Source organism: Sphingomonas sp. AP4-R1, from assembly GCF_013113735.1.
In the GTDB taxonomy this organism is placed as follows: Bacteria; Pseudomonadota; Alphaproteobacteria; order Sphingomonadales; family Sphingomonadaceae; genus Sphingomonas_I.
On the sequence record NZ_CP053346.1, the window covers coordinates 4,048,837 to 4,510,209 of the forward strand.

Here is a 461,373-nt window from a genome sequence, read left to right on the forward strand (position 1 = left end):
CGCCTTGATATTCTCCTCGGCATCCTCTGCGATCGGGCGGCTGAAATGGCCCGGCGCGGCCGAGCCGAGCAGGCGATGCGTGACGGTGGTGAACGACATCGTCGCCGCGCCCTGCGCGATCGTGTTGCCCGTCTCGTACAGGTTCTTGATATTGTCGAACGTCTGCTCGCGGAAATAATACCAGACCGAGGCTTCGGGCGGGACGACGTTGGGCTGATCGCCCCCGTCGCGGATCACGTAATGCGAGCGTTGCTCGGGGCGGAGATGCTCGCGCTTGAAGTTCCAGCCCACATCCATCAGCTCGACGCCGTCCAGCGCGGAGCGACCACGCCACGGGGCCACGGCGGAGTGCGCCGCCTCGCCGTGGAAGCTATATTCGACCGAGACGAGCCCGGTGCCGCCCGAATAGCCCCAGCGCGTGCCGAGATTGCTGCCGACATGCGTGAAAAGAACCGCATCGGCATCCTTGAACACGCCCGCGCGAACCATGAAGGCCTTGCCGGCGAGCAATTCCTCGGCGACGCCCGGCCACAGCATCAGCGTGCCGGGGATCTTCTCCTTCGTCATGATGTCCTTCACGGCGAGCGCCGCGACGATATTCACGGCCTGCCCCGAATTATGCCCCTCGCCATGCCCCGGCGCGCCGACCACGAGCGGATCGCGATAGGGCACGCCCGGCTTCTGCGAGGCCTTGGGGATGCAATCCAGATCGGAGCCGAGCGCGATCTCCGGGCCGCCCGTGCCGTTGGTCCATTTCGCCACCCAGGCGGTGGGCATTCCGGCCACGCCGCGCTCGATCGTGAAGCCGTTCTTTTCGAGCAGAGCCGTCAGATATTTGGAGGTCTCCACCTCGTGCATGCCGAGTTCGGAGAAGCTGAACACGCTGTCGGTGATGACCTGCGCGAGCTTGGCGCGGGCATCGACGCCAGCCACGGCGCGCGCCTTCAGCGCGGCGACATCGGGAGTCTGGGCGCTCGCCACGGTGGCAGCGGACAGCGTCAGCCCGGCGAACAGCGCGGCACGGACTTTCTTCAAGCGAGTCATAATCACCCCCCGATTCTTGCAAACGGAGGATGGTGTGCGCAGTTTTTCACGTGCGGACAAGCCGACCTGCGCAGGATGACGGATTGCGGGTGCGGAGGCCAGCAGGAATTGGGCGGACGCCGGAATCTCAAGCCCAGAAGCAGCGGCAATCGTCCTCCCCTCCCTCAAAGGGAGGGGATTGAGGGGTGGGTGGCTATCGGCGGGCGTCGTAGCCGCAAGCGGGAACACCCACCCCCAGCCCCTCCCTTCCAGAAAGGGGAGAGCATGGGGCTCGCCTTACCTCAACTCTCGCGCGGCGGGCCCTTGGGACGCTCGGGGCGCGGGCCGCGCGGGCGATCGGGACGGCCGCCCCCGGGACGCGAGCCGGGGCGCGGCGCGCCGCGCGGACCGCCACGGGGCGCATCCGGACGCGGGCCCGAGGGCCGCGGCGGCGGCGGCGCGCTACCGGTGGGCGTGACCGAATAGCCCTCCTTCAGCATCCGGTTGAACGCGCCTCGCACCGAGGCCGCGATCGCGGTCTGCACCTCCTTGGGCAGATCGGCGAAGGCGGTGTTCGGGCCCATCGCATTGATGTCGCGCAGCAGAGAGTTCGGCATCCCCTTCGACGCGGTCTTGAGCGCCGCGACGGCGTCCATAACGGCGGAAAAGAGGATTTCCTGCATGATGTCGGTCGCCGAATTCTTCATAGTCCCCTCGCAATGACGCGCATCCGTGCGGCCGCGACACGGTATCCCGTTGCGGCCGATCCGTGGTGCCCTTAGGGGTTCCTGCGAGTGTGAGGAAGCCGCCTATGCGCCAGCCGCGCGAGTTCATTTCCGCAAAGTGGGCGGCCCTGCTCGAAGCGGCCGAGCGCCTCTCGGAAGCGCGCAGCCTGGATGGGATCATCGAGATCGTCCGCAATGCCGCGCGCGGCATCAGCGGCGCGGACGGAATCACGTTCGTGCTGCGCGACGAGGATCAGTGCCATTATGTCGCGGAGGACGCGATCGGCCCCTTGTGGGTCGGCCATCGCTTCAAGCTGGAGGAGTGCGTCTCGGGCTGGGCCATGCTCCACGGCCAACCGGCACTGATCCCGGACATCTTCCAGGATCCGCGCGTACCGGTCGAGGCCTATCGCCCGACCTTCGTGAAAAGCCTGCTGATGGTGCCGGTGGGCAGCGGCGAGCATGCCGCGGCCATCGGCGCCTATTGGGCGCAGACCGGCACGCCGCCGGATGATGTCATCGCGCTGATGACATTGCTCGCGCGTTACGTGGCGGCGGCGATGGACAATGGCCGTCTGCTGCGCGCGGCGGGCGTGGAGATTGCGGCACGCGGGCATGCGGAGACGAATCTGCTCGCCAGCAACGCCCGCTTTCGCGCCGCCGTGGACGCGGTGCGCGGCGTGCTGTGGACCAATACGCCCGAAGGTCAGATGGCGGGCGAACAGCCGGGCTGGTCCGCGCTCACCGGCCAGACGCCCGAGCAATATCGGGGTTACGGCTGGGCCGATCGCGTCCATCCCGACGATTCCGGTCCGACGATCGCGGCGTGGGAGGTGGCGGTGGCCGCACGCGCGCCCTTCATCTTCGAGCATCGCGTGCTGCGGCGCGACGCCAGCTGGGGCCATTATGCGGTCCGCGCCATCCCTGTGCTGGATGCGGACGGTGCGATCACCGAATGGGTGGGCGTCCACACCGACATCACCGAGCAGCGCGAGAGCGAGGCCGCGCTGCTGGAGTTGAACGCGACGCTGGAAACGCGCATCGACCAGGCCGTGGCCGAGCGCGAGGCGATCGAGGACGTGCTGCGGCAGGCGCAGAAGATGGAAGCGGTCGGCCAGCTGACCGGTGGCATCGCGCACGATTTCAACAATCTTCTGACCATCATCATGGGCAATATGGAGATGGTGTCGCGCAAGCTGGGCGACACGCCCGAACCGAGCGTGCTGCGCGCGATCACCAATGCCCAGCGCGGCGCCGAGCGCGCGGCCACGCTCACCCAGCGCCTGCTCGCCTTCGCGCGCCGCCAGCCGCTGGCGCCCAAGCCCACCGATGTCGGCCGCCTGATCGCGGGCATGTCCGATCTGCTGACCCGATCGCTGGGCGAGACGGTGGCGATCGAGACGGTCTCGGGTGCCGGTCTGTGGCTGGTCGAGGTCGACCAGAACCAGCTGGAAAGCGTGATCATCAACCTCGCCGTCAATGCGCGCGATGCGATGCGGGGCGCGGGCAATCTCACCGTGGAAGTGCAGAATACGGTGATCGACCGGGCCTATGCGGCGATCCATACCGAAGTGGCCGCCGGCCCCTATGTCGTCATCGCCGTCACCGATACGGGTGCTGGCATGGCGCCGGACGTGCTGGCCCGCGCCTTCGATCCCTTCTTCACCACCAAGGAGGTGGGCAAGGGCACGGGCCTCGGACTCAGCCAGGTCTACGGCTTCGTCAAGCAATCGGGCGGCCACGTGAAGATCTATTCGGAGCCCGGCCAGGGCACGAGCGTGAAGATCTATCTGCCGCGCTTCCTTGGCGGAGAGACGGTCGAAGCCGAGCCCGAGCCGGTGGTCGCCGATCGCGGCGTCCATGACGAGACGATCCTCGTCGTCGAGGATGACGACGACGTGCGCGCCTACACGGTCGAGATATTGCGCGAGCTGGGCTATCGCGTGCTGGAGGCGCATGACGGGCCGACCGCGCTGCGCCTGCTGGAACGCCAGCAGGCCGAGGTCGATCTGCTCTTTACCGACGTGGTGATGCCGGGGATGACCGGTCGCGAACTGGCCGATGCGGCGCGGCGGCTCTATCCGCACCTGCTCACCCTGTTCAGCTCGGGCTATACGCGCAATTCGATCATTCACGGCGGGCGGCTGGATCAGGGAATCGATTTCCTCGCCAAGCCCTTCACCTTCTCCGCCCTCGCGCAGCGCGTGCGCGAGATCCTCGACCGGAGCGAACTCAACCGCATCCTGTTCCTGGATGCCGACGACAGCCGGCGGCTGCTCGCGATCGATCTGGTGCGCCAGCTGGGCTTCACGGTCGAACCCGCCGCCTCCGCGATGGAGGCGCTCGGCAAGCTCCGCAGCAGTGCGGGCGGCTTCGACGTGGTGGTGGTGGATTTCGATGCGGTCGGCAGCGAGCTGGACGGGCTGATCCGCCAGATCCACGCGGTGCGCAAGGAGCTGCCCGTGCTGATCGCGGCCGACGCGAGCGTGCTGGACGATCTCGCGGCGCGGCACGAGACGCCGTGCATCGGCCTGCTCGCCCGCCCCTATGACAGCCATGCCCTGCGCGGGGCACTCGGGCGGCTGAGCGTACGGTGTCGGCCTGCGGGCTGACCTTCCGTCCCCCTCTCTCTTTCCCCCCGTCACCCCGGCGAAAGCCGGAGTCCATGTTTCGGCTCACTCGCGGCAAGACACCCGGCCGCCCGATGGATCCCGACTTTCGTCGGGATGACGGCATAGAGGAGAGCCGCAACAGCCCGGTTTCTCCGCGCCCGCACAAAGTCTAAAGGCGGGCGATGCTTCGCCTGTCCGAACTGAAACTGCCGCTGGATCATCCGGCCGACGCTTTGCCCGCCGCCATCCTCGCGCGGCTGGGCATCGCGCCCGCCGATCTGATCGACTGGAAGATCGCGCGCCGCGCCAACGATGCGCGCCGCCGGTCCGCGATCCTGATGGTCTATTCGGTCGACGTGACGCTGGCGGACGAGGCCGCCGTCCTCGCGCGTTTCGCGGGCCAGCCGCATCTGCGCCCCACGCCCGACGAGAGCTATCGTCCCGTCGGCACCGCGCCCGCCGAAGGCCCCCGCCCCGTCGTGATCGGCGCAGGGCCGTGCGGCCTGTTCGCCGGGCTGATCCTCGCCCAGATGGGCTTCCGCCCGATCATCCTGGAGCGCGGCAAGGTCGTACGCGAGCGGACCAAGGATACGTGGGGCCTGTGGCGCCGCGCGGTGCTGGAACCCGAAAGCAACGTGCAGTTCGGCGAGGGTGGCGCCGGCACCTTCTCCGACGGCAAGCTCTACAGCCAGATCAAGGACCCCCGCCACCTCGGCCGCAAGGTACTGACCGAATTCGTGAAGGCCGGCGCCCCGCCCGAAATCCTCACCGAGGCACATCCCCATATCGGCACCTTCCGCCTCGTGACGATGGTGGAGGCGATGCGCGAGACGATCCAGGAGCTGGGCGGCGAATATCGCTTCGGCACCCGCGTCGAGGATTTCGAAGTCGAGCAAGGGCCGGGCGGCACGCGGCGTCTGCGCGGGCTGCATCTGAGCGACGGCAGCTTTCTGGAGGCCGAACATGTCGTGCTGGCGGTGGGGCACAGCGCGCGGGATACGTTCGCGAAGCTTTACGAGCGCGGCGTGCATGTCGAGGCCAAGCCCTTCTCGATCGGCGTGCGCATCGAGCATCCGCAGAGCTGGATCGATCGCGCGCGCTTCGGCGCCTGCGCGGGCCATCCCGATCTGGGTGCGGCCGCCTACAGTCTCTCGCATCACTGCGCGAACGGGCGCACGGTCTACAGCTTCTGCATGTGCCCCGGCGGGCGCGTGGTGGCGGCGACATCCGAGCCGGGCCGCGTCGTCACGAACGGCATGAGCCAATATTCGCGCGCCGAGTTCAACGCCAATTCGGGGCTGGTGGTGGGGATCGATCCCGAGCGCGATTATCCCGGCCATCCGCTGGCGGGGATCGATCTGCAGCGCAGGCTGGAGAGCCTCGCTTACACGGCCGGCGGATCGAATTATTCGGCGCCGGTGCAGCTGGTGGGCGATCTGCTGGCGCGCTGCGCCTCGACCGCGCTGGGCGCGGTGACGCCCTCCTACAAGCCGGGCGTGACGCCGACCGACCTTGCCGCCTGCCTGCCCGATTTCGTGATGGAGGCGTTCCGCGAGGCGCTGCCGGTGTTCGGGCGCCAGATCGCGAATTACGATCATCCCGAAGCGACGCTGACCGGCGTGGAGACGCGCACCTCCTCGCCCATCCGCATCACGCGCGGCCGCGATTTCCAGAGCCTCAACACGGAGGGGCTTTTCCCCGCGGGCGAAGGCGCCGGCTATGCGGGCGGGATTTTGTCCGCGGGCGTGGACGGGATCAAGGTGGCGGAAGCCGTGGCGCGGGCGATCCTGGGCGAGGATGCGGTGGAACGGGCGGCCTGACGGGACAGCCTGCTCCCTCCCTCTTCTTCGTCATTCCCGCGAACGCGGGACCCAGCTTAGGCGAGCGGCGTAAAGCCGAAATCGCAGGCCAGATCCCTCCACTCCGGGTTGGAACGCTCGATCAAATCGAGCTTCCACGCGCGGTTCCACTTCTTGATCCGCTTCTCACGCAGGATCGCCTGCTCCATCGTCTCGTGCGGCTCGAACCAGACCAGCATTCGAGCCCCGTAGTCACGGGTGAAACCCGGCAGCACGCGGCGACGGTGCTGATCGATCCTCACGAGGAGATTGGACGTCACGCCAACGTAAAGCGTGCCGTTCCGCTGGGATGCCAGCAGGTACACGAAAGGCGAGCGATCGGGCAGCACGCGCCGTTGTTACTGGGTTCCCGCGTTCGCGGGAATGACGAAGAAGAACAGCGAGCCGCTCGTCGCCATACCGCAAGCTTAAACCAAGCCTCGCGAGATGCCAGTCTGCGCTGGCATGACAGAGGGGTTACGGCCGCTCGATCTCCACCCAGTCATGCTGGGGGCGGCCATAATATTGGTCGAGGATTTCCAGTGCCATGCCGGTGGGCTTCACCGACTGGCTGTTCCACAGGATCGCCACGCCCACCTTCTCCTGCGGATCGAACAGGATCATCGAGCGATAGCCGCTCACCGCCCCGCGATGGCCGACCAATTGATGCCCCTCATAGTCGGTCTGGCGGAAGCCGAGGCCGTAGCTGTTCAGCGTCTGCGCGCGATCGTAAGGCGCGGAGCCGTGCGGCGTCTGCACGCGCGGGACATGCAGCGTGAACAGCAGTTTCTGGTTCAGCACGTTGGGCGCACCGCCCATCTGCGCGCGCATCCAGATGCCGAGATCCAGGATCGAGCTGTTCATGCCCCCCGCCGCCGGCACGCGATAATAAGCCTCCTCCACCGGAAGCGTATGACGGCCATTGTGCGGCTGCGCCCAGCTTTTCGCGCCGACGAGGCCCTCGCGCGTCGTGCTGGCGCTCGTCATGCCGAGCGGGCCGAAGATCAACTCGTGCGCGGCCTGATCATAGGTCTTGCCCGTCGCCTTCTCGATCGCCTCGTGGATCAGATCGTAGCCGACATTCTGATAGGCGAAGCAGGTCCCGGGCGGGCACATCGGATAGAGCGGCTCGAACGAGCGGCGGATCTCGGCGGGATCGACATTGTCCTCCAGCCGATCGTCATAGGCGTTCTTCACGATGCCGAGCCGGTGCGAGATCGCATCGGCCAGCGTGGCGACATGCTCGTTGCCCTTGGGCAGGCGGATCGAATCCGACCATTTGGACACAGGATCGTTCAGCGAGAGCTTGCCCTGCTGATCGAGCAGGGCCGCCATCGTCGCGGCGACGCCCTTCGAGACGGACGCCCAGCGGAACAATGTGGTCGGCAGCACCTTGTCGTCACCGCCCGCCTTGGTGACGCCATAGCCCTTCACGAAGGCGAGCTGGCCATCCTCGACCACGGCGATGCCCATGCCGACCATGTCGCCGCGCCGCATCAGCGCCTCGGCCCGCGCCTCGACCCGATCGAAATTGATGCGGCCCTTCTTCGGGTCGAGCGGCCCCGCTCCCAGCTTGCGCTCGGCCTTGGCGGCGATGCGCTGGCCCTGCTTGGCGGGCGTGAAATTGTGGCGCGCGATCACGATGATCTCGACGAGCGCCACGAGCAGCAGCAACGCGATCAGGCTGCGAAGCACGAGTGGCTCGCGCCAGAAGGCACGGCGCGAACGGGGTGTGGAGGGTGGTGGCGTCACGAAACTCTAATTCTGGTTGTGACGCCCAGATGTCGCGGAGCGCGCCGCCCGCGTCAACGAAAGGCTCAACGCTTCGCCGCGCCGGGGCTGCGACGAAGCGTTTGATGTTTGTTTGGGTCCGCCTGATGGCGGAGTGCCGCACCAGCCCACTCCCCCACCCGGCCTCCCAAACAGAGTATCCTAGATGGGAGGCCGGGTGGGGGAGCGGACTGGTGCGGCACCGAAATGCGCTCTTCCGCGCATTTCTCAAACGAACTCAGGTCCGAACCCTGAGCGTCACCCCATAGGTTCGCGGATCGCTCGGCGTGCCGAGGATCAGGCCCGAATTGCCCGCCTGGATCGTCAGGTTCTGGATATAGTTCGTGTTGAACAGGTTGCGGGCGAACACCGCCACTTCCCAGCCCTTGTCGTCGCGATAGCCGAGGCTGGCATTGGTGACGTTGTAGCCGCGGATGAACGTGTAGCGGGACAGCGACGGATCGCCATAATAGCCGCTGCGCCAAGCGCTGTCGGCATGAAGCACGAGAGCGCCGGAGCGGCCCGCAGCCGAAACCGCCGGCGTCCAGTCGCCGCCGATCGTCGCGGCCCAGGTCGGCAGGCCCGAGAGGCGCCGTCCGGTGAGGTTGCACGCCGTGGTCGCCGCCGTCTGGAATTCCAGCGGACACGGACCCGCCGGATAATCGGCGTAGCGGCCATGCGCATATTCCAGCGCCCCGCGCAGGGAGAGCGTGCGCGTGACGAGCGCGGTCGCATCCACCTCGACACCCTTCACCACCACCTTCGGGATATTCGACAGATAGCCGCGCAGCGCCACCGTCTGGCTGCTGTCCACGATCGTCGCCTGAAAATCGGTGACGCGCGTGTAATAGGCATCCGCGTTCAGGATCAGGCGCCGGTCGAACAGGCGCGTCTTCACGCCCGCCTCCCACGTCGTATTCTTCTCCGGCCGCACGACGGCGGTGGAGAGAGCGGGCTGGTTGGTGGAGGTGAGCGCGAGGCCCGACATGTTGATGCCGCCCGATTTGAAGCCGCGCGCGAAGCTCGCATAGCCCATGATGCCATCGGTCAGCTGGTAGCTCAGATTGGCGCGGCCGGAGAGACTGCCGTCATTGTCCTTCGCCGCATAGGTCTGCGGGCGCAGGATCGAGAGCTTGGCGTTCACCAGCGTGGTATTGGTCGTCGGCAGGCCACCGAAGACGAACGTGTCGTAGCTGCCGGTCTTATGCTCATAGGTATAGCGCAGGCCGCCCGTCGCGGTCAGGCGCGGCAGGATTTTCCAGTTGACCTCGCCGAACGCGGCATAGCTTTTCGAGCGGAAATCGGTCGTGCCGTTGGTGCCATATCCGTCGAGCAGATTTTGCGGATATTGGCTGGCGGGCCCGAGCAGCCAGTAGGTCGCCTGCGGGCCGTAGATGCTGATCGGGTGGCCGATCAGGCTCTGCTGGAAATAATAGAGGCCGGCGACATAGCTCAGCGCATGATCGCCGTTCGAGGCGACGCGCAGTTCCTGGCTGAACTGGTGCTGCAGCGAGGGGATGTGCTGCGTGATCTGGATCGGCACGCCGGTATAGTCGCGGTCGTTGGCCGCATCCCAATCCCAGAAACGCCATCCGGTGACGGAGGTGATCGTCGCCGGGCCGATGTCCCAATCGGCGATTCCGGTGACGCCGCCCTCGCTGGTGGACACGTCCAGCTGCGCATCGATATCGGTCACGCGGTCATAGGCATTGGTGCTGGGCGGCGCATAGCCGAGCCCCGCCGCCAGCGCGGGAAACTGGCGCGCGGCCGCGCGCTGGCTCTGGCCGACGCGGAGATAGACCTGCGTGCAGCAATTGCTCGAAAAGCCGGTGTAATCGGCGATCAGCTTGAATTTGAACGTGGCGGTGGGCTTCCACAGCAATTGCCCGCGCACCGCCTGATTGCCGATCCCGTTATGATCGCCGCCGCGCACGTTGCGGATCACGCCGTCGCGGCGCGTGGAGAGGCCGGACAGGCGGATCGCCAGCACATCGTCGATGATCGGCGCGGAGGCCGAGGCGCGCACCTGCAGGAAGCGATAATTGCCGTAGGAGAGTTCCGCCGAACCCTCGGGCGTGAAGCTCGGCTCCTTCGAGGTGATGCTGATCGCGCCCGCCGTGGTGTTCTTGCCGAACAATGTTCCCTGCGGCCCGCGCAGCACCTCGATCTGCTCGATGTCCGAGAAATCGAACGCGGCGGTGGCGGGGCGCGCATGATAGACCTGATCGATATAGAAGCCGACGCCCGGCTCCAGCCCGTCATTGGCCTGGCTGACCGCGACCACCGACGAGCCGAGGCCGCGGATCGTGAAGGCCGTGTTGCGCGGATTGGCCGAGCTGTAATTGACGCTCGGCACGAGCAGGCTGAGCCCCTGCGTATTCACCGTATAGCTGCGCTGGAGTAGCTCCGCATCGACCACCGAGAGCGCGCCGGGCACGCTCTGGGCATCCTCGGTGCGGCGGCGCGCCGTGACGACCACGTCCGGCAAACCGGCCTCGGCGCCTTCGGCCGCGGATACGGCGTCGGGCGCCTCGGCACGGGCGGCGCCCGGAGCGAGCATGGCAAAAACAAGCGCGGTGAGCGCGGTGGTGGTCGATCGCATCTCTGTCCCCCTGGGCTTCGCGCCGGACTTTATATTCTCCCGTATATCGAGATCGCCGCGCGTGAAAAGCGAGACCTCTCCATGGGTTGGACGGGATCGACGTGCAGGAGTCGGCGGACGCCGTCGCCCCTCTGGTCGCCGTCACCCTGAAACAGGTTCAGCATGACGGGCCGGGATTATTCGTCCTTGGCGCGCTCTTCCGCCGCGAGCGGCTCGGCGCGGATCATCGCGGCCAGCGTGCGGCTCGCCTCGCTCTCCGCCAGCACGGCCGAGGCTTCCTCCAGCGCGCGGAACGCCGCGATCGCCTTGTGCCCGGCCGGCGTCAGCCGCGCGCCGCGCTCGCGTCCGCCGCCCGCCAGCGTCTCCACCAGTGGCTCGGTGAAGCAGCGATTGGTTTCGTCGACCAGCAGCCACGCGCGCCGATAGCTCATGTCCAGCGATCGGGCCGCGCCGGAGATGGAGCCTTCCCGATCCAGCGCCTCCAGCAACTGCGCCTTGCCCGGCCCCATCGCGAAGCGATCGCCGCAGATCATGCGGAGCTTGATCAGAAGCGGTCCGATTTTCATCGCAACCCGCCCTTCACGATCTCCGTATTGATCGTGAGCGCCGATGTGGCACTATTGGACTGGGTTTGGATTGGGGGATTCAAAATTGGCTACCCTTGCGAAACGGCCGTCGCGCATCGGCAGCGACGAGCGCTTTTTCCTGATTAGCGCGATTATCATGACGGCGATACTCGTCGCCGGCTTCTCGCTCAGCATCGCGATGGGCCACTCCTCGTTCGGCGCGCCGCTGCGCGTGCACCTGCACGGCATCGTCTTCTTCGGCTGGACGATGCTCTATCTGCTCCAGAATATCCTCGTCGGGCAGAATATGCTGCTCGGAACGCGCTATCGCGAGATCCATAAGATGCTCGGCTGGCTGTCGGTCGTCTGGGTGCCGGCGATGGTGGCGCTGGGTACGTGGGTGACGGTCGCGATGGCACGAGAAGGCTATGTCCCCTTCTTCTTCCAGCCGCTCTATTTCCTCGTCATGGATCCGCTCAGCGTGCTGAGCTTCGCCGGGCTGACGACGGCGGCGATCGTGATGCGGAAGCGCACGCAATGGCACCGGCGCCTGATGTTCTGCGGGATGACGATCCTGCTCGGGCCGGGCGTCGGGCGGATGCTGCCGATGCCGTTCCTGATCCCCTATGCGGGTTGGGCCGTGTTCGCCGTGATCATCCTGTTTCCGCTCGCCGGGATGATCCGCGATCTGCGCGTGAGCGGCGCGGTGCATCCGGCCTGGTGGTGGGGCGCCGGCTCGATCGTGGCGATGATGGTCGCGATCGACCTGATCACGTTCAGCCCGCTCGGCCTTGCGCTCTACGGCTGGGTGACGGCCGGATCGCCGGGCGCGAGCGTGGCGCCCCTCGCCTTCCCGCCCTTTCCGGGGGCGTGAAGAAATACCCGTCATTACAATCCCGGCCTTGAGCCGGGCTCGCGCTGACGAAGAGAGTGAAAGCGAACGGCGTCACCTCTCCCCTCCCTGCAAGGGAGGGGTTGGGGGTGGGTGGAGCGAGGTGGCGCGGGTCGCTTCTTATGCGCCCCTCATAACCTCGTTCATCATCGAGTCCCGGGCCGCATAGTGGGCGACCCACCCCCGCCCCCTCCCTTGCAGGGAGGGAAGCAGGTCGGAAAATGGGAGCGGGATTACGAAATATAGTGGGCCGTCGTTTTCGCCGCGATGTCCTCGGCCGTCACATCCGGCGCCAGTTCGATCAGCTTGAACGGGCTGTCATGATCGGGGCGGCTGAACACGCACAGATCGGTGATGATCATGTCGACCACGTTGGTGCCGGTGAGCGGCAGCGTGCAGGCCGGGATGAACTTGGCGTCGCCGTTCTTGGACGTGTGCTCCATCACGACGATGATCTTCTTCACGCCGGCGACGAGATCCATCGCGCCGCCCATGCCCTTCACCATCTTGCCGGGGATCATCCAGTTGGCGATGTCGCCATTCTCGGCCACTTCCATCGCGCCCAGCACGGTGAGGTCGATATGGCCGCCGCGGATCATCGCGAAGCTGTCCGACGAGGAGAAGAAGCTCGACGAAGGCAGCTCGCTGATCGTCTGCTTGCCGGCGTTGATCAGGTCCGCATCCACCTCGTCATCATAGGGAAACGGCCCGATGCCGAGCATGCCGTTCTCGGACTGGAGCGTCACCTCCATCCCTTCCGGGATATTGTTCGCCACCAGCGTCGGGATGCCGATGCCGAGGTTCACGTAGAAGCCGTCTTCCAACTCGCGCGCGGCGCGCGCCGCCATCTGGTTGCGATCCCAAGGCATCAGTTGAGGCTCCCGTCCTGAATGGTCGTCACTGTGGTGGTCTGGCCGCGCAGCGCCTCGCTCAGGCCCTGCGCGATGGCTTCGAGCGCGGCATCTTCCTCGATCGACCAGGTGCCGGCGTAAGCGCGCGCGGCGTGGCGCATCGTGTCGGCCATCAGATAGCCGAACATCTTCGGATCCTCGAGCCGGAAGGCGGCGATCCACACGCTCGCCCCGCCCTCGTCATTGACCCAGACGCGCGCGATCTCCGCCGAGTCCGGCCCCAGATCCTCGGCATTTTCCAGCGTGATGCGGCCTTCCGGCTCCCAGGTGCTGCTGCTCATCGTGCGCTCTCCTCCGGCCCCGGCCAGCGATGATCCGGAAAGACCTGCTCCAGCGTGCCCGCATCGCCCGGGCCGTAGGCCGGGTTCGGCATCAGGAACCAGCCCTGCCCCCAGCGCGCCGAGACGGACGGCAGCGCCGCCAGCGCGCGCCGGGCTGCGGGCGCGAGACCCTTTGCATTGAACAGATCGCTGAAATCGCCGAGTTGGTCCCCGCCCATCGCGATCACGCAGAAGCGGGCGGACACGGCGGCGCGGCGCGGATCCTTGCCGCTGGCGGCGCCCGCATCGCGCAGGAACATCGTCTCGCCCTGCGCGGCCGGGCCGAGGCCGGCGGCGGCGAGCGCCTGCGCGGCCTGCGCGGCGAAGCGGGTCTGGCGATTGCTGATGAAGATCGGCGTCACCCCCGCCGCCCGCAGCGCCGCCAGCGCCTCGACCGAGCCGGGCACGGGATCGACGAATGCGGGACTCGCTTCCTCCCATGTATCCCAGCGGGCGGGATCATAAGGCGGATCGCCCCGGCGGGCCGAATCGTAATTGGCACCGCTGTTGAGAATCGCAGTCTCGTCCATGTCGAGGACGATCGCGGCGGGCTTCGACCCACAGTCGGCCCAGCGCGGCGCCTCCAGCGTGGCGCCGTCCGTCAGCACCGCGCCCTCGATCGGCTGGCCCTTCCGGCGCGCCTCGACACGATCCAGCACGTAGCGGGTCAGCGCGCCATAGGATTGGCGCGAGATCGCGGCGGCCTCGGCCGAGCCAAGCCACTGATAGACTTTCGGCACCGACGGCGCGGGAGCGGGTTTCGCCATCACCGGCGCCACCGTCTCCGCAGACATGGTCGCGCAGCCGCCCAGCGCCATCAGCGCGAGTGCGGCCACAGCGGGCCGAAGCATCACGCCGCCTCGCGCGGACGCGTGGTGCGGAACTCGATCTTCTTGTCGTAGGGCGCGCCGACGACAAGACGCTTCACATAGATGCCGGGCACGTGGATCGCATCGGGGTCGAGGCTGCCGACCGGCACGATCTCCTCCACCTCGGCGACCGTCATCTTCGAGGCGGTGGCCATCGGCTGGTTGAAGTTGCGCGCGGTCTTGCGGAAGATCAGATTGCCGCTCTCGTCCGCCTTCCAGCCCTTGATGATCGAGAGGTCGGCGACGATGCCGCGCTCCAGCACATAGGTCTGGCCGTCAAACTCCTTCAGTTCCTTGCCGTCCGCCACGATCGTGCCGACACCGGTCTTGGTATAGAAACCGGGAATGCCCGCGCCGCCCGCGCGGCAGCGCTCGGCCAAGGTGCCCTGGGGGCAGAATTCCACCTCCAGCTCGCCCGCCAGATATTGCCGCTCGAATTCCTTGTTCTCGCCCACATAGGACGAGATCATCTTCTTGATCTGACGCGTGCGCAGCAGCTTGCCGAGGCCGACGCCGTCGATGCCGGCATTGTTCGATACGACCGTCAGACCCGTCACGCCCGACGCCTCGATCGCATCGATCAGGCGCTCCGGCAGGCCGCACAGGCCGAAGCCTCCCGAGCAGATCGTCATCCCGTCCCGCAACAGCCCCGCCAGCGCCGTGGTCGCATCGGAATAGATCTTGTTCGCCATGCCCGGTCATCCCTCACGCATCGTCGATTTCTTGGCGGATTAGGAGCGCCCGGCAGGCCCGTCAACGCGCCACCGAACCGTCATATCGCCGTCACGCCCTCGCCTGCTATGAGCGCGCCGGCGGCCGGAGTCGGCAGAGCTTCCGAGGGAAAGAAGAGCATGACGATTTCCATGTATCAGGTGTCGGTTCCGATGTTCGTGCGCGCGTTCAACGCGCTCTCCGCCGTCATCGAGAAAGGCGAGGCGCATGCAGCCGCCACGGGACTGGACCCGGCCGACATCTTCGCCGTGCGCCTCGCGCCGGACATGCTGCCCTTCCCCAAGCAGATCCAGATCGCGAGCGACATGGCCAAGGGCGGCGTCGCCCGCCTCGCCGGGCTGACCCCGCCGAGCTGGGCCGATGACGAGGCCGATCTGCCCGCGCTGCGCGCGCGCCTCGCCAAGACCGTCGCCTATCTGGAAAGCATCCCCGCCGATCAGGTGGACGGCAGCGAGGAGAAGGACATCACGCTGAAGGCCGGCCAGAACGAATATCACTTCAAGGGGCAGGCCTATCTGCTCCACTTCGTGATCCCCAACGTCTTCTTCCACCTGACGACCGCCTATGGCCTGCTGCGCCAGAAGGGCGTCGAGATCGGCAAGCGGGACTTTCTCGGCGGGATCTGACGAAAGTGGCGGATCTGCCCCCCGAAGATGCGCGCCCGCTGCTGCTGTTCGATTCCGGCATCGGCGGGCTTTCGGTGCTGCGCGCGGTGCGTGCGGCCTTGCCCAACGCACCGATCGTCTATGTCGCCGACAATGGCGGCTTTCCTTATGGCACGAAGAGCGAGGCGGAGATTGCGGCGCGCGTCCCGGCCTTGCTCGGGCGGCTGGCGGAGCGGTATCGTCCGCGCCTGATCTGCATCGCCTGCAACACCGCCTCGACGATCGCGCTGGCGGGCGTGCGCGCCGCGCTCGATCTGCCGGTGGTGGGCACGGTGCCCGCGATCAAGCCCGCCGCCGAAGTCTCGAAGACGCGCGCCATCGGCGTGCTGGGCACCGACGCCACTGTCCGCCAGCCTTATGTGGACGATCTGTCCGCGCGCTTCGCGGGCGATTGCCTCGTGCTGCGCCACGGTTCGGCGCGACTGGTGGAACTGGCCGAGGCGGCCTTGCGCGGCCTGCCGACTCCCGACGCCGATTATCGCACCGCGCTGGACGGGCTGCTGGAGCAGGACGGCGGCGACCGTGTCGATGTGATCGCGCTGGCCTGCACGCATTTTCCGCTGGTGGCCGATCGCCTCGCCGCCGTGGCGCCGCGCCCGATCACCTTCGTGGACGGCGCCGGAGGGATCGCCCGGCGGATCGCGTTCCTCACCGGGGATCAGAGCTGGCCCGCCGCCCCCGCCCCCGGCCTCGCCGTCTTCACCGCGCCGCTGGACGTGCCGGACGGGCTGCGCCGCTCGCTGGCCGGCTTCGGGCTGGAGACAATTGAAGCGCTTTGATCGATCTCAATGATCGCTCCTTTTGTGTGGAAACGGAAAAGCCGCAGCGTTATGAACGGCCGTCCGTCGAAGAGGCCCTTACGTTGGATTATCAGCGCGTTTTCACCCAGGCGATCGATCGTTTGCACGCGGAAGGCCGTTACCGCGTCTTCATCGACATTTTACGCAACAAGGGCATGTTCCCGAATGCGCGCTGTTTTGCGGGACATAATGGCCCGAAGCCGATCACGGTCTGGTGTTCGAACGACTATCTCGCGATGGGCCAGCACCCGAACGTGATCGCCGCGATGGAAGAGGCGCTGCACGATGTCGGCGCCGGATCCGGCGGCACGCGCAACATCGGCGGCAACACGCATTATCATATCGATCTGGAAGCCGAGCTGGCCGATCTGCATGGCAAGGAAGGCGCCTTGCTGTTCACGAGCGGCTATGTGTCGAACGAAGCGACGCTCTCCACGCTCGCCAAGGTGCTGCCGGGCTGCATCATCTTTTCGGATGAGTTGAACCACGCCTCGATGATCGCGGGCATCCGCAATGCGGGCTGCGAGAAGCGCGTCTTCCGCCACAACGATCTGGAGCATCTGGAAGAACTGCTCGCCGCCGAAGCGCCCGACGTGCCGAAGCTGATCGCATTCGAAAGCGTCTATTCGATGGACGGCGACATCGCGCCGATCCACGAAATCTGCGACCTCGCCGACAAATATAACGCGCTGACCTATCTGGACGAGGTCCATGCCGTGGGCATGTACGGCCCGCGCGGCGGCGGCATCTCCGATCGCGACGATGCGGCGCGGCGGCTGACGATCATCGAAGGCACGCTCGGCAAGGCCTTCGGCGTGATGGGCGGCTATATCGCGGCCGATCAGATGATCATCGACGTGATCCGCAGCTACGCGCCCGGTTTCATCTTCACGACCAGCCTGTCGCCCGTGTTGGTGGCTGGCGCGCTCGCCAGCGTGCGCCACCTGAAGGCGAGTTCGGTCGAGCGCGATGGCCAGCAGGCAGCCGCTGCGCGGCTGAAGGCGATGATGGCGGACGCCGGCCTGCCGGTGATGCCGTCGACCACGCATATCGTGCCGCTGATGGTGGGCGATCCGGTCCGCGCCAAGCGGATCAGCGATATCCTGCTCGCCGAATATGGCGTCTATGTGCAGCCGATCAATTACCCGACCGTCCCGCGCGGAACCGAGCGCCTGCGCTTCACCCCCGGCCCCGCGCACAGCGAGGAGATGATGGGCGAACTGGTCTCGGCTTTGGTCGAGATCTGGGACCGGCTGGAACTGCGGCTCGCGGCCTGAGGCCGCCGATAGAGGCCCGGCTGCGATGAATCGCCGGGCTGGTCCGCTGCGGGCGCGATCGATCTGACAGTCTGCCCGTCGAAGGGCCAGCCCTGCACGTCATGCGATGGATCCTGCGCGCATCGTGACGACATATTTGGGTGGAAAGCGACCTTAGATCCGGTCGTCATCCCGGCCTTGAGCCGGGATCCCGCTTCTTGTTTTTCGGAGCATGACAGAGAGAGCGGGACCCCGGCTCAAGGCCGGGGTGAGGAGGATATGTACATGTCCGCAACGGATGGATAAGCGACAGTCGGCTTTCAAAAGAGTTTCATCTCAAGGGCGTATTCCGCCAGCCGATGCTCAATGCCCTCTTGGTTTAAGAGCTCCGATAAACCATCGATGCCTTGCTCATGCGTCCAAAGAGAAAAGATTTTATGGGATGAATATTCTTCCGTAAAATGACGCGGAAGAATGATGTGCGCCAAGTCATTATATGGAAATGGCTGACCCCACGTTCCCCCATCCTCAATAGAATTCTCGCCCAACTCCGATATATGAGAAAGCTGACCAGTCCAATATCCGGCGTCTCGTCCAAGACGGCTAAAAGTAGTCCAGGCACACCACGATCGACGTATGGGCTTCGGGCTTCGTTCTCCACTCCATTGCCCCAACTCCGTTCGGAGTGGCTGTGAGAGATGGAAAGTGGAAAGCTCCAGAAATCGCCGCAGAACGGACATGCTTCACCTTGCAGAACGATTGAACAGCGTCGCGACATTATCAATTCTTGTTGCTCACGACAGCGCTCTGCCGTGTCCGCAAATGGCACTGAGGCAGCCGTTCCATCACCCGTCATCCCGGCGGGGGACCCATACCTGTTTCGTCCGGAGCAGCATTTGCCGGGATTAAGATAGTGCCGGCCTCCGCCGCGTGGCGAAAGCCGATGCGGGCCGTCAGTTCGCCCGCGACACCTCTCGCTCGGCCATCGCCCGCGAGCCGCGCTCCGGCATCCGCTTCGCCAGCAGCCCTTCGGCGATGCCTTTCGACCTCGGATTGTCCACGTCGATCGCGTGGGATCCGTCGGGCAGCACCACCGCGCGCATATCGATGCGGAAGCGGCGCGAGAGGCGCCTGGCCGCGCCCGGCAGCGACAGGCGGCCGAAGCGGAGCAGCAGCAGCGTGAACAGGCCGAAGGCGGTGATCAGCCGCATCGGATTGCGGCGGAACTGGCCGCCGGTGCGGAAGCTTTCCACCAGCCGCATCGCCGCCGGGCCCTGCAGCGCATAAAGATTGCAGTTGGAATAGCTGTCGTCGGCGAAATGATAGAAGTTGCGCTGGCCCTCGGGGTGCGCGGCGAGGACGGAGGCGCGCGTCGCCAGCGCCACCGCGCCATCGGCGCCCTCCCCGATCGCGGCGAGCATCCGCCGCACCGCGCCGGGCGTGAGCAGCACATTGTCCGCCGTGGTGATGATCAGCGGGCCGGTCACGTCGGCGGACGCCTGATAGACGCTGTCGGCCAGATTGTCGGCCGAAGGGATCAGGCGCACGGGCACGGCCAAACCCGCCAGCCCGGCCATCACCGCCTCATGCACCTCGGGCTCGACCGAGATGCGAACTTCCGTCAGCCCCGGCAGCGACACCAAGGCCGCCACGACATGACGGATTAGCGACGCTCCCAGCAGGGGCACGAGGCATTTGTGCGTGACGCCCTCCTCGGCCGCCAGCGGATCGACGCGGCCCGCACGCTGGGCCGCCAAGATGATGACGGTGAAGGCGTCGTCAGGCCGCAAGATCCACCTCGGCCATCGCCAGCCCGTGCCGCTCGATCGCCTCGGCCAGGATCGTCTCGATCAGCTGATCGTGGCTCCAGCCGATCTGGCGCGCGGCCATCGAGATCGTCTTGCGCGACCACAGGTTGCAGTTGAGGTTCACCTCGAGGAACATCACGTCGCCGGTCGTCACGTCGATGCGATATTCGAACCGCCCATAATCGAACGGCAGATATTCGGGCGCCAGCTTGGCCGTTGCCGCTTCCACCTCGGCCAGGATCTCCACATCCTGCAGCGGCCGGATCTCATAGGCCTGATCGGCGGTCAGGTTGCGCTTCTCATTATAGGTGCGCAGCGTGGCGGGATCGCATTGCTCCACGATCTGCGTGGGCAGCATCACGGGCTTCCCATCGACCGTGATGACGGAAACCTCCACGTCATGGCCGACGATGAAGGGCTCGACGATCGCGTCATGCCCTTCGGCATGGAGCTTCTGGATCGCCTCGCGCAGTTCGCCCCGGCTCCGCACCGCGCTCACGCCCCAGGAAGCGGACGAGGCGTTGGGCTTCACCACCCAGTGCGAGGCCGCGGGGCGACGATCGAGATCGATCGGCGCGCCCCGGCGGTAAATCGCCCACGGCGCGGTGCGCAGCCCGCGCGCGACGGCGGCCATCTTGGTCAGATGCTTGTCGTCGGAGAGGCCGCGCAGGATCGGGCTCGCGCCCAGATAGGGCAAACCGTGCCGCTCGCAGAGCAACGGCACCAGCATCTCCGAATTGAGGAAGCCACCGCGATTGAGCAGCGGAAACACGAAGTCGACATCGGGCCGCTCGAACAACGCCTCGTAGCGATCCGCGATCGTGAGATGGAGCCCCAGGCGCTCCAGCGTGGCGCGCATCTCCTGATGATAGACGGCGTGGGTGCCGTCTTCCGGATGGGCGCCCTGCTCCCATGCGGCATGCTTCGCGATCAGCATGATGCGGAGTGCCGAGCGGGTGGCATCGGACAGGTGCTTGGGGCGGATATACATCCCGTTTCGCCTACAAAGACCCTCCACTGCGAGGGCAGAAGGGCGATGCTATCCCCCTCGCGCGACGGATTGCAGTCCTTGGCACGACAGGCCCATTTCAGCTCGATGTCAGTTTGGAGTCCGGGATCCGGCCCTGAGCAGTAATTGGTGCGCGAGCAGTTCGCCGTAGCGCCCGCTCCCCAGCCCCTGCCGGCTCGCCCGCTGGGGCATCAACACGCCGGGCTTGGCATTGCCCTCGATCAGGATCGGCCCCTGCCCGCAGATGCCGACGTCCCAGCCGATCAGCGCATAATCGGAAAATGCGGTGGAATGTGCTTCGATCACGAGCTGCTTCGCCTCCTGCCACCAGGGAAGCAGCCGCCCCTCGATCGGGCCATCCGTCACCGGGTGGCGGGCATGATCGGCGCCGCCATAGCCCTTGCAGGCCAGCCCCAGCACGCCGCTCGCCAGCCCGATCGGCGCGAGCAGGCCACCCGCCTTCATATTGTCCACCTGTGCTGCGGGATCCGAAGCGAGCCGCAGCACGGCGCTGACGGGTTCGGGCACGCCGTTCTCGTTGAGGATCGTGGTGATGCGCGCCGTGCTGAGCGCGCCCAGCGAAAGATCGCGCACGGCCGGATGCGTGGCGAGCCGCTCCTGCACGATCCAGCTACCGGATCGCCCGGCGAACACCTGCTTCAGCCACGCGTCCAGCCCGCCAGGCTCGGGCCGATCGAGGAAGGCGACCCCGCGCCCGCCTTCCCCGCGCGCGGGCTTGATCAGCAGATCCTGGCCCGCCGCCGGCGCGCGCCGCACCGCCCAGCCGCCGGCATTGCCGACCGCGATCACCGCCGGATGCGGCAGGCCGACCCGCTCGCACCGTTCATAGAACAGCACCTTGTCCGCCAGCGCGCAGTCGCGCGTCCAGCCGAGCGGATTGATCACTTTGTTGAGCGCGGCATCCTCGAACCGGCGGATATAGCCATCGAGCGCATCGGCCTGCTCGATCCGGAACAGCGCGAGATCGTTGGGATCGGCGAAGCGCGCGCGCGCCGTCGCGATCGCCTGCGCCTGCCATTCGCGCGAAAGGCCGAAGCGCCGCCGCACCGCCTTCGCGCGAAACGGGACCCAGGCGTGGAAGCCGAGGCCGACCGCCGCATCCAGCGCGGTGCGAAGCGGCCCGCGCGCCTTCGCCCGGCGCGCATAATGATCGGCGAGAAAGCCGCCCGAAACAGGCCGGATCACGCCCGGAAAGAGCGCGTACCATTTCTTGGCATGGTAGAGGATCTCGGTCGCGTCGGGCATGGGCCCGATGCTAGCTTCACCCTGTTACCGCTTCGGGACGTGCGCTCGGCCCGATCGCTCAGGCCCCGTCACCCCGGACTTGTTCCGGGGTCCACCGGTCGGCAGGACCAGCGGTCGAGGTGCGCGCGGACGTGTTGATGCCGGAACAAGCCTGTCCTGAGCCTGTCGAGGGATCCGGCATGACGGTGGCGAGAAGAGCCCCGCCCTTCAGCGCATCGTGCTGAGCAGCGCCTCGATCGAGACGAAGCCGAACGCCACCGAACTGTCCGCCACGCCATAGGGGATGAACAGCATGTCGCCGTGGCGCAGGCCGCCGCACGTATAGACCACGTTCGGCACATAGCCTTCGCGATCCTCGTTCGCGGCCGACAGCAGGGGCTCGACCATCCGGCCGATGATCTTCGAGGGATCGTCCTTGTCGAGCAGGATCGCGCCGATCGAATATTTCCGCATCGCGCCCACGCCGTGGGTCAGCAGCAGCCAGCCCTCGTCCAGCTCGATCGGCGAACCGCAATTGCCGAGTTGCACCATCTCCCACGGATATTCCGGCGCGAGCAGCAGCTGCCCCTCGCCCCAATGGTCGATCCGGTCGGAGCGGATCAGGAAGACATTCTCGCCATCCTGACGGCCGATCATCATATATTGGCCGTTCACCTTGCGCGGGAACAGGGCCATGCCCTTGTTGCGCGCGGCGGGACCGTTCATCGGCGCAAGCGTGAAGCTGCGGAAATCGCGCGTCCGCATCAGCTCGGACCGGATCGAGGCGCCGTTATAGGCGGTGTAGGTGCCGAGCCATTCGAAGCTACCGTCGTCATGCTCGAAGCGGACGAGGCGGAGATCCTCCAGCCCCTTGCTCTGCGCGGCGGTCATCGGGAACAGCACCGTGCCGGAGAGCGAGCTGTCCGGATGGCGATGCACCTCGATCGCGCCATTATCCAGCTCGAACGCACCGTCGGCGGCGGTGGCGAAAGGCGGCTCGGGCATCAGCTCGATCATCGGACCGGGGCCGAGAATCCCCTCGCGGAACGAGATCGAGGAGATATGCCCCTCGCCCACCGCGCGCAGCGACATGGCGATGCGGAGCGCGCCATCGGAAAGGCCCGACTGATCGGGGTGCGGGATCACGCTGGGGTTCATCAGCGCGGCGGCGGCATAGCTGTATTCGTGGCAGAAATAGGCGCCGATCAGCTGCTTCTTGATGTCCGAAATGGCGGCATCGTTCAGCTTCAGCCCTTCGCATATCGCCTTGTAGCGCGTGCGGAACACGGCGCGCGTCTGCCAGTGCCGCGCCTCGAAATCGCGCAGCACCAGTTCCAGTTCGATCGCGGCCTGCTCCTCCGGCATGGCCAGAACCGATTCCGCGATGCGGCGCACGCGCCCCGGCCGTCCATGAACCGCGTTCGCCTCGATCGGGATATGGAACGGGCGGACGACGACGCGGGCCGGGTCTGCAGTGAGCCGCATCGGATGGTGAATGACGTCGAGCAAGCTGCCCCCCGGCTACGTAAGACAAGGCAATGCGCGGGCCTCGCGCCCACGCCTCGCCTTATCCAAGCTTTTAGACCGGGATAAGAGTAAAAAGTACGAACGGCCGCGTTCGTGCGGTGGGTTTCGGGCCGATCAGCCGTCCAGCGTGGCTGCGATGCACCCTTTCACGCTCCAGCGAACACGGGAGCCCGAAGCTTCGAACGTCATATGGGAAACCCTGGGCTCCTGCGTTCGCAGGACCCCGTATGGCTCATGATCCTGAAAAGCGGCGAATATCGCGGGGATCATGCTTCGGAAAGAAACGCTCAGCGCGGCGCGCGCAGTTTGGGCAGAACCGCCTTCAGCGAGGCATGCACGTCGTTGCTCGGCCGATCCTCTCGTGCCGTCGCCCGAGTCATGGCCGCGCAGGCGAACTGAAAGGCGAGGATCGATTCCGCTCCCTGATTCAGGTTCACGCGGTTGCTCATCAGGCCGTCATAGCAGCCGCCATCGGCCAGCGTGACCATCGGCAGGTCCAGATCATTCTCGCCGAGATACCAGGCATAGGCCCGGCGTGCAGCCGCCAGCCATTTCGCGTCGCCCGTCAGCCGATGCGCCGCCAGCGTGGCATCCACCGTCGCCCACGCCTCCAGAGGCTGCTGGTCGAACGGCAAAGGCGGCTCGTAGGCGCGCCAGAAGCTGTCGGTGCCCACAGCACGGAACTGGCCGAGCGCGTTGGTCTGCTGGCCGTCGAGCCAGGCCAGCACCTCCACCGCCTCGTCGAACATCGCCATATTGCCGATCCGGTGCGCGCCGCGCATCAGCGCCTCGGGCAGGCGGGCATTGTCATAGGCCAGCACGGATTCGAACCAGATCCAGCCCTCGCGGCGGCCGATCCGCAGGCGCCGCCACAGCCGATCGGAAAATTCCTCGACCAGTCGACGCGCGACGGCATGATCGGGATGGGCCTCCAGCACGGCGTCCGCTCCGAGCAATGCGAACGCCCACGTGCGCGGGCTGGCGAGCGCGAGCGAGAATGGCGCCACCTGATCGAACAGATGCAGACCCCACTGGCGCAGATCCTGATTCCGCGCCTCCGACACGGTCACGCCGATCGTCCAGAGCGAGCGGCCGAAGCTGTCCTCCGAGCCCTCTTCCTCCAGCCAGCCGCGGTCGAACGACATGAAATTGCGGAAGCGCCCATTATCGCCATTCCACGCATGCTGAACGAACGAGGCATAGACGCGCGCCAGTTCGTCGGCGCGCTCGGCCAGACCGTCGATCCGGTGCATCAGCATCAGCGCGCGGCAATTGTCGTCCACGCAATAGCCATGGTCGCGATCCGGCACCGAAAAGATCGAGTGCTGGAGCATGCCGGTGCCGTCCGTCATGCGCTCGATCGCATCGAGCTTCGGCGGGTGGATTTCCAGCGCGCGCTCGGGCGCGACGGTTGCGCGGGCGAGTCGGACCGGACGGCGCGCGACCGCCTCGGCGCAGATATCGAGATAGGCGCGTGCGAGATTGTCCCACGTCATCGTGCGGCCGACCTGATAGGCCTCGCGGCTCATCCGCTCCATCAATTCCGGCTGGTCGAGCAGATCGTTGATCGCGGTCGAGAAACCATCGACGTCCCCGAACGGCACCAGCCGGCCGATGCCGTCCGCCAGCAATTCCTCGGCATGCCAGTAAGGCGTCGAGACGACCGGCTTGCCCAGCGCCACCGCATAAGAGAGCGTGCCGCTCGTGATCTGCGTGACCGACAGATAGGGCGTGACGTACATGTCGGTCGCCTGGAGATAATCCAGCAGCCGCTCCTGATCGAGGAAGCCATCGATGAAACGCACATGCTGGCTCACGCCCAGTTCGGCGGCGAGCGCGGCGAGGCTCTCGCGATAGGCCTCGCCCTCGCGCGCGACGAGATGCGGATGCGTGGCGCCGAGGATCACATACAGCACGTCCGGATGCGCGGCGACGATCTTCGGCAGCGCACGAATGATCGTCTCGATCCCCTTGTTGGGGGAGAGCAGGCCGAAGGTGAGCAGCACGCGGTGCCCGTCAAACCCGAAGGCCTCCTTCAACCCGTCAGTCGACAGGAAGGGCCGATCCGGCACGCCGTGCGGCACGATCGCGACCTGATCGCCGCCGATGCCGTGCACCGCCTGGAGAATCTGCACGCCCTTCTCGGCCATCACGATCAGCTTGAACGCGCGGCGGGCAAGCGCCTCGATCACGGCGCGCTGTTCCGAATTGGGCTGTTCCAGCACGGTGTGCAGCGTCACCACCACCGGCGCATCGACGCGATCGAGCAGCTTCAGCAGCAACGCCCCTGCCGGCCCGCCGAAAATGCCATATTCGTGCTGGACGAGGACGACGTCGGCGCCGCTCTCGTTGATGCGGCGCGCGGCCTGGACATAATCGGCCAGCTCTTCCTGCCTGATCGAACACACCACTTCAGGCCCGTAAGCATGAGCCGATCCGGGATCGTCCATCGCATACAGATCGACCGGAAGCGTGGGCTCGGCGGCGACCAGCGCCTCGCGCACATCGCGGGTGAAGGTGGAGATTCCGCAGAGCCGCGGCGGGCTATTGCCGATGAGTGCGATGCGCTTGATAGTCACAGCCGGTCGATCCCGCATTCCTGATCCTCGCCTATCGCATAGAGCCGGATTCATGGTTACCACTCAGTAAACAACCGGGACTCGATGAACCGTTATTCATAATGCTTAAATGACGGAAAAGTTGCATGTCCCGCCCCCGCTCGGCACACCGATTTATCGTTTCGGAACCGTCGCATGGGCGAGATTGGCGTTGACGCCTTAGCCCACCCCGTTAATGGGACGGCCGGGGACGGCATTCGGGCCGGGCCCACAACAAGATAATGGAGTGTCGGAATGAAGAAGGTAGTCTTTGTTCTTGCCGCTGCCGGCCTGATGTCTCTGGCCGCTTGCAGCAAGCAGACGCCGGCCGAGAATGCGGCTGACGCGACTGCGAATGCGCTGGATAACGCCGGCGAGAATCTCGAAGACATGGCCGAGAACACTTCGAACGGCGCGGATGCGGCCGCTCTCAGCAATGCTGCTGACAACGCGCATGACGCGGCTGACGCCGTCGAAGCCAACAAGTCGTAATTTCGCGCGGGCGCCCTTGAAGGGCGCGCATGCGTAGACGATGGAGCGGGTGTCCGGCGACGGGCGCCCGCTTTTCGTTTGTGCCGCATGTTTTTCAGAATTGGCCGGGAGCAGAGTTTGTCCACCACCGCCCCTTCTTCCGAAATGTCCGGAGCCCCGCTGACGCTGTTCAACAGCCTGACGCGCGCGATCGAGGATTTTCGGCCGATCGATCCGGCGATGGTGCGGCTCTACAGCTGCGGGCCCACGGTTTATAATTTCGCCCATCTCGGCAATCTGCGCGCCTATGTGTTCACCGATACGCTACGCCGGACGCTGAACTGGAAGGGCTGGGCCACCACCCATGTCATCAACATCACCGATGTCGGCCACCTCACCTCCGACGCGGATGCGGGCGAGGACAAGATGGAGGCGGCCGCGCAGGCGCAGAGCCGCTCGATCTGGGACATCGCCGCTTTCTACACGCAGGCCTTCAAGGCCGATCTGGCCGCGCTGAACATCCTGTCGCCCAGCCTGTGGTCGGTCGCGACCGATCATGTGCAGGACATGATCGCCTTCGCGCGCGTGCTGGAGGAGAAAGGCAGCACCTATCAGCTCGAGGGCGGCCTCTATTTCGACACCAGCACGGTGCCCGATTATGGCCGCCTCGCCGGCCATCGTGGCGACGAAGTGGTGGGCCGCATCGCCGACGTGGAGGGCAAGCGCCATCCCGCCGACTTCGCGATCTGGCGCAGCAGCGCGCCGGGTGCCGATCGGCAGATGGAATGGTCCTCCCCCTGGGGACGCGGCGCGCCGGGCTGGCATCTCGAATGCTCGGTGATGAGCCTCAAATATCTGGGTGCGCAGTTCGACATCCACACCGGCGGGATCGATCACCGCGAGATCCACCATTGCAACGAGATCGCGCAGAACCAGGCCTTCAACGGCACCGCGCGGACCGGCGCCAATCTGTGGATGCACAACAATTTTCTCGTCGATCGCGGCGGCAAGATGTCCAAGAGCAAGGGCGGCTTCGCGACGCTCGCTGGGTTGATCGAGCGCGGCGTGCATCCCCTCGCCTATCGCCTGCTCTGCCTCTCGGCCCATTATCGTTCCGAGCTGGAATTCTCGACCGAGGCCTTGTCGGCGGCCTTGATCCGCCTGAAGCGTCTCGTGATGAATGTGGGGCAGCTCAAGGCCAAGGCGGGTCCGCTCGCCTGGCTGGCCCCTCTGGACGAGATGAAGGCCACGCGCGGCGCGAGCCTCGCCTATCAGCGCGCGATGATCGAGGCGCCGCTGGGCGAACAGGCGCGCGCCCTGGTGGCCGCGTTCGATGCGGCCCTGTCGGCGGATCTGATGACGCCGCAGGCGCTCCCCTTGCTGGAAGACGCCCTCACCGCGAAGAGCCTCGACTCGGAAGAGCGGCTGCGCGTCGTGGCCAGCTTCGATCTGGTGCTGGGCCTGGATCTGCTGTCGACCGAGCGTCGATCGCTGGCGCTGCGTCCTGCGGAGGCGCCCCTCCTCGATGCGGAGGTGGAGATGCTGCTCGACGAGCGCCAGACGGCGCGGGCGGCCAAGGATTATGCGCGATCCGACATTCTGCGCGATCAGCTGATCGCGGCCGGAGTCGAGGTGATGGACGGTGATCCGTTGCGCTGGGAATGGCGCCCGCTTCTGTAGCGTTTCCGGCCCGATGGCTCCGATTCGGCCCGATCGACTCGGAGCAACGCTTTTTCCGCCCGAAAATGCCGGATCGCGTGGATCCGGCGACTAACGCACTGCGATACGGCGAGTTCCAAGAACGCTTCGGCGCTGTATGGTTAATGCGTCATATAGCATGTCACATGTTTCCGTGTATTACGGAGACCGGAGGCGGGGCGCCAAAAATCGCTGAAAATTGCCGCAACAGCAGTGTTGCAGGATGCGACGGCGCACGCCTGACGGATGACAGATGATCTTGGCCGGGGTGGAGCAATGGACATGATCGAAGAGACGTTGTGTCGGAATTAACCCTTCTCGTGAGAAATGCTGCAAGGCGGCCGCTGGTAAACAGCCCCGTATTGTAGTGTAGCACAAGCGTAGGGGTCGCAGATGTATCTTGACCTTTCCCTGAGAGATCAGGTGACGAATTTCATTCGTTCCGCGTCCAATTCCTATCCCAACGGCAAGAAGACCGAAGTCATCTTGCCGGGATTGAGCGACGACGGAGAAGATGTGGTCATCAGCATGATTACATCGGAAGAACAGCGCGACGATGCGAGCGCGTTGCTCAACCGTATGTATGAATGGCGCGGCTATGGCAGCCATCATCGCCTGTCCAAGGGCGTCACGCAGACCAGCTTCTCGGTCTCGTGCGCCGGCGCGACGATCGGCACGTTGACGCTCACCGTGGATTCCGAGGCCGGCCTGACGACCGACACCACCTTCCAGGCCGAGCTGGACACGTATCGCCGCATGCCCGGCGCGCGGATCTGCGAACTGACGCGCTTCGCCTTCGACGCGCCCAGCTCGTCCAAGCGCATCCTCGCCGCGCTCTTCCACGTGATCTTCATCTACGGCCAGCGCAAATATGGCTGCACCGACCTGTTCATCGAAGTCGCCCAGCGGCACCGCCGCTTTTACGAGGCGATGCTGGGCTTCGAGCGCGTCTGCGCGCTCAAGACCAACGACAATGTCGGGGTTCCGTCCCAGCTGATGCGGCTGAACGTCGCGGACATCCAGTCGCATATCGAGGCGCATGCGGGATCAGCCGATCCGGCCAGCAGCCGCTCGCTTTATTCCAATTTCCTACCGAAGGAAGAAGCGAACCGGGTCTATGCCGAACTCGCGGATGCGATCCATGCGATCAACATCGTCAACGAACCCGATTATATCCAGTTCGACGTGATCCCGTCCGCTCCGGTGCGCCAGCGCCGATATGGTAACCCGCAGTCGGCCACGCCCTCGGCAGCCTGACCGACAAGGCTGACAGACCACGCATCGTAGCGCTACGCGGCCGCGCGCAGAAGTTGCGCCAGCCTGCCGCCAAAGTAGCGTCGCGAAGCGGGTGCCAACAGGGTGCTGCTGGTGAGCGAGCATCGAACGAGTGATGCGAGGCCCCGTCTCACGCCGGAGAGCGGGACTACAGCCCCGGCGAGCGGAATAGAGTGCCGACGCAGCAAACCAGGCACCGTCGAAATCGACGCCCTCGATTTCCGCCTGTTTCGCACGGCACAGAATCGCACCGCACAAAAGAAAAGGCTGGCAGCGATATTTCGCTGCCAGCCTTTATGTTGGTTGAACGGTCAAACGCTTACGAGAAGCGGACCTTCACCGAGCGACGCTGCGAACGGCAAGCCGCGCCGATCGCGCCGAAGCCGACGAGCATCATCGCCCAGGTGGCCGTTTCCGGAACCGGGCTCGACTGGAACGTCAGGCCACCCTGGTAGGTGCCCGACACGCCGTTGACGGTGCCGATAACCTGGAAGGTGTTGACGGCATTGTCGCCGTTGAAGAAGCTCGCAATCGGAATACCCGAAACCGTGTAGGTCTGGCCGCCCGAACCGTTCGGATTGCTCGTCGTCTGGATCGTGCCATAGGACTGACCGTTGATCAGAATCTGCGTGATCGTCAGCGCGAGCGCATCGGACACGAAGCTGGTCGACAGATTGCCGCTGCCAACACCGTTCTTCTCGACGCGGAAGTAATAGGTATCCGAGAACGAACCCGACCCATTGGTGTTCTTGAACGACGCATTGATCAGATCAGGCGTATTGAAATCCGCGCTGAAATTGGCCGGGGAGTTCGATGCCGTGATGCCCTGACCCGCCAGGTACGTCACCAGGCTGTCAGTGATAGCGAAGTTCGTCGCCATCGCGGGGCTCGCGATTGCAACGGCCGCCACGAACGACGCCCCCCAAAGTGCCTTACCGAACCCCATAACCAATCTCCCCATACGCATACACCGCACGCCTGGCATCCCAGCGACCCCACACGTTCAGGCGAGAATCAGGTAGCTTTCTTTTCCGTTAACATCAAGATACTTTTTCGCAGCGCAAAAAAGTTAATATTCCATTTCGGTGTCTTAATCGACGGATTTGCCGCCCTGCCAGGTCAGCACGGGCTTGCGGGCGGCGCCGGTCTCGTCGAGTCGGCGGCGCGGCGCGTAAAAAGGCGCCGACTTCAGGCTCAGGTCCCCTGCCCGCGCCCGCTCCGCCACCGAGCGCAACGCGCCGATGAACTGGTCGAGCGACGCCTTGCTTTCCGTCTCGGTCGGCTCGATCAGCATCGCGCCATGGACGACGAGCGGGAAATACATCGTCATCGGGTGGAAGCCCTCGTCGATGAGCGCCTTGGCGATGTCCATCGTCGACAGACCTTCGGCCAGCCCCTCGTCCGAGAACAAAGCCTCGTGCATGCAGGGGCCGCTCTCGCCGAACGGCGCGTCCAGCACGTCATCCAGTTCGCGCAGCACATAATTGGCGTTCAGTACCGCATCTTCGGCCACTTGGCGAAGACCGTCGGCGCCATGGCTCATCATGTAAGACATCGCCCGCGTGAACATGCCCATCTGACCGTTGAAGGCTGCCATGCGGCCGAAGCTCTGCGAGTGATTCGCGTCGGCGGTCTCTTCCTCGACGAGGATGAAGGCATCGCCCTTCTTCTCGATATAAGGCAGCGGCGCGAACGGCGTCAGCGCTTCCGACAGCACAACCGGACCGGCACCCGGACCGCCACCGCCATGCGGCGTGGAGAAGGTCTTGTGCAGGTTGATGTGCATCGCATCGATGCCCAGATCACCCGGACGCACGCGGCCCACGATCGCGTTGAAGTTGGCGCCGTCGCAATAGACGAGCGCGCCCGCCGCATGCACCGCCGCGCAAATCTCGACCATCTCGCGCTCGAACAGACCGCAGGTGTTCGGATTGGTGATCATCACCGCCGCCACGTCCGGCCCAAGCCGAGCTTCCAGCGCGGCGCGATCGACGCGGCCGGCCTTGGTCGCCGGAATCGTCTCGACCGAATAGCCGCAGAAAGCCGCCGTCGCCGGATTCGTGCCATGCGCGCTCTCGGGCACCAGCACCACCTTGCGCGCGTCGCCGCGCGCTTCCAGCGCGGAGCGGATCGCGAGCAGACCGCACAGTTCGCCATGCGCGCCGGCCTTCGGGCTCATCGCCACCGACTTCATGCCGGTCAGCTTGATCAGCCATTCGCCCAGCACGTGGATCAGCTCGTAGGCGCCCTGCACCGTCTCGGCCGGCTGCAGCGGATGGACGTCCGCGAAACCGGGAAGGCGCGCCATCCGCTCGTTCAGGCGCGGATTGTGCTTCATCGTGCACGAACCCAGCGGGAACAGGCCGAGATCGATCGCATAATTCTGGCGGCTGAGGCGCGTATAATGGCGCACCGTCTCCGGCTCGGACAGGCCGGGCAGGCCGATCGAGGCGCTGCGCTCCAGCCCGCCGAGGCGCGAGGCCACCGCAGGCACCGCATCGAAATCGACGCCGCAGCTTTCGGTATCGCCGATCTCGAAGATCAGCGGCTCTTCCAGCATCAGGCCACGATTGCCGGTGAACGTGCCGTCCCGGCTCTCGTCATTGGCCGCCAGGGCGCGCTCGGGGCGCCAGCCGCTCGGGTTGATCGTCATGCCAGCGCCTCCTCGAGAGCGCTCGCAAGCCGCTCCACATCTTCATCACTCGTCGTCTCGGTCACGGCCACCACCAGGCCGTTGGCGAGCGACTCCACGCCCGGATAGAGGCGGCCCAGCGCCACGCCGCCGAGAATGCCCTGCTTTGCCAGCGCACGCACGATCGGCCGCGCTTCCTTCGACAGGCGCAGCGTGAACTCGTTGAAGAAGCTGCCATTGACCAGCTCGACCCCCGGCACCGCCGCCAGCCGCTCGGCCGCGAGAACGGCGCGGGCATGGTTGACGCTCGCCAGCTTGCGCAGACCCGCTTCGCCCAGAAGGCTCATGTGGATCGTGAAGGCCAGCGCGCAAAGCCCTGCATTCGTACAGATATTGCTCGTCGCCTTCTCGCGGCGGATATGCTGCTCGCGCGTCGAGAGCGTCAGCACGTAACCGCGCTGGCCCGCCGCATCGACGGTTTCGCCGCACAGGCGGCCCGGCATCTGGCGCACATATTTCTCGGAGCAGGCGAACAGGCCGACATAGGGCCCACCGAAGTTGAGGCCGACGCCGAGCGACTGGCCTTCGCCGACGACGATGTCCGCGCCCATCTCGCCCGGGCTCTTGATCGCGCCCAGCGCGACCGGCTCGGTCACGACCGCGATCAGCAGCGCGCCCTTGGCGTGGGCTGCCGCCGCCAGCTCGGTCAGATCGCCGACATGGCCGAGGATGTTCGGATTCTGGACAACGACGCAGCTCGTCTCGCTGTCAATCGCCGCCAGCAGAGCCGCCATGTCGTCACCCGGCGCGCCGTCGGCGAGCGTGGGCGTGGAGGTCACCAGCGTATCGCCGGTGAACTTCGCCATCGTGTTGCACAGCGACACGTAATGCGGGTGCAGGCCGGCCGACAGGATCGCCTTGGAGCGCTTGGTGATGCGCCGCGCCATGCCGATCGCCTCCCAGCAGGCGGTCGAGCCGTCATACATCGAGGCGTTGGCGACATCGCACCCATAGAGGCGCGCCACCTGGCTCTGGAATTCGAACAGCACCTGCAGCGTGCCCTGCGCGATTTCCGGCTGATAGGGCGTGTAGCTCGTCAGGAATTCACCGCGCTGGATGATATGATCCACGCTGGCGGGAATGTGATGACGATAGGCACCGCATCCGATGAAGAAGGGCGATTCCCCGGCCACCAGATTCTTGGAGGCCATCGCCTTCAGCTGGCGCTCGACGGACAGCTCCGACGCATGGAGCGGCAGATCCTGGATCACGCCGGGGAGGCGCGCCGCTTCGGGCACGTCCGCGAACAGCGCATCGATCGAGGGCGCCCCGATGGAGGCCAACATGGTGGCCCGGTCCCCATCGGACAACGGCAGGTAACGCATCGTCCGTAAACTCCTCAGAGGCCGTCAACAAAGGCCTTGTACGCGGTCTCGTCCATCAGGCCTTCCAGCTCGCTCGTGTCGGAGAGCGTCAGCTTGAAGAACCAACCCTCGCCCTCGGGCGCGGTGTTGGCGAGCGCGGGATCACCCTCGAGCGCGGCATTGCCCTCGACGATCTCGCCGGAGACGGGCGCATAGATGTCGGACGCGGCCTTCACCGATTCCACGACCGCCGCTTCCTTGCCCTTGGCCACCTGCGTGCCGGCGGAGGGAACCTCGACGAACACGATGTCACCCAGCTGGGATTGCGCGTAATCCGTGATCCCGACCGTAGCGACATCTCCCTCCACCGCGATCCATTCGTGTTCACGCGTGTAGTAGGTCGTCATCACTTGGCTCCTTTGCGGAAATAACGTTGCGGAACGAACGGCATGGCGGTGACGGTGGCGGCGATGCGCTTGCCCCGCACTTCGATCTCGAGCGCGGTGCCCAGAGCCGAACGATCCGTATTCACATAACCCATGGCGATCGGCGCCTGCAGGCTCGGCGCATGGCCGCCCGAGGTGATCGTGCCGATGGCCTGATCGCCGTCATAGATGGTGGCGCCTTCGCGCACCGGCTGACGGCCTTCGACGGTGAGGCCGACGCGCTTGGTGGGCGGGCCGTCCTTGAAATAGCCGATCGTGCGCTCGGCACCGGGGAAGCCGCCCTCGGCGCGGCGGCGCTTCGGCACGGCGAAGCCCAGCGCGGCCGTGGCCGGATCGATCGTCTCGTTCAGATCATGGCCGTAGAGCGGAAGCCCCGCTTCCAGACGCAGCGAGTCGCGCGCGCCCAGACCGATCGGCTTCACCTCCGGCATCGCCAGCAGCGCCTCGGCGACCGCCTCGGCACTGTCCTGCGGGATCGAGATTTCGAAACCGTCCTCGCCGGTATAACCCGAACGGCTGACCCAGGCGGAGACGCCCGCGATCGTGAAGGCGCCCGCTTCCATGAAGCTCAGCTCGGCCACGCCCGGCGCCAGCCGCGCCAGCGCATCGACCGCCTTGGGCCCCTGCAGCGCCAGCAAGGCCTGATCGCCGCGATGGTTGAGGTTCAGGCCTTCCGGCAGCTGCTCGTGCAGATAGCCGATATCGTCCCACTTGGTCGCGCCGTTGACGACGACGTAGAAGTCGCCAGCCTCTTCCTCGAACGGATTGGCCGCGGGCAGCCGCGTCACCATCAGGTCGTCGAGAATGCCGCCATCCTGCGCCAGCAGCAGCGAATAGCGCATCTTGCCCTCACCGAGGCCCTTGATGTCGCCCGGCAGGATCGTCTCCAGCGCCGCATCGGCATCCGCGCCGGACAGGGTCAGTTGGCCCATATGGCTCACATCGAACAGACCCGCATTCTCGCGAGTCCACAGATGCTCGGCCATGATGCCATCATACTGGATCGGCATATGGTAGCCGGCAAACGGCACCATGCGCCCTCCCAGGGTGCGATGCCATGAATCGAGAGGCAGAGCCTCGATAATCTCAGGTACGTCTTCGTCACTCATGCGCGAACTCCGTGGCCGAACGTGCAAGGGCCACTATGACCGACAATAGTCGCACAGCCCCCTGCCCCCTCTGTCACGAAACCTGAGAGCTTTCACGGACCCCCGCAGGCCCGCTTACCCCTTCGGTGGGTCGACGCGAAAGATGCGTCGACCGCTTTCCAGAGCGTCTTGTCGAACGCGCGGTCCTTGGACCTGAGAGTTTCCGGGGCGGTTGCTCCTTCGGCGGCCGAACTGGGGCTCGACCTTCTCCCGCGCGTCCGTCCATCGATGAACGATGGCGACCGACAAGGGATGGCTCGCCGCAGATGCGAAGTCAATCTGCCGTTGGGATTTCAATCAAATATCGACGATTCCCGCACGGATCAGCGAGTCGCGTTGTAAGCGAGTTGGGATTGCGTCAATTGAAAGCCGATTAGCAGCTCGAAACTGGCTTTGCTGACGGCCGAGCGGGTCCGCGGGTCCGACATCGGATCGACCGAAGCATCCGCATCCGTTGCTTTTCGCTTCCGGTTGAGCTGCATCGAGATGTTGTCGGGCAGCGATGCCGCCGCGCGATCCACCTCGGCGCCGGCCGCGGCGCGCCCCTTACCCAAGACTTGCCCGTCGTCAAAGTGCACGACGACATTGCCTATCTGTTTTGAGACGATCTGCGTGCCGGCCCGCATCACGGTGGCGAAATAAGGCAGCGTGATATCGCGGGCGCCCGACGGGCTCGCCCGGCGCGCGACGACGTCGAACGTCACGCTCGCCTTCACCGGCGACGCCGCCTGATCGCACACCGTCTGCACGTTGGTGATCGTGGCGGCCACGTCCAGCGCGCGCGCGTCGCGGCTTTCCTGCGGGCTGAAGAGCGCGAGGTCGCCCGTATAATCGGGCACGGCGACCGCCGGGCACACCGAGCGGGTCACCTTCATGCCCAGCGTCTCGTCGAGCTGATTCTTGGCCGCGCAGCCGGCCACCAGCGTCGCCGCCAGCAAACCCAGAGCGGACCGGGCCGAAACCGACCGGATCGAGGTTGACGAGAAAAACGTCACGCGATTCTTCCTCTTGATCAGAGACCGATCCTCTTCGGCCGATCGTAGACAGGCTGCGGCTCATAGGAACCGGCTTTCGTGGAGGCAAGCAAGCGCGTAAGGGCTTTGCGATGGACGACAGACTTGCCGCCCCCCAGATTGCGGCGACGCACCCCACGAACCTGCCGCCGCTGCAGCTTCTGATCGCGGCCCCGCGCGGATTCTGCGCCGGCGTGGACCGGGCGATCCGCATCGTGGAGCTGACGCTCCAGAAATATGGCGCGCCGGTCTATGTCCGGCACGAGATCGTCCACAATCGCTTCGTGGTCGATGCGCTGCGCGAGAAGGGCGCGATCTTCGTCGAGGAACTGGACGAGGTGCCGGATGGCCGCCCCGTCGTCTTCTCGGCGCATGGCGTGCCCAAGGTCGTGACCGGCGATGCCGAGGATCGCGGCCTCGATTATGTCGACGCCACCTGCCCACTCGTCTCCAAGGTGCATCGCCAGGCCGAACGCCTGATCAAGGACGGGCGCCACATCCTGTTCATCGGGCATAGCGGCCATCCGGAGGTGATCGGCACGCTGGGCCAGGTCCCGGAAGGCGCCATCACGCTGATCGAGACGATCGACGACGTGGCCCGCATCGCTCCGGCCGATCCCGAAGCGCTGGCCTTCCTGACCCAGACGACCCTGTCCGTGGACGACACGGCCGAGATCATCGCCGCGCTGCGCGAACGCTTTCCCGCCATCGCCGCGCCGCGCGGCGAGGACATCTGCTACGCGACGTCGAACCGGCAGGCGGCGGTCAAGCAACTCGCGGTCCAGTGCGATGCCGTGCTGGTGCTGGGGTCGCCCAATTCGTCCAACTCGGTGCGGCTCGCCGAAGTGGCCAAGCGCGAGGGAACGCGGGCGCTGCTGATCGAACGGGCCACCTGTCTGGACATGACCTGGCTGGACGGCGTCCGCACGCTGGGCATCACGGCCGGCGCCAGCGCTCCCGAAATCCTCGTGCGCGAGCTGGTCGAGCGCCTTGCCCAACATTTCTCCATTCATGAGAAAGAGTTGGACGGTATTGTTGAAACGATGATCTTCAAGCTGCCCCGCAGCCTCGAAGTCGCCTGATCGGATCGACATGGCCGTCTATACGCAGGTTTCTGCCGAGCAGCTTGGTGCGCTGCTCACCCGTTTCGATCTCGGCGATCTGGTGTCCGCCAAGGGCATTGCCGAGGGTGTCGAGAACAGCAATTATTTCGTTCAAACAACGCGATGCCGGCTGATCCTCACGCTTTACGAGAAGCGCGTGGACGTGTCCGATCTCCCCTTCTTCCTGGGGCTGCTCGATCATCTGGCGGGACGCGACCTGCCTGTTCCACGCGCCTTCACGGATCATGAGGGGCGGCAGATCCAGGAAGTGGCCGGCCGCCCGGCCTGCCTGATCGAATTCCTGCCCGGCGTCTCCGTCAGCCACCCCACGCCCGCGCACGCGCGCGCCTGCGGCGAGGCGCTCGGCCGGATGCATGCGGCGCTGGTCGATTTCACGCCCGAGCGCGCCAACGCGCTGGGCCCGGATGGCTGGCGCGAGCTGGCGAGCCGATGCGGCGCGGATCTCGACGCGATCGAGCCGGGCCTGCGCGCCGATATCGAGGGCGAACTGGCATGGCTCGCCGCCTCATGGCCGGCCACTCTGCCGCATTCGGCGATTCACGCCGATCTGTTCCCCGATAATGTCCTGATGCTGGGCGATACGGTCGCGGGCGTGATCGATTTCTACTTCGCCTGCACGGACATCCGCGCATGGGATCTCGCCGTCACCCACACCGCCTGGTGCTTCGCGAATGACGGCACCGGTTACGATCCGGCGCTCGGTCGCGCGCTGATCGAGGGGTATGACGCCGCTTTCCCGCTCTCGCCCGAGGAGCGCGCGGCCTTTGCCATACTCGCGCGCGGCGCCTGCGTGCGCTTCCTGCTGACCCGCGCGTGGGACTGGCTCAACACGCCCGCCGACGCGCTGGTGACGCGCAAGGATCCGCTCGCCTTCCACCGGCGGCTCCAGCATTACCGGGCCGCCAGCGCCGAAAGCCTCGGCCTGTGAGCGAAGCGACCCTCGTCGAGATCGCCACCGATGGCGCGTGCAAGGGCAATCCCGGTCCCGGTGGCTGGGGCGTGCTGTTGCGCGCGGGCGAAACGGAGCGCGAAATGTCCGGCGGCGAGCCGCTGACGACCAACAATCGCATGGAGCTGATGGCCGCGATCAAGGGACTCGAGGCGCTGAAGCGCCCCTGCCGCGTGAAGCTCTCGACCGACAGCCGCTACGTGCTGGACGGACTGACCAAATGGATCGCAGGCTGGCAGCGCAACGGCTGGAAGACCGCGTCCAAGCAGCCCGTGAAGAATGACGATCTGTGGCGCGCCTTGCTCGATGCCGCCAAGCCGCACCGGATCGAGTGGGTCTGGATCAAGGGCCATGCCGGCCATCCCGACAATGAGCGCGCCGACAAACTGGCGAGCGACGCCGCCATCTCACAGATCCGCAACAAGACCCGGTAAAGCGCTGTTATACGGAGAATCTCTTCGGAGAATAAACCTCCGCATCGATCGCGCGGACCAAGCTGTCCGCCGCCCGGTCCATGAGCAAGGCGGCCCCGATCGCCGCGGCGGCCGGGGCGGTCTGGATACCGAAACCGCCCTGCCCGGCGAACCAGAAGAAACCCGGCGCGCGATCGTCATAGCCATAGACCGGCGCGCGATCGGGCGCGAAGCTGCGAAGCCCCGCCCAGTTCCGCTCGCGCCGCAGAATGCGCCAGTCGACCGCATGCTCGAACCGGTCGATCGCGATCGCCACATCCAGTTCCTCCGGGGCGACGTCATGCGGCGGCACTGGCGTCTCGTCATGCGGCGACAGCCATAGCCGTCCGCCCGCCTCCGGCTTGAAATAGAAGCGGCCCAGCGCGTCCATCACCAGCGGCAGATCGGCGGCGGCGGCGGGATCGGTCGCCAGCTGGATCACCGTCCGGCGATGCGGCGTGATCCCGATCGGCGACGCCCCCGCCATCGCGGCGATCGGGCTGGCCCAGGCTCCGGCCGCGTTCACCACGATGTCGGCCCGCACCATTCCGGCCCGCGTTTCCAGATTCCAGCCCCCCGACGAACGATGGGCCGCGACGACGGCGGCATCGGTGATCAGGTCCGTCCCGCCACGACGCGCCGCCGCCAGCGCATCGGCATGATAGCGCGCGACATCGATGTCCTGGCAGCTATTCTCTTCCAAAGCTGCCCCGTAAGACGCTGATATACCGGGTATCCGTGCCTCGATCTCCGCACGTGCCACGGGCCGCAGAACGGGTGCCCGCCCCGCGAAGTTCGCCGCCAGCGCGTCCAGCGCCGCTTCTCCTTCGGCATCCGCGATATGGAGGCAGGATCGCGGGGCCAGATAGGGTGCGAGCCCCTGTTCGGAGGCCGTCGTCAGCGGCTGCACCATCGGCCCGCCATAGCTTTCGGACCAGAAGGCCGCCGAGCGGCCGGTGGAATGATAGCCCGGCTGCGCCTCGCCCTCGATCAGCAGCACGCGCGCGTGGGGCGTCAGTTCGGCCGCCAGCGTCGCGCCGGCGATTCCCGCGCCGACGATGGCGATATCGGTGGTCCAGCTTGGCATTGCCGGCGTGGTTACGGTTTTGAAAGCGCCCGCGTCTAGTGCGTGATCGGATGACGCTCTCCGTTCTTCTCCTTGGCGCGCTGGGCGCGATGCTGCTCGTCGCGGCCATGGGCGATATCCGCACGCGGATTATCCCGAATCGGCTGAATTTGGCCATCGCCCTCCTCGCCCCCCTGTTCTGGTGGGCGAACGGGGAATCGGGCGGCGCGATAGGGCTGCATCTGGGCTTCGCGGGCGGCGCGCTCGTCCTGTTCGGCGCATTGTTCGCGGCCGGAATGATGGGCGGCGGCGACGTGAAGCTGATCGTGGCGCTCGCCTTGTGGCTGCCGCCGATGGCGATGCTCACCATGCTCGTCTGGATGGCGGTCGCAGGCGGCGTCCTCACCGTGATTATGCTGGCGATCCATGCACTTCGCCGCGCGCCGGGCCGGCCGGAAGTGCCGTATGGCGTGGCCATCGTGGCAGCGACATTCCTCGTGATGGCAAACGATATTTTAACCCAGACGGCCGCATGACCCCATCCGCCCGAGTGGCGGAAAAAGGGACTTTGAGGCTGCAATGAACTCACGAAAGCTGATGCTGATGGCCGGGGCGCTCGTCTTCGCGCTCATTTCGGCCATGCTGGCCCGAAGCCTCGTCGGGGGCAGCCCCGCCGCCACCGCCCAGGCCGCGTCCGCGCCGGTCGTCACCGGGCCCGAAGTTCTCGTCGCCACCCGCGCGCTGCCGGCGGGCACGATCATCACCCCGGATGCCTTCCGCTATCAGCCCTGGCCGAACGAGCTCGTCCAGCAGGCTTATTATATTCGCGGCACGACCGATCAGCAGACGCTGAACGGCACCGTCGTCCGCTTCCCGATCACCGCCGGCCAGCCGATCACGCAGGGCGCTCTGGTGAAGCCCGGCGATCGCGGCTTCCTCGCCGCCGCTCTGGCCCCCGGCATGCGCGCCGTGACCATCTCGGTCAGCATGGCGAGCGGCGTGGCGGGCTTCGTCTTCCCCGGCGACCGCGTCGATCTGCTGCTGACCCAGTCGGTGTCCGGCGGCGGCGATGGCGAGCCGCTGAAGGCCTCCGAAACGATCGTCCGCAACCTGCGCGTGCTGGCGACCGACCAGAAGACCGACAAGAGCGTCGACGATGCCGGCAAGACGGTCGTCACCGCTTTCTCGAACGTCACGCTGGAGGCGACCCCCAAGCTGTCCGAGAAGATCGCCGTCGCGCAGACGATGGGCTCGCTCTCGCTCTCGCTCCGCCCGATCGCCGACGATCGTATGGAGCTGGAGCGCCAGATCGCGGCCGGCGAGATCACGCTGCCCGAAAAGGGCGATGCGAAGGCCGAGAAGCAGATGATGCTGCAGATCGCCGCCCGCCCGGTGGAGACCGATACCTTCACCACCGGCGCCGAAGTGTCGCGCTTCGCCCGCGGCGGCGTGCCCGGCAAGAGCGAGGCGCAGGCGACCGCTCCGGCGCAGCCCGCCCCTGCGTCTTTCGCACAGGCCGCGACGCGCGCGCACGGCCCGGTCATCACCATCGCGCGTGGACAGACAGTCACCGAGACGAGCGTCGGGCAGGGAAATTGATGATGCGTTCCACCTCTAAGCTTGCCCTCACCGCGACGAGCGTCGCCGGGCTCGCCGCCGCCACCTTCGTCGCCGTGCCGGAAACCGCGCTGGCGGCCGGCGCCGCGCCGATCGCGGCCGTCGCCGCCGCCGATACGCTGACCACCGTCGACATGGCGGGCGGTTCGGCTCTGGCGGACGTGGCGGCCGGCGATGCGGGCCGTGCCGCCCCGCGTCCCGCCGATCGCTCCGTCCCGCGCGCGCAGGCGCCGGGTCGCGCGCTGTCGCTCTCGGTCGGCACCGGCCAGCTGATCGTGCTGCCGCGCGCCATCACCGGCATGTTCGTGGCGGACGACAAGGTCGCCGACGTCAACGTGAAGAGCCCCACCCAGCTCTATCTGTTCGGCAAGGGGCCGGGCCAGACCAGCGTCTATGCCACCGACAAGAGCGGCGCGGTCGTCTGGTCGACGCAGGTGCGCGTCGGCAACAACATCGCCGATGTCGGCGCCATGCTCCGCACCGCCTTGCCCGATCAGGACATCACCGCCACAAACATGTCCGGCATGGTGTTGCTGACCGGCACCGTCGTGGCACCCGCCGACGCCGAGGAGGCGCAGCGCCTCACGGAGCTGTTCACGGCCAACAGCGTGCCCGTGATCAACCATCTGAAGATCGCGACGCCCCAGCAGGTGAGCGTCCACGTCAAGATCGCCGAGGTCAGCCGCGAGATCAGCCGCCAGATCGGCGTCAATCTCACGTCCGGGGACTCCACCGGCGGCTTCAAGTTCGGTGTCACACAGGGTCGCTCTTTCAGCCCGCAATATACGCCCGGCGGCACGTTGTTCACGGGGGGAACGGAAAGCTCGGCTGGCACCAGCCTCATCACCGGCGCGGGGATCGGAAGCGCGCTCGGTTTCGCGGGCAAGATGTTCGGCGTGGATATCCTCGGCTCGCTCGATCTGGCGGAATCCCACGGCCTCGTCACGACGCTCGCCGAACCCACGCTGACCGCGCTCTCGGGCGAAACCGCGAGCTTCCTGGCCGGCGGCGAGATCCCGATCCCGCAGAGCCAGGGCCTCGGCACCGTCTCGGTGGAGTTCAAGCAATATGGCGTCAGCCTCTCGTTCACGCCGACCGTCCTGTCCGGCGGACGCATCGCGCTGCGTGTCCGCCCGGAAGTGTCGCAGCTGTCGGACAGCGGCTCGGTGAAGCTGAACGGCTTCACCATCCCGGCGCTGACGACGCGACGCGCGGATACGACGATCGAGCTCGGCTCCGGCCAGAGCTTCGTGATCGGCGGCCTGCTGCAGAACAGCCACAACAACTCCACCGACAAGGCGCCCGTGCTGGGTGACCTGCCGATCCTCGGCGCGCTCTTCCGGTCGAACACGTTCAAGAAGTCCGAAACCGAGCTGATGATCGTCGTCACGCCCTATATCGTGAAGCCGGTCGACGCGAACCGGATCGCGCTGCCGACGGACGGCTACAAGTCGGCCCGCCCCGTCGATCGCATCCTGGGCGACAAGCAGACCGATGGGCAGAGCGGACTGGATCGGCCGAAACCCTCGGTCGCGCCGTCGCCCGCGCCGGCTGCGGCTGCGGCCGCCACCCCCGCCGCCGCGCCTGCCCACTCCTGAGGAGGATGATCCCCATGAAGACGCTTCCCCTCATCGCGATCGTCGCGTCGCTCCCGCTGGCCGGCTGCGCCGTCGGCGATCGTGGCCTCGTCTCCCCGCACCAGCCGGTCGTGTCCGCCGCCGGCGCGACCGTGGCCAACTGCCCGGACTGGAGCGACCGGACCCTGCCCATGAGCGAGGGCCAGTCCAGCAATTACGGCTGCGCCACGGCGGTCAATCTGGCGGCAATGGTCGCCGATCCGAACGATCTCGTGCGCGGCCGCACCGACGTGGCCGCCGCCGCCGACGCCACCAAGGCGACACGTGCCATCAAGGCGTGGCGCGACATCGGCCCATCCGCGATGCGCGGCATCGAAAAGACCAGCTCGAAGGCGGGCAACTGATCATGAACGCACCCTTCCACCCCGGCCTCGCGCTGCGCGACCCCTTCAGCGCCTTCCTGAGCGACAGCGACAGCGATCAGGTCGTCCGCAACGTGATCGGCGCGATCGGCTGGCCGCTCGAGCGCATCCACGATGGCGGCATCCGCTATGCGGTGCAGACGCTCGCCGTCTCCGCCAGCCCGGCGATGCTGCTGATCGATCTGTCCGAATCCTCGGACCCGCTGGAGGACATTAACGGCCTCGCCGAAGTGTGCGAGCCGGGTACGATCGTGCTCGCCTGCGGCAAGATCAACGACGTGCGCTTCTATCGTCACCTGATCGCCAGCGGCATCCAGGATTATCTGCTGAAGCCCTTCACCGAGGATCAGCTGCACGAAGCGATCCTGCAGGCGCAGGCCTCGCAGGCGGGGCACCGCGACACCGAGGGCGATCCCGAGGTGCCGCACATGATGGCGGCGGTCGTCGGCGTTCGCGGCGGTGTGGGCGCCTCCACCCTCGCCGTCTCCATCGCATGGCTGCTGGCCGAGACGCGCCACCGCCAGACGGCCCTGCTCGATCTCGACGTCCACTTCGGCACGGGCGCGCTCGCGCTCGATCTGGAGCCGGGGCGCGGCCTGACCGACGCGATCGAAAATCCCAGCCGCATCGACGGGCTGTTCCTGGAGCGCGCGCTGGTCCGCGCGACGCCCCGGCTCGGCGTGCTCTCGGCCGAGGCACCGATCCATCAGCCTCTGTCGGGCGATGGCTCCTCCTTCTTCCAGCTGCAGGAGGAGCTTCGCAACGGCTTCGCCTGCACCGTGATCGATCTGCCGCGCCACATGCTGGTCGCGCATCCCGCGCTGCTCCAGACGATCGGCGTGATCGTGGTCGTGACCGAGCTGACGCTGGCGGCGACGCGCGACACGATCCGCCTTCTCTCCTGGTTCAAGTCCAATGCGCCGCAGGCCCGGATCGTGCTGGTCGCCAATCGCGTGCCGGCCGGCGGGATCGAGGAGATCAGCCGCAAGGATTTCGAGGCCTCGATCGAGCGCCCGGTGGATCTGGTGATCGGCTATGACGCGAAGGCGGTGTCCGATGCGGCCAAGCTCGGCAAGCCGCTCGCCGAATCCGCCAAGGCCGGCAAGATCGGGCAGGCGCTCGCCTCGCTCGCCACCTTGGTGATCGGTGAGGAGGAGGCCCAGCCGAAGAGCAAAAGCTCGCTGATCGGCCGGATCGGGGAGCTGAAATCCATCCTCCCGCGCAAGCGTCGCGCCTGAGCGGCCTCGGCTGATGCTGATCACCGCCCTCTTCCTCCTGCTGCTGCTCGGCGGCGCGGCCGTCGTGGTCGGCCTGCAGGAGCGCACGCAGCGCCGGGCCCGCAACCGTCGGCTGGAGGCACTCAAGGAGCGTCACGGCGCCGGCAACGTGATCGAGACGCAGCTTCGCAAGATCACCGCCGCGCACAATGCCGGCGGCCGGATCGAGAACAGCTTCGCGCGCCTTCTGCCCAATCCCGATCTGCTCCGCCGCCGGCTGGAGATGACCGGACGCAACTGGACGATCGGCCAATATGCCACCGGCTGCGGCATCGCCACCGCGCTCGCCTGGGCCGCATTGCTGATGCGCGGCACCTCGCTGCTGACGACCCTGTTCCTCGGCCTGCTGATCGGCATCGGCTTGCCCCATTTCATCGTCACCCGCATGGCGAAGACGCGCGTGCAGAAGTTCATCACGCGTTTTCCCGACGCGATCGAGCTGCTGGTGCGCGGCCTGCGTTCGGGGCTGCCCATCTCCGAGACGATGGGCGTCGTCGCCAATGAACTGCCCGATCCCGTGGGCAGCGAATTTCGCGCGGTGGCGGATCGGATGCGGATCGGCCGGACGATGGAGGCGAGCCTCCAGGAAACCGCCGACAAATTGCAGACGCCCGAATTCCAGTTCTTCGTCGTCAGCCTCGCCATCCAGCGCGAGACGGGCGGCAATCTGGCCGAAACGCTGGGCAATCTGGCCGACGTGCTGCGCAAGCGCATGCAGATGAAGCTGAAGATCAACGCCATGTCTTCGGAATCGAAGGCGTCGGCCTACATCATCGGATCGCTGCCCTTCATCGTCTTCGGCCTCATCTACTATATCAATCCGGCCTATATGGGCACCTTCTTCACCGATCAGCGCCTGATCTACACGGCGATGGGCGGCGGCATCTGGATGGGGATCGGCGTCTTCATCATGGGCAAGATGATCAATTTCGAGATCTGATGACGATGATGGCTCCCTTCCACGGCATCGATATGAACCTCGCCGGCACCGTGGCGTCGGCGGCGGCCTTCTTTTCGCTGATGATCGCCATCTATGCGGGCACCACGGCGCGCGATCCGATGGCGCGGCGCGTGAAGGCGCTGAACGAGCGGCGCGAGCAGCTGAAGGCGGGCATCACCGCCTCCACCCGCAAGCGCGCCAAGCTCACCGGCTCCAGCCAGACGACCGATCGGATGCGGAGCTTCCTGTCGGGCCTGAAAGTGCTGCAAGATACGCAGCTGAAGGAAGCGCAGACCAAGCTCTCGCAGGCCGGCATCCGTTCGAAGGACGCGGCCATCGCCGTGATCTTCGCCCGGCTGATGCTGCCGATCGTGCTGGGCGGATCGGCGGTGATCCTCGTCTATCTGATCGATATGTTCCCGGACTGGGGCTGGGCCAAGCGCTACGCGCTCGTCGCGGGGGCGCTGGTGCTGAGCTACAAGGCGCCGGACATCTATCTGAAGAATCTGATCACCAAGCGCACCGCCCTGATCCGCAAGGGCCTGCCCGATGCGCTCGATCTGCTGGTGATCTGCGCCGAGGCGGGCCTGACCGTGGACTCGGCCTTTTCCCGCGTGGCCCGCGAACTGGGCAAGAGCTATCCGGAGCTGGGCGACGAATTCGGCCTCACCGCGATCGAGCTGGGCTTCCTCACCGAACGGCGCATGGCGTTCGAGAATCTCGCCAATCGCGTCGCGCTCGATTCGATCCGGGGCGTGGTGACCACCATGATCCAGACCGAGAAATACGGCACCCCCCTCGCCTCCGCGCTGCGGGTGCTTTCGGCGGAATTCCGCCACGAACGCATGATGAAGGCCGAGGAAAAGGCCGCGCGACTCCCCGCGATCATGACGGTGCCGCTGATCCTGTTCATCCTTCCGGTGCTGTTCATCGTGATTCTGGGGCCCGCAGCCTGCTCGATCAGCGACAATATGATGAAAGGGTAAGGCGGAACCCTCTTACGGCGGTTGACGGAACGGCGTCGGGGCGTGATCGTTGCCCCGGCGAAACCGAAAAAGAGAGGCTGCCGCCTGATGCCCGCATTCACCACCCAACAATGGGTGATCCTGTTCCTCGTCTTCGTGCTTGGCTGGCTGCTCGGCCTGTTGTCCCGCTCCACCAAGAAGTGGCGCCGTGCGTATGAAGCCGAGCGCGACGCCCGCGTCGAGGAGCAGCGCGAGCATGCCGCGGCGATCGAGACGGCCGAAGCGCGGATCGTCGAGCTGGAGCGCGAGCGGACGGCGGCGGTCGCCCGGGCATCGGCCGCGATCGATCCGCCTCCCGCCTCCACGCTGGATCTGCGCCGCGACGATCTCAGCCTGATCCGCGGCCTCGGCCCCGAGGGCGAGCAGGACCTGAACGAGGAAGGCATTTACCGCTACGCCCAGCTCATCGGCATGACCCGCGCCGAAGAGGAGGAACTGGAAGACCGGCTCGGCGCCGATCGCGGCTACGTCCAGCAGGAGCAGTGGCGCGAGCAGGCGCAGTTGCTGCAGGACGGCGAGATCGCGGAGCATCGCGCCCGCTTCGCCTGAGACGGGGGCGCGTCACCTAACTCACTTCATCGTCATTGCGACCCCGGCCTTGAGCCGGGGGAAGCAATCCAATTCCTCGCCGTGCGGGCCTGGATTGCTTCGCTGCGCGCGCAATGACGGTTAATACAAACGACAGGCGCCGGGCTTCAGACGCCCATCAATTCCCGTCGGGCGGCGGCGGGCCCCGGTCGCCCTTATGCTCTCCCTTCCCGCCACGGTCGCGGAAGCGGGGACGCATCAACTTCGGCAGCTCCTTCGCCGTGATCGCGCCGTCGCCATTCGTATCCAGCAAGGCGAAGCGGCGGCCGGCGGCGTCGACGAATTCCTTGTCGCTCACGCTGCGATTGAGATCGGTGTCGGCTGCCGTCACCGGCTCCGGCGTGGCGATATAGCCGAAACGGCCGGCGCCGGCGGCGTGATAGGTATAGCCAGGCTTCGGACCGCCACCGCCGGGCGGAGGGCCATCGCCCATCCCGCCCATGCCGCCGCCACCCATTCCACCGCCACCCATGCCGCCACGATGACCGCCGCCCATTCCGCCACCGCGCCGGCCGCCACCGGGTCGGCCAGCACCGGGCGGCGGCGGGCCGTCACCAAAACCGCCGCCACCGCCTGCGCCGATCTCGGGCAGAAGATCCTGTTCGTAACGGTCGATCTCGCCGGGACCGATCTCGCCATTGTGATCGAGGTCCAGCGTATGGAAGAATCGCATCGCGTCGGCGAGGAATTCGGTGCGGCTGAGCTGGCCGTCCTGATTCCGGTCGACCCCGGCGAACCAGTCCTTTTCGGGCGCTTCGCCGCCCCGGAACGGCTCACCCATTGGGCTGACGAACAGCGGATAGCGCGGCCCCTGACGGCCATCGACGGTGATCTGGGGAGTGGCCTCGCCGTGGGGCGCAGCCGTGGCGGCGGCCGGAGCGGGCGTCGCCGTGGTGGGAGGGGTCTGGGCTGCGGCGGCGCTGCCGCCAAGCAAGGCGAGGCAAATCAGCGCGCGGCGGCTCACCGCCAGCGCCCCGACCGTCCGGTCATGAAGGAGAAGGCCGCCACGCCATTATTGCCGAGCGGCACGGCCGTGGTGCCGTAAAGCGCGTGGCCGCCGCGCGAATCCATCTCCATGCCGACCGTGCCGTGGATCTGCCGGCCGGCGCCGTTGATCGGCAGTTCGGAGTCGGGACGGCGCGCGGCCGCATCGAGAACGGCGGCGCGCTCGTCGGCAGACAAAGCGACGGTGCCCGGCGCGCCACCGGGAGCGGCCTGAGCAGCTGCCTCGGACGCGACCTGGGCGCTCGCCGGGAGCGCCAGCCCGGCGCAAAGGCCCGCCGAAACGGCCAGTCCCAGCAATCCGATCACGATCCGCGTCACGTCATTCTCCAATCCGTCCCCCGACAGACCTGAAAAGGCCTGTCGGTTCACTGAACGGATCCGCGCTGAACGCGCTCCTCATATCGCCTCGTCCCACCGTTCGTGCTGGGCTTGTCGAAGCACCGTTCTTTCTTCTGCGCTCTGGAGAAGAAGAAGAAGGACAGCCCCTCGACAGGCTCAGGGCAAACGGGAAAACGCGACTGCTTTACTTCGCCAGCGCGGCCTGCGCCGCCGCCAGCCGCGCGATCGGCACGCGATAGGGCGAGGCGGAGACGTAATCGAGGCCGGTCTTTTCGCAGAAGGCGATCGAGGCGGGATCGCCGCCATGCTCGCCGCAGATGCCGAGCTTGATGCCTGCGCGGGTCGCGCGGCCACGCTCGGCCGCGATCTCGATCAGTTCGCCCACGCCCTCGACGTCGAGGCTGACGAACGGGTCTTTCGCGTAGATGCCCTTCTCGACATAGGCGCCCAGGAAGCGCGCCGCGTCGTCGCGCGACACGCCGAGAGCGGTCTGCGTCAGGTCGTTGGTGCCGAACGAGAAGAACTCGCCCACCTCGGCGATCTCGCCTGCGCGCAACGCCGCGCGCGGCAGCTCGATCATCGTGCCGACGAGGTAATCGAGCGTGGTGCCCGTCTCGGCGAACACGGCCGCCGCGGCCTTGTCGATCACGGCCTTCATCAGCTCCAGCTCGCGCCGGGTGGCGACGAGCGGGACCATCACTTCGGGGATCACCGCCTCGCCCGTCTTGTTGGCGACGGCGACCGCCGCCTCGAAGATGGCGCGCGCCTGCATCTCGTAAATCTCGGGATAGGTGACGCCGAGACGGCAGCCGCGATGGCCGAGCATCGGATTGAATTCGTGCAGCTCGGCCGCACGGCGCTTGAGCTTCTCGACATCGATGCCCGTCGCCGACGCCACTTCCTCGAACTCGGCTTCCTCATGCGGCAGGAATTCGTGGAGCGGCGGATCGAGCAGGCGGATCGTAACCGGGAGCCCCACCATGATCTCGAAAATCTCGGTGAAGTCCGCGCGCTGTTCGGGCAGCAATTTGTCGAGCGCGGCGCGACGCCCCGCTTCGTCCTCCGCCAGGATCATCTGGCGGACCGACGTGATGCGGCTGGCGTCGAAGAACATGTGCTCGGTGCGGCACAGGCCGATGCCCTCCGCTCCGAATTGACGAGCCGTGCGGCAGTCGAGCGGCGTTTCCGCATTGGTGCGGATCTTCAGGCGGCGGACCTGATCGGCCCACTCCATCAGCACGCCGAAATCGCCGGCCAGCTCCGGCTGCACGGTGGCGACCGCGCCGACCATCACCTCGCCGGTCGCGCCGTCGATTGTGACGATATCGCCTTCGCGCACTTCCCGCGCGCCGACGCGGAAGATCTTGTTCTTGGCGTCGATCGCCAGCGTGCCGACACCCGACACGCAGGGACGGCCCATGCCGCGCGCCACCACGGCGGCGTGGCTGGTCATGCCGCCGCGCGCCGTCAGGATGCCCTTCGCCGCGTGCATGCCGTGAATGTCTTCCGGCGAGGTTTCGACGCGGACGAGGATGACGTCGTCACCGGCGGCCTTGCGCTTCTCGGCGGTGTCGGCGTCGAACACGACCTGGCCGGAGGCCGCACCCGGCGACGCCGGCAGACCCTTGGCGATCACGTCGCGCGGCGCCTTGGGATCCAGCGTCGGGTGGAGCAGCTGATCGAGCGCGGCGGGATCGACGCGGAGGACCGCCTCCTGCTTCGTGATCAGGCCTTCATTGGCCATATCGACCGCGATCTTCAGCGCCGCCTTCGCGGTGCGCTTGCCCGAGCGTGTCTGGAGCATCCAGAGCTTGCCCTGCTGCACCGTGAACTCGATGTCCTGCATGTCGCGATAATGCGTTTCGAGCAGATCGAACACCCGCGCCAGCTCGGCGAAGGTTTCCGGCATCGCCTCTTCCATCGAGGCGGCCTTGGCCCCTGCCCGCTCGCGCGCGGCCAGCGTGAGATATTGCGGCGTGCGGATGCCGGCGACGACGTCCTCGCCCTGCGCATTGATCAGGAATTCGCCATAATAAGCGCGCTCGCCCGTGGCCGGATCACGCGTGAAGGCCACGCCCGTCGCGGACGTGTCGCCCATATTGCCGAACACCATCGCCTGCACGTTGACGGCGGTGCCCCAGTTGCCCGGAATGTCGTTCAGGCGGCGATAGACCTTGGCGCGCTCGGCCTGCCACGATCCGAACACGGCACCGACCGCACCCCACAGCTGATCGTGCACATCCTGCGGGAAGGGCTTGCCCCACTGTTCCTCGACGAGGCCCTTATAGGTCTTCACCAGCGCGCGCAGATCGTCGGCCGAAAGCTCGGTATCCAGCGTGAAGCCGCGATCCTCCTTCGCGATCTCCAGCGCTTCCTCGAACGCGCCATGATCCAGTTCGAGGACCACATCCGAATACATCTGGATGAAGCGGCGATAGCTGTCCCACGCGAAGCGCGCGTCGCCCGAAGTGGTGGCGAGGCCTTCCACCGTCTGGTCGTTCAGGCCGAGATTGAGGACCGTGTCCATCATCCCCGGCATCGAGATGCGCGCGCCCGAGCGGACCGAGACGAGCAAAGGATCGGCCTCGTCGCCGAAGCGCTTGCCGGTCACGCCTTCGATATGCGCGATGCCCTGCGCCACTTCGGCGGTGAGGCTTTCCGGAAAGGCGCCGCCCTCGTCATAATAACGGGTGCACATCGCGGTGGAGATGGTGAAGCCGGGAGGCACGGGCAGGCCGATCGAGGCCATGCCGTCGAGATTGGCGCCCTTGCCGCCGAGCAGGTTCTTGTCGCCGTTGCCGCCGTCGGAAACCCCGCCGCCGAAGCGATAGACGTACCGGACTGCCTCGTCGCTCATCGCCACCACGCTCGCCATCTGTATCTCCCTGTACGCGTCTCGCACCGCACACACCGCACATTTCGGCCTCGGCCGGGATTGTGCGGTGCAGCGAAGCTATCGTCTTAGCCCAACCCGATCAAGGCCGGCCGGTTCCCCGTACAGTCCACTATGTGGAAAGTCACGAAAGTCCTTCACCCCGCACATGCGCGCGGGAAACCGGACCATCAGCCCTCGATCCGCGAAAAATCCGCGACCGTGTGGCAGGCGCCCCGCATGCGCGCCAGCAGGCCGAGACGGGCCGCGCGCTTTTCGGGATCGGCATCGTTGACGATGACGGCCTCGAAAAAGGCGTCGATCGGCGCGCGCAACGTGGCGAGAGCGGACATGGCGGTTTCATATTCCTCGGCGACGACGGCGGACGCGGCATGCGCCTCCGCCGTGGCGAGCGCGGCCAGAAGATCGGCTTCCGCCTTTTCGGGCGTGTAGGAAAGCGCGGTGACACCCACCTCGTCATCCCGGCCCCCGAGCCGGGATCCCGCTTCTTCCTCACTGTCCGCAGACAAGCGGGACCCCGGCTCAAGGCCGGGGTGACGGGAGGTGTTGGCCTCCTCCCACCCTTCCTTGCGGAGAATGTTGGCGGCGCGCTTGTAGCCGGCGATCAGATTGCGGCCGTCGTCCGTCTCCACGAACGCCTGCAGCGCCTTCACGCGGGCGAGCAGCCGGACGAGATCATCCTCGCCGCCGAGCGCGAACACCGCGTCGATCAGATCGTGGCGAACGCCCGCTTCGCGCTGCTGGACCTTGAGGCGGTCGATGAGGAAAGAAAGAACGTCAGACGGGTCAAAATCCTCCAATCTTCCATAAAGGCCGGTAGCCATATCCAGCCGGTCCTGAACTTCGGTGTTCTCAGGAAGATCAACAGATACTGACACCGGCTGAGGGAGCACCCATTCACCAACAGTTTCTGTTTCCATCCCGCTCGCGACCGCTTCAACTTGCTCGCGGGCACGCTGCTGCGCCATTACTTGACGACCATGCGTCGACATTATGGTCCGGACCATAAAATCTACTTCATCAGTCCAGACCGCAAAAAGTTCGTTCAATGGCAGCTTAATGCCACTCGTGCCACTAAGCCCAATTATGCCGAGAGCACTTCGACGTAGCGCGAACGGATCTTTCGAACCCGTAGGGCGCTCTTGAATAAGGAAGAACGCTAGGATCGAGTCCAGCTTGTCCGCCAAACTCACCGCCACCGTCACCGGGGCTGTGGGGACGTCGTCGCCCTGGCCGACTGGTTTGTAATGGTCGCGGATCGCGTCGGCCACCGCATCGGGCAGCCCCTCGGCCCGCGCATAATAGCCGCCCATGATGCCCTGAAGCTCGGGGAATTCGCCGACCATGCCGGTGACGAGATCGGCCTTGCACAGGCGCGCGGCCTGTTCGGCCATGTCGGCGAGCGCAACCCTATCTCCGTTCGTGCTGAGCGACGTCGAAGCACGGGCTTCAGGGGCAGGCGTTTCGTTCGGAGCACGTCCTTCGACTTCGCTCAGGACGAACGGGGTTTGTGGGGCATTACCACCAACGATCCCCTCTTCCACCAGCCAGCGCGCCAGCTTGGCCACGCGCTCCACCTTGTCGGCGACGGTGCCGAGCTTTTCGTGGAACACGATCTGGCCGAGCTTCTTCGCCTGATCCTCCAGGCGAACCTTCAGATCCTGCTCCCAGAAGAAGCGGGCGTCCGAGAGGCGCGCGGCCAGCACCTTGCCGTTGCCGGCGACGATCTGCACGCCGCCATCCACCGCATCGATATTCGCGGTGCAGAGGAAGGCCGGGGCCAGATTGCCGCCCTCGTCATTCAGCACGAAATATTTCTGGTTGGTGCGCAGCGTGAGCTGGATCACTTCGCGCGGCACTTCGAGGAAGGCCGGATCGAAGAAGCCGAGCAAAGGCACCGGCCATTCGGTGAGCCCCGCATTCTCCGCGACCAGGCCCGGATCGGGGATCACGCTGAGGCCATTGGCGGCGGCGAGCGCGGCGGCGCCCTCCTCGATGATCGTCGCACGCTCGGCGGGATCGACGATCACGTGGCAGAGGCGCAGCTTGTCCGCATAATCGGCGGCGGACCCAATCGTGATTTCGCCCGGATGGTGGAAGCGGTGGCCGAGCGTGACGGCGCCGCTGGCGACGCCCTCGATTTCGAACGGCACGACAGTCTCGCCCAGCAGCGCGACGATGCCCTGCAGCGGGCGCACCCAGCGCAGGCTGGACGAGGAGGCCGAGGCCGTGCCCCAGCGCATCGACTTGGGCCAGGGGAAAGCACGGACGATCGCGGGGATCGCCTCCGCGATCACGTCCGCCGTTGCGCGGCCGGGCTTGTTCACGATCGCGAACCAGACGCCGTCACGCTCGGTCAGGTCCGCGCGCGTCAGCCCGGTCTTGCGGAGGAAGCCGTCCAGCGCCTGTTCGGGTGCCGAGGTGCGCGGGCCCTTCGTTTCTTCGGAGACGGCGGCGGTGAAGCTCGGCAGATCACGCGCGATCAAGGCGAGGCGGCGCGGCGTGGCGAAGGTCTCGATGCCGGTGGCGGGCAGGCCGGCCTTCTCCATCTCGGCCGCGAACAGGCGCGCGAGATCGGCGCGCGCCTTGTCCTGCATGCGCGCGGGGATTTCCTCCGATCGGAGTTCGAGCAGGAAATCGGTCATGCCTGTTCCTCCCCATCGCAGATGGCGAGGGGGACCGCACGAAGTGCGGTGGAGGGGAAATGCCGGACGGTGAGGCTTTGCCCCTCCACCATCCCCACGCTGCGCGCAGGGAGGAATTCAACAACCTTCATCACGCGTCCCACCCGTTATGCGCCATCCACGCCTCGCAGGCGCCCTTCGCCAGATCGCGCACGCGGCCGATATAGGCCTGGCGCTCGGCCACGGAGATCACGCCGCGCGCCTGCAGCGTGTTGAACACATGGCTCGCCTTGATCGCCTGATCGTAAGCGGGCAGCGGCAGACCGCGCTCGATCAGCGCCTTGGCCTCGTCCGCCGCCATCGTGAACTGCCTGAACAGCATGTCCGTGTTCGCCGCCTCGAAATTATAGGCGCTGAATTGCTTCTCGTTTTCCAGGAACACGTCGCCATAGGTGACGCCGTCATCGTTGAAGGCGAGATCATAGACGTTGTCGACGCCCTGGATGTACATCGCCAGACGCTCCAGCCCGTAGGTCAGCTCGCCCGCGACCGGCTTGCACTCGATGCCGCCGACCTGCTGGAAATAGGTGAACTGCGTCACCTCCATCCCGTCGCACCAGACCTCCCAGCCCAGCCCCCAGGCGCCGAGCGTGGGGCTCTCCCAGTCATCCTCCACGAAGCGGATGTCGTGCGTCTGCATGTCCACGCCGATCCGGCCGAGCGACCCGAGATACAGCTCCTGCAGGTTCGAGGGAGAAGGCTTCAGGATCACCTGATACTGATAATAATGACCAAGCCGGTTGGGATTCTCGCCATAGCGGCCATCGGTCGGACGGCGCGAGGGCTGCACATAGGCCGCCTTCCACGGCTTCGGGCCGAGCGCGCGCAGCGTGGTAGCCGGATGGAAGGTGCCGGCGCCCATCTCCATGTCATAGGGCTGCAGGATCACGCAGCCCTGCGCACTCCAATAATCGTGGAGCGTCAGGATCAGGCGCTGGAAGCTGAGGGGCTTGGGCGACGCCAAGATATGTCTCTCTCGTTCAGGTGCGGCGGACCGCAAGGCTTGCGCGTTTGGCGCGCGGCACGGATCGGGTCAACCGTGCGCCGCAGCTTGCGCCCTCGGGGCCGAGGGGGCAAGCGACGGGAATGCTGCGCTTCCGATCCGCCCTCCCCGCCTTTCTCGCCGCCGCCGCCACGGTGCTGGCCGCCCCGCCGGCCCTTGCCCGGCCGGCTTTGTGGAAGCTCGCGGATGCGGACACGACCATCTATCTGTTCGGCACGATCCATGTGCTGCCGTCGGGCCTCAAGTGGCGCGACAAGACCATCGACGCGGCGATGGGCAAGGCGCAGTCGCTGACGCTGGAGGCGGTACTGGATCAGGATCCCGCCGCGGTCGCCACCGTCCTGTCCACGCTCGGCAAGGGGCAAGGCCTGCCCCCGCTGGTCGAGCGCGTTCCGCCCGAAAAGCGCGCGATGCTGAAGGCGCTGATGGCGAAGACCAACCTGCCCGCCCCGTTCCTCGACGGACTCAAGAGCTGGGCGGCGGGCGTCGTGCTGACGAGCGTGGCGCTCGGCGACATCGGCCTCAAGCCCGGCGCGGACGGGGTGGAGCCGCAGGTGACCAAGCTGTTCCGTGCCGCCAACAAGCCGGTCGAGGGGCTGGAGACGGCGGCGAGCCAGCTCGCTTATTTCGATGCCCTGCCCGAAAGCGCCCAGCGCACCTTCCTCGCCGCCGTGCTGGAGGATCCGAAGGATGCCCGCGCCGAATTCGACCGGATGGTGAAGACGTGGATGGCGGGCGACGTGAAGGGCATCGAACAGAGCTTCGCCGAGGAACCCGATTTCACGCCGGAACTGCGCGGGTTGCTGATCCGCAAGCGGGACGAATTGTGGGCGGCGGCGCTGGCGGAGCGATTGAAGACGCCCGGAACCGTGTTCGTCGCGGTCGGCGCGGGCCATCTCGTCGGCCCCGATAGCGTGCAACAGATGCTGGCAAGTAAAGGCCTGAAGGTTATTCGCGTCCAATAGTGTGATGAACGCGCGTTTAATGACCGGTTCATCCTGCGTTTAGATTTGAACAAATCGGCGTGATGCCCAAATGCAACAGGTCGTCCTGCTTGCGTTCGATTGAGGAACGATCGCCACAGCATTGTCATTCCACCGCCGTCGTATCTTTTGACTTCGGTAAGGATTGCTCATGCGTAACACTCTTCTCGTCGCCTCGCTCGCCACCGCGCTGGGCGTCACCGCCGCCGCACAGGCGCAGGACGCCGCCACCTCCGACACCGTCAGCTCGAACGGCACCAGCTTTCGCGGCTTCCGCGCCGAGGTGCAGGCCGGCGGCGATCGCTTCCAGAGCCAGGGCACGCACGACAACAAGTTCGGCTGGGGCGGTGCGGCCGGCTTCGACGGCGTGATCGCGGACAAGTTCGTGGTCGGCCCGGAGGTCAGCTACTGGCAATCGCGCGGCGAGAACGTCACCAATCCGCTCGGCGGCACCTATGCCCAGAAGTCGTTCCGCGAGATCGGCGCGGGCATCCGCGCGGGCTATCTCGTGAAACCGCAGATCCTCGTCTATGGCATCGGCGGCTACGTGAACGACAAGCAGCGCGCGGCCTTCACCGGCCCGAACAACAGCGGCACGGCCGGCGCCTTCTACAATGTCGTCCATTCGGACGGGTATCAGCTGGGCGCGGGCGCCGAATATTCGCTGACCGACATGTTCTCGGTCGGCGCCGGCTATCGCTACTCCAACTATGCCGATCACACCTCGCGCCAGCGCGTCTTCTTGAGCGCCGGCATCCACTTCAAGCCGTAAGTCAAAGCCCCGCCCTCTCCCCGTTCGTCCTGAGCCTGTCGAAGGACGGGCTTCAGGCGACGGTGCCTGGGGCACGTCCTTCGACTTCGCTCAGGACGAACGGGGAAGAGAGTATATAGGCCATAGCCACGCCGTTGCGTTTCGCGCGCCATTCCGCTAAGCGCCCCGCCTCCTCGCCGGACATCCCTGGAGGCGGCGGGGCATTTTTAATTCTAGCGAACTGGAGACAGACCTATGAGCGATCAGCTCACCCTGTCGGCCGAGACGCGCGAACGGGCTGGCAAGGGAGCCTCCCGTGAGCATCGTCGTGAAGGCCGCGTCCCCGCCGTTGTATACGGCAACAAGCAGCAGCCGATCTCGATCCACATCGAGGAGAAGGCGCTCGTGAAGGCGCTTTCGACGGGCCACTTCATGAACACGGTCGTGATGATCGACGGTGTCGGCGAAGCGATCCGCACGCTGCCCAAGGACGTCCAGTTCCACCCGGTCACCGACCGTCCGCTCCATGTCGACTTCCTCCGCATCGGCGAGCACACCACCGTGCATGTCGATGTGCCGGTGGTGTTCGCCGACGAGGAACTGAGCCCCGGCCTCAAGCGCGGTGGCGTGCTGAACGTCGTCGTGCATGACCTCGGCCTGATCGTCGATGCCGCGCAGATCCCGAGCGAGATCAACGTCTCGCTGAAGGGTCTCGAGGTCGGCGAGAGCATCCATCTCTCCAACATCACGCTGCCGGCCGGCGCCAAGGCTGCCGACACCGACGACGTGACCATCGCGACGATCGTCGCCCCGTCCGCGCTGAAGTCGAGCGAAGGCGAGGACGAGGCCGCCGCCGAGGAGGGCGAGGCGGAAGCCTAAGCCTTTCGGTATTTCGTCACCCCAGCGTAGGCTGGGGTCTCAGGAGACGGCCACCGCGCCAGCCTCACGAGACCCCGGCCCGCGCTGGGGTGACGCGTTTCTGAAGCCGGAGGATCGGACGTGCAGCTCTGGGTCGGCCTCGGCAATCCCGGCGCGCAATATGCGCTTCATCGCCACAATATCGGCTTCATGGCGGTCGATACGATCGCCGAGATGCACGGCTTCGAGCCGTGGAAGAAACAGTTTCAGGGCTGGGCCTCGCTCGGCCGGATCGGCACGCAGCGCATCCTGCTGCTGAAACCCGCCACCTTCATGAACGACAGCGGCCGATCGGTGGCCGAGGCCGCGCGCTTCTACAAGCTGGAGCCCGCCGCGCTCACCGCGTTCCACGACGAACTGGATCTGGCGCCCTTCAAGGTGAAGGTGAAGACCGGCGGCGGTGCGGCCGGACATAATGGCCTCCGCTCGATCGACCAGCATCTGGGGCAGGACTATCGCCGCGTGCGGCTGGGCATCGGCCATCCGGGGCACAAGGATCGCGTGACCGGCCATGTGCTGGGCAATTTCGCCAAGGCCGAGATGGACGATCTGGCCGATCTGCTGGGCGCCGTGTCCGCCGAGGCGCCCTGGCTGGCGGCGGCCGACGACGTGCGCTTCATGAACGAGGTCGCGCTGCGCCTGCAGGGCTGAGGCGCTCTTGGAAAATGCGCGGAAGAGCGCATTTTACGTGCGGCACCAGCCCGCTCCCCCACCCGACCTCCCACAGAATATCCTAGTTGGGAGGTCGGGTGGGGGAGCGGGCTGGTGCCGCTACGCGCCGAATGGCGCGTTCTCAAACAGACTCAGGCCGTCAGCCAGGCGATCGCATTGGCTTCCGACAGGAACAGTTCGCGGTCGGCGACGATGGCGACCCGGCGCATCTGCGACTTGAGCAGGCTGGAGGCGAGGACGATCGCCACCTTGTCCCGCTGCTGATAGATCAGACCCGTCCAGTGGCGGATGCGCTCGGCCGTATCGGCCGGCTGGATCGTCGCTCCGCTGAGATTGACGAGGACGCGCGCCGAGCCGCACCGTTCGCGCAATTCCTCCACCTGTCGCTGCAGCGCGCCGAAATGCCCGTCGACGAAGGCCGGGCTCCACAATCCCTTGCCGACGACGCGCAGATAGGCGGCCCGCGCTTCGATCTCGAGAGACGGCACCTCCGCCGCCATGGATCCAACGCCGGCAGGCGGAACAGCGGTCATTCCCCACGCTTACCCCTGATCGATCGACGTCGTGCTAACGCCAATCGGGGCGGGCGATCAATGGGCCTTGAACAACCGTTATCGCTCTCAGTTCAGCGCACCGCGCGCAAACCGCAGAAACACGCGATTTTCGATAGTTAGATAAGATATCGCCCCAGGAACGAGGTTCCCGGCAGGGGATTGACCGTCACCGGATCCGCCGGCCCGAACCCCAGTGCGCGATAGAGAGCCCGGGCGCGTTCGAACTCGGCCAGCACGTCCAGCCGCATTTCGGCATAGCCTGCGTCCCGCGCCTCCGCGATCAGCCGTTCCACCAATCGCCTGCCAAGCCCGATCCCCCGTCCGGCGGGGCGGACATAGAGCCGCTTCATCTCGCAAATGGCGGGATCGACCTTCCGCAAAGCGACGCAGCCGAGGATCGCGCCCGCCTGCTCGGCCAGCAGGATCCGGCCGGCGGGCGGCGCATATTTGCCCGGCAACGCGGCGAATTCCGCCTCGTTGCCCTGAAAGTCGAGGCTGACGCTGGGGCTGGCGACGAACTCGCGCCAGATATCCAGCACGGCCTCGCGATCGTCCGGGAAGATGGCGAGGCGGATCGAGGGGCTCATGCCCCTTTGCTGCTTGGAGATTATGGCAGGAAGGCAGCGAAAATCGCGCCGACTTTAGCCCAATCGCGCTCCTGCGAACGCAGGAGCCCAGAGCTTCGAACCGTGCCCTTGCAGCCCGGGACTCCTGCGTTCGCAGGAGTCCCGGCCAACCGATCTTAGCGGACGCGGCAATCCACGCCCGGCGCGGAGGCCGTCGCCTCGCCCGCCGCGATCGGACTCAGCATCCCGTCGCTGCGGCCCTTGCCCCACCATTGCCAGCCGCCGCCCACATAGCGCTCCCCGCTCGCCGAGACGGCGCGGGCGAGCTGGACGGTGTCGTCGCCCAGCGTGATCACGGCGGCGTCCCCGCCCGAATACAGCACCTCGATCGTCCGCCCGTCCGCGCAGGCATAGAGCGAAGACTGGCCGGTGGAGGGCGAATAATGGGGTTTGGCCGCCAGCGGCTGCGCGGCGAGCGCGAGCAGCGCGAGTGGCGGAAATACGCGGAACATCATCGCCGGGAAGTGGGGCCTTGGGGGCGAGGTGCAACCCCTGCGAGCTTGCCATCATCCCGTCATCTCAGCGCAGGCTGGGATCTCTCAGGGGATCCGCACCCCCCGCCTCAAGCGCCCCCAGCCCGCGCCGGGATGGCGAAGGGCGTGGAGGCGACCGAAGGCCTAAAGCCGCTCGATCAAGGCCATCGCCGCAGCGGGGGCCCTCACTTTCGCGCCGTTGATCATGAAGACGAACGCATCCCGCTTCTCGGCCGGATGCGGGCCGCCGACATAATCCAGCCCTTCGGGCGAATGGCCGGCCGCCCAGCTTTTCGCCACCTTCGCCCACTGGTCCAGCTCGTCGGAGGAATAGCCGGTCGGCTCCTCCTCGCGCTGGCGCTGAAGACGGGCATAGGTGAAATCGGCGGTGATGTCGGCGATCTGCGGCCAGCTTTCGTCATCCGCGATCACGATCGCCGCATTGTGATCGCGCGCCAGCGTCACGAACGCCTCGTCGCGGAAGCTCTCGTGACGCGGCTCGATCGCGTGGCGCAGGCGGAGCCCGCCATGGCTTTCAGGCAGGAGATCGAGGAAGCGGGCGATATCCTCGCGGTCGAACTGTTTGGTGCCCGCAAACTGCCACAGGATCGGCCCGAGCTTGGGGCCCAGCTCCACCAATCCCTGGTCGAGGAAATTGGCGATCCCCTCGCCCGCCTCGGCCAGCACCTTGCGGTTCACCACATAGCGCGAGGCCTTCACGGAGAAGACGAAATCGTCGGGCGTGCGCCTGGCCCAGTCCGCCCAGGTGGCGGGCTTCTGGCGGGAATAGAAGGTGCCGTTAATCTCGATCGCGGTGACGTGCGCGCTCGCATATTCCAGCTCGCGCGCCTTGGGGTGGCCCTTCGGATAGAAGGTTTCGCGCCACGGCTCATAGGTCCAGCCGCCGATGCCGACGCGGATTTGGCCTGTCATCTCCATCCCATCCAACTCCGTTTGGTTCGAGCGCAGTCGAGAACTCTTCGGGCTTCGAGCGAAGCCGAGAAGCCGTGACACAATCGCCGCATCTCGACTTCGCTCGATGCTATGCGTTCTCGACAAGCTCGAACCAAACGGAAGAAGAAGGCGTTACACACGCTCCGTCAGCACCGCCGCGAACTGCGCCGGATCGACATTGCTGCCCGAGCAGACCACCACCGTCTCCGCATCGTCGTCCGGCAGTTTGCCCGCCAGCAGCGCCGCCAGCGCGACCGCCCCGCCCGGCTCCACCACCAGCCCCAGATCGTAGGCGAAGCGCATCGCAGCGCGATGCTCGGCCTCGCTCACGGCCACGCCGGTGGCGCCCGCCGCCTTCAGCGCGCCGAACGTCATGTCCGCCACGCGCTTCGTCTGGAGCGCGTCGCAGGCGGTGAAGGGCGCGTCGGCCGGGACCTCGACGATCGCACCACCGGCAAGGCTGCGGCCCATATCGTCCCACCCCTCCGGCTCGGCGATCACGATCGCGCTCTCGGGCAGCGCCAGCGCGATTCCGGCAGAAAGCCCGCCGCCGCCGCACGGCACCACCACCCGGCCCGGCACGCGGCCGAGCTGGCGCAGGATGTCGAGCCCGGTCGTGCCCTGCCCTTCCACCACGTCGACATCGTCGAACGAGGGCACCAGCACGGCGCCGCGCTCGGCCGCGATCCGCGCCGCGATCTGTTCGCGGCTCTCGGTATGGCGATCATAGGGGATTACCTCGGCGCCCAGCGCACGCGTGCCCGCCACCTTCACGGCGGGGGCATCGGCCGGCATCACGATCGCGGCCGGCATGCCGAGCAGTTTCGCCGCGCGCGCCACGCCCTGCGCGTGATTCCCGGACGAGAAGGCGACTACCCCTGCCGGCCGATTCTCCGGGGCGATCTGCGCCAGACGGTTATAGGCGCCGCGATATTTGAACGCCCCGCCGCGCTGAAGCGACTCGGCCTTTAACCAATGGAGCCGCCCGCGATGCTCGAACGGCAGCAAAGGCGTTTCCGCAACGATCCCGGAAAGCCGTGCCGCCGCCGCAACAACTCCTTCATAAGACGGTACTTTTTCGCTCATTCACCCCACCTCGGCCACGATCCGTCCCAACGCTTTAGACGCGCTGAAACCATCTTCAAATTGGAACTTTACAGGGGGGTCACGCGACCATATATGCCGCGCCTCGCTGCCCCATGGGGACTTCCAACCGCAAGGCAGCTTTCCGTCAACGACTTGCCGTCAGGCATCTGGAGGTCCCTTGAATTGCACAAGCATCCTCGCGCGCTGGGGCTAGCTGCCCACCCGTCCGACAACGTCACCGTTGCCGACATCGCCGATCGACGCCCGGTTCAGCCGGTCACGCTCGTTCGTCCTCACGCCGCCCGTCGGGCCGCCCGCTTCTTCGTGGAGAAGTTCAAGGGCCGCTCGATGTATGCGGTGAAGGCCAATCCCTCGCCGGATCTGATCAGGATCCTGTGGGAGAGCGGAATCACGCATTTCGACGTCGCGTCGATCGCCGAGGTTCGCCTCGTCGCCTCGGTCGCGCCGGATGCGACGCTGTGCTTCATGCACCCGGTCAAGGCCGAGGAAGCGATCCGCGAGGCCTATGAGGTCCACGGCGTCCGCACCTTCAGCCTCGATACGATCGACGAGCTCGAGAAGATCATGCGCGCCACCGGCGACGCGACCGATCTCACGCTCTGCGTGCGGCTGCGCGTGTCGTCCGAGCATGCGAAGCTCAGCCTCGCCTCGAAGTTCGGCGCCGCGCCGGAAGAGACCAAGGCCCTGCTGTTCGCCGCCCGCCAGGCGGCCGACGCGCTCGGCATCTGCTTCCATGTCGGCAGCCAGACGATGAGCCCGCAGGCCTATGTGCAGGCGCTGGGCCGCGTGAAGCAGGCGATCGTCGAGGCGGCCGTCACGGTCGACGTGATCGACGTGGGTGGCGGTTTCCCGTCCATCTATCCGGGCATGACGCCGGCGCCGCTGGAAGCCTATTTCGACGCGATCCACGAAACGTTCGAGCAGCTGCCCGTCAGCTATTCGGCGGAGCTGTGGGCCGAGCCGGGCCGCGCGCTGTGCGCCGAATATGCGAGCCTGCTGGTGCGCGTCGAGCGTCGCCGCGGCGAACAGCTCTACATCAACGACGGCGCTTACGGCGCCCTGTTCGATGCGGCGCATGTCGGCTGGCGCTTCCCGGTCACGCTCGTCCGCCAGCCGGAGAGCGAGGCCAAGGATCTGCCGTTCAGCTTCTACGGGCCGACCTGCGACGATATCGATCACATGGCGGGCCCGTTCCTGCTGCCGGCCGACACCCAGCCGGGCGATTATATCGAGATCGGCATGCTCGGCGCCTATGGCTGCGCGATGCGCACCGGCTTCAACGGCTTCACCGCCGGCGAGACGGTCGTGATGACCGACGAGCCGATGGCGAGCGTCTATGCCGACATCGAGGTGGAGCCGAAGCGCTTCTCGAACGTCGTCACTCTGTAACGTAAGACCTACACTGTTCCGGCCTCCGCTTCGGCGGAGGCCGCTGGACGCCGGATGCTTCGAGCATCGCGGCGCCGTTCGGGTTTCCACGTCCCCAGAATGACGGCGGATCACCGGGAATGAGGGTATCCATGACCGACAAGATCAACGACACGCGCAAGGCCGAACTGCTCTCCACCGTGGTGGAGCATGTCGACATCACCAGCTTCGACGCGCGCCCGATCATCGATGCGATGGGCAAGATGAGCTTCACGAGCCGCGATCTCGCCCGCGCCACCGGCATCTACAACGACATGCTGGCGGATCCGGACTGCACGATCTTCCTCGTGATCGCGGGCTCCACCTCGGCCGGCGGCTGCATGGACGCTTATGCCGAGCTGGTGAAGAACGGCATGGTCGACGGCATCGTCGCCACCGGCGCCACGATCGTGGACATGGATTTCTTCGAGGGCCTTGGCCACAAGCATTATCAGGCCAAGGAAATCCCCGACGACGATACGCTGCGCTCGCTGCTGATCGACCGGATCTACGATACCTATATCGACGAGGAAGACCTCCAGAACGTCGACCACACGATCTTCGAGATCGCCGAGACGCTGGAGCCCAAGGCCTATTCGTCGCGTGCCTTCATCCGCGAGATGGGCAAGTACCTCGTCGAGCATGGCAAGAAGGACAACAGCCTCGTCAAGCTCGCCTACGAGCATGACGTGCCGATCTTCTGCCCGGCCTTCACGGACAGCTCGGCCGGCTTCGGCCTCGTCAAGCATCAGGTCGATAGCATGAAGGCGGGCAAGCCCTACCTCACGATCGACAGCATCGCGGACTTCCGCGAACTGACCGACATCAAGATCAAGGGCGGCACCTCCGGCCTGCTGATGATCGGCGGCGGCGTGCCCAAGAACTTCATCCAGGACACGGTCGTCTGCGCCGAGATCCTCGGTCATGACGATGTCGAGGTGCACAAATATGCGGTGCAGATCACCGTCGCCGACGTCCGCGACGGCGCCTGTTCCTCCTCGACGCTGCAGGAAGCGGCGAGCTGGGGCAAGGTGAACACGGGCATCGAGCAGATGGTGTTCGCCGAAGCCGGTTCGGTGATCCCGCTGCTGGCGTCCGACGCCTATCATCGCGGCCACTGGAAGAACCGTCCGAAGCGCGCCTGGGCGAAGCTGTTCGCCTGAGTTGGGCTGACTCGAACCGATGAGGGGCGGCTGGTCTTAGGACCGGCCGCCCTTTTTCGTTCTGCCTTGCCTACCGTGCCCCAGCGAAGGCCGGAGGAGTACGCTCCCGACATGCTCTCCTCCCTGAAAGGGAGGGGTTGGGGGTGGGGCGCTGCCGGAAGGACGGTTCGCCTGAAACGAAGCCAAAGCCCAAATTCCGTTCGTGCTGAGCCTGTCGAAGCACCGTCCTTCTTCTTGAACAACCGGAGAAGGTCGAACGGCACTTCGACAAGCTCAGTGCAAACGAAGGCGGAAAGTCAAATTTCACAGCAACTCCCTCCAAGGAGGGGAGAAGAAAGGCTGGCCCGCTCGAGCCGGCCTGTTCCAAGGGAACAACCCACCCCGGCGCGCGTCCCTTGCGGATGCGGAACATTCTCCCTTTTCTCGGCCTCGCCATCGCGTTCCCCGCCTGCGCGGCGGAGCCGGTCCGGCTGATCGTCTCCGGCACGCATGTCGAGCCGTCCTCCGGCCGCGTGACGGTGGACCTCGTCGCGATCAACGCCTCGGGCGCGACCGCCGACTTCACGTCGCCGGGCACGATCACCGCCAGCCTGAAAAGCGCGAACGGGCGCAGCGACACGATCACCCTGCACCCCGCGGCACCGGCCGATCACAAACCCATCGCCGCTTCGGGCTTCATTCCGCTGCGCTACGAAGGCACCCTTCCCGTCGGGACCGGGCCGGGCATGCTCTCGCTATCGGTGCCCGACGCGCCGATCATCGCGCTCGACATTCCGGCCGGAGCCTCGGCCGCCGAGCCCGTGCAGGTCGCAACCGCGACGACCGAAACGCCCTCGCCCCCCGCCGCGGCGACCCAGCCCGTCACCACGCCCCCCGCCGCGCCCCCCTCGGCCGGATCGCCGCGCGACAATCCACTGCTGCCCAATCTCTCGGTCTACGAACCGATCTATTTCGTCTACGGGCCAGGCACGAACACCGCCGCGCGCATCCAGCTCAGCCTGAAATATCGCCTGTTCGGCCAGCGCGGAAACTGGATGGACGGGATCAACTTCGCCTACACCCAGCGCATGTTCTGGGACATCGGGGGCGTCAGTTCGCCGTTCCGCGACGTCAACTACATGCCCGAGCTCTTCTATCTCGTGCCGCCCAAGCCGGTGGGATCGAACGGGCTTTCGATCGGCGGACGCTTCGGCGCGCGGCATGAGTCCAACGGGCGCGACGGCCTAGCCTCCCGCACGCTCAACACGGTCTACGTCCAGCCCGAGGCGAGCCTGCCGATCGGCCGCTACACGCTCACGCTGGGGCCGCGCGTCTGGGCCTATGTCGGCGGACAGGCGGGCAATGAGGATATCGAGCGCTATCGCGGCCATACCGGCCTCTATGCCGCGTTCGGCGAGGATGACGGGCTGCGCCTGAGCCTGACGAGCCGCTTCGCCTTCGGCAGCGGCAAGGGCGCGGTGGATGGCACGCTCTCCTATCCACTCACGAAGATGTGGTCGTCCGGTCCGCAGCTTTACATGATCGCGCAGGGCTTTGCCGGCTATGGCGAGAGCCTGCTCGACTATAATCGTAAGCAGACGCGGCTGCGGATCGGCTTCGGCATTACGCGCTGACCCGTTTTTTCATCCTCCCCCGCTAGGGGGAGGTGTCAGGCTTCAGCCTGACGGAGGGGGAGGAAGCCCGGCCGGCCGCCGACATCTCCCCTCCGTCGCCTTCCGCGCCACAGTGTCGGGTCGCCCATGCCTCCGGCATGGGCTTGGATCACCGGGGGCAATCCAAGCCGACACTCCCCGGCGGGGGAGGACAGATGATGCATCAGCCTCGTTTCTCAGGGGCGCCGATAATTCAGCGGTGCCCGCGCCCCCGGCCCGGCCCGCCACGCGGCGGGCCGTCATGGTGGAAGCCGTGGACGGCATTGAAGCCCGGCCGCTCGTCGTGGCGGAAATGGCCCGCCCGATCGGGACGAAAGCGGCCGCGCGTGTCGCGATAATAATAGACCCCGCGCGGCCCCCAATAGCCGTTGCCGTAGGGGCCGTAGAAGCCGTCATAATAGGCATCGTAAATGGGCGGCCCGCCGGCATAGCCAGGTCCGGGGCCATAAGCGTCGTAGCAGGCGCCGAGCGTGAGCGGCAGCGCGAGGGCCAGACCCAGCCTGGCGATCGTGGCTTTGCGGCAAAGCTTCGTCATTTTCTCTTTCTCCGATCGTCCACCGCCTGCCATGCGAACGCCGCGCGCCCACGGCTTGTTGCACGGTTCGTCGCGGAAGCGGGCGCGGATGGCGGAGCGGCCGCCGCATACCTTCCCTTCCCGTGCTCCTGCGAAAGCAGGAGCCTAGGGCTGCAAGCGCTGCGCCCGAAGCTCTGGGCTCCTGCTTTCGCAGGAGCACGAACCAACTCCAGTCAGCCGCAGCGGGGAAAGCCGGCAACAGGGCGATATCGTCAGGCTCATGGCCCAGCACGATCTTGGCGTGGAGATTGGCCGCGACCTGCTCGATCCGGTCGATCGAGGCCAGGGTCTCCGCGCGGCTGGTGTTGATCCTGGGCACGCCCCGGATCGGACGCTGGCCCGCGAAATGCCAGAGATCTCCGCTCAGCAGCACCGGGCCCGAGCGCAGCCGCACGAGCAGGCTGTGATGCCCCGGCGTATGGCCGGGCGTGGCGAGCATCAGCACGCTGCCATCGCCAAACAAATCGCGATCGCCCTCGACCGAATCGAACTTCGTCGTGGCCGGAAATTGCAGCCGATCGAGGTTGAACGCGCTCCTGTCGCCCCGCACCACCGCGATATCCGGCGCCCCCAGCAGCACGCGCGCATTGGGGAAGCTCGCGAGCTGCCCCGCATGATCGGCATGATAATGGCTCAGCGCGACGATCTTCACGCTGTCCGGCGCGATGCCCAGCTGGCGGATCTGGTCCGGCAGCGTCCGCTCCAGTCTCGCCAGCCCGCCTCCGACGCTCTTCTGCCCCGCGCCCAACCGGCTGAGCGGCAGGCCCGTGTCCCACAGCACATAGTCGTCACCGTGGCGGATCAGATAGCAGCTGACCGTGACCGTCTTCGACTGGCCCGAAAACGCGAAACTGTCCGACAGGAAATCGAGATCGGGGATCGTCACCGTCCCGCATCCCAGCCGCCACATCTTCAGCGGCGGCGCATCCTTCGGCACGACAGCGCGGGCCGGCGCGATCGCCAGCCCGAGCGCCGCGGCCAGAAGCATCAGTCGGCGGATGTCACCAGCTCGCGCACGTCGGTGAGGCGACCCGTCACCGCCGCTGCCGCCGCCATGGCGGGCGACAGCAGATGCGTGCGCGATCCCGGACCCTGCCGGCCGACGAAATTGCGGTTGGAGGTGGAGGCGCAGCGCTCGCCCGCCGGTACCTTGTCCGGGTTCATCGCGAGGCACATCGAGCAGCCCGGCTCGCGCCACTGGAAGCCCGCCTCGATGAAGATGCGGTCCAGCCCCTCCGCCTCGGCCTGACGCTTGACCAGGCCCGAGCCCGGCACGACCAGAGCCTGCCGGATATTGTCCGCCACCTTGCGGCCCTTCGCGACGGCGGCGGCGGCGCGCAGATCCTCGATGCGGCTGTTGGTGCAACTGCCGATGAAGATATTCTCCACCGACACGTCCTGCATCCGCGTGCCGGGGGCGAGGCCCATATAGGCCAGGCTCTTGCGCGCGGCCTCCTGCTTGGAGGGATCGGCGAAGCTCTCCGGATCGGGGATGATGCCCGTGATCGGCACCACATCCTCCGGGCTGGTGCCCCAGGTAAGATTCGGCGCGATGTCGTTCGCGTCCAGCAGCACGACCGTGTCATAGCGGGCCTGCGGGTCGGTCGGCAGCGTGCGCCACCATTCGAGCGCACGCTCCCATTGCTCGCCCGATGGCGCCATCGGGCGGCCCTTCAGGTAGGCGAAGGTGATCTCGTCGGGCGCGATCAGGCCCGAACGCGCGCCATGCTCGATCGCCATGTTCGAGACCGTCAACCGCCCCTCGACCGACATCTCGCGGATCACGTTGCCCGTATATTCGACGACATAGCCGGTGCCCCCGGCGGCCCCCAATTTGCCCACGATGGCGAGGATCACGTCCTTCGGGCTCACGCCGAAGCCCAGCGTGCCGTCGACGCGGATCTCCATCGACTTGGACTGCTTCAGCTGCAGCGTCTGCGTGGCCAGCACATGCTCCACCTCGGACGTGCCGATGCCGAAGGCCAGCGCGCCGAGGCCGCCATGCGCGGCGGTGTGGCTGTCGCCGCAGACCAAGGTCGTGCCCGGCAGCGAGAAGCCCTGCTCCGGCCCCACGACATGGACGATGCCCTGCTCGGCCTTCAGCGCATCGATATAGGGCACGCCAAATTCGGCCACGTTGGCGCGGAGCGTGGCGAGCTGCTGCGCGCTTTCCGGATCCGCGATCGGCAGCGGGCGGCCCGCCGCATCGACGCGCGCGGTGGTCGGCAGATTATGATCCGGCACGGCGAGCGTGAGATCCGTACGGCGCACCTTGCGCCCCGCCGCGCGCAGCCCCTCGAACGCCTGCGGGCTGGTCACCTCATGGACGAGGTGGCGATCGATATAGAGCAGGCAGGTGCCGTCATCGCGGCGCGAGACGACATGCGCGTCCCAGATCTTTTCATACAGCGTGCGGGGGGCGGACGTAGACATGGCGCGCACATAAGCGCGGCCTGCGTGGATGGCCAGATGGCGTTGCTTTCTTCTCCCCTTCTTCGTCATTCCCGCGAACGCGGGAACCCAGTTTGCCGACTCTCCGCTGGGTTCCCGCGTTCGCGGGAATGACGGATAAACGCTAATTCGTCGCCTTGGTCTGCTCCTTGGGCGATACATAATCGGCATCATGCGCGACGGGAGACGCGCCGCCCGAGCGGAGCGCAGCCAGCACGCTCCCGAAATCCGTGGCGCAGCGAAAGCCCAGTTCGCGCTCGGCCAGCCCCGCATCATAGACGCGGTCGATCGAGGCGGGCAGCGACCAGCCCATCCGCGCATAAAGATCGGCCGCGTCGGGATAGAGCCGCGCGATCACGGCGGGCGCATCGCGCTTCAGCTCGGCCACGTCGGCACGCGCGAACGGCGTGGGCGCGGAAAGGATGTAGGTGCCGAACCCGATGGCGGGCGCCCGATCCAGCGCCGCGACGTGCGCGGCGGCCGCATCCTCCACGGTCAGGCGGCGGTGGAGCAATTCGTTCGCCTTCATATTCTCGCCGGAGAGCGCGCGATGCGTGTCATCCTCTTCGGGAAAGAAACGTCCGGTGCGAAGGACCAGAACAGGCAGGCCGTGATCGTCATGGAACAGCCGACAAAGTTGCTCCGCCGCGAGCTTGGTGACGCCGTAGATGTTGCGAGGGCGAAAGGAATCCCTCCCCTCGTCCAGCCACACTGCCGCATCCCCTTTGGCCTCGCGAATATCGGTGGAGATCATCAGCGAGGTGGTGGAGGTGAAGACGAACCGGCTCGCCCCTGTGCGGACCGCCGCCTCCAGCAGAGCGAGCGTGCCGGTGATGTTCACATCCACGAACGCCTGCGTGGGATAGCGGGCGATATCGGGCTTATGCAGCGCGCCCGCATGCAGCACGGCATCGAAAAGATGTTCTTCGAACAGCCGATCGATCAAAGCGCGATCCGCGACCGATCCGATCGCCTGCGTATACGCGCCAGGCGCGATATCGAGGCCGATCACTGTGTCGCCCCGATTCACAAGGACGGGCGCCAGAGTGCGGCCGAGCCAGCCAGAGGAGCCGGTGAGCAGGATCTTCATTCCTGCGGTCTAGCCGTCCCACGCACGGTCCGTCACCCCCTCGCCACGGCACCGAACAGCATGCAGCTGGCCCGATCCCGCGAGCCGAACGATCCGCCAGCCAGCGGGCCTGCGCGATGCGCCGCAGACCGATATTAGGGAATATACGGCAGCCGAAATCACTGAGTTGCAAGCAAAGTTTTTATTTTTTAAGCGCCGCGACACGGCACAAAGCTGGTTAACGGCTCGTTTACCCTACACCGCCTGGGATATCGGTTCCGGCCGGGAAAAGGGACGCCCCTCATGCATCTTCGTAACCGTATCGTACCCGCTTGCCTGCTGGCGGCGGCCGCCGTCCTGCCCGCTTATGGTGCCGCAGCGAATGCCGCTCCCATGATCGTCACCCTCAACAGCAGCTTCGCCGCCGCGCCCGTGTCGATCAACTTCGACGGCAGCACCTTCACGTTCAGTTCTACCAGCGACATTTTCATGCCGACCGCGGTGCAGACGTCGGGCGGCGGCGCTGTGCGGTCGTTCGGAGGATTCTTCATCTTCCCGCTCCAGCCCTCTACGGATTTTCCGGATCGCGGTTCGGGCATCCTGACCTACGGTCCGGGCACGCAATTCTCGTCGTTCACGACGCCGACGACGATCCCTTATTCGAACGGCGACAATTATCTGGGCCTGCGCGCCTCGCTGAATGGCCTCGATTATTACGGCTATGCCTATACCCAGGATACGACGCTGAAGAGCTTCGGTTTCGAGACAACGGCGAACACGGCGTTCACGCTGAACACCAGCACAGCCCCTGCGGCCGTGCCCGAGCCCGCGACCTGGGCGATGATGCTGGTCGGCTTCGGCGCGATGGGCGGAGCGCTTCGCCGCAAGCGCGTGTCGGCAGTCCGGTTCGTCTGAACGGGCGCAGGAGACCGCCGCCCGATCGGGTGGCGGTCTCTAGTCGGCCAGGATCGACGTCCCCAATCCCAACAATGCCTCCACCTCCTCGACGGGCGTGCCGCCGGGGACGATCAGCCATTCGTCGGGATGGGCGCCGTCGATCACCGTGACGGCGCGCTTCGGGCAGAGTTTCAGGCATTTGCTGGGGATCACGCCCGCGCCCGCCTTGCGACCCTTGCCGCCGCCCGCGCGCCTGGCGAGCAGTTTGGACAGGCGATCCTTGCCCTTCTTGCCGAAGCCGCCGCCCAGCTTCTTCTCGCATTTGGTGCAGACGATCACCGCCGCCGCCCATTTGCTGGGGACCGTGCTTCTCACGCGCCCGCTCTCATGACCGAGCCGTCACGCCGCGCGGCGTTCCTCGGCCACGCGCAGCACTTCGTAGGCGGCCTGAATCGTGCGGAAGCGGTCGGCCGCCTCGGCATCGCCCGGATGCGTATCGGGGTGGTTGGCCTTGGCGAGGCGGCGCCAGGCGATCTTCACCTGATCGAACTCGACATCGGGATCGAGCCCCAGCGTATCCAGCGCGCGCATCTCGTCGCGCGATCGGCTGCCGTCGCCCGGCCCGGCCCAGCCATAATGGCGGGATTGCTCATAGGCGCTGCCGGTGGCGCGCTCGCCCGCCTCGCGCGCGGCGGCCTCCTCTGCGGAGAGGCCTTCGAAGTAATTCCAGCCGCGATTATATTCGCCGGCATGCTCGGTGCAGAAGTACCAGCGCTCCGGGCTGTTGGGTGATTTGGGCGCGGGGCAGTCGCCCGGCAGATCGCAGCCGTCGCGATCGCAGATGCGGACCTTGGTGGCGCCGCGCTCGCTGCCATAGCTGCGCCAGCGCGGGAAACCCCAGTCGTTCGATCTGCTGTGCCGGCTCATTCCGCCGCAGATAGCGTGCCCGTCCCCGATCCGCCACCACGGCGAGACGCCCCGGCCGTCGCGCGGGCAAAAAAAAGGCCGGTCAGAGGACCGGCCCATCGAAGTTGGGAGAGGATGCCTGAAAGGCGTATTCTTTGTGCATCTGCGAACGCGTTAGCGCAACCACTATTTTGCGTCGCAAAATGCAAAGATCGCATTTACAGTTATGAAACATTACCAAACATGCACGCGCAGCTCCGGCGGGAGATACAATTTGTCGCCCGGCTTCACGTCGAACGCGCTGTACCAGGGATCGAAATTCCGCACGATCCCGTCGATCCGAAACGATTCCGGGCTATGCGGATCGGTCAGCACCTGCTGACGCAGGAATCCGTCACGCGCCTTGCCCTGAAAGATTTGTGCGTAAGCGAGGAAGAAGCGCTGATCGCCGGTCAGTCCGCCGATCGCCTGCGATGCGCCGTGGCGCGCCTGATAGCGTTGATAGGCGGTATATCCGGCCTGGATTCCCCCCAGATCGCCCAGATTTTCGCCCAAAGTGAGTCGGCCGTTCACGTGCAGACCCGGCAGCGGCTCGTAAGTGTCATATTGCGCCGCGAGTCGATCGGCACGGCCCGTATAGGACGCGGCCGATTCCTTGGTCCACCAGTCGCGGACGCGGCCGGTCGCGTCATATTGGCGGCCCTGATCGTCAAAGCCGTGGCCCATTTCGTGCCCGATCACGGCGGCGATCGCCCCGTAATTCACCGCCGGATCCGCCGCCGGATCGAAGAAAGGCGGCTGCAGGATCGCGGCCGGGAACGTGATCTGGTTCATCGGCGGCGAATAATAGGCATTCACCGTCTGCGGCGTCATCGCCCAGAGCGTGCGGTCGACCGGCTTGGGAAAGCGCTTCAGCTGCAGCGCCCATTCGAACCGATCGGCGCGGATCGCATTGCCGAGCAGATCGCCCCGCACGATCTTCAGATCCGCATAATCGACATAATGGACCGGGTGGCCGATGCGCGGATCGAACGAGGCCAGCTTGGTCAGCGCCTCCTTGCGCGTCGCCTCGTCCATCCACGACGCCTTGGCGATCAGCTCGCCATAGGCCCCGCGCAGATCGCCGATCAGCTCCGCCATCTGGCGCTCGGCCTCGGGCGGGAAATGCTTGGCGACGTACATCTGGCCGACCTCCTCGCCCAGCGCGCCGTTGACGAGCGCCACGCCGCGCTTCCAGCGGTCACGCTGGCGCGGCTGATCGGCCAATGCCTTGCCGAAGAAGGCGAAGTTCGCCTCGTCGAACGCCTTGGGCAGATATTGCGCGTGATCACTCACGAAGCGCAGCGCGAGATAGTCCTTCCACTGCGCCAGCGGCACGTCGTCGAGCAGCTTGGCGTTGGCCGCGATCGCGCTCTTCTCGCCCACGATCAGCTTGGGCGGCGTGCCGAGGCCCTGCGCCCGGAACCAGACCGGCCAGTCGATCTGCGGCGCGAGCGCGGTCAGTTCCGCCACCGTCATCCGGTTGGTCGTCTTCGTCACGTCGCGGCGCTGGGCGGCGGGCCACTGATCGGTGGCGATGCGCGTTTCCAGCGCGATCATGCGATCGGCGCGCCCGGCCGGATCGGAGAGACCGGCCAGCGTCGCGATCTGCGTCAGATAGGCGCGATAGGCGGCGCGGATCGCATCATATTTCGCGCCCTTCTCCAGATAATAATCGCGGCTCGGCAGCCCGAGTTCGCCCTGCCGCACCGTCACGACATAATGGGTCGGATCGTCGACATCGGGGCGGATGCCCACGCCCGCCGCCGGAGAGGCATAATCCGGCGAGGCGAACAGCCGGACCAGCCCCCCACGATCCTTCACCGCCGCCACCTCGGCCAGATAGGGCGCGAGCGGCTTCGTGCCCGCCGCCTCGATCGCGGCCTCGTCCATCCAGCTCGCATAGAGATCGGCCACCTTGCGCTGGGCCGGCGCGGCATCGGCCGGGATCGCCTCCACGATCGCGCGCACATCCGCCTCGGATTTGTCGCGCAGCGTGATGAAGGCGCCCGCGCGGGTGCGATCGGACGCGATCTCGGTGCGGGCCAGCCAGGTGCCGTTCGCATATCGGTTGAAGTCGTCACCCGGCTTCACATTCGTGTCGCGCGCCGTGAGATCGACGCCCCAGGCGCCCAGCTGCGGCTTGGCGACGGGGGCGGCGGCCATCACGGCCAGCGCCGCGCCGCACAGGGCCAGGATCCGGTATTCCTTACGCATTCAACGACTTCCTTCAGGCTTCGTTGGTGGCCTGATGCGTCGCGGCGAGGAAATAGTCGAGGGTGAGATCGGTCGAAAGCGCGAAGCCGTTCATCGGATCGAAGCTCATGCCGGCGCGATCGATCACCGTGAGCCCCGCCGCCTCCAGCAGCGCCGAAAGCTCGTCCGGCGTGAGGAATTTGGACCAGTCGTGCGTGCCCTTCGGCACCATCCCCAGGCCTTCGCCCAGCGTGATCAGCGCCAGCCGGGACAAAGGCGTGCGATTGGGCGTGGAGAGCAGGACGAGCCCGCCCGGCGCCAGCGCGCGCGCGATGCCGCCCACGAACGCCGCCGGATCGGCGACATGCTCGATCACCTCCATCGACACGATCAGATCATAGCGCTCGCCCGCCAGCCCTTCGATCCCGCCATGGCGATACTCGATCGCCAGCCCCTGCCCTGCGGCATGCGCGCGCGCCACCGCCACATTCTCGGCCGCCGCGTCCAGCCCCGTCACCTGCGCGCCGAGCCGCGCCAGCGGCTCGCTCAGCAGTCCCGCGCCGCAACCCACGTCCAGCGCGCGCCGCCCCTCCAGCGGACGCCTCGCGCGCGGATCGCAGCCCCATTCGCTGTCGATCCGGTCGCGCAGATAGCGCAGGCGCACCGGATTGAGCTTGTGGAGCATCGCGGAAGATCCCTTCGGATCCCACCATTCGGCGGCCAGCGTGCCGAAAAAGGCGGCTTCGGCGGGTTCGATCGTGTCGGTTGCGTTCATGGGGGTGGGTAACTATCAGGGCGCTCCCGCCGGCCCAAGCCCCCAGCTTCGGGCCTTTCCACCTTTCTCAAGCGGCGAAGACGACAGATGGCCCGTATCGTGATGAAGTTCGGCGGCACCTCCATGGCCGGGATCGAACGCATTCGTAACGTCGCCCAGCGCGTCAAGGCCGAGGTGGAGCGCGGCAACGAAGTGGCGGTGGTCGTCTCGGCCATGGCGGGCGAGACGGATCGCCTCGTCAATTTCTGCCGCGAGGCGAGCCCGCTTTACGATCCCAAGGAATATGACGTCGTCGTCGCGGCGGGCGAACAGATCACGAGCGGCCTGCTCGCGATCGCGCTGCAGGCGCTGGGCGTGCCCGCGCGCAGCTGGCTCGGCTGGCAGCTGCCGATCCGCACCAGCGACACGCACGCTTCGGCCCGCATCACCACGATCGATGCCGAGGTGATCGGCGCCTCGATGGCGAAGGGCGAGGTCGCCGTGATCCCCGGCTTCCAGGGCATGAGCGAGGATGGCCGCGTCACCACGCTCGGCCGCGGCGGATCGGATACGTCGGCGGTCGCGGTGGCGGCGGCGATGAAGGCCGATCGCTGCGACATCTACACGGACGTCGACGGCGTCTATACCACCGATCCGCGCATCGTGCCCAAGGCGCGCAAGCTGGGCAAGGTGACCTATGAGGAGATGCTGGAGCTGGCGTCGGTGGGCGCCAAGGTGCTCCAGACGCGCTCGGTGGGCCTCGCGATGAAGGAGAAGGTGCGCGTGCGCGTCCTCTCCTCGTTCGACGACCACAAGGATGATGATGGGCATCGCGGCACGCTGATCGTGGGCGATGACGAGATCGAAGAGGACAAGATGGAACGCCAGCTGATCACCGGCATCGCCGCCGACAAGAATGAGGCGAAAGTCACGCTCCTGTCCGTGCCGGACCGGCCCGGTGCGGTGGCGACGATCTTCACGCCGCTCGCCGAAGCCGCGATCAACGTGGACATGATCGTCCAGAACGTCGCGTCGGACGGCAAGTCGACCGACGTGACCTTCACCGTGCCGCGCGCCGAACTGGCCCGCGCGCTGGACGTGCTGGACAAGCAGCAGGCCACGATCGGCCATATCGGCGTGAAGCATGATACCAAGATCGCCAAGATCTCGGTCGTGGGCGTCGGCATGCGGAGCCATGCGGGCGTCGCCGCCGCGATGTTCAAGGCGCTGGCCGATCGCGGCATCAACATTCAGGCGATCACCACCAGCGAGATCAAGGTCTCGGTGATCATCGACGAGGATTTCGTCGAGCTGGCCGTGCGCGTGCTGCACACCGCCTACGGTCTGGATGCGGACGACGCGGCGGCCTGAAGGCTGCCTGCGTTTCCGCTTTCCGTTCCCCGTTCGTACGGAGCGAAGTCGAAGTACGGGAAGCCGGGCGCATCGCTTGCAGCCCGTCCTTCGACTGCGCTCAGGACGAACGGTTTCCCTTATAGAGCAGGGCTTCCGTCGAGCGCGATTAGCCGGCGCTTACGCATCGAAGCCCCCATCGCCCCGAAGCCCGCGAGCATCATCGCCCAGATCGCGGGCTCCGGCACATCCGAAGCGGGCGCCCCGCCCAGCCGCGCATCATAGGCCAGCTCCAGCTGCGGCGCGCGGAAGCTGGTCGCCGTGCCGCTTTCGAATGACAGGCTGTAGGTCAACCCGGTGAACGAGAAGGCCGTCGGCGTGAGATCGTTGAACGCGCTCGCGAAGAGGCCACCGATCGTCGCGCCGCTATAGCTCGCCAGGCCGGTATAATCCCCGCTGATCCCCGTCAGGCTGATGACGGACGTGCCGGTCGTGGTGCCGCCGTTCGAATAGAAATTGAGGCCGACCAGTTCGTAGCCCGGCCCCGGACTGGTCGGATCGTTCGTCAGTGTGATCGGCCCGCCGAGGAAGCTCACCGTCCCCTGCAGCGTGTCCCCCGCCGACACCGTCAACGGCCCGTCCGTCGACTGGACGTAGGTGTAGGCACCGCTCGCCGTCGCCGTGCCGAGATCGAACACATAATCCCGCGTGATCACCGCAGCCGGCGCGGCGGATGCCGCCAGAAGCGCCATCGCCATTGTCACCGACATTGTCGTCGTCAGGAAAATCCGCATCGCTTACTCCCATCGCTGATCCGGCCGACGAACCGATCCCGCTCAATTCTGTACGGTTCGCCGCGCCGGGAGGTTGAAGATGAAAATCTCGTCCGCCCTCAGGCCGCGCGCGACGGCAGGCCCCCTGCCCGCGTCCGGCGCAGGCGCGCGCCGATCGCACCGAAGCCGCCGATCATCATCGCCCAGGTGGCCGGTTCCGGCACAGACGGCGGCGGCGCGCTCACGCCCACCGTATAACCCAGCGTCAGTTGCGAGGGCGTGAAGGCCCTCGCGGACCCCGCATAATAGTCCAGCCTGTAGGTGAAGCCGGTGAAGGAGAAGGAGGTCGCCGTCAGGTCCGCAAAGGCACTGGCGGTCAGATTGGTGGTGATCATCGTCTGAATGGCGCTGTCGCCCGTATAATTCCCGCTCACGCCGGTGAGGCTGACCGAAGACACAGCCTGATCGACATTGCCGACACTCGGCCTGGGCGTGAAGACCAGCTGCACCAGTTCATACTGGCCCGGCGAGGACGTGTTGTTCGTCAGCGTGACGATGCTGCCGCCCGTGAAGCTGACCGTCCCCTTCAGCGTATCGCCCGGCAGGAGGGAGATCATGTCGGCGGGCAGATTGACGGTCGTCCGATTGCCGCTCTGCGTCGCCTTGCTCAGATCGATCACCAGATCGTAATTCACCACCACCGCCTGCGCGGCCGATCCCGTCGCCGCCGCGACCAAGGCCGCCAAAACCACTCCACACCGCATCGCCACGCCCCCCGAGTTTACAAAGCGTAACGAGGATGGCCGAATTTGGAGAATATTGGAAGGCCTTTGGACCTAAATTGAACAATCCATTACGCAGTGACCACGCGGCCCGCCGGAACGGTCCTTGAAGACGCCGGAGCGGCGCCGAAAACCGTGCGCGCAGTCGGCCCCTATCAATTTTCGCCAAATGCCCTATATGAGACCGTGCTTACGTCGCCTGCGACGGATATCGGGCCGCTCTTGGCTCCCCTTTGTCCCTTTCTAGCTGCTTCGAGCCGGGAGGCGCCATGTCGGCGCGGACCCGTCACATGGACAAAGGATATCCTCCATGATCACCGGCAAAGTTAAGTTCTTCAACAACGACAAGGGCTACGGCTTCATCGCTCCCGAGGATGGCGGCACCGATGCGTTCGTGCACATCTCCGCCGTCGAGCGTGCGGGCATGAGCACGCTGCAGCAGGACCAGCGCATTTCCTACGAGCTGGAAACCGATCGCCGCGGCAAGACCTCGGCCGTCAACCTTCAGGAAGCCTGAACGTGACGCGGGCGGGCGTTTCGACGTCCGCCCGATTGCCAGAGGACTGCATCCAGTCCGACCGTGCCGGCCCCTTCGCCCGGCGCGAACACCCCGGAGACCCCTATGTCGCGCACTGCCGTTAAGCCCTATCTCGTCGCCAAGGATGAGGAAGGCAAGTTTCGCGTGACCATCCGCACGACGCGCTTCAATTCGCAGGGCTATCCGCTCGTCTCGTCGGAATTGCTGGAGCAGAGCTTCGAAACCGCCACGCGTGCGCGCACCTTTCTGCGTGCCGAATATCGGGCAGAGGCGACCGACATCACGTCCAAATAAGGATCGCGCATGCAGAATTCGTCGAATTTTTGCCGTTCGCAGGAAGCGATCCAGATCAAGCGCGCCGCCGAGACCACGCTGGACAATGTCCGCGCGATCGCGACCAAGGCCGCCGAAGTGTGGCGGCTCGAGGCCGTCGCCGCCGAGCAGCGCGAGGATCGTCATCGCCAGCGCCTCGCGGTGCAGAGCGACGATCGCCTCGCGCGCGAAACCTCCGATCAAGGCCTCGTCGGCGGCGAATGACCGGGCACCCGCTCAGCTCTTCTTGAGCTGCAGCCGCCAGCTGACATTGAAACGCCATTTGCCCTGATAGCCCGGATAGGGCTTGTCGATCACGCGCGCGCCTTCCAGTTCCAGCCAGGCGCGCGGCGTGAAGGCGATCCGCACGCCCCCGCCCGCCGATCCCACGTCGAAATTCGCGCCGCGATAATAAGGCAGGCGATCGACGAAGCGCACCTTCGCATGATCGGTGAAGCCATATAGCTCGCTGCCCTGCAGCTTGGCACCGAGCTTGGGCCGGAAGGCCAGTTCGCCCAGCACCGCATAGCCGCGATCGCCGCTCACCACCGCCTGATCGAACGCGCGGCCATAATCGGCGCCGCCGATCACGATCCGCTCGCCGGCCGGCAGCGGATCCTTACTATATTGCAGCTGCCCCTTGGTCCGCACGACGAATGTCTTGCCGATCTGCCGATCGTAGCTCGCGCGGGCATTCACCTTCGTGAAGACGGGCTCGGAGAGGAACGGCGTGCCGTGCGCGCTCAATATATCCAGCCCCCGGCTGACGGTGAGCCCCGCCGTGATGACCGATCTGGTCTTCACGATCGAGAAGCCCAGCGCGCCGCGCAGCGCGCGCGTATGATCGGCGGACGCCACCGCGCCCAGGATCGCCTGATCGCTGTCGATCCCGTCCACGCCGATGCTGGCGACGAGGTTCTTCGTGTAGCCCCGGATGATCGGATAGGAATAGGTGATGCCCGCCGTCTTGGCGGTGCCGTCAAAATCGGTGCGCTTGGCGTGCGTCGCCAGATACCCCACCGAGAGCGAAAGCTGCCCCCCGTCCGTGCCGATCGGCGTGCCGTGCGCGAGGGAGATGTAGCGCAGCCGATTGACGTTCGGCGTGATCAGCCCCGTCAGGTCTGTCCGGTCGCCGTCGCGCAGCAGGCTGTAGGCGTGGGCATCGGCGCGGACCTGCGAATTGCCCTGCTGATCCTGCCCGCGATTGTCGTAGCTCACCGAGAAATCGGTATGCTTCCGCGCGCCCTTGATCTGCAGGACGATACCGCCGGGTTTCGTGCCGCGCAGCACCTGCACGTCCACCTTCTCGCCCGGAATGTCGCGCATCAGCGACAGGTAGCGCTGCAGCGCGCGCTTGCTGAGCGGATGCTCCCTGGTCAACTGGGTCGCATAGGCCTTCATCAGCGGCGTCATGCCGCCCGTGAACACCACGCGCTCGACGAAGCCCTCCGCCACGCGCACCACCACCACGCCCTTGGCGAAGCTCTGGTCCGGGATGATGACCGTGTAGAGCGCGATATCCGCATCGGCATAGGCATCGGACAATGCCTTCGCGAGATCGCCCAGCACCTCCCTGGTCGCGCGCTTGCCGAGATAGGGCCGCGCGGCATTCGCCACCCGCGCCGGCACCTTGGCGCCACCGAAGCTGACACTGTTGATCTGCACGCCGGCATCAGCGCCTTCCACGCGCGCGCCGCCCGTGGGCGCGGTGCGCGGCGCGGGCTTCGTCTCGCGCGGGGCCTCCGTGGGATCGGGCGTCCGGTCGAGCCGGTTCTGGTCGAGGATGAGAGGGGTACGAGTCGTCGGCAAGGCGGGCGGCACATCCAGTTGCGCCGCCGCCGCGAGCGTCCACACAGCGAGCATCGCTGCGCTCCTTTTCGGCTGGTCGGATCAGGAAGAGGTCGGAGACCGGTGACGAGGAAGCGGCCAGACGGATCGGGGACTCTTCCGATCCGTCCGGGCCGCACCCTCGGGTCCGGGATCAGCGCGGGTCAGCGCTGAACCAGCCCGTGCAGGCCACCCGTCAGCCCGCCGACGAGGCCTCCCGTCTGCCCGGTCGCGGCCACCGGCGTCACCACCGGCGCGATCACCGCGCTGACGGTCGGCACGATCGTGTTCACGACCGGCGTGACCACGGCGGTCACCGGCGCCACGACATTGGCCACCGGCGTGCTCGCCGCGGGCGTCGCCACCGCCGTCACGGTCGGCACCACCGTATTGACGACCGGAGCCACCACCGCCTGCACCGGAGCGACCACGTCCGCCACCGGCGCGTTCACGACGGGCGAGAGCGCGGCGGTCACCGTCGGAACCACCGCATTCGTCACCGGCGCGACGGCCGCCGTCACGGGCGCCACGACATTGGCGACCGGGGTCGAGACGGCGGGCGCCACCGCCGCCGTCACCGCCGGAAGCACCGCACCCGCAACCGGCGCGATCGCCGCATCCACCGGCAGCGACACCGTCGCCAGCGATCCGGTGACCGGCGCGTTGGAGGCGACGTTCACCGCGACGACCGGCGCCGCGCTGCCGATGGCCGTATTGCCCGCCGTCACGCCGATTAGTCCGCCCGAAGCGCCCGTGGCGGTGTCCACCACCTGGCTGACGACCGGGGCATTGACGGAAGCGATCTGCCCCGCGCCGTTCGTCTGCAGCGCCGTGACGGACAGAAGTTGCCCGTTCGCCGCCGTATCGGACAGGGCCGATACGCCCACCAGCGGCGCGGCCCCGCCGACACCGGTGTTGGCGACATTCACGGCGGCCAGGTTCTGCAGCGCGCCGGGCGTCACTTCGTGGATCGCCAGATTGGCGACGCCGTTGACCGTCGCGGTGGCGAGATTGCCGCCTGTCAGCAGCCCTACCGAGGCGATCGTGCCTTGGGGCTGCGTCGCGCTGGCCACGCCGACGCCGACGGCACCCGTTCCGCTGGCGGGCGACGTGACGCTGGTATTCAGCGCGGTGATCGCCACCACGTCGCCGACGACGCCCTTCAGGCCATCCACCAGCAATTGCTGGCCATGGCCCGCGTCGACCAGCGCCTGACCCGTATCATTGCTGATGCCGACGATCGTGCCGGTGATCGGCGTGGTCGCCGGCAACGCCGCATTGACCGGCTGGGTCGCGGCGTCGAGCACGTCGCCGACGCCGAGAACGGCGTTGCCCGCCGTCACGAGAACACCGCCGAGCAAGCCCGAGGGAGACTGGGTACCGCCCGTATCGGTGCCGGTGCCGGTGCCGGTGCCAGTCCCGGTTCCGGTTCCGGTTCCGGTTCCGGTTCCGGTTCCGGTGCCCGTTCCTGTGCCACCCGAGCCTGTACCCGTGCCGCCCGAGCCGGTGCCGCCCGATCCCGTGCCGCCGCTGGAACCACCGGAGCCAGTGGAGCCGCCCGAGCCGGTGTCGCCACCTCCCGACGTTCCGCCGCCGGTCGATCCGCTGCCGCCCGTGTCGCTGACACCGGGAACACCGACGCTGCCGAGGCGCGTGCCACCTTCCGTAGAGCAGGCCGACAGCACCAAGGCGAGCACAGCGGCCGAAGAAATGAGAGAAATCCGCGAACGCGACAACTTACTCATGATCACCCTCCTTTTGCTCACCCCGACTATCAACGCGACTCATCTTGTCGATGTTCCAGAACATTTTATCGCAACTTGAAGTAAAAAGGATTTCAGCCAATTTTTTATGATTATCGTTCTTTCTAATATACCCAACAACACATCGAATCATGTTAACCATAATTCCTTCTATTGTTGATTTACATTTTGTAATATCGCCTTTTCACTTCAACAAAGATCGATAGATCGTTTCGGCAAGCATTAATTATACGCCTTGATCTTCTGATTTACGCTGCAATGCGGAATGCAGGCGATTTTTGACTGTTTTCAGGTGCTATCCGCAGAGCCAACGCACCTCTCGCCTCTGGCGTTTTGTGCGGCTAGGGCGTGCGACATGACTCAACCGACCCAGCTTGATGCGCTGATGCAGCGCGGCGCCCACTTCCTCGGCACACGTTTCGCGATCATGGCGGGCGCCATGTCGTGGGTGTCGGAGCGCCACCTCGTCTCCGCCATTTCCAATGCGGGCGGCTTCGGCGTGATTGCGTGCGGCGCCATGACGCCCGATCTGCTCGATCGCGAAATCGCCGCCACCAAGGCGCTGACCGACAAGCCGTTCGGCGTGAACCTGATCACGATGCACCCCGATCTCACCGCGCTGATCGATGTATGCGCCGCGCATCAGGTGGGCCATGTCGTGCTGGCGGGCGGCCTGCCCCCGGCGGGCGCGATCGACCGGATCAAGGCCTCCGGCGCCAAGGTGCTGTGCTTCCCGCCGACGCTCACCTTCGCCAAGAAGCTGATCCGGTCGGGCGTGGACGCGCTGATCATCGAGGGGATGGAGGCCGGCGGCCATATCGGCCCCGTCTCCACGAGCGTGCTGGCGCAGGAGATGCTGCCCGAGATCGCGCAGCAGGTGCCCGTCTTCGTCGCGGGCGGCATCGGCCGGGGCGAGGCGATCGCGGGCTATCTGGAGATGGGCGCATCGGGCGTGCAGCTCGGCACGCGCTTCGTCTGCGCGACGGAGTGCATCGCGCACGCCAATTTCAAGAAGGCCTTCATCCGCGCCTCCGCGCGCGACGCGGTGGCCAGCGTGCAGATCGATCCGCGCCTGCCCGTCATTCCGGTGCGCGCGCTGAAGAATGCGGGTGGCGAACTGTTCACCGCCAAGCAGCGCGAAGTGGCGCAGGCGCTGGACGAGGGCAAACTGGCCATGGCCGAGGCCCAGCTCCAGATCGAGCATTATTGGGCGGGCGCGCTCCGCCGCGCCGTGATCGACGGCGATGTCGAGCATGGCAGCGTGATGGCCGGCCAGTCGGTCGGCATGGTCACGAAGGAGCAACCCGTCGCCGAGATCCTGGCAGAACTGGTGGAGCAGGCCACGGCCGCGCTGGAGCGCCGCGCCGCCTGAGCGGCCCGCATCTTTCTGTCGACGGCCGACGCCAAACCCCGTTCGCCCCGAGCCTGTCGAAGGGCTGCACTTCTTTTCCCAGGTGCTGGAAAGAAGGACAGTGCTTCGACAGGCTCAGCGCAAACGGCGCGACGCAGGCTTGTCACCCCGCAGGCCCCAAAGCCCCGACAAAGCCCCAAGAGGAATGCGATCAACCATTTGGCCGCATCCGTCGCCCTCTTCGGTTGACCGGACAGGCAACGCGCGTCAGGGCACGGCCATGCGCCCCCAGGATTTCCAAGGCCAGATCCTCAACGCCGCCTCCAGCCTTCTCGGCATCTCGCTCGTCATCATTGCGGGGCTGAACGTCACGCACGCGGCGCGCGGCACGCTGGCCGACGAAGTGGCCTGGGGATCGGCCGTCCTGCTCGCGCTCAGTTGCGTCCTTTCCTATCTCGCCGTGCGCGCCGCTCCCCGCGAAACGAGCATGGGCAAATGGGCCGATCGCATCTTCCTGCTGGGCCTGCTCGCATTGTTCGCATCGATCGTGGTTCTGGCGGTTAACAATCCGTAAGTTGTGCGAGGCGAGCCTTTGCTGTTAGCTCGTGATTAACGACCATGCCGCCCACCTCATCCGCCACCGCCGCACGCGAAATCCTCGTCCGCCTTCACGACGTGATGGCGTCGCGTACCAACGCGCAGGCCAAGCTCAACCAGGTCACGCAGATCATCGGCGAGGCGCTGCATAGCGAGGTCTGCTCGATCTATTTGCTGCGCGAAGGCGTGCTGGAGCTGTTCGCCACGCGCGGGCTGAAGCAGGAGGCGGTCCACGTCACGAAGCTGGCGCTGGGCGAGGGCCTGACCGGCACGATCGCCGAGAAGACCGAGACGCTCAATCTGGCGGAGGCGACCAGCCACCCCGATTTCGTCCATAATCCCGAAACCGGCGAAGATCTGTATCACAGCTTCGCCGGCGTCCCGATCGTGCGGGCCGAGCGCGCGGTGGGCGTGCTGACGGTGCAGCATGTCGATCAGCGCCGCTATGCCGATATCGAGATCGAGGCGCTGCAGACGGTGGCGATGGTGCTGGCGGAATTGATCGCGGGCGCCGGCCTGATCGACGAAACGCAAGGTCCCGGTTCAGGATCGGGCCGCGATAGCGGATCGGTGAGGATGACCGGTCTCAAGCTCGTCGAAGGCATGGGCCAGGGCCGCGCCGTCTTCCATCAGCCGCGCGTGATCGTCGAGCATACGGTGGCCGAGGATATCGAGGCCGAGCGCCACCGCGTTTACTCCGCGTTCGACAAGATGCGCGACCAGATCGATCGCATGATGAGCCAGGCCGATTTCGGCGTGGCGGGCGAGCATCAGGACATTCTCGCGACCTACAAGATGTTCGCCTACGATGAAGGCTGGCGCGGCCGCATCAACGACGCGATCGACAGCGGCCTGACGGCGGAGGCCGCGATCGAGCGCGTGCAGCAGCGCACGCGGATGCGGATGCGCGAGATTGACGATCCCTTGCTCGCGGACCGGATGCACGATCTGGAGGATCTCTCCAATCGCCTGCTCCGGATCGTCTCCGGTCAGCTCGGCACGGCGGCGCAACTGGGCCTGCGGCAGGATTCGATCCTGATCGCGCGCAATCTGGGCCCGGCCGAGTTGCTGGAATATGATCGGCGACGGCTGAAGGGCGTGATCCTGCAGGAGGGATCGCTCACCGCGCATGTCGTGATCGTGGCGCGCGCGATGGGCATTCCGGTGCTGGGCCGCGTACGCGATGCCCGCCGCCTGATCGCGGAAGGCGACATGCTGCTGCTCAATGCGAGCGAGGGCAATGCCGTCGCCCGCCCCAACCCGCAGATCGAGGAGGCGTTCGAAAGCCGGCTTTCGGTCACGCAGAAATTGCGCGCCGAATATGCGGCGATGCGCGATCTGCCGCCGGAAAGCCGCGATGGTCGCCGCCTGATGCTGATGGTCAATGCGGGCCTGCGCGACGATGTCGCGGCGCTGGATACGACCGGCGCCGACGGGATCGGCCTGTTCCGCACCGAATTCGAATTCCTCGTCTCGGCCGAATTGCCGAAGCGCGAGCGTCAGCAGCGCGTCTATCGCGACGTGATGGAGACGGCGGGCGACAAGCCCGTGATCTTCCGCACCGTGGATGTCGGCGGCGACAAGGCGCTGCCCTACATGACGAGCGACGAGATCGAGGAGGAAAATCCGGCGATGGGCTGGCGCGCGATCCGGCTGGCGCTGGAGCGCGACGCGCTGATGAAGGCGCAGGCCTCGGCCCTCGTGGAGGCGGCGGGCAATCGCGTGCTGCAGGTCATGTTCCCGATGATCTCCGAGCCATGGGAGTTCGACGAGGCGCGCGCCCTGTTCGAGGAACAGCGCGAGCGTCTGGCCAAGCGTGGCAAGCCGCAGCCGCTGACGATCAAATATGGCGCGATGCTGGAGGTGCCGGCGCTGGCGGAAGCGCTCGACATCCTGTTGCCCAAGCTGGATTTCCTGTCGATCGGCACGAACGATCTCACGCAATTCCTGTTCGCGGCCGATCGCGCGCATCCGAAGCTCGCCGAGCGGTTCGACTGGCTCTCGCCCGCGATCCTGCGCTTCATCCGCCGCGTCGTCCGCACCTGCGACGAGGCGGGCGTCCCCGTCGGCGTGTGCGGCGAGATGGGCGGGCGCCCGCTGGAGGCGATGGCGCTGATCGGCGTCGGGCTCGATCGCCTCTCGATCACGCCCGCCGCGATCGGCCCGGTCAAGGCGATGATCCGTTCGCTGGATGTCGGCGCCCTGCGCGAGGCCATGGCGGAGCTGCTCGCGCGTCCGCCCGTCGCCATGCGTGCAGCACTCACCGATTGGGCCGTTGCCCACGATGTAAGAATAGCTTGAGAGCTTGCTTTAACTGCGGCAGCTATCATTCCGCAGTGATCGAGGTTAAGCCGTCACAACTTTGCTGGGAAGCCGGATGAACGAGATCCGCAACGGGCTCGCGGAAGCGACTGCCACGACGGTCGGTGGACAACTTCGTGCAGCGCGCGAGGCGCAGGGTCTTTCGCTGGGCGAAATCGCCGAGCGGACGCGCATTCCGACGCGCCACCTGACCGCTCTGGAAAATGACGACCATCAGGGCCTGCCCGCCGCCACCTACAGCACCGGTTTCGTCAAGACCTATGCGCGCATGCTGGGGCTGGACGGTCAGGAACTGGCGCAGCAATTCCGCGGCGAACTGACGCATGCGGCGCCGCGCATCGCCTATCAGGAAGTCTATCAGCCCGCCGATCCCGCGCGCACGCCGTCACGCGGCCTGGTGTGGGTGAGCCTGCTCGCCGTGGTCGTGCTGGTGCTGGGCTTCCTCTACTGGCGCGGCATGCACAGCGAGGATCCGGTGGCGGTCGCGTCCGCGCCTCCGGCGGAGTCCCCGGCCCCCGCTTTGCCTGCCGCGAAGCCACAGGCTCCGGCCGCCACTCCGACGCCCGCCACCGCTGGCGGTCCGGCCGTTCTTACCGCGGAATCGCCCGTGTGGCTGCGCGTCACCGATGGCGACGGCAAGCTGTTCGAGGGCATGCTGGATACGGGCAAGAGCTTCACCGTGCCCGATACGGCCGCCGATCCGCGCCTGCTGACGGGCCGGCCCAACGCGCTGAAGGTGACGGTGGGCAGCAGCGTGATCCCGCCGCTCGGTCCGCCCGAGCAGCGCGTCCGCAACGTGAGCCTCAAGCCGGAAGCGCTGCTGGAGCGTCTGTCGGGCGGCACCGGCGAGCGCGCCGTGGCGCTCATTCCCGATCCGGTGAACATCGCCTCGGATACCGATTCCGTCCCGGTCAGGCCCGCGCCCGCCCCGACGTCCGCGCCCGCAACCCCGCAGGCCGGACCGAACTGAGCGGTTCCCGCTTCATCGGGCGCTCATCTGCTTTATGGTGGGGCTCCATTTCCGAATCCGAGCCGAAAGAGCCGCCTTTATGTTTCTGCGTCCGCTGACGATCGCCTGCCTGCTTGCCTCCGTCGCCACGCCGGCGCTGGCGCAGAGCGCCGACAAGATGGCGCCGCGTGTCGACAAGCTGGAAAAGGAGATGAAGGCCGTCCAGCGCAAGGTCTTCCCCGGTGGCAGCCCCGCTTTCTTCGAACCTGAGATCGCCGCCACCCCCGCCACCGCCGCCCCCGTCCAGCGCGCGCCCGCCGATCAGGCGGTGCGGGATCTGACCGGCCGCGTCGAGGCGCTGGAGCGCGAGCTGGAGACGCTCACCGGCCAGATCGAGGTGAACCAGCACAAGCTGGACGTGCTGACCCAGACCGAGGCCAAGGATCGCGCCGATCTGGACGCGCGACTGAAGGTGCTGGAAGGCGGCGCCGCGCCTGCCCCGACGCTGAACGCGCCGCTCCCGATCGATGCCGCGCCGCCGCGCCGCCCCGGCAAGGGCACGCCGCCGCGTCCGCTGCCCGCCGAGCCGGCTGCCGCCGAACCCGCGCCGGCCCCGGCCGCCGCCGAACCCGCCGCTCCCTCGACGGGCGATGCGGGCGAGGACGCCTATATGGCCGGCTACAAGCTGTGGGATCAGAAGAAATTCCCCGAGGCGCAGGCCGCGCTTTCGGCGATGATCAAGAAATATCCGAAGCACAAGCGCGCCAGCTATGCGCGCAACCTGCTCGGCCGCGCCCAGCTGGACGGCGGCACACCCGCCATGGCGGCACAGACCTTCTACGCCAATTACCAGACCGATCCGCGCGGCGAGCGCGCACCGGACAGCCTCTTCTATCTCGGCCAGGCGCTGACCCAGCTGAAGAAGCCCGCCGACGCCTGCAAGGCCTATGGCGAGCTGGAGCAGGTCTATGGCACCACCCTCGCCGCCGGCCTGAAGAGCAAGCTGCCCGCGGCGAAGAAGGCCGCCGACTGCAAGTGACGGATGCGGCGGCGGTGACGATCACCCCGCCCGATCCGGATCAGGTGGCGCGGTTCGCGCGGGATGTCGCCCCCTTCGTTCCTCCCCAGCTTGCTGGGGAGGGGGACCATGCGAAGCATGGTGGAGGGGAAAATCCCGACCGTTCGGCAATGCCCCTCCACCAGCCTTCGGCTGGTCCCCCTCCCCATGCTATGCATGGGGAGGACCTTGCCGTCGCCGTTTCCGGTGGACCGGACAGCCTCGCCCTCCTGCTGCTCGCCTCGGCCGCCCTGCCCGGACGCGTCGCCGCCGTCACCGTCGATCACGGCCTTCGCCCCGAGGCCGCCGGCGAAGCGCGCTTCGCGGCCGACCTCTGCACCGTGCTCTCCGTCCCGCATGCGACCCTGCGCGTCACCGTCGCGGACGATCCCGCCGGTATCCAGGCCGCCGCCCGGCGCGAGCGCTACGCGGCGATGGCCCAATGGGCCCATGCGCGCGGCATTGCCGCCCTCGCCACCGCGCATCATCTCGACGATCAGGCGGAAACCGTGATGATGCGACTGGAGCGCGGCGCGGGCGTGGCGGGCCTCTCCGGCATCCGCCCGGACCGCGCGCTTGCCGACGGCGTGCGCCTGATCCGCCCCCTGCTCGGCTGGCGCCGCAGCGAGCTGGGCACGATCGTCCGCGCGGCCGGCCTCTCGGCGATCGACGATCCCTCGAACCGCGACCCCCGCTTCGATCGCGCCGCGGTCCGCGCCAGGCTGGCGGAAGGCTGGCCCGATCCGACGCGCCTCGCGGCGGTGGCCAGCCATATGGCGCAGGCCGAGGATGCGCTCGCCTTCACCGCCGATCGCCTGTTCGCGGAGCGCTACGAGTCCGATTCGGCCACGCTCGCCGCCGCCGATCTGCCGCGCGAGCTGCGCCGCCGGCTGCTGATCGCCGCGCTCGCCCGCCTCGCCCCCCACGCCATCCTGCGCGGCGACGAGGTGGATCGTCTGCTCGATCGACTGGCCGAAAACCGGGTTTCCACCCTCGCCGGGCTCCGCATCCAGCCGGGCCGGACGTGGCGCTTCACCCCCGCCCCGCCCCACCGATCCGCCTGACGGGCGCCGCGCCCCGGGGCACCATCCGAGGGGGTCGCGCGTTGCACGCCCAAGGACGTGCAATTTTGATCGGCCGTTGTTCCATTGCCATTAACCCCTGCTGTCCTACATAATGCCTGTTCTCGAAAGGCTGGTAAGCGCGCATGAGCGAAGACAAGAACCCGCAAGGACCGAATCCCTGGATGAAGAGCCTCGCCATATGGCTGGGCATTCTCCTAGCGATCGTCCTGTTCGTCTCGATGTTCGAGAATGGCAGCCGGCAACCGGCGGGCGAGAGCATCGCCTATTCGGAATTCCTGGCCCGCGTGGATGACGGCTCGGTGCGCGAGGCGGATATCGGCAATGGCGTGATCGCCGGCAAATATTCGAACGGTGCCACCTTCAAGACCTACGCCCCGAACGATCCCGGCCTGATCCAGCGCCTGACCTCGAAGAACGTCACGTTCCGTGCGCGTCCGGAGGAGCAGCCCTCGGTCTGGACCTATCTGCTCTACCAGAGCTTCCCGTTCCTGATCCTGCTCGGCATCGGCTATTTCGTGATGCGCCAGATGCAAAAGAATGCGGGCTCGGGCGCGATGGGCTTCGGCAAGAGCCGCGCCAAGATGCTCACCGAAAAGCAGGGCCGCGTCACCTTCGACGACGTCGCCGGCATCGACGAGGCGCGCGAGGAGCTGCAGGAGATCGTCGATTTCCTAAAAGATCCGTCCAAGTTCGCCCGCCTCGGCGGCAAGATCCCGAAGGGCGCTTTGCTGGTCGGCTCGCCCGGCACCGGCAAAACCCTGCTCGCCCGCGCCATCGCGGGTGAGGCCAAGGTGCCCTTCTTCACCATCTCGGGCTCCGACTTCGTCGAGATGTTCGTCGGCGTCGGCGCGAGCCGCGTGCGCGACATGTTCGAGCAGGCGAAGAAGAACGCGCCCTGCATCGTCTTCATCGACGAGATCGACGCGGTCGGCCGCCATCGCGGCGCCGGGCTCGGCAACGGCAATGACGAGCGCGAGCAGACGCTGAACCAGCTCCTCGTCGAGATGGACGGCTTCGAGGCGAACGAGGGCATCATCATCGTCGCGGCAACCAACCGCCCCGACGTGCTGGACCCCGCTCTGCTGCGTCCGGGCCGCTTCGATCGTCAGGTCGTCGTGCCCAAGCCCGATATCGAGGGTCGCGAGAAGATCCTCGGCGTCCACATGGGCAAGATCCCGCTCGCGCCCGACGTCAATTCGCGCACGATCGCGCGCGGCACGCCGGGCTTTTCGGGCGCCGATCTCGCCAATCTCGTCAACGAGGCGGCCCTGCTCGCCGCGCGCAAGGGCAAGCGCCTGGTCGCGATGCGCGAGTTCGAGGAAGCCAAGGACAAGGTGATGATGGGCGCCGAGCGCAAGTCCATGATCATGACCGAGGACGAGAAGAAGGCCACCGCCTATCACGAGGCCGGCCACGCGCTCGTCTCGCTCCACGTCCCCGGCTGCGATCCGCTCCACAAGGTCACCATCATCCCGCGCGGTCGCGCGCTGGGCGTGACGTGGAACCTGCCCGAGCGCGATCGTTATTCGATGACGATGAAGCAGATGAAGGCACGCCTCGCGCTCTGCTTCGGCGGCCGTATCGCGGAGCAGCTGATCTATGGCGCGGACGAGCTGAACACCGGCGCCTCCAACGACATCCAGCAGGCCACCGACATGGCCCGTTCGATGGTAATGGAATATGGCATGAGCGAAAAGCTCGGCTGGCTGCGCTATCGCGACAATCAGGACGAGGTGTTCCTCGGCCACTCGGTGTCGCGCAACCAGCATATGTCCGAGGACACGGCGCGTCTGATCGACAGTGAAGTGCGTCGCCTCGTCGAGGAAGGCGAGGCCAAGGCCCGCCAGGTGCTGACCGACAATCTGCACGAGCTGCACCGTCTGGCCACGGCCCTGCTGGAATATGAGACGCTCACCGGCGAAGAATCCAAGAAGGCGATCGCCGGCGAGGATATCGGCCGCGAGGATCCCAAGGACCGCGCGCCCCGCTCGCTCGCGATCGGCGGCTCCTCCATTCCCAAGAGCCGCCGCCCTGGCGGCTGGGGTGAGCCGACGCCCGCGGGCGCGTAAAGCCTTCCGGCACATCACGGAACGGAAAGGGCGGCCTTCGGGTCGCCCTTTTTGTTTTGGGGGCCGGCCCACCCGGATCGGCCCCGCAGGGAGCCTCGCGATTCCGTGGGCCGCCCGCAAGCGCCACGCGATCGGGGCAAATGTCCTTTCCGACCGATCGGATCTGCGCGCCCGAATATGGCAGATTACTCCCCCGTAACGAGCCGGAATCGGCGGCGTCCGTATCACGCGCGAAGCACAAAACCCGTCACAACTCCAATCATCTCCTCACATTCTTCTAGATGAAGACTATCCGTGAAACTGATTTTGAATCGATCCATTCCAGCCTGCAAATATATTCACTGCCAATGCCATCAATTGACAAGATCATAACTCACGATCACCTTCCTGATTATATAAACAGGGGAGATGATCATGCGAGTTACGCGCAAAGGCGCCACGGTTTCGCTCGTCCTGAGTGCGACCGCCGCAGCCGCAATTCTGGGGATTTCGCAGCAGGGTATCAGCCAGTCGGTCCCGACGGATCCGCAGCCGACCTGTCCGATCTCGCCCGCCACCTTCGCCGCGATGTTCGAGTCCGGCACGGTCACGCTCAACGGCACGGTCAAGCCGGCCGACAGCACACAGGTTCTTCAGCCCAATTGCGGCTTCTTCGTGTGGAGCGAGCAGATGTTCCTCTGGCTCACCTCGCCGGCGCCGACCCGCTACGGCGGCGGCGGGGGCGGCCGGATCATGTTCTCGCCGAGCTTCTACACGGTCAGCCCGGAGGACAGCAGCGGGCGGCGCAGCTTCATCCCCAACAATCCCCGCCTGCCGTTCCGGATGATGCTGCGGGCGACCGAACTCGGCCCGCACCTGCTGCCGATCGTCCGCACGCGCACCGGCCAGATCGTCGAGGTCCAGCGCCCCAATCCCCGCCTGCCGGTGCCGCCCGTCGTGCGCGGCCTCAACGGCGCACAGGTCCGCCTGTCGAGCGCCCGCGTCGTCGGGGGGCAGCTTCAATTCCTCGACGTGCGCGGCAGGGCCATTCAGGTCCGCAAGCTTCAGCTGCCGACTCTCAATCGCGTGATGGTGCGGATGCCGGAGAGCAATCGGCTGCTGCCGATGGTGCCGGTGCAGGCGGTCAAGGATGCGATCCAGGCCCGCAAGATCATCCTCAACAAGATTCCGATCTTCATCGATTCAGGCGGCAACGTGATCGATGTCGAGCCCGGCCAGGCCGATGGCGGCGTCCTGCTCTCCCAGAACGGGTCGCTGATCTACTATATCACCATCGTCAACGACATGTTCGCCTATCATCGCACGATGCAGGGGCCGGCGGTGATCCCGTTCGTCACGCCGATCACCTTCCCGCTCACGGCCGCGAACGCCGCGACCGTCACGGCGTTCGCCTCCTCGCACGGGCGCACGCTCACCGATCCGGAGGCGCTGACGATCGAAACCAAGAGCAGCTGGGTCGATGCGAGCGCGGTCCCGGATCCCTCGGGCTATGTCCAGCTCAAGGCGACGGTGCCGACCTTCGACAAATCCAATCCGGCGCATTGGGTGCCCAACGGCCAGACCACGATCACCGTGGCGATGGTCGGGCTGCATGTCGTCGGCAGCACCAACGGCCATGGCGAGATGGTGTGGGGGACGTTCGAGCATACCGGCAATGCGCCCAACGCATCCTATCAATATAATTCGACCAGCGGGCTCAAGACGGTGGCGCAGAATACCGTCGGCACATGGCTGTTCACCCCCAGCGGATCGAGCGGCCCGTTCAACGGCCAGATCACGAACTTCCCGAGCTGGGACATCCCGACCGGAGCGATTGACGGCCCCTCGGGCAATCCGGTCGGCCCGACCGCCGTCCTGCGAACGCTGCCCTGGGGCACCAGCGGCACGAATGCCTCGCTGAACACGCAGGTGATCTCCGCGAACGCGGCCGTCATCGGCCAGCTGCTGGGAGGCGATCTGCGTCGCAATTACTTCCAGCTCGGCTCGACCTGGACGATCGGCGGCGCCCCGCCGAACAACAATAATCAGGTCGGCACCAACCGGCTCTCGAACGCGACGCTCGAGACGTTCGTGCAGGAGGATCTGGCGCACCCCGGCTCCGGCGCCAACTGCTTCTCCTGCCACGGCACCAACACCGTGTCGGTGAGCCACGTTTATGGGACGCTGAAGCCGTTATTCTAGGCTCGGGGCCGCTGCGGGCTGGGCATCGTCCCCCGGTCCCGGCGGCTCGGATTGTCCGGAAAAGACCTTCCAATTCTGATGATGATCTTCGCCGCGAATTATTTCGCCTGCGGAACGGACCTTCCCACCGGGCCTCCTTTTGGCGATACTCCTCGTTGAGGGGGGCCTCATGGGACAGTTTCGGATCGTGCGCGGGGCGGTTGCCTTCGCGGCCTTGCTGGTGTGTGCGCCACTCGCGGCACAGGAGAAGACCGGGATCAAGCCGGGTTTCGCGCTCCGGCCGGGAACGGCGCGCATCGTCCTGATGCGCCCGACGATCCTCGTCGGCGCCCAGTCGATCGGCGGCGTGAACGAACCCAATGCCGATTGGACGCGGCAGGCGCGCGAGAATATCGCGCTCGCCCTCCGCCAGGCGCAGGCGAATGTCGGCAATGCCATGGTCGAATATGACGAGGGGGCGAGCGGCGAAGGACCGCTGGCAACCGAATATGCGCAATTGTTCGGCGCGCTCGCGGACTCCGTGATCGAATATCAGTTCTTCGCCGGAAACCGCCTGCCCACCAAGAAGCGCAATGACAGCTTCGAATGGAGCATCGGCGCCGATCTCGGCAAGCTGCGCTCGCTGGCGGCGGCCGATTACGCGCTCTTCATCACCACGCGCGACGATTATGGATCGGCCGGGCGCAAGGTGCTGCAGATGGTGGCGGCGATGGGCGGGGTCGGGCTCAAGTCCGGCGATCATACGGGTTATGCCGGACTCGTCGATCTGCGGACGGGCGAACTCGTCTGGCTCAATGCGGACCGCCAGATGGGCGGCGACGTCCGCACGGCCGAAGGCGCCTCCAAGCGCGTCAGCCAATTGCTCGAAGGCTTTCCGGGCAAGTCGTCCGCCGCCGTGAACGGGGCGCCGTAAGATGCGGCGCCTTTTCCCGATCGTGATGACGGCCCTGACGATGGCGGTCACGATGGCCGGACCCACCATCGCCGCCGATCCCACGCTGAGCCTTCCCACCTACACGCCGGCCTACGAACCGAGGACGGTGGACGAGCGCGGCCTGTGGATGGAGGCCGACGAGGAGGAGCGCCTCCTGCGCGACAGCCCGCTCCGCATCCGCGAGGGCAAGCTGGAGCAGTATGTGCGCGATGTCCTGTGCCGCGAGGTCGGCGCCGAGCGCTGCCAAAGCGTGCGCGTCTACGTGATGGAAGTGCCGGAGTTCAACGCGTCGATGCTGCCCAACGGCTGCATGCGGGTCCTGACCGGCCTGCTGCTCCGGGCGCGGAGCGAAGCCGAACTCGCCTCGGTGCTGGGTCATGAATTCGGGCATTTCGAGCTGCGGCACGGACTGACGGGCTTCAAGGCCGAGCGCCGCACGAAGGACAGGACAGCGTGGCTCGCGATCCTCGGCGCGATGAGCCGAACCGATATTACCGACACGCGGATCAGCCTCCTCGCCTCTTTCTACCGGTTTACCCGCGATCAGGAGGCCGCTGCGGATCAGATGGGCCTGCGCTACATGGCCACGTCCGGCTATCCCGCCAGGACAGCGGCCGAGGTGTGGCGGCAGGCGATGGCCGAGCAGGATGCGTCGGAAATCGGGCATGGCCGCACGCCGAGGCACAGTTACGTCTCCGGCTATTTCGACACGCATCCGACCAATCTCAACCGTGCGATGGCGCTGGAGGCCGCCGCCGCCCGGATGCCCGGCGGCGGCGAGGCGCGCGCCGACGAATATCGCGCGGCGATCGCACCCTATCTGCCGAGGCTGCTCGCCGCGCAGATCAAAACATACGATGTCGGCGCGACCGATTTCATCCTCGCCTCGCTCGCCGCGCAATCCGGCTGGACGGGCGAGCTGCTGTTCGCGCGGGCCGAATTGTATCGCGCGCGCGGCAATCCGCGCGACCTGCAGATGGCCAGCATCTGGTTCCGCGATGCGCGGGCCGCCGGCTATGCCGCGCCCGAACTCGATCGCGATCTGGGCCTGACGCTGCTGCGGAACGGACAGGCGGACGAGGCACGCAAGGCCCTGAACGCCTATCTCGCCGCTCGGCCGGATGCGAGCGACGCGACGATGATCCAGACTCTGGTGGCGACCGAACAATGAATATCCCGCGCAGCCCGGCCCTGCTCGCGCTGGCGGCTTTGGCGGCGACGCCCGCTCTCTCCAATATGCTGGTTCCGCCCGGCCCCAGAACCGGCATCGCCAACTCCCGGCTCTCGGCGACACCCGCCAGCGAATGGAACAGGCTCAGCCACACCGACGGCAAGTTCACCGAGGTCTGGACGATCGACGGCGACCAGCTCGACAAGGTCACCTTCTTCGGCGGGGTCGCACGCGGCAAGGCGCTGCTGCGCGAGGTGGACCGCAAGCATCACCCGCTCCCCACCGTGAAGGCCAGCATGCTGATCACCGATATTCCGGTGCTGCTGGAAACCACCTATCGCATCCGCGGCGCCCGCCAGATGACCATCGACACGCAGGAACCCGCTATGCTCGGCGGGCACAAGGCGATCCGCTTCACCTACCATTTCACGCTGGACGACGAGGTCCGCCGCAAAGGCGAAGGCCTCGGCGCGCTGGTCGACGGCAAACTCTATCTGGTGACCTACGAGGCGCCGGCGCTGCATTTCTTCGACAAGGATGTGGCCCGGTATCGCGCGCTGGCGGCCTCGATCACTTTGTAACGGCCGCCCGCCGCGCGCCTCACCGCACCGGCGCGACGCTCTCCAGCGGCTCGGCCGCGCGGCCCGATCGCAGGTCGCGCTTCACCTTCTCGCCCGGATAGACCCGCCGCACGCGCACCCGCGCCGTACCCATCCGCACGATCCCCAGATCCTCGGCCGCACCGCGCGACAGATCGATGATGCGCCCATCGACGAACGGCCCGCGATCGTTGACGCGCACGATGATGCGGCGCCCGGTCGCCAATGCCGTCACCTCGACATAGGAGGGCAAGGGCAAGGTCTTGTGCGCGGCGCCGACGCGGTTCTGCTTGAACTTTTCGCCATTGGCGGTGCGCCCGCCCTGCCCCGGCCCGTACCAGGAGGCGAGGCCCACCTCGTCATAATCCTGATCGTCGGCGGGCACGTAGGTCCGCCCGCGCACCTGATAGGGCCGGCCGATCTTCACCGGCGTATCGGGCACCATATGATGCCCCGCGCACGAGGCGAGCAGGAGGGATGCGGCGGCGGCCGGAAGGAAAAGCGCCGCCTTCCCCCACCCCGTTGGGTTCGAGCCTGTCGAGAACCCTTTCCTGTTCAGGCCTTCTCGACTGCGATCTCGGCAAGCTCGATCTCCGCTCGAAGCAAACGGTTGGGCGGAAGCGAGCGACACGCCCCTCAATCCGCCGGCCGCATCACCTCGTCGGCGAGCAGGCCCACCGAGAGCGCGTAGAAATTGGAGCAGTTATAATCGAGGATCGCCTGATAATTGGTCGTCAGCAGATAGGCGGTCTGGCCCGGCCCATCCGGCTCGATCAACGTCGCCATCTCGGTGTCGGCCGGAACGGGCGCGCCCGCGATCATCAGCCCCTTCGCGCGCCATTCCGCCATCGTCAGCCAGCGGCTGAGGCGGACATGGACGCGCGGGCAACGCGGGCTCGTCAGCGGCGAGGCGATCCCCGTGCGGTCGAAGCTGGAGGGCACCACAACCGGCACGCCCCACGGCACGTTGGGCTTCCACCCGGCATTGCTGAGGTAATTGCCGATCGAGGCCAGCGCATCGGGCTCGCTGCGCCAGATGTCGGCCTTGCCGTCGCCGTCGCCATCCACCGCCAGCCGCAGCCATACGCTCGGCAGGAATTGCGGATAGCCGGTCGCCCCGGCCCAGCTGCCCTTCAGCAGCGAGCGCGGAAAGCCCCGGTCGATCAGCTTCAGCGTATCGATGAACTCGGTGGTGAAGAGAGCGCGCCGCCGCCCCTCATAAGCCAGCGTCGCGAAGGAGCGCAGGATATCGTAATTGCCGGTGAAGGTGCCGTAGCCCGTCTCATGGCCATAGATGGCGAGCATGATCGATTCGGGCACCCCCGTCTTCGCCTCGATCGCGGAGAGCTGGGGCCGCAGCCCGGCATAGCGCGAACGCCCGCGCCCGATCCGCACCGGCTCCACATGCGTGCGCCTGTAGGGCGCGAAATTGATGCTGATCGAGGGTGTCGCCGGGCTGGTGGCGCCCCCGCCCGGCTGGCCGCGATCGGCGCGGATCACGCGCGGATCGAACGTGAGATCGGACACTTCGCGATCGAAGGTCTGCGGGTTCACCCCCGCCGCCAGCGCCTGCGGCCGCAAGCCGGTGACGAAGGCGCGAAAGGCGGTGGCGGCCTTCTCCTCCTCGCTGGGCTGCGCCGGCGCGGTCGGCGCTTCGGCAGCTGTGGTCGGCTGATCCGAATCCGGCGGCGGCGCTTCCTGCGCGAAGGCGGGAACGGCCAGAAGCGAGAGGGCGGCAATCAGGGAACGCGCGATCATGCCGCCCTCCTGCCACAGCGAAACGCCCCCGTCTCCCCGCCGCGTGCCTTTGCGCGACGCAGCGTCTTGCGCGAGCGCCCGCCTCCCCCGATAAGCGCCCCGTCCGGACAGGTGGCCGAGTGGTTTAAGGCAGCGGTCTTGAAAACCGCCGTGGGTGGAAGCTCACCGTGGGTTCGAATCCCACCCTGTCCGCCATAGCGTCAAGGAGAACGCGCAAGTGAGCGAGATTCCCGAGCAGGATCGAGTAAAGCTGCGCCCACCTCCACATATGGTAACACTCCAGTTTGGAAGCCAGTGGAACGTCGTTACACCAGCCGTTTACCGTTACGAGGATCAACGCTGGATCGACGAGTTTTTTGACACCGGTAAGTTGCGCCTCAGTACGTTCGCGAAGTTCGCAACCTATGAAGATGAAGTTCGCGGCGACAAGAACGAGGGCCAAGGTTTTTGCTACGGGGAAACAAGTGATAATAAGAGTGTGGTAGTGATGCAATCGCAGGGAATTAACGCAGCAGTACTTTGCTGCTCCCATCGATTATGTCAAGATTTGCAGCATGGATTCCAGAGAAATTCAGCCTTTCAGATAACAAACACGGTGGGCTTCTCTCTTGAAATATCTCGACAACTTGCAGGCTTTCGGAACGGCATAGAAGGATCCTGTATTTACAGGTCGGATGCCACGATAAGTCGCGCCATAGATTTCGATTTTGAAAAGTACAAACTTCCGGACGGAAATCTCGACATGCAGATGGTGGCCGATGCCAGCACTCAGCTCGGCGGACCCGAATTATTGCTGCTGAAGAGAAAACGCTATGAGCGACAGCAAGAATATCGTCTGTTGTGGGAAATAGACACGATCGGAGCCGACTATGTTGATGTGGTCGCCCCACTTGCGCGTCAGTTCTGCCGTAAGGTCGAGGCAGAGGATTGGGGTGGGTAGTTTTCCACTTGGTGCAGCGCTCAGCCCTCTCAGAGCATGAGGTATAGGCCGCGACCAATTGTTTTCCTTCGGGAAAGTGATGACGCGCTGAGCTACCTTATGGGCAGTAACCGCGAAGAATGTCCTACACCTTCCCCCACTGCGATTGCGGCCATTTGCCGATCGCCTCCCCCAGTTGTGGCCCAACTCATTGAAACGCTCCGAATTGCTCTGCTGGATGCGGAGGCGACCGTCCCGGCATCGAAAGTTAAAGGGCTGCCGATCTTGGCCTCATACCCCGGTGCGCTACGAGCCACGACCGCGCCACCATCAAGCTGGCCACTTGTGGGCGGCTTCCAGTTCATCGCGCGCATCGGACCAGCCAACACCTTAAATCGGCGGGCGCCTCACCCATTTCATGGCGACGCAGGTCAGCGAAGGCGTTATCAAAGAGAGATTGTCCGTCTCCACGTGCGCCGCGAACCTGAGCCCTGGCGATCCGTGCAACGACCAGATAAGGCCTGTGCCTCACCTGACTCGATCCACCCACCGCCCACGACACTCCCCACGTCGAGGCTTGCGCGGATCCAGGCGGACGGGCAACGGTGGCATACGCGATCGTAACCAATCACGCCGCAGAGCGTTGGGCGATCCAGCAACGGTGTACGGCACGGGCGAGTTGACGGCGCAGACGATCATAGAAACGGATGAAGCCGGCCCCGACCTGCCGGAAATCCTGTTCCGCTCCGATCATGTCGAGGTGCGCCGGATCGCAGCTGGAGACGGCCGCCATCAGGTGGTGACGTTCGAATCCTATCATGACGATGCCGGGTTCGACCGGATCGGTTTCGGCGAAACCTTCTTCGAGCGCGCGGGCTTCACCGGCATCCACGTCCTCTCCGCCGGCAACGACTGGTATCAATATCCCGAAATCGGCGCGGTGCTGGCGATCATCCGGGATGCGGTGGCCGGGGCCGAGAGCGTGCTGGCCTATGGCTCCAGCATGGGCGGCTATGCGGCGGTGCGCTTCGCCGACGCGATCGGCGCGACCGACGTACTGGCTCTGTCCCCCCAATATTCGATCGATCCGCGCCGGATGAAGGCGGACAAGCGCTGGTGGTGGGATCAGAGGCGCATCCAATTCCTGCCTGAGCATAATGGGCCTCTGACATGCCGCGCACGCGTTGTGATCGCGTTCGATCCCACGATCAAGCTGGACCTGCTTCACGCGGAGCGCATCGGCCACGATGTGAAGGCCGATCTTCTGCGGTTGGATTATGCCGGCCATCCGGTGACGACCGTGCTCGCCGAACTCGGCCTGCTGCAGAAAATGGCATTGGCTTTTGCGTCAGGCTCGGCTGATCCGGCGACCATCCAATCGGAATTTCTGGCGCGGCGCGAGGACGCATCGATGTGGCTCGCCGAATATGGTTCGCGTTTGCCCGACGGCGATAAATCCCGAGCGCGCGATCTCGCCGCGCGGGCCGTCGCGATCGCGCCCGGAAATGCGACGATCCAGCACCAATATGGCATGCGCCTGCACGAACTCGGCCGATATGACGAAGCGATTGTGGCACATGAGATGGCCGTTGCGGCGTCGCCCCACCCGATCTTCGTGTTGTCACTCAGCCGCTCGCTGTTTCATGCGGGACGCTTCGAGGATGCCGTAAATCGCGCCGAGCAAGCGTTGGCGGAGCGCAGCTTCGACAGCGAATATTTCCGCTGGGCCGCCCGCGCGCGGCGCGGCGCGGGAGATCCCACAGGTGCTTATGAGCATGCGCGCTCGGCTTTCCGCCTGGCCCGCACGATTCGTAATCTCGTGTCCTTGCTGCGCTATCGGATCGGGCTGGTCCGCGCGAACGGCTGATCAGGCGTCGAGGCTCGCGGCACGGCTGCGCCGAAACAGAAACAAACCCACCGTTCCCAGCACCAGCCCGATCGCCACGCCGATCGTATCGGCCACCACATCCCAGATATCGGCGTCGCGATGGACGATCGGGGTGGCCTGGCTCAGTTCGATGAAGATGCCGAACAGCACCAGCGCGGCCGCGATCCAGATGGCGCCGCGCCGCGACCAGCCCAGCCGGGCGAGGAACGCCAGCGTGACGAACGCCAGCACATGGCCGTCCTTGTCACTATGGCCGATCTCCGGACCGCCCGGAATGACCGCGCAGACATAAGCGAACAGCAGGGCCGCCCAGAAGGCCAGCCGCATCAGCTTCCGAAGGGTGGCAATGCTCATTGTGCGGCGCAATATCAGCCGGGACACAGCGCGGCAACGGGCCTGCCCGGGCGAGCATTCCGCCATAAACACAAAGGGGCCGCCCCGAAGGGCAGCCCCTGCATGCGAAACCGGCGGCAGGCGCAAGCCCGCCGCGCGCGTCTCTTACTTCTTGCCGAGCGTGAGACCGCCGAAGCGCTTGTTGAAGCGCGCGACCTGGCCGCCCTGATCGAGCAGCTGACCACGGCCGCCGGTCCAGGCCGGGTGAACCGTCGGATCGATGTCGAGCTGGAGCGTGTCGCCCTCGGCGCCCCAGGTGGAGCGCGTCTCGTAGGTGGTGCCATCGGTCATCTGGACCTTGATGACGTGATAATCGGGGTGAATGCCGCTCTTCATAATCTCAGGCTCCTGGAATGACTGGTTACCGACCAGTCGGAGGGAAGCGGCGCCCATACAGGCGGACGCGGAAAAAGGAAAGAGGCGCCGGGATCTCGGCTCTTCGTCATCCCGGCGGAAGCGGATGACGGGAAATTCAGTCCTTCGGCGGATCGGCGATCATCGCGGTGAAGTTCGCCTGCGCCGCGACCTTGCCGTCGATCAGCGCCTTGCCGGCGAACTTGCAGACCGACGCCCGCTTCTGGACGAATTCCACCTCGAGCTTCAGCAGCACGCCGGGCTCCACGGGGCTGCGGAACTTCGCCTCGTCGATCGCCATGAAATAGACGAGCTTGCCCGATCCGGCGAGGCCGAGCGATTCCACCGCGAGAACACCGGCGGCCTGCGCCAGCGCCTCGACGATCAGCACGCCCGGCATGATCGGACGGCCGGGAAAATGGCCCTGGAAGAAGCTTTCGTTGATCGTCACGGCCTTCACCGCGACGATCGAACGATCGGGCACCAGTTCCTCGACGCGATCGACGAGGAGCATGGGATAGCGGTGCGGAAGCGCCGCCATCACCCGCTTGATGTCCAGGGGGCCCATGTTCGGGCGCTCCGCCTCGCTCATCGTGCGCTTAGCGGCCCTGCGGCGCGGCCTTGGCGGGCGCGGCGGCGGCAGGAGCAGCGGCGGCCGGCGCGGCAGCGGCAGGAGCCGTCGGCTGCGGACGGACGATCTGCACCGACGTCAGCTTCTGATCCAGCAGCGGCAGCACCGCGGTCGTCACGTCACCGGCCGGATCGGCGGCCAGCACGGTGCCGCGCGGCACGACCAGAGCGGCCTTGCGCTGGGCGCGGACCTGCTCGGCGATCGGAACGGCGGCCTGGATGATCTGCTCGCGCACATAAGCGGCCGAATCCTGGATCGCCTGCTGCACGCCGAGCGCCTGCTGACGGGCTTCCTGCATCTTGTCCTCGGCGGCGCCGAGCGACTGCTGCGTGGCGGGGGGCAGCTTCGACGGATCGCCGTTCGGGCCGAGCAGCTTCTGTGCGGCGGTCACCTGCGTCTGATAGGCGGTGCGCGCCTGCTCGAACGCGGTGTTCGCCTGCTGCTGCGGGCCCTGATAGCGCGTGATCATCTGCGACTGCGCGTTCTTGGCGGCGGCGCTGTCGCTGTACAGACGCTCGATATCGATCGACAGGATGCCACCGGTCGCGGCCTGCGCGAACACCGGCGAAGCCGCCGTCACCGAGAGGAGCGCGACGATCGCCGCACGGTTGAACTTGCTGATCATTAGAATTGCGTCCCTACGTTGAAGGTGAAGAGCTTGGGATCATCGCCAGCATATTTGACGAGAACCTTGGCGATATCGATACGGAAAGGCCCGAACGGCGAATTCCAGTTCACGCCGAAGCCAACGGAAACGCGGGGCTTCCACGTATTGCCGACATAGACTTCCTGGAAGCCAGGAATGCTCTGCCCGACGAGCGTGGAGCCCTCGGCGCAGGTGGAGGTGCCGGCGGGCACGGACTGCGAAACGCCACTGGTGCTGTTGTAGCAGGTCAGCGTGCCGTCGGCATTCGGCGTGGCGCGGAACTGGCCCGCCACCGGAATGTTCGTCGTCGCCGGCTTGGTGAGCCCGAAGACCGAGCCGGCGATCGCGAAGATCGACGGACGCAGGCCCAGTTCGCGCGCGCCGTTGCCCAGCGGCAGTTCCAGATCAAGCTTGGCCATATAATAAGCCCGGCCGCCGAGCGCGTCGTCCGACATCTGCTTGCGGTCGCTCACCGGATTGCCGTTCGCATCATAAGGCACGCGCAGCACGCGCGGGCCGACGCCGCGAATGTCGAAGCCGGCAAATTCCGGCTGCCCCAGGAAGAAGCGGTCTGTCAGGCGCACCTTGTCGATGTTCGGGCCACGGCTGCTGTTGAGCGAATAAATGTATCCGCCCTCGCCGTTGAGCGACAGGATCATGCCCTTCAGGATCTGGTGATACTGATGCCCCTCCGCGCGGGTGCGGATGTAGCGGACGCTGCCGCCGAAGCCGGCAAAATCCTGGCTCAGCACGAAGCGACGGCCGGCCGTCGGGCGGCGGCGATCGTTCAGATTGTCGAACACGATCGAATAGCCGATCGAGGAGGTCAGTCGATTGCCGATCGAATCGCAAAGATAGCGGCCGGCCAGCAGCGGATCGCAGGCGAAATTGTTGGTCAGCACCGACTGGCCGTTCGCATCCGTCTGGTAGAAGGAATAGAAGCTGCTCTTGTCGAGGCTGACCTTGTCGTAGCTGAGGCCGTAACGGAGCGCGAGGCTCCAATATTCGGTCAGCGGCACACCGGCACGGACCTGGAAGCCCGTCGTGACCTGGCTGTAGGTCGTATTACGATCGTTGTTCACATAGTTGAACGAGTTCAGATCGCGACGGAACACATCGACGCCCAGCGCGATCGACTTGTCGAACAGATACGGCTCGGTGAAGCCCACCGACACCGACTTCGAATAGACCGAATAATCGACGCTGGTGCGGACTTCCTGGCCCTTGCCCATGAAGTTGGACTGGGTGATCGAGGCGTTGACGATGAACTTCTCGAGGCTGGAATAGCCCGCCGACACCTGCAGCTGGCCGGTCGACTTCTCTTCCAGATTGGCTTCGAGGATCACCTTGTCCGGCGAGGAACCCTGCTTCTGGCCGATCTCCAGCTTGTCCTGGAAGAAGCCCAGGCTCTGGATGCGATCGCGCGAACGCTTCACGCGGAAGCCGTTGAAGGCGTCGCCCTCGGCCAGGCGGAATTCGCGGCGGACGACCTTGTCGCGCGTGATCGTGTTGCCGTTGATGTCGACCCGCTCGACATAAACGCGCGGCGCGTCGGCGACCTGGAAGGTCACGCTCATCGTGAGCGTATCCTTGTCGCGCTGGAAGTCGGGGCGCACGTCCGCAAAGGCATAGCCCAGCAGGCCGGCCGTCTCGGTGATCGTGTCGACCGTGTCTTCCACGACCTTGGCGTTGTACCAGTCGCCCTTCTTGAAGTGAATCAGATACTTCAGCGTCTCGGGCTTCAGGTCGCGGATCTGGCTTTCCAGATCGACATCGCCGAATTTGTAGCGCTGGCCTTCCTCCACCACGTAGGTGACGATGAAGTCGCGCTTGTTCGGCGTCAGCTCGGCCACGGCCGAGACGACGTGGAAGTCGGCATAGCCCTGCGTCAGGTAGAACTGGCGCAGTTTCTGCTGGTCATAGGCCAGACGATCGGGATCGTAGCTCGTGCCGCCCGAGAAGATCTTGGTGAGGCCGGTCTGCTTGGTCACCATCTCGCCGCGCAGGCGGCCGTCCGAGAATTTCTCGTTTCCGATGATGTTGATCTTGCGGATGCGCGACTTCGGACCCTCGTGAATCTCGAAGACGACGTCGACGCGATTCTGGTCGAGCTGAACCATCTTCGGCTCGACGGTCGCGGCATAGCGCCCCTGGCGCTTGTACAGTTCGATGATGCGGGCGACGTCCGCGCGCGTCTTGGATCGCGTGAAGATCTGGCGCGGCGCGAGTTTGATCTCGGGCCGGATCTTGTCTTCCTTGATGCGCTTGTTGCCCTCCAGCACGATCCGGTTGATCACCGGATTTTCGCGCACCTGCAGCACGATATTGCCCGTGTCCGCGCCCGCGATCGTGACGTCGGCGAACAGTTCGGACGCATAGAGGTCCTTCAGCGCCTGATCGAGATCGGCTGCCGTATAGGCCTGGCCGGCCGTCAGCTTCACATAGGAGCGGACGGTATCCGCCTCGAGGCGCTGGTTGCCCGTCACGTTGATCGAATGGATCGTCCCCGAGATCACCGGCGGCAGCGCGGCCGGAGGCGGCGCCACGGGCGCTTGGGGAACGGGCGTCCGCACCGGCCGCTGGCCGAGCGCAGGGGCTCCGGCCAGCATGGAGCCGATCAGGAAGGCCGAAGCGTAACGTGCACCCGTCTTGTTCTGAAACTTCACCCGTCCGCCCTTAAATCCGATAGCAGTGCCGGGCCCCAATTTCCGGCGCACCGCCCTGCCCCATCCCGATCAGCCGATCAAGCCAGCAAGCGTCCGCCAGAGACCAAGCGAGCCGAGATCATTGATCGTCACGAACACCATGAAGCCCAGCAGCATCGCCAAACCTGAACGAAACGCCCAATCGTGGGCCCGTTCTGGCAGCGGCCGCCGGCTGATCCCCTCGATCACGTAGAAGAGCAGATGCCCACCGTCGAGCATAGGAATTGGCAAGAGATTGATGAACCCGAGATTTATCGAGATCAACGCCATGAAGTGGATGATCGCGACAACCCCGAAGGATACCGTTTCACCGGAATAGCGTGCGATCTGGATCGGGCCGCCCAGTTCCTTGGCCGGCCGCGCGCCGGTGATGATCTGTCCGATCACATCGACCATCGTCCGCACGGTCTGCACCGTTTCATGCACGGCCGCGCCGATGATGCCCGCAGGCCCCATCCGCTGATAGATTTCGCGGCCCGGCGTCACGCCCAGCAGCCCCATGCGCTGCGGATTGCCGAGGTCGTCCTTGATTTCGCGCACCGAAGGCGTCGCGGACAGCGCAATATGGCGGCCGCCGCGTTCGACATCCAGCGCCATCGGTGCGCCCGGACGCACCGAAACATAGATGGCCAGATCCTCGAAGCGCGAGATGGCCCGGCCGTCGATCGCGACGATCCGGTCACCCGGCTTGATCCCGGCCTTCTCCGCCGCCGATTGGGCGACGACGCCGGAAATCACGGCCGGCGTCTGCGGCACGCCATAGAGGGTGAAGAAGCCCGCGAAGATCGCGATGGCGATGAGGAAATTGGTGAGCGGCCCGGCCAGCACGATCAGGAAGCGCTGCCACAGCGGCTTGCCCTGAAAGGTGCGGGCCTTCTCGGCCGCAGGCAGGCGCAGCCAGGCCGGATCGGTGCGGCCGGCCGGGCCCATGTCACCCGCAAACTTCACATAGCCGCCCAGCGGCAGCGCCGAGACGCGCCAGCGCGTGCCGCGCTTGTCGGTCCAGCCGGTCAGTTCCTTGCCCATGCCGATCGAGAAGGTTTCGGCATGGACGCCGAACCAGCGCCCGACGAAATAATGGCCCAGCTCGTGCAGGAAGACGAGCGGTCCGATGACGACGACGAAACCGAACAGAGCGAGCAGGATGTTCGGTATCGCGGTCATCGGGCAAGCAACTCCACACTCTGCGACGCGCGAATGCGCGCCTCGGCATCGATCGCGAGAACATCCGCGATCGAGGCCGGCTGAGCCGCCGTATAATCCGAACGCACTTTCCCGACGATTAAGGCGATATCGAGAAATCCGATCCGCCCTTCCAGGAAGGCGGCCACCGCGATCTCGTTCGCCGCGTTCAGGATGGCGGGGGCGGCCCCACCCTCGCGCATCGCGTCCAGCGCGAGGCCGAGCGCGGGGAAGCGATCGAAATCGGGCGCTTCGAAATCCAGCCGGCCGACGGCGGCCAGATCGAGGCGCGGGCACGGCGTCTCCATCCGCTCCGGCCAGGCGAGCGTGTGCGCGATCGGCGTCCGCATGTCGGGCGTGCCGAGCTGCGCCAGCACCGATCCATCGACATATTCCACCATCGAGTGGACCACCGATTGGGGATGGACGAGAACGTCCAGCTTGTCCGCGCCGACCGGGAACAGGTGGTAGGCCTCGATCAGTTCGAGCCCCTTGTTCATCAGCGTGGCGCTGTCGACCGAGATCTTCGCGCCCATCGACCAATTGGGATGCTTCACCGCCTGCGCGGGCGTCATCCCCGCCATCTGCTCGCGGGTCAGGCCCCGGAACGGGCCGCCGCTGGCGGTGAGGATGATCTTCCGCACGCGTTCGGCGGAACCATGCGGATAGCATTGGAAAACGGCATTATGCTCGCTGTCCACCGGCAGCAGGGTCGCGCCGGTGTCGGCGGCGGTACGCGTCATCAGCGCACCGGCCGAGACGAGCGATTCCTTGTTGGCGAGCGCCACGGTGGCGCCCTGCTCCAGCGCCGCCATCACCGGGCGCAGCCCCGCCGTGCCGACGATCGCCGCCATCGTCCAGTCGGCGCCCATCGCGGCCGCCTCGACGATCGCCTCCTCGCCCGCCGCCGCTTCCACGCCGCTGCCGGACAGCGCTTCCTTCAGCTCGCCATAGAGCGCCGGATCGAGGATCACGGCGCGCTCGGCGCGGGTCCGCCGTGCGGCATCCGCCAGCGCATCGACATTACGCGCGGCCGTCAGGCCCCGCACGCGGAAACGATCCGGCGCCCGCTCGATCAGATCGAGCGTCGAGGCGCCGATCGATCCCGTCGCACCAAGGATCGTTACCGAACGCATCTCACCCGTCACAACCAATCTCCAGCCACCAAAATCGCCACCAGCGACGCGACGGGAATCAGCCCGTCGATCCGATCCAATATGCCACCGTGGCCGGGCAACACCCGGCCGCTATCCTTGACGCCGGCCCTGCGCTTGAGCGCGCTCTCGTAAAGGTCGCCCGCCTGCGCGACAATGGCCAGCGGCGCGCCCAGCCACAGGCATGCGCCCGGCAGAGCGAAGGCCAGCGCGATCGCCGCACCGCCCACCAGGGCCGCCGCCATGCCGCCACCCAGCCCGGACCAGGTCTTGTTCGGGCTCAGCTTCGGCCAGAGCTTGGGCCCGCCGATCGCGCGGCCGGCGAAGTAAGCGCCCGTATCGGTGAGGATCACGATCAGCACCGTCCACAGCGCCAGTGCGAAGCCCTGCGGCAGCGCGCGCAGCGACAGCAGAGCGATGGCAGGCGCACCCGCATAGATCAGGCCCCAGCCGATGCGCGGGCTTCCCACGAACATCGCCACCACGATCGCCATGACGCTGAGCAGCGCTACCGTATCGCGCGTCGGGCCCCAGAAATCGGGCGATGCGATCACCAGCGCGACGAAGAACAGCACGAGCGCCATCGCCGCGCGCGCGGCGGCCGCCCCCGCCAGCCCGCTCCATTCCGCCAGCGCGATCATCGCCACGATCGTGACGAACGCCCAGAGCAGCCAGCCCCCCGCCACCAGCGCCACCAGCGCCACGATGGCGGCGGCGCCGCCTGCCAGCGCGCGGGTCTTGAGATCGGAGACTCCACCCCCCGCCATAAAGCGATCAGCGGCCGCCGAAGCGGCGCTCCCGTTTGCCGAACACGGCCAGCGCATCCTCCAGCGCCGCACGATCGAAATCGGGCCACAGCGTGTCGACGAACAGAAGCTCGGCATAGGCCGCCTGCCACAGCAGGAAATTGGAGAGGCGGCTCTCGCCCGAGGTGCGGATCATCAGGTCCAGCGGCGGCAGGCCGGCCGTATCGAGGCACTCCTCGAACAGATCGATGTCGATCGCGGCGGGATCCAGCGTGCCGGCCTTCGCCGCTTCCGCCAGACGACGCGCCGCGCGCACCACTTCGTCCTGCCCACCATAATTGAGTGCCAGCGCCACGGTGAGCCCGCTATTGCTCGCGGTGCGCACGCAGGCCGCCTCCAGCTGCTGCACCAGATCGGGCGCGAACCTGCGATAATCGCCGATCAGCCGCAGGCGCACGCCGTTGCGATCCAGTTCGTCGATCTCGCGCTGGAGATAGAGGCGCAGCAGCCCCATCAGATCGCTGATCTCGTCCGCCGGACGCCGCCAATTCTCCGACGAGAAGGCGTAGAGGGTGACCGCCTCCAACCCGATCTCGCCGGCGGCGCGGATGGTGCGGCGCACCGCCTCCATCCCCTGGCGGTGCCCGGCGACGCGCGGCAGATGCCGCCGCTTCGCCCAGCGCCCGTTGCCATCCATGATGATGGCGACATGGCGCGGGCCTGCCATGCCCCCCGCGGGGATGGCGGCGGGATGGGCCGAGCCGGGGCTCACTTGCCCAGGATTTCCTTTTCCTTGGACGCGGTCGCCGCATCGATGTCGGCGACGGTGCCGTCGGTGAGCTTCTGCACCTCGGTTTCGAGGCGCTTGCGCTCGTCCTCGCTGATGTCGCCCTTCTTCTCGTCGGTCTTCAGATTGTCCATGCCGTCGCGACGGACGTTGCGGACCGCGATCTTCGCCTTTTCGGAGAAGGAGCCGGCGAGCTTGGCGAGTTCCTTGCGGCGCTCCTCGGTGAGATCGGGGATCGGGATGCGGAGATTCTGGCCGTCGACGATCGGGTTCAGGCCGAGATTGGCCGAGCGGATCGCCTTGTCGACGACGCCGACGTTCGACTTGTCCCACACCTGGACCGCCAGCATCCGCGATTCGGGGGTGGTGACGGTCGCGACCTGGTTCAGTGGCATATGGCTGCCATAGACCTCGACCGTGATCGTATCGAGCAGCGAGGTCGAGGCGCGACCGGTGCGCAGGCCCTGCAGATCATGCTTGAGCGCGTCGACGGCGCCGGACATGCGGCGCTCCAGATCGGCCTTGTTGTAGGCGGGCATTTCCTAGTTTCCTTCGTTCCGCACGGTCGTTGCCGTGCCTTTGCCTGCGAGCACGGTCGCAAGATTGCCCTGCTCGCGGATATTGAACACCACGATCGGGATGTTGTTATCACGACACAGCGCCACCGCGCTCGCATCCATTACCTTCAGATTGTCCGAAAGCACGCGATCGAACGTCACCGTTTCATACCGCTTCGCCGTCGCCACCTTCTTCGGATCGGCATCATAGACGCCGTCCACCGACGTGCCCTTGAACAAGGCATCACACTTCATCTCGGCCGCGCGCAGCGCCGCGCCGGTATCGGTGGTGAAGAACGGGCTGCCGACGCCGGCCGCGAAGATCACGACGCGGCCCTTTTCCAGATGGCGCTCGGCGCGGCGGCGGATGAACGGCTCGCACACCGTCTGCATCGGAATGGCCGACTGGACGCGCGTATCGACGCCGATCTGCTCCAGCGCATTCTGCACGGCCAGCGCGTTCATCACGGTCGCCAGCATGCCCATATAATCGGCGGTCGCGCGCTCGATGCCCTTGGCGGCGGCCGAAAGGCCCCGGAAGATATTGCCGCCACCGACGACGATGCACAGCTCGAACCCGGCCTCGCGCGCTGCGGCGATCTCGCCGGCGACGCGCGCGGTGGTGACGGGATCGATCGCCAACTGGCCCTCGCCCATCAGCACTTCGCCCGAAAGCTTCAGCAGGATGCGTTTGAAGGTCGGCTGCGTCATGCCTGTTACGGGTCCGATACTGGTGGAGACGACGGCCACTCTTAGATGCGCTCCGTCGCGGTGCCAAGGCTTGGAAATGGTGAAGATGACGTCTTCGGCGTCACCATCCCACCGGTCATCCCGACGAAAGTCGGGATCCATGTTTCGGTTCACCCCATGGCTGGCCCGGCGGCCTGCGTGGATACCGGCTTTCATCGGGCGACGGCGCCGTTTCGCACAAAGAAAAAGCCCCGTTCCTCCCGGGAGGAACGGGGCCGATTCTCCGCCGAAACGGCAACCGATCGCGAAGGATCAGTTGGCCGGAGCGACGTCCTTCTGCGCGACGCCGGACGCGGCGGCGACTTCGGCTGCGAAGTCGCTGACTTCCTTCTCGATGCCTTCGCCCAGCTGGAAGCGGACATAATCCGTCAGCGCGATCGAGCCGCCGGCTTCCTTCGCCGCCTGTGCGATCACGTCCTTGATCTGCGTCTTGTTGTCCATGACGAAGATCTGGCTGATCAGCGCGTTTTCCTTGCGGAACTTGGCGACCGCGCCCTCGACCATCTTCTCGATGATGTTGGCGGGCTTGCCGCTCTCGGCGGCCTTTTCCATCGCGATCGCGCGCTCGCGCTCGACGAGGGCCTCGTCGAGGCCTTCCTCATGCAGCGCCTGCGGGAAAGCGGCGGCGATGTGCATCGCGAGCGACTTGCCGAGCGCCTCGATCTTCTCGACCGGAGCCGAACCCTCGAGCGCGACGAGCACGCCGATCTTGCCGATGCCGGGAGCGGCCGCGTTGTGGACGTAGGACACGACCGCGCCCTCGTTCACCGACACGATCTTCGCGCGACGCAGCTGCTGATTCTCGCCGATCGTGGCGACGTTCGAGGTCAGCTTGTCCTGCACGGTGCCGTCGGTGCCCGGATAGGTGGCGGCGGCCAGCGCTTCGATGCTGTTGCCCGTGGTGAGCGCCAGCCTGGAAACGGTGCGGACGAAGTCCTGGAACTGCTCGTTCTTCGCGACGAAGTCGGTTTCGGAGTTCACCTCGACGGCGGCACCGGTCTTGCCTTCGACGGCGACGCCGACGAGGCCCTCGGCCGCGGTGCGGCCCGACTTCTTGGCGGCGGTGGCAAGGCCCTTGGTGCGCAGCCAATCGATGGCGGCTTCCATGTCGCCGCCATTCTCGGTCAGCGCCTTCTTGCAATCCATCATGCCGGCGCCCGAGCGCTCGCGCAGATCCTTCACGGCAGCAGCGGTGATTTCCGCCATAGCTCCATCCTTTCAATGGGAAGGGCTCCCCCGAAGGAGAGCCCGATATTCGCCGGGCGAGGCCTTAGCCCCGTCCGTGCGTCATCTCTGTTACGCCAGCGCTTCTTCGACCGGCGGAGCCTCGGACGCGCCGAAGTCCTCGCCGCTGTCGCGACGGTTGCTCACGTTGCCGCGGGTCGCAGCGGCGGCCACCGCGTCGCAATAGAGGCGGATCGCACGGCTCGCGTCGTCATTGGCGGGCACCGGGAAGGCGATGCCGTCCGGCGACACGTTCGAATCGAGGATCGCGACGACGGGGATGCCCAGCGTGTTGGCTTCCTTGATCGCCAGCTCTTCCTTGTTCGCGTCGATCACGAACATGATGTCGGGGATGCCGCCCATGTCCTTGATGCCGCCCAGCGACAGCTCCAGCTTGTCGCGCTCACGGGTGAGCTGCAGCACTTCCTTCTTGGTGAGGCCGTGCGTGTCGCCCGAAAGCTGCTCTTCCAGCGCCTTGAAGCGCTTGATCGAACCGGAGATGGTCTTCCAGTTGGTGAGCATGCCGCCCAGCCAGCGGTGGTTGACGAAATGCTGGCCCGAAGCGCGCGCGGCGTCCGCGATCGGATCCTGCGCCTGGCGCTTGGTGCCGACGAACAGCACCTTGCCGCCGGCCGCGACCGTCGACGAGATGAACTCCAGAGCGCGCGCCATCAGCGGCACGGTCTGCGAAAGATCGATGATGTGGATGCCGTTGCGATCGCCGAAAATGTACGGCTTCATCTTCGGATTCCAGCGGTGCGTCTGGTGACCGAAATGCGCACCCGCGTCGAGCAGCGCCTGCATGGAGACGGTAGGAACCGCCATGATATTTCTCCTTACCCGGTTGGACCTCTGCGCGGCTGGAACCTTCACGCGCCTGAAAGACGCCCGAAACGGCACCGGTATGAGTGCCGCGCATGTGGAATGCCGGGGCCCTTACAGCGATCGGCCGTGAACCGCAAGGCGGTAGCCCACCACCCTCCCCACCCGCCATGCTGACTTCGTTTCAGCATCCATGGCCCGACCAGACGGCGCGCAATCGCTCCCCGAAAGCCCGAGCCGCCGATGCCGAACGCCTCCAGCGGAACAGATGCGATCCAACCAATCGGAACATCGAAAGAACATCGCTTGACATGGCGGAACGTTTAAGGAACATTGGAACCAAGACGCTCCGACCCGGTTAACGCCGCGTTCGTGAGGAGCAGGGCACGGGCAGGAGTAACCTTTATGCTGCAAGCAGTTACCACGCTGATCTCGCTGTTCGTGGGCGCGATCGCGATCGGCGTCATCATCACCATGCTGAGCGAGGAGCGCGATGCGATCCGCATGGCGCTCGGTTTCGCCGTTCCGCGTGAGCCGCTCGCGCCGCTGCCGCCGCGCTTCCGCGAGATCAGTGTGCGGCGGGGTTCGTCGATGCGGCTGGCGCCGCCCGCGCGGGTCCGCGTCGCGCTTTGACGCGGGCATAGCTGCGGATCGCGAACGGGATCGCGGCCGCATACAGGATCACCATCGCGCTGAGCGTCGCCCAGGGGGCCGTGATCAGCGAGGTTCCGACCAGAGCGATCAGCAACAGGGCCGGCAGGCGCCATTCCTGGCGGATCCGGATCGAGCCCATGCCATATGTGGCGAATTGCGAGATCATCAGCAAAGCGCACAGGATCGTCCACGGCGCGACCACGTACGTCCGCTGGAAGATCGCCTCTCCCGTCGTCAGCCACAGAATCAGGGGCAGCAGCGCCATGGCGGCACCGGCGGGCGCCGGAATACCCGTCAGGAAACCGGCCGCACGCCTCGGCTGCATCTCGGCGTCGATCTGGGCATTGAAGCGCGCGAGGCGCAGCGCGCAGCACACCGCATGGGTCAGCGCGATCACCCAGCCATATTTGGGTACGTAGCTGAGCGACCAGAGATAGAGGATGATCGCGGGCGACACGCCGAAGGCGATCACGTCCGACAGCGAATCAAGTTCGGCGCCGAAGCGGCTCTCGCCTTTCAGCAGGCGCGCGATCCGGCCGTCGAGCCCGTCCAGCACGCCGGCGATGATGATCACGCCGACCGCTTTCTCCCACTCGCCCGAAATGGCGAAACGCACGCCGGTCAGGCCGAAGCACAAGGCCAGCGCGGTCGTCGCATTGGGCGGGATCGCGCGCAGCGGAAGCCCGCGCCGCATCAGCCGCGCGCGCCGCATGGCAAGCGGGCGCCTCATTGCGCGACGCCGGTGACGCCCTCGCCGTCTCCCAGCCTGCCGAGGATCGTCTCGCCCGCGATCGAGCGCTGGCCGAGCGCCACCTTGGGCGCGGTGCCGGCCGGCAGATAGACGTCGACGCGGCTGCCGAAGCGGATCAGGCCGACGCGCTGCCCCACCGCGACGATATCGCCCGGCTTCACGAACGGCACGATGCGCCGCGCGACGAGGCCGGCAATCTGGGTGAAGCCGATGCGCGTGCCGTCGGCGCCTTCCACCAGGAAGTGCTGGCGCTCATTCTCCTCGCTCGCCTTGTCGAGGCTCGCATTCAGGAACTTGCCGGAAATATAGACGACGCGCGCGATCGTGCCCGTGATCGGCGCGCGATTGATGTGCACGTCGAACACGCTCATGAAGATCGACACGCGCACCAGCGGCTCGCCGGACAGAGCGTCGTCGCCCACCAGTTCGCGCGGCGGCGGCACGCGTTCGATCATCGTGATCAGCCCGTCGGCGGGCGCCACGATCAGTCCCGCGCCCTGCGGCACGCTGCGGATCGGATCGCGAAAGAAGGCCAGCACCCAGATGGTGATGCCGGTGCAGATCCAGCCCAGCCCCTCGGAGACGAACCAGAAGACCAGCAATGTGATCGCGGCGGCGATGAGCGCGAATTTGCGCCCTTCCGGGTGAACGGAGGGCCAGCGCCATTGCGCGCTGGGCGTCGTGTCGGGTCGGGTGTCCAGTGAACTCATCGGGCGCTCTTAGAGCCTGATCGATGGAGGTGGAAGCGCCAAGCGCTTCCGCGTCGATCGTGAATCAGGCTCTCATCACAAGATGAGATCTCGATTCACGCCTCAGGCCTTGCCTGAGCCGATCGAGATCTCGGACCGGCCGGTCGCGTGACAATTGCTTGCGGCCGTTCACATGCGGTTGAAACCCGCCCTTCCCCGCCCTAGAGCGCCTCCAGTCTCCTCTCAGCAGCTGGGAAAAGCGCGATATGGCGAAGATCAAGGTTAAAACTCCCGTCGTCGAGATTGACGGCGATGAAATGACGCGGATCATCTGGCAGTGGATCCGTGAGCGCCTGATCCTCCCCTATCTCGATATCGATCTGAAATATTACGATCTCTCCGTCGAGAAGCGCGACGAGACGAACGACCAGATCACGATCGACAGCGCCAATGCGATCAAGCAGTACGGCGTCGGCGTGAAGTGCGCCACGATCACGCCGGACGAGGCGCGCGTCGAGGAATTCGGCCTCAAGGAAATGTGGAAGTCGCCGAACGGCACGATCCGCAACATCCTGGGCGGCGTCGTGTTCCGTGAGCCGATCGTGATCAAGAACGTCCCCCGGCTGATTCCGGGCTGGACGGATCCGATCGTCGTCGGCCGTCACGCGTTCGGCGATCAGTATCGCGCCACCGATTTCGTCGTGCCCGGCAAGGGCAAGCTCACGATCAAGTGGGTCGGCGAGAATGGCGACGTGATCGAGAAGGACGTCTTCAACTATCCCGGCGGCGGCGTCGCGATGGCGATGTACAACCTCGACGATTCGATCCGCGATTTCGCCCGCGCCTCGATGAACTACGGCCTGTCGCTCGGCTGGCCCGTGTACCTCTCCACCAAGAACACGATCCTTAAGGCCTATGACGGCCGCTTCAAGGATCTGTTCGCCGAGGTGTTCGAGGCCGAGTTCAAGGACAAGTTCAAGGCTGCGAACATCGTCTATGAGCATCGCCTGATCGACGACATGGTCGCCTCCGCGCTCAAGTGGAGCGGCAAGTTCGTCTGGGCCTGCAAGAACTATGATGGCGACGTGCAGTCGGATCAGGTCGCGCAGGGCTTCGGCTCGCTGGGTCTGATGACGTCGGTGCTGATGTCGCCGGACGGCAAGACGATCGAGGCGGAAGCCGCGCACGGCACCGTCACGCGCCACTATCGCCAGCACCAGCAGGGCAAGTCGACCTCGACCAACCCGATCGCGTCGATCTTCGCCTGGACCGGCGGCCTGAAGTTCCGCGGCAAGTTCGACGACACGCCCGACGTGGTGAAGTTCGCCGAGACGCTGGAGCGCGTCTGCATCGAGACCGTCGAGCAGGGCGGCATGACCAAGGATCTGGCGCTGCTGGTCGGCCCGGATCAGGCCTGGATGACGACCGAGCAGTTCTTCGAGACGATCGTGCAGAATCTCGAAAAGGCGATGACCGCCTGACCGGCGGTCACGTCTGATCTGCCCACAATCGGGCGGCGGCGCGGTGCGCTGCCGCTGATCCAGACGGCGGCGGTCCTCACGGGCCGCCGCCGTTCCTGTTTTCGGCGCATGACGGGCATTTCCGGCCCGTAACGGCGCGTAAAAAAGCATCGCGCGGGGAGTCCCTTCCCGCCCTTCCCGCCCCATATGGAACATACCGGACTGGCCATTATCGGCTTGACCGGCAAAAAGGGTGGATATGGCGCTTCCGATCGAATCCGTTGGTTTCAGCGACGCGCTGGTCGTGCTGGGTGCGGCGGGTGTGGTCATCCCGGCCTTCGCCCGGCTCCGGATCAGCCCGGTGATCGGCTTCATCCTCGTCGGCATGGCGGTGGGTCCGTTCGGACTGGGCCAGTTCGTGCAGCAGGCACCGTGGCTCTATCATCTCACGATCAGCGATCCGCATTCGATCGAGCCTTACGCCGAATTCGGCATCATCCTGCTGCTGTTCTCGATCGGGCTGGAACTGTCCTTCGCGCGATTATGGCAGATGCGGCGGCGCGTGTTCGGGCTGGGCGCGGCCGAACTGATCGGCTGCGGCGCGCTGCTGGCGGCCCTGTTCTGGACGAGCGGCATGTCGCATCAGGGCGCGCTGGGCCTCGGCTTCGCGCTCGCGCTCTCGTCCACCGCCTTGGTGCTGCCGATGGCGGGCACCAGCGGCCCGGTGGGCCAGCGCGCGTTCGGCATGCTGCTGTTCGAGGATCTGGCGCTCGTGCCGATCATCTTCGCGCTCGGCGCGATGGCCCCGCATACGGGTGGCGACAGCGCCGCCGCCGAGATCGGGCGCACGCTGGCGATGGGCGCCGTCGTGATCGTCGTGCTGCTCGTGCTCGGCCGGTTCGCTCTATCCAGCTTCTTCGCGCAGGCCGCGCGCACCAAGAGCCCGGAGGTTCTGCTCGCCGCCAGCCTGCTGGTGGTGATCCTCGCCAGCGTGGCCACCAGCGCGGTCGGCCTGTCGCCGATCGTGGGCGCGCTGCTGGCGGGCGTCCTGATCGCCGAGACCGATTATCACGGCGAGGTCGAGCATATCACCGCGCCGTTCAAGGGACTCGCGCTCGGCATCTTCCTGATCACCGTGGGGATGAGTCTCGATTTCGGCGCGGTCGCGCATCAGTGGCTGCCCCTGCTGATCGCGGTGACGATGGTCGTGCTGGTCAAGGCCGCGGTCACGGGCCTGCTGCTGAAGCTGGGCGGCACGCCGCGCGGCGTGGCGCTGGAGATCGGCCTGATGATGGCCGCCCCCGGCGAGACGACCCTGATCGTGCTGGCGACGGCCAGCGCGGCGGGCCTGATCGGCCCCGCCACCGCCGCCTTCTGGCAGATCGTCACCGCGATCGGGCTCACGATCACGCCCCTGCTCGCCGCGCTCGGCCGGATGCTCTCGCGCAGGGTCCAGGTGGTCGAGCCGGATCCGGGCAACGAGAATGTCGGCGACGGCTATCGCGCGCTCATCATCGGCTTCGGCCGCGTCGGCCGGCTGGTGGCGCAGATGATGGACGGCCACAAGCTGCCCTATCTCGGGCTGGATGCCGATCCGGATACCGTGCGCAAGGCGCGCCAGCGCGGCTATCATGTCGCCTTCGGGGATGTCGGCCGGCCCGGCATGATCGAGCGGCTGGAATTCGATCGTGCGAGCGCCGTCATCCTGACGATGGACGATCCCGCGCAGAGCGTGCGCCTGACCAAGACGCTGCGGAAGCGCTATCCCGACCTCACGATCGTCGCCCGCGCGCGCGATCCCAATCACGCCGCCGCGCTCTACAGCGCGGGCGCGAGCGACGCCGTCCCCGAGACGATCGAATCCTCGCTGCAATTGTCCGAAGCGGTGTTGTGCGATCTCGGCCTCGCCGTGGGTCCGGTGATCGCGTCGATCCACGAAAAGAGATCGCAGCTGCGCGCCAAGATCATGGACATGGCGAAGCTCGATCGCGAACCCCTGTTGCGGCGCCCGCGCGCGCCCGAGGAAGTATAAGCCCCGATGGCCGCCACCTATCTGCCGACGCTGAAGCAACTCCAATATCTGATCGCCCTGCGCGACCACGGCCATTTCGGCCGCGCCGCCGATGCCTGCTTCGTCACCCAGTCGACGCTGTCGGCGGGCCTGCGCGAGCTGGAATCCTTGCTCGGCGTGATGCTCGTCGAGCGCACGCGTCGCGTCGTCCGCTTCACCCCCCTCGGCCTGCGCATCGCAGAGAAGGGCCAGCGCGTGCTGCGTGAGGCGGAGGAGTTGTCGGAGATGGCCAAGGCCGCGCACCGGCCGCTTTCGGGCGAATTGCGCATGGGCGTGATCCCCACGATCGCGCCGTTCCTGCTGCCGCGCGTGCTGGGCAAGATCCGCAGCGAATGGCCCGAACTGAAGCTGTTTCTGCGCGAGGAGCCATCGGGCGCCGCCTGCGAATCGCTGCATCGCGGCCATGTCGATTGCGTGATCCTCGCTCTGCCTTATGCCTGCGGCGACATCGAGCATGCCGATCTGTTCGACGACCGCCTCTACGTGGCCTTTCCGGAAACGCAGGGCATGCAATTGGGCGAGATGGTCGCGGCCGACGCGATCGAGCCCTATCGCCTCCTGCTGCTGGAAGACGGGCATTGCCTGAAGGATCATGCGCTGGCCGCGTGCAACCGACCCGAACTGCGCGCCGAAGCGGGCATGATGGGCACGTCGCTCCACACGCTCGTCCAGATGGTCGATAACGGCCTCGGCGTCACGATGCTGCCCAAGATGGCACTGGACGCGGGCATCCTCGATCATACGCGCGTCGTCGCCCGCCCGCTGGACGCCAGCCACCCCTCGCGCCGCATCGCGCTCGTCTGGCGCTCGGGCAGCCCGCGCGAGAAGGAATTCCGCCTGCTGGCCGAGGCGCTGCGCAAGGCGTCGCTGGACCAGCCCGCGAAGGGCTGAGCGGCCGCGCCTGTCACCCCCGACCCGACGTGGGCGACGCAGCCTATGCCGCCCCACATTTCTTAATATTTCTCGCAACCACGCGCTCGGCGCGTCCGTAACTGGGGCTGTCCCGGCCGGGAATGTAGCCCGGCACGCGTTATCGGTGGTCGCCCCCGCGCTATCCGATGGGACGAGTTCGAGTGGCGTAGCGTTCCGGTCGTTGAGTTGCGTGATGTGCGAGGCCGATGGCCGAGAAAGACAGCGACGCGTCTGACGCGCCGCTGTCTTTTGCGCGGGATGTCACCACGCATCCTGCTTGAAACAGGATCGGATTGAATCAGCCTGCCGCCTCAGGCGGCCGGTGCGATCGAGACGAGCGGACCCGAGAACAGCACCGGCCCCGTGGGCGCGCCCGTAGGCGAACCGCCGACGGGCTCGCGCGAGATGGCGAAGGTGGCGCCCGTCGTCACATTGCTGCCCACGCGGCGATCCGCCCCGAGCTTGGCATCGACCAGGCCCATCGGCTTGGGCGCATTCTTCCCCTCGATCAGCCACAATTCGTAGCTGTGCGCCTCGTCCGGCGTCAGGCCGACCGGGATGATCCGCATCCGCCCGCTCACCTTGTCATAGGTGACGAACAGGCCCGGCGTCTGGCCCTCGGCGCTGAGCGCGGCGACGGCCGTCGTATTCAGCGCGATCGGCTGTACCGCGCCGGGGTTCACCGTCGGCACCGGCAGCGTGGTTTCGTGCGGACGCAGGGCCAGACCCGCCGCCACCAGCGCCACCACGGACGCAGCCGCCGTGGCGATCCGCCAGCGCCCGGCCTGATTGTCGTTCGAGGCGCGCGGGCGGGCGACGGGCGCGATGCCGATCGCGTCCATCACGCGCTGCTCCAGTCCCCGCGGCGGATCGACCGGCTCGATCGCCAGCGCCAGCGGCGCGAACCGCTCCTGCCACGCCAGCACGGCATCCACTGCGGCCGGCTCGCGCGCGAGCCGGCGCAGGAAGTCGCGGCGCTCGTCCGGCGGCAGCGTGCCCAGCACGAACTCGCCGGCCTCGTCGATAAAGGGTTCCTCAGCCACCCAGGCACATCCTCAGCTGCGCGAGGCTGCGGTGCAGCCAGGACTTGATCGTGCCCACGGGGCGCCCGGTGCGATCGGCCAGGTCCTCGCGGCTTTCGCCGCCGAGATAGGCCGCGACCACCATCTGCCGCTGCTCGGGATCCAGCCGCTCGAGGCAGACGCGCAGCGCCGCCAGCTCCTCGCTGGTGGCGCCCTCGCCGCCGCGATGCGCGATCAGGTCGAGATCATAGTCGACGGTCTGCGCGGCCCCACGCGAAATTTCGGCGCGGCGCCGGTCGATCGCGATGTTGCGGGCGATCGTGGCCAGCCACGTGATCGGGCGCCCACGCGCGGCATCATAGCCGCCCGCGCTCCGCCAGATTCGTACATATGCGTCCTGCACCGCTTCATCCGTCTTGGCTGGTTCACCCAAGATACGCAGCATGATGCCGTAAAGTTTCGGCGCGGTGCGCCGGTAAAGCTCTGCAAAAGCGGCGCGATCCTGATCGGCCACCGACGCCAGCAGATCCTCGAGCTGCCAGCCTGCAAACCCCGCAGTCTGTCCCATCCTTGTTCCCCATCCCCCGCGTTCCGATCAGCGCCAGCGCGCCGCCGCCTCGTCATCCTCGGCGCGGGCTTCCACCCATCGGCTGCCGCCGTCCGCAAAGCGCTCGCGCTTCCAGAACGGCGCGGCCGTCTTGAGCCAATCGATGAGGAAAGCACAAGCCTCCAGCGCGGCGGCACGGTGGCGGGAGGCGGTTCCCACGAACACGATCCGCTCGCCCGGCGCCAGCCCGCCGATGCGGTGGATCAGCGTGATGCCCAGCAGGGGCCAGCGCCCGGCGGCCTCGGCGGCGATCGCCTCCATCGCCGAGACGGTCATGCCGGGATGATGCTCCAGCAGCAGTTCGACCAGCCCGCCGTCGCCCCGCACGACCCCCGTGAAGCTGGCGATACCGCCGCCGCCCAGCCCCTCCAGCGCGGCCAGTTCGACGCCGGGGTCGAACGGTTCGCTCTGGACGCGGACGCTGATCATCCGCCCGTGACGGGGGGAAACAGGGCCACTTCGCGCGCGCCCGCGATGCCCGTTTCGGGCGTGGCGAACTGATCGTCGACGGCGGCGCGAATCCGTGCGCGATCCTTCAGCGCGGCGGCATGCGCCTCGCTCCGACCGGCGAGCCAGCCGATCAGGGACGCGACATCGATGACCTCGTCGGGCGGGGCGACGGTTTCGCCATCGAGACCGATCCGCTCGCGAACCCAGGCGAAATAGAGAATCCGGAGAGGCACGATTCGTCCGCTCAATCCATGTGCTTCAGGCCGACGCGCAGATAATCCCAGCCGGTCACCAGCGTGAGGCCCGCCGCCATCCACAGGCAGAACAGGCCGATCCAGCCGACGGCGGGCGTCGCCGGCATCGCGCCCGCGAGGATCAGCGCGCCCAGCGCCACTAGCTGGAACGTGGTCTTCCACTTGGCGAGTTGGCTCACCGGCAAGGAGACGCGCAGGTCGGCCAGGAATTCGCGCAGGCCCGATACCGTGATCTCGCGCAGCAGGATGATGAGCCCGGCGATCACGGGCAGCCCGTCCAGCACGCGCGTGAAGATCAGCAGGACGATCACCGTGGCGACCATGATCTTGTCCGCGATCGGATCGAGGAAGATGCCGAGCTTGGACACCGTCCCCTGCGCGCGCGCCAGATAGCCGTCGAAATAGTCGGTCACGGCCACGATCAGATAGAGCACGAAGGCGACGGCATAATCCGCCGGCCCCGGCCGCCACAGCAACGCGACCAGAATCGGCATCGCGAAGATGCGGGAAAGCGTGAGCAGGTTCGGGAGCGTCAGCATCGATCCATATCCCTAAAGCCTGTTGGCCTCGGGAGGAAGCGCTTCGCACCACGGGAAACGCGGCGAATCACACTCTTTTCGGCCGCGCCCCCTGCCCTCATCGCGTGCCGCCATCACCTTCCGGTCGCGCCAGCAGGATCCGCTGCACATCGTGATAGCGCCGCTCGGCGAAGGGCGCGAATCCCAGCTTCGCCGCCACCCGCAGCGACGCCTGATTCTCGTGCGCGATCAGGCACACCATCCGCGAAGGCCCGAAGCGGCGTTCGCGCCAGGCGATCGCGGCCTCCATCACCTCGGTCGCGTAACCCTTGCCCTGCGCCGCCCCCGAAAAGACCCAGGCGCCTTCGGGATAGGGATCGAAATCGTCGCCCAGCCCGCGATGGAAATCCGCGAACCCGGCCTCGCCGATGAAGGCGCCGCTGGCCTTCTCCTCGATCGCGAAGACACCCCAGCCGAACAGGGCCCAATGGCCGTTATACCGCAGGATGCGCGTCCAATTCTCCTCCTCGTCCTGCGTCTCGCCGCCGATGAAGCGCACGACGGCATCGTCGTTCGTCATCGCCAGCCGACCGGCCAGATCGTCCGGCCGATGCAGGCGCAGGATCAGCCGCTCCGTCTCGATCCGAACGGGCTGCGGAGGGATCGCATTCATACCGTCATATTTCCTGATTTGGCGCAAACGTGTTCGTTCGGCTATGAGGCCCGGAATAGCGACACCATGTCAGGCGCGACACCCCCCCATATGACTCCATCGTTCCGCCTGCTCGGCACCCGACGATTCCTGCCTCTCTTCGCGACGCAGTTCCTCGGTGCCTTCAACGACAATCTGTTCAAACAGGCGATGGTCCTGTTTGCGACCTACACCATCTATTCCGATCCGAAGAAGGAGGCCGCCTTCAACGCGGTGGCGACCGGGCTCTTCATTCTCCCCTTCTTCCTGCTTTCCGCGCTCTCCGGCCAGCTGGCCGACGCCCATGACAAAGCGCGCATCATCCGCCTCGTGAAGCTGGCCGAAATCGCGATCATGATCGTGGGGGCCGCCGGGCTGCTGATGGGCATGGTGCCGCTGATGCTGGCCGCGATCCTCGCCATGGGCATCCATTCCACCTTCTTCGGCCCGATCAAATATGCGCTGCTGCCGCAGCATCTGGAGTGCGACGAGGTGCTGGGCGGCACCGGGCTGGTCGAGGCCGGCACCTATTGCGCGATCCTGGCCGGCACGATCCTGGCCGGCCTGATCGACGAGCGGCTGACGGCATTCCTCGTGATCGTGATCGCGCTGTTGGGGTTCGCCACGTCGCGCAGCGTGCCGCCCGCCCCGCCGCCGGGCGAGCGCCCGAAGCTGGACCTGCACATCATCCGTTCCTCGATCACATTGATCTCGGGGACGATGCACATCCGCCGGCTGTTCCTCGCCATCTGCGCGATCAGCTTCTTCTGGATGATCGGCGCGATCCTGATCATCCAGTTCCCGCCGCTCGTGAAGAACGTGTTCACAGCGGACAAGCAGGTGGCCAGCCTGTTCCTCGCCATCTTCTCGATCGGAGTCGCGATCGGATCGGTCCTGATCAACCGGCTGCTGGCCGGCCGCGTCTCGGCCCGCTTCGCCCCCGCCTCGGTGATCGCGATGGCGGGCGCGCTGCTGCTGATGGGCTTTTCGTCCCACCACTGGATCCCGGCGCCCGACGGCGAACTCTACAATCTCAAGGATTTCGTCTCCCACCCCGGCGCGCCGCTGGCGATCGTCGCGCTCTTCGCCATTTCGGTGACGGGCGGCATGTTCGTGGTGCCGCTCTATGCGTTCCTGACGACGACCGTGGAAGTGGACCATACCGCGCGCACGGTGGCGGCGAACAATATCGTCAATTCCGGCGCGATGGTGCTGGGCGCGGTGATCGCGATCGGCATGGCGGCGATGGGTGTTCCCGTGCAGGACGCGCTGGCGAGCGTGGCGGTGCTGTGCCTGTTCGCGGCCTATCTGGCCTGGCGCCTGCACTGCGCCTGCGACGCGCATGACGCAGCCGAATGCGGCAAGGGCTGACCTTCAGGCGATCGTCGTTGCGAACGCAGCGAAGCAATCCAGCTCCGACAGTGCGGGACTGGATTGCTTACCCCGGCTCAAGGCCGGGGTCGCAATGACGATAAGAAGCGGTGTTGAGAGGCCTCAGCCCAGCATCACCAGAAAGAAGACCAGCCCCGCCGCCCATGTCGCCAGAAAGAGGCGAATCTCGCCGCGATCGAGCGGAAAGCCGGGCTTGGTCGGGGCTGACATCCTGTTAGCCTAGGAGCGATCGCACCGCTCCGCCAGCCCCGGATCAGGCCTTATCGATTTCCTTGGCCAGCTTGTCCTCGGCCGTCTTTTCCTCGCCGCGGATCGCCTCGATCTTCTTCGTCACCGTCTCCGCGACATTGCCCGCGGCCTTAGAGATCTTGGCGCGATTGACGACGGCAGCGGCCGCAGCCGCAACGCCCGCCACGGCCGCTGCCGCGCCCACCAGAACCCGCGTGCGCGTCGGCTTCGCGGCGGTTTCGGCCTTCGGCTTGGCCGTGCGCTTGGCAACAGGCTTCGCCGTCGTCGCAGGCTTCGCAGCGGCCTTGGCCGCGGCGCGGCGCGGCTTGGCCGGCGCCTTCGTCTTTTCGGCCGTGGTGGACTTGGCCGCGCGCGCCTTGGCGGGCTTGGCGGCGGCGGTCGCGCGCGTGCGGCGACGCGGCGGCGTCTTGGCGGGGGTCGTCTCGGTCGTGCCGTCAGTCTCGGCCATCGGAAAACTCCTTCGGTTTCCCCCCTGTAACCGCCGCGTCATCCGACGGTTCCGAAACGATCGGTTTCGTGCCTTGTGTCCGTTGCGACAGGCCCACTCGGTCGAGAGGCTTTTGTGCCCCTCACATCCCGTTCGTCCTGAACCCTTCGACTACCTGCCAAGGCAGGCGCTCAGGACAGGCTGGCCTTCGGCCAGTCGAAGCACGTGCTGCAAATGATACCGCCAGAAGCCCGTCCTTCGACTTCGCTCAGGACGAGCGAATGGGGGGAGACTGAATGGCCAATCCATCGCGTCGATACCGTCTCCCGGCCCCTCTGTCCTTGACCCGCAACGGATCGCACGTATCTCCCGCCCTCCCAGTTCACCGTCCCGAGGAAGTTCGCCATGCCGTTTCGCCAGCCGCCCGAATGGGCCGATCACGATGCCGTGTGGATCGGCTGGCCGAGCCATGCCGAGTTGTGGGAAGAGGATCTGGAGCCCGCGCGCGCGGAAGTCGCCGCCTTCGCCCGCGCGGTGCGCGCCGGGGGCAAGGGCGAGCGCGTGATCCTCGTCGCCGCGCATGACGAAGCCGCCGAGGCGGCGCGCGCGGTGGGCGATGTCGTGGTTGTGGAGGCCCCCTTCGGCGACATCTGGCTGCGCGACACCGGCCCGCTGATCGTGATGGACGGCACCGACACCGGCGCCGCCACCTTCCGCTTCAACTGGTGGGGCGGCAAATATCATCTGCCGGGTGACGAGGATATCGGCGCGCGCCTCGCCGCCTCGCTCGATCTGGAGCCCAAGGCGGCCGACTGGGTATTGGAAGGAGGCGCGATCGACGTGGACGGCACCGGCCTCGCCGTCACCACGGAACAGTGCCTGCTCAATCCGAACCGCAATCCCGGCCTGTTGCGCGCCGATCTGGAACGCCGCCTCGCCGCCGATCTCGGCCTCGATCGCATCCTGTGGCTGGGCCATGGCCTCGCCGAGGATCACACCGACGGCCATGTCGACAATCTCGCCCGCTTCGTCGGCCCGAACCGGCTGGCGCTGCCCGAGCCGGCCGGCGAGGACGATCCCAATGCGGACGTCTATCGCGACGCGGCCGACCGCGCCCGCGCCTTCGGCGTCGAGGTGGTGACGATCCCCTCCCCCGGCCTCGTCGAGCGCGACGGGGAGATGGTGCCCGCTTCCTATATGAACTTCTATATCGGCAATGCCGCCGTCGTGGTGCCGCTCTATGGCGCGCCCAATGACGACGCCGCCGTCGCCGCGATCGGCGCGCTCTTCCCCGACCGCGAGGCGATCGGCGTGCGCGCGGATCATATCCTCACGGGTGGCGGCAGCCTGCACTGCATCAGCCAGCAGATTCCGCGCCGCTGATGACCGCGCTCGCCGTCCGCGCGCTCCTCTCGGGCCTGATCGTGGCGCTCGTCGCGCTCATCGCCCGCAGGAGCCCCGCGTTCGGCGCGCTCGTCGCGTCGCTGCCGATCGTCTCGCTGCTGGCGATGATCTGGCTGTGGCGCGATACGCATGATGCGGAGCGGCTGGCGGCGCATGTGGAGGCCACCTTCTGGTATGTCCTCCCCTCGCTTCCTATGTTCCTGCTCATCCCGGCGGGGCTGCGCCACGGCATCGGTTTCTGGCCGATCGTCGCGGCCGGTTGTCTCGTCACATTCCTGCTCTATCTGCTGACCATTGGCATCGCTGCCCGCTTTGGTGTGAGGCTCTGACCCCCGACATGACCGAAATTACCGTCGCCGCCCTGCAACTCGCTTTCACGAACGACATTCACCAGAATATCGCCGCCGTGTCCGATCTCGTGCGCGAGGCGGCTGGCAAGGGCGCGCAGGTGATCCTGCCGCCGGAGCTGTTCGAGGGCGAATATTTCTGCCGCGTCGAGGATGAGGGCCTGTTCGCCACGGCCAAGCCCACCGCCGAGCATGACTCGGTGAAGGCGATGCAGAAGCTCGCCGCCGAGTTGAACGTGACGATCCCGACCAGCTTCTTCGAGGCGGACGGCCCGCATCACTACAACAGCCTCGCGATGATCGGCCCGGACGGCAAAATTCAGGGCGTCTATCGCAAGAGCCACATTCCCGACGGCCCCGGCTATGAAGAGAAATTCTACTTCCGCCCGGGCAATACCGGCTTCAAGACCTGGCCTGCCGCCGATACCATGATCGGCGTCGGCGTGTGCTGGGATCAATGGTATCCCGAAACCGCGCGCGCGATGATGCTGATGGGCGCGGAGGTGCTGTTCTACCCCACCGCGATCGGCAACGAACCGCACGATCCCTCGCTCGACACGTCCCGCCTGTGGCGCCGCGCGATGATCGGCCATGCCGTGTCGAACGTCGTGCCCGTGGTCGCCGCCAACCGGATCGGCACCGAGCATGGCCAGACCTTCTACGGCCACAGCTTCATCTGCGATCAGCGCGGCGATCTGCTGGCCGAATTCGGCGCGACCGAGACGGGCGTGCTGGTCGCGACGCTCGACATCGATCTGGCCAAGCGCCACCGCGCCGCCTTCGGTTTCTTCCGCGATCGCCGGCCGGAACTGTACGGGCGGCTGGCGCAGGACATCTGAGGGCGCGGCCCTTCCCCCTCCGTTCGTGCTGAGCCTGTCGAAGCACTGTCCTTCCCGCTTTGGCAAAGAAAAGGACGGTCCTTCGACAGGCTCAGGACGCGCGGAATTTTAGCGCGGATCGGCACTCAGCTCGATCGCCTGCGCGAACACCGCTTCCAGCATCTCCGCCGTCAGCACGCCGGTATTCTGGTTGTAGCGCGAGCAGTGATAGCTATCGAGCAGCAGCATCCCGCTCGGCATCCGATGCACGTTGCCGTGGCCGAACGGCGCCTTGGGCAGCCGCCCACCCAGTGCCTTCACCGCCGCCTGGTGCGCGATCTGGCCGAGCGCCAGCACCACGCGCAATCTGGGCAACGTCTCCAGATCGCGCTCTAGGAAGGGGCGACAGGTCCGCATCTCTTCCGGCGTCGGCTTGTTCTGCGGCGGCAGGCACCGCACCGCATTGACGATGATCGCGCCATTCAGCGTAAGCCCGTCATCGGGCGCCGCGAGATATTCGCCGCTGGCCAGCCCCAGCTTGAGCAACGTCTCGTAGAGCAACGGCCCGGACCGGTCGCCGGTGAACGGCCGCCCCGTGCGATTGGCGCCCTGCATCCCCGGCGCAAGCCCGACGATCGCCAGCCATGCATCCGGATCGCCGAACGAGGGCACCGGCGCATTGAACCAGTCGGGATGCGCCGCACGCTGCTCCTCCCGAAACGCGACAAGGCGCGGACAGAGCGGGCAATCGGATGAAGGTTCGGCAACGGCAAGGGTCATGATGCCCCGCTACCCGGATGCAGGCCGCCCGACCACTCCCTACTCCGCCCCAAATCCCGCATGACGCACGCCCTCGGCCTCGCTACCCGGCCGCCATGCACCGTTACGCAATCGCCCTCGGCTCGAACCGCCGCCACGGCCGCCATGGCAGTCCCGAGGCGATCCTGCGCGCCGCCGCCGCCGCGCTGGGCGACGACATCCGCCTCACCGCTTTCTCGCCCATCATCGCCACGGCCGCCGTCGGCGATCGCGGGCGCCGCTTCGCCAACGCCGCCGCCACGATCGAGACGGAGCTTCTGCCCCCCGCTTTGCTCGCCCGGCTCAAGCGGATCGAACGCGATTTCGGGCGGCGGCGCGGAAAAAGATGGGGCGCGCGCGTGCTGGATCTCGATATCTTGCTCTGGTCCGGCGGCCGCTGGCGATCGCGCCATCCGAAGCTGGAAATCCCCCATATCTGGCTGGAAAAGCGGCGCTTCGTGCTGGATCCGCTCGTCCGCATAGCGCCGCACTGGACGATCGCGGGCACCACAAGAAAGATCGTCCATGCCCATGCGCGGTTGACCGCCGCTAGGCACCTCCCCTAGGGGCGGGCTTCGGTGGGTCCGTAGCTCAGTCGGTAGAGCAAGCGACTTTTAATCGAGAGGTCCCGGGTTCGAATCCCGGCGGACCCACCAGTTCACGATCGACCCGGCTTTCTCCGCCCCGGCGACACGAGCACCGCATGGCCAAGAGCAAACGCTATCTCACCGCCACGATGGCCGATGGCTATGTGAAAACGATCGGGCCGACCGCCTCGCCTTTCACCCATTATTGGCGGATCGTCGCGCATCTGGCGGATGGCGCCACCGAAGTTTTCTGGGGTCATTCCAAATCGCTGAAGGAGGCGACCGGCAAGAAGGCGGCGACGGCCGATGCCGCCCGCCAGCGCGGCTGGGTGCGCTACGATTTCGAGGTGGTCGAACTGGTCGAATCGCTGCATCCGCCGCGCTGACGCGGCGGCCGGCCCATCCCGATCAGGCGGCCCGCCAGGTCACCACCAGCACGTCCCGATGCGCGGGCAGAGCGGGATCCAGCGCGCGGATGGCGGTCACGCCGTGCCGGATCCGCCTGTCGTCCAGCAGCACGGCCTCGCCGGGCTCGGTCAGGGTGAAGCTGTCGCGCCGGCCCGCCTCGTCGATGATCCGCGTGGTGCCCGCATCGACATTGGTCCGCCCGGTCAGCATCACCAGAACCCAGTCGACACCGTCACGATGCATGCCCTCCGGCGTCGGCAGCCCGAGCGCGCCGCCGCGCGCCTCGATCCGGAACTGGTGAAGCTCCACGTCCCAGCACCGCGCGGGATAGCCGCCTTCGATCGATGCGAAGAGCGGCGTGCAGAGCGCGAACAGCCGCTGCGCGATCGGATGCGCGACGAAGGCGTCGTGAACGGGCGCGAACCAGCGCTGCCGATCGCCGTTCAGCGGATTATGATCCTTGCTCTGGAAATGCGCCTGATGCGGCTTGCGGATCAGGCCCCCACCCTGCGCGCGGAACGCCGCATGGCGCCGCCGACGATAGCGCCCGCCATCCGCCATATGATCGTCCAGCGGCATATCGCTCCACATGGCCGCGAACGACGCGAATTCCGCCGGATCCTGCGCGCCCGCCAGCGATCGAAAATCGCGGGCGTCGAGATGCACATAGCCCTTGTCGGCCAACGCCCCCGAAAGGCGGGACAGGGGCTGAAGCTCGTCGATACCGTCCATCTTCCCCGTCTCGTAGCCCGGCGGCGATGGGATGCCGGAGGGGCGCATGGCGATCGCCCGCTTCCTATCTCGTGGGCTGGCCGTCATTTTTAAAGCGGGTGGAATACGGATCGTCGCAAAGCCCGGCGGTCTTTCATCCCGCCGCTATCCACGGCTCGCAACCCTCGCGTCGCCATGCTAGGCGCGCCCCGCAATGTCACACTTCCAGTCCGATCTCCTCCGCCTGCTCGACGAGCGTGGCTATATCCATCAGGTCACCGATCCGGCGGCGCTCGATGCGCTGGCGTCGAAGCAGGTGGTGCCCGGCTATATCGGCTTCGATCCGACCGCGCCTTCGCTGCACGTGGGTTCGCTGGTGCAGATCATGCTGTTGCGCCGGATGCAGCAGACCGGCCACAAGCCGATCGTGCTGATGGGCGGCGGCACCGGGAAGATCGGCGATCCGAGCTTCAAGGACGAGGCGCGCAAGCTGCTGGCCGAGGACGGAATCGCGACCAATGTCGCCTCGATCAAGCGCATCTTCGAACGCTTCCTCACGTTCGGCGACGGTCCGTCCGATGCGGTGATGGTCAACAATGCCGATTGGCTGGATGCGCTGGAATATATTCCCTTCCTGCGTGACGTCGGCCAGCATTTCTCGGTCAACCGGATGCTGAGCTTTGACTCGGTCAAGCTCCGGCTGGATCGCGAACAGTCGTTGAGCTTCCTTGAATTCAACTACATGATCCTCCAGGCCTATGATTTCCTGGAGCTGTCGCGTCGCGCCGGCTGCCGCCTGCAGATGGGCGGATCGGACCAGTGGGGCAATATCGTCAACGGGATCGAGCTGTCGCGCCGCATGGACGGCACCGAGGTGTTCGGCGTCACCACGCCGCTGATCACCACGGCCGATGGCGGCAAGATGGGCAAGACGATGGCGGGCGCCATCTGGCTGCACGAGGATCAGCTGCCGCACTTCGATTACTGGCAGTTCTGGCGCAACACCGACGATCGCGACGTGGGCCGCTTCCTGCGCCTGTTCACCGACCTGCCGCTGCATGAAATCGCCAAGCTGGAGGCGCTGCAGGGCGCCGAGATCAATGAAGCGAAGAAGGTGCTGGCGGACGAAGCCACCGCTCTGTGTCGCGGCAAGGGCGCGGCGTCCGTCGCCGCCGCCACCGCGCGCGCCACGTTCGAGGAAGGTGGCGCGGGTGACGCGCTTCCGAAGCTTTCGGTTCCCACCGGATCGATCGGCATCATCCAGGCGCTCACCGTGCTGGGCCTCGCCGGATCCAACGGCGAGGCGCGCCGCAAGATCGCGGAGGGCGCGGTTCGCCTGAACGATCTGCCGATCAAGGACGACACGTTCCAGATCCAGCTGGAGGCCGATGCCAACGTGAAGATCAGCCTGGGCAAGAAGCGCCACGCGCTGCTGACGCGCTAGAGGAAACCCCGCCATGATCGTCGACGGCGTTCCCAACTTCAAGACGATCGTGCGCGAGATATGGCGCCCGCTGGCAGGGCTGTTCGTGTGGGACGTGGCCGTCACCGGCTTCTATCTCTATTCGCCCTTCCACGCGCCCGAACTGCCGCTCACCTTGTTCGGCACGGCGCTCGCGCTGTTCCTCGGCTTCCGCAGCAATTCGGCCTATCAGCGCTGGTGGGAGGGGCGCGTGCTGTGGGGGGCGCTCATCAACGCCTCGCGCAGCCTGACGCGCAACGTGATCGCCTTCCTCGGCCGGGACGATCCGCGCGCGCAGGCGATCGTCCTGCAGCAGATCGCCTATGTGCATGCGCTGCGCTGCCAGCTCCGCCGCCAGCCGCTCGACGGCAAGGTGCGCGATTTCCTGCCGGCCGACGGGATCGATCACCTGCTCTCGACGCAGAATCCGGCCAACAGCCTGCTCGAGAATATCGGCGTGCGCGTGGCGGCCGCCTCCGACGAAGGCCGGATCGATTCGATCAAGCAAACCCATCTCGATGCCGTGCTGATCGATATCGCCAACGCGCAGGGCGGGATGGAGCGGCTGAAGAACACGCCGCTGCCCAACCAGTATCGCTTCGTGCCCGCGCTCTTCACCCGCCTGTTCTGCCTGCTGCTGCCCGTCGGGCTGGTGGAGACGCTGGGCATCGCCACTCCGGTCGGCTCGACGCTGGCGGGGCTGATGTTCCTCGCGGTCTTCGCGATCGGAGACGATCTGACGGACCCGTTCGCCAACACCGTCCACGATCTGCCCCTGTCCGCCATGTGCCGGACGATCGAGGCCAATCTGCTGCAATCGCTCGGCCGGGAGGCGCCACCCCCCCTCCATCCGCATCACGGGATCCTGCTGTAGCCTCGGTACCTTAAAGAAGCCGTTCGTGCTGAGCCTGTCGAAGCACGGGCTGCAAACGATGGGGCCAGAAGCCCGTCCATCGACTTCGCTCGGGATGAACGGCGGAACGGGTCTCGCGTACAGCTCTCGCCGGAACCACGCCCATCCACAGCCATTTCCTTTCGGTGTTGCGTTCCCTGCCCCTTTCGCTCGCCGATCTCGCGCGGCCGCAGATCGTCGCGATCCTGTTCCGCTCGCTGTTCGCGACGTTGCTGATCTTCGTCGGGCTCGGCATCCTCGCCCTCTGGGCGCTCGATGGTGCCGATCCGTGCAGCCTGATGAGCATGCAAAGCTGCGAGCTGGGCGCGTCCGCCAGCGGGCTCGGCGCCCTGCTCCTCACCGGGCTCGGCATCTGGCTCCTGTTCCCGGCCGTCGCGCTCGGCGTGATCGCGGCCTATTCGGACCGGGTCGTATCCGCCGTCGAGACGATCCATTATCCCTCGGCCGCCGCGATCGCGCGGCCGGTCGGCGTGCTGGGCGCGCTGCTGCTCGGCCTGCGCTCCGCGGTGCGGCTGCTGCTCTACAATATCGTGGCGCTGCCCTTCTATCTGCTGCTGCTGTTCACCGGCATCGGCCCGATCATCCTGTTCGTGATCGTCAACGGCGTCGCGATCGGCCGCGATTTCGGCGAGATGGTCGCCGCGCGGCACAGGCCCGCCGTCGAAAGCGGCCGCTGGCTGCGCTCGACCCGCGCGGAGCGGGCGGCGATCGGGATCGTCATCACCGCCATCTTCCTGCTGCCGATCGTGAACCTCATCGCCCCGATACTGGGAGCGACGATGGCGACGCATCTGTTTCACGAGCGGCGGCCGCGCGACGGAGCCTAACCTTCGTCATCGCGAGCGTAGAGACGCAATGACGAAGGACGGGTGCTCGATCCTTTGCCTCTCGATACTCCCGCGGCCTTACCAGAGCACCCCGTTCACCGGCTGGGCCGGCGGCGGCGCGGGATCGCCGATGCCCTGCAGCAGATCGATCTCGATCGTCCGGCAGATCGCACTCAACGGCACGTCATGAACTGCATTGGCGAAGGGGTCGACCAGATCATCACCGATCCGGAGCGCGGCGAGAAACATGATGCCCGCCACCGTCGATCCCACCGGCGTGGCGATGCCCAGCGTCTCGACCAGCCCGATCGGCAGCAGCACGCAGAACAGGCGCGTGAAGAATTCCGGGAAGAAGCGGTAGCCGTTCGGCAGCGGCGTATTCTTGATCCGCTCCATGCCGCCCTGCGCGTTGGCCATGTCGATCAGCAGGCTTTCGATGCGCGACTGCTGGATCGTGTCGATATGCCCCTGCCGCTGCGCCTGCGCGAACCGGCGGCCGGTGCCGTCGAGCAGGCCGTTGGCGACGTTGGCGCGGCTGAGCCCCTCCTGCGCCTCCTCCGGGCTCAGCATCCGCAGCACGTCCGGCGCGGGATCCTGCCGCCGCAACTGGCAGCGCAGCGCATGGACATAGGCGATCTGGCGCAGAATGATCGTACGCCGCAGATCGTGCGTCGCCGCGCCGCCCCCTTCCAGAAACGTGCTGGACGCGCGTGCCAGGCTGCGCGATGCATTGACCATCGCGCCCCACAGGATGCGCCCTTCCCACCAGCGCTGATAGGCCGAGTTGCTCTTGAAGCCGAGGAACAGCGCCAGCACCGTGCCGAACAGGGTGAGCGGCAGCGCCGGCGCATGGAACGGCATGATGAAATAGAAGGCCGTGACGATCACGTCCCACAGGAACAACGCGCCGAGGACTTTCCAGATCTCCGTGAAGATCTGGCGGATACGGGGAATACGATTCAGAATCATGGATTTGGGACCAGGCGGCAACAGGGTGAGGATCGCGCGGGGCAGCGGGCGACGAAGAGGTTTGGCGGCATCACGCCGGATCGGGAGATCAACGCCCATCGGCGCCGTCTTCGGCGTGATCGCCGTCAGGTGCGCCTTCCGCTTCTTCGACGGCACCGAAGGCCACGAAGCGCAGACCGATCAGGCCGAACATCAGCGCCGCGCGCGAGGCCGCGATCATCGTCTGCGGCGTTTCCGTCACGTGCGACGCGAACAGCAAGGCGACACCCACGAACAACGTGGCGACGACGAGCATCGCGCGCCAATGCGTACGGCGGGCGGCGGTAAGGGTCATGCAACCATACTCCGGCCTGAGTCTGCGCCGCGACGGAGGCATCGCGGCGAATGGCCGTTCGCCGGGAAGCGACAGGCATCCTCTCCAATCACCGGCTCAAGCGGCAGGTGTAGCGACGATATCGGGTATGAGGGCCTCTCTGCCAACCATGCTGCACTGCAGCGCAAGCATTCCTACTGAGCTGGAAACTCTGAGAAAAATAAACGCCGCAAAGCCACACACCAGCAATGCTGAGACACGGGAACGTGTCGAAGTGTGGCCAATGAGAAGCAGCCGGGGCCAGATATAAGCCCCACCGTGCTCCTGCGGACGCAGGAGCCCAGAGCTGCGGGCGGCACGCTTGCGGCCCTGGACTCCGGCTTTCGCCGGAGTACGGAAACGCCTGTCACTCAGCCGGAGTGCAGCAGCCCCACGGCGGCATCCCGCTCGAAAAGATAGAGAGCGATCCGGGCGGCCTGGCCGCGCGGCCCTTCCAGCCCGCCGTCGCGATCAACGAGGAGGCGGGCGTCATCGCTCGCCACCTCGATCAACGCCTGCACCTGTTCGGGGCTGGCGAGCCGGAACGCCGCCTCGCCCGACTGGCGCGTGCCCAATATCTCGCCCGCACCGCGCAGGCGCAGATCCTCCTCCGCGATGCGGAAGCCGTCATTGCTCTCGCGCAGCAGAGCGAGGCGCGCACGCGCCGTCTCGCCCAATTGCCCGCCGCGCAGCAGGATGCAGACCGAGCGCCCCTCGCCCCGCCCCACGCGCCCGCGCAACTGGTGGAGCTGGGCGAGGCCGAAGCGATCGGCATGCTCGATGATCATCAAGGTGGAATTGGGCACGTCCACGCCCACCTCGATCACGGTGGTGGCGACCAGCACGCCGAGGCGGCCGGTCGAAAAGGCTTCCATCACCTGATCCTTCTCCGGTCCCTTCATGCGGCCGTGGATCAGCCCGACCGTCTCGCCGAAGCGCGCCTTCAGCATGATCGCGCGGCTTTCGGCGGCGGCGAGGTCGCTCGCCTCATTCTCCTCGACCAGCGGACAGACCCAATAGGCCTGCCCCCCGGCCGCCAGATGACGCCCGAGCCCGTCGACCACCTCGCCGAGCCGCTCTTCGGAGATCACCCGCGTCTCGATCGGCTGGCGCCCCGGCGGGCGCTCGTCGAGGCGGCTCACGTCCATCTCGCCATATTGGCTGAGCGTCAGCGTGCGCGGGATCGGCGTCGCGGTCATCGCCAGCAGATGCGGGGGGCGCTCCGCCTTCTGCGTCAGCAGCATGCGCTGGGCGACGCCGAAGCGATGCTGCTCGTCGATCACCACCAACCCCAGATGGCGATAGGCGACGGCCTCCTGGAAGATCGCGTGCGTGCCGACGAGGATGTGGATCGATCCGTCGGCGAGGCCCATCATCGTCGCCTCGCGCGCACGGCCCTTGTCGCGCCCGGTCAGCACCGCGATGTTGACGGGCAGGCCCGCCAGCTGGCGCGAGAGCGTGTCATAATGCTGGCGCGCGAGGATCTCGGTCGGTGCCAGCATCGCCGCCTGCGCGCCCGCCTCCACCGCCACCAGCATCGCCATCAGCGCCACCAAAGTCTTGCCCGCGCCGACATCGCCCTGCAGCAGGCGCAGCATCGGCGCGGACTGGGCGAGGTCACCCTCGATCTCGCGCATCGATCGCGCCTGCGCGCCCGTGGGCGAATAAGGCAGTTTCAGCGCATCGCGCAGCCGCCCGTCGCCCACCAGAGGATTGCCGCGCCGCCGCCGGGAGCTGGCACGCACCAGCATCAAGGCGAGCTGGTTGGCGAACAGTTCGTCATAGGCCAGCCGCTCGCGCACGATCCGCTCGGACGGATCGGCGTGGATGCGCGTGACTGCGTCGCGCCAGTCCGGCCAGCCGTGGCGCGCGAGCAGGCTCGGCTCGATCCATTCGGGCAGATCGGGCATCCGCTCTTCCGCAGTCTGGATCAAAGCGGCGAGCCTCTTGCCGGTGAGCCCTTCGGACAGCGGGTAGACGGCCTCGCGCTCGGGCAGCGCCTTCGCCTCGTCGGGCGCCATCACCTCAGGGTGGACGATCTGGAGCCACTGATCGTAGCGCTCCAGCTTGCCGCTGATCGCGCGCGGCTCGCCCAGCGGCAACAGTTTCTTCGCATAGCCGGAGCCGCCGCCGAAGAAGACCAGCGCCACCGTGTTGTCGGCCGCGTCCATCGCCACGACGCGGGCGGGCGCACGCGCCGATCCGCCGAAGCGATAGTCGGTCGGCGTCACCACCGTCGTCACGATCTGGCCGACATCGGCCTCGTCCAGTTCCGTCACCGTCTTCCGGTCGATCCAACCGGTCGGCAGGTGGAACAGCAGATCGCGCACCTTCGCGAGCCCGAGCCGGCCGAGCGGCCTGGCGAGCGCGGGTCCGACGCCTTTCAGGGCCTCGATTTCAGTGAAGAGCGGGTGAAGTATGTCCGGCCGCAAGCGCTGCCCAAGCCTGTTGCGGTCAGTCGGTCAGCCAGACGAGATCGAAGCGGCCGCCCTTCCAGATGGCCACGCCGTCCGATGCCTCGCGAAAGCCGAAGGCGAGTTCGTTGCCCTTGAGCGTCACGCGCGGACGATTGCAGCGCATGCCGCGCGCGCCAAAGCCCTTGCCGCAGGCCGTCGCGAACTCGCCGCTCTGCGCGGTGCCGAGGTAGAAATTGGCCGGATCCGCCAGCGACATCAAGGTCAGCGGCTTGCCCAGCGCCGCGCCGCGCCGGAGCAGCAGCTTGTAGCCCTCGGCCGCCTTCACCACCTCGGCCGTGTCGCGCTTGCCGTCATGATCGAAGTCGCCCGAAACGGACGGCAACGATGCCAGCGACAAGGCGACGGCGAGAAAGGGTATCATGGGCGGGTCCCGGCGATAGAAGCCGCGTATTTTGTACGCGCGGGACGGTGCGGACGCAACCGTTGCGGAGGGCCCTCGAGCGCGGGCCGGCTTCCCCCCGTATCCCCTCGTCGCCCCAACCGGCCATTGTCTCCCGCGCGCGTGGCTCCTAGATGCCAGCCTTCACCCCACCTCACCGGCGTCGCGCAGCGGCTGCCGGCCATTCCGCATTGGACGAAGATGGACCGCGACACCCGCCTCAAGCGCCTGCGTTTCCGCGCCTGGCATCGCGGCACGAAGGAAGCCGATCTGATGATCGGTGGCTTCTACGACCAGTGCGCGCAGGACTGGAGCGACGCCGACATCGCCTGGTTCGAAGCGTTTCTGGAGGAGCAGGACGTGGACATCATGGCCTGGGCGATGAAGGTCCAGCCGATCCCGCCCCAGTGGCAGGGACCGATGATGGAGCGCCTGTGCCGTCTCGATTTCGTGGAGGTGCAGAAGTGAGCGCGTTCGATCTCCCCTCCTGCTTGCGGGAGGGGTCGGGGGTGGGCCAGCCCGCCCTCTCGATAGCGCATCGCCTGCCATCATCGTCGACTGCCCACCCCCACCCCCTCCCGCAGACGGGAGGGGAGAAGAAGGCCGCATGACCGATCTCTCGCGCATCCTGAAGGCCGGCGAGGCGCTGACGCTCGCGGGCGCGCCGGCGGGGTTCCTGCCGTGGCTGATGGCCGATCTCGCACGCGCCGCCGCGAAGAACGGCAAGGGCGGCCGCGCCGTCTTCATCGCGCCGGACGAGACGGGCATGCGCGCCGTGGCGGACGCCGCACGCTATTTCGCGCCCGAAGTGGAGACGATCGGCTTCCCCGCATGGGACTGCCTGCCCTATGATCGCGCCTCGCCCTCGCTGCGCGCGACCTCCGAGCGGCTGGCCGGGCTCCACGCGCTCCAGCGCAAGGCGGATGGGCCGCAACTGCTCGTCACGACGGCCAACGCGATCACGCAGCGCACGCTGACCGCCTTCCGCATCCGCCAATTGGCCGCGACGCTGGCGCCGGGCGAGCGGATCGATCGCGATGCGCTGGCCGAACTGCTGCAGGCCAATGGCTATGTCCGCACCGACACGGTCCACGAAGCCGGCGAATATGCGGTGCGCGGCGGCCTCGTCGATCTGTTCCCGTCGGGCGAGAGCCTCGCGCTGCGCCTCGATTTCTTCGGCGACGAGATCGAAAGCCTGCGCCAATTCTCGCCCGACGATCAGCGCACCACCGCGAAGATCGACGGCTTCACGCTCCTGCCCGCGTCCGAGGCCTTGCTGGATGCGGACAGCATCAAGCGCTTTCGCACGCGCTATCGCGAGAAGTTCGGCGCGAACGCCACCGGGGACCCGCTCTATCAGGCGGTGTCCGAGGGGCGGCGTCTCGCAGGCATGGAGCATTGGCTGCCTTTGTTCGAAGAGCGGCTGGCGACGTTGCTCGACCATCTGTCGCCCGACGACCTGATCATCCGCGATGCGGGTGCGGACGGCGCCGCCGAGGCACGGTTCGAGGCGGTGCAGGATTATCACCAGAATCGCGTCCGCGCGCTGAAGGGTGATCCGGGCAGCTATCGCCCGCTCGCGCCGTCCGATCTCTATCTGATGCAGCGCGAATGGACCGACGCGGTGAAGGATCGCCCGATCCACCTCGTCACGCCGTTCCACGAGCCGGACAGTGATCGCGTGATCGATCTGGGCGTCGATCCCGCGCGCGATTTCGCGCCCGAGCGCGCGCAGAATGCGAACGTCTATGACGCGGTGGTCGAGCATCTCGGCAAGATGGCGCTCACCAAGCGCAAGGTGGTGCTGGCGAGCTATTCGGTCGGCGCGCGCGAGCGGCTGAAGGGCCTGCTGGAAGAACATGGGCTGACCGCGGCCATGTATGCCGAGGATTGGCAGGACGCGCTCGGCCGCGCCTTCACGCCCGGAACCACCGCGCTCGCCGTGCTTCCGCTCGACCACGGCTTCACCACGCCCGACGTCGCGCTGCTGACCGAGCAGGACATGCTGGGCGCCAGGCTCGTCCGCCGCCAGAAGCGCCGCAAGTCGGCCGACGCCTTCCTCGCCGAACTGGCGACGCTCTCGCCCGGCGATCTCGTCGTCCATGCCGATCACGGCATCGGCCGCTACGAGGGACTGACGCAGATCCCCGTCAGCAAGGTGCCGCACGATTGCGTGGCGCTGTCCTATGCGGGCGGCGACAAGCTCTACGTCCCCGTCGAAAATCTCGAAGTCCTGTCGCGCTACGGCGCGGAGGAAGGCGGCACGCTCGACAAATTGGGCGGCGAGGCCTGGCAGCGTCGCAAGGCGAAGATGAAGGAGCGCATCCGCGAGATTGCGGGTGAGCTGATCGCCACCGCCGCGCTGCGCGCGCTGCGCTCCGCCGATGCCGCCGTACCGGATGCGGCCTATAACGCGTTCGTCGATCGCTTCCCCTATCAGGAGACCGACGATCAGGATCGCGCGATCGGCGACACGCTCGACGATCTGGGAGCGGGCAAGCCGATGGACCGGCTGGTCTGCGGCGACGTGGGCTTCGGCAAGACCGAGGTGGCGTTGCGCGCGGCCTTCGTCGCGGCGATGGCGGGCATGCAGGTGGCGGTCGTCTGCCCCACCACGCTTCTCGCGCGCCAGCATTTCACCAATTTCGAGGAGCGCTTCCGCGGCTTCCCGATGCAGATCGGGCGCCTCTCCCGCCTCGTCGGCACCGCCGAAGCCAAGCGCACCAAGGAGGGCCTCGCCGACGGCACGATCGATATCGTGATCGGCACGCACGCGCTTCTGGCGAAGGGGATCGAGTTCAAGCGGCTCGGCCTCGTCATCGTCGACGAGGAACAGCGCTTCGGCGTGACCCACAAGGAGCGACTGAAGGCGCTCAAGACCGACGTCCACCAGCTGACGCTCACCGCCACGCCGATCCCGCGCACGCTGCAGATGGCGATGTCGGGCCTGCGCGAATTGTCGGTGATCCAGACGCCGCCGGTCGATCGCCTCGCCGTGCGCACCTATGTGGCGCCGTGGGATCCGGTCGTGATCCGCGAGGCCTTGCTGCGCGAACATTATCGCGGCGGCCAGAGCTTCTTCATCGCCCCGCGCGTGGCCGACCTGCCCGACATCGAGGAATTCCTCCGCAAGGAAGTGCCCGAGGTGCGCTACGTCACCGCCCACGGCCAGATGGCGGCGGGCGAGGTGGAAGAGCGCATGTCCGCTTTCTACGACAAGAAGTTCGAGGTGCTCGTCTCCACCACGATCATCGAGAGCGGGCTGGATATTCCGTCGGCCAACACGATGATCGTCCACCGCGCCGATCGCTTCGGCCTCGCCCAGCTCTATCAGATCCGGGGTCGCGTCGGCCGCTCGAAGACGCGCGCCTACGCCTATCTCACGACGCCACCCAACCGGCAGATCACCGAGACGGCCGAGAAGCGCCTCCACATCCTCTCGAACCTCGATACGCTGGGTGCGGGCTTCCAGCTCGCCAGCCACGATCTCGACATTCGCGGCGCGGGCAATCTGCTGGGCGACGAGCAATCGGGCCACATCAAGGAAGTCGGCTTCGAACTCTACCAGTCGATGCTGGAGGAGGCGATCGTCGACGCCAAGGCGGGCGGCCTCGCGGAAGCGGCGCGCAGCCGCGAATTCTCGCCGCAGATCAGCGTCGATGCGCCGATCATGATCCCGGACGAATATGTGCCCGATCTGGATCTCCGCATGGGTCTCTATCGCCGCCTGAACGAGATCGAGGACAAGCAGGGCATCGAGGCGTTCGCGGCCGAGATGATCGATCGCTTCGGTCCGCTGCCCGAGGCGACCAAGAATCTGCTGATCGTGATCGAGACGAAGCTCAACTGCCGCAAGGCCTGCATCGCCAAGCTGGATGTGGGTCCCAAGGGCGCGCTTGTCACCTTCTTCGAGGATCAGTTCCCCGATCTGGAAGGGCTGATCGCCTATGTGCAGCGGCTGAAGGGCACCGCCAAGCTGCGTCCGGACAGCAAGCTGGTGATCCAGCGCGACTGGCCGAATGCGGAAGGCCGGCTCAACGGCGCGTTGCAGCTTTCGCGGGGGCTCGCCAAGATCATCAAATGATCCGCCGCGCCCTGCCCCTCCTGCTGCTGAGCCTGGGCGCAATCGCGGGGTGCAGGGCGGCGGCGGCGGGCGCGCGGCCGGAGCGGATCGCTTATGGCGCCGATCCGCTCCAGCATGTCGATCTGTGGCGGCCCGAGGGCAAGGGCCCCTTCCCCGTCGTGCTGATGATCCATGGCGGCTGCTGGCGCACCCACGTCGCCACCGCCGACATCATGGACCGTGCCGCCGCCGATCTGCGCGCGCACGGCATCGCGGTGTGGAACATCGAATATCGCGGGATCGATCGACCGGGCGGCGGCTATCCGGGCACATTCCGCGATGTCGCGGCAGCGGCCGATCTGCTCGCACGGGAAGGCGCCCGCTACCGGCTCCGCACCGCTCCCGTCATGGCGATCGGCCATTCGGCGGGCGGGCATCTCGCCTTGTGGCTGGCGGCACGGCCCGACATCGCCCCCACGAGCCCCCTTCACGGCCCCGCCCCGCTCCCGATCGCCGCCGTCGTCAGTCTCGGCGGCCTGCCCGATCTCGAGGCCGCCGCCGCACCGCCGGGCGACACCTGCCGCGCCGAGTCCGTCCTGCAGCTCGTGGATACGGAGCACCGGCGCGATCCCTTCGCCGACACCTCCCCCGCGCGCCTGCCGCAGCCGACCATCCCGATCCTCCTGATCAACGGCATTGGCGACGGCATCGCGCCGCCGGATGCGGCCGAAGCCTATGCCGCACGCGTCGGCAACGCCGGCATCCGTCGCATCGTCGTGCCCGGCGACGGCCATATGGACGAAATCGCCCCCGGCTCGGCCAGCTGGACGACCGCCCGGAATATCGTCATGAAACGCATGTCGTTCGTCGAGAGCGTCAAAATTGACCGAAAAATGCCGGAATAAGGCCCTTTCGGACGTTTTCCCTTCAACGAAGCCGATAAGCTTCGAAAAATCCGCACTGCGATTCACCTTACCAAACGATCGCACCCGTTTGTGACGAAAAAAAGCGTACTATCCGGAGAATTGTTGGAAAGCCTGCCGACAAATCGTTTAGTGCGCTCAAATAAGCCGGGAACCGCAAGCTGATTCCCGTTACGATCCCCCGACAAGAAAAGCCGCTCGCTCATCGATGGCGCGCGGCGTCGGGGCTCCCGTTCGGGGTGGTGGGGATATCGAAAAGGCGAGCAGCTTCCTTGATGGAGGGTCCGATGTCGCGCGCATTGCTGGTCAGAAGCCGCCTCACCGCGCTCCCCTCCCGGGAGGCGCCCAGCCTCCGCGTCGCGCCCGGATCGCGGCTGCGCTGATCGTGGGCGACCGGCGCGTCTTTCCGATATCCTCGCTTCGCCGGGAAGCGACCCGCGCCGCTTGTCGGCTCCCTTCTCTTCGCGCGGGCGGCCGACCGGTCCGTCCCATGGGCCTCATGTGTCCGCCCGCGCATCGCATCGAAATCTGATCAATCATCCTGGGGGCTGGAATGGGGAAGAAGGCGAGATCATTGCTGTGGATGCCGGTGGCCCTCAGCCTCGCGGCCAGCCTTGCCGGTTGCGGCAAGGGCAGCGAGACGGGCAACGCGACGGCCTCCAAGGAATCCTCCGGCCCCAAGCTGGGCATCCGCCCGCACGGCGACGAGACCGTGAAGATCGACATGTCCAAGATCAAGAATCCGGACATTCCCAAGATCTACGATTATATCGACAGCCATATCGACGATCATGTCGTGAATCTGCAGAAGTGGATCCAGCAGCCGTCCATCTCGAATACCGGCGAAGGTATTCAGGAATCGGCCGAAATGGTGAAGGGCTTCTTCGATCAGCTCGGCTGCCAGAAGAGCCAGGTGTTCGAGCCCGGCAAGACCAAATGGGGATCGCAGGCGAATCCGGTCGTCTACGCCAAGTGCGACGAAGGCGCGAAGAAGACGCTCGTCGTCTACTGGCAATATGACACGATGCCGGTGACGCAGCCCGATCTGTGGAAGGCCCCGCCGTTCGAGGGTCGTCTGGTCGAGCAGGCGCCGTTCAAGAAGGTCCTGATCGGGCGCGGCGCGACCAACTCCAAGGGCCCGGAGATGACCTTCTTCAACGCCCTGCTTTCGATCAAGGCGGTATCGGGCAAGCTGCCCGTCAACATCATCTTCGTGGCCGAGGGCGACGAGGAGCGCATGGACGTCGGCCTCAACAAGTTCATGACCGAGCATCAGGACCTGTTCAAGGGCGCGGACGCGCTCTGGGGCGGCGGCGGCTCGGAAGGCTGCGTGTTCGTCGAGCTGAAGACGAGCGGCAAGAGCTGGGGTCGCGGGCCTGTCTATTCGGACATTCACGGCGGCAACAAGCGCTCGGTCGACAGCCCCGCCTGGCGTCACATCCAGATGCTCTCGAAGCTCGTCTCGCCGGACGGCAATACGGTGCTGATCCCCGGCTTCTACGACAATATCGTCCCGCCGAGCGCCGAAGAAGACGCGATGCTTCGCAAGACGGCGAAGACCTATGACCTCAAGAGGGCTGCCGCCAATCTCGGCGTCGCCCGCTTCATCTCGGACGATCCCTATACGCAGCTGAAGATGGCGCGGATGGGCACGTCGATGAACCTCGACGGCATCTGGGGCGGCAACATGTTCGCCGGCGGCTCGGGCGCGATCCTGCCCAACCAGATCATCTCCAAGCATAACTTCCGTTACGTGCCGAACATGTCCGGTCCGGACATCGTCGCCAAGCTGCGCAAATATCTCGACCAGCTCGGCTACAAGGATGTCGAGATCAATGTCGTCGGCGACGTGCCGTGGGCCAAGCGCAACACGAACAACGATCTCTCGCGCGCCAACGCCTATACGCAGACCATCTTCGGGATGCCGGCGCCGGCCAGCGGCAATACGGACAGCATCATGCTGGCGGGCGGCGGCGGCGGTTACTGGCCCGCCTATCTCTTCTCCGGCCGCGAGACGAACATCGACATCCCGATCAGCGCGGTGCGCGGCGGCACGGGCGGCAACGCCCATGCGGCGAACGAATGGTATGCGATCGAGGGCGCGGGCAGCCAGCTCGGCATGGCCAGCGCCGAGAAGATCGCCGTCACCGCCCTCTACAATTACGCCGGCCTCAACGGGCCGATCCCGTCGAGCGACAAGCCCGCCGCCCCGGCTGCGAAGAACTGATTTTATGAAGAAGGCCTCCTCCATGAAGATGATCACGAAGCTCTCGGTCACAGCAGCGCTCGCGCTCGCCCTCGCCGCCTGCGGCAAGAGCGACGGCGAAAAGGGCAATGCCAGCGCCAGCGCCGAAAGCTCCGGCCCCAAGCTCGGCATCCGCCCTTATGGCGACGAGACGGTCAAGCCGGACATGTCGAAGATCAAGAATGCCGATCTCCCCAAGATCTTCGACTATGTCGACAAGCATATCGACGATCATGTCGTGAACCTGCAGAAGTGGATCCAGCAGCCGTCCATTTCGAATACCGGCGAAGGTATTCAGGAATCGGCCGAGATGGTGAAGGGCTTCTTCGACCAGCTCGGCTGCCAGACCACCAAGGTCTATGAGCCGGGCAAGACCAAGTGGGGCTCGCAGGCCAATCCGGTCGTGTACGGCAAGTGCGACGAAGGCGCGAAGAAGACGCTGATCGTCTACTGGCAATATGACACGATGCCGGTCACCCAGCCCGACCTGTGGAAGGCCCCGCCGTTCGAAGGCCGCCTGGTCGAGCAGGCTCCGTTCAAGAAGGTCCTGATCGGTCGCGGCGCGACCAACTCCAAGGGCCCCGAAATGACGTTCCTGAACGCCGTCATGTCGATCAAGGCCGTCACCGGCAAGCTGCCGGTGAACCTGATCTTCGTGGCCGAAGGCGACGAGGAGCGCATGGACATCGGCCTCAACAAGTTCATGACCGACCATCAGGACCTGTTCAAGGGCGCGGACGGCGTCTGGGGTCCCGGCGGTTCGGAAGGCTGCGTGTTCGTCGAGCTGACGACCAGCGGCCACGATTGGGGCCGCGGCCCGGATTATTCGGACGTCCACGGCGTGATGAAGCTCGCCGTCGACAGCCCGGCCTGGCGCCACATCACGATGCTCTCCAAGATGGTGTCGCCGGACGGCAACCACGTGATGATCCCCGGCTTCTACGACGATCTCCTGCCGCCGACGCCGGAGCAGGATGCCGCCTTCCACAAGGCCGCCGCCAATTTTGATCTGAAGCAGGCGGCCAAGAATGCCGGCCTGACGCGCTTCATCTCGGACGATCCTTATGAGGTCCTCAAGATGCTGCGCTCGGGCACGTCGATGAACCTCGACGGCATCTGGGGCGGCAACATGTTCGCCGGCGGCTCGGGCGCGATCCTGCCGAACAAGATCACCTCGAAACACAATTTCCGGTACCAGCCGAACATGACGGGCGACGATATCGTCGCCAAGCTGCGGAAATATCTCGATCAGCTCGGCTATAAGGACGTGAAGATCAACGTCGTCGGCGATGTGCCGTGGGCCAAGCGCGACAACAACAATGATCTGTTCCGCGCCAATTCCTACAGCCAGTCGGTGTTCGGCCTCGGCGGCGGCGGCGGCCCCTTCTCGGGCGGCGGCGGCGGTTACTGGCCGGCTTATGTCTTCGCCGGCAAGGGCACCAACATCGATCTGCCGATCAACACCGCGCGCGGTGGTGCCGGCGGCAACGCCCACGCCGCGAACGAATGGTATGCGATCGAGGGCTCGGGCAAGCAGCTCGGCATGGCCAGCTCCGAAAAGCTGATCGCCACCGCGCTCTACAGCTATGCCGGCCTCAACGGCCCGGTGCCGGTCGCTCCGGTCGCACCGCCGGCGGGCGACAAGAAGCCGACCGCCGCTCCGGCTGCGGCCGCCGCTTCGGGTTCGTGACGCAGCTTTCTTTCTTCGATCGGGTCACGATCGCAGGCGCATCCCGCCTGCGATCGATGGCCGCAGAATAGGAACGGGGGTTCTGATGAAGATGATGGCGAAGATGTCGGTCACGGCGGCGCTCGCGCTGGCGCTCGTGGCGTGCGGCAAGAGCAGTGACGGCGGCAACGCCACGGCTTCGAAGGACTCCACCGGCCCCAAGCTCGGCATCCGTCCCTATGGCGACGAAACGGTCAAGCCGGACATGTCGAAGATCAAGAATGCCGATCTGCCGAAGGTATTCGACTATATCGACACGCATATCGACGATCATGTCGTGAACCTGCAGAAGTGGATCCAGCAGCCAAGCATCTCGAATACCGGCGAAGGTATTCAGGAATCGGCCGAGATGGTGAAGGGCTTCTTCGATCAGCTCGGCTGCCAGAAGACGCAGGTGTTCGACGTCGGCAAGACGAAGTATGGCACGCAGGGCAATCCGGTCGTCTATGCGAATTGCAACGAGGGCGCGAAGAAGACGCTGATCGTCTATTGGCAATATGACACGATGCCGGTGACGCAGCCCGATCTGTGGAAGGCGCCGCCGTTCGAGGGTCGTCTGGTCGAGCAGGCGCCGTTCAAGAAGGTCCTGATCGGGCGCGGCGCGACCAACTCCAAGGGCCCGGAGATGACCTTCCTCAACGCGGTCATGTCGATCAAGGCCGTCACGGGCAAGCTGCCGGTGAACCTCATCTTCGTGGCCGAGGGCGACGAGGAGCGCATGGACATCGGCCTGAACGCGTTCATGACCAAGCATATGGACCTGTTCAAGGGCGCCGAGGGCGTCTGGGGTCCGGGTGGCTCCGAGGGCTGCGTGTTCGTCGAACTGAAGACGAGCGGCAAGAGCTGGGGTCGCGGGCCCGTCTATTCGGACATTCACGGCGGCAACAAGCGCTCGGTCGACAGCCCCGCCTGGCGTCACATCCAGATGCTGTCCAAGCTCGTGTCGCCGGACGGCAATCATGTGATGATCCCCGGCTTCTACGACAATATCGTCCCCAACTCGCCCGAAACCGAGGCGGCGCTTCGCAAGACCGCCGAGACATACGATCTGAAGAAGGCCGCCGAGCGCCTCGGCGTCGCGCGCTTCATCTCGGACGATCCCTACACCCAGCTCAAGATGCAGCGCACCGGCACCTCGATGAATCTGGACGGCATCTGGGGCGGTAACATGTTCGCCGGCGGCTCGGGCGCGATCCTGCCCAACCAGATCATCTCGAAGCATAACTTCCGCTACGTGCCGAACATGACGGGCCCGGACATCGTCGCCAAGCTGCGCAAATATCTCGATCAGCTCGGCTACAAGGATGTCGAGATCAACGTCGTCGGCGACGTGCCCTGGGCCACCCGCAACCGCGACAACGATCTCGCCCGCGCCAACGATTACACGCAGCAGATCTTCACCTCCGGCGGTGGCCAGCAGACCAGCGGCGGCGGCGGCGGTTACTGGCCGGCCTATCTCTTCTCCGGCAAGGAAACGAACATCGATCTGCCGATCAGTTCGGCGCGCGGCGGCACCGGCGGCAACGCCCATGCAGCCAACGAATGGTATGTGATCGAGGGTGCGGGCAAGCAGCTCGGCATGGCCAGCGCCGAGAAGGTCGTTGCCACCGCTCTCTACAATTTCGCCGGCCTCAACGGCCCGATCCCCGGCAAGGCCGAAAAGGCCGCCGGCGCTGACGGAGGATCCTAAGTCTCATGAAAAAGCTCGTCTCCCTCGTTTCGACGCTCACTCTGTCGCTGGCGCTGGTCGCCTGCGGCAAGGGGGCCGACACCGGCAACGCGACCGCCTCCAAGGACAGCGCCACGCCGAAGCTCGGCATCCGCCCTTATGGCGATGAGACCGCCAAGATCGACACGTCGAAGGTCCACAATGCGGATCTGACCAAGATTTACGACTATATCGACAATCACGTCGACGAGCATGTCGTCAATCTGCAGAAGTGGATCCAGCAGCCATCGATCTCGAATACCGGTGAAGGTATTCAGGAATCGGCCGAAATGGTGAAGGGCTTCTTCGATCAGCTCGGCTGCCAGAAGACGCAGGTCTATGACGTCGGCAAGACGAAGTGGGGCCAGCAGGGCAATCCCGTCGTCTATGCGAATTGCAACGAGGGCGCGAAGAAGACGCTCGTCATCTACTGGATGTACGACACGATGCCGGTGACGCAGCCGGATCTGTGGAAGGCGCCCCCGTTCGAGGGCCGCCTCGTCGAGCAGGCACCGTTCAAGAAGGTGCTGATCGGTCGCGGCGCGGTCAATTCCAAGGGCCCGGAAATGGCCATGTGGAATGCGCTGATGTCGATCAAGGCCGTCACCGGCAAGCTGCCCGTGAACCTCATCTTCGTGGCCGAGGGCGACGAGGAGCGCATGGACATCGGCTACAACAAGTTCGTCACGTCGCATCCCGAGCTGATCAAGGGCGCGGACGCGATGTACACGTTCGGCTTCCAGCAGGGCGGCGCCGCCTTCACGCTCTCGGGCTCCGAGGGCTGCGTGTTCGTCGAGCTGAAGACGAGCGGCAAAAGCTGGGGTCGCGGGCCCGTCTATTCGGATATTCATGGCGGCAACAAGCGCTCGGTCGACAGCCCCGCCTGGCGCCATATCCAGATGCTCTCGAAGCTCGTCTCGCCCGATGGCAATCATGTGCTGATCCCCGGCTTCTATGACAATATCGTGCCGCTCACGCCCGCGAAGGAGGCCGAGCTTCACGCGCAGGCCAAGGGCGTGAACATGAAGGCGGCGGCCGACGGCCTCGGCGTCGCCCGCTTCATCTCCGACGATCCGTACGAGATGCTGAAGATGGCGCGCTACGGCACGTCGATGAACCTCGACGGCATCTGGGGCGGCAACATGTTCGCCGGCGGCTCCGGCGCGATCCTGCCCAACCAGATCATCTCGAAGCACAATTTCCGCTACGTGCCGAACATGACGGGCCCGGACATCGTCGCCAAGCTGCGCAAATATCTCGACCAGCTCGGCTACAAGGATGTCGAGATCAACGTCGTCGGTGACGTGCCGTGGGCCAAGCGCAGCACGGACAACGATCTCGGCCGCGCCGTTTATGGCGCCTTCGATCAGTTCGGCATCGGCCATGCGCCGATCACCCCGATCGAGAGCATCGGCGGCGGTTACTGGCCGGCCTATCTGTTCGCCGGCAACGGCGCGCCGTTCGACATCCCGATCGTCGGCGGCATGCTCGGCAGCGGCGGCAACGCCCACGCGGCGAACGAATATTATGTGATCGAAGGCCAGGGCAAGACGTACGGCATCGCCGGTGCCGAGAAGTCCGTCGCCACGGTCCTCTACAATTATGCGGGCCTCAACGGCCCCATGACCAACGCCTCTCCGCCGGCCAAGAAAAACTAAGGCCGCTCCCCCAGTCCCTCATTCCAAGCGAGTACGCTCATGTCGATCATCTCATTGCAAGGGCTCAAGAAGACCTACAAGCTCGGCGACAATGTCGTGCAGGCGCTTGCCGGCGTCAGCCTTGAGATCGGCGAAGGGGAGTTCGTCGCGATCACCGGCCCGTCGGGCTCCGGCAAGTCGACGATGATGCACATCCTCGGCTGCCTCGATCGCCCGACCGAGGGCAAATATATGCTCAACGGCAAGGACGTTTCCTCCCTGCCGCGCGACGAACTGGCCGACATCCGCAACAAGCAGATCGGCTTCGTCTTCCAGGGCTTCAACCTGCTTCCCCGCACCACGGCGGTGGAGAATGTCGAGGTTCCCCTGCTCTACACCCGCCCGGTGATGCCGGCGGCCGAGCGACGCGAGCGGGCGATGAAGGCGCTCGCCGCGATGGGGCTGGAAAATCGCTACGATCACCACCCGAACCAGCTTTCGGGCGGCCAGCAGCAGCGCGTCGCGATCGCCCGCGCGCTCGTCAACGAGCCGACGCTCATCCTCGCCGACGAGCCGACCGGCAACCTCGATACCAAGACCTCGATCGAGGTGATGCGGATCCTGCAGGAACTGCGCGAGCAGAAGGGCATCACGATCGTGCTGATCACGCACGAGCCGGACATCGCCGCCTACGGCACGCGCATCATCGCCGTGCGCGACGGCAAGATCCTGTCGGACGAACCGAACACCCCGCGCAACACGCTGGAGATCGCGCAGGAACAGATCATGGTCACGGCCAACTGAACGAAAGATCCGGATCATGATCCCCGGCCGTCACTTCATCTCGCTCGCCTTCAGCGCGCTGCTCCGCAACCGGATGCAGACCGCGCTCGCCATGATCGGCGTGATGGTCGGCGTCGCCGCCCTCGTCACGAGCCTCGCGCTCGGGCGGGGCGCGCAGGCCTCTGTCGAGGATCAGCTGCGCGCCGCCGGTGCCAACCTGATCGTCGTCACGGCCGGCAATTATGCCAAGGCCAAGGAGGACCGCACCGATCCGGACGGCAATATCGGCCATACCGGCGCGCTGGATCCGCGTGATCTGCAGCCTATGCCGCCGCTCGGCGCCCGGCTGGAGCAGGTGGCGCTGAACGCCGAGCCCTTCCGCGTCTTCACCGATCGCATGGCGCCGCGCGGCGCCCGGATCCTTTATCCAATGCCCTATGGCTATGTGACGAGCGACGGCGCGCTGGCCGAGCCCGCCCGCAGCCCGGCCGAAACCCTGCTCGTCCCCAGCCATTATGAGGACGATCCCCTCGCGGTCCACGATCACCCGACCGCCAAGGATCGTCTGGGCGATCTGAGCGCGGGCCTCGGCGCGGCGGCGACGCTGACCGTGGATGACGCCAAGGCCGTCGCGCAGATGGCGGGCGTGCAGCATGTCGTGGCCGGCGTGCATGAAAATGCCCGCATCTTCTCGGGCGACGACAAGACCAAGCAGTGGTTCACCCGCTATCACGGCACCGAATGGGCGCTGCCCGAAATCCGCAGCGGCTGGTCGATCATCCACGGCCGCTTCCTTTCCAAGCAGGATGCCGACGAGAAGGCCCAGGTGATGGTGCTGGGCAAGGTCGTCGCCGACAAATTGTTCGGCGAGGGCGTGAACCCGGTCGGCAAGACCACGACGATGTGGAACCAGACCTTCAAGGTGATCGGCGTCCTCTCCAGCCGCAGCTGGGCGAGCCAGCCGGCGCCGGGCGACGATCAGTTCGACGCGGTCTATGTGCCCGTCACCACGATCGACGGCCTGCTCAATCTCTCGAAGCTCAACACCATCTCGCTGACCGCCTCCTCCGTCGGCGACGTCAGCCGCCTCGCCAACGAGGTGAAGCTGCTGCTCCGCAAGCGCCACAAGATCGGCGAGGAGACGCCGGACGACTTCACCGTCACCACGATGGCGCAGCAGGCGATCGGCAAGGGCATTCCGCCCCAACTGGCCCGCGTGATCAGCGGCAATCTTCAGGATATCGACAAGCTGACGATCGAGCAGATGTCGGCCTCGCTCAAGAAGACCAACGTCATCATGCTGGCGATGCTGGCGGGCGTGGCGACGATCTCGCTGCTCGTCGGCGGCATCGGCGTGATGAACCTGCTTTTGCTCTCCGTCACGCAGCGCACGCGCGAGGTGGGCCTGCGCATCGCGCTCGGCGCGCGCCGCAGCGACATCGCCACCCAGTTCGTGCTGGAGGCGCTGCTGCTCTGCCTGATCGGCGGCGTGCTCGGCGTCCTCGTCGGTGTGTTCGCCTCGGGCGGACTGGAGCGCTTCTTCCAATGGTCCGTCGCCATCTCGCCCATGTCGGCTTTCCTCGCGCTGATCGTGGCCGCCCTGCTGGGCATCGCCTTCAGCGTCTATCCCGCGCGCCGCGCCGCCCTGCTCGATCCCATTGAGGCCCTTCGCCATGAATAAGACCAAGCTTGCCGTCCTCGCCGCCCTGATGCTGGGCGCCACGCCCGCTTTCGCCCACAATGGCGTGATCCACGAAGCGCCCCACGGCGGCATCCTGAAGGCCACCAAGACCGCGCATCTCGAAATCCTGTTGGCACCCAAGGGCGGCGTGCGGATCTATTTCATGGATGCCTCGGGCAAGGCCCTGCCCGCGACGGCGGCCAGCGATCTTTCGGTCGAGATCGATCGCCCCGGCCAGAAGACCGAATATGTGACGATGAAGCCCGATCCGACCTCGACGCTCTGGATGGGCAACAGCAAGCCCGTCACCGATCCCAAGAGTGTCGTCCGCATCGGCAGCGTCGTGCAGGGCACCTCGGATCTGATCGAGATCCCGCGCTCGCAATTCCCGGTCTACGGCAAGGAAGCCCCCGCAAAGGCCAAGCCCCATGCTCACTAATCTCCGCATGGCGCTGAAGGCGCTCACCCAGAACAAGCTGCAGGCGATCCTCACCCTGCTGGGCATGAGCGTGGGCGTGGCGATGGTGGTGATCGTCTCCGGCCTCGGCCTCGGCGCGCAGCAGCGCATCGAAAGCCAGATAGAGAGCGCCGGCCCCACGCGCATCACGATCAAGCCCGGCAATTTCACGCCGTCCGCGATCGACAGCAGCGGCCAGCAGGATAGCGGCGGCGGCGAACAGGGCGAAGGCTCGGTCGTGGCCAATGGCGATACCAGCGCCAATGTCGACATGTCGCAGAGCGCGGCCATCGTCGATGCCCGCCGCCGGAGCACCGCGCCCAAAAAGACCGAGTTCAAGACCCCGCCCACGCCGATCGACGCAGCGCAGGTGGCGGCCCTGAGCAAGATTGCCGGTGTGAAGTCGATCGCAGGACAGATGGAGGGCAATGCCAGCCTCGATGCCGGTTCGCCGCTGCCCACCGCGATCCTGCGCGTCTCCGGTTTCGATGCGGCCTGGCCGGACATGACCGGCTGGAAGCTGCTCGAAGGCCGCCTGCCCAGCGCCGGCGAGCATGAGAGCGGCGCGCCCGTGATGCTCGTCACCCCCGCCATCGCCAAGCGCCTGTGGCCGGACGACGCCTCGGCGGTCGGCAAGACCGTGCCGATGAGCGGCAAGCCGGTGAAGGTCGTCGGCGTGATCGGTACGTCCGAGAAAGCGGGCAGCTCGATCGTCGTGCCGACCGTCTATCTGCCGAACAAGCTGGCGGGCGCGCTGCTCGGCCGTACCAGCTATGACACGGTCACGATCCGCACCCAGTCGATCGGCGTCACCACCCAGGTCAACAAGGCCGTGACCGAAGAGCTTCGCAAGCTGCACGGTCTGGGCGAGGGCTGGGCGAACGATTTCCGCGCCGAGACGCAGAGCAACGGCGCGCTGCCCGGCATGGGCTCAGATCCGCGCCTCGCGCGGGCCGTCCACTCCAACTCGGCCGGCTTCGAGCAGACCTCGTGGGAGGAGATGGCCAAGAGCCTGCGTCAGGCGGGCCGCACCTTCTCCTACCTGCTGGGCGGCGCGGCGGCGGTGTCGCTGCTCGTCGGCGGGATCGGCGTGATGAACATCATGCTGGTGTCGGTGGCGGCGCGCACCCGCGAGATCGGGCTGCGCATGGCGCTGGGCGCCCGCACGCAGGACGTAATGGTCCAGTTCCTCGTCGAGGCGGTGACGCTCGCGGCACTGGGCGGGCTGATCGGCATCGCGCTCGGCAGTATCGGCCTTTACGTGACCGAACACGGCTTCCACACCGCCACCGCCGTCTCGCCGATCATGATGTTCGTCGCCGTCGCGATGGCCGCCATCACCGGCATCGCCTTCGGCTTCGGGCCCGCGCGGCGCGCTTCGCTGCTCGATCCCGTCATCGCGCTGAAATCGGAATGACGATGCGCTTTTTCCTCTCCACGCCTGCCTGCCCCGAACGGAGGTTCCCATGTTCGCGCTGATGCCCGTCAATATCCGGCTCGCGCTCCGCTCGCTCAGCCGCAATCGGCTGCGGACGCTGCTCACTATGCTCGGCATGATCATCGGCGTCGCGGCGGTGCTCACGATGGTCGCGCTCGGCACGGGCGCACGCGCCTCGGTCGAGGGTGAGGTCAGCTCGGCCGGCACCAAGCTCGTCTTCGTCCACTCGGGCAACTACACGCGCGGCGGCCAGAGCGTCGGCATCGAAGAGGGTGGCGGCGGCGCCGATACGCTCACGATCGCGGACATGAACGCGATCAGGGACGGCGTCGAAGGCATCAAATATATCAGCCCCGCCGTCCAGACGCGCACCAGCGTCACCGTCGGCGCGAGCAAGGCCTTCGCCAAGATCGAGGGCGTCGGCGTCGATTTTGCGAAAGCCTATTCGTGGGATCTGAAGTCCGGGAAGATGTTCGAGGACAATGCGAACCAGGCCGTGATCGGCCGCGCGCTGGCCGATCAGCTGTTCGGCAAGGATTCGAACCCGGTCGGCAAATCGATGCAGATCCGCGACCAGAGCTTCGAGATCGTCGGCGTCACCTCCGGCGAATCCGAAGACCATAAGGACTCGGTCTTCATCCCCTATCAGAAGCTCCAGATGGCGCTGCAGATGGGCAATATCAGCGAGATCGTGATCGCCGCCGAAAAGGCCGGCGAGGCCTCGCGCGTCGGCGAGGACGTGAAGAAGATCCTTCGCCAGCGCCACGGCCAGGGCAATGGCAAGGCCGCGTCCTACCTTTCGGCGCAGGCCGGCTCGGCGGGCTCGGTCGACGACTTCACCGTGCAGACGCAGGCCGCGCAGGCGCTGACCAAGGGCCTCTACACCCCGGCCGCCGCCTTCGCGCTCGCCAACCTGCCGAAGCTCGACGAGGTCAATCTCTCGGAGATGGCCGATACGCTCGACCATGCCAGCGACACGATGACGGCCCTGCTCGCCTCGATCGCGGGCGTGTCGCTGATCGTCGGCGGCATCGGCATCATGAACATCATGCTCGTCTCGGTGACGGAGCGGACCCGCGAGATCGGCCTGCGCATCGCCAGCGGCGCGCATACCAGCGACGTCGCGATGCAGTTCCTGGTCGAGGCGGTGACGCTCTCCGTGATCGGCGGCATCATCGGTCTGGTGCTGGGCCTCGTCGCCTCGCGCGTGATCGGCTGGTCGCTCGCCTGGCCGGTGAGCGTGTCGTTCGGCGCGATGGCGCTGGCGATGGGCATCTCCGCGCTCGTCGGTCTGGTCTTCGGCAGCTATCCGGCGCGCCGCGCCTCGCTGCTCGATCCGATCGACGCGCTCCGCACCGAATAAGCTCTGGAATAAGGGGAGCGCGAACCTTGGCGAGCCAGTTCGCCCTCCCCCCGCGCCGCATGAACCAACGTCGGGTTGTCATCGTCGCAGGCGTGGTCCTGCTGCTGCTCGCGGTGCTCGCCGCGTTCCGGCTGGGCGTGCCCTCGCCGCTCGCTCCCGCCGATCCGGTCGAGGCGCAGGCGCGACGCTTCGTGGAACTCGCCCTCGCCTTCGGCCAGACCGACGAGAAGGAGGTCGATGCCTATTTCGGCCCGGATTCCCTGCGCCCCAAGGCCGATGCCAAGGTGCCGTCGCTGGACGATCTCCAGCGCGACCTGACGACGCTCGCCGTCGATATCGCCGCCGATCCCGGCCCCGTCACACCGCGCCGCACCCGCCTCGCCAGCCGCGTCGCCCACCTGCAGGCGCTGATCGGCACGATCCAGAAACCGCGCAGCCTCTCGTTCGATGAAGAAGCCAGGCGCGTCTACGGGATCGATCCGGCACCGGTCGACGCAGCGGCCATGGCCCGCGCTGTCGCCGAACTCGGCCGACTCCTGCCCGGTCGCGGCCCGCTCGCGGCACGGGTCGACGCGTTTCGCGCGCGCTATGTGATCCCCGAGGACAAGCGCGAGGCCCTCTTCGATCGCGCCCTCGGGGAATGCCGCCGTCGCACGCGCGCGCATTGGCCGTTGCCCTCGACCGAGCGCGTCGATGTCGAGTGGACCACCAGCGTCGACGCCGCCTGGCATCGCTACCGTGGCAACTATCACAGCCAGCTGCAGATCAATCCCCAGGCGGTAGCCTTCCTGGGATCGGCGATCGATGTCGCCTGCCATGAGGCCTATCCCGGCCATCATGCGCAGTTCGTGATGCAGACGCTGGCGGCGCGGCCCAACGGGCTCCCGATCGAGGAGCGCGTGGTGCTGCTTCGCTCGCCCGATTCCATGTTCCGCGAGGGCGCGGCCAATTATGGCGTGGACCTCGCTTTCCCCCCTGCCGACCGGCTCGCCTTCGAGCGGGACGTCCTGTTTCCGCTGGCCGGTTTCCCGGCCACCGACGCCGCCAGGTTCGAGAAGGTCCGCGCGCTGATCGACGTGCTGGCGCCGGCCACCGCGCCGATCCTGCGCGATTACCGCGACGGCCGGATCACCGCCGATGCCGCTGCTGCAGCCCTCCAGCGCGACGCGCTCGTCTCCAGCCCGCAGGCTCTGCTCGGCTTCGTCGACCAGTTGGGCGCCTATGCGCTGGGTTACACGGTCGCACGGGACTGGGTGGCCGACCGCGTCGCCGCCGCCGCCGGCAAGGACGGCGATCGCTGGGCCGTCCTCAAAACCTATGTCGCGGCGCCGGGAATGCCGTCCAGCCCACCCCCTTCCACGCCCACCCCTTCCACGAAGGACAAGCCATGATCCACCCGTCCCGCCTGATCCCGCAGCGCCTGCTCGTGCTGGCGACGCTGGCACTCGCGGCTTGTTCTTCCGGCGCGGAAGCCCCCAAGGCGATGCACCCCGCCGAGGCCGCCTATCTGAAGGCCAACGACAAGGCGATGGCGGCGATGATGTCCGGCATGGAGGTGAAGCCGACCGGCGATGTCGATCGCGATTTCGCCCTGATGATGATCCCGCACCATCAGGGCGCGATCGACATGGCGCAGGCGCTGCTGAAATATGGCAAGAACGAGGAGCTGCGCGAGCTGGCCCGCAACATCGTCCAGAAGCAGGCCGAGGAGATCGCCCTGATGCGCCGCGTCGCCGGCGACATGCCCGCCGCCGCGTCGGAGAGCCATATGGACATGTCGCACGGCCATTCGATGTAAGGCCGAACGCGACCTGTTAGCCGTCCCCCTCGCGCAGCATCCGGATGAAGGAGCGCGCGATCGTCGAGGGTTCCCCCGCCCGGATCAGCCACAGACGGCTGACGGCGTTTTCCGCGGCGATGGGACGATAGACGACGCCATCCACCTTCAGCGCGCGCAAAGATTGGGTGACGATGGTGACGCCGAACCCGGCCGCCACGAGACCGAGCATCGAGCCCAGCCCGTTCACCTCCTGCACCGTCCGCAGCTTACGGCCTTCGCGCGCAAACAGCAGATCGACCTGGTCGTTGAAGCCACCGCCCGCGTCGTTCGAGAACATCACGAACGGCTGATCGGCGACGTCGTCGATCGTGAGCGGCCTGTCTTCCCGTGCCAGAGGGTGATCGTCACGCAGACCGATCAGCATCGCCTCCTCGTGCACGAGACCCGACACGAACGCGCCGGGCAGGATCGGGCGATCGTTGCTGCGGATGAACCCCACTTCCAACTGGCCTTCGCGCAGCTGTGAGAATTGCGCCTCCCGGCTCAGTTCCTTCAGCGTCATGTGGATCGCGGGATGCTCGGCCCGGAAGCGGGCGAACGTGCCGGAAACGAGCGGCACGAACGGCACCGAACTGACGAAGCCGATCGCCAGTTCGCCCTCCTCGCCCTGCTGGATGCGACGGGCGACATCCACGGCGTGCAGCGCCTGATCCAGCGTGCGCCGCGCCTCGATCAGGAAGATCGCGCCCGCATCCGTCAGACGGACGCGGCGGCTGGTGCGATCGAACAGCTCGATACCCAATTCGTCTTCCAGCGCGCGGATCTGCTGGCTCAGCGGCGGCTGGGAAATGCCGAGCTTCAGCGCCGCCCGGCCGAAATGCAGCTCTTCCGCGACGCGCACGAAATAGCGGAGGTGGCGAAGCTCCATCAGATCAGGTCGTAAAACATATCAATCGAGCCGTATCATATATTTGAGCAAAGGCGAATGATGGTGCAATGCACAATTGTACCAATTAGTATGGTTACGTTCGAAATCGCTATATGCTCCGTCCGGAGCTGGCCCCTCCGGCCTGGCGATCGCCTTGGAGTCGACGAGCGCAGATGATCGGCATCGTTAAGGTCGCACTGTCGCGTCCTCTCACCTTCATCGTCATGGCCGTGCTGATCCTGATCGCCGGCATCGGCGCCGCTTTGCGAACGCCGGTGGACATTTTCCCCGACATCCGCGTGCCGGTGATCGCCACCGCCTGGCAATATGCGGGCCTGTCGCCGAACGAGATGGACGGCCGCCTGATCACGCCGTTCGAGCGCATGCTGACGACGACGGTGAACGACATCGAGCATGTCGAGAGCCAGTCGATGCAAGGCATCGGCATCGTGAAGATCTATCTCCAGCCCGGTGCCGACGTCCGCACCGCCACCGCGCAGGTGACCGCCGTCTCGCAGACCGCGCTCCGCCAGATGCCGGTCGGCACGCAGCCGCCGCTGGTGCTGAATTTCAGCGCTTCGACCGTGCCGATCATCCAGATCGCGCTTTCGGGCAAGGGCCTGTCCGAGCAGCAATTGTTCGATACCGCGCAGAACCAGATCCGCCCGCAGCTCGTGACCGTGCGCGGCGCGGCGATGCCCTATCCGTTCGGCGGCCGTCAGCGTCAGGTGCAGGTGGATATCGATCCTCAGGCACTGCAGGCACGCGGCCTTTCTGCGCAGGACGTGGGCGCCGCCATCGCCTCGCAGAACCAGATCAATCCCGCCGGCTTCGTCAAGATCGGCACGTTCCAGTATAATGTGAAGCTGAACAACGCGCCCGCATCGGTGGAAGCGTTGAACGACCTGCCCGTGAAGGTGGTCGACGGCGCCACCATCTACATGCGCGACGTGGCGCACGTGCGCGACGGATCGGGCCCGCAGACCAATGTCGTGCGCGTCGACGGCCGCCGTTCGGTGCTGATGACCGTGCTGAAGAACGGCTCCACCTCCACCCTCTCGATCATCCAGGGCGTCAAGGACAAGCTGCCGCAGGCGCTGATCGGCCTGCCGCCGACGCTGGAAGCCAAGCCCATCGGCGATCAGTCGCTGTTCGTGGAAGCCGCCGTGTCGGGCGTGGTCCGCGAAGGCGCCATCGCTGCCGCGCTGACCAGCCTCATGATCCTGCTGTTCCTCGGATCGTGGCGCTCGACGGTGATCATCGCACTCTCCATCCCGCTGGCGGTGCTGGCGGCGGTCTTCGCGCTCTCGGCCACGGGCCAGACGCTGAACGTGATGACGCTGGGCGGCCTCGCGCTCGCCGTCGGCATCCTGGTCGACGACGCGACGGTGACGATCGAGAACATCAACTGGCATCTCGAACAGGGCAAGGGCGTCACCGAGGCGATCCTCGACGGCGCGGCGCAGATCGTGACGCCGGCCTTCGTCTCGCTGCTCTGCATCTGCATCGTGTTCGTGCCGATGTTCGCGCTGCCCGGCGTGGCCGGCTTCCTGTTCGTGCCGATGGCGCTTTCGGTGGTCTTCGCGATGATCGCCTCGTTCATCCTGTCGCGTACGCTCGTGCCGACGATGGCGATGTATCTGCTGAAGCCGCATGCGCAGGGCGAGGACGCCCACGCGTCGCAGTCGAACAATCCGCTGGCACGCTTCCAGCGCGGCTTCGAACGGCAGTTCGAGAAGGTCCGCCGCACCTATGTCAGCTATCTCGGGTTGGCGCTGAATCACCGCAAGCCGTTCATCATCGGCTTTCTCGCGATCGTGATCCTGTCGATGGGGCTCGTCCCCTTCCTCGGCCGCAACTTCTTCCCCGCGGTCGATGCCGGCCAGATCATGATCCACATGCGCGCGCCGGTCGGCACCCGCATCGAGGAAAGCGCCGCCGCCTTCGACCGCGTCGAAACCCGGATCCGCGAGCTGATCCCGGCCGAGGAGCTGGTGACGATGACCGACAATATCGGTCTGCCGGTCAGCTCGATCAACACGACCTACAACAATTCGGGCACGATCGGCCCGCAGGACGGCGACATCCTCATCACCCTCTCCGAGGATCACAAGCCGACCGCGGACTATGTGAAAAAACTGCGGACGGAGCTGGCCAGGAGCTTCCCCGGATCGACCTTCGCGTTCCTGCCGGCGGACATCACCAGCCAGATCCTGAACTTCGGTGCGCCTGCCCCGATCGACATCCAGGTTTCCGGCCGCAAGAATAGCGACAATGCCGAATATGCGGCCAAGATCCTGCGCGCGATCCGCACCGTGCCCGGCATCGCCGACACGCGCATCCAGCAGACGGCGCGCTATCCGCAGCTGAACGTCGACATCGATCGCACCCGCGTCGGCCAATATGGCCTGACCGAGCGCGACGTGACGAACAGCCTCGGCACATCGCTGGCCGGCAGCTCGCAGACCGCGCCCGTCTTCTTCCTCAATCCGGATAACGGCGTGTCCTATTCGGTGGTCGCGCAGACGCCCGAATATCAGCTGGGATCGATCGGGGATCTGTCCAACGTGCCGATCTCGGCAGCAGCCGGTACCGCGCCGACCCAGATCCTCGGCGGTCTGGGCCACATCTACCGGACCAACACGTCGCCCGTGTCGAGCCACTACAACATCCAGCCGACGATCGACGTCTATGCGGCGACGCAGGATCGCGATCTCGGCGCGGTGGCCGGCGACATCCAGAAGATCCTGAAGAAGCTGGACGCCGAGAAGCCGAAGGGCGTGACGGTCACGATCCGCGGCCAGTATGACACGATGAACACGGCCTTCACCGGCCTCGGCCTCGGCCTGGTCGGCGCGGTGGTGCTGATCTACCTGCTGATCGTCGTGAACTTCCAGAGCTGGCTCGATCCGTTCATCATCATCACGGCGCTGCCCGGCGCTCTGGCCGGTATCGTCTGGATGCTGTTCGCCACCGGCACCACCCTCTCGGTGCCGGCGCTGACCGGAGCGATCATGTGCATGGGCGTGGCGACGGCCAACTCGATCCTGGTCGTCTCCTTCGCCCGCGAGCGGCTCGCCGAACTGGGCGACGCGACCAAGGCCGCGCTGGAAGCCGGAATGGTCCGCTTCCGCCCGGTGCTGATGACCGCGCTCGCCATGATCATCGGCATGTTGCCGATGGCGATGAGCATGGGCGAAGGCGGCGAACAGAATGCGCCGCTCGGCCGCGCCGTGATCGGCGGGCTCATCGTCGCCACCATCGCCACCCTGTTCTTCGTGCCCACGATCTTCGCCACCTTCCACAGCCGCCGCCACGCCAAGGACAGCGTCGCCGGCCAACCCGAGCTCGCCCGTGTCTGAAACCCACGACCTGCCCCCCCTCCCCGACGATCGCCAGATGCGCGGTCTCAAGCGTTTCGGCATCGGTGCCGCCATCGTCGCCGTGATCGCCGTCGCCTTCGGCATCGTCAGCCGCTCGCACAGCGATCATGCTCTGGCCGAAACGGCCTCCGAGGCCTCGACGCTCACGGTGAACGTCGTGCGGCCCACGACGACCGATCACGCGACCGATCTCGTCCTGCCCGGCAACGTGCAGGCCTGGAACAGCGCGGCCATCTATGCGCGCACCAGCGGCTACGTGAATCGCTGGCTGGCCGATATCGGCGATCATGTCCGCGACGGGCAGGCGCTGGCGGTGCTGGATGCGCCGGATCTGGATCAGCAGCTCGCCCAGGCGCGCGCCGACTACCAGACCACGCTCGCGCAGGAGGCACTGGCCAAGACCACCTCGGTCCGCTGGGCCAGCCTGCTGAAGTCGGACGCCGTCTCGCAGCAGGAAGCGGACGAGCGCGCGGCCGATTACAAGGCGAAGATGGCCGTCGCCAATGCCAGCCTCGCCAATGTGAAGCGGCTGGAAGCGCTGAAGGGCTTCACCCTGCTCCGCGCACCTTTCGGCGGCACGGTGACGAGCCGCACCGCGCAGATCGGCGCGCTGGTCGTTGCCGGCAATGCCGGTGCGCAGCCGCTGTTCACCGTCTCCGATACCACGCGGATGCGGGTCTATGTCCGCATTCCGCAGGCCTATACCGGCCAGATCAAGGACGGGATGAAGGTGACGATGATGCTGCCCGAATATCAGGGCCGCAGCTTCACCGGCACGCTCACCCGATCGGCCGGCGCGGTGGACAATTCGTCCGGATCGATGCTCGTCCAGGTGCAGGCGCCCAATCCGAGCGGCGAGCTGAAGCCGGGCGCCTTCGCGCAGATCAGCTTCCCGGTTCCGGCGAGCGCCGGTGCGCTCCGGATCCCCTCGACCGCATTGATCTTCAACGCGGGCGGCACCTCGGTCGCCACGGTGGACGGCAACGGCAAGATCGCGATCAAGCCGATCACGATCGCGCGCGATCTCGGCAAGGAGATCGAGGTCGGCAGCGGCGTCAGCGCCACCGATCAGGTCGTCGATACGCCGCCGGACGCGATCCAGGCGGGCGATACGGTCAAGATCGCGAGCAGCGCCAAGGCGGACGGTGGCCGTGCCAAGAGCTAAGCTGTTCGCAGCCGCCACGCTGGCGGCGCTGCTCGTCTCCGGTTGCTCGATGGCGCCGGCCTATCATCCGCAGGCGACGCCGAGCCCGGCCGCGCTCAAGGAGGATCAGCCCGCCCCGCCCGCCGGCTGGGCCGAGGCGAAGCCGCAGGACGCCGCCGCGCGCGGTGCCTGGTGGTCGTCGTTCGGCGATCCCGTGCTGGACGATCTGGAGGCGCGCGCCGAACGCGCCAGCCCGACGCTCGCCGCCGCGCTCGCCCGCTACGACGCCGCCCGCGCGCAGGTGCGCGATGCCAGCGCGGACCTGTTCCCCGAGATCAGCGCCAGCGGCCAGATCCGGCGCGAGCGCCTGTCCGCGCTGCGCCCCAACGCGGTCAACGGTGCCAGCGAATATACGCAGCGCATCGTCGGCGGCTCGGCCAGCTACGAACTGGATCTGTGGGGCCGCATCCGCAACGAGGTGTCGGCCAGCCGCGCCGAGGCGCAGGCCAGCCAGGCCGATCTCGCCAGCGTGCGGCTGAGCCTGCAGGCCGATCTGGCGGATTCCTACGTGCAGTTGCGCGGGCTGGATGCCGAGCGCCAGCTGCTGGAACGCACCGTCGTCGCTTACACCCGCGCGCGCGATCTGACCGTGACGCGCCATGACGGCGGCATCGCCAACGGCATGGACGTCAATCGCGCGAAGACGATCCTCGCCTCGGCCCGTGCCCAATTGTCGGATGTCGCCAATCGGCGCGCCGCGCTCGAGCATCGGATCGCGGCGCTGATCGGCGAGCTTCCGGCGACCTTCTCGATCGCCGCCGACGTGAAGAATTTCGCGCCGCCGGAGATCCCCTCCACGGCCGCCTCCGAGCTGCTCCAGCGCCGTCCCGACGTGGCCGAGGCCGAGCGCAAGGCCTATGCCGCCAATCGGCGGATCGGCGTGGCGCGCGCGGCCTGGTTCCCCACCCTCTCGCTGAACGCGCAGGGCGGCTATAATTCGATCAACAGCGACGTTCTCCAGTCGCCCGCCAGCTTCTGGACGCTGGGGCCGGCGATGCTGATGCAGACGATCTTCGATGGCGGCCGCCGCGCCGCGCAGGTGAAGATCAGCCGCGCCGATTATGAGGAAGCCGCCAGCAATTATCGCGAGACCGTGCTGACCGCCTTCCGGCAGGCCGAGGACAGCCTCGCGGCGGCGCGCCTGCTCGCCCAGGCCTCGATCGACCAGCGCGACGCGGCCGAGGCGGCCAGCCGCACCGAGAATCTCGCGATCACCCGCTATCGCGACGGCGCCTCCGACTATCTCGAGGTGGTGACGGCGCAGACGGCGGCGCTGCAGGCCGAGCGCGCCGCGTTGCAGGTGCAGACCAGCCGGATGCAGGCAGCAGTGTCGCTCGTCCGCGCCTTCGGCGGCGACTATCACAGCCCGATCGCGGTGGCGCAGGCGGGCCAGCCTTAAGCCTCACCCTCAAACCGCTTGTCCTGAGCTTGTCGAAGGACCGTTCTTCTTTCTCATCTCGCTGAAAGAAAGAACGGGGCTTCGACAGGCTCAGCCCAAACGGAAGGGGGTTAGCCCCTTATTCCCCGATCAGATGCAGCGCGATGTTCCGACGGTGCGGGGCGCGGCGATGTTCGAACAGATAGACGCCCTGCCACGTGCCCAGCACGGGCAGGCCATCCGCGACCGGGATCGACAGCTGCACCTGCGTCAGCGCGGTGCGGAGATGCGCGGGCATGTCGTCCGGCCCCTCATCGTCATGCGCGTAGGCGTGGGGATCCTCGGGCGCGATCCGGGCGAAATAGGCCTCCAGATCGGTGCGCACCTCGCGCGCCGCATTCTCCTGGATCAGGAGCGAGGCCGAGGTGTGGCGGCAGAAGAGCGTCAGCAGCCCTGTCGCGATTCCCTGGCCGACCGTCCAGTCGACCAGTTCGCGCGTGACTTCGACAAGCCCCTGCCGCCGCGTTTCGATCCGCAGCTCGCCCGAAGCCTGCCGGATCATGCGAGGCCGCCGACAAGAGCCATTCGCGGAAAAGCGCATGGCGATGCGGCGCCATGCGCCGATCGGCGCATCATCGAACGACGCTTAGTTCTTCGGTGCAGCCGGTGCAGGCGTCGCGGCCGCGGCGCCGGTCGACGCCTTGGCGACGTCGCCGGTGGTGGCAGGCGCGTTCAGGATGTCGCGCGTGGCGCCGCCCTTGTTGACGGTCTGCGTCGCGGGCGAGCCCGCCTCGCTGCGGATGCCCGGCGTGGCGGCGGGGCCGGCCTGCGTCAGCAGCGCCTCTTCGCCGGCGCTCGCCTTCTGCTGGCCGCCGAACAGCGCGTTGAGCGCCTGGGTGGAGCTGTCCGCCTCCTGCGGGCGCGGCTCGCCCGGACGCGGCGGCACGAGCGTGAAATCGGGCGGCACCACCAGCGGCTGCGCGCGGCCGACGACGAATTCGTCGGGGCCGCTGCGCCCGGCGAACACGCCCTTCGGCGTCTTGGCGGCGCAACCGGCCAGGGTGAGGAGCGCCAACGGCACTGCCGCGACCCACAAACGCTTAGACATTCGCATTCTCCGAAGGCGGCGTCGCGTCACGCACGAACAGCGCGCGCACGGCCAGCAATACCACGCCGATGCTAATCGCGGCATCGGCGACATTGAAGACTAAAAAGGGCGACCATGCGCCGAAGTGAAGGTTCAGGAAGTCCGCGACATAGCCCAGACGCACCCGATCCGCGATATTGCCGATCGCGCCGCCCAGGATCGCGCCCAGCGCGAGCGCATCGACGCGGTTCCTCTCGCGCAGCAGCCACACCAGCACGCCGATCGCGATGCAGGCGGTAAGCCCCGCCAGCATCCAGCGCTCCGCGTCGGTGCTGGCGACGAGGAAGCTCATCGAGACGCCCCGATTTTCCACCCAGATGAAGCGGAAGATCGGCAGGATCTCGATCGGCCCGCGAAAGGGCAGACCGATCGGGCCCATGATCGCCCATTTCGAAAGCTGATCGGCCACGAGCACGGCCGCGGCCGTGGCGAAGCCGCCGATACGGACCGACATCAGCCGACCACGCTCGCGCAGCGATCGCACAGCGCGCCATCCTCGGTCACCTCGGGCAGGTGGCGCCAGCAACGGCCGCACTTTTCCAGCTCTGTCTTGGCGACTTCGAACGCGACCGGCTGGTCGGTTTCCAGTGTCTCGCCCTCGATCACCGTCACCGGCGCGGTGATCGCGATCTCGGCGAAATTCACCGAGCGCAGCAGCGCCGCATCGCCCGGCTGATAGGCGAGCGCGGTCACGTCCGCCTCCAGGCTGGAGCCGATCACCTTCTCGCGCCGCAACGGCTCGATCTTGCCGGTCAGCTGCGTGCGCAGCTCGCGCAGCCGCTCCCAGCGGACGCGCAGATCGTCGTTCGACCAGCCGGCCTCCACCGTCGGCCATTCCAGCAGATGGACGCTGCCACCCTCGGGATAGCGCGAGCCCCACACTTCCTCGGCCGTGAAGCAGAGGATCGGCGCGGCATAGCGGACGAGCGCCTGGAACAGGATATCCAGTACATTGCGATAGGCGCGGCGCGTGGGATCGCCCGCACCGTCGCAATAGAGGCTGTCCTTGCGGATATCGAAGTAGAAAGCGGACAGATCGTTGTTGCAGAAATCGCCCAGTGCGCGCGCATAGCGATTGAATTCAAAGGCTTCGGTCGCGGACTTCAGTTCCGTGTCGAGGCCGGCCAGCAGATGGAGCATGTAGCGCTCCAGCTCCGGCATCGCCTCGACCGCCACCGTCTCATCTTTCGAATACCCCTCAAGGGCGCCCAGCATGTAGCGGAAAGTGTTGCGAAGTTTGCGATAGGAATCGCTGGTGGTAGCCAGCACTTCCTTGCCGATGCGGACATCCTCGAAATAATCGGTCGAGGCGACCCACAGGCGAAGAATGTCCGCGCCGCTCTCGCCGATGATCTTCAGCGGATCGACGACATTGCCGATCGACTTGGACATCTTGCGGCCCTGCCCGTCGAGCGCGAAGCCGTGCGTCAGCACCGCCTCATAGGGGGCGCGGCCGCGCGTACCGCAGCTTTCGAGCAACGACGACTGGAACCAGCCGCGATGCTGGTCCGACCCCTCCAGATAGAGGTTGGCGCGCACGTCCTTGCCGTAGCGCGCCTCGATCGTGAAGGCGTGGGTGGAGCCGCTGTCGAACCACACGTCGAGAATGTCGCGCTGCGGCTCATAGTCCGCCGCGTCATAATCGGGGCCCAGCAAAGCCTGATGATCGGCCGCGAACCACGCATCCGCCCCGCCCTGCTCGAAGGCCGCGACGATGCGGGCATTGACAGCGGGATCAACGAGATAGGCGTTGGTCTTCTTGTCGAGATAGAGCGCGATCGGCACGCCCCATGCGCGCTGGCGCGAAATCACCCAGTCCGGGCGCCCCTCCACCATCGCCCCGATCCGGTTGCGGCCCTTTTCGGGCACGAAGCGGGTGTTGGCAATCGCGTCCAGCGCCAGTTCGCGCAGGGTTGGGGCGTTGGAGGTGGGGGAGTCGCCCAAGGCCCGTCCTTCGACAGGCTCAGGACGAACGGTGTTTTCGGTCGCACCCTCAACGCCGTTGGTGCTGAGCGAAGTCGAAGCACCGGCTCCGAGCGCCGCCACCGGCTTGTCCATCCCGATGAACCATTGCGGGGTGGCGCGGAAGATCACCTTGGCCTTGGAGCGCCACGAATGCGGATAGCTGTGCTGGAAGTCCGCGCTCGCGGCCAGCAGCCCACCGACTTCGCGCAGGTCCGAGCAGATCGGGCCGTCCGGCGCGTTGAACTTGGGATTGATGACGCTGCCCTGCCCGCCGAGCCAGCCCCAGTCCGCGCGATATTTGCCGTCACCCTCGACCGCGAAGACCGGCTCGATGCCGTTGGCCTTGCACAGCAGGAAATCGTCCTCGCCATGATCCGGCGCCATATGGACGAGGCCCGTACCCGCATCGGTCGTGACGAAATCGCCCGCCAGCATCGGGCGGGGCTTGGCGAAGAAGCCGCCGAGCTTGTGCATCGGGTGGCGGACGACAGTGCCGGCGAGATCGGAACCCTGCAAGGTCGCGATCTCTCTGGTAAAGAGTGCAGGGCCATTCATCCCAAATGCGGCAGCCACACGGAGCTTCCAGCTAGCAAGTAGGTCTTTGGCAACCAAAAACTTAGTATTGATGAGTCGATCCAAAGGATCGCGATCTAGCGATCCCTGCGTATCTGGATCGATTCCTGTCGCGAAAACCTGAGCGACAACATACTCAACCTCCGGCCCATAGGCCAAAGCCTGGTTGACCGGGATCGTCCACGGCGTCGTGGTCCAGATCACCGCACAGGCGCCGACCAGTTCCTTGATCGGCGAATCCGTGATCTCGAACGCCACGTCGATCTGCGTCGAGGTGATGTCCTCATATTCCACCTCGGCCTCGGCCAGGGCAGTCTTCTCCACCGGGCTCCACATCACCGGCTTCGCGCCGCGATAGAGCTGGCCCGTCTCGGCGAACTTCAAAAGCTCGCCCACGATCGTGGCCTCGGCATCATACTTCATCGTGAGATAGGGATCGTCCCAATCGCCCATCACGCCCAGCCGCTTGAACTGCTCGCGCTGGATATCCACCCAGCCCGCCGCATAGGCCCGGCATTCGGCGCGGAAATCCGCGACCGGCACCTGATCCTTGTCCAGCTTCTTCTTGCGATAGGCCTCCTCGACCTTCCACTCGATCGGCAGGCCGTGGCAATCCCAGCCCGGAACGTAGGGCGCATCCTTCCCGAGCAGCGACTGGGTGCGGACGACGATGTCCTTCAGCACCTTGTTCATCGCATGGCCCATATGGATGTCGCCATTGGCGTAGGGCGGGCCATCGTGGAGGATGAAGCGCTCGCGCCCCGCACGCGCCGTCCGCAGCTGGCCATACAGATCCTCGGCCGCCCATTTGGCGAGGATGGCGGGCTCCTTCTGCGCGAGGCCGGCCTTCATGGGGAAGTCGGTCTTCGGCAGGAAGACGGTGGAGCGATAATCGGGTTGTTCGTCGGCCATCAGTTCATCCGGTCCGTTGGTGTCGAGCAGCCCTGCGACTGCCTGCGGAGGCAGGCGTTCAGGACAATCCGAGCGAAGCCGCGACGCGCCCGTCGAGACAGGCGCATGCCATCTCGACGTCGGTTCTCGACTGCGCTCGAACCTTCGCTCGATGCGAACGGAGTAGGTTCAAGTTGCCAATGCGCTTAGGCGGCGGCGCGCCTCTTCGCAATCGGCGTCCATCTGCGCGACCAGCGCGTCGAGCGTGTCGAACTTCGCCTCGGGCCGCAGGAAGCTGATCAACTCCACCTCCATCACGCGATCGTAGAGGCTCTCCGCGAAATCGAAGAGGAAGCTCTCCAGCAATTCCTTGGGCGGATCGAAGGTCGGGCGGATGCCGAGATTGGCGGCGCCCGCCACCACGCGCCCGTCATCCAGCCGCGCGCGCACCGCATAGATGCCGTAACGCGGGCGCAGATAATCGCCCATGTCGATATTGGCGGTGGGATAGCCGATCGTGCGGCCGCGCTTGTCGCCGTGGATCACTTTGCCCGCGATCGCGAAGGGACGGCTCATCAGCCGTGCCGCCTGCTCGCAATCGCCCGCCTCCAGCGCGAGGCGGATGCGCGTGGAGGAGATCGGCCCCTCCCCGTCCTCGACCGGCGCGATCGCCTCGGCTAGGAAGCCGTGCGCCGCGCCCAGTTCGGCCAGCAAAGCCGTAGTGCCCGCGCGCGCCTTGCCGAACGTGAAATCATAGCCGGTGACGATCCCGGCCGCGCCGAAACGCTCCGCCAACACCTGCTCGACGAACCGCTCGGGCGAGAGATCGGCCAGCGCCTTGTCGAATCCGATCACCAGCATCGCATCGGCGCCCGCTTCCGCGAACAATCGCTCGCGCTGATCCAGCGTGGTCAGGCGGAACGGGCCGTGGCCGGGCCGGAAGAAGGCGGCCGGATGCGGATCGAAGGTGGCGACGATCGCCGGGCGCCCTTCCGCCCGCGCACGCTCCACCGCGCGCGCCACCACCACCTGATGGCCGATGTGGAATCCATCGAAATTGCCGAGCGCGATCACGCCGCCGCGAAAAGCCGCCGGCAGCGGCGCGCTTCCTGTCAGGCGCTCCATGGCGTGCGCCTATAGGAAAGCCGGGCCGCACTGCCAATGCGAGGCGGACAGGAAAAAGCGCGCGCATTTCGCACGGGCCGTCCCGGCGGGGTGTCGCCGCAGCGCAGCATCTCCTACATGGCGGGCATGTTCGAAAATCGCACCTTCGCCGCCTTTCTGTTCGACATGGACGGGACGATCCTGAGTTCGATCGCCTCGGCCGAGCGCGTGTGGATGCGCTGGGCGCAGGAGCATGGCATCGATGTCGCGACCCTGTTCGCCACGATGCACGGTGTCCGCGCGATCGATACGGTCGCGCGCCACGCCCCACCGGGGGTCGATCCGCGCGCCGAGGCCGATCGCATCACGCTGATGGAGATCGAGGATGTCGAGGGCACCGATCCGATCACGGGCGCGGCCGCCTTCCTGAACGCCATCCCGGAAGGGCGCTGGGCGATCGTCACCTCGGCGCCGCGTGCGCTGGCGCTGGCCCGGCTGCGCGCGAGCGGCCTGCCTGTCCCAAGCGTGCTGGTCACGGCGGAGGATGTGGCGACCGGCAAGCCTTCGCCCGAAGGCTATCTGCTTGGCGCCGAGCGGCTGGGTGTGGCGGCGGCCGACTGCCTCGTGTTCGAGGATGCGGCGGCGGGGATCGCGGCCGGAGAGGCGGCGGGCGCCACCGTCTGCGTCATCACCGCCTGCCGGACCGAAGGCGCACCCGCCGATCGCGCGGCCATCGCGAATTACGAGGGCCGCAGCGTCACGATCGATCCGGAGACGGGGGGCCTGCGGATCATCGCCTTCTAGGACCGATCGATATTCGGGGCTTTCTCTGCTTCTCGCCGTCACCCCGGACTTGATCCGGGGTCCCGTTGCCTGGGTGCCGGGGCTTGCCGAAAAAGAAGCGGGATCCCGGATCAAGTCCGGGATGACGGGATGGACAGAGCGCTGTCTCTTCTATCCATCGTATCGCAAGCCGGTTTAGAATCCGAGGGTGAGCCCCGCCGCGAAATATTTCGGGCCGGCATTCCCCTTCACCGCCACCTTCGGCAGCACCGGCAGCGCGACGGTTCCGTACGGACGGGGATCGGATCCGCTGATGCGGACGCCCGCACCGATCCGGGCCATCGCCGGAATCGCATAGGTGGCCTCGACCCGGCCATAGAGTCGGGCGCTGCCGCCGCGAACGAACACGCCCGCGCCCGGCGTCAGGCTGAAACCGGCGAAACCCAGCGAATAGCCGGCGCCGAACTCGCCGCCCCACCGGCCGTTGGCGCGCGCATAATCGGCCTCCAGGCCGGGACCCGACGCGAAAGCGGGTGCCGCGCTTATCGTCGCCACCAACGCCATCCCGATCCCCGCCAACGCACGCCACATCCGCATCATGATCCTGCCCTCGCTGTCCATCAGGCGCTGGCGGCTAGGGACACCGCCGGGGTGACCGCAACCGATCCGAGGCAGGTCGAGTCGATGCTGCGGCGGAAAGAGTCCGGCAACAGTTGCGGAATCAGAGGTTTAGAGCCGACCGGCGCTCTGCGATTTCGCTACTTGTTGCCGTCACGCCGGCCTCGTCGGCGGGCTCGGGACAGGCTTGAGCCGGGGTCGTGCTGCCTCCGCGCCTGGTCCGGCTAAACCGCCGCGCCGCGCTCCAGCGTGACGAAATCGAAATCCGCCCCGCCCATCTCGCGCCGCGCCACGCGCCAGCCCGCGCCCAGCGGCGGCATCTTGGTGTCGCCGTCCACGATGCGATGCACCTCGGTCAGTTCGATCCGCGCGGCGCGATCCATGAACAGGGCATAGATTTCCGCTCCCCCGATCACCGCCACTTCGGGCGCATCCCCGGCCAGCCCCAGCGCCTCGTCCACCGTGCCCACACGCTCGGCGCCCTTGGCACTCCACGCGGCATCGCGCGTCAGCACGATGTGACGGCGGCCCGGCAGCAGACCCGGCAGGCTCTCGAAGGTCTTGCGGCCCATGATCATGGGCTTGCCCATCGTCAGCGTCTTGAAATGCTTGAGGTCCTCCGGCAGCCGCCAGGGCAGGCCGCCATCGCGCCCGATGATGCCATTGTCCGATCGGGCGACGTGCAGGACGACGAGAGGCATGCTCATACCGCGATCGGCGCCTTGATGGTCGGCTGCGCGACATAATCGATCAGCGCGAAATCCTCATAGTCATAGCCATCGATCGCATCCGGCTTGCGGAGGATGTCCAGGCGCGGCAGCGGCCCCGGCGTGCGGGAAAGTTGCTCGCGCGCCTGATCGAGATGGTTCACGTAGAGGTGGCAATCGCCGCCGGTCCACACGAACTCGCCCACCTCCAGCCCGCATTGCTGGGCCAGCATGTGCGTGAGCAAAGCATAGCTCGCGATATTGAACGGCACGCCGAGGAACACGTCAGCCGAGCGCTGATAGAGCTGCAGGCTGAGCTTGCCGTTCGCCACATGCGTCTGGAACAGGCAGTGGCAGGGGGCGAGCGCCATCTGCGGCTGGTCCGCCGGGTTCCACGCCGAGACGATCTGGCGGCGTGAGGCCGGATCGCGGTTGATCAGGTCGATCAGCAATTTGATCTGGTCGATATGGACCCCGCCCGGCCCTGCCCAGTCACGCCACTGCTTGCCGTAGACGGGGCCGAGATCGCCATCCTCGCGCGCCCATTCGTCCCAGATGCTCACGCGCCGCTCCTGCAGCCAGCGCACGTTCGTGTCGCCGCGCAGGAACCACAGCAGCTCCACGATGATCGATCGCAGATGCAGCTTTTTCGTCGTCAGCACCGGAAAACCGGCGGAAAGATCGAAGCGCATCTGGTGGCCGAACACGGAAAGCGTGCCCGTTCCGGTGCGATCCTCCTGCCGGACGCCCTCCGCCATGATGCGCCGCATGAGATCGAGATAAGCCTTCATGACCCTCGATTAGCGCTGCCATCCGAGCCCGCCAAGCCGCGTTGAACGATCCGAAACGGACTTGGTCATGCTGGAGCGGATGCCCGGCCCCGGCGCACCCTCCCGGCCGGACGGTGGGAGCGATGGGTGCAACCGGGCGCGTTCCAGGGGCGGGAGATTTCCGATACGGGGACGGCTGCCGCCCTGCTCGGCCCGGCCTTGCGCGCGCTGGATCATGAGGAGTTTCACGTCCTCCATCTCGGCGCGGAACTCGGCCTGATCGGACACGAAACCTATGCGATCGGATCGGAGGGCGGGGTCGATGTTCCGCTGCGCGCGCTGTTCCGCGATGCGCTGGCGCTGGAAAGCCACGCGCTGATCCTCGCGCACAATCATCCCGACGGCGATCCGCACCCGAGCATGGCGGACAAGGTGGTGACGCGGCGGATCGTGGACGTGGCGCGACCGCTGGACATCGCGGTGCTGGATCACCTGATCTTCGGCGGCGGCGCGTGGACGAGCTTCCGCAAGCTGGGCCTGATCTGACGCCCGCGCCGCTCCGTCATCCAGACGAAGTTCGAACCCTTATATGCATCGTCTGCTCCGCCTCGAAGCAGACCGGAGGCGTCGAGCGCACTCGATCCAAGCCATTGATAGCAGTATAAAAATGCCAGAGGGTCTATAAGCCGGGTTTTGTCCATCCCTTGCGGGACTGTGCGACCATTCCTCTAGGACGACGCTTGCGCGCCGCCTCCAGCAACCAACCCGGACGACCGGATCGAGCCGATCCATGTGCCGTCCCTATTCGGTCTTGCTCCCGGTGGGGTTTGCCGTGCCGCCCCTGTTGCCAGGCGCGCGGTGCGCTCTTGCCGCACCCTTTCTCCCTTACCCGGATTCCGGCGAACCGGAACCGCCGGGCGGTATCCTTTCTGTGGCACTTTCCCTGGGGTCACCCCCGCCGGGCGTTACCCGGCACCGTCACTCTGCGGAGCCCGGACTTTCCTCCCCTCGTCTTACGACAAGCGGCGGCCGCCCGACCCTCTGGCGCGGCGGCTGGTAGGCGCGGGAGCCCCTGCTGTCGAGTCAGAGCTTATCGCGATGCGATTGCCTCAGCCCATCTTCCCAAGACCGCGCGTGCTGAGCCTGTCGAAGCACCGTCCTGCTTCTTCGGCACCTCGACAAGCAAGGACGGCACTTCGACAAGCTCAGTGCGAACGGACACGGGAGCGACACCCTCAGCTCTTCGCCAGCCGCGCCGCCGCGCCCTTGTCGCCGCCCGTCAGCAGCGAGAGCAGGATCGCACGCGTCTGGCCGTCGATCTGGCCGTCGATCCGCTCCGGCCGATAGCGGCGCTGGAAGGCGCGCACCGCGGCCTCGCCATCGATCACTTCATAGCCGAAGCGCTCCAGCGCCAGCAGGAAGCCCCCGTCCGTCCAGTGCGGATCGGTCAGATATTTGGCCGGGCGCGGCAAGGCGAGGCGCACCTTGGCCAGCCTCTCCCAATCGAACAGTTCGCCCGGATCCTCCTTGCGCGTCGGGGCGATGTCCGAATGGCCGACGATATTGCCGCGCGTGATCCCATAGCGGCCGACAATGTCGGCCATCAGCGGCAGCAATGTCGCATATTGCGCCTCGGTGAAGGGGCGATAGCCGAATTCGTGGCCGGGATTGACGATCTCGATCCCGATCGAGGCGGAATTGACGTCGTCTATGCCGCGCCAATGCGATCGGCCGGCGTGCCAGGCCCGCTTCGATTCATCGACGAGGCGCATCACCTGCCCGTCCTCGGCCACCAGATAATGGCTGGAGACTTCGGAGGCGGCATCGGTCAGGCGCGCGATGGCGGACGGCGCATCCTGCATGCCGGTATAATGCAGCACGATGATGGAGATCGGCAGCTTGCGATCGTTGAAGCTCGGAGACGGGCAGTCGATGATCTCGGTCATGGGCACTCGCAGCAGCGCAGCGCGCAACCCATAGCGTTGCGCCGGGCCGATCCGCTAGGGCCAGAATCAGCCGGCCCGCTCCGACCTCACGGAGATGGAGCGCCGGTTTCCGCGCCTTTTGGCGGGCTACGCCTTCTGCCAGCCCTTCAGGCGATAGAAGCCGCGCAGGCTCCGGTCCGCCTCGAACGCCTCGCTCTGGCCCAGCACGGTCTCGCCCGCGCCCAGGAACAGCAGGCCGTCCGGCGCCATCGCCCCGGCGATCCGATCCAGCACCGCGCGGCGAGTCGCCATCGGAAAATAGAGCAGCACGTTCCGGCACAGCACGATGTCGAACCGGCCCAGCGGCGGCGGCTCCATCAGATTGTGGACCGCGAAGGAGATGGATCGGCGCAGCTCCGGCTTGGCCCGCCAGCTTTCGCCTTCGGCATCGAACCAGCCGATCATGTCGCCGATCGGCAGGCCGCGCTGGATCTCCATCTGGCCGTAAAGTCCTTCGCGCGCCCGCGACACGGCCTGCGGCGAAACGTCGGTGGCGACGATCGCGATATCCCAGCCCTGCCAGCGATCGGGCTTCTTCCGAAAATCGATCGCGAGCGAATAGGCCTCCTGCCCCGTCGAGCAGCCGGCGGACCAGATGCGGAGCCGCTTCGTATCGGTGCGGAGTTCGGCCAGCGCCGGCAACACCTCGTCCGCGAAGGAGCGGAACGCGGCCAGATCGCGGAAGAAGGAGGTTTCGTGGTTGAGGAGCGCTTCCACCACCTCCTGCTGCAGCCGCGCCTCTTCGATGCGGCCGAGCCGGGTCGCGAGCTGGTCCAGCGTGTCGAAGCCCTGTGCCTTCATCACGGGGCCCAGCGCCGTCTCGATCCGCCAGCGGCGCCCCGCCACGAGTTCCTGCCCGGTCGCACGCTCCAGCAGCTTCGAAAACGCGCCCTCGGCGAGCGGGCTCATATCCATGCGGCGGCTCCCCGTACGGCGAAGCGGTTCGCCACTTCCCGCGCCAGCGCCGCGGGCGGCAGCACGATCCGCGCCAGCCCCGCATTCACCACCGCGCCCGGCATCCCCCAGACCACCGAGCTTCCTGCATCCTGCGCCAATATCTCTCCACCTGCCTGGGCCAGATCGGCCGCCCCCAGCGCGCCGTCGCGCCCCATGCCGCTCAGGATCACGGCCAGACCCGCCGCGCCGAAAATCGTGGCGACACCCGTCAGCATGGGATCGACCGAGGGCGTACAGCCGGACGGCATCCGCCGCCGCTCCAGCCGGACGTGGACGATACCGCGCGTGCGGGCGAGGCCGATATGCGCGTCGCCGGGCGCGAGGATGATGCCCCCGGGCGCCAGCTGCATCCCGTCGCACGCCACCCTGGTCGGCCGACCGGACATGTCCGTGAGCTGATCCGCGAAATAGGACATGAAGGGTGCCGGCAGATGCTGCGTCACCAGGATCGGCGCACTCACCCGCTCGGGCAGCGCACCGAAGAAGGCCGCCAGCGCATGGACGCCCCCCGTCGATGCGCCGATGGCGATGCACTCGATCTGTTTCGTGCCGGACGAGGCGGGCGCGGCCGGCTCCGGCGCGATCGCCTCGATCGAACCGAAGGCGCGTTGCGCGCCGCGTGCGCCATCCGCAGGCTCGACCGCGATCCGGCGCACCTTCTCGATCAGTTCGCGCGCGAAGGCCCCGGCGAGCCGCCCGGCCCCCGGCTTCAGCAGCGTGTCGGCCGCCCCCAGCCGCAATGCGTTGATGCTGGAGGAGGCCCCGTCGCCGCACGCCGAGGAAACCACCATCACGCGTCCCCCGCCGCGCGCGATGATCGCGGGCAAGGCTTCCAGCCCGCCCATGTCGGGCATTTCCAGATCGAGCAGGGTCACGTCCGGCCGGTGGATATCGAACGCCGCCAGCGCGGCCCGGCCGCTGCCGGCCTCGGCCACCACCGCTATGTCCTGCTCGGCCTCCAGCATGCGCACCAGCACGGCGCGGGCGACGATGGAATCGTCGACCACCATCACCCTGATGGGTGCGTCGGCCTGGCGGCTGGCGGCATCCGCGTTCATGATCTGGCCTGCGCTCGCAGTGGCCGATGGATCAGGCGACGCCGACGATCTGCAGCTTGCTTTCGATCGTATCCCGATCGAACGGCTTCATCACATATTCGTCCGCCCCGGCCTCGATCGCCGCACGGATGTGTGCGCTGCCATTCTCGGTGGTGCAGAACACTACCTTCGGGCGGCGCGGCAGATTGGTTTCGCCCAGCGCGCGCAGGAATTCGATGCCGCTCATCACCGGCATGTTCCAGTCGAGCAGGATCACGTCGGGCGCGGGCTCGGTCGTGCAATGGGTCAGGGCTTCCTGTCCGTCGCCGGCTTCGGCGACGGAGAAGTCGAGCGCTTCCAGAATGTGGCGGGCGACCTTCCGGATCACCTTCGAATCGTCGACAACCAGGCAGGTCTTCATCGTCTCGTCCATCTATGGGCGGATTGGGGCACGCCGTTGTTACAAAGCCGGGCGTAACGATCGGGTTAAGAGCGCTTATGCGGCCGCCTGTTCGTCCGGCCCCAGCACGAGGCGGGCCGGATCGATCAGGAGGATATCGCCGCGCTCGGTGGCCAGGCGCCCGACCGCGACGCGGGCCCAGCCGCGTTCCAGCGTGGCGACGCAGGGCATGGGGGCACCCGCGCTCTCCACATCCTCCACCGCCTCCACCAGCAGCGCATAGCTGTGTCCGTCGATCTGGACGACCACCGCCTCCGGCGTCGTCTGCACACCGGTCGCGCGCAGGCCGAGAGCGGCACAGGAATCGATCACCGTGAGCACCCGGCTCCGCAGCGCGAACAGGCCGGCGATATGCGGCGCCACACGCGGCACCGGCGTCACGGCGTCGATCTCGACGACCGAGCCAACCTCGTTCGCGTCGATCGCGACCAGCTCGCCCGCGATCCGCACCATCAGGTAAAGCCGTTCCATCTCAAGCCCTTCCACGACGCGCGGCAGCGGCGACGGCATCCAGCAGACTCGCCCGGTCATAGCGCCAGATCGATCCCCCCTCGCCTTCGCCCGGTTCGGCGGCGGCGCGCAGGCGCACGCACGGGTCGGGCGAACCGACCCCGCCGATCACCACGTCCACCACGTCCCGCTCGGGCGCCTGGCCGAACAGCACGCGATAGCCCGCCGCCGCCAGCACCGGCTCCAGGAACTGGCGCGACCAGGGATCGCGATCGTCGGAAATCAGGCAGACCGGCACCCGCTCGGGGCCCGTGCGCGCCCGGCTGGCGAACAGCCAGTGCGCATCCAGCAATTCGATCTGCTCGTCATCCTGCAGCGTGATGCCCGCAATCGGGCCGGGCACCGCCAGCGGCGTGAATTCGCTGGCGAGATCCACCACGTCGATCACCGAATCGATCGCATAGGAGATGCGGCCCTGGCCGTCGCCCAGCTGCAGCACGCGCAGCCGCTTGCCGGTCGGCAGTGGACCGCTCGCGATCAGCGGCGCGATCAGGCCCTGATGCGCGAGATGGCGTTGCCCCGCCGTTTCCGAAACCTGCTCGGGCGCGACATCCTCGATCCGCTCGACCAGCCCCAGCCGCACGCCGCGCTTCACCCCGTCCAGATCGCGGAACAGCAGGGTCGGCACGCGCGCATCCTCCGCCACGGCGGCGATCGGCTCCTCGCGGACCTGTTCGCTCGCACCGCCCACGCCGGCCGAAGCCGCGAGGCCCGCGACATCGAACAGCAGGATCGGGCGACTGTTGTCCGGCAAGGTCGTGCCCGCATAGATGCCCGTCGCCATGATCGCGGGCGCGGCCGGCTTCACCACCAGTTCCTCATGATCCAGCACCGCATCCACCAGCAGCGCGAAGGGCTCTCCGCCACCGGAGCGCAGCACGACCAGCACCGGCCAGCGGCTGGACTGGCCCTGTTCGCAGCCGAGGAAGTCGCCGAGATCGATCACGGGCAGGCTGCGCCCGCGAATGCGCGCCACCAGCGCACCGCCCAGCAGCTGAAGCTGCACGTCGCCCCGCCCGGCGCGCACGATCTCCTCGATCGCCGAGCGCGGCACCGCGAAATGATGATCGCCCGATCCCACGATCAGCGCCGGGATGATCGTCAGCGTCAGCGGCAGGCGCAGCGTCAGGCGCACGCCCTGCCCCGGCTTGCTGTCGACGTCGATCATGCCGCCGATCCGCTCGATATTCGCGCGGACCACGTCCATGCCCACGCCGCGCCCCGAAATGTCGGACACGGCGTTCGCGGTCGAAAGGCCCGGCAGGAAGATCAACGAGAGCTTGCGCTGCCAGTTCATGCCCGCGACCTGCTCGGCCGTGACGAGCCCCGCCGTGAGCGCCTTCTGCACCACGCGATCGGCATCGATGCCGCGCCCGTCGTCGATCGCGTCGATCAGGATCTGGTTGCCGGACTGGCGCGCCGAAACGCGCAGCCGCCCGACCGCCGACTTGCCCGCAGCCACGCGCTCGTCCGGGGTTTCGATCCCATGGTCGATCGCGTTGCGGACGATATGCGTCAGCGGATCGCGGATCATCTCGATCATCTCGCGATCCAGCTCGACGTCGCCGCCGTCCACGTCCAGCTGCACGGTGCGGCCCAGTTGGCTGGCCAGATCGCGCACCATGCGCGGCAGCACGGAGAAGAGCCCGTCGATCCGCGCCATGCGCGTGCGCGTCACGGCATCGCGCACCTCGGCCACGCATTGCGAGAGACGCTCGAACGCGACGTCCGCCGCCGTGCCCGTCTCGGCCAGCCGCAGCGCGCGGGACAGTTCGTTGCGCGCCAGCACCATGTCCGACACGCCGGCCATCATCCGATCGAGCAGATCGACCGGCAGGCGGATGCTGCGCGAAACGGCGCGGGACGCATGCGGCGCAGCGGTCTGCACCACCGCCACGGCTTCCTCCGCCTCGCCCGGCGCCAGCGCCGCGATCAGCAGCCCGTCGGCACCGTCGGGCACCGACTCGCCGCTCTCCATCGCATCGGTCAGTTCGCCGATCCGGTCGATGATCGCCAGGACCGCGCTGACGAGCGCACAGTCGGGAATGCGCGCTCCGTCCCGCACCTCGGCCAGCGCGTCCTCGGCGGCATGGCTCAGGCGCAGCAGGCGCGGGAGATCGAGGAAGCCGCAGCTGCCCTTCACGGTGTGGACGAAGCGGAAAATCGAATCGAGCCGGGTGCGATCGCCCGGATCCGCCTCCCACGCGACCAGTTCACCCGCGATCGCATCCAGCGTCTCGCGCGTTTCCGCAATGAAGTCCGTAAGAAGATCGTCCATGCCCAGGCCCTGTGCGCGCCTCGGGGACGCCAGCCGGTCATGGCAGCAGATGGTAAAGAGAGTTTTAAGCGGAAATCGAGAGCCGGACCGCGCCGCGTCCGGACGATGCCTTTTCCCGCGCTTCCGAAAGCCCTTACGCGGCTCCGGCCGTGCCGCGAGCCGTCACGCCGAACAGCAGCACGCCATCCTGTTCGGACAGACGCACTTCGCGTCCCTCGCGCCGGGCCAGTTCGCGGATCAGCAACGCGCCGGACGTGCGCGAGGACATGTGCCCCTCCATCTCGCCGCCATCCAGCAGCGCGCGCAGTTCCGCATCCAGCACGAGGCGCGGCCCCTCGGCCCGCACGACCACCTCGTCGGCCTCCACGCCCACGTCCAGCCGCCCGCCACGCACCAGCGCATCCAGCGCGATCAGCGAGAGATTGAGCAGGATGCGCGTGGCCCCGCGCGACAATTCCGGCTGATCCACCAGCCAGCCGAAGACGATGCGGGCATTGCCGCGCACCAGCCCCTCGATCGCGGCCTTCGCTTCGTTCGCATTGATATGGTCGCCGTAGCCACCCGCCGCGCCGAAGGCCAAGCGGAAGAATTTGAGCTTGTTGGCGGAGGCTTCGGCACTGTCGGTCAGCAGCCCCATATATTGGGCGCGCAGCTCCGGATCCTGCTCGTCGGCGATCAGCTCCAGCCCGTTGATCATCGAGCCGACGGGGCTCAGCAGATCGTGGCAGAGGCGCGAGCAGAGCAGGCTCGCAAATTCGACCGACAGATCCTGCATGATGCTTCCCGCTCCCGTGCCTCTCCGGAAAGCGGGGCTTGTGACGGCTGCCGCCGCCGAGCGCAACCGTCCGCTCAACCGATATCGAGCGGAACCGCCGCAAATCCGTCGATTTCCGATCGCCACAGCCGCGCATCGCCGCTCGCGAGGATCAGCCACAGGCGCCCCGGCTCCGCCGCCGCCGCGTCCCGCGCCGAGGGAAAAGCCGATCCCGACGGATGCGAATGATAATGGCCGATCAGGCGCGGCCCGCCCGCGCGCTCCGCCCGATGCGCGGCGATCAGCGCGCGCGGATCGATCTCGAACTCGTCCTCGATGCGTGCGGCAATATTGAGGGTGGCCAGAGCGGCCTCGATCCGGACGGGCGTTCCGAACAGCAGCCCGCAAATCTCGCGCTCGGGCGAGGCGGCGGCCTCGGCCCGCAGGCGATCGAGGCAGATGCGGGCGATGCTCACGGTCACGTCCGACCTGCTAACCACGCGGCAATGCCCTGTCGAGGCGACCCCGCATCCTTGAAAAACCCCGGCTCCCTCCCACATTGCGAAGTCCAATGGACGCGGGGGTGTCAGTCAAGCATGCGATCGTGCCCGATGAGGCCGCCGGGTGGCGCCTCGATCGGACGCTTGCGACGCTTGTGCCCACGCTCTCCCGCGAACGGCTGAAAGCGCTGATCTCCTCGGGCAGCGTCACGCGTGACGACACGGCGGTGCGCGATCCCGCGATCAAGGTGAAACCGGGCGACGCCTACATCGTCTCGGTTCCGGATCCCAAGCCCGCGCACAACGAGGCGCAGGAAATCCCGCTCGTCATTGCCTTCGAGGACGAGCATCTGATCGTGGTCGACAAGCCCGCCGGTCTGGTCGTCCACCCCGCCTGCGGCAATCTGGACGGTACGCTCGTCAACGCCCTTCTCCACCATTGCCGGGGTTCGCTCTCCGGGATCGGCGGGGTCGAGCGGCCGGGCATCGTCCACCGGATCGACAAGGATACGTCGGGCCTGATGGTGGCGGCCAAGACGGACCGCGCGCATGCGGGGCTCGCCAAGCAATTCGCCGACCATTCGATCAACCGCCGCTATCGCGCGATCGTTACGGGCAGCCCCCGCCCCATCAAGGGCGTGGTGGATGCCCCGCTCGGCCGGAGCCACACGAACCGCAAGAAAATGGCGATCGTGCAGGGCGGCAAGCGCGCCGTGACGCACTATGATACGATCGAGACGCTGAATGGCGCGAGCCTGATCGAATGCCGGCTGGAAACGGGCCGTACGCATCAGGTGCGCGTCCACATGGCCTCGATCGGGCATCCCTTGCTGGGCGATCCGGTCTATGGCCGGGCGAGCAAGGAACAGCGCAAGCTGCTCGATAGTTTGGGGTTCGAGAGGCAGGCGTTGCACGCCGCCCATCTCGGTTTCATCCATCCGGTGACAAGCGCAGCTTTGGCGTTCGAAAGCAGGATTCCGGCGGATATGCAGGAACTATTCAGCCGCCTTCTGCTAAGGTGACAATCGACGGGGACGGACTGGCAGTCCGCCTCCAGGGCGAAGGCCCAGGGAGAAAGTAAACATGGCCACCAAGTCCTCCACCCCCGCGACCATCCCGGCGCTTGGCGGCGAGGCCGGTCTCAATCGGTATCTGTCTGAGATCCGGAAGTTTCCGCTCCTCCAGCCGGAGGAAGAATATATGCTCGCCAAGCGTTTTCAGGAGCATGGCGATACGGATGCGGCCGCGCGCCTCGTCACCAGCCATCTGCGCCTCGTTGCGAAGATCGCGATGGGCTATCGCGGCTATGGCCTGCCCACCGCCGAGCTGATCTCGGAGGGCAATATCGGCCTGATGCAGGGCGTGAAGAAGTTCGAGCCGGATCGCGGCTTCCGCCTCGCCACCTATGCGATGTGGTGGATCCGCGCCTCGATCCAGGAATATATCCTGCGCTCGTGGAGCCTCGTGAAGATGGGCACCACTGCGGCCCAGAAGAAATTGTTCTTCAACCTGCGCCGCATGAAGAGCCAGATCGACGCGTTCGAGGAAGGCGATCTCAGCCCCGAGAATGTGGCCAAGATCGCCACCGACCTCGGCGTGAGCGAGGAAGAGGTTCACTCGATGAACCGCCGCATGTCGATGGGCGGCGATACGTCGCTGAACGTCTCCATGCGCGAGGATGGCGAGGGCCAGTGGCAGGATTGGCTGGTCGACACCGATCCGCTGCAGGACGAGCGGCTGGCCGAGTCTCAGGAAAAGGATGTCCGCCACGACATGCTGACCGAGGCGATGGACAGCCTGAACGATCGCGAGAAGCATATCCTCGCCGAGCGTCGCCTGTCCGACGATCCGAAAACGCTGGAGGAACTGAGCCAGGTTTACGGCGTCAGCCGCGAACGCGTCCGCCAGATCGAGGTCCGCGCCTTCGACAAATTGCAGAAGGCGATGATGCGCCTCGCCGGCGAGAAGCGCCTGCTGCCCGCGATGGCGTAAAGCCCGACGGTGCTCCTGCGAAGGCAGGAGCACCCGGGCCGCAAGCCCAACACCCGAAGCTCCGGGCTCCCGCGTTCGCAGGAGCACCGGATGCTATTCCCCTTCGAACGCCTCGATGATCGGGCACGGCCCTCTGGCCGACGCACCGCATTCGTGCGCCAGCCGCGCCAGTGCCATACGCGCCTCCGTCAGCGCCGCGATCTTCGCATCCAGTTCCGCGATCCGCTCCAGCGTCAGCGCTCTCGCCCGCGCGATCCTGCCCCGCATCCAGCTCCAGCAGTTCGCCGATCGTCTCCAGCGTGAAGCCCGCGCCCTGGGCCTGCCGGATGAAGCGCAGCCGCCGCGCATCCTCGGCCGCATAGCGCCGTATGCCGCCCGCCTGATCCGGCACGCGCATCAGCCCGCGCCGCTGATAATAGCGGATCGTCTCCACCCCCACGCCGCCATCCTTCGCCAGCGCGCCGATCGTCAGGCCCACACTCTTGACTCCGTACTATGGTACGGACCCTATATGTGCGCCGAACGAACACCGACAAGGCAGGGCGACATGGCGACGGCAGCTTCCGGCAGGCAGGCGATCCTCTATCGGATGACGATCGGCAAATCGATGTGCCCGCACGGCCGCAAGGCGCTCCACCTGCTGAAGAGCAGGGGCTTCCAGGTCGAGGATCATACGTTCAAGACGCGCGAGGAAACCGACGCGTTCAAGGCGGCGCAGGGCGTCACCTCCACGCCCCAGATCTTCATCGATGGCGAGCGGATCGGCGGCAACAGCGATCTGCGCCGTTATCTCGGCCTTTCGGTGCCCGATCCCAAGGCCGTCACCTATCGCCCCGTCATCGCCGTGTTCGCCGTCACCGCGCTGATGGCGCTCGCGGCGAGCTGGCAGGCCTATGGCGCGCTCGTGCCGATGACGGTGTTTCGCTGGTTCATCGCGTTCAGCATGTGCGTCCTCGCCATCCTGAAGCTGCGCGACATCGAGAGTTTCTCGGGCATGTTCCTAGGTTACGATCTGCTCGCGCGGCGCTGGGTGCCCTATGCCTATCTCTATCCGTTTGCGGAGGCGGCCGCCGGCGTGCTGATGATCGCGGGCGTGCTGGAATGGCTGTCCATCTCGATCGCGCTCTTCATCGGCACGGTCGGCGCGGTGTCGGTGATCAAGGCGGTCTATGTCGACAAGCGCGATCTGAAATGCGCCTGCGTCGGCGGCGACAGCAATGTGCCGCTGGGCTTCCTGTCGCTGACCGAGAATGTGATGATGGTGGTGATGGCGCTGGTGATGCTCGCCGTCTGACGGGCGCGGGATCAGTCCGGAGGCGGGCCCGCATCCGCCTCCATGTCCTTGCGGACGGCATAGCTCCACGCTCCGAAGAACAGATAGAGCGCCAGGAAGGTGACGACCGGGCTGATGAGGCAGAGCGGTATCTGCAGCCAGAGGCTGTCCGTCCCCACGAGCTGGCCGATCGTCAGGTGCGTCATGCGCCCTTCGAGGAACCATTCCAGCACATGGGCGGCCAGGATGAAGATCGTGCCCAGCGCGCAGACGATCGCCATCATCAGCGCCACGCTCGCCGCGTGACGGAGCTTCATGATTGTGGATCGCCGCCAGACCATGAGCGGCCTCATACCGATCCGCTCTTAACATCGGCATAACATGCCGGCGGGCGCCTTGACCCACCCGTTCGTGCCTAGACTGCCCTCAGCACGAACGGAAAAAATGGCAGGCTCTGGGAGACTTCGGGTTCTGCTTCAGAAGCGGCGGACGATCCCGCAATAGGCTTCCACATCGGGGCTGGCGCGGTTGAGCCCGGCCACCCCGCCGAAATCCACCTCCCAATTCTTGCCGATCTGATAGCCGAGCGCCGCACTCGCCAGCGCCATCGTCGCATGGCCCGAAGGATCGCGATCGCGGATCGCCTGCACCTCCAGTTCCAGATCGATCTTCTTGTTCAGCGCGATGTCGATCCCGCCGGAGCTGCCATAGGAAAGATGGCGCCCTGCCCCGCTTTGATCGGCCGCGGCGTTCACCTCCGGCGTCAGCTGAAGATAGATATGGTGGCCGATCTCCCAGGATATGGGGATCAGCATGCTCGCGCTCCACGTGCCCGCGCCGATCGGACCGCGGCCGACGGGCAACGTCACGGACGGCAGCACCGCGACCGAAAAGCCTTCGCCATCGGGCTGGGCGATATTCTGCTTGATGCCGAGCGTGATGTCGCCGGTTCGGTGGCTGGTCTGCACGTCGCCGCTCATCCGGTCGCGCTCCCGCTCGCGGCCATAGCTCGTCCAGCCGAAGCGCAATTCGGTCGATCGCCCCACGCCCGCGCGCACCAGCCAGTCGCCCGTCACCAGCGTATCGGTCACGCTCCCCGGGTGCTTCTCGCGTGTCCAGTCGGCGATGCCCGTCTCGATCTGGACGTGGCCCGGATCGATCGTGCAGGCGGGCGTATTCAGACCAGGCCGATCCGGGCAGAGAATGCGGAGATCGCCCGCTTCCGCTGTCGCAGGGGCCAGCATCGCGGCCGCGACCGCACAGGCGAATTTCATCGGCATCCCCTCATTCTCCCGGCGTAACGGAGAGGCGCGTTGACCTGTTCCGCGCGTCGACTAGACCGCACGCATGGCCCGCACCGCATCGCGCTCCGGCAAGAAGACCGGCAGCCTCCCCCGACGCCTGTTCCGCTGGCTGTGGCGCGCCGTCCTGATCTTTTTCTTCGGATCGATCCTGTGGGTGGTCGTCTATCGCTTCGTGCCCCCGCCGATCACGATGACGATGATCGGCGACATCGTCGGCGGGCGTTCGATCTCCAAGGACTGGATGCCGCTCTCGCGCATGGATCCGAATATGGCGCGCGCCGCCGTTTCGGCCGAGGATGGCAATTTCTGCCGCCATCACGGCTTCGATTTCACCGCGATCCAGAAAGCCTATTCGGGCAATGAGGCGGGCAAGCGCTTTCGCGGAGGCTCCACGATCAGCCAGCAGACCGCGAAGAACGCCTTTCTGTGGCAGGGCCGTTCCTGGCTTCGCAAAGGGCTGGAAGCATGGTTTACCGGCCTGATCGAGCTGATCTGGGGCAAGAGGCGGATCATGGAGGTGTATCTTAACATCGCCGAAACCGGGATCGGCACATATGGCGCCAATGCCGGGGCGATGCGCTACTTCCACCATGATGCGAGCCATCTCACGCCCACGGAGGCCGCGCGCATCGCCGCCATCCTGCCTTTGCCCAAGAAGCGCGACGCGATCGATCCGCACGGCTTCGTCCGCCGCTATGGCGACCGCATCTCGCGCCGGCTGGGGCCGATGCGGCGCGGCGGCTATCTGGCCTGCCTGAGCTGATCCGATGGACGGGGGCGTCGGCATCATCGTGATCGGCCGCAACGAGGGCGAGCGGCTCAAGACCTGCCTGCGCTCGGTCGTCGGCGCGGGGCCGGTCGTCTATGTGGATTCCGGCTCGACCGATGGCAGCCAGGCCTTCGCGCGCGGCCTCGGCGTCGAGGTGGTCGAACTGGCCGTCCCGCCCAATTTCACCGCCGCCCGCGCGCGCAATGCCGGGGTGGAAGCCCTGTTCGCCCGCTTCCCGAACACCGCCTTGCTCCAGTTCGTGGACGGCGATTGCGAGGTCCAGCCCGGCTGGATCGCCACCGGCACCGCCGCGCTGGCGGCGGACGATGGCCTCGCGCTCGTTTTCGGCCGCCGCCGCGAGCGTCATCCCGAAGCCTCGATCTACAATGCCCTGTGCGATGACGAGTGGAATGTCCCCGTCGGCGAGGTCGGCGCCTGTGGCGGCGACATATTGATCCGCGCCGACGCCTTTCGCGAAGCGGGCGGCTATCCGGACGAGATGATCGCGGGCGAGGAACCCGACATGTCGATGCGGCTGCGCGCCAAAGGCTGGCGCCTCGCCCGGATCGCGGGCGAGATGACGCTGCACGATGCCGCCATCACCCGCTTCGGCCAATGGTGGCGGCGCACGAAGCGCGCGGGCCATGCCTTCGCCGAACTCGCCTGGCGCCATCCCGACGTTCGCTCGCCCGACTGGCAGGCGATCGTGCGGCGGGACATCATCTGGGGCGGCGCCCTTCCCCTGTTCGCAGCCGTGGCGCTGGTCGGCAGCGTCGTGGAGCCGATCCTGCTGTTGCTGGCGGCCGCCTGCGTGGGGCTGTTCGTGCTGAACATCGCCCGCATCTTCGCGCGCCGCGCGAAGGAAGGCCTGCCGCCCGGCGTCGCCCGCGCCAGCGCAGTGCTGCTGATGGTCGGCAAGATCGCCGAATTTTCCGGCATCCTCTCCTTCCATCGCGAGCGCCTGTCCGGCCGCAAGGCCAAGCTGATCGAATATAAGGGGAGCGGGACCGCATGAGCATCGCGCCCGGGAAACGCCCCGGCCTGTTCGCGCTAATCGCGGAGGATTGGCGCGCCCATGGCCGCGACTGGACCAAGCCCGGCTTCCGCACGCTCGCCGTCTATCGCTTCGGCGTGTGGCGGATGGGCGTGCGCCAGCCGCTGCGCGCGCCGCTCTCGATCCTCTATCGCTGGGCGTTCCGCCGTTGCCGCAACCGCTATGGCATCGAGCTGCCTTATTCGGCCAGCGTCGGCCGCCAAGTCGTGATCGAGCATCAGGGCGGCATCGTCGTCCACGGCGCCACCGTGATCGGCGACCGTTGCATCATCCGCCAGAATTGCACGCTGGGCCTGCGCCGGCTGGACGCGCTGGCCGATGCACCGATCCTGGGCGAAGGCGTGGAGCTCGGCGCCGGATCGGTCGTCCTCGGCCGGATCCATCTCGGCGACGGCGCGCAGGTCGGCGCCAATGCGGTGGTGCTGAAGGATGTGCCCGCCGGCGCGCTCGCGCTCGGCGTCCCCGCCACGATCCGCCTGGGACGATGACGCCATGACCCGTTCGATCGCCATCGTGATGGTCAATTACCGGACACCCGATCTGGCGATCGCGGCGCTCGAATCGGCCGCTGGCGAGCGCGCCGCCTTGCCGGGCCTGCGCGCGATCCTCGTCGATGGCGGATCGGGCGACGGATCGGCGGAGAAACTGGCAGAGGCGCTGGCGGCCTCCCCGCTCGCGGAGTGGGTGGAATTGCTCCCCCTCCCCATCAACGGCGGCTTCGGCTGGGCCAATAATCAGGCGATCCAGCGCCTGCTCCAGCGCGACGATCCGCCCGATTACATCCACCTGCTCAATCCGGACACGGTGGTGGAGCCCGGCGCGATCGCGCGTCTTGCGGACACGCTCGACGCCTATCCCCGCTGCGGCGCGGTCGGCAGCCTGCTGCTGGAGGCCGACGGCTCGGCCTCGGGCTCGGCCTTCGCCTTTCCCACGATCGGGGGCGAGATGGTGCGGGGTGGCCGCATGGCGATCCTCCAGCGCCTGTTCGCGCCGGGCAAGCTCGTCTCGTTCGGAGACGCCGCCGAGGAGGTGGAGTGGGCGACGGGCGCGAGCGTGATGTTCCGCTCAGCCGCCCTGCGCGACTCCGGCCTCTTCGACACCGGCTTCTTCCTTTATTTCGAGGAGGTGGAGCTGATGTGGCGGATGCGGAAGGCCGGCTGGTCGATCCGGCACGAGCCCGCCAGCCGCATCGGCCATGTCGGCGGCGCCGCCACCGGCGTCAACGGATCGCGCCCCACCGATCGGCGCCCCAAGCTGCCGCCTTACTGGTATGGTTCGCGCCGCCGCTTCTGGGCGCTCACCGGATCGCGCGGTCGCGCGGTCGCGGCATCGTCGGCCTGGCTGGCGGGTCATGGTCTGTTGCTGGCGCGGCGCCTGCTCGGCAGCGCCAGGCAGCATGCGATCGTGGATCGGGACGCGCGCGCGATGCTGGCGCACGGCCTCGTCCCCAACCGCCGCGATTGCACGCCCGCCGTCGCCCGCTGGGACGATCCGCCGGGCACGCCTCCCGCCTGGATGGCCTGAGGGTTACTTCGTCGGCGGCGTGGTGGCGGGCGGTGTCGTCGGCGTCGCGCCGTTCTGGGTCTTCTGCGGCACGGTGAAGCGGCCGGTCACGCGGCCGCCCTTCGCGGAGGAGGCCGCCCCGCCGACGGCGCTGCCGTCCACGGTCGACCGGCCCGTATTCAGATCGATCACCAGCCGCGCGCCGTTCACGGTATTGCCGCCGCGCAGCAGCGAGACGTTGCCGATCAGCGTGATGATGCGCCGGTTGAGATCGTAAATGCCGAACGATCCCTTGGCGCGCTCGCTGGGCGATACCACCGTCACGCCGCCCGAGGCATCGATGCGCTGGATCTGGGGATCGGCGTTCGGCCCGGCGCCGCGCGAGTAAGCGACGGTCATGCGCGCCGAATCCATCGTCATGTCACCCTGCACCGCATGGACATTGCCGACGAAGATCGCGCGATCGGCGCGATCCTGCACCTCGATCCGATCGGACGTGACGTCCACCGGCGCATTGCTGTCATGCCCGCGCAGCACGGACAGGCCACCATTGCCCTGCGCCTGCGCGGAGGAAGCGGATTGCGCGGCAGCGGCCGTCGCGAGCAGCGGCAACGCCGCGATGAGAAGCCCCCGGATCATCGCGCGGCTCTGGCCTGCCTCTGGACGATATGCAAGCGGGCGCGCCCGACAAGATCGATCACCTTGGTCTCCAGATTGGCGCGCATCTGATCCGCCGCGAACGTGCCGAGCGGCATCGTGCCGTCCACGGCGCCCCGGCTCTTCAGCATGCGCGTCCGAAGATCGATCAGCACGTCACGCGTATCGACGCGGTAGCCGCCCGAGCCGAGATAATGGACGGGGCCGTCCACGGCGATGCGATCGCTGTTCATGTCATAGCGGCCGCGCGGCGCGGTCACGTCTGCGGGGCCGTCGGTCAGCCCGATGCGCGCGTGCAGCGTCTGCAGCCGCAGGATCGGATCGCGCGAGGTCTGCTGCACGGCCGAAGCGGCCGTCAGGATGAACGGCTGATTCTTGCCGTCCCGCCCGCGATAGACGGCGTGGCTCACGCGCATCCGCTCCGGCGCCACGTCCACGCCCTTCTTCGAGAGGACGAAGCTGATGTCGGCACCCACCGTCAGCGGCGCCACCGCCAGGAACAAAGCGATGATGCCCACCAGCGCGGGCAGCAGCACGCGCAGGATCGCCATCTGTATGTCGTGGCGGCCGCCCGCCATCGCCCAGTCGCGGCGGCGCTGGCGGCGTTCGCTGGCAAGAACGGACATTAAGCGCCCGCGCTCACATATGCGCGAAGATATCGATCTCGGGCCAGCCGGCCAGATCGAGTTCGGCGCGCGACGGCAGGAAATCGAAGCATGCCTGGGCCAGGTGCATGCGGCCCTCGCGCACCAGCCGCTCGTCCAGCTTTTCGCGCAGCTGATGAAGGAAGCGCACGTCGGACGCGGCATAATCCTTCTGCGCGTCGCTCAGGTCCGGCGCGCCCCAGTCGGACGATTGCTGCTGCTTCGACAAGTCCTGCGCCAGAATCTCGCGCACCAATTCTTTCAGGCCGTGGCGATCCGTATAGGTGCGGATCAGGCGCGAGGCGATCTTGGTGCAGTAAACCGGCGCCGCGACCACGCCCAGATAATGGCGAATCGCCGCGAGATCGAAGCGCGCGAAGTGATAGAGCTTCAGCCGGCCCGGATCGGCCAGCACGGCGCGCAGATTCGGCGCCGCATAGTCGCTCCCCGGCGCGAAGCGGACGAGATGCTCGTCGCCGCCGCCGTCCGAAATCTGGACCACGCAGAGCCGGTCGCGCGGCGTGAGCAGGCCCATCGTCTCGGTATCGACGGCGACGGGGCCGGGCGCCAGTACGTCGGCGGGAAGATCTTCTTCATGGAAATATACGGTCATGCACAGCCCTTAGAACCTGATCGCCTGCGGTGGAAGCGCTTTGCCCGACAGTCGAGGCAGGGAACACATCGCGCGTCCTTTCCGTTTCGGATGCGACCGGTTGAGCGTCTTCCCGTCTCGATCTACCGTGCAGAAAAGGCACGCTTAAGGGTGAATGTGAAGGAGCGTTCACCATCATGGCGGGAAAAAGGCGGAATTCGCTCGCGACTGATCAGGATTTGTTGTAGGCTGACTATTGCTTAGGCATAGTATATGCTGACCAATCTGACGCGACTTCGCCCGTCGCGTCCGGTTTGATGCTCGGGGCGACTGACTTGGAAAGATTCTTGCGGCATGGGTTTTGATAGAGGGCGGCGCGGCCAGCGCGGTGGCAGGGACAAGCGCGACGGCTTTGGCGAGGACAGCTTCGGCGGTTCCGATTTCGGCGGCGGCTATGGCGGCGGCGGCGGTGGTTACGGCGGCGGGGGTCGCGGTGGCTATGGTGGCGGCGGTGATCGCTTCGGCGGTGGTGGCGGCGGCTTCGGCGGCGGCGACCGTTTCGGTGGCGGCGGTGATCGCTTCGGCGGTGGCGGCGGCGGCGGCGGTTTCCGCAGCGGCGGCGGTGGCGGCTTCGGCGGCGGTCGTGGCGGCGGCGGCGGCGGCATGCCTGCCCAGATGATCGGCGAAGGCAAGGGCACCGTTAAGTTCTTCAACGGCCAGAAGGGTTTCGGCTTCATCGTTCGCGATGACGGCGGCGAGGACGTGTTCGTGCACATCTCGGCGGTCGAGCAGGCCGGTCTTTCCGGTCTGGGCGATGGCCAGACGCTGGAATTCACGCTCGTCGATCGCGGCGGCCGTGTCTCGGCGACCAACCTGAAGCTCACCGGCGATGTCGTTCCCGTGGGCGAAGGCCGTGCACCGGCTGCGGCCGGCCCCGGCGGCGCCGCGGGTGGTCCGCAGCGCCAGCTGACGGGCGAGAAGGCCAGCGGCACGGTGAAGTTCTTCAATGCGATGAAGGGCTTCGGCTTCATCCAGCGCGATGATGGCCAGCCGGACGCGTTCGTCCACATCTCGGCCGTCGAGCGCGCCGGCATGACGACGCTGAACGAAGGTGATCGTCTCCAGTTCGAACTGGAAGTCGATCGTCGCGGCAAATATGCGGCCGTGAATCTCGTCCCCGGCGAATAATCGCCGGATCGAACCTACGCCGAAACGATCGGGCCCGGCCAGCGGATGCGCTGGCCGGGCCCTTTCTTTTTGGTCGATGGGTGAATGTGGCGGCAAAAGGAAATCAGCGGCCGCTTTCGCCTCATAGCGCGCCGTCAAAGAACCGCGTCACCCCGGACTTGATCCGCGGGCCCGCTTCGATCGCCCCGCAGAAGAGAAGCGGGATCCCGGATCAAGCCTGTCCTGAGCCTGTCGAAGGGTCAGGGATGATGGGATGATCAACGACGGCTTTCGCGCCTGTTGCGGACATCGCCGGTGATCGGCATCGTCGCGATATGAAGCGAATAACACTTGTGATGGCGTTCATGCTCGCCGCTTCACCTCAGGGCGGCGTCGCAAATCCCGTTCACGTCACAACGCAAAGCGCAGCCGACAAGTGTCGCGAAGATGTCGAGATATTCCAGCCCAAAGGTGGCATCGTCGACAATGAAAAAATCGCGATCGATATAGCTGATCGCTATCTGCGCCGGGCACTTCCTGGAATGTTCGTCAGACCGCTTTCTGCAAAGCTCCGGAATGGAATCTGGATCGTGCATGGCTTCCAGCCCGAACGGGGCGTGGGTGGAACAGCTTATATTGAGATGTGCCGATCAAACGGAAAAGTCCTGAAGATATACGGGACACAGTGAAGCCCGCTTCCACCCGCAGCAGCCACTCGCTCCCCGCCCCAACTTTAGGCCGCCCAAGAAAGCCTCTCTTCGGCAAAAACGCCCCCGCACCTATTTCCCGGGCATGATCGTTGCACCGAGCAACGTACCGGAGACTGAAGACTATGCGTGCCATCCTGTCCGCCTTCGTGGCCATCGCTCTGGCGGGCACCGCCGGCGCCGCCGTTCCCGCGCCGCGCGTGAAGGCGCAGAGCTTCGAGCAGCTCGCCAAGCCCCTGCCCCTGCCCTACAACCAGACCGCCCCCGCCATGGCCTCTGTCGACAAGGCGCGGGCGCGCGCCAAGGCGTCCGGCAAGCTGCTGCTGATCGATCTGGGCGGAAACTGGTGCCTCGATTGCCGGATCCTCGCGGGCACGATGGAACTGCCCGAAGTCGATGCGTGGATGAAGAAGCATTATGAGATCGTCTCGGTCGATGTCGGCCGGTTCGACAAGAATCTCGACGTGCCCGCGCGCTATGGCTTCAAGGATCGCCTGGCGGGCGTGCCCGCTTTGCTCGTGGTCGATCCGAAGAGCGATCGCCTGATCAACGCCGGCAAGACCACCGCCCTCTCCGACGCGCGCAGCATGAACCCGCAGGGCCTGGCCGACTATCTCGCGGAATTCGCGCGGTAATTAGGCCACGTGCTCCTGCGAAAGCAGGAGCCCAGGGCTGCAAAGCGACACGTGTGAAGCTCTGGACTCCTGCTTTCGCAGGAGTACGGCTCCACGGCATTTCAAACGATCAGCCGCTTCAGCGCCTCGATCGTATCCGCCTCGGCCGCCGGCTTGTCCGTCCGTATCCGCGCGATCCGGGGGAAGCGCATCGCCACCCCGGATTTGTGCCGCTTCGATACGTGAATGGAATCGAACGCGATTTCCAAGACGAGGCTCTTTTCCACCTCGCGCACCGGGCCGAAGCGCTGCACCGTGCTGGTCCGCACGAAGCGATCGAGCCACTTCATCTCCTCGTCGGTGATCCCCGAATAGGCCTTGCCGACGGGCAGTAATTCGCCCGCCTCGCTCCAGCATCCGAACGTATAGTCCGAATAATAGCTGGAGCGGCGCCCGTGCCCGCGCTGGGCATACATCACCACGCAATCGGCGGTCAGCGGATCGCGCTTCCATTTGTACCAGAGGCCCGTGCGCCGCCCCGCGACATAAAGCGAATCCCGCCGCTTGAGCATCACGCCCTCGATCGCGGCGTCGCGCGCGCCCGCCCGAATCTCCTCCAACGCCTCGAAATCGGCCGCCTCGATCACCGCCGACAGATCGAACCGCGCGGGATCGAGGCTGCCGACGAACGCCTCCAGCCGGGCCCGGCGCGCGCTCCACGGCTGCTCGCGCAGATCCTTCCCGCCCTCGAACAGGATATCGTAAAGCCTTACGAACGCGGGATAATCGGCCAGCGCCCCCGCCGACACCGTCTTGCGCCCGAGCCTCTGCTGGAGCGCGTTGAAGCTCGCCGCCCCCTCGCCTTCCGCCAGCGCCTCGCCGCCCTGATGCGCGCCCTTCACCAGCAATTCCCCGTCCAGCACGCCGGGCGTGCGAAACGCCGCCGCCACCTCCGGGAAGCTCGCGGTAATGTCGTCCCCCGCGCGGCTGTAGAGCCGCGTCTCCTCGCCCACGCGCACGATCTGGACGCGAATGCCGTCCCATTTCCACTCGGCCGCATAATCGGCGAGATCGACGCGCGTGTCCTCCAGCGGATGCGCGAGCATGAAGGGACGGAAAACCGGAACGTCGGCCGGCGTCGGTTGCGCGCCCGTCCCCTCGCCCCAGGCGAAGAGCGGTGCGAAGGGTGGCTTCAGCCCGTGCCACACCTCCTCAACCTGATCGACGTCGAGGCCGAACGCGCTGGCGAGCGCGGTCTTGGCGAGGCGCGACGAGACGCCGACGCGCAATGCCCCCGTCGCCAGCTTCAGCAACGCATAGCGGCCGGAGGCGTCCAGCTGATCGAGCATCTCCGCCAGCGCGCGCGGCGCCTCCGCCCGGCCGAGCGATTTCAGCCGCTCCACCACGGCGGAAATGCGGAGCGCGCCGCTGTCCACCTCCTCGACCATCCCCGGCGGCTTCGGCCAGAGCAAGGACACCGTCTCGGCCAGATCGCCCACGAAATCGCGGCTCATCGAAAACAGCACGGGGTCGATCCGCTCCTCCACGATCGCGCGGATCGCGGCGGGCTTCACATGCGGCAGGTCCAGCGTCCCCGTCAGCGCGGCCATCGCCCAGCCGCGATCGGGATCGGGCGTCGCGCGCAGATAATCGGCGATCAGCTTCAGCTTGCCGTTGCGCGAGCGCGTATAGACGAGGCCGTCGAGCAGGCGCGAAAAGTCACGCATCCCGTCCCTCTCTATTTCGCCCCCATCCGTTCGCTTCGAGCAGCATCGAGCCTGTCGAGATGCGCTTGTCGAGAAGGCGGGCGTCGACTTCTCGACTGCGATCTCGACAAGCTCGATCTTCGCTCGAAGCGAACGGGAACGATGCGTGACCGGCGCAAAAAGAAAAGGCGACCCGCCGGGCCGCCCTCCCTCTCATCGTCATGGCAGCACCCGTCAGGTGATCGCCCTGCCGGCCAGCAGCGCCAGCACGAGGAAGATCACGAACAGCGCGATCACGATGAAGAACAGGATTTTGGCGATGCCGATGAAGGCGCCGCCGATCCCGCCAAATCCCAGCGCCCCGAGGATCAGGCCCAGGACGAGAAACATCAGCGCAAGCTTGAGCATGGAAACTCCTTTCGCTGATATAACGACCGGTAAAAGGCTGCGTTCCCGTTCGTCCCCGCCAACGCCGGCCGAAATCAACGTCCACCATTTGCACTGAGCCTGTCGAAGTGCCGTTCTTTTTACCGTTGGCGAGAAGAACGGTGCTTCGACACGCTCAGCACGAACGCGGTGCGGGCGGCGCGGCAGGACCTCGATCCGTACCGGCCGCCTCGACCATCACGCCTTGCGGCTGGCCTCGAACAGGAACCAGGAGCGCTCCTCGGCCTGGTCGGTCCATTCGTCGACGATGCCGCTGGTGGCATTGTCCTTGGCCTCCTCGGCCTGTTCCTTCACGACGCGGAACGCCTCGACGAGCTTCAGATTGTCGTCGCGCAGCTCCGCCAGCATCGCATCGGCGCTGACGAAATCGGCATCATTGTCCTTGATCGTCTGGCGGCGGGCAATGTCGCCGATCGAGCGCAAGGTGGTGCCGCCGGTCTTGCGGACGCGCTCCGCAATGGCGTCGGTCACGCCCAGGATCTGCGTCGCCTGATCGTCGAGCATCAGGTGATAATCGCGGAAGTGCGGGCCGGAAATGTGCCAGTGGAAATTCTTGGTCTTCAGATACAGGGCATAGGCATCGGCCAGCGACGCGTTGAGCGCCTCGGCGACCCCGTGCAGCTTGTTGCTGGAAAGATCGGTGGGCGTGGCAAGTTTGGAAGGCGTATCCGCCATCGGGAATCTCCTCATTCGCTGGTTCCGACCCTTCTAACGGAAAAGCGGCGGAACGGCTCCATTACGGGAGCCGAACAATATCGTTCAAGCTGATTGAGAAAATCGCAGACCTCGAAGCGGCGGAATTTGATCGCGATCAATGCGCGTAGCGCACGCCCACGGTCGCGAGGAGAAGCGGTGCCACGTCATGCGTCTCCGACGTGCAGGATGCCGCCTGGTCGATCGCGGCCAGCCAGGGGCCGAGCAGCGCGGATCCTTCCTCACGCGCGATCGCATCGGCCATCCCGCCGACCACCTCGGCCGCCGAATGCAGTTCGCTGGCCAGCGCCAGACGCCGCAGCTGATTGACGAGGAGCATCCGATCCGCCCCTTTCAGCCGGGGAAGCTCCGCGGCAAACTGGCCGAGCGCGGTCCGGAAACCCGATTGCTGATCGATCATCATCGCCATGATAAGCCCCCCTACCGATACTTATGGAGAAAACAGGGTTACCGGAGGATTAAGACGGATCGATTTCACCGATCCCTTGACATTTGCCCTGCCCGGCGTCACAGGGCACCTCCAGCGAGCGGCTCCGGCCGCTTTTTGTTTTTCCGGCGTCGCAAGGCGCCCCAGCAGAAGATTCGGGATAGCCCCATGGCCAAGCCGACTACGGTCAAGATCAAGCTCGTCAGCACCGCCGACACGGGCTTCTATTACGTGACCAAGAAGAATCCGCGCAACCAGACCGAGAAGATGAACTTCCGGAAGTATGATCCCGTCGTGCGCAAGCATGTCGAGTTCAAGGAAGCCAAGATCAAGTAAGCGCCGCGGGAGGCCCCGTTGCCTCCCAGCGCCGCCTGCCCGCATCCGGCCGCGCGCGCCCACGCCTTTCCGCGAAGGGTGCGCTTGCGATGAACCGAATGCGATCGACTCGCAAAAACTGTTGCGAGTGGTTCTCACTAGCTTTAGATCAGGTGGCGACGATGGAGTCGCCGATGGTCGTTTGCGTGTGCAATGCTCTGAAGGAACGTGATGTCCGCGAAGCGGCGCGTTCCGGCTGCCAGAATCCTTTGGCCGCCTATGCGGCGTTCGGCCGCCGGCCGCAGTGCGGCCAATGCATCCCCTTCGCCCGCGCCCTGATCGCCGAAGAGCGCGCCGCCAGCGCGGCCTGATCTTTTCGGATATTTGAATGCATCGTGCTCCTGCGAACGCAGGAGCACGGCAGCATTCTAACTCAGCAGTAGCTCAGGGATAGCGCACGGGCGCCGGCTTGATATCGGCCGGCAGCGGGATGAACTCGGTTTCGCCGGGCACCCTGGCGAAGCGGCCTTCGCGCCAATCCTCCTTGGCCTGCTCGATCCGGTCGGCCGAACTCGATACGAAATTCCAGAAGATCTGGCGCGGCTCCGCCAGCGGCTCTCCGCCGACCAGCATCAGCCGTGTCGGGCCGTCCGCCTTCAGCACCATCTCCGCACCCGGCTTGAACACGATCAGCTCATGTTCGGTGAAGCCGCCGGTCTGGCCCTCCACCGTCACCGCGCCGGAGACGACATAGATGGCGCGCTCCTCATGCTCGGCCGACAGGCGATAGCGGGCGCCGTCCACCAGCACGATATCGGCATAGACGATGTCGGAGAAGCTCGGCACCGGCGAGCGCAGCCCGTCGCTCGTCCCCACGATCAGGGTCAGCGCGGTGCCGTCGCCATCCGTCTTGGGAATATCCTGCGCCTTGAAATGGGCGAAGCTCGGCGCGGTTTCCTCATGCGCCTTGGGCAGGGCCACCCAGGTCTGCAGCCCGTAGAGCGGGCCACCGGCGGCGCGCACCTCGGGTCCGCTCCGCTCGGAATGGACGATGCCGGAGCCCGCCGTCATCCAGTTGACCTCGCCCGGCCGGATCGCCTGCACCGATCCCACGCTGTCGCGATGAAGGATCTCGCCCTCCAGCAGATAGGTGACGGTGGCGAGGCCGATATGGGGATGCGGCCGCACATCGAGCCCGTCGCCGCCGGCAAAAGCGGTCGGCCCCATCTGATCGAAGAAGATGAACGGGCCTACCATCCGGCGATGCGCCGAGGGCAGAGCGCGCCGTACCTGAAAGCCATCGCCCAGATCGCGGACGGGCGGCAGGATGATCGAATCGACACCGGGCATGTCATGCGCGCGCAGGGTCATGGCGTCTTCTTTCCGTTTCCAATTCCGTTCGTCCTGAGCGAAGTCGAAGGACGTGCTCCAAGTGTTACCACCTGAAGCACGTACTTCGACAGGCTCAGTACGAACGGTTCAAGTTGTTCAGGCCGCGTCGACGAGGACCAGTTCGGTATCCTCGATCGCCGTCACCTTCAGCGTCTCGACGCCCGTGATCGCGACGCCGTCACGCGCATTGGCGCGCTGGCCCTCGATCTCGACCGCACCCGTCGCCGGGACGAGATAGCCGCGCCGATCCGCACCCAGCGGATATTCGGCGGTCTCGCCCGCCTTCAGCGTGGCCGCCACCACCCGCGCATCGGTGCGGATGTTGAGCGCGTCATTGTCGTTCGCGAAGCCGGAGGCCAGCACCACGAACTGGCCGGACCGATCGCCCTTCGGGAAGGGCTTGGCGCCCCAACTCGGCTTCTCGCCGGTGCGGGTCGGCTGGATCCAGATCTGGAAGATCCGGGTCGTCACGTCCTCCATATTATATTCGGCATGGGCGATGCCGGTGCCGGCGGACATCACCTGCACGTCGCCCGCCTCGGTGCGGCCCTTGTTGCCCAGATTGTCCTGGTGGGTGATCGCGCCTTCGCGGACATAGGTGATGATCTCCATGTCCCGGTGCGGATGCGGCGGAAAGCCGCTCTTGGGCGCGATCGTATCGTCGTTCCAGACGCGCAGATTGCCCCAGTTGGTCCGCTTGGGATCATAATAATTGGCGAAGGAGAAATGGTGCTTGGCATCCAGCCAGCCATGATTCTCGCCGCCGAGCGATGCGAAAGGCCGTACTTCAATCATGTCAGATCCTTTCCGGTATCCGGAATTGGGGGTTCAGAGCGAGAGGAGAGCGAGCGCGTCGACCTGCGCGGGGCTGAAGCCCTGATCGTGCAGCACCGGCACCAGCGCCTCGGCCGGCTTGCGGCTGCGGCGCGTGGAGCAGACGAAGCTGCGGATCGCCTCCAGCCGTTCGTTGGCCAGAGGGCGCGGGCCGTGATGGCCCGTCAGCCTGGCGTAGATCTTTCGCAGCGCGCCCGGTTCGCGGGTGGCGACGCAGCCGCATCGGGCCGCATCGTTGAACGCGATCGATACCGCCTGCCATTCGGAGCGGCTGAGGGTGGGCTGTGCTGCGATCATCTCGACCTCCTTTTGCGTTGGGCCGGAGATAAGCGAGGTGGACTTGCCCGATAAGCCGCATAATATCGGTGAGTTCATTCGAGAAAGTTGAAATGGCAAATCCCGGCACGCCCACCTTCGATCAGCTCCGCCTGTTCCTCGCCGTCGTCGAGACGGGCAGCTTCGCCGCCGCCGCGCGCCGCATGAACCGCGCCGTCTCGGTCGTGAGCTACGGGATCGGCAATCTGGAGGCGCAGCTGGGCCTGCCCCTGTTCGAGCGGGAGGGCACGCGCCGCCCGACGCTGACCGTGGCCGGCCGCGCCGTGCTGGCCGAGGCGCGCAATGTCGCACAGGGCATCGATGGCCTGCGCGCCAAGGTGAAGGGTCTGCTCGAAGGGCTGGAGGCCGAGGTCAATCTGGCGGTGGACGTGATGCTGCCGTCCGATCGGCTCGGCCGCGTGCTGCGGGGGTTCAGCGCGCAATTCCCCACCGTGTCGCTGCGCCTGCATGTCGACGCGCTGGGCGCGATCACGTCGCACGTGGTGGATCGCCGCGCCGTGATCGGCATCAGCGGCCCGATCATATCCGGCACCGAGATCGAGCGCGTCGCGGCCGGATCCGTGCTGATGGTGCCGCTCGCCGCGCCCGATCATCCGCTCGCCCGGATGAACCCGATCCCGCCCGGCGCCACGCGCGATCATGTCCAGCTCGTCCTGTCCGATCGCTCGCCGCTTACCCAGGGGCGCGATTTCGCCGTCACCAGCACGCGCACCTGGCGCCTCGCCGATCTGGGCGCCAAGCATCAATTGCTGCGCGAGGGGATCGGCTGGGGCAACATGCCGCTGCCGATGGTGGAGGCCGATCTGTTCGCGGGCACGCTCGTCCGCCTCGCTCTGCCCGACGATACGGGCGGCACCTATCGCTTCTCGGGCATCTGGCGCCGCGACGAGCCCCCCGGCCCCGCCGCCTCCTGGCTGCTCCAGCAATTCCTCGACGAAGGCGCGAACGACGACGTCTCCGCCCCGGACGTGTGAGGCGCCTCGCCACCTGCCGTCATCCTGAGATAAGTGGGGGTCTATTCCGCTCGAACATGTATCGATCATACTCCTGCGAAAGCAGGAACCCAGAGCTGCAAACACCACCGCCCAGCGTCCCTGGATTCCGGCATTCGCCGGAATACGGTGAACGTCAGATCGGTGTCCACGGTCGAACCTGATCCACCTCAAGCAAGTTCAGGATGACGGCACCCGCATGAGCGCCTAAACCGCCCCCATGGAACGCGCAGACGTCATCATCCTCGGCGGCGGGCTTGTCGGCCTCACGCTGGCCCTCGCTCTCGATGCCCACGAAATCTCCGCGATCGTCGTCGATCCCGCCGATCCGGCCACCTTGCATGCCGCCGGCTTCGACGGCCGCTCGTCGGCCATCGCCAGCGCCTCGTACAAGATGTTCGAGGCGATCGGGCTGGCCGATCGCCTTGCCGGCAAGGGCTGCCCGATCCGCACGATCCGCGCCGCCGACGGCCTCACGCCCCGCGCCCTCGTCTTCGACACGAGCGAGGAGGAAGGCCCGCTCGGCATGATGTTCGAAAATCGCGCGGTGCGCCTCGCGCTGCACGAACAGGCGAAGGAAGCGCGTCACCTCCGCCTGCTCGCCCCCGCCACCCCCGTCGCCACCGAGCGCACCGAGGCGGGCGTGACGGTCACGCTCGCCGACGGCACCACGCTCTCCGCTCCTTTGCTGATCGCCGCCGAGGGCCGCCAGTCGCCCACGCGCGAGGCCGCCGGGATCGAGGTGGCACGCTGGCACTATGATCATTCCGCGATCATCGCCACGCTCGGCCACGAACTGCCCCACGGCAACGTCGCGCACGAAATCTTCTATCCGGCCGGCCCGTTCGCACTGCTGCCGATGAACGACGATGCCGATGGCCACCGCTCCGCGATCGTCTGGACGGTGCCCCGGCGCGATGCCGCCGCCATGCTCGACCTGCCCGACCGCGCCTTCCTGGCCGAGGCCGAGAAGCGCATGGGCGGCATGCTCGGCGCGCTGCGCACCGCCAGCCGCCGCTCCAGCTATCCGCTTGGCTTCCATCATGCCGCGCGCATCACGGACACGCGCCTCGTCCTCGTTGGCGATGCGGCGCACGGCATCCATCCGATCGCTGGCCAGGGCCTCAATCTCGGCCTGCGCGACGTGGCCGCGCTCACCGAAGTGCTGGTGGAAGGCCTCCGCCTCGGGCTGGAGCCCGGCGACGCGCAATTGCTCGCCCGCTATCAGAACTGGCGCGCGCTCGACACGTTCACGGTCGCCGCGACCACCGATGCGCTGACCTGGATCTACGGCGTCCCCGGCAAGACCGCGCGCGCCGTCCGCCGCTTCGGCATGGACGTGATCGAGCGCGTGCCGCCGATCAAGCAGATGTTCATGGCCGAGGCTCGTGGCGAAAGCGGCCAATTGCCCAAGCTGCTGCAGGGCATGGACGTCTGATCGACCATCACGTCATCCCGGACTTGATCCGGGATCCCGCTTCTTTCCTTGCTCAGCCCTGCGAATAGGCAGCGGGACCCCGGATCAAGTCCGGGGTGACGGACTGGAGAAACAAAAAGCGGAGACAGCCCATCGGCCGTCCCCGCTTTCTAGATCCGCCGAAGTCGCGGTCCCTCCCCACCTTCCGATGGGGAGGCACACCGGATCTTATTGCGGCACCACCGTCACGGCGCGGCGATTCTGCGCCCAGGCGGCTTCGTCCGAACCGGTGTCGACCGGGCGTTCCTTGCCGTAGCTGATCACGGTCAGGCGGCTCGCGTCGATGCCGGCATTGACCAGGAAGGTCTTGGCGGCATTGGCGCGCTTGTCGCCCAGGGCCAAGTTATACTCACGCGTGCCGCGCTCGTCGCAATGGCCCTCGATCGTGGCGGTCACGTTCGGGAACTTCTTGAGCCAAGCAATCTGCGCGGTCAGGATCGCCTGCGCTTCGCCGTCGACATCATAGCTGTCGGTGGCGAAGTGGACGGTGTCGCTGCCGGCCTGCGCGAGGAAATCGGCGCGCGAGCCGGGAACGACGGTCGAGCCGACCGGCGCGGACGGCGGCGGTGCGGGCGGTGCGGTCTCGGCGGGCGGCGGCGGCGGAAGATCGGCCGGCTTCGGCGTCTTCGAGCAGGCGGCGAGCGCGAGCAGCGCGGCGGTGACCATCAGGCCCTTGGTCGTACTACGCATCAATTCGTCTCCTTATCATGGGCATATCAGCCGGTATCGTTACGGGTACAAAACTTCTTTAACGCCGTCGTTTCACGGAAGTAACGGTCCCCAGGCCGGATCGGATCCATCCAGCGGCGTCGGAACCGGATGTTCGTTCACACCCGTGAGATCCACCGACCACAAATCTGCCTTGCCGGAGCCCTGCCCGGTGCGGAAAAACAGGATGACGCGGCCATTCGGTGCCCAGGTCGGGCCTTCATCCTGCCAGCCGTTGGACAGGATCTTTTCGCCCTGCCCCGACGGCGACATCGTGCCGATGTTGAACTTGCCGGCCACGTGCGTGAAGGCGATCAGGTCGCCGCGCGGGCTCCACACCGGCGTGGCGTAACGCCCGCCGCCGAAGCTGATGCGGTGCTGGTTCGATCCGTCCGCATTCATCACGTAGATCTGCTGGCCGCCCGAGCGATCGCTCTCGAACACGATCTGCGATCCGTCGGGCGAGAAGCTGCCGCCCGTGTCGATCGCGGGCGAGGTCGTCAGGCGGATCGGCGTGCCGCCGCCGGCGGGCACCTTGTAGATATCACAATTGCCGTTGACGATCATCGACACCAGCACCCAGCGCCCGTCGGGCGAGAAGCGCGGCGCGAAGGTCGTCGCCCCGCCATCGACGACGAGCCGCTTGCGGCCCGAGCCCACGTCGTAGGAATAAACGCGCGGACGATCATTCTCGAACGACATGAACACGATCGACTGGCGGTTCGGCGCGAAGCGCGGCGTCAGCACCAGCGACTGGCCGTTGGTGATGAAGCGGTGGTTGGCGCCATCCTGATCCATGATCGCCAGCCGCTTCACGCGCCGCACCTTGGGGCCCGTCTCGGAGACGTAGATCACCTGGCTGTCGAAATAGGGGCCCTCGCCGGTCAGGCGGGTATAGACCATGTCCGCGCACTTGTGCGCCGCGCGGCGCCATTCGCTGGGCTTCACGACGAAGCCCTGCCGCGTCAGTTCCTGCTTGGCGAACACGTCGTAGAGGTAGCAGCCCACGGTCAGCGTGCCGTCGCCATTGGCCTGCACGAAGCCCTGGATCAGCGCCTGCGCGCCCGTCGTCAGCCAGCCGCCATAATCGGGCGCCGTCACCTGCGGGAACACGACCGGACGGAGCTGGCCGGGCGCCAGCGGCGTGAACAGGCCGCTGCCCTTCAGATCGCCCGAAATCACCTGCGCCAGCTGCGCGCCGAGCGCGTCGGTCGATCCGGCGGGCGTGTTGGTGGAGGCCGGTGTCGGCATCACCGGAATGGCGATCGGCATGGGCTGCGAGATGCCGCCGGTAATGTCCACGCGGATCGGCGCGCCGCCCGCGGCCGGCGGGGCCGCATCGGGCGCGGGCGTCTGCGCGGTGGCGGGCAGCGCGATGGCGGCTGCCAGAAGGATATTGCGGAGGATCATCACTGCATCTGCCTTGGAATGAAGCCCATTTCGATATTCTCCCAGCCGCCGGCATACAGCTCGGCGGGCAGGCGCAGCGGCGAACAGCGCAGCACGGCCGCGCGGCTCACCTCCGCCATCTGCTGCTTATAGCGCGCATTTGATCCGTCCACGCCCGTCTGCTCCACCACCTGGGCGGATTGCACCGATCCGTCCTTGTTGAAGCGAAGCTGGAGCACGGTGACGATCTGCATGGCGGGCGTACCGCCCAGAGCGCCCAGCTCGTAGCAGGGCTGCACCTGCCGTTTTATGGCAGCGGCAAGCCCGTTCATCGCGGGGCCGGTGATGGCCGCGCGCGCGGTCGTGCCCTTGCCGGCCGAGGGCGAGGCGATGCCCTTCAGGAAATCGGGGCCGAGCTTGCTGCCGGTCGTACGACTGCCCTTGCCCGCCGTGGCGCCCTTGGCCTCGGTTTTCGCCGCCGTGGAGATGTCCTTGAGGAAATCGGAGCTGAGCCGCTGCGCCGGCTTGGGCGGCGGCTCGGCCTTCTTCGCGTCCTTCTTGGGTGCCGGTTCGGGCTTGGGCGCGGGCGGCGCCGGCACGGGCTCCTTCGCCGCTTTGGGCACCGGGGTCGGCTGCGGCGCGGGCTCGGGCGGCGGCGCTTCTTCGGGCGGCCCTGCCTCGGGCGCGGTCTGCTCCTGCGGCGCCTCGGTCGCGGGCGCGGGTGCGGCCGACTGGAGCCCGACCGCATCCACCAGTTGCACGTCCATCGTCTGCGGCACGGCATGGATCGGCGGCACGCGCCGCGAAATGCCGATCGTCAGCACCGCCAGCAAGACGAGATGGCCCGCGACGGCAAGGCCGATGCCCTTCTGGTCGGCCCTATCCAACGGACGCTCCATGCGCCGTCCCGCCCCCCTCCCTGGAAGGGAGGGGCTGGGGGTGGGTCGCTATCGGGGAAGCGGGCGTTCCGCGCACACGCGGGCCAACCCACCCCCGGCCCCTCCCTTCCAGGGAGGGGAGAAGGATGTCGGACGCCGTCACTGGCCCTTTTGCTCGCCCTGCGTGGTCACCAACGCGACCTTGTTGAAGCCGGCATGGCTCAGCTCGCCCATCACGCCCATCACGCGCCCGTAATCCAGGCCCGTATCGGCGCGCAGATAGATTTGCGGCGCCTCGCCGCCCGGCTTGGCCGTAGCCTTCTCCTGCAGGCGCGCGGGCAGCGCGGAGAGCGCCACCTGTTCGTCATCCACGAAGATCTTGCCCTCGCCGTCCATCGAGACCTGGATCGGCTTCTGGTCCTGATCCAGCGCGCCCGCGCGGCTGTCGGGCAGCTTGATCGGCACGCCCGCCACCAGCAGCGGCGCCGTCACCATGAAGATGATCAGCAGCACCAGCATGACGTCCACGAGCGGCGTCACGTTGATCTCGGCCATCGGCGCGCGGCGCCGGCCATGGCCCTTGCGGGTGACGGGGCCCATGGCCATCGCTCAGGCCTCCCGGTCCAGCTCGCGGCTGAGCGTCAGGTGGAAGCGATCGGCGAAGCGGTGCAGCCCGGCCTCGATCCGGTCCAGCCGGTGCGTCATGCGGTTATAGGCGATCACGGCGGGGATCGCCGCGAACAGGCCCAAGGCCGTCGCGAACAGCGCCTCCGCGATGCCCGGCGCAACCGCGCCGAAGCTGGTATTCTGGCTGGCGGCGATATCGCTGAACGATCGCATGATGCCCCAGACCGTGCCGAACAGGCCCACGAACGGGCAGACGCTGCCGATCGTCGCCAGCACGTTCAGCCCGCTGGAAAGCTTGTCCACCTGCGTCGCCGCCTCGGTGCCCATCGCGCTGGCGAGGCGTGCGCGCGTCGCCTCGGTGTCCATCTTCTTGTTGGCGGTCGACAGGCGCCATTCCTCGATGCCCGCGCCGAACACCTTCGCGCTCGGCACGTCGACGCCGCCCTTTTCGCGCAGGAAGCGGTCCATATCGTCGGCCTTGTCGAAATCCGCGCCGAACTGGGCGTCGCGTTTGGCGATGCCGGCGAGGCCCAGGCCCCGCCCGAAGATGATCGTCCAGGTCCACAGGCTGGCCGCCAGCAGACCGATCATCACCATTTTCACGACGATGTCCGCATGGAGGAACAGAGCCAGCGGCGAGATGGACGCCTGGGTAACGGAAACGGTCAGTTCGTTCATCGGCGCGCTTCCGCTCCTCCGCTTAGTGCCTTGAAGGCCGTGATCCATGCCTCGGGTTGGCGGCGCGGCCGCCCGTCGGGACCGACGAAAACGACCGTTACACGCCCTTCGACGACCACATCGTCATCACGCATGACCCTTTGATGAACGACGACTCCCGCGCCCCGGATTCGTTCCACCGTGCTAACGACCAGCAGTGCCTCGCCCAGCCGCGCGGGCCTGCGATATTTCAGCTCGGCCTCGGACACGACATAGGCGCTGCCTTCCGTCGCCAGCGTCGCGATATGATCCGCGCCGACCAACGCCAGCATGTCCGAACGCGCGCGCTCGAAGAAAGCGAGGTAACGCGCATGATAGACGACGCCGCCCGCATCCGTATCCTCATAATAGACGCGCACCGCGAAGCGATGCTCGTTGTCCACGATGCGACCCGCATAGGGGCGATCGGGATCATTTGGGACTGGATCGGTCATATCTTGCGGATAGGGAAGCGATCGCCGCCTGGGAACCGCCTGGGAGCGATTTTTGGGTTTCTGCGGTGTCGCTTGAGCGAAGTCGAAGGACAGGCTCCAAGCGATGCCCTTTGCGGCCCGTGCTTCGACTTCGCTCAGCACGAACGGAGGGCTCTGGCCTATTTCGCAACGATCCCTGGGAGAGAAGCTACGCCAACCGCGCCGCAATCTGTGGCGGCAAGGGTGGCGCGAAGCCCGGCCGGCGCCAGGGCGCATCGTCCGGTTCGTCCGCATCGGGGATCGCGAATTTCACATAGCCGAAGAAGGTCGCGATCAGGCGCTCGCCCGGATCGATGATCGCGTTCCGCCCGTGCATGAAGCGCGTATTGTCCAGCATCACCGCGTCGCCCGGCTCCCACCGGACCGGCACCTTCAGCCGATCGCCCGTCGCCTTGATCGCCTGCAGCCACGCCTCGGGCACGGGATGGCCGTCGTCCAGCACCGGGAAATCCGGCACCCCGTTGTTGAAGCGCGCGAACAACAGGAAATTGCCGAAAGCGGGCGCATCCACGAACATCGGCCTATGCAGCGCCGGCCGCGAGAAGACGCGCACCACCTCGTCATGCACGCGGTGGAACGAATAAGGGCAGCCCTGCCCCACGCGCGACACCAGTTCCGCATCGCTGGGATCGGGCGTGCCGAGCCAGTAATCCAGCAGCTCCGGCCAGGTCGGCTTGATGTAGAGCAGCCGCCGCCACGCCAGCCCCTCCCGCACCGTATCGGGCAGCGCCTGCACCAGTTCCACGCCGTCGCACAACGTCGTCTCCCCGCCCCGGCTGGGCGCGGAGAGGCAGCAGAAGAAGGCGATGTCCGGCTTCCACGGTTCGCGCGACAGCTCCGGGTGGAGCGAGAATTCGCGCACGCCGCCATCCACCGTATAGATATTCTGGTCGGGCTCGATCGGCTGGCGGCCGGGGCTCTCGTTGAACACGGCGGTCGAGCAGAATTGCCACGCGAAGCGGCGGAAGGCGCCCGCATCCACGCCGAAACCGCGGAAGACGATCGCGCCGTGCGCCTTGTAAAGGCGTTCGATCGTCGCGGGATCGAGGCTCAATATATCCTCGCCCTGATCCGCATCGATCAGGACATTGGGCCGCCCCGGGCGGGGCAGAGAGATGGTGGGCATGGCGAAACGGGGATAGCGGCAGACGCGCCCGCTAGCTATAGCCTGCGGCATGGCGCTGACGATCGACGACCTTTTCGCCTCGCCCGACCATTATCTCCACAGTTTCGATGGCGATGCGGCCATCTTCGTGCCGATGGACCGGGCGGCCTATCATCGCTCCATCTTCCTCGACGGGCGCATCGCCCCGGCCGGCGAAGGCGAGATGCGGCTGCCGATCGGCGCGCTGCCCGCCGCGCCGCCCGCGCCGAAGCGCACCGGCTGGATCTTCCACATCGCGCATTGCGGATCGACCCTGCTGGCGCGCGCGCTGGATCGGCCGGAGGCGAACCTCGTCCTGCGCGAGCCGCTGGCGCTGCGGCAGGCGGCCGTCTCGCGCCACGAGCGGCTGATCGCGCTCGCCACGTCGACCATTTCGAAGCGCTACGATCCGGCCCTGCCGACGATCGTGAAGGCGAATGTGCCCGTCAATTTCCTGCTGCCCGAACTGGCCGCGCAAGACCCGCAGGCGCCCGCGATCCTGCTCTATCTCGGCCTCGACGATTATCTGGCCGCGATCCTGCGCAGCGACAATCACCGCGCCTGGCTCCGCAACGTGACCGGCCAGCTCGTAGCGCATCTGGGCGATACGTCGACGCTGTCCGATCCCGAACGCGCGGCCTTGCTGTGGCTCGCCCAGTTGCGCGCCTTCGCCAGCACGCTGGATCTCATGCCGAATGCGCGGTCGCTGGATGCCGAACTGTTCTTCGCGGACCCCACCCCCCTGTTGGCGGCGGCCGCGACCTGCCTCGGCGTCCCGATGATGGCCGATGACGCGGCCGCGATCACGCGGGGACCGCTTTTCTCCACCTATTCGAAGAACCCCACCGTCGCGTTCGACAATGACGCGCGCCTCGCCCGCAAGGCTGAACTGGCGCGTTCGATCGGGACGGAGCTGATCGCCGCGCACGACTGGATCGCCCGCAATGGTGGAGACGCGGCCGATGTGATCGCGAAACTGGAAGGTCGGGCACTCTTGTAACCGTCGGCGCCTCGACGGATCGGCCCGCCCGCGCGGCGCTATCAGCTTTTCCGAATCGTCATTGCGAGCGCTCAGCGCCCGCCCACCGGCAAAAATCAGCCCTTCACTCCGAAAGGTCGAGGGCCTTGTTCCCGCTTTGCCCCGCCGCGAGCGCGACATCGTAGAAGCGTCGCAGCAGCGCGCGCTCGGTTTCGCGGATATACGGGTTCCACACGTCGAAGATCAGGATCGCGCGCAGCCGGTCCGATCGGTTCCACGCCTCATGCTCGATCGTGTCGTCGAAGGCCCAGGCCTCGCCCTCCACCCATTCGCGCGTTTCCCCGCCGACGCGGAAGCCGCAATCCGGCGGCACGATCAGCGGCAGATGGATAATCGTCCGCACGTTGCTCACGCCGGTATGCGCGGGCAGATGCGCGCCGGGCTTCAGCAGCGAGAAGAAGACGGTCGGCGTCCGCCCCGGCAGATCGGAGAGCGGCAGCGCCTCCACGGCGGCGGCGGTCTTCGGCGCCCGCGCGCAGGCGGCGTCGTTGCGCTTGCCGTCCTTCCACAGATGCAGCGCCCCCCAATCCATCTTGTGGTCGAGGGGAGTCCATTTGTTGGCCGGCGTGCCCGGCTCCATCGCGATATAGGGCGCGAAGCCAGCGCCGTCGTCCGCCAGCAGCATGTCCAGTTCGGCCCGGATCTCGTCCGTCTTCGCCTCGATCTGCTCCATCCACGGGAAATGCGCGCGATCGAAAAACTCGTCTGCGGGCAGGAACGGAAAATGCAGCCCCGCACATTCGTTCGCGAAGATCGGCCGGCGCCCCAGCGCATGATCGACCGCGGCCTTGAAACGCCGCGTTTCGCTGGATCCCAGCGGCTCCAGCAGGCCCGCCAGCCCACCGTCGATCGCCGCCGCGAAATCGTCATGATGGCGCGCCACGGCGGCGCTCGCATGATCCAGCATCGCCTCCAGCGCGGGCGTCCGCTCCTCGATCTCGTCCGCCATCGCCAGCACGCCCGACCAGTGCGTCACCGCGCCAGCCTCGTCGCCGATCCGCTCCAGCAGTTCGGCCATGCGCACGCGAGCCATGAAATGGCGCTGGTCGATCTCCAGCGCCGCCGCCAGCGCCTTGCGTTCCCGGTCGTTCAGCCCCTGGGCACGTGCCGCCCGCGCGAGATTCAGCCACAGGTCCGGCGCGCGCGGATCGAGCACCACCGCACGCGAAAACAGCCCGGCCGCATCGCCATGCCGTCCTTCGGAGAGCGCATGGACGCCCAGCGCATTGAGCGCGACCGGATGATCCCCGCCCCGGGAAATCACTTCGCGAAACAGACGCACGGCCTCACCGCGCTGGCCATCCCGCTGCGCCTGCCTCGCTAGAGCGAGCAACTGTTGAACACCCCCTGCGTCCATTGACAGTGATGTTACAGAAAGCCGGCCCATAGACAAATGCTCATCGCGCGGCGACATGAGGGCCATGTCGCAGGCAGGATCGTCGGCCCCCATCCCATCCATCGAAGTGGCCGCGCGCGATCCGGAATGGATCGCGCATCGCTATGATCCGGGCCACGATGCGGTTCACCTGCTGCCGGTGCCGCGCGCCCAGCAGCGCAAGGCGACCTTTCTGACGGACGAATATCTGCCGGCGGGCCTGCAGCCGTTGATCGTGCGCCGCCGGGATGCGGCGGGCGCGCTGCCCGCCCCCGCACCGATCCACTTCGTGTTCCACTCCGCCTTCTGCTGCTCGACGGTCGTCGCCAACGCCTTCGATCTGCGCGGCCGCTCGATGGGGCTGAAGGAGCCGGTCATCCTCAACGATCTGATCGGCTGGCGTCGGCGCGGCGGCGAAGGGCCGGACATGGCCGAGGTGCTGGATGACGCGCTGCGCCTGCTCGCCCGCCCCTTCGCGCAGGGCGAGAGCATCGTCGTGAAGCCCTCCAACGCGATCAACGCGCTGATCGCGCCCATCCTCACGCTCCGTCCCCAGGCGCAGGCGCTGCTGCTCCACGCGCCGCTGCGCACCTATCTCGGTTCGATCGCGCGCAAGGGGCTGGACGGGCGCCTGTGGGTGCGGACCCTCCTGCTCGGGCTGCTGGACGACAGGCTGGTCGATCTTGGCTTCTCGCCGCGCGATCATCTCGGCCAGACGGACCTGCAGGTCGCGGCGATCGGCTGGCTCGCGCAGCACGCCTTGTTCGCGCGCACCGTGCAGGCCTTCGGCCCCGGCCGCGTCCGCACGCTCGACAGCGCGACGTTGATGGCCGATCCGGCGCGCGCCATGGCCGCGCTGGCCACGCATTTCGGCATCCCCTTTTCCGATTCGGAGCTGGCGGCCATCGTCTCCGGCCCCGCTTTCACCAGCCATTCCAAGTTCGGCACCACCTTCGGCGCGATCGAGCGCGCGAACGAGGAAGAAACCGGCGTCGCGCTTCATGCCGACGAAATCGACAAGGTGATCGCCTGGACACAGGCCGTCGCCGATGCCGCGGGCATTTCCATGGTCGCGCCCGCCCCCCTCTTCTAGGATCACGGAATATGAAGGAAGATCTTCAGCGCATGGGCGAAATGGGGCTCGCCGCCCTTTCGGCGGGCGATGCCGTGCAGGCCCGGCGCATCTTCGAGCGGATCGAGTCCGAGGGGCGCGGCACGCACCAGCTCCGCCTGCTGCTCGCGCAGGCCTGCACGATGCTGGGCGACGCGCCCGCCGCGCACCGTGTGCTGGATCGCGTGCTGCAGGACGAGCCCGCCAATCTCTACGCCAATCTGATGCGCGGCGATCTGCTGCACACGGCGGGCGATCCGCGCGCGGCCGTTTCCTGGTATCAGGCCGCCTTGATGCAGGCGCCGCGCGCGGGCGCGCTGCCGCAGGATCTGATCGATGCCCTCCACGAAGCCGAGCGCAAGGTGGAGGCGGTCGGCCGGACCTTCGCGGATCACATGACCGCGCAGCTCGCGGCGGCGGGTGTATCGGGGGCGGTTCATCCGCGCTTCGCCGAGGCGCTCGATCTGCTCACCGGCAGGGCCGAGGTGCAGCTCCAGCAGCCGACCAACTTCTATTATCCCGGGCTTCCCCAGCGCGCCTTCTTCGATCGCGAGGAATTCGATTGGGTCGCCGCCCTGGAGGCGAAGACGCCGGAGATCGTCGCGGAGCTGGAGGCGCTCGTCGCCAGCGATCCGTTACGCGAGCCCTATGTCGTGCCCGAGCCCGGCCGCCCCGCCAAGGCGCACCCCCTGCTCGGCGACACGCGCTGGAGCGCGTTCCACCTGTTCCGCGAAGGCGCGCCGATCGAGGAGAATGTCGCGCGCTGCCCGAAGACGTTCGCCGCGCTGGCCGATCTGCCGATGCCGCGCATCACGGGACGCTCGCCCATGGCGATGTTCTCGGTGCTGCGCCCGCACACGCACATCCCGCCGCACAACGGCATGATCAACACGCGGCTCATCTGCCATCTGCCGCTGATCGTGCCCGAGGGCTGCCGCCTGCGCGTGGGCAATCACACCCGCGCCGTCGAGGCCGGGAAGATGATGATCTTCGACGATTCGGTCCGGCACGAGGCCTGGAACGACAGCGACGAGACGCGCATCGTGCTGATCTTCGAGATCTGGCGCCCCGAACTCACCGAGGCCGAGCGCACCGCGCTGACGACGCTGTTCGGCACGATCGGCGTCTATTCGGGAGCGGGCAACGGCGCCTGAGGCGCGGCGGAATATCGGCTTGTCCGGAGTTCAGCCCGCCTGACGGGATGCGCGCCGCGTGATCGGCGCGCATCCCTTCCCGTCAGAATCCGCAGCTTCCGCCCTCGGCGACCTGGCAGGCCGCCGCCGTGTTATAGCCGGCGCGCATATTGTCGCGCTCGTGATCCCATTCCGCCTTCGTCTTGCAGACGCGCTTGCCCTTCACGAGCGAGCCCGTCTCCAGGAATTTCTTGCAGATCATCGTGTCGCGCGCATCGGCGGACTTTTCCGATTTGTCGCCGCCCGGCGCGGCCGACATGTCACCCGCGGCAAGAGCCAGAGCCAACAGAAGTGAAACGACCATCGTGACCTCCCGCTCGTCTTGAGCGGGGCCATTCTATCATCTTCCCGTCTTCCGGAAAGCCGGCTTTTCACAGGGGACGACTTTCCGCCGCACCCCCTGCGCGAGTAAAGCGCGCCTTATCGAGGCAAGGCGCGCTCCCTGTCCGTTCAGAAGCAGCTCGACGTGGCCTGGCAAGATGCCGCATTGTTATAACCGGCGCGCATATTGTCGCGGTCATGATCCCATTCCGCCTTCGTCTTGCAGACGCGCTTGCCCTTCACGAGCGAACCCGTCTCCAGGAACTTCTTGCAGATCATCGTGTCCCGCGTGTCGGCGGACTTTTCCATCTTGTCACGGGCCGGCGCGGTTTGCGGTTCGCCGGCAGCAAGAGCCAGAACCAGCAGAAGTGAAGCGATCATCGTGACTTTCCCATCGTCTTGAATGGCCGCACTATATCAGCTGGAAACCTTCCAGAAACCCGGCTTCTCAGTGGATGACACCGTTCGTCGCAAGATCGGCGGCGCGGGCGCCACCTTCTTGTCGCCCATATCCGGCGGCGAGGATCAGTTGCAGGTGATCCCGGACGCCATGCTGGCGCAGGCGACGGACTGGCCCAGGCCACGCGCCACATTCCCCTGAACGGTCAGCCGCTGGCGCTCCCATCCCGCCTTGGTCATGCACACGCGCTTGCCCTTCACGAGCGAGCCCGTCTCGATGAACTTCTTGCAGATCATCCGGTCGCCGGCATCCCCCGCCTTTTCCGGCTTGTCGGTGGCCGGCAGGCCTTGCAGATCACCCGCGGCAAGCGCCAAAAGCAGAAGGAAGGAAGCGTTCATCGTCTTTGTCCCCAACAGTCGCCGCTCACCTAGCTCAAGCGAATTTGCCGCAGAAGAGGCCCGCTTTTTAAATCATGTCGAATCGGATCAATAAATCGTCCCGCGCCGCCAAGGCGAAGCAGAGCGCCGTTTCGCGCGGGCGGGTCGAGCAGGCGCTAGCCGCCGGCGATATTGCGGGCGCGGCCTCCCTGGCCGAAGCCGCGCTGGCGGCGGGACAGATGGATCCGATGTTCCTGAACCTCGCCGCGTGGCGGAACGAGGAGATCGGCAACTTCCCCGAAGCCTATCGGCTGTTGCAGCGCGCACTCGTCATCTCGCCCGGCGACATCACGATCCTGGGTGGCATCGCGGCGGTCCTCCGCAAGGATGACCGGCCGAACGAGGCGATCGAGGTGATCGATGACGTGGTGGCCAAAGCCCCCGGCTATGCCGCCGCCTGGCTGGAGCGCGGCTACATCCTCGATGCGCTGCGCGACGAGGAGGCCGCCGCCGAAAGCTATGGCCGTGCCGCCGCGCTCGATCCCGGCATGGCCCCCGCGCTCGGCAAGCTCGCCGATCGCGCCGCCAAGCGCGGCGAGACGGATGCGGCACAGGCTTATGCCCGCCGCGCCTTCGCCACCCATCCGCTCGAGCCCGCCGCCACCTTCGCGATCGCGACGATGGCGATCGAGGCCCGCGACGGCGCGGCCGCCGAACGGCGCCTGCGCGCGCTGCTCGATCATCCGCTCGACGGCGACGATCGCACGCGCGCGCTCACCCTGCTGGGCGACGCGCTCGACAAGCAGGATCGCACCGCCGAGGCCTTCGCCGCGTGGGAAGCGGCGCAGCGCAACTTCGCCGATCGTTATCGCGCCCGGCTCGGCCCCGTCGACGGCCGCCCCTCGCACCGCGCCTTCATCGATCGCATCGCAGCCCAGGTCGCCGCGACCACCGCGCCGCCGCGCCGTTATCCGGACACGGATCTGCCGCAGGCGGCCGCCGCGCATGTGTTCCTGCTCGGCTATCCCCGCTCGGGCACGACCCTGGTGGAAAATGTCCTCGCCAGCGCGCCCGGCGTGGCGGCGCTCGAGGAACGGCCGACGCTGGTCGATACGGATGAGATCGTCCTCGCCAATGACGGATCTATGCCCGATCTCGACACGCTCGGTCCCGCCTTCGTCGATCGGCTGCGCGCGGGCTATTGGCGGCGCGTCACGGACATGGCCGGCGACGTCACCGGCAAGACCTTCGTCGACATGAATCCGTTCAACGGCTTCAAGCTGCCGATGATCGCGCGCCTGTTTCCGGACGCCCGCATCGTCGTGATGCGCCGCGATCCGCGCGACATCGCGCTGAGTTGCTTCCGCATCAATTTCACGCCCAGCACCGCCACCTATTCGTTCAGCGATCTGGCCGAGACGGCCCGCCATTATGATGCGCTGACCGGGCTGGTGGAATTGTGCCGGGAGCGTTTCCCCCTCGCCTTCCACGATCTGCGTTATGACCGGCTGGTGTCCGATTTCGAGCCGACGGTGCGCGCGCTGGCGGCCTTCGTCGGCATAAAGTGGACCGACGATTTCATGACCTTCGATCGCACCGCGCAATCGCGCGGCGTGCGCACCGCGAGCGCCACGCAGGTCCGTCGCGGCCTGTTCGACGGTCGCGGCCAGTGGCGCCGCTACGAGGCGCAGCTCGCCCCCGCTCTGCCGATCCTGGAGCCATGGGTGAAGCGCTTCGGCTTCGAGGGCTGAGCGCGGCTCCGAGAGCTCGCTGACCGTCTACGTCGCGGACGCCACCGGATAGCCCTCTCCCGTTTTCACGGGAGAGGGTTGGGTGAGGGTCTTCTTCTCGGCCGGGCATCGTCGATCCAGAAGACCTTCACCTCCCATCGCCTGCGGCGACGGCGCCCTCCTCTCCCGCGAAAGCGGGAGAGGATCTGAGAGGCTGCACCCGATCGACAGGCGCTTCACCCGGATATCCCGGACTTTCCCGCCATCTCGTTCGCCCAAAACAAAAGGGGGCGGGCCGAAGCCCACCCCCTCGATAGTTTCCCGAAGGAACCCGGCTCAGAACTTGAGCTTGGCGCCCATCAGGAAGCGACGGCCCAGCGCGTCGTAGGTCGACGGATAGGTGTTGCCGCTGTTGAACGAGGTCGAACCGATCGTGTTGCCGACGATCGGCGGAGCCTTGTCGAGCAGGTTGGTCACGGTCAGCGTCACGTCCAGATTGTCCGTGACACCGACGCGGAACGCCAGGTCGAAATAGTCGTACGCCTTGATGTGACCGAAATTGTAGGTCCGGCCGGCCAGTGCGCCGTTCGAAGCCGCATTGCCCGCGATCGTGCCGTTGAAGGTGGTGGTGCCATCCTCGGCATTCATCGGGCTGATGTGGCGCCACAGGAGCGACACGTCGAGCGCGCCGCGGCTGAGGGTCGTGCGCTGCTGGAAGGTGAACTTCGGCTGCAGCGAACCGGCCGACGAGCTCGGACCGGCCGACGCGGGCGAACCGCAGCTCGTGCTGTAGACGCCGACGCAGTCGCGAACGATCGAAACCGGCGTCGCCTGGAACTCCGCCCGACGGGTGTAGTTGCCCTGCATGCCGAGATCGAGCTTCGCGAAGCCGAGATCACGACGATAGTTGAAGCCGAAGTCGATACCGTCGGTCAGAACCTGGCCCGCGTTGGACGCGACGAAGTTCAGGCCGCCCGTGGTCGCCGGATCGCCATCGAGACCGCCGGTGACCGGGTTGCGCCGGATCGCGGTGCAGAGCGGGTTCGAAGCCGCGGCTGCCGAGATGCCCGCACCGGTACGGTTACCGAAGCACAGGTTGATCGCGTCATCCGGGGTCGGCTGCGAAATCGCGTCCTTGATCTTGATGTGGTAGTAATCGACCGTGATCGACAGGCCGGGGATCAGACCCTTCGGCTGCAGCACGATACCCAGCGTGTAGGAGTCCGACTTCTCGGGACGGAGACCCAGGTTGCCGGAGGTCGTCGCGGCCGCCTGAGCGCCGGTCGGGACCAGGATGCGGCCGATCGAATTGGCAGGAGCACCCTGCGCGAGACAGACCGCCCGCAGGTTCGCATTCGTGGTCGGCGCGGCGCCGGCGCACGGATCGTAGCTGAGGTTGGTCAGGCCGACGACCGACGGCGCGAACAGCTCGGTGATGTTCGGCGCACGAACCGCGCGCTGATATTCACCACGGAACTTGATGCCGCTGATCGGTTCCCAGGTCAGACCGCCCTTGTAGGTGGTCGTCTTGAAGCTCGGCTTGCCCGGAGCGTCGACGCTGTACTTGGAGTAACGCAGGCCGCCTTCGACGGTCAGGCTCTCGAAGCCCGGCTTGTCGGAGACGAGCGGAGCGATGACTTCGCTATACCCTTCGACGACGTCATATCCGCCGTTGAAGTTGGTGATCGCGCCGCCGGCGCCGCCCAGTTCGCCCGCCGTCTGCGACAGCGAGTCCGCCGACTGCGAAGCGGTGTACTTGCGATACTCGGTGCCCGCCGCGAAGCTGATCGGGTCCGAAGCCCATGGGCTGGTGACGCCGAAGTCGCCGGTCAGAAGCGCGCGGGCCTGGGCCAGCGAAGCCTTCTGCTGCGAGAACGAGTTGCCGGTCAGATACGGGATCTGGTTGGCGGCGATCGAACCCGTCGGGCCGAACAGGTTGAGCGGAACGCAGCCCGTGCCCGCCGTCAGAGGGGCGCCGTTCGGGGCGTTGCCAAGGCAGCTCGTGGTGTTGGTGGCGTACACGGCCGAGCGGACGCGCGACAGCAGCACATAGCCCGACTGGGTCTGGCGGTTCTCGGACTCGCCGTACGAACCGTTGATGTCGAGGTTGATGCTGTTGGTGATGTCGAACTTCGCACCGGCGCGATAGTCGAACATCGTCGTCACATATTCGGAGACGCGCGGGCCGACTTCCGTCGTACGACGGCCGACAGTCGTGTTGAAGGTGCGGAAGTTCGGATCCGTCGGGCTCGTCGCCAGAGACGCCGCGTTGCACTGCGCGGTGGTGAGGCCGTTGCCGGCGCACATCGCGGCGCGGAGGGCCGGCGTCAGATACGGGTTGCTGTAGGGGATCGTCAACTGCGAACCGAAGACGCCCGACGGCGCGATGATCGTGTTGACGGTGTTCTTCGAGAACGTGCCGCGCGTGTAGACCTGGATGCCGTCCGCCACGTCATAGTGGCCGGCACCGTAGATGTTGAAGCGCTTAAACGGCGTCTGGAAGATGTTGTAGGGCGCGAAGTTGAACGCGTCGGACGGCGCCGCGGCCGTGCCGCGCGAACGATAGGCGCGAACCGCACCGGTGTTCTGGTCGATCACCGAATAAGCGGAGCCGCCCGTGGTGAAGCGCGACGGGGTCGTCGTGCCCGAACCGCCGGCGAAGCCCGAGGTCGAGGTGTACTGGTTCTGCGAGAAGGTGCGCGCGCCCTGATAGACCGGCTTCGCCTTCTGGTAGCCGATCGAGAGGACCGCATTGCCCTTGCCGTCGTCGAAGTTCGCGCCGACCGTCAGATCGCCGCGGAAGACGTTGCCGTCGCCGCGCTGCGTGATCTGGTTGGAGACGTTCGCCTCGAAGCCCGAGAAATCCTGGCGGGTGATGAAGTTCAGCACGCCCGACACGGCGTCCGCGCCGTAGGTCGTGGCGGCGCCGCCGGTCAGCACGTCCGCGCGCTCGATCAGCGCGAGCGGGATGTTGTTGAGATCGGTACGGCCGGTCGCGCTCGACGGAACGATGCGGTTGCCGTCGATCAGGACGACGTTGCGGAAGTTGCCCAGGCCGCGAAGGTCGGCATAGGCCGCGCCGCCATTGCCGTTGTTCACGGCGGAGCCGATCGACGGCGTCACGCCCGGCAGATCGCGGACCAGTTCTTCAGCGGTGTTGCGCTGGCGGAGCGCGATTTCCTCGGAGCCGATCACTGTGACCGGAACGGACGACACCAGGTTCGGGTTACGAACGAGGGTGCCGGTGACGACGATGTCGCTCGACGAGGTTTCGGCCGACGTGTCGGTCGAGGCCGTCTGCGCGAACGCCGGATTGGCGATAGCGGCTGCGCCGACCAACAGGGTCGATGCCAGCAGGTTGTTACGGTAGCGAATGGTCATATTGGTCCCCTTTAGCAGCCACCGGTTCGGCTTTGGCCGCTCCAATTCGACATGGCAGTGCACGACCTCAAAGGCCGTCACATGGGACAATGGCTAATATGAAAACTTTGCGACGGCCATGACCACATGTTCGCGACCGCAATATTACTGCCACATGTTACATGGCTGCCACACTCGGCGATCTTGCAGACATGCGCGCGGCGGCCTAGCCCTGCGGCACCTGCTGCGAGAGAGGCATCTGATGAGGACGGGGTTCACGATCGCGCTCGGCGCGGCGCTGTTTTGCGCGGTTTCCGCTTCGGCGGCGGAGCCGAAGTCGGCGGATCGGGTGTTGCGCGATTTCGGCACGTGCCGTTCGACGCCCGATGCCGCCGCCCGCCTCGCCTGTTTCGAAAAGACGTTCGATTCCTTCGAACAGGCGGTGAAGTCCAAGGAAGTCACGATCGTCGACAAGGCCGACATGCGGCAGGCCAAGCGCTCGCTGTTCGGCTTCACCTTGCCGAAGCTCGATCTGTTCAACGGCGACGGCGCGAAAGCCGACAAGGCCGACGAGTTCAGCGAGATCAACACCACCGTCGCCTCGGCGCGCGCCGTCGACAATGGCCGGGCCGAAATCACGCTGGCGGACGAATCCGGTGCCGTCTGGCGCACCACCGATCCGATGAAGTGGCCGCCCAGGCCCGGCGACAAGATCCGCATCCGCGAAGCCTCGCTCGGCAGCTACTTCCTGTCGATGGGCGGCCGCTCCTATCGCGGCCTGCGCGTGCGCTGAGGCTTGAATATGCGCTGAGGCTGATGCCGCCCCATCCCTCCGTTCGTGCTGAGCGAAGTCGAAGCACGGGCTACAGGCACACCGCCTGCAACACGTCCTTCGACAGGCTCAGGACGAACGGCGCCAGAAAAAACTGACGGCCATCAGCGGCAGCAATCGCGCCGATGATGGCCGCCGTCCGCTTTACGCGACCTTCAGGTCCAGCCGGCCGTCCGCTCCCTCGACGGTGACCATCGATCCGTCGGGCACGTCGCCCTTCAGCAGCGCCTCGGCGAGCGGGTCCTGCAGATATTTCTGCACCGCGCGCTTCAGCGGCCGCGCGCCATAGACCGGATCGTAGCCCACCCGGCCCAGCCATTCGCGCGCACCGTCCGTCAGGCTCAGCGCGATCTTGCGATCCTTGAGCAGTTTCTGGACGCGGCCAACCTGGATGTCGACGATCGGCCCCATGTGGCTCTGGCCCAGCCGGTGGAACAGGATGATCTCGTCCAGCCGGTTCAGGAATTCCGGCCGGAAGTGCGCGCGCACCACCTCCATCACCTGCGGCTCCACCGTCTCGGTCGAAACCTCGTCCGGCAGGTTGGCGAGGAACTGGCTGCCGAGGTTCGAGGTCAGGATGATCAGCGTGTTGGTGAAATCCACCGTGCGCCCCTGCCCGTCCGTCAGCCGGCCGTCGTCCAGCACCTGCAGCAGGATGTTGAACACGTCGCCGTGCGCCTTCTCCACCTCGTCGAACAGCACGACCTGATAGGGCCGGCGCCGGACTGCCTCGGTCAGGACGCCGCCTTCCTCATAGCCGACATAGCCCGGAGGCGCGCCGATCAGCCGCGCCACGCTGTGCTTCTCCATGAACTCGCTCATGTCGATGCGCACCATCGCGGCATCGTCGTCGAACAGGAAGCCGGCCAGCGCCTTGGTCAGTTCGGTCTTGCCCACGCCGGTGGGCCCGAGGAACAGGAAGGAGCCGAGCGGCCGGTTCGGATCCTGCAGGCCCGCGCGGGCCCGCCGCACGGCGCGGCTCACCGCCGCCACCGCGTCGCTCTGCCCGATCACGCGCTTGCCGATCGCCTCTTCCATGCGCAGCAACTTGTCGCGCTCGCCTTCCAGCATCCGCTCGACCGGCACGCCCGTCCAGCGCGCGACGACCGAGGCGATATCCTCGCTCGTCACTTCCTCGCGCACCATCGCCGTGGCGGTGGTGGTCTGGGCCTCGGCCAGCTGCTTCTCCAGCGCCGGGATGATGCCGTAGCTCAGTTCGCCCGCGCGGGTGAAATCGCCGCCGCGCTGCGCCTGGTCCAGCTGCTGGCGCGCCTGCTCCAGTTGCTCCTTCACCTTCGTCTCGGCGTTGAGCTTGTCCTTCTCGGCCTGCCAGCGCCGCGTGAGCGCCGCGCTTTCCTCCTCCAGCGCCGCCAGATCATATTCCAGCGCCGCCAGACGATCCTTCGACGCCTGATCGCTTTCCTTCGACAAAGCCTCGCGCTCGATCTTCATCCGCACGATGCGCCGGTCGAGCGCCTCGATCTCCTCGGGCTTGCTCTCCACCTCCATGCGCAGGCGCGAGGCGGCCTCGTCCATCAGGTCGATCGCCTTGTCCGGCAGGAAGCGGTCGGTGATGTAGCGGTTGGAGAGCGTCGCCGCCGCCACCAGCGCGCCGTCGGTGATCCGCACGCCGTGGTGCAGCTCATATTTGTCCTTGAGCCCGCGCAGGATGGAGATCGTATCCTCCACCGTCGGCTCGCCCACGAAGACGGGCTGGAAACGCCGCTGGAGCGCCGGGTCCTTCTCGACATATTTGCGATATTCGTCGAGCGTGGTCGCGCCGATGCAGTGCAGTTCGCCGCGCGCCAACGCCGGCTTCAGCAGATTGCCCGCATCCATCGCGCCTTCGGATTTGCCCGCGCCGACCAGCGTGTGCATCTCGTCGATGAAGAGCACCACATGCCCCTCGGCCTGCTTCACCTCGTCGAGCACGCCCTTCAGCCGCTCCTCGAATTCGCCGCGATATTTGGCGCCGGCGATCAGGCTGCCCATGTCGAGCGCCATCAGCCGGCGGTCCTTCAGCCCGTCCGGCACGTCGCCATGGGCGATGCGCAGCGCGAGGCCCTCGGCGATCGCGGTCTTGCCGGTGCCGGGCTCGCCGATCAGCACGGGATTGTTCTTCGTCCGCCGGGCGAGGATCTGGATCGTGCGGCGGATCTCCTCGTCGCGGCCGATCACCGGATCCAGCTTACCGTCGCGCGCCGCCTGCGTGAGATCGCGCGCGAACTTCTTCAGCGCGTCATAGCGATCCTCGGCCGAGGCGGTGTCGGCGGTGCGCCCGCCGCGCAGTTCGTTGATCGCGGCGTTCAGCGCCTCGGGCTTCAGATTCGCCGCCTGCAACGCCTTGCCCGCCGCCGTGTTGAGCGAGAGCGCCAGCGCCAGCAGCATCCGCTCGACGGTGACATAGCTGTCCCCCGCCTTGGTCGCGACCTGCTCGGCCTGGTCCAGCACGCGGATCAGATCGTTGGTCAGCCCCGGCGTCTGCTGTGCGCCCCCGCCCGAGACGGACGGGATCTTGGCGAGCGCCGCATCGGTGGCGCGCGTCGCCGCCAGCGGATCGCCGCCCGCCGCCTTGATGAGGCCGGATGCCATGCCCTGCTCGTCCTCCAGCAGCGCCTTCAGCAGATGCTCGGGCGTGATCTGCTGGTGACTCATGCGGATGGCCACGGTCTGCGCCGCCTGCAGGAAACCCTTGGATCGTTCGGTCAGCTTTTCGAGGTTCATGGAAACTCCTTGATCCCCCGCCAGATAGTGTTGCCTTTATGCAACACAAGGTCTCGACAGAGATTATTGGCGCCCGCCGCATCGTCCCGGAAAGAGCCGTGCAGCGCGGGATGAAGGATGGTCACGCAAGCCCGCCTCGACAAGGCCATCGGCAAGCGGCTTCCAGCTCCCCTCCCTGAAAGGGAGGGGTCGGGGGTGGGTCGCTATCGGTGGGCTACATGGCCGCAAGCGGATCCCCCCCCCCTCAATCCCCTCCCTTCCGGAGGGAGGCTGCGCTGCGGCGCCCGCCCCCAACGAAAAACCCCGCCGGCCTTTTCGGCCAACGGGGTCCCGATCCTCGCGTCTGTTCAACGATCAGACGAAGCGCACATTCGTCCGCGTGCGGCGGCGCATCGCGCCACCCACCGCGCCGAAGCCGACGATGAACAAAGCCCACGAAGCGGGCTCCGGCACGTCGGAGGCGGTCGGCGCGAAGGAGATCCCGCGGAACACCGAGTTGATCGGCGAGGTCGCCAGCGTCGTGAAGCTCTGGCCCGCCGCCTTGGTCGTCGCGGTCAGCGTATCGCTGATGCCGTAGAGATAGGTCGTCTCGACGCCGGTCACGGTGTTGCTGGTCGCATAGAGCTCCACCGTATCGCCCACGACCACGCCCGTCAGGCCGAACAGGCCCGTCACGCCCGAAGCCGAGCCGTTGCCGACCAGATTGAGACCGGCCGCGATCGTGTAGGCCAGGCTCCAGCTGCCGTTCGAAAAGACCCACTTTTGCAGGCCACCATTGCCGAGCGACGAACCGTTGCTGTCGTTGGTGACCGAGTCATTCTTCGGCATGCCGCTGTCCGCCACATAGAGCGTGGTGGGATTGGCGAAGAAGAAGGCCTCCGGGCTCAGATTGACGGTCGTGCCGATCGTGTTGAGGCCGTTGCTATTCGCCGCCGTGACCGTCAGCTTGCCCGTGCCGCCATTGTTGCCGAAGCCCGGCAGCATCGTGGGGCCGTCGCCATTGTTGGCGAGGGAGGTCGGCAGCGAGCCGATCTGCCCCAGCGTGCCGATGAAGTCGCGGTTCGACTTCGAACCCTGCTTGCTGTCGACGGAGGTGAGGAGCTGGCCGTTATAGACCTGCACGTCGCGCGTATCCTGCGCGGCGGTCTTGCCGCTCGTGTCGAGACCCGTCACCGCCGTGGCCGTACCGCCCGAAACGTAGAAGACGCCGCCCGTCTTGTCGCCGGACTGGCCCTGCCCGGAGATGTAATAGCTGCTGCCGTCCACCGTATAGGCGGCGCGGGGGTTCTGGCCGTTGTAGACGTTATAGAGCGCGGTCGAGCTGTTGACCGAGCCCATCGCATCGATCGACACCACCACGCGCGGCACCGCCGTATAGGCCTGTCCCGTGAGGCTGCCCGACTGGGCCAGCGCGGTCGACTTGGTCGGGTCGGTGGTCAGCGTGCCGTACGCGGTCGGGTTCGCGTTGAAGGCGGCGGCGTTGACGCCATAGCCCATCAGGGTCAGCGACTTGCCGTCGCCGGACAGGTGCAGAAAGCCCTCGGACGACGAGCCATATTCGCCCGACACGCCCAGATTGGCGCCGGACGTGGTCTGCGGCAGCACCAGCGAATTGACGTAGGAGGCGCTCGACGTGCCCGTCTGCGCGAACTGCATCAGCGTGATCGGCGCGGCCTGGTTGGTCGTATAGCTGCCGGAGGTGGCGCCATAGACCCCATTGCCTTCCACCAGCACGACGAGATTGCCGGTGTCGAAGGTCGCCGCGAAGGCCGGCACGGAAGCAAAGAGCAGCGACGCGAACGCCGCCTTCGTCATCAAACGCATATCATTCCCCAAGGAGATGGCCGCGTCGAACGACGCCCCCACGCTTAGGGTTAACAATTGGTTATGACGATCCAGTGACATATTTCGTCACATGACCGCAGCATGACATCGGCTCGGCCGGGTCAGTATCAGCGATTGGAAACGGCAGCTTCCCGAGACATCGTCACCCTGAACTCGTTTCAGGGCCCATGACCCGACCGTCGAGCCAGGCCGATCCGTCAGGTCATGGAGGCTGAAACGAGTTCAGCATGACAGTCTGGAATATAGCCGGCACATTCTTTCAGGCTGCCAAATGTCGATCCCTCCTGGCGCGGAGCGACATTCACCGCTTTCCGCACTCCTCACCGTCACCCCGGCCTTGAGCCGGGGTCCCGCTGCCCTCTGCGCCCGGTCCGGCGAGCGAAGAAGCGGGATCCCGGCTCAAAGCCGGGATGACGATATGAAGCGACGTCACGCTCGTTCTTTCGAACGTCCTGACGTCCATCCACCGTGGGTCACGTCCGGACACGAACGCGCATCATGTTTGTTACTTGGCGGCAGGCGCCTTCGCCGCCTTCGGCGCATAGAGATCGCCGAAGAAGTCGCCCTTGTACCACAAGGGCGCCAGATCGCCGTCCGCCATCGCCTCGGTGATGCGATAATTGGCCTCGGCGAAGCGCGCACCCGAAGCCCAGTCGATCGGCTGGTTCATGTCGTCGCCCGGATGGTGATAGGCGCCACCGAGGAACTTGCCCCACTGCGCCTCGCCGCCATTGGCGAAGCCGGTCGCCAGGAACACCGCCGGCACGCCCTGCTGCACGAACCGATAATGATCGGAGCGGACGAAGATCGTCTCCTCCGGCATCGGATCGGGCGAGAGCTTGAGCCCCATCGGCGCCACCGCTTTCGCGGTAATCGGGCCGAGCGTGGAGTGATCCGATCCGAACGCGATCACGTCGGTAAACTTGTACAGCAGCAGCGGCATGTCGATGTCGACATTGCCCACGATATGCGCGGGCGGCACGGTCGGGTTGCGCGCATAATATTCGGCGCCCAGCAGCCCCTTCTCCTCGCCGGTCGAGGCGAGGAAGATCACCGAACGGCGCGGCTTTTCGGGTGCTTCCACCATCGCGCGCGCCACCTCCAGCATCGTCGCGATGCCGGCGGCATTGTCGAGCGCGCCATTGTTGATCCGGTCCGTGGCGGGCGTGTCGCCCGGTTTCTCCGGCGCGATGCCGATATGGTCGAGATGCGCCGAGAGGACGACATAATCCTCCTTCAGCTTCGGATCGGTGCCCGGCAGCATCGCCACCACATTGGGGCTGCTGATCTTCGTGACGACCGCGTCCTGCGTCAGCTTCGCGCTGGTCTTGAGCGCGAAGCCCTTGGGCCGCGCCCCATCGACCGACGCTTCCTGCAGCACCGTCGCCAGCGGCTTCGCGCCGCCCGCGAACAGCGCCTCGGCCGCCGCCCCGTTGGCGAAGGCCGAAAGCTTGATCCCCGGCGCCTCGCGATAGGGCACGCCGTCCTTGCCGATCCACGTCACGGTCACGCCGTCCGCGAAATGCAGGCGCTGGCTGAACGGGCGCCGCTTGGCCGAGGCGAGCGTGTCGATCGCGATGATGCCGACCGCGCCATGCTTCTCGGCCGCCGATCCCTTTTCGTCGGAGGCATAGGCCGCGATCTCGCTCGGCATGCCCTTGGGGAAGCCCGTCAGCATCACCACGATCTTTCCGCGCACGTCGAGCCCGCGATAATCGTCGATGCCGAGCTTCGGCACGTCGAGCCCATAGCCCACGAACACCAGCCCGCCCGAAACCTCGCCCTTCGGCATCGCCGGATTGAGGTTGACGATCACGTCGTCCAGATGCTCCCACGTCCGTGCACCTTTCGCGCCGGTCACGGTCAGCGTGCCCTTGGTCGTCCCGTGCGCGGCCTGCGCGAAACCGATCCGCTGATACCAGCCGCCCGCATCGCCCGCCGGCTTCAGACCCAGCGCCTCGAAGCGGCTGGCGACATAGCGCGCGGCGATCTCATGACCGCGGCTGCCGATGTCGCGCCCTTCCAGCAGATCGTCGGCGAGGAACGCCACGTGCGCGCGGAACGCCTCGGGCGTGAAGGTCGGCTCCGCCGCGCCTGCCGCAGCCACCGCCGTCGCGCATGCCATCCCCATCAGCGCGGCGACGCCCGCACCCCATTTCAAACCCTTGCGCTGCATCATGATCCTTTCGTTTGCGCGCAGATTGGAGCGGGGTGCGCCGATGGGCAAGCGCTTGCGGCCCCTGTCCGCACCGCTTACGACCGGACCTTTCCCGCCCGGCAGAAGGCCTTCTGATGAAATCCGTTCTCGCTCTCGCGCTTTCCGCCACGATGCTGGCCCCTCTCGCCGCAGCCACTGCCGCAGCTCCCGCCGCTCCCGTTTCGGATCTCGTCGCGCAGGTGAAGATTCCCTATGAGGAATTCACGCTCAAGAATGGCTTGCGGGTGATCGTTCACACGGATCGCAAGGTTCCGTTGGTGGCGGTGAGCGTCTGGTATCACATCGGATCGCGGGACGAGCCGAAGGGCAAGACGGGCTTCGCGCATCTCTACGAACATCTGATGTTCTACGGATCGGAGAATGCATCGGGCTCCACGCTGGAGCGGCTGGAATCCCTCGGCGCCACCGACTGGAACGGCACCACCTGGTTCGATCGCACCAATTATTTCGAGACTGTTCCGAAGGGCGCGCTCGATCGTACCCTGTTCCTGGAATCCGATCGCATGGGCCATCTGCTCGGCGTCGTGAATCAGGAGCGGCTGGATGCCCAGCGCGGCGTGGTCCAGAACGAGAAGCGCATGGGTGAGAATGAGCCCGGCGGCCTCGTCCAATATGCCGAGCTGGACGCGCTCTTTCCCGAGGGGCACCCCTATCGCCACTCGACGATCGGCTCGATGGCCGATCTGAACGGCGCCAGCCTCAATGACGTGAAGGGCTGGTTCCGCGACAATTACGGCCCGAACAATGCCGTGCTGGTGCTGGCGGGCGACATCGATCTGGCCGAAGCGAAGGCCAAGGTCGAGAAATGGTTCGGCGCCATTCCGCGCGGCCCCGAGGTCAGGCATCCCGCCGTGTCCGTGCCCACCCTGCCCGCGCCGGTCGACAAGGTGATGTACGATCATGTCGCCACCGCCTCCGTCTCGCGCGAGTGGGTGACGCCCGGCATCGACGATCCCGAAAGCACGCAGATCCAGCTCGCGTCGTACATTCTCGGCGGCCTCGGCAGCTCGCGCCTGCAGAACATCCTCGTCCGGCAGGAAAAGCTCGCCGTCAGCGTCTCGGCCGGCGTCCAGCAGTTCGAGAAGGTCGGCATGCTGGAGGTGAACGCGAAGGTCCGCCCCGGCGTCGATCCGGCGCTGGTCGCCAGGCGCATGGACGAGATCCTCGCCGATTATCTGAAGACCGGCCCCAGCGCCGACGAAGTCCAGCGCGCCGCCACCAGCATCGTGGCGGGGCAGGTGCGCGGGCTGGAGCAGGTCGGCGGCTTCGGCGGCAAGGCCGTCACGCTGGCCGAGGGCGCGGTCTATTCGAACGATCCCGCCCATTATCAGAAGGAGTTGCGCGAGATTGCCGAGGCCACGCCTCAGGGTCTCACCGCCGTCGCGCGCAAGTGGATGGGTCGCCCGGCGCTGCGTCTGATGGTCCTGCCCGGCGAGCGCAGCGCCGCCGATCAGGCGCTGGCCGGCAATGCCCGCCACCCGGCCTATTTCCGCGCTCCGGAGCAAGGCGGCGCGCCCGCTCCGGCCACCCCGTCACCCAAGTCGTCACCCGCTCCGGTGACGGCGCCACCCGCCGCGCCGAAGATCGCCGAACCCCCGCTCGCCCCGATCGGCGCGCTGGCCTTCCCGAAGATCGAGCGCGCCACGCTCTCGAACGGCATCCCCGTCACCTTCGCCCGCCGCGCCGGCCTCCCCCTCGTCCAGCTCGCGCTCCAGTTCGACGCGGGCAATGCGGCGGACGACAAGGCCAAGCTCGGGACGCAGGCCCTGCTCCGCTCGCTCCTGAAGGAGGGTACGAAGGCACGCGATTCCAATGCGATAGCGGAGGAGCAGGAGCGTCTCGGCGCCGCGATCGGCGTCAGCAGCGTGATGGATGCCACGCGCATCTCGCTCTCCGCGCTCAAGCCCAATCTCGGCGCCTCGCTCGACCTGTTCGCCGATATCGTGCTGAACCCGGCGCTCGCCCCGGCCGAGATCGAGCGCCAGCGCGCCCGCCTGCTCGCCGCGATCGCAACCGAGAAGACCCAGCCGCAGGGCATCGCGATGCGCACTCTCCCGCCCATCCTGTTCGGCAAGGATCATCCCTACGGCGTGCCGTTCAGCGGATCGGGGGACGAGTCCGGCGTCACCTCCGCCACCCGCGCCGATCTCGTTGCCTTCCGCGACACGTGGCTCCGCCCCGACAATGCGAAGATCTTCGCGGTCGGCGACACCACTTTGGCCGAGCTGATGCCGCAGTTGGAGGCCCGCTTCGGCGGCTGGAAGGCACCCGCCACGCCGAAGGGCGTCAAGGATTTCGCCGCCCCCGTCCCCGCCGCCCGCCCGCGCATCGTGCTGGTCGACAAGCCGCAGAGCCCGCAGTCGATGATCATGGCCGGGCTCGTCACGCCGCTGAAGGGCACGGATGATATCGACACGATCGACGTCGCCAATGACGTGCTGGGCGGCAGCACCGCCTCGCGCCTCACCAACGATCTGCGCGAAACCAGGCACTGGGCTTATTATGCCGGCTCGCAGCTGTCCGCGCTGAAGCAGGCGATGCCGCTGCTGCTGATCGCGCCCGTGCAGGCGGACAAGACCGGCGAGGCGATCGCCGCCGCGCGTGGGGACGTTACGGCCTATCTCGGCGCGCAGGGCACCACGCCCGCCGAACTCGCCCGCTCGATCAGCAGCTTCACCCTGTCGCTGCCCGGCCAGTTCGAGACGAGCGGGGCCCTGCTCGGCGCGCTGATGCGGATGGACATGCTCAAGCGCCCCGATGATTATTATGTCGGCCTGCCCGCCAAATATCGCGCGATGACGACCGCCTCGGTCGACAAGAGCGCGCGCGATGCGATCGATCCCGCGAAGCTCGTCTGGGTCATCGTCGGCGACGCCAAGGTCGTCCGCCCGCAATTGCAGGGACTGGGCCTTCCCATCGAGGACGCCCCGGCCGATCCTGCCTCCACCTCCAAGACTATGGGAGCCGCAAAGTGAGTGACGTCGATGGCCGCTGGGAATGCACCGTCGCAGCCCCGATGGGCGAGCAGACCTTCATCCTGACCGTCGAGTCCTCGGGCGGCTCGTTCACCGGCCGCGCCGAGGGCAGCATCGGCGGCATGGATGTGGAAGGCGACGTCACCGGCAACGTGATCGCCTGGCCGATGCGCGTGCCCAAGCCGATGCCGATCACGCTCAACTGCGAAGCCACGATCACGGGCGACAGCCTGGAGGGCAAGGTCAGCGCCGGCTTCTTCGGCAGCTTCCCGATCACCGGCACGCGGGTCGGCTGAGGACGCCGCGCCGGGAGAAGGCTCGGCCGGCTAAGGCAGCCGGCCGGGCCCTTCCTGGATCAGCTCCCCAGGATCGCCTTCGCGGCGGTGAAGCGGTCGAGCGTGATATGGCCGTCGCGCTTCAGGGCCTCGACGGCGCGCTTCACGTCCTGGCTCGATCCGCGCGGAAGGATCAACACCGCATCGCCGGTCGCGATCACGATCAGATCCTTGATGCCGACCGCCGCCACCAGCGGGCCGTCCGTCCGCAGCAGACACCCCGTCGTGTCGATCGCGATCACCTCGCCCTGCTGGGCGTTGTTCTTGGTGTCGCGCGGGGCGATGGCGTGGAGCGCATCCCAGCTGCCGAGATCGGACCAGCCCATGTCGACCGGCACGACCGCGACGCGGTCGACCTTTTCCATCACGGCATAATCGACCGATTCGCTGGGTGAAGTGCCGAAGGCCTTGGCATCCGGATAGATGCGTCCGCCCTCGCGGCGCGCCTTTTCCATGCCTTCGGTCGCGGCCGCGAGCATGGCCGGCTCCAGGTGCCCGAGCGCGTCCAGATAGGCGCCCGCGGTGAACAGGAAGATGCCGCCATTCCAGCTATAGTCGCCGGACGCGACGTAGGATCGTGCCGTTTCGATGTCCGGTTTCTCGACGAAGCGCTCGACCTTGTTGACGCCGGGCGCGAGTTCCTCGCCGCGACGGATATAGCCATAGCCCGTCTCGGGCGCGTCCGGCGAAATGCCGAACGTGGCGAACCAGCCCTGCGCGCAGAGCGGCGCGGCCGAAGCGATCGCAGCCATGAACGAATCGACCTTGTCGATCACATGATCGCTCGGCATCACGAGCAACTGCGCATCGCGATCCGCAGCCAGCGCCGCCAGCGCTATGGCCGGCGCGGTGTTGCGCGCCGCAGGTTCCAGCACGATCGTCGCGTCGTCAATCCCTATATCGCCAAGCTGGCGGGCGATCTCATCGGCATGGGCCGTGTTGGCGACGATGATCGGGCTCGCGAAGCCGGGGCGGTTCATGGTCCGCCGCGCGGTGAGCTGCAGCATGGTTTCGGCGCCCGTCAACGACAGCAATTGCTTGGGGCGCTCGGCGCGCGACATGGGCCACAGCCGCGTCCCCGACCCGCCCGAGAGGATGACGGGTATGATCATGTGGAGATTCTCCTGGAAAATGACGCGAACCGCGCAAACTGGATGTGTTCGTAACAACGTTAATGCCGTCACCTCGTTGCACAAGGGCCGGTGACGATCGCGCGACAAACGACGGACTTTCCGTGTTTACAAATTTTGAGTATGGAGGTGCTAGTCTTCTCCTATAGTTGGTGATGGCTGCGTACAGAGGGGCTTGGTAATGGCTGACACGATTCCGATGGTGCGACGCGAGCAGCGCCGCCATCTTCTGATGAACGGCTGGCTGATCGCCGGCTTCATCGTCGTCGGCACGGCCGTGACCAACGAACGCGGCATCTTCCGCCCGGTCGGCATGGATGGCCTGTCGGCCACCGCGCGCGCCTTCATCGCCGTCGCCTCGCCTGCGGGTCTGCCGGGCCTGGCACCGCGCCTGCGCGACGTGCGCTCCGTCTCCTCGCTCGATCCGTTCGAAGTCACCGCGCCGTCGCGCGACGTCCGCCGCCGCCTGATCGACGCGATCGACTGGGTGCCCGGCGAGGGCGATCAGCCGGCGCAGGAGCCGCTGAGCTTCGGCCCCGGCGCACCGATCACCGTCGCCGATGCGTCGGACAGCGGCAACCCGTCATCGCCCGGCCAGCAGGCCGCGTTCGCGACGCCGCCCGAGTCGCTGGGCGTCACCACGCCGACCGTTCCGGCACAGGTGACTCCGGCCGATCCCGTCACGCCGAATGATCCGATCACGGGTGCCGTGCCGGAGCCCGCGACCTGGGCGATGCTGATCCTGGGCTTCGGAGTCGTGGGCAGCATCCTGCGCGCGGTGGAGCGCCGTCGCCGCCAGAACCTGACGCCGGTGATGCGCCGCCGTCGTGGCCAGCGCCCCGGCGGCCTCGCCGCCTGATACGCGCCCGCCGCGTCTCGCGGCGGTGCTTTCCATGAGTCGTGAAAGCCGTGCGCGGCGATTATTGCTGCGCGCGCCTTCATCGTCAGGCCTGCCGTCTCGCCCGAAGGCATCGGCATTTGGTCATGTCGAACGAGGTCGGCCCCATCCCATCCGTCATGCTGAACTCGTTTCAGCATCCATCGCCAGTCCGATCCGGGGCGACGATCGTGATGGTGTCGCAGAGCCTGCCGACATCACGGGCGGAGGAGTGAGAACGGCCGGTCATCCGCGCGTGCACTCACGCATCTAAGCGCCTCGAAAGAGGATCAGAAGGGGCGATCCTTATCCCCTGTCCCTGCTTTCGCAGGACCGCCCCAGTCACGAGCGGAAACAGGCCGGCGCGACTGAACCGCCATGCCCCGGATCGGATGCCGCTCAGTCGAGCGAGGCGGTGTGATCGAATTCGAGGCGGTCGCCGTCGATATGGATGCCGCCCAGCTTCGACAGCAAATTCTGGCCCAGCAGGGAAACACCGGGGCCGCCGCGCACGACGGCAGCGGTCACGCCGCGCACGTCATGTCCCGCCAGCTGGATGTGGCCGATCTTGGTCCACGCCATCGGGCGATTGCCGCCCGCGGTCGCCATCCTGGCGTTGAAGCCGCCCGTGGCGGGCATGGCGCCCACCGCGCGGGCATCCGCGTCGCTCAGCACCACCACGGTGGCGCCGGTATCGACGAGGAAGCGCACCGGTTGCCCGTTCACCTTCGCATGGACGTAGAAGAGGCCGTCGCTGGCGCGGGCAATATGATGGCTGCCCGCTGCCTCGGGCTCGATGACCAGCGCCTCATTCGCGTCATTCGTCGCGGTGGCCTGAACGGCCACGGCGGAATGGGTGCGCGCCTGCGCGCGCTCCGCCAGATCCGGCGTATGCGGGAAGACCGACGGCGGCTCGCTGGCATAGTAACCAGTCGCGAAAGCCACCGCGACCAGCGGCAGGGTAAGCACTTGGTACATCATGCGATGCTTATGCTGCACCGCACTCCAATATTCCGTTTCCCGATAAGGTTAACGCGAAAGAGAGGAGTTTTCCGCCGATTCTTCCCACTCGGACGAATGGTAATAATCGAGGTCGTCGCGCAGCTTGCGCACATGGCGCCACTGGCCGAGCCCCGTCGCGGCAAACAGCAGTCCACCGAGCAGAAACTGGGCGGCGATGATGTAATAGGGCCAGCGGATCGTCGCCGCCGAGGCATAGAGCACATAATAATGCTCGGCCGGGTGATAGCCGAGATAGCGGTAAAGCCGCACCAGCGCGCCCGGCAGATCGGCGTGAACGAGGATGCCGGTGCGGTGGCTGATCGTGTCGCCGGCCGCGATATCCGGCCGCTCGACCGGTAGGAACTCGACGAAATACTGAACGCGGCCGTCGCTGCCCTTGGGCGGAATGATCGGCGCGAACAGGGCCGTGCGGTTGAAGAACAGTATGCCGCGATTGAACGAGGCGATGCGCCCGTAGCGAACCGAGCCCTCCATCCGCGCCGTTCCTTCCTGCGGCACCGGACCGCCGACGACCGACGGCGTGAACGTCTTCGGTTGCTCGCGGCCGGTGGGCAGCGTGAAGGTCCACAGCAGGGCGACGAGCGCGGCCACGCCCAGCGCGGCGCCGAAGCCGAGCAGGAAGTGCATGTAATCCTGCGCCGAGAACAGAGCGAGCTGCGCCTCGCGCTCCCACGCATCGTCATCCAGCTCGTCATCGGGGACGGCGTGATCCCGCGCATATTCGGCGGCTTCCTCGTCGGTGACGCGGCGGCGGCGCAGGATCAGCAGCGCGGGCCACGCCAACGCCATCGTGAGCAGGCAGAAATTGAAGGTCGGCAGATCCTGGCCGAGGCGATCGAACTGCCATTCGGCGAGGATCGCGAACAGGCCACGATAGGTGGCGGCTTCCCAGGCGAAATACAGGACGACGACGAGCACCCACAGCCACAGCACCGTGAGCCGCGGCGACACCCGGCGGCGCCTTGCGGGAACGGGCGCGCGCGTGGAGGCGGCCGGGAAGTTGGCGATCGAAGTCACTCGGCGGGCTCGTTACGGAGGCGAATCGGGATCGGGCGCCGGGCAGCGTCTACGCGGGTCTTAACCATGATCGTCTCCCCCCGCGCAATATATTCGACAGTCCGCATGCCTGCCTCTGAAGGGCCTCGTCACCACGCGCCGAGGTCTTCTAGGTCATCCTTTCCCTACTTGTTGTAAGAAATGGTTACCCTGCCGACTACCTGAACGCACCCAAAATCGCTGCACCGGAACGAACCGATGCAGCGATTGTTGCGTTATTCAGACCTATTTTCGCGGCAATGCGCAGTTCTCAGGCGCGCGCCGACGCCGCCGCACCCAGCAAAGCCCGCACCGACGCCGTCGCGACGTCCGCATCGATTCCCACGCCGAAGATCGTTTTTCCATCCGGCGTCCGCACCTCGACATAGGCGGCCGCCTGCACATGGCCGCCGACTCCGATCGCATGCTCCGAATAATCGACGATATCGAGATCGAGGGCGAAGCCGTCCTTCAGCGCCGCCAGCACGCTCGAAAGAAGCCCGTTGCCGCGCCCGCTGATCGATTTCTCCTCGTCGCCATGCCGCACGCGGCCGACGAAGATGCGATCCTTGCCCGCATGCTGCTCCTCATAGGAAACCAGCTCATAGGGCTGAGGCCCGACCAGACGATAATGCGACTCGAACGCGCCCCAGATGTCGGCGGCATTCAGCTCGCGGCTCGTCTCGTCGGCCAGTGCCTGTGCCACGCGGCTGAAATCGGCCTGCAGGCGCTTGGGCAGTTTCAGCCCCTTGTCCTGCTCGATCACCCAGGCGATGCCGCCCTTGCCGGACTGAGAGTTGACGCGGATCACCGCCTCGTAGCTGCGGCCCAGATCCGCCGGGTCGATCGGCAGATAGGGGACATTCCACAAGCCGTCATTGCGCTTCTCCTGCGCGGCGAAGCCCTTCTTGATCGCGTCCTGATGGCTGCCGGAAAAGGCCGTGAACACCAGATCGCCCGCATAGGGCGTGCGCGGATGCACCGGGATATTCGTGCAATAGTTCACGGTGTTCACGATCTCGTCGATGTCCGACAGATCGAGGCCGGGGTTCACCCCTTGCGTGTACATGTTGAGCGCGACCGTCACGAGATCGCAATTCCCGGTGCGCTCGCCATTGCCCAGCAGGCAGCCTTCGACACGGTCCGCGCCCGCCATCAGGCCCAGCTCCGCCGCCGCGACGCCCGTGCCGCGATCATTGTGCGTGTGGAGCGAGATCACCACGCTGTCGCGGTTCGGCACGTTGCGGCAGAACCATTCGATCTGGTCGGCGTAGATGTTGGGCGTCGCCGCCTCAACCGTCGCCGGCAGATTGAGGATTAGCGGACGCTCGGGCGTCGGGCGCAGCACGTCCATCACGGCCGCGCACACCTCCACGCTGAAATCCAGCTCGGCGGTGGAGAAGGTCTCCGGGCTATATTCGAAATGCCAGTCGGTGTTCGGCTGCTTGGCCGCCTCGTCGCGCAGGATCTTCGCGCCCTCGATCGCGATGTCGCGGATCTGGTCGCGCGACATGTCGAACACGATCTGCCGCCATGCGGGCGATACGGCATTGTAGAGATGCACGATCGCGGTGCGCGCGCCCTGCAGACTCTCGAAGCTGCGCTCGATCAGATCGCGGCGCGACTGGGTGAGCACCTGGATCGTCACGTCGTCCGGAATCGCGTCCTTGCGGATCAGGCCGGAGATGAAATCGAATTCGGTGGCGCCGGCGGCGGGAAAGCCGACCTCGATCTCCTTCAGGCCGACCTTGCAGAGCAGTTCGAAGAAGCGGGTCTTCTTCTCCTCGTTCATCGGATCGATCAGCGCCTGATTGCCGTCGCGCATGTCGGTGGAAAGCCAGCGCGGGGCCTGCGTGATCGTGCGCGACGGCCACTGGCGGTTCGGCAGGTCGATCTGCGGAAAGGGGCGGTATTTGGTCGAAGGGTCGCTCAGGAAAGGCATATCGGTCTCGACGTCACAAAGGTCATGATGGCGCGGACGATGTCGTCCGGCCTGGCGATGATCCCCTTAGGCGGTCGAGGCAGCCGGCATGGCCGCGAACGATCGACGCGCCTAAGGGCGCGTAAGTCGAAGCGAAAGAAGGGCGCGGGCAGCCATCATCCTGAGGCGGGCGCATAAAGCGCCGCGCGGCGTGCGTCCAGCCATTTGATCGGACGCGCTTCAGAGCCGCCCCGGGGATTTTGGACCGACTTTGGCCACTTTTGGCTGATTGGTCGCCCGGCGGGCTGTGTTCGTCGCGCGCGTGCTGCGCGAACGCGCCGTAATCCCGAAGCTTCGACTCGCTAGAAAGCGCAGGTCGCGCTATTGTGCGGTGCAAGGCGAAGGGTGGCGTGCATGACGTTCACGATGGCAAATCTTCTGGCCGGATCCGCGCTGCTGCTGGCGCTCGCGTCGATCCCCCGCAACACGCTCTGGCTGCGGGTCGCGCTCGCCGCCTGTGCCGCCGCCGGGTTGGTCTACGTGATCCTGCACGGGCGCGGTTTCCTGCCGGCTTTGGTCTGCGGCGCGCTGATGACGATCAGCCTGATCCAGACCCTGTTCTCGATCAGTTGGGCCAGCAAGATCCGCCTGTCCGCCGAGGAAGTGGCGATGGCGGAGCATTGCTTCCCCTCCATCCCCCGCCCCACCATCCGCCACCTGCTGGATCAGGGGCTGTGGGTGTCCGGCAAGGCGGGCGAATTCCTGCTGCACGAAGGCGCGCCCGCCACGCACCTGTTCTACCTCAGCGAGGGAGAGGTTGCGGTGTCGTCGGCGGGCCGCGAACTGGCGACCAGCGGACCGGGTCATTTCTTCGGCGAAATCACCGTGCTGAGCGGCGGCCCCGCGACGGCGAGCGTGACGCTCAAGAAGCCGTCGCGCTTCTGGTGCGCGACGGCGGACTCGCTCCATTCCTTCCTGTCGCTCTACCCCGATTACCGCGCGATCCTCGAAGCCTCCTTCGCGGGAGACCTGCGCGACAAGCTGCGTCTCGCCAACCAGCGGATGGTGAAGATGGAAGCCGCCGCCCACGCGGCGACCCAGACGGCGGCGTGAGATAAGTGGCTCAACTCCCCTCCCTGGAAGGGAGGGGTTGGGGGTGGGTGGAAGCTCGCGAGACGGCCAGAAGGATCGCATCGACCACGCCCTCCAGATGGTTTCGTACATCGTTGTTCCAGAAGCGCAAAACCGTCCATCCGTGACGTTGCAAGTGAGCTGTGCGGGCAGCATCCTCTTCAACACGGTCGGCGTGCTGCCCGCCATCCAGTTCGATCACGATTCTTGCGGTTCGACAGGCAAAATCGACGATGTATCGATCGATCGCCAATTGGCGGGTGAAGCGGGGTCTGTTCTCTCGCAGGACCGACCATAACAGCCGCTCCTCGAACGTCCCCTCGCGCCGCAAGCGTCGCGCGCGATCTTTCGTTTCGGGCGGTATGCGCTGCACCGGCTCATTCTATCAGCGTCATCGCGAGCTTCCACCCACCCCCAGCCCCTCCCTTCCAGGGAGGGGAGACGGGCGTCCGCAACTGGGGCGAAAGCCGCCGCCGAAGCGCGGACGCTACCGCCTACATCCCGCCCGCAGGCGGCATCACGCTCCCACCCGCCTTGGGCACAAGTTCGACGATGTCCGCCTGCGATTCCCAGCGGGGCTGCGGCAGGATCAGGCGCCATTTCTGGGGGCCGATCCGCTCGATCAGGCCGACCATGTTGCGATCGGCGTCGCGGCCATAATCCAGCGCACGGGGCTCGTCGGCCAGCGCCATCGATCCGAGGAAGACCATCCGGGTCGCATCGAAGGGCCAGAAATGGCCGTCGGGTCGCTGCGGTCCGTCCAGCTTGCGCAGCCGGTCTGCCGCGATCCGGCAAGTGCCGGCGGGATAGGCCATATAGGCTTGGCCGGTCGCGCCCTTCCGCCCCAGCTTGATCATGCGGCATGCATAATCGCCATCGGGAATGGCCGCGTTCTCCAGCCCCGCATCGGGATCGAGCAGCGAACCTTCCCGCGCGACCTCCGCCGCATCGCCTTCGGCCCGCGCCTGGTCCAGCCCCAATATCCAAGCATCCCGCCAGTTGCGGAGACGGCTGCGATCCGGAAGCGTGATGATCGTGCGCCACGCATCCGGGGCCGGCGCGCGCTTGGCAGCAGCGGCACCGCCCGACATCGCCACCAACGGGACCGATGCAACAATCGAGAGAACAAGTCCGGCCCGCACAACCAGCAGCCTAGACGCTCCATGCGTCTTTACAATGGCTTTGCGCTGAGAAGGTGCTCGACGATGCGCCGATCGGCGCATGGCGGCACCGGCCCGCTCCCCCGCATTTCGCAAAAACGCTCAGTTTCTTGCGGGCGGGGCGAAGGGCACGATCATCGGCACGCGGCGGCGATAGGCGGCATAGGCGCCCTGCCCCAGCTCCTCGGCGAGGAAACGCTCCTCCAGCCGCGCCTTGAGCGTATAGCCCAGGATCATCAGCGCGAAGCCCGCCAGCGCGATCGGCGTACCCTTGGCGATCGCGATCGCCGCAGACCCCATCAGCAGGGCCGTGTAGATGGGATGGCGCACCAGCGCATAGGGCCCGCTGTCGATGATGCGATGCCCCTCCTTGCGCGTGACGGCCGCCGACCACAGCCGCCCGAGCGTGATCCGTGCCGAGACGGCGAGAGCGAGTCCCCCCAGCGCCAGCACCGCCAGCAGCCAGCCCAGCGACGGCGGCACCTGCCAGAGCGGCGGCAGGAACGGAGTCCAGCGCATCCCATGCGGCGTGGGCCGATAGACGCCGTCCACGAACATGCAGGCGAAGGCGACGATGTTGATCAGCCGATAGGGTGCCTGCCGTCCTGCTGGCGCCGCCACTTTCGTCCGGTTCGCCCACAGGCCGAGCGCGACCCAGATCACGCCCCATGCCGCCCAGACCCCAAGGATCGCAAACACCCACATATCCGCCTCCGCAGCGCCTGCGTGTATTATAAACATAATACGCACTGCAAGCGAGAGCGCGATCCGGTTGCGCTCCCCCGCCCCCACCGGCTAGGAGCGCCGCCTCTCTTATCCTCTCAGACGAAGGCTTTCCCGATGGGATTCCGCTGCGGCATCGTCGGCCTGCCCAATGTCGGCAAGTCGACGCTCTTCAATGCCCTGACCGAGACGGCCGCCGCGCAGGCCGCCAATTATCCGTTCTGCACGATCGAGCCCAATGTGGGCCAGGTCGCCGTGCCCGATCCGCGCCTCGACGAGATCGCGAAGATCGCGGGCTCCGCCAAGATCATCGAGACGCAGCTGGGCTTCGTCGACATTGCCGGCCTCGTCCGCGGCGCCAGCAAGGGCGAGGGCCTGGGCAACCAGTTCCTCGGCAACATCCGCGAATGCGATGCGATCATCCATGTGCTGCGCTGCTTCGAGGGTGAGGTCACGCACGTCGAAGGCAAGGTCGATCCGATCGCGGACGCCGAGACGGTCGAGACCGAGCTGATGCTCTCCGATCTGGAAAGCCTCGAGAAGCGCGTGCCCGCCGCCCAGAAGAAGGCCGCGCAGGGCGACAAGGAATCGAAGGTCGCGGCCTCCGTGCTCGGCCAGGCGCTGGATCTGCTGCGCGAGGGCAAGCCCGCCCGCCTCACCCAGCCCAAGGACGAGGACGAGAAGCGCGTCTTCGCCCAGGCGCAGCTGCTGACCGGCAAGCCCGTCCTCTACGTGTGCAACGTGGACGAGGGCTCGGCCGTCGACGGCAACGATCTGTCCGCCAAGGTCTTCGCCAAGGCGGCGGCCGAGGGCGCCGGTGCCGTGATCGTCTCCGCCGCGATCGAGGCCGAGATCGTCACGCTCGACCCCGCCGACCGCGCTGAATTCCTGTCCGATCTCGGCCTGAAGGAAACCGGCCTCGCCCGCGTGATCCGCGCCGGCTATGATCTGCTCCACCTGCAGACCTTCTTCACGGCAGGCCCCAAGGAAGCGCGCGCCTGGACGATCCCGATGGGCGCCAAGGCCCCGCAGGCGGCGGGCGCGATCCACTCCGATTTCGAGCGCGGCTTCATCCGCGCCGAGACGATCGCCTTCGCCGATTTCGTCGCCTTCAAGGGCGAGACCGGCGCGCGCGAGGCGGGCAAGCTGCGCTCGGAAGGCAAGGACTATGTCGTCCACGACGGCGACGTGCTGCTGTTCCGCTTCAACGTGTAAAGCCCTTACACCGCCCATACCCCACCCCGTTTGCTTCGAGCGGAGATCGAGCCTGTCGAGATCGCAGTCGAGAAGGTAGAGTTCTCGACAAGCTCGAACCAAACGGACGTGGGCAGGAGAGGATTAAAGGCCATGTGGTTCGAGGATATCGCGGCAGGCCAGATCGATCGCTTCGGCGACTATCCCGTCACGCGCGAGGAGGTGCTGGATTTCGCCACGCGCTTCGATCCCCAGCCCTTCCATATCGATGACGAGGCCGCTGCCAAAAGCCCGCTGTTCGGGCGGCTGGCGGCGAGCGGCTGGCACACCGCCTCGATCGGGATGCGGATGACGGTCGATCATATGGAATCGGTGGGCCTCAGGACGCTGGGCGCGGCGGGCGTGGAGGATCTGCGCTTCCTCGCCCCCGTCTATCCCGGCGATACGCTCCACGCAGAGGCCGAGGTGCTGGAGACGCGCACGTCCGCTTCGCGCCCCGGCGTCGGCATCGTGCGATCGCGCACCACGATCTTCAATCAGGACGACAAGCCCGTGCTGAGCCACGTCGCCACCATCTTCATCCCCCGCCGTCCAGCTTGAGAAGCTGCAACTAGCAAGCGTCATGAAAGCCGGGCATCGCGCATCTATGCCCTATTTTTCGCGATTCGCCGCCCTCGCCCTGCTGGGTAGCCTCACCGCCTGCGCCACCACCCCGACCCCGCCCGTTGCCGTCGCCAGCGCGACCCCGGTCGAGCAGCGCGCGCCAGTGACGATCCTGATCTCGATCGACGGCTTCCGGGCGGATTATCTGGATCGCGGCGTCACCCCCGCTTTGTCCGCGCTGGCGGCGGGCGGGCTCCATGCGGCGATGCGTCCCTCTTATCCCTCCAAGACCTTCCCCAATCACTGGACGCTCGTAACCGGCCTCGTCCCCGATCATCACGGCATCGTCTCCAACAGCATGGAGGATGCCGCGCGGCCGGGCGAGAAGTTCACGATGGCGACCGACGATCCCTTCTGGTGGAACGGCGCCGCGCCGATCTGGGTGGAGGCCGAAAAAGCGGGCGTCCGCAGTGCGACGATGTTCTGGCCCGGCAGCAATGTCGCGAATGGCGGCGTGAAGAAGAAGGACGTGTTCGACTATATCGACGGCGGCACTCGCCCCGACGACTGGCAGCAATTCAACATCGCCATCCCTTCGCACCAGCGCGTCGAAACCCTGCTGGACTGGATGCGCCGCCCTGCGGACGTGCGGCCCACATTCGTGACCGCCTATTTCGATACGATCGACACTGCCGGCCACAAATATGGCCCGGACTCGGCCGAGGTGAACACGGCGCTGGGCGAGCTGGATGCCGAGATCGGTCGCCTCGTCGCGGGGCTGAAGGCGATCGGCCAGCCGGTGAATTTCGTGATCGTCGCCGATCACGGCATGGCCGGGATCGACAATGCGCGCACCGTACCGCTGGCGAGCCTCGCCACCCCGGCCGACGCGCGCAAATTCGAGGATGGCCCCTTCGCCAGCTTCTATCCGATCGCCGGCCACGAGAAGAAGCTGGAGGCCATGCTGCTCAAGCCGCACGATCATGTGCAATGCTGGCGGAAGGGCGAAATCCCCGCGCGCCTGCGCTACGGCACGAACCCGCGCATTCCGCCCTATTTCTGCATGACCGAACTGGGCTGGATGGTCGCGGACAAGCCCTTCGAGGAGAAGGGCACGCACGGCTACGACAATCAGGCGCCCGAAATGGCGGCTTTGTTCATCGCCAACGGCCCCGCCTTCCCCAAGGCGGAGACGCTGGCTCCGTTCGACAATGTGGATGTGGCGCCGCTGCTGCGCGACCTGCTGGGCCTGCCGGCGAAGGCCGGCGATGGCGACGATGCGCCGTTCAAGGGGCTGGTGAAGCCCTGATCGGGCGGCCCACTTCTTCCGTTTGGTTCGAGCTTGTCGAGAACCCGGCTAGGCTTCGAGCGAAGTCGAGAAGCCGGGATGCGGAGTACGGGCTCTCGGCTTCGCTCGGTCCTCGGGAGTTCTCGACAAGCTCGAACCAAACGGAAGGGTTGAGTCCCCTTCCCGCTTACCGCCGGTCCTTCGTCGCGGCGAAGCGGATGTCGGGATTGCGCTGCTGGACGTAGCTCAATTCCCACGAATCCTTCGCCATGAACACCGGCGCGCCATCGCGATCCTCGGCCATGGCGGAGCGGTGATCGCCGATGAAGGCGTCGATCAGCTTTTGGTCGCCCGTCACCCAGCGCGCCGTATCCCAGGGCGAGGGCTCGAAGCCCGCATCCACCTTATATTCGGCCTGCAGACGCGAGATCAGCACCTCCAGCTGGAGCTGCCCCACCACGCCCACGATCCACTGCGACCCGATCGAGGGGTGGAAGACCTGCATGATCCCCTCCTCCGCCATGTCGTTCAGCGCGTTGCGGAGTTGCTTGGTCTTGGTGGGATCGGCCAGACGCACGCGGCGCAGGATTTCCGGCGCGAAGTTCGGCAGGCCAGTGAAGCGCAGCTCCTCGCCCTCGGTCAGCGTATCGCCCACGCGCAGCGTGCCGTGGTTCGGGATGCCGATGATGTCGCCGGGGAAGGCCTCGTCCGCCAGTTCGCGGTCGCGCGCCATGAACAGCAGAGGCGAATGGACCGCGATCGTCTTGCCCGTGCCGATCTGGGCGAGCTTCATGCCGCGCCGGAAACGCCCCGCGCACAGCCGCATGAAGGCGATGCGGTCGCGGTGCTGCGGGTTCATGTTCGCCTGCACCTTGAAGATGAAGCCGGACACGGCCGTTTCCTCGGGCTTCACTTCGCGCGGCTCGGCCGGCTGCGCGCGCGGCGGCGGGGCATGCTCGGCCAGCGCGTCGATCAGCTGCTCGACCCCGAAATCCTTGAGCGCCGATCCGAAATAGACGGGCGTCAGGTCGCCCGCGCGATAGGCGGTCTGGTCGAACGCCGCATAGCCACCTCTGGCCAGCTCCGCCTCGTCGCGCAGCCGCGTCAGCGCCTGCTCCGACAGCACATTTTCCAGCTTGGCATCGTCCAGCCCGGAAAGCTGCTCCTGCCGCCCCTCATAAGCGCCCGTCGCATCCTCGGCGGGCAGATAGATCTTGTCGCGGGCGAGATCGTAAATGCCCTCGAATTCGCCGCCCATGCCGGCCGGCCACATCATCGGGCACACGTCCAGCGCCAGCGCGTCGGCGATCTCGTCGAGCAGGGCGAAGCCGTCGCGGCCCTCGCGATCCACCTTGTTGACGAAGGTGATGATCGGCACGTTCCGGAGGCGGCACACCTCGAACAATTTGCGCGTCTGCGCCTCGATGCCGCGCGCCGCGTCGATCACCATCACGGCGGAATCCACCGCCGTCAGCGTGCGATACGTATCCTCCGAGAAATCCTCGTGGCCCGGCGTATCGAGCAGGTTGAAGGTGATGCCGTCACGTTCGAACGTCATCACGCTGGAGGTGACCGAGATGCCGCGCTGCTGCTCGATCTTCATCCAGTCCGAGCGGGCACGCCGCGCCTGACCGCGCGCGCGCACTTCGCCCGCCGCGTGGATCGCGCCGCCGAACAGCAGCAGCTTTTCGGTCAGCGTGGTCTTGCCCGCGTCCGGGTGGGAGATGATCGCGAACGTGCGCCGAGGGGGAATGTTCTGGGAAGCCATGATCGGGCCGCCGCTTAAAGCGTCCACGAGAGAAGGGGAAGCGTCGTGCGCGGGTAGAGACGCGCCGTACTCCTGCGAACGCGGGATCCCAGGGTTGCAGGCGCCGCGCTTGAAGCTCTGGGCTCCTGCGTTGGCAGGAGCACGGATCGCTGCCGATGCGAAGCGGGGCGCCACCCGTTGCCGGATGACGCCCCGCCTGCGGACGAACTGGGATCAGTTCGTATCGCGGTGATTTAGTTCTGGGTCGTGACCTTGGTGGTCGTCGTCTCGGCCACGCGCGTCGCCGGACGCGCGGTGGTCTTGTGGACCACGACGCGCTTGGCCGTGCGGGTCGACGAGGGGACCGCCTTGCTGGTGGTCGTGGTCACCTCGGTCGTCGTGGGCTGCGGGGCCTGCGCGACGATCACCGGCGGAGCCGCGCGCGCGGCCGCGGCATCGGCGGAGGCGGCGGCCGCCGCCTGCTGGGCCGCATCGGCGCGGGCATTGGCGTCGGCCGCGCTGGCCTGCGCGGTGGCGACATCCGCGTTCGCGTTCATCGCCATCGCGTGCTGCGCCTGCTGGGCGTGGGCGACGGCGCGATCGGAAAGCTCCGAGGCGCGGATCGCGAGGCTGATCGCCTCCTCCTTGTGTCCGGCCGAACGCGCCTCGCGCGCCTGCGCCAGCGTCGCCGTGGCGGTCGCCTGCGCGTCGCCGGCCTGCGCGGCGGGCAGCTTGGCGGCGATGTCCAGCTTGCCCTGCGCGGCTGCGATCGCCTGATCGGCACGATCGCCCTTGCCTTCCGCATGCGCGGCGGTGGCGAGCACGATGAACGCGCCAGGTGCCGCCGCCAGCGCAACCAGGCCGGCGACCGTCCCGTCACGCAGGATACGGTTGATGCGGTTCATGACTTGTACTCCATACTACTCAACAAACTGGACGGCAGAACGGCGAGCAGCGAGCGAAGGTTCCCCGCAACGGGGGAACAACAGGCCAAGACGACCGCATCATATAGATCCATCATTTTGTAATATTGTCTTATTCTCCTCACTTCACCTCTGCTCGGCGGCCGGAAATCATTTCGGCGGTGACTCCGGTGCGGCGGAGGTCGGAGCCGTCGGCACGGTTTTGCCGGGCACTGGCCCCGGAAAGCTGAACTCGCCGAACTTTTCGGTCTGGGGCGCCACCAACGAGGCTTTCTCGCCGCCCGTGAAATTATATCGATCGACGAGATCCAGTTCCTTGCCCGCCGTTTTCGGAACGGCGGCAACTCCTCCTTTCTTGACCGCAGCGGCTGGCTTCGGCGGCACGACGGCGGCTGCGGCTGCAGGCTCATTCGGAAAGGCATCCGCATGGGCTTTGAAATCGGCGCTGCCGGCATAAAGGCGCGCGAGTTCACTTCCGACCTTGTCTTTGATCGGGCCCGGATCGAACTGTTTCGCGTCGTCGTAGAACATCTCCTGTATCGCCGTGGGAAGAAGCGCCAGCGCCTGGCCGCAGGGTCCTCCCGCAGCGCAAGGCGCGGTGCCCTTGGTGACAATCCAGTACAGCGCCACGAGTTGGGCATCGTCGAGCGCAGGCACGGCTCCGAGCAGGCCAGAGATGGCGGCTCCCAGCGTAGTCGCCTCGGGCCGCGCGGGATCGGTGACTGTGCCTTTCGCATTCGACAGCGCTTCTTTCGCCGCCCGTGTGATGCCCGAATATGTGCAGAGTTCGGCATATCTTTGGACGTTTGCGTGCGCCTCCCCCGGCGTCCGAATGCTGGAAGGAGGAAAAGCCGCGCGATACCGATTGAGCGCACCGATGATCAGCGTCTTGGTCTCGTCCGGGTAGGGCGTGATCAGGGCCCGCCTGTCGAACGAGGTCACGGCTGTTCCGAGAAATCCGAAGCCAGCCGCGACGATTCCGATGGCCATGGACGATGCCTTGGCCAATCCGAGAACGGCCCCGGCGGTCGCCCCACCAGCACCGACCATGTCGCTTCCGAAACCCGTTTTGTGCTGAAGACGGATCAGCGTATCGAAATAGGTGTTACACTGGCGGAATACATAGCTGTAGCCAGCATCGGTATAATCCGCGGGCGTAATCGGATCCACCGATGCCGGATTTCCGATGCTCAGCTCGTTGCGAACCGCCTTTCGAATGGTCTCATCGGTCACTGCGGCAGTGGCTTTATCGCGCTTGAAAGACTCCACATCGTTGATCGATGACGGTTTCGGACCGAAGGATATCTTGTTTTCGCCATCCTTGAGCGATTCACATCCGGAAAGGGCGGCTGACAGAAGAACGATGATTGCGATTGGCTTCCCCACGGCAAATCCCCCCAAGCAAATATTTCGGAGGGCGACGTTAACACTCGGAACACCAACCTGATTCTGTTTCGTGTTCGAAATGGTTTCAGTTGACGTGTCGTCCCGTTTTGGTGCGCCGTTCCCATGAGAGAAACGGTCCGTTTCAGGTCAAATGGGCCCTATATTCTCGTTATATGATTGCTTCCCAAGCCGCCCCGGCCCTGCCAAACCCCTTCCGATGCTTCGCAAGATCATTCCCGATCCGTTCCTGATCGTCCTGATCAGCACCGTCCTCCTCGCCAGCTTTCTGCCGGCGCGCGGCACCTTCGCGGTCGCGGTCAACTGGCTGTCGACGATCACCGTGGTGCTGCTGTTCTTCTTCCACGGCGCGAAGCTGGCGCGCGAGCAGGTGGTGGCCGGGCTCACCAACTGGCGGCTGCATCTCGCCATCCTCGGCACCACCTTCGTGATGTTCCCGATCGTCGGTTTGATCGCGATGCACGCGCTGTCGGGCCTTATCCCCGCCACGCTCGCCACCGGCCTGCTGTTCCTCGCGTGCCTGCCCTCCACCGTGCAGTCCGCCATCGCCTTCGTCGGCATGGCGCACGGCAATGTCGGCGCCGCCGTCGCCTCGGCCTCCGGATCGCAGATGCTGGGCGTCGTCCTCACGCCGATCCTGATGGGGCTGCTGGCGGGCACGCATGGCGGATCCGGCGGGCTCGAAGGCATTGGCGAGGTGGCCGTGCAGATCCTCGTGCCGTTCGTGATCGGCCATTTGATGCGCCCGTGGCTCAAGGGCTGGATCGGCCGCAACAAGCAACTGGTGAACCTCACCGATCGCTCGACGATCGTGATCGCGGTCTACAGCGCTTTCTCGGCCGCAGTGCTGGGCGGCATCTGGCACCAGATCGAGCCCGGCGCGCTCGCCATCCTGTTCGCGGTGAATGCCGTGCTGCTGGCGATCGGCCTCGCCTTCAGCTGGAGCCTGGGCGGGCTGTGCGGGTTCAGCCGCGAGGATCGCATCGCTTTGCTGTTCTGCGGCACCAAGAAGAGTCTGGTGCAGGGCGTCCCGATGGCGCGCGTGCTGTTCCCCGGTGCGCAGGCGGGCGTCATCGTGCTGCCCGTGATGATCTTCCACCAGATGCAGCTGATGGCCTGCGCCTTCATCGCGCGCGGCTTCGCCAATCGATACGACACGGCTCAGCGCAATCGCGATTGAGCCGCGCGCGCTTTCAGGCCAGCCTGCAGGACGCGAGCCACTTCCCAAACGCCGGCTGTGACTGGCGAAGAGACGGAGAGACGATGAGCGACGAGGTCTATGCGGTTCCGGATGAGTGGGCCGATCGCGCGCGGGTGAATGCGGCGCGCTATGCGGACATGTATCGCGCCTCGATCGAAACGCCGGATGCCTTCTGGCTGGATGAGGCGAAGCGGCTCGACTGGCTGACCTTTCCGACCAAGGCGGACGAAAGCAGCTTCGCCAAGGCGGATTTCGGCATAAAGTGGTTTGCGGACGGGCATCTGAACGTCTCGGCCAACTGCCTCGATCGTCACCTCGCCAGCCACGGCGCCGCCACCGCGATCATCTGGGAGCCGGACGATCCCGCCGAGGCGCCACGCGCGATCACCTATCTGGAATTGTACGAGCAGGTCTGCCGGCTCGCCAATGTGCTGAAGGCGCAGGGCGTGAAGAAGGGCGATCGCGTCACCGTCTATATGCCGATGATCCCGGAGGCGGCGGTGGCCCTGCTCGCCTGCGCGCGGATCGGCGCGATCCATTCGGTCGTGTTCGGCGGCTTCTCGCCCGAGGCGCTGGCGGGGCGGATCGAGGATTGCGGCTCCACCGTCGTCATCACCGCCGACGAGGGGCGTCGCGGTGGCAAGCCCGTGCCGCTCAAGGCCAATGTCGATGCGGCCATCAAGCATGCGCCGATCGTGGAGACGGTGATCGTCGTCGCCGCCACCGGCGCGAAGGTGCCGATGCACGAGGGCCGCGATCTGGATTATGCGACCGAAATGGCCAAGGCCTCGGTCGATTGCCCGCCCGTGCCGATGGGTGCCGAGGATCCGCTGTTCATCCTCTACACCAGCGGATCGACCGGCAAGCCCAAGGGCGTGATGCACACGTCGGGCGGCTATCTGCTGTGGGCGAGCCTCACGCACGAGACGGTGTTCGATTATCGCCCCGGCCAGATCTACTGGTGCGCGGCCGATATCGGCTGGGTCACGGGCCACAGCTATATCGTTTATGGCCCGCTGGCCAATGGCGGCACGACCCTGATGTACGAAGGCGTGCCCAACTGGCCCGACGCCAGCCGCATCTGGCAGGTGGTGGATCGCCACAAGGTGGAGATCCTCTACACCGCGCCGACGGCGCTGCGCGCGCTGATGAAGGATGGCGACAGCTTCGTCGCAAAGACGAGCCGCGCCTCGCTGAAACTGCTCGGCACGGTCGGCGAGCCGATCAATCCCGAGGCGTGGCGCTGGTATCATGAGGTGGTGGGCGAAGGCCGCTGCCCGATCGTCGACACCTGGTGGCAGACCGAGACGGGCGGCCACATGATCACGCCCTTGCCCGGCGCCACCGCGCTGAAGCCCGGCTCCGCCACGCATCCCTTCTTCGGCGTGGAGCCGAAGCTGCTGGATGCCGAGGGCAAGGAATTGGCCGGCGTGGCCGAGGGCAATCTGGTGCTCACGCGCAGCTGGCCCGGCCTGATGCGCGACGTGTGGGGCGATCCCGAGCGCTTCTTCCAGACCTATTTCTCGGCCTATCCGAACGTCTACACCACGGGCGACGGCGCGCGCCGCGATGCGGACGGCTATTGGTGGATCACGGGCCGCGTGGACGACGTGATCAACGTCTCCGGCCACCGCATGGGCACGGCCGAGGTGGAAAGCGCGCTCGTCCTCCACGCCAAGGTGGCGGAGGCGGCGGTGGTCGGCTTCCCGCACGACATCAAGGGCCAGGGCATCTACGCTTACGTGACGCTCAACGGCGGCGAGGAACCGTCCGAGGATCTCCGCAAGGAATTGCGCGCCTGGGTGCGCGAGGAGATCGGCCCGATCGCGACGCCGGACGCGATCCAGTTCGCCCCCGGCCTGCCCAAGACGCGCTCGGGCAAGATCATGCGCCGCATCCTGCGCAAGGTGGCCGAAGGCGACACGTCGAGCCTGGGCGACACCAGCACGCTCGCGGACCCGGGCGTGGTGGACGATCTGATCGCCAACCGGGTCAGCTAACCACCCTTCTCGTCATTGCGAACGCAGCGAAGCAATCCAGTCCCGCACCCGAGGAACTGGATTGCTTCGCTGCGCTCGCAATGACGATTCAGATCAGCGCGATCCACCCGCCCCACGCCGCGACCGCCAGCAATGTCCCCAGCGGCAACCGATCCAGCGCCCCCTTGCGCGCGGCGATCGCCCAGACGATCCCGATCGCGCAGGCGCCCAGCACCACGAAGGGCAGAGCGCGCCACCCCAGCCACGCGCCGATCGCGCCGACCAGTTTCGCATCCCCCTGCCCCAGCCCGACACGCCCCCGCGCACGCCGATAGACGAAGGCGATCGACGCCAGCGCGGCATAGCCCGCCAGCGCGCCGATGATCCGGTCGGGCAGCGCCGCCGGACCGATCGCCAGCCCGATCAGGCCCAGCGGCAGCGTCAGTCGATCGGGCAGCCAGAAATGGTCGCGATCCAGCAGCGCCAGCACCGCCAGCCCCCAGCCGAACAGCGCGCCCGCCACCCCGACCGCATCCGGCCGCAGCCAGAGCGCGACGAAACCGATCGCCGCGCACAACGCCTCCATCGCCGGGTGGCGCGGATCGATCGCACCGCCGCACGCCGCGCAGCGTCCTCGCTGGAGCGCATAGCTGGCCAGCGGCACCAGCCGCCACGCCGGGATCGTCGCCCCGCATCCGTCGCAGGCGGAGCGCCCGCGCGCGATCCCCCGCCCCGCCGGCCAGCGCAGCGCGAGCGTCGACAGAAAGCTGCCGGCAACCATACCTAGCAATAAAGCTGCAACCGAAACGGCCCAGCGGTACGTATCGTCTGTCATACGATCAGAGCGGCCCTCGACATTTCGCGCGGTTGGGGGCACGCGATATTCCAGAGTCGCCGGGGGGCATAGGCGGCTTGGCACAGCTTGCGCGCGGGGGAGCGGCGATGTTGCGGAGGCTCATTTCAGGCGCGACCCTGATCGCGGCGGGATTTTCGTCCGCCGCGGCGATGGCGGCCGCGCCCGTGCCGGTGATCCGCCCGAGCATCGCCGACAGTTTCCGTCTGGGATCGGGCGGCTCCAGCCTGTGCCGCGTCCAGAGCCTCGCCACCAGCAAGGTGGCGCAGGGCATGTTCGATCGCAGCTACGCGATCGCCTGCCGCGATGCCGCCACGCCCGTCGGCGAAATTCACGTGATCCGCCCCAAAAGCGGCGAGGATGCGCTCGCCCGCCTGCCCGCCGTGACGTGCGAGGCGCCGACCACGCAGACGCTGCCCGATGCGGGTGAGGCGCAGATCGCGACCTGCCAGGGTGCGCAGGCGGACGTGCCGCTGCGCCGCACCGTGATCCGGCGGCGCGGCTATGTCTATGTGGCGCAGGGGCTGGCGGGCTATGACAGCGCGCTGACGCTGGCGCTGCGCTCCGTCGTCGCGGATCGATCGCTGCCCGGCGAAGTTTCGGTCGCCGTCACCGAGGCGGGCGACGCCGCCGCCTTCGCGCGCGTGCAGGCGGGCAGCCTCGATCTGGATCAGGCGCTGGCCGAGGGCTATCGCCGCAACAATGGCGGCAATTATGCCGAGGCCGCCGAATTCTTCGACACATTGCTCCAGCGCCGTTTCTCGTCCTCGGATCCGAACCGGCGGTATGGCGAATATGTCGTCAATCGCGCGCTGCAGAAATCGAATCTCGGCGAATTCGCCGAGGCGGACGCCCTGTTCGCCGAAGCGCGCCGCATCCCGACCGCCGATCCGGTGGAGCTGCGCCTGCGCCGCAATCTGGAGGCTATCAATCATCTGAACCAGGGCCGTCTGCCGGCGGCGCTGGCCGTCCTCGCCAGCCCGGTCGCGCCGATCGGCGGGATCGAGGTGACGCCCGGCCAGATCGATCGCGCGACGGCCGCCGCGATCAACAGCGAAGGCCCGTTCGCCTCCGAACTGGGCGTCGGCGCGGTCGCCACGCTCACGCCGGAAGAGAAAGCCGCGATCCTCGATGCGCAGGCCATCTCGATCCGGGGCAGCATCTATCGCCTGCAGGGCAAGAATGCGCAGGCGCGCGCCGCGATGGACGAGATGCTGGGCAAGATCGCCCGCATCCGCAGCGGCAATATCAGCTCGCTCACCCGCCTGCGCGCGCAGGCCTTGTCCGAAATCGCGCAGATCGACGAGAGCGAGAAGAATATCCCGCGCGCCGAGGCCGGCCTGCGCCAGTCGCTTGGCATTCTCGACGCCGAATATCCCGGCTCGGCCGCCGTGAACGCGGCGCGCGCTCGGCTGGGCGCGTTCCTGTCGCGCACCGATCGCGTGCCCGAGGCGCTGACCCTCTACCGGCAGGTCGTCGACACGATGATCGCGAACGGCGGCGCGACGGCGGGCTTCGAGGGGCTGCTGGCGCCCTATTTCACGCTGCTCACGCAGCAGATCCCGAACAATCCCGCGCTCGCCGCCGATTTCTTCGGCGCGGCGCAGACGCTCCAGCGCCCCGGCCTCGCCGAGACGCAGGCGATCCTGACGCGCGAGCTTTCGGGCGGCGACGATGCCGCCTCGGCGCTGTTCCGCCAGTCGGTGACGCTGGGCCGCGAGATCGAGCGCCAGCGCATCACGCTCTCACGCCTCGCCGCGATCGAGACGCCGACGCCCGAACAGCAGACGCAGATCACGCAGGGCCGCGAGCGCCTCGCCCAGTTGCAGGCCGATCAGGTCGGCATCCAGTCCCGCCTCGGCGCCTTCCCGCGTTATCGCGTCGTCTCGGGCCGCATCTCCTCGCTGCCCGAACTGCAGCAGACGCTGAAGCCGGGCGAGGCCTATTGGAAATTGCTCGTCGTCGGCGGGCGCATCTTCGGCTTCTTCGCCAGCCAGAGCGAAACAACCGCCTGGGCGGTGCCGATGGATGCGCCGGCGCTGGAAAAGACGGTCGATGCGATCCGCGAAAGCATCGCCACCACGGTCAACGGCCAGCTGGAAACGCATCCGTTCGATGTGGTGAAGGCACGCGCGCTCTATGTCGCGCTGGCCGGACCGCAGGCCGCCGCCTTCCCCCGGGTGAAGCATCTGATCTTCGAGCCCGACGGCGCGATGCTGCGCCTGCCCGCGAACCTCCTCGTCACCGAGCAGGCGGGCGTGGATGCCTATCTGAAGCGTGCGGACGATCCCAAGGGCGATCCGTTCGATTTCCGCGGCGTCGCCTGGCTGGGCAAGACGATCGAGATCTCCACCTCGGTCAGCCCCCGCGCGTTCGAGGATGTGCGCCGCACGCCGCCGTCGGCCGCGAAAAAGCAATATCTGGGGCTCGGTCACAATGCGCCCGTGCCCGCGATGGTGCAGCTCACCTCCTTCACACCGCCGCCCGCCGGGCAGCTCGACTGCAACTGGCCGCTCGCGGCGTGGAGCAATCCGATCTCGGCGAAGGAACTGTATCTGGCGCAGAAGGTGATCGGGAAGGACGAGGCCGAGGTCATCACCGGCGAGGCGTTCAGCGACGCCGCGATCCGCGACGACAAGGCGATCAACCAATTCCGTATCCTCCATTTCGCCACGCACGGTCTGGTCGCGGCGCCGCATCCCTCCTGCCTCGCGCGCCCGGCTTTGCTCACCTCCTTCGCGCCGAAGAATAGCGACGGCCTGCTGAGCTTCGTCGAGATCTACGATCTGAAGCTCGACGCCGATCTGGTGATCCTGTCCGCCTGCGATACGGCGGGCAGCGCCTCGGTGGATGCCACGCGCGAGGCGGGCGTCACCTCGGGCGGCGGCCGCGCGCTGGACGGCCTCGTCCGCGCCTTCGTCGGTGCCGGCAGCCGATCGGTGCTCGCCACCCACTGGCCCGCGCCCGACGATTATCGCGCGACCGAGCGGCTGATCTCCGGCCTGTTCGAGGCACCGCCCGGCACGCCGATTTCGGAAGCGCTCCGGGAGGGTCAGGTCAAGCTGATGAACGAGGCGGATACCTCGCATCCTTATTACTGGTCCGCCTTCGCGCTGATCGGCGACGGCGCCCAGCCCGTCCTGCGGACCCGCTGAGATGGCGACGACACCCGCCGACCAGAACGACGCCGCCGAGATCAGCTACGGCACCGCCGCCACGCGGATCGCGCGCAAGGTCGGCTGGCGTCAGTTGATCGGCACCGCGATCGTATTGCTGATCGCGCTGATGTTCGCGCGCTACAGCTGGCATGTGCCGCTCGGCGTGGATGCCGAGCGCGCCTTTTACGACGTGCGCCTGCTGATGACGGCGCCGCGCGTGCCGCAGGATCCGCGCATCGTGATGGTCGTCTATACGGACGAGACGCTGGAGGCGACCGCGCGCCGCTCCCCGCTCGATCGCAGCCTGCTCGCCAAGGCGCTGACCAATCTCGACAAACTGGGCGCCAAAGGCATCGGCATCGATATCTTGATCGATGAGGAGCAGCCCGAGGATGCCGAGCTGATCAAGGCCTTTCAGGGCATGAAGACGCCCGTGCATCTGGCCTTCGCCGCCAATGCCACCAACGGCGTCTATGTGCAGCCCTGGCAGGAATCGTTCATGCGCGATTTCCTGGCCAAGCTGAAGCCGGGCAACGTTCACCCCACCTCGATCCGGATCGAGGCCGATCCGGACGGCGTGATGCGGAGCTGGCCGAGCCGCCCGCCCGGCCTGCCGCCTTTGCTCTCGAACGCGATGGCCAGGGGCGAGCCGAAGGACGATCCGCGCTTCCTCACCTATCATGGCAGCCTGCTCTATCGCCTGCCCCAGCGCACCGATCGGCCGGTCTTCTCCAAGCTGCCGATCGATCTGTTCGCCTTGCCCGAGGCGGCCGAAATGCTGCGCGGCCAGATACAGGGCCGCTACGTGCTGATGGGCGGGGACATCTCCGACGTCGACCAGTTCGACACGCCCGCCACGCGCCTTTCCAAGGCCGGCGAATCCGGCACCACCACCGGCCTCGAAATCCACGCGACGATGCTCGCGCAGGAACTGGACGGCCGCATCCCGCGCCACATCGCGAACACGGCTCTGTGGGGCGCGGCCTTCCTCGTCATCGTCGCCGCCGTGCTGGCCGGCTTCACCGAGCTTTCGGCCGCGCGCAACGCGATCGTGATCGTCGGCTCGGTCGCCTTGCTGGTGGCGACGCCGCTGATCCTTCAACGCGCGGGCTTCGATACGCAGGGCCTGCCGATGTTCGGCTGGCTTGGCGGCTGGACATTGGCCTTCATCGCCGCCTCCAGCGCGGGCCGCGCGCTCGCGTCCGACGAACGCCGCTTCGCCCAGTCGGCGCTCGGCAAATATCTGCCGCCGGACGTCGCCAAGCAGATCCTGCGCGATCCCGACAAGCTGGCGCTCCACGGCGAGCAGCGCGAGATTTTCGCGATGTTCACCGATCTGGAGGGCTTCACCCAGCTTTCGTCGCAGATCGCGCCGGCGATGGTCGCGCAATTGCTCAACCGCTATCTCGATCTGCTGTCGGCCGTGGTGCTGGAGCATGGCGGCACGCTCGACAAGTTCGTGGGCGATGCCGTGATCGCCTTCTGGGGTGCCCCCATCTCCCGTCCCGACGATGCCGATCGCGCGATCCGGGCGGCGATGGCGATGTACGAGGCGGGCGAGCGTTTCCGCCGTGAAGCGCCCCCGGGCGTGCCGCCGATCGGGCGCACGCGCGTCGGCGTGCATATGGGCGTCGCGATCGTCGGCAATTTCGGGGGCGAGGGCCGCATCCAATATACGGCGCTGGGTGACAGCATGAACGCCGCCTCGCGCCTCGAAAGCGCGAACAAGAAGTTGCTGACGACCCTGCTCATCAGCGGCGACGTCGTCGCGCGCTCCACGCTGAAATGCGTGCGACCGATGGGGCGGATCACGGTGCGCGGCCGCTCCGCGACGCCGATGACGATCTATGAAGCGCTGCCCGATTGCGATCTCGTCCAGGCCGCCGCGCTGACGAAGATATTGGAAAATTTCGATCAAGGGGATGCGGACGCAATTTCGTCGCTTCGGACGATGATTTCGCAGAACCCGACAGACCTCGCTCTCGTAAATCTGTTAGAACGTCTTGAAAGAATTGGCCCGGGAGGCAGCTATGCGCTCGATTGACATCCGTTCGCCGCGATTTGCGGCACTGTTCCTGCTGGCGGCGGCCGTTGCCACCCCTGTTTCCGCCGCGACCTTGGTGGTCCGGTCGGCGGGTCCCTCGGCCGGGGCCTATCCTCCGGGCAAGGTGCTGCAGCCGAGCGCGAAGCTCGCGCTGAAGGCCAATGACCAGGTCACCCTGCTTGACGAGCATGGCACGCGCACGCTGCGCGGCCCCGGCAGCTTCTCCGCGACGGCGACCGCCGCCGCCGACACCGATACGGGCAACACCGCGCTCGCCGCGCTCACCTCGCAGCGGGGCGATCGCCGCGTCCGCATCGGGGCCGTGCGCGGCGTCGAGGCCGAAACGGGCCGTCCGCCGAACATCTGGATCGTCGACGCGTCGCGCGCGGGCACGGTCTGCGTCGCCGATGCCAGCTCCGCCAATCTGTGGCGGCCGGGCGCGGACCTGCCGACCAAGACGATCATCGCCAGCGCCACCGGCGCCGCCAAGGCGACGCTCGACTGGTCGCCCGGCCAATCGGTGCAGGCATGGCCATCCAGTCTGCCGATCACCGAGGGCGCGCGCTACACGCTGACGACGGGCACGGGTGCGCCGGTCGCGATCACGCTCACGCTCAGCGGCAAGCCGGAGAGCGATGTGCAGGCGATGGCCTCCACCCTGATCGCCAAGGGCTGCACCGCGCAGCTTGATCAGCTGGTGGAGACGACGGCGGCCGCCACGAAAGCGAGCAGCGGCGGAGAGTAATCCGCCTGCAACAATAGCATGACGGGGTGATGCGCGGCTGGGAGGCCGCGTTTCCGGGGAAAGCGAATGCGGGGTTTCGGGGGTTTGGTGGGAGGACGTCTGACGAGGGGCGCGGTGGCGTTGGCCGCCTGCGCCTCCCCTTCGGCATTGCTGGCGCAATCGGCGCTGCAGGCGCCCACGCGCGAAGCGATCGAGCGCGCGGCGCCGCCGCCCGAAGCCGTGCCCCCCTCGAAGCTCACCGTGGACGGCGGCGTCGAACGTGCGCCCTGCCCGCTCGCCGAGCCGCGCTTCGCCGGGCTGACGGTCGACTTCAAGGGTGCCGTCTTCGACAATCTGAAGGGCATGAAGCCCGAGGATCTGGCCTCCTCCTACGAGGATTTCGTCGGCAAGAAGGTGCCGCTCGCCACGATCTGCGAAGTGCGCGACGCCGCCGCCACGATCCTGCGCCGCGCGGGCTATATCGCCGCCGTGCAGGTGCCGCCGCAGCGCATCGCGGCGGACGGGATCGTCCATTTCGATGTGCTGATGGCCAGGCTGGTCCGCGTGCAGGTGCGCGGCGACGCCGGCAAATCCGAGAAACTGCTCGCCGCCTATCTCAACAAGCTGACCGAACAGCCCCTGTTCAACGAGAAGGACGCCGAGCGTTACCTGCTGCTCGCGCGCGATCTGCCCGGCTATGACGTGCGCCTCACCCTGCGCCCCGCCGGCACCGCGCCGGGCGAGGTGGTGGGCGAGGTGATCGCCAGCCGCATGCCCTTCATGGTGACGGCCAACCTCCAGAATTACGGCAGCCATCAGGTCGGCCGCTGGGGCGGGCTGATCACGGGCCAGGCCAACGACGTGCTGGGCTATGGCGACCGGCTCACGCTCGGCCTGTTCCAGAGTGTGCAGACGCGCGAGCAGACCGTGCTGCAATCGGGCTACGACATCCGCGTCGGCGGTGAAGGCCTCACGATCGGCGGCCGCTTCACCTATGCCTGGACGCGGCCGAGCGTGGGCCAGGGCGATCCGCTCAAATCGCGCACGCTCGTCGCCTCGCTGGAGGCGACCTACCCCCTGCTCCGCTCGCAGACGGCCAATATCCGGTTGAGCGGCGGCGGCGATCTCGTCGATCAGGATCTGCGCTTCACCAACGTGCTGCTGACGCGCGACCGGCTGCGCGTCGGCTATCTCCAGCTCGACATGGCCGCGGCCGATCCGCGCAGCATCCTCGGCGGCCGTGCCGGTTATTCCAGCATCCTGCCGCGCTGGCGCGTGTCGGGATCGTTCGAGCTGCGCCGCGGGCTCGGCATCCTTGGCGCGAGCGAGGATTGCGGACCGGGGCCGCTTTACGCCGCCTGCGCGGCGGGCGTGTCGCTCAGTCGCATCCAGGCCGATCCCACCGCCACCGTGATCCGCTTCACGGGCTTCAGCGAGGTGCGCCCGCGCCCGAACATCGCCTTCGCGTTCAGCCCCCGCCTGCAATATGGCTTCTCGCCGCTGATGAGCTACGAGCAATATTCGGGCGGCGCCTATACGATCGGGCGCGGCTACGATCCGGGCGCGATCATCGGCGACAGCGGCGCCGGCTTCTCGATCGAGGGCCGCTACGGCGCGCTCCTGCCGCGCAGCCGCACCAGCTTCGCCTTCCAGCCTTACGCCTTCTTCGATGCGGCCTGGGTGTGGAACCGGCGGGTGCTGGTGGCGGAGAATGACCCGCTCAAGCTCTATTCGGCGGGCGCGGGCCTGCGCGTGGCGTACGGCGATCGCGTGCGGCTGGACGTCACCGCCGCCGTGCCGCTGAGGAAGGCTCCCAACGATCTGCAGCGCGGCGACACGCGCGTGATGGTGTCGCTCACCACCCGTCTCATCCCGTGGGGCAAGTGATGCGACATTCCGACCCGAAGCAGCGCATGATGTCTCCGGCAACGGCCAAGCGCCGGCGCAGGCTGGAGCTTTACGCCACCGCCTCGATCGCAGGCCTGAGCGTGGTGATGGCCCCGCAGCCGGTGCGCGCGCAGGCGATCAACGCGAGCGGCGTATCGCGCTTCAACACCAATGATGGCGTGAACAGCGCCACCGTCATCAATTCCGGCACATCGACCCTGATTCAGGTGAATTCGTCCAAGGCGATCATCGACTGGACGCCGAACAGCGACCAGTTCGTCCTGCCGGGCCGGACAGCGACATTCTACAACACCAATTCGGGCGGCTATACCGTCCTGAACGTGATCGCGAGCGGCACCACGCCGATGCGGTTCGACGGCACCGTCGAATCGCGCATCGGCAGCACGACGGGCGCGATCGGCGGCAATGTCTGGTTCTACAGCCCCGGCGGCATGATCGTCGGCAGCACGGCCAGCTTCAACGTCGGCAGCCTGCTGCTCACAACGCTCAACCCCGTTTACGGCACCAATCCGGGCGACACTTTCTTCGACTTCAACGACGGCACGAACGGCGCGAGGATCACTCTCCAGACCGATCCCGCGATCTTCGGTGCCGGCAACAACAATACCAGCCAGATCTCGATCGCGGGCAACGCCGCCATCCTCGCGCAGAGTTATGTCGGCATCGTCGCCCCGCGCATCGTACAGACCGGCGGCAGTATTCAGGCCGGTGGCGCGATCGGCTTCATCGCGGGCGAGCAGGTCAATCTCGACATCGCATCGAATGGCGGCCTGTTCGGGATCAGCATCCCGGTCGGCACCAGCTTCACGGGAACGACCACGACAGACGCCGCGATCGTCAAGAGCGGCGGCAATGTCGGCACGGATGCAACGGGCGTCGGCGCAGCCTCAACCGCCTCGAACGGGCGCAAGATCTATATGATCGCGGTGCCCAAGAATGATGCGGTCACGATGCTGCTAACCGGCGGCGAGATCGGCTATGGCGCCAGTTCTGCCACCGCCACCACCGACGGCATTGTCCTGCTCGCCAGCGAGAATGCCGGGACGTCCTTCGATGGCAGCGGCGATCCCAATCCGCTCCTGCTTCCCACCAATGCGAACACGACCGGCGCGATCAAGATCGGCGGGCAGACAGCGACCGGCACCATCGGCTTCAGCAGCAGTCTCACGGCGATATCGTCCAATGTCATTGCGGAAGCCGACGCTGCGAACCTGCGCTTCGATGGTGACACCACGTTGCTCGGCGGCCTCGCCTCCAGTCTGACCGTCGCCAGTGGCGTCGCGGCGACGGCCAACCGCGACCTGACGATCCGAAGCGTCGGCGTGGACGTGAACGGCAGCACCATCGGCGGGATCGCCTCCGTCACCGTCGATGCGGGCGGCACGCTGCGGATCGATGCGGGCCGGACTCTGACAATCGATGCCGGCAGCCTCGGTGTCGACAATTTCGACAGCGGCACCAATAGCGGACTGGGCGGAAGCGTTACCGGCGGCGACGCATCCCTCATGGTCAGCGGCGGCACGCTCGAAGGGCTAAACACCGGCGATGTCGGCGGTTCGGTCGACCTTCGAGCGGACGGCGTGGGCGGCCAGGGCGTCTTCGGGGGCGGCGACGGCACCGGCGGATCCGTGACCGTGGCGATGAACGGCGGCTCGGCGCACGTCACCGAACTTCAGATGTCGGTCTACGGAGCCGGAGGCCAGGGGCCTGCAAACGGCAACGGGGGCACGGCGACCCTCACCGCCACAGGCGGAGCCCTCACCGTCGACGGCAATCTTTCCATCGACACCTATGGCCTCAACGCCAGCGGCAATCGGGACGGGAACGGTGGCGGCGTCACGATCTCGACGGCCGGCGGCGGGCCGATCATCGTCGGGGGCAATTTCGGCAGCATCTCCAACGGCCTGACCAGCATTACCGGCTCGGGCACCACCACGCCGGCGATTCAGGCCGGCCGCATCGGCATCCAGTATAGCAGCCTGTCCGCCAGCAACGCATTTCTGGACGCGACCGCCAGCAACGATTCATCCGGCACTATCGATATCGCGGGCGTCGGCGATCTTCCGGGACTGCGGCTGCGGGCCGTAAACGGCATCTCGCTCAGTTCCGCCTCCGGTATCACCATCAGTGATGCGAGCGTGACGGTCGACGCGCAGGATGACGGCGAAGGCAATCTCGATACGAATCTGGCCTATGTCCTGGCCAATGCAGGCAGTTACGAAGGCCCCCTGAGCGGGACTTCGTCGCCCGACGCCACGATCGCCATCAATGGCCCGATTCGGGCAAACGGCCAGATCCGGATCAATGCCAGCGGTTCGATCGACATCGCGGCGACCGGCTCGATCGTGACGGACAACACTCTCCAGATCGGCGCTGGCGGCGATCTGCGCATCGCGGCCCTCGCAGTGCTGAATGCCGGCGCCAACCGGATCAACCAGACCGATACCGGCATCGATATTTCGGTGGGCGGCGACAGCAACAGCACGGATCCGGTTCACAGCCTGATCAGTGCCGGGACCATCAACGCGAACGATGCGCCACTCAGCATCTATGCCGACGCGTTCCAGACGCAGAACGGCTCGATGACAGGCGGCGCGGTCACGCTGGGCCTGACCGGCAATGGCACCATCGGCGACGATGACGGCGGCCAGTTGCTGACTACCTGCTCCGCCGGATCGATGTGCCTTGGCGGAGTCAGCGCCTCTTCGCTCTTCTTTATCGATCGCAGCAACCTTCAGCCGCAGACGGTTTGGCTGGCCGGCAACATGACGGTGCCGACGCTCGACATCCACGCCACGAACGGCATCCTGCTCGGCCAGAATGGCGGGCGCGACATCACCGTGGCGGGCCTCGCGACGCTGGATGCGGGCACGGGCTCGATCCTCGCCACGCCGGGAGCAAGCGGCACGATCGCCGCCGCCTCGATGCAGCTGATCGGCACGGATCTGGTCGCGCAGCTCCACACTTTCCGCACCACCAGCGGCGATCTGACGATCGACGTCACGCGCGACGTGCAGGCGGCCGCCTTCGATGTGTTCGGCCAGCTCGGCCATACCGGCCAGCAGGGCTTCCAGGCGGATCTTCTGCTGGATGGCAGCTTCTTCGCCGGCACCTCGCTCTCCGTCGGCACGGGCAACGTGCTGATCGCCGCGCAGGGCATCACGATCGGCCGGCTGGAGATGGCGGACGGGAGCACGCTCGATCTCGAAGCGCAGTCGGGCCCGCTCCAGTTGCTCGATGCCAGCACCAGCCGGCTCGGCACGATCGCCAGCGCGCAACTGCGCGGTTTCTCGGTCTCCGTCGGCGCGCTCACCACCACCGGCGACGTCACGCTGAACGCGGCCGCCAGCGATCTGACGGTCGACGATCTGGTGGCGGGCGGCATCATATCCGCCACCGGCAATGTCGTCAGCCTGCGCTCCAGCGGCGCGATGACCGTCTCCTCGCTCAGCGCCGGAGAAGGCGGTGCCGAGCTGATTTCGGCGGGGGATCTGAGCATCTCCACCGCGTCCGTGGGCAGCGCCGCCAGCTATGCCAGCACGGGCGGCAACGTCTCGATCGGCCAGGGCTTCGCGAACAGCGCCACCACGATCAGTGCCGCGGGCGGCGTCACGATCGGCACGCTCTCGGCGGGCTCGCTGGACATCACCGCGCTCGGCGGCGGCATCGCGGCGGACAGGCTCTATTCCGGCGGCGGGACGAACCTGGCGGCCACCGGCCTGATCGATCTGCCCGTCTTCCTCTCGGCCGGCACGATCCGCGCCGTGGGCGGCGGCGTGCGGATCATCACCGATCCGATGGGCGATACGGCCGCCCAGTCGCTCAGCTTCAGCGAACTCGGCTCCATCGGCGGCGACGTGATCGTCAGCTCGCTCGAGAATATCGCGATCACCGGCGGCAGCGTGATCGGCGCGGCGACGATCACGACGAGCGCCCAGCTCGGCCTTTCGGACTTCACGGCGACCGGCGACCTCGCTTTGTCCAGCATCACCGCCAACAGCGTCTCCAACATCGCCGGGCGCAATGTCAGCATCATCAACAACAATGGCATCACCGGTCAGGGGCTCGTCGCCAGCGGCACCACCACCCTCACCGGCGGGCCGGGCACCATCTCGATCTCCGGCCTGGAATCGGCCGGGGGCATCACCGTCGACAGTCGCAACATCATTTTGTCGTCACAAGGCGATATGGCCGTCACCCGCGCCACCGCGAATGGCAGCCTGCAGCTGACGGCGGGCGGCACTCTCACGATCGCCACCGCATCGAGCGAACAGGATTCGATCTACACCAGCGTCAACGGCAGGATCACCGCGCAGAGCCTGTCTTCGGGTGGCCCGGTGTCGTTCGGTGCGCCGGGCGCCGTGACGGTCACGAACCTTACGACCAGCAGCAACGTCTCGATGGACGTCGGCAGCGCGCAGATCGGCTCCACCGGATCGCTGACCTTCGCCAACGCGATCGGGCGGACGGGCGGCATCAATCTCTCGGCACAGGGTGCGCTCACCGTCGGCCCGGGGCGCGGCGCGGGCGACAGCAGCTTCACGGCCGGCGGCCCGCTGAGCGTCACCTCGTTCACCACCACCGGCGATCTCGCGCTGCAGGGCACCACGATCGACGCCTTCACCAGCCTGTCCGGCCGCAACGTCAGCCTGACGGCGATCACGGGCAATCTAGCGGGCCAGACGCTCGGCGCCACGGGCACGACGACAATCTCCGCACCGGGCGAGATCAGGGTTGGCGCGCTCACCTCGGCGGGCGCGGTCACCGCGACCGGCGGCAGCGTGGTCCTGACGAGCCCCGGAGCGCTGACCTTCGCCAACGTTTCCGGCAGCGATCCCAACGGGCAGGTGACCCTCACCGCGAATGGCGGCAGCCTGACGATCAACGCGATGACCGCGCCGGGCTTCGTCACCCTGGCGTCCAGCGGCGCGCTCACCCTGCCCTCCTTCGCGGCCGGGCTGGGCGTGGACCTTCGCGGCGCCTCGATCCTGTCGACCGGCGCCATTTCCGGCAGTTCGGTCATTGCCGCCGCCAGCAATGGCGATCTCGCGATCCAGTCGCTGACATCGGCGGGCCTAACCTCGCTGGTCGCCACCGGCACTCTGTCGATCGCGTCGCTCACCTCGGCCGGCACGGTGCAGGCGGACGGCGGCAGCATTGCGATCGGCTCGCCCGGCAGCCTCATATTCGACGGTCTGATCGGCAGGTCCGCCACCGGATCGGTCACGATCACGACCGCGCAGGCGCTGACGGTGAACGGCGGCATCGCCCAGGGCTCGGCCACGCTGAACGCCGGCACGGTGCTGACCGCCCCGACCATCACCGCGCTCAGCGGCGATCTGACGCTCACAGGCAATACGATCTCCGCCTTCACCGCCATCGCCGGGCGCAATGTCAGCCTAGCGGCGGCGAGCGGCAGCATCAGCGGGCAGGCGCTGAACGCGACCGGCACGGTCTCGCTCACCGCGCCGGTGAATGTCTCGGTCGCGGCGCTCGGCGCGGTCGGACCCGTGAGCGCTACTGCACGCGGCATCGCGTTGACGGCCCCCAACGCGATGACGGTCGCCAACGCCACCGCAGGCGCCGGTGGCATGACGCTCAGCGCGGCCAATCTCCTCACCGTCAACAATGCGAGCAGCGCCGCCGATCTGGTGCTGACCAGTGCGAATGGTGGGATCACGATCGGCACGGCGCAGGCCGCCACCGGCGTCACGCTGACGGCCCCCGGCGCGATCGCCGTGACCGGGGACCTGAACGCGCCCACCGCCAGCGTGCGCGGCGGATCGGTGGCGATCAACGCCACGCGCGATCTTGTCTTCTCCTCGCTTGTCAGCAGCAATGGCGACGCGGTGGTGCGCACGAGCGGCGCGCTCGCCGTGAATGGCGGCAGCAGCAGCGGCGCCACCAATTTCTCGGCCGGCGGCGCGCTCGGCCTTTCCTCCTTCTCCACTGGCACGGACATCACCCTGTCGGCGGCGAGCCTGCCGACCTTCACCAATCTCTCGGGCCGCAACATCAGCCTGACCGTCACCGGGGGCGATCTCACCGGCGGCACGCTGATCGCCAGCGGCACGACCAGCCTGTCCGCCTCGGGCATCCTGTCGATCACCGATCTGCGCTCGACGGGCGCGGCGACGTTGAGCGGCGGCACCGTCAATGTCGGCTCCACCGGCACGCTGACCGTCACCCGCGCGACGGCAGGCGACGGCGGCCTGCGCCTGCGCGCGGCGGGCACGCTCTCGGTCGCCAACGCCGCCAGTTCGGCTGGCGTGGACCTCGCCAGCACGGGCGGCGATCTCACGCTCGGCACGATCACGATGACGGGCACGCCCGCCGGCATCACCGGGCAGGCGGTGGCGGGCACCTCGCCCCTCACCCTCGCCTCGACCGGCACGACCACGCTGAATGGCGACATCACCGGCGCCGGCGCGGCCACGATCAGCGGCGCGGGCCTGATCCTGAACGGGCTGATCGACGCGAGCGCGATCTCGCTCGCCTCGCAGACGATCGCGGTGGGCCCGGCGGCGTTGATCGGCACGCTCGCGCGCACCGGCACGGTGGCGTTCGTCAACACCGGCACCGGGCGCAGCTTCATCGGCGGCACGGGCAATGCCAACGGCTATTCGCTCGACGCGGGCGCGCTCTCGCGCATCCAGGCCAGTTCGGTGACGATCGCGCTGCCGCGCGCCGCGACCAGTTCCACCGCGACGCCGGATGTCGTGATCGGCGGCTTCACGCTCTACGGCACGGGCGCCGCAGCCCCCGCCGGATCGCGCCAGAATCTGGGCACGGGCCTGCTCACCATCTCCACGCCGGGACAGGTGCAGGTGACGGGCCCGGTCCTCCTCGCCAATCTGCCGGGCACCACCACGGGCGGCCTCGCCATCCGCGCGCTGGGCATCGACGTGGTGACGCCGGGCGGATCGATCATCCAGACCAATGCGGCGGGCGCGCCCGCTGGCACGCTGGATCTGGATGCGCGCGTCGTGCGCGTCGGCAGCGCGGCCGCGCTCGCCAACGTCGGCACGCTGGATACCGCCACCGCGCGCGAGGCGCGGCTGGCGCAGAATGACGGCAATCTGAGCGAGACGGGCTGGCTGAGCGCCAACACGATCCGCTTCGCTTATCCCAGCGGCATTTCGGGCGGAAGCGGCATCGCCGCCATCTATGTGCAGAATAGCGGCGGGGCGGCCGCCTCGGCCCGGCGCGGCGTCACCACCGGAACCGGCGGGATCGTCATCGCCGATTTCCCGACAGGCGATCAGCCCGAAGTGTTCATCAACGGGCGCGGGCGCGACGCGACCGGCACCTTCGTGACCGGATCGGCCTTCCTCGCCAGCATCTCGCAGACGGGCGCGGGAGCGGGCGCGACCGACGTGCTCGTCAACGGCTGCGTCCTCTCCAGCGGCGCCTGCTCGGGTCAGAGCGTGGCCAGCACGCTGATCAGCCAGCTGGTGCCGCCGCAGGATCTGGTCGGCGTGATCTCCAGTGGCAGCGACGGCGACGACGACGAGGATTCGAACAAGCCGGGCGATCCGGTACCGAGCAAGGATCCCCAGTCGCTCATCCAGATGGCACCGCCCAACCCCGAAGCGGACACTCAGAACAGCGACGATCCCGTCATCGGCGCGGGCAATGACAGCCTGTGGAATGGCGGCGGCGGGCCCGGCGGCGATGCCGGCGGCGCCTCGCCCTTCGACACCACGATCGGCGTGGGCAACGATGCGGGATCGCCCAACAGCGACGCGACCAACGCCAACGATCGCCCCGGCGCGGGCGGCAGCAATGGGGGTACGGGCGGGCCGCAGCAGCCGGGCGAGCGCGCGCCGGGCGTGAACCCCTCCACCGAAGGCGGGCTCGGCATCGGCAATGATGCGGGGGCCGGCGGCGAACAGCGATCGGGTGCGGCGGGTGCCAATGCCGGTGCGGGCGTGGGCATCACGACGCCCGGCACCTCGCCCACGCCCGGCGCCTTGCAGAATGGCGGCGGCGCGATCGGCGTGGGCGGCGATGCCGGCGGCGGCGCGGGCAATGCCAATGGCGGCAGCACGCTGCCGGGCGCCACGCAGGGCTCGACTGGCGGCACCACCAATGGGGCCACCAACAATAATGGCCGCCCGAACGGTGGCGCACCCGGCCAGACCACGCCCGGAGGCGAGGCGACCAGCACGGGCGGCGATGCGAGCGGCAACGGTTCGGGCACGGCGGGCGCGCCCGGCACCCCCGGCTCGGCGGCCACCACCACGCCGGGCACGACCAACAATAACAACCGCCAGACGGAGCAGACCACGCCGCGCTAAGGGGGCAGGCGATCGAACTTGCTGTTTCATTCTCCCCCGCCAGGGGGACGAGTCAGGCTTCAGCCTGACGGAGGGGGAGGACGGGGGGTCGGTCGCTAACCTCCCCCTCCGTCGCCTTCGGCGCCACAGTGTCGGGGGAGGATGAGAGAGGCTGGCGGATCAGCATCGCAGGAACGGAGCGGCTTCCCGCCTTAGGTGCCATGCTCGCTCCGTCCCTTGGAAAGGGACGACAAGGTTGCCCTTTCCGTCCCTCCCCGTCTAAAGTCCCCTCAACCGCAAGGACCCGGTGCAAATCCGGGTGGCTATCCCGGCCGCCGATCCGCCGGGCAATCTTCGCATGATCCGTTTCCGAAGCGCCCTCACCCGCGGACGGCGGCGGCATGCGTTGCGTGCATGACAGTCCCTATGACCCCAACATTGTCCCGTTTCCGAACCCAGTGGTTCGCCGACGCCGCCGAGGCGCGTCGCGACATCCTCGCCGGCATCGTCGTCGCGCTCGCGCTCATTCCCGAGGCGATCGGCTTCTCCGTGATCGCGGGCGTCGATCCGCGCGTCGGCCTCTACGCCTCGGTCGCGATCGCGATCATCATCTCCCTGCTCGGCGGCAGGCCGGCGATGATCTCGGCCGCCACCGCCGCCGTCGCCGTTGTGGTAACGCCCCTCGTGCGCGATCATGGCGTGCCCTATCTCTTCGCCGCCACGATCCTGATGGGGCTGATCCAGATCGGGGCCGGGCTGCTGCGGCTGGATCTGCTGATGCAGTTCGTCTCGCGCTCCGTGATCACCGGCTTCGTCAACGCGCTGGCGATCCTGATCTTCATGGCGCAGTGGCCGCAACTGATCGGCGTCAGCTGGCACACCTATGCTATGATCGCGGCCGGCCTCGCGATCATCTATCTTCTGCCGCGCCTCACCAAAGCGGTGCCCTCGCCACTGGTGGCGATCCTCGTGCTGGCGGTGGCGAGCATCGCGCTGGGCCTCCCCGTCCGCACCGTGAGCGACATGGGCAAGCTTCCGCAGGGCCTGCCGGGCTTCGCCTGGCCAAACGTGCCGCTCACGCTCGATACGCTCCGCATCATCCTGCCTTATTCGCTGACGATGGCGGCGGTCGGCCTGCTGGAATCGATGATGACCGCGCAGATCGTCGACGACATGACCGATACGGAGAGCGACAAGCGCCGCGAATGCATGGGCCAGGGCAGCGCGAACATCGTCGCGGCCCTGATCGGCGGCATGGGCGGCTGCGCGATGATCGGCCAGTCGGTGATCAACGTCACGTCGGGCGGGCGCAAGCGCCTCTCCACCTTCGTCGCGGGCGCCTTCCTGATGTTCCTGCTCGCGGTGCTGGGGCCGATCGTGGGCCGCATCCCGATGCCCGCTCTGGTGGCGGTGATGATCATGGTGTCGATCGGCACGTTCAGCTGGAATTCGATCACGAACCTGCGCCGCCATCCGCCCACCTCCTCGGTGGTGATGTTGGTGACGGTCGCGGTGGTGGTGGCCACGCACGATCTGGCGCGCGGAGTGCTGTGCGGCGTGCTGCTCTCCGGCATCTTCTTCGCGGGCAAGGTGCGCCGTATGTTCACGGTGGAGCGCACCGAAGGGGCGGACGATGCGTCCAGCCTGTATCGCGTCAGCGGGGAGATCTTCTTCGCCTCGGTCGATCGCTTCACCCGCGCCTTCTCGCCCGAGCAGGGCCGCCCGGTCACGATCGACGTCTCCGCCGCGCACTTCTGGGATATTTCGGGCGTCGGCGCGCTCGACAAGATCGTCGCCCGGCTGCGGCGCGACGGATCGGAGGTCAGTGTGATCGGCTACAACGCGGCCAGCGCCGATCTGGTCGATCGCTTCGCGCTGCATGACAAGACCGGCTTCGAGCTGGGCGCCGTGCCGCACTGAATCGGGTTGGATGGCCTACCGTGCTTCTGCGAACGCAGGAGCACGGTTCGCTTTAAAGCGGCCCCGCTCCGCTCAGGCGTGGGCGCAGCGGCGCTCCCGTACGGGGGCTTCTTCCTGAGGCGCCATGTCCGCATCGCGGATGAACATCTGGTCGCGCCCGCGCCGCTTCGCCTCGTAAGCGGCGGCATCGGCCTCGCCCAGCAACGCGGCGAGCGTCGCGCCGGGACGAACCATGGCCGAGCCGATCGTCACCGTCGTCGCGATCACGCGGTCGCCGGCGGGGCGATGGCCGGTGCGAAAGCGGGCGCACAAGGTCGCGCCGATGCGCGACAGGCTATCGGGGTCCATCTGCGGCAGCAGCGCCACGAATTCGTCGCCGCCGTAGCGGCCGACCAGCGATCCCGCCGGCAGCGTCACGCGCAAAAGGCTCGCGAAAGTCAGCAGGATCTCGTCGCCCGCCGCATGGCCGCACGTGTCGTTCACCCGCTTGAAGTGATCGAGGTCGCACAGCATCAGTGCGCCGGGCATGGCAGCGGCCCCGTTCCCGCGCAGCATCGCCTCCGCGCGCGCATCGAAGGCGCGGCGATTGAGCAGGCCGGTCAACGGATCGCTGTCCGCCAGCGAAAGGAGGTGCGCCTCACGCCGACGCCGCGCCGATGCGGCCATCACCAGCAGCAGCAAGGTGGCGACGGGGATACCCTCGACCAGCGACAGCTGGATCACGATCCCCTTGAGCGAGACGATGTCGACGAAACCGCCCGGCACCCAGACGAGGACCGCCTTCACCAGATAGAAAAGCCCGTGGAGGCCGAAAATCGCCGCCAGACGGCGCGAGGTCCAGTCGCTCTTGTCCGTATGCCGCCACAGCATGCGCGCCGTGGCCAGTGCCAGAACCGCCACCAGAGCGGCGTTGACCACCGCGAAGGCCAGCGTCTGGCTGTCGTCGGCGGGCCACGCCGCGAGCGGGAGCCACGCCGCCAGCGCCAGCCAGGCGCGCCACGGCATGGAGCGGCGCAGGAATCGCGCGCTGCCCATCAGGAACAGGATATGGGCCGCGATCAGCAGCCCATCGGCCACCCACACACCAAGCTGAAAGGAGATGCCGTTGCGCAGCGGCGTGAGGCCGCAGCCGGCCGCGATGGTCAGGAAGCCCAGCCCCCAGATCCACTGCGCCCGTTCACGAGTCGCGCGGCTTTCTACCAGCAGCGACAATCCGGCGATCAGCGCGATCGCCAGCGTGATGAACAAAATCGTTTTTGCGTCGATCCCCATCGGTCCAACCGCTTTCCACTGGCGACCGTCCTTAAGGCCGCAAGCTAAACAAATCCCTTAGCGGACGTCCTCAATACGGCGAATTGCTTGAGATCGTTGCGAATGATGGCGAAGCGTGGCGCGATTGCATCGCGTGCCTCCTTCTGATCACCTGAACCGATCCTCGCGACCAATTCCCCTGCTCCGCTCCTTTGACCCGTTCGTGCTGAGCCTGTCGAAGCACGGGCCTCGAACGTCACGTTTCGTAACACGTTCTTCGACTGCGCTCAGAACGAACGGAGGACGGGATATCTGAAAGACTTGTCAGCCGGCCTCTCAGGGCCAGCAGATTCTACTTCGCCGTGCTGCCCGGGGTCGGCCGCAGCGGCGCGCCCGCGAAGGTCGGCAGGCTTTCCTCGCCGCCCGCCGCCAGCGACGAAACCGCGAAGAAATGGTCGTCGATATTGGTGCGCACCAGATCCACGCTCGTCACGTCGGCGCCCACGTCGCGGCTGTCGGTCCAGGCGAGGCCGTCCGCGCGGCGCCAGCGGATGCGATAGCCCGCCACACCCGGCACGGCCGGCCAGGTCACCTTCGTATCGTCGCTCACCGCACCGGAGATGGCGGCGGACGTCGGCGCTGCAGGTGCCGCCGCCAGACGGCGCGCGACCGCCATGTTCAGCGCCGTCACCTTCGCCAGATAGGGAAAGTCGACATAGTCGATCGTGTCGCCATAGCGCCGGCCATTCTCGGTGCGGATCGTCTGGTGCTGGCGATCGTAATTTTCGGTCGCCTCGGTGAAGCGCACCGCCGGGATGCCCGCTTCCAGGAACGGCGTCTGATCGCCGCCGCGCTGGAAACGATCGGGCCGGCGGATCGCCAGCGCCTCCAGCCCGATCGCGGGATCGGCCGCCGCCGTCGCCACCGCCACCTTGGCCAGCGCGCGCGAGGGGCTGTCATCCTCCTCACCGATCTGCCGCTGCAGCTTGGGATCGCCGAGGAAGCGGATGCCCTCCGAGAAGACGCGCACCTTGTCGTCGACATGCTCGCCGCCGATGCCGTGCGTGTTGCCGACGATATCGTTGTTCAGCACCGCCGCGACCTTCCAGCCGCGCGCCTTGGCCGTGTCGGCCAGCAATTTGCCACCCCACAGCCCCTGCTCCTCGCCCGACAGCAACGCATAGACGATCGTGCCCGCGAACTTCTCGCGACTGAGAAGCCGCGCCGATTCCATCACCAGCGCGCTGCCCGAGGCATCGTCATTCGCGCCGGGCGCGTCGGTGGTGACGTCCATCACGTCGTTCACGCGGCTGTCGATATGGCCCTGGATGATGATGACGCGATCGGGATCGCCCGTGCCCTTCTGGATCGCGATCACATCCTCGACGCGGACGCCGTTCGGCGCGCGCGGTCCGGTGAAGGTGTCCCCGATCGTCTCCACCGTCAGGCATTTGCCGCATGCCTTCGAGAAGCCTTCGAACCGCCCCGCCGCCCAGCGCCGCGCGGCGCCAATGCCGCGCTTGGGATCGGTCGTGGTCGAGAGCGTATGGCGCGTGCCGAAACCGACGAGACCGGTGATCGTCGCGCGCAACTGCGCCGGATCGGGCGCGGGCGCCGCCGCCACGAGAGGAAAAGAGAGGGCGGCGAGCAGGATGGCTTTCTTCATGCGCCGGAACCTGCTGAGCCTGCGGATGCGTTGCAACCGGAATCGCAGAGCAGGCGAAGGAATGACGGATATGAGCGTGGATCAGGGCGATGTCGTCGATCATCCCGAGCGGGAGCGCTTCGAATGGGAGGTGGACGGCCACATCGCCTACGCCGCCTACACGCGCGCGGGCGACGTGCTGACGCTCACCCATACGATCGTGCCCACATCCATCTCTGGGCGCGGCATCGCGACCAGGCTGATCGGCGCGGTGATGCGGCAGGTGCGCGCGCAGGGGCTGAAGATCGAGCCCGAATGCGCGTTCGTCATCGCTTATTTGCAGAAACATCCCGAGGACGCGGATCTGGTCGCCGGTTAACGTTTGATCCGCTGGCGCGGATCCCGGCACCGGTTCAGCGCTGCTGACCAGACTCCAATACGCGACTTGCCGGGGGCGATCCTCCCCGCTATCAGCCCGCTTCCCCTCGGGAGACCCAGTGCTTTTTTCGAAGCGATGGCCCGATGGCGGAGTGGTGACGCAGAGGACTGCAAATCCTTGCACCCGGGTTCGATTCCCGGTCGGGCCTCCACTCTCTCGAGGGTTTTCAATACATTAATCCATCATTGCGAGCGCAGCGAAGCAATCCAGCCCGTCATCTGCGGATCTGGATTGCTTCGCTGCGCTCGCAATGACCATCCATCAAAGATGATGGTACTTTAGCTGCCGAAGCAACTCGCCTTCAGCCGATATCCTCGACCTGATCGAGATAGGCGCCATAGCCCTGCGCCTCCATCTCGCCGCGCGGCACGAAGCGCAGCGAGGCCGAATTGATGCAATAGCGCAGGCCGCCGCGATCCATCGGTCCATCCTCGAACACATGGCCGAGATGGCTGTCGCCATGCGCCGAGCGCACCTCGGTGCGGATCATGCCGTGGCTGACGTCGCGCAGTTCGGCGACATTCGCGGGCGCGATCGGCTTGGTGAAGCTCGGCCAGCCGCAGCCCGATTCATATTTGTCGGAGGACGCGAACAGCGGCTCGCCGGACACGATATCGACGTAGATGCCCGCATCCTTGTTATACAGATATTTGCCCGTACCCGGTCGCTCGGTGCCGCTCTGCTGCGTCACCCGAAACTCTTCCGGGCTCAGCTTCGCCAGCGCTTCGTCGGTCTTGCGATATTCGGTCATGGATCCCTCCGGTTCGGTCTGGAATGTGGGGCCGCCCGGCCCCAATTTCCACCGTCGGGATAACGCCGTGGGCGCAGGGGAAACGAGGCGCCCCGGTCGGCGGCGCGCCTCGAAACTCCGCTTAAAGCGCGTCGATCATCTCGTGCAGCGCGCCAAGGCAGTCCGCGCCCAGACGGGCCGATCGCTCCGCCGACCAGCCATATTCGGGGTCGGGCAGCGAATCATTGTCCTTGAACGGCATTTCCAGCGTCATCGACACCGCGCCGAAGCGATTGGCGAGTTGATTGGTCGACATGGTGAGGTTGGCCGATCCCGGCGCCGCCACGCCGTAGCCATGCTTCATCTGGAAATCGGGCGAGCGGCGCGTGAGCGTCTCGCGATAGCGCTTGAAGAGATCGCCCTGCCGCTCGGTCCAGTTCGGAATGCCCTCGAAACCGGCGAGGAACACATAAGGGATCGCCTCGTCGCCATGCACGTCGATCGCGAAATCCACGCCCGTCTCGTCCATCCGGTTGCGGACGGCCAGCACTTCGGGGCTGCGCTCCGGCGTCGGCTCATGCCATTCGCGGTTGAGATTCACGCCCGCCGCATTGGTGCGAAGATGACCACGCCGCGAACCGTCCGGGTTCATATTGGGCACGACGTGAAAGGTCGCCTCGCGCCGCAGCACGCGCGCGACCGGATCGTGCGCGTCGGTCAGCCGCTCCAGCGCGCCTTCCATCCACCATTCGGCCATGGATTCGCCAGGGTGCTGGCGCGCATAGAGCCACACCTGCTTCCTGCCCTCGCCGATCGTCAGGCAGTCCATCTCCTGCCCGTCCAGCGTCTGGCCCAGCGAGCGATAGGCGACGCCCGGCCGCGCGGCGATGCGCGCGACCAGATCGTGGTGCCGCTCCATCGAATAAGGCGCGAAGTAAGCGAACCAGAGAGTGTCGCTCTCCGCCGCGTGGCGGATCGTCAGCACGCCATCGGCATAGCTCGTCTCCGCCAGCCGCCAGTGGACCCGATCGCTCGACACGCGCGCCGAATAGCCCGGCCAGCCCAGCGGATAGGCCGATCCCTTGCCGTTCAGGATCCGCATCTCGATCGTGCGCCCGGCAGCGCCCGTCAGCCGATAATAGAACCACTGATAGAAATCGCTGCCCGCGTCGGTGACGATCTCCAGATCGAACCGATCGCCGTCGGCTGCGATCACCCGGATATTGCCGGCGTCAAAATCCGCCGAAATGCGCGCCATTATACCTACCCTGCCTTGCTCTCTGTCGATCGATCACCGCCGCATCACGCGGCCGAAATCGTCACTTAACCGTTACCGTCTGACCCGATTTGCCGGGGAAATCCTTGAACAGGGCCGCCGCCAGCGTGCGCACGGTCGCGGCGGGATCGGCCGCCGGGGTGCCTGCGGCCGCCTGCGTCTCGGCGCGGCCTTCCCAGATCACGGTGCCTTCGGACCGGCGCTTGATCTGGACCGACAGGCGCGTGACGAGAATTTCGTTCGGGCGCTTCTTCCCGATCGGGAAGCTGATGCCGAGCCCGACGCCGCCACCGCCATAGCCGCCCGTTCCGCCGCCCAGGCCGACCGACACGGGCGAACGCTGCTGCAAGGTTTCGCGCGATCCGCGCTCGACCGAGATCACCGCCACCTGCTCGGACTGTTTCAGGCCTGGCGCCTCCGTGAAACCGATCTTCGCCAGCTCCGCGCCCACGATCGAGGCGTAGGTCTGATATTCCAGGCTGCCCTTGTCGGCCGGCACCAGCGGCTCGACCGCCATTTCGCCGCGCGCGATCTGGTCGTCCAGATGGAAGCGCGTCACACGGGCGGTGGGCGTGGTCGCGCAGGCGGACAGCATCAGCACGGACAGGATGGCGGTAAGCGACTTCGCACGCATCAGAACATTCTCCCTGGGGCGGCTCGTAGAAGCGCCGTATCGGGCGTGCAACGTTCCATCCGCCGAAATCGCTGCATCGAGGGGCGGAGTGCCGCTTTACCTTGACTCCTGTCCCGCCATTACCTAACGGACCCCTCTCTTTCGACAATCCAGACCAGGCAGGCAGTACCGGGCCATGAAGATCCGTAATTCGCTCAAGTCGCTCAAGGACCGGCACCGGGACAACCGCGTGATCCGCCGTCGTGGCCGCACCTACGTCATCAACAAGACGAATCGTCGCTTCAAGGCCCGCCAGGGCTGATCCGACCTTTCGGTTGAACGAAACGGCCGCGCGGGCAACCGCGCGGCCGTTTTCGTGCGTCTATTGAAGATCGGCACACTCTAAATTAGCCGTCATCCTGAACTCGTCTCAGGACCCATGACCCGACATTAAAAAAATGGCGCGCCCGCAGAGGGGCACGCCATGAATCCTGAAACGAGTTCAGGATGACAGGAAGAAGCGGAAGGGACGGCTACGCCGCCCCCTCCCCCGTCAGTCGCGATAGCCGTCCAGTTCCTTGCCGGTCAGCCGCTGCACGTGCAGCACGTTGGTGGAGCCCGGCGTCCCGAACGGCACGCCGGCCATGATCACGATCCGGTCACCGGATTGCGCGAGGCCGTGACGCAGCGCCATCCGCTTGGCCTTGCCCACCATCTCCTCGAAGCTTTCCACGTCGCGCGTCTGCACGGCATGGACACCCCAGAGAAGGCCCATCCGCCGCGCCGTCGCCAGCTTCGGCGTCAGCACCAGCACCGGCACGGAGGGACGATCGCGCGCGATCCGTCGCGCCGACGAGCCGGACAGCGTGAAGCAGATAATCGCGGCGGCCGACACCGTCTTGGAAATGCCGCGCGACGCGAGGCTGAGCGCGTCGGCGGTCGTCGGATCGGGCCGCGTTTCCATGAAATGGAGCCGCGCCGTATAGCCGGGATCCTTCTCCACCGCCTTGGCGATCGAATCCATCATCGCGACCGATTCGATCGGCCAGGCGCCGGCGGCGCTCTCGGCCGAGAGCATCACCGCATCGGCGCCGTCATAGATGGCGGTGGCGACGTCGGACACTTCCGCGCGAGTCGGCGTGGGCGACACAATCATCGATTCCAGCATCTGGGTGGCGACCACCACCGGCTTGCCCATCGTCCGCGCCATCTGAACGATCTGCTTCTGGACGAGCGGCACCTGCTGCGGCGGGCATTCCACGCCCAGATCGCCGCGTGCGACCATCACCGCATCCGCCAGCTCGAGAATGCCCTCCAGCCGCTCGACGGCGGCGGGCTTCTCGATCTTGGCGAGCAGAGCCGCCTTGCCGCCGATCAGCCGCCGCGCCTCGGCCACATCCTCGGGCCGCTGTACGAACGACAGCGCGATCCAGTCGGCGCCCTCCTCCAGCGCGAAATCGAGATCCTTGCGGTCCTTCTCCGTCAGCGCCGCCATCGGCAGCACCACGTCGGGCACGTTCAGGCCCTTGGAATTGGAGAGTACGCCGCCGACCTCGACGCGCGTGACGATCTTGTCCTCGCTCACCGAAAGCGCGCGCAGCACCATCTTGCCGTCGTCCAGCAGCAGGCGGGCGCCCACTTCCAGGGCCTGAAAGATTTCCGGGTGCGGCAGGCCGACGCGGGTCTGGTCGCCGGGCACGTCCTGGCGGTCCAGCACGAACTGGGCGCCGGTCTCCAGCGTGACGCGGCCTTCCTCGAACTTGCCGACGCGCAGCTTCGGCCCCTGCAGATCGAACAGGATCGTGGTCGCGTGCCTGAGATCCTTCTCCAGCGCGCGGATCGCGGCGATCAGCGGCTTCTTATCCTCATGGCCGCCATGGCTCATATTGATACGAAACGTGTCTGCGCCCGCGAGCATCAGCGCGCGGATCATTTCGGGGGAACTGGAGGCAGGGCCCAGCGTCGCGACGACGCGCACCTTACGTCCACGGGGAGCGATCTGGCTCGTCATCGTTTCTTTCTTCCCTTGGAGGCGGCGCGTTTATGCCCAGCTTGGCAGGCGATGCAACCTCGCATGGGTCCGCCGCAGGGCCAGATGCGCCACGGATCGCCGCAATCTGCACGGCGATGAAAAGTGGGGTTGCGGACCTGAAAGCATGCGGCTATCAGCCGCGCTCCCCGGAGGCGAACAACCTCCTACAGCGCCGAGCGGGCGTAGCTCAGGGGTAGAGCACGACCTTGCCAAGGTCGGGGTCGAGGGTTCGAATCCCTTCGCCCGCTCCAGCGCTTCCCAAGAGAGAAGCGGCCTCCCCGGAGGCGCATGCTCCCATTACGCCGAGCGGGCGTAGCTCAGGGGTAGAGCACGACCTTGCCAAGGTCGGGGTCGAGGGTTCGAATCCCTTCGCCCGCTCCAGCGTTTCTTCAGCAGCAGACGCATCCGCTATCCCGGCCATCCGGTGGGAATATCTTCGATCGCGGATGACGGTATCGGCCGCTCCGCCGCGCGCAATTCTCCCAAAAACACGTCTCTTTGCGACCGAACGGCCCTTTCGCGCGTTCGGTGTTCCCAATGATGCGCTGTCGCTGTCGCTGTTGCCTTGCCGGCGCAGTCCGGTGACAGTGAAGATGCACAGACATCATCTTGAGAGGATGTTTGCCGCCGATCTCGGGTGACGCTCCTTATGTCACCCACAGTCGATGAATGCGACAATGGCGCCGTTCGAGCCGCCTCTGCTTTCGCACAATATCGGAATATGCTGACAGATCGGCGTGTGGCTTCGTGAAACGATCATGGAGCGAGTTTTTGCAAGCGAGTATTACGGGACAATCTTCGGCGTCCGGCAGGAGCGATGCCGCCATCAAGCGGGCGGACGAACGCACGCTCCGCCGCATCATGGAAAATGTGGAGATCACCAGTTCGAACGGCACGCTGCGCTTCGCGGCGCTGGTCGCGGCCGTGTGCGGCGGCCTGTACGGCTACGATACCGGCATCATTTCCGGCGCGCTCCTGTCGATGACGGACGAGTTCGGGCTCAGCCACCACATGCAGGAAATCGTCGCCTCGGCGATTCTGGCCGGCGCCGTGATCGGCGCGCTGGCGACGAGTTGGCTGTCCGAACGGATCGGCCGCAAGATCACCGTGCTCGTGGTGGCGGCGGTCTTCGCGATCGGCGCCGTCGCCTGCTCGCTGGCACCCACCGTGCCGCTGCTGGTGGCGGGGCGGCTGTTGCTGGGAATCGCGGTCGGCGCCTCCACGCAGGTGGTGCCGATGTATATTTCGGAACTGGCGCCGCCCGATCGGCGCGGCAATCTCGTCACGATGTTCAATGTCGCGATCGGCATCGGCATCCTGCTGGCGAACATCGTGGGCGTCACGCTCCACAATGTCTGGACGTGGCGGCCGATGGTGGCGATCGCCGCCGTGCCGGCGATGGTGGTGTGCGTCGCGATGATCTTCATGCCGCGCAGCCCGCGCTGGGTGGCCGAGAATCGGGGGCTGGAGCCCGCGGCCGAGATTCTGGGGCAGGTTCGCGACACGCACCGCGACGTGCAGGCGGAATTGCGCCAGATCCAGGAGATCGCGCGGGAGGCGAAGCCCGAAGAATCGGGCTGGCGCGGCATCCGCCAGTCCTGGGTGCGCCCCGCCTTGCTGGCGGCCCTGGGTGTCGCCTTCTTCACCCAGTGCGGCGGCCTGGAGATGATGATCTATTATGCGCCGACCTTTCTGGAGGATGCGGGCTTCGGCCGGTCCTCGGCCTTGTATGCCAGCCTCGGCGTCGGCGCGGTCTATGCGCTCGCGACGTTGCTCGGCTGCCTGTTCGTCGATCGGATCGGCCGGCGCCGGCTGATGCTGATCATGATTCCCGGTTCGGTGATCAGCCTGATCGGGCTCGGCGCGATGTTCGCGACCGGCGCGACGCAGGGCCCCGCCAGCTGGCTCACGATCGTGTTCCTGCTCGCCTTCATGCTGTTCAATTCGGGCGGCATCCAGGTGTGCGGCTGGCTGCTGGGCTCGGAGATGTTCCCGCTGGCGATGCGGGGCCCGGCGACGGCGCTGCATGCGGCGATGCTGTGGGGATCGAATCTGATCGTCACCGGCACCGCGCTGTCGCTGGTGCAGGCCGCCGGTCTCGGCTCGACGATGTGGATCTATGCCGGCATCAACTTCGCGTCGTTCCTGTTCGTCTATCTGTTCGTGCCGGAGACCGCCGGGGTCAGCCTCGAGGATATCGAGGAGGCCCTCCGCCAGGGCGATTTCCGCCCGCGCCAGGGCGATTCCGGCCTGACGCGCCGCGCCGGGGTGGCTGCGGTTCCCGCCTGATCCCGGCATGACGGGGGTCCATCGGGCGACACGGCGGAGCTTTTTCGCGTCGGCCCGATGGATCCCCATCGCAAATCCGGCGTTGTTTGCGATTGCTTTACCTTCTCCTGTAAGGCTGCGTTTACCCGTTTGCTCCGATCGTGCTGCTGGGGGACAAAGCCGTGCCTTTTCTGGCGAGACTCGATCTGGATGCGGGCGGCGACGCAAGGCGGTCGCGCCGTCTTTTCGTCGATCGTCTCGATGGCATGCTGGTCGGCAAGGATCGCCGGTTCGACATCATCATCCACAACATGTCCGAAACCGGATTTCTCGCGGAATTCCAGTCGGAATTGCAGCCGGACGATGTGGTGCGGATCCAACTCGCACGGATCGGGTTCGTCGATGCCCGCGTCGTCCGCAAGCGCGGCATGGGCCATGGCTGCGAATTCCTGGAGCCCGTCCCGGCCGATGTGGTGCGCGAGACGATCGCCGCCAGCATCGGCTTCGCGGACGGATCGGGCGCGCAGAAGAGCGTCGCCGCGGATGCCACCGAAGAGGAAAAGAGCGGCTATCGCCGTCGCCTCCGGCGCGAGCGGGCGGGCGCGATCGTTCTGATCGCCTGCATGCTGGCGGCAGTCACCGTGCTGGCGGCCGCTTTGTTCCGCATTCTCGTCCACTGATCCTCCACCGCGCTCGCGCGTTGGGGCGGGAGCGACGAGGAGACGGACGCGATGAAACCGATCCAGCAACCCATCGAGGGCGCCCATCCGCCCAAGGAGGACGTGCCCGAAACGCCGGCCACCTCGGCCAATGCGGGTGAAGGCAAAGGCGAACCCGCAGGCGATCTGACATTGAGCGATGAGGAAGAGGTCGCGGCGGAAGCCCGGCTTCTGCGCGAGGCGCTTACTTCTTCCGGGTGAAATCCACCGAGACGACGTTCGAGCCGTCTTCCGCCGGGCGGACGACCGGATCATTCTCGGCCACCGCGATCTCTTCGGGCTGCGGATCATCCGCCTGGGCGGAGAAATGCAGCGCGAAATCGACGGCCGGATCGTGGAAGGCGGTGATCGCCGCGAACGGAATCGACAGCTTCGAACCGATCTGGTTGAACGACAGGCCCACCTCGAAGCCGCTCTTGGAGACGTGAAGGTCCCAGAAGCGGTTCTGGATGACGATCGTCATCTCGTCCGGATAGCGATCCGTCAGGTGGCGCGGGATATCCACGCCGGGCGCGCCCGTCTTGAACGTGATGTAGAAATGGTGCGCGCCGGGCAGACCGCCCTGCTCGACCTGGCCGAGCACACGCCCGACGACGGCGCGCAGCGCGTCCTGCACGATCTCGTCGTAGGGAATCAGGCTATCTTGCGGGGACTCGCTCATCGCCCTTCACCTGAACGCGGTGCTTGATCGGGTCAAGCCGTCACTCGCGGATTGCTCCTTCCGCAAGCGGCGTATAGGCGCTTGCGCCATGCGTAGCGCCACCATCAGCCGCAATACCGCCGAGACCGCGATCGAGGCGACCGTGAACCTCGACGGGACGGGTCTGTACACCGTCTCCACCGGGATCGGCTTCCTCGATCACATGATCGAGCAGCTTTCCCGCCATTCGCTGATCGATATCACGCTGAGCGTGAAGGGCGATCTGCACGTCGATCAGCATCACACGGCGGAGGATAGCGCGCTGGCGCTGGGCCAGGCCGTGTCGAAGGCGCTGGGCGATCGCAAGGGCATCACGCGTTACGGCCTGTGCTACGCGCCGATGGACGAGACACTGTCCCGCGCCGCGATCGACATTTCGGGGCGCCCCTTCCTCGTCTGGAAATCCGGCTTCACGCAGGAAAAACTGGGCGAGCTGGACACCGAGTTGATCGAGCATTGGTTCCAGAGCTTCACAGGGGAAGTGGGCATGACGCTCCACCTCGAGACGCTCTACGGCAAGAACAACCACCACATCTGCGAAAGCCTGTTCAAGGCGCTCGCCCGTGCGCTGCGGGAAGCGACCGAGATCGATCCGCGCAAGGCGGACCAGATCCCGTCCACGAAGGGAACGCTCGGTGGCGCCTGATGCGCTGGCGCTGATCGATTATGGCGCGGGCAATCTCCACTCGGTGGAGAATGCGCTGCGGGCGGCCGGCGCGCGCGATATCGTGGTGACGGCCGATCCCGCCGTTGCGGCGGCGGCCGAGCGGATCGTACTGCCCGGCGTCGGCGCCTTCGCCAATTGCATGGGCGCGCTCTCCGCCATCCCTGGCATGGTCGAGGCGCTGAACGAGGCGGTGGTCGAAAAGGCCCGCCCCTTCCTCGGCATCTGCGTGGGCATGCAGCTGATGGCCACGGCGGGCGAGGAGTTCGGCCGCCATCAGGGCCTCGGCTGGATTCCCGGCACCGTCGCCAAGATGGAGCCCACCGATCCCGCCATCCGCATCCCCCACATGGGCTGGAACGACGTGCGGCTGGAGCGCGACCATCCGCTGATCCACACCGGCGAGGCCTATTTCCTCCACAGCTTCGCCTTCCACACGGACGATCCGGCCGATCTGCTGGCGACGACCGAGCATGGCGGTGCCGTCACCGCCGCTGTCGGCCGCGCCAACATGCTGGGCGTCCAGTTCCACCCGGAGAAGAGCCAGGCCTACGGCCTCGCCTTCCTCGCGCGCTTCCTCGATTGGAAACCATGAGCATCATCGTCTTTCCCGCGATCGATCTGAAAGGCGGCAAGGTCGTCCGCCTCGCCGAAGGCGATATGGATCGCGCCACCATCTACGGGGATGATCCCGCCGCGCAGGCCAAGGCCTTCGCCGAGGCGGGCGCCGATCATCTCCACGTCGTCGATCTGGACGGCGCCTTCGCGGGCGAATCCGTGAACGGCGAGGCCGTGCGCGCGATCGTCGCCGCTTTCCCCGGCCGCGTGCAGCTGGGCGGCGGCATCCGCACCCGCGCCTCGATCGACAAATGGCTGGAGCTGGGCGTCGCCCGCGTCGTGATCGGCACGGCCGCGCTCGAGGATCCGGATTTGGTGCGTGAAGCCGCGCGCGATCTGCCCGGCCGTATCGTCGTCGCGGTGGATGCGCGCGACGGCATGGTCGCCACGCGTGGCTGGGCCGAAGTGTCGGAGCTGACGGCGGCCGATCTTGCCAACCGCTTCGTGGATGCGGGCGTCGCCAGCCTGCTCTTCACCGATGTCGGCCGCGACGGCCTGCTCAAGGGCTGCAACATCCGCGCGACCGTGGATCTCGCCCGCAAGACGCGCATGCCCGTCATCGCCTCGGGCGGCGTGGCCGGCCTCGTCGACATCGTCGATCTCGCGCGCAGCGCGTCCGAAGGGATCGAAGGCGTCATCACCGGCCGCGCGCTTTACGACGGCCGCCTCGATCTGGCGGCGGCGCTGCGCGTGGCGAAGGGCGGGAAGTGAGAAAGGGGTTCACGCAGAGACGCAGAGACGCAGAGAGGACTCGCCCGGCGCGCGGTGCCTCTCTCGTCTTTCTACCGACGAAGATGGGCCTGACGGCCGGGACAAGGGCGCACCTCTCCGCGCCTCCGCGTCTCCGCGTGAACCCTTGCTTCTTCCCTTCTCCGAGCTCGATCCGATGACCGTCCGCACCCGCGTCATTCCCTGCCTCGACGTTGCCGGCGGGCGCGTGGTGAAGGGCGTGCAGTTCCTCGATCTGGCCGATGCGGGCGATCCCGTGGAGCAGGCCAAGGTCTATGACGCCGCCGGCGCCGACGAACTGTGCTTCCTCGACATCACCGCCACGCACGAGGATCGCGGCACGATCCTCGATGTCGTCGCGCGCACGGCCGAGGTCTGCTTCATGCCGCTCACGGTGGGCGGCGGCGTGCGGACCGCCGAGGATGCGCGCGCGCTGCTGCTGGCGGGCGCGGACAAGGTCGCGATCAACTCCGCCGCCGTCGCGCGGCCGGAGCTGGCGGCAGAACTCGCCGATCGCTTCGGCGCGCAATGCGTGGTCGGCGCGGTGGACGCCAAGGCGGTCGGGCGCGGCCGCTGGGAAATCTTCACCCATGGCGGCCGTCGCGAGACGGGCATCGACGCGATCGAACATGCCGTCCGTCTGGCCGAACTCGGCGCGGGCGAACTGCTCGTCACCTCGATGGATCGCGACGGCACCAAGGGCGGCTATGATCTGGCGCTCACCCGCGCGATCACCGAGGCGGTATCCGTACCCGTGATCGCCAGCGGCGGCGTCGGCACGCTGGAGGATCTGGTCGCGGGCGTCACCGAAGGCCATGCGAGCGCGGTCCTGGCCGCCTCGATCTTCCATTTCGGCCAGCATACGGTGGCCGAGGCGCATGCGGCACTCGCGGCGGCGGGCCTGCCGGTGCGGCACCCCCAGCGGATCTGACGCGCCCCTTCGTTGGGCGTACGGAACAAAATCGGGCGGCGCGCATATTCACGCCATGCTTCCGATCCTGATCCTGCTCGCCGCACAGGCCGCCTCACCGCCGCCCGAATCCCCCACCCTGAAGTCCCGCGCGGGCGAGGTCGTCCATAAGGGCGAGAATCTCGCCTCCACGCCGGCCGTCGACGTCGGCGCGAAGAAGATGGAGATTCCCGAGGTTCTCCAGCAGGCGGCGGTCAATCCCTACGCGGCCGCCGGCACCGCGAGCTGCGCGCAGATCAAATCCGGCCTCGCCAATCTGTCGGAAGCCTTGGGCCCGGATTTCGAGGCCGGCGACGACACGAAGGAAAATCGCGCAGGCAAGCTGGCGGAGGCCGGCGGCAAGTCGCTCGTCAACGGGCTCGTCCCCTTCCGGGGTCTGGTCCGCGAGATTTCGGGCGCGGCCCCGGCCGAACGCCGTCTCAACGCCGCGATCAGCGCCGGCCATGCGCGACGCGGCTTCCTGCACGGCGTCGCGATGGCGCGGAAGTGCAAGATTTAGGGGTCGATCGTCCAACACCCCCGTCATTGCGACCCCGGCCTTGTGCCGGGGGAAGCCATCCAGTCCTCCAGCGCGGGACTGGATGGCCTCGCTGCGCTCGCAATGACGATCTAGGCGAAGACGGCGAGCCGCCCGCCCCCGGCCGGGCGAACCGGGACCGCCCCTCAATCCGGATCCATCTCCACGCGATTGCGGCCGCTATTCTTCGCGCGATAGAGCGCCTCGTCGGCGCGCTGGAGCAGGCTGTCGCCCATTTCGCCCGGACGCAGCGCCGCCACGCCCGCCGAAAAGGTGATATGCCCGATCGGCGTCTCGTTCGTGCGCGATTTGAAGTCGCGTTGGGCGAGTTCGGCACGGACGGCATCGACGCGCGCCGCCGCCTCCTCCAGCCGCACGCCCTCGAACAGCATCACGAATTCCTCGCCGCCCTGCCGGCCGACGAACGCGCCCGTGCCCGCGCCCTCGCTCAGGCAATCGCCGACGAGGCGCAGCACCCGATCGCCCAGCGCATGGCCGTGCGTATCGTTGAGCCGCTTGAAATGATCGATGTCGCAGAAAGCGAGCGACAGGGCCTGATCGGCCGCGCGCGAGCTTTCCACCGCGCGCAGCAGCGCCGCCTCCAGCGCGCGGCGATTGGGCAGCCCGGTCAACTGGTCATGCTCGGCGGACTGGCGCGCATCCGCCAGATCGCGTTGCACCGATTCCAGTTCCTCGCCCATCGCGCGCAATTTCTCTTCGGCACCGCGCGCGCGCGCGATCATCGAGCGCGTCACGCCGATCAGCGCGGCGGTCACCTGCTCGCCGGCCTGCGCGCCGACCAACGCCTCCGCCTCGGCCGACAAGGCCTCGCGATACGCCTCCGCATCGTCGGCCGAACGCCCGACCAGCAGCACCGCGCCATCGATTCGCGTCTGCGCCGTGGCGATCAGCTCCTCCAGGAGGCGGGTGAGGGTCTCGATCTCGCCGCCCGGCTCGGGCGCCACCGGCAGCGGTTCATCCTCTGGAGAAGGGACGGAAATTTCCGCTCCTTGCTCCTCGAAGCCGAGCATGTGACGCAGCCGGGATCGCCATGTGGGCCCGGCGGGCTGCTTGGCCGCCTGAAGCGCGGCACCGAGGCGGGGATCGTATTCCACGCCCGTATTGTTACGAGGTCAGTCCTAACATTTTATGAGCCCGCCTCCATATTGGATGCAGCATTGAGACACGCGCATCCTTCGGATAGGAGGGCCGCGCGGCAACGGGACGAAGAGTGGAATGGCCGGAGCGATCGCGCTCGTCGATGACGATCGCAATATTCTGACATCGGTGTCCATCGCGCTGCAGGCCGAAGGGTTCACCGTCCGCGTCTATTCGGATGGCGAAGCGGCGCTGAAGGCCCTGACCGAAAATCCGCCCGAGCTGGCCGTGCTGGACATCAAGATGCCGCGCATGGACGGGATGGAGCTGCTCCGCCGCGTGCGCGAGAAGAGCCAGCTGCCCGTAATCTTCCTCACTTCGAAGGATGACGAGCTGGACGAGGCGCTGGGCCTCGCCATGGGCGCGGACGATTATATCACCAAGCCGTTCAGCCAGCGGCTGCTGATCGCGCGCATCAAGGCGCTGCTGCGCCGGACCGAGCTGCGCGCCCAGCCCGAGGGCGAAGGCGAGCCGGTCGCCGAGAAGATCGTGCGCGGGCGGCTGGAAATGGATCCGGCGCGCTATCGCGTGCTGTGGGAGGGCAAGGAGGTGACGCTGACCGTCACCGAATTCATGATCCTCGAAACGCTGGCCCAGCGACCGGGCATTGTGAAGTCGCGTGACCAACTGATGGACACCGCCTATCAGGATGACGTCTATGTCGACGACCGCACCATCGACAGCCACATCAAGCGGCTCCGGCGCAAGTTCCGCGCCGTCGACTCCAGCTTCAAGGCCATCGAGACTCTCTATGGCATCGGCTATCGTTTCGCGGAGGAATGACGGGCTGGAAAGCTGGCTCGGCCGGCTTTCGCTCACCGCCCGCATCCTCGCCGTCAACATCTTCGCGCTGATCGTCCTGGCGGGCGGCTTCTTCTATCTGGACAGCTATCGCAGCCAGCTGATCGAGGAGCGCACCGATCAGGCCGAGACGGAGGTGCGGATGGCCGCGCGCGCCATCGCCACCGCGCCCGCCGACGAGCGCGCGCGGATGCTGACCGTGCTGGGCCAGGCCAATGAGGGGCGCTTCCGCTTCTATCCGGCAGCCGGCACCGCGCCGGTCGATGGCTGGGCGAGCGGCACGCCGACCTACGAACTGCGCGATCCCTCCAGCGAGCCGTGGCAGCGCCACGTGGCGCGCGCGCTGGACCGCGCGATCGACAGCATCGTCGGCGCCGAAGTGCCCGAGCCGTTCGTGGAGCCCGCCCACGACACGCTGGCCGCCTGGCCGGAGGCGACGGCGGCGGCGCGCAGCCGCGAGGTGCAGTCGCATGTCCGCCGCGCGCCCGATCGCACGCCGGTCATCTCCGCCGCCATGTCCGTGCCCGGCGGCGGCGTGCTGCTGATGACGACCAACCAGCGCGACGTGGTCCGTACCGTGCGCGCCGAGCGCTTCTGGCTGGGCATCGTGCTGCTGGGCACGAGCGCGCTTTCGATCTTTCTCTCGATCTTCCTCGCCCGCACGATCGCGCGGCCGTTGCGCCGCCTCGCCATCGCCGCGCATCGCGTGCGCCTCGGCCGCTCGCGCGAAGTGCAGGTGCCGCGCCTGCCCGCACGCCGCGACGAGATCGGCACGCTCGCCCGCGCCCTCTCGGACATGAGCCAGGCGCTGCGCCAGCGGATCGACGCGACCGAGGCGTTCGCCGCCGATGTGGCGCACGAGATCAAGAATCCCCTCGCCTCGCTCCGGTCCGCCGTCGACAGCCTGGAGCGGATCGACGATCCCGATCTGCGCGCGCGGCTGGTGGCGATCATCCGCGACGATGTCGGCCGGCTCGATCGGCTCATCACCGACATTTCCGAAGCCTCGCGCATGGACGCGCAGCTCTCCCGCGCGCGCTTCGAGACGATCGATCTCGGCACGATGATCGAGCAGCTCGTGGCCGGGCGCGACGAGCGCGGCGTCGCCAACGAGGTGCGCCTCGCCTTCGCGCGGCCGAATCGCGGCACCGCTTTGATCTTCGGCGACGGCCACCGGCTGGCGCGCGCGATCGAGAATCTGGTCGACAACGCCATCTCCTTCTCGCCCCCCGGCGGCCTCGTGCAGGTGGCGGCGACGCGCGACCGCGACGAAATCGTCGTCCGCGTCGAGGATGACGGGCCGGGCGTGCCCGAACATGCGCGCGAGGCGATCTTCAACCGTTTCCACTCGATCCGCCCCGAAGGCGAGGAATTCGGCCGCCACTCCGGCCTCGGCCTCGCCATTGCGAAGGCGATCGTGGAGGGTCATGGCGGCCGCATCTACGTGAGCGACCGCGACGGCAACGTGCAGGGCGCGCGCTTCACGATCCGCCTGCCTGCGGCCCAACGATGAGGGCGGTGCGCTTCGCCCGCCTCCCCAATCCGTTCGCACTGAGCCCGTCGAAGTGCCGTTCTTCCTTCCCGGCCAGCGGGCAGCAGAGAAGAACAGTGCTTCGACAGGCTCGGCACGAACGGATGGGCGGAGCGAAGTAAGCATTCGATGTCGCTCGCACCGCCTCCCTCCGAAACCCTCCACGCCACCTGCGTGGCGATCGACGGGCGCGGCGTGCTGATCCTCGGCCCTTCCGGCGCGGGCAAATCCGATCTCGCGCTGCGCCTGATCGATCGCGGCGCCGTTCTGGTGAGCGACGACGGTGTCGAGATCCGGATCGAAGGCGATCGCCCCCTCGCCCGCGCGCCGCACACCATCGCCGGCCAGATGGAGGTGCGCGGCCTCGGCATCGTCGCGATGCCCGCTTTGGCCGAGGCGCCCGTCGCGCTCTGCATCTCCCTCACCGCCCCGCGAGACCGTATGCCGCCCGATCCGCTCCCCACCACGCCCGTCGCCGCGCGCGCGATCCCCACGCTCGCGCTGGATCCGTTCGAGGCCTCCGCCCCGATCAAGGTGGAACGCGGCCTGGCGCTTTACGGATTGCCCGCATGACCACGCCCGCCGCCGGCCCCACCCGCATCGTCGAGCCCAAGCGCGTCCTGCTCGTCACCGGCATGTCCGGCGCGGGCCGCACCACCGCGCTCAAGAGCCTGGAGGATCTGGGCTGGGAAACGAGCGACAATCTCCCCCTCGCCTTGCTCGATCGCCTGCTGGCGAGCCCGCCCCCGCCGGGCGATGTCGAGGATGATCGCCCGCTCGCCGTCGGCATCGACAGCCGCACGCGCGGCTTCGATGTCCATGCGATCCTGAAGCGCGTCGCCGCGATCCGGGCGGGCAAGCAACTCGCGATCGAAATCCTGTTCCTCGATTGCTCGGGCGCGGTGCTGGTCCAGCGTTTCTCCGCCACGCGCCGCCGCCACCCGCTGGCGCTCGATCGCCCGGCCGAGGACGGCATCGTCGAGGAGCGCGCTTTGCTCAGCCCGCTGCGCGAGGCGGCCGATTATCTGATCGACACCAGCAGCCATACGACCAACAGCCTGCAGGGGGAGATTCGCGAGCGTTTCGGCGACGGGCCGGCGGCGGAGCCGACGTTGATGGTCACCTCCTTCGGCTTCTCGCGCGGGCTGCCGCGCGGCGCCGATCTAGTGTTCGACTGCCGCTTCCTGCGCAATCCGCACTGGGTGCCCGCGCTCCGCCCCGGCACCGGTCTGGATGCGCCCGTGGCGGACTATGTGAAGGGCGATCCGGTCTATGAAGAGGCCGTCTCGCGCTATGAGGAACTGCTTCTGCTGTTGCTGCCGCGCTACGCCGGCGAGGGAAAATCCTACATCAACATCGCCATCGGCTGCACCGGAGGGCGGCATCGCTCGGTCCACGTGGCCGATCGCATCGGCCGCAGGTTGCGCGGGGCGGGTTTTTCCCCCACCATCGTGCATCGTGATCTGGCGCATAAGACGTCAGACGCGGCGGAGGGAAAGCCGGAGGCTGGCAACGCGAACGACGTGACGGTGACTAGATGATCGGACTGGTGCTGGTGACCCATGGTCAGCTCGCGAAGGAATTCGTGCGGGCAATGGAGCATGTGGTCGGTCCCCAGCAGGCGATCGAATCGATCTGCATCGGGCCCGACGACGATATGGAGGCGCGCCGCGCCGATATCGCCCGCGCGGTGGCCGCGGTCGATCTCGGCAAGGGCGTGATCCTGCTGACCGATCTGTTCGGCGGCACGCCCTCCAATCTGGCCATCTCGCTCATGGAGCCGGGTCGCGTCGAAGTCATCGCGGGTGTGAACCTCCCCATGCTCATCAGGCTGGAGGGTGCGCGTAAGATGATGAAGGTCCAGGCAGCCGTTGCGGCCGCACGCGAGGCGGGCCGCAAATATATCTCGGTCGCGTCCGAGGTGCTGGGCGAGGCCGCCGCGTGAGTACGGGCGTCGAGCGCACGGTGCTGATCAGCAACCGGCGCGGCCTCCATGCGCGCGCGAGCGCCAAGTTCGTGACGCTGGCCAGTTCGCAATCCGCCTCGATCGAAGTCGCCAAGGACGGCAGCAAGGTCGCCGGCACGTCGATCATGGGCCTGATGATGCTGGGCGCCGCGCAGGGCGACACCGTCACGATCAGCGCGAGCGGCGACGGCGCCGACAAGGCGCTGGATGCGCTGTGCGGACTGGTGGAAGCCAAGTTCGGCGAGGAATAGCCAGCGCGGGAGCGCTCTGTTCGTACTCCGGCAAAAGCCGGAGCCCAGGGCCCCGAACCTGACGCCTGTGGCTCTGGACTCCTGCGGTCGCAGGCGCGCCGAGCTCAAAACCCGCCCTACGCCGCGACCGGCTCCTGCGGCACATCGAAGCGCGGCCGTCCCAGCAGATAGCCCTGCGCCTCGTTGCATCCTTCCAGTCGCAGCCGCGTCAGCTGCGCCTCCGTCTCCACGCCTTCGGCCAACACCGGCATGTTCAGACTCGTCCCCAGCGCGATCACCGCGCGGATGATCGCGCGCGCCTGTTCGCTCTGGTCGGACTGGCGCACGAACGAGCGATCGATCTTGATCTTGTCGAACGGGAAGGAATGGAGCGTCTCCAGCGACGAATAGCCGGTGCCGAAATCGTCGATCGCGATCGTCACGCCCAGCGCCTTGATCTGGCGGAGCATATGAAGCGCGGCGGCCTTGTCCGCGATGATGGCCGTCTCGGTGATCTCCAGTTCCAGCCGGCTGGGCGGCAGGCCCGTCTCCAGCAGGATTTCGGCCAGCATCTTCGTCAGGTCGCGATCGGTGAACTGGACCGGCGAAAGATTGACCGCGACCCGATGCGGGTGCGACCAGCGCACCGCCTCGCGGCAGGCTTCGCGCAACACCCATTGGCCGATCTCGACGATGCTGCCGCTTTCCTCGGCCACGGGAATGAACTGCTCGGGCGAAATCCACCCGTCCACATTGTGGTGCCAGCGCAGCAGCGCTTCGTAGCCGGTGATCGCGCCCGTCGTCACCGAGCGCTGCACCTGATAGGCGAGCGACAATTCCTCGCGGGCGATCGCCTCGCGCAGATCCTTCGCCATCGCGCGCCGCGTGCGCGCCGTTTCGTCCATCCCATATTCGTAGCGGCAGACCTGCCCGCCGCGCGCCGCCTTCCCGCGATACATGGCGAGATCGGCATTGCCCAACACGTGTCCCCGCTCGATCCCGTCATCGGGAAAGACCGCGAAGCCCACGCTTCCCGCCGGTCGCAATTCCAGCCCGTCCACCGCCACCGGGGTAGCGATCTGCTGGGCCAGGCGGTCCAGAAACTGCATCAATTCGGCCTCGTCCCCGAACGTACGGTAGGCGGCGAACTCGTCGCCGCCGAAGCGGGCGATGCACTCGCTCTCGCCCGCGATCGCCGCCATGCGCTCTCCAATGGCCTGCAACACGGCATCCCCCGTCGCGTGGCCGTGGGTGTCGTTGATCTCCTTGAAGCCATCCAGATCGATCGCCACCACGCCCACTTTCAGGCCGGTCGCGCGCGCCTGCTCGATCGCATAATCGAGCTGCCCGTTGAAATTGATCCGGTTCGGCAGCCCGGTCAGGCTGTCATGCATCGCCATATGCGCGATCCGGGCGGCGGAGCGATGCCGCTCGCTCACATCCTCGAACGTCGCGACGAAGCCGCCATCGGCGAGCGCCTGATAGACGACGTCGACGACGCTGCCGTCCTCGTAATTGATCGTCACGAGCCCGCCATGATCGGGCTGGGCCAGGCACGCGGACTTCCATTCCGCCCCGAGCAGGACCCGCTCCTCGCTGATCTCCACGCCGCTGCGCGCACGGAGCGAGAAGCGCATGACCTCCGCGAAGGACATGCCCTCCAGCGGCACGTCCGGCGCGATGCGATACATCGCGCGGAAGCGCGCATTCACCAGCGCCACGCAATCGGCGCTGTCGAACAGCACCAGGCCCTGATGCATATTGGTCAACGCGGCATCCAGCTTGGCCGTCAGCGCTTCCAGCCGGTCCTGATCTTCTTTCTGGCGGCTGATATCGCGCGTGATCTTGGCAAAGCCCACGATCCCGCCCTGCTCGTCCAGCACGGTCTCGATCGTGACGTTCGCCCAGAAGCGGCTGCCGTCCTTGCGGTGGCGCCATCCTTCCGCCGTGAACTTGCCCGTCTCGCGCGCCTTTGCCAGCGCGCGCAGCGGCATGCCTGCGTCCCGATCCTCTGCCGAATAGAAGCTGGCGAAATTCAGCCCGATCGCTTCGGCCGAGGTGAAGCCCTTCAGGCGCGTGGCCCCCGCATTCCAGCTGACCACATGGCCATCCGGATCCAGCATATAGAGCGCGCAATCGGTGATGCCCTGCACGAAGATGCGGAATTCGCGCCCGCGCGTGCGGATCGCCGACAAAGCGGCGGTGTTGATGATCGCCGCTCCCGCGCCGACCAGCAGCACCGCCAGCGCGATCGCGCCGATCGTCAGGCCCAGGCTGAGGGGCGACAGGAAATAGCTGTCCTGCGGTTCGCTGGGATCGGGAATGGCCGTCATCGCCGTCATGCCCGTGAAGTGCAGCGCCAGCACCGCCGTCATGAGGAAGCCGCTGGCGGCCATGCCGCTCCCCAGATCCCTCTGGCGAAGCGCCAGCATCAGGCCCGGCGTGCAGAAACAGATCCCGAACAGGATCGAGAGCGCGATGCGGATCGGCCGCCATTCGAAGTGACCGCGAAACTCCATCGCATTCATGCCGGTATAGTGCATCGCGCCGATCCCGGTGCCGAACACCACGGCGCCCGTGATCAGCGCGGCCGGCGCGGCGCCGCCCCTCGAGACGATCGCGAAGCCCACCGTCGTCATACCGATCGCGCAGGCCAGCGAGAGTGTGGTGAGGACGAGATCATATCCCACCACGGCGACGCCGCTGTTATAACCGAGCATCGCGACGAAGTGGGTACACCAGATACCGAAACCGGTGGTGATCCCCGCGACATATTGCCAGCGGAGATCCATGCGGCGGTTTTCGCCGCGTTGCTGGCGCAGGATCGTCACGGCGCCGAGGCAGGCGAGGCCGCAGATCAGGCCGGCCAGGAGAACCAGCCGCCAATCATGCTGATGCCACGCACATTGCCACACGCTAATCACGACGATGTCCCCGCGTCGCCGCTCGCCCTTGGAAAAAACGGGACAAAACGGCGCACTCGATCCGGCCTAACGGAACGATAGTTCCCTTTCCGTTAACGAAAGGCCTGCTCCAACCCAAAAAATTGTAAAAAATCGTTTCGGATGAGATGCTTCCCACCATCCCCCGAATTTGGTCCTTTTCGGGGGAATCGTCCCGAGCGGACGCGTGAGAGCAGGTTAAGCCTTTTTGCCCGCATCGACGCTGCGTTTCCGGCCCGCTAGAGCAGCGCCATGCCGCGTGAGATCACCGCTTATTCCAACCCGCTCGTGAAGCGGATCCGCAACCTGCGCGACAAGAAGCATCGCCGCGAGGAAGGTCTGTTCCTCGCCGAGGGGCTTCGCATCCTGGCCGAGGCCGAGGAGACGGGCGTGCTGCCGCTCTGGCTGTTCTTCGCCGCGGACGGCGCCGGCCATCCGATCGTCCGCCGGCTGGTCGCCAAGGTGGAGGCGGCGGGCGGCGAAGCGATCGAGACGACGCGCGACATCCTCCACAAACTGTCCGGCAAGGAGAATCCGCAGACCGTGATCGGCGTCTATCGCCAGCCGGAAACCGGGCTGGAGCGGATCGATCGCGCCGCGTCCCCCATCTGGCTGGTCGCGCAGGCGATGCGCGATCCGGGCAATCTCGGCACGATGCTGCGGACGGGCGACGCGGTTGGCGCGGGCGGGCTGATCCTGATCGACGACACGGTCGATCCCTTTTCGGTGGAGGCCGTGCGCGCGAGCATGGGCGCGCTCTTCACGCAGCGTATCGCGCAGGCGCGCTGGCCGGAGTTCCTCGCCTGGCTGCGTTCGGGGCCGGGCCTGCTCGTGGCGACGCACCTGGAAGCCAGCGTCGATTATCGCGTGCCCGATTATTCCGCGCCCACCTTCCTGCTGATCGGCAACGAGGCGCAGGGCCTGCCCGCCGATTATGCGGCGGCGGCGGACGTGCGCGTGAAGATCCCGATGCGCGGCCGCGCGGACAGTCTGAACGCCGCCGTCGCCTGCGCGGTCATGGCCTATGAGGTCCTGGGCCGGATCGAGGGCATCCGTCCGCAAATCGGCTGATTATCGCCGATGGCGCGACGATAGGCCCATTGAGGCCGTAACGACCTGCCAAGCGCTTGAAAATCCTTCGGGAAAGATGCGGATGGGCGCCCGCCGTTAACGGTTACGAAGGATTCTTGCGGCACAGTGCGCATCATGCCGCTCTTGGCCACCTTGCCGCACGAACGCGATCGAAACGCGCTGGCGCTGTTCGAGATCGTACGATTCGAAGCCCTCAAGCGCACGGTCGGCTATGCGGCCGCCGCCAATCTGCTGATCACGCTGGCCGATCGGGTGAGCCTGTTGCCGCATTGCCGCTCCGCGCGCGGCGACCGGCATTATGTCGAGGTCAGCCTGTGCTGCCCGCCGGAGGCCGACCTCCGCGCCGTGCTGGAAGAAATGGCCTCCGCGATCAGCGGCCCGATCGATATCGATGGCTACGAATTCAATCTCGGCGTGCGGATGGGCGCGGCCGAGCGGCATGAGGGCGAGGATCAGGTCGCGCTGTTTGGCCGCGCCGAACGGGCATTGGCCCGCGCGAACGAGCGCCGCACGTCGATCATCATCGCCGCGCCCGAAGACGAATCCGCCTTCGCCAGCCGCCTCGTGCTGATGCGCGGGCTGCAGGAGGCGATCCGCGAGGATCAATTGGAGCTGCACTATCAGCCCAAGGTGATGGCGCGGTCCGGCGAGACCGCCGCGCTGGAAGCCCTGGTCCGCTGGAACCACCCGACCGAGGGCATGATCCCGCCCGATCGCTTCATCGGCCTGGCCGAGGAAACCGGCGACATCAACAAGCTCACCGAATGGGTGATCCGCCGCGCGATCTCCGATCAGGGGCGCCTGCTGGAGATGGGCCACAAACTGCCCATCGACGTGAACATTTCCGGCGTGATGATCGCGGATCCCGATTTCGCCTGGGATACGCTGATGCTGTTCACCGCCGTGAAGGGCGAGATCGGCTTCGAGATCACCGAGACGGCGATGATCGCCGATCCGGCCCGCGCGCTGGAAAATCTCCGCACGATCGCGGATGCCGGCATCAAGCTCGCCATCGACGATTATGGCTCGGGCTTCTCCTCGCTCGCTTATCTGCAGCAATTGCCGGTCAGCGAACTGAAGATCGACAAGATCTTCATCTCGCGCCTCGCCAGCGGCCAGCGCGATCCCCTGCTCGTCCGCTCGACGATCGAGCTCGCCCATGCGCTGGAGATGAAGGTCACCGCCGAAGGCGTGGACTCGCCCGAGGCGCTGGCGCTGCTGCAGGTGATGGGCTGCGACATGCTGCAGGGCTTCTATCTGTCCCGCCCGCTGCCCTTCGATCGCCTCGTCTCCTATCTGGAAACGGAGAGCGCGCGCACGCAGGAGCAGCTCGCCAATCCCCATCGCGGGCTGCGCGCGCGGCTGGCTCGCGCGAATTAGTAGATAACCGCCATTTAATCGTTTCGCGCAACGAACCATCAAATCTTCGGGGCCAAAGCGGAGGCGACAGGGGTCGCCGTCCAAGACGGCGCGTTTGTACGCGCCCACTGGCTTCTGAGGCATAAAGCGATGCGGATCCTTTACGTCGAAGACGATGCGATGAACCGGCGGGTGGTGCGCGACATGTTCGCCAGCCTGGGCATGGACCTCGACGAGGCGCCGGACGTGGCCACCGGCCTCAGGATGGTGGACGCGGAGCATTTCGATGCGATCGTCACCGATCTGATGATGCCGGAAGCGGACGGGCTGGACCTGATCGGCGCGATCCGCAGGCGCGCCGATCTGGGCGCCTCGGTGCCGATCCTCGTTCTCACCGCCGACACCTCCGATGTCGCGCGCGAAAATTGCCTGCGCGGCGGCGCGAACGACGTGATGACCAAGCCGGTCGGCCTCGCCACCCTGGTCGAGCGGCTCGGTCGCGCCATCGCCGCCTCGGACAGCGCGACGTTCAGCTGAATTGAATCCGGGAAAAGGGCGATCCGGCCGGGATCGCCCCGTGCAGTCAGATCATCGCAGTCAGATCATCAGGTCGCCATTGGCGGCCAGCGTATCGCCCAGCGCATCGAACAGGGCCTCCATCGCCACCGGCTTGCCCAGCACCTCGTTGGCGCCATGCGCGAGACAATCGGCGCGCAGATCGAAGCGCGTATCGGCGGTGATGACGATGATCGGGGTTCTGGCCTTGTCGTCGGGCCGGGCGCGGATGTGCCGGACGGCGGTGAGCCCGTCCATGCCCGGCATCCGCAAGTCCATCAGGATCGCGTCAAACCGGTCGATCTCGATCATCTGCAGGCCGGTTTCGGCATCGGCGGCTTCTTCCATCATGACGCCGACGATCGTGAGCATGTCCTTCACGACCCGCCGGTTCATCGCATCGTCTTCGACGAAGAGCACACGCATACGCATATCCCACCAACCCCTGTGATCGGTAGGCCGTTAGGGTAAAGAAACGATTACCCATCAGCGGGCGTCGATCGGCGGGAAGAAAGCGCCCTGCGCGGTCAGGCCGGCTCGCGGAATTTCAGCCCGAGCCGGGCGACGATATCCTTCACCGCGACGGGCTTGGCGACAAGGGCCCCCACGTCCAGCGCGGCCAGATCCTCCGCCGTCAATCCCGACGAGGGGGTGTAGAGCAGCATCAGGAACAGCCCGGCCGCCCGCGCGCAGGCCGTGACCTGGCCGATCGCGATCAGCGGATCGGGATCCTCCAGGAAAGGATCGGCGTGGAACAGCACCCGCCCGATCCCGCCGCCGGCGATGCAGGCGCACGCCGCCTCCGCGCTGTCCACGAACCGCACCGTCATGCCCTGATCCTCCAGCGCCTTGGCGATGATGCGCTGGACGAGCGGATTCAGCCCGACGACAAGCACCCCGCTCGCCTCCGCCCCGGTGTCCGGCGTTCCCTTTGCCGCGATCCGCATGTCCGTCTCGATCGGGGCTTCCATTGTCCGCATCGGCATGTCGATGCGGAAGGCGGAACCCCGCCCCTCCGTGCTTTGCACCGAGATGGATCCCCCCATCGCGGTCGCCAGCTGCCGGCAGATGGCCAGGCCGAGCCCCGTTCCGCCGATCTCGCGCGCCGGTTCGCCCCCAACGCGGTGGAAGCGCTCGAAGATCGCGGCCTGCTCGTCGACGGGAATGCCGATGCCCGTGTCGGTCACGACAATGACGAGCCGGTCCTCCTCCATCCGCGCCGAAAGCCCGACCGATCCGGTCGGCGTATATTTCACCGCGTTGGAAAGAAGATTGAACAGGATCTGCCGGAGCCGCGCCTCATCTCCCAGCAGGCAGGCGGGCAGCGGCGCCACGTCGATCGCATAGCCCAGCCCCTTCGTCTCGGCGGGCGTACGCCAGAAGCGCACAGCCTCGTCGATCAGATGCGCGGGATCGAACGGAGCGAGCCCGATTTCGGGGCTGCCATTTTCGATCCGCGCCCGATCGAGAATCTCGTCGACCAGCGCGCGCATCGTCTCGCCCGCGCCGTGCAGGATCTCGATCCGCTCCTTCACCTCGGCCCCGATCCGGTGATCGGCCAGCATCACCTGCGTCATGCCGAGAATGCCGTTCAGCGGCGTCCGTATCTCGTGGCTGCTCGTCGCCAGCAATTCGCTCCGCGCGCGCAGCGCCGCGGCCAGCCGCGCATTGCTCTCGCTCAGGCGCTGGTTGGTACGATGCGCCTCGGCGTAACGGCGACGGAGCGAGACGATCGTGCCGGTCAGCGCCAGCAGCAGAGCGCATCCCGCCACCAGCGCCGCGGTGAGAAGCAGCAGCTGGAGACGCGCCTCCGAACCCGGCGACACGCGATCGGCAGCGATCGTTCCGGCCCGCACGGCCGGAGCGATGATGCCCGATAAGAACGACGTCGCAATCGCGAGAATGACGGAACGCAAACTGGAGGCTCCTTTGGCCAATTGCCTACGGGATCAGGGCTAACGGGACGCTAAAGGCCCGGCCCGAAATACGGGGGAAAATGCCGCCTGGTTTCGATACCGAACCAAAACCGATCGAATGCGACATGTGGAAACACAGCTGACCGAATATTACGGCACCGTAATCCGGCGGCCACAAGCGCGTCTTGCGGCCATTCTCGCAAAGTCTGCGAAACATTCACGCAAAGCGCTCACGGCACCCAGCCCGTCTTCCAAGACGAGGATCTTCATGCGCCGTCTGCCCGCGCCGACCTGCCTGCTCCGCATCGCCATCGCTCCGATGGCGATCGCCTTCACTCTGGCGCCCGCGCGCGCCGACACCACCCTCTCGACGACGACCAGCACCAACCAGCAGACCTCGACCGTCAATGCCGGCGCGGCCGACAATATCATTGTCTCCTCCACCGGCAGCATCACGCCTGCAGCGGGCACCGCGATCACGATCGACAGCAACAATACGGTGAACAATGCGGGCTCGATCACGGCATCGGGCATCGATGGCGTGATCGGCATCGGCGGCGGGGGGGGCTTCGGCTCCGCGATCGTCAACAGCGGCACGATCACGATCGACGAGACCTATACGGCCACCGACACCAATTCGGACGGCGTGGTGGATGGGGCGTTCGCGGAAGGATCGTCGCGCTTCGGCATCTATCTCTCGGGATCGGGCGCCTTCACCGGCACGATCAACACCAGCGGCGCGATCACGATCAAGGGCAATGATTCCGGCGGTCTCGTCAGCACCGTGCCGATCGTGGGCAGCGTGACGAGTACGTCGGCGATCACCGTCACGGGTGATCGCGGCGTCGGCATCCGGCTGGGCGACGTGAGCGGCAACGTCGCAATCGCGGGCGCGGTGAGCGCGACGGGCCAGAATTCGGTCGGCGTGGCGCTGACGGGGGATATTGGCGGCCAGCTGGTCGTCCACAATTCGATCATCGCGACGGGCTACAGCTCCACCAGCCTGCCCAGCTCCACCACCGATTTGGGCGCGGACAATCTGCTGCAGGGTGGATCGGCGCTGACGATCGGCGGCAACGTGGCGGGCGGCGTCCTGATCGCCACCGCCACCAGCTCGACCGACACGACGCTGGACGTCGACGGCGACGGCATCGCCGACACCAGCGAAAGCACGGGCGCGATCACCAGCGTGGGATCGGCTCCGGCCCTGGTGATCGGGTCCGCCTCGCGCGATGTCGCCCTCGGCCTGATCTCCAGCCGCACCGTGGGCCTCGCGATCGACGGCACGGTGACGGGCACGGGCGTCTATGCCGGGTTCGACGCCACCGGGCTCCAGATCGGCGGTCTGGGCGGGGCGGTGACCATTGCGGGCGGCATCACCGTCGGCGGCAGCGTCACCGGCGCCACCAATGGCGCCAACGCCACCGGCATCCTGTTCGGCAGCGGCGCCTCCACCCCCTCGCTCACCATCAGCGGCTCGGTCGCCGCGAATGACACGACGACGGCGGCCGGCAATGCGCGCGCGATCGCGATCGCAGCGGGCGCCTCGCTGCCGACGATCGCCAATGCGGGCACGATCTCGTCCATCGTCGCGGTCGGCACGGGCAACGCCACCGCGATCCTCGATTCCTCGGGCACGCTGACGTCGGTGTCCAATACCGGCACCATCACCGCCTCGGACGTGGCCGGCACGGCACGCGCGATCGACGTGTCGGCCAACACCAGCGGCTTCAGCTACACCCAGTCACTCGCCAGCTCGACATCCTCCGCACCCTCGCTCGCCGGCGCGATCGTGACCGGCTCCGGCAACGACACGATCACGGCCAGCGCGGGCACGATCAAGTCGAATGCGTCGCTGGGCGAAGGCACCAATCAGGTGGCGCTGAGCGGCACCGCCGCATGGACGGGCAATCTCACCTTCGGCAGCGGCGCGGACAGCCTGACGCTCAGCGATACGGCCAGCTTCACCGGCAATGTCGATTTCGGCAGTGGCGCGGATACGCTCGCCATCAGTGGCACCGGCGTCTTCACCGGCAACATCCTGGACGCGACCGGCCACACGGCGGTGAGCATCACCGGCGGCAGCCTCCTGCTCCCCTCCGCCACCACCTCCTCGATCGGAAGCCTCGCGATCAACGGCGGCACGCTGGGCGTCGTGGTCGATCCCGCGACCGGCGCGCACGGCCTGCTGAACGTCGTCGGCGCCACGACCGTGACGGGGCCCTCCACGATTAAGGTCACGCTCACGTCGCTCGGCCTCGGCACCGGCAGCTTCACCGTGCTGCAGAGCGGATCGCTGTCGGGCAGCAGCAATTTCGGCCTGTCGCTCACCGCTTTGCCCTACCTCCTGACGGGATCTCTGGTCGGCAATGACGCGGCCGGAACCGTCACCGTCAATCTGGCGCGCAAGACGGCGGCCGATCTGGGCCTCCGCAAATCGGAAGTGGGCGCTTACGATGCCGTCTTCACGGCGATCACCGGCGACAGCCAGCTGACCAATGTGTTCCTGAACTCCACCGATCAGGCCTCCACGCTGCGGCGCTATCGCGAAATGCTGCCCGATCATGCCGGCGGTCTGTTCGATGCGCTGAACGGCGGCGCCCGCCTGGTGGCGCCGGGCGCGACGGCGGTTCCGTGGAAGGATATCGGGCCCTTCAGCATGTGGGTGCAGGAAGGCCAGTGGAACAACCACCAGAATGCGCGGGACACGTCGGGATATCGGTCCACCGGCTTCGGTCTGTCCGTCGGCGCCGATGTGGATACGGGCGGCTTCGGGCGCGTCGGCCTGTCGCTCGGCTATCTGTTCGCCGACGTGAACAACAGCGGCGGCGCCAGCGAGGTGACCGCGAACGACTTCCAGATCGGCACCTACTGGAATGCCGATCTGGGCGGCCTCCACGTCGATGCCAATGCCTCGTTCGGCGGAGTCTCCGCCTCCAGCACGCGCTCGATCGAGAGCCTCTCGGCCATCAACACCCTGCTCTACACCAGCAAGTCGGACTGGACCGGCACGATGGTGACGGGCGGCGGCAAGGTGAGCTGGGAGGGGCATCTCGGCAATTTCTACCTGCGCCCGACCGCGGCGATCAGTTACGCCCGCCTGCACGAACAGGGGCATGACGAGAAGGACGGCGGCATCTTCGATCTCTCGATCGACTCGCGCAACAGCGACGAGCTGGCCGCCACCGGCAAGATCGCGATCGGCCTCAAGATCGGCAAGCAGCAGAATGAGGATTCGGTCGTTGGCCGCATCGAACTGGAAGGCGGGCGGCGCGAGATCCTGGCCGGCTCCATCGGCGCCACCACCGCGCGCTTCACCGGCGGCAACGACTTCACCGTGCTGCCCGAGGATCGCACCAGCGGCTATCTCGGCGGCGTGAACGCCTCGGTCGGCTCCTCCACCTTCCGCTTCGTGGCCGGGCTGAATGCCGAGCAGCGCGAGGGCTATCGCTCGCTGTCCGGCCAGGTGGGGCTGCGCGGCGCTTTCTGAGGTCCTGTTTGAGAGTGCGCCTTCCGGCGCGCTCCGGCACTGGCCCGCAGCCCACCCGACCTCCCAATCAGTTTATTCTGCGGGAGGTCGGGTGGGGGTGTGGGTCGGTGCCGCATCAGAATGCGCTCTTCCGCGCATGTCGCAAACCCACTCCCCTTTTCCCCTCCCGGTTTGCCACCGCCGATCGCGGTGTTAGGCTGCCGCAAAACGGGAGGGGATGCCTGCACGGGCCCGGAAGGGAGTGCAGTCGTGCCGATCGACATCGACGACAATCTGGTGAACGCCGCCATCATCGAATTCCACGCGGCGAAGGATCACGGCAAGACCGATCCCCAGGCATGGGCGGCGGCCGTCTCCCGCGTGCGGCATGACGTGCTGACGCTGGCCTCGCTCACCTGCGAGCGAGTGGCCGAGGGTCTCGCTCGCGGCAGCGAGGACGATGCGGAAACGGCGCGCACCTGCGCCGCCGCCATCCGCGCACTCTATTGATCCCGCACTCCAACGAATTGTTAGGCGAAGCGATGCTAGATTTCGGCATGACGTTCATGGATCAGATCCGCACCGCGCAGGCGAAATGGATCGCGGACGGCTTCGAAGCCGCCGGGATGCAGGGCCTCACCGATGCGCGCAGCCTGCTCGCGCAGGCGATCACCGATCAGAACGAGACGTTGATCCGGATCTATTCCGAGACCTGCCTGCTGCTGCTCGAGGCCCAGCGCAATCAGGCCGCACAGTGGATGGCACTGCTCTCCCCCGATCGCGAACGATAAACGAGAAGAACGAGCAGCCGATCTTCGAGCGCCCGTACTCCTGCGGACGCAGGAGCACGGGGGCGGTGATGCCGCCGATTTCCATTCTCCATGACCATAGGCTGGCAGGACGTCCTACCGGCCCCTAGATCAGCGTCATGAGCGATATCGAGCCGATCCTGCAGTCCGCCCGCCTGTGGCGGGGCGCGCCGATGGCGCTGGCGACCGTCATCTCCACCTGGGGCTCGGCGCCCCGCCCGCGCGGCAGCCACATGCTGGTCCATGCCGACGGCCGGCTGGAGGGCTCCGTTTCGGGCGGCTGCATCGAAAACGAGGTGCTGGCGCTCGCGGCCGACGTGATCGGCGGCGCCCCCGCTTTGCGCCGCACCTATGGCGTGTCGGACGGCATGGCGTGGGAGGTCGGCCTGCCCTGCGGCGGATCGATCGAGGTGCTGGTGCAGCCGGTGTCGGACGCGGGCTTCCCGCCGGCGCTGTTCGAGACGATCGCGGCAGCGCGCGAGACAGGCGAGGCCATCGGCATCGCGACCGATCTGGAGAGCGGCCGCAGCCGCCTGTCCGAAAACGCGGACGACGCGCTCTTCCTCAATCTTTACACGCCGCCGCGCCGCCTGTTCATCATCGGCGCGGTCCAGATCGCGCAGGCGCTCGCGGGCATCGCGCAGACGATCGGCATCCGCCCGGTCGTGATCGATCCCCGCGCGCGCTTCCTCACCGAGGAGCGCTTTCCCGGCATCGAACTGGACGATCGCTGGCCGGACGAGGCGCTCGCCGCCCACCGCCCGGACAAAGCGAGCGCGGTCGTCACGCTCAGCCACGATCCCAAGATCGACGATCCCGCTCTGATCGCCGCGCTCGCCGCGCCCACCGGCTATGTCGCCGCTTTGGGGTCACGCCGCAGCCACGCCGCCCGGCGCGAACGCATGGCCACGGCAGGCCTCGACGAGGCGACGATCGATCGCATCGAGGGACCGGCCGGCATCGACATCAACGCCCTCGGCGCCGCCGAGATCGCGCTGTCGGTGGCGGCGGGGATGGTCAAGGCGCTCGGCCGCCCGAAGGCATGAGGATCGCGGGCGTCCTGCTCGCCGCCGGCCGCTCGACGCGCTTCGGCGCCGACGACAAATTGGCGGCGATGCTGGGCGGCCGCCCCCTGCTCCACCACGCCGCCGATGCGATGCGCGCAGCCCCGCTCGCTTCGCGGTTCCTTGTCCGCAGCGGAGCGGTTGACGGCCTCGACGGCTTCGCGACGGTCGCCATCCCCCAGGGCGCCGAGATGAGCCGCTCGCTCGCCGCCGGTATCGCGGCGGCGCGCGCGGCGGGCGCGGATGCCGCGCTCGTGGCGTTGGGCGATATGCCGTTCGTGCCGGCCGCTCACCTCGCCACGCTCATCGCCGCCTGCGAGGGACCCGGCGCTCTGCTTGCGTCAGGCGACGCCACGCGTCGCGCCCCGCCCGCTCTGTTCGGATCGGACTGGTTCGCGGATCTGGAAGCCGCCACCGGCGACGCCGGCGCCCGCTCCCTTCTTACCCGCGCGACCTTGCTTCCCCTGCCCCCGGAGGCATTGCGCGATATCGATACGGTCGATGATCTGCGTGTGGCAGAACGGGACAAGGGAAACCCGAAACCCCGTTAGGGGGCCAGTCCTGTGATTGATCTCCAATCCGGCGCATTCAAGAATGGCTCACGCCCCTCACTTCTTCCGAACGGCGATCCCCATCACCTCGAAATGCGCACCCGCCAGCAGATTGCCCGCGCCGATGAAGGCGCGCGCCGGCATCGGCCCGTCGAAATAGGTGACATAGACTTTGTTGAAGGTCGGGAAGTCGGCGAGGTCCTTGGCGAAGATCTGCACCTGCACCAGCTCGTTCATCGTATAGCCCGCCGCAGCCAGCGTCGATTTCAGCGCCTCCAGCACGATCTTCGCGCCTTCCTCCGGCGTCGCCGGCGGCTTGCCCGTCGCCGGATCGACATCGATCATGCCCGAAATATAGAGCGTGTCCTTCACCTCGACCGCCGCGCTGAACGGCGGCTGCGGCACGCCCGGCAGCGACTGGCGCGGCGGCAGATAGCGCCGCGCGGGCTCGGCAGGCCCGGCGGCCTGTGCGGCTCCGGCAAGGATCGTGGCAGCGAAAAAAGCAGTTACGGTACGGCGCATCGGATCACCCCTGTTCCTGGCCGTCGCCGGCCGCTGCCAAGCCTATCGATACTGGATCTTATCGAACGCTGTTCTCATTCTGTCATGCTGAACTCGTTTCAGCATCCATCCTGTCGCTTGCACTCGGCGCGACGGTCCGGTCATGGCCCCTGAAACGAGTTCAGGGTGACGGACTCCGCCGGACGGACCGCGCCCGCAAATCCAGACTCCCGATCCGGCCTAAAGAAAAACCTTCGTCACATGCCCCATCTTCCGGTCGGGCCGCTGGCCGCTCTTGCCATAGAGGTGGAGATGGTTGGTCGGGTCGGCGAGGATGGTCGGCCACTGCTCGGCATCCGCGCCCAGCAGGTTCCGCATCTCCACGCGCTGCCCCACCAGCGCGGTCGATCCCAGCGGCAGGCCGCAGATCGCGCGGATATGGTTCTCGAACTGCGAGGTCACCGCGCCCTCGATCGTCCAGTGGCCCGAATTGTGGACGCGCGGCGCCATCTCGTTGAACACCGGCCCCTCGCTGGTGGCGAAGAATTCACACGCCAGCACGCCGACATAGCCCAGCGCCTCCGCGATCCGCTCGGCCAGCGCCCCAGCCTCGGCCGCCTGCTCCAGCACGAGCCCGCTCGACGGCGCGATCGAGAGATCGAGGATACCGTCGCGATGCTGGTTCTCCACCGCATCCCAGCGCACCACGTTGCCGTCCATGCCCCGGCACAGGATGATCGAGAATTCCTGATCGAAGCGGACCATGCCTTCCAGCACGGCCGGCTTCTGCCCGATCGAAAGCCAAGCAGCCGAGGCGCGCGCCGGATCCTCGATCCGTGCCTGCCCCTTGCCGTCATAGCCGAAGCGGCGCGTCTTCAGGATCGCGGGCGCGCCCAGATCGCGCAGGGCCGCGCGCAGATCGTCGAGGCTGTCCACCTTGACGAACGGCGCGGGCCGTCCGCCCAACTGCGCCACGAAGGTCTTCTCGGTCAGCCGATCCTGCGCCACTTCCAGCGCCTGCGCGGGCGGAAACACGCAATTGTGCGCGGGCAAGGCCGCCACGTCGACATTCTCGAATTCGTAGGTGACGACATCCACCTGCGACGCGAACGAGGCCACGGCCGCGCTGTCGTCATAATTGCTGTGCGTCCAGCGCGCCGCCACTTCGGTGGCGGGGCCGCTCATGCCGGGTGCGAAGATGTGCGTGCGATAGCCGAGATTGGCCGCCGCGATCGCCAGCATCCGCCCGAGCTGGCCGCCACCCATGATGCCGATCGTGCCGCCGGGGGGAATCATTCCGGCGCTTCGTCCACGGAGGCGGTCTGCTGCGCACGCCAGTCGGCCAGACGCCCGGCCAGCCCTTCGTCCGACAGCGCGAGGATCGAGGCCGCGAGCAGCCCCGCATTGATCGCGCCGGCCTTGCCGATCGCCAGCGTGCCGACGGGCACGCCGCCCGGCATCTGCACGATCGAAAGCAGGCTATCCATGCCCTTGAGCGCCTTGGATTCCACCGGCACGCCCAGCACGGGAAGCGCCGTCATCGAGGCCGCCATGCCCGGCAGATGCGCGGCGCCGCCCGCGCCCGCGATCACCACCTTCAGTCCGCGTCCCGCAGCCCCCGTGGCATAGTCCACCAGGCGCTGCGGCGTGCGATGCGCGGAGACGACCTTCGCCTCATGCGCGACGCCCAGTGTCTCGAGCGTCTCGGCCGCATGGCGCATCGTCTCCCAATCGGAGCGGCTGCCCATGATGATGCCGACGAGGGGTTGGGTCACTTACTTACGTCCTTCGACACTAAAGCACCGATCGTGCTGAGCGAATCGAGGCACGGGCTGCAGGCGGTTGAGTCCGGAGCCCGTCCTTCGACCGGGCTCAGGACGAACGGGGAGAGGAACGGATCGTCCCTCACCGCTCGCTCAGATAATAACGATCGGTCGCGTTCAGCGCCTCGTCCAGCTCATAGACGATCGGCTGGCCGGTCGGGATTTCCAGCCCGGTGATCTCGTCGTCCGAAATGTGCGAGAGGTGCTTCACCAGCGCGCGCAGCGAATTACCGTGCGCCGAGATCACCACGCGCTTGCCCGCCTTCAGGTCCGGCGCGATCACGCCGTCCCAATAAGGCAGCACGCGCGCGATCGTGTCCTTCAGGCTTTCCGTGTTCGGGATCGGGATGCCCGCATAGCGGCGGTCGGCCGCCAGATCGAATTCGCCGCCCGGCTCCAGCACGGGCGGGGGAATGTCGAACGAGCGGCGCCAGATCTTCACCTGATCGTCGCCATGCCTGGCCGCCGTCTCCGCCTTGTTGAGGCCGGTCAGCCCGCCATAATGGCGCTCGTTCAGCCGCCAGTCCTTCACCACCGGCAGCCACAAACGGCCCATCGCCTCCAAAGCGAGGTTCAGCGTCTTGATCGCGCGCGTCTGAAGGCTGGTATAGCAGATGTCGAAATCGAGGCCCTTGGCCGCCATCAGCTCGCCCGCCGCCTTGGCCTCGGCGATGCCCTGCTCGGTCAGGTTCACGTCCCACCAGCCGGTGAAACGGTTTTCCAGATTCCAGGCGGATTGCCCGTGGCGGATCAGCACGAGTGTCGGCAAGGCATTACCCCTTCAGCGTTGCGGCCTTTTAGCCGGGGATGCGCGGCGGGCAAGGCACATCAGCCACGCCGCGACGTGGGACGCCTTCCCAGCAGGTCGAGCGCATCCGCATTGGCGCGGCCCCACGCATAGAGCAGCTCCAGCGGCTCGACGAAGCGGCGCCCCAGCGGCGTCAGGCGATATTCCACGGCCGGCGGCATCACGCTCTGCACCTCGCGTACGATCAGCCCCGTCTCCTCCATCTCGCGCAACGTCTGGATGAACATCTTCTTGGAGATGCCGGGCAGGCTCCGCTGCAGCGCGCCGGTGCGCGCCGCGCCTTCGTGGCGCGCGTCCAGCACATGGAGGATCATGCTCGTCCATTTGGTGGCGAACAGCTCCAGCACGCGGCGCGGCGCGCAATCCTCGCGCCAGTCCTCGTCCGCCGTTCCGGGATTCATGGGTGGTAACCTCCAGGTGACTGGTCGCCCTCTTGGTGCCGTCTAGGCGCCCGCCCGAGCGATGCCTAGCTGGCGTGCGGGACAACGTGAAGAAAGGAAGATCATGGCCGGCACGGCATTGGTGGTGGGCGCGAGCGGTATCGTCGGCAGCGCGACGGCGGAATTGCTGAATGCGGAGGGCTGGACGGTCCACGGCCTCGCCCGCCGCCCCACGGTGCAGCCGGGCGTGAACCCCATCGCCGCCGATTTGCTCGACCCCGCCGCCACGCGGGAGGCGCTCAAGGATCTGAACCCCGACGCCGTCTTCATCACCACCTGGCTTCGGCAAGACAATGAGGCGGAGAATATCCGCGTCAATTCGGCGATGGTGCGCCATCTGCTGGATGCGCTGCCCAAGCCCACCGGCCCGCGCCACGTCGCGCTGGTGACGGGCCTGAAGCATTATCTCGGGCCGTTCGAGGCTTACGGCAAAGGCACGCTTCCCCAGACGCCGTTCCGCGAGGAACAGGGTCGGCTCGACGTCGACAATTTCTATTATGCGCAGGAGGATGAGGTGTTCGCCGCCGCCGCGCGCGACGGCTTCAGCTGGAGCGTCCACCGCCCGCATACCGTGATCGGCAAGGCCGTGGGCAATGCGATGAACATGGGCACGACGCTCGCCGCTTATGCCACGCTCTGCCGCGAGACGGGCCGGCCCTTCACCTTCCCCGGCTCGGCCGCCCAGTGGGAAGGGCTCACCGACATGACCGACGCGCGCCTGCTCGCCCGCCATCTGCTGTGGGCCGCCACCACGCCCGCGGCGCGCAACGAGGCGTTCAACGTCGTCAATGGCGACATCTTCCGCTGGAGCTGGATGTGGCGCCGCATCGCCGAATGGTTCGGCGTCGAGCGCGCGCCGTTCGACGTGATCGTCCGCCCGCTGGAGCAGCAGATGGCGGAGGACGCCCCCATCTGGCGCCGCATCGCCGAGCGCGAGGGTCTGGCCGAACCCGATCTCGCCCGCCTGGCCTCGCCCTGGCACACCGACGCCGATCTCGGCCGCCCGATCGAGGTGGTCACCGACATGTCGAAGAGCCGCCGCATGGGCTTCACCGCCTATCAGGCGACCGACGACGCCTTCTTCGACCTCTTCACCCAGCTCCGCGCGGACCGGCTGATTCCGTAGGTATCGTCGCCGCCAGCCCCTTCTTGGAAGGACTGGGGATGGGGATCAGCTGCGCCTCTTCACCCCATTCGTCATTCCCGCGAAAGCGGGAATCCATGGACCGCGACGCCCTCGCCGGAACGGATAAACAGCTGCGTGTGGAGTCCATGGATTCCCGCCTTCGCGGGAATGACGAAGCCAAAAAGATGGACCCCGCACGCGCTTTTGACCCGAACCATCACCGCACCAGCGCGGCCACCAACTCCACATGCGTCGACCAGCGGAACTGGCCGATCGGGCGCACCCACTCCAGCCGCCAGCCCCCGGCCGCCAGCGTCGCCACATCGCGCGCGAAGGTGGCCGGGTTGCACGACACATAAGCCAGCCGCGACACGTCCGCCGTCGCCAGCTCCGCCACCTGCTCCTTCGCGCCCGCGCGCGGCGGATCGAGCACCACCGCGTCGAAGCGCGACACTTCCTTGGTCGTATAGGGCCGGCGGAACAGGTCGCGATGATCGGCCACCACCGCGCGCCCCGCCCGCGCCGCCGCGCTCTTCAGCGCCAGCATGGGATCGCGCGCGCCCTCGCCGGCCAGCACCTTCGCCCCCGCCGACAGCGGCAGCGCGAACGTGCCCAGCCCCGCGAACAGATCCGCCACCGTCGCGGCATCGCCCACGATCTCCAGCACGCTTTCCACCAGAGCCGCCTCGCCGTCGGGCGTCGCCTGCAGGAAGGCGTTGTGCGGCAGCGGCACGGCCACGCCGCCCAACGTCACCGTCGCCGCATCGGGCTCCCAGCGGGATTGCGGGCCATAGCCGTCGTCCAGCGCCAGCCGGGCGAGGCCATGCGCCTGCGCGAAGTCGGTGATCGCCTCGCTCGCCTGCAGCCCGTCCGCCGTCACGCCCGAGAGCAGCACGTCGATCCCCTGATCGGCGCGCGTCAGGCGGATCTCCGCGCTTTTCTTGCGATCCAGCATCGTGCCGAGCAGTGCGCGCAGCGGCGCCACCAAAGCGAAGAGATCGGGCGCCAGCACATGGCATTCGGCCAGATCGACGATGCGGTGGCTCGCCTCTTCGTTGAAGCCCAGCACCACGCGATGCCCGATCCGCTCGGCGCGGAGCGCGGCGCGGCGGCGCGTGCGCGGCGGCGAGAGATGCGGCGCGCGGATCTCGGGCAACGCCAGCCCCTGCGCACGCAGCGCCCCCGCCACGCGATCGACGAGGAAGTCCGCGAAGGTTTCGTCATCCACATGCTGCAGCTGGCAGCCGCCGCACTTCGGATAATGGCGGCAGGGCGGCGTCGCATGATGCGGGCCGGGCGTGATCGTCCCATCCTCCGCCACCCCGTCGCCGGGGGCCGTCAGCGCCACGAAGCGGCCGTCGTCGGTCGCGCCGTCGCCGCGCGCGGCCAGTCTCGTCACAATGCTCATGCCTTGGCCACAGCGCGCTTCAAACTCCACAAAAGATCGTCGGCGATCATCGCCGGGCCCGCCAGCTCCGCCGCGCGGGCATGCAGCCAGATCGCCGCCCCTACCGCTTCCAGCGGATCGAAGCCATGCCACGCCGCCTGCGCCAGCATCGCGCCGCACACGCCCGCCAGCACATCGCCCGTCCCCGCCGTCGCCAGCCACGGCGACGCGACCGGCCCCACCAGCGCGCGGCCGTCCGGCGCGGCGACGATCGACGTGGCGCCCTTCAGCAGCACCAGCGCACCGCTCTCGGCCGCCGCCTTGCGCGCCGCCGCCAGAGGGTCCTCCCCCACCGGCCCGAAAAGCCGCTCGAACTCGCCAGCATGGGGCGTGAGCAGACGGATCGCCGCTGGGTTCCCGCGTTCGCGGGAATGACGAAGGGGTGAGGAATCGTCATTCCCGCGAACGCGGGAACCCAGTTTTCCCTTATCCTGCGCCAGCAATCCCAATGCCCCGGCATCCAGCACCAGCGGTTTGCCCGTCACCAGCGCCACCTCCAGCCGCGCCCGGCTCGCAGAATCCGCCGCCAGCCCCGGCCCGATCACGATCGCGCCGATGCGTTTGTCCGCCAGCACCTCGGGATCCCAAGCCCGCCGCACCAGCGACAAAGGCGTGCCGAACGGCAGATCGTCCCCCGTCACCTCGACATAGCCCGCGCCCGCGCGCTGCGCTGCCTCGGCCGCGAGGAAGGCCGCACCTTGCATCGCGCCCGCCACGACCACGACCTTGCCGCGCGTATATTTGTTGCTGGTCGCATCCGGCGCCCGCAACGCCGGAGCCCCGATCCGCGCGAGCCTCGCCGCCTCGGGCAAAGGCAGGCCGAGTTCGACCACCTCCGCCCGTCCGCACAGCCCCGCGCCCGGCATCAGCGCATGCACCGGCTTGAGTGCGCCCAACGCCACCGTCAGCGCCGCCGCCTTGGTCCGCCCACGCGCGGCGCCGCTATCCGTCTCGATCCCGCTCGGCTGATCGACCGCGACCACCACCTCCGCCGCATCCAGCCACGCCGTCAGCGCCGGATCCAGCGCGCGCGATCCGATCCCGAACAAGGCATCCACCACCAGAGGCGCAGGGGCGGCGGGCATCGCCTCCACCGGCCCCGCCCAGAGCGCGCGCATCGCCTTCGCCTGATCCGTCACCGGATCGGCCAGCGCCGCCACACGCACCGGCCAGCCCCGCTCGGCCAGCAGCCGCGCGACGACATAGCCGTCCCCGCCATTATTGCCCGGCCCGCAGGCGACCAGCACCGCCTGCTCCGGGAATGCGGCGCAGATCGCATCCGCCACGCCTTTGCCCGCACGCTCCATCAGCGCGACAGGCGCGATGCCGCGATCGAACAGCATCTGTTCGGCGGCGCGCGTTTCCGCGGCGGTCAGAATGGGTTCGGCCATCGCCGCGCCCTAGAGCGCGCGCACCCACATCTCAATTCCGTTCGTGCTGAGCCTGTCGAAGCACCGCCCTTCCTCTCTCGGAGGAGAAGTAGGACGGCACTTCGACAAGCTCAGTGCAAACGGTGAATAAGAAAGCCGCGGAAGCTCAGATATCCGCGAACATATGCGTCTCGGCCTTGGCGCCGGGATGCGTCACCGCCCCCGCCCAGGCCGGGCCGACATTCTTCGCGTAGCGCCACAGCGCACCCGACTGATAATCGTTCATGCGCGGCTGCCACTTCGCCCGGCGCTCGGCCAGCACGTCGTCCGCCACGTCGAGGTCGATCGTCCCCGCCTCGGCATCGATGCGGATGATGTCGCCGTCCTCGATCAAGGCGATCGGGCCGCCGTCCGCCGCCTCGGGCCCGACATGGCCGATGCAGAAGCCGCGCGTGCCGCCCGAGAAGCGCCCGTCGGTGATCAGGGCCACGCTCTCGCCCATGCCCTGCCCGTAGAGCGCCGCCGTGGTCGACAGCATCTCGCGCATGCCCGGGCCGCCCTTCGGCCCCTCATAGCGGATCACGATCACGCAGCCCTCGGCGATGTCGCGCGTCTCGACAGCCGCGAACGCATCTTCCTCGCGATCGAACACCCGCGCCGGTCCGTCGAACTGCAGCCGCTTCATGCCGGCGACCTTCACGATCGCGCCCTCCGGCGCCAGCGAGCCCTTGAGGCCGACCACGCCGCCCGTGGGCGTGATCGGCGTCTTCGCGTCGTAGATCACCTTCTGGTCCGGGTTCCACGTCACCTCGTCGATATTCTCGGCGAGGGTCTTGCCCGTCACGGTCAGGCAGTCGCCGTGCAGCAGCCCTTCGGCCAGCATCGTCTTCATCAGCATGTAGACGCCGCCCGCCGCGTGCATGTCCTTGGCGACATAGCGGCCGCCCGGCTTCAGATCGGCCAGATAGGGCGTGGTCTTGAAGATCTCGGCCACGTCGAACAGCGAGAAATCGATCCCGCATTCGTTCGCCATCGCCGGCAGGTGGAGCCCGCCATTGGTGGAGCCGCCGGTCGCCGCCACGATGCGCGCCGCATTCTCGAAGGCTTCGCGCGTGCAGATGTCGCGCGGGCGGATATTCTTTTCCAGCAGGTACATCACCTGTTTGCCCGCCGCGACCGCGATCTCCTCGCGGCTCTTGTAGGGCGCGGGCACCATGTTGCTGTTCGGCAGGGACAGGCCGATCGCCTCGCCCACGCAGGCCATCGTGTTCGCGGTGAACTGGCCGCCGCACGCGCCATGGCCGGGGCACGCCACCTTCTCCAGCGCCGTCACTTCGGACAGCGGGCAGGCGCCCGCCGCATATTTGCCGACCACCTCGAACACGTCGACCACGGTGACGTCGCGATCGTGGAAGCGGCCCGGCAGGATCGATCCGCCATAGACGAAGATGGAAGGCACGTTCAGCCGCAGCATCGCCATCATCATGCCGGGCAGCGATTTGTCGCACCCCGCGAACGTCACCAGCGCATCATAGCAGTGGCCACGCACCGACAGCTCGACCGAGTCCGCGATCACTTCGCGGCTGACGAGCGAAGACTTCATGCCCTGATGGCCCATGGCGATGCCGTCGGTCACGGTGATCGTGTTGAAGCGGCGCGGCATGCCGCCGCCCTGCTCCACGCCGATGCGGCAGGCGTCGGCCTGCATGTCCAGCGTGGTGTTGCAGGGCGCGCTGTCATTGCCCGCACTCGCCACCGCCACGAACGGCCGCGCAATCTCCTCCTCGGAAAGGCCCATCGCATAATAATAAGAGCGATGCGGCGCCTTCTCGGGGCCGACGGAAACGTGGCGGCTGGGCAGCTTGGACTTGTCGAATGTGGGCACGGACGATCCTTTCGCGCGTGCCCCTAGGCCCGAGAGGGTGGAGGGATCAAGGGCAAGAACGAAATAAAATCACGTTTTTTCTATAAATCACGAAATAAGATATCCCTGGGCTAGATAGACATCCGCGGACGAAGGCGCTGGCGGACATCGCGCGCCACGATTTAAAAGCCGGATCGTGATCGAGATCATAGAGCGCACGCCGGTCCGGCCAGCCCGAACCCTGCTTCTGATCGGCCCGGGAGGCGCCGGAAAGTCCATGCTGGGCGTGCAGCTTGCGCCGCTGCTGGGCCGCGCCCTGATCGATCTGGATCACGAGTTCCTTGGTAGAATCGGAGACATCAGCACGTTCATTCGCGACGCAGGCTATGCCTCCTACAAGACGCGAAACGCGCAGCTGGCGGGCGAAATCATATGCGAAATTACCACGCCCGCCGTGCTGGTCGCATCGTCCGGATTTATGACACCCGATAACCCGCCGCTGGCGCTGGAGGCCAATCGAGCCCTGCTGGCATCGACCTATTCGATATGCCTGCTTCCGACCCGCTCTCTCGAAACGAGCGCGAGCATCATCGTCGAGCGCCAGCTAACGCGCCCTTTCTCCAGCGGAAGATTCCGCGAGGACGCAAGAATCCGCGCCCGTTACCCGGTCTATGCGAAACTCGGTGACGCGATCATATTTTCCACGGCACCCGCCATCGAGATCGCGAAGGCGGTCGCACGGTTCCTGCACGGCCGCATCTGACGGCCGCTCCACACCGCCGTCCGTCCCTAAACCGCCGCGATCACGGCCTCGATCACCGGCGCAAGCCGCTCGCACCACGCCGCCACACCGGCCTCGTCGCCGATCAGGTCCTGCCGCACTTCCAGTCCCAGATAGGGGATGCCATTCCCCTCGCCGTGGCGGTTCATCGTCGCGTTCAGCACCTGGCCCGAATAAGGCTCATTGTCTCCGGTCACGATCCCGGCCGCCTCCAGCAACGGGATGGCGATCCGCGCCGCGCGCGCGTCCTGATTGTAGAGCACGCCCACCTGCCACGGCCGGGGTGCGCCGCCGCCGCGCAGCGCGGGCGTGAAGCTGTGCAACGATACGAGCAGCTTCGGCGCCCGCTCCGTGATCATCTCCGCGACATGCGCGTGATAAGGCAGCCAGAACAGGGCCAGCCTCTTCCCCCGCCCCTCATCGCCCAGATCGGCATTGCCCGGGATGGCATGGCCGTCGCTCGTCTTCGGCACCAGCCCGGCCGCGTCCGCCTCCCGGTTGAGATCGATCACGAGGCGCGAGACGTTGCCGAGAATGCCCGGCATCCCGATCCGCGCGCACAGCGCCCGCGCCAGCGGCGCCACGCCGATATCGATCGCGACATGCTCGCGCATCACCGCCTCCGGCACGCCGAGCGCGATGCCGTCCGGCACACGATCCGAGGCATGATCCCCGATCAGGAGCGCCGGCCCGCGCCCCTCGATATCGATCCACGCCTCGCTCATCCGCACCTCACCGTCACGCGCGTCCATCAGGGCCGCAGCCGCGTCGCCAGCCGCCACCAGCAGGCGGGCAATGCCGCCGCCGCCGCGTCGCGCGCGGCCTCATCCTCGAACAACGCGAAGCAGGTCGCGCCCGAGCCCGACATGCGCGCGAACAGCAGACCCGGCTGCGCGCCGAGCAGATCCAGCACGTCGCCGATCTCCGGCACCAGCGAGACGGCCGGCGCCTCCAGATCGTTGCGCCCCTCCAGCGCGGCATCCACGCCCTGTGGCAGCGCGCCGCGATCGATCCGGTCCCACGCCTTGAACACGGCGCCGGTCGACAAGGCGATGCCCGGATTGACGAGCAGCACCGGCTGCCCCGTCAGCCGCCCGAGCGAGACGGGCACGAGTTGCTCGCCCCGCCCCTCGCCCCGCGCCGCGCGCGACAGCACGCAGGCCGGCACGTCCGCGCCCAGCCCCGCCGCAATGGCGTGGACGCGGGGGTCGGCCGGATCGATCCCGTCGCGCGCGGCCAGCAGACGCAGCGCCGCCGCCGCGTCGGCCGATCCGCCACCGATGCCGGAGGCGATCGGCAAATTCTTCTCCAGCCGGAAGCCCGCCTGCGCGCCGCCGAACAGGGCGGCCCACTCACGCGCCGCACGCGTCACCAGATTGTCGCCCTCGCCCGACAGCGCCGCCGCGAACGGCCCCTCCAGTCGCAGGCCGGGTTCGTCCTCCAGCGTCAGCCTGTCGCCATCGGTGCAGAAGGCGAACAATGTCTCCAGCACATGATAGCCATCTTCCCCGCGCGACCGCACATGCAGCGCGAGGTTCAGCTTGGCATAAGCGATGTCCGGGGCGGCGCCCGGCGCGGCTTCGGGAGCGGCATCGAGGGCCGCGTCTGTGGCAAAGGTCATGGGGCGGCGGTGGCGGGCGTCGGCGCCGTCTCGATCTTCGATTTGATGCGCGGCGCATCCTTGGCTTCGGCCGTCACCAGCGCCGCGCGCCACGCATAGCGCGCCTCGATCCGGCGGCCGAGCGCCCAATAGACGTCGCCCAGATGCTCGTTGATCGTGGGTTCGCCCGGTTCGCCCGCCGACGCGCGCTCCAGCAGTTTCACCGCCGTCGCCGCATCGCCGCCCACGAATTTCGCCCAGCCGAGCGAGTCCGTGATCGCGGCGTCATCGGGGCGCAGCTTGCTCGCGCTCTCGATCAGCCGGGTCGCCACGGGCACGTTCTCGCGCCGCGCCAGCATCGAATAGCCGAGATGATTCAGCACGATCGCCTGATCGGGCGCCAGCGCATAGGCCTTGTCCAGCGCCAGCTTGGCCGCCGGCCAGTCGCCGCCCTCCTCCAGCGCGGCGCCGCGCTGCAGCCAGAACGGCCACACATCCTCTGCCGCCGCATTCGGGCCCGCCGCCGCGATCGCCTTCTCGTAGGAGACCGCCGCCAGCGCGGGCTTGTCGAGCGACATCTGCACGTCGCCCACGCGCGACCATTCGCCCGATCCCGCGCCCGGCCGTTCCGCCGCCGCCGTCGCCGTCGCGAGCGCCGCCGCCTTGTCGCCCTTGTCGATCAGCAGCGCGATCCGCAGCCGCTCGGCCGTGCTGGCATAGGGATCGCCGGCCGCGACATGATCCAGCGCCGCCAAAGCCGCATCGGGGCGCTTGGCCAGCCCCAGGAAATTGGCGGTCGCGATCCAGCCGCCCGAATTGTCGGGATCGGCGAAGGTGCCCAGCCGCGCCAGCATCGTCGCCACGGGCACGAGCCGCTGGCGATTGAAGTCGATCGCCACCTGCGTCAGCAGATCGGACACGCCCGAGCCCGCATCGTCATAGAGGATATCGATGCGCCCGCCCGCCGCCAGCCGCGCGCGCGCCGCCTCCAGCACGGGATCATTGCCGTCGAGGAAGGTCTTGGCCTTGTCCGGCTGGCGCGCCTTGATCAGCGCGGTCGCCACCGCCAGCTTCAGCCGGCTGCCCGCGCTGGGCAAAGCCGCCACCTCGGCCGCACCCTCGTCCGTCCGCCCCAGCGCCAGCAGCAGGATCGCATGCTGGCCGGGGAAATAGGCCGAGCCGATCCCGCCCTGCCGCGCGGCTTCCAGCGCCGCCAGCGGATCGCCCTCGCGCGATCCCAGCGCGATCCACGCGCGCAGGAGCGGCGCCATGAAGGCGAAGAGCTTGCCCGCCTCGATCTGGTCGATCTGCGCCCGCGCGCGCTTCCAGTCCTTCGCCTGCACGGCATCGACCATGAACAGCAACGGCGCGTCCACCGGCGGCGTGCCCTGCTGCTGCAGCGCATTCGCCGCCTTCAGCGCCAGCGGCTTGTCGCCCGCCGCGATCGCCTCGATCAGCGCGCGCCGGGCGATCAGGTCGCTGCCCGGGTCGCGCGCCAGCAACAGGCCGAGTTCGCGCGTGGCCGTATCCAGATCGCCGACACCGGCCGCCGCGCGCATCTTCACATAGCGCTCGGCCTGGCTGGGCTCGTTCGTCGGCCTCTGCTTCGTCTGGGCGGCGGAAACGGAGCCGGCCGCCGCCACGGTGGCAAGCAGGCTCAGCAGGACGGGCGTCACTCTCAATCGCGTCATGCCGCCACCCTTAACCGTCTCTCACATGTTCGGATAGTTGGGACCGCCGCCGCCTTCGGGCACGACCCAGTTGATATTCTGTGTGGGGTCCTTGATGTCGCAGGTCTTGCAGTGGACACAATTCTGCGCGTTGATCTGCAGGCGCGGCGTGCCGACATCCTGCCCCACGATCTCGTAGACGCCCGCCGGGCAGTAACGCTGCTCGGGCGCATCGTAGAGCGGCAGGTTCACCGTGATCGGCACCTCCGGATCCTTCAGCGTCAGATGGATCGGCTGATCCTCCTCGTGATTGGTGTTCGACAGGAACACCGAGGAGAGACGATCGAAGCTGATCTTCCCGTCGGGCTTGGGATAGTCGATCGGCCGCGCATGGTCCTTGCGCGCCAGCGTCGAACAGTCCCGGTGATGCTTGAACGTGTACGGCAGGCCGAGCCCGAAAGTGTTCATCCACATGTCGAGGCCGGCCCAGACCGTGCCCATCAGCGGCCCGAACTTCGCGATGGACGGCTCCGAATTGCGGACGAGCTTCAGCTCCTTGGAGATCCAGCTGGCATTCACGGCGGGCTGGTAGCCGGCCAGCACGTCGCCCTGCCGCCCGGCCGTCACGGCCGCATACGCCTCCTCGGCCGCCAGCATGCCGCTCTTCATCGCGGTGTGGCTGCCCTTGATGCGCGGCACGTTCACGAAGCCCGCCGAACAGCCGATCAGCGCGCCGCCGGGAAAGGCCAAAGTCGGCACGGACTGCCACCCGCCCTCGTTGATCGCGCGCGCGCCGTAGCTCACGCGGCGCCCGCCCTCCAGGATCGCGCGGATCGCGGGATGCTGCTTCCAGCGCTGGAATTCCTCGAACGGAAAGAGGTGCGGATTCTTGTAGCCCAGCCCCACCACGAAGCCGAGCGCCACCTGCCCGTTCGCCTGGTGATAGAGGAAGCCGCCGCCCACCTCCTCGGTCAGCGGCCAGCCCTGCGTGTGGATCACGCGGCCGGGCGCATGCTTCTCCGGGGCGATGTCCCACAGCTCCTTCATGCCGAGGCCGTAAACCTGCGGCTGGCAGCTCGCCTCCAGATCGAAGATGCGCTTCACCTCCTTGGTGAGGCTCCCGCGCGCGCCTTCCGCGAAGAAGGTGTATTTGGCGTGCAGCTCCATGCCCGGCTGGTAATCGGGCTTGTGCGTGCCGTCGCGCGCCACGCCCATGTCGCCGGTCGCGACGCCCTTCACCGATCCGTCGTCGTGGAACAGCACCTCGGCCGCCGCGAAGCCGGGGAAGATCTCGACGCCCAGCTCCTCGGCCTTGCCCGCCAGCCAGCGGCACAGATTGCCGAGCGAGCCCGTATAGGTGCCCTTGTTGTGCATGAAGCCGGGCGTGAAGAGGTGCGGCATCGCCGTCTTGCCACCCTTCGACAGGAACCAGTGATGATTCTCCGTCACCGGCACTTCGGCCATCGGGCAGCCGTCGGTGCGCCAGTCGGGCAGCAGCTCGTCCAGCGCGATCGGATCCACCACCGCGCCCGACAGGATATGCGCGCCGATTTCGGACCCTTTTTCGAGGATGCACACCGAAAGCTCGGCGCCTTTCTCCGAAGCCAGCTGCTTCAGGCGGATCGCCGCGGCGAGACCGGCCGGCCCACCGCCGACGATCACCACGTCATACTCCATCGATTCCCGCTCGTGCATCGCGATCTTCTCTCTCCGGCTGGTCATCTTATGGACCGAACGCTCCGTCATGTTCTCGCTGAACGAAGATTGACGTATTCGTCAACTGTCCGTCTTAGGTAGGGTTACAGATTTGGGAGGGGCGCCGATGGAAGATCGGCTGGCGCTGAGCGCGCTCGATTGGTGGGAGGAGGCCGGCGTCGACATGTTCGTCGACGATGCGCCGCGCGACTGGCTGGCCCAGCCGACGCCCGCACCGGAGCCTGCGCCCTCTTCTTCTACGCATGTCGCACCCGGCGGTTCCGTGCGCGCGCCGCTGGCCGCCTCTGCCGCGCCGATCGCGGCCGCAGCGCCACCCCCCGCCGCGCTGCCCGACGATCTCGCCGCCTTCCGCCGCTTCCTGCTGGAAGACGCCTCGGTGCCCGGCCCCGCCGCCGCGCGGCTGGACGCGACGGGCGATCCCGCCTCGGGCGCGATGCTGATCCTTGACATGCCCGAGCAGGGCGATCGCGCCGCCGCACGGCTCCTCTCCGGCGATGTCGGCCAGTTGTTCGATCGCATGCTGGGCGCGATGACCCTCTCGCGCGAGATCGCCTATCTCGCTCCGCTCTCGCCCGCGCGCTCGGCCAGCGGCCGCCTCACGCCCGAGACGATCGCCTCGCTCGCCACGCTGATGCGCCACCATATCGCGCTGGTCCGGCCGAAGCGTCTGCTGCTGCTGGGTGACGCCCCCACGCGCGCGCTGCTCGGCTTCGGCTGCGTCGAGGCGCGCGGGCGCACGCACGAAATTGCCGGCCCGACCGGGGCGATCCCCGCCGTCGCCAGCTTCCACCCCCGCCTCCTCATCCAGACGCCCGACCGCAAGAAAGCGGCCTGGGCGGACCTCCAGCTCTTCATGGCCCTCTGATGCGTAACCTGCTTCCCCTGCTCCTCGCCGCGACCGTCCTCCCCACCGCCGCTCATGCCGGCGATACGACGGCGACCCCCGGCGACATCACCGTCACCGCCGCGCGCCCCGGCACGATCTCGGATGTCGATCGCACCGCCTATCGCCTCGTCTTCGCCGAGATCCGCTCGGGCGACTGGATCAACGCATCGGCCGCGCTCGACGCCCGCCCCGATGGCGTGCTGACCTCGGTGGCGCGTGCCGAGCTGTTTCTGGCCAAGGGCGCGCCCCGGCCGGATCCGGTGAAGCTCTCCGGCCTGCTCGCCGCCGCACCCGAACTGCCCGAGGCCCCCGCTCTGGCGCGCCTCGCCACGCAGCAGGGTATCACCAGCGTGCCGACCCTGCCCCAGCCGCACGATCTGGTCCGCCTCGCCGGCGCCTCGAAGCGCGTCGCCGCCCGCCCCACGCGCAGCGACGCCGCCGCCGCGCGCCTGTCCGTGATCGCGACGCCGCTGGTGAAGGCCAATGACGGCGCCGGGGCCGAGGCGAAGGTCGAGGCCGTCGCCAGCCAGCTTTCGCCCGAGGCCTTGGCCGAATGGCGCCAGCGCGTGGCGTGGGCCTATTATCTCGCCAATGACGATGTGAATGCGCGCCGCGTCGCCGCCTCCGCCGGGGCCGGCGCGGGCGAATGGACCGTGCAGGCCAATTGGGTGCTCGGTCTTTCCTCGTGGCGTTCGGGCGAGATGGCCGCCGCCGCCGATGCCTTCGCAGCCGTCGCCACCTCCGCGCGCGACGCCGAGACGGTCGCCGCCGGCCTGTTCTGGGCCGCGCGCAGCGATACGGCGGGAGGCCGCCCCGATCGCGTCGCCGCCCGCCTGCGGTCCGCCGCCCGGCTGGACGAAACCTTTTACGGCCTGCTCGCCTCGGCCACGCTCGGCCTCGCCGCCGAACCGGGTGCGGCCGCGCGCGGGGACGGCCCCGATCTGATCGCGCTGCGCCCCAATGCCCGCGCCGCCGCCGCGCTCACACAGGTCGGCGAAAGCACGCTCGCCGATCAACTGCTCCGCCAGCAGGCGAAGATCGGCCCGGCCGAGGAGCATGGCGCGCTCATCCGCCTCGCCGGCACCCTCAATCTGCCCGCCACGCAGATGTGGCTCGCCCAGAACGGCCCGGTCGGCATCGCGACGCCCGTCTCCGCGCGCTATCCCATGCCCGCCTGGGCGCCGACCGGCGGATGGCGCGTCGACCGCGCGCTGATCTTCGCCCACGCGCTGCAGGAATCGCAGTTCCGCACCGACGCCGTCAGCCATGCGGGCGCGCGCGGCCTGATGCAGCTGATGCCCGGCACCGCGCGCCTCGTCGCCCGCCACAAGGGCGAGACGGCGGACATGACGTCGCGCCTCAACGATCCCGCCGTCAGCTTCGAATATGGCCAATCCTATCTGGAGGAGTTGGCGAGCAACGGCGGCACCGGCGGCCTGCTGCCCAAGGTGATCGCCGCCTACAATGCGGGGCCGAACAATGTCGCGGCGTGGAGCGTACGCCCCGGCGCCTCGAACGACCCCCTGCTCTTCATCGAATCCATGCCGTTCGCCGAGACGCGCGCCTATACCGCGATCGTCCTGCGCAATTACTGGATGTACCAGCGCGAGAGCGGCGCGCCGACCGAGAGCCTCGCGACGATGGCGCAGGGCAAATGGCCGCTCTTCCCGGTGGCCCGCCCCCGCATGGCCGTCAGCGCCGCCGGCGCTTTCGACGTCGCGGGCGGCAGCTGAGGCTCATCCCACTACCCCGTCCCGGATCGAGTCCGGGGGTGACGGTGCGGAATGAGCGGCTTCCGCTCCCCCTCTCCCCCGCCTAAATCCGCCGCATGCCGCTCGACCACAGCCTCCCCTTCCTCCCCGTCCGCATCGCGATCCTCACGGTTTCGGACAGCCGCACCGCCGCCGACGATCGCTCCGGCGACACGCTCGTCCAGCGGCTGGAGGCGGCCGGCCACATCCTCGCCGCGCGGACGATCGTGCGCGACGATGTCGACCTGATCTGTGCGACGCTGACCGGCTGGATCGACGATCCGGAGGTGGATTGCGTGATCGCGACGGGTGGCACCGGCGTCACCGGACGCGACGTGACGCCCGAGGCCTTCGCCCGTATCCGCGACAAGGAAATCGAAGGATTCGGAGAGCTGTTCCGCTGGCTCAGCTACCAGACGATCGGCACGTCCACGATCCAGTCACGCGCCACCGCCGCCGTCGCGCGGGGCACCTATCTGTTCGCGCTGCCCGGCTCCACCGGCGCCTGCCGGGACGGGTGGGACGGCATCCTCGCCTCCCAGCTCGACAGCCGTCACCGCCCCTGCAATTTCGTGGAACTGATGCCGCGCCTGCGGGAGCGCTAGAAAGCGGAAACCAAAAACGGCGGGCGATCCGATCGGATCGTCCGCCGCCTTGGGAACGGGGCACCGGCCCGGATGGGGGGCGGGCCGGTGCCACTCTGGCTCGCTGGGAAGAGCCAGTGTCCTATCCACACCTTCAGGCGTGAAAACCGCTGGGACGCTTGCTGTTGCGCAAGACCACGCCGATCATCCCGAAGCCGAGGATCATCATCGCCCAGGTCGCGACCTCGGGCACCGCCGCGATCGGCGCCAGCGCGATGTTCAGCGATCCCGTGCCGCCGCGCAGCCCGTTCGAGATCGCATAATTGGAATCGAGCAGATCCTTGGTGAAGGTGTAGCTCGTCGACGGACCGGAAATCGTGACCGCGTTGATCGTGTAGCCGGTCGAGGCCGAATAGCTGATCGTCGGCGCGCTCTGCAGCAGCACGGTGCTGGTGGTATCCAGCACGGCCGCCGTCGAGGCGGCGGTCACCTTGGCGGTGCCGTCCGCATCATAGACCGAGAAGGTCCCGTTGCCGAGATCGTTGGCATAGAACTGGCCGCTGCCGGTGGCGGTGCCGCCGCCGCTCAGGATGCTCCACGGAACGGTGAAGGTGAAGTTGAACAGGGTCGCCGCGCTGGCCGCGGTCGAAAGCCCCAGCAGAGCCGTCGCAAGAACGGCGGATTTCACGCAACGCATGAACATTTCACGCTACTCCAAGCATACTCTCCTGTCCGATCAGCCGTTCCACATGCGGAACATCTGTCGAACTGGAAACCGGTTTATGCCCGTTGCGTCCTTAAAAAAACCTTATATTGCAGTTATTTATAATTTGTTCTCGCTTTGTCCAAAGGAATTGGCCAAATTCCGCCAATGCCCAAAAAGCCGCCCCAGCAATTGTTAACGACGGGCCGCGGAGCGACCCGAAACGATCGTCCGAATCGTTTCGGTCTGGCCACGCGCGAAGCCGATGGAGACTGGTTGGATTCGCGTAACGACGTGGATGGCGAGGCGCCGCCGCTCCGCACCACCGTCACGGTCGAGCATCCCCGCACGATCATCACGCGCAACGCCTCGCCCGACGTGCCGTTCGATCGGTCGATCAACGCCTATCGGGGGTGCGAGCATGGCTGCATCTATTGTTTCGCGCGGCCGACGCATGCGTATCACGATCTCTCCCCCGGCCTGGATTTCGAGAGCCGGCTGTTCGCCAAGCCCGATGCGGCCAAGCTGCTGCGCGCGGAGCTTTCGGCACGCGCTTATGTCTGCCAGCCGATCGCGCTGGGGACGAACACCGATCCCTATCAGCCGATCGAGGGCCATTGGCGGATCACCCGCTCGATCATCGAGGTCTTCCACGAGACGCGCCACCCGTTCACGATCACGACCAAATCCGATCGCGTGCTGCGCGATCTGGATCTGATCGCGCCGATGGCGGCCAGGGGCCTCGTCGCGGTGATCCTGTCCGTCCCCACGATCGACCCCGCCACCGCGCGCACGCTGGAGCCCCGCGCGCCGAGCCCTGCCAAGCGCCTCGCCGCGATCCGCGCGCTGGCGGAGGCGGGCGTGCAATGCCACGTCTCGATCGCGCCGGTCGTGCCCCAGATCACCGATCACGAGATGGAGCATATTCTGGAGGCGGCGGCCGAGGCGGGCGCGCGCCGCGCCTTCTTCCTGCCCGTGCGCCTGCCGCATGAGGTGGCGCCCCTGTTCCGCGCCTGGCTGGACGCGCATCATCCCGATCGCGCCGCCAAGGTGATGGCCACGATCCGATCGATCCGCGGCGGGCGGGACAATGATCCGAATTTCGGCACGCGCATGAAGGGCGAAGGGCCATGGGCGGATCTGCTCCGCACGCGCTTCCAGATCGCCTGCCGGAAGTGGGGCCTCAATCGGGAACGTTTCGCGCTGCGAACCGATCTGTTCGTGCCGCCGGAGGGGGATCAATTGCGTTTGCTCTAGCGCCCCTTCGGAACGCGTTGCGGCACCGGCCCACTCCCCCACCCGACCTCCCGACAGGTTATTCCATGGGAGGTCGGGTGAGGGAGCGGGCCAGTGCCGCAACCCTCACAACAAGAATGCGAGACAGTCGCAAGAATACATGCAATCTATTCGCAGGCGACTTGCGAGTTGTTCGCGCTTCAAATCGTCGAACGTCTGGTCTATCGGCCGTTCGTCATCAAGAAAAGGAATGCTGCCGTGAAGGGCGACGAGAAGGTCATCGAATATCTGAACGCCGCTCTCAAGAATGAGCTGACGGCGATCAACCAGTATTTCCTCCATTATCGCATGCTCGACCATTGGGGCATCGCGAAGCTCGCCAAGTTCGAATATGGCGAATCCATCGATGAGATGAAGCATGCGGACATGCTGTCGTCGCGCATCCTGTTCCTGGATGGCCTGCCCAACTTCCAGTTGCTGGGCCGTCTGCGGATCGGCGAGACGGTGGAAGAAATCCTCCGCGCCGATCTCGCGCTGGAGAATGAGGCGATCCCGCAGCTGCGCGACGCGATCGAGCATTGCGAGAAGGTGCGCGACTATATCAGCCGCGATCTGTTCAAGCGCATCCTCGATAACGAGGAAGAGCATGTCGATTATCTGGAGCGCCAGTTCGACATGATCGCGCGCATGGGCATCCAGAACTATGTCCAGCTGCAGTCCAAGGCGGCCGACGAAGAGGCGCATTGATCGGCGCCACGCCCTTGTAACCCGTACTCCCGCGAACGCAGGAGCCCAGAGCTTCGATCGCAACGCTTGCAGCCCTGGGCTCCGGCTTCCGCCGGAGTACGTCGCGCGTTCGACGAACCCCTGAAACAAAAAAAGCGGCCGGCCATCGCGCTGCCCCGGAAGGCGCTGCGAATGGCCGGCCGCCCTGCGGCCCCCGCTGCAGTCTATTCTATCGCGCCACCACCTTGCGGCCGAAGCCACCCGGCCGGCGCGGCGCCACCATCGGCACCACCGGCGCGCGTTCCGCCATCTCCTGTTCGAAGAAGGCGATCGTGCGCGCGAACAGGTCGCGCAGTCCGCGCACCTTCGGCAGCATATGATCGGGAAAGTCGTGATGCTCGACCGAGAGGCGCGCCGCTTTCTCGATCTCCTCGGCCACAAGGCCGAGCGCCTCGGCGCCCACCATCAGCGAATCGCCTTTCAGCGTATGCGCCGGACGGACGAGGCTGGTCGCGTTGCGCGCCCGTGCCGCGCGCTCGATCTCGTCGATCACCTTGGCGCCGTCTTCGCGATAATAGCTCAGGATCCGGACGAAACTGTCCCCCAGCTCGGCCCGCGCCTGCTTGAACCGCTCCTGATCGACGATGTTGCTGTCGTGCTCGTACATTGGCCCATCCCACGCCCCTGCGCGCTCAAGGCCGATGTGCGCCAGATTGGGTTAAGGCTTTCCTTCCATCGCTCGGGTTACGATGAAATCCTTTCGTTCCGGGACGATAGACCAGCCCTGTTCTTCGCAAAGAGCCCGGAATTCTGCGGCTGCGCGCGGATCGTCGGCCGCTATCCTTACGCGCACCGCCGTCCGCATCGCCTTCGCCAGCCGCAGCGCGGGCCAGGGACATCGCATCCCGCGCGCGTCGACGAAGGCGTCTTCGGTCAATTTCCGAACGGATTCTTCGGCGCGCGCACCGTGAGTCGCACCGGCACGCCCTGGAAGCCCAGATCACGCCGGATGCCGTTCACCAGATAGCGGCGATAGCTTTCCGGCAGCTGGTCCACGCGCGTGCCGAACAGGATGAAGCTCGGCGGCCGCGTGCGCGCCTGCGTCAGGTAGCGCAGCTTGATGCGCTTGCCGCCGGGGGCGGGCGGCGGATTGGCCTCGATCGCCTTTTCGAACCAGCGGTTGAGCTGGCCGGTCGTGACACGCTTCGACCATTCGTCGCGGATCGAGAAAGCGGCTTCCACCAATTGGTCGATCCCGCGCCCGGTTTCGGCCGAGACGGTCAGCAGCGGCAGGCCCTTCACCTGCGCGAGCCCTTCCTCCAGCGCCGCGCGCACGCCCTGGAACAGGCTGGGCGGATTTTCCGCCACGTCCCATTTGTTGATCGCGATCATCAGCGCGCGGCCTTCTTCCAGCACCTGCGCCGCGATGCGAAGGTCCTGCGCCTCCAGCCCGCGCGTCGCGTCCAGCAGCAGCACGACCACCTCGGCGAAGTCGATCGAGCGCTGCGTGTCGGCGGCGGAGAGCTTCTCCAGCTTGTCCTCCACCTTCGCGCGCCGCCGCAGCCCCGCCGTATCCACCAGCCGTACCGGCCGCCCCTGCCATTCCCACTCCACCGCGATCGAATCGCGCGTGATGCCCGCCTCGGGCCCCGTGATCAGGCGATCCTCGCCCAGCATCCGGTTGATCAGCGTCGACTTGCCCGCATTCGGGCGGCCGACGATGGCGAGCTTCAGCGGGCCATCGGGCCGGTCGCCCTCCAGCTCATACTCCTCTTCCTCGGGCTCCTCGCGCTCCACATAGGGGCGCAAAGCCTCGAACAGATCGACGATGCCTTCGCCATGTTCGGCCGAAAAGGGGATGGGATCGCCGAAGCCCAGCGAATAGGCCTCCAGCACGCCGCTCTCGCCCGCTTTGCCCTCGGCCTTGTTGGCCAGCATCACGATCGGCGTGTCCGATGTCCGCAGGAAGCGCGCGATCGTCTCGTCGAGCGGGGTCACGCCGGCGCGCGCATCGATCAGGAACAAGGCCACGTCGGCGTCGCCCACCGCCGCCTCGGACTGGGCGCGCATCCGGCCCGGCAGCGTATCGGGATCCTCGTCCTCGAACCCCGCCGTATCGAAGACGCGGAAATCCATGCCGAGCAGCGTCGCCTCTCCCTCGCGGCGATCGCGCGTCACGCCGGGCTGGTCGTCGACGAGCGCGAGGCGCTTGCCGACAAGGCGATTGAACAGGGTCGATTTGCCGACATTAGGCCGGCCGACGATGGCAACGATGGGAAGGGGCATTCCGGTCCCTTAGAGAAGGATCGTTCAAGGTGGAAGCGCGGCGCGTTTTTCGCCCGGGACGGGAATCGGCCTCCTCACCCGATTCCTCCCGATCTTCACCGTCTCTCGCGGGGGTTCACCCTCCCCTTTTCATCGACGGAATGGCGGAAAAATGCCGTCGCGCGTGCCGGTCTGCAAAAAAGTAACGATATGGGACCTTCTTCTTCACGCATTCCCGTCATAGGGGCATTCCTGCACATCCCCGTTCTTCGCCCCGCCCGCCCATCCCTCAGAAAGCCATTTCCATTCTCGCCCAGTCTCTGAAGCGCGACGCCGCATCCGCCGCGCACACCCCCGATCGGACGATGCCGGAAACCACCCCGCCGCTGGACGTATCGCGTCTGGTGAAGGCGCTCGCCCCCTTCCGCGTCGCCAACAATCCGCGCGCGCTGACGGAGCTGACGATCACGGCGGTGCCGCTGGTGGCCTTGTGGCTCACGGCGATGCTGCTGGTGCGCGCGCAGATCTGGGCGGGCCTGCTGCTGACGATCCCGGCGGGCTGCTTCCTGCTGCGCCTGTTCATGATCCAGCATGATTGCGGCCATGGCTCCTTCTTCCGCAGCCGCAAGGCGAATGGCTGGCTCGGCCGCGCGATCGGCGTCCTGACGCTCACGCCCTATGAATTCTGGCGCCGCGCCCATGCCCAGCATCATGCCGGCACCGGCAATCTCGATCGGCGCGGCGTGGGCGACATCGATACGCTGACGCTCGCCGAATATCGCCGTCTCTCGCCCTGGGGCCAGCTACGCTATCGGATGTACCGCAACCCGGTCACCCTGTTCCTGCTCGGCCCCGCTTTCCAGTTCCTGCTGGTCCACCGCCTGCCGACCGGCCCGGCGTGGAAATCCCGCCAGCTGTGGATCAGCGTGATGGGCACCAACGTGGCGATCGCCGCGCTGGTCGGCGGGCTGATCTTCGCCTTCGGCGCGCCGGCCTTCTTCCTCGTCCACCTGCCGGTCATCCTGATCGCGGCGACGATCGGTATCTGGCTGTTCTACATCCAGCACCAGTTCGAGCAGACGAGCTGGGATCACGCCGACGGCTGGTCCTTCCAGAAAGCCGCGCTGGAGGGCAGCTCTTATTATGAGCTGCCGCCGGTGCTGCGCTGGTTCAGCGCCAATATCGGCGTGCATCACGTGCATCACCTGTGCAGCACGATCCCCTTCTATCGGCTGCAGAACGTGCTGCGCGCCGCCCCCCAGCTGCGCGAGATGAGCCGGCTGACGCTGCGCCAGAGCCTGAAGACGATCAGCCTCACCCTCTGGGACGAACGCAGCCGCCGCCTGATCTCTTTCCGTGAGGCGGCGCGGATCTGATCCCGCTTCCCGGGAAGGGAGGCGCCAGGGGTGGATCGCGCGAGGCCGGCGCCTTCTGACGCCCCACCTCGCCACGACCATACCCGCCTCACATCCCCTTATGCGGCGCCTTGCCGGGCTTCTTCGGCGTCTCCGGGATCATCCGCGCCAGATTTGCGGAGCACCCGGCCTGCGTGAAATGGCAGCTCACCGTGCTCGGGATGCTGTGCGGCCCCGTCGGGCAGGACGATTGCGACCGGACATAATAAGGCGTCGCGCGACCCCGCATGTGCACGCCGCCATTGCCGCAGACGAGCGTGCGCTCCCCCACCTCGGTCTTCAGCGCGCGCTCCGCGAAGAAAGTGACGGTCACGTCGCGCGATGGCGCGGCCTCCGCCGCCCCCGCCACCAGCATCTGCACCACGATCCCCGCACCAATTACCGTCATCCGCATCGCGCATCTCCCTCACTTGACGCTACCAAACCCCATTCGCGCGACCAGCATCTTGCGACATTGGACTCGCATTGGATTGCTTGATTGCGCTTTCGGATTGTTTTTGTCGAGCGGAACACGTGCGCCGCTCCCTGAACGAGAAAGGCCCGGCCGCCCTCCAAGGGCAGCCGGGCCTCTTCGTCCTCCAACGGCGCAGGCCTCGCCCGCGCCGGAATGCGCGTTTTACTGCGCGTTCATGTTGTTGGAAACATTGGAGAAGGTGTTCTTGAGCTTGGTGCCGAGCGTGGACATCGCGCCGATCGCCGCAACGGCGATCAGGGCGGCGATCAGGCCATATTCGATGGCGGTGGCGCCGCGGCGGTTGCCGGCGAGCTTGCGAAGGAAGGTCATGTCGGTCTCCGTTGGGTCGGGTCTGCCGCCACGCGGCGAAATCGTGGTTATGCGGCCGCGCATTGCCAAAGAACCTCCGCTTCTGGTTAATTTCGCGCTCACCCTGTTCGGCTCATCGCATTTTCACCATGAAATCAAAGGCGTCCGAAGGCCTTCTCCCTACCTCGCATACCGTCCACCCCACGAAGTCGGGATCCACGGTGTTGCTCGGACCGGTTCTGCCACGCGGTCGCGAGACTCCCCTCTCCTGCCCACCGGGCCTGAGATTGAACTGAAACGCCCCTCTTCCCGTTCGTCCTGAGCGAAGTCGAAGGACGGGCTGCAAGCGATGTACTCGGAGCACGTGCTTCGACAGGCTCAGCACGAACGACAGGGTATCGGCTGCGCGCTCAAACCTGATCGGCACGACCCATCAGGAGAGCCGAATACGGAAGCCCAGCCCCTCAGGCGGAGCGATAGCGCCACCGCAGCAGCGGCCGCGCCATCAGCAGCCCGGCGAGGAAGCCGCCGATATGCGCCGCGGCGGCCACCGCCATGCCGTCCAGCCGCCCGGCAAAGCCCACCAGCAGCTGCAGCACGATCCACGCCGCCGCCAGCCAGGCGATATGCGCCCAGCGTGCCACTTCGGGCGGCAGCTTGGTTTCGCGGGGCTTGCCGTAGAGGATCGCATAGGCGCCCACGATCGCGGAGATCGCGCCGGACGCGCCGATCATCGGCACGGTGCTGTGAGGGTCCACCGCATATTGCATGCCGGCCGAGGCGAAGGCGCCCACCAGGAACAGCAGGATGATCGATCCCGGCCCCAGCGCCACCTCCGTCTCCTTGCCGCAATAGCCGAGCATCAGCAGATTGAAGACGAGGTGGATGATGCCGCCATGCAGCAGCGTCGCGCTCAGCGGCGTGAGCCACACCGGCAGCGCGTCCGGCATCGGCGGCCCGCCGATGCGCGCGGGGATGAAACCGCCGAGAAGCGCGGCGCTTTCGGACTGTCCGGCCAGACCGAACAGGGCATAGGCGGCCGCGATGGCGGCGCCCAGCATCAGGGTCGCACGGGGCGGCTCGCTACGCATGGTATCCGGCTCCGGCGGTCAGAAATTCTGGGAAGCCACCCCATCCGTTCGCTTCGAGCGAAGTTCGAGCTTGCCGAGAACGCAGTCGAGAAGGATTCTCGACGGTCGCATCTCGGCTGCGCTCGATGCTGCTCGAACCAAACGGCGGGACTTTGCCATCACGCCCCTGCCCGAGGCGCGTCAGATGAATTCGATGCGCGAGACGACATAATAACGGTCGCCCGACGGCACCGTCACTTCCACGTCGTCGTCCACCTTGCGGCCGATCAGCGCGCGCGCCAGCGGCGAGGAGAAGCTGATCCGGCCGACCTTCGCGTCCGCCTCGGTCTGGCCGACGATCTGATACTTCACCGGCTTGTCGTCCTCGTCCAGCAGATGGACGGTCGCGCCGAACACCACCTTGTCGCCCGAGAGCGTCTTGGGATCGATGATGAGCGCGCGGGAGAGCTTGTCCTCGATGTCGGCGATCATCGCCTCCACCTGGCCCTGCCGTTCCTTGGCCGCATGATATTCCGCGTTTTCGGAAAGGTCGCCATGGGCGCGCGCTTCCTCGATCGCATCGATGATCTGCGGCCGTTCGATTTTGAGACGCGCGAGGTCAGCGTTGAGCATGTCGTAGCCCTCCGCCAGCATCGGCATCTTCTCGTCGGTCGCCATCGGCACTCATCCCTTCACTTCGTAATAGCGTCACCCCGCGCCGCCTCTCGGCGACGCACCATCCTAACGATGTCGGGAGGCGGCGCGATCACGCATGATAGGATTGGAGCGAGCGCACTTCAAGCGTGCGATCCCGCATCGCGGCAATCGCATCCACCGCCGCCACGCCGGCGGCCGCCGTGGTGAAGTAAGGGATGCGCCCCTGCAGCGCGGACGCGCGGATGGATTTGCTGTCCTGCAGGCTCTGCCAGCCCTCGGTGGTGTTCAGGACGAGCGCGATATCGCCGTCCTTCATCCGGTCCACGATGTGCGGGCGGCCCTGCGCCACCTTGTTCACCGTCTCCACCGTCAGGCCATGCTCGCGCAGATATTCGGCGGTGCCGGTCGTCGCCACGATCTCGAAGCCGAGATCGATCAGCTTGCGTACGGCCGGTTCCACCACCGTCTTGTCGGACGGCTTGACCGAGACGAACACGGTGCCGCTCTTCGGCAGCACGGTGCCCGCGCCCAGCTGACTCTTGGCGAAGGCGGTCGCGAAATCGCGATCGATTCCCATCACTTCACCCGTGCTCTTCATTTCGGGCGAGAGGACCGGATCGACGCCGGGGAAGCGTGCCCAGGGGAAGACGGCCTCCTTCACGGCCGAATGCTTCACGTCCAGATCGATCTTCGGCAGCGCGGCCAGCTTCTCGCCAGCCATCACGCGCGCCGCGATCTTGGCGATCGGCGCCCCCACCGCCTTGGCCACGAACGGCACGGTGCGGCTGGCGCGCGGGTTCACCTCGATCAGATAGACCTCGCCATCCTTCACCGCGAACTGGACGTTCATCAGCCCCTTCACGTTCAGCGCGCGGGCCAAGGCATCGGCCTGCCGCTCGATCTCGGCGACGATATTCTTGGGCAGGCTGTGCGGCGGCAGCGAGCAGGCGCTGTCGCCCGAATGGACGCCCGCTTCCTCGATATGCTGCATCACGCCCGCGATCACGACGTCGGTGCCGTCGCAGATCGCATCGACATCCACTTCGGTCGCGTCGCGCAGATAGCGGTCGATCAGCACCGGGCTGTCGCCCGACACCAGCACGGCGGTGGTGATATATTGCTCCAGCTGCGCCTGCGTCTCGACGACTTCCATCGCCCGGCCGCCCAGCACGTAGGAGGGGCGCGTCAGCACCGGATAGCCGATCCGCTCGGCCACCGCGATCGCCTCTTCCCGGCTGCGGGCGATGCCGTTGGCGGGCTGCTTGAGGCCGAGCTTCTCGACCAGAGCCGCGAAGCGCTCGCGATCCTCGGCCAGATCGATCGCGTCCGGGCTGGTGCCCAGGATCGGGATACCGGCCTTTTCCAGCTCCTGCGCCAGCTTCAGCGGGGTCTGCCCGCCAAACTGCACGATCACGCCGACCAGCTCGCCCCGGCTCATCTCGACATGCAGGATCTCCAGCACGTCCTCGGCCGTCAACGGCTCGAAATAGAGGCGGTCGGACGTGTCATAGTCGGTGCTCACCGTCTCCGGATTGCAGTTGACCATGATCGTCTCATAGCCCGCATCGCTCAGCGAGAAGCAGGCGTGGCAGCAGCAATAATCGAATTCGATGCCCTGCCCGATCCGGTTCGGCCCGCCGCCCAGGATCACGATCTTGCGACGATCGCTCGGGACGGCCTCATTCTCCGGCTCCCCGAAGCTCGGCGCCTCGTAGGTGGAATACATGTAGGGCGTCTTCGCCTCGAACTCGGCGGCGCAGGTGTCGATCCGCTTGAAGACCGGCCGCACGCCCAGCTTGTGGCGATGCGCGCGCACCTCGGCCTCGGTCACGCCGCCCGACATGCTCTTGATCGCATCGTGGACGATGCCCGATCCGCGCGCCTGCTCGCGGCTCATGCCGGCGAGGTTGGCGGACTGGAGCGACAGGAAGGCGAGGCGCTTGTCGGAGAAGCCCATCGCCTTCAGCCGGCGCATGCCGGCGGCATCGTTGGGCAGGCCGTCGCGGCACACCACGGCCTCGGCCTCGACGATCTCGCTCAGCCGCGTGATGAACCACGGATCATATTTGGCGATGTGGCACACGTCGGCGACGGTGAAGCCCTCACGCAGCGCCTGCGCCGCGATCAGCAGCCGGTCCGGCGTCGGCTCGGCCAGGGCCGCCTCGATCTCGGGGCGCGGCGCGCCCTGCAGGCGATCGACGATGTTGAGCCCCGAAAGCCCCGTCTCCAGACCGCGCAGCGCCTTCTGCAGGCTCTCGTGGATGTTGCGGCCGATCGCCATCACCTCGCCCACCGACTTCATCGCCGTGGTCAGGTGATCGCTCGCGCCCTTGAACTTCTCGAAGGCGAAGCGCGGAATCTTGGTGACGACATAGTCGATCGTCGGCTCGAAGCTGGCCGGCGTCGCGCCGGTGATGTCGTTGTCGATCTCGTCGAGCGTGTAGCCCACCGCCAGCTTCGCCGCGACCTTCGCGATCGGGAAGCCCGTCGCCTTCGACGCGAGCGCGGAGGAGCGCGACACGCGCGGGTTCATCTCGATCACGACGAGACGGCCGTCCTTCGGATTCACCGCGAACTGAACGTTCGAACCGCCTGTTTCCACGCCGATTTCACGCAGGACCGCGATGCTCGCGTTCCGCATGATCTGATATTCCTTGTCGGTCAGCGTCAGCGCCGGCGCGACGGTGATCGAGTCACCGGTGTGGATGCCCATCGGGTCCACATTCTCGATCGAGCAGATGATGATGCAATTGTCGTTGCGATCCCGCACCACCTCCATCTCATATTCCTTCCAGCCGAGGACGCTCTCCTCGACGAGGACTTCGGTGGTCGGCGAAAGGTCGAGCCCGTTGGTGACGATCTCGATGAATTCCTGGCGGTTATAGGCGATGCCGCCGCCCTGCCCGCCCATCGTGAAGCTGGGGCGGATGATCGAGGGCAACTGGACGAAGTCCAGCGCCTCCAGCGCCTCGTCGATCGTGTGGGCGATGCGGCTGCGCGGGGATTCCAGCCCGATCTTGTCCATCGCGTCGCGGAACTTCAGCCGGTCCTCGGCCTTGTCGATCGCCTCGGCATCGGCGCCGATCATCTGGACGCCATATTTCTCCAGCGTGCCGTCATGGAACAGCGCCAATGCGGTGTTCAGCGCGGTCTGGCCGCCCATCGTCGGCAGCACCGCATCGGGACGCTCCTTCTCGATGATCTTGGCGACGATCTCGGGCGTGATCGGCTCGATATAGGTCGCGTCCGCCATGTCCGGATCGGTCATGATCGTCGCGGGATTCGAATTGACGAGGATGATGCGATAGCCCTCCTCGCGCAGCGCCTTGCAGGCCTGCGTACCCGAATAATCGAACTCGCAGGCCTGACCGATGACGATCGGGCCGGCGCCGATGATGAGGATCGAGGAGATATCAGTCCGCTTGGGCATTCGTCATCCAATTGTCGCGCGGCTGGATCCGCGCATCCTGGGGCAGGCGAGCGCGCAGGCACTGAGCATTGGCCTCGGTGCTGCGCGTCACGGCGAATTTGTAGGTCTGGCCGGCGCCATCGACGGCGACCCGTTCGAAATCGTCGATCCCGCAGGTCTTCATCGAGCCCGGCAGATCGACCGACGCCGCCGCCCGCACCTCATAGCGCACTCCGTCCGACGCCATGTGCGGCGGAACATAGGCCCGGAACAGAACCGAGGCGGTGGAGACGGCGAGGGCAAGCGAGGCGATCATGCAAGGAATGTCCGAAAAGCGGGAAATTCCGCTCCGTTCGCACTTGCAGCATTAACAAAAACGGTATGCACGCTCGTTAACGGCGCGTTTACGCCGCGCGTCGCCATCACGCTGCCGCCTTTGGGAGCTGGCGCACGAACTGCTCGAACAGATAGTGGCTGTCCTGCGGGCCGGGGCTCGCCTCCGGGTGATATTGCACCGAGAAAGCGGGCTTGTCCGTCAGGCGCAGGCCGGCGAGGCTGCCGTCGAACAGCGAGACATGGGTCGGCTCGGCATTGGCCGGCAGCGATTCGGTCACGACCGCGAAGCCGTGATTCATGCTGGTGATCTCCACCCGCCCGTCGTCGCTGCGCTTCACCGGATGGTTCGCGCCGCGATGGCCCTGATGCATCTTCTCGGTCTTCGCACCCACGGCAAGGCCCAGCAGCTGGTGGCCGAGGCAGATGCCGAAGATGGGCTTGGCGATCTTCAGCAGCGCCTGGATCACCGGCACGGCATAGGTGCCGGTCGCGGCCGGATCGCCGGGGCCGTTCGAGAGGAACACGCCGTCCGGCTGGTGCGCCATCACGTCCTCGAAGGTCGCGGTCGCGGGCACCACCGTCACGCGCGCACCGGCGGCGACGAGATTGCGCAGGATGTTCCGCTTCAGGCCATAATCGATCGCGACGACATGCGGGCCGTCCGGGTTCGCGGCGTGGGCCGCATAGCCCTCGCCCAGCGTCCACAGCCCGTCATCCCACGTGTAGCTCTGCGTGGCCGACACCTCGATCGCGAGGTCCATGCCCTCCAGGCCCGGCCACTCGCGCGCCTGGCGCTTCAGCGCGTCCAGATCGAACTCGCCCTTCGCATTGTGCGCGATCACGCCGTTGGGCGCGCCCTGGATGCGGATGGCGCGGGTCAGCGCACGCGTATCGACACCCGCCAGACCGATGCGGCCGTTCGAGCGCAGCCAGGCGTCGAAGCCCTGCGTCGACCGGAAATTGGAGGGATCGGTCACGTCCTCGCGAACGATGCAGCCCAGCGCGTGCGGGTTGATCGCCTCCACGTCCTCGGCATTGGCGCCGACATTGCCGATATGCGGGAAGGTGAAATTCACGATCTGGCCCGCATAGGAGGGATCGGTCATCACCTCCTGATAGCCGGTCATCGCCGTGTTGAAGCACACTTCGCCCACGGAAGCGCCTTCGGCACCGAATCCCTTGCCCCAGATGACGGTGCCGTCACCAAGGACCAGAACTCCTGTCGCTCCTTCAGGCGCGCGTTGAGGCGTGGCGTCAGCCATGTTGGGCGGGCACTCCGTTTGATTGTTGCGATGTCGCTAAGGGTCGCCCGCTACCCCCCCTCGGTGGCAGGGTCAACTCTACCAAATGCCGGCCCGCTGGGCTATCTCTCCGCCTTTCCGACATTCGAGAGCGATATGATCCGAGACGACGTGAAGGCGGCGCAGATTGCCGCCATGAAGGGTGGCGACAAGGCCACGGTGGCCGCGACGCGCCTGATTCAGGCCGCGATCAAGAATCGCGACATCGAGCTGCGCACCGCGTCGAGCGCGCCGGATGACGACCTTCTGGTCACCGAAGTCCTGCAAAAAATGATCAAGCAGCGCCGCGAATCGATCGAAATGTTTCGCAAGGGCGGTCGCGAGGAATTGGCGGCCGCCGAAGAAGGCGAACTCGCCGTGATCGAGCGATTCCTGCCGAAGCAGATGAGCGAGGACGAGGCCAAGGCCGCGATCGACGCGCTGGCGACCGAACTGGGCGCGGACAGCGTGAAGGACATGGGCCGCGTGATGGCCGCGCTGAAGGAGCGTTTCGCGGGCCAGATGGACATGGCCAAGGCCAGCGGGCTGGTGAAGGCGCGGCTGGGGTGATCTGACGCGCGGGCGTCACGCGAATCGGTTGCGCTCCCCTCCCGCTTGCGGGAGGGGTTGGGGGTGGGCAAGCCGACCTTCAAATCGCGCGACACGCAAACCGCAAAAGCCCTTCGCCACGCCGCTACGCCGGCCGAGCGTCGCCTTTGGCACTGTCTCGCGCGCCGCCAACTCTGCGGGCACAAATTCAGCCGCCAGATGCCGATCGGCTCTTACGTCGTCGATTTTTTGTGTCGGGACCGGAAGCTGATCGTCGAACTCGATGGATACAGCCATGATCTGAGGATCGAGGCGGATCAACAGCGCACCGATTGGCTCGAGAGCGAAGGTTATCGCGTTATCCGGTTTAGCAATGCCGAGGTCATGGAGACGCTCGAAGGCATCCTGCTCTCCATCAGCGCCGCGCTTGCCGAACGCGTGCCTGCCCACCCCCAGCCCCTCCCGCAAGCGGGAGGGGAGGTTTTGAACGCATGACCCTCTCCCCCCAATTCCTCGACGAGCTCCGCGCCCGCACGCATCTGTCCGCGCTCATCGGCCGCTCGGTGAAACTCACCAAGGCCGGGCGCGAGTATAAAGGCTGCTGCCCGTTCCACGACGAGAAGACCCCCAGCTTCTACGTCAATGACGACAAGGGCTTCTATCACTGCTTCGGCTGCTCGGCGCACGGCGACGCGATCCGTTTCCTGACGGAGGCGCGCGGCCTGCCCTTCATCGATGCGGTGAAGGAGCTGGCGGCCGCCGCCGGGCTCGACATGCCCGCACCCGATCCCCGCTCCGCCGAGCGGGCCGAGCGCGCGACCGGCCTCACCAGTGCGAGCGAGGCCGCCGCGCGCTGGTTCACGGAACAATTGCAGGGCATCGGCGGGGCGGATGCGCGCGCCTATCTCCAGAAGCGCGGCATTTCCGAGCCGCTGGCCAAGGCGTTCGGCATCGGCTTCGCGCCGGATGCGCGCGGCAAGCTCAAATCCGCCCTCGCCAGCTTCGGCGATGACACGCTGGTGGAAGCCGGCCTGCTCATCAAGGTCGAGGAGAAGGAGCCTTACGATCGCTTTCGCGGCCGCCTGATGATCCCGATCCGGGACCAGCGCGGGCGCACGATCGCGTTCGGCGGCCGCATCCTGGATCAGGGCGAGCCCAAATATCTGAATTCGCCCGATACGCCCCTGTTCGACAAGGGCCGCACCCTGTTCAACGTCGATCGCGCCGGGCCCGCCTCGCGCAAGGCCGGGCGGCTGATCGTCGTGGAAGGCTATATGGACGTGATCGGGCTGGCCAAGGCCGGGATCGACGAGGCGGTCGCGCCCAACGGCACCGCCGTCACCGAGCATCAGCTGGAGCGGATGTGGCGGCTGGCCGAAATCCCGATCCTGTGCCTCGACGGCGACAAGGCCGGGCAGAAGGCCGCCGTGCGCGCCGCGCATCGCGCGCTGCCGATGATCGCGCCCGGCCGCAGCCTCGCCTTCGCCACGCTGCCGGCGGGGCAGGATCCGGACGATCTGGTGAAATCGGGCGGCGCGCCCGCCGTCGAGGCCGTGCTGGCCAATACCAAGCCGCTCGTCGACCTGATCTGGGAGAGCGAACTCGCCGCCGCGCCGCTCACCACGCCCGAGGCACGCGCGGGCCTGCGCCAGCGGCTGGGCGATCTCGCCCGCACGATCGCCGACGGCAATGTGCGCGAACAATATCAGAGCGAATTCCGCCGCCGCTTCGACGCGCTCTATGCCGCCGCGCCGCCCGAGCCCTATCGTGGCGGGGGCGGAGGCCAGAATTTCCGAAGCGGTGGCCAGCGCCCGTTCGGACGCGGCGGCCGCTCCGGCGGCTTCCAGCCCCCGCTCCGCCCCGCGACCGAGCCCGCCCGCGCGATCGGTCGCGGCGGGATCGATCTGATGCTGGCCCGCGCGGTGCTGGCCGGGCTCATCCTCCGGCCCGAACTGATCGGCGATCATGCCGAGGCGCTTTCTGGGCTTCCCCTGCCCGACGAGGCGCTGTCGGGCCTGCGCGACGCCATGGTGGATGCGATCGTGACGCAGGGATCGCTTGAAAGCACCGACATCGCCCACATATTGGGCAGAGCTGGTGTCGGTAGCACCGCAAATCGGCTACTCGGCACCAACGGACTTGCCTTTTCCTTCCTCCGCAGCGATGCGGATCCATTGCGTGCGGCGCGCGACCTGGGAGAGGCGATCGAGGTGCTGGCGACGCGACCCGCGATCGACGCGGCGCTCGCGGAGGCGACTAGGGCGTTCGCTGCCTCGACCGACGAGGCGGCGTTTGCCGAACAGCAGAGGCTGACGCTCGAAAGGGCCGAAGCCGAACAGCGGCTCCTCGCTTTGTTGGGGCCGGAAGACGAGTAGAAGCGTTCTTGCAACGCACGTGCATCGGGATCGAAGCAGCAGATGGCGAAGACAAACGTGGCGGTGGCAAATGGCAGCGGTGACGGCGGTGATGGCGGCGATGCGCCCCTCATCGATCTGAACGAGGCCAGCCTCAAGAAGCTGATCGCCCGCGCCAAGAAGCGCGGCTACATCACCTATGATGAGCTGAACGAGGCGCTGCCGCAGGATCAGATGTCCTCCGAGCAGATCGAGGATGTGATGGCGGCCATCAACGAGATGGGCGTCAACATCGTCGAGAATGAGGATGCGGGCGAGGACGGCGAGCAGCAGCCCCAGAACGACGATTCCGACGACGAGCAGAGCGACGACGGCTCGGGCGAGGTCACCACCTTCACGGCCGCCACGCCGAAGAAGGAGACGGTCGATCGCACCGACGATCCCGTCCGCATGTATCTGCGCGAGATGGGCGCTGTGGAGCTGCTGTCGCGCGAGGGCGAGATCGCCATCGCCAAGCGCATCGAGGCCGGACGCGACACGATGATTCAGGGGCTGTGCGAAAGCCCGATCACCTTCAACGCCATCATCGACTGGTCGACCCAGCTCAACGAAGGCACGATGCAGTTGCGCGAGATCCTCGATCTCGACGCGATGGTCTCCAAGGGCCCGACCGCCGAGCAGGTGGAAGGCGCCGAGGACGACGATTCGGGCGAGATCAGCGAGAAGTCGGCCGGCCCCTCCTTCAAGGAAGAGGAAGAGCCGGAGGAAGCTTCCGTCGACGGCGACGAGGATGAGGACGGCCAGGGCGGCGCCCGCCCGCCGCGCCCGTCGGACGACGACGAAGAGGATAACACGCTCAGCCTCGCCCAGATGGAGGAGCAGCTGAAGCCGCAGGCGCTGGAGCGCTTCGCGACCATCACCGATCTCTATCGCAGCTTCGCCAAGGTACAGGCGGCGCGCGTCGCCGCGATGGGCGTGGGCGACGATTTCCCCGCCGCGCAGGAAGCCAAATATCAGAAGCTGCGCGAGGACCTCACCGCCGAGGTGGAGAGCGTCAAGTTCCACGGCGCGAAGATCGAGCATCTCGTCGACCAGCTCTATTCGTTCAACCGCCGCCTGACGGCGCTGGGCGGCCAGATGCTGCGTCTGGCCGAGCGCCACAAGGTCAACCGCAAGGACTTCCTGGACCGCTATGTCGGTCATGAGACCGAGGAAGGCTGGCTGGAGCGCGTCGGCACGATCGACAAGAAGTGGACCGCCTTCGCCACGAACGAGGGCGTCGCCGTCGAGCGCGTACGCGCCGAGATCGCCGAAATCGCGCAGGCGACCGGCATGGCGCTCACCGAGTTCCGCCGCATCGTCAACATGGTCCAGAAGGGCGAGCGCGAGGCGCGCATCGCCAAGAAGGAAATGGTCGAGGCGAACCTGCGTCTCGTGATCTCGATCGCGAAGAAATATACGAACCGTGGCCTGCAGTTCCTGGATCTCATTCAGGAGGGCAATATCGGCCTGATGAAGGCGGTCGATAAGTTCGAATATCGCCGCGGCTACAAGTTCAGCACCTACGCCACCTGGTGGATCCGTCAGGCGATCACGCGCTCGATCGCGGATCAGGCGCGCACGATCCGTATCCCGGTCCACATGATCGAGACGATCAACAAGCTCGTCCGCACCAGCCGTCAGTTCCTCCACGAGACCGGCCGCGAGCCGACCCCGGAAGAGCTGGCCGAGCGCCTCTCGATGCCGCTCGAGAAGGTCCGCAAGGTGATGAAGATCGCCAAGGAGCCGATCTCCCTCGAAACGCCGATCGGCGACGAGGAGGACTCGCACTTGGGCGATTTCATCGAGGACAAGAATGCGATCATCCCGGTGGATGCGGCGATCCAGGCGAATTTGAAGGAAACGGTCACCCGCGTCCTCGCCTCGCTCACCCCGCGCGAGGAGCGCGTGCTGCGCATGCGCTTCGGCATCGGCATGAACACCGATCACACGCTGGAGGAAGTGGGCCAGCAATTCTCGGTGACCCGCGAGCGCATCCGCCAGATCGAGGCGAAGGCGCTCCGCAAGCTGAAGCACCCGAGCCGCAGCCGCAAGATGCGGAGCTTCCTCGACCAGTAAGGTCGGGCGCTCTCCCCACTATCGTTTGTGCTGAGCCTGTCGAAGCACCGCTCTTCCTTCGGGCAGGCGGTCGCTCCGGCAGGCTCAATGCTGTCGGGGCTCCGAGACATTCGTCATTGCGAGCGCAGCGAAGCGATCCAGCTCCGACAGTGCGGGACTGGATTGCTTCGCTGCGCTCGCAATGACGACTTGGATATGGCAGCGAAATCGCACCACGCCGGTCAGGCGGGAGTAGATTCCTCGCGCTCCACTTCCTCCGCCGCCCGCATCTCCTTCAGCTCCCGCACGAAGCCCAGCGACAGCCCGTGATACAGCTTCTCCGGCGCGACGAAGCCGCTCGCCGCGTCCGCGATCAGGGCTGAGGCGAAGAGCGGGATGACGAGCTGGTGGCTGCCCGTCGCCTCGGCGATGATCACCACCGCCGTCAGCGGCGCGCGCACCACGCCGGTAAAGTAAGCGATCATGCCGAGCAGCACGACCGGCCCCAAAGGCGTGCCCGGCAACAGATGCGCGAGCACATTGCCCAGTTCCGCCCCCACCGAGAGCGACGGCGCGAAAATGCCGCCCGGAGCACCGCTCACCGCCGTCGCGATCGTGGCGATCGCGCGCGGCACGATCATCCACCACGCCTGCGGCACACCCTCCACCAGTTCGCGCGTGGTCGCATAGCCCGTCCCCCAGCTCGATCCGTGGCTCAGCACGCCCATCGCCGCGACGATCGCGCCACACGCCCCCGCGAACAGCACCGGACGCGAGCGCAGGCGATGGAGCAGCGACTGGCCCGGCTTCAGCGCGAACAGCATCGCCCGGCTGAACAGCCCGCCGCACACGCCGCCCGCAATCCCGGCGATCGGCGTGACCACCAGAGCCACGCGGAACGGCAGCGGACTGTGGACCGCCCCCAGATAGACATAGTCGCCGGCGATGCCGAGGCTGACGAGGCCCGCGATCATCACCGCCATCATCACCAGCGCCGCCATCCTCTGCTCATAGGCGGCGGCCAGCTCCTCGATCGCGAAAGCGACGCCGGCCAGCGGCGTGTTGAACGCCGCCGCCACGCCTGCGGCGCCGCCCGCGATCACGACGCCGCTCGTGATCGGCACGCGCAGCCAGCGGTGGACCGCCACGTTCAGCGCGGCGGCCAGCTGTACGGTCGGCCCTTCGCGCCCCACGGCCGCGCCCGCCAGCAGCATCACCGAGGTCAGCACCGTCTTCGCCACCACGACGGGAAGTTTCAGATAGGGGCTCGTCCCCGCCTGCTCCGGGCTCGACACCAAGGCGATCACCTGCGGGATGCCCGATCCGCGCGAGCCCGCGAACCAGCGCATCGTCACCCAGCTCACCAGCATGAACAGGAACGGCACCGCGCCCGCGATCAGCCAGAGATGGGGATGCGCGATCCGCTCGAACAGCTCCTGCGCGCCATCGGCCAGCCTCGCGAAGGCCAAGGCCGCCAGTCCCAGCAGCACGCCGCCTGCGATCGTGGCCACGCGGCGGCGCCACGCCGCCGGCCCCGAGTATTCTGTCCCGGATACTTCGCTCATGCGTCCGCTTAGGTCAGCCCTCGCGACAGGGGCAACCCCGCGCGCCACCCACTATGTCGCTTTGTTGCCGGAAAGGCGAAGTTGCGTTGCCACCCGCGCATCCGCCGTCCTAAGGCCGCACCATGGCCGCGAAGCCCCCCCACCCGCTCACCTTCCGCGATTATCGCTGCTACTGGATCGCCCGTTTCTCGGCGACGATCGCCCAGACCTCGATGGTCGTCGTCATCGCCTGGCAGGTCTATGATATCGCCCGCGAAACGATGGCGCCGCGCGAGGCCGCCTTCCAGCTCGGCATGATCGGCCTCTGCCAGTTCCTGCCGCTGGCGCTGCTCACTCTGGTCGTCGGCTGGGTCGCCGACCGGGTCGATCGCCGCTTCATCGTGCGACTCACGGCGCTGTTGGAGGCCGCCTGCGCGATCGCGCTCACGCTGATGGCCTTCCGTCACACCACCACATTGCCCGCGCTCTTCACGATCGCCGCTCTGCTGGGCGTGGCGCGCGCCTTCGCCAATCCGGCGATGAGCGCGCTCGCGCCCAATCTCGTGCCGCCCGCCGTGCTGCCGCAGGCGATCGCGATCAGCTCCGTCTCGTGGCAGACCGGCGCGGTGCTGGGTCCGGCGCTCGGCGGCTATCTCTACGCGATCCATACCGACGTGCCTTACGGCGTGGCCGCCTTCTGCTTCCTGCTCACCTTCTCGATGCTGATGCTGATCCGGCCGATCCCGCGCACCACGATCGCGCGGGCGAGCCCGCTCCGCCAGATGATCGACGGCCTCCATTATGTCCGCCGCAACAAGATGGTGCTGGGCGCGATCAGCCTCGATCTCTTCGCCGTGCTGCTCGGCGGGGCGACCGCGATGCTGCCCGTCTATGCCCGCGATATCCTGCATGTCGGCGCCTCGGGCCTCGGCCATCTGCGCGCGGCGCCGGCGGTCGGATCGATGCTCACCGCCATCTTCCTCGGATTCCGTCCGCTCCGAAATCATGTCGGCATCAAGATGCTGGCGGCGGTGTGCGTGTTCGGCGCGATGACGGTGCTGTTCGGCCTCTCCACCTGGATGCCCCTGTCGCTGCTCGCGCTCGCCTTGCTGGGCGCCGCCGACATGGTTTCGGTGTTCGTCCGCCAGTCTTTGATCCAGCTTTATACGCCCAACGAGATGCGCGGCCGCGTCGGCGCCGTCTCTTCCTTGTTCATCTCGGGATCGAACGAACTGGGCGAGGCGGAATCCGGTTTTCTCGCGGCCCTGCTCGGCCCCGTCACGGCGGTCGTGGCGGGCGGCATCGGCGCGATCGGCGTAACTCTGCTATGGTCGCGCCTCTTTCCCGAATTGCGGCGGGCGAAGACATTCGCGCCGCCGGCCCATCTCGTTCAACCGGCTGAGGAAGTGCGACCATGAAGGCAGCGACGATACTCGAGACGATCGGCGGAACCCCGCATGTGCGGCTGGGCCGCCTGTTCCCCGACGCCGAAATCTGGGTGAAGAGCGAACGGACCAATCCGGGCGGTTCGATCAAGGACCGCATCGCGCTGGCCATGATCGAAGCGGCCGAGGCCTCCGGCGCGCTGAAGCCGGGCGGCACGATCGTCGAGCCGACCAGCGGCAATACCGGCATCGGCCTGGCGATGGTCGCGGCGGTGAAGGGCTACAAGATCATCCTCGTCATGCCGGAGAGCATGTCGGTCGAGCGTCGCCGCCTGATGCTGGCCTACGGCGCCACGTTCGATCTGACCCCGCGCGAGAAGGGCGTGAAGGGCGCGATCGAGCGCGCGATCGAGATTTGCGACGCCACGCCCGGCAGCTGGATGCCCCAGCAGTTCGAAAATCCGGCCAATGTCGACGTCCATGTGCGCACCACCGCCGAGGAGATCTTCGCGGATTTCCAGGATACGCCGCTGGACGCGATCATCACCGGCGTCGGCACGGGCGGCCACATCACCGGCGTCGCGCAGGTGCTGAAGGAGCGCTGGCCCGGCCTGAAGGTGTTCGCGGTGGAGCCGACCACCTCACCCGTCATCTCCGGCGGCCAGCCCTCGCCCCACCCGATCCAGGGCATCGGTGCGGGCTTCATCCCGGCTAATCTGCACACCGCCCTGCTGGACGGCGTGATCCAGGTCGATCCGGCCGACGCCAAGGAATTCGCCCGTCGCTCGGCGCGCGAGGAGGGCATCCTCGTCGGCATCTCCTCCGGCGCGACGCTCTCCGCCATCGCCCAGAAGCTGAAGGACATGCCCGGCGCACGCATCCTCGGCTTCAATTACGATACGGGCGAGCGCTATCTGTCGGTCCCGGATTTCCTGCCGGAGTAACGACACTCCCCTCCCGCTTGCGGGAGGGGTCGGGGGTGGGCAATCCCCACGCCGCCCCCTCCCCCGTTCGTCCTGAGCTTGTCGAAGGACGGGCTGCAAGCGGTGTCGCTTGAGGCCCGTGCTTCGACAAGCTCAGCACGAACGGATGTGGTGGAAACGGCCCCCTCAAGCCCGCGGATGGGCGTTGCGGTACACATCCAGCAGATGCGCCGCATCCACGGCGGTATAGACCTGCGTGGACGACAGGCTCGCATGGCCGAGCAACTCCTGCAGCGAGCGCAGATCCGCCCCCCGCCCCAGCAGATGCGTCGCGAAGCTGTGGCGCAGCGCATGCGGCGTGGTCCGCTCCGACAGCGACAGGCGCGCACGCGCGCCCCGCACCGCGCGCCGGATGATGTCGGGCGACAGAGCCCCACCCTTATAGCCCCGGAACAGCGGCAGATCGCGGCCCGTCCCCCACGGGCATTCCTTCACATAGGCCTCGATCGCCGCCCGCACCGACGGCAGCAGCGGCACCACCCGCGTCTTCGCGCGCTTGCCCGTCACCACCAGAGTATCGCCCAGCGGCAACGCCGCCCCCGTCAGCCCCACCGCCTCGCCGATGCGAAGCCCGGCGCCGTAGAGCAACAGCAGCACCGCCTTGTCGCGCAGCCCCACCCACGGATGCCGCGCTTCCTCGTCCGCATCCTCGGCGATCGCCACCGCATCGTCGGGCGACACCGGGCGCGGCGCGCCCACCTTCACGCGCGGCCCCTTCAGGCGGGGCGGCGTCGCCACGCCCGCCTGCCCGGCCACGAAAGCGAGGAACCCGCGCAGCGCTGAAAGCTCGCGCGCGGCGGACGCGTTGCCGATCCCCTCCTCGCGCCGCATCGCCAGAAACGCGCGCAGCTCGGCCGCGTCCACGCTCGCCAGGGCCCCCATGTCGATCAGCTGCGCCCGATGCTGGCCCAGGAACGCGATCAGTCGCCGCGCGGTCGCCTCATAGGCGCGCACGGTATGCGCCGAACGGCGCCGATCACGGGTGAGATGCGCCGCCCAGTCCTGGGACAGCGCGAAGGCGGAATGTTCGGAAAGCGTCAGGCGAGCGACCACCGCTCCAGTATAACCGAGGCGGCGCGGCCGACAAAGCGCAGCAGACGCGAGACGGCGGGTGCGTCGATCGCGGTCGCCTGATGCTCGCCCAGCAGGATCAGGCCGATCCCGCGCGCGCCCGATAGCCGGATCGCGATCTCGGCACGGATCGATTCGGCTTCCTCGCCGAACAGGGGATGGCCGCGATCCACCTCGCGGATCGTCACCGGGCGATCGATCCCGGCCAGCCGCACGATCATGCGCGGCTCGAACCGGCGCAGCGCCGTCCGGTCCGCCGCGAACGCCACGTCGTCGGCCGACCAAGCCAGCGCCACCGCATCCACGCCCAGCAGAGCCGGCCATTCGCAGGTGACGATGGAGGCGAAGCTTTCCAGGCTGTCCGCCTCCATCATCGCCAGCACGGCTTCGTGGATGGCGTTGGCCGCACCGGAATGGCCGCGCGCGAAAGCGAGCAATTCGCCGTTCGTCTGCTCCACCTCCGCGATGCGTTGGCGCAGCGACTGCACGGATCCGTGTTCGAGAACATTGCCTTGCATGCGAGTCTTTTAGCGCAGGATCCTTAAAGAAAGGCTTTCGTGGCCGTAACGGCGCACTATGGCTGTCGATTAAAGGAGATAGCCATGCGGATCTGGATCGTCGTCGCCCTTGCCTCATCGGGCCTCGCGCTGGCGGCCGCCCATGGCCAGAAAGGCGTGCAGGGCTATCTCTCGGCCGGCCGGATCGATCTGGTCGCGATCCTCCCGCCGGCGCCGCAGAAAGGCGATATCCGCTACGAAACGGACCGGCAGGTGTTCAAGGCGATGAAGGCCGGCATCGGCTCCGATCGCTGGGATTATGCGAAGAAGGACATTCCCTCCTCCGCCGCCGATGTGATGAAGGATTTCAGCTGCGCCGCCGGCATCGCCTTGTCGCCGGACAAGCAGCCCGCCACCTATCAGTTGCTCTCCCGCGCGGGCGCGGACACGGCGCGCGAGAACAATCTCGCCAAAGACAGTTTCAAGCGGCAGCGCCCCTTCCTGATCGACAAGGGCGAAATCTGCGAGCCCGATCCCGCCGATATCGGCAAGAGCTTCGATTATCCCTCGGGGCACACGACGCGCGGCTGGACCACCGGCCTGATCCTCGCCGAATTGCTCCCCGATCGCGCGACCCCGATCCTCTCCCGCGCGCGGGCCTATGGCGAAAGTCGCCTCGTCTGCCGCGTCCATAATGCGAGCGCGGTGGAAGCCGGCCGCGTCGGCGCCACCGCGACGATGGACGTGGTGCGGACCACCCCCGCCTATCAGGCCGATCTCGCCGCCGCCCGCACCGAGCTGGCGGCCGCCCAGCCGAGGCCGGACGCCGCCACCTGCGAGCGTGAGACGCGCATCCTGTGGCCATCGGTGCTGACCGGGCTCACGAAGAAATAAGGGGCGCGGCCGCCACCGCGCCCCTCCCGCTCAGGCCCCCGGCGTCAGCGCCACGCGCGCGGCCTTCGCCGCCGCCACCATGTTGACGAGCGCGGGCTTCACATCCTCCCACTTGCGGGTCTTCAGCCCGCAATCGGGATTCACCCAGAGCTGATCGGCCGACAGGCGGCCGCCCGCCTTGAGGAGCAGATCCTCCATCTCCTGCGTGGAGGGGATGCGGGGCGAGTGGATATCGTACACGCCCGGCCCGATCTCGTTCGGATATTTGTAGTCCACGAACGCGTCGAGCAATTCCATCTTCGAGCGCGACGTCTCGATCGAGATCACGTCGGCGTCCATCGCGCCGATGGAATCGATGATCTCGTTGAATTCGGAATAGCACATGTGCGTGTGGATCTGGGTCTGCGGCTGCACGCCCGAAGCCGAGATGCGGAACGCTTCGACCGACCAGTCGAGATAGAGCTGCTGATCGGCCTTCCGCAGAGGCAGCCCCTCGCGCAGCGCGGCCTCGTCGATCTGGATGATCTTGCAGCCGGCCCGCTCCAGATCGAGCACCTCGTCGCGGATCGCCAGCGCGATCTGCCGGCACGTATCCGCACGCGGCTGATCGTTGCGCACGAACGACCAGTTCAGGATCGTCACCGGGCCGGTCAGCATGCCCTTCATCGGCTTGGTCGCCACCGACTGGGCATAGTCCCACCACGCCACCGTCATCGGCTTCGGCCGCGCGACATCGCCATAGATGATCGGCGGACGCACGCAGCGCGAGCCATAGCTCTGCACCCAGCCCGCGCGGCTGAAGGCGAAGCCCGCCAGTTGCTCGCCGAAATACTGGACCATGTCGTTGCGCTCGAATTCGCCGTGGACCAGCACGTCGAGGCCGATCTCCTCCTGCCACGCCACGGTGCGTTTCGTCTCCTCGCGCAGGAACTGCTCATAATCCTGCGTGGTCATCGTACCCTTGTCGTGCGCGGCACGCGCCTTGCGGACCTCGGCGGTCTGCGGGAACGATCCGATCGTGGTGGTCGGCAGCGACGGCAGGTTGAGATGCGCCTGCTGCAGCCGGATGCGCTCGGCGAACGGAGTGACCCGGCGCGTCCAGTTCGCGGTGACCTCCGCGATGCGCGACCGCACGCGAGGATTGTTCGTCAGCGGCGAGGCCCGGCGATCGGCGATCGCGGCTTCATTCTCCGCCAGCACCGGGGCCACGCTCGCGCGGCCGGTGTTGAGCGCGCCGGCGATCGTCGCCAGTTCGCCCAGCTTCTGCACCGCGAAGGCCAGCCAGTTCCTGATCTGCGGATCCAGCTTCGTCTCCAGCTCCAGATCGACCGGCGTGTGGAGCAGAGAGCAGGATGGCGCGATCTGGACCCTATGCGCGCGCGCCACCGCCTCGACCCTGTCGAGGATCGCGGCCAGATCGGCCTTCCAGATATTGCGGCCGTCGATCACGCCCAGCGACAGCAACAGATCGGCCCGTGCGCCCGCGATCACCGCCTCCAGTTGCTCCGGCGCCCGCACCAGATCGACATGCAGACCGGCGACGGGCAGCGACAGCGCCGTTGCCAGATTGTCCCCCAACGCGCCGAAATAGGTCGCGAGCATCAGCTTCACGCCCGCCACCTTCGCCAGCTCGGCATAGGCCGCGCGATAGGCGTCCCGCGCCGCGTCGGTCAGGTCCAGCACCAGAGCGGGCTCGTCGATCTGCACCCAGTCCGCCCCGGCCTCGGCCAGCTTCGCCAGCAGTTCCGCATAGACCGGCAGCAGACCCGGCAGCAGCGACACAGGATCGAAGCCCTCCGCCTTCGACTTGGCCAGCAGCAGCCACGTCACCGGCCCGAGGATCACCGGCCGCGTCTGGTAGCCCAGCGCCTTGGCTTCGAGGAAATGATCGACCGGCTTGGTGGTCGACAGCGCGAACGCCTGACCGGGCGCCACCTCGGGCACCATGTAATGATAATTGGTGTCGAACCATTTGGTCATTTCCTGCGCGGGCACGTCGCTGCCGGCGCCATGACCGTGAACGCAGCCATCCCCGGCCGTCTCGCTCCGCCCACCCTTGGTCTGTCGCCCGCGCGCCATCGCGAAATACAGATCGAGCGAATCCGCCGCGCCGATCGCGCGATACGCATCCGGGATCGCTCCCAGCATCACGCTGGTATCCAGCACCTGATCGTAGAAGGAGAAATCGTTGCTCGGGATCACGTCGATCCCCGCCGCCTTCTGTCGCGCCCAGGTCGCGGCGCGCAGCCCGGCGGCGGTTTCCAGCAAGGCGGTTTCGTCGATCGCCCCGGCCCAATAGGCCTCGGTCGCGGTCTTCAGTTCACGGCGGGGCCCGATGCGGGGGAACCCCAGATTGGCGGCAGTTACGGACATCATGCACTCCTGGTCTGCCGGACGGGGGGACCAGGATAGAGCGCGCAAGGGCACGGATCGCCGCGGGCCGCAACGCAAGTGGCGGACGCGCGACGCTTCGGCGTCTGGCGCGATCCACCGGAGGAACCCCCGTCCGAGGAACGTTATCGCGTCGGAGGCAGGTCTCCTGGCTCACGGGTCAGCACGTCGGCCCCGGCCTTCCCGGCGCCGGTCGCCCGGCACCAGTGGCACGTGAAGGGGCCGCCGCTCGCCGCTTACAGTTGCGGGGACAGCGCCGGATTCCCTCCTCACGAAGGCCACCGGCTTCCCGTCTTAGCCCCGTCGCCCTCGCCTTGCGGCAGCGGGAACGGGGAACCTCGACCCGGCCTTCATCGCGCAAGCCCGTGTCGCCGTCAATCAATATATAAAGATATCTTTATGTCTTTATTGATCGGATTTCAGGCCAGTTCCACCGCCACCGCCGTCGCCTCGCCGCCGCCGATGCAGAGCGCGGCCACGCCCTTCGTGCCGCCTCGCGCCTGCAGCGCCGCCAGCAGGGTCGCGAGGATGCGCGCGCCCGACGCCCCGATCGGATGCCCCAGCGCACACGCTCCGCCATTCACGTTGAGCCGCTCCGCCGGAATGCCCAGCTCCGCCTGCGCGATCATCGCCACCACGGCGAAGGCCTCGTTCACCTCGAACAGATCGACCTCCTCGACCGACCAGCCCGCCTTCGCCAGCACCTTGCGGATCGCGGGCACGGGCGCGGTGGTGAACAGCCCCGGCTCGTGCGCATGCGCCGCCTGCGCCACCAGCCGCGCGACGATCGGCAGGCCGCGCGCCTTCGCCGCGCTCTCGTGCATCAGCACCACAGCCGCCGCGCCGTCCGAGATGGAGGAACTGTTGGCGGCGGTGACCGTGCCGTCCTTGGCGAAGGCGGGCTTCAGCGTCGGGATCTTCTCCGGCCGCGCCTTGCCCGGCTGCTCGTCCTCGGAGACGAGCGCATCCCCCGCCCGCCCCTTCACCGTCACCGGCACGATCTCGCCCGCAAACGCCCCGCTGGCGATCGCCGCATTGGCGCGCTCCAGCGAGCGCAGCGCAAAATCATCCTGCGCCGCGCGCGTCAGCTGATAGGCGGTGGCGCTTTCCTCGGCATAGGCGCCCATCAGCCGGCCGGAATAGGCATCCTCCAGCCCGTCGAGGAACATCGCATCCTTCACCACGTCATGCCCCAGCCGCGCGCCGCCGCGATGCTTGGGCAGCAGATACGGCGCGTTGGTCATGCTCTCCATGCCGCCCGCGACGACGATGTCGGCCGATCCCGCGCGGATCGCGTCGGCCGCCATCATCACCGCCTGCATCCCCGATCCGCACATCTTGTTCACGGTGGTCGCCTCCACCGAGAGCGGCAGCCCCGCCCCCAGCGCCGCCTGCCGCGCGGGCGCCTGCCCGAGACCATGGGGCAGCACGCAGCCCATATAGATGCGCTCCACCGCCTCGCCCGCCAGCCCGGCGCGCTCGACCGCGCCCTTCACCGCGACGGCGCCCAGTTCGGTCGCGGACACGGAGGACAGCGCGCCCTGAAACCCGCCCATCGGCGTGCGCGCGAAACTGACGATAACGATCGGATCGGTCATGTTCGTGTCCCTGAAAGGGGTTCTCCAGAAAGCCTCCCGTGCTCCTGCGAACGCAGGAGCCCAGAGCTTCGAATGCGACATCTGCGGCCCTGGACTCCGGCTTTCGCCGGAATACCGTCGCGGGGTTCACCGCGGCGCCATGCGGATCGCGCCGTCCAGCCGGATCACCTCGCCGTTCAGCATCGGATTGGCGATGATCGCCTCCACCAGCCGCGCATATTCGGCGGGCTGGCCCAGCCGGGCCGGATGCGGCACCTGCGCGCCCAGCGCGTCCTGCACCTCCTGCGGAAAGCCCGTCAGCATCGGCGTGAGGAACAGCCCCGGCGCGATCGCCATCGCCCGGATGCGAAGCGCGGCCAGATCGCGCGCCAGCGGCAGGGTCAGCGCCGCGACGCCCCCCTTCGACGCCGCATAGGCGGTCTGCCCGATCTGCCCCTCATAGGCCGCGACCGAGGCGGTGTTGACGATCACGCCGCGCTCCTCCCCGATCGGCGCGGCCGTCGCCAGCCGCGCCGCGAACTGGCTGGCGAGGTTGAACGTGCCGATCAGATTGACCTCGACCGTCTTGCGGAACAGGCTCAGCGCATGGGGCGCGCCCTCCCGCCCGACCGTCTTCGCCGCCGGCGCGATGCCCGCGCAATTGACGAGGATCCGCGCGATTCCGTGCGCCGCCTCGGCCCGCGCGAGCGCCTCGGCCACGCTCGCCTCGTCGGTCACGTCGGCGGCCGCGAACAGCCCGCCGATCTTCGCCGCCAGCGCCTCGCCCGCTGGCCCGTTGGTGTCGATCACCAGCACCTTCGCGCCGCGCTCCGCCAGCAGCGAGGCCGTCGCCTCGCCCAGCCCGGAGGCGCCGCCGGTGACGATCGCGCTTTGTCCTTCGATGTTCATCGCGCGGTCGTGCCGCCGAAATACGGGGTCATGGTCGGCATCCTCTCCATATCCTTGTCAGGATTTGCTTATATCCGACGCATCTAGTCTATGGAGCCGTAGTGAGCGAGACGCGATCTCGCGCAACGGAAGTGTATCGATGTCGATCGAGTGTGGGGCCCTGTCCGCGCCCCTCCGACGCAGGGCATAGCCGCCGACGTGAGCATGATCCGCACGCGGCTGTTCGTGCCGGTCCTCGCCGGCCTCAGACGGCGGCTTCGCACCAGCGAAGCGGCGCTGATCGCGCTCGCCTTGCTGCTGGGCAGCTGCGCCGGGCTGATGACGATGCTGCAGGCCAATGTCGCGCATGTGATGCAGCGCATCCTCTACGGCATCGGCGCGGACGATCGGCTGAGCGCGCAGACCATGATCGATCCGATCCGGCTGATCGCGCTCCCGCTGGGGGGAATCGCGCTCGGCGGCTTCGTCTGGCTCGCGCGTAGCCGCCGCCGCGCCCCGATCGACGTCGTCGAGGCGAATGCGCTCCACGGCGGCGTGATCCCGATGCGCGACAGCCTGACCGTCTCGGCGCAGACGATCCTCTCGAACGGGGCCGGTGCCTCGGTCGGGCTGGAGGCGGCCTATGCCCAGATGGCGGGCGGCCTCGCCTCCGTCGTCGGCCAGTGGCTCCGACTTCGGCGCAACGATCTCCGCATCCTGGTCGGCGCCTGCGCGGGCGCGGGCGTGGGCGCGGCGTTCGGCGCCCCGCTCACGGGGGCCTTCTATGCGTTCGAGATCGTGATCGGCGCCTATACCCCCGCCGCCATCGCCCCGGTGGCGACCGCCTCGCTGGCCGCGGTCGTCACTGTCCGCGCGCTCGGCCTGCCCGCCTATCTGGTCGTGCTGCCCGCCGCCGAGCCGATCGTCTCCTCCGATTATTTCCTCTATGCCGCGCTCGGCCTGATCTGCGCGCTGGTCGGCATCGTCATCATGCAGGCGGTGACGGTGATGGAGGGGATGGTCCGCCGCTCGTTCATTCCCGATCTGGCCCGGCCCTTCGCCGGCGCGCTGCTGCTGATCCCGTTCGCCTTGCTCACGCCGCAGGTCCTCTCGGCGGGCCACGGCGCGCTCCACCTCGATCTGACGATGAAGGTCAGCCTCGGCTTCCTCGCCACCATCTTCCTGCTCAAGATCGCCGCCTCGGTCGTCTCGCTCGGCTTCGGTTTCCGCGGCGGCCTGTTCTTCGCCTCGCTCTTTCTGGGATCGATCACCGGGCAGATCTTCGCGGGGCTCATCAGCATGATCCCCGGCGCCTCGCCCGTGAACGCCAACGATGCGGCGCTGATCGGCATGGCCGCGCTCGCCGTCGCCGTCGTCGGCGGGCCCATGACCATGTCGATGCTGGTGCTCGAGGCGACGCACGATTTCGCGCTCACCTCCACCGCCATCACCGCCTCGCTCTGCGCCAGCACGCTCGTGCGTGAGACGTTCGGCTTCTCCTTCTCCACCTGGCGGCTGCACACGCGCGGCGAGACGATTCGCAGTGCGCGCGACGTGGGCTGGGTGAAGAATCTCACCGCCGGCCGGATGATGCGGCGCGACACGCCCACGATCGAGGAAAGCGCCAGCTTCGCGGAATTCCGCCGCCGCTTTCCGCTGGGCTCGGTCCGCGTGGTGATCGCGACCGACGAGGCGGGCGCCTATGCGGGCATCATCCGCGTCAGCGCCGCCTTTGCCGGCGATCACAAGGAGGATGCCCCGGTCGGCGAGATCGTCCACCTGAAGGAGACCACGCTGAGCCCGGATCAGGACGTATCCGCGATCATGCGCCTGTTCGAGGCGAAGGAAACGGACGAACTCGCGGTGGTAGGCGAGGATCGCAATCTGCTCGGCCTCGTTACCGAGAAATATGTCCGCCGTCGGTACACGGAGGAGATCGAGAAAGCGCAGCGGGACTTGTTCGGTGACTGACGAAGGCCATCCCGACGCACTCAACACCCAGGCCACCGGGCGCTGGAAGCATCGCGCCGCGCAGGCGCTGGGCGTCACGGGCCTGATCGTGGCGGGCATCGTCGCGGGCGCCAAATTGTGGCAGCCGGTGACGAAGGTGGAGCAGCGCGTCACCACCCCGATCCGCGATGTCGTGAAGCGCGCCTCCCCGCTCGAACAATTGTCCGACAGCGCCGCCAGCGCCTGCCCCTCGATCGTCTCGCTGCGCCTGCCCGGCCTGCAGGGTCCGGCGCCGCAGGGCGTCGTGATCAGCGGCGATGGCGAGGTCGTCACCAGCGCCGCCGTGCCCGCCGATGTCGAGTTCGATGCCTGGCTCGACGGCAAGAAGCTCAAGGCCAGGCAGGAAGGCTATGATCCGCTCACCGGCCTCTCGCTGGTGAAGCTGGAGGGGGAGGATCTTTCCGCGCTCACGCTCTCCGACGCGGATATCCCCCCGCCCGGTGCGTGGGGCTTCACGCTTTCCTCGCCCAACGGCACCGGCTGCATCGTCGAACCCTCGACCGTGGCGAGCGATTTCGCCACCGAGGGCGCCACGCAGGATTATTATGTCCGCGTCCACGGCACCGGGGAGGCGCCGCCGGACGGCACCCCCTTCCTCGCGCCCGACGGTCGCGTCGTGGCGCTGGCGCAGCAGAGCGAAAGCGACGACGCCCGCACCGATCGCTATCTGACAGCCGATCTGATCAGCGTCGTCGTCAGCCGCCTGCTGCGAACGGGCACCGGGCCGACCGGCGCCTTCGGCCTGCTCGCGGAGGATCTTCCGCCGGTCCTCGCCGCGCGACTGGGCGCGGATCGCGGGCGCGGCGCGGTGGTCGTGCTGGTCGCGCGGGGATCGATCGCGGAGGCGGCCGGGCTCCACATCGGCGACGTGATCCTCTCCGCCAAGCGCAGCCCCATCTCCAGCTCGTCCGAGCTGGCGCGCGTACTTGGCGGCAGCGATCCGATCGAGGTGATCGTCTCGCGCGGCCGCGATCAGCAGCAGCTGACCTTCACGCTGACCCCCGCCCCACCAGAGCCGGATCCGAAGGCCAAGGCGAAGGCGAAGAAATAGCGACGATCCTCATCCTCCCCCGCCAGGGGGAGGTGGCGCCGAAGGCGACGGAGGGGGAGGTCGGCGACCGGCCTGCTGCCGCCCCCTCCGTCAGGCTGAAGCCTGACACCGCCCCCTGGCGGGGGAGGATGAAAACGGCCTCACGGCGCCGGTTGCGCGCCTAACGTCGCATCGCCACCCAGCGCGCGATACAATGTCACCCGGTTGCTCGCGCCGACCAGCTGGATCGACACCAACGTCCGCTGTGCGGTGTACAAGGATCGCTGCGCCACCAGTCGCGTCAGGAAGGGATCGATCCCGCCCCGATAGCGCGCGTCGGACAAGGTGAAGCTGTCGCTCGCCGCGCTGACGTTGCGCCGGTTCGCGCCCAGCTGCGCGTCGAACGTCCCCTCGCGCGCCAGCGCATCGGCCATCTCGCGGAAGGCGGACTGGATCGATTTCTCATAGGTCGCCAGCGCCGCATCGCGCTGCGCCTCGGACACGCGCACGTTGGCCATCGCCGCGCCTGCGCGGAAGATCGAATAGGTCGCGCTGGGCGCCACCGAATAGGTCCAGGCCCCGCCCGTGAACAACGAGGACAGAGCCGTGCTGGCGAAGCCCGCGAGGCTCGTCAGGCTGATCCGGGGGAACAGTTCGGCCCGCGCCGCGCCGATCTCGGCATTGGCCGCGCGCAGCTCATATTCGGCCTGCACCACGTCGGGCCGGCGAAGCAGGATCGTGCTGTCGATCCCCGCCGGCAGCTTCGCGATCGTCGGGAAGGCGCCCTCGATCGAATCCGCCAGCAGCGCGCGATCGACGGTGGCGCCCACCAGCAGGTCGATCGCATTCGCATCCTGCGCGATCGCGGTCGTCTGTTGCGCGACATCCGCCTGCGCCGTCGCCAGCGTCTGTTCGGCCTGACGCAGATCGGTGCGCGGCGCCACGCCCGCGCGCAGCCGCGCCGCCGTCAGCTCCACCGTCCGCTGGGCGCTGGCGGCCGTATCCTCGGCGATCTTCTTCAGGCTGCTGTCGGCCGCATAGCTCAGCCATGCATCGGCGAGATCGCCCACCAACGTCAGCCGCGTCGCGCGCGCCGCCGCCTCGGTGCCGAAATAGCGATCCTGCGCCGCCGTCGTCAGCGATCGGATGCGCCCGAACAGGTCGATCTCGAACGCGGTCGTGCCGATATTGGCGGCATAGGCATTGCCGGACGTGCTGGAGCCGTTGGCGCCCCCGCCATTGCCGGAGCGCGTGAAGCGCCCGGTGGCGTCGATCTCGGGGAACAGCTCGGCGCGCTGGATCCGATATTGCGCGCGCGCCTGCTGGATGTTCGCCGCCGCCACGCGCAGGTCGCGATTGTTGGCCAGCGCCTGCGCGATGATCTGCTGCAGCCGCGCATCGGTGAAGACGTCGCGATAGCCGAGCGAGGGCAGCGTCGCCTCGGTCTGGCGCAGATAGGCGTCGCCCACCGGCCAGGAGGGCGGCACCGGCGGCGCGGGCCGCTCATATTTCGGCGCCATCGAGCAACCCGTGAGCGCCGCCGTGGCGAGCAGGAGCGGGAAACGCCGCATCATGCCGCCTCCGGTCCGTGAGAGCCGCCACCGGGGCCGTCATGCCCGTCGGGCCCCTGATAGCCGGTCGGCCGGCCGCGCAGCTTCGCCAGCCCGTCGCGCACGCCGCGCCGCACCAGCACGAAGAAGAGCGGGATGTAGAAGATGGCGAGCAACGTCGCCGTCAGCATCCCGCCGATCACGGCGGTCCCGATCGCGATGCGGCTGTTCGCGCCCGCGCCGGTCGAGATGGCGAGCGGCAGCACGCCGAGGATGAAGGCGAAGCTCGTCATCAGGATCGGGCGCAGACGGATCTTCGCCGCGGTCAGCGCCGCATCGATCACGCGCGCGCCCTTCTTCTCTTCCTGCTCGGCGAACTCGATCATCAGGATCGCATTCTTCGCCGCCAGACCCATCGTCGTCAGCAGCCCGATCTGGAGATAGACGTCGTTGACGAGGCCGCGCAGCGTCACCGCCAGGATCGCGCCCACCAGCCCCAGCGGGATCACCAGCAGCACCGCCACCGGAATGCTCCAGCTCTCATAGAGCGCGGCGAGGCACAGGAAGACGACGAGCAGCGACAGGCCGTAGAGGATCGGTGCCTGCCCCGAGGAGAGGCGCTCCTGATAGGACAGACCCGACCACGCCACCGACACGCCCGGTATCGCCTCCGCCAGCGCCTGGATCCGGTCCATCGCGGAGCCCGAGCTGACGCCCGCCGCGCCCGTACCCTGGATCTCGTAGGAGGACAGGCCGTTGAAGCGCGACAGCGTCGTCGGCGCCTGCGACCAGCTCGTCGTCGCGAACGAGCTGAACGGCGCCATCTGCCCGTTCGCCCCGCGCACGAACCACTGGCCGAGGTCGGACGGCGCGTGGCGATAGGGCGCATCGCCCTGCACATAGACGCGCTTCACGCGGCCGCGATCGACGAAGTCGTTCACATACACGCCGCCCCACGCCGCCGAGAGCGTGGAGTTCACCGCCGCCTGCGTCAGGCCCAGCGCCGCCAGCTTCTGCGGATCGGCATCCACTTTCAGCGTGGCCACGTCGGGCAGTTCGGTCAGGCGGATCGAGGTCAGCTTGTCGTCGGCGCGCGCGTCGGCCAACAGCTTTTCGCGCGCGGCGGCGAATTCGGCCTGCGTCAGGCCGCCCGAATTGCGCAGCTCCATCGTGAAGCCGTTCGACTGGCCGAGGCCGCGCACCGCCGGCGGCACGAGCGAATAGACCTGCGCGTCGCGGAAGCCCTGGAACGCGATCGAGGCGCGCCGCGTGATCGCATCGGCGCCATTCTCCGCGCCATGCCGATCCGCCCACGGCGCCAGCGCCACGAAGCCCTGCCCGGTATTCTGGCCGCTCACGCCGCCGCCGCCGCCGCCGGAGACCGTGAACATGGTCATCACGTTCTTGCCTTCGGTGCGGTAATAATAATCCTCGACCTGCTTCTGCAGCGCGAAGGTGCGGCCCTGCGTGGCGCCGGCCGGCAGCTGGAACTGCACGTTGGCGAGGCCCTGGTCCTCGATCGGAAGGAAGCCCGTCGGCATGCGCAGGAACAGGATCGCCAGCAGCGCCACCGTCAGCGCGTAGATCAGCAGGAACAGCCACTTGCGATCGATCACGCGCTGCACGCTGCCGGTGTAGCGATCGATCATCGTATCGAATACGTCGTTGAACTTGTCGCCCGCGCGCCGCGCCATGGCGGTGACGGGTGCGAAGCGCCGCGCGATCGGGCCGGGCTCGGCCTCATGCTCGTTCTTGGCCTTGAGCAGGGTGGCGGTCAGCGCCGGGCTCAGGATCAGCGCCACCAGCACGGACAGCACCATCGCCGACACCATCGTCAGCGAGAACTGGCGATAGATCACGCCGGTCGATCCGCCGAAGAACGCCATCGGCAGGAACACCGCCGATAGCACCAGCGCGATCGCGACCAGCGCCACGCTGATCTCGTTCATCGATTCGATCGTCGCCTCGCGCGGCGACATGCCCGGATTTTCCTCCATCAGGCGCTCGACATTCTCGACCACCACGATCGCGTCGTCGACGAGCAGGCCGATCGCCAGCACCAGCCCGAACAGGGTCAGCGTGTTGATCGAGAAGCCGGCGAGATAGAAGATGCCGAAAGTGCCCAGCAGCACCACCGGCACGGCGATCGCGGGGATCAACGTCGCGCGCCAGCTCTGCAGGAACACGAACATGACGATGACGACCAGCACGATCGCCTCGAACAGCGTCTTCTCCACCTCCTCGATCGAGAGCTTGATGAAGTTCGTCGAATCGTTGGCATAGGCATATTTGAAGCCCGCCGGGAACGATTTGGAGGCCTGCTCGATCTGCGCCTTCACCAGATCGGCCGTTTCCAGCGCGTCGGCGCCCGGCGCCATCTGGATCGCGATGCCGGCGCCGGGATGGCGGTTCACGCGGCTGCGGGCGTTGTAATTCTCGGCCCCCAGCTCGATCCGCGCCACGTCCTTCAGCTTGACGGTCGATCCGTCCTGCAGCGTCTTCAGCACGATGTTCGCGAACTGCTCGGGCGTCTGCAGGCGCGTCTGCGCCGTCACGATCGCGTTGAGCATCTGCGTGTCGGGCTGCGGCTGGCCGCCGATCTCGCCCGCCGCCACTTCGGCATTCTGGCTCTGGATCGCGGTGGTCACGTCGCTCGGGATCAGCTGGACGGCGGCGAGCTTCGTCGGGTTCAGCCAGATCCGCATCGCATATTGCGCGCCGAACACGTTGGTATCGCCCACGCCCGCCGTGCGGCCCAGCTGGTCCTGCAGGTTCGAGACGAGATAGTCGGACACATCCTGATTGGTGCGCTTGTCGGTCTCGTCATAGACGCCGACGAGCAGCAGGAAGTCCGGATTGGACTTGCGGACGACGAGGCCCTGCTGCTGCACCTGCTGCGGCAGGCGGCTCAGCGCCTGCTGCACCTGGTTCTGCACCTGAACCTGCGCGATGTCCGGATTGGTGCCCTTCTGGAAGGTCACCGTGATCGTCACCGATCCGCGCGAGCTGGAGGAGGAGCTGAAATAGATCAGCCCGTCGATCCCGGTCAGCTGCTGCTCGATCACCTGGGTGACGCTGTTCTGGATCGTCTGCGCGTTGGCGCCCGGATAGGTGGCGCGCACCGTCACCTGCGGCGGCGCCACGTCGGGATATTGCGCGATCGGCAGGCCGAACATCGCGCCGATGCCGCACAGCATCACGATGATCGCCAGCACCCACGCGAAGATGGGGCGATCGATGAAGATACGCGAAAGCATCCGCCTCAGCCGCCCTTGGTCTGGCTGGCCGGGCCCGTCTTATCCTTCGGCGTCGCCTCGATCCGCTGCGCCGTATTTTCCGGCACGGCCTTCACGGTCTGGTTCGGCCGGATCTTGGAGATGCCCTGCGTCACGATCCTGTCGCCCGCGGCCACGCCGCTGGTGACGACCCAGTTGGGGCCATCCGTGCGATCGGCGCGCACCGCTTTCTGGACGACCTTGTCGCCCTCCACCACGAACAGGGTGGCGTTGCCCTTGGGATCGCGCGAGATCGCCGTCTGCGGCACCAGGAAGGCGCGCTGGTTGATCGCCTGCGCGAAGCGGGCGCGCACGAACATGCCCGGCAGCAGCAGCCCGTCCGGATTGGGGAAGCGCGCGCGCAGCGTGACCGTGCCGGTCTGCTGGTTCACGATCGTCTCGGAAAATTCCACGCTGCCCGTGCGGGTGTAGGTCTCGCCATCCTCCAGCGTCAGCTGCACGACGGCGCGCGTCGGCACGATCCCGTTGCGCCCGAGCGAGCGGCGCAGCGCCAGCAGATCGGAGGCCGATTGCTGGATATCGACGAACATCGGATCCAGCCGCTGGATCTGCGCGAGCGGATCGGCCTGCGTGGACGAGACGAGCGCGCCCACCGTGAACAGCGAACGCCCGATCCGCCCGGTGATCGGCGCGGGGACGGTGGTGAACTGCAGATTGACCTGCGCGGATTCCAGCGCGGCCCGCGTCTGCGCGACCGAGGCCGCCGCCTGCCGGGCGGAGGCGAGCGCGTTGGTATAATCCTGGCGCGAGATCGCCTCGATATCGGCGAGCGGCTTGTAGCGATCGGCGAGCGCCTTGGTCGCCTCGGCATTGGCGCGCGCGCTCTCCAGATTGGCCTGCGCCTGATTGGCGGCCGCCTGATAGACGCGCGGATCGATCTCGTAGAGCACCTGCCCCTTCTGGACGAGCGTGCCTTCGGTGAAGAGGCGGCGGCGGATGATGCCGGTCACCTGCGGGCGCACGTCGGAGCTTTCGAACGCGGTGGTGCGGCCGCTCAGCTCGGTATCCATCTCCACGCTGGAGGGTTGCACGATCACGAAGCCGACGGTGGGCGTGCCACCGCCGCCACGGCCACCGGCACTGCCGCCCGCTCCGCCTTGCCCGGCTTCCTTGCCCGACGAACAGGCCGCCAGCACCAGCAACGCCGCAAACGGCGCGCGGCGCAGCATCGGCCGCACGCTTTCCCTCATGTCGATCAAATCGAAAGCCCCATCATTCGGGCGCAACCGGCCGATCCCATTCCGATTCGCCGTGCGATCCCGACGCGAAGCATGCCCGACCTCCCCCGGGGCAGGCCATATGCGGCTGCCCAAATGTCGCTATTCCGTTGCAATTATGTACCATGAATGAACATCGATCATGTTTCACGATCGAAATATGCCATCCAAGCCCACACTTCGGGCGCATTTTACCTAAATCACGCAGATAATCGACGATTTCGCGCTATATCACGCGATATTTCACGTATTGATATTGTAACAATCCAGACCTGTTCAAATCGATACTCAGGTAAACTTGATAACAAATCGAACAATATTCCGATATATCAACACTGAATCAGCGACATAAGATCCGCTTTCAACTGCGGGATCGGTATCTTGTTGGGTCTCACCCCGCGCAATATCGTTTCCATTTGGTTCACACCGCATCGATGCCGGCACTTTCCGCTCGCACGGCAAGACCCGCTCACCAGATGGTACAAAAATCCATCTACCCTGTGAAATGATATTCGCGCGAATGCCGATGCCGTCAGCGCGGCTTCACCGGAAGCGGAATCCCCGCCACCACCAGATCCACCGCCTCGCACCGTGCTGCCATCCGCTGGTTCAGCCGTCCTGCCGCATCGCGAAAGCGCCGCGCCAGCGCATTGTCGGGCACGATCCCAAAACCCACTTCGTTGCTGACGAGGACGATCCGCGCGCGCGCCTCTTCGGCGGCCGCCGCCAGAGCCTCGCCCGCCGCGTCCAGATCGGCATCGGCCAGCAACAGGTTGGAGAGCCACAAGGTCAGGCAATCGACGAGGATCGTGCGCCCCTCGCCACCCTCGGCACGGATCGCCTCGGCCAGATCGCGCGGGGCCTCCACCGTGCGCCAGCGCGCATCGCGATCCGCCCGGTGGCGCGCGATCCGGTCGCGCATCTCGTCGTCATACGCCTCGGCCGTGGCGATGAAGACAAGGTCGCCGCCCGCCGCTTCGGCCGCCGCTTCCGCCAGCCTCTGCGCGTGCGCGCTCTTGCCCGAGCGCGCACCGCCCAGCACCAATATCGTCCTTACCGCGCGGTTCATCCACCTATCCGCTTGCCGTGGCGCGCGGGAATGGCGATGGCTGGCGCACACATGCAAGCGATTTCGGCAGATCTTACCGGGCATGGCGGGCGCCTCGACGAGGCGGCCCGCCTCTATCCGCGTGCCGAAACGCCGTGGCTGGATCTGTCGACCGGCATCAATCCCCATGCGTGGAATCGCGCCACGCCGCTCGACGTGGACCTGCGCGCCTTGCCCGAGCGCACGGCCCTGCGCGCGCTGGAGGCCACCGCCGCCCGCTATTTCGGCGTCGATCCCGCGCGCATCGCGGCGGTGCCCGGCAGCGAGATCGCGTTGCGCCTGCTCCCCGCGCTCGGCCTGCCGCCGATCGCCAGCGTCGGCCCGTCTTATGCCACGCACGGCCAGATCGCGGCCTATTCGCTGGAGAGCCCGGCCCCGCTCGCGGGCTGCGCGCTGCTGCTCGCCAATCCGAACAATCCGGACGGCCGCCTGATCGCGCCCGAAGCGTTGCGTCAGCTGGCCGATCGACAGGCCGCGCAGGCCGGCTGGCTCGTCGTCGACGAGGCCTTTGCCGATGCCGTGCCGGGCAGCAGCCTGCTCCCGCATCTCGGCGCCGACGATCCGGTGATCGTGCTGCGGTCCTTCGGCAAATTCTTCGGGCTGGCGGGCCTGCGTCTCGGCTTCGTGATCGCGCCCGAGGCGATCCTCGCCCGGCTGCGCCATCTGCTCGGCGACTGGCCCGTTTCCAACCACGCCATCGCCTGCGGCCGCGCGGCCTATGCCGATCGCAACTGGATCACGACCACGCTCGCCGGGCTGCCCTCCCGCGCCGCGCGGCTGGACGCGCTGCTGGAGCGGAACGGCCTGCACGCGACGGGCGCCTGCCCCCTCTTCCGCCTGGTCGAGACGCCCGAGGCCAAGGCCCTCTTCGGCCGGCTGGCACGGGCGGGCATCCTCGTCCGCGCCTTCGCGGATCGGCCCAACTGGCTGCGCTTCGGCCTTCCCGCCGACGATGCCGCCTTCGCCCGGCTGGACCGCGCACTCCATCGTGGCTGAGCCCATCGCGCTCGCCGCGTTGATGCTGGACGCGCTGCTCGGCTGGCCCAACCGCCTCTATGCGCGCGTGGGTCATCCGGTCGGCGCCTTCGCCCGCCTGATCCACTGGGCCGAATGGCGCTGGAACCGGGCCACCGCGCCCGAAGCATCGCGCCGCCTGCGCGGCGTCATCACGCTCCTGCTGCTCGTGGCAGCGGGCGGCGGCGGCGGACTTGCGGTCGAATGGCTCGCGCGCACTGTTGCGCCCGATCAGGCATGGTGGCTGATCGCCCTCGCCGCGTGGCCCGCTCTGGCCCAGCGCAGCCTTTACGATCATGTCCGCGCCGTCGCGCTGCCGCTCGGCCGGGGCGATTGGGCCGATGCGCGCCGCAAGGTCGCGCGCATCGTCGGCCGCGACACCGAGGATCTCGACGAGAGCGGCATCGCCCGCGCCACGATCGAAAGCCTCGCCGAAAGCGTCTGCGATGGCGTGATCGCCCCGCTCTTCTGGCTGCTCCTGCTCGGCCTGCCCGGCCTGTGGGCGTTCAAGGCGATCAGCACGGCGGACAGCCTGATCGGCCACAGGGAACCGCGCTGGCGCGCCTTCGGCTGGGCCTCCGCCCGCGCCGACGACATCGCCAACTATATCCCCGCCCGCCTCTCCGGCCTGCTCCTCTGCCTCGCCGCACCGGGCGGCTGGCGAACGATGGCGCGCGATCACGCCGCCCACGCCTCGCCCAATGGCGGCTGGCCCGAGGCGGCGATGGCCGGCGCGCTCGGCGTCGCGCTCGGCGGTCCCGTATCCTATGACGGCGCGATCCACGCCAAGCCATGGATCAACGTCGGGGGCGGCCCCGCGCGCTCGGTCGATCTGGCCCGCGCTTTGTCGATCTACGTTCGCACCTGCCTGCTCGCCTGGGCCATCGCCGGGGGGCTCGCATGGGCGCTGTGATGCTGCAGGGCACCGGCTCGGACGTCGGCAAGTCGGTGCTGGTCGCCGCGCTCTGTCGCGCACTCGCCAATCGGGGGCTCTCGGTGCGCCCGTTCAAGCCACAGAATATGAGCAACAACGCCGCCGCCACCGCCGACGGGGGCGAGATCGGCCGCGCGCAGGCGACGCAGGCGATGGCGTGCCGCGTGCCTCCCTCCGTCGATATGAACCCGGTGCTGCTGAAGCCGGAGGGCGACCGCACCTCGCAGATCATCGTGCGCGGCAAGGTGCGGGGCAAGCTGGAGGCCGGGCGCTGGCGCGAGGGCCGCATCGGCCTGCTCGACGAGGTGCTGGAAAGCTATCGCACGCTGCGCGCCCAGTGCGACATCGTCGTGATCGAGGGCGCGGGCTCGCCCGCCGAGATCAACCTGCGCGCCGGCGACATCGCCAATATGGGCTTCGCGCGCGCGGCGGGCGTGCCGGTGGTGCTGGTGGGCGATATCGATCGCGGCGGCGTGATCGCCTCGCTGGTCGGCACCAAGACCGTCATTGATCCCGAGGATGCCGCGATGATCGGCGGCTTCCTCGTCAACAAGTTCCGCGGCGACCCGGCTTTGTTCGCGGACGGCATGACCGCGATCAGCGAGCGCACCGGCTGGGCCGCGTTCGGCCTCATCCCCTGGCTCGCCCCCGCCTTCCGCCTGCCGAGCGAGGATGCGGTGATCCTCGAACGCCCGGCCGCCTCGGAGGCACGCCGCCTCATCATCGCCTGCCCGATCACGCCGCGCATCGCCAATTTCGACGATCTCGATCCGCTCCGGCTGGAGCCGGGCGTCGAGGTGGTGATGGTCCCGCCCGGCACGCCTCTCCCGGACGCGGCGATGATCGTGCTGGCCGGCTCCAAGGCCACCACCGCCGATCTGCTCTTCCTGCGCGAACAGGGCTGGGACATCGACATCCTCGCGCATCACCGCAAGGGCCGCCCGGTGCTCGGCCTGTGCGGCGGCTATCAGATGCTCGGCCGCAGCGTGTCCGATCCCGACGGCGTGGAAGGCCCGCCGCGCGACGTCCCCGGCCTCGGCCTGCTCGACGTCACCACCATCCTGTCCGGCGACAAGACGGTGCGGCAGGTGACGGGCGAAGCGCTCGGCGCGCCGTTCGCGGGCTACGAAATCCATCTGGGCGAAACCGAAGGCCCCGATCGCGCCCGTCCGCTCTGCCATGTCGAAGGCCGCCCCGAAGGCGCGATCAGCGCGGACGGGCTGGTGGCGGGCAGCTATGTCCACGGCCTGCTGGGCCTGGCCGAGCAGCGCCGCGCCTGGCTCGCCCGCATCGGCGCCGCAGGCTCAGGCCCCGATCACCACGCCGACATCGATGCCGCCCTCGACGAACTCGCCGCCGCGTTCGAAGCGCATGTCGATGTCGATGCACTGATCGCGCTCGCTCACACCGCCGACCAGGCCATAGCCGCACAGCACAGGATGGCCGAAGTTTCTGAAAAGCGATCATATATTTGATCGTCATCCCGGCCTTGAGCCGGGATCCCGCTTCTTGCCTTTCAGAGCAGGGCAAAGATAGCGGGACCCCGGCTCAAGGCCGGGGCGACGGGTTATGGAAATGTCGCAACGGGTGGGAAGCCGCCTCTTTTAAGATCGTCATTGCGAGCGCAGCGAAGCAATCCAGCTCCGACAGTGCGGGACTGGATTGCTTCGCTGCGCTCGCAATGACGAGAAGGGTGGTGAACGGCCTGACCGCTTCTGAGCAAGGCGAGCTAGAAAGCTGACGCATAGTCCTGCAATCTGCGCCAAGCTGCAACGACCGAGCGGCTACCGCTAGCTTTATTGCGGCGGTTCCGAAATGAAGCCGACCTTCTTGAATTTGGCTTTCGCTCCTAGCGTCATGACCTCGCCCATACAGCGCCAAGGCGTTGTCATGTCGTTCGTGATGTGCAGCCAGTCGGCTTGCTTGCGACCTTCTAAGAGCGCTGTTTGCAGGTCACTGCGTGCTTCGGGCAGGATATAGCTCTTACCGTGAAACTCGACGCGACAGCGACTATCCCCCGACCCCCAGACGCCAATATCTAGGTGCTGGCTCGCAGTTGCCGCACCCAGCATCATTAGCCCAATCACGATAAGGCCCCCACACCGTTGGCGATCGCCAATATGATGACGAATACGAGAATAGCCCCCGCGCTGATCATGCGCCATTTCAGCCACGGATCATTTCCCCACCGGTTCAAGTCCATTGGCTGTCGCCCCGCTCCTTTTCCATGGATGCCTGATACGCGTGACAACGAATGCCCGCTATCAGGCTGGCAACGAATAACCTCGAACGTCCGCTACGGGGCGGGAGCCGTCGTCCTATCCTCCGTCATCCCAGCGAAGGCTGGGATCTATGGCTCTCTCTGCAAAAGGGTGGGGTCGCTGAAATAGAGATGGATGCCAGCCTTCGCTGGCATGACGAGTAATGGCGCGAAAGCGGGCATCTCCGTTTAAGGGCTCGCGATCTACAATCCTCCCAACATCGTCATCGCTTCACGCAACTCGCAATGGCAAACCTCCTAAACCGCCTGATAAACCACGCCCGCCAGCAGCAGCCCGCTCTCCACCAGTTCGATCCCGGCGCCGTGCACGTCGCCCGTCACCCCGCCGAGCTTCGCCCGCACCCAGAAGGCGAAGCCCGCCATCAGGGCCGGCGCCAGCGCCACCCACGGCAGCCACACCGCCGCGCCCGCCAGCACCAGCAGCCACGCCGCCATATCCCGATCGCGCACCGCCCCGGCCAGGCTCGCGCCCAGCCCCTCCGCCTTCAGCGGCGGCAGCCAGCGCGCCCACACCAGCGGCCCGATCCGCGCCGCCGCCGGGATCGAAAGCAGCGCGCGCCAATCCCCCGCCAGCGCGTGGAGCAGCACCAGCTTCGTCGCCAGTTGCAGCACGATCGCCGTCACCGCGAAGCTGCCGACATGCGGATCGGCCATCACCGCCAGCAGCCGATCGCGCCGCCCATGCGCCGCGCCCAGCCCGTCCGCCAGATCGCCGAGGCCATCCAGATGCAGCGCGCCCGTCGCCGTCACCCACGCCACCAGCCCGGCCAGCGCGCCGATCCACGGATCGACATGCCCGCCCGACCACGCGGCCGCCGCCACCGCCGCGCCGATCAGCACTCCCACCAGGGGATAGAGCCGCACCGCGCCGGCAAAGTCCCCGTCGCGCAGCGCCAGCCGGGGCACCGGAAAGCGGCTGAGAAAGCCGATCGCCACGATCAGCCGCCTCACGCCCACAGCCCCTTGATCTGCGCGCCACCCTCATGCCGCTGCAGCACAAGCAAGGCCGCATAGGGCAGATCGAACGCCCACACCTGCCGCCGATCGAAGCCGCACAACAGATGCAGCGCCGCCCGCATCGGTCCGCCATGCGTCACCACCAAGGTCGGCACGTCGGGCAGAGCGGCCAGCGCGGACCCCACCCGCCCGACCAGATCGCCCCAGCGCTCGCCCCCCGGCGGCGGCGCGGCATCGGGATCGTCCCAGAAGCGACCCAGCGCCACCGGATCGATCTCCGCCGCGGCCAGCCCGTCCCACTCCCCGAAATCCAGTTCCCGCCAGCGCGGATCGATCGCGGGCGCACCGATCGCCCCGGCGCAATCCCGCGCGCGCCGCAGATCGGAGGCGACGAGATGCTCCACCGCCAGCCCCCCCGCCCGCGCCCGGCAGGCGGCGATCCCCGCCTCCGTCACCGCGCAATCCGTCCGCCCCAGCATCCGCCCGGCCAGCTCCGGCTCGCCATGGCGCAGCAGATAGAGCGGCGCACCGCTCACCCGGCCGAGACGCCCGCTTCGGCGAAGGTCGCCATCCGATCGTGCGCGGCCAGCGCCGCCCGGATCATCGTCACGGCGACGGCCGCCCCGCTCCCCTCGCCCAGCCGCATGCCCAGCGACAGCAAAGGATCCAGCCGCAGCCGCCGCAGCAGCCTGCGATGCCCCGGCTCGGCCGAGCAATGGCCCGCGATCAGATGCCCCACGATCGCCGGATGATGCGCGGCCAGCGGCGCCACCGCCGAGGAGCAGATGAACCCATCCAGCACCACCGGCACCCGCGCCACCCGCGCCGCCACGATCGCGCCCGCAATCGCCGCGATCTCGCGCCCGCCCAGCCGCCGCAGAATCTCGAAGGGGGAGGTTAGCGCGCCCGCATGCGCGGCCAGCCCGAACGCCACCGTCTCCGCCTTGCGCGACAGGCCATCCGGATCCACCCCCGTCCCCGGCCCCACCCAGTCGCGCGGATCACCGCCGAAGCTGGCGGCGCACAAGGCTGCGGCCGCCGTGCTGTTGCCGATCCCCATCTCGCCCAGCACGAGCAGATCGGCATCGCCGATCGCCCCGGCCCCGGCATTCAGCGCGGCGAGGCACTCCGCCTCGTCCATCGCCGCGCCGGTCGTGAAGTCCACGGTCGGCCGGTCGAGGTCGAGCGGCACCACCGCCAGCGAGAGACCGGCCGCGCCCGCCAGCGCGTTGATCGCGGCGCCCCCGGCCGCGAAATTCGCCACCATCTGCGCGGTCACGGCCTGCGGAAACGCGCTCACCCCGCGCGCCACCACGCCATGATTGCCCGCGAACACGATCGCCCGCCCCCGCTCGATCGCGGGGCGCTCCCGCCCCTGCCAGCCGGCCAGGAAGATCGCGATCTCCTCCAGCCGGCCCAAAGATCCCGGCGGCTTGGTCAACTGCCCCTGCCGCGCCAGCGCCGCATCGCGCGCCGCATCGTCCCGCGCGGGCAGGCCGGCGAGCAGGGCCTCGAACGCGGCGACGGACTCGAACATCATGTGACGACATATCCTTCGGGCGGGGTGCGGACCAGGAAATGCCCTTTCACGCCCTCCGGCCACGCGCGATAGGGCACCTGCCCCTCGGCGCTGGCCGCATAGGCGATTGCATAATCGAGGATGGCCCGCGCCGCCTCCTCGCCCGGCTCGAAATGGCCCAGCACATAGCCGATCCTGCCCGGCGCCCGCAGGTGGATCGTGCAGCCCGCCGAGCAGGCGAACAGGCACGGCATCTCCTCGATCGTCACCGCCTCATAGGCCAGCGACGAAAGCTGGATGCGACGCAACGCGACGAGCAGGGCCGCGCCCGCGCCCTGCGCGCCGTCGCGGCGGCAGGTGTTGCAGGCAATGATCGAAGGGCCGGCTGCGGCGGGCTTCAGCATCTCCGCAGCCGTACCGATCAGGCCGCCGCCAGCCGGCCGCGCCGGGCCGCCGGCACGCCGATCGCCACCAGCCCGCGATAGAGCACCAGCAACGCGATCAGGATCGCCCCGTCGCGCACGAAGCCTTGCGCGAAATAGACGGGAGACAGCGCGATCGAGAGACCGCCCAGCGCCAGCGACCAGAGGACGAGCATCCCCTTGTAGCCGATCACCGCGCCCAGATAGGCGACGGCCAGCCGCACGGCCGATCCGCCGCCGATGCGGCCCTCGGCCCAGCGCGCGGCCAGCACGGAGACGATCGCCGCCGTGCCGATCGCCCCGCCCCACATCAGCGTCTTGGGGGAGTGCGAATAATGGTGGATGCCGAAGCCCACCGCCTGGCTGGCGAACCACGCCACGGCCATCAGGATCAGGCCGTCGCGCCGCCCCATCCGCGTGGCCGCCAGCGCCGCCAGCGCCGCGAAGGGCGTGGCACAGGCCAGCGCCCAGCTTCCCAGCACGCTCGCCGCCGACAGCAGCACGATCCAGAGCAAGGAACCATCACGAGTCATCGTCGATCTCCTTCGTTGCGGGATTCTTGCGTCATTCGAATGCCCCAAGTCCCGTTCGTGCTGAGCTTGTCGAAGCACCGTCCTTCTTTTCTTCGATACCAAGAGAAGAAGAACAGCCCTTCGACAGGCTCAGGGCAAACGGGGAGAAAGCCAGATTACGCCACGATCCCTTCGTAACCGGACGTCAGAAGCGGCCCTTGAAGCCGAAATAGACGCTGCGGCCGAGCGTGCCGTAGCGATAGACGGTCATATACTTCTCGTCGAACAGGTTCTCGACGCGCGCGAACACCGCATATTCCTTGCTCAGCGGGATCTCGCCGCGCAGGTCGACCAGCGTATAGGGCGCCAGCCGCGTCGTATGCGTCGCATTGTCGAAGCTCTCGCCCGCCCAGCGGATCGCAGCACCCAGCGAGGGGCCGTCGGGGATCGCATAGGTGATCGATCCGTTCGCCGTGTGGCTCGGCCGGCGCGCCAGCTGGAAGCCATAGGTGGCCGCCCCGCGCGAGCGATCCTCGGAGGCGGTCCAGCTGAAATTGCCGTCCATCGTCACGCGCGCGATCGGCTTCACCGCCGCCGTCGCCTCGATGCCGTGCGCGAAGGCGCGCGACACGTTCAGATAATAGCCGAAGCGGCTGACGGCCGGATTGCCCGGCGCGCGGCACAGCGGATCGGTCGTTCCGGTCGAGCAGCCATTATAGATGATCAGGTCGCGCGAGCGGCGCTCGAAATAGGTCACGCCGAAGCTGACCTTGCCGTCCCACAGCCGCTGTTCGGCGCCCGCTTCCCAGCCCTTGGCCTGTTCCGGCCGCAGGTTGGTGTTCCCATATTCCGAGAAGAGCTGGTAGAGCGTCGGCGCCTTGAAGCCTTCCGAATAATTCGCGCGCAGCACCGTTCCGGTCGGCAGCGCCCAGGCCGCACCACCCGAAAACAGGGTCTTGCTGCCGTAGCGATTATGATCGTCGTGGCGGATGCCGCCGGTCAGCGTCAGGCCCTTGTAGACCTCCGCATTCACCTGCCCGTAGATGCCGGTCAGCTCGGCCTTGCCGCGCGAGGGCGCCGGGATCGGCACCGAGAGGCTGGACGAGGGCGAGACGCTGCGAAAATTGCTGCGCTCATTCTCGATCCCGAACACCGCGTCCACGCCGGAGATCACGGCCAGCGTGCCCTGATATTCCAGACGCTTGTTGTGGCCCGCCGCGTCGAACGTCTTCGCGCGCGGCAGCGTCGGGTTGTAATTGTCACGATTGGTGTCGGTATAGCCGTAGGCGAAGCGGTTGCGCAGGCGGCCGCCGAACAGGTCGACGTTCAGCCCCGCATAACCGACGAATTCCTTGTTGAGGCTATATTCGGCGCTGTCGCCGGAGAAGCCGTCGATATCGACGCGCCCGTCCGAATAATAACCGCGCACGTCGGCGGAGACGCCGTCCGCGATCGTCAGCACCGCGCGGCCCGTCACGCTGCGATTGCTGTAGCCGTCGCGCTCGCGCCCGCCGAAGGCAGGAGCGATCGCCGAGATGCCGTCGGTGGTGAAGGCCTGCCCGCCGATGCGCCATGCCAGCGGCCCGGTCAGCCCGCCCACGGCCGCACGGCCGCTCGCCGTGCGGCGGCTGCCCGCCTCGGCGTCGAAGCTGCCTTCCAGGCTCTTGGTCGGCATCGGCGTCACGATGTTGACGACACCGCCGATCGCCTGGCTGCCCCAGAGCGTCGACTGCGGCCCGCGCAGCACTTCGATGCGCGATGCGTCGCCCGTCAGCAGGTTCGCGAAATTATAGCCGCCGCCCGTGCTGGACGGATCGTTGAGCTTCACGCCGTCGATCACCACCACGGTCTGGTCGCTCTCGGCACCACGGATGCGGAGCGAGGTGGCGGTGCCATAGCCGCCATTGCGCGAAAAGCTCACGCCGGGCGTCCGCAGCAGCAGATCGCTCACTCCCAGATCGCCCATCCGGTCGATCGTCTTCTTGTCCAGCACCGTCACGGACGCCGCGACACGATCGATCGCGATCGGGGAGCGATTGGCGCTGACGACGATCGTGGCGGGATCGGCGGCGTCGGTCGCATCCGAGCTGGGCGTGGCGGCCGCATCCGGCTGCGGCGCTTCCTGCGGCGCGATTTCGGCCAAGGCGGCGACCGGCGCAAACAGTGCGATGCCGGCCAGCAAAACAGTCTTCTTCATGTTGGTCCCCCGTAACGACAAGCGACCCCGGCCCCCTTTCGGGAACCGGAGTTGTTGAAGCCGTCACTCGGGTTTCCCCGTCCGCTCGGCGCACCCTGGCCGGTCGAAGGACGACTGCGACGGGCAGGTCTCCTGGCTCGCGGGTCATCGCTCGCTTGCCGCCTTCTCAGGGCTTTCGCCCCAATGGCCGTTGGCAAGATCGCTCACCGCTCACAGTTGCAGGGGCAGCCGGGGCCTTGAACCCCGTTCCCTATTAATCCCTCTTTCGAGAGAACCTGTCGCGGGCGGCGCCTTAGGCGCTGTGTGAAGCCTACGTCAACGGCGAGACTTGCCAGTTGACTGGAAAGTCCCGCCGCCGGGAATCGTTAGAGAAAAGGAACGATCCGCATCCGGATATCCGACGATCGCCCCAAAAACCCGCTTGTGCCGCGCCTGTCGAAGCACCGTCCTTCTTTTCTCCAACCGCCGAAAAAGAAGGACAGCACTTCGACAAGCTGAGTGTGAACGAGGTAAGAAGGCCGTTAAGCGGTCAGCTGGCTCGCCGCCTTGGCCGCCTCGGTGATCGCGGCATAATCCTCCACCTTGCGGGGCACGATCCAGCTGCCGCCGACGCACAGCACTTCGGGAATGGCGAGCCAGTTCGGCGCGCTGGCGAGGCTCACGCCCCCCGTCGGGCAGAAGCGCGCCTGATAGAAAGGCGCCGCCAGCGCCTTGAGCGCGGGGATGCCGCCATTCGCCTCGGCCGGGAAGAATTTGAAGTGGCTGAGGCCCAGATCCATGCCGAACATGATGTCGGCCGCATTGGCCGTGCCCGGCAGGAAGGGCACGCCGCTCGCGATGGCGGGCTTGCCCAGCGCCTCGGTCAAACCGGGGCTGACGATGAAGCGCGCGCCCGCATCGATCGCGGCCTGCAGCTGCTTCTCGTTGGTGACGGTGCCGGCGCCGACCACGGCACCCTCGACCTTCGCCATCTCGGCGATCACCTCCAGCGCGGCGGGCGTGCGCAGCGTCACTTCCAGCGCGCGAATCCCGCCCGCCACCAGCGCCTCCGCGATGGGGCGCGCCGTGCTGGCGTCGTCGATCACCAGCACCGGGATGACCGGGGCGAGCGTCATGATGCTGGCGATATCCTTCACGTGCGTCTCCGTTCTTTCTTCAACCGAAGCCCTGCGTCCGCGCCCAGGCGACGAACAGGTCCGGCCATGCCTCGGCCGGCTTGCCCGCCGCATAGCGCAGCCCGAAGCCATGTCCGCCGGCCGTGAACAGATGAGTCTCCACCGGCACGCCGGCCTTCTTCAACGCGGCGCGATAAAGCAAGCTGTTCTCGACCGGCACGGCCGGATCGTCCTCCGCATGGACCAGAAACGTGGGTGGCGTCTCGCGCGTCACGTTGCTGGCGGGCGTATGCGCCGCCTCCAGCGCGGGCGAGGCGTCCTTGCCGATCAACTGCTCGCGCGAGCCCGCATGCGCCACCGGCAGCGTCATCGATTGCACGGCATAGACATGCGCCGCCACCGCCGGCCGCGCGCTCAGCCGATCCGCCGCGTCGATCGGATCGTAGGTCTTCGTGGCGAAGCGCGTCGCCAGATCGCCGCAGACATGCCCGCCCGCCGAAAAGCCCATCGCCGCCACCCGCTCGGGCATCACGCCATAATCGCGCGCCCTTGCCCGGATCAGCCGCATCGCGCGCTGCGCGTCGGACAGCGCCACGTCCGGCCCCGCCTTCCAGCCATCGCCCGGCAGGCGATAGAACAGCACGAACACCGTGAAGCCGCGCGCCGCCAGCCAGTGCGCGATCTCATAGCCCTCCTTGTCGATCACGACGCGGACATAGCCGCCGCCCGGCATCACCAGCACCGCCGATCCGTTGGGAATAAGCGGCCGGAACACGACGAGGCGCGGCCGCGTGGTGCCGTGAACGGCGCGGTCGCCCAGTTGCGCCTCCTTGCTGCGCTCGTCGACGATCTCCACCGGCGGACGGGCCGGCATGCCCGGCGCGCCCTTGGGCCACAGGTCGATCGTCTCGGTCGGTTCGGGCAGGCCGGGCACATGGCTGCCACCCGGCACATCGGGCGGCGGCGTCTGCGCGTCCGCGCCGGAGGTGGTGGTGGCGATCCCCACCACCGCGGCGGAGAGCAGCAGGGAGCGACGGTCGATCATGGGACGGATCCATAGACAAAGAAAAGGGCTGCGTCTCGGATGAGAGACGCAGCCCTTCAGGTGAGGAAACTCAGATCTTGACCCGCGCTCCGAGCAGGAAGGTGCGGCCGAAATGATTGTTCTCGTAATTCCGGTTCGCATCGAGATCGGTGTAGCGATCGCGATATTCGTCGGTCAGGTTCGTGCCTTCCAGCGACACTTCGAGATAGTCGGTGAACTTGTAGCGGACCGAGGCATCCACGTTGATCGTGCTGTTATACCCTTCGAACACGTTGCCCGTCCCCGAACCCGCATCCACATAAGGCCCGCGATACGCGATCGAGCCGCGCGCGCTGAACTTCTTGTCCTCGTAATATAGCGTGGCGTTGTAAGCGCGCTTGGACACGCCGTAGAGCGTCGTCGTGCGCGACACGTTGACGAGCGGGCCGAAGGTGCAGGCGGCCGCCGCCGTCGCCCCCGCCACGCAGGCATTCGCGACCGGCCCCGACTGCGTATAGAGCGCCGAGGATTTGATGAAGGTCGCGTTCGCCAGCACGCCGAAATTCTTGAGGAAGCCCGGCAGGAAGCGGAAGCTCGTCTGCAGCGCGATCTCGACGCCCTTCAGGCTCGCGCCCGATCCGTTGGTGGTGGTGTTGATCGTCCAGAGCTGCCCTTCCGGGTTCGACGCCGCCGGCGAGGAGGCCGGGATGATCGAGAGCGGCAGCCCGGTCGAGGCATAGGTGCCGCTGGTCGTCACGCCCACCGGGAAGCTCGCCACGTCCTTCTTGAAGCCCGCGACCGAGAAGAGCGACTGCGGCGCGAAATACCATTCGGCCGACAGATCATAGGCCGTCGCCCGGAACGGATCGAGGCGCGGATTGCCGAAGGTGATCCGGTAGTTGAATCCGTCGACCGATCCGCCGGGCGTCAGATTGCCGAGCTGCGGCCGCGTCATCACCTTGGCGATCGAGCCGCGCAGGATCACCTTCTCGGTCGGGAACACGGCGACGTTCACGGCCGGCAGCCAGTCGTTATAATTGCGCTTCACCGTCACCGATGCGCCATTGTTCAGCCCGGTCGAGGTCTGGCGCGTGCCCGCATAGCGCATGCCCAGGTTCGCGGCATAACGCAGCCCGAAAATGTCGCTCTTCAGGTCGACCTGCAGATAGGCGCCGTGCACCTCCTCGGTCACGTTGCGGATGTTGCCGGTGTCCGCCACCAGCGGGCGGCTGTAGAGGCCGGTATAATCGGCCGCCGCGCCGATGTTCGGGATCAGGAAGCTCGTCGTCGTGCCGGACGGCTGGCCGCCCTTGCCGATGTCGAACGTCTCGCCGAGATTGCCGGCCGGGAAGCCATAGACCGCGCTCGATCCGAACACCGAGGAGGGCGAGCAGGTGATGGTGTGGCCGTTGAAGGTCGCGGCGGTCGCCGTCGTCACCGTCGGGCAGATCGTCGTGTCGCGGAGATAGGCCGTGGAATCGAATTCGAAGCGCCGATAGACGCCGCCCGCCTTCACCGTGAACGCATCCGGCACCACATCCCATTCCGTGCGAAGCTGCACGGTGCGGAACTTGTTGATCGTGTCGGACGGGCGATCCCGGATTTCCGCCAGCTGGAAATTGGCCGGATCCGTCACGCTCGTGCCGAAGGTCAGCTTCGGCGAGCGCATGTTGGTATAATCATAGCTGTAGTTCTGCGCGTCGCGATCGTCGAACACGATCGTCGTCTCCACCGGGATCGACGCCTTCGATTTCGAAACGCCGCCCAGCAAGGTGAAGCGCAGGCGATCGGTGATGTCCTGATCCCAGGTCGAGCCGATCTGCCAGAACTTGGTCTGCGACTGGCGCAGATAATGCTCGGTCCGCACCCAGGCGTCGTTGAACGAGGCCGAGATCATGTTGTTGTTCGCATCATAGACCGGGTTGATCACGTCCACCGAGCGCTCGTTCGAGCGCAGCAGCACCTCGCCCCATTTCTCCTCGCGCGTCTCCTTGAAGCGCGAATAGAGGCCGTCGATCGAAACCTTGGTGGCATCCGTGGGCGACCATTGGGCGCTGCCCGTGATGCCCAGACGCTCGCGATCATGGCGGATCGAACCGTAGCGCGGGATGCGCGGGTGAAACGACAAGGCCGCCTGATCGCAGGCCGTGCTGGAGCGATAGAAGCCGCCGGAATTCGCCACCCGCGTGCTGCCGGTGTTGCTGTTGTAGAAGCAGGGCGTGCCGTTCACGCTGTCGAAGCGCGCCTGCGCCCAGCGGACGGTGTTGTTTCCCAGCTCGAAATTGTTGGTCTTGCTGTAGGCCGCCGACAGCGAGGCGCCGAACGTGCCTTCCGGATTCTTCCACGAAACCAGCCCGGCGAGGCGCGGCCCGAAATTCTTCGAGAGATCGTTATAGCTCGCCTGGCCGGAGCCGACGAAGGTGAAGCCGGTCTTGCCCGCCAGCGGGTTGCCGGTGTTCAGATCCACCACCGCGCCCAGCGAGCCTTCGTCGAGCGAGGCCTCGGCCGTCTTGTGGACGACGATCGAGTTGAAGAGTTCGGACGCGAACACGTTGAAGTCGAACGCGCGGTCGCGGTTCGCGCTGGCGCCGTCGGTGGAGGTGGCCACCGTTTCCAGCCCGTTCACGCGGACGCGGGTGAATTGCGCGCCGAGGCCGCGCACCGTGATCGCACGGCCCTCGCCCGCGTCGCGCTGGATCGAGATGCCGGGGATGCGCTGCAGCGATTCCGCCAGATTCTGGTCCGGAAACTTCGCGATATCCTCGGCCACGATCGCATCGACCGCCGAAACCGACTCGCGCTTCACGTTCAGCGCGGCGTCCAGCGAGCGACGGAAACCGGTGACAACAATATCCTCGGCGGTCGCCGAGGAGAGCGGCCGGGCCGCGTCGTCGCCCGCCGCGCCGACGGGCGGCGCTTCGGCCGGAGCAGGCGCCGCGGCGGGCGTCGCTGCAGGCGCGGCGGCGGACTGGGCCAGCACGGGCGCGGGCAGCAGCAGGCCGATGGCGATCACCGCCGAAGACGCGCCCGCAAACCGCGTAAACATCTCATTTCGAAAGGAAAAGTTGGTGCCACGCACGATCATGAAGTTCTTCCCCTAGTGTGGCGACGCTACCGGGACGCACGGACGAAACCGCACGACCGCAGGCATGGCCACGGGAAGGCATGGGCGCGTTGTGGATCGCGCCTTCAGGTCCATCTCCAAGACCACGTCGCCGGTTTTGCTCTGATTGTTTTTGATCTGGTAACCGGTGTCATCGTGTTACTGTAGCGTGGCTATCGGTGTCAACAACATTGCCACTATGTGGGAGATGGATCGGTTATGAACCTTTTTGCCCTTTTTTCCGCCACTGTCGCAGCTGCCGCACAGCCTGGCGCATCGCCGCCGGCAACAGGCCGCCCGCCCCTCGTGATCGACGAGAAACAGGTGATGCGCGACGAGCCCCCGCCCCACGGCGCGATCGGCATGAGCACCGCCTATCGCATCAGCGATCAGGCCCCCGGCCGCACGATGGAATTCCGCAAGCGCATCCTCCACGTCGGCGCCGCGATCGGCCCGCACCCGATCGAGCATGACGAGGTCTATTATGCGCTGGCGGGCGAAGGCGTGGTGCTGTCCGGCGGCCGGGAAGCCCCGCTCAAGCCGGGCGCGGCGGCCTATCTCTATCGCGGCGAAACGGTGGGCATAAGGCAGGTGGGCAAGGCGCCGCTCGCGCTGATCATTGCATACCCCCTGCCGGCGGCGGCGAAATAGGCGCCCCGCTCCCGATGAGGACTTCCCAGCCCCTCGCCTTACACCGGGTTGGTATCAGGACGAGATGGCGGCAGATTCCCCCCTCGTTTGAAAGCATCTAGCACCGGACGGATCCGCTCCCACTCGCCCTCGTAAATCGCGAGCAACTGCCTGCTTTTCCCCATAGCACTCTGGAAATCCTCGATCGTCGACACACCAAGTCGGCAGCCAGGCAGAATAGCTTTCAAACCAGTAATCAATGCAAGCTTCGCCTCGTCTCGCATATCAATTGCATCCGTCTCGCTCCAGCCGCAGCGATAGTTAAGAATGGTGGTTATCATCGCGCCGTGGCTATTCGCGCGATGGACGGATGGAGGGTGCGATCCGCGATCGAGGCAGCCGGGAACGTCAAACTCTGAATAATCACTCGTGAAGAGATCGAAGATTCCCGCCGTCATGTAAGCCCCGGTAATCGACTGCCGTATGTCATCCAGCATTCCCGGACCGTCGAGATGCCACTTGGCTAGCCCCCGGACAATTTCGACACGTGGCATCAGAAACAGCTTCAGTATCTGATGGGTAGCACCGGCGTCTGCATCCCACTCGATCGTCTGAAAGGTCAGCCCGCTCGAGCTGGAGCTTCTCTCAATATAGCGCTGCAGACCGTATTCCTCAGCGATGAAATCGGTGTGCCCGTGCCAGATGTGCGTGAATTCATGCAAAAAGGTATGAAGAACGGAGCCTATGGCAAGATGATTGGCAAGCGCCTCTCGTACGCCGCATTCCAGTGCTCCGTCTTGCCAAAGGCGATAGTCTTCCGGCGGCATGGAGACTGAGGCCGGAAAGGACCGTGGTGTGCAATCGGCAGCGCTACCGATCTCGGGCATAACCATAGGATGCGACAGTAGGGCACGCCAGATACATATCATCAGCGCTGGAACGCCGGTCGTCAGAGCGATAACATCGGTGTCATCAATCGTGGTGGCCCAGCCGTTAAAGCTCGGATCATCAATGAAACCGATCTCGAGACGCATCGGCAATCCCGCTCGTTTACCAATGAGGACAGATCCGGAGACTTGCGAGAGGCACTGCTGAAGCAGTCGTTCGTGCTCCACGGAGGCTGGAAGGGGCGTGTCGCCGAAAGCATCGCACGCTTCCCGGAACTTGCTCGTCTTGCTTACCGGCGTCATTCTGAACCTCAGCTCGAGTCCTCAGTTGCCACCGGAAGAGATAGATTGCCTCGCTGCGCTCGCAATACGAGCTCGGAGAATGGCTGCCCCCACCAGACGCAGCAACACTCGAAATCAGAAATCTCGTTCTTCTCCGCGTCTCCGCGCCTCTGCGTGAACCTCTCCTTGTCCCTGCTGCCCGCCGAGGAGGGCAGCAAAGCCGCCACGCCCTAAGTCCCCGGCTGGATATACGGCACGCGCGCGAACAGCTCCCGCTGCCACTTGCGCGGATCATTCTGCACGCGGGAGACCACGTCGAAGATCATCGTCGCCCGCGTCGCCAGGTCGTAGCGTGGCCACGCCGCCAGTCCCGCATGATTGGGGTCGCCCGTCTTGGCGAACGCGACGAAGCTCTCCTGCATCGCTTTGCTCGCCGCGCGCGCATCGGCACCCGTGCCGGTCTGCGATCCCGCCGCATCGATCGTGCCGAACACCAAAGGAATATCCATCGTGTGGAAGGCCCCCCGCCGTGGATCGGTGCGCGACGAGAAATCCACCTGATACACCCAGCCCGGCGCCCCGGCCGTCGCCCGCGCCTCCGCCTCGATCACCTGCCCGCGCCAGCTGCGCCCGGCGGTCGTCGCGCCGTAGAACACGTCCGTCGGCGTCCAGTCCGGAAACTGCTTCCGATATTCCGCCACCACCCATTCGGGCAGGATATCGATGCGCAGTTCGGGCGCCATCCGCGCCGCCACATTGTCCCAGTTCAGGCCCTGCACCTTGGGCGAATCCGGGCTGATGAAGGCACGCGTCTCGTCATGCACGTTGCCCAGCATCATCGGCACGCGCAGCCCCTGCGGGTTGGCATCGGGCCAGAAGGGATGGCGCACCAGCCACTTCATATCCAGCACTGGCCCGAAATAGACCCCGCCGCCCAGCACCGGATCGGTCGCGGACAGCGCCTCGACCAGCGTCTCCACCGGCATGTCCAGCAGCGCGCCGAGATCGCTTTCCTTCACGCCCAGCTTCGCCAGATAGGCCCGCGCCCGCGCGGTCGCGTTCATCGGGCCTGAGGCGGTCACCTGCTGCCCGCTCATCGTCGCCGCGCGGTGGAACAGGCCATCGGCGGCGGGCATGCCCATCATCGTCGCGATCTTGGCGCCCCCGCCCGACTGGCCGAACACCATCACGCGCCCCGGATCGCCGCCGAACGCCGCGATATGGTCGCGCACCCATTGCAAAGCGAGGATCAGGTCCAGCTGCCCCGCATTGCCGCTGTCGGCAAAGCGCGGGTCCAGCCGCGCCAGATACAGATAGCCCAGCGCATTGAGCCGGTGATTGACCGTCACGACCACCACGTCGCCCCGCGCCGCCAGCCTGTGCCCGTCATTCAGCGGGTCGGTGACGCTGCCGTTCGAATAGGCCCCGCCGTGAATGTAGAGCATCACCGGCTTCTTCGCCGCCGGATGGGGCTCGGCGGTCCAGACGTTCAGGAACAGGCAGTCCTCGGACTGCGGCTGATATTGCCTGTCCCCCTGCGGACAGACCGGCCCGAAGGCCTGTGCCGCGATCCTCTTGCCGGGCTCGGCCACCGCCACCGGCGCGCGGAAGCGCTCGGCCCGGCCATAGCGTATCCCGCGAAACGCGGTGACGCCCTGCTCGCGCGTTCCCACGAACTCGCCCGCCTTCGTGCGGACGCGATCGGCCGACCCCGCCGCGTGCGCGATCGCGGGCAACAAAGCCGCCCCGGCGCCGGCCATCACGGACCGGCGCGTCCAGCCCTCAGCGGCGGACATCCAGCCCACCCGCGAGGAAGGCATCGATGTCGGCCTGGCGGAACAGGGCGGCATCGCCGGGCAGCGAATGCTTGAGCGCGGTCAGCGCGAGGCCGGTCTGCGCGGCCTGGGCGATATCGCCGCCCTGGCGCAGCGCGTGCAGCACGCCGGAGGCGAAGGCGTCGCCGCCACCGATCCGGTCGACGATGCCCGCCAGGATGATCTCCTCGGTCTGGGCATGGCCCTCGCGCCCGTCGATCCGCGCGGAGAGGCGGTTCTGGTCGGCCGTATCCACGTGCCGCGCGGTCGAGGCGATCATCTGCAGCTTGGGGAAGGCCGCGAACGCGGCATCCGCCGCCGACTGCCGCCGATCCTCGCCATCGCCGCCGAAATCCTTCTGCAGCAGCAGGGCGATGTCGCGATGATTGCCGAACAATATGTCGGCCTTGGAGACCAGCTCCATCAGGATTTCGCGCGGGTTCGAATCCCAGCGCTCCCACAGCTTCGCGCGATAATTGCCGTCGAACGAGATCGGCACGCCGCGCGCCACCGCCGCCTCGGCCGCGCGGATCGCCGCCTTGGCGGGCACCGGCCCGAGCGCGGGCGTGATGCCGGACAGGTGCAGCCGGTCAACGCCGTTCAGCAGAGTCTCCCAGTCCCACGCCTCGGCCGGCGCCTCGGCGAAGGACGAACCCGCGCGATCATAGATCACTTCCGTGGCGCGCATCCCCGCGCCCGACGTGACCATGTAGAGGCCCATACGGTCGCCGCCATAGTGGACGGCGCTGGTATCGACGCCGTGGCCCCGCAGCGTGGAGACGGCGGCGCGGCCCAGATCATTGTCGGGCACGCGGCTCACGAAGCCCACGTCATGCCCCAGCCGCCCCAGCGCGGTGACGACATTCGCCTCGGCGCCCGCCAGCCACACGTCGAGCTTCGGCGTCTGCATCAGCATCTCGCGCCCCGGAGGCGAGAGGCGCCACATCATTTCACCGAATGCGAGAAACCTGCCCATTCACGTCTCCATGCCCCCGTCTGGTTCGAGCGAAGATCGAGCGTGTCGAGAAGGTTCTCGACGGACGCTTCTCGGCAAGCTCGAAGCTGCTCGAACCGAACGGCGGGATATTATCGCCCCGCTTCCCGTTCGTCCTGAGCCTGTCGAAGGACGGGCTGCGGGCGCTGGCCCTTGCAACCCGTGCTTCGACGTCGCTCGGCACGAACGGGTATCTTTGGTCGTCTTGCCCGGGCTCAGCGCCCCATCCAGCCGCCGTCGACGGTCAGGATATGGCCCTGCACATAGTCCGACGCCGGCGCCGACAGGAACACGGCCGCGCCGCCGATGTCGGACGCCGCACCCCAGCGCCCGGCCGGAATCCGCTCCAGGATCTGGCGGTTGCGCGTCTCGTCGGCGCGCAGCGCCTCGGTGTTGTTCGTCTCGATATAGCCCGGCGCGATGCCGTTCACCGTGACGCCCTTCGAGGCCCACTCGTTGGCGAGCAGCTTGGTCAGCCCCGCCACGCCCGATTTGGACGAGGTGTAGCTCGGCACGCGGATGCCGCCCTGGAAGCTCAGGAGCGAGGCGATGTTGACGATCTTGCCATAGCCCTGCGCGATCATGTGCTTGCCCGCCGCCTGGCAGAGGAAGAACACGGACTTCAGGTTGGTGTCCATCACCGCATCCCAGTCGGCCTCGGTGAAGTCCACCGAATCCGCGCGGCGGATGATGCCGGCATTGTTGATCAGGATGTGGAGCCCGCCGAGCTTCTCGACCGCCTCGTCCACCACGCGCTGGACCGGCTCGATCGAGGAGAGGTCGGCCGAGATGATCTCGGCCTTCCGTCCCAGAGCGCGTGCCTTCTCCACCGTTTCCGTGGCCGGCGTGCGGCCGACGGCGGCGATGTCGGCGCCGGCTTCCGCCAGCGCCAGCGCGATCGCCTGGCCGATGCCGGTGTTGGCGCCGGTCACGACCGCCACCTTGCCGGAAAGATCGAAGATGTTCGCCATGTCGCTCTGCGCCCCGCTTACTGGAGCTGGCAGATGTCGAGGACGTTCATGTCCGTATAATCGACATTCTCGCCCGCCATCGCCCAGATGAAGGCGTAGGACTTGGTGCCCGAGCCCATGTGGATCGACCAGGGCGGCGAGATCACGGCTTCCTCGTTCTGCATCACGATGTGGCGGGTGGCTTCGCCCTCGCCCATGAAGTGCATCACGCGATCCTTGTCGAGATTGTCCAGCTCGAAGTAGAAATAGATCTCGCTGCGGCGCTCGTGGATGTGCGGCGGCATCGTGTTCCAGACCGAGCCTTCCTTCAGCACGGTGATGCCCATCACCAGCTGCGCGCTGTCGCAGATGCCGGGGATGACGACCTGATAGATGGTGCGCTCGTTCGATTCGGCGAGGCTGCCGCGCTCCAGCGCGTTGGCGTCGGCGATCGAGAGCTTGCGCGTCGTGAACGCCTTATGCGCCGGGCACGAGGCGAGGTAGAAACGCGCGCCGTCGCCGGAGAACAGAACTTCCTTGGCGCCCATCGTCACATACAGGCTGTCCTTGTTGCCGAGGTCGAACACCTCGCCGTCCACGGTGACCTTGCCCGCGACCTTGCCGACATTGGTGATCGCCAGTTCGCGGCGCTCCAGGAACGGGTGGCCCGCGGCCGAGGCCGGCTCGGTCTGGTCGGGCAGCTTCACGGTGCCGGTGGCGACGGCGACGCCGCCGATCACGAAGCGCTCGGCATGCGTGTAGTTCAGCACGACTTCGCCGTCACGGAACAGGTCCTGGATCAGGTAGCGATCGCGCAGTTCCTCGTTGGAGACGCACTCCATCATGTCGGGGTGCGTGCCGTAATAGGTCTTCTCGAACATTGTGATCTCCGGAACAGGAGTTTGAAGGTCAGGCCGCGCGGGCGGCGGAATCGGGAGCGTCGATGCGGTAAGCGCGGCGGACGAGGCCGTTGGTCAGCTCTTTGGCCAGCTCAACCGCCTCCCAATCCTCGATCCGATGCTCGGCGACAAGCCTTGCCAGGAAAGAACAGTCGATGCGGCGCGCCACGTCGTGCCGGGCCGGGATCGAGAGGAAGGCGCGCGTATCGTCGTTGAAGCCGACGGTGTTGTAGAAGCCCGCCGTCTCGGTCGTCATCTCGCGGAAGCGGCGCATGCCCTCGGGCGAATCGTGGAACCACCAGGACGGGCCCAGCTTCAGGCACGGATAATGGCCCGCCAGCGGCGCCAGCTCGCGCGCATAGACGCTCTCGTCCAGCGTGAAGAGGATGATCGACAGGTCGGTGTTCGTGCCGAAGCGATCCAGCAGCGGCTTCAGCGCGCGCACATATTCGGTGCGGCTGGGGATGTCGGCGCCCTTGTCGCGGCCGTGGCTCGCGAACAGGCCCGCATTGTGGTTGCGAAAGGCGCCGGGGTGGATCTGCATCACCATGCCGTCGTCGGCGGACATCGCCGCCATCTCGGTCAGCATCTGCGCGCGGAACAGCTCGGCATCGTCCGCCGTCCACTCGCCCTTCGTCACCTTGGCGAACAGGGCCTCGGCCTCGGCCGTCGAGAGGTTGGCGGTCAGCGCGGTGGGGTGGCCATGGTCGGTCGCGGTCGCGCCGGCGGCACGGAAATCGGCGCGACGCTTGCGGTGCGCGGCGAGATAGCCCTGCCAGCTATACACATCCTCGCCGGTCACCTCGGCGAAGGTCGCCATCGAGGCGCCGAAATTCTCATGCTCGACATCGATCACCGCATCGGGGCGATAGGTGGTGACGACGCGCCCGCCCCAGCCGGAACGGTGGATGCGATGATGCGCCGAGAGATCGTCCTGCGGCCCCTCCGTGGTCGCGAGGAAATCGATGCGGAAGCGATCGAACAAAGCGCGTGGGCGGAACGCCTCGCTGGCGAGCTTCTCGTTGATCCCGTCGAAATAGAGGTCCGCGGTCGACGCCTCCAGCGCCACCTCGAAGCCGAACACCTCGCCGAACACATGGTCCAGCCACATGCGCGAGGGCGTCCCCCGGAACAGATGATAGTTGCTCGCGAACAGGCGCCACGCGGCGCGCTTGTCCACGGCGGGCATGCCGCCGCGATGCGGAATGCCGAGATCGTCGAGCGCGATCCCCTGGCTGTAGAGCATGCGATAGACATAATGGTCGGGCGCCAGCAGCAGCGACTGCGCGTCCGTCCAATTCTCATTCTCCGAAAACCAGGTCGGATCGGTGTGGCCGTGCGGGCTCACGATCGGCAGGCCCGACACCTCCGCATAGAGGGTGCGCGCGATGCCCCGCATCGTGGGGTCGCTCGGGAAAAGGCGGTCCGGATGAAGTTCCAGTCGCCGTGCCATCATGATCCTCCTGAGCCTGTTTTTAAGGCGTTGCGCTGGTAACCGGTGTCAGATGGGGACGCAACGTCTGTCGCGTTTCAGGACGGTGAAAGCCGTGGATTGCGGGATGGCCGGTGCCCCGTCCCCCGCTCTTCATCCCAACCGTCATCCCGTATCCCAAACGTCATCCCGGACTTGATCCGGGATCCCGCTTCTTCCTTCCTGGCCCCCGGGCACGAAGGCAGCGGGACTCCGGGCCAAGCCCGGGGTGACGAAGAAGTGCAACAGGCCCTTGGGGGAGCGCCGCACGGACTCCCCTCCCTGCAAGGGAGGGGTTGGGGGTGGGTGGAGAGAAGGAACAACCGACGCTCCGAACGAAGCAGCCGCCCACGCACCAACAAAAGTCAGCAAAGCGCCCGAAAGCGCCCGGCAGATAGCGACCCACCCCCGGCCCCTCCCTTCCAGGGAGGTGAGATTTACCCCCTCGGCGGCGCCACAGACCCCCTCTTCACCAGCGTCGACAGGAACAGCGAGGGTTCCTCCACCGCGTCCGGATCGTCCTCCAGCCCGGCCACCAGCTTCAGCGCCGCAGACCGTCCCATCGAGACGATCGGCCAGCGCACCGTCGTCAGCGGCGGCCAGACGTGCGCGGCCACAGGCGTATCGTCGAAGCCGATGATCGAGAGGTCGTCCGGTATCTCCAGCCCGCGCCGCCGCGCCGCATGCATCACGCCCGCCGCCATCGTGTCGCTGGAGGAGAAGATCGCGGTCGGGCGCGGCGTCAGTTCCAGCAGTCGCTCCGCCGCCACCAGCCCGGATTCGAACGTATAATCGCCCTCCGCGATCAGGCTGCGCTGGAGCGGAATGCCCGCCTCGCGCAACGCATCCTCGAAGCCCGTCCGCCGCTCCTTGGCGGAGCGGAAGCCGGTCGGCCCCGCCACCAGCCCGATCCGCCGATGCCCCTGCTCGATCAGGTAAGATACCGCGTTCCGCACGCCCTCGCGATCGTTGGACGCCACCATCCGCGAATCCACGTCCAGCGTGACGGAGCCCATGCGGACGTAGCGGCACCCGATCTCGTCGCAGAGCCGCGCGATCGAATCATTCTCGCTGATCGGCGGCATCAGCAGCACGCCGAACAGGCGCTGCCGCTCCAGAAAGTGCCGCAGATCGCTCAACATGCTCTGCGCCCCGCGATTGAGCGGACGCACGACCAGCTCGAATTCGGTGCCCTGCAGCCCTTCCAGCATCCCGCGCTGCACGTTCATCACGGTCTGCGCGTTCGGATTGTCGTGGACCAGGCCGATCAGGTAATTGCGCCGCAGCGCCAGCGCCCGCGCCTGCGGATTCGGGATATAGCCGATCTCGGCGATCACCTTCTCCACCCGCTGGCGCGTCTCTCCGTTCAGCAGCGGCGAATTGTTGATGACCCGGCTGACCGTCTTCTTGGAAACGCCCGCGATCCGCGCCACGTCATTGATCGTCGGTTGACCCGTTTTCTGCATTCGTGTGCCCTTTAGCGACGCGCCGAAGCCCGTCAGCCTTGCGGAAACAAGCCCCCGATCGTAATTGACACCGGTTGCCGCACACAAGACCTGTCTGAAAAGACACGCATCATAGAAAGGCTTGCCCAGCGTGCCCGAAGCGATCCGGATCCATCCGGCGGACGATGTCGCCACCATGCTGGCCGATGCCGCAGCAGGCGAAACCATCACCTTTCAAGGCGGAGAGCTGACCGCGCTCCAGCCGATTCCGCGCGGCCACAAGATCGCGCTGCGCCCGATCGCGGAGGGTGAGGCCGTCCGCAAGTTCGGCGCGCCGATCGGCCATGCCACCACCGCGATCGCACCGGGCGAGCATGTCCATTCGCACAATCTGCACACCTCGCTCAGCGGCACGCTGGATTATCGGTTCGAGGCGGGCGCCCCGCCCCCGCCCGAGCCCACCGGCGAACAGGGTTTCCTCGGTTATCGTCGCGCGGATGGCCGCGTCGGCACGCGCAACGAGATCTGGGTGCTGCCCACCGTCGGCTGCGTCGCGCGCACCGCGCAGCGCATCGCGGACAAGTCCGCCGCGCTCGCAGAAGGCCGGATCGACGGCGTCCACGCCTTCACCCACCCGTTCGGCTGCTCGCAGCTGGGGGACGATCTCGCCGGCACGCGCCATCTGCTCGCCAGCCTCGCCTGCCACCCCAATGCGGGTGGCGTGCTGATCGTCGGCCTGGGCTGCGAGGAGAATCAGATCAGCCAGCTGCTGGCCGACATTCCCGAGGAGCGCCGCGCGCTGATCCGCACCGTCACCTCGCAATTCGCCGAGGATGAAACGGCGGACGGCATCGCCGCCGTCGCCGAGCTGATCGAGATCGCCGCGCAGGCCAAGCGCGAGCGGGTCGGCCTCGAAGCGCTCGTGCTGGGCGTGAAGTGCGGCGGGTCGGACGGTCTGTCGGGCCTCACCGCCAATCCGCTCGTCGGCCGCATGAGCGATCGTGTGGCGGACGCCGGCGGCAGCGTAATCCTAACGGAAATCCCCGAAATCTTCGGTGCCGAGCATCTGCTGATGCAGCGCGCCGTCGGCGCCGAGCAGTTCGATCGCATCGGTGAACTCGTCAATCGCTTCAAGCAGGGTTTCCTCGATGCGGGCGAGCCCGTCTCCGAGAATCCGTCGCCCGGCAATGTCGCGGGTGGCATCACCACGCTGGAGGAGAAGTCCCTCGGCGCGGTGCAGAAGGGCGGCCACGCCACCGTCGTCGACGTGATCGATTATGGCGCGCGCATCAGCCGCCACGGCCTCACGTTGCTGGAGGCGCCGGGCAACGATGCCGTCTCCTCCACCGCGCTGGCGGCGGCGGGCGCGACCGTGATCCTGTTCACCACCGGGCGCGGCACGCCGCTCGGTTTCCCCGTCCCCACCGTGAAGGTCGCGTCGAACAGTGCGCTTGCCGCGCGCAAGCCCGGCTGGATCGATTTCGATGCGGGCGCGGTGCTGGAACAGGGCTTCCCTCCCGTGGAGGAGAAGATGCTCGATCATATCCGGGACATCGCCTCGGGCGCGGAAACCAAGGCCGAACGCAACGGCGAGCGCGAAATCGCCATCTGGAAGAGGGGCGTTACTCTGTGAATCGACTGTCCATCGGCCATCTGGCCGATCTGCCGCCTGCCATCACCACCCCGCGCCACGCTCTGCCCACGAAGACCGGCATCGTCCATTTCGGCCCCGGCGCGTTCCACCGCGCGCATCAGGCGTCCTATGTCGATACGGTGCTGGATCAGGATCCCCGCTGGGGCATCGCTGCAGTCTCGCTCCGCACCCGCGGCACGATCGCGGCGCTGGAGGAGCAGGGCGGCGCCTATACGATCGGCATCCGCGATGCCGAGCCCGGCTGGCGCGTGATCGCCGCGCACAACCGCTTCCTCGCCGCCGATGATTCCGCCGAGACGCTGGCCCTGCTCGCCTCGCCCGACGTCGGCCTCGTCAGCTCGACCGTCACCGAGAAGGGCTATTGCCTCGCGCCGGACGGCACGCTGGATGCGAACCATCCCGATATCGTCCACGATCTGGCGGGCGCCACGCCGCGCAGCCTGATCGGCTGGATCGTCGCTGGCCTCGCCGCGCGCCGCGATGCCGCCCTCGCCCCGTTCGTGCCGATGCCGTGCGACAATCTCGCCAATAACGGCGCGAAGCTGAAGGCGGCCCTGGTTGCCTTCGCCCGGCTGCGCGATGCCGAACTCGCGCGCTGGATCGAGGGCGAGGTGCGCGTCCCCGCCACGATGGTCGATTCGATCACGCCCGCCTCCGACGCGCCCTTCTTCGCCATGGCCGAGGCCGCGCTCGGCGTGCGCGACGATGCCGCCGTCCAGCGCGAGAGCTTCGTCCAGTGGGTGATCGAGGATATCGGCCGCCCGCTCGGCCCCGATCTCGGCGCGGCCGGCGCCACGATTACCAGCGATGTCGCGGGCTATGAGAATGCCAAGCTCCGCCTGCTCAACGGCCCCCACTCCACGCTCGCTTATGCGGGCCTGCTGCGTGGCCATGCCAGCGTGGCCGAGGCGATGGGCGATCCGGAACTGGCCGCCTTCGTCGAGGCGATGATGCGGCAGGAGATCGCCGCCGTCCTGCGCCAGGTGCCCGGCCTCGATCTCGGCGGCTACATCAGCGCCGTCCTCGCGCGCTTCCGCAATCCGGCGATCGTCCACAAGCTGGAGCAGATCGCGATGGATGGCTCGCAGAAGCTGCCCTACCGCCTCGTCGATACGCTGATCGAGGCGCGCAAGCGCGGCATGCTGCCGGAGCGGATCTGCACCGCGCTCGGCTGCTGGATCGCCTTCGCGATGCAGCGCGCGCGCGCCGGCACCACGATCGTCGATCCGCTCGGCACGGCCATTGCGGCCGCCGCATCCGACGGCGACGGCGCCACCGTCCTCGCCCGCCTCACCGGCCAGGGCATCCTGCTCCCGCCGGAAATGGCCGCCGACAGCGCCGTCACCGGAGCGATCGCGACGGCCGCCGACGCCGCCTTCGCGGGGCTCTGGGGCAGCTTCTCCACCCTCGGCTGAGGCTTGTTTGACGATGCGCCTCACGGCGCATGGCGGCACCGGCCCGCTCCGGTGCCGCCTCGAAATGCGATCTTCCTCGCATTTCGCCAACAGGATCCCGGAAAACCGCGCTTCCACACCGTTCTGGCGCCCGGTGTCATCTCTCACGCTTGTCAATGACACCGGTTTCCACTAGTCGATCGGCCATCCCATAAGCGGAGGGGAAGCGAAGTTGACGTCCCAGATCGCCGGCCAGAATCTCGATCATATCGCCCAGTCGTTCGTGGCGGCGCGCCGCTCGCGCTCGGCCCTGCTCGCCTTTCCGGGTGAGATCCCGGCGGACCTGAGCCAGGCCTATGACGTGCAGGATCGCGCGATCGCGCTCTATGCGGGCGATATCGGCGGCTGGAAGGTCGGCCGCATCAATCCGGCGATGGACGGGATCGAGCGCCTCGCCGGCCCGATCTTCCGCGACAGCATCGTCGAGGGCACGAACGCGCCCAGCGCCATGCCCGTCTTCGGTGACGGTTTCGCCGCCGCCGAGGCCGAATTCCTCCTCCGCATCGGCACCGCGCCCGATCCCGCCAAGACGAGCTACACGATCGCCGAGGCCGCCGATCTGCTCGATGCCGTCCATATCGGCATCGAGATCGCCAGCTCGCCCTTTGTCGGCATCAACGAGCATGGCCCGATCGTCACCATCTCCGATTTCGGCAACAATAACGGCCTGGTCATCGGCGCCGCGATCGACAATTGGCGCGACATCGATCTGAACGCCTGGCTGGTCGAGCTGGACATCAACGGCCAGCCCATCGGCAGCAAGACCGCCGCCTCGATGCTGGACGGCCCGATCGGCGCCGCCGCTTTCCTCTTCGGATTGATGGCCAAACGTGGCATCCCGCTCACGCCCGGACAGTGGATCTCCAGCGGTGCCGTCACCGGCGTCCATCAGGTCGCGGTCGGGGATGCGGTCGAGGCGCGGTTCGACGGACGGCTGGTCAGCCGCTGCACGATCACCGCCCTGTAAAAAGCGGCACGAAAAGAGAAAAAGGGAGAGAAGACCGATGGCAACCGAAACAGCGCCGGAGGTCATCGCTGCCGCCGAACGGGTGGGCAAATATCGCTGGGTGATCTGCGGTCTGCTGTTCGCGGCGACCGCGATCAACTATGTCGATCGCCAGATGATCGGCCTTTTGAAGCCGACCATCTCGGCCGATCTCGGCTGGTCCGAGACGACCTATGCGGATGTCGTCTTCTGGTTTCAGGCGGCTTACTCGATCGGCTATCTCAGCTTCGGCAAGATCGTCGACATGGTCGGCGCGCGCATCGGCTATACGGTCGCCTTCCTGATCTGGACCGCCGGGCACACGCTTTGCGGCTTCGTCGGCAACGCGTTCCAGTTCTCGCTCGCCCGCGCGCTGCTCGGCCTGGGCGAATCGGGCAATTTCCCGGCCGGGATCAAGGCCGTGACCGAATGGTTTCCCGCCAAGGAGCGCGCGCTCGCCACCGGCACCTTCAATGCCGGCGCCAATGTCGGCGCGATCATCGCGCCGATCGTCGTGCCCCTGCTCACGATCGCCTATGGCTGGCGGATGGCGTTCATCGTCACCGGCGCGTTCAGCCTGATCTGGCTCGTCGCGTGGATCGCCATCTATCGCCGCCCGCGCGAAGTGAAGTCGCTCACGCCCGGCGAACTCGCCCATATCGAGAGCGATCCCGCCGATCCCGCCGAGAAGATCGGCTGGCTCAAGCTGCTGGGCTATCGGGAAACCTGGGCCTATGCGCTCGGCAAGTTCCTGATCGATCCCATCTGGTGGCTGTTCCTGTTCTGGACGCCGGACTTCCTCGGCAAGACCTATCATCTCGATCTGATGAGCTTCGGCCCGCCGCTGGTCGCCATCTATCTGATCTCGGATCTCGGCAGCGTCGCCGGCGGCTTCACCTCGTCGCGCATGATGAAGGCCGGGCTTTCCGCCAATATGGCCCGCAAGCTGACGATGCTGGTCTGCGCGTTCCTCGTGATGCCGATCTTCTTCGTCCAATATGCGGGCAGCCTGTGGCCCGCCGTCGCGATCCTCGGCCTCGCCACCGCCGCGCATCAGGCTTTCTCGGCCAATCTCTACACGATCCCGTCGGACATGTTCCCGCGCGCCGCCGTGGGCTCGGTGATCGGCATCGGCGGCATGGTCGGCGGCATCGGCGGCATGCTGATGGCCAAGTTCACCGGCTACATCCTGCAGACGACCGGCAGCTACACGCCGATTTTCGCGGTGGCGGGCAGCGTCTATGTGCTGGCCGTGCTGGTCGTCCACCTGCTCTCGCCCCGTCTGGCGCGCATCGACCAGATCTGAGTGGGCAGCGCGTCCGCCCGTCCAAGAGCCTCCGTGCTCCTGCGAAAGCAGGAGCCCAGAGCTTCGAACACATCGCTTGCAGCTCTGGGCTCCTGCTTTCGCAGGAGCACGAAACAGCTCGCACACACCCCAATTTAGCAACCGGGACGCAGAACGCCCGGCATCCATCGGAGAGACTGGCCAAGTGATCGATCGTGCCTCGTCGCTGTTCCGCATCGGCATCTTCTCGCTGAGCCTCGCCGGGCTGGCGGCTCCCGTGGCCGCCGCGCCTTCCGCCGCCTCCGCACAGGCGCCCGATCCCACCGGCCTTCTCTTCCGCCTCTCCGCCGACAAGGATCTGGTCGCGGATGTCGCCACCGGCGAGGCGCAGCCCAATTTCCTCAGCGGCGTCACGATCACGCCCGATGGCGCGATCGGCGGCGCGGTGCGCTGGCCGGACGAGGGCTATGTCGCGTGGAAGGCGCCGGGCAACATGCAGGCCCAGCGCGGCACGCTCTCCTTCTTCTGGCGCGCGCGCCAGCCGGTGGGCGAGGCGCCGTTCGTGCTGTTCCGCACCGGCTTCGCCGATCACACCAGCTGGGACATGGCGTTCCTCCGCATCGACTGGAACGGCCACGGCTTCGACGCCTTCGTCACCGACGCGAACCTGTCCCGCGTCCGCGTCTCGTGGACAATCCCCACGCCCCCCACGCCCGAGGCATGGCATCACCTCGCCTTCGCGTGGGACGAGACGGTCGGCGTCCGCCTGTTCTGGGATGGCAAGGAGGTCGCCTCGAAGCTCCAGAAGGCCGATCTCGATAGCGGGCTCGATCAGTTCGGCCTCGCCGCGCGCATCGTCTCGCCGCATCAGGTGCAGAGCCGCTACAGCTTCATGCGCGGCAGCGATTTCGACGAGATCCGCGTCTATGATCGCATGCTCGCCGGCGCCGATGTCGCGGCGCTGGCCGCCAAGGGCGACCCCGCCCCCGCTCCCGCCCCCTCGGACACCGCCGCCCGCCAGCAGGCGTGGCTCCATCGCTACGGCTGGGACAAGGCCTCGCCGCCCGTCCTGGGCGACGCCGTCACGCGCGTCCGCAAGGTGGAGTTCGCGGACGCGAAGGATCTGAAGGAATGGATGTGGAAGGGCGTCGACGGCATTCCGGAGACGACCTGGCCCGGCGTCTATAACCGCTCCCGCCTGCCCGGCCGCGACGATTATTTCGAGCTGCCGGACTGGAACGTCTATGTCGAGGGCGGCAAGGCCTACAATCTCACCGTGCCGGCCGGCGAGAGCTTCAACCGGATCGAGATACGCGGCGCGGCCTATGGCGATCTCGGCTGGTCGGCGGACGGCAAAAGCTATGCGAGCCTCGCGAAGCGCCCACAGGGCGTCGTCCGCTCCGTCACCGATCTGTCCGATCGCAAGGGCGGCAAGCTGCGCTTCACGAACGTGATGCAGGAACAGCCGATACAGGAGATCTGGGCCTATGACGTGGCGAAAGGCGCCGAGCCCGAAGGCACGTTCAAGCTCAGCTACAAGATCGATGCCGCCGCCTCGCCCGATCTGGCGATCCTCTCCGATCTGAACGCCTTCATCGCCGGCCGCACCGCGCCGGACGAGCGCAGCACCGTCGTCGCCATGCCCGTCGGCGGCGCGCGCGCGGCGGTGGGCGCGGGTGATGCCAGCGCCGCCGGCACCGCCGTCCGCGCCAAGGGCCTCTCCCCCATCGTCCATATCCTGATCCCCGCCGGCTTCGGCGAAGCGCCTCCGGGCCGCCCGTTCGCGCGCGCCTGGGCCTATGGCTGGCAGAATATCCATGACGGGCTCGACGGCATCGCCATCGACATTCCCGCGCTGAAGCTGAAGCCCCGCCCCGATGGCCTGATCCCGCTCAACATCAAGGTGAAGGATCCGATCTGGCCGGGCCGCGACATGATCGATCTGTCGGTCTCGGTCCGCCCGAACGAGAAGCGCACGCTCTGGCTCGATCTGCGCGATCGCATCCTCTCGAACGACAGCCTCTATCTGACGATCGCCTCCGCCGCTCCGGACTTCGACGCGCAGGCGCTCGACGGCGCCGCGATCCGCTTGGTCTTCAAGGACCGGGCCGAGGCGATGAAGGAGCATGTCGCCGACCGGCTCCATCAGGTGAAGGACAATTGGGCGTTCCTGGTCGAGGAACATACCACCTCGAAGCGCGCGGGCCTCTATGCGCGCGTCTATGCGGACACCACCGATCTGCTCCGCGTCGATCCCGACAATGTCGAAGGTCGGGCCTATTGGGCGGACATCAATTACACGCCGGCCAATCTGCCCCCCGTCACTTTGCCCGCCATCCCGGCCGGCGTCCCGGCCTGGGCCGCGCGCCAGTTGCAGGATCTCGCCGCCACGCGCCGCTTCGTCGACTGGTGGATCGACGAGCGGCAGGTGCCCTATGGCGATTTCGGCGGCGGCATTTCCGACGATAACGATCTCACCCAGCAATGGCCGGGCCTCGCTCTGATGGGAGTCCAGCCGGACAAGATCAACGCGTCGCTGCGCGCGCTCACCGAGGCCGCCTATCGCAACGGCATGCACACGAACGGCCTCGGCACGATCGAGACGGACGAGCTGCACGTCTATGAGGAAGCGCTCAACGCCGATGCCGAGCGCCTCTATCTGAACTGGGGTGAGCCCGTCGCTCTGGAGCGGCTGATGGCCACCGCCAAGGCGCTGCACCGCGTCGCGCTGGTGAATTCGGCGGGCCACCTCCACTTCGCCAGCAGCTGGTATGGCGGCCGCAAGATCTACCGGGACGATCCGTGGGCGTGGCAGAAGCCTTATGGCTTCCTGATCCTCCACGCGCCCGTTCTGCTCGGCCTCTACAATGCCAATCCGGATGCGCGCGGCCTCGTCACCGGGCTGATGGATGGCTGGATCGCGCACGGCAAGCAGTCCGCCGACGGCACGTGGTCCTTCCCGAACGAGATCAACTGGTATTCGGACAAGGAGCGCGTGGGCGACGGCGGCGGCGCCACCACCCCGCTCCAGCCCGCCTGGGCCGCGTGGCGCTATACCGGCGACGCGAAGTATCTCCGCCCCTTCTACGGCCGCATCGCCAAGAGCGGCCCGACCGGCCTCGCCGAGTTCAACGAGAATGCGTTCGATATCCTGCCCGAAGGCCCCTCGTGGCGGAAGGCGCTGGCGGGCAAGAAGGGCCCGGACGGCTTCTCTCGCTACGCGGCGTGGGCGCAGACCGGCGATCTGTCCCAGCTCGCCGCGCTCCACGAGGACAGCCTGCGCGACAAGCTCCAGCATCTCGACATGTACACGAACGGCCATTGGTGGTCCGATCGCGTCGACAGCCCGACCGACATTCTCCAGCGCGAGCGTCTTGGCGGCGTGGCGCTGCGGCGCGGCCTGATCTGGCCCGGAAATGCGGTCAGCTGGCGCTTCGCCGATCCGGCGGCGGCCGAGCAGGTCGCGATCCTGATGCCGGGCGCCACGCCCGATCGTCTGCGCGTGATCGCCTATAACAGCAGCGCCACGCCCCAGAAGGCGGTGATGACGGGCGGGAACGTCACGGCCGGCCAATGGAGCCTGAAGAGCGCCACCAGCACCGACGAGGGCAAGACGCTGAGCGGGTCCGGCTCCGACCGTCACGTGACGCTGGAGCGCGGCGCGGGCGTGGATCTCGTCTTCGCGCCGAACACCACCAGCGTCTTCGATCTCGCGCTGGAGACGCCGACCACGCCGGTCGCCGACCGCCCCGATCTCGGCATCGGCACGGACGATGTGGCGGTGAAGGGCCGCACGGTGACGGTCACGGTCCACAGCCTCGGTTCGCACGACGCCGTGGGCGGCAAGGCCGAGCTGGTCGGCGCGGACGGCAAGGTGCTGGCCAGCGCCGCCATCCCCACCCTCGCCGCCCCGCTGGACTTGTCACCCAAGACCGCCATCGTCCGGGTGACGCTCCCCTCCGGCGTCACGCCGAATACGGTCCGTGTGCGCCTCTCCCTGCCGCACAATGCGCCGGAAGTTACCCATAATAACAACGAGATACCGCTCCGGTGACGCCCACCCGCCGACAAATCCTGATAGGCCTTTCCGCCGTCACCTGCGCCACCCGCCTCCCCGCCGCTCCCGCGGCCGAGGCGGACCTCAAGGCGGCGCTGGATGCGGCAGCGGCGGAGAAGGACCCCGCCAAGGCCCTCGCCCTCCTCCGCCCCCTCTCCGCCAGGGGCCTACCCCGCGCGAAGCAGCTCGATCTCGAGTCCGCCCGCGCCGGCCTCGCCATCGATGTCGCGCTGGCCGACGCCAGACCCGAGGCCCGCTACGCCCTCCAGCTCAAGCGCGCGATCGGCAGCGACATCGAACCCGCCTCGGCGCAGGTCCGCCTCGAAGCCGAGCTGAAGCGCCTCCTCGCCCGCGCCGACGCCCTCTTCCAAAAGCTGGGCGACACCTCCGGCAATATCGGCGCGCGCTACACCCGCCTCTGGCGAGACGAGCGCTACCTCTACGCCGACGACGATGCCGGCCGCGCCCGCGCCGTCGCGGACATGAACGCCACGCTGGTCGGCATGCGCGATCGCCTCCCCCTCGCCTTCGATCGTCTCCCGCCCTGGTGCGGCAATGTCTCGGTCCGCTCGCTGAACGCGGCCGAGCTGGCGGCGGGCAAGAACGGCTATCGCATCCCGCCCACCGCCGATCAGCCCGGCTTCTACATCGTCGATCTCCGCGAGATCCGCCGCCGCCCGAGCTGGACGCTGCCCAGCGTCGTCGCGCACGAATTGCTGCCCGGCCATATGGTGCAGCTGCCCTGCGCCGCGCTCGCCGATCCGCATCCCCTCCGCCAGCGCTACACGATCAATTATCCCGAGGGCTGGGCCATCTATGCCGAGCAGCTCGCGAATGCGGAGGGCGCCTTCGCCGCCGATCCGCGCGCCGAGCTGGGCCACCTCCACTGGCTGCTGTTCCGCGTCGGCCGCGCGCTCTGCGACATCGGCCTCCACAAGGATGGCTGGTCGATCGAGGCCGCCCGCGCGAAGCTCGTCGCGTGGCAGGGCGAACCCGCTTACTTCGCCTTGTTCGATCCTGATCTGGCCCGCAGCGCGAAGGAGCCCGCCGGCTGGGCCTCCCACGCTTTGATCTGGCTCGCCATCGCGGATCACGCCCCGAAGTCCGGACCCGCCGCGCTCAGGCGCTACCACACGCCCCTGCTCGTCGACGGCCCGCTGCGGACGGAGCAGATCGCGACGAAAGTTTAAAACATCCCCGTTCGGTTCGAGCAGCGTCGAGCTTGCCGAGAAGCGACCGTCGAGAACTTCTCGACTGCGTTCTCGACAAGCTCGAACTTCGCTCGAAGCCAACGGGTGGATAAATTGGTAAGGTGGTAAGATGATCCAGCGCATCGGCCATATCAACATCAAGACGCCGGCCTTCGAGGAGACGTGCGCCTTCTACGAAGCCCTGTTCGATCTCGCCCGCGTCCCCGCGCTGACGATGGCCGATCAGGAGCGCAACGCCTGGCTCGCCACCGCCGACGGCCACGCGGTGATCCACGTCAACACCGCCACAGACGACGCGCCCACGTCAGCCTCCCCCGCCCGCCTCGATCATATCGCATTCGAGTGCCGCGACGTCGCCGCGATGCGCGCGCGGCTGGACAAGCTGGGCGTGCTTTATGCCCACGCCGTCTCCCGCGTGCCGACGCTGGAGCAGATCTTCTTCACCGACCTGAACGGCATCAAGATCGAGCTGACCTTCGATACGTCGGCCGCGCCCTGAATCCCGTTCGTCCTGAGCGAAGTCGAAGGACGGGCTTCAGGCGGTATCGCTCGCAGCACGTGCTTCGACTTCAGCCCAAAGGGCTGAAGTTTATCCTGAGCGCCTGCCTTGGCAGGCAGTCGAAGGGCTCAGCACGAACGGAGTAGGTGTAGCGAGGAGCAGCCCTCACCCTTCCTTCAGCAACGCCTCGGTCTTGCCCACGGCGGGCGGGGTGCCGACATCGAACCACAGGCCCTGATGAACGACGCCGTAGAGCCGCCCCGCCGCGATCGCGCGATCGAACAGCAGGTTCATCGAGAAGGATCCCTCCGGCACATTCTCGAACAGCCGCTTCGAGACGATCTGCACGCCGGTATAGACGAACGGCGCCACCCGGCCCGGCTTGCGGCGCGACAGGCGGCCGACCGCGTCCATGTGGAAATCGCCCGGCCCGCCATGGCAATTGGCGCGCGCCAGCGGCACCACCAGCAGCAGGCAATCCATCTCGGCATCGTCCCAGCGATCGCCGAGCAGGCGGATCGCGTCGATCGGACCGTCCACCCACAGATTGTCGCTGTTCACGACGAGGAAGCGGTCATCCTCCAGCAGCGGCAGCGCCTTGGCGATGCCCCCGCCCGTCTCCAGCAATTCGCCGCGCTCGTCGGAGAAGAGGATGTCGATCCCCTTCTGGCGCTTCAGATGCCCTTCCAGCGCGTCGGCCAGATAGTGGAGATTGACCACGGCGCGCTCCACGCCCGCCGCGCGCAGCCGATCCAGCGCATGTTCGATCAGCGGCTTGCCCGCCACCTCGACCATCGGCTTCGGCCGCATCGCGGTGAGCGGACGCATCCGTTTGCCGAGCCCGGCCGCGAGCAGCATCGCGGTGCGCAGCGGCGGCAGCTTGGGCTTCGGGCGCAGCGCCAGCAGCTTGCGGCTCATGCCTGAAATCCTTCCCAAAACACGGCGCGCTTCTCGGCGGGCACGGCGGCATCGAACCACGCCTTCACCGGCGCCAGCGCGGGATGGGCCAGATCGCGCTCCAGATAGTCCCAGACGCGCGGCTGGAACGAGAGATAGCGCGGCTTGCCGTCGCGCTTCCACAGCCGCGTGAAGATGCCGAGGATCTTCGTGTTCCGCTGCGCGCCCAGCAGCGCATAGGCCGCGCCATCGACCGGACCGTAATGCGCGAGCATCGCCGCCTCCAGCGCGGGCGGCACGTCGCGCCGCGCATCCTGCAGCAGCGAGACGAGATCATAGGCCGGATGGCCCGCCAGCGCGTCCTGGAAATCGAGCAGGCCGAGGCTGCCGTTCCGCAGCAGCATGATATTCTCGGCATGATAATCGCGCAGCACCGTCACGCCGCGATCGCCCGCGATCGGCGCCAGCGCCTCGGCCCAGGCGGCATCATAGCCCGCCGGCACGTCCAGCCCGACGGCGGGCATGTACCATTCCGGAAACAGCCCCGCCTCGCGCTGATAGACGGTCATGTCATAGGGCGGCAGGTCGCCCGCCGGATGGCGATGCAGATCGCGCAGCAGATCGACCGCGGCCGTGTAGATCGGCGTCTCGCGCGCCGGATCGGCGGCGATCACCTCGGCCATGCGGTCGTCGCCGAAATCCTCGAGCAGGATCAGCCCCTCGGCCAGATCGCGCGCGATCACCCTAGGCGCGGCGAAGCCGAGAGCATGGAGATGATCGGCCACCTGCAGGAACGGGCGGCTGTCCTCATGCTGCGGCGGCGCATCCATCAGCACCCCCGTCGTGCCGCCGCGCACCACACGGAAATAGCGGCGGAACGAGGCATCGCCGGCCAGCGGCAGGATCTGCGCGCCATCCCAGCCATGGGTGTTCAGAAAGGCGGGCGCTGCCGCCGGCGGAGTCATGATCAGAGGGCGGGCGGCCATCGCCGCTCCCAAGACGGACCAGCCTCCCAAGTCAAGCGACGGCCGCCATCGGGAGCGTCCTCAATCGACAAAATGAGTGCATCGGGCCACCGGCCGGGGCCGAGCCGCTCGGCCCATTCGATCACGAGCGCCGTATCGATCAGCGCATCGTCCAGCCCCAGTTCCTCTGCCTCGCCCGCATCCTCGATCCGGTAGAGATCGACATGCCACACGGGCAGGCGCAGGCCCTCATCATAGGCGATCACGATCGGGAAGCTGGGACTCGGCGCATCCTCCTCCAGCCCCAGCGCCGCGAGCAGCCCGCGCGCCAGCGTCGTCTTGCCCGCGCCCAGCGGCCCATCCAGCGTCACGACATCGCCCACGCGCAGCCGCTCCGCGATCGCCGCACCGACCGCCGCCGTCCGCTCCGGTCCTTCCAGCGCCAGCGCGCCGCGCGCCGTCTTCCCGCGTGTCGTCACGCCGCCACGGCCTGCACGCCCAGCGGCAGCAGCACATAGACGCTCGTGCCCCGGCCGATCTCGCTCTCGATCCGAATCGTGCCGCCATGCGCCTCGACCAGCTGGCGCGAAAGCGGTAGGCCCACGCCGCCGCCCCGCCGCCCGGCCGTGTCGCCATCACCCGTGCTCTCGCGGCTGAGCCGGTCGAAGATCCGCTCCACCTTGTGATCGGGAATGCCGCGCCCATTGTCCGACACCACGATCTCGGCCGACCGGCCGACGATCCGGCTGCGGACGAGAATGCGCCCGCCGGCCGACGTATAGGCCACCGCATTGCGCAGCAGATGATCCATCACCTGCCGCAGCCGCCGCCGGTCGCCCTGCACGGTCTGGTCGCCCGAGGTGACGTCGATCGCCACCGTCAGCCCCGCCGCATTGGCGGGCTCGGCGATGAAGCGCGCGGCCTCGCGCACCAGCTCGCCCACATTCACCGCCTCCGCCTCCAGCGGCAGCGATCCCGCTTCGCTCTGCGAGAGATCCAGCGCGTCGCCCATCAGCGTGGACAGGCGCGTCACGGCCGAGAGGATCGCATCCACATATTCGCGCGCGGATGGCGGCAGCTCGCCCGCATAGCCCGCCGCCAGCATCTCGGCGAAACCGGCGATCGAGGTGAGCGGCACGCGCAGCTCGTAGCTCATGCTGGACACGAACGCGTTCTTCAGGCTGTTCGCCTGCTCCAGCGCGTCGTTGCGCTCGCGCAGGGCTTCCTCGATCCCGCGACTGGCCGTGATGTCGAGCAGGGTGAACAGCGCATTGCCATCCGGCAGCGGCACCGCCGCGAATTCGAAATGGCGCCCATCGTTGAGCGCGATCCGGCCCGAGCGCTGCTGCCGGTCGATCGTGGCGGTGCGGACCAGTTCGCGCACCATCCCCGCGCGGCTGGGATCCTGCAGGCGCGGCGCCAGCGCCTGCACCAGCATGTCCACGCGCGGATGCTGGACGAGCGCGCCCTCCTCCATGCCCCAGATGTCGCGGAAGCGATTGTTCCACAGGTGCAGGCGCCCGTCGGCGGCGAACACGCCGATCGCCTCGAACAGATTCTCGAACGTCGCCGCGCGCACGCGCAGCAAGGTGTCGCGCGCGCTGGCCAGCTGGAGATGCTCGGTCCGGTCCTCGAAGATCAGCAGCAGGCCGCCGTCCGGCAGCGGCTGGCCGACCACGCGCAGATGCGTGCCGCCCGGCAGCTGCCAATTCTCCTCCACCGGCTCGTGCGCGAGAAACCAGCCGCGCCGCTCGCTGCGCCAGCTGGGGAAATCGCGAATTTCGGGCGCACGCTGCGCCTCGCGCATCCGCTCCAGCACGCGATCGAATTCGGGCCGGTCGGAGAGCCAGTCCGGATCGAGATCGAACAGGCGCATGAAATAGCGATTGTAGAAGACCAGCCCCTGATCGGGGCCGAACTGCGCCACGCCGGCCGAAAGCCGATCGAGCATGTCGCGCTGGGCGCGCACGAAGCGGCCGAGATCGGCGCGCGCATCCTCCAGCTCCTGCACGTCCATGGCGAAGCCCGCCACGCCGATCTCGCCCACCGGCACGTCGACCACGCGCATCACGCGCCGCTCGCCAGTGATGATCGCGGGCGCGGTGCGGGTGGAGATCACGCCCCGTGCCAGCGTGGTCCGCGCCACCTGCTGCGCGGTGCCCTCATTGCCCGTCTCGATCAGCTCCATGCCGCGCCGGACGACTTCGGCGGCACTCTCCGCCTCCACCGCGCGCACGAACGCGCTGTTGACCAGCGCCAGCTGCAGGTCCGGCCCGCGATACCACATCGGGAAAGGCGCGGCCTCGATCAGCGTCGAAAGCCCGTCCAGCGCCGCGCTCAGGCGGCGCGTCTCGGCCGAGAGCCGGTCGATCTGCTCGCTGCTCGCGCTCACGTCGGTCAGCCACGCCAGCACGGCGCGATCCGAAACGCCCGCCGCCGCATAAGGGCCGCCCGAAAAGCAGACGACGCGCCGCGTGCCCGGCAGGCGCACATATTCGGCGAAGCGCTTGCCCGTCTCCAGCGAGGCGATCAACGTCGCCTCCAGCTGCGCGATCCGGTCCCGGTCGAAGCCTCCGTCGAGCAGATCGTTGAAATCGCGGGGCGGCACGTCCAGCCCCAGCCAGGCGGCCGCGCGCGACGATGTCTCGATGCGGCCGTCGGCGTGGATCAGCATCGGCACGGCCGGCGCGGCTTCCAGCAGCCCGGCCACGGCGCGGGCATCCGCCTCCACGCGGCGGGCGCGCAGCGATCGGGTGAGGCCCAGATAGGTGGCGACAGCGGCGAGGCAGAGCCACGCGGCCCCCGCCAAAGACATCAAAGCGGCCGTCGACGGCGGCGTCATCACGACGATCGCCCCTCCGGCCGCTGTGTGAACCCACCCTGCATAGGATGAGCCTTATAACCGGACACAGGCTTAACCCAAGCCCGTGTCCGGCAAGTTTCGTCAGTAGCGATAATGGTCGGGCTTGAACGGGCCCTCGGTGGTGACACCGATATACGCGGCCTGCTTTTCGGTCAGCTTGGTGAGCTTCACGCCCAGCTTGTCGAGGTGCAGCGCGGCGACCTTCTCGTCGAGATGCTTCGGCAGCACGAACACCTCGTTCGCATATTCACCCGGCTTGGTGAACAACTCGATCTGCGCCAGCACCTGGTTGGTGAAAGACGACGACATCACGAACGACGGGTGGCCGGTGGCGCAGCCCAGGTTCACCAGGCGGCCCTTGGCCAGCACGATGATCTGGTTGCCGTCCGGGAACTTCACGATGTCCGTGCCCGGCTTCACTTCGGTCCACTCATAGTTGCTGAGCGCCGAGATCTGGATCTCGCTGTCGAAGTGGCCGATGTTGCAGACGATCGAGTTCGGCTTCATCGCCTTCATGTGATCGGCGGTGATCACGTCGGCATTGCCGGTCGCGGTGCAGAAGATGTCGGCGCGGGTCACCGCTTCCTCCATCGTCACCACCTCGAAGCCTTCCATCGCGGCCTGCAGCGCGCAGATCGGATCGATCTCGGTCACCATCACGCGCGCGCCGCCGTTGCGGAGCGACTGGGCCGAGCCCTTGCCCACGTCACCGAAGCCCGCGACGCAGGCGACCTTGCCGGCCAGCATCACGTCGGTGGCGCGGCGGATCGCGTCGACCAGCGATTCCTTGCAGCCATAAAGGTTGTCGAACTTCGACTTGGTCACGCTGTCGTTCACGTTGATCGCCGGGAAGGGCAGCTCGCCCTTCTTCGCGATCTCGTACAGGCGGTGAACGCCCGTGGTCGTCTCTTCCGAAACGCCGCGCAGGTTCTTGACCGTCTCGGTCAGGTAGCCCGGCTTGCGTGCGATGAATTCCTTGAGCGCGCGCTGGAACTCGACTTCCTCGTCATTCTCCGGCTCTCCGAAGGTCTGGCCGGCTTCCAGCTTAGCGCCCCACAGAGCGAACATCGTGGCGTCGCCGCCATCGTCGAGGATGATGTTCGCGGTCGTGTCGCCCCAATCGAAGATCGAGCCGACATAGTCCCAATATTCGGCGAGCGTCTCGCCCTTCACGGCGAAGACCGGAATGTTGCGCGCGGCGATCGCGGCGGCGGCATGGTCCTGCGTCGAATAGATGTTGCAGGTCGCCCAGCGGACCTCGGCGCCGAGCGCGACGAGCGTCTCGATCAGCACGGCCGTCTGGATCGTCATGTGGAGCGAACCGGTGATGCGCGCGCCCTTCAGCGGCTGCGACGCGCCGAATTCCTCGCGCAGCGCCATCAGGCCCGGCATTTCCGTCTCGGCGATCGCGATCTCCATGCGGCCGAAATCGGCGAGCGAGATGTCGTGGACGAGATAATCGTTGAAGGGGATTGCGGTGGCGGTGGCCACGATAGGTCTCCTCGGCTCGGGGCCTGATGCGCGGCCCGAGGGTCGGGCCGCCTGGCGCCGCCCTAGCCGTCCCGAGGAATCGAATCAAATATAAAGATGTCTTTATATGTGCCCCGCCTTCACCCTGTCACTCGTCGGACGGAGGGCCGCCGGGGCCGGCGGGCGCGGCGGGCACCACCATCGCGATCTCGGTCCGCGCGACGCCGCAGGCGCCTTCCGGCAGCGCGGTGGCGATGCCTTCGCGATGGGCCAGCAGGACGAGCCCCTCTTCCGATCCGGCCATCATAGCCGCTTCGCGTTGCAGCGCCGCGACGGTGGCGCACATCTCGGCCTTGCCCTGGCGCGAGCCATAGGCATTGGCCAGGCCGGTCGCGAACGCATCATAATGGCGCTGCCCTTCCACGGGCCCGTCCGCCTTCAGGAAATGCACCTTCAGGCGCTCGTTCATCGTCTGGATCGTCGCCTTGTTGGCGCGCAGGAAGCCATTATAATCGCCGGTGATATCGATGTGCATCACCTGGCAGCGCAACGTCGCCACCATCAGCATCGACTGGAAATCGCGGATCGTGCCGGCGGACACTTCCTGCTCGTTCCAGCAGGCGGCCTGCGCCGGGATGCTCGTCATCACGAGCGCAAGCGCCGCCGGAACGGCGTGGAAATAGGTACGCATACGAAGCCCCCGAAGCCCTTCCGCGCCGTTGGAATGGCGGCGCGGCACGGGGGATTAGACCATCAATTGGTAATCAAATTCCCAACGAAATGAACGGCCTGCCGCAGATTTGGACCGGCGGCGAAACAGTTGGTCAGGCGTGGCCGGCGGTGGAGGCGAGCAGGCGCACGTCGATTCCGGCGGTGGCGAAGCCGCGCGGCCAGCGGTCGCTCGCCGGCACCTGGAACAGCAGATCGGGATCGAGCGCCGTGTGGAACCAGCCGTGGCGGGTCAGTTCACCATCCAGTTGCCCGTCGGCCCAGCCGGCATAGCCCAGCGCCACCAGCCACCGCTCCGGCCCCTCGCCCGCCGCGATCGCGCGCAGCACGTCCAGCGTACTCGTCAGTCCGAGCGCCGCGTTGACGATCACCGTATCCTCGCCCGCCCAGTCGTTCGAATGAAGGACGAAGCCGCGCTGGGGATCCACCGGGCCGCCGAGATGGATCGGCGCGTCCGGCGCCACGCCGGGCTCGATATCCAGCTGTCCCAGCAACTGGTGCAGCGAGAGCCGGGGCACGATCTGGCCCACGCCGATGCCCAGCGCGCCTTCCGGGCTATGCACGCACAGCGCGATCACCGCATGCGAAAAGCGGGGATCGCCAATACCCGGCATCGCCAGCAGAAGCTGGCCGGCCAGCGAGGGGGTGTCGGGCTCCGAATGCGCCATAGGCCGATTACTATAGACAAGGCCGGCAAAGGTTCCACCCGCGGCCTTCCGCGCGCTGCGGCTGCCTGTTAGGACACATGGCCTTATCCATTTCCGCTTCTTTCGTGAGGATCAGAATGACCATTTCCGTCGGCGACACGCTTCCCTCGGTCACCTTCCTGACGATGACGGACGAAGGCCCCCGGCCGATCGAAAGCGACACCTATTTCGCCGGCCGCACCGTGGCGCTCTTCTCGCTGCCCGGCGCCTATACGCCGACCTGCTCGGCCAAGCACCTGCCCGGCTTCATCGAGAAGGCCGCCGAACTGAAGGCCAAGGGCGTGGACGAGATCGCCTGCACCGCCGTGAACGACGCCTTCGTGATGGGCGCGTGGGGCAAGGCGCAGGGCGCTGACGGCACCGTCACCATGCTGGCGGACGGCAATGCCGCCTTCGTCGAGGCGGTCGGCCTCACGACGGATCTCAGCAAGGGGGGCCTCGGCCTGCGCGGCCAGCGTTTCTCGATGCTCGTCAAGGACGGCACGGTCACCGCGCTGAACATCGAAGCGCCGGGCGACTTCAAGGTCAGCTCCGCCGAATATCTGCTCGGCCAGCTCTGAGGTAACCGACCCATGCCCACCTCGCGCAGCCTGAAGATCGTCGACGAACTGGACACGCTCTATCGCGCGTCCGTCGCCCGGCTGCGCGAGGCGCTGGCCCGTTATATCGAAACGGGCGAACGGCCCGATCCCGCCGCGCGCGCGGCGGGCGCCTTCGCCTATCCGCAGATCAAGCTGCATTATGACGGCGAGAATGTGCCGGGCCCGCTCGGCCGCGCGTATGGCCGGCTCAACACCGCCGGCGATTATGCGATCAGCGTCACCCAGCCCGCCATCTTCCGCGATTATCTGGCGACGCAGTTGGATCTGCTGATCGACGATTTCGGCGTGTGGGTGGATGTCGGCACCAGCGCGGACGAGATACCCTATCCTTACGTGCTCGATTCCAGCCTCGATCTGGCGGACGTGCGCGCGGTCGAGCTGGCGCGCATCTTCCCCTCGACCGAGCTGGAGCGGATCGGCGACGAGCTGGCCGACGGCACCTGGACGCATGGCGAGGACACGCCCCGCCCGCTCGCTCTGTTCGATGCGGCGCGCGTGGATTTCAGCCTCGCCCGGCTGCGCCACTATACGGGCACGCCGCCCGCCCACATCCAGAAGTATATCCTGTTCACCAACTATAACCGCTACGTGGACGAGTTCGTGGCGTGGGGCGCCAAGCAGCTTGAGGAAGGCGGCCGCTACACGATGCTGAGCGGCGCCGGCGGGCTCGAGATCCGCCCCGGCGATCCCGATCCCGAGACGGCGATCACCGACACCGCCTGGAAGAAGCACCAGATGCCCGCCTACCACCTCGTTGCCGAGGATGGCTCCGGCATCACGCTCGTCAATATCGGCGTCGGCCCGTCCAACGCGAAGACGATCACCGATCATCTCGCCGTGATGCGACCCGAGGCGTGGCTGATGATCGGCCATTGCGGCGGCCTGCGCCCCAGCCAGCGGATCGGCGACTATGTCCTCGCCCACGCCTATCTGCGCGACGATCATGTGCTGGACGACGTGCTGCCCCCCGAAATCCCGATCCCGGCCATCGCCGAGATCCAGCTGGCGCTCAGCCGCGGGGCCGAGAAGATTTCGGGCCAGAGCCGCGACGAGCTGAAGGCGCGGATGCGGACGGGCACGGTCGTCACCACCGACGATCGCAACTGGGAGCTGCGCTACACCTCCTCGGCGCTGCGCTTCAGCCAGAGCCGCGCCGTCGCGATCGACATGGAGAGCGCCACGCTCGCCGCGCAGGGCTTCCGCTTCCGCGTGCCCTACGGCACCCTGCTGTGCGTTTCGGACAAGCCGATCCACGGCGAGATCAAGCTGCCCGGCCAGGCCAACCGCTTCTACGAGCGCGCCATCGCCGAGCATCTCCAGATCGGCATCGCCGCGATCGACGAACTGCGGCTGGCGGGCGAGCAACTCCACAGCCGCAAGCTGCGCGCCTTCAACGAGCCGCCTTTCCGCTGATCTGCCACAGACCCCGTTCGTGCTGGGCCTGTCGAAGCACCGTCCTTCTTTCTGCCGATACCGGCTGAAGCAAGAACGGCACTTCGACAGGCTCGGTGCAAACGGACGCAAAAGGGGCGCGAAAACGCCACCTCCTAATCCGCCAGATTGACCCGGTTCCGCCCCTCGCTCTTGGCGCGATACAGCGCCCGATCCGCCCGCTCCAGCGCCTCGCGCAGCGAGCGGTGATCGGCATCCATCATCGCCACGCCGAAGCTGGCCGTGATCGCGGGCGGGCCGCTGGGATCGATGCTCGGCACCGCGAGCAGCCCGCGCACCCGGTCCATCCGCTGGCGCAGGCTCGGCCCGTCCACGCCGATCGCCAGGATCGCGAATTCCTCGCCACCGAGCCGCGCCAGCAGGTCGCCCGGCTCGGTGGCACCACGCAGCGTCTCGGCGAAGCGCGCGAGCGTGGCGTCGCCCACCGCATGGCCATGCTTGTCGTTGATGCCCTTGAAGCCGTCGATATCCGCGATCGCCACCGCCGCCACGCCGCCGCCCGACGCCCGCAGCCGATCGAGCAGATGATGCGCGCCCTCCTCGAAGCCGCGCCGGTTCCACACCCCCGTCAGCGCGTCGGTGCGCGCCAGCCGCTCCAGCGCCTGCGCGCGATCCTCGTTCAGACAGGCGAGGATCGTCAGCCCGCACAGCACCATCAGCGGCACCAGGGTCAGCGAGGAGAAGGACATCGTCGCCGCGCTCGGCACGCGCAGGATCACGAATGCGAACAGCAGGCACAAAGCGCCGAACGCGCCGTTGATGACGGCACCCAGCCACAGCGAGGGCGGCGCACGCCGGTGGCGCGGGCCGACCGCGATCGCCGCCAGCAGCGCACCGCCGGCGATGATCACCAGCCCCATCGCCGATCGCTCGGAAAGGTCGTCCAGCCCCAGATCCTGCAGCACGCTCACGCCGATGGTGGTGCCCACCCAGATGGCGAGCAGCACCCCGCCCCGGTCCGTCCGCTGCGCGCGCTGCCGCAGCCCCCGCGCGCCCAGCAGAGCGGCGGCGAACCAGCACAGCACCAGCGCCGTGCCCGGAAAGACGAATCGGGTCGCCAGCGCGCTCTCGATCGCGGTGACCAGCCAGCCGCCGCCCGAAACGACGAACGCGCACAGCCAGCTGCCGGCATGATCCGGCCGGCCCATGCGGCGCCACTGCTCGTAGACCGCGCCCGCGAACAACGCGCAGACGAGCAACGGCACGACAATGACGGCGGCAGCAGGCATCACCCGGTAGAGGTCCTCGCCTTAGCGACGCGCCGGATGCGCGACGTTCACGGTCGCCTTGTCAGCGACACACAAATTTTCGCTTAAGGACCGCACCGCCACTCCCCTTTTACAGCACACGCGACGGGCCCAGGTTCGCGCGTCACATCAGGGGTTTACGTTTCGTTTGCCGACTCCGCCACAAGAAACAGGGTTAACGTCTCACCCAGCTCCGGACGCAGCACGGCCGTCATATGATTGCCCGGAATCGCGATGAAGCGCGCGTCCGGAAGAGCCCCCGCCAATTCCTCGCCGGAGCCGTTGTCGTGATCGTCCTCGCCGTCCAGCACCAGCATCGGCAAAGTCACGGTCGCCAGTTCATCCAGCGTGGTATCGACGAAACTGTCGAGCAGCGGGATCATCGCCTTGGGATCACCGCCCGTCGTCTTCAGGAAGGCCTCCGAAAACCATTCGGGCGTGCCGCGAGCATTGTTCCCGAAGTTGTCGAGCACCTTGCGGAAGAAGGTGCCGCGGCCGCCCGTGTGGAGAATCCCGTCCAGCCCCATCCCGCACAGCACGGATCGACGCGGCCGCGCGCCGCGCACCAGCATCCGCAGCGTCGTGCGCCCGCCCAGCGAATAGCCGCACAGATCATAGCCGCCGTCGCTCAGGCCGAGATGCCGGAGCAACGACTCGCCATCGTCCGCCAGCACGTCGGGCGGATAGGCGGCGGGATCGTGCGGCGCGCCGCTGCGGCCATGTCCGCGCAGATCGGGCAGGATCACGCGATACCCCGCCTCCGCCACACGCGCGGCATGTCCATAACGGATCCAGTTGGTCCACGCGTTCGAGAACAGACCGTGGATCAGGATCACGGGCCGCGCGGCCGGGTCGCCCATCTCGTAATAAGCGAGGCGCGTGCCGTCGGCGGCGTCTAAGAAAAGGGGGTCGAGGTCAGTCTGGGAGCTTGCCAACGGTCTTCATCCATCTGTCCGTAGTGCTGGGATTGTCTTCCGATCGGATGCCGGGAAGATGCGAGGCGTCCAGCCAGTTGGGCAGGATGCTCTCGGCGCCGAAATTGTGCCGGGGAACGAAGCGCGCGGGATCGTCGAACGATCCCAGCGTCAGGTCGATATTCGTCGCCCGCTCCAGAAAGGCGAAGCCGAGCGGCGTTCCGCAGGCGGAGCAGAAGGGCCGCCGCGCGATCGGCGAGGATTCATACCAGTCCGGCTCCCGCTCCCAGCGTACCTTGTCCTGGGCCACGTTGACGAAGGCGATCGAGGCGCCGCCGGTCGCGCGGCGGCACATCCCGCAATGGCAGAGATAGGCGTCGTCGCTCTCGATCTCGGCCACGAAGCGCACGCGCCCACATTGGCAGCCGCCGGTCATGCTCGTCATTTCGCCGCCCTAGCCCATCTGTTCGACGGCGAAAACCGGAAGAGCCCCGACGCCGCGGTTGACAGGACAGTATTACTGACGGATTTCCGCGCCATCGGACGCGAGAAGCCCGGCCAAGGCGAGGATGCCCTCGAAACGGCGGGGGTCGATGTCCTTCGGCTCCCAGCCTGTCAGCCACCAGGAGCAAGTCTTGGATCTCGAACTTCGTGGACGATCCGTCCTCGTCAGCGGCGGATCGCGCGGCATCGGCCGCGCCATCGTGGAAACCTTTCTGGCCGAAGGCGCACGCGTCGCCTTCTGCGCGCGCGATGCCGCCGGCGTCGCCCGCGCCAATGAAGAGCTGGGCGCCGATGCCTTCGGCACCGCGCTCGACGTCACCGATCCGGCGGCGATGGAAAGCTGGGTCGCGCAGTCGGCCGATCGGCTGGGCGGCCTCGACATCGTCGTGCCGAACGTGAGCGCGCTGGCGGGCGGCAGCGATCTGGAAACGTGGCGCGCGGCGGTGGAAACCGACCTGCTCGGCACCGTCTCGATGACGAGCGCCGCCCTGCCCGCGCTCCGCAAGTCCGATGCGGCCTCGATCGTGCTGATCTCCAGCGTCTCGGGCCGCGAGAATGATATCTTCGCCGAGCCTTATGGAGCGATCAAGGCGGCGCTGATCCATTATGGCAAGACGCTGTCCGCGCGCCACGCGGCCGAAGGTATCCGCGTCAACACGGTATCGCCCGGCAACGTCTATTTTCCGGACGGCGTGTGGGGCAAGATCGAGCGCGAGACGCCCGATCTGTTCGCCGAGTGCCTGGGCCAGAATCCGCTCGGCCGCATGGCCCGCCCGGACGAAGTGGCGAAGGCGGTCGTCTTCCTCGCCAGCCCCGCCGCCAGCTTCACCACCGGCACCAACCTGCTGGTCGACGGCGGCCTGACGCGCGGCGTGCAGTTCTAAATCCTCTCTTCCTCCCTGTGCGCAGCATGGGGAGGGGGACCACGCAAAGCGTGGTGGAGGGGAAATGCGGAACACCGAACGAGTATCCTCCAGGCTCGGAGATACCCCTCCACCATCCTGCGGATGGTCCCCCTCCCCATCTGCGATGGGGAGGAACAGGACGAGTGCTTACGCCTCCAGCTGACGGATCAGCAGGCGCACGTCGGCGTCCAGCTCGGCATCGGCGGCACGAAGCTCCTCGATGCGGCGGACGGCGTGGATCACGGTCGTATGGTCGCGTCCGCCGAAACGGCGGCCGATCTCGGGCAGCGAGCGCTGGGTCAGTTGCTTGGCCAGATACATCGCGATCTGGCGCGGGCGGGCGACTTCACGCGCGCGGCGGGCCGAGCCCATCTCCGACTGGCGGATACGATAATGGTCGCACACGCGGCGCTGGATTTCATCGATCGTCACGCGACGCTGGCTGGCGCGCAGCTGGTCGGCCAGCGCCTCCTGCGTGAATTCCAGGTCGATCGGGCGCTTGGAAAGGTGCGCGAAGGCCAGCACGCGGGTCAGCGCGCCTTCCAGCTCGCGGATCGACGACGACAGACGCTTGGCGAGGAACATCACCACGTCGTTCGGCACGGAGACGGCGGGCTGCTGCTCCAGCTTCTTCAGGATGATGTTGTAGCGCAGCTCGAAATCGGCGGCGTTCACGTCCGCCACGAGGCCCCACGACAGGCGCGAGAGGATCCGGCTCTCAATCCCTTCCAGATCCTGCGGGCTGCGATCCGCGCTGATCACCAGTCGGCGCCCGGCCGAGATCAGCTCGTTCATCGTGTGGAAGAATTCCTCCTGCGTGGAATCCTTGCCGGCGATGAACTGCACGTCGTCGATCAGCAGCAGATCGGCCGCGCGCAGGCGCGCCTTGAAGCTGTGCGTGTCCTTGGCGCGCATCGCCGCCACGAACTCGTACATGAACTTCTCGGAGGTCATGTAGATCACCTTCGCGCCCGGATGGCGCAGGCGATATTCGTGGCCCATGGCGTGCATGAGATGCGTCTTGCCGAGACCGACGCCGCCGTGGAGGAACAGCGGGTTGAAGCCCAGCCGGCCGCCCTCGGCCAGCGTCTTGGCGGCATTGTAGGCCAGCTCGTTCGCCTTGCCGACGACGAAGCTGTCGAACGTGAAACGATCTTCCAGCTGGCTGCCGCGCTCCGGCTCGATCACCACGACGGGAGCGACTTCGGCCTCCACCACGGGCGTCTCGAAGCTGAAGGTCGATCGCGCGGGCGCGTCCGCGCGCGCCTCGACGAGGATCTCGCCGCAGCCGGGCAGCGCCACGCGCCACGCGGCGGCCAGCTGATCGGCGAAGTGATTCTGCACCCAATCCGCCAGAAAGGCGGACGGCGCGACGAGGCGCACGTCGCCCGATTCGGAATCCACGCCCGCCAGCTCCAGCGAGCGCAGCCAGCCGTCGAACGAACGCTGGCCGCAGCTCTTGCGAAGCGTGTCGCGCACGGCCGTCCAGGCCGACTCCGCCGTCGGAGGAGTCGTCGCCGTCTCTACGTGAAACTGCCTGGCAGACACTGCATCGCGCACGCGCAAAACTCTCCCGTTCGCTCGGACGACCTCGTCGAGCGTTGGTTGGCAAACTGAGCAAAGCCCCCACGCAGCGGCCCCCGCGCGCGTCGGCAATCGCAATCCCGTGAACGCCGGATCGGAGAATCACCGGACCGGCAAAGCCAACCTAGGGACCTCGGGACCGGGCAATCAAGCGGTCAAATCGTCATGCTTTTGAAATATACCCGCTTGACACCGAGTCCTGCGGATATTTGCCATAACTTTTCTCAAGTCATTGAGAAATTTATGTATTCTTTGTTACGCTTCGGAGAATCATTTGTTTTCCGAGGGATGGAACCCATCCTGCATAAACAGCAAAAAGCCCGCCGATCTAAGCGACCGGCGGGCCCTGATTTTGCGCCCGAAACGGGGCTAACGGTTACGCCAGTGCGGCGACCGCCTTCGTCAGGCGCGCGAACTTGCGCGAGACGGTGTTCTTGTGGAGCACGCCCTTCGACACGCCACGCGCCATCTCCGGCTGGGCGGCGGCGAGCGCCGCAGAGGCGGCCGCCTTGTCGCCAGCGCCGATCGCCGACTCGACCTTCTTCACGAAAGTACGGATGCGGCTGACGCGCGCACCGTTGATTTCCGCGCGGCGATCGTTGCGACGGATGCGCTTCTTGGCTTGCGGCGTGTTCGCCATCTGATCGAAACCCTTGGCTTGAAATTGGAAGAGCGACGCCGGGCGGACCCGCGTCGTGAAGCGCGCCCACTACAGAAGGTGACCTATCTCGTCAACCGACCATATGCGGCCGCAGGCCAATCTCCCCTCTCCTCTGCGTCTCCGCGTCTCTGCGTGAAAAATTGGTTCACGCAGAGACGCGGAGACGCAGAGAGAAAGGCCATTGCGCTGCGCGCGATCCTGGAAGCGATGCTATTTCTGGCACCTCGGGCACCAGAACGTTGATCGCCCGCCATCCACCTGCCGGGCGACAAGCCCGCCGCATTCGCACGGCTCGCCCTCGCGCCCGTAGACGAGGAACTGCTTGGAGAAATAGCCGAGCTGCCCGTCCGGCCGCGCATAGTCGCGCAGCGACGATCCCCCCGCCTCGATCGCCGCCTCCAATACCTCGTGGATCGCCACCACCAGCTTCCTCAGCTTCGCCAGCGAGATCGATCCGCCCGGTGCGCGCGGGTTTATCCGCGCCATATACAGCGCCTCGCACACATAGATGTTGCCCAGCCCCGCCACGATCCGCTGATCCAGCAGCAGCAATTTGATCGGCGCGATCCGCCCGGCCAGGCGCTCCGCCAGGAACGCCGCCGTCAGCGTCTCGCCCAGCGGCTCCGGCCCCAGCGCCGCAAAGGCCGGAAACGCCGCCACCTCGTCCGTCCGCACCAGATCGAGCGAGCCGAAGCGGCGCGGATCGCACAGCGACAGGCGCCGCCCCTCCTCCGTCTCCAGCAGCAGATGATCGTGCTTGCCGAGGTCTTCGGGATCGACCCGCCACCGCCCGGACATGCCGAGGTGGAAGATCATCGTGTCGCCGCGATCCGTCTCGATCAGCCCATATTTGGCGCGCCGGCCCAGCCCCGTCACCACGGCGCCCGTGAGTCGCTGGCGCAGATCGGGCGGGATCACGCGGCGCAGGTCCGCGCGGCGCGGCTCGACGGTGATCAGGCGCTGGCCCTCCAGCACGGGGCGCAGGCCGCGCACGGTGGTTTCGACCTCGGGAAGCTCGGGCATGCACGGCCGCTAGCCCATTCCCGCTGCCGCCGCTATGGCGCCCCACATGAGCGAAACCGTGTCGTTCGGCTATGCCGAGGTCAGCCCCGAAGAGAAAACCCAGAAGGTCGGCGAGGTGTTCGCGCGCGTCGCCCGCCGCTACGACATCATGAACGATGCGATGTCGGCCGGGATGCATCGCCTGTGGAAGGATCGCTTCGTGTCGCGCGTGAAGCCGCGCGAGGGCGAGACGATCCTCGATATGGCGGGCGGCACGGGCGACATCGCCTTCCGCATGGCCCGCCACGGCGCCGCCGTCACCGTGTCGGACATCAACCCGGCGATGCTGGATGTCGGCCGCCAGCGCGCCGAGAAGAAGCGGATCGAGGGCCTCACCTTCATCGAGCAGAATGCCGAGACGCTCACCTTTTCTGACAAGGCGTTCGACGCCTACACGATCGCCTTCGGCATCCGGAACGTCACGGACATTCCGGCGGCGCTGCGCGAGGCGCATCGCGTGCTGAAGCGCGGCGGCCGCTTCTTCTGCCTCGAATTCTCGACCACGCTCTGGCCCGGCTTCGCGGACATTTACGACGTCTATTCGCACAAGATCGTGCCCAAGCTGGGCAAGATGATCGCGGATGACGAGGAGAGCTATCGCTACCTGATCGAGTCGATCCGCCGCTTCCCCACGATGGACCGCTTCAAGGCGATGATCGGCGAGGCCGGCTTCGTCCAGACCAAGGCCGAACCCATCCTCGGCGGCCTCGTCGCGATCCACTCGGGCTGGAAGATATGACCATGCCGATCCCCGTTGTGGGGAGCCGTAGAGGGGTATGACCACCTCCGTCGTCCACGCGCTCCGCCTCGCGCGCTGGGGCCGCACCCTCGCGCGCCACGGCGCGCTGATGGGGATCGAGCGCGATCCGAACACGCCCGCCACGATCCGCCGCCTGTTTCGCGTGCTGCGCATCGGCGCGCGCGTGCCGGCCCGGCCCAATTATGCCGATGCGTTCCAGGCGATCGGCCCGGCCGCGATCAAGCTCGGCCAGGCGCTCGCCACCCGTCCCGATCTGGTGGGCGAGGAAGCCGCGCGGGATCTCACGCGCCTGCAGGATGCCGTCCCCCCCGCGCCCTTCGCGCTGGTCCGCGCCGAGATCGAGCGCAGCCTCGAGAAATCGATCGAGCAGGCCTATGCCGCGTTCGATCCCGAGCCCGTCGGCGCCGCCTCGATCGCGCAAGTCCACCGCGCGACGACGCATGAGGGCCGCGACGTCGCGGTGAAGGTGCTGCGCCCCGGCATCGAGGAAGACCTCGCCAAGGCGATCGAGACCTATGAATGGGCGGCCGCGCAGGCCGAGGCGATCGGTGGCGAATTTTCCCGCCTGAAGCCGCGCCTCGTCATCGCCCATTTCCGCCAGTGGACCTCGCGCGAGCTGGATCTGCGGCGCGAGGCGGCCTCCGCCTCCGAACTGGCCGAGAATATGGCTGCCGAGCCCGGCTTCACCGTCCCCCAGATCGACTGGAGCCGCACCACCCGCCGCGTGATGACGCTGGAATGGGTGCCCGGCATCAAGCTCTCCGATCGCACCGCCCTGATCGCCGCCGGGCACGACACGCATGCGCTGGCCGCCATCGTCGTCCGCTCCTTCCTGCGACAGGCGATCGCGGACGGCTTCTTCCATGCCGATCTCCACCAGGGCAATCTGTTCGCGCTGCCGGACGGCCGCATCGCCGCGATCGATTTCGGCATCATGGGCCGCATCAACCGGCAGGCGCGCCTGTGGCTGGCCGAGATCCTCCACGGCCTGCTCACCGGTAATTATGCCCGCGTGGCGGAAATCCATTTCGAGGCGGGCTATGTCCCCGCGCACCACAATCTCGCCGAATTCACCACGGCTCTCCGCGCCGTGGGCGAGCCGATCCGCGGCCTGCCGGTCAAGGACGTCTCGATCGGCCAGATGCTGGACGGCCTGTTCGCGATCACGCGCGATTTCGACATGGAAACGCAGCCGCACCTGCTGCTGCTCCAGAAGACGATGGTGATGGTGGAGGGTGTCGCCTCGATGCTCGATCCGGACATCAACATGTGGGAGGTGTCGGGCCCGTTCGTGAAGGAATGGCTGCGCGACGAACTCGGCCCCGAGGCCTGGCTCGCCGACCGCCTGACCGAGGATCTCCGCACCCTCGCCCGCCTGCCCGAACTCGTCCGCCGTATCGAGGCCCGCTACCCGGCGCCGGGCGCCGCGCCCCCGCCCCCGCCGCTGCGCGAGGTGCAGGTGGTCCGCATCGGCGGCGGCTGGCGTTATGCGGTGGTGGCCGTGCTGGCGGGCCTGCTCGGCGCCGGCATAGCCTACCTCCTGGGCTGATGCCGACGCGCGAGGTCGAGCGATCGGTGGCCTGTCAGCGTCCGCACCTCACCCGATCGGGCGTGGCCAGCGCACGGAGGCGATAAGGGAGATAGGCCGCGCTCCGGAATGGTCGCGTGATGCGCGCAGCATCCCCCCGATCAACAGAAACCCGACGATGAAGGCCGCCCACGTCGCCGGTTCGGGGACGATCGAGGTATCGATGATGGTCAGGCGCGCGGATTCATAATCGAGTTCGTCCAGGTTCATGTAGACGCCGGGCGTCGAAAGCGCGCCATTGGTCAGGACAAAAATCGCTCCAAAGGAGTTGTTGTTGTTATCCCGACCATAGAAACCAACATAATCAGCATCGTCGACGGCGATATTCAGGTTTCTGATATCCGGTATGAATTCCGCCCGGAAACAGGCCACCGACCCCGCCCCGGTCACCGAACAATTCGTCAGAACGTTCTCCGGAAAATTCACATAGCTGGTGATATAGTCCGGCTGCGTGATCTCCACCGATCCGACAAGGCCGATAAATGTCTCGATAACGTCGAGCTTGTAAATCACCGACGCCCGAACCGGGTTCGACAGCAGCCCGACGAGAAAGAATGCAAGTCCTGCAATCGCGCGGATCATATCCAAGTCCCCCCACAAGGATTCGGTTAATCATACATGATTTTCGCTCAATTGCGCGATTCATTTGATCCACTCGACAATCGACTGCCGATCACCGCCAACCAGAAATATATCATTGCCGCACGACACTGCGCCCGCCACGCCACTACCGAGCCATGCTCAAAGGCCGGTATCGGCATGCGCGACGCGGCCGCTCCGTCCCGCGTGCCATGCCTTGCCCCCGCCTGCCCCCGGCCATAACGGGGCGCATGCCCGTCGACATCGATCCGTTCCACGCCATCGCCATCAGCCGCCTCGCCCACCGCATGGGCGTGGAGGGGCGCTCGGTGATCCACATGGAGTTCGGCCAGCCCTCCACCGGCGCGCCGGCGCCTGCCATCGCCGCCGCGCACCGCATCCTCGATACGGACGGCATGGGCTATTGGGAGAGCCCCCCGCTCAAGGCCCGCATCGCCGCTTATTATGCCGAGGCACACGGCGTCTCGGTCGATCCCGAGCGCATCATCCTCACCTGCGGCGCCTCACCCGCCTTCGTGATGGCGCTCTCCTGCCTGTTCCTGCCCGGCGCCCGCGTCGCGCTCGCCCGCCCCGGCTATGTCGCCTATCGCAACACGCTGAAGGCGATGCATATCGAACCGGTCGAGCTGGCCTGCGGCGAGGCCGAGCGCTTCCAGATCACCGCCGCCGCGATCGAGGCGCTCGATCCCGCACCGGATGGGCTCATCGTCGCGAGTCCCGCGAACCCCACTGGCACGATCATCCCGCCCGAGGAGTTGAAAGCGATCGCCGAGGTGTGCAACCGGCGCGGCATCGCGCTCGTCTCGGACGAAATCTATCATGGCCTCAGCTATACATTGCCGGCCGACACGTTGCTCCAGCACAAGCCGGACGCGATGATCGTCAACAGCTTCTCCAAATATTACAGCATGGCCGGCTGGCGGCTGGGCTGGCTGGTCGTGCCCGATGCGATGATCGACAAGGCCCGCGCGCGCATGGGCAATCTGTTCCTCACGCCGCCGTCCCTCGCCCAGCATGCCGGGCTGATCGCGTTCGATTGCCGCGACGAACTGGAGGGCCATGTCGCCACCTATCGCCGCAACCGCGCTTTGATGCTGGAGGCGCTTCCCGCCATGGGGCTGCGCCGCATCGCCCCGCCCGACGGCGCCTTCTACATCTACGCCGATGTCGGCCATCTCACGCAGGACAGCCTCGCTTTCTGCGAGACGCTGTTGCGCGACACCGGCGTCGCCACCGCGCCGGGCGTGGATTTCGATCCGGTCGACGGGCACGCCTTCATGCGCTTCAGCTTCGCCGTCTCCAGCGACCGCGTCGAGGATGCGGTCGCCCGCATGACACCCTGGTTCGCCGCGCGCCCGTTGATCGGCTGACCTCTCCCTTTCCCGTAGGGAAGGGGCCGGCTGTGGGTGGAAACTTGCGAGATCGCCGATCGGCAACCGCTGCCCAGTGAAAAGAGCCATAGCCCCCAGCCTTCGCCGGGATGGCGGAGAGGGAACGGCAACGCTCGCCCCAGCGCAGGACATCCGGCGATGGGCGCGTTATAGGAACGGCAATTCCAGATTGAGCATTTTGGCAAGTGTGAATACAACACACATCAATATAAGAAGAGACAGCGAAAATATTACGACCACGCTGCCAACGGCGCGTAGCGCATCGATCTTTTTGGCCTTCTTGTCCTGATCGTAATGCCATTTTACGGCGAAGAACATACCTATTCCAAGCACGACGACTTTGAATATAACGAAGACGATCGGTATCCAGTCCATTATCTAATATGCCAGTTTTGCTGATTGCCGATATTGATTGCGGCGAAAGTCGTACACATCGAAATCGATTTCGCTGTAGGCTAGGCAGGCCGCGATGAGCATCGGGCATAATGCCCACCCTCCCATAAGGATCATGGGCCGGGTCGAGAGCTACCCATCATTCCCGTCATTGCGAGCGCAGCAAAGCAATCCAGTCCCGCAGTATCGGAGCTGGACTGCTTCGCTGCGCTCGCAATGACGATCGGCAGCTCGCAAGGCACGCCCCACCGCGCCCTTAAAGCACGTCCCCGAACATCTTCCACAGCAGCACGAACCAGGCGAGCAAGGCGAGGATGCCGAGCATCCAGCCCGAATGGCGGCGAAGCATGTCCAGCAGGCGTTCCATGCCCCTTCGTGGCAGCGCCCCGCCGCCGGCGCCAGCCCGTCCGCAAAAATCCGCGACATGGCCCTTTCCTGCACGGCCGGCCTCTGCCACCCTTCGCGCATGCCCGTCCCATCGACCCGGCAATCCTCCCGATCCCGCGCAAACCCTTGGGCCGAGCGCTCTTGCCCCCCGACGTGGCGTTGCCTTTGTCATCTTCCGTACCCTCGACTCGCGGCCCCGGCGGCGGCATGGAGCGTCGCATGATCGGCCAGCGCATCCTCCTCATCGTCGGCGGCGGGATCGCGGCCTACAAAGCGTGCGAGTTGATCCGCGCGCTCCGCAAGCAGGGCGCCACGGTGCGCTGCGTGCTGACCGCGGGCGGCGCCCATTTCGTCACGCCGATGACTCTGGCGGCGCTGAGCGAACAGCCGGTCCACACCTCGCTGTGGGATCTGAAGGACGAGGCCGAGATGGGCCATATCCAGCTGAGCCGGGAGGCCGATCTGGTCGTGGTCTGCCCCGCCACCGCCGATCTGATGGCGAAGATGGCGGCCGGCATCGCCGACGATCTGGCCACCACGCTCCTGCTGGCCACCGACAAGCCCGTGCTGGCCGTGCCCGCGATGAACGTCCGCATGTGGGGCCACGCCGCCACGCGCCGCAACGTCGCCAATTTGCGCGCCGACGGCGTCACCGTGCTGGAGCCGGACGAAGGCCCGATGGCCTGCGGCGAATATGGCCCCGGCCGCCTGCCGGAGATCGACGCGATCGTGGGCGCGATCGGTGACGCTCTCGGAGCCCGTGCTTCGACAGGCTCAGCACGAACGGAAGGAGAAACAGTGCGCCCCTCCGCGCTCACTCCGTCCACGCTGGCCCATTCCACCCCGCTCACTCCCTCCGCTCCGTTCGTCCTGAGCGAAGTCGAAGGACGTGCCCCAGGCGCCTCCGCCAGCAGCCCGTCCTTCGACAGGCTCAGGACGAACGGGGAAAATGTATCGTTCTCCGCAGGGCAAGACCCGAACGCGCCGCTTGCGGGCAAGCGCGCGCTCGTCACCGCCGGCCCCACGCACGAGCCGATCGATCCGGTCCGCTACATCGCCAATCGCTCGTCCGGCAAACAGGGCTTCGCGATCGCCGCCGCCCTCGCCCGCCTCGGCGCGGAGGTCACGCTGATCGCCGGCCCCGTCACCCTCGCCACGCCCCCCGGCGTTCGCCGCGTGGATGTGGAAACCGCGCTCCAGATGCAGGCCGCCGTCGATCGGGCGCTGCCCGCCGACGTCGCCGTGCTGGTCGCCGCCGTGGCGGACTGGCGCATGGCCGACGAGGCCGCCCAGAAGATCAAGAAAACGGGCGATACCCCGCCCACGCTCGCCCTCGTCGAAAACCCCGACATCCTCGCCGGCCTCGCCGCCAGCCCGCAGCGCCCAGCCCTCCTGATCGGCTTCGCGGCCGAGACGGAAAGCGTGATGACCCACGCCATGGCGAAGCGCGCGCGCAAGAATGTGGACTGGATCGTCGCCAACGACGTATCGGGTGACGTGATGGGCGGGGATCGCAACTCGGTCCACATCGTCACCGCGCGCGACGTCGAAAGCTGGCCCGATGCCAGCAAGGAAGACGTGGCGAGCCGCCTCGCGCATCGTATCGCCAAAACCCTCGGAGCCTCCGTTTGAACAGCATCGCCATCCGCCTGAAGCGCCTGCCCCATGGAGAGGGCCTGCCGCTCCCCGCTTATGCCACCGCCGAGGCGGCCGGCATGGACGTGGTCGCCGCGGAGGATATCACGCTCGCCCCCGGTGCCCGTGCCGCCGTCGCCACCGGCTTCGCCGTCGCGATTCCGGAAGGGTATGAGGTGCAGGTCCGCCCCCGCTCGGGCCTCGCGCTCCGGCATGGCGTGACCTGCCTCAACACGCCCGGCACGATCGACGCCGATTATCGCGGCGAAGTGAAGGTAATTCTCGCCAATCTCGGCTCGGATGCCGTCACCATCGCGCGCGGCGACCGTATCGCCCAGCTCGTCCCCGCGCCCGTCCTGCGCGCTTACTTCACCGAAGCCGAGGAGCTGGAAGAAACCGCACGCGGCGCGGGCGGCTTCGGCTCGACCGGACGGTGATGACCCTCACCGACGATCAGATCGATCGCTACGCCCGCCACATCATCCTCAAGGAGATTGGCGGCGACGGCCAGCAGCGGCTGCTCTCCGCCCATGTCGCGCTGATCGGCGCGGGTGGGATCGGGTCGCCCGCGATCCAGTATCTCGCCGCCGCCGGCATCGGCCGGCTGACCGTGATCGACGACGATCAGGTGTCGCTCTCCAATCTCCAGCGGCAGACGCTCTACACCACGCGCGATGTCGGCGCGAACAAGGTGGCGATGGTCGCCAATGCGGTGCAGCGGCTGAACCCGGACGTGCGCGTCAGCCCGCGCCAGCTGCGCTTCGATGCGGAGAATGCGGCCGGCCTGCTGTTCGGCGTGGATGTGGTGATCGACGGGTCGGACAGTTTCGCCACCCGCCTCGCCGTCGCCGATGCCGCGCTGGAAAAGCGGGTTCCGCTCGTCTCCGCCGCCGTCGGCCAGTTCGAGGGTCAGCTCGCCGTCTATCGCGGGTGGGAGGCGGGCAAGCCCTGCTATCGCTGCCTCGTCGGCGATGCGCCCGCCATGCCGGACGTGTCCTGCGCCGATCAGGGCGTGCTGGGCGCGCTCACCGGCGTGATGGGCAGCCTCGCCGCGATCGAGGCGATCCGCCAGATCGTGCCCTTCGGCGAGGACAGCGCGGGCAAGCTGCTGCTGCTGGATGCGCTCGCCTTCCGCTTCCGCACGATCGGCCTGCCCAAGGATCCGGCCTGCCGATGCGCCGCGGCCTGACGATCATCATCGCCGGCGCCGATCCCGATCGGCTGCGCAGCGCGCTGGGCGTGGCGGCGGCCGAAGCGGCGCTCGGCGGCCGCGTCCGCCTGTTCTTCGACGCCGCGGCCGTCCCGCTGCTGTGCATCCCGCCCTCGCCGCCGGAGCCGCTGCTGGAAGCGGCCATCGAGCTCGGCGCGCAGATTTCGGTGTGCCAGACGGGCCTGGCCGAACAGGGCATCACGCTCGATCCCCGCTTCGAAGCGGGCGGCCTCGTCTCCGTGATGGCCGATCTGGACGAGGATCGCCTGCTGCTGGCGTGAGCCTCAGCCCTGATCGTCGCCGTTATTGGGATTCTGGGTCAGCGTGATCCGAATGCGGACCCAGGTGCCCACCAAGGTGCGCCCGCCTACACGCGGTGGCCGGACCAGGAACTGGAACGCCGCCTGCCGCATCCCGCGCGCGATTCCGACGCCGGGGAAACTGTCGCCCAGCTCATAGCAATCCTCGACGTGATAGCGCGCGACGGTGCGGCAGGCGATTTCGCCCCAGGATCCCTCCGGCACGTCATGACGAGGCTTGTAGGGCCCGAGTTCAGCTTCGGTCGGATGGCGATACCATTCGGCCGCATAGAGCAACTCGCCCTTCGGCCCCATTTGAGACGGCGTATCGCCCTGGCCGCCGCTGGCCGACGCCACCGCCTGCCCGGTGGCCTGCGCTTCGTGCGGCGTGTTCATCACCTGATCCACCCGGCTCACGTCGCTGCGGCTCAGCTCGATGAAGCCGTCCGGCATCCTCAGCGGGGTCGGCATCTTCACGATCGGCGGCGGCAGTGCCTGCTTCGGCGGAGTGATCGCCTTGTCCACCTTGGTCTGAGAGGCGGCGGGCTTGGCGGCGGCCTTCTGCGCCGACTTCTCCTGCTCCGCCGCCGGCATGACGGAGAAGGTCATCAGCGAGCCCACCCGCCCCATCGGCACGAATTCGGGAGGCGCCAGCCGCAGCAGCAGGAACAGCAGCAGCAGATGGACGATGATCGTGACGGCCAAAGACACGGCCCGCCGGCGAAGCGGCCGATCTTCCTCGTTCAACCATCGGGACAAGGCTGTGGCCATCAGCGCGCCGCTATCCGGGCTCGCGCCGTCGCGAAAGTGCAAATTTACGCGATTGCGCCGGGATGATTCTTTCCGTCGAACGCGACGCTCCGAATCTCCAGCATAGTGGCATCATCGATACAGCGCAGATTGAGGCTGATCGCGTCCGGATGCGAGCGCGGCTTGTAAAAGCTCTTGATGCCGCACTGGGTGCAGAACATGTGCCGCGCCTTGCCGCTGCCGAAGCGATAGGTGGTGAGATCGCCCTTGCCCTCGACGATCCGGAAATCCTTTTCCGGCACGATCACATGGCGATAGCCGGTCATCGTGCAAATCGAGCAATCGCATTCCAGCACCTCGACCGGGCCGTCGGGCAGCACCGCCTCATAGCGCACCAGCTCGCAATGGCACCCGCCTTCGATCTTCATTCCCAGCCCTTCAGAACAAGCGCCCGCCATCGGGCACCGCCCGATCCGGCGCGAACAACACCACCTCGCCCTCCGCATCGGGAAAGCCCAACGTCAGCACTTCGGACAGGAATTTGCCGATCTGCCGGGGCGGAAAATTGACGACCGCCGCCACCTGCCGCCCCACCAGCGCCTCGGACGCATAAGATCGGGTGATCTGGGCGCTCGATTTCCGGTGGCCGATCGTCGGCCCGAAATCGATCACCAGCTTGATCGCCGGCTTGCGCGCCTCCGGAAAGGGTTCGGCCGCCACGATCGTGCCGACGCGAATATCCACCTTCAGGAAATCATCGAAGCCGATCGGATCTGCGGCCGGGCTGGCGGGATCGTGGAGCAGGTGCATGAGGCCCTTTCCCGCTGTTCGAGCGGCCATCCAAACCAGTCCCAGCCCTCCCGTCATTCCCGCGAAAGCGGGAATCCATGGACCGGCTCGGGCCGAAAGGCGCGCTGCATCTTCAGCGTGCGGATGCCATGGATTGCCGCTTTCGCGGGAATGACGACGGAAGGGGAATGACGGCAGGCGTCCGCTTACGCGGCGTCGCCCGCCTTTTCCTTCTTCTTGGCGAAGACGCGGACGGGCTCCTTGCGCCCCTCGACCACATCCTTGTCGACCACGATCTCGTCCACGCCATCCATCGAGGGCAGGTCGAACATCGTATCGAGCAGCATGCCTTCGAGGATCGAGCGCAGGCCGCGCGCGCCGGTCTTGCGCACGATCGCCTTGCGGGCGACCGCCGACAGCGCCTCGTCCGTGAAGGAAAGCTCCACGCCCTCCATCTCGAACAGCTTCTGATACTGCTTCACCAGCGCGTTCTTGGGCTCGGCCAGGATCTTGACCAGAGCGACCTCGTCGAGATCCTCCAGCGTCGCGATCACGGGCAGACGGCCGACGAATTCGGGGATCAGGCCGAACTTCAGCAGATCCTCGGGCTCGCACTGGCGCAGCACCTCGCCGGTGCGGCGCTCGTCCGGCGAGGCGACATGCGCGCCGAAGCCGATCGACTTGCCCTGCAGGCGATCGCCGATGATCTTCTCGAGCCCCGAAAAGGCACCGCCGCAGATGAACAGGATGTTGGTCGTGTCCACCTGCAGGAATTCCTGCTGCGGATGCTTGCGCCCGCCCTGCGGCGGCACGGAGGCGGTGGTGCCCTCCATCAGCTTCAGCAATGCCTGCTGCACGCCCTCGCCCGACACGTCGCGCGTGATCGAGGGATTGTCCGCCTTGCGGCTGATCTTGTCGATCTCGTCGATGTAGACGATGCCGCGCTGCGCACGCTCGACATTGTAGTCGCTCGCCTGCAGCAGCTTCAGGATGATGTTCTCGACATCCTCGCCGACATAGCCCGCTTCGGTGAGCGTCGTGGCGTCCGCCATCGTGAACGGCACGTCGAACGTCTTCGCCAGCGTCTGCGCCAGCAGGGTCTTGCCGCAGCCGGTGGGGCCGACGAGCAGGATGTTCGACTTGGCCAGCTCCACCTCGGCGCCCTTCGCGCCGTGGGCGAGCCGCTTGTAATGATTGTGGACCGCGACCGAGAGGACGCGCTTGGCGCGCGCCTGGCCGATCACATAATCGTCGAGGACGGTGCAGATCTCCTGCGGCGTGGGCACGCCGCCGTCCTTGCGGCTGACGAGCGTCGCCTTCGTCTCTTCACGAATGATGTCGTTGCAGAGCTCGACGCACTCATCGCAGATGAAAACGGTCGGCCCGGCAATGAGCTTGCGAACTTCATGCTGCGATTTGCCGCAGAAGGAGCAGTACAAGGTGCTCTTGGAGTCACCGCCGGAAAGCTTGGTCATAACGTCCTTTACCCTCGGTACGCCGAGTCGGCGTCGATCCTAGACCCCGCACTTGTCGGGCGGCAAGCCTTAGCCCATCCGTCCTTGTCGCGAGGTTTACGCAAAACCCAATATGGAACCGGCTCGGCAGTGGCACAAGTCCGGGGCCCGACGCTTACGATACGAACGGTTCGCGCGCCCGGTTCCGCCTTACCTGAACGGCTTGCCCGCATGAAAAAGGGGGCGAGAGGCCAGCGCCCCCGCCCCCTTCCTCATTCCGTTCCGGGCGATCAGGCCGCGGCCGATTCCTCGGTCGGCACCGGGCGCTTCTCGAACACCTCGTCAATGATGCCGAAGGCCTTGGCCTCGTCCGCTTCGAGGAACTTGTCGCGGTCCATCGCGCGCTCGATATCCTCGATCGTCTGGCCGGTATATTTCGCATAGAGCGAATTCAGCCGGTGGCGCATGCGCAGAATCTCGCGCGCCTGGATCTCGATGTCGGCGGCCATGCCCTGCGCGCCGCCCGAGGGCTGGTGCACCATGATACGGCTGTTGGTGGTCGCCACGCGCATGCCCGGCTCGCCCGCCGCGAGCAGGAAGCTGCCCATCGACGCCGCCTGACCGATGCAGAGCGTGCCGACGCGCGGCCGGATATACTGCATCGTATCGTGGATCGCGAGGCCGGCCGTCACCACGCCGCCCGGCGAATTGATATAGAGATAGATGTCCTTCTTCGGATTCTCGGATTCGAGGAACAGAAGCTGGGCACAGATCAGCGAGGCCATATGATCCTCGACGCCGCCCGTGATGAACACGATGCGCTCGCGGAGCAGACGCGAGTAGATGTCGAAGCTCCGCTCGCCGCGGTTCGATTGCTCGATCACGATCGGGACGAGGCCGCCGAGAATGTCGGCGTGGTCGGTAGAAGCCATGGGGGTCGTTTTCCTTCTGCCCTTTGCGACGCCAACATCGGCGTTTGGCGTAGGCAGTTCAAGAGGCCCGGCACCGCCATCCGGAATGGGCGGGAAAGTCGCAACAAACCCTTTCCTTCCGCAGGAAAGCGGGTGCCGTCCTCTTTACGGAGCAAGCCGGGGCGAGCCCTGCCCTGCCCCGGCGCCGGGCGCGTCTACGGCATGCAGACGCGGACTTCGTCCTTCAGCTCGGAACTGGCCTTGTATTGGGCGGTGAACGCGTCGTAGGCCGCGTCGTGCGCTGGCGGCGGCGCGTCGGCATAGCGCGTGATCGTCACGGCTTCGGCCGGCGACAGCGCGAACCCGCCCGCGCCAGGCTTGACCACGCGCACCAGATTCGTCGTCGTCTTGTTGGCGTGGCTCACATACCAGCTGTTGTGCGCGGCCACGGCCTCGGCGAATGCGCCCCACTGGCCCGGCTTCACCAGGCTGTGGCGGATCGCCGCATGGTGCTCGCCGGCCGCACAGACGGATCCGGGACCCGGAGCCGGCGTCTGCGACGAAACCGTCGTGGCCGCGAACGGAGCGGCGGCAAGCGTGGCCATCAGCAGAACCTGTCTGAACATCGCGTCTCTCCCCGGGTGATGGCGAAGCGCCGCCCGCGATCAGGATGCGCCATCGCCGTTACGCCACCGTGACGGAAAGCCGCATCAGGCGATAGGGGTGTGCTGGAAGCTTTCGTCAGCCGCTGCGGCGGGCCCGCCGATCCGGTCGCGCACCACATAGATCGGTCGGTGCTTGGCCTCCACGAGGATGCGTCCGACATATTCGCCGAGGATGCCGAGCGACAGCAATTGCACGCCCCCCAGAAACAGCACCGCCACCATGATCGAGGCATAGCCCGCCACGTCCACGCCATAGAGGATCGTGCGGCCGATCAGGTAGATGGCATAGGCCAGCGCCAGCACGGCGACGAGCGCACCGAGATAGCTCCACACGCGCAGCGGCACCGTCGAGGCCGACGTGATCCCGTCGACCGCCAGCTTCCACAGCTTGATGTAATTGAACTTGGTTTCGCCCACCGCGCGCTCGGCGCGATCATATTCCACCGCCGTCTGGCGGAAGCCCGACCAGGCGAAGAGGCCCTTCATGAAGCGGTTCCGCTCGGGCATCAGCTTGATGACTTCGACCACCTTGCGATCCAGCAGTCGGAAATCGCCCGCATGCTCGGGAATCTTGTCGTCCGACAGCCAGTTGTGCGCGCGATAATAGAGATCGGCGGTCAGCCGCTTGGGCAGCGAGTCCGTCAGGCGGTTACGGCGCACGCCATAGACCACCTCATAGCCCGCGCGCCATTTGGCCAGCATGTCGCCCAGAACCTCGGGCGGATCCTGCAGATCGACGTCCACCGGCACGACCGCATCGCCCGAAACATTGTCGATCCCGGCCGAAAGGGCGGCCTCCTTGCCGAAATTGCGCGAGAGCGAGATCGCCCGCACGCGCGGCTCGCGCTGGTTGGCGATCACCAGTTCGGCCAGCGTGTGGTCCGAACTGCCGTCGTCGATGAACATGATCTCCCACGACCAGTGCTCGCCTTCCTGCGCCGCCAGCCCCTCGAGAATCGGGACGACGCGCGCGAGGAAGGGCTGGATCGCCACCTCCTCGTCCTTGACCGGAACGATCAGGGACAAGGTCGGCACACAGACCGGTTCCGCTGCGGCCAGCGAATGATCGGAAGAAGCGGTGTGCACGGTCATAAATCTTCAAGTCCTTCGGCGCGCCGGGCTTGCTGCGCCCGCGCGACGAACCATGCGATCAGCGCGAGCAGGGGTAGAAGCCAGGCCATCCGCGTCTGATAACGGCTTTGCGGCTCGGAGATAGCGCCTCCGAGAAATCCGTTGATCGCCATGGCCGTCGCCACCAGCAAAAGCCACAGGCCGATCAGCTTCGCCGCCCCGGGTGCGGAGGCGCGGATGCGGGGCAGCAGGATCGCCAGCGCGACCAGCGAAAGCGCGGCCCCGGCATAGACGATCATGTTCATCATCTCCCGCGGCCACGCGGAGCGCCCGCCCGGCGTCGCGGCGATGGCCTGGATGATGGAGGCCGGGAATTGCCCGCCGATGCAGGCCGTCTGGGCGAAGCACCCCTCATCGACGATATCGATGCGCAGATCGGTGATCTGCAGCAGGCTGTTCCAGATGGCGAGCCACGCCGCCCGAACCGGATAGGCCTTGGCGACCGCGAGCGCGAACGCCTTGTCCTCGCGCGACATCGCCAGCCGCGTATCGGTATCGGCGATCAGGAACGCGCCCGTCGCCGGATCGCGCGACCACAGGAAAATGGTCGAGTTCGTCCAGCCGCGATAGGGGATGCGGCAGACGGCGAAGCGCCGCCCCTCGCAGCCCGCCTCGATGAAGTCGCGCCCCGGCCCGTCGGCGATGAAACGCGCCGTGATCAGCGGAACGAGGACGGGCGACTTGCCGAAATGCGCCTTCACGACGGCCCCGGTCGCGACGACCGATCCGGCCCCGATCGCCAGCGCGGCGCTCCCGATCACCACGGCGCGCGCCACGTGCCTCCATTTCAGCTGCCGCGACAGGACGAGCAGCCCGATCACCGCGAGCATGCCGGCCAGCATCACCACATGCGTCAGATGCGACATGGTCGAGGCGATCAGGATCAGCGCCAGCAGCACGATCTCCCAGCGGGCGAGACGGATGCCGGGTGCCAGCAGGATCAGGAAGGCCGCGATGCCGAAGCCGGACAGCGCATCGGCCAGCAGCAGTCCGTTGTAGATCGCGAGCGGTGAGGCAACGGCCAGCGCACCGACCACGGCGAGCTTCACGTCCGGCCGATCGACCCCGAAGCAGCGCAGCGTCGCGCCGATCAGGTAATAAGCGATGGCAGCCTGCAGGACGACGAACAGCCAGAAGTGGCTCGTCACCCATGCCAGCCACAGCAAGAGGCCGAAATAGGGCGACCGTCCGGCCATGATGTAGCCGGAGGCCGGATCATTGCCGCGCGCGACCTTCGGCTCCGGCGCGGTCGTCGGCACGGCATTCGTGGAAGGATGCGCGGAGGCCGGCGGCGGCGAGGCGTCCGGGATGGTCCAGACCGTCGCTATGTCTCTGCCGCCCACCATCCGGCCCACGATATCGCCGGCGCGCACATAGGAGGACGTATCGGAAAAGAAGAAAGGCTGGCCGTTGATCAGGGCCGGCCACATCAGGATGAGAATGGAGATGATCGCCAGCAGGGCCGCGCGCACGCGGCCGGAAGCGCTGTCATCTCGATCGGCAGACCCCATCGCCCCCTTGCCCGGCTAGCCCACCCAATTCGTCACGGGTCTAGCGCCGGTCTATGCCCGGTCAAGCATCTTGTCCCGATCCCGGCGCCGGAAGGGACAGATAAGCGAGCCGGCGGATCTCGCGCCGCCCGCGCACCACCGTATCCAGGATCAGGCCGGTAAAAAGGCAGAGACTCGCCAAAATCATCAGCCCGGTCACCAGCACGGCGGTCGGCAGGCGCGGGACCAGTCCGGTCTGCAGATAGGTGAGGACCAGCGGTGCCGCGAGGATCATCGCCAGCGCCGCCAGCAGCGCCCCGAACACGCCGAAGAACAGCACCGGCCGCTCGATCCGGCACAGGGTCAGGATCGTGTTGAGAATGCGGAAGCCGTCGCGATAGGTGGAGAGCTTCGACGCCGAACCCTCGGGCCGCGCGCCATATCGCGTCGTCACTTCCGCCACCGGCATCCGCAGCTCCAGCGCGTGGACGCTGATCTCGGTCTCGATCTCGAAGCCGGTCGACAGGATCGGGAAGCTCTTCACGAAGCGGCGCGAGAAAACGCGATAGCCGGAGAGGATGTCGCTGAAGCTGCGCCCGAAGATCCAGGCGAGCAGCCCGGTCAGCAGCCGGTTGCCGGTGCGATGGCCGCGACGATAGGCCTCCTCGATCTCGCTCTCGCGCGCGCCGACGACCATATCGAGATGCTCGTCCAGCAGCCTCTTCACGAGTGCGGGCGCGGCGGCGGCGTCATAGGTCGCATCGCCGTCCGCCATCACATAGACGTCGGCGTCCACGTCGGCGAACATGCGCCGCACCACCCGGCCCTTGCCCTGCTGGGGCTCGGTGCGGACGATCGCGCCGGCGGCACGCGCCACCTCCACCGTCCGGTCGCTGCTGTTATTGTCGTAAACGTAGATGGCCGCGTCCGGCAGCGCCGCGCGGAATCCCGCGACGGTCGCGGCGATCGCGGCCTCCTCGTTGTAGCAGGGCAGCAGGACGACGACGCGCGGGTGCGCCATTCAGAGCACTCCGCGCGCCGTTATCGGTGTCAGGCTTCGGTCTTGGGCTTGGCGGCGCGCTTCGGCTTGGCCGGAGCCTTCGCCGCAGCCTCGTCGCCCGCGTCCGCCGCAGCGGCTTCCGCCTTCGGCTTGGCCGCACGCTTCGGCTTGGCCGGAGCCTCGTCCGTCACGGCCGGCTCTTCAGCAGCGGCTTCGGGAGCGGCCTCGGCCTTGGCCTTCGCCTTGGGAGCGGCCTTCTTCTTCGCGGCGGGCTTCGCCTCGGCGGCATGATCATGATCGTGATCATGGTTGCAGTCCGGGCCATGGACATGGCCTTCATGACCATGGTCGTGGTCATGATCGTGGACGTGCGGCTTCAACTCGCCATCGTCGATCGCCTCGATCGCGGCTTCCAGCTCGTCGCGCGACACTTCGCGATCGGCGATCTCCGCCTTCTCGAACAGGAAATCGACGACCTTGTCCTCATAGAGCGGCGCGCGCAGCTGCGCCGACGCGACCGGATCCTGCTGGACATAGTCGAGGAAACGCTGGCGATCCTGCGGCGCATACTGCTGCGCCGCCTGCTGGGCGAGGCGCGCCATCTCCTGCGGGGAAACCTGCACGCCATTCTGCTGGCCGATCTCCGACAGGAGCAGGCCCAGGCGCACGCGGCGCTCGGCGATCTTGCGATAATCGTCGCGGTCGCCTTCCATTTCGGCGAGCGCGGCGGCCGGATCGGCCTCGTGCGTGGCCTCATGCTCCAGCTGGCGCCAGATCTGGGCGAACTCGGCCTCCACCATCGACGGAGGGACCTCGAAGTCGTGCGACGCGGCGAGCTGGTCGAGCAGCTTGCGCTTCATGTGCGTGCGGGTGAGCCCGTTCAGCTCCTGCTCGATCTGGCTCTTGAAGAGGCCGCGCAGCTGCTCCAGCCCTTCGAGGCCGAAGGTCTTGGCCCACTCGTCGTCCAGCGTCGGCTCGCTCGGCACCTTCACGGCCTTCACCGTGATGTCGAACGTGGCGGGCTTACCGGCCAGCGACTTCTCGCCATATTCCTTCGGGAAGGTCACGTTGAGCGTGCGCTCCTCGCCGACCTTCACGCCTTCCATCTGGTCCTCGAAGCCGGGGATCAGCTGGCCCGAGCCCAGCTCGACGGCCATGTCGGTGCCGGTGCCGCCCGGGAAGGCGACGCCGTCGGCGGTCTTGCCGACGAAATCGATCACGACCTGGTCGCCCTCGACGGCCGGATGGCCCTCGGCGGCGTCCGCGAACGCCTTCTGGCTCTTGGCGAAACGATCGAGCTGCTCGTCGATCGCGGCCTCGTCGGCCGGAACGGTCAGGCGCTCGAGCGCGAGGCCCTCGATCACCGGCGTCGGCACCTGCGGCAGCACTTCCAGCGCCACCTTGATCTCGACGTCCTTGCCCGCCTCGTAATCATTTTCGAGCGCGACTTCCGGCTGCATCGCCGGGCGCAGGCCCTTCTCCGCAATCAGCGTCTGCACGCCTTCCTGCACGGCGGTGTTGAGCGCGTCGCGCTCCAGAGCCGGGCCGTGCATCTTCTTGATGAGGTTGGCGGGAACCTTGCCCGGACGGAAACCCGGCATCTTCACCGTCGGCGCGGCGCGCGCCACTTCGGCGTCGACCTTCGCCAGAATGTCCTTGGCCGGGATGGTGAGGGTGTAGGCGCGCTTGAGGCCCTCGTTCAACGTCTCGACAGTCTGCATTTTCGCCTTCTCGCCAACGCGTAGGAATGGATGTGGCCAGTTCGCGCGCGCCGGGCGGAGACTGGTGCGGGCGAAGGGACTCGAACCCCCACATCTTGCGATGGCAGGACCTAAACCTGCTGCGTCTACCAGTTCCGCCACGCCCGCATGAGGCCGGTCAGGGGCGGCTCCCTATAGCACGGAGCCCTGCTCGGCAAGGAGCCCGGCATCCCTCCGGCGCGTTAAGCCTGCCCGAACCCCTGCAAGGAGCGCTTCATGGCAAGCCATCCCGACGCGAACCCCGATTCGCCTCCGGCCTCCGTACCGGACGATATCGAGCGTGTCAGCGACACACCGCATCCCGACCGGGAAGGCATCGAGGCCCCTGCCCGCCCGGCCGCGGATCCCGAGGCCGGGCAAAAAATCTAGGCCTCTCCCCGCCCGCAGCGAGGATCAGACCGGCGCGTGCCTGCGCGCGGCATCCGGCGCCGGGATCGTGCTGTCGATCATGAGCCAGCTTTCCACCGCGATCGGCGCGCGCTCCGCATTCTCGCGCAGCCAGCCGCCCTCGGCCGGGACGAAGCCGGCGTCGGGATAGACTTCCCTGCACGGCTGATTGAACGGCGTTTCGGCCAGCGGCCCGAACATCGCCTGCCCCGGCACGGCAAGCTTGCGTGCCTCCTCCAGGATCGCGAACTCCATGCCATAGCCGAACACGCGGCAGCTCAGCACGTAGATCGGCACGGTCAGCCTGCCCTTGTCCCGTTCCGCGATCAGGACGGAGATGGTGCCCATCGATCCGAAGCGATCGGACGCGTCCGCGATCAGCACCCACGCATCCTCGCGCGCCGCCAGCTCCTCCACCTGTCGCTTGGTGACGCGCGCGCCGGTCATGTTGAACTGGTTGGTGCGGTTGATCAGATCCGCCACCCGGTCCAGATCGCCTGCCCCCGCCTCGCGGATCTTCAGCGTCAGGCCCAGCTGCGAGAACATCGCCCGCCGCTCCTGCTCGCCCGTCTCCGCCTCGACCGCGATGAAGGCCTGCCGCGCATCGCGCTGGCGGTAGAATTCGGTGCGGTCGGCGCCGGGCTTGGCGGGCAGCAGATCCGCCCACAGATCGAACAGGCGCCAGCTGCGCGGATCCAGCGCATCCAGCGCCAGCGTCGCGGGCAATTGCTCCTCCACCATCGCGCGCTCGTCGGCGCGATCGTCGATGAAGACGAAATCCTTTTCCTTCAGGTTCAGATGTTGCGCGATCCGCCGCATGTTCATCGGCTTGGGATCCCAGTTGATCTGGCGCGAGACGAAATCGTCGAGCGACAGCCGCCCCGCCTCGGCCTCCCACACGGCCTTGGCCGGATCATTCTTCGAATTGATCGCCAGCACCACGCCGCGCGCTTTCAGCCGGAGGAGCGGAGCCTGCCGGTCATAATGCTGGGTGACGCCCAGGCCTTCGCCGATCACGCCGTGCCACAACGTATTGTCGAGATCGCAGGCGATCAGCTTGCGCTTCAGCAGGCGCCCGACGACCATCACGATATCGCGGTAGAAAGGCGCGATCATCGCACCGAACATCGCCGGGTGCTGCAGATCGAATCGCGCCAGATAGCGGCCCGCCGCCACGATTCCGGCCGGCCCTGCCATCTCCGCCTCGTCCAGAATATGGACGACCTGCCCCTTGTCGTTGCGCTGCGCGGCGCGCGTGCGGAGCGCCGTGCCCAGTTGCGTGCAGGCGCGCTTGCGGAACGATCGCGTGCCGATCGCGCCCAGCCGCTGCACCAGCCCGCTCTCTTCGCGCAGGATCGGAGCGGGCGCATGCGCCACGATCGGGCAATCGAACAGATCGGCGAGCAGATCGAAGATATCGAGCGCCGCCGCCACGGCCGATCGCACGTCGCCCGCCATCTTGCCGGGGCTGGCCAGCGCGCGCGGGCGCTGGAGCGCCGCATAATCGCTGAGCATCGCATAGGTGAACGGGCTGTAGAAGATCACGTCGAAGCGTTCGTCGGCCAGCTTGCCGATCTGGCTCTTGATCTCGACCGCATCGTGCGAGGTGATGAAGCGCGGCCGCAGGCGGACGCCGTCCGTCAGCGCCGGCGCCGTCAGGAAGCTGATCACGTCGAGATACAGGCAATCGCCGACGAACAGCGCCTTCACCTCGGCGACGGCCTCCGCCGTCAGAGCATGCTCGATCACGTCGAACGCGGCATCGATCGCCCGCCGCGCCGCCGGCAGCGCGTTCAGTTCCGCCGTGAAAATCTCGCGCTCGCCCGCGAGGAGCACGGCCTCCCGCGCGCGTTTCTCCTCCGCGTCGATCGAGAGATCATGGAATTGCTTGGCCTTTTCGCCGATATAGAGATGGCGGAAATTCTCGTCCCCGGTCTCGATCAGCAGGGCGATATAATCGACGAGAGCATGAGTCTCCGTCTGCGCGAAGCCGGCGGGATCGGCGGCATAAGGGGCGGCATATTTGCCCCAGCCCGACACCAGCGCCGCGAGCTTCGCGCCGATCGCATCGCGCCTCGATCGCAACAGCCCGGCCGCTTTCTCAAGATCGCTCATCGCTCACTCCCCGGCAGACGCCGACAACCACGGCGAGCGGAATAAGGCCGATCGCGCGGTGCGGCAATCGCCGCGAACCCCCGAACCGATTACGGCGCGCGCCTGAGTGCCACCTTGCGCGAAAGGCGATGCGCCGTCCGCTCCACCACCCACCAATAGAGCGCCGCCCCGCCGATCGAGGCGACGAGGATGGCGGCCAGAACGATCAGATCGGCAGCGAGGCCGCTCCCCGCCGCGCGATGCGCCAACATGCCGGCCGCCCCCGTCAGGCTGTTGTGGAGCAGGTAAAGGCTGTACGAGATCGCGCCCAGAAATTGCAGCCAGCGCCAGTCCAGTCCCCGGTCGGCATAGCCGGTCCGCGTCGTGGCCAGCAGGACGAGCGCGGTCAGGGCGCTGGCGCGACCGAAGAACGCATCCTCCTGCCACGGCCCCACCAGCATGAGCGGCACGATCAACAAGGCGAGCGCGATCCGGGCGTCGCGCCGGAAGACGGCCCAATAGGCCAGGACGCCGACGAAGAAGTCCGGCCAGAGCGTCACGAACAATCCATCCGGCATCGTCGGCAAGGATTGCGCGGCGGCCACGAGCGCGAGCGCGGTCATGACGACCCAGGCGATCGGCATCGCCGCCGGAACGCCCATCCGCACCAGGCGCGCCGCCAGCACCAGCAGGCTTACGAAAAAGAGATAGAATTGAACCTCGTAGGTCAGCGTCCAGAAGGCCGGGTTGAGCCCCGGCTGGCCCAATATGCCTTGCAGATAGACGACATGCGCCGCCACCTGCGCCACCGACGGCGGCACGAACGGCTCATGATGCACGCGCGCCGAAAGCCAGCCGAACAGGATCACGATCACGATCGCGCCCCAGTAAGGCGGATCCAGCCGGATGGACCGGCGCAGGATGAAGCGGCCGAGGAACCTGCCGCTCAGCGTCACGTCGCGCAGCGAATGGGCGATGACGAAGCCGCTCAGCGCGAAGAAGATCGGCACGCCATAATGGCCGGACCGGAACAGGATCAGATCCAGCCGGTCGGGCAGCGCCGAGACGAGCGCGGGAATATGCCCGCCCTCGCGCGCGTGGAACAGCAGAACCCCCAGCGCGGCGATGCCCCGAAGGGCCTGAATCAACGGGAAAGAGCGCGGACCGGGTGCGGGCCCGCGCTCGCTCAACCGAGTGCCTTCTTAAGCAGCTCGTTCACCACGGCCGGATTGGCCTTGCCCTGCATCGCCTTCATCGTCTGGCCGACGAAGAAGCCGAACAAGGCCTCCTTGCCGCCCTTATACTGGGCGTACTGGTTGGGGTTCTTGGCGATCACGTCCGCGATCACCGCCTCGATCGCGCCCGTGTCGCTGGTCTGCTTCAGGCCTTCCTGCTCGACGATGTCCTCGGGCATCAGCGCGCCGTCGCTGCCGACGTAGCGGACGAACACATCCTTCGCGAGGCTGTTCGACAGCGTGCCGTCGCTCGTCATCGCGATGATCGAGGCATTGGCGGCGATGTTGTACACCCGGTCGAAGCGCTCGGCCCCATGTTCGTTGGCCGCGCCCAGCGTGACCGAGACGAACCAGTTGGACACGATCTTGGCGACATCCGCCTCGCTCTTGCCCAGCTTGGCCGCCGTCGCCGCCAGCAATTCCTCGAACCGGTCCTTGGTTTCCACCTCGGCCGTGATGATCTCGGTATTGCCCGCCGAAATGCCCAGCACGTCGCGGTAGCGGCGGCGCTTGGCATCGGGCAGTTCGGGCAGGCTCGCCTCGCACTCGGCCAGGAAATCGTCGGCCAGTTCCAGCGGCAGCAGATCGGGATCGGGGAAGTAGCGATAATCGTGCGCGTCTTCCTTCGAGCGCATCGATCGCGTCTCGTTGCGATCCGGATCGTAGAGCCGCGTTTCCTGCACGATCTTGCCGCCCGCCTCGATCACGTCGACCTGGCGGCGCGCCTCGCCTTCGATCGCGGCCATCACGAAGCGCACCGAATTGACGTTCTTCGTCTCGGTGCGCGTGCCGAACGGCTCGCCCGGCTTGCGCACCGAGACGTTCACGTCGGCGCGCATCGAGCCCTGCTCCATATTGCCGTCGCACGAGCCGACATAGCGCAGGATCGAGCGCAGCTTGCGCAGATAGGCCCCGGCCTCGGCCGGCGAGCGCATGTCCGGCCGGCTGACGATCTCCATCAGCGCCACGCCGGACCGGTTGAGATCGACATAGGAGCGCGTCGGATGCTGGTCGTGCATCAGCTTGCCCGCATCCTGCTCCACATGGATGCGCTCGACGCCGATCGTCTTGATCGCGGCGTCGGGATCCTTCTCGTCCAGGCTGATCTCGATCACGCCCTCGCCCACCAGCGGGTGGTAGAGCTGGCTGATCTGATAGCCCTGCGGCAGATCGGCGTAGAAGTAATTCTTGCGATCGAAGCGCGACCATTTGTTGATCTCGGCGCCGATCGCCATGCCGGTCCGCACCGCCTGACGGATGCATTCCCGGTTCGGCACGGGCAGCATGCCGGGCATCGCCGCATCGACCAGGCTCACCTGCGTGTTCGGCTCCGCGCCGAATGCGGTCGCGGCGCCCGAAAAGAGCTTCGCCTCGCTCGTCACCTGCGCGTGGACTTCCAGCCCGATCACGACTTCCCACGGGCCTGTCGCGCCCTCGATGCGATATTCGATCATTACTTCTTCCGACGATGGAGACTGAGGCGACACGCGGAAACGCGCCGCATTTGCCGATCTATCTAGGCGATCCCGGCTCGGATCGCGAGTGTCAAGCGAGACGCGTCCGACATGGTTCAGGCTTGCGCCAGCCTTTCGGCCACCAGCCGGGCGCGTTCCTGGGCGACATGGGCCCAGGTGGCGGCCTCGGCCCTCCGTTTTGCACCGTCGCCCAAGCGCTGCCGCAGGGCCGCATCCCCGGCCAGCCTGCGGAGCGCCGCGACCATCCCGTCCTCGTCATGCGCGTCGACGATCAGGCCGCCTTCCTCATGCTCGATGATCCGGGCGGATCCCATCTCGGTCGTGATCACGGGGCAGCCGCATCCGGCCGCCTGATAGCAGACCAGCGGCGCGCCTTCCTCCAGCGTCGGGAAGAACATGAAATCGGCACCGCGATAGACCGAGACCAGATCATCGGTGAACGGCAGGAACACGATGTCGTCCGCGGCATAGCTCTCGGCGACGGGCTTCATCCCCGGCTCGATATTGCCGACGACGACGAAGGTCCCGTCGATCCCCGCCTTGCGCCACGCGGCGAGCGCCAGGTGCGCGCCCTTCCGCACGCCCACCGTCCCCACGAAGATGACCTTCAGGCCCTTGCCCGGAAGCGGCTTGCGCGCCGCGCCCGCCATCGAGGCCGGATCCCAGCCGAACGAGGTGCGGATGATCCGCTCCGGCGCGATCCCCGCCGCGATCAGCGACGCATCGACACCCGCCGATGGCGAGACGATCAGATCGCACCGCTCCAATTCGGCAAACTCTTCGGCCACCTGCGCGTCGGAGATCGTATGGCCCGAGGCGATGCCCGAACGCGCTTCCTCCTCGTCTAGAATGGCCTTGGCCACGATGCGGTGGGTGTTCACCATTTCGCGCACCATGGTCGCGCCCGCCGCCCGGATCCTGTCCAGGAATTCCAGCGACGCGCCCGGCCACAACCAGATGAGCGCGCCCGGCCCGTCCTTCCGGATCGCGCGCAACACCGCCCGTTCCGTCCGGCGGCGCGCACAATCCTCGACGCGCTTGGCGCCGAGCAGCTTGCGAACAAGCTTCGGCAATCCGCCCTGCACCCTTAATCCAGAGGGAAGGCCGCGATCCGGAAAAGGAATATAGAAAGTCGGCTCTAGCGGCGTGCTGCGAAAACCATTGGCCAGTTCGGCCGCCGCCCACGGAATCCCGGACCCGGCATAAGCCCATTTCCACATCATAACGACATGCACACGCGATTTCATCGACGCCCTTTGCGAAAATGGATGCCGGCGGGAACAAGCTCGGGCAAAGCCTTGCGGAGCGCCTCGACGCGAGTCAAGCACAGCCGGCAGGCCACGTGCCGACGGGGGGGACGGAGGACGAATGAAAACGGATATGCTGCAGGGGCGGAAAATCCTGGTCGTCGGCGCCGCCGGCTTCCTCGGTCGGGCGGTCACCGCCACTCTCGCCGGGGTGGGCGCACACGTGGCCGGCCTCGACATCGAGGTGGAACCCGTGCCGGGCGCGGCCGAATGGCATGTTGTCGATCTCGGCAGCGAGCGGATCCCCGAGGCGGCGCTGGCCGACGCCGATTGCGTGATCCATCTCGCGTGGCGCAACAATCCCGGACGCGGCAACGGCTTCATGGAAGGGGACGTGATCACCAACGTCGCCGCCTCCGTCCGCGTGTTCGAGCAGGCCGCGCGCGCCGGCGTGCGGCGGATACTCTATGCCTCGTCCGGCGGCACGATCTACGGCAAGGCCCCCGTGCCGACGCCCGAAACCGCGCCGATCGCGCCGATCGGCGGCTATGGCGCCGGCAAGGCGTCGGCGGAACTCTATCTGGGCGCGACCCATCACGCCACCGGCGTTCAGGTCTGCACGCTCCGCATCGCCAACCCCTATGGACCCGGCCAGTTGCCCAATCGCGGCCAGGGTTTCATCGCCACCGCGATGGCGCGGACGATCCTGCACCAGCCGATCGAAATCTTCGGCAGCCTGGCGATCAGCCGCGATTATGTGTTCGTCGATGATGTCGCCCGTGCGGTCGCGCTCGCCTGCGCCGACGACCGGCCCAGCCTGGTCCTCAACGTCGGCTCGGGCCACGATCACTCGCTGGAGGATATGCTGGCGCTCATCTTCCGCGCGGTCGGCCATGAAACCGAGGTCATCCATACGGCCGGGCGGCCGATGGACGTTTCACGGATGGCGCTCGATATCGCCCTGATCGAGGCGAAGCTGGGATGGCGCCCGCTGATCGGCATGGAAGAGGGGCTGGCCGCCACCGTCGACTGGCTTACGCATCGGCTTCACTGATCGCCGCCGCGCAGCGATCGGCCGCCGTCGTCAGTTCCGGCCTGCGGCCAGTCTTGCCTTCAGCATCTCGCCACCCACCACGAAATAGGGGTGGCGGATCAGCATCCCGACGGCCACCCAGGCCAGCACCGACGCGCCGATGGCGAGGACGAAGCGGCCGAAATCGAGCGTATCGGGCCAGTTCCAGTGGTGCATGAAGATCCAGGCCGGTGCCGCCGCGCTGGCCGCGAGCAGCATATTCCCGCCCAGCAGCCTCGGCCAGACCCGCCAGGGAAGCCCGCCCAGACGCTGCATCGCCCAGGAATAGAGGAAGAAGGTCACGATGGCATCGGCGGCACGCGCCCAGATCACGCCCGAAAAGCCCCACGGCGCCGCGATCAGGACGAAGCCGATCGCATAGACCGCGTGGGCCGCCTCGATCCACGCATTCACGCCGACCCGATCGCGCACCAGCAGGATCTCGCTGCCGCCCGACCGCGCCTGATCGAAGGCGATGGAAAGACACAGGATGGGCAGCGCCTGCGCGGCCAGTTCCCATCTGGGCCCATAGAGCAGGCTGACGATCGGCCCGGCCAGCACGGCCAGCCCAGCCAGCGCCGGCCAGACGATGAACAGCATCAGCTCCTGCAGCTCTGCCACCGCTTGCTCATGCGGCACGCCGCTGTTGACCTCGCGGAAGAAGCGCGGCGCGCCGACCCGCGCGGTGGCGCCGGCGAGCGTCTTGCCGATCAGATCGAGGGCCGCGCTGGAGCGATTGAAATAGCCCAATTTCTCGATGCCGAGCAGCCGCCCGATCACCAGCCCCGGCGCCTGCGAGGTGATCGCCTGCCCCAGCGTGAGCGCGAAGAAGCGCGCGCCGAACCGCCGCAGGACGCGCCACTGGTCCCGGTCGATCACCGGCTTCGAACGGGCTTCTTTCACCAGCACCACGATCGCGACGACGAAGGACAGCAGCGACGAGGCCAGGAGCCCCAGGACGAGCGAGAAGACGCCGAGATGAAGGCTCAATTCCGCCGCGATCGAGACGGCCGTCTGCGACAGCGCCTTGCTGATCTGGAGGATGGCGACGCCGGAGAAGCGGCCATGCCGCACCCAATACGCATCCGAAATCGCTTCCGGCGAATTGAGGAAGGGCACGATCGCGACGGCGAGGGTAACCCACCCGATCAGCCGATTTTCGCCGAACCACCCCGCCGCCGGCGCCAGCACGGCCACGATCGCGGTCGCGGCAAGCCCCTGGATCATCGCCATCGCGAACACGCCGTCCAGCTTGGCCGGAGTCAGCTCGGCCTCGCTCAGCACATATTGGCTCATCCCCATCTGGAGCAGCCACTGCGTGGTCGCGTAGATGGCCAGCGCATACGCGAACAGGCCATAGTCGGTCGGCGTCAGCAGACGCGCGAGAATAACCGTCGAGAGAAGGGACGCGACGGCGGTGGCGAACTGGCCACCGACGCTCCAGCCTATAGCCCGCGCCCGGTTCAAGGTCGGCCTACCACCACTGCTCCGGTCGTGCCGCGAAGCCCGCGCGTTGCTCGATCGCGAGGCCGGCATCCAGCACACCCTGCTCGTCCAGCGGCCTGCCGATGATCTGCAGACCCAGCGGCAGTCCCTTCTCGTCCAGCCCGGCGGGCACGGACATGGCGGGCAGGCCCGCCAGGCTGGCCGGCACGGTGAAGACGTCGTTCAGATACATGGCCAGCGGATCGGCATTCTTCTCGCCCAGCGCAAAGGCGGCGGACGGCGCGGTCGGCGTCAGCAGCAGATCGCACTGCTCGAACGCCTGCTCGAAATCGCGCGCGATCAGCGCACGGACGCGCTGCGCCTTCGTGTAATAGGCATCGTAATAGCCGGCCGACAGCACATAGGTGCCGATCAGGATGCGCCGCTTCACTTCCGGGCCGAAGCCCTCCGCGCGCGTCGCCGCATACATGTCCTGCAAATTCGCGCCGTCGGGCAGATCGCGCAGGCCGTAGCGCACGCCATCATAGCGGGCGAGGTTGGACGACGCCTCGGCGGGGGCGATGATATAATAGGTCGCCAGCGCATAGCTGGTGTGCGGCAGCGAAACCGAGACCACCTCGGCGCCCGCATCCTTCACCAGCGCGATGCCCTTTTCCCACAAGGCCTCGATCTCGGCGGGCATGCCCTCGACGCGATATTCCTTGGGAATACCGATCTTCTTGCCCGTGAGATCGGCCGACAGCAGCTTTTCCCAGTTCGGCACCGGCAGATCGAGCGAAGTCGCGTCCTTCGGATCGAAGCCGCTCATCGTCTCCAGCAGGATCGCACAGTCGCGCACGTCGCGCGCCATCGGCCCCGCCTGATCGAGCGAGGAGGCGAAGGCGACGATGCCCCAGCGCGAGCAGCGCCCGTAGGTCGGCTTGATGCCCGAAATGCCGGTGAAGGCGGCGGGCTGGCGGATCGAGCCGCCCGTATCGGTGCCGGTCGCCGCCGGGCACAGCCGCGCCGCGATCGCGGCCGAGGAACCGCCCGAGGAGCCGCCCGGCGCCAGCGCCGCATTGCCGCCGTCGTTGCGCCGCCAGGGCGAGACGACGTTGCCGAAATAGCTGGTCTCGTTGGACGACCCCATCGCGAACTGATCGAGATTGAGCTTGCCGAGCATGCCCGCGCCCGCCTCGAACAATTTGGCCGCGACGGTCGCGTCATAGGGCGGCACGAAGCCTTCCAGCATGTGGCTGGCGGCCGTGGTCTGGACGCCGGCGGTGGCGAACAGATCCTTCATGCCGATCGGCACGCCGGACAGCGGCTTCAGCGCGCCCTCGCCCCGCGCCTTGTCGGCGGCGTCGGCGGCGGCCAGCGCATGATCGGGCGTCTCGACGATATAGGCGTTGAGCGCCTTGGCCCCCGCCACGGCGGCGTTGAAGGCCTCGGCCACTTCGCGCGCGGAAAAGGCGCCGTCGCGCACGCCGTCGCGAATCTGGGCGACGGTCAGGTCGGTCAACACGGTCATTATTCGATCACCTTGGGCACGGCGAAGAAGCCATGCTCTGCCTGCGGGGCGTTCTGCAGCACCTTCTCGCGGATGCCGCCATCCGTCACCTTGTCCTCGCGCAGGCGCAGGTGGTTGGGGATCACGGCGGCGAGCGGCTCGACGCCGGTCGTATCCACCTCGCTCAGTTGCTCGATGAAGCCGAGAATGTTGTTGAGCTCGGGCACCATCGCCTCCACCTCGGCTTCGGTGGCGGCGATGCGGGCGAGGCTCGCGATCTTGCGGACGGTTGCGGCATCTACGGACATGCCGCGGCGGCTAGCATCGCCACCCATAGACGGCAAGCGGAGCGAGGCGAACATCGCCGTGACCGCCCGAAAGTCTCCTGAGGCACGCCAGTCGCGCCGTGTCCCAGGTGGCACCGCGAACAGAGAGGAGCGCGACGGCCTCGGCATGATCGGAGACGACGAGAACCCAGTTGATCGGCTGCCGCAGGCTCGACACGACCCATCTGGCGGACCGATCGAAAACATCCCGCGCGCCGGACCCCAGCGCGCGCATCTCCTCCGCCGTTCTGAACGAAATGTCGTGCACGACCATCGCGTCGACCAGCGGCCGCAGAAACGGACTGCCGGGCGCCGCGCCGTCCGGACGCAGCAAGGCTTGCACGGGAAGCAGCGCCGCCGCCAATGATCCGGCATCGCCTTGCGCCAACGAACCGGCCGAATCCCCTGCTCCGGCCGTCTGCAGACCGGCGTCGCGGCGGGAACCCACTCCCTGAATTGGATAATCCACGATCGCCGTGGCCGTCGCCTGCGCCGAACCCAGCATTGCCGATAGCGCAATGCACCACTGCCAAAAGCGTCCCCGCATCTCTTCCCCCACAAAAGAGAATCGCATCTGCTGCGACGCACAAATGGCTAGCAGTTTGTTAACCGAACGGACATGGATTAGGTCCGTTTTGGGGAGATTTTTAAGCATTTCGGCCGAGCTAGCCGTCCCGCCCCCGCGGCCGTTGTACGGAGGGGCCGTTCGCGGATACGGAGGACCTCCGTTCACTGCATTCCGGGATCAGCCGCCATCGCCCGCAAATTTCTCTACGCGATCGCCGCGATCATCCTGCTGGTCCTGGCTTTCGGGGTGTGCTGGGCGCTGTTCCAGGATCGCTTCATCCGCTGGACCTTCGTTCCGTCCGTGGCGTTCGCGGAGAAGGATGCGGGCCCTGCGCCGGATTATGCGAAGGTCACCGCCTGGGTCGCCCGCCCCGATCTGGCGCTCGATCCCTCGCGCTATACGCCGCCCGGCATCACGCCCGGCGATTATCCCCGCGCCGCCACCTTCTACATCCCGCCCACCACCTATCTCAGCAAGGAGCGTTGGAACGGGCCGGTGGCCGATGCCGACGCGAAGGCGCGCACGATCCTCTTCGCGAAAAGCCAGGCCAGCGCCTTCAACGAGATGGGGCCGGTCTGGGCGCCTTATTATCGGCAGGCGACGCTGGGCGCTTTCCTCGCCACCGACGATCCGCGCTCGGCCCAGGCGCTCGATCTGGCTTATGCCGATGTCGCCCGCGCCTTCGACGCCTTCCTCGCGGAACAGCCGCTCGATCGCCCGATCATCCTCGTCGGGCACAGCCAGGGCTCGCTCCTCCTGCTGCGGCTGCTGCGTGAGAAGGTGCGCGGCACCGATCTCTTCTCGCGCATCGTGGCCGCCTATGCGATCGGCTGGCCCATCTCGACCACCGCCGATCTGCCCGCCCTGAGCCTGCCCGCCTGCAAGGCGCCCACCGCGCATGGCTGCCTCGTCGCGTGGCAGAGTTTCGCGGAGCCTGCCGATCCGCGCCTGCTCACGGCCTATTTCGATGCGACCACCGGCTATGCGGGCCTGCCCCGCAAGGGCACGGCGATGCTCTGCACCAATCCGCTGACCGGCAAGGCCGGCGGATCGGCCCCCGCTTCCGCCAATCTCGGCGCGCTCGTGCCCGACAAGGATTATGCGACCGCCAGTCTGAAAAAGGGCTTCGTCGGCGCCACCTGCACGCCGGGGGGTGTCCTCTCGATCGGCGCGCTGCCGGAGGGCTTTGGCAGCTATGTGCTGCCCGGCAACAATTATCACGTCTTCGACGTCGCCTTGTTCTGGGCGAATCTCCGCGCCGATGCTAGGCGCCGCACCGCCGCGATGTCCGCACGATGATCACGACCAGCGCTCCCGAATTCCGCGATGCCTTCCCCGAGGGCGGACGTCTGGCCGGGCTGGATGTCGGCACCAAGACGATCGGCGTCGCGATGTGCGATGCGGGCTGGCACATAGCGAGCCCGGCCGAGACGATCCGCCGCACCAAATTCTCGGTCGACAAAGCGATCCTGCGCCAGTTGCTCGTGCAGCAGAGCGCGAAGGGCCTCGTCGTCGGCCTGCCGCTCAGCCTCGACGGGACGGACAGCCCGCGCACGCAGTCCGTCCGAGCCTTCTGCCGCAATATCGAGGAGATCGGTCTGCCGATCCTGCTGTGGGACGAGCGCTGGTCCACCGCCGCCGTCACCCGCACCCTGCTGGAGGCCGACACCAGCCGCGCCCGCCGCCGCGAACTCGTCGACAAGCTCGCCGCCGCCTACATCCTGCAGGGCGCGATCGATGCGATGGCGGGGATTGGATAGCGCACAAAATGCTTCCCCCGTTCGTGCTGAGCCTGCCGAAGCCTGTCCTGAGCGCCTGCCTTGGCAGGCAGTCGAAGGGCACCGTCCTTCTTTTGAGCCGTTGAGCGAGGAAGAGCGGCCCTTCGACAGGCTCGGGGCAAACGGGAAAGCTTGAGCTAGCCGAGCCACCCGATTAGGAACCCCCTCAATGTCTTCCGCCCCGCCCCGCTCCAGAGACGAGAGGTTGGGGGTTCATCCGTTCCCCCATCGCCACCTGCTCGGCATCGCCGGCCTCGCGCCCCACGAAATCCTCTATCTGCTCGACGAAGCCGAGCAGTGGATCGCGCTCAATCGCTCCACCGCGAAGCGTGACGACAGGCTTCACGGCCTCACCCAGATCAACGCCTTCTTCGAAAATTCGACTCGCACGCTGCTGAGCTTCGAGATCGCCGGCAAGCGGCTGGGGATGGACGTGGTCAACATGGCCGTCGCCACCTCCAGCGTGAAGAAGGGCGAAACGCTGATCGATACGGCGATCACGCTGAACGCGATGCGCCCCGACGTGATCGTGATCCGCCACGATGCCTCCGGCGCCGTCCGCCTGATCGCGGACAAGGTCGACTGCCCCGTGCTGAACGCCGGCGACGGCCGCCACGAACATCCGACGCAGGCTTTGCTCGACGCGCTCACGATCCGCCGCCGCAAGGGCCGCATCGCCGGGCTGACCGTCGCCATCTGCGGCGACGTGCTGCACAGCCGCGTCGCCCGATCGAACATCCTGGCACTCGGCACATTGGGCGCGGACGTGCGCGTCGTCGGCCCGCCGACTCTGCTGCCGCCGCAGATCGAGCGGATGGGCGTCACCCGCTTCACCGATTTCGACGCAGGGCTGGAAGGCGCCGACGTCGTGATGATGCTCCGCCTGCAGAGCGAGCGGATGGACGGTGCCTTCGTGCCCTCCCCGCGCGAATATCATGCGCTGTACGGCCTCACCGCCGAGCGCCTGGCCCGCGCCGCGCCCGATGCGCTGGTGATGCACCCAGGCCCGATGAATCGCGGCGTCGAGATCGCCAGCGACGTGGCCGACGATCTCAACCGCTCCGCCATTCCCGAGCAGGTCGAAATGGGCGTCGCCCTCCGCATGGCCTGTCTCGACGTGCTGACGCGCGGGCAGCGCGGCGTGGAGGGCTGGGCATGACGCTCGCGCTGCTCAACGGCCGCATCGTCACGCCCGGCGGCGTGATCGAGGGCGGTGTCCTGATCCGCGACGGCCGCATCGCCGCCGTCGGCCCGTTCGAGGTGCCGACCGGCGCGCAGACGATCGATGTGCGCGGCAAGCTGATCGCGCCCGGCATCGTCGATGTCGGCGTGTTCGCGATCGACATGCCCGCCTTCGTCGCGGGCGGCATCACGCGCGCGCTGCTGATGCCCGATCAGTCGCCCCCGCTGGATACGGTCGCTCTGATCCAGCGCGCCGCAGCGGCCGGAAAGCCGCACGTGTGGATCCACCCGCTCGCCGCCGCCACCAAGGGGCTGAAGGGCGGCGACCTCGCCGAAATCGGCCTGATGGCGCGTGGCGGGGCGACCGGCGTGGCCACCGGCCGCGAATGGATCGCCGATTCGGCCGTCATGCTGCGTCTTCTCAGCTATGCAGGCGCGCTCGGCCTCGTCACGATCAGCCATCCCGAGGATGGCGGCCTGGTGCGCGGGGCCGTCGCCACCGAGAGCGAGGCAGCCACCCGCATGGGGCTACCGGCCGCCCCCGCCGAAGCGGAAGCGCTCGCCGTGCAGCGCGATCTGTTGCTGGCCGAGATCACCGGCGCGCCGATCCACTTCCGTCAGGTCACCACCGCGCGCGCGATCGATCTGATCCGCGCCGCCAAGGCCAAGGGCCTGCCCGTCACCTGCGGCATCACGCCCGCGCATTTCCTGCTGTCCGACGTGGCGATGGGCGATTTCCGCACCTTCTCGCGTCTGTCCCCGCCGCTGCGCGACGAGGCCGACCGGCTCGCCTGCGTCGCGGCACTCGCGGACGGCACGATCGATCTGATCTGTTCGGGCCACGATCCGCGCGGCCCCGAGGCCAAGCGCCTGCCCTTCTCCGATGCCGAACCCGGCATGGCGGGCGCCGAGACGTTGCTGGCCCTGTCGCTCGCACTGGTGCGCGACAGCCATGTCCCGATCGAGCGACTGTTCCAGTTGCTTTCCACCACGCCCGCCCATCGCTTCGGGCTTCCGGCGGGCGCGATCGAACAGGGTGCCGAGGCCGATCTGCTGATCGTCGACGAACATGCGCCGTGGCGGATCAATTCCGAGCAACTGGTCGCCAGCGCGGGCAACACGCCCTTCGATGGGCTGCCGGTGGAGGGCCGCGTGGTGACCACGGTGAAGGGCGGGACGATCCTCGGATGAAGCTGAGTCACACCGCTTTCGCGCTCGCTCCCATCCTGCTCGCGCTGGCGGCGCCCGTCGCCGCGCAGTCGATCGATGCGATCCAGACGAGGGCCGCCGCCGGCGACCGCGCGTCGCAATTCCTGCTGGGCGAGGCCTATCGCACCGGGCAGGGCGTGACGCCCGATCGCGATCAGGCGATCGCCTGGTTCCGCAAGGCCGCCGCGCAGGGCGACACCCGTGCCGCCGACGCGCTCGGCCTGCTGCTGTTCACCAAGGGCGAGCGCAAGGAGGCCATCCCGCTGCTGGAAGGCGCGGAAACGCGGCAGGATGCGCGCGCTTTGTATCTGCTCGGCACCGCCCGCTTCAACGGTGACGGCGTCCCCAAGGATCTGCCGCGCGCTTATGCCGAGATGCGCGCCGCCGCCGACAAGTCGCTGCCGCAGGCGATCCGCAGCCTCCAGCTGATGGAGCCCTATATCAGCGCGCAGGATCGTCAGGCGGCCGCCGCGATCCGCCCCGGCGTGACGCCGGTCGCCACGGCTTCCGTCGCGCCGGCATCGGTCGCCCCGACCGCAGCCGTGCCGAGCACCGCGCCCGTCGCCACCGCCATCGCGCGGCCGTCCCCGACTCCGATCCGCACGACGGCGATCCCGCCATCCGTCCCGGTCGAGGCGACCAGTCCGCTGACGCCGCCCGCGCCGTCACCGGCCGCCCAGACGCCGCTCGCCCCCTCGCCCCTGCCGGCGCCCACGGCGACGTCGGCCGCCGTACTGGCTCCGCTAACCCCACCGGCAGCGCTCCCGGCACCGACACCGGCCCCCATCCCCGTCGCGGTGGCGAAGCCTGCCCCTCTTCCGGCCCCCGCCCCGCCGCCGAGGCCGAAGCCCGTCACCCCCGCCACCGGAAAATGGCGCGTCCAACTCGGCGCGCTCACCACGCAGGACAAGGCCGAGGATCAGTGGCGCGCGCTCGTGAAGAAGCTGCCCGAACTCAACCGCCTCACCCACGTCGTCGTGCAGGCCGGCCCGATCTGGCGCCTGCAGGCGAGCGGGCTCGCCAGCCGGGATGAGGCGAATGATCTCTGCAAGGCCGTGGTCGCCAAAAATGGCGTCTGCATCGCGCTGAACCCGGCCTGATGCGCGCGCCTCGCCCCGCCTCCCATCTCGCCCGGCGCGATATTCTGGGCGGTGCGCTGGGGCTTGGCGCGCTGTCTCTTCTCCCCGCCCCGCTCCGCGCGGCCGAGATCGACACGAGCGACCTCGCCAGCATGATCGGCGACGTGAAACCGATCGACGCGGCCGAGCGAGCCGCCCGGCTGGAGCGCGCCCAGCGCCTGATGCGCGACAACCGCATCGATGCCGTGCTGATCGAGCCTGGCGCGAGCCTCGTCTATTTCACCGGCATCGAATGGCATCTGAGCGAACGGCTGACCGCCGCCGTGCTGCCCGCCAAGGGTGAGGCGATCGTCGTCACGCCCTTCTTCGAGGAGCCTTCCGTCCGCCAGTCGCTCGCCGTCCCCGCCGACGTGCGGACATGGAACGAGGATGAGGATCCGATCGCCCGCATCGCGCAGGCGCTGCGCGATCGCGGCCTCGCCACGGGCCGGATCGGCATCGAGGAGCGCGTGCGCTTCTTCGCCAGCGACGGCCTCGCCCATGCGCTCCCGCAGGCGAAGCTCGTCTCGGCCAATCCCGTCGTACGCGGTTGCCGGATGCGTAAGACCCCCGCCGAGATCGCGCTGATGCAGAAGGCCAGCGACATCACGATCGCCGCCTATCGCTGGACCCATCCGCGCATTCGCGAGGGCATGGGCCCGCGCGACATCGGCGCGCTGATGGACGCCGCCACGCGCAGGCTGGGCGGCGTGACCGAATTCAACCTGATCCTGCTGGGCGAGGCCGCCGCCTACCCGCACGGCTCGTCCAGGCCCCAGCGCGTGCGCGAGGGCGAAGTCGTGCTGATGGACTGCGGCTGCACGGTCGAAGGCTATCAGTCCGATATCTCGCGCACCTTCGTTCCCGGTCGCGCGCCGGATGCGGTGCGGACGGTGTGGGATACGGTCGCCGAGGGGCAGCGCATCGCTCTTGCCACCGCGAAACCCGGCACGCCTGCGGGCGCGGTCGACGATGCCGTCCGCGCTTTCTACACGAAGCGGGGCTTCGGCCCCGGCTACACGCTTCCGGGCCTGTCCCACCGCACCGGCCACGGCATCGGCCTCGATGGCCACGAGCCGGTCAATCTCGTCCACGGCGAGGCGACGCCGCTCGCCTCCGGCATGTGCTTCTCGAACGAGCCCGGTTTGTATCTTCCGGGCAAATTCGGCGTGCGACTGGAGGACTGCTTCCACATGACCGATGCGGGCCCCCAATGGTTCTCGTCCCCGCCACCCTCGCTGGATCGCCCGTTCGACTGAGCGGATGACGGCGGGGTCCGATCCGCCGAAAATCCCCTCCCGCATCGACGATCCACCCCACGATGCAAACCCCGCATCGCCCGATATCCGGAAAGTGTTGGTGGCGGCACGAAGACCCGGCGTAGCAAAGTCAGGCTGAATTCCGGCCAGCAGAGCCGGACGCGGAGGGAGAGGATCGATGGAAAGACGCGCATTCATGGCGCTCGGCGGCGCGGCACTGGCGGCCGGCGGGCTGGGCATGGCGCCCGCCTCGGGCGCCCCTGCAAAACCGACGCGCCCCGGCCGCAAGCCGCTCCTGATGAAGCTCGGCTGCCAGAGCGAGCCTTCCACCGAAGAGCATTTCGCCTTCTTCGCCCGCTATGGCATCCACAATGTCTGCGCCAAGCCGGAGACGTCGGGCGGCCGCCTTTATTCGACCGTCGAGGAGCTCGAAAAGCTCAAGGCGATGGGCGCGCGCCACGAACTCGCCATCGACATGGTCCAGCCCATCCTGCTGCCCTCCAGCCATATCGATCGCGAGGCGCATCCCGCGATCATGCTGGCCGACAGCCCGGAGCGGGATCGCGACATAGAGGCGTTCCAGACGCTGATCCGCAACTGCGCGAAAGCGGGCATCCCCGCGATCAAATATAATATGAGCCTGCTCGGCGTGCTGCGCGTGGGCGACGTGCCGGGGCGCGGCGACGTGCGCTATCTGGAATGGGATGCGGCCACCGCCAAGCCCAAGACTCCGCTCACCAAGGCCGGCCCGGTCAATGCCGACGCTTTCTGGGAGCGGATCACCTATTTCCTCGATCGCGTCGTGCCGGTGGCCAACGAATATAAGGTGCGGATCGCCTGCCACCCGCACGATCCGGGCGTACCGCCGAGCGGCTATCAGGGTATCGATCGCGTGCTGGGCACGATCGATGGGCTCAAACGCTTCGTCAGTATCCGGGAAAGCGCCTATCACGGCCTGAATTTCTGCCAGGGCACGATCTCCGAAGACCTCGCCGATCCGAATACGCAGATCCACGACGTGATCCGCTGGTTCGGGACGCGGAAGAAGATCTTCAACGTCCACTTCCGCAACATCCGCGGCCACCGCGACAAATTCCTCGAAGTCTATCCGGACGAGGGCAGCGTCGACATGGTCCGCGCGCTCGAGACCTATCGCGAGGTGGGCTATGACGGGATGATCATGCCCGATCACGTCCCCGAAGTGCCCGGCGACAATGGCGGTGCGCGACTGGCGAGCTTCGCCTTTTGCTACGGCTATATTCGCGGCCTGATGCAGTCGGCCGAACGGCTGGCATGACGCCCACCTTCGTCATTGCGCCTCCTGCCTTGAGCCAGGGTCGCAATGACGATCGGATGAGCGCCGATATGGATCATGGATCGATCGATGCCCGCTTGGACATGGCCGACCTTACCGGCTTTGCTATGCAAGGCTGAAAGAGCCGCCGCCAGCGGCCGAGACACGATCAGTCCGCCGGTCATGATGCGGCCGGCATCGAGAGGATAGCCCCGAATGGCAGGTATCGCAGCACGCGGCGGCAAGGTTCGTTACTCGATCCTCGCGATGCTCTTCTTCGTATCGATCATCAATTATGCCGATCGCTCGATCCTCGCCATCGCGGCCCCGCTGCTCTCCAAGGATCTGCAGATCGATCCGCTGGAACTGGGCATCGTCTTCTCCGGCTTCGGCTGGGCCTATGTCATCGCGCAATTGCCCGGCGGTTGGGCGCTCGACCGCTTCGGCACCAAGCGCGTCTATCTGGTGGGCATCACGCTCTGGTCGATCTTCACGGCGGCGCAGGGCACGGTGCTGGCGTTCGGCGCGTCGGCCGCGGTTTCGATCCTGTTCGCGCTGCGTTTCCTCGTCGGTTTCGCGGAAGGTCCCTCCTTCCCCGGCAATGCCCGCCTCGTCGCCGCCTGGTTTCCGGCGGCCGAGCGCGGCACGGCGTCCGCCATCTTCAACGCCTCGCAATATTTCGCCACGGTGCTGTTCGCGCCGATCATGGGGTGGATCACCTTCACCTTCGGCTGGCCCTACACCTTCTATTTCATGGGCGCGCTGGGCCTCGTCGCCTCGCTCATCTGGACCGTGACGATCTACAGCCCGCGCACCCATCCGCGCGTGACCGAGGCGGAGATCGATTTCGTCGCGGCGGGCGGCGCACTGGTCGACATGGATCGCGGCACCGTCGCCCGGCCGCCGGCCGTGCCCGGCGAGATGGCGGCGAACCTGCGCGTGCTGCTCAGCAACCGCACGCTCTGGGGCCTCTATATCGGCCAGTTCGCGATCAACACGCTCACCTATTTCTTCATCACCTGGTTCCCGGTCTATCTGGTGCAGGAGCGCGGGATGAACGTGCTGAAGGCGGGCCTGTTCGCCTCGGCGCCGGCCATCTGCGGCTTCCTCGGCGGCGTGCTGGGCGGCATCTGGTCGGACTGGCTGCTGCGGCGCGGCCATTCGCTCACCGTCGCGCGCAAGGTGCCGGTGGTGAGCGGAATGCTCGTCAGCCTCACGATCGTCGCCTGCAATTATGTCGACGTGAATTCGCTGGTGCTGCTGTTCATGAGCATCGCCTTCTTCGGCAAGGGAATCGGCGCGCTCGGCTGGGCGGTGGTGGCGGACGTGGCGCCGCGCAAGGTGGCGGGCCTCAGCGGCGGCCTGTTCAACATGTTCGGCAACCTCTCCTCGATCCTCACCCCGATCGTGATCGGCGGCCTGCTGAAGGCGACCGGCTCGTTCAAGCTGGCTCTGGTGTTCGTGGCCTGCAACGCATTGCTCGCGGCGTTCAGCTACCTCTTCATCGCCGGCAGGATCGAGCGGATCGAGGAAGGCGAGCCCTCGGGCAGCGGCGCGCCCGCGGCTCGCGCGGCGGCGGCCGCCTAGGTCGATCGATGATGCCCGATCCGTATCGCCCAAGTCCCATTTTGAGTTGGCCCTGCAAGACGACCCCCGGCAATCCTTCCTTTCATCCGGCAGCCGCCACCAAGGCGCTCCCCTCCCAAGGACCAGACAAATGATGTCACCGAATGAAATGGCCAAGACGATCGGCGCGGGATTGCTGTCCTTTCCCGTGACGCATTTCGATGCCGATCATCAGTTCGTCGAAGGCGCCTATCGCGAACATTGCGCGTGGATGGCGGGCTACGACGTGGCCGGTCTGTTCGCGGCGGGCGGCACCGGCGAATTCTTCTCGCTGACGCCCGATGAGGTGGTGACGGTGGTGAAGGCCGCCGCGCAGGAAGTGAAGGGCATCCCGCTCCTCTCCGGCTGCGGCTACGGCACCGCGATCGCGACCGAGATGGCGCGCGGCGTGGAGAAGGCCGGCGCGGACGGCATCCTGCTGCTCCCGCCCTACCTCATCAATGCCAAGCAGGAAGGCCTGTTCGCCCATATCGAGGCGGTGTGCCGCTCCACCTCGCTCGGCGTGATCGTCTATAATCGCGACAATGGCGTGATCCACGAGGATACGCTTGCCAAGCTGTGCGATCGCAACCCCAACCTCGTCGGCTTCAAGGACGGCGTGGGCGATATCGAGCTGATGATGCGCGTCTATGCCAAGATGGGCGATCGCCTCACCTATGTGGGCGGCCTGCCCACCGCCGAGACGTTCGCGCCGGCCTATCTGGAAATGGGCGTCACCACCTACTCGTCCGCCATTTTCAACTTCATGCCGGAATGGGCGCTGGCCTTCTACAAGGCCGTCCGCGCGCGCGATCAGGCGACGGTGATGAAGCAGCTCAGCGATTTCGTGCTGCCCTATATCGCGCTCCGCAATCGCGGCACCGGCTATGCCGTGTCGATCGTGAAGGCGGGCATGAAGGTGATCGGTCGCGACGCGGGCCCCGTCCGCCTGCCGCTCACCGATCTGTCGCCCGCCGAAATGGAAGAGCTGACCGCGCTGATCGCCAAGGCCACCGCCAGCGTGCAGCAGGAGAGCAAGGCAGCGTGACGATGATCCTGTCCGAGACCCGCACCGCCCCCTCGCTCGGCGCATCCGACGTCACGGGCCTGCCCGCGATCGTCGAGATGCGGGTGGTGCCGGTCGCCGGGCAGGACAGCATGCTGCTGAACCTCAGCGGCGCGCACGCCCCCTTCTTCACGCGCAACGTGATCGTCGTGCGCGACGCTTCGGGCCGGGTCGGCCTGGGCGAAGTGCCGGGCGGCGAGCCGATCCGGCGCACGCTGGAGGATGCGCGCGCGATCGTGGAGGGCGCGCGCGTCGGCGATCATGGCCGCGTGCTGAATGCGGTGCGCGCCGCCTTCGCCTCGCGCGACGCCGCCGGGCGCGGGCTGCAGACCTTCGACCTGCGCACCACGATCCACGTCGTCACCGCGATCGAGGCGGCGATGCTGGATCTGCTCGGCCAGCATCTCGGCCTGCCGGTCGCGGCCCTGCTCGGCGACGGGCAGCAGCGCGACCGGGTCGAGATGCTCGGCTATCTCTTCTACATCGGTGACCGGCGGAAAACCGATCTGCCCTATCGCGACGGCAGCGGCGCGAAGGACGGTTGGGAGCGGCTCCGCGATCAGGAGGCGCTCACGCCGGACGCCGTCGTCGCTCTCGCCGAGGCGACGCACGAACGCTACGGCTTCCGCGATTTCAAGCTGAAGGGCGGCGTGCTCTCCGCCGATCAGGAGATGGAGGCCGCCACCGCGCTCGCCCGTCGCTTCCCCGAAGCGCGCGTGACGCTGGATCCCAACGGCGCCTGGTGGCTCGCGGAGGCGATCGCCGTCTGCAGGGGCAAGAACGACGTCCTCGCTTATGCCGAGGATCCGTGCGGCGCCGAGAATGGCTATTCGGGCCGCGAGGTGATGGCCGAATTCCGCCGCGCGACCGGACTGCCTACCGCGACCAACATGATCGCCACCGACTGGCGCCAGCTGGGCGCCGCGATCAAGCTGGACGCGATCGACATTCCGCTCGCCGATCCGCATTTCTGGACGATGCAGGGCGCCGTCCGCGTCGGCCAGCTCTGCAGCGAATGGGGCCTCACCTGGGGCTCGCACTCGAACAACCATTTCGACATTTCGCTGGCGATGTTCACGCACTGCGCTGCCGCCGTGCCGGGCCGCGTCACCGCGATCGACACGCACTGGATCTGGCAGGACGGTCAGCGCCTGACGCGCGATCCGCTGGAGATACGCGACGGCCACGTAAACGTGCCCGAAAAGTCCGGCCTCGGCATCGAGATCGACATGGATGCGCTGGAGGCGGCCTATCGCCTCTACCAGCAGCACGGCCTTGGCGCGCGTGACGACGGCGTGGGCATGCAATATCTGGTCGAGGGGTGGACGTTCGACAACAAGCGCCCCTGCCTCGTCCGCTGATATGCGTCCGCGCTTGTGTGCCCTGCCTGATTGCCGCAATCCTCTGTGATGTTTGAACTCATGCAGCTGCGCTGCTTCGTCGCGGTGGCGGAGGAGCTTCATTTCGGCAAAGCCGCGTCGCGCATGAACATGACGCAGCCGCCGCTCAGCCGGCAGATCCAGATCCTGGAGCGCATCCTCGATGTGGAGCTGTTCAAGCGCAGCAGCCGCTCGGTCGAGCTGACGGCGGCGGGCGCGGCCTTCATGAACGATGCGCGCCGGATCGTGCGGCTGGCCGACAATGCGCGGCTGACGGCACGGCGCGCGGCCACGGGCGAAGTGGGCGCGCTCACGCTCGGCTTCACGGCCGCGTCGGGCTACAGCTTCGTGCCCAAACTCGTCGCGCATGCGCGGGCGGGTCTGCCCAATGTCGATCTGCGGCTGAAGGAGATGGTCAGCGTCGAGCAGATCGACGCGCTGATGGCCGGCCAGATCGATATCGGCCTGCTGCGCCCGCCGCTGCGCCGCGCCGAACTCGGCTCGCAGCTGGTGATGCGCGAAGGTCTGGTGATCGCCTGCCACGAGGATGGAGTGGATGGCGCCCCGCCCCCGCGGACGCTGGCCGATTTCAACGACATGCCGGTCGTCATGTATTCGCCCGACGGCGCGCGCTATTTCCACGATCTGGTGCAGGGGCTGATGACCAATGCGGGCGTCGCCCCGCGCTACGTCCAGTATCTCAGCCAGATCCACTCGATCCTCGCGCTGGTCGGCGCAGGCCTCGGCGCCGCGATCGTGCCCGAGGCGGCGCGGTCGCTGCACATGGACGGCATCATCTTCCGCCCGCTGGAGGAAGCGAACGAGCCGGTGGAGCTGATGCTTGCCTGGCGCCACGACAATGACAATCCCGCGATCCAGCGCTTTCTGGCGCGCATGGAGACGATCGGGGGATAGGCGCCTTGCGCCTGCCGTCATCCTGAACTTGTTTCAGGATCCATCGCCCAAGCCATACTGGTCCGCTGTGCGGATCGGACTGGCCATGGATGCTGAAACGAGTTCGGCATGACGATACGGCCCTGCCACCCTTTGTATCGATCAATCGCCGGAGCGCATTGGTCTCCGCAGCCGGCACGCTCCTAAACTCCGCGCGCCGGCCCGACCGGCGGGAGAGACAATCATGAAAATCAGGACCGTCCGGGTCACGCCGATCGCCTTTCGCGACCCGCCTCTGCTCAACGCCAGCGGCATCCACGAACCCTATGCGCTCCGCTCGATCATCGAGGTGGAGACGGACGGCGGCGTGATCGGCCTCGGCGAAAGCTATGGCGACGCCCCCGTGCTGGCCGCGCTGGAGGCGCTGCGCGAGCCGCTGGTCGGCCTCTCCATCTTCGATCTCAACGGGCTGGAAGCGCGCGTCCGCAAGGTCCTCTCCACCCTGCCCCCGCCCGAGGCCGGCGCTGAGCTGGCGCCCGGGTCGCATCCCTCCAAGCAGATCCCCAACGCCTATTCCGCCTTCGAGGTCGCGCTGCTCGACGCGCAGGCGCGCACGATCGGCGTGCCGCTGGTCGAGCTGCTGGGCGGCGCGGTGCGCGAGAAGGTGCCGTTCAGCGCCTATCTCTTCTTCAAATATGCCAGGCATATCGACGATGCCTACGCGCCCGATCCGTGGGGCGAGGCGATCGATCCGGCCGGCATCGTCGCGCAGGCGAAGCGCATGATCAGCACCTATGGCTTCGAGAGCATCAAGCTGAAAGCGGGCGCGCTGGAGCCCGAGGTGGAATGCGCGTCGATCGTGGCATTGTCCGAGGCCTTTCCCGGCCTGCCGCTCCGGATCGATCCCAACGGCAACTGGTCGCTGGAGACGGCGGTGCATTGCGCGGACCAGCTTTACGAGATGCTGGAATATTATGAGGATCCGGTGCCGGGCCTGCAGGGCATGGCCGATCTCCACCGCCGCACCGGCCTGCCGCTCGCGACCAACATGGTCGTCACCGATTTCGAGGAATTGCGCCAGAGCCTGAGCCTCGACAGCGTTCAGATCGTCCTTTCCGATCATCATTATTGGGGCGGTCTGCGGCGCACCCAGCTGCTCGCGCAGATGTGCGAGATATTCGGCCTCGGCCTCTCGATGCACTCCAATTCGCATCTCGGCATCAGCCTGATGGCGATGACGCACCTCGCCGCCGCCACGCCGCGCTTGAGCTATGCCTGCGACACGCATTATCCGTGGGTGGAGGAAGAGGATGAGGTGATCGTGGGCGGCAAGATTCCGATCGTGGGCGGCTGCGTCGCGATCGGCGATGCGCCCGGGCTCGGCGTCGAGCTGGATCGCGACAAACTGGCGACCCTTCACAAACTCTATCGCAATATCGACATAAGAAGTCGCGATGATGCGCGGCAGATGCGGAAATATCAGCCCGACTGGTCCACCCAAAAACCGCGTTTCTGACCGGTCCCCTCCCGGAGGCATTTCATGACGATCCAAGGCAGCATGTTCATCGGCGCGCGCGAAGTGGCGGGCGGCAACGGATCGGTGTTCGCGATCGATCCCGCCACCGGTGAGACGCTCCAGCCTGCCTTCGGCGGCGCGACCTCCGCCGATCTGGATCGCGCCTGCGCGCTCGCGGCCGAGGCGGCCGAGCCTTATGCGGCGCTGGCGCCCGCCGAGCGCGCCGAATTTCTCGAAGCCATCGCCGACGGGATCATGGCGCTGGGCGACGAGCTGATCGTGCGCGTGATGGCCGAAAGCGGCCTGCCGCGCGGCCGTCTGGAAGGCGAGCGTGGGCGCACCTGCAACCAGCTCAAGCTGTTCGCCTCCGTGCTGCGCGCGGGCCGCTATCTCGACGTCCGGATCGATCCCGCCCTTCCCGATCGCACCCCGCCCCGGCCGGATCTGCGCGTGATGAACGTGCCGCTCGGCCCGGTCGCGGTGTTCGGCGCGTCGAACTTCCCGCTCGCTTTCTCGGTGGCCGGAGGCGACACCGCCTCCTCGCTGGCGGCAGGCTGCCCGGTCGTCGCCAAGGCGCATCCCGCGCATCCCGGCACGTCCGAACTGGTCGGCCGCGCCGTGCGGGATGCGGTGGCCAAATGCGGCCTGCCCGAGGGCGTCTTCTCGCTGATCATGGACAGCGGCTATGCGATCGGCTCCGCGCTCGTCGCCGATCCCCGCATCAAGGCGGTGGGCTTCACCGGATCGCGCCGGGGCGGCCTCGCGCTGCAGGCCGTGTCGCAGGCGCGCGCCGAGCCGATCCCGGTCTATGCCGAGATGAGCTCGATCAACCCGGTCGTCCTCTTCCCCCATGCGCTGGCCGAGAAGGCGGAGGCGACCGCCAAGGCGTTCGTCGCCTCGCTCACGCTGGGATCGGGCCAGTTCTGCACCAATCCCGGCCTCGTGCTGGCGGTGGAGGGCGAAGGGCTCGATCGCTTCATCGCCGCCGCGAGCGAGGCGCTGACCGCGCTCCCCGCGCAGACGATGCTGACGCCGGGCATCGCCAAGGCCTATCGCGAGGGCGTCTCGGCGCTGGCCGGCCATGCCGATGTCGAGACGGTGGCGCGCGGTGCAGAGGGTGGCGCGCATTGCGGGCAGGCCGGCTTGTTCGTGACGACGGCCGAAGCCTTCCTGCAGGAAAAGGAACTGCAGGACGAGATCTTCGGCGCCGCCTCGCTCGTCGTCCGCTGCCTCGACATGAAGATGCTGGCCAAGGTGGTGGATGCGCTGGAGGGCCAACTGACCGCCGCGATCCACATCGTCCCGGCTGACGAGGCGGCCGCCGCCGATCTGCTGCCGCGCCTGCGCGCGAAGGTGGGCCGCCTGCTGGTCAACAATTTCGGCACCGGCGTCGAGGTGGCGCATGCGATGGTGCATGGCGGCCCCTATCCGGCGACGTCGGATGCGCGCAGCACCTCGGTCGGCAGCCTCGCCATCGCGCGCTTCCTGCGCCCCTTCTGCTTCCAGGACCTGCCCGACACGCTCCTGCCGGATGCGCTGAAGGATGCGAACCCTCTGGCCATTCCTCGCCTGGTCGACGGCACGCTGCAGGGCTGAGCAGGCGACGAACACCCCTTCTCGTCACCCCGGACTTGATCCGGGGTCCCGCTTCTTCGCCACGTTTGAAGAGAAGCGGGACCCCGGCTCAAGGCCGGGATGACGATGTTGTTTCATAAACGCCCCTGCCCCGTTTTCCGTCCTCGCGGGGAACCCTCCCCGGCATAGGCGCTTATAGTCTCGATCATGCCGCGGCAGGGCGCGCACGCTTTGCCGCGCATTGTCTTGCGCCATCGCCCGCCATGCGCCGGGTGCTGGCGATGCAGCCCGGCTGCATACTCGAACACAGGATGACCGCCGCCCGATGCCGACCAACAGCACCGCTCCCATCGCCCACCCCGGCGCCCATGTGGCGGTCCAAAGCCAGTTGCTCGTAACGCAGACGGCCGATTGGCTGGCCGACAACTGGCTTCGCATCTCGATCGCGCTGGGCATCGCGGCGCTGGTCGTGCTGGGTCTTCTCACGCTGCAGAAGCTCGCGCAGCGCCTGTGTCGCGAGAATGAGGCGCTGGTGGGGTGGCGCACGATCATCGGGCGGCTGGCCGCGCGCACGCGCTTCTGGTTCCTCGTCCTCGTCGCGGCGCGGCTGGTGGATGGCTATGCCGATACGCCGCCGCTGCTGAGCAAGACGATCGGCTTCCTCTTCACCGTCGGCATGACCTTCCAGGCGGCCCTGTGGGCGCGCGAGGTGGTGCTGGGCCTGATCGAGCATCGCGCGGGCGGCGCCGATCATGGCAACAGCGCGCTGGGCTCCGCGATGGGGATCATCCGCGTCCTCGTCACCTTCTCGCTCTTCGCGATCGCCCTGATCCTCGTGCTGGGCAATCTGGGCGTGAACGTCGCGGGCCTGATCGCCGGTCTCGGCATCGGCGGCATCGCCATCGGTCTGGCCGCGCAGGGCGTGTTCGCCGATCTGTTCGCGGGCATCTCGATCCTGTTCGACCGCCCGTTCCGGCTGGGCGACGTGATCTCCTACGGCGACAGCATGGGCACGGTCGAGGCGATCGGCATGCGCACCACGCGCATCCGCGCCTTCACGGGCGAGATGCTGATCATCTCGAACAAGAATCTGCTCGACAAGGAAATCAAGAATGTCAGCGGGCGCGACCATATCCGCCTCTCCTTCACGCTGAGCGTCACCTACGAGACGCCGCCCGAAACGCTGGCGCGCATCCCCGCCATGCTGAAGGAGATGGGCGAGGCGGAGAATGTGAAGGTCGCGCGCGCCGGCTTCGAAACGTTCGCCGCCAGCTCGCTGGATTTCGCCTTCATCATCGACGTGCCCGGCACCGACTGGGGGATCGCGCATCCCACCCGCGATCGACTGCTGGTGGCGATCATGACGCGCTTCGCCGCCGAGGGCATCAATCTCGCCTACCCGACCCAGACCAGCTACACGGCCGCACCCGACGGCAAGCTGATCATGCCCTATCCGGAGCAGATGCCCGTCGCGCGCGGGGGCGGGCAGCCGACGTGATCGTGCCCTGGCCGTCATCCCGGCCGAAGTGACGCTGATACGAAAAGGCCGTCACCCCACCGGGATGACGGCCAGTCGCTCGGGGAAGGAAATCAGGCGCGGAAGATTTCGGTCGCGGTCGTCCAGGCGCGGGCCTGTTCGGTCAGCGTGACGCCGAGGCCGAGGCGATCGGGGATCAGCATCTTGCCGTCCTTCGTCTCCAGTTCCTCGTTGAAGAGCGGCGCGAGCCAGTCGAAATGCTCGACCCAGGCATCGTGCGGATAGGCGGCCGAGAGGTGGACGTGGATCTCCATCGCGAAATGCGGCGCCATCTTCAGGTGGCGCTGCTCGCCCATCGCCATGATCTTCAGAAACTGGGTGATGCCGCCGACGCGCGCCGCGTCCGGCTGCATGAAGCCCACCGCATCCTGCCGGATGAAATCCCAATGCTCGGCCGGGCTCGTCAGCATCTCGCCGCTCGCGATCGGGGTGGCGAGCATCGCGGAGAGCTTGGCGTGGCCGGCCGAGTCATAGGCATCCAGCGGCTCCTCGATCCACACGAGATCGAACTGCTCCATCGCGCGGCCCATCCGCATCGCGGTCGGCCGATCCCATTGCTGGTTGGCATCCACCATCAGCGGAATTTGCATGCCGATATGCTTGCGGACGGCCTCCAGCCGCTT

The 461,373-nt window shown here is 67.0% G+C and carries 413 protein-coding genes, 6 tRNA genes, 1 other RNA gene, 1 pseudogene, 3 riboswitches and 1 other annotated feature (2 of these 425 cut by a window edge); of the genes and pseudogenes, 195 read left to right on the forward strand and 226 right to left on the reverse strand.

Features of this window, described 5'->3' with window-relative positions; genetic code table 11:
• On the reverse strand, positions 1–1,044 hold the 5' portion of the coding sequence (locus HL653_RS18480) for a peptidase dimerization domain-containing protein (protein WP_171745807.1). It extends 579 nt beyond the left edge of the window; 1,044 of the gene's 1,623 nt are visible here — the first part of the coding sequence; the start codon lies at positions 1,042–1,044; its stop codon lies beyond the left edge, outside the window.
• Between the two features lie 281 nt (positions 1,045–1,325).
• Positions 1,326–1,730, reverse strand: a complete 405-nt coding sequence (locus HL653_RS18485) for a hypothetical protein (RefSeq protein ID WP_171745808.1) — start codon at positions 1,728–1,730, stop codon at positions 1,326–1,328.
• A gap of 104 nt (positions 1,731–1,834) precedes the next feature.
• Here HL653_RS18485 and HL653_RS18490 point away from each other — a divergent pair, with 104 nt between their 5' ends.
• Both HL653_RS18490 and HL653_RS18495 read left to right on the forward strand, forming a co-directional pair.
• Complete coding sequence (locus HL653_RS18490; RefSeq protein ID WP_171745809.1) at positions 1,835–4,360, forward strand: response regulator; 2,526 nt, start codon at positions 1,835–1,837, stop codon at positions 4,358–4,360.
• A gap of 182 nt (positions 4,361–4,542) precedes the next feature.
• A complete protein-coding gene (locus HL653_RS18495) occupies positions 4,543–6,180 on the forward strand; it encodes an NAD(P)/FAD-dependent oxidoreductase (protein ID WP_171745810.1) in 1,638 nt (545 codons plus the stop codon).
• Positions 6,181–6,236: 56 nt separating this feature from the next.
• Here HL653_RS18495 and HL653_RS18500 read toward each other — a convergent pair whose 3' ends face one another.
• The 4 genes from HL653_RS18500 to HL653_RS18515 all read right to left on the reverse strand — a co-directional run bounded on the left by HL653_RS18500 (position 6,237) and on the right by HL653_RS18515 (position 11,136).
• Positions 6,237–6,548: a GIY-YIG nuclease family protein gene (locus HL653_RS18500; RefSeq protein ID WP_171745811.1), complete on the reverse strand. Its 312-nt coding sequence runs from the start codon at positions 6,546–6,548 to the stop codon at positions 6,237–6,239.
• 127 nt (positions 6,549–6,675) lie between these two features.
• The gene (locus HL653_RS18505; protein WP_171745812.1) at positions 6,676–7,893 is read right to left on the reverse strand and encodes a serine hydrolase; all 1,218 of its coding nucleotides are present in this window, start codon (positions 7,891–7,893) and stop codon (positions 6,676–6,678) included.
• Between the two features lie 313 nt (positions 7,894–8,206).
• The gene (locus tag HL653_RS18510; protein WP_171745813.1) at positions 8,207–10,570 is read right to left on the reverse strand and encodes a TonB-dependent receptor; all 2,364 of its coding nucleotides are present in this window, start codon (positions 10,568–10,570) and stop codon (positions 8,207–8,209) included.
• 176 nt (positions 10,571–10,746) lie between these two features.
• Entirely contained in the window at positions 10,747–11,136 is a 390-nt protein-coding gene (locus HL653_RS18515; protein WP_171745814.1) for a winged helix-turn-helix domain-containing protein, read from the reverse strand.
• Between the two features lie 157 nt (positions 11,137–11,293).
• Here HL653_RS18515 and HL653_RS18520 point away from each other — a divergent pair, with 157 nt between their 5' ends.
• Entirely contained in the window at positions 11,294–12,010 is a 717-nt protein-coding gene (locus tag HL653_RS18520) for a hypothetical protein (RefSeq protein WP_171745815.1), read from the forward strand.
• A gap of 251 nt (positions 12,011–12,261) precedes the next feature.
• On the opposite strand, the gene HL653_RS18525 is transcribed toward HL653_RS18520, so the two are convergent.
• The 4 genes from HL653_RS18525 to HL653_RS18540 are packed head-to-tail and all read right to left on the reverse strand — an operon-like array spanning position 12,262 to position 14,820.
• Positions 12,262–12,897 (reverse strand): 3-oxoacid CoA-transferase subunit B, encoded by a 636-nt coding sequence (locus HL653_RS18525; RefSeq protein WP_171745816.1) that lies wholly within the window; start codon positions 12,895–12,897, stop codon positions 12,262–12,264.
• A complete protein-coding gene (locus tag HL653_RS18530) occupies positions 12,897–13,220 on the reverse strand; it encodes a DUF5076 domain-containing protein (protein ID WP_171745817.1) in 324 nt (107 codons plus the stop codon). Before HL653_RS18530 ends, HL653_RS18525 begins: the two co-directional genes overlap by 1 nt.
• A complete protein-coding gene (locus tag HL653_RS18535; RefSeq protein ID WP_171745818.1) occupies positions 13,217–14,110 on the reverse strand; it encodes an HAD family acid phosphatase in 894 nt (297 codons plus the stop codon). The genes HL653_RS18530 and HL653_RS18535 overlap by 4 nt, the downstream gene beginning before the upstream one ends.
• Positions 14,110–14,820, reverse strand: coding sequence for a CoA transferase subunit A (locus HL653_RS18540; protein WP_171745819.1), 711 nt, complete (start codon positions 14,818–14,820; stop codon positions 14,110–14,112). The genes HL653_RS18535 and HL653_RS18540 overlap by 1 nt, the downstream gene beginning before the upstream one ends.
• Before the next feature lie 159 nt (positions 14,821–14,979).
• On the opposite strand from HL653_RS18540, the gene HL653_RS18545 reads away from it, so the two are divergent.
• The 3 genes from HL653_RS18545 (at position 14,980) to hemA (ending at position 17,602) form a co-directional block, all read left to right on the forward strand.
• Positions 14,980–15,486 carry a DUF1993 family protein gene (locus tag HL653_RS18545; RefSeq protein WP_171745820.1) on the forward strand — a complete coding sequence of 169 codons (507 nt, stop codon included), beginning with the start codon at positions 14,980–14,982 and terminating at the stop codon, positions 15,484–15,486.
• A gap of 14 nt (positions 15,487–15,500) precedes the next feature.
• Positions 15,501–16,304, forward strand: coding sequence for a glutamate racemase (gene murI / locus HL653_RS18550; protein WP_253718144.1), 804 nt, complete (start codon positions 15,501–15,503; stop codon positions 16,302–16,304).
• An 83-nt stretch (positions 16,305–16,387) separates the two neighbouring features.
• Entirely contained in the window at positions 16,388–17,602 is a 1,215-nt protein-coding gene (hemA, locus tag HL653_RS18555) for a 5-aminolevulinate synthase (protein WP_171745821.1), read from the forward strand.
• 932 nt (positions 17,603–18,534) lie between these two features.
• On the opposite strand, the gene HL653_RS18560 is transcribed toward hemA, so the two are convergent.
• From HL653_RS18560 to HL653_RS18580, 5 genes are all read right to left on the reverse strand, one after another.
• The gene (locus HL653_RS18560) at positions 18,535–19,371 is read right to left on the reverse strand and encodes an NTP transferase domain-containing protein (RefSeq protein ID WP_171745822.1); all 837 of its coding nucleotides are present in this window, start codon (positions 19,369–19,371) and stop codon (positions 18,535–18,537) included.
• Positions 19,361–20,380, reverse strand: coding sequence for a phosphoribosylglycinamide synthetase (locus tag HL653_RS18565; RefSeq protein ID WP_171745823.1), 1,020 nt, complete (start codon positions 20,378–20,380; stop codon positions 19,361–19,363). Before HL653_RS18565 ends, HL653_RS18560 begins: the two co-directional genes overlap by 11 nt.
• A gap of 108 nt (positions 20,381–20,488) precedes the next feature.
• Positions 20,489–21,664 (reverse strand): sugar-transfer associated ATP-grasp domain-containing protein, encoded by a 1,176-nt coding sequence (locus tag HL653_RS18570; RefSeq protein ID WP_171745824.1) that lies wholly within the window; start codon positions 21,662–21,664, stop codon positions 20,489–20,491.
• A 207-nt stretch (positions 21,665–21,871) separates the two neighbouring features.
• Positions 21,872–23,152 carry a glycoside hydrolase family 130 protein gene (locus HL653_RS18575; RefSeq protein ID WP_253717053.1) on the reverse strand — a complete coding sequence of 427 codons (1,281 nt, stop codon included), beginning with the start codon at positions 23,150–23,152 and terminating at the stop codon, positions 21,872–21,874.
• A gap of 305 nt (positions 23,153–23,457) precedes the next feature.
• Positions 23,458–25,749 carry a glycosyltransferase family 4 protein gene (locus HL653_RS18580; protein ID WP_253717055.1) on the reverse strand — a complete coding sequence of 764 codons (2,292 nt, stop codon included), beginning with the start codon at positions 25,747–25,749 and terminating at the stop codon, positions 23,458–23,460.
• A 273-nt stretch (positions 25,750–26,022) separates the two neighbouring features.
• Between HL653_RS18580 and HL653_RS18585 the strand changes: the two genes are divergently transcribed.
• The 3 genes from HL653_RS18585 to HL653_RS18595 all read left to right on the forward strand — a co-directional run bounded on the left by HL653_RS18585 (position 26,023) and on the right by HL653_RS18595 (position 29,193).
• On the forward strand, positions 26,023–26,259 hold the full coding sequence (locus tag HL653_RS18585) for a hypothetical protein (RefSeq protein WP_171745826.1): 237 nt from the start codon (positions 26,023–26,025) through the stop codon (positions 26,257–26,259).
• A gap of 144 nt (positions 26,260–26,403) precedes the next feature.
• Complete coding sequence (gene cysS / locus HL653_RS18590) at positions 26,404–27,918, forward strand: cysteine--tRNA ligase (RefSeq protein WP_171747107.1); 1,515 nt, start codon at positions 26,404–26,406, stop codon at positions 27,916–27,918.
• A 441-nt stretch (positions 27,919–28,359) separates the two neighbouring features.
• Positions 28,360–29,193, forward strand: coding sequence for an acetyltransferase (locus HL653_RS18595; protein ID WP_171745827.1), 834 nt, complete (start codon positions 28,360–28,362; stop codon positions 29,191–29,193).
• Positions 29,194–29,530: 337 nt separating this feature from the next.
• On the opposite strand, the gene HL653_RS18600 is transcribed toward HL653_RS18595, so the two are convergent.
• The 6 genes from HL653_RS18600 to HL653_RS18625 all read right to left on the reverse strand — a co-directional run bounded on the left by HL653_RS18600 (position 29,531) and on the right by HL653_RS18625 (position 35,739).
• The gene (locus tag HL653_RS18600) at positions 29,531–30,196 is read right to left on the reverse strand and encodes an FxDxF family PEP-CTERM protein (protein ID WP_171745828.1); all 666 of its coding nucleotides are present in this window, start codon (positions 30,194–30,196) and stop codon (positions 29,531–29,533) included.
• 105 nt (positions 30,197–30,301) lie between these two features.
• Complete coding sequence (gcvPB, locus tag HL653_RS18605) at positions 30,302–31,864, reverse strand: aminomethyl-transferring glycine dehydrogenase subunit GcvPB (protein WP_171745829.1); 1,563 nt, start codon at positions 31,862–31,864, stop codon at positions 30,302–30,304.
• Positions 31,861–33,228, reverse strand: a complete 1,368-nt coding sequence (gene gcvPA, locus HL653_RS18610) for an aminomethyl-transferring glycine dehydrogenase subunit GcvPA (protein ID WP_171745830.1) — start codon at positions 33,226–33,228, stop codon at positions 31,861–31,863. Before gcvPA ends, gcvPB begins: the two co-directional genes overlap by 4 nt.
• Positions 33,229–33,242: 14 nt before the next feature.
• Positions 33,243–33,614, reverse strand: a complete 372-nt coding sequence (gene gcvH / locus HL653_RS18615) for a glycine cleavage system protein GcvH (RefSeq protein ID WP_171745831.1) — start codon at positions 33,612–33,614, stop codon at positions 33,243–33,245.
• Complete coding sequence (gene gcvT / locus HL653_RS18620; protein ID WP_171745832.1) at positions 33,614–34,762, reverse strand: glycine cleavage system aminomethyltransferase GcvT; 1,149 nt, start codon at positions 34,760–34,762, stop codon at positions 33,614–33,616. Before gcvT ends, gcvH begins: the two co-directional genes overlap by 1 nt.
• A 170-nt stretch (positions 34,763–34,932) precedes the next feature.
• A riboswitch (glycine riboswitch) is annotated at positions 34,933–35,024 on the reverse strand.
• Between the two features lie 100 nt (positions 35,025–35,124).
• Positions 35,125–35,739, reverse strand: a complete 615-nt coding sequence (locus HL653_RS18625) for a hypothetical protein (RefSeq protein WP_253717057.1) — start codon at positions 35,737–35,739, stop codon at positions 35,125–35,127.
• Positions 35,740–35,906: 167 nt separating this feature from the next.
• Between HL653_RS18625 and ispH the strand changes: the two genes are divergently transcribed.
• The 3 genes from ispH to rnhA are packed head-to-tail and all read left to right on the forward strand — an operon-like array spanning position 35,907 to position 38,321.
• Positions 35,907–36,896: a 4-hydroxy-3-methylbut-2-enyl diphosphate reductase gene (gene ispH, locus HL653_RS18630; RefSeq protein WP_171745833.1), complete on the forward strand. Its 990-nt coding sequence runs from the start codon at positions 35,907–35,909 to the stop codon at positions 36,894–36,896.
• 10 nt (positions 36,897–36,906) lie between these two features.
• Positions 36,907–37,866 (forward strand): homoserine kinase, encoded by a 960-nt coding sequence (gene thrB / locus HL653_RS18635; protein WP_171745834.1) that lies wholly within the window; start codon positions 36,907–36,909, stop codon positions 37,864–37,866.
• Complete coding sequence (gene rnhA / locus HL653_RS18640) at positions 37,863–38,321, forward strand: ribonuclease HI (protein ID WP_171745835.1); 459 nt, start codon at positions 37,863–37,865, stop codon at positions 38,319–38,321. The genes thrB and rnhA overlap by 4 nt, the downstream gene beginning before the upstream one ends.
• A gap of 7 nt (positions 38,322–38,328) precedes the next feature.
• Here the strand turns inward: rnhA and HL653_RS18645 are convergent, their stop codons facing one another.
• Positions 38,329–39,426: an FAD-binding oxidoreductase gene (locus HL653_RS18645; protein ID WP_171745836.1), complete on the reverse strand. Its 1,098-nt coding sequence runs from the start codon at positions 39,424–39,426 to the stop codon at positions 38,329–38,331.
• A gap of 89 nt (positions 39,427–39,515) precedes the next feature.
• Here HL653_RS18645 and HL653_RS18650 point away from each other — a divergent pair, with 89 nt between their 5' ends.
• The 8 genes from HL653_RS18650 to HL653_RS18685 all read left to right on the forward strand — a co-directional run bounded on the left by HL653_RS18650 (position 39,516) and on the right by HL653_RS18685 (position 46,812).
• Positions 39,516–39,941, forward strand: coding sequence for a prepilin peptidase (locus tag HL653_RS18650; RefSeq protein WP_253717068.1), 426 nt, complete (start codon positions 39,516–39,518; stop codon positions 39,939–39,941).
• Between the two features lie 43 nt (positions 39,942–39,984).
• Positions 39,985–41,004: a Flp pilus assembly protein CpaB gene (cpaB, locus tag HL653_RS18655; RefSeq protein ID WP_171745838.1), complete on the forward strand. Its 1,020-nt coding sequence runs from the start codon at positions 39,985–39,987 to the stop codon at positions 41,002–41,004.
• A complete protein-coding gene (locus HL653_RS18660) occupies positions 41,004–42,620 on the forward strand; it encodes a type II and III secretion system protein family protein (protein WP_253717070.1) in 1,617 nt (538 codons plus the stop codon). The genes cpaB and HL653_RS18660 overlap by 1 nt, the downstream gene beginning before the upstream one ends.
• A 14-nt stretch (positions 42,621–42,634) precedes the next feature.
• Positions 42,635–43,003, forward strand: a complete 369-nt coding sequence (locus HL653_RS18665) for a CpaD family pilus assembly lipoprotein (RefSeq protein WP_171745839.1) — start codon at positions 42,635–42,637, stop codon at positions 43,001–43,003.
• Positions 43,004–43,005: 2 nt separating this feature from the next.
• Complete coding sequence (locus tag HL653_RS18670) at positions 43,006–44,259, forward strand: pilus assembly protein CpaE (RefSeq protein ID WP_171745840.1); 1,254 nt, start codon at positions 43,006–43,008, stop codon at positions 44,257–44,259.
• Between the two features lie 13 nt (positions 44,260–44,272).
• Entirely contained in the window at positions 44,273–45,238 is a 966-nt protein-coding gene (locus HL653_RS18675) for a type II secretion system F family protein (protein WP_171745841.1), read from the forward strand.
• Entirely contained in the window at positions 45,238–46,224 is a 987-nt protein-coding gene (locus tag HL653_RS18680; RefSeq protein ID WP_171745842.1) for a type II secretion system F family protein, read from the forward strand. The genes HL653_RS18675 and HL653_RS18680 overlap by 1 nt, the downstream gene beginning before the upstream one ends.
• Before the next feature lie 87 nt (positions 46,225–46,311).
• Positions 46,312–46,812 carry a hypothetical protein gene (locus HL653_RS18685; RefSeq protein ID WP_171745843.1) on the forward strand — a complete coding sequence of 167 codons (501 nt, stop codon included), beginning with the start codon at positions 46,312–46,314 and terminating at the stop codon, positions 46,810–46,812.
• Positions 46,813–46,969: 157 nt separating this feature from the next.
• On the opposite strand, the gene HL653_RS18690 is transcribed toward HL653_RS18685, so the two are convergent.
• The 5 genes from HL653_RS18690 to HL653_RS18710 all read right to left on the reverse strand — a co-directional run bounded on the left by HL653_RS18690 (position 46,970) and on the right by HL653_RS18710 (position 54,736).
• Positions 46,970–47,815: an EF-hand domain-containing protein gene (locus HL653_RS18690; RefSeq protein WP_171745844.1), complete on the reverse strand. Its 846-nt coding sequence runs from the start codon at positions 47,813–47,815 to the stop codon at positions 46,970–46,972.
• Complete coding sequence (locus HL653_RS18695) at positions 47,812–48,225, reverse strand: hypothetical protein (RefSeq protein ID WP_171745845.1); 414 nt, start codon at positions 48,223–48,225, stop codon at positions 47,812–47,814. Before HL653_RS18695 ends, HL653_RS18690 begins: the two co-directional genes overlap by 4 nt.
• Positions 48,226–48,379: 154 nt before the next feature.
• The gene (gene ppdK, locus HL653_RS18700; RefSeq protein WP_171745846.1) at positions 48,380–51,070 is read right to left on the reverse strand and encodes a pyruvate, phosphate dikinase; all 2,691 of its coding nucleotides are present in this window, start codon (positions 51,068–51,070) and stop codon (positions 48,380–48,382) included.
• Between the two features lie 188 nt (positions 51,071–51,258).
• Positions 51,259–53,733 (reverse strand): glycine--tRNA ligase subunit beta, encoded by a 2,475-nt coding sequence (gene glyS, locus HL653_RS18705; protein ID WP_171745847.1) that lies wholly within the window; start codon positions 53,731–53,733, stop codon positions 51,259–51,261.
• Positions 53,734–53,863: 130 nt separating this feature from the next.
• Positions 53,864–54,736 (reverse strand): glycine--tRNA ligase subunit alpha, encoded by an 873-nt coding sequence (locus HL653_RS18710; RefSeq protein WP_171745848.1) that lies wholly within the window; start codon positions 54,734–54,736, stop codon positions 53,864–53,866.
• Positions 54,737–54,858: 122 nt separating this feature from the next.
• Between HL653_RS18710 and HL653_RS18715 the strand changes: the two genes are divergently transcribed.
• The 4 genes from HL653_RS18715 to pth all read left to right on the forward strand — a co-directional run bounded on the left by HL653_RS18715 (position 54,859) and on the right by pth (position 58,078).
• Positions 54,859–55,740: a TraB/GumN family protein gene (locus HL653_RS18715; RefSeq protein WP_171745849.1), complete on the forward strand. Its 882-nt coding sequence runs from the start codon at positions 54,859–54,861 to the stop codon at positions 55,738–55,740.
• Positions 55,741–55,909: 169 nt separating this feature from the next.
• Positions 55,910–56,530, forward strand: a complete 621-nt coding sequence (locus tag HL653_RS18720) for an outer membrane protein (protein ID WP_171745850.1) — start codon at positions 55,910–55,912, stop codon at positions 56,528–56,530.
• Between the two features lie 234 nt (positions 56,531–56,764).
• Positions 56,765–57,388 carry a 50S ribosomal protein L25/general stress protein Ctc gene (locus tag HL653_RS18725; RefSeq protein ID WP_171745851.1) on the forward strand — a complete coding sequence of 208 codons (624 nt, stop codon included), beginning with the start codon at positions 56,765–56,767 and terminating at the stop codon, positions 57,386–57,388.
• A 120-nt stretch (positions 57,389–57,508) separates the two neighbouring features.
• Positions 57,509–58,078, forward strand: coding sequence for an aminoacyl-tRNA hydrolase (gene pth, locus HL653_RS18730; protein ID WP_171745852.1), 570 nt, complete (start codon positions 57,509–57,511; stop codon positions 58,076–58,078).
• A gap of 152 nt (positions 58,079–58,230) precedes the next feature.
• On the opposite strand, the gene HL653_RS18735 is transcribed toward pth, so the two are convergent.
• The 5 genes from HL653_RS18735 to HL653_RS18755 all read right to left on the reverse strand — a co-directional run bounded on the left by HL653_RS18735 (position 58,231) and on the right by HL653_RS18755 (position 61,792).
• On the reverse strand, positions 58,231–58,632 hold the full coding sequence (locus tag HL653_RS18735; protein ID WP_171745853.1) for a hypothetical protein: 402 nt from the start codon (positions 58,630–58,632) through the stop codon (positions 58,231–58,233).
• Between the two features lie 137 nt (positions 58,633–58,769).
• Complete coding sequence (locus HL653_RS18740; protein ID WP_171745854.1) at positions 58,770–59,240, reverse strand: GNAT family N-acetyltransferase; 471 nt, start codon at positions 59,238–59,240, stop codon at positions 58,770–58,772.
• Positions 59,241–59,395: 155 nt separating this feature from the next.
• Complete coding sequence (locus tag HL653_RS18745) at positions 59,396–59,734, reverse strand: MliC family protein (protein WP_171745855.1); 339 nt, start codon at positions 59,732–59,734, stop codon at positions 59,396–59,398.
• A gap of 162 nt (positions 59,735–59,896) precedes the next feature.
• Positions 59,897–60,685, reverse strand: coding sequence for a DUF72 domain-containing protein (locus HL653_RS18750; protein ID WP_171745856.1), 789 nt, complete (start codon positions 60,683–60,685; stop codon positions 59,897–59,899).
• A 153-nt stretch (positions 60,686–60,838) separates the two neighbouring features.
• A complete protein-coding gene (locus HL653_RS18755) occupies positions 60,839–61,792 on the reverse strand; it encodes a threonine/serine dehydratase (RefSeq protein ID WP_171745857.1) in 954 nt (317 codons plus the stop codon).
• A gap of 183 nt (positions 61,793–61,975) precedes the next feature.
• On the opposite strand from HL653_RS18755, the gene HL653_RS18760 reads away from it, so the two are divergent.
• The 3 genes from HL653_RS18760 (at position 61,976) to HL653_RS18770 (ending at position 65,996) form a co-directional block, all read left to right on the forward strand.
• Positions 61,976–63,202, forward strand: a complete 1,227-nt coding sequence (locus HL653_RS18760) for a type III PLP-dependent enzyme (RefSeq protein ID WP_253717072.1) — start codon at positions 61,976–61,978, stop codon at positions 63,200–63,202.
• Positions 63,203–63,333: 131 nt separating this feature from the next.
• Positions 63,334–64,383, forward strand: a complete 1,050-nt coding sequence (locus tag HL653_RS18765; protein ID WP_171745859.1) for a deoxyhypusine synthase — start codon at positions 63,334–63,336, stop codon at positions 64,381–64,383.
• Positions 64,384–64,784: 401 nt separating this feature from the next.
• A complete protein-coding gene (locus HL653_RS18770; RefSeq protein WP_171745860.1) occupies positions 64,785–65,996 on the forward strand; it encodes a phospholipase A in 1,212 nt (403 codons plus the stop codon).
• A gap of 232 nt (positions 65,997–66,228) precedes the next feature.
• Here HL653_RS18770 and HL653_RS18775 read toward each other — a convergent pair whose 3' ends face one another.
• From HL653_RS18775 to HL653_RS18785, 4 genes are all read right to left on the reverse strand, one after another.
• Positions 66,229–66,543, reverse strand: coding sequence for a hypothetical protein (locus tag HL653_RS18775; RefSeq protein WP_253718146.1), 315 nt, complete (start codon positions 66,541–66,543; stop codon positions 66,229–66,231).
• Complete coding sequence (locus HL653_RS24350; RefSeq protein WP_253717074.1) at positions 66,428–67,597, reverse strand: N-acyl homoserine lactonase family protein; 1,170 nt, start codon at positions 67,595–67,597, stop codon at positions 66,428–66,430. Before HL653_RS24350 ends, HL653_RS18775 begins: the two co-directional genes overlap by 116 nt.
• Positions 67,597–69,042: a 3-isopropylmalate dehydratase large subunit gene (leuC, locus tag HL653_RS18780; RefSeq protein WP_171745862.1), complete on the reverse strand. Its 1,446-nt coding sequence runs from the start codon at positions 69,040–69,042 to the stop codon at positions 67,597–67,599. Before leuC ends, HL653_RS24350 begins: the two co-directional genes overlap by 1 nt.
• A gap of 142 nt (positions 69,043–69,184) precedes the next feature.
• The gene (locus HL653_RS18785; protein ID WP_171745863.1) at positions 69,185–70,150 is read right to left on the reverse strand and encodes an NAD(P)-dependent oxidoreductase; all 966 of its coding nucleotides are present in this window, start codon (positions 70,148–70,150) and stop codon (positions 69,185–69,187) included.
• A gap of 282 nt (positions 70,151–70,432) precedes the next feature.
• Here HL653_RS18785 and HL653_RS24355 point away from each other — a divergent pair, with 282 nt between their 5' ends.
• Positions 70,433–71,044, forward strand: coding sequence for a PEPxxWA-CTERM sorting domain-containing protein (locus HL653_RS24355; RefSeq protein ID WP_253717076.1), 612 nt, complete (start codon positions 70,433–70,435; stop codon positions 71,042–71,044).
• A 39-nt stretch (positions 71,045–71,083) separates the two neighbouring features.
• Here the strand turns inward: HL653_RS24355 and HL653_RS18795 are convergent, their stop codons facing one another.
• From HL653_RS18795 to ubiG, 4 genes are all read right to left on the reverse strand, one after another.
• On the reverse strand, positions 71,084–71,401 hold the full coding sequence (locus HL653_RS18795; RefSeq protein WP_171745864.1) for a hypothetical protein: 318 nt from the start codon (positions 71,399–71,401) through the stop codon (positions 71,084–71,086).
• A 24-nt stretch (positions 71,402–71,425) separates the two neighbouring features.
• Entirely contained in the window at positions 71,426–71,953 is a 528-nt protein-coding gene (locus tag HL653_RS18800) for a J domain-containing protein (protein ID WP_171745865.1), read from the reverse strand.
• Positions 71,954–72,166: 213 nt separating this feature from the next.
• Positions 72,167–74,188 carry a M13 family metallopeptidase gene (locus tag HL653_RS18805; protein ID WP_171745866.1) on the reverse strand — a complete coding sequence of 674 codons (2,022 nt, stop codon included), beginning with the start codon at positions 74,186–74,188 and terminating at the stop codon, positions 72,167–72,169.
• 13 nt (positions 74,189–74,201) lie between these two features.
• Positions 74,202–74,942, reverse strand: a complete 741-nt coding sequence (gene ubiG, locus HL653_RS18810; RefSeq protein ID WP_171745867.1) for a bifunctional 2-polyprenyl-6-hydroxyphenol methylase/3-demethylubiquinol 3-O-methyltransferase UbiG — start codon at positions 74,940–74,942, stop codon at positions 74,202–74,204.
• Positions 74,943–75,029: 87 nt separating this feature from the next.
• Here ubiG and HL653_RS18815 point away from each other — a divergent pair, with 87 nt between their 5' ends.
• Positions 75,030–76,292, forward strand: a complete 1,263-nt coding sequence (locus tag HL653_RS18815) for an aspartate kinase (RefSeq protein ID WP_171745868.1) — start codon at positions 75,030–75,032, stop codon at positions 76,290–76,292.
• A 119-nt stretch (positions 76,293–76,411) separates the two neighbouring features.
• Here the strand turns inward: HL653_RS18815 and HL653_RS24360 are convergent, their stop codons facing one another.
• Together HL653_RS24360 and HL653_RS18825 are read right to left on the reverse strand one after the other, a co-directional pair.
• Positions 76,412–77,065 carry a PEPxxWA-CTERM sorting domain-containing protein gene (locus HL653_RS24360; protein ID WP_253717078.1) on the reverse strand — a complete coding sequence of 218 codons (654 nt, stop codon included), beginning with the start codon at positions 77,063–77,065 and terminating at the stop codon, positions 76,412–76,414.
• 98 nt (positions 77,066–77,163) lie between these two features.
• Positions 77,164–77,790, reverse strand: a complete 627-nt coding sequence (locus tag HL653_RS18825) for a PEPxxWA-CTERM sorting domain-containing protein (RefSeq protein WP_253717080.1) — start codon at positions 77,788–77,790, stop codon at positions 77,164–77,166.
• Between the two features lie 346 nt (positions 77,791–78,136).
• On the opposite strand from HL653_RS18825, the gene HL653_RS18830 reads away from it, so the two are divergent.
• The 3 genes from HL653_RS18830 to HL653_RS18840 all read left to right on the forward strand — a co-directional run bounded on the left by HL653_RS18830 (position 78,137) and on the right by HL653_RS18840 (position 78,901).
• On the forward strand, positions 78,137–78,343 hold the full coding sequence (locus tag HL653_RS18830) for a cold-shock protein (RefSeq protein ID WP_171745870.1): 207 nt from the start codon (positions 78,137–78,139) through the stop codon (positions 78,341–78,343).
• A gap of 105 nt (positions 78,344–78,448) precedes the next feature.
• On the forward strand, positions 78,449–78,658 hold the full coding sequence (locus HL653_RS18835; protein ID WP_171745871.1) for a hypothetical protein: 210 nt from the start codon (positions 78,449–78,451) through the stop codon (positions 78,656–78,658).
• Positions 78,659–78,667: 9 nt separating this feature from the next.
• Positions 78,668–78,901 (forward strand): hypothetical protein, encoded by a 234-nt coding sequence (locus tag HL653_RS18840; RefSeq protein ID WP_171745872.1) that lies wholly within the window; start codon positions 78,668–78,670, stop codon positions 78,899–78,901.
• Between the two features lie 12 nt (positions 78,902–78,913).
• Here the strand turns inward: HL653_RS18840 and HL653_RS18845 are convergent, their stop codons facing one another.
• Positions 78,914–80,539 (reverse strand): ShlB/FhaC/HecB family hemolysin secretion/activation protein, encoded by a 1,626-nt coding sequence (locus HL653_RS18845; RefSeq protein WP_171745873.1) that lies wholly within the window; start codon positions 80,537–80,539, stop codon positions 78,914–78,916.
• Positions 80,540–80,667: 128 nt separating this feature from the next.
• Entirely contained in the window at positions 80,668–82,248 is a 1,581-nt protein-coding gene (locus HL653_RS18850) for a hypothetical protein (RefSeq protein ID WP_171745874.1), read from the reverse strand.
• Positions 82,249–82,621: 373 nt separating this feature from the next.
• Here HL653_RS18850 and HL653_RS18855 point away from each other — a divergent pair, with 373 nt between their 5' ends.
• The 11 genes from HL653_RS18855 to HL653_RS18905 all read left to right on the forward strand — a co-directional run bounded on the left by HL653_RS18855 (position 82,622) and on the right by HL653_RS18905 (position 96,563).
• Complete coding sequence (locus HL653_RS18855) at positions 82,622–83,638, forward strand: nitronate monooxygenase family protein (protein WP_253717082.1); 1,017 nt, start codon at positions 82,622–82,624, stop codon at positions 83,636–83,638.
• A gap of 259 nt (positions 83,639–83,897) precedes the next feature.
• A complete protein-coding gene (locus HL653_RS18860) occupies positions 83,898–84,191 on the forward strand; it encodes a hypothetical protein (protein ID WP_171745875.1) in 294 nt (97 codons plus the stop codon).
• 44 nt (positions 84,192–84,235) lie between these two features.
• Positions 84,236–86,515, forward strand: a complete 2,280-nt coding sequence (ptsP, locus tag HL653_RS18865; RefSeq protein ID WP_171745876.1) for a phosphoenolpyruvate--protein phosphotransferase — start codon at positions 84,236–84,238, stop codon at positions 86,513–86,515.
• Positions 86,516–86,591: 76 nt separating this feature from the next.
• Positions 86,592–87,506, forward strand: a complete 915-nt coding sequence (locus HL653_RS18870; RefSeq protein WP_171745877.1) for a helix-turn-helix domain-containing protein — start codon at positions 86,592–86,594, stop codon at positions 87,504–87,506.
• A 79-nt stretch (positions 87,507–87,585) separates the two neighbouring features.
• On the forward strand, positions 87,586–88,524 hold the full coding sequence (locus tag HL653_RS18875) for a tetratricopeptide repeat protein (RefSeq protein WP_171745878.1): 939 nt from the start codon (positions 87,586–87,588) through the stop codon (positions 88,522–88,524).
• Positions 88,521–89,606: a tRNA lysidine(34) synthetase TilS gene (tilS, locus tag HL653_RS18880; protein ID WP_171745879.1), complete on the forward strand. Its 1,086-nt coding sequence runs from the start codon at positions 88,521–88,523 to the stop codon at positions 89,604–89,606. The genes HL653_RS18875 and tilS overlap by 4 nt, the downstream gene beginning before the upstream one ends.
• Before the next feature lie 143 nt (positions 89,607–89,749).
• The gene (ftsH, locus tag HL653_RS18885) at positions 89,750–91,696 is read left to right on the forward strand and encodes an ATP-dependent zinc metalloprotease FtsH (protein WP_171745880.1); all 1,947 of its coding nucleotides are present in this window, start codon (positions 89,750–89,752) and stop codon (positions 91,694–91,696) included.
• A gap of 414 nt (positions 91,697–92,110) precedes the next feature.
• Positions 92,111–93,877, forward strand: coding sequence for a hypothetical protein (locus tag HL653_RS18890; RefSeq protein ID WP_171745881.1), 1,767 nt, complete (start codon positions 92,111–92,113; stop codon positions 93,875–93,877).
• A 169-nt stretch (positions 93,878–94,046) separates the two neighbouring features.
• Complete coding sequence (locus tag HL653_RS18895) at positions 94,047–94,790, forward strand: hypothetical protein (RefSeq protein WP_171745882.1); 744 nt, start codon at positions 94,047–94,049, stop codon at positions 94,788–94,790.
• Between the two features lies 1 nt (position 94,791).
• A complete protein-coding gene (locus HL653_RS18900; protein ID WP_253717090.1) occupies positions 94,792–95,982 on the forward strand; it encodes a M48 family metallopeptidase in 1,191 nt (396 codons plus the stop codon).
• Positions 95,979–96,563 carry a hypothetical protein gene (locus tag HL653_RS18905; RefSeq protein ID WP_171745883.1) on the forward strand — a complete coding sequence of 195 codons (585 nt, stop codon included), beginning with the start codon at positions 95,979–95,981 and terminating at the stop codon, positions 96,561–96,563. Before HL653_RS18900 ends, HL653_RS18905 begins: the two co-directional genes overlap by 4 nt.
• Positions 96,564–96,582: 19 nt before the next feature.
• Here HL653_RS18905 and HL653_RS18910 read toward each other — a convergent pair whose 3' ends face one another.
• Both HL653_RS18910 and HL653_RS18915 read right to left on the reverse strand, forming a co-directional pair.
• On the reverse strand, positions 96,583–97,026 hold the full coding sequence (locus HL653_RS18910; RefSeq protein ID WP_171745884.1) for a septal ring lytic transglycosylase RlpA family protein: 444 nt from the start codon (positions 97,024–97,026) through the stop codon (positions 96,583–96,585).
• Between the two features lie 191 nt (positions 97,027–97,217).
• Entirely contained in the window at positions 97,218–98,339 is a 1,122-nt protein-coding gene (locus HL653_RS18915) for a lytic transglycosylase domain-containing protein (protein ID WP_171745885.1), read from the reverse strand.
• 105 nt (positions 98,340–98,444) lie between these two features.
• Here HL653_RS18915 and HL653_RS18920 point away from each other — a divergent pair.
• The 3 genes from HL653_RS18920 (at position 98,445) to HL653_RS18930 (ending at position 101,125) form a co-directional block, all read left to right on the forward strand.
• Positions 98,445–98,534: transfer RNA gene (locus tag HL653_RS18920), tRNA-Ser, on the forward strand.
• A 22-nt stretch (positions 98,535–98,556) separates the two neighbouring features.
• Positions 98,557–99,279 (forward strand): hypothetical protein, encoded by a 723-nt coding sequence (locus tag HL653_RS18925; RefSeq protein WP_171745886.1) that lies wholly within the window; start codon positions 98,557–98,559, stop codon positions 99,277–99,279.
• A gap of 622 nt (positions 99,280–99,901) precedes the next feature.
• On the forward strand, positions 99,902–101,125 hold the full coding sequence (locus HL653_RS18930) for a tetratricopeptide repeat protein (RefSeq protein ID WP_171745887.1): 1,224 nt from the start codon (positions 99,902–99,904) through the stop codon (positions 101,123–101,125).
• Here HL653_RS18930 and HL653_RS18935 read toward each other — a convergent pair whose 3' ends face one another.
• From HL653_RS18935 to rpsB, 13 genes are all read right to left on the reverse strand, one after another.
• Positions 101,126–101,500, reverse strand: a complete 375-nt coding sequence (locus HL653_RS18935) for a VanZ family protein (RefSeq protein WP_171745888.1) — start codon at positions 101,498–101,500, stop codon at positions 101,126–101,128.
• Between the two features lie 144 nt (positions 101,501–101,644).
• Positions 101,645–101,875 (reverse strand): 50S ribosomal protein L31, encoded by a 231-nt coding sequence (gene rpmE, locus HL653_RS18940; protein WP_171745889.1) that lies wholly within the window; start codon positions 101,873–101,875, stop codon positions 101,645–101,647.
• Positions 101,876–102,011: 136 nt separating this feature from the next.
• Positions 102,012–102,485: a 3-hydroxyacyl-ACP dehydratase FabZ gene (gene fabZ, locus HL653_RS18945; RefSeq protein ID WP_171745890.1), complete on the reverse strand. Its 474-nt coding sequence runs from the start codon at positions 102,483–102,485 to the stop codon at positions 102,012–102,014.
• Positions 102,486–102,492: 7 nt separating this feature from the next.
• Positions 102,493–103,149, reverse strand: coding sequence for an OmpH family outer membrane protein (locus tag HL653_RS18950; RefSeq protein ID WP_171745891.1), 657 nt, complete (start codon positions 103,147–103,149; stop codon positions 102,493–102,495).
• Entirely contained in the window at positions 103,149–105,779 is a 2,631-nt protein-coding gene (gene bamA / locus HL653_RS18955) for an outer membrane protein assembly factor BamA (protein WP_171747112.1), read from the reverse strand. The genes HL653_RS18950 and bamA overlap by 1 nt, the downstream gene beginning before the upstream one ends.
• A gap of 126 nt (positions 105,780–105,905) precedes the next feature.
• Positions 105,906–107,039 carry an RIP metalloprotease RseP gene (gene rseP / locus HL653_RS18960; RefSeq protein WP_171745892.1) on the reverse strand — a complete coding sequence of 378 codons (1,134 nt, stop codon included), beginning with the start codon at positions 107,037–107,039 and terminating at the stop codon, positions 105,906–105,908.
• Complete coding sequence (locus tag HL653_RS18965; RefSeq protein ID WP_171747113.1) at positions 107,036–108,193, reverse strand: 1-deoxy-D-xylulose-5-phosphate reductoisomerase; 1,158 nt, start codon at positions 108,191–108,193, stop codon at positions 107,036–107,038. Before HL653_RS18965 ends, rseP begins: the two co-directional genes overlap by 4 nt.
• An 8-nt stretch (positions 108,194–108,201) precedes the next feature.
• The gene (locus tag HL653_RS18970) at positions 108,202–108,978 is read right to left on the reverse strand and encodes a phosphatidate cytidylyltransferase (RefSeq protein WP_171745893.1); all 777 of its coding nucleotides are present in this window, start codon (positions 108,976–108,978) and stop codon (positions 108,202–108,204) included.
• Between the two features lie 7 nt (positions 108,979–108,985).
• On the reverse strand, positions 108,986–109,684 hold the full coding sequence (locus HL653_RS18975) for an isoprenyl transferase (RefSeq protein ID WP_171747114.1): 699 nt from the start codon (positions 109,682–109,684) through the stop codon (positions 108,986–108,988).
• A gap of 41 nt (positions 109,685–109,725) precedes the next feature.
• Positions 109,726–110,283 carry a ribosome recycling factor gene (frr, locus tag HL653_RS18980; RefSeq protein ID WP_171745894.1) on the reverse strand — a complete coding sequence of 186 codons (558 nt, stop codon included), beginning with the start codon at positions 110,281–110,283 and terminating at the stop codon, positions 109,726–109,728.
• A 3-nt stretch (positions 110,284–110,286) separates the two neighbouring features.
• On the reverse strand, positions 110,287–111,012 hold the full coding sequence (gene pyrH, locus HL653_RS18985; protein WP_171745895.1) for a UMP kinase: 726 nt from the start codon (positions 111,010–111,012) through the stop codon (positions 110,287–110,289).
• A gap of 291 nt (positions 111,013–111,303) precedes the next feature.
• Positions 111,304–112,257, reverse strand: a complete 954-nt coding sequence (gene tsf, locus HL653_RS18990; RefSeq protein WP_171745896.1) for a translation elongation factor Ts — start codon at positions 112,255–112,257, stop codon at positions 111,304–111,306.
• A 90-nt stretch (positions 112,258–112,347) separates the two neighbouring features.
• The gene (gene rpsB, locus HL653_RS18995) at positions 112,348–113,100 is read right to left on the reverse strand and encodes a 30S ribosomal protein S2 (RefSeq protein ID WP_171745897.1); all 753 of its coding nucleotides are present in this window, start codon (positions 113,098–113,100) and stop codon (positions 112,348–112,350) included.
• A 402-nt stretch (positions 113,101–113,502) separates the two neighbouring features.
• On the opposite strand from rpsB, the gene HL653_RS19000 reads away from it, so the two are divergent.
• Positions 113,503–113,730: a hypothetical protein gene (locus HL653_RS19000; protein ID WP_171745898.1), complete on the forward strand. Its 228-nt coding sequence runs from the start codon at positions 113,503–113,505 to the stop codon at positions 113,728–113,730.
• On the opposite strand, the gene HL653_RS19005 is transcribed toward HL653_RS19000, so the two are convergent.
• Both HL653_RS19005 and HL653_RS19010 read right to left on the reverse strand, forming a co-directional pair.
• Entirely contained in the window at positions 113,666–114,481 is an 816-nt protein-coding gene (locus HL653_RS19005; protein ID WP_253717092.1) for a phosphatidylcholine/phosphatidylserine synthase, read from the reverse strand. The genes HL653_RS19000 and HL653_RS19005 overlap by 65 nt on opposite strands.
• Complete coding sequence (locus tag HL653_RS19010) at positions 114,478–115,212, reverse strand: phosphatidylserine decarboxylase (protein ID WP_171745899.1); 735 nt, start codon at positions 115,210–115,212, stop codon at positions 114,478–114,480. Before HL653_RS19010 ends, HL653_RS19005 begins: the two co-directional genes overlap by 4 nt.
• Positions 115,213–115,457: 245 nt before the next feature.
• Here HL653_RS19010 and HL653_RS19015 point away from each other — a divergent pair, with 245 nt between their 5' ends.
• From HL653_RS19015 to HL653_RS19025, 3 genes are all read left to right on the forward strand, one after another.
• A complete protein-coding gene (locus tag HL653_RS19015; RefSeq protein WP_171745900.1) occupies positions 115,458–116,672 on the forward strand; it encodes an NADP-dependent isocitrate dehydrogenase in 1,215 nt (404 codons plus the stop codon).
• A 238-nt stretch (positions 116,673–116,910) separates the two neighbouring features.
• Positions 116,911–118,683, forward strand: a complete 1,773-nt coding sequence (locus HL653_RS19020; protein ID WP_171745901.1) for a cation:proton antiporter — start codon at positions 116,911–116,913, stop codon at positions 118,681–118,683.
• Positions 118,684–118,689: 6 nt separating this feature from the next.
• On the forward strand, positions 118,690–119,613 hold the full coding sequence (locus tag HL653_RS19025; protein ID WP_171745902.1) for a hydrogen peroxide-inducible genes activator: 924 nt from the start codon (positions 118,690–118,692) through the stop codon (positions 119,611–119,613).
• Between the two features lie 332 nt (positions 119,614–119,945).
• Here HL653_RS19025 and HL653_RS19030 read toward each other — a convergent pair whose 3' ends face one another.
• The 6 genes from HL653_RS19030 to HL653_RS19055 form a co-directional block, all read right to left on the reverse strand.
• A complete protein-coding gene (locus HL653_RS19030) occupies positions 119,946–120,677 on the reverse strand; it encodes an anti-sigma factor (RefSeq protein ID WP_171745903.1) in 732 nt (243 codons plus the stop codon).
• Entirely contained in the window at positions 120,670–121,224 is a 555-nt protein-coding gene (locus HL653_RS19035; RefSeq protein WP_171745904.1) for a sigma-70 family RNA polymerase sigma factor, read from the reverse strand. Before HL653_RS19035 ends, HL653_RS19030 begins: the two co-directional genes overlap by 8 nt.
• A gap of 27 nt (positions 121,225–121,251) precedes the next feature.
• Entirely contained in the window at positions 121,252–121,692 is a 441-nt protein-coding gene (locus HL653_RS19040; RefSeq protein ID WP_171745905.1) for a molybdenum cofactor biosynthesis protein MoaE, read from the reverse strand.
• Positions 121,689–121,946, reverse strand: a complete 258-nt coding sequence (gene moaD, locus HL653_RS19045) for a molybdopterin converting factor subunit 1 (RefSeq protein ID WP_171745906.1) — start codon at positions 121,944–121,946, stop codon at positions 121,689–121,691. Before moaD ends, HL653_RS19040 begins: the two co-directional genes overlap by 4 nt.
• Before the next feature lie 11 nt (positions 121,947–121,957).
• Complete coding sequence (pgsA, locus tag HL653_RS19050) at positions 121,958–122,506, reverse strand: CDP-diacylglycerol--glycerol-3-phosphate 3-phosphatidyltransferase (protein ID WP_171745907.1); 549 nt, start codon at positions 122,504–122,506, stop codon at positions 121,958–121,960.
• A 97-nt stretch (positions 122,507–122,603) separates the two neighbouring features.
• A complete protein-coding gene (locus HL653_RS19055; RefSeq protein ID WP_171745908.1) occupies positions 122,604–123,158 on the reverse strand; it encodes a GNAT family N-acetyltransferase in 555 nt (184 codons plus the stop codon).
• 90 nt (positions 123,159–123,248) lie between these two features.
• On the opposite strand from HL653_RS19055, the gene HL653_RS19060 reads away from it, so the two are divergent.
• On the forward strand, positions 123,249–124,547 hold the full coding sequence (locus tag HL653_RS19060; protein ID WP_171745909.1) for an MFS transporter: 1,299 nt from the start codon (positions 123,249–123,251) through the stop codon (positions 124,545–124,547).
• Positions 124,548–124,821: 274 nt separating this feature from the next.
• Here the strand turns inward: HL653_RS19060 and HL653_RS19065 are convergent, their stop codons facing one another.
• Positions 124,822–125,265: a histone gene (locus HL653_RS19065; RefSeq protein ID WP_171742674.1), complete on the reverse strand. Its 444-nt coding sequence runs from the start codon at positions 125,263–125,265 to the stop codon at positions 124,822–124,824.
• Between the two features lie 384 nt (positions 125,266–125,649).
• Between HL653_RS19065 and HL653_RS19070 the strand changes: the two genes are divergently transcribed.
• Genes HL653_RS19070 through aguB form a run of 3 tightly spaced genes read left to right on the forward strand, consistent with a single transcriptional unit; the run spans position 125,650 to position 127,834 of the window.
• Positions 125,650–126,627, forward strand: coding sequence for an agmatine deiminase family protein (locus HL653_RS19070; protein WP_171745910.1), 978 nt, complete (start codon positions 125,650–125,652; stop codon positions 126,625–126,627).
• On the forward strand, positions 126,627–126,977 hold the full coding sequence (locus HL653_RS19075; protein ID WP_171745911.1) for a DUF3147 family protein: 351 nt from the start codon (positions 126,627–126,629) through the stop codon (positions 126,975–126,977). The genes HL653_RS19070 and HL653_RS19075 overlap by 1 nt, the downstream gene beginning before the upstream one ends.
• A gap of 8 nt (positions 126,978–126,985) precedes the next feature.
• On the forward strand, positions 126,986–127,834 hold the full coding sequence (gene aguB / locus HL653_RS19080) for an N-carbamoylputrescine amidase (RefSeq protein ID WP_171745912.1): 849 nt from the start codon (positions 126,986–126,988) through the stop codon (positions 127,832–127,834).
• 108 nt (positions 127,835–127,942) lie between these two features.
• Here the strand turns inward: aguB and HL653_RS19085 are convergent, their stop codons facing one another.
• The gene (locus HL653_RS19085) at positions 127,943–128,593 is read right to left on the reverse strand and encodes a uracil-DNA glycosylase (protein WP_171745913.1); all 651 of its coding nucleotides are present in this window, start codon (positions 128,591–128,593) and stop codon (positions 127,943–127,945) included.
• 95 nt (positions 128,594–128,688) lie between these two features.
• Here HL653_RS19085 and folK point away from each other — a divergent pair, with 95 nt between their 5' ends.
• From folK to HL653_RS19100, 3 genes are all read left to right on the forward strand, one after another.
• The gene (gene folK, locus HL653_RS19090) at positions 128,689–129,177 is read left to right on the forward strand and encodes a 2-amino-4-hydroxy-6-hydroxymethyldihydropteridine diphosphokinase (RefSeq protein WP_171745914.1); all 489 of its coding nucleotides are present in this window, start codon (positions 128,689–128,691) and stop codon (positions 129,175–129,177) included.
• Between the two features lie 14 nt (positions 129,178–129,191).
• A tRNA-Lys gene (locus HL653_RS19095) sits at positions 129,192–129,267 on the forward strand.
• Positions 129,268–129,314: 47 nt separating this feature from the next.
• The gene (locus HL653_RS19100) at positions 129,315–129,584 is read left to right on the forward strand and encodes a hypothetical protein (protein WP_171745915.1); all 270 of its coding nucleotides are present in this window, start codon (positions 129,315–129,317) and stop codon (positions 129,582–129,584) included.
• A gap of 22 nt (positions 129,585–129,606) precedes the next feature.
• Here the strand turns inward: HL653_RS19100 and HL653_RS19105 are convergent, their stop codons facing one another.
• Positions 129,607–130,386 (reverse strand): 2OG-Fe dioxygenase family protein, encoded by a 780-nt coding sequence (locus HL653_RS19105; protein ID WP_216599899.1) that lies wholly within the window; start codon positions 130,384–130,386, stop codon positions 129,607–129,609.
• Between the two features lie 145 nt (positions 130,387–130,531).
• Here HL653_RS19105 and tyrS point away from each other — a divergent pair, with 145 nt between their 5' ends.
• The 3 genes from tyrS to HL653_RS19120 all read left to right on the forward strand — a co-directional run bounded on the left by tyrS (position 130,532) and on the right by HL653_RS19120 (position 133,519).
• Entirely contained in the window at positions 130,532–131,761 is a 1,230-nt protein-coding gene (gene tyrS / locus HL653_RS19110) for a tyrosine--tRNA ligase (protein ID WP_171745916.1), read from the forward strand.
• Between the two features lie 13 nt (positions 131,762–131,774).
• A complete protein-coding gene (locus HL653_RS19115; protein ID WP_171745917.1) occupies positions 131,775–132,653 on the forward strand; it encodes a bestrophin family protein in 879 nt (292 codons plus the stop codon).
• 164 nt (positions 132,654–132,817) lie between these two features.
• Positions 132,818–133,519 (forward strand): EI24 domain-containing protein, encoded by a 702-nt coding sequence (locus HL653_RS19120; RefSeq protein WP_171745918.1) that lies wholly within the window; start codon positions 132,818–132,820, stop codon positions 133,517–133,519.
• 78 nt (positions 133,520–133,597) lie between these two features.
• On the opposite strand, the gene HL653_RS19125 is transcribed toward HL653_RS19120, so the two are convergent.
• The 4 genes from HL653_RS19125 to HL653_RS19140 form a co-directional block, all read right to left on the reverse strand.
• Positions 133,598–134,488, reverse strand: a complete 891-nt coding sequence (locus HL653_RS19125) for a bestrophin family protein (RefSeq protein WP_171747117.1) — start codon at positions 134,486–134,488, stop codon at positions 133,598–133,600.
• Positions 134,489–134,576: 88 nt separating this feature from the next.
• Complete coding sequence (locus HL653_RS19130; protein WP_171745919.1) at positions 134,577–134,822, reverse strand: hypothetical protein; 246 nt, start codon at positions 134,820–134,822, stop codon at positions 134,577–134,579.
• A 389-nt stretch (positions 134,823–135,211) separates the two neighbouring features.
• The gene (recG, locus tag HL653_RS19135) at positions 135,212–137,272 is read right to left on the reverse strand and encodes an ATP-dependent DNA helicase RecG (RefSeq protein ID WP_171745920.1); all 2,061 of its coding nucleotides are present in this window, start codon (positions 137,270–137,272) and stop codon (positions 135,212–135,214) included.
• A gap of 22 nt (positions 137,273–137,294) precedes the next feature.
• Positions 137,295–137,678: a hypothetical protein gene (locus HL653_RS19140; protein WP_171745921.1), complete on the reverse strand. Its 384-nt coding sequence runs from the start codon at positions 137,676–137,678 to the stop codon at positions 137,295–137,297.
• Positions 137,679–137,897: 219 nt separating this feature from the next.
• On the opposite strand from HL653_RS19140, the gene HL653_RS19145 reads away from it, so the two are divergent.
• The 14 genes from HL653_RS19145 (at position 137,898) to HL653_RS19210 (ending at position 157,521) form a co-directional block, all read left to right on the forward strand.
• The gene (locus tag HL653_RS19145) at positions 137,898–138,164 is read left to right on the forward strand and encodes a succinate dehydrogenase assembly factor 2 (RefSeq protein WP_171745922.1); all 267 of its coding nucleotides are present in this window, start codon (positions 137,898–137,900) and stop codon (positions 138,162–138,164) included.
• Between the two features lie 139 nt (positions 138,165–138,303).
• Entirely contained in the window at positions 138,304–141,780 is a 3,477-nt protein-coding gene (mfd, locus tag HL653_RS19150) for a transcription-repair coupling factor (protein WP_171745923.1), read from the forward strand.
• A complete protein-coding gene (locus HL653_RS19155) occupies positions 141,777–142,664 on the forward strand; it encodes a S9 family peptidase (protein ID WP_171745924.1) in 888 nt (295 codons plus the stop codon). Before mfd ends, HL653_RS19155 begins: the two co-directional genes overlap by 4 nt.
• A gap of 571 nt (positions 142,665–143,235) precedes the next feature.
• A complete protein-coding gene (locus HL653_RS19160) occupies positions 143,236–144,909 on the forward strand; it encodes a M20/M25/M40 family metallo-hydrolase (RefSeq protein WP_171745925.1) in 1,674 nt (557 codons plus the stop codon).
• Positions 144,910–144,931: 22 nt separating this feature from the next.
• Positions 144,932–146,617, forward strand: coding sequence for a M20/M25/M40 family metallo-hydrolase (locus HL653_RS19165; RefSeq protein WP_171745926.1), 1,686 nt, complete (start codon positions 144,932–144,934; stop codon positions 146,615–146,617).
• Between the two features lie 85 nt (positions 146,618–146,702).
• Positions 146,703–148,346 carry a M20/M25/M40 family metallo-hydrolase gene (locus tag HL653_RS19170; RefSeq protein ID WP_171745927.1) on the forward strand — a complete coding sequence of 548 codons (1,644 nt, stop codon included), beginning with the start codon at positions 146,703–146,705 and terminating at the stop codon, positions 148,344–148,346.
• A 5-nt stretch (positions 148,347–148,351) separates the two neighbouring features.
• Positions 148,352–150,022, forward strand: coding sequence for a M20/M25/M40 family metallo-hydrolase (locus tag HL653_RS19175; RefSeq protein WP_171745928.1), 1,671 nt, complete (start codon positions 148,352–148,354; stop codon positions 150,020–150,022).
• 39 nt (positions 150,023–150,061) lie between these two features.
• Positions 150,062–150,805: an ABC transporter ATP-binding protein gene (locus HL653_RS19180; RefSeq protein WP_301337934.1), complete on the forward strand. Its 744-nt coding sequence runs from the start codon at positions 150,062–150,064 to the stop codon at positions 150,803–150,805.
• A gap of 16 nt (positions 150,806–150,821) precedes the next feature.
• On the forward strand, positions 150,822–152,465 hold the full coding sequence (locus tag HL653_RS19185; RefSeq protein ID WP_171745929.1) for an ABC transporter permease: 1,644 nt from the start codon (positions 150,822–150,824) through the stop codon (positions 152,463–152,465).
• Entirely contained in the window at positions 152,458–152,904 is a 447-nt protein-coding gene (locus HL653_RS19190; protein ID WP_171745930.1) for a hypothetical protein, read from the forward strand. Before HL653_RS19185 ends, HL653_RS19190 begins: the two co-directional genes overlap by 8 nt.
• A complete protein-coding gene (locus tag HL653_RS19195; RefSeq protein WP_171745931.1) occupies positions 152,894–154,339 on the forward strand; it encodes an ABC transporter permease in 1,446 nt (481 codons plus the stop codon). Before HL653_RS19190 ends, HL653_RS19195 begins: the two co-directional genes overlap by 11 nt.
• A gap of 49 nt (positions 154,340–154,388) precedes the next feature.
• Positions 154,389–155,723 carry an ABC transporter permease gene (locus tag HL653_RS19200; RefSeq protein WP_171745932.1) on the forward strand — a complete coding sequence of 445 codons (1,335 nt, stop codon included), beginning with the start codon at positions 154,389–154,391 and terminating at the stop codon, positions 155,721–155,723.
• Between the two features lie 26 nt (positions 155,724–155,749).
• Positions 155,750–157,114 carry a hypothetical protein gene (locus tag HL653_RS19205; RefSeq protein ID WP_171745933.1) on the forward strand — a complete coding sequence of 455 codons (1,365 nt, stop codon included), beginning with the start codon at positions 155,750–155,752 and terminating at the stop codon, positions 157,112–157,114.
• The gene (locus HL653_RS19210; RefSeq protein ID WP_171745934.1) at positions 157,111–157,521 is read left to right on the forward strand and encodes a DUF305 domain-containing protein; all 411 of its coding nucleotides are present in this window, start codon (positions 157,111–157,113) and stop codon (positions 157,519–157,521) included. Before HL653_RS19205 ends, HL653_RS19210 begins: the two co-directional genes overlap by 4 nt.
• 16 nt (positions 157,522–157,537) lie before the next feature.
• Here the strand turns inward: HL653_RS19210 and HL653_RS19215 are convergent, their stop codons facing one another.
• Positions 157,538–158,431 carry a LysR substrate-binding domain-containing protein gene (locus HL653_RS19215; RefSeq protein WP_171745935.1) on the reverse strand — a complete coding sequence of 298 codons (894 nt, stop codon included), beginning with the start codon at positions 158,429–158,431 and terminating at the stop codon, positions 157,538–157,540.
• 173 nt (positions 158,432–158,604) lie between these two features.
• Between HL653_RS19215 and HL653_RS19220 the strand changes: the two genes are divergently transcribed.
• Genes HL653_RS19220 through HL653_RS19230 form a run of 3 tightly spaced genes read left to right on the forward strand, consistent with a single transcriptional unit; the run spans position 158,605 to position 164,417 of the window.
• Positions 158,605–161,793, forward strand: a complete 3,189-nt coding sequence (locus HL653_RS19220) for an efflux RND transporter permease subunit (protein WP_171745936.1) — start codon at positions 158,605–158,607, stop codon at positions 161,791–161,793.
• A gap of 37 nt (positions 161,794–161,830) precedes the next feature.
• The gene (locus HL653_RS19225; RefSeq protein WP_171747119.1) at positions 161,831–162,979 is read left to right on the forward strand and encodes an efflux RND transporter periplasmic adaptor subunit; all 1,149 of its coding nucleotides are present in this window, start codon (positions 161,831–161,833) and stop codon (positions 162,977–162,979) included.
• A 49-nt stretch (positions 162,980–163,028) separates the two neighbouring features.
• Entirely contained in the window at positions 163,029–164,417 is a 1,389-nt protein-coding gene (locus HL653_RS19230) for an efflux transporter outer membrane subunit (RefSeq protein WP_253718149.1), read from the forward strand.
• Between the two features lie 118 nt (positions 164,418–164,535).
• Here the strand turns inward: HL653_RS19230 and HL653_RS19235 are convergent, their stop codons facing one another.
• From HL653_RS19235 to HL653_RS19255, 5 genes are all read right to left on the reverse strand, one after another.
• Positions 164,536–164,955, reverse strand: a complete 420-nt coding sequence (locus HL653_RS19235) for a secondary thiamine-phosphate synthase enzyme YjbQ (protein ID WP_171747120.1) — start codon at positions 164,953–164,955, stop codon at positions 164,536–164,538.
• Positions 164,956–165,042: 87 nt separating this feature from the next.
• Positions 165,043–165,504, reverse strand: coding sequence for a DUF3035 domain-containing protein (locus tag HL653_RS19240; protein ID WP_171745938.1), 462 nt, complete (start codon positions 165,502–165,504; stop codon positions 165,043–165,045).
• Positions 165,497–165,997 carry a signal peptidase II gene (gene lspA / locus HL653_RS19245; protein WP_171747121.1) on the reverse strand — a complete coding sequence of 167 codons (501 nt, stop codon included), beginning with the start codon at positions 165,995–165,997 and terminating at the stop codon, positions 165,497–165,499. The genes HL653_RS19240 and lspA overlap by 8 nt, the downstream gene beginning before the upstream one ends.
• A complete protein-coding gene (gene ileS / locus HL653_RS19250; RefSeq protein WP_171745939.1) occupies positions 165,997–168,993 on the reverse strand; it encodes an isoleucine--tRNA ligase in 2,997 nt (998 codons plus the stop codon). Before ileS ends, lspA begins: the two co-directional genes overlap by 1 nt.
• A gap of 168 nt (positions 168,994–169,161) precedes the next feature.
• The gene (locus HL653_RS19255) at positions 169,162–170,097 is read right to left on the reverse strand and encodes a bifunctional riboflavin kinase/FAD synthetase (RefSeq protein WP_171745940.1); all 936 of its coding nucleotides are present in this window, start codon (positions 170,095–170,097) and stop codon (positions 169,162–169,164) included.
• 90 nt (positions 170,098–170,187) lie between these two features.
• On the opposite strand from HL653_RS19255, the gene HL653_RS19260 reads away from it, so the two are divergent.
• A complete protein-coding gene (locus HL653_RS19260) occupies positions 170,188–170,880 on the forward strand; it encodes an HAD-IA family hydrolase (protein WP_253717094.1) in 693 nt (230 codons plus the stop codon).
• Positions 170,881–171,054: 174 nt separating this feature from the next.
• Here HL653_RS19260 and HL653_RS19265 read toward each other — a convergent pair whose 3' ends face one another.
• The 3 genes from HL653_RS19265 to HL653_RS19275 all read right to left on the reverse strand — a co-directional run bounded on the left by HL653_RS19265 (position 171,055) and on the right by HL653_RS19275 (position 172,975).
• On the reverse strand, positions 171,055–171,456 hold the full coding sequence (locus tag HL653_RS19265; protein ID WP_171747123.1) for a hypothetical protein: 402 nt from the start codon (positions 171,454–171,456) through the stop codon (positions 171,055–171,057).
• 245 nt (positions 171,457–171,701) lie between these two features.
• On the reverse strand, positions 171,702–172,184 hold the full coding sequence (locus HL653_RS19270) for a dihydrofolate reductase (RefSeq protein WP_171745941.1): 483 nt from the start codon (positions 172,182–172,184) through the stop codon (positions 171,702–171,704).
• Positions 172,181–172,975, reverse strand: coding sequence for a thymidylate synthase (locus HL653_RS19275; RefSeq protein ID WP_171745942.1), 795 nt, complete (start codon positions 172,973–172,975; stop codon positions 172,181–172,183). Before HL653_RS19275 ends, HL653_RS19270 begins: the two co-directional genes overlap by 4 nt.
• A 126-nt stretch (positions 172,976–173,101) precedes the next feature.
• On the opposite strand from HL653_RS19275, the gene HL653_RS19280 reads away from it, so the two are divergent.
• Positions 173,102–173,500: a JAB domain-containing protein gene (locus tag HL653_RS19280; RefSeq protein WP_171745943.1), complete on the forward strand. Its 399-nt coding sequence runs from the start codon at positions 173,102–173,104 to the stop codon at positions 173,498–173,500.
• A gap of 120 nt (positions 173,501–173,620) precedes the next feature.
• Here HL653_RS19280 and rnpB read toward each other — a convergent pair.
• The 9 genes from rnpB to HL653_RS19325 form a co-directional block, all read right to left on the reverse strand.
• An RNA gene (gene rnpB / locus HL653_RS19285) (RNase P RNA component class A) lies at positions 173,621–173,999 on the reverse strand.
• Between the two features lie 190 nt (positions 174,000–174,189).
• Complete coding sequence (locus HL653_RS19290) at positions 174,190–174,900, reverse strand: N-acetylmuramoyl-L-alanine amidase (protein WP_171745944.1); 711 nt, start codon at positions 174,898–174,900, stop codon at positions 174,190–174,192.
• 126 nt (positions 174,901–175,026) lie between these two features.
• Positions 175,027–175,854: a protein-glutamate O-methyltransferase CheR gene (locus tag HL653_RS19295; protein WP_171745945.1), complete on the reverse strand. Its 828-nt coding sequence runs from the start codon at positions 175,852–175,854 to the stop codon at positions 175,027–175,029.
• Complete coding sequence (gene cheB / locus HL653_RS19300) at positions 175,845–176,954, reverse strand: chemotaxis-specific protein-glutamate methyltransferase CheB (protein ID WP_253717096.1); 1,110 nt, start codon at positions 176,952–176,954, stop codon at positions 175,845–175,847. The genes HL653_RS19295 and cheB overlap by 10 nt, the downstream gene beginning before the upstream one ends.
• Positions 176,955–176,985: 31 nt before the next feature.
• Positions 176,986–177,354 (reverse strand): response regulator, encoded by a 369-nt coding sequence (locus tag HL653_RS19305; protein ID WP_171745946.1) that lies wholly within the window; start codon positions 177,352–177,354, stop codon positions 176,986–176,988.
• A 75-nt stretch (positions 177,355–177,429) separates the two neighbouring features.
• Positions 177,430–177,864, reverse strand: a complete 435-nt coding sequence (locus HL653_RS19310) for a chemotaxis protein CheW (protein ID WP_171745947.1) — start codon at positions 177,862–177,864, stop codon at positions 177,430–177,432.
• 1 nt (position 177,865) lies between these two features.
• Positions 177,866–180,181, reverse strand: coding sequence for a chemotaxis protein CheA (locus tag HL653_RS19315; protein WP_171745948.1), 2,316 nt, complete (start codon positions 180,179–180,181; stop codon positions 177,866–177,868).
• Between the two features lie 133 nt (positions 180,182–180,314).
• On the reverse strand, positions 180,315–180,956 hold the full coding sequence (locus tag HL653_RS19320) for a histidine phosphotransferase family protein (protein WP_171745949.1): 642 nt from the start codon (positions 180,954–180,956) through the stop codon (positions 180,315–180,317).
• A 74-nt stretch (positions 180,957–181,030) separates the two neighbouring features.
• Positions 181,031–181,417 (reverse strand): M67 family metallopeptidase, encoded by a 387-nt coding sequence (locus HL653_RS19325; protein ID WP_253718151.1) that lies wholly within the window; start codon positions 181,415–181,417, stop codon positions 181,031–181,033.
• 89 nt (positions 181,418–181,506) lie between these two features.
• Here HL653_RS19325 and HL653_RS19330 point away from each other — a divergent pair, with 89 nt between their 5' ends.
• Both HL653_RS19330 and rpoH read left to right on the forward strand, forming a co-directional pair.
• Positions 181,507–182,457 (forward strand): RluA family pseudouridine synthase, encoded by a 951-nt coding sequence (locus HL653_RS19330; protein ID WP_171745951.1) that lies wholly within the window; start codon positions 181,507–181,509, stop codon positions 182,455–182,457.
• A gap of 61 nt (positions 182,458–182,518) precedes the next feature.
• Entirely contained in the window at positions 182,519–183,427 is a 909-nt protein-coding gene (gene rpoH / locus HL653_RS19335; protein ID WP_171745952.1) for an RNA polymerase sigma factor RpoH, read from the forward strand.
• Between the two features lie 93 nt (positions 183,428–183,520).
• Here the strand turns inward: rpoH and HL653_RS19340 are convergent.
• Positions 183,521–183,905, reverse strand: a pseudogene (locus HL653_RS19340) (MerR family transcriptional regulator).
• A 69-nt stretch (positions 183,906–183,974) separates the two neighbouring features.
• On the opposite strand from HL653_RS19340, the gene HL653_RS19345 reads away from it, so the two are divergent.
• A complete protein-coding gene (locus HL653_RS19345; protein ID WP_216599901.1) occupies positions 183,975–184,721 on the forward strand; it encodes a glutaredoxin in 747 nt (248 codons plus the stop codon).
• Positions 184,722–184,732: 11 nt separating this feature from the next.
• On the opposite strand, the gene HL653_RS19350 is transcribed toward HL653_RS19345, so the two are convergent.
• Together HL653_RS19350 and HL653_RS19355 are read right to left on the reverse strand one after the other, a co-directional pair.
• A complete protein-coding gene (locus HL653_RS19350; RefSeq protein WP_171745953.1) occupies positions 184,733–185,017 on the reverse strand; it encodes a hypothetical protein in 285 nt (94 codons plus the stop codon).
• Positions 185,018–185,176: 159 nt separating this feature from the next.
• Positions 185,177–185,974: a transporter gene (locus tag HL653_RS19355; RefSeq protein ID WP_171745954.1), complete on the reverse strand. Its 798-nt coding sequence runs from the start codon at positions 185,972–185,974 to the stop codon at positions 185,177–185,179.
• A gap of 73 nt (positions 185,975–186,047) precedes the next feature.
• Here HL653_RS19355 and mtgA point away from each other — a divergent pair, with 73 nt between their 5' ends.
• The 4 genes from mtgA to HL653_RS19375 are packed head-to-tail and all read left to right on the forward strand — an operon-like array spanning position 186,048 to position 189,351.
• Positions 186,048–186,767 (forward strand): monofunctional biosynthetic peptidoglycan transglycosylase, encoded by a 720-nt coding sequence (gene mtgA / locus HL653_RS19360; RefSeq protein ID WP_171745955.1) that lies wholly within the window; start codon positions 186,048–186,050, stop codon positions 186,765–186,767.
• A 4-nt stretch (positions 186,768–186,771) separates the two neighbouring features.
• Complete coding sequence (locus HL653_RS19365; RefSeq protein WP_171745956.1) at positions 186,772–187,788, forward strand: glycosyltransferase family 2 protein; 1,017 nt, start codon at positions 186,772–186,774, stop codon at positions 187,786–187,788.
• Positions 187,785–188,315, forward strand: coding sequence for a serine O-acetyltransferase (locus tag HL653_RS19370; RefSeq protein WP_171745957.1), 531 nt, complete (start codon positions 187,785–187,787; stop codon positions 188,313–188,315). Before HL653_RS19365 ends, HL653_RS19370 begins: the two co-directional genes overlap by 4 nt.
• Positions 188,316–188,319: 4 nt before the next feature.
• Entirely contained in the window at positions 188,320–189,351 is a 1,032-nt protein-coding gene (locus tag HL653_RS19375) for a glycosyltransferase family 2 protein (RefSeq protein WP_171745958.1), read from the forward strand.
• 3 nt (positions 189,352–189,354) lie between these two features.
• Here HL653_RS19375 and HL653_RS19380 read toward each other — a convergent pair whose 3' ends face one another.
• Genes HL653_RS19380 through HL653_RS19390 form a run of 3 tightly spaced genes read right to left on the reverse strand, consistent with a single transcriptional unit; the run spans position 189,355 to position 191,244 of the window.
• Positions 189,355–189,969 carry an LptA/OstA family protein gene (locus tag HL653_RS19380; protein WP_171745959.1) on the reverse strand — a complete coding sequence of 205 codons (615 nt, stop codon included), beginning with the start codon at positions 189,967–189,969 and terminating at the stop codon, positions 189,355–189,357.
• Positions 189,966–190,613: an LPS export ABC transporter periplasmic protein LptC gene (gene lptC, locus HL653_RS19385; protein WP_171745960.1), complete on the reverse strand. Its 648-nt coding sequence runs from the start codon at positions 190,611–190,613 to the stop codon at positions 189,966–189,968. The genes HL653_RS19380 and lptC overlap by 4 nt, the downstream gene beginning before the upstream one ends.
• 13 nt (positions 190,614–190,626) lie before the next feature.
• On the reverse strand, positions 190,627–191,244 hold the full coding sequence (locus HL653_RS19390) for a ribonuclease D (protein WP_171745961.1): 618 nt from the start codon (positions 191,242–191,244) through the stop codon (positions 190,627–190,629).
• A gap of 333 nt (positions 191,245–191,577) precedes the next feature.
• Here HL653_RS19390 and HL653_RS24515 point away from each other — a divergent pair, with 333 nt between their 5' ends.
• The 3 genes from HL653_RS24515 (at position 191,578) to HL653_RS19405 (ending at position 193,732) form a co-directional block, all read left to right on the forward strand.
• The gene (locus HL653_RS24515) at positions 191,578–192,411 is read left to right on the forward strand and encodes a cold-shock protein (protein WP_171745962.1); all 834 of its coding nucleotides are present in this window, start codon (positions 191,578–191,580) and stop codon (positions 192,409–192,411) included.
• A 335-nt stretch (positions 192,412–192,746) separates the two neighbouring features.
• A complete protein-coding gene (locus HL653_RS19400) occupies positions 192,747–193,079 on the forward strand; it encodes an NTF2 fold immunity protein (protein WP_171745963.1) in 333 nt (110 codons plus the stop codon).
• 143 nt (positions 193,080–193,222) lie between these two features.
• A complete protein-coding gene (locus tag HL653_RS19405) occupies positions 193,223–193,732 on the forward strand; it encodes a thioredoxin family protein (RefSeq protein ID WP_171745964.1) in 510 nt (169 codons plus the stop codon).
• A 101-nt stretch (positions 193,733–193,833) separates the two neighbouring features.
• On the opposite strand, the gene HL653_RS19410 is transcribed toward HL653_RS19405, so the two are convergent.
• The 4 genes from HL653_RS19410 to HL653_RS19425 all read right to left on the reverse strand — a co-directional run bounded on the left by HL653_RS19410 (position 193,834) and on the right by HL653_RS19425 (position 196,987).
• Positions 193,834–195,438 (reverse strand): cisplatin damage response ATP-dependent DNA ligase, encoded by a 1,605-nt coding sequence (locus HL653_RS19410; RefSeq protein ID WP_171745965.1) that lies wholly within the window; start codon positions 195,436–195,438, stop codon positions 193,834–193,836.
• A gap of 213 nt (positions 195,439–195,651) precedes the next feature.
• The gene (locus tag HL653_RS19415; RefSeq protein WP_171745966.1) at positions 195,652–195,825 is read right to left on the reverse strand and encodes a DUF1328 family protein; all 174 of its coding nucleotides are present in this window, start codon (positions 195,823–195,825) and stop codon (positions 195,652–195,654) included.
• A gap of 216 nt (positions 195,826–196,041) precedes the next feature.
• Positions 196,042–196,539: a Dps family protein gene (locus HL653_RS19420; RefSeq protein WP_171745967.1), complete on the reverse strand. Its 498-nt coding sequence runs from the start codon at positions 196,537–196,539 to the stop codon at positions 196,042–196,044.
• Positions 196,540–196,675: 136 nt separating this feature from the next.
• Positions 196,676–196,987: a hypothetical protein gene (locus tag HL653_RS19425; protein ID WP_171745968.1), complete on the reverse strand. Its 312-nt coding sequence runs from the start codon at positions 196,985–196,987 to the stop codon at positions 196,676–196,678.
• Between the two features lie 186 nt (positions 196,988–197,173).
• Here HL653_RS19425 and rpmG point away from each other — a divergent pair, with 186 nt between their 5' ends.
• Both rpmG and HL653_RS19435 read left to right on the forward strand, forming a co-directional pair.
• The gene (rpmG, locus tag HL653_RS19430; RefSeq protein WP_171745969.1) at positions 197,174–197,341 is read left to right on the forward strand and encodes a 50S ribosomal protein L33; all 168 of its coding nucleotides are present in this window, start codon (positions 197,174–197,176) and stop codon (positions 197,339–197,341) included.
• A gap of 173 nt (positions 197,342–197,514) precedes the next feature.
• Complete coding sequence (locus HL653_RS19435; RefSeq protein WP_171747126.1) at positions 197,515–197,691, forward strand: bacterioferritin-associated ferredoxin; 177 nt, start codon at positions 197,515–197,517, stop codon at positions 197,689–197,691.
• A 73-nt stretch (positions 197,692–197,764) separates the two neighbouring features.
• Here the strand turns inward: HL653_RS19435 and HL653_RS19440 are convergent, their stop codons facing one another.
• From HL653_RS19440 to HL653_RS19450, 3 genes are all read right to left on the reverse strand, one after another.
• Positions 197,765–198,691: a pirin family protein gene (locus HL653_RS19440; protein WP_171745970.1), complete on the reverse strand. Its 927-nt coding sequence runs from the start codon at positions 198,689–198,691 to the stop codon at positions 197,765–197,767.
• Positions 198,692–198,808: 117 nt separating this feature from the next.
• Positions 198,809–199,507 (reverse strand): pirin family protein, encoded by a 699-nt coding sequence (locus HL653_RS19445; protein ID WP_171745971.1) that lies wholly within the window; start codon positions 199,505–199,507, stop codon positions 198,809–198,811.
• Positions 199,508–199,540: 33 nt separating this feature from the next.
• The gene (locus HL653_RS19450) at positions 199,541–199,843 is read right to left on the reverse strand and encodes a hypothetical protein (RefSeq protein WP_171745972.1); all 303 of its coding nucleotides are present in this window, start codon (positions 199,841–199,843) and stop codon (positions 199,541–199,543) included.
• A gap of 92 nt (positions 199,844–199,935) precedes the next feature.
• Here HL653_RS19450 and HL653_RS19455 point away from each other — a divergent pair, with 92 nt between their 5' ends.
• Together HL653_RS19455 and HL653_RS19460 are read left to right on the forward strand one after the other, a co-directional pair.
• Positions 199,936–200,856 carry a LysR family transcriptional regulator gene (locus tag HL653_RS19455; protein ID WP_171745973.1) on the forward strand — a complete coding sequence of 307 codons (921 nt, stop codon included), beginning with the start codon at positions 199,936–199,938 and terminating at the stop codon, positions 200,854–200,856.
• 238 nt (positions 200,857–201,094) lie between these two features.
• Positions 201,095–202,312, forward strand: coding sequence for an FAD-dependent monooxygenase (locus HL653_RS19460; RefSeq protein ID WP_171745974.1), 1,218 nt, complete (start codon positions 201,095–201,097; stop codon positions 202,310–202,312).
• Positions 202,313–202,519: 207 nt separating this feature from the next.
• On the opposite strand, the gene pal is transcribed toward HL653_RS19460, so the two are convergent.
• The 7 genes from pal to HL653_RS19495 all read right to left on the reverse strand — a co-directional run bounded on the left by pal (position 202,520) and on the right by HL653_RS19495 (position 208,269).
• Positions 202,520–203,041, reverse strand: a complete 522-nt coding sequence (pal, locus tag HL653_RS19465) for a peptidoglycan-associated lipoprotein Pal (protein ID WP_171745975.1) — start codon at positions 203,039–203,041, stop codon at positions 202,520–202,522.
• A gap of 72 nt (positions 203,042–203,113) precedes the next feature.
• Complete coding sequence (gene tolB / locus HL653_RS19470; protein ID WP_171745976.1) at positions 203,114–204,469, reverse strand: Tol-Pal system beta propeller repeat protein TolB; 1,356 nt, start codon at positions 204,467–204,469, stop codon at positions 203,114–203,116.
• A complete protein-coding gene (locus HL653_RS19475) occupies positions 204,469–205,335 on the reverse strand; it encodes a hypothetical protein (RefSeq protein WP_253717105.1) in 867 nt (288 codons plus the stop codon). The genes tolB and HL653_RS19475 overlap by 1 nt, the downstream gene beginning before the upstream one ends.
• 150 nt (positions 205,336–205,485) lie before the next feature.
• A complete protein-coding gene (locus tag HL653_RS19480; protein WP_171745978.1) occupies positions 205,486–205,932 on the reverse strand; it encodes a biopolymer transporter ExbD in 447 nt (148 codons plus the stop codon).
• 3 nt (positions 205,933–205,935) lie between these two features.
• Positions 205,936–206,631 (reverse strand): protein TolQ, encoded by a 696-nt coding sequence (gene tolQ, locus HL653_RS19485; protein WP_171745979.1) that lies wholly within the window; start codon positions 206,629–206,631, stop codon positions 205,936–205,938.
• Entirely contained in the window at positions 206,628–207,104 is a 477-nt protein-coding gene (locus HL653_RS19490) for a YbgC/FadM family acyl-CoA thioesterase (protein WP_171745980.1), read from the reverse strand. Before HL653_RS19490 ends, tolQ begins: the two co-directional genes overlap by 4 nt.
• 187 nt (positions 207,105–207,291) lie before the next feature.
• Positions 207,292–208,269: a TauD/TfdA family dioxygenase gene (locus HL653_RS19495; protein WP_171745981.1), complete on the reverse strand. Its 978-nt coding sequence runs from the start codon at positions 208,267–208,269 to the stop codon at positions 207,292–207,294.
• Between the two features lie 49 nt (positions 208,270–208,318).
• Here HL653_RS19495 and HL653_RS19500 point away from each other — a divergent pair, with 49 nt between their 5' ends.
• Entirely contained in the window at positions 208,319–209,287 is a 969-nt protein-coding gene (locus tag HL653_RS19500) for a hypothetical protein (RefSeq protein ID WP_171745982.1), read from the forward strand.
• 103 nt (positions 209,288–209,390) lie between these two features.
• Here HL653_RS19500 and HL653_RS19505 read toward each other — a convergent pair whose 3' ends face one another.
• Positions 209,391–210,608, reverse strand: coding sequence for an aspartyl/asparaginyl beta-hydroxylase domain-containing protein (locus HL653_RS19505; RefSeq protein WP_253717114.1), 1,218 nt, complete (start codon positions 210,606–210,608; stop codon positions 209,391–209,393).
• A 130-nt stretch (positions 210,609–210,738) separates the two neighbouring features.
• On the opposite strand from HL653_RS19505, the gene HL653_RS19510 reads away from it, so the two are divergent.
• Both HL653_RS19510 and HL653_RS19515 read left to right on the forward strand, forming a co-directional pair.
• Entirely contained in the window at positions 210,739–211,794 is a 1,056-nt protein-coding gene (locus HL653_RS19510; RefSeq protein ID WP_253717116.1) for a hypothetical protein, read from the forward strand.
• Positions 211,795–211,805: 11 nt separating this feature from the next.
• Positions 211,806–212,966 (forward strand): aspartyl/asparaginyl beta-hydroxylase domain-containing protein, encoded by a 1,161-nt coding sequence (locus HL653_RS19515; protein ID WP_171745984.1) that lies wholly within the window; start codon positions 211,806–211,808, stop codon positions 212,964–212,966.
• 82 nt (positions 212,967–213,048) lie between these two features.
• Here the strand turns inward: HL653_RS19515 and HL653_RS19520 are convergent, their stop codons facing one another.
• From HL653_RS19520 to HL653_RS19530, 3 genes are all read right to left on the reverse strand, one after another.
• Positions 213,049–213,309: a hypothetical protein gene (locus HL653_RS19520; protein WP_171745985.1), complete on the reverse strand. Its 261-nt coding sequence runs from the start codon at positions 213,307–213,309 to the stop codon at positions 213,049–213,051.
• A 146-nt stretch (positions 213,310–213,455) separates the two neighbouring features.
• Entirely contained in the window at positions 213,456–213,707 is a 252-nt protein-coding gene (locus tag HL653_RS19525) for a hypothetical protein (protein ID WP_171745986.1), read from the reverse strand.
• 144 nt (positions 213,708–213,851) lie between these two features.
• Positions 213,852–214,124 (reverse strand): hypothetical protein, encoded by a 273-nt coding sequence (locus HL653_RS19530; protein ID WP_171745987.1) that lies wholly within the window; start codon positions 214,122–214,124, stop codon positions 213,852–213,854.
• Positions 214,125–214,198: 74 nt separating this feature from the next.
• Between HL653_RS19530 and HL653_RS19535 the strand changes: the two genes are divergently transcribed.
• The gene (locus HL653_RS19535) at positions 214,199–215,854 is read left to right on the forward strand and encodes a sulfotransferase (protein WP_171745988.1); all 1,656 of its coding nucleotides are present in this window, start codon (positions 214,199–214,201) and stop codon (positions 215,852–215,854) included.
• A 315-nt stretch (positions 215,855–216,169) separates the two neighbouring features.
• Here the strand turns inward: HL653_RS19535 and HL653_RS19540 are convergent, their stop codons facing one another.
• Entirely contained in the window at positions 216,170–219,214 is a 3,045-nt protein-coding gene (locus HL653_RS19540; protein WP_171745989.1) for a TonB-dependent receptor, read from the reverse strand.
• Between the two features lie 241 nt (positions 219,215–219,455).
• Between HL653_RS19540 and HL653_RS19545 the strand changes: the two genes are divergently transcribed.
• Positions 219,456–219,986 carry a hypothetical protein gene (locus HL653_RS19545; protein WP_171745990.1) on the forward strand — a complete coding sequence of 177 codons (531 nt, stop codon included), beginning with the start codon at positions 219,456–219,458 and terminating at the stop codon, positions 219,984–219,986.
• 183 nt (positions 219,987–220,169) lie between these two features.
• Here the strand turns inward: HL653_RS19545 and clpB are convergent, their stop codons facing one another.
• The 3 genes from clpB to HL653_RS19560 form a co-directional block, all read right to left on the reverse strand.
• Complete coding sequence (clpB, locus tag HL653_RS19550) at positions 220,170–222,749, reverse strand: ATP-dependent chaperone ClpB (RefSeq protein ID WP_171745991.1); 2,580 nt, start codon at positions 222,747–222,749, stop codon at positions 220,170–220,172.
• A gap of 354 nt (positions 222,750–223,103) precedes the next feature.
• Complete coding sequence (locus HL653_RS24375) at positions 223,104–224,573, reverse strand: PEPxxWA-CTERM sorting domain-containing protein (protein ID WP_253717118.1); 1,470 nt, start codon at positions 224,571–224,573, stop codon at positions 223,104–223,106.
• Positions 224,574–225,099: 526 nt separating this feature from the next.
• Positions 225,100–226,725, reverse strand: coding sequence for a M28 family metallopeptidase (locus HL653_RS19560; RefSeq protein WP_253718155.1), 1,626 nt, complete (start codon positions 226,723–226,725; stop codon positions 225,100–225,102).
• A 161-nt stretch (positions 226,726–226,886) separates the two neighbouring features.
• Here HL653_RS19560 and HL653_RS19565 point away from each other — a divergent pair, with 161 nt between their 5' ends.
• On the forward strand, positions 226,887–229,787 hold the full coding sequence (locus HL653_RS19565) for a pitrilysin family protein (RefSeq protein WP_171745992.1): 2,901 nt from the start codon (positions 226,887–226,889) through the stop codon (positions 229,785–229,787).
• Positions 229,784–230,083 carry a hypothetical protein gene (locus tag HL653_RS19570; RefSeq protein ID WP_171745993.1) on the forward strand — a complete coding sequence of 100 codons (300 nt, stop codon included), beginning with the start codon at positions 229,784–229,786 and terminating at the stop codon, positions 230,081–230,083. Before HL653_RS19565 ends, HL653_RS19570 begins: the two co-directional genes overlap by 4 nt.
• A gap of 59 nt (positions 230,084–230,142) precedes the next feature.
• On the opposite strand, the gene HL653_RS19575 is transcribed toward HL653_RS19570, so the two are convergent.
• Complete coding sequence (locus HL653_RS19575; protein WP_171745994.1) at positions 230,143–231,234, reverse strand: mannose-1-phosphate guanylyltransferase/mannose-6-phosphate isomerase; 1,092 nt, start codon at positions 231,232–231,234, stop codon at positions 230,143–230,145.
• 199 nt (positions 231,235–231,433) lie between these two features.
• On the opposite strand from HL653_RS19575, the gene HL653_RS19580 reads away from it, so the two are divergent.
• Positions 231,434–232,111: a PEPxxWA-CTERM sorting domain-containing protein gene (locus tag HL653_RS19580; protein WP_171745995.1), complete on the forward strand. Its 678-nt coding sequence runs from the start codon at positions 231,434–231,436 to the stop codon at positions 232,109–232,111.
• 417 nt (positions 232,112–232,528) lie between these two features.
• Here HL653_RS19580 and HL653_RS19585 read toward each other — a convergent pair whose 3' ends face one another.
• From HL653_RS19585 to leuA, 3 genes are all read right to left on the reverse strand, one after another.
• A complete protein-coding gene (locus HL653_RS19585) occupies positions 232,529–233,110 on the reverse strand; it encodes a TIGR02281 family clan AA aspartic protease (protein ID WP_171745996.1) in 582 nt (193 codons plus the stop codon).
• Positions 233,111–233,158: 48 nt separating this feature from the next.
• A complete protein-coding gene (locus tag HL653_RS19590; RefSeq protein ID WP_171745997.1) occupies positions 233,159–234,169 on the reverse strand; it encodes a hypothetical protein in 1,011 nt (336 codons plus the stop codon).
• A 289-nt stretch (positions 234,170–234,458) separates the two neighbouring features.
• The gene (gene leuA, locus HL653_RS19595; RefSeq protein WP_171745998.1) at positions 234,459–236,129 is read right to left on the reverse strand and encodes a 2-isopropylmalate synthase; all 1,671 of its coding nucleotides are present in this window, start codon (positions 236,127–236,129) and stop codon (positions 234,459–234,461) included.
• Positions 236,130–236,522: 393 nt separating this feature from the next.
• Between leuA and HL653_RS19600 the strand changes: the two genes are divergently transcribed.
• Complete coding sequence (locus HL653_RS19600) at positions 236,523–237,221, forward strand: cyclic nucleotide-binding domain-containing protein (protein ID WP_171745999.1); 699 nt, start codon at positions 236,523–236,525, stop codon at positions 237,219–237,221.
• Between the two features lie 10 nt (positions 237,222–237,231).
• Here HL653_RS19600 and HL653_RS19605 read toward each other — a convergent pair whose 3' ends face one another.
• The 3 genes from HL653_RS19605 to HL653_RS19615 form a co-directional block, all read right to left on the reverse strand.
• Entirely contained in the window at positions 237,232–237,612 is a 381-nt protein-coding gene (locus HL653_RS19605; RefSeq protein ID WP_171746000.1) for an endonuclease domain-containing protein, read from the reverse strand.
• Positions 237,613–237,733: 121 nt separating this feature from the next.
• Positions 237,734–238,330 (reverse strand): DUF4893 domain-containing protein, encoded by a 597-nt coding sequence (locus HL653_RS19610; protein WP_253718157.1) that lies wholly within the window; start codon positions 238,328–238,330, stop codon positions 237,734–237,736.
• 171 nt (positions 238,331–238,501) lie between these two features.
• Entirely contained in the window at positions 238,502–239,098 is a 597-nt protein-coding gene (locus HL653_RS19615) for an isoprenylcysteine carboxylmethyltransferase family protein (protein ID WP_216599902.1), read from the reverse strand.
• A gap of 141 nt (positions 239,099–239,239) precedes the next feature.
• Here HL653_RS19615 and ychF point away from each other — a divergent pair, with 141 nt between their 5' ends.
• The 3 genes from ychF (at position 239,240) to HL653_RS19630 (ending at position 242,228) form a co-directional block, all read left to right on the forward strand.
• Positions 239,240–240,337 carry a redox-regulated ATPase YchF gene (ychF, locus tag HL653_RS19620; protein ID WP_171746002.1) on the forward strand — a complete coding sequence of 366 codons (1,098 nt, stop codon included), beginning with the start codon at positions 239,240–239,242 and terminating at the stop codon, positions 240,335–240,337.
• Positions 240,338–240,469: 132 nt separating this feature from the next.
• Complete coding sequence (locus HL653_RS19625; protein WP_171746003.1) at positions 240,470–240,916, forward strand: MaoC family dehydratase; 447 nt, start codon at positions 240,470–240,472, stop codon at positions 240,914–240,916.
• 46 nt (positions 240,917–240,962) lie between these two features.
• Complete coding sequence (locus HL653_RS19630; RefSeq protein WP_171746004.1) at positions 240,963–242,228, forward strand: ectonucleotide pyrophosphatase/phosphodiesterase; 1,266 nt, start codon at positions 240,963–240,965, stop codon at positions 242,226–242,228.
• A 166-nt stretch (positions 242,229–242,394) separates the two neighbouring features.
• On the opposite strand, the gene HL653_RS19635 is transcribed toward HL653_RS19630, so the two are convergent.
• The 3 genes from HL653_RS19635 to HL653_RS19645 all read right to left on the reverse strand — a co-directional run bounded on the left by HL653_RS19635 (position 242,395) and on the right by HL653_RS19645 (position 246,263).
• On the reverse strand, positions 242,395–243,975 hold the full coding sequence (locus HL653_RS19635; RefSeq protein ID WP_171746005.1) for a peptide chain release factor 3: 1,581 nt from the start codon (positions 243,973–243,975) through the stop codon (positions 242,395–242,397).
• Between the two features lie 233 nt (positions 243,976–244,208).
• Positions 244,209–244,859: a hypothetical protein gene (locus tag HL653_RS19640; RefSeq protein WP_253717120.1), complete on the reverse strand. Its 651-nt coding sequence runs from the start codon at positions 244,857–244,859 to the stop codon at positions 244,209–244,211.
• A 168-nt stretch (positions 244,860–245,027) separates the two neighbouring features.
• Positions 245,028–246,263, reverse strand: coding sequence for a hypothetical protein (locus tag HL653_RS19645; protein ID WP_171746006.1), 1,236 nt, complete (start codon positions 246,261–246,263; stop codon positions 245,028–245,030).
• A gap of 217 nt (positions 246,264–246,480) precedes the next feature.
• On the opposite strand from HL653_RS19645, the gene HL653_RS19650 reads away from it, so the two are divergent.
• The gene (locus tag HL653_RS19650; RefSeq protein WP_171746007.1) at positions 246,481–247,461 is read left to right on the forward strand and encodes a bile acid:sodium symporter family protein; all 981 of its coding nucleotides are present in this window, start codon (positions 246,481–246,483) and stop codon (positions 247,459–247,461) included.
• An 83-nt stretch (positions 247,462–247,544) separates the two neighbouring features.
• On the forward strand, positions 247,545–249,482 hold the full coding sequence (gene acs, locus HL653_RS19655) for an acetate--CoA ligase (protein ID WP_171746008.1): 1,938 nt from the start codon (positions 247,545–247,547) through the stop codon (positions 249,480–249,482).
• 88 nt (positions 249,483–249,570) lie between these two features.
• Here the strand turns inward: acs and HL653_RS19660 are convergent, their stop codons facing one another.
• Complete coding sequence (locus tag HL653_RS19660) at positions 249,571–250,242, reverse strand: A24 family peptidase (RefSeq protein WP_253718159.1); 672 nt, start codon at positions 250,240–250,242, stop codon at positions 249,571–249,573.
• 161 nt (positions 250,243–250,403) lie between these two features.
• Between HL653_RS19660 and HL653_RS19665 the strand changes: the two genes are divergently transcribed.
• The 6 genes from HL653_RS19665 (at position 250,404) to HL653_RS19690 (ending at position 268,347) form a co-directional block, all read left to right on the forward strand.
• Positions 250,404–253,469 (forward strand): CHAT domain-containing protein, encoded by a 3,066-nt coding sequence (locus HL653_RS19665; RefSeq protein WP_253717131.1) that lies wholly within the window; start codon positions 250,404–250,406, stop codon positions 253,467–253,469.
• 1 nt (position 253,470) lies between these two features.
• A complete protein-coding gene (locus tag HL653_RS19670; protein ID WP_171746010.1) occupies positions 253,471–255,516 on the forward strand; it encodes an adenylate/guanylate cyclase domain-containing protein in 2,046 nt (681 codons plus the stop codon).
• A complete protein-coding gene (locus HL653_RS19675) occupies positions 255,503–256,261 on the forward strand; it encodes a hypothetical protein (protein WP_253717133.1) in 759 nt (252 codons plus the stop codon). Before HL653_RS19670 ends, HL653_RS19675 begins: the two co-directional genes overlap by 14 nt.
• Before the next feature lie 87 nt (positions 256,262–256,348).
• A complete protein-coding gene (locus tag HL653_RS19680; protein WP_253717135.1) occupies positions 256,349–258,127 on the forward strand; it encodes a ShlB/FhaC/HecB family hemolysin secretion/activation protein in 1,779 nt (592 codons plus the stop codon).
• A gap of 26 nt (positions 258,128–258,153) precedes the next feature.
• On the forward strand, positions 258,154–266,448 hold the full coding sequence (locus tag HL653_RS19685) for a hypothetical protein (protein ID WP_171746012.1): 8,295 nt from the start codon (positions 258,154–258,156) through the stop codon (positions 266,446–266,448).
• A gap of 276 nt (positions 266,449–266,724) precedes the next feature.
• Positions 266,725–266,780: a sequence feature (sul1 is cis-regulatory element that is thought to sense ions involved in sulfur or methionine metabolism; They are found in Alphaproteobacteria), on the forward strand.
• Positions 266,781–266,853: 73 nt separating this feature from the next.
• Positions 266,854–268,347: a SulP family inorganic anion transporter gene (locus HL653_RS19690; RefSeq protein ID WP_171746013.1), complete on the forward strand. Its 1,494-nt coding sequence runs from the start codon at positions 266,854–266,856 to the stop codon at positions 268,345–268,347.
• Positions 268,348–268,419: 72 nt separating this feature from the next.
• Here HL653_RS19690 and HL653_RS19695 read toward each other — a convergent pair whose 3' ends face one another.
• Both HL653_RS19695 and HL653_RS19700 read right to left on the reverse strand, forming a co-directional pair.
• Positions 268,420–269,619, reverse strand: a complete 1,200-nt coding sequence (locus HL653_RS19695) for a diguanylate cyclase (protein WP_171746014.1) — start codon at positions 269,617–269,619, stop codon at positions 268,420–268,422.
• A 331-nt stretch (positions 269,620–269,950) separates the two neighbouring features.
• The gene (locus HL653_RS19700) at positions 269,951–271,264 is read right to left on the reverse strand and encodes a M28 family peptidase (protein ID WP_171746015.1); all 1,314 of its coding nucleotides are present in this window, start codon (positions 271,262–271,264) and stop codon (positions 269,951–269,953) included.
• Positions 271,265–271,325: 61 nt separating this feature from the next.
• Here HL653_RS19700 and HL653_RS19705 point away from each other — a divergent pair, with 61 nt between their 5' ends.
• Entirely contained in the window at positions 271,326–271,622 is a 297-nt protein-coding gene (locus tag HL653_RS19705) for a GNAT family N-acetyltransferase (RefSeq protein WP_216599903.1), read from the forward strand.
• A gap of 137 nt (positions 271,623–271,759) precedes the next feature.
• Positions 271,760–271,833 (forward strand) — tRNA-Cys (locus HL653_RS19710).
• A gap of 150 nt (positions 271,834–271,983) precedes the next feature.
• On the opposite strand, the gene msrB is transcribed toward HL653_RS19710, so the two are convergent.
• From msrB to HL653_RS19725, 3 genes are all read right to left on the reverse strand, one after another.
• Entirely contained in the window at positions 271,984–272,433 is a 450-nt protein-coding gene (gene msrB / locus HL653_RS19715) for a peptide-methionine (R)-S-oxide reductase MsrB (RefSeq protein WP_171746016.1), read from the reverse strand.
• Between the two features lie 121 nt (positions 272,434–272,554).
• On the reverse strand, positions 272,555–273,673 hold the full coding sequence (locus HL653_RS19720; RefSeq protein WP_171747135.1) for a carboxypeptidase family protein: 1,119 nt from the start codon (positions 273,671–273,673) through the stop codon (positions 272,555–272,557).
• Positions 273,674–273,731: 58 nt separating this feature from the next.
• Positions 273,732–274,322 (reverse strand): DUF4136 domain-containing protein, encoded by a 591-nt coding sequence (locus HL653_RS19725; RefSeq protein WP_171746017.1) that lies wholly within the window; start codon positions 274,320–274,322, stop codon positions 273,732–273,734.
• Between the two features lie 175 nt (positions 274,323–274,497).
• Between HL653_RS19725 and ykgO the strand changes: the two genes are divergently transcribed.
• Positions 274,498–274,623 (forward strand): type B 50S ribosomal protein L36, encoded by a 126-nt coding sequence (ykgO, locus tag HL653_RS19730; protein WP_003046794.1) that lies wholly within the window; start codon positions 274,498–274,500, stop codon positions 274,621–274,623.
• Between the two features lie 231 nt (positions 274,624–274,854).
• Here the strand turns inward: ykgO and pyk are convergent, their stop codons facing one another.
• Complete coding sequence (pyk, locus tag HL653_RS19735; RefSeq protein ID WP_171746018.1) at positions 274,855–276,312, reverse strand: pyruvate kinase; 1,458 nt, start codon at positions 276,310–276,312, stop codon at positions 274,855–274,857.
• 197 nt (positions 276,313–276,509) lie between these two features.
• Between pyk and HL653_RS19740 the strand changes: the two genes are divergently transcribed.
• From HL653_RS19740 to HL653_RS19760, 5 genes are all read left to right on the forward strand, one after another.
• Positions 276,510–276,584, forward strand: a tRNA-Gly gene (locus tag HL653_RS19740).
• Between the two features lie 55 nt (positions 276,585–276,639).
• Positions 276,640–276,714, forward strand: a tRNA-Gly gene (locus tag HL653_RS19745).
• Positions 276,715–277,104: 390 nt separating this feature from the next.
• Positions 277,105–278,622: a sugar porter family MFS transporter gene (locus HL653_RS19750; protein WP_216599904.1), complete on the forward strand. Its 1,518-nt coding sequence runs from the start codon at positions 277,105–277,107 to the stop codon at positions 278,620–278,622.
• A gap of 161 nt (positions 278,623–278,783) precedes the next feature.
• Positions 278,784–279,281 carry a PilZ domain-containing protein gene (locus tag HL653_RS19755; protein ID WP_171746020.1) on the forward strand — a complete coding sequence of 166 codons (498 nt, stop codon included), beginning with the start codon at positions 278,784–278,786 and terminating at the stop codon, positions 279,279–279,281.
• A 51-nt stretch (positions 279,282–279,332) separates the two neighbouring features.
• The gene (locus tag HL653_RS19760; RefSeq protein ID WP_171746021.1) at positions 279,333–279,521 is read left to right on the forward strand and encodes a hypothetical protein; all 189 of its coding nucleotides are present in this window, start codon (positions 279,333–279,335) and stop codon (positions 279,519–279,521) included.
• On the opposite strand, the gene HL653_RS19765 is transcribed toward HL653_RS19760, so the two are convergent.
• On the reverse strand, positions 279,505–279,981 hold the full coding sequence (locus tag HL653_RS19765; RefSeq protein ID WP_171746022.1) for an SspB family protein: 477 nt from the start codon (positions 279,979–279,981) through the stop codon (positions 279,505–279,507). The genes HL653_RS19760 and HL653_RS19765 overlap by 17 nt on opposite strands.
• 88 nt (positions 279,982–280,069) lie before the next feature.
• Between HL653_RS19765 and hisB the strand changes: the two genes are divergently transcribed.
• From hisB to HL653_RS19790, 5 genes are all read left to right on the forward strand, one after another.
• Positions 280,070–280,666, forward strand: coding sequence for an imidazoleglycerol-phosphate dehydratase HisB (gene hisB, locus HL653_RS19770; protein ID WP_171746023.1), 597 nt, complete (start codon positions 280,070–280,072; stop codon positions 280,664–280,666).
• On the forward strand, positions 280,656–281,279 hold the full coding sequence (gene hisH, locus HL653_RS19775) for an imidazole glycerol phosphate synthase subunit HisH (RefSeq protein WP_171746024.1): 624 nt from the start codon (positions 280,656–280,658) through the stop codon (positions 281,277–281,279). Before hisB ends, hisH begins: the two co-directional genes overlap by 11 nt.
• Complete coding sequence (gene hisA / locus HL653_RS19780; protein ID WP_171746025.1) at positions 281,276–282,013, forward strand: 1-(5-phosphoribosyl)-5-[(5-phosphoribosylamino)methylideneamino]imidazole-4-carboxamide isomerase; 738 nt, start codon at positions 281,276–281,278, stop codon at positions 282,011–282,013. The genes hisH and hisA overlap by 4 nt, the downstream gene beginning before the upstream one ends.
• A 175-nt stretch (positions 282,014–282,188) precedes the next feature.
• Positions 282,189–282,962 (forward strand): imidazole glycerol phosphate synthase subunit HisF, encoded by a 774-nt coding sequence (gene hisF, locus HL653_RS19785; protein ID WP_171746026.1) that lies wholly within the window; start codon positions 282,189–282,191, stop codon positions 282,960–282,962.
• A 55-nt stretch (positions 282,963–283,017) separates the two neighbouring features.
• Positions 283,018–283,500: a hypothetical protein gene (locus HL653_RS19790; protein ID WP_253717138.1), complete on the forward strand. Its 483-nt coding sequence runs from the start codon at positions 283,018–283,020 to the stop codon at positions 283,498–283,500.
• A 164-nt stretch (positions 283,501–283,664) separates the two neighbouring features.
• Here the strand turns inward: HL653_RS19790 and HL653_RS19795 are convergent, their stop codons facing one another.
• Positions 283,665–284,633: a GGDEF domain-containing protein gene (locus HL653_RS19795; RefSeq protein ID WP_171746027.1), complete on the reverse strand. Its 969-nt coding sequence runs from the start codon at positions 284,631–284,633 to the stop codon at positions 283,665–283,667.
• Positions 284,634–284,754: 121 nt separating this feature from the next.
• Between HL653_RS19795 and HL653_RS19800 the strand changes: the two genes are divergently transcribed.
• The 6 genes from HL653_RS19800 (at position 284,755) to HL653_RS19825 (ending at position 289,225) form a co-directional block, all read left to right on the forward strand.
• A complete protein-coding gene (locus HL653_RS19800) occupies positions 284,755–285,459 on the forward strand; it encodes a response regulator transcription factor (protein ID WP_171746028.1) in 705 nt (234 codons plus the stop codon).
• Positions 285,428–286,990: an ATP-binding protein gene (locus tag HL653_RS19805; RefSeq protein WP_171746029.1), complete on the forward strand. Its 1,563-nt coding sequence runs from the start codon at positions 285,428–285,430 to the stop codon at positions 286,988–286,990. The genes HL653_RS19800 and HL653_RS19805 overlap by 32 nt, the downstream gene beginning before the upstream one ends.
• A 147-nt stretch (positions 286,991–287,137) precedes the next feature.
• Positions 287,138–287,581: an HPr kinase/phosphorylase gene (locus HL653_RS19810; RefSeq protein WP_171746030.1), complete on the forward strand. Its 444-nt coding sequence runs from the start codon at positions 287,138–287,140 to the stop codon at positions 287,579–287,581.
• Positions 287,578–288,549: an RNase adapter RapZ gene (gene rapZ / locus HL653_RS19815; RefSeq protein WP_171746031.1), complete on the forward strand. Its 972-nt coding sequence runs from the start codon at positions 287,578–287,580 to the stop codon at positions 288,547–288,549. The genes HL653_RS19810 and rapZ overlap by 4 nt, the downstream gene beginning before the upstream one ends.
• The gene (locus tag HL653_RS19820; protein ID WP_171746032.1) at positions 288,546–288,953 is read left to right on the forward strand and encodes a PTS sugar transporter subunit IIA; all 408 of its coding nucleotides are present in this window, start codon (positions 288,546–288,548) and stop codon (positions 288,951–288,953) included. The genes rapZ and HL653_RS19820 overlap by 4 nt, the downstream gene beginning before the upstream one ends.
• Positions 288,950–289,225: an HPr family phosphocarrier protein gene (locus tag HL653_RS19825; RefSeq protein WP_171746033.1), complete on the forward strand. Its 276-nt coding sequence runs from the start codon at positions 288,950–288,952 to the stop codon at positions 289,223–289,225. The genes HL653_RS19820 and HL653_RS19825 overlap by 4 nt, the downstream gene beginning before the upstream one ends.
• A 116-nt stretch (positions 289,226–289,341) precedes the next feature.
• Here HL653_RS19825 and HL653_RS19830 read toward each other — a convergent pair whose 3' ends face one another.
• Positions 289,342–292,128 (reverse strand): EAL domain-containing protein, encoded by a 2,787-nt coding sequence (locus tag HL653_RS19830; RefSeq protein ID WP_171746034.1) that lies wholly within the window; start codon positions 292,126–292,128, stop codon positions 289,342–289,344.
• 270 nt (positions 292,129–292,398) lie between these two features.
• On the opposite strand from HL653_RS19830, the gene HL653_RS19835 reads away from it, so the two are divergent.
• The 3 genes from HL653_RS19835 to HL653_RS19845 all read left to right on the forward strand — a co-directional run bounded on the left by HL653_RS19835 (position 292,399) and on the right by HL653_RS19845 (position 295,134).
• Positions 292,399–293,217 (forward strand): RNA methyltransferase, encoded by an 819-nt coding sequence (locus HL653_RS19835; RefSeq protein ID WP_171746035.1) that lies wholly within the window; start codon positions 292,399–292,401, stop codon positions 293,215–293,217.
• A gap of 135 nt (positions 293,218–293,352) precedes the next feature.
• The gene (locus tag HL653_RS19840; RefSeq protein ID WP_171746036.1) at positions 293,353–294,618 is read left to right on the forward strand and encodes an EAL domain-containing protein; all 1,266 of its coding nucleotides are present in this window, start codon (positions 293,353–293,355) and stop codon (positions 294,616–294,618) included.
• Positions 294,619–294,747: 129 nt separating this feature from the next.
• Entirely contained in the window at positions 294,748–295,134 is a 387-nt protein-coding gene (locus HL653_RS19845; protein WP_171746037.1) for a response regulator, read from the forward strand.
• A 60-nt stretch (positions 295,135–295,194) separates the two neighbouring features.
• On the opposite strand, the gene HL653_RS19850 is transcribed toward HL653_RS19845, so the two are convergent.
• Entirely contained in the window at positions 295,195–295,578 is a 384-nt protein-coding gene (locus tag HL653_RS19850; RefSeq protein ID WP_171747137.1) for a response regulator, read from the reverse strand.
• 101 nt (positions 295,579–295,679) lie between these two features.
• Entirely contained in the window at positions 295,680–297,068 is a 1,389-nt protein-coding gene (locus HL653_RS19855) for a HAMP domain-containing sensor histidine kinase (protein WP_171746038.1), read from the reverse strand.
• A gap of 268 nt (positions 297,069–297,336) precedes the next feature.
• On the opposite strand from HL653_RS19855, the gene HL653_RS19860 reads away from it, so the two are divergent.
• The 5 genes from HL653_RS19860 (at position 297,337) to HL653_RS19880 (ending at position 302,961) form a co-directional block, all read left to right on the forward strand.
• Complete coding sequence (locus HL653_RS19860) at positions 297,337–300,558, forward strand: autotransporter domain-containing protein (RefSeq protein WP_171746039.1); 3,222 nt, start codon at positions 297,337–297,339, stop codon at positions 300,556–300,558.
• 249 nt (positions 300,559–300,807) lie between these two features.
• Positions 300,808–301,047 (forward strand): hypothetical protein, encoded by a 240-nt coding sequence (locus HL653_RS19865; protein WP_171746040.1) that lies wholly within the window; start codon positions 300,808–300,810, stop codon positions 301,045–301,047.
• 47 nt (positions 301,048–301,094) lie between these two features.
• The gene (locus HL653_RS19870; protein ID WP_171746041.1) at positions 301,095–301,328 is read left to right on the forward strand and encodes a hypothetical protein; all 234 of its coding nucleotides are present in this window, start codon (positions 301,095–301,097) and stop codon (positions 301,326–301,328) included.
• A gap of 137 nt (positions 301,329–301,465) precedes the next feature.
• Complete coding sequence (locus tag HL653_RS19875; protein WP_171746042.1) at positions 301,466–302,392, forward strand: XdhC family protein; 927 nt, start codon at positions 301,466–301,468, stop codon at positions 302,390–302,392.
• Positions 302,389–302,961, forward strand: coding sequence for an NTP transferase domain-containing protein (locus tag HL653_RS19880; RefSeq protein WP_171746043.1), 573 nt, complete (start codon positions 302,389–302,391; stop codon positions 302,959–302,961). Before HL653_RS19875 ends, HL653_RS19880 begins: the two co-directional genes overlap by 4 nt.
• A 57-nt stretch (positions 302,962–303,018) precedes the next feature.
• Here the strand turns inward: HL653_RS19880 and HL653_RS19885 are convergent, their stop codons facing one another.
• The 5 genes from HL653_RS19885 to HL653_RS19905 form a co-directional block, all read right to left on the reverse strand.
• Positions 303,019–303,483: a RidA family protein gene (locus HL653_RS19885; protein ID WP_171746044.1), complete on the reverse strand. Its 465-nt coding sequence runs from the start codon at positions 303,481–303,483 to the stop codon at positions 303,019–303,021.
• A 219-nt stretch (positions 303,484–303,702) separates the two neighbouring features.
• On the reverse strand, positions 303,703–304,758 hold the full coding sequence (locus HL653_RS19890; RefSeq protein ID WP_171746045.1) for a 5-(carboxyamino)imidazole ribonucleotide synthase: 1,056 nt from the start codon (positions 304,756–304,758) through the stop codon (positions 303,703–303,705).
• Positions 304,755–305,210, reverse strand: a complete 456-nt coding sequence (purE, locus tag HL653_RS19895) for a 5-(carboxyamino)imidazole ribonucleotide mutase (protein ID WP_171747138.1) — start codon at positions 305,208–305,210, stop codon at positions 304,755–304,757. Before purE ends, HL653_RS19890 begins: the two co-directional genes overlap by 4 nt.
• Before the next feature lie 157 nt (positions 305,211–305,367).
• Positions 305,368–306,054 carry a 2,3-diphosphoglycerate-dependent phosphoglycerate mutase gene (gene gpmA, locus HL653_RS19900; protein ID WP_171746046.1) on the reverse strand — a complete coding sequence of 229 codons (687 nt, stop codon included), beginning with the start codon at positions 306,052–306,054 and terminating at the stop codon, positions 305,368–305,370.
• Between the two features lie 59 nt (positions 306,055–306,113).
• A complete protein-coding gene (locus HL653_RS19905) occupies positions 306,114–306,494 on the reverse strand; it encodes a helix-turn-helix domain-containing protein (RefSeq protein ID WP_171746047.1) in 381 nt (126 codons plus the stop codon).
• A 103-nt stretch (positions 306,495–306,597) separates the two neighbouring features.
• On the opposite strand from HL653_RS19905, the gene HL653_RS19910 reads away from it, so the two are divergent.
• Positions 306,598–307,659: an SDR family oxidoreductase gene (locus HL653_RS19910; protein ID WP_171746048.1), complete on the forward strand. Its 1,062-nt coding sequence runs from the start codon at positions 306,598–306,600 to the stop codon at positions 307,657–307,659.
• A 217-nt stretch (positions 307,660–307,876) separates the two neighbouring features.
• Here the strand turns inward: HL653_RS19910 and HL653_RS19915 are convergent, their stop codons facing one another.
• From HL653_RS19915 to ilvD, 3 genes are all read right to left on the reverse strand, one after another.
• Positions 307,877–309,067, reverse strand: a complete 1,191-nt coding sequence (locus HL653_RS19915; protein ID WP_171746049.1) for a class I SAM-dependent RNA methyltransferase — start codon at positions 309,065–309,067, stop codon at positions 307,877–307,879.
• Complete coding sequence (locus HL653_RS19920; protein ID WP_171746050.1) at positions 309,064–310,497, reverse strand: NAD(P)H-hydrate dehydratase; 1,434 nt, start codon at positions 310,495–310,497, stop codon at positions 309,064–309,066. Before HL653_RS19920 ends, HL653_RS19915 begins: the two co-directional genes overlap by 4 nt.
• 145 nt (positions 310,498–310,642) lie before the next feature.
• On the reverse strand, positions 310,643–312,361 hold the full coding sequence (gene ilvD / locus HL653_RS19925) for a dihydroxy-acid dehydratase (RefSeq protein WP_171746051.1): 1,719 nt from the start codon (positions 312,359–312,361) through the stop codon (positions 310,643–310,645).
• A 175-nt stretch (positions 312,362–312,536) separates the two neighbouring features.
• On the opposite strand from ilvD, the gene HL653_RS19930 reads away from it, so the two are divergent.
• On the forward strand, positions 312,537–313,103 hold the full coding sequence (locus HL653_RS19930; protein WP_171746052.1) for a shikimate kinase: 567 nt from the start codon (positions 312,537–312,539) through the stop codon (positions 313,101–313,103).
• Positions 313,104–313,129: 26 nt separating this feature from the next.
• On the opposite strand, the gene HL653_RS19935 is transcribed toward HL653_RS19930, so the two are convergent.
• The 4 genes from HL653_RS19935 to HL653_RS19950 are packed head-to-tail and all read right to left on the reverse strand — an operon-like array spanning position 313,130 to position 318,086.
• Positions 313,130–313,846 carry an N-formylglutamate amidohydrolase gene (locus HL653_RS19935; RefSeq protein WP_171747139.1) on the reverse strand — a complete coding sequence of 239 codons (717 nt, stop codon included), beginning with the start codon at positions 313,844–313,846 and terminating at the stop codon, positions 313,130–313,132.
• 26 nt (positions 313,847–313,872) lie between these two features.
• Complete coding sequence (locus HL653_RS19940; protein ID WP_171746053.1) at positions 313,873–314,742, reverse strand: 4-(cytidine 5'-diphospho)-2-C-methyl-D-erythritol kinase; 870 nt, start codon at positions 314,740–314,742, stop codon at positions 313,873–313,875.
• Positions 314,739–316,412: a hypothetical protein gene (locus HL653_RS19945; protein WP_171746054.1), complete on the reverse strand. Its 1,674-nt coding sequence runs from the start codon at positions 316,410–316,412 to the stop codon at positions 314,739–314,741. The genes HL653_RS19940 and HL653_RS19945 overlap by 4 nt, the downstream gene beginning before the upstream one ends.
• A 21-nt stretch (positions 316,413–316,433) precedes the next feature.
• Entirely contained in the window at positions 316,434–318,086 is a 1,653-nt protein-coding gene (locus tag HL653_RS19950; RefSeq protein WP_171747140.1) for an electron transfer flavoprotein-ubiquinone oxidoreductase, read from the reverse strand.
• Positions 318,087–318,213: 127 nt separating this feature from the next.
• Between HL653_RS19950 and HL653_RS19955 the strand changes: the two genes are divergently transcribed.
• The 3 genes from HL653_RS19955 (at position 318,214) to moaB (ending at position 321,349) form a co-directional block, all read left to right on the forward strand.
• The gene (locus HL653_RS19955; RefSeq protein ID WP_171746055.1) at positions 318,214–318,972 is read left to right on the forward strand and encodes a uracil-DNA glycosylase family protein; all 759 of its coding nucleotides are present in this window, start codon (positions 318,214–318,216) and stop codon (positions 318,970–318,972) included.
• Entirely contained in the window at positions 318,972–320,726 is a 1,755-nt protein-coding gene (locus tag HL653_RS19960; protein WP_171746056.1) for a lytic transglycosylase domain-containing protein, read from the forward strand. Before HL653_RS19955 ends, HL653_RS19960 begins: the two co-directional genes overlap by 1 nt.
• A 95-nt stretch (positions 320,727–320,821) precedes the next feature.
• Positions 320,822–321,349 carry a molybdenum cofactor biosynthesis protein B gene (gene moaB / locus HL653_RS19965; RefSeq protein ID WP_171746057.1) on the forward strand — a complete coding sequence of 176 codons (528 nt, stop codon included), beginning with the start codon at positions 320,822–320,824 and terminating at the stop codon, positions 321,347–321,349.
• 133 nt (positions 321,350–321,482) lie between these two features.
• Here moaB and HL653_RS19970 read toward each other — a convergent pair whose 3' ends face one another.
• Positions 321,483–322,031, reverse strand: a complete 549-nt coding sequence (locus tag HL653_RS19970; RefSeq protein ID WP_253717140.1) for a PEPxxWA-CTERM sorting domain-containing protein — start codon at positions 322,029–322,031, stop codon at positions 321,483–321,485.
• 168 nt (positions 322,032–322,199) lie between these two features.
• On the opposite strand from HL653_RS19970, the gene HL653_RS19975 reads away from it, so the two are divergent.
• Together HL653_RS19975 and bfr are read left to right on the forward strand one after the other, a co-directional pair.
• Positions 322,200–323,288 (forward strand): PA0069 family radical SAM protein, encoded by a 1,089-nt coding sequence (locus HL653_RS19975; RefSeq protein WP_171746058.1) that lies wholly within the window; start codon positions 322,200–322,202, stop codon positions 323,286–323,288.
• Between the two features lie 237 nt (positions 323,289–323,525).
• Entirely contained in the window at positions 323,526–324,014 is a 489-nt protein-coding gene (bfr, locus tag HL653_RS19980) for a bacterioferritin (RefSeq protein WP_171747142.1), read from the forward strand.
• Between the two features lie 208 nt (positions 324,015–324,222).
• On the opposite strand, the gene HL653_RS19985 is transcribed toward bfr, so the two are convergent.
• The 3 genes from HL653_RS19985 to der are packed head-to-tail and all read right to left on the reverse strand — an operon-like array spanning position 324,223 to position 326,279.
• Complete coding sequence (locus HL653_RS19985) at positions 324,223–324,660, reverse strand: Hpt domain-containing protein (RefSeq protein ID WP_171746059.1); 438 nt, start codon at positions 324,658–324,660, stop codon at positions 324,223–324,225.
• A gap of 51 nt (positions 324,661–324,711) precedes the next feature.
• Positions 324,712–324,897, reverse strand: a complete 186-nt coding sequence (locus HL653_RS19990; protein WP_171747143.1) for a sulfurtransferase TusA family protein — start codon at positions 324,895–324,897, stop codon at positions 324,712–324,714.
• A 29-nt stretch (positions 324,898–324,926) separates the two neighbouring features.
• The gene (gene der / locus HL653_RS19995; protein ID WP_171746060.1) at positions 324,927–326,279 is read right to left on the reverse strand and encodes a ribosome biogenesis GTPase Der; all 1,353 of its coding nucleotides are present in this window, start codon (positions 326,277–326,279) and stop codon (positions 324,927–324,929) included.
• A gap of 344 nt (positions 326,280–326,623) precedes the next feature.
• Between der and HL653_RS20000 the strand changes: the two genes are divergently transcribed.
• Positions 326,624–327,634, forward strand: a complete 1,011-nt coding sequence (locus HL653_RS20000) for a fatty acid desaturase (protein ID WP_171746061.1) — start codon at positions 326,624–326,626, stop codon at positions 327,632–327,634.
• A gap of 88 nt (positions 327,635–327,722) precedes the next feature.
• Here HL653_RS20000 and HL653_RS20005 read toward each other — a convergent pair whose 3' ends face one another.
• The 7 genes from HL653_RS20005 to carA form a co-directional block, all read right to left on the reverse strand.
• Positions 327,723–328,067 carry a hypothetical protein gene (locus HL653_RS20005; protein ID WP_171746062.1) on the reverse strand — a complete coding sequence of 115 codons (345 nt, stop codon included), beginning with the start codon at positions 328,065–328,067 and terminating at the stop codon, positions 327,723–327,725.
• A 222-nt stretch (positions 328,068–328,289) separates the two neighbouring features.
• Positions 328,290–328,457, reverse strand: a complete 168-nt coding sequence (locus tag HL653_RS20010; protein ID WP_171746063.1) for a Flp family type IVb pilin — start codon at positions 328,455–328,457, stop codon at positions 328,290–328,292.
• Between the two features lie 443 nt (positions 328,458–328,900).
• A complete protein-coding gene (locus HL653_RS20015; RefSeq protein WP_171746064.1) occupies positions 328,901–329,527 on the reverse strand; it encodes a rhomboid family intramembrane serine protease in 627 nt (208 codons plus the stop codon).
• A gap of 180 nt (positions 329,528–329,707) precedes the next feature.
• Positions 329,708–330,184 carry a transcription elongation factor GreA gene (gene greA, locus HL653_RS20020; RefSeq protein ID WP_171746065.1) on the reverse strand — a complete coding sequence of 159 codons (477 nt, stop codon included), beginning with the start codon at positions 330,182–330,184 and terminating at the stop codon, positions 329,708–329,710.
• A gap of 88 nt (positions 330,185–330,272) precedes the next feature.
• Positions 330,273–333,593, reverse strand: a complete 3,321-nt coding sequence (gene carB / locus HL653_RS20025) for a carbamoyl-phosphate synthase large subunit (RefSeq protein WP_171746066.1) — start codon at positions 333,591–333,593, stop codon at positions 330,273–330,275.
• The gene (locus HL653_RS20030; protein WP_171746067.1) at positions 333,577–333,888 is read right to left on the reverse strand and encodes a hypothetical protein; all 312 of its coding nucleotides are present in this window, start codon (positions 333,886–333,888) and stop codon (positions 333,577–333,579) included. The genes carB and HL653_RS20030 overlap by 17 nt, the downstream gene beginning before the upstream one ends.
• Positions 333,889–333,994: 106 nt before the next feature.
• On the reverse strand, positions 333,995–335,170 hold the full coding sequence (gene carA, locus HL653_RS20035; protein WP_171746068.1) for a glutamine-hydrolyzing carbamoyl-phosphate synthase small subunit: 1,176 nt from the start codon (positions 335,168–335,170) through the stop codon (positions 333,995–333,997).
• A 135-nt stretch (positions 335,171–335,305) separates the two neighbouring features.
• On the opposite strand from carA, the gene HL653_RS20040 reads away from it, so the two are divergent.
• The 4 genes from HL653_RS20040 to rpoD all read left to right on the forward strand — a co-directional run bounded on the left by HL653_RS20040 (position 335,306) and on the right by rpoD (position 340,209).
• Entirely contained in the window at positions 335,306–335,758 is a 453-nt protein-coding gene (locus HL653_RS20040; protein ID WP_171747144.1) for a GatB/YqeY domain-containing protein, read from the forward strand.
• A 63-nt stretch (positions 335,759–335,821) separates the two neighbouring features.
• Positions 335,822–336,232 (forward strand): endonuclease domain-containing protein, encoded by a 411-nt coding sequence (locus HL653_RS20045; RefSeq protein ID WP_171746069.1) that lies wholly within the window; start codon positions 335,822–335,824, stop codon positions 336,230–336,232.
• Positions 336,229–338,112, forward strand: a complete 1,884-nt coding sequence (dnaG, locus tag HL653_RS20050) for a DNA primase (protein WP_171746070.1) — start codon at positions 336,229–336,231, stop codon at positions 338,110–338,112. The genes HL653_RS20045 and dnaG overlap by 4 nt, the downstream gene beginning before the upstream one ends.
• 42 nt (positions 338,113–338,154) lie before the next feature.
• Positions 338,155–340,209 (forward strand): RNA polymerase sigma factor RpoD, encoded by a 2,055-nt coding sequence (gene rpoD / locus HL653_RS20055; RefSeq protein ID WP_171746071.1) that lies wholly within the window; start codon positions 338,155–338,157, stop codon positions 340,207–340,209.
• A gap of 221 nt (positions 340,210–340,430) precedes the next feature.
• On the opposite strand, the gene HL653_RS20060 is transcribed toward rpoD, so the two are convergent.
• The gene (locus HL653_RS20060) at positions 340,431–341,699 is read right to left on the reverse strand and encodes a chloride channel protein (RefSeq protein ID WP_253717142.1); all 1,269 of its coding nucleotides are present in this window, start codon (positions 341,697–341,699) and stop codon (positions 340,431–340,433) included.
• Positions 341,700–341,875: 176 nt separating this feature from the next.
• On the opposite strand from HL653_RS20060, the gene HL653_RS20065 reads away from it, so the two are divergent.
• Both HL653_RS20065 and cysK read left to right on the forward strand, forming a co-directional pair.
• A complete protein-coding gene (locus HL653_RS20065; protein WP_171746073.1) occupies positions 341,876–343,150 on the forward strand; it encodes an MFS transporter in 1,275 nt (424 codons plus the stop codon).
• Positions 343,147–344,061 (forward strand): cysteine synthase A, encoded by a 915-nt coding sequence (cysK, locus tag HL653_RS20070; protein WP_171746074.1) that lies wholly within the window; start codon positions 343,147–343,149, stop codon positions 344,059–344,061. Before HL653_RS20065 ends, cysK begins: the two co-directional genes overlap by 4 nt.
• A gap of 165 nt (positions 344,062–344,226) precedes the next feature.
• Here cysK and HL653_RS20075 read toward each other — a convergent pair whose 3' ends face one another.
• Both HL653_RS20075 and HL653_RS24380 read right to left on the reverse strand, forming a co-directional pair.
• The gene (locus HL653_RS20075) at positions 344,227–345,153 is read right to left on the reverse strand and encodes a tyrosine recombinase XerC (RefSeq protein WP_253717145.1); all 927 of its coding nucleotides are present in this window, start codon (positions 345,151–345,153) and stop codon (positions 344,227–344,229) included.
• Complete coding sequence (locus tag HL653_RS24380) at positions 345,138–345,689, reverse strand: DUF484 family protein (protein ID WP_253717147.1); 552 nt, start codon at positions 345,687–345,689, stop codon at positions 345,138–345,140. The genes HL653_RS20075 and HL653_RS24380 overlap by 16 nt, the downstream gene beginning before the upstream one ends.
• An 84-nt stretch (positions 345,690–345,773) precedes the next feature.
• Between HL653_RS24380 and HL653_RS20080 the strand changes: the two genes are divergently transcribed.
• On the forward strand, positions 345,774–346,562 hold the full coding sequence (locus HL653_RS20080; RefSeq protein WP_171746076.1) for a phosphatase PAP2 family protein: 789 nt from the start codon (positions 345,774–345,776) through the stop codon (positions 346,560–346,562).
• 30 nt (positions 346,563–346,592) lie between these two features.
• Here HL653_RS20080 and metE read toward each other — a convergent pair whose 3' ends face one another.
• The 3 genes from metE to HL653_RS20095 all read right to left on the reverse strand — a co-directional run bounded on the left by metE (position 346,593) and on the right by HL653_RS20095 (position 351,439).
• Entirely contained in the window at positions 346,593–348,938 is a 2,346-nt protein-coding gene (gene metE / locus HL653_RS20085) for a 5-methyltetrahydropteroyltriglutamate--homocysteine S-methyltransferase (protein WP_367613573.1), read from the reverse strand.
• A 135-nt stretch (positions 348,939–349,073) separates the two neighbouring features.
• A riboswitch (cobalamin riboswitch) is annotated at positions 349,074–349,309 on the reverse strand.
• A gap of 63 nt (positions 349,310–349,372) precedes the next feature.
• Positions 349,373–350,551, reverse strand: coding sequence for an acetyl-CoA C-acyltransferase (locus HL653_RS20090; RefSeq protein WP_171746077.1), 1,179 nt, complete (start codon positions 350,549–350,551; stop codon positions 349,373–349,375).
• 126 nt (positions 350,552–350,677) lie between these two features.
• Entirely contained in the window at positions 350,678–351,439 is a 762-nt protein-coding gene (locus HL653_RS20095) for an SDR family NAD(P)-dependent oxidoreductase (RefSeq protein WP_171746078.1), read from the reverse strand.
• A 204-nt stretch (positions 351,440–351,643) separates the two neighbouring features.
• Here HL653_RS20095 and HL653_RS20100 point away from each other — a divergent pair, with 204 nt between their 5' ends.
• The gene (locus HL653_RS20100; RefSeq protein ID WP_171747146.1) at positions 351,644–353,389 is read left to right on the forward strand and encodes a chloride channel protein; all 1,746 of its coding nucleotides are present in this window, start codon (positions 351,644–351,646) and stop codon (positions 353,387–353,389) included.
• The gene (locus HL653_RS20105) at positions 353,382–354,479 is read left to right on the forward strand and encodes a S1C family serine protease (RefSeq protein ID WP_171746079.1); all 1,098 of its coding nucleotides are present in this window, start codon (positions 353,382–353,384) and stop codon (positions 354,477–354,479) included. The genes HL653_RS20100 and HL653_RS20105 overlap by 8 nt, the downstream gene beginning before the upstream one ends.
• A gap of 140 nt (positions 354,480–354,619) precedes the next feature.
• Here HL653_RS20105 and HL653_RS20110 read toward each other — a convergent pair whose 3' ends face one another.
• The 4 genes from HL653_RS20110 to cobU form a co-directional block, all read right to left on the reverse strand.
• A complete protein-coding gene (locus HL653_RS20110; RefSeq protein WP_171746080.1) occupies positions 354,620–356,032 on the reverse strand; it encodes an efflux transporter outer membrane subunit in 1,413 nt (470 codons plus the stop codon).
• Entirely contained in the window at positions 356,029–359,265 is a 3,237-nt protein-coding gene (locus HL653_RS20115) for a multidrug efflux RND transporter permease subunit (RefSeq protein ID WP_171746081.1), read from the reverse strand. Before HL653_RS20115 ends, HL653_RS20110 begins: the two co-directional genes overlap by 4 nt.
• 5 nt (positions 359,266–359,270) lie before the next feature.
• Positions 359,271–360,494, reverse strand: coding sequence for an efflux RND transporter periplasmic adaptor subunit (locus HL653_RS20120; protein ID WP_253718161.1), 1,224 nt, complete (start codon positions 360,492–360,494; stop codon positions 359,271–359,273).
• A 559-nt stretch (positions 360,495–361,053) separates the two neighbouring features.
• Complete coding sequence (gene cobU / locus HL653_RS20125) at positions 361,054–361,590, reverse strand: bifunctional adenosylcobinamide kinase/adenosylcobinamide-phosphate guanylyltransferase (RefSeq protein ID WP_171746082.1); 537 nt, start codon at positions 361,588–361,590, stop codon at positions 361,054–361,056.
• A 51-nt stretch (positions 361,591–361,641) separates the two neighbouring features.
• Here cobU and HL653_RS20130 point away from each other — a divergent pair, with 51 nt between their 5' ends.
• The 3 genes from HL653_RS20130 to HL653_RS20140 are packed head-to-tail and all read left to right on the forward strand — an operon-like array spanning position 361,642 to position 365,052.
• Positions 361,642–362,625, forward strand: coding sequence for a threonine-phosphate decarboxylase (locus HL653_RS20130; protein WP_253717159.1), 984 nt, complete (start codon positions 361,642–361,644; stop codon positions 362,623–362,625).
• Complete coding sequence (cbiB, locus tag HL653_RS20135) at positions 362,618–363,556, forward strand: adenosylcobinamide-phosphate synthase CbiB (RefSeq protein ID WP_253717172.1); 939 nt, start codon at positions 362,618–362,620, stop codon at positions 363,554–363,556. The genes HL653_RS20130 and cbiB overlap by 8 nt, the downstream gene beginning before the upstream one ends.
• Positions 363,544–365,052, forward strand: coding sequence for a cobyric acid synthase (locus HL653_RS20140; protein ID WP_171746085.1), 1,509 nt, complete (start codon positions 363,544–363,546; stop codon positions 365,050–365,052). Before cbiB ends, HL653_RS20140 begins: the two co-directional genes overlap by 13 nt.
• Positions 365,053–365,373: 321 nt before the next feature.
• Here HL653_RS20140 and HL653_RS20145 read toward each other — a convergent pair whose 3' ends face one another.
• The 10 genes from HL653_RS20145 to HL653_RS20190 all read right to left on the reverse strand — a co-directional run bounded on the left by HL653_RS20145 (position 365,374) and on the right by HL653_RS20190 (position 376,650).
• Positions 365,374–365,751, reverse strand: a complete 378-nt coding sequence (locus HL653_RS20145; protein ID WP_171746086.1) for a hypothetical protein — start codon at positions 365,749–365,751, stop codon at positions 365,374–365,376.
• 344 nt (positions 365,752–366,095) lie between these two features.
• Positions 366,096–366,809, reverse strand: coding sequence for an adenosylcobinamide-GDP ribazoletransferase (locus HL653_RS20150; RefSeq protein ID WP_171746087.1), 714 nt, complete (start codon positions 366,807–366,809; stop codon positions 366,096–366,098).
• The gene (locus tag HL653_RS20155; RefSeq protein WP_171746088.1) at positions 366,806–367,351 is read right to left on the reverse strand and encodes a histidine phosphatase family protein; all 546 of its coding nucleotides are present in this window, start codon (positions 367,349–367,351) and stop codon (positions 366,806–366,808) included. Before HL653_RS20155 ends, HL653_RS20150 begins: the two co-directional genes overlap by 4 nt.
• A complete protein-coding gene (cobT, locus tag HL653_RS20160) occupies positions 367,348–368,352 on the reverse strand; it encodes a nicotinate-nucleotide--dimethylbenzimidazole phosphoribosyltransferase (protein WP_171747148.1) in 1,005 nt (334 codons plus the stop codon). Before cobT ends, HL653_RS20155 begins: the two co-directional genes overlap by 4 nt.
• Positions 368,352–368,738: a DUF1636 domain-containing protein gene (locus HL653_RS20165; RefSeq protein WP_171746089.1), complete on the reverse strand. Its 387-nt coding sequence runs from the start codon at positions 368,736–368,738 to the stop codon at positions 368,352–368,354. The genes cobT and HL653_RS20165 overlap by 1 nt, the downstream gene beginning before the upstream one ends.
• A gap of 17 nt (positions 368,739–368,755) precedes the next feature.
• Complete coding sequence (locus HL653_RS20170) at positions 368,756–369,289, reverse strand: hypothetical protein (protein WP_171746090.1); 534 nt, start codon at positions 369,287–369,289, stop codon at positions 368,756–368,758.
• Between the two features lie 184 nt (positions 369,290–369,473).
• Positions 369,474–371,465: a TonB-dependent siderophore receptor gene (locus tag HL653_RS20175; protein ID WP_171746091.1), complete on the reverse strand. Its 1,992-nt coding sequence runs from the start codon at positions 371,463–371,465 to the stop codon at positions 369,474–369,476.
• Between the two features lie 104 nt (positions 371,466–371,569).
• Positions 371,570–371,759: riboswitch (cobalamin riboswitch) on the reverse strand.
• A 227-nt stretch (positions 371,760–371,986) separates the two neighbouring features.
• Complete coding sequence (eda, locus tag HL653_RS20180) at positions 371,987–372,580, reverse strand: bifunctional 4-hydroxy-2-oxoglutarate aldolase/2-dehydro-3-deoxy-phosphogluconate aldolase (RefSeq protein ID WP_253718163.1); 594 nt, start codon at positions 372,578–372,580, stop codon at positions 371,987–371,989.
• 40 nt (positions 372,581–372,620) lie between these two features.
• The gene (locus HL653_RS20185) at positions 372,621–373,625 is read right to left on the reverse strand and encodes an alpha/beta hydrolase (RefSeq protein WP_171746093.1); all 1,005 of its coding nucleotides are present in this window, start codon (positions 373,623–373,625) and stop codon (positions 372,621–372,623) included.
• 70 nt (positions 373,626–373,695) lie between these two features.
• Positions 373,696–376,650, reverse strand: a complete 2,955-nt coding sequence (locus HL653_RS20190; protein ID WP_171746094.1) for a TonB-dependent receptor — start codon at positions 376,648–376,650, stop codon at positions 373,696–373,698.
• A gap of 276 nt (positions 376,651–376,926) precedes the next feature.
• On the opposite strand from HL653_RS20190, the gene HL653_RS20195 reads away from it, so the two are divergent.
• On the forward strand, positions 376,927–377,358 hold the full coding sequence (locus HL653_RS20195; RefSeq protein WP_171746095.1) for a cupin domain-containing protein: 432 nt from the start codon (positions 376,927–376,929) through the stop codon (positions 377,356–377,358).
• Positions 377,359–377,396: 38 nt separating this feature from the next.
• Here the strand turns inward: HL653_RS20195 and HL653_RS20200 are convergent, their stop codons facing one another.
• From HL653_RS20200 to HL653_RS20230, 7 genes are all read right to left on the reverse strand, one after another.
• The gene (locus tag HL653_RS20200; RefSeq protein WP_171746096.1) at positions 377,397–378,371 is read right to left on the reverse strand and encodes a hypothetical protein; all 975 of its coding nucleotides are present in this window, start codon (positions 378,369–378,371) and stop codon (positions 377,397–377,399) included.
• 365 nt (positions 378,372–378,736) lie between these two features.
• The gene (locus HL653_RS20205) at positions 378,737–380,302 is read right to left on the reverse strand and encodes a carboxylesterase/lipase family protein (RefSeq protein ID WP_171746097.1); all 1,566 of its coding nucleotides are present in this window, start codon (positions 380,300–380,302) and stop codon (positions 378,737–378,739) included.
• Positions 380,289–381,296 carry a sugar kinase gene (locus HL653_RS20210; protein ID WP_171746098.1) on the reverse strand — a complete coding sequence of 336 codons (1,008 nt, stop codon included), beginning with the start codon at positions 381,294–381,296 and terminating at the stop codon, positions 380,289–380,291. Before HL653_RS20210 ends, HL653_RS20205 begins: the two co-directional genes overlap by 14 nt.
• Before the next feature lie 233 nt (positions 381,297–381,529).
• On the reverse strand, positions 381,530–382,285 hold the full coding sequence (gene kduD / locus HL653_RS20215; RefSeq protein ID WP_171746099.1) for a 2-dehydro-3-deoxy-D-gluconate 5-dehydrogenase KduD: 756 nt from the start codon (positions 382,283–382,285) through the stop codon (positions 381,530–381,532).
• A 17-nt stretch (positions 382,286–382,302) separates the two neighbouring features.
• Complete coding sequence (kduI, locus tag HL653_RS20220) at positions 382,303–383,145, reverse strand: 5-dehydro-4-deoxy-D-glucuronate isomerase (protein ID WP_171746100.1); 843 nt, start codon at positions 383,143–383,145, stop codon at positions 382,303–382,305.
• A 28-nt stretch (positions 383,146–383,173) separates the two neighbouring features.
• Positions 383,174–384,616 (reverse strand): glucuronate isomerase, encoded by a 1,443-nt coding sequence (uxaC, locus tag HL653_RS20225; protein WP_171747149.1) that lies wholly within the window; start codon positions 384,614–384,616, stop codon positions 383,174–383,176.
• 455 nt (positions 384,617–385,071) lie between these two features.
• Entirely contained in the window at positions 385,072–386,100 is a 1,029-nt protein-coding gene (locus HL653_RS20230; RefSeq protein ID WP_171746101.1) for a LacI family DNA-binding transcriptional regulator, read from the reverse strand.
• 175 nt (positions 386,101–386,275) lie between these two features.
• Here HL653_RS20230 and HL653_RS20235 point away from each other — a divergent pair, with 175 nt between their 5' ends.
• The 7 genes from HL653_RS20235 (at position 386,276) to HL653_RS20265 (ending at position 397,224) form a co-directional block, all read left to right on the forward strand.
• The gene (locus HL653_RS20235; RefSeq protein ID WP_171747150.1) at positions 386,276–387,712 is read left to right on the forward strand and encodes a UxaA family hydrolase; all 1,437 of its coding nucleotides are present in this window, start codon (positions 386,276–386,278) and stop codon (positions 387,710–387,712) included.
• Positions 387,709–389,148 carry a mannitol dehydrogenase family protein gene (locus HL653_RS20240; RefSeq protein WP_253717174.1) on the forward strand — a complete coding sequence of 480 codons (1,440 nt, stop codon included), beginning with the start codon at positions 387,709–387,711 and terminating at the stop codon, positions 389,146–389,148. The genes HL653_RS20235 and HL653_RS20240 overlap by 4 nt, the downstream gene beginning before the upstream one ends.
• 211 nt (positions 389,149–389,359) lie before the next feature.
• Positions 389,360–390,154, forward strand: a complete 795-nt coding sequence (locus HL653_RS20245) for a 2-keto-4-pentenoate hydratase (RefSeq protein ID WP_253717190.1) — start codon at positions 389,360–389,362, stop codon at positions 390,152–390,154.
• A gap of 37 nt (positions 390,155–390,191) precedes the next feature.
• Complete coding sequence (locus tag HL653_RS20250; RefSeq protein WP_171746102.1) at positions 390,192–391,478, forward strand: MFS transporter; 1,287 nt, start codon at positions 390,192–390,194, stop codon at positions 391,476–391,478.
• 184 nt (positions 391,479–391,662) lie between these two features.
• On the forward strand, positions 391,663–395,511 hold the full coding sequence (locus HL653_RS20255) for a LamG domain-containing protein (RefSeq protein ID WP_253717192.1): 3,849 nt from the start codon (positions 391,663–391,665) through the stop codon (positions 395,509–395,511).
• Complete coding sequence (locus HL653_RS20260) at positions 395,508–396,704, forward strand: DUF885 family protein (RefSeq protein WP_171746104.1); 1,197 nt, start codon at positions 395,508–395,510, stop codon at positions 396,702–396,704. The genes HL653_RS20255 and HL653_RS20260 overlap by 4 nt, the downstream gene beginning before the upstream one ends.
• Positions 396,705–396,834: 130 nt before the next feature.
• Entirely contained in the window at positions 396,835–397,224 is a 390-nt protein-coding gene (locus HL653_RS20265) for a VOC family protein (protein WP_171746105.1), read from the forward strand.
• Positions 397,225–397,389: 165 nt separating this feature from the next.
• Here HL653_RS20265 and HL653_RS20270 read toward each other — a convergent pair whose 3' ends face one another.
• The 7 genes from HL653_RS20270 to HL653_RS20300 all read right to left on the reverse strand — a co-directional run bounded on the left by HL653_RS20270 (position 397,390) and on the right by HL653_RS20300 (position 404,816).
• Positions 397,390–398,142, reverse strand: a complete 753-nt coding sequence (locus HL653_RS20270; protein WP_171746106.1) for a nucleotidyltransferase family protein — start codon at positions 398,140–398,142, stop codon at positions 397,390–397,392.
• A complete protein-coding gene (locus tag HL653_RS20275) occupies positions 398,139–399,086 on the reverse strand; it encodes an aminoglycoside phosphotransferase family protein (RefSeq protein WP_171747153.1) in 948 nt (315 codons plus the stop codon). Before HL653_RS20275 ends, HL653_RS20270 begins: the two co-directional genes overlap by 4 nt.
• A gap of 2 nt (positions 399,087–399,088) precedes the next feature.
• A complete protein-coding gene (gene tsaE, locus HL653_RS20280) occupies positions 399,089–399,565 on the reverse strand; it encodes a tRNA (adenosine(37)-N6)-threonylcarbamoyltransferase complex ATPase subunit type 1 TsaE (RefSeq protein WP_253717201.1) in 477 nt (158 codons plus the stop codon).
• Positions 399,562–401,928, reverse strand: a complete 2,367-nt coding sequence (locus HL653_RS20285; RefSeq protein WP_171746107.1) for a PAS domain-containing sensor histidine kinase — start codon at positions 401,926–401,928, stop codon at positions 399,562–399,564. Before HL653_RS20285 ends, tsaE begins: the two co-directional genes overlap by 4 nt.
• A gap of 102 nt (positions 401,929–402,030) precedes the next feature.
• Positions 402,031–403,440, reverse strand: coding sequence for an adenosylhomocysteinase (gene ahcY / locus HL653_RS20290; RefSeq protein ID WP_171746108.1), 1,410 nt, complete (start codon positions 403,438–403,440; stop codon positions 402,031–402,033).
• A gap of 127 nt (positions 403,441–403,567) precedes the next feature.
• Complete coding sequence (locus tag HL653_RS20295) at positions 403,568–404,110, reverse strand: hypothetical protein (RefSeq protein WP_171746109.1); 543 nt, start codon at positions 404,108–404,110, stop codon at positions 403,568–403,570.
• A 133-nt stretch (positions 404,111–404,243) separates the two neighbouring features.
• The gene (locus tag HL653_RS20300; protein ID WP_171746110.1) at positions 404,244–404,816 is read right to left on the reverse strand and encodes a YqgE/AlgH family protein; all 573 of its coding nucleotides are present in this window, start codon (positions 404,814–404,816) and stop codon (positions 404,244–404,246) included.
• 116 nt (positions 404,817–404,932) lie between these two features.
• On the opposite strand from HL653_RS20300, the gene HL653_RS20305 reads away from it, so the two are divergent.
• Together HL653_RS20305 and HL653_RS20310 are read left to right on the forward strand one after the other, a co-directional pair.
• Complete coding sequence (locus tag HL653_RS20305) at positions 404,933–405,415, forward strand: peroxiredoxin (protein ID WP_171746111.1); 483 nt, start codon at positions 404,933–404,935, stop codon at positions 405,413–405,415.
• A 12-nt stretch (positions 405,416–405,427) separates the two neighbouring features.
• Positions 405,428–406,870 carry an AMP nucleosidase gene (locus HL653_RS20310; RefSeq protein WP_171746112.1) on the forward strand — a complete coding sequence of 481 codons (1,443 nt, stop codon included), beginning with the start codon at positions 405,428–405,430 and terminating at the stop codon, positions 406,868–406,870.
• A 134-nt stretch (positions 406,871–407,004) separates the two neighbouring features.
• On the opposite strand, the gene HL653_RS20315 is transcribed toward HL653_RS20310, so the two are convergent.
• The 3 genes from HL653_RS20315 to HL653_RS20325 all read right to left on the reverse strand — a co-directional run bounded on the left by HL653_RS20315 (position 407,005) and on the right by HL653_RS20325 (position 409,515).
• Positions 407,005–408,138: a diguanylate cyclase gene (locus tag HL653_RS20315; RefSeq protein WP_171746113.1), complete on the reverse strand. Its 1,134-nt coding sequence runs from the start codon at positions 408,136–408,138 to the stop codon at positions 407,005–407,007.
• Between the two features lie 155 nt (positions 408,139–408,293).
• Positions 408,294–409,091: an alpha/beta fold hydrolase gene (locus HL653_RS20320; protein ID WP_253717203.1), complete on the reverse strand. Its 798-nt coding sequence runs from the start codon at positions 409,089–409,091 to the stop codon at positions 408,294–408,296.
• Entirely contained in the window at positions 409,072–409,515 is a 444-nt protein-coding gene (locus tag HL653_RS20325; RefSeq protein WP_171746114.1) for a GFA family protein, read from the reverse strand. The genes HL653_RS20320 and HL653_RS20325 overlap by 20 nt, the downstream gene beginning before the upstream one ends.
• Before the next feature lie 190 nt (positions 409,516–409,705).
• Here HL653_RS20325 and HL653_RS20330 point away from each other — a divergent pair, with 190 nt between their 5' ends.
• A complete protein-coding gene (locus HL653_RS20330) occupies positions 409,706–410,458 on the forward strand; it encodes an SDR family NAD(P)-dependent oxidoreductase (protein ID WP_171746115.1) in 753 nt (250 codons plus the stop codon).
• Positions 410,459–410,626: 168 nt separating this feature from the next.
• Here HL653_RS20330 and dnaA read toward each other — a convergent pair whose 3' ends face one another.
• The 3 genes from dnaA to mutM form a co-directional block, all read right to left on the reverse strand.
• A complete protein-coding gene (dnaA, locus tag HL653_RS20335; RefSeq protein ID WP_171747156.1) occupies positions 410,627–412,027 on the reverse strand; it encodes a chromosomal replication initiator protein DnaA in 1,401 nt (466 codons plus the stop codon).
• Positions 412,028–412,439: 412 nt separating this feature from the next.
• Positions 412,440–412,703 carry a 30S ribosomal protein S20 gene (rpsT, locus tag HL653_RS20340; protein ID WP_171746116.1) on the reverse strand — a complete coding sequence of 88 codons (264 nt, stop codon included), beginning with the start codon at positions 412,701–412,703 and terminating at the stop codon, positions 412,440–412,442.
• Between the two features lie 231 nt (positions 412,704–412,934).
• Complete coding sequence (gene mutM / locus HL653_RS20345; protein WP_171746117.1) at positions 412,935–413,747, reverse strand: bifunctional DNA-formamidopyrimidine glycosylase/DNA-(apurinic or apyrimidinic site) lyase; 813 nt, start codon at positions 413,745–413,747, stop codon at positions 412,935–412,937.
• A gap of 46 nt (positions 413,748–413,793) precedes the next feature.
• Between mutM and ubiE the strand changes: the two genes are divergently transcribed.
• Both ubiE and ubiB read left to right on the forward strand, forming a co-directional pair.
• Positions 413,794–414,525: a bifunctional demethylmenaquinone methyltransferase/2-methoxy-6-polyprenyl-1,4-benzoquinol methylase UbiE gene (gene ubiE, locus HL653_RS20350; protein WP_171746118.1), complete on the forward strand. Its 732-nt coding sequence runs from the start codon at positions 413,794–413,796 to the stop codon at positions 414,523–414,525.
• A 37-nt stretch (positions 414,526–414,562) separates the two neighbouring features.
• A complete protein-coding gene (gene ubiB, locus HL653_RS20355) occupies positions 414,563–416,095 on the forward strand; it encodes a 2-polyprenylphenol 6-hydroxylase (RefSeq protein WP_171746119.1) in 1,533 nt (510 codons plus the stop codon).
• Between the two features lie 48 nt (positions 416,096–416,143).
• Here the strand turns inward: ubiB and HL653_RS20360 are convergent, their stop codons facing one another.
• Complete coding sequence (locus HL653_RS20360; protein ID WP_171746120.1) at positions 416,144–416,716, reverse strand: PEPxxWA-CTERM sorting domain-containing protein; 573 nt, start codon at positions 416,714–416,716, stop codon at positions 416,144–416,146.
• Positions 416,717–416,964: 248 nt separating this feature from the next.
• Between HL653_RS20360 and HL653_RS20365 the strand changes: the two genes are divergently transcribed.
• From HL653_RS20365 to HL653_RS20385, 5 genes are all read left to right on the forward strand, one after another.
• On the forward strand, positions 416,965–418,104 hold the full coding sequence (locus tag HL653_RS20365) for a pyridoxal phosphate-dependent aminotransferase (RefSeq protein ID WP_171746121.1): 1,140 nt from the start codon (positions 416,965–416,967) through the stop codon (positions 418,102–418,104).
• 1,020 nt (positions 418,105–419,124) lie between these two features.
• Positions 419,125–420,537, forward strand: a complete 1,413-nt coding sequence (locus HL653_RS20370; protein ID WP_171746122.1) for a phosphopantothenate--cysteine ligase family flavoprotein — start codon at positions 419,125–419,127, stop codon at positions 420,535–420,537.
• Entirely contained in the window at positions 420,534–420,977 is a 444-nt protein-coding gene (gene dut, locus HL653_RS20375; protein WP_171746123.1) for a dUTP diphosphatase, read from the forward strand. Before HL653_RS20370 ends, dut begins: the two co-directional genes overlap by 4 nt.
• Positions 420,977–421,729 (forward strand): HesA/MoeB/ThiF family protein, encoded by a 753-nt coding sequence (locus tag HL653_RS20380; protein WP_171747157.1) that lies wholly within the window; start codon positions 420,977–420,979, stop codon positions 421,727–421,729. The genes dut and HL653_RS20380 overlap by 1 nt, the downstream gene beginning before the upstream one ends.
• A complete protein-coding gene (locus HL653_RS20385; protein WP_171746124.1) occupies positions 421,714–422,031 on the forward strand; it encodes a DsrE family protein in 318 nt (105 codons plus the stop codon). Before HL653_RS20380 ends, HL653_RS20385 begins: the two co-directional genes overlap by 16 nt.
• Positions 422,032–422,034: 3 nt before the next feature.
• On the opposite strand, the gene HL653_RS20390 is transcribed toward HL653_RS20385, so the two are convergent.
• The 11 genes from HL653_RS20390 to HL653_RS20440 form a co-directional block, all read right to left on the reverse strand.
• On the reverse strand, positions 422,035–422,754 hold the full coding sequence (locus tag HL653_RS20390) for a hypothetical protein (protein ID WP_171746125.1): 720 nt from the start codon (positions 422,752–422,754) through the stop codon (positions 422,035–422,037).
• A 110-nt stretch (positions 422,755–422,864) separates the two neighbouring features.
• Positions 422,865–423,227 (reverse strand): GFA family protein, encoded by a 363-nt coding sequence (locus tag HL653_RS20395; protein ID WP_171746126.1) that lies wholly within the window; start codon positions 423,225–423,227, stop codon positions 422,865–422,867.
• Positions 423,228–423,237: 10 nt separating this feature from the next.
• The gene (locus HL653_RS20400) at positions 423,238–423,609 is read right to left on the reverse strand and encodes a tRNA-binding protein (RefSeq protein ID WP_171747158.1); all 372 of its coding nucleotides are present in this window, start codon (positions 423,607–423,609) and stop codon (positions 423,238–423,240) included.
• 185 nt (positions 423,610–423,794) lie between these two features.
• The gene (gene clpX, locus HL653_RS20405) at positions 423,795–425,063 is read right to left on the reverse strand and encodes an ATP-dependent Clp protease ATP-binding subunit ClpX (protein WP_171746127.1); all 1,269 of its coding nucleotides are present in this window, start codon (positions 425,061–425,063) and stop codon (positions 423,795–423,797) included.
• A 269-nt stretch (positions 425,064–425,332) separates the two neighbouring features.
• Positions 425,333–425,974, reverse strand: a complete 642-nt coding sequence (locus tag HL653_RS20410) for an ATP-dependent Clp protease proteolytic subunit (protein WP_171746128.1) — start codon at positions 425,972–425,974, stop codon at positions 425,333–425,335.
• Positions 425,975–426,168: 194 nt separating this feature from the next.
• Positions 426,169–426,579, reverse strand: coding sequence for a hypothetical protein (locus HL653_RS20415; protein WP_171746129.1), 411 nt, complete (start codon positions 426,577–426,579; stop codon positions 426,169–426,171).
• 84 nt (positions 426,580–426,663) lie between these two features.
• Positions 426,664–427,710: a glycosyltransferase family 2 protein gene (locus tag HL653_RS20420; protein ID WP_171746130.1), complete on the reverse strand. Its 1,047-nt coding sequence runs from the start codon at positions 427,708–427,710 to the stop codon at positions 426,664–426,666.
• A complete protein-coding gene (locus HL653_RS20425; protein WP_171746131.1) occupies positions 427,707–429,260 on the reverse strand; it encodes a hypothetical protein in 1,554 nt (517 codons plus the stop codon). The genes HL653_RS20420 and HL653_RS20425 overlap by 4 nt, the downstream gene beginning before the upstream one ends.
• A 61-nt stretch (positions 429,261–429,321) precedes the next feature.
• On the reverse strand, positions 429,322–430,260 hold the full coding sequence (locus HL653_RS20430; RefSeq protein ID WP_171746132.1) for a glycosyltransferase family 2 protein: 939 nt from the start codon (positions 430,258–430,260) through the stop codon (positions 429,322–429,324).
• Positions 430,261–430,289: 29 nt separating this feature from the next.
• Complete coding sequence (gene tig, locus HL653_RS20435) at positions 430,290–431,960, reverse strand: trigger factor (protein ID WP_171746133.1); 1,671 nt, start codon at positions 431,958–431,960, stop codon at positions 430,290–430,292.
• Positions 431,961–432,022: 62 nt separating this feature from the next.
• Positions 432,023–432,107: transfer RNA gene (locus HL653_RS20440), tRNA-Leu, on the reverse strand.
• 108 nt (positions 432,108–432,215) lie between these two features.
• Between HL653_RS20440 and HL653_RS20445 the strand changes: the two genes are divergently transcribed.
• The gene (locus HL653_RS20445; protein ID WP_171746134.1) at positions 432,216–432,368 is read left to right on the forward strand and encodes a hypothetical protein; all 153 of its coding nucleotides are present in this window, start codon (positions 432,216–432,218) and stop codon (positions 432,366–432,368) included.
• Between the two features lie 24 nt (positions 432,369–432,392).
• Here the strand turns inward: HL653_RS20445 and HL653_RS20450 are convergent, their stop codons facing one another.
• The 4 genes from HL653_RS20450 to HL653_RS20465 form a co-directional block, all read right to left on the reverse strand.
• Entirely contained in the window at positions 432,393–434,501 is a 2,109-nt protein-coding gene (locus HL653_RS20450; RefSeq protein WP_171746135.1) for an HAD-IIIC family phosphatase, read from the reverse strand.
• Between the two features lie 89 nt (positions 434,502–434,590).
• A complete protein-coding gene (locus tag HL653_RS20455) occupies positions 434,591–435,670 on the reverse strand; it encodes an acyltransferase (protein WP_171746136.1) in 1,080 nt (359 codons plus the stop codon).
• On the reverse strand, positions 435,667–437,169 hold the full coding sequence (gatB, locus tag HL653_RS20460) for an Asp-tRNA(Asn)/Glu-tRNA(Gln) amidotransferase subunit GatB (RefSeq protein ID WP_171746137.1): 1,503 nt from the start codon (positions 437,167–437,169) through the stop codon (positions 435,667–435,669). The genes HL653_RS20455 and gatB overlap by 4 nt, the downstream gene beginning before the upstream one ends.
• Positions 437,170–437,285: 116 nt before the next feature.
• Positions 437,286–438,437: a glycosyltransferase family 4 protein gene (locus HL653_RS20465; RefSeq protein ID WP_171746138.1), complete on the reverse strand. Its 1,152-nt coding sequence runs from the start codon at positions 438,435–438,437 to the stop codon at positions 437,286–437,288.
• 121 nt (positions 438,438–438,558) lie between these two features.
• Between HL653_RS20465 and HL653_RS20470 the strand changes: the two genes are divergently transcribed.
• A complete protein-coding gene (locus HL653_RS20470) occupies positions 438,559–439,491 on the forward strand; it encodes an NAD-dependent epimerase/dehydratase family protein (protein WP_171746139.1) in 933 nt (310 codons plus the stop codon).
• Positions 439,492–439,521: 30 nt separating this feature from the next.
• Here HL653_RS20470 and HL653_RS20475 read toward each other — a convergent pair whose 3' ends face one another.
• From HL653_RS20475 to HL653_RS20490, 4 genes are read right to left on the reverse strand one after another with little or no spacing between them, the layout of a single operon-like run.
• Positions 439,522–440,976, reverse strand: a complete 1,455-nt coding sequence (locus tag HL653_RS20475; protein WP_171746140.1) for an oligosaccharide flippase family protein — start codon at positions 440,974–440,976, stop codon at positions 439,522–439,524.
• Positions 440,977–440,983: 7 nt separating this feature from the next.
• Positions 440,984–442,465, reverse strand: coding sequence for an Asp-tRNA(Asn)/Glu-tRNA(Gln) amidotransferase subunit GatA (gene gatA, locus HL653_RS20480; protein WP_171746141.1), 1,482 nt, complete (start codon positions 442,463–442,465; stop codon positions 440,984–440,986).
• Complete coding sequence (gatC, locus tag HL653_RS20485; RefSeq protein WP_171746142.1) at positions 442,465–442,752, reverse strand: Asp-tRNA(Asn)/Glu-tRNA(Gln) amidotransferase subunit GatC; 288 nt, start codon at positions 442,750–442,752, stop codon at positions 442,465–442,467. The genes gatA and gatC overlap by 1 nt, the downstream gene beginning before the upstream one ends.
• Positions 442,753–442,762: 10 nt before the next feature.
• Positions 442,763–443,425 carry a hypothetical protein gene (locus tag HL653_RS20490; protein WP_171746143.1) on the reverse strand — a complete coding sequence of 221 codons (663 nt, stop codon included), beginning with the start codon at positions 443,423–443,425 and terminating at the stop codon, positions 442,763–442,765.
• 159 nt (positions 443,426–443,584) lie between these two features.
• Between HL653_RS20490 and HL653_RS20495 the strand changes: the two genes are divergently transcribed.
• The 15 genes from HL653_RS20495 (at position 443,585) to HL653_RS20565 (ending at position 460,711) form a co-directional block, all read left to right on the forward strand.
• The gene (locus tag HL653_RS20495; RefSeq protein ID WP_367613574.1) at positions 443,585–444,637 is read left to right on the forward strand and encodes a DUF3089 domain-containing protein; all 1,053 of its coding nucleotides are present in this window, start codon (positions 443,585–443,587) and stop codon (positions 444,635–444,637) included.
• Complete coding sequence (ruvX, locus tag HL653_RS20500) at positions 444,634–445,098, forward strand: Holliday junction resolvase RuvX (protein WP_171746144.1); 465 nt, start codon at positions 444,634–444,636, stop codon at positions 445,096–445,098. Before HL653_RS20495 ends, ruvX begins: the two co-directional genes overlap by 4 nt.
• A gap of 187 nt (positions 445,099–445,285) precedes the next feature.
• Complete coding sequence (locus tag HL653_RS20505) at positions 445,286–446,275, forward strand: aspartate carbamoyltransferase catalytic subunit (protein WP_171746145.1); 990 nt, start codon at positions 445,286–445,288, stop codon at positions 446,273–446,275.
• On the forward strand, positions 446,272–447,489 hold the full coding sequence (locus tag HL653_RS20510) for a dihydroorotase family protein (RefSeq protein ID WP_171746146.1): 1,218 nt from the start codon (positions 446,272–446,274) through the stop codon (positions 447,487–447,489). Before HL653_RS20505 ends, HL653_RS20510 begins: the two co-directional genes overlap by 4 nt.
• Entirely contained in the window at positions 447,486–448,607 is a 1,122-nt protein-coding gene (locus tag HL653_RS20515; protein ID WP_171746147.1) for an SPOR domain-containing protein, read from the forward strand. Before HL653_RS20510 ends, HL653_RS20515 begins: the two co-directional genes overlap by 4 nt.
• On the forward strand, positions 448,607–449,884 hold the full coding sequence (locus tag HL653_RS20520) for a Xaa-Pro peptidase family protein (protein ID WP_171746148.1): 1,278 nt from the start codon (positions 448,607–448,609) through the stop codon (positions 449,882–449,884). Before HL653_RS20515 ends, HL653_RS20520 begins: the two co-directional genes overlap by 1 nt.
• A 178-nt stretch (positions 449,885–450,062) precedes the next feature.
• Positions 450,063–451,181 carry a mannonate dehydratase gene (locus HL653_RS20525; protein ID WP_171746149.1) on the forward strand — a complete coding sequence of 373 codons (1,119 nt, stop codon included), beginning with the start codon at positions 450,063–450,065 and terminating at the stop codon, positions 451,179–451,181.
• Entirely contained in the window at positions 451,178–451,318 is a 141-nt protein-coding gene (locus tag HL653_RS20530; protein ID WP_171746150.1) for a hypothetical protein, read from the forward strand. Before HL653_RS20525 ends, HL653_RS20530 begins: the two co-directional genes overlap by 4 nt.
• Positions 451,319–451,394: 76 nt before the next feature.
• Positions 451,395–452,765, forward strand: a complete 1,371-nt coding sequence (locus HL653_RS20535) for an MFS transporter (RefSeq protein WP_171746151.1) — start codon at positions 451,395–451,397, stop codon at positions 452,763–452,765.
• Positions 452,766–452,895: 130 nt separating this feature from the next.
• Positions 452,896–453,831: a 5-dehydro-4-deoxyglucarate dehydratase gene (gene kdgD, locus HL653_RS20540; RefSeq protein WP_367613575.1), complete on the forward strand. Its 936-nt coding sequence runs from the start codon at positions 452,896–452,898 to the stop codon at positions 453,829–453,831.
• Positions 453,832–453,833: 2 nt separating this feature from the next.
• Complete coding sequence (gene gudD / locus HL653_RS20545) at positions 453,834–455,210, forward strand: glucarate dehydratase (protein WP_171746152.1); 1,377 nt, start codon at positions 453,834–453,836, stop codon at positions 455,208–455,210.
• 48 nt (positions 455,211–455,258) lie between these two features.
• Positions 455,259–456,143 (forward strand): LysR family transcriptional regulator, encoded by an 885-nt coding sequence (locus tag HL653_RS20550; RefSeq protein WP_171746153.1) that lies wholly within the window; start codon positions 455,259–455,261, stop codon positions 456,141–456,143.
• A 223-nt stretch (positions 456,144–456,366) separates the two neighbouring features.
• Entirely contained in the window at positions 456,367–457,638 is a 1,272-nt protein-coding gene (locus HL653_RS20555) for a glucarate dehydratase family protein (protein WP_171746154.1), read from the forward strand.
• A 24-nt stretch (positions 457,639–457,662) separates the two neighbouring features.
• Positions 457,663–459,234 (forward strand): aldehyde dehydrogenase (NADP(+)), encoded by a 1,572-nt coding sequence (locus tag HL653_RS20560; RefSeq protein WP_171746155.1) that lies wholly within the window; start codon positions 457,663–457,665, stop codon positions 459,232–459,234.
• Between the two features lie 304 nt (positions 459,235–459,538).
• A complete protein-coding gene (locus HL653_RS20565; RefSeq protein WP_171746156.1) occupies positions 459,539–460,711 on the forward strand; it encodes a mechanosensitive ion channel family protein in 1,173 nt (390 codons plus the stop codon).
• A gap of 92 nt (positions 460,712–460,803) precedes the next feature.
• On the opposite strand, the gene HL653_RS20570 is transcribed toward HL653_RS20565, so the two are convergent.
• Positions 460,804–461,373, reverse strand: partial view of a mandelate racemase/muconate lactonizing enzyme family protein gene (locus HL653_RS20570; RefSeq protein WP_171746157.1) — the 3' portion only. It continues 564 nt past the right edge of the window; the window shows 570 of its 1,134 coding nt (coding positions 565–1,134); the start codon falls outside the window, past its right edge; the stop codon is at positions 460,804–460,806.

Coding starts and splice junctions, on each gene's coding strand:
- HL653_RS18485 (WP_171745808.1), bottom strand. CDS start 1,730: ATGAAGAATTCGGCGACCGACATCATGCAGGAAATCCTCTTTTCCGCC.
- HL653_RS18490 (WP_171745809.1), top strand. CDS start 1,835: ATGCGCCAGCCGCGCGAGTTCATTTCCGCAAAGTGGGCGGCCCTGCTC.
- HL653_RS18495 (WP_171745810.1), top strand. CDS start 4,543: ATGCTTCGCCTGTCCGAACTGAAACTGCCGCTGGATCATCCGGCCGAC.
- HL653_RS18510 (WP_171745813.1), bottom strand. CDS start 10,570: ATGCGATCGACCACCACCGCGCTCACCGCGCTTGTTTTTGCCATGCTC.
- HL653_RS18515 (WP_171745814.1), bottom strand. CDS start 11,136: ATGAAAATCGGACCGCTTCTGATCAAGCTCCGCATGATCTGCGGCGAT.
- HL653_RS18520 (WP_171745815.1), top strand. CDS start 11,294: ATGACGGCGATACTCGTCGCCGGCTTCTCGCTCAGCATCGCGATGGGC.
- HL653_RS18525 (WP_171745816.1), bottom strand. CDS start 12,897: ATGCCTTGGGATCGCAACCAGATGGCGGCGCGCGCCGCGCGCGAGTTG.
- HL653_RS18530 (WP_171745817.1), bottom strand. CDS start 13,220: ATGAGCAGCAGCACCTGGGAGCCGGAAGGCCGCATCACGCTGGAAAAT.
- HL653_RS18535 (WP_171745818.1), bottom strand. CDS start 14,110: ATGCTTCGGCCCGCTGTGGCCGCACTCGCGCTGATGGCGCTGGGCGGC.
- HL653_RS18540 (WP_171745819.1), bottom strand. CDS start 14,820: ATGGCGAACAAGATCTATTCCGATGCGACCACGGCGCTGGCGGGGCTG.
- HL653_RS18545 (WP_171745820.1), top strand. CDS start 14,980: ATGACGATTTCCATGTATCAGGTGTCGGTTCCGATGTTCGTGCGCGCG.
- HL653_RS18565 (WP_171745823.1), bottom strand. CDS start 20,380: ATGTATATCCGCCCCAAGCACCTGTCCGATGCCACCCGCTCGGCACTC.
- HL653_RS18570 (WP_171745824.1), bottom strand. CDS start 21,664: ATGCCCGACGCGACCGAGATCCTCTACCATGCCAAGAAATGGTACGCG.
- HL653_RS18585 (WP_171745826.1), top strand. CDS start 26,023: ATGAAGAAGGTAGTCTTTGTTCTTGCCGCTGCCGGCCTGATGTCTCTG.
- cysS (WP_171747107.1), top strand. CDS start 26,404: ATGTCCGGAGCCCCGCTGACGCTGTTCAACAGCCTGACGCGCGCGATC.
- HL653_RS18600 (WP_171745828.1), bottom strand. CDS start 30,196: ATGCCAGGCGTGCGGTGTATGCGTATGGGGAGATTGGTTATGGGGTTC.
- gcvPB (WP_171745829.1), bottom strand. CDS start 31,864: ATGACGATCAACCCGAGCGGCTGGCGCCCCGAGCGCGCCCTGGCGGCC.
- gcvPA (WP_171745830.1), bottom strand. CDS start 33,228: ATGCGTTACCTGCCGTTGTCCGATGGGGACCGGGCCACCATGTTGGCC.
- gcvH (WP_171745831.1), bottom strand. CDS start 33,614: ATGACGACCTACTACACGCGTGAACACGAATGGATCGCGGTGGAGGGA.
- gcvT (WP_171745832.1), bottom strand. CDS start 34,762: ATGAGTGACGAAGACGTACCTGAGATTATCGAGGCTCTGCCTCTCGAT.
- ispH (WP_171745833.1), top strand. CDS start 35,907: ATGGACGACAGACTTGCCGCCCCCCAGATTGCGGCGACGCACCCCACG.
- thrB (WP_171745834.1), top strand. CDS start 36,907: ATGGCCGTCTATACGCAGGTTTCTGCCGAGCAGCTTGGTGCGCTGCTC.
- HL653_RS18645 (WP_171745836.1), bottom strand. CDS start 39,426: ATGCCAAGCTGGACCACCGATATCGCCATCGTCGGCGCGGGAATCGCC.
- HL653_RS18650 (WP_253717068.1), top strand. CDS start 39,516: ATGCTGCTCGTCGCGGCCATGGGCGATATCCGCACGCGGATTATCCCG.
- cpaB (WP_171745838.1), top strand. CDS start 39,985: ATGAACTCACGAAAGCTGATGCTGATGGCCGGGGCGCTCGTCTTCGCG.
- HL653_RS18660 (WP_253717070.1), top strand. CDS start 41,004: ATGATGCGTTCCACCTCTAAGCTTGCCCTCACCGCGACGAGCGTCGCC.
- HL653_RS18665 (WP_171745839.1), top strand. CDS start 42,635: ATGAAGACGCTTCCCCTCATCGCGATCGTCGCGTCGCTCCCGCTGGCC.
- HL653_RS18670 (WP_171745840.1), top strand. CDS start 43,006: ATGAACGCACCCTTCCACCCCGGCCTCGCGCTGCGCGACCCCTTCAGC.
- HL653_RS18675 (WP_171745841.1), top strand. CDS start 44,273: ATGCTGATCACCGCCCTCTTCCTCCTGCTGCTGCTCGGCGGCGCGGCC.
- HL653_RS18680 (WP_171745842.1), top strand. CDS start 45,238: ATGACGATGATGGCTCCCTTCCACGGCATCGATATGAACCTCGCCGGC.
- HL653_RS18685 (WP_171745843.1), top strand. CDS start 46,312: ATGCCCGCATTCACCACCCAACAATGGGTGATCCTGTTCCTCGTCTTC.
- ppdK (WP_171745846.1), bottom strand. CDS start 51,070: ATGGCGAGCGTGGTGGCGATGAGCGACGAGGCAGTCCGGTACGTCTAT.
- glyS (WP_171745847.1), bottom strand. CDS start 53,733: ATGACCGATTTCCTGCTCGAACTCCGATCGGAGGAAATCCCCGCGCGC.
- HL653_RS18715 (WP_171745849.1), top strand. CDS start 54,859: ATGCTGCGCTTCCGATCCGCCCTCCCCGCCTTTCTCGCCGCCGCCGCC.
- HL653_RS18720 (WP_171745850.1), top strand. CDS start 55,910: ATGCGTAACACTCTTCTCGTCGCCTCGCTCGCCACCGCGCTGGGCGTC.
- HL653_RS18725 (WP_171745851.1), top strand. CDS start 56,765: ATGAGCGATCAGCTCACCCTGTCGGCCGAGACGCGCGAACGGGCTGGC.
- HL653_RS18735 (WP_171745853.1), bottom strand. CDS start 58,632: ATGACCGCTGTTCCGCCTGCCGGCGTTGGATCCATGGCGGCGGAGGTG.
- HL653_RS18740 (WP_171745854.1), bottom strand. CDS start 59,240: ATGAGCCCCTCGATCCGCCTCGCCATCTTCCCGGACGATCGCGAGGCC.
- HL653_RS18745 (WP_171745855.1), bottom strand. CDS start 59,734: ATGATGTTCCGCGTATTTCCGCCACTCGCGCTGCTCGCGCTCGCCGCG.
- HL653_RS18750 (WP_171745856.1), bottom strand. CDS start 60,685: ATGACAGGCCAAATCCGCGTCGGCATCGGCGGCTGGACCTATGAGCCG.
- HL653_RS18755 (WP_171745857.1), bottom strand. CDS start 61,792: ATGAGCGAAAAAGTACCGTCTTATGAAGGAGTTGTTGCGGCGGCGGCA.
- HL653_RS18765 (WP_171745859.1), top strand. CDS start 63,334: ATGACCGACAAGATCAACGACACGCGCAAGGCCGAACTGCTCTCCACC.
- HL653_RS18770 (WP_171745860.1), top strand. CDS start 64,785: ATGCGGAACATTCTCCCTTTTCTCGGCCTCGCCATCGCGTTCCCCGCC.
- HL653_RS24350 (WP_253717074.1), bottom strand. CDS start 67,597: ATGCTTCTGGCCGCGGCGCTCGGGCTGGCGATCGCGCCGGCCCGCGCT.
- leuC (WP_171745862.1), bottom strand. CDS start 69,042: ATGTCTACGTCCGCCCCCCGCACGCTGTATGAAAAGATCTGGGACGCG.
- HL653_RS18785 (WP_171745863.1), bottom strand. CDS start 70,150: ATGAAGATCCTGCTCACCGGCTCCTCTGGCTGGCTCGGCCGCACTCTG.
- HL653_RS24355 (WP_253717076.1), top strand. CDS start 70,433: ATGCATCTTCGTAACCGTATCGTACCCGCTTGCCTGCTGGCGGCGGCC.
- HL653_RS18800 (WP_171745865.1), bottom strand. CDS start 71,953: ATGAGCCGGCACAGCAGATCGAACGACTGGGGTTTCCCGCGCTGGCGC.
- HL653_RS18805 (WP_171745866.1), bottom strand. CDS start 74,188: ATGCGTAAGGAATACCGGATCCTGGCCCTGTGCGGCGCGGCGCTGGCC.
- ubiG (WP_171745867.1), bottom strand. CDS start 74,942: ATGAACGCAACCGACACGATCGAACCCGCCGAAGCCGCCTTTTTCGGC.
- HL653_RS18815 (WP_171745868.1), top strand. CDS start 75,030: ATGGCCCGTATCGTGATGAAGTTCGGCGGCACCTCCATGGCCGGGATC.
- HL653_RS24360 (WP_253717078.1), bottom strand. CDS start 77,065: ATGCGGATTTTCCTGACGACGACAATGTCGGTGACAATGGCGATGGCG.
- HL653_RS18830 (WP_171745870.1), top strand. CDS start 78,137: ATGATCACCGGCAAAGTTAAGTTCTTCAACAACGACAAGGGCTACGGC.
- HL653_RS18835 (WP_171745871.1), top strand. CDS start 78,449: ATGTCGCGCACTGCCGTTAAGCCCTATCTCGTCGCCAAGGATGAGGAA.
- HL653_RS18840 (WP_171745872.1), top strand. CDS start 78,668: ATGCAGAATTCGTCGAATTTTTGCCGTTCGCAGGAAGCGATCCAGATC.
- HL653_RS18845 (WP_171745873.1), bottom strand. CDS start 80,539: ATGCTCGCTGTGTGGACGCTCGCGGCGGCGGCGCAACTGGATGTGCCG.
- HL653_RS18850 (WP_171745874.1), bottom strand. CDS start 82,248: ATGAGTAAGTTGTCGCGTTCGCGGATTTCTCTCATTTCTTCGGCCGCT.
- HL653_RS18855 (WP_253717082.1), top strand. CDS start 82,622: ATGACTCAACCGACCCAGCTTGATGCGCTGATGCAGCGCGGCGCCCAC.
- HL653_RS18860 (WP_171745875.1), top strand. CDS start 83,898: ATGCGCCCCCAGGATTTCCAAGGCCAGATCCTCAACGCCGCCTCCAGC.
- ptsP (WP_171745876.1), top strand. CDS start 84,236: ATGCCGCCCACCTCATCCGCCACCGCCGCACGCGAAATCCTCGTCCGC.
- HL653_RS18870 (WP_171745877.1), top strand. CDS start 86,592: ATGAACGAGATCCGCAACGGGCTCGCGGAAGCGACTGCCACGACGGTC.
- HL653_RS18875 (WP_171745878.1), top strand. CDS start 87,586: ATGTTTCTGCGTCCGCTGACGATCGCCTGCCTGCTTGCCTCCGTCGCC.
- ftsH (WP_171745880.1), top strand. CDS start 89,750: ATGAGCGAAGACAAGAACCCGCAAGGACCGAATCCCTGGATGAAGAGC.
- HL653_RS18890 (WP_171745881.1), top strand. CDS start 92,111: ATGCGAGTTACGCGCAAAGGCGCCACGGTTTCGCTCGTCCTGAGTGCG.
- HL653_RS18895 (WP_171745882.1), top strand. CDS start 94,047: ATGGGACAGTTTCGGATCGTGCGCGGGGCGGTTGCCTTCGCGGCCTTG.
- HL653_RS18900 (WP_253717090.1), top strand. CDS start 94,792: ATGCGGCGCCTTTTCCCGATCGTGATGACGGCCCTGACGATGGCGGTC.
- HL653_RS18905 (WP_171745883.1), top strand. CDS start 95,979: ATGAATATCCCGCGCAGCCCGGCCCTGCTCGCGCTGGCGGCTTTGGCG.
- HL653_RS18910 (WP_171745884.1), bottom strand. CDS start 97,026: ATGGTGCCCGATACGCCGGTGAAGATCGGCCGGCCCTATCAGGTGCGC.
- HL653_RS18915 (WP_171745885.1), bottom strand. CDS start 98,339: ATGATCGCGCGTTCCCTGATTGCCGCCCTCTCGCTTCTGGCCGTTCCC.
- HL653_RS18935 (WP_171745888.1), bottom strand. CDS start 101,500: ATGAGCATTGCCACCCTTCGGAAGCTGATGCGGCTGGCCTTCTGGGCG.
- rpmE (WP_171745889.1), bottom strand. CDS start 101,875: ATGAAGAGCGGCATTCACCCCGATTATCACGTCATCAAGGTCCAGATG.
- fabZ (WP_171745890.1), bottom strand. CDS start 102,485: ATGAGCGAGGCGGAGCGCCCGAACATGGGCCCCCTGGACATCAAGCGG.
- HL653_RS18950 (WP_171745891.1), bottom strand. CDS start 103,149: ATGATCAGCAAGTTCAACCGTGCGGCGATCGTCGCGCTCCTCTCGGTG.
- bamA (WP_171747112.1), bottom strand. CDS start 105,779: ATGCTGGCCGGAGCCCCTGCGCTCGGCCAGCGGCCGGTGCGGACGCCC.
- rseP (WP_171745892.1), bottom strand. CDS start 107,039: ATGACCGCGATACCGAACATCCTGCTCGCTCTGTTCGGTTTCGTCGTC.
- HL653_RS18965 (WP_171747113.1), bottom strand. CDS start 108,193: ATGCGTTCGGTAACGATCCTTGGTGCGACGGGATCGATCGGCGCCTCG.
- HL653_RS18970 (WP_171745893.1), bottom strand. CDS start 108,978: ATGGCGGGGGGTGGAGTCTCCGATCTCAAGACCCGCGCGCTGGCAGGC.
- HL653_RS18975 (WP_171747114.1), bottom strand. CDS start 109,684: ATGGCAGGCCCGCGCCATGTCGCCATCATCATGGATGGCAACGGGCGC.
- frr (WP_171745894.1), bottom strand. CDS start 110,283: ATGCCCGCCTACAACAAGGCCGATCTGGAGCGCCGCATGTCCGGCGCC.
- pyrH (WP_171745895.1), bottom strand. CDS start 111,012: ATGACGCAGCCGACCTTCAAACGCATCCTGCTGAAGCTTTCGGGCGAA.
- tsf (WP_171745896.1), bottom strand. CDS start 112,257: ATGGCGGAAATCACCGCTGCTGCCGTGAAGGATCTGCGCGAGCGCTCG.
- rpsB (WP_171745897.1), bottom strand. CDS start 113,100: ATGGCGGTTCCTACCGTCTCCATGCAGGCGCTGCTCGACGCGGGTGCG.
- HL653_RS19000 (WP_171745898.1), top strand. CDS start 113,503: ATGCTGCAAGCAGTTACCACGCTGATCTCGCTGTTCGTGGGCGCGATC.
- HL653_RS19005 (WP_253717092.1), bottom strand. CDS start 114,481: ATGAGGCGCCCGCTTGCCATGCGGCGCGCGCGGCTGATGCGGCGCGGG.
- HL653_RS19010 (WP_171745899.1), bottom strand. CDS start 115,212: ATGAGTTCACTGGACACCCGACCCGACACGACGCCCAGCGCGCAATGG.
- HL653_RS19015 (WP_171745900.1), top strand. CDS start 115,458: ATGGCGAAGATCAAGGTTAAAACTCCCGTCGTCGAGATTGACGGCGAT.
- HL653_RS19020 (WP_171745901.1), top strand. CDS start 116,911: ATGGCGCTTCCGATCGAATCCGTTGGTTTCAGCGACGCGCTGGTCGTG.
- HL653_RS19025 (WP_171745902.1), top strand. CDS start 118,690: ATGGCCGCCACCTATCTGCCGACGCTGAAGCAACTCCAATATCTGATC.
- HL653_RS19035 (WP_171745904.1), bottom strand. CDS start 121,224: ATGGGACAGACTGCGGGGTTTGCAGGCTGGCAGCTCGAGGATCTGCTG.
- HL653_RS19040 (WP_171745905.1), bottom strand. CDS start 121,692: ATGATCAGCGTCCGCGTCCAGAGCGAACCGTTCGACCCCGGCGTCGAA.
- pgsA (WP_171745907.1), bottom strand. CDS start 122,506: ATGCTGACGCTCCCGAACCTGCTCACGCTTTCCCGCATCTTCGCGATG.
- HL653_RS19055 (WP_171745908.1), bottom strand. CDS start 123,158: ATGAATGCGATCCCTCCGCAGCCCGTTCGGATCGAGACGGAGCGGCTG.
- HL653_RS19060 (WP_171745909.1), top strand. CDS start 123,249: ATGACTCCATCGTTCCGCCTGCTCGGCACCCGACGATTCCTGCCTCTC.
- HL653_RS19065 (WP_171742674.1), bottom strand. CDS start 125,265: ATGGCCGAGACTGACGGCACGACCGAGACGACCCCCGCCAAGACGCCG.
- HL653_RS19070 (WP_171745910.1), top strand. CDS start 125,650: ATGCCGTTTCGCCAGCCGCCCGAATGGGCCGATCACGATGCCGTGTGG.
- HL653_RS19075 (WP_171745911.1), top strand. CDS start 126,627: ATGACCGCGCTCGCCGTCCGCGCGCTCCTCTCGGGCCTGATCGTGGCG.
- aguB (WP_171745912.1), top strand. CDS start 126,986: ATGACCGAAATTACCGTCGCCGCCCTGCAACTCGCTTTCACGAACGAC.
- HL653_RS19085 (WP_171745913.1), bottom strand. CDS start 128,593: ATGACCCTTGCCGTTGCCGAACCTTCATCCGATTGCCCGCTCTGTCCG.
- folK (WP_171745914.1), top strand. CDS start 128,689: ATGCACCGTTACGCAATCGCCCTCGGCTCGAACCGCCGCCACGGCCGC.
- HL653_RS19100 (WP_171745915.1), top strand. CDS start 129,315: ATGGCCAAGAGCAAACGCTATCTCACCGCCACGATGGCCGATGGCTAT.
- HL653_RS19105 (WP_216599899.1), bottom strand. CDS start 130,386: ATGCGCCCCTCCGGCATCCCATCGCCGCCGGGCTACGAGACGGGGAAG.
- tyrS (WP_171745916.1), top strand. CDS start 130,532: ATGTCACACTTCCAGTCCGATCTCCTCCGCCTGCTCGACGAGCGTGGC.
- HL653_RS19115 (WP_171745917.1), top strand. CDS start 131,775: ATGATCGTCGACGGCGTTCCCAACTTCAAGACGATCGTGCGCGAGATA.
- HL653_RS19125 (WP_171747117.1), bottom strand. CDS start 134,488: ATGATTCTGAATCGTATTCCCCGTATCCGCCAGATCTTCACGGAGATC.
- HL653_RS19130 (WP_171745919.1), bottom strand. CDS start 134,822: ATGACCCTTACCGCCGCCCGCCGTACGCATTGGCGCGCGATGCTCGTC.
- HL653_RS19140 (WP_171745921.1), bottom strand. CDS start 137,678: ATGATACCCTTTCTCGCCGTCGCCTTGTCGCTGGCATCGTTGCCGTCC.
- HL653_RS19145 (WP_171745922.1), top strand. CDS start 137,898: ATGGACCGCGACACCCGCCTCAAGCGCCTGCGTTTCCGCGCCTGGCAT.
- mfd (WP_171745923.1), top strand. CDS start 138,304: ATGACCGATCTCTCGCGCATCCTGAAGGCCGGCGAGGCGCTGACGCTC.
- HL653_RS19155 (WP_171745924.1), top strand. CDS start 141,777: ATGATCCGCCGCGCCCTGCCCCTCCTGCTGCTGAGCCTGGGCGCAATC.
- HL653_RS19160 (WP_171745925.1), top strand. CDS start 143,236: ATGGGGAAGAAGGCGAGATCATTGCTGTGGATGCCGGTGGCCCTCAGC.
- HL653_RS19165 (WP_171745926.1), top strand. CDS start 144,932: ATGAAGATGATCACGAAGCTCTCGGTCACAGCAGCGCTCGCGCTCGCC.
- HL653_RS19170 (WP_171745927.1), top strand. CDS start 146,703: ATGAAGATGATGGCGAAGATGTCGGTCACGGCGGCGCTCGCGCTGGCG.
- HL653_RS19175 (WP_171745928.1), top strand. CDS start 148,352: ATGAAAAAGCTCGTCTCCCTCGTTTCGACGCTCACTCTGTCGCTGGCG.
- HL653_RS19180 (WP_301337934.1), top strand. CDS start 150,062: ATGTCGATCATCTCATTGCAAGGGCTCAAGAAGACCTACAAGCTCGGC.
- HL653_RS19185 (WP_171745929.1), top strand. CDS start 150,822: ATGATCCCCGGCCGTCACTTCATCTCGCTCGCCTTCAGCGCGCTGCTC.
- HL653_RS19190 (WP_171745930.1), top strand. CDS start 152,458: ATGAATAAGACCAAGCTTGCCGTCCTCGCCGCCCTGATGCTGGGCGCC.
- HL653_RS19195 (WP_171745931.1), top strand. CDS start 152,894: ATGCTCACTAATCTCCGCATGGCGCTGAAGGCGCTCACCCAGAACAAG.
- HL653_RS19200 (WP_171745932.1), top strand. CDS start 154,389: ATGTTCGCGCTGATGCCCGTCAATATCCGGCTCGCGCTCCGCTCGCTC.
- HL653_RS19210 (WP_171745934.1), top strand. CDS start 157,111: ATGATCCACCCGTCCCGCCTGATCCCGCAGCGCCTGCTCGTGCTGGCG.
- HL653_RS19215 (WP_171745935.1), bottom strand. CDS start 158,431: ATGGAGCTTCGCCACCTCCGCTATTTCGTGCGCGTCGCGGAAGAGCTG.
- HL653_RS19220 (WP_171745936.1), top strand. CDS start 158,605: ATGATCGGCATCGTTAAGGTCGCACTGTCGCGTCCTCTCACCTTCATC.
- HL653_RS19225 (WP_171747119.1), top strand. CDS start 161,831: ATGCGCGGTCTCAAGCGTTTCGGCATCGGTGCCGCCATCGTCGCCGTG.
- HL653_RS19230 (WP_253718149.1), top strand. CDS start 163,029: ATGGCGCCGGCCTATCATCCGCAGGCGACGCCGAGCCCGGCCGCGCTC.
- HL653_RS19240 (WP_171745938.1), bottom strand. CDS start 165,504: ATGTCTAAGCGTTTGTGGGTCGCGGCAGTGCCGTTGGCGCTCCTCACC.
- lspA (WP_171747121.1), bottom strand. CDS start 165,997: ATGTCGGTCCGTATCGGCGGCTTCGCCACGGCCGCGGCCGTGCTCGTG.
- ileS (WP_171745939.1), bottom strand. CDS start 168,993: ATGGCCGACGAACAACCCGATTATCGCTCCACCGTCTTCCTGCCGAAG.
- HL653_RS19255 (WP_171745940.1), bottom strand. CDS start 170,097: ATGGAGCGCCTGACAGGAAGCGCGCCGCTGCCGGCGGCTTTTCGCGGC.
- HL653_RS19265 (WP_171747123.1), bottom strand. CDS start 171,456: ATGCGGATGTGGCGTGCGTTGGCGGGGATCGGGATGGCGTTGGTGGCG.
- HL653_RS19270 (WP_171745941.1), bottom strand. CDS start 172,184: ATGAGCATGCCTCTCGTCGTCCTGCACGTCGCCCGATCGGACAATGGC.
- HL653_RS19275 (WP_171745942.1), bottom strand. CDS start 172,975: ATGAAGGCTTATCTCGATCTCATGCGGCGCATCATGGCGGAGGGCGTC.
- HL653_RS19290 (WP_171745944.1), bottom strand. CDS start 174,900: ATGACCGAGATCATCGACTGCCCGTCTCCGAGCTTCAACGATCGCAAG.
- HL653_RS19295 (WP_171745945.1), bottom strand. CDS start 175,854: ATGGATATGAGCCCGCTCGCCGAGGGCGCGTTTTCGAAGCTGCTGGAG.
- cheB (WP_253717096.1), bottom strand. CDS start 176,954: ATGAACGCGGATGCCGCCAGCCGCCAGGCCGACGCACCCATCAGGGTG.
- HL653_RS19305 (WP_171745946.1), bottom strand. CDS start 177,354: ATGAAGACCTGCCTGGTTGTCGACGATTCGAAGGTGATCCGGAAGGTC.
- HL653_RS19310 (WP_171745947.1), bottom strand. CDS start 177,864: ATGGAACGGCTTTACCTGATGGTGCGGATCGCGGGCGAGCTGGTCGCG.
- HL653_RS19315 (WP_171745948.1), bottom strand. CDS start 180,181: ATGGACGATCTTCTTACGGACTTCATTGCGGAAACGCGCGAGACGCTG.
- HL653_RS19320 (WP_171745949.1), bottom strand. CDS start 180,956: ATGCAGGATCTGTCGGTCGAATTTGCGAGCCTGCTCTGCTCGCGCCTC.
- HL653_RS19330 (WP_171745951.1), top strand. CDS start 181,507: ATGGACGCGGGGGTGTCAGTCAAGCATGCGATCGTGCCCGATGAGGCC.
- rpoH (WP_171745952.1), top strand. CDS start 182,519: ATGGCCACCAAGTCCTCCACCCCCGCGACCATCCCGGCGCTTGGCGGC.
- HL653_RS19345 (WP_216599901.1), top strand. CDS start 183,975: ATGGCGACGGCAGCTTCCGGCAGGCAGGCGATCCTCTATCGGATGACG.
- HL653_RS19350 (WP_171745953.1), bottom strand. CDS start 185,017: ATGAAGCTCCGTCACGCGGCGAGCGTGGCGCTGATGATGGCGATCGTC.
- HL653_RS19355 (WP_171745954.1), bottom strand. CDS start 185,974: ATGAAATTCGCCTGTGCGGTCGCGGCCGCGATGCTGGCCCCTGCGACA.
- mtgA (WP_171745955.1), top strand. CDS start 186,048: ATGGCCCGCACCGCATCGCGCTCCGGCAAGAAGACCGGCAGCCTCCCC.
- HL653_RS19365 (WP_171745956.1), top strand. CDS start 186,772: ATGGACGGGGGCGTCGGCATCATCGTGATCGGCCGCAACGAGGGCGAG.
- HL653_RS19370 (WP_171745957.1), top strand. CDS start 187,785: ATGAGCATCGCGCCCGGGAAACGCCCCGGCCTGTTCGCGCTAATCGCG.
- HL653_RS19375 (WP_171745958.1), top strand. CDS start 188,320: ATGACCCGTTCGATCGCCATCGTGATGGTCAATTACCGGACACCCGAT.
- HL653_RS19380 (WP_171745959.1), bottom strand. CDS start 189,969: ATGATCCGGGGGCTTCTCATCGCGGCGTTGCCGCTGCTCGCGACGGCC.
- lptC (WP_171745960.1), bottom strand. CDS start 190,613: ATGTCCGTTCTTGCCAGCGAACGCCGCCAGCGCCGCCGCGACTGGGCG.
- HL653_RS19390 (WP_171745961.1), bottom strand. CDS start 191,244: ATGACCGTATATTTCCATGAAGAAGATCTTCCCGCCGACGTACTGGCG.
- HL653_RS24515 (WP_171745962.1), top strand. CDS start 191,578: ATGGGTTTTGATAGAGGGCGGCGCGGCCAGCGCGGTGGCAGGGACAAG.
- HL653_RS19400 (WP_171745963.1), top strand. CDS start 192,747: ATGGCGTTCATGCTCGCCGCTTCACCTCAGGGCGGCGTCGCAAATCCC.
- HL653_RS19405 (WP_171745964.1), top strand. CDS start 193,223: ATGCGTGCCATCCTGTCCGCCTTCGTGGCCATCGCTCTGGCGGGCACC.
- HL653_RS19410 (WP_171745965.1), bottom strand. CDS start 195,438: ATGCGTGACTTTTCGCGCCTGCTCGACGGCCTCGTCTATACGCGCTCG.
- HL653_RS19415 (WP_171745966.1), bottom strand. CDS start 195,825: ATGCTCAAGCTTGCGCTGATGTTTCTCGTCCTGGGCCTGATCCTCGGG.
- HL653_RS19420 (WP_171745967.1), bottom strand. CDS start 196,539: ATGGCGGATACGCCTTCCAAACTTGCCACGCCCACCGATCTTTCCAGC.
- HL653_RS19425 (WP_171745968.1), bottom strand. CDS start 196,987: ATGGCGATGATGATCGATCAGCAATCGGGTTTCCGGACCGCGCTCGGC.
- rpmG (WP_171745969.1), top strand. CDS start 197,174: ATGGCCAAGCCGACTACGGTCAAGATCAAGCTCGTCAGCACCGCCGAC.
- HL653_RS19435 (WP_171747126.1), top strand. CDS start 197,515: ATGGTCGTTTGCGTGTGCAATGCTCTGAAGGAACGTGATGTCCGCGAA.
- HL653_RS19440 (WP_171745970.1), bottom strand. CDS start 198,691: ATGACCCTGCGCGCGCATGACATGCCCGGTGTCGATTCGATCATCCTG.
- HL653_RS19445 (WP_171745971.1), bottom strand. CDS start 199,507: ATGATTGAAGTACGGCCTTTCGCATCGCTCGGCGGCGAGAATCATGGC.
- HL653_RS19450 (WP_171745972.1), bottom strand. CDS start 199,843: ATGATCGCAGCACAGCCCACCCTCAGCCGCTCCGAATGGCAGGCGGTA.
- HL653_RS19455 (WP_171745973.1), top strand. CDS start 199,936: ATGGCAAATCCCGGCACGCCCACCTTCGATCAGCTCCGCCTGTTCCTC.
- HL653_RS19460 (WP_171745974.1), top strand. CDS start 201,095: ATGGAACGCGCAGACGTCATCATCCTCGGCGGCGGGCTTGTCGGCCTC.
- pal (WP_171745975.1), bottom strand. CDS start 203,041: ATGCGTAGTACGACCAAGGGCCTGATGGTCACCGCCGCGCTGCTCGCG.
- tolB (WP_171745976.1), bottom strand. CDS start 204,469: ATGATCCTCCGCAATATCCTTCTGGCAGCCGCCATCGCGCTGCCCGCC.
- HL653_RS19480 (WP_171745978.1), bottom strand. CDS start 205,932: ATGGCCATGGGCCCCGTCACCCGCAAGGGCCATGGCCGGCGCCGCGCG.
- tolQ (WP_171745979.1), bottom strand. CDS start 206,631: ATGAACGAACTGACCGTTTCCGTTACCCAGGCGTCCATCTCGCCGCTG.
- HL653_RS19490 (WP_171745980.1), bottom strand. CDS start 207,104: ATGACCGATCCAGTCCCAAATGATCCCGATCGCCCCTATGCGGGTCGC.
- HL653_RS19495 (WP_171745981.1), bottom strand. CDS start 208,269: ATGCCCACCATCTCTCTGCCCCGCCCGGGGCGGCCCAATGTCCTGATC.
- HL653_RS19500 (WP_171745982.1), top strand. CDS start 208,319: ATGGCGCTGACGATCGACGACCTTTTCGCCTCGCCCGACCATTATCTC.
- HL653_RS19510 (WP_253717116.1), top strand. CDS start 210,739: ATGAGGGCCATGTCGCAGGCAGGATCGTCGGCCCCCATCCCATCCATC.
- HL653_RS19515 (WP_171745984.1), top strand. CDS start 211,806: ATGAAGGAAGATCTTCAGCGCATGGGCGAAATGGGGCTCGCCGCCCTT.
- HL653_RS19520 (WP_171745985.1), bottom strand. CDS start 213,309: ATGGTCGTTTCACTTCTGTTGGCTCTGGCTCTTGCCGCGGGTGACATG.
- HL653_RS19525 (WP_171745986.1), bottom strand. CDS start 213,707: ATGATCGCTTCACTTCTGCTGGTTCTGGCTCTTGCTGCCGGCGAACCG.
- HL653_RS19530 (WP_171745987.1), bottom strand. CDS start 214,124: ATGAACGCTTCCTTCCTTCTGCTTTTGGCGCTTGCCGCGGGTGATCTG.
- HL653_RS19535 (WP_171745988.1), top strand. CDS start 214,199: ATGTCGAATCGGATCAATAAATCGTCCCGCGCCGCCAAGGCGAAGCAG.
- HL653_RS19540 (WP_171745989.1), bottom strand. CDS start 219,214: ATGACCATTCGCTACCGTAACAACCTGCTGGCATCGACCCTGTTGGTC.
- HL653_RS19545 (WP_171745990.1), top strand. CDS start 219,456: ATGAGGACGGGGTTCACGATCGCGCTCGGCGCGGCGCTGTTTTGCGCG.
- clpB (WP_171745991.1), bottom strand. CDS start 222,749: ATGAACCTCGAAAAGCTGACCGAACGATCCAAGGGTTTCCTGCAGGCG.
- HL653_RS24375 (WP_253717118.1), bottom strand. CDS start 224,573: ATGCGTTTGATGACGAAGGCGGCGTTCGCGTCGCTGCTCTTTGCTTCC.
- HL653_RS19560 (WP_253718155.1), bottom strand. CDS start 226,725: ATGGGGATGGCATGCGCGACGGCGGTGGCTGCGGCAGGCGCGGCGGAG.
- HL653_RS19565 (WP_171745992.1), top strand. CDS start 226,887: ATGAAATCCGTTCTCGCTCTCGCGCTTTCCGCCACGATGCTGGCCCCT.
- HL653_RS19575 (WP_171745994.1), bottom strand. CDS start 231,234: ATGATCATACCCGTCATCCTCTCGGGCGGGTCGGGGACGCGGCTGTGG.
- HL653_RS19580 (WP_171745995.1), top strand. CDS start 231,434: ATGGCTGACACGATTCCGATGGTGCGACGCGAGCAGCGCCGCCATCTT.
- HL653_RS19585 (WP_171745996.1), bottom strand. CDS start 233,110: ATGATGTACCAAGTGCTTACCCTGCCGCTGGTCGCGGTGGCTTTCGCG.
- leuA (WP_171745998.1), bottom strand. CDS start 236,129: ATGCCTTTCCTGAGCGACCCTTCGACCAAATACCGCCCCTTTCCGCAG.
- HL653_RS19600 (WP_171745999.1), top strand. CDS start 236,523: ATGACGTTCACGATGGCAAATCTTCTGGCCGGATCCGCGCTGCTGCTG.
- HL653_RS19610 (WP_253718157.1), bottom strand. CDS start 238,330: ATGTCGGGCGGTGCCGCTGCTGCCAAGCGCGCGCCGGCCCCGGATGCG.
- ychF (WP_171746002.1), top strand. CDS start 239,240: ATGGGATTCCGCTGCGGCATCGTCGGCCTGCCCAATGTCGGCAAGTCG.
- HL653_RS19625 (WP_171746003.1), top strand. CDS start 240,470: ATGTGGTTCGAGGATATCGCGGCAGGCCAGATCGATCGCTTCGGCGAC.
- HL653_RS19630 (WP_171746004.1), top strand. CDS start 240,963: ATGCCCTATTTTTCGCGATTCGCCGCCCTCGCCCTGCTGGGTAGCCTC.
- HL653_RS19635 (WP_171746005.1), bottom strand. CDS start 243,975: ATGGCTTCCCAGAACATTCCCCCTCGGCGCACGTTCGCGATCATCTCC.
- HL653_RS19640 (WP_253717120.1), bottom strand. CDS start 244,859: ATGAACCGCATCAACCGTATCCTGCGTGACGGGACGGTCGCCGGCCTG.
- HL653_RS19650 (WP_171746007.1), top strand. CDS start 246,481: ATGCTTCGCAAGATCATTCCCGATCCGTTCCTGATCGTCCTGATCAGC.
- acs (WP_171746008.1), top strand. CDS start 247,545: ATGAGCGACGAGGTCTATGCGGTTCCGGATGAGTGGGCCGATCGCGCG.
- HL653_RS19660 (WP_253718159.1), bottom strand. CDS start 250,242: ATGGTTGCCGGCAGCTTTCTGTCGACGCTCGCGCTGCGCTGGCCGGCG.
- HL653_RS19665 (WP_253717131.1), top strand. CDS start 250,404: ATGTTGCGGAGGCTCATTTCAGGCGCGACCCTGATCGCGGCGGGATTT.
- HL653_RS19670 (WP_171746010.1), top strand. CDS start 253,471: ATGGCGACGACACCCGCCGACCAGAACGACGCCGCCGAGATCAGCTAC.
- HL653_RS19675 (WP_253717133.1), top strand. CDS start 255,503: ATGCGCTCGATTGACATCCGTTCGCCGCGATTTGCGGCACTGTTCCTG.
- HL653_RS19685 (WP_171746012.1), top strand. CDS start 258,154: ATGATGTCTCCGGCAACGGCCAAGCGCCGGCGCAGGCTGGAGCTTTAC.
- HL653_RS19690 (WP_171746013.1), top strand. CDS start 266,854: ATGACCCCAACATTGTCCCGTTTCCGAACCCAGTGGTTCGCCGACGCC.
- HL653_RS19695 (WP_171746014.1), bottom strand. CDS start 269,619: ATGGGGATCGACGCAAAAACGATTTTGTTCATCACGCTGGCGATCGCG.
- HL653_RS19700 (WP_171746015.1), bottom strand. CDS start 271,264: ATGAAGAAAGCCATCCTGCTCGCCGCCCTCTCTTTTCCTCTCGTGGCG.
- HL653_RS19705 (WP_216599903.1), top strand. CDS start 271,326: ATGACGGATATGAGCGTGGATCAGGGCGATGTCGTCGATCATCCCGAG.
- msrB (WP_171746016.1), bottom strand. CDS start 272,433: ATGACCGAATATCGCAAGACCGACGAAGCGCTGGCGAAGCTGAGCCCG.
- HL653_RS19725 (WP_171746017.1), bottom strand. CDS start 274,322: ATGCGTGCGAAGTCGCTTACCGCCATCCTGTCCGTGCTGATGCTGTCC.
- ykgO (WP_003046794.1), top strand. CDS start 274,498: ATGAAGATCCGTAATTCGCTCAAGTCGCTCAAGGACCGGCACCGGGAC.
- pyk (WP_171746018.1), bottom strand. CDS start 276,312: ATGACGAGCCAGATCGCTCCCCGTGGACGTAAGGTGCGCGTCGTCGCG.
- HL653_RS19760 (WP_171746021.1), top strand. CDS start 279,333: ATGAAACCGATCCAGCAACCCATCGAGGGCGCCCATCCGCCCAAGGAG.
- HL653_RS19765 (WP_171746022.1), bottom strand. CDS start 279,981: ATGAGCGAGTCCCCGCAAGATAGCCTGATTCCCTACGACGAGATCGTG.
- hisB (WP_171746023.1), top strand. CDS start 280,070: ATGCGTAGCGCCACCATCAGCCGCAATACCGCCGAGACCGCGATCGAG.
- hisA (WP_171746025.1), top strand. CDS start 281,276: ATGAGCATCATCGTCTTTCCCGCGATCGATCTGAAAGGCGGCAAGGTC.
- hisF (WP_171746026.1), top strand. CDS start 282,189: ATGACCGTCCGCACCCGCGTCATTCCCTGCCTCGACGTTGCCGGCGGG.
- HL653_RS19790 (WP_253717138.1), top strand. CDS start 283,018: ATGCTTCCGATCCTGATCCTGCTCGCCGCACAGGCCGCCTCACCGCCG.
- HL653_RS19800 (WP_171746028.1), top strand. CDS start 284,755: ATGGCCGGAGCGATCGCGCTCGTCGATGACGATCGCAATATTCTGACA.
- HL653_RS19805 (WP_171746029.1), top strand. CDS start 285,428: ATGGCATCGGCTATCGTTTCGCGGAGGAATGACGGGCTGGAAAGCTGG.
- HL653_RS19810 (WP_171746030.1), top strand. CDS start 287,138: ATGTCGCTCGCACCGCCTCCCTCCGAAACCCTCCACGCCACCTGCGTG.
- rapZ (WP_171746031.1), top strand. CDS start 287,578: ATGACCACGCCCGCCGCCGGCCCCACCCGCATCGTCGAGCCCAAGCGC.
- HL653_RS19820 (WP_171746032.1), top strand. CDS start 288,546: ATGATCGGACTGGTGCTGGTGACCCATGGTCAGCTCGCGAAGGAATTC.
- HL653_RS19835 (WP_171746035.1), top strand. CDS start 292,399: ATGCCGCGTGAGATCACCGCTTATTCCAACCCGCTCGTGAAGCGGATC.
- HL653_RS19840 (WP_171746036.1), top strand. CDS start 293,353: ATGCCGCTCTTGGCCACCTTGCCGCACGAACGCGATCGAAACGCGCTG.
- HL653_RS19845 (WP_171746037.1), top strand. CDS start 294,748: ATGCGGATCCTTTACGTCGAAGACGATGCGATGAACCGGCGGGTGGTG.
- HL653_RS19850 (WP_171747137.1), bottom strand. CDS start 295,578: ATGCGTGTGCTCTTCGTCGAAGACGATGCGATGAACCGGCGGGTCGTG.
- HL653_RS19860 (WP_171746039.1), top strand. CDS start 297,337: ATGCGCCGTCTGCCCGCGCCGACCTGCCTGCTCCGCATCGCCATCGCT.
- HL653_RS19870 (WP_171746041.1), top strand. CDS start 301,095: ATGACGTTCATGGATCAGATCCGCACCGCGCAGGCGAAATGGATCGCG.
- HL653_RS19875 (WP_171746042.1), top strand. CDS start 301,466: ATGAGCGATATCGAGCCGATCCTGCAGTCCGCCCGCCTGTGGCGGGGC.
- HL653_RS19880 (WP_171746043.1), top strand. CDS start 302,389: ATGAGGATCGCGGGCGTCCTGCTCGCCGCCGGCCGCTCGACGCGCTTC.
- HL653_RS19885 (WP_171746044.1), bottom strand. CDS start 303,483: ATGCGCCGTACCGTAACTGCTTTTTTCGCTGCCACGATCCTTGCCGGA.
- HL653_RS19890 (WP_171746045.1), bottom strand. CDS start 304,758: ATGATTCCCCCCGGCGGCACGATCGGCATCATGGGTGGCGGCCAGCTC.
- purE (WP_171747138.1), bottom strand. CDS start 305,210: ATGGGCAGCCGCTCCGATTGGGAGACGATGCGCCATGCGGCCGAGACG.
- HL653_RS19905 (WP_171746047.1), bottom strand. CDS start 306,494: ATGAATCCCGGAACGGCGGACGAGGACTGGCGCGAGGATTGCGCGCCG.
- HL653_RS19910 (WP_171746048.1), top strand. CDS start 306,598: ATGGCCGGCACGGCATTGGTGGTGGGCGCGAGCGGTATCGTCGGCAGC.
- HL653_RS19915 (WP_171746049.1), bottom strand. CDS start 309,067: ATGAGCATTGTGACGAGACTGGCCGCGCGCGGCGACGGCGCGACCGAC.
- HL653_RS19920 (WP_171746050.1), bottom strand. CDS start 310,497: ATGGCCGAACCCATTCTGACCGCCGCGGAAACGCGCGCCGCCGAACAG.
- HL653_RS19935 (WP_171747139.1), bottom strand. CDS start 313,846: ATGAGCGAGGCGTGGATCGATATCGAGGGGCGCGGGCCGGCGCTCCTG.
- HL653_RS19940 (WP_171746053.1), bottom strand. CDS start 314,742: ATGACCTTTGCCACAGACGCGGCCCTCGATGCCGCTCCCGAAGCCGCG.
- HL653_RS19945 (WP_171746054.1), bottom strand. CDS start 316,412: ATGACGCGATTGAGAGTGACGCCCGTCCTGCTGAGCCTGCTTGCCACC.
- HL653_RS19950 (WP_171747140.1), bottom strand. CDS start 318,086: ATGCACGAGCGGGAATCGATGGAGTATGACGTGGTGATCGTCGGCGGT.
- HL653_RS19955 (WP_171746055.1), top strand. CDS start 318,214: ATGGAAGATCGGCTGGCGCTGAGCGCGCTCGATTGGTGGGAGGAGGCC.
- HL653_RS19960 (WP_171746056.1), top strand. CDS start 318,972: ATGCGTAACCTGCTTCCCCTGCTCCTCGCCGCGACCGTCCTCCCCACC.
- moaB (WP_171746057.1), top strand. CDS start 320,822: ATGCCGCTCGACCACAGCCTCCCCTTCCTCCCCGTCCGCATCGCGATC.
- HL653_RS19970 (WP_253717140.1), bottom strand. CDS start 322,031: ATGTTCATGCGTTGCGTGAAATCCGCCGTTCTTGCGACGGCTCTGCTG.
- HL653_RS19975 (WP_171746058.1), top strand. CDS start 322,200: ATGCCCAAAAAGCCGCCCCAGCAATTGTTAACGACGGGCCGCGGAGCG.
- HL653_RS19985 (WP_171746059.1), bottom strand. CDS start 324,660: ATGTACGAGCACGACAGCAACATCGTCGATCAGGAGCGGTTCAAGCAG.
- HL653_RS19990 (WP_171747143.1), bottom strand. CDS start 324,897: ATGCGATGTCCCTGGCCCGCGCTGCGGCTGGCGAAGGCGATGCGGACG.
- der (WP_171746060.1), bottom strand. CDS start 326,279: ATGCCCCTTCCCATCGTTGCCATCGTCGGCCGGCCTAATGTCGGCAAA.
- HL653_RS20000 (WP_171746061.1), top strand. CDS start 326,624: ATGCCGGAAACCACCCCGCCGCTGGACGTATCGCGTCTGGTGAAGGCG.
- HL653_RS20005 (WP_171746062.1), bottom strand. CDS start 328,067: ATGCGGATGACGGTAATTGGTGCGGGGATCGTGGTGCAGATGCTGGTG.
- HL653_RS20010 (WP_171746063.1), bottom strand. CDS start 328,457: ATGACCTTCCTTCGCAAGCTCGCCGGCAACCGCCGCGGCGCCACCGCC.
- HL653_RS20015 (WP_171746064.1), bottom strand. CDS start 329,527: ATGCGTAGCGAGCCGCCCCGTGCGACCCTGATGCTGGGCGCCGCCATC.
- greA (WP_171746065.1), bottom strand. CDS start 330,184: ATGGCGACCGACGAGAAGATGCCGATGCTGGCGGAGGGCTACGACATG.
- carB (WP_171746066.1), bottom strand. CDS start 333,593: ATGCCCAAGCGGACTGATATCTCCTCGATCCTCATCATCGGCGCCGGC.
- HL653_RS20030 (WP_171746067.1), bottom strand. CDS start 333,888: ATGATCGCCTCGCTTGCCCTCGCCGTCTCCACCGCCTCGGTTCTGTTC.
- carA (WP_171746068.1), bottom strand. CDS start 335,170: ATGGCTGACGCCACGCCTCAACGCGCGCCTGAAGGAGCGACAGGAGTT.
- HL653_RS20040 (WP_171747144.1), top strand. CDS start 335,306: ATGATCCGAGACGACGTGAAGGCGGCGCAGATTGCCGCCATGAAGGGT.
- dnaG (WP_171746070.1), top strand. CDS start 336,229: ATGACCCTCTCCCCCCAATTCCTCGACGAGCTCCGCGCCCGCACGCAT.
- rpoD (WP_171746071.1), top strand. CDS start 338,155: ATGGCGAAGACAAACGTGGCGGTGGCAAATGGCAGCGGTGACGGCGGT.
- HL653_RS20065 (WP_171746073.1), top strand. CDS start 341,876: ATGGCCGCGAAGCCCCCCCACCCGCTCACCTTCCGCGATTATCGCTGC.
- cysK (WP_171746074.1), top strand. CDS start 343,147: ATGAAGGCAGCGACGATACTCGAGACGATCGGCGGAACCCCGCATGTG.
- HL653_RS24380 (WP_253717147.1), bottom strand. CDS start 345,689: ATGCAAGGCAATGTTCTCGAACACGGATCCGTGCAGTCGCTGCGCCAA.
- HL653_RS20080 (WP_171746076.1), top strand. CDS start 345,774: ATGCGGATCTGGATCGTCGTCGCCCTTGCCTCATCGGGCCTCGCGCTG.
- metE (WP_367613573.1), bottom strand. CDS start 348,938: ATGATGTCCGTAACTGCCGCCAATCTGGGGTTCCCCCGCATCGGGCCC.
- HL653_RS20090 (WP_171746077.1), bottom strand. CDS start 350,551: ATGACCGATCCGATCGTTATCGTCAGTTTCGCGCGCACGCCGATGGGC.
- HL653_RS20095 (WP_171746078.1), bottom strand. CDS start 351,439: ATGAACATCGAAGGACAAAGCGCGATCGTCACCGGCGGCGCCTCCGGG.
- HL653_RS20100 (WP_171747146.1), top strand. CDS start 351,644: ATGATCCGCACGCGGCTGTTCGTGCCGGTCCTCGCCGGCCTCAGACGG.
- HL653_RS20110 (WP_171746080.1), bottom strand. CDS start 356,032: ATGATGCGGCGTTTCCCGCTCCTGCTCGCCACGGCGGCGCTCACGGGT.
- HL653_RS20115 (WP_171746081.1), bottom strand. CDS start 359,265: ATGCTTTCGCGTATCTTCATCGATCGCCCCATCTTCGCGTGGGTGCTG.
- HL653_RS20120 (WP_253718161.1), bottom strand. CDS start 360,494: ATGAGGGAAAGCGTGCGGCCGATGCTGCGCCGCGCGCCGTTTGCGGCG.
- cobU (WP_171746082.1), bottom strand. CDS start 361,590: ATGAACCGCGCGGTAAGGACGATATTGGTGCTGGGCGGTGCGCGCTCG.
- HL653_RS20130 (WP_253717159.1), top strand. CDS start 361,642: ATGCAAGCGATTTCGGCAGATCTTACCGGGCATGGCGGGCGCCTCGAC.
- HL653_RS20140 (WP_171746085.1), top strand. CDS start 363,544: ATGGGCGCTGTGATGCTGCAGGGCACCGGCTCGGACGTCGGCAAGTCG.
- cobT (WP_171747148.1), bottom strand. CDS start 368,352: ATGTTCGAGTCCGTCGCCGCGTTCGAGGCCCTGCTCGCCGGCCTGCCC.
- HL653_RS20165 (WP_171746089.1), bottom strand. CDS start 368,738: ATGCTGAAGCCCGCCGCAGCCGGCCCTTCGATCATTGCCTGCAACACC.
- HL653_RS20170 (WP_171746090.1), bottom strand. CDS start 369,289: ATGACTCGTGATGGTTCCTTGCTCTGGATCGTGCTGCTGTCGGCGGCG.
- HL653_RS20175 (WP_171746091.1), bottom strand. CDS start 371,465: ATGAAGAAGACTGTTTTGCTGGCCGGCATCGCACTGTTTGCGCCGGTC.
- eda (WP_253718163.1), bottom strand. CDS start 372,580: ATGACGCTCGCCCCGGTCATCCCGGTGCTGGTGATCGACGACGCCAGC.
- HL653_RS20185 (WP_171746093.1), bottom strand. CDS start 373,625: ATGATCGACCGTCGCTCCCTGCTGCTCTCCGCCGCGGTGGTGGGGATC.
- HL653_RS20190 (WP_171746094.1), bottom strand. CDS start 376,650: ATGTTTACGCGGTTTGCGGGCGCGTCTTCGGCGGTGATCGCCATCGGC.
- HL653_RS20195 (WP_171746095.1), top strand. CDS start 376,927: ATGAACCTTTTTGCCCTTTTTTCCGCCACTGTCGCAGCTGCCGCACAG.
- HL653_RS20200 (WP_171746096.1), bottom strand. CDS start 378,371: ATGCGTCTCGAGATCGGTTTCATTGATGATCCGAGCTTTAACGGCTGG.
- HL653_RS20205 (WP_171746097.1), bottom strand. CDS start 380,302: ATGTCCGCCGCTGAGGGCTGGACGCGCCGGTCCGTGATGGCCGGCGCC.
- HL653_RS20210 (WP_171746098.1), bottom strand. CDS start 381,296: ATGGGCAGGTTTCTCGCATTCGGTGAAATGATGTGGCGCCTCTCGCCT.
- kduD (WP_171746099.1), bottom strand. CDS start 382,285: ATGGCGAACATCTTCGATCTTTCCGGCAAGGTGGCGGTCGTGACCGGC.
- kduI (WP_171746100.1), bottom strand. CDS start 383,145: ATGTTCGAGAAGACCTATTACGGCACGCACCCCGACATGATGGAGTGC.
- uxaC (WP_171747149.1), bottom strand. CDS start 384,616: ATGGCACGGCGACTGGAACTTCATCCGGACCGCCTTTTCCCGAGCGAC.
- HL653_RS20230 (WP_171746101.1), bottom strand. CDS start 386,100: ATGCAGAAAACGGGTCAACCGACGATCAATGACGTGGCGCGGATCGCG.
- HL653_RS20235 (WP_171747150.1), top strand. CDS start 386,276: ATGCTGGCCGATGCCGCAGCAGGCGAAACCATCACCTTTCAAGGCGGA.
- HL653_RS20250 (WP_171746102.1), top strand. CDS start 390,192: ATGGCAACCGAAACAGCGCCGGAGGTCATCGCTGCCGCCGAACGGGTG.
- HL653_RS20265 (WP_171746105.1), top strand. CDS start 396,835: ATGATCCAGCGCATCGGCCATATCAACATCAAGACGCCGGCCTTCGAG.
- HL653_RS20270 (WP_171746106.1), bottom strand. CDS start 398,142: ATGAGCCGCAAGCTGCTGGCGCTGCGCCCGAAGCCCAAGCTGCCGCCG.
- HL653_RS20275 (WP_171747153.1), bottom strand. CDS start 399,086: ATGACTCCGCCGGCGGCAGCGCCCGCCTTTCTGAACACCCATGGCTGG.
- HL653_RS20285 (WP_171746107.1), bottom strand. CDS start 401,928: ATGACGCCGCCGTCGACGGCCGCTTTGATGTCTTTGGCGGGGGCCGCG.
- HL653_RS20295 (WP_171746109.1), bottom strand. CDS start 404,110: ATGCGTACCTATTTCCACGCCGTTCCGGCGGCGCTTGCGCTCGTGATG.
- HL653_RS20300 (WP_171746110.1), bottom strand. CDS start 404,816: ATGGCGCATTCGGAGCCCGACACCCCCTCGCTGGCCGGCCAGCTTCTG.
- HL653_RS20305 (WP_171746111.1), top strand. CDS start 404,933: ATGACCATTTCCGTCGGCGACACGCTTCCCTCGGTCACCTTCCTGACG.
- HL653_RS20310 (WP_171746112.1), top strand. CDS start 405,428: ATGCCCACCTCGCGCAGCCTGAAGATCGTCGACGAACTGGACACGCTC.
- HL653_RS20315 (WP_171746113.1), bottom strand. CDS start 408,138: ATGCCTGCTGCCGCCGTCATTGTCGTGCCGTTGCTCGTCTGCGCGTTG.
- HL653_RS20325 (WP_171746114.1), bottom strand. CDS start 409,515: ATGACGAGCATGACCGGCGGCTGCCAATGTGGGCGCGTGCGCTTCGTG.
- rpsT (WP_171746116.1), bottom strand. CDS start 412,703: ATGGCGAACACGCCGCAAGCCAAGAAGCGCATCCGTCGCAACGATCGC.
- mutM (WP_171746117.1), bottom strand. CDS start 413,747: ATGCCCGAGCTTCCCGAGGTCGAAACCACCGTGCGCGGCCTGCGCCCC.
- ubiE (WP_171746118.1), top strand. CDS start 413,794: ATGAGCGAAACCGTGTCGTTCGGCTATGCCGAGGTCAGCCCCGAAGAG.
- ubiB (WP_171746119.1), top strand. CDS start 414,563: ATGACCACCTCCGTCGTCCACGCGCTCCGCCTCGCGCGCTGGGGCCGC.
- HL653_RS20360 (WP_171746120.1), bottom strand. CDS start 416,716: ATGATCCGCGCGATTGCAGGACTTGCATTCTTTCTCGTCGGGCTGCTG.
- HL653_RS20365 (WP_171746121.1), top strand. CDS start 416,965: ATGCCCGTCGACATCGATCCGTTCCACGCCATCGCCATCAGCCGCCTC.
- HL653_RS20370 (WP_171746122.1), top strand. CDS start 419,125: ATGATCGGCCAGCGCATCCTCCTCATCGTCGGCGGCGGGATCGCGGCC.
- HL653_RS20380 (WP_171747157.1), top strand. CDS start 420,977: ATGACCCTCACCGACGATCAGATCGATCGCTACGCCCGCCACATCATC.
- HL653_RS20385 (WP_171746124.1), top strand. CDS start 421,714: ATGCGCCGCGGCCTGACGATCATCATCGCCGGCGCCGATCCCGATCGG.
- HL653_RS20395 (WP_171746126.1), bottom strand. CDS start 423,227: ATGAAGATCGAAGGCGGGTGCCATTGCGAGCTGGTGCGCTATGAGGCG.
- HL653_RS20400 (WP_171747158.1), bottom strand. CDS start 423,609: ATGCACCTGCTCCACGATCCCGCCAGCCCGGCCGCAGATCCGATCGGC.
- clpX (WP_171746127.1), bottom strand. CDS start 425,063: ATGACCAAGCTTTCCGGCGGTGACTCCAAGAGCACCTTGTACTGCTCC.
- HL653_RS20410 (WP_171746128.1), bottom strand. CDS start 425,974: ATGGCTTCTACCGACCACGCCGACATTCTCGGCGGCCTCGTCCCGATC.
- HL653_RS20415 (WP_171746129.1), bottom strand. CDS start 426,579: ATGTTCAGACAGGTTCTGCTGATGGCCACGCTTGCCGCCGCTCCGTTC.
- HL653_RS20420 (WP_171746130.1), bottom strand. CDS start 427,710: ATGACCGTGCACACCGCTTCTTCCGATCATTCGCTGGCCGCAGCGGAA.
- HL653_RS20425 (WP_171746131.1), bottom strand. CDS start 429,260: ATGGGGTCTGCCGATCGAGATGACAGCGCTTCCGGCCGCGTGCGCGCG.
- HL653_RS20430 (WP_171746132.1), bottom strand. CDS start 430,260: ATGGCGCACCCGCGCGTCGTCGTCCTGCTGCCCTGCTACAACGAGGAG.
- tig (WP_171746133.1), bottom strand. CDS start 431,960: ATGCAGACTGTCGAGACGTTGAACGAGGGCCTCAAGCGCGCCTACACC.
- HL653_RS20445 (WP_171746134.1), top strand. CDS start 432,216: ATGGCAAGCCATCCCGACGCGAACCCCGATTCGCCTCCGGCCTCCGTA.
- HL653_RS20450 (WP_171746135.1), bottom strand. CDS start 434,501: ATGAGCGATCTTGAGAAAGCGGCCGGGCTGTTGCGATCGAGGCGCGAT.
- gatB (WP_171746137.1), bottom strand. CDS start 437,169: ATGATCGAATATCGCATCGAGGGCGCGACAGGCCCGTGGGAAGTCGTG.
- HL653_RS20465 (WP_171746138.1), bottom strand. CDS start 438,437: ATGAAATCGCGTGTGCATGTCGTTATGATGTGGAAATGGGCTTATGCC.
- HL653_RS20470 (WP_171746139.1), top strand. CDS start 438,559: ATGAAAACGGATATGCTGCAGGGGCGGAAAATCCTGGTCGTCGGCGCC.
- gatA (WP_171746141.1), bottom strand. CDS start 442,465: ATGACCGTGTTGACCGACCTGACCGTCGCCCAGATTCGCGACGGCGTG.
- gatC (WP_171746142.1), bottom strand. CDS start 442,752: ATGTCCGTAGATGCCGCAACCGTCCGCAAGATCGCGAGCCTCGCCCGC.
- HL653_RS20490 (WP_171746143.1), bottom strand. CDS start 443,425: ATGCTTAAAAATCTCCCCAAAACGGACCTAATCCATGTCCGTTCGGTT.
- ruvX (WP_171746144.1), top strand. CDS start 444,634: ATGATCACGACCAGCGCTCCCGAATTCCGCGATGCCTTCCCCGAGGGC.
- HL653_RS20505 (WP_171746145.1), top strand. CDS start 445,286: ATGTCTTCCGCCCCGCCCCGCTCCAGAGACGAGAGGTTGGGGGTTCAT.
- HL653_RS20510 (WP_171746146.1), top strand. CDS start 446,272: ATGACGCTCGCGCTGCTCAACGGCCGCATCGTCACGCCCGGCGGCGTG.
- HL653_RS20515 (WP_171746147.1), top strand. CDS start 447,486: ATGAAGCTGAGTCACACCGCTTTCGCGCTCGCTCCCATCCTGCTCGCG.
- HL653_RS20520 (WP_171746148.1), top strand. CDS start 448,607: ATGCGCGCGCCTCGCCCCGCCTCCCATCTCGCCCGGCGCGATATTCTG.
- HL653_RS20525 (WP_171746149.1), top strand. CDS start 450,063: ATGGAAAGACGCGCATTCATGGCGCTCGGCGGCGCGGCACTGGCGGCC.
- HL653_RS20530 (WP_171746150.1), top strand. CDS start 451,178: ATGACGCCCACCTTCGTCATTGCGCCTCCTGCCTTGAGCCAGGGTCGC.
- HL653_RS20535 (WP_171746151.1), top strand. CDS start 451,395: ATGGCAGGTATCGCAGCACGCGGCGGCAAGGTTCGTTACTCGATCCTC.
- kdgD (WP_367613575.1), top strand. CDS start 452,896: ATGATGTCACCGAATGAAATGGCCAAGACGATCGGCGCGGGATTGCTG.
- gudD (WP_171746152.1), top strand. CDS start 453,834: ATGATCCTGTCCGAGACCCGCACCGCCCCCTCGCTCGGCGCATCCGAC.
- HL653_RS20550 (WP_171746153.1), top strand. CDS start 455,259: ATGTTTGAACTCATGCAGCTGCGCTGCTTCGTCGCGGTGGCGGAGGAG.
- HL653_RS20555 (WP_171746154.1), top strand. CDS start 456,367: ATGAAAATCAGGACCGTCCGGGTCACGCCGATCGCCTTTCGCGACCCG.
- HL653_RS20560 (WP_171746155.1), top strand. CDS start 457,663: ATGACGATCCAAGGCAGCATGTTCATCGGCGCGCGCGAAGTGGCGGGC.
- HL653_RS20565 (WP_171746156.1), top strand. CDS start 459,539: ATGCCGACCAACAGCACCGCTCCCATCGCCCACCCCGGCGCCCATGTG.